Source organism: Natronorubrum halophilum (genome assembly GCF_003670115.1).
GTDB classification, from domain to species: domain Archaea; phylum Halobacteriota; class Halobacteria; order Halobacteriales; family Natrialbaceae; genus Natronorubrum; species Natronorubrum halophilum.
The window spans coordinates 1-448,488 of the sequence record NZ_QQTY01000002.1; the positions used below are offsets into that span (position 1 = coordinate 1).

Here is a 448,488-nt window from a genome sequence, read left to right on the forward strand (position 1 = left end):
GCCACAGCGGCGGGGTTCCTCCCGTACCCATCCCGAACACGGAAGATAAGCCCGCCTGCGTTACGGGGAGTACTGGAGTGCGCGAGCCTCTGGGAAAGCCGTTTCGCCGCCTCCACTCATACCTCGACACCATCGTCGAGAACCGATACTGGTCTGGCGGCGGTTCGATTCCGCCGGTCGGCATTACAGCGGCCACAGCGGCGGGGTTCCTCCCGTACCCATCCCGAACACGGAAGATAAGCCCGCCTGCGTTACGGGGAGTACTGGAGTGCGCGAGCCTCTGGGAAAGCCGTTTCGCCGCTCCTATTCATACTTCACATCGCAGAGCAACTGCTATTTCCAATTCCAGAGGCAATCTCTTATCAGAGAACGGCTCACTACAGTACAAGTCTTTATCGGAGTAAGATCGCAACTGCTCAAGATAGCGGTTATCTCGAGGTCAGAAGACGACGGAAACTGAGTCGGTACACGCGGTCGTCAGATCGGGGTACCTACTGCGCAGTACTTTCGTACCGGCTTCGCTGTGCCGGTCGACCGGTTCCGGACGCTCGATCAGTGACGACGAGGCTTCCGCGAGATCGGAGCGATCGGGGTTACGACTGTTTTACCGGCACTGTTCCGGTCGTTCCGGGATCTGCTGTGCCGTTAGTAACTCCTCATCTTCGATCACGACGATCAGGATGTCGCTTTCTTCAACCTCGTCGAGTTGCGACCGCGGCGTCACATGTTGATCGACGAGCTCGCACTCTTTCTCGAGCAAGAGGACGACGTGTTCGCCGTCGACGATTCGATCGACGACGGCAATGTACCGCGTTGCATCCTCCGGGACGTCTTCGAGCGCCCTCCCGTTCGACCGGCGGTAATTGTCGCCCGCTCGAGTCTCGAGACGTCCGGTGCGGGCACCGGCAACTGCCGACGCGGCTATCGTCGCCGTTCCCAGCGAACCGAGTGTTTGCAGGACTGTTCGTCGCGATGGCCGCTTGCGTTGCGACATGCCCCCCTTGGCCGCGGTATTCCTCATAAAGGTACGGACAAGTGTCGAACGGGTGGTGAATACTTGAAAGTAGACACCTCCACTTAATAATAAGAAATAATTCATACTGGCCCAGATATCCTGTGGGAACTCGAAAACCGGGATAGGGCGTTTCCAAATGGCTTTCAATCAACTGTGACTATACCTGCGGACCTTTTTGGAAAATCAACACATGAGCGAGTAATATACTATTACTGGCGGGAGAGAGGCTTCTGAAACCCTGTTGGATTGGCGGTCCAATATAGGTGGATAACCATTATGTTTGATCTTTATCTATCACAGACATCAGACATATCGTAATATTATCGTCCGTCTGTACGCGTGGTCTCGTACGCTGAGCCACCTCGTCATCGTGACGGTAGTAACGTGGCAGAGTTCACGTGGTCCGTAGTCGCCTCTTCAGTCGATCACGTCTTCCGCTCGAGACGGACCGTCTCGCGTCCCGGGTTCTGATTCCGTAGGCTGAAACCGATCGCCTTCCGGACGGGGCCAGTTGTTTCGGCTACTGAAATCGTTCGGATCGCTGGCGGACGCGGAACTCGTAACCAGCGCTACGAAACCGGATTTTCAGTAACCCATAACAGACGTACTCTTGTTACACATTGTGGCACTGTTCGTGTTCACAGCGGTATCATCCCTCGAGCGTGCCCTCTGTGGTATCACACTCGCAGCCACCCGCTTCGAGCAGTTTAACCACGTCGTACTGGGTTTGACACTCTTCACAGACGACCTGGACGCTCGTGAGCACGTGATGAGAGCCGAGTTCGAGTCGGTCGGTCTCTCGGAGTCGGGCGAGCTTACTCTCGGTTACCGCGACGGTTCGCTGGCGGAGTCCTTCGATGGCTCGGCGTTCCGTCATCCGAACCTCGTCGTCGGTCGTCTCCGGTAACGATGCGTTTCGGTACCCCGTGAGATACGATCGAATTGCACCGTAGGAGACGAACTCGTCGGTCAGCGTCTCGACGTCGACTCCCGCCCGCTCGAGCCGGCGTCTGGCCTGTAGCTGCTCGCCGCGACTACCCGTTTCCGTACGGAGCAGGTCGTACAGGTACCCGACGTCTTCGGTGATCGTATCGACACCTGCGTCCTCGAGTGCGGTCCTGACGAGTCGCTCGTTGAACGACTCGGCGAGCGTTCGGAGGCTCTTTCGGTTCTCGGGATGGGTCCACTGGGCCTCGAGCTCGTCGCCGACGCCATCGAGTTCGTATTTCTCGAGTAGTCGTGCGACTTTCGGTCTCGGTCCCGGACCCGTATTCCGCTCGTCCATTGGTCGTGGATTCTCGAGAGCGGTGGAAAGCCGTTTCGGTGCTCGGACGGGATCGTTTCACCATTCGAACTCGCGTTCTCTCGGTTGGAATCGCTGTGGACGACTGTTGGTCCGAGCTATCGCCGATCGAACCGGGGTACGTCGTACTCACGTGCGGTTTCGCAGATGACGATCTTGCGGCGGCGGTTCCGTTCGCCATCGGAAACTGTTGTTCGGCGTGCTCTCGCAGTTCGGTATTCGAACTGTGGTGTCTCGGACGGGTAGAACACTGTCGATCACTCAGCTGGTCGGAAACTCGGAGAAAACCCGTACCACCCTTCTCCGACTGTATCAGCTGTAGGCGAGCGTGACTCTGATCTCGCCCGCTTTGTCCCAGAGCCGGTCCGGCAGTTCGTCGTGAATGAACTCGCCGTTGAACCGGCTCGCCGGTCCGAACACGCCCAGCGAGCCGAGGAGTTCGTCGTCGGGCGTATAGACGGGGACGGCCACCCCGGAGAGACCGTCCATGTGTTCTTGCTCGTTTAGGGCGTAGCCGCGTTCGCGGATCCGATCCAGGTCCTCGTACAGCGCGTCGGGGTCCGTTATCGTGTTGCTCGTGAACGATTCGAGGCCCTTTTCGTCGATGAAGTCGGCGACCCGCCCTTCGTCCCACTCCGCGAGGATCGCCTTTCCCGAGGCGAGCGAGTGAAGGGGTCGCCGTTTGCCGATCATCGTATCGGAGAGGCTGCCGTAGCGGTGGATGTAGACGCCTTCGTACTCCTCTTCGACGATAAACACCGCTCGCTCGTCGGTCTCCTGGCCGAGTTCGAACACCTTCCGCTTTGCAGCCGTGTACCCTGTCTTCCGATTGCGAGCCCGTTCGCTGATCTCGAGCAGTCGGAACCCGATGTAGTAGTTGTCGTCGCGTTTGATCACGTACCCCATGTCGGTCAGCGTCGTGAGGTGCCGATAAACGGTGCTCTTACTGAGGTCCGTTCGTCGCGTGAGATCCGTGATCGTCACCCCCTCTTCGGCTTTGAGGGCCTCGAGGATCTCGAACGTCTTGCGTGTCGTCGAGACGCCCGCGCCGGTTCCGTCTTCGCGATCGGTGCTCATACGTGATCATGCGGGACCGTCACAATCAATGTTCCGGATAGTAAAACGAAATCGCGGCTATGCGGAACAGGCTCGATATCGACCGTGATCCGTCCGGGAGTGTTTCGGTATACGGGACGACACGAATCGGCTCCGAACCGCTCGAGGCGGTGGCGACTGCCGGCTCCCGTTCGCGTCTCGAACGAGGACCGTCGACACCCCGTGGCGGCGTTACTCGTATGCTGGAATGCCGGTGAACTCCTCGCCGAGGACGAGGGTGTGAATGTCGTGGGTACCCTCGTAGGTGTAGACCGTCTCGAGGTTAGCCATGTGGCGCATCGGCGAGTAGTCGGTGGTGATGCCGTTGCCGCCGAGCATTTCGCGAGCGATCCGCGACTGGTTGCGCGCCATACGAACGTTGTTCCGTTTCGCCATCGAGACGTGCTGCGGGCGCATCTCGCCGCGTTCTTTGAGTTCGGCGAGTCGATAGGCCAGTAGCTGAGCCAGCGTGATCTGGGTCCCCATCTCCGCGAGTTTACGCTGTTGAAGCTGGAATCGACTGATTGGGCCGCCGAACTGGTCCCGATCGTTCGCGTACTGACGGGCCTCCTCGAAGCAGTCTCGAGCGGCACCGACGGCCCCCCAGGCGATTCCGTAGCGAGCCTGGGTGAGACAGGAGAGCGGCCCCTTCATGCTGGAGACGCCCGGAAGCACGTTCTCCTCGGGGACGCGGACGTTATTCAGGCCGATTTCACCCGTGATCGAGGCTCGCAGCGAGAGCTTCTCGGTGATCTTGTTCGTCGAGACGCCGTCGCGGTCGGTTTCGACGAGGAAGCCGCGGACGGGGTCGTCGTCGGCCGAGCGGTCGCGCGCCCAGACGATCGCGACGTCCGCGATCGGCGAGTTCGTGATCCACGTCTTCGAACCGTTCAGGACGTAGCCGTCGTCGTCGCGCTCGGCGTAGGTCTCCATCGCCGTCGGGTTCGAACCGTGTTCGGGTTCGGTCAGTCCGAAACATCCGATCGTCTCGCCCGTTCCCATCTCCGGTAACCACTCGTCTTTCTGTTCCTCGCTCCCGTAGGCGTGGATGGGATACATGACGAGCGCCCCCTGTACCGACGCCATCGAACGCAGCCCCGAGTCGCCGGCCTCGAGTTCCTGCATCAGGAGGCCGTAGGCGGTCTCGGAAACGTTCGGCGACCCGTACCCCTCGAGGTTCGGTGCGTAAAAGCCCATTTCTCCCATCTTCGGGATGAGTTCCTTCGGGAACGTCCCGTTCTCGAAGTGCTCGCCGATGTCAGGTTTGACATGTTCCTCGACGAACTCCCGGGCCGTGTCCCGAATCATGCGCTCTTCCTGATCGAGATCCGCCTCGAGTTGAACGAAATCCAACATAGGTGATAGTCTGCTAACGGCACAATAGGCATTGCGGTACCTGTTGGGGATCGAATACACGACTGACAGCAATCTCGCGAAAAGTAATCGATCGCCGGTCACGACGCGATAGCGACACTACTTCGTCGGTATCCGACTTTCCTTCTCTCCCAAATATTTGCACCGGTGTCGCCGGCCGTCCGTAACGTCCCGTGAGAACACAGTGAACATATAATGAGTGGTACACGGAACAGAAGTATTATACGGGGTACGTATGTATCGTGTTGTCATGGTGAGCGAACCTAGCGCCAGTAGTAGCGGGAAGACTCGTCGATCGTTCCTTGCGGCAACCGGCGTCGGAACCGCTTTGGCACTCGCAGGATGTACCGGTAGCAACGGTGAGACGACCGTTCGAATGCGCACGTCGACGTCGGAGACGACGGCCTACGGCGCCAATCAGGGAATCGCGGACGCGGTCAACGACCAATCTGACGACCTCTTCGTCGAGGCACAGACGAGTCAGGGGACTGAAGCGAACCTCGGCGCGCTCAATAACGAGGAAGCCGAGATGGTGTACATCCAGAACTGGTCGGCACAGGAGGTCCGAGAGGGTGCCGACAGCTTCGCCGAACTCGAGTTCGAAATGACGCAGGTGTTTCACTTCTACGACCTGCCGTGGTTTTTCATCACCGACGAGGACCTCGAGACGCTGTCGGATATCGAATCCGGCATGACGGTCTCGCCGACGCCGGAAGGCTCCGGAACCGCGCCGGCCCTCGAGCGCGCGCTCGAACACGCAGTCGATGACTACGACCGCGGGAGTGCGACCTACGGCGAACAGGGCAACCAGATGAACGAGAACCAACTCGATGTCGGCGTAGGAACGCTGATGAACTTCGGCATCGTGCCCGGGTGGCTCGATGAAATCGCCGGTTCAGTCGACGACCTTCGCGTGCTCGATATCTCGGACGAAACCGCCGAGGCCTGGGCGGGAGACGATCGGATTCTCGATCAGACCGTCGACACCGGGGTGATCGATAACGCGGACACGCCCGGAGAGATTCCCGCGCCCACGTTCGCATACAACTTCATCGCCCGCAACGACCTCGACCGGGATACGGTCTACAACTTCCTCGAGGCGATGTACGCCCAGCGCGAGGAACTCGGGGAGTATCACGCCGTCCTGGGGACCTTCGAAGACGAGGCGTTCTGGGTGGACAACATGTACGACGACGTCCCGTTCCACGAGGGTGCAGCCGACTTCTACGAGGACAACGACATGTGGAGCGACGACTTCGTGCGGGCTGACGAGTAAGCACCGATGTCAGCTATCAGTCGACGTTCCGACCGCGGTCTTCCGTTGCGGGTGCTCGGGTGGGCTGTCTACTGGCTCGGCGTCTCGTTGACGCTGTATACCGTCGGGTACGCCGCGTTGCTCCTCGTCGGGTGGCCGTCGGCGCTCGAGTGGCTCCATCCGACGCCGACGTGGTTGAATCGGGTCGAGGCGTACGTGATCATCTTCTTCGGGATGGGGGTGGCGCTGTACTACCTCGAGTACGCACACGAGCGACTCTCGCAGAGAACGGATGAGTGGACGAGGGATGCCACCGGCGAACGACCGACGGACGAGGTGACACGAGCGTCGGACGCGCCGCGGCAAGCGGCGGCGGAGAACGACTCCTCGAGCGGCCTCGAGTACGTCGAGGACGTCTACGCTCGGATCGATCCGTACGTCGCCGTCGCGTTCGCCGCGGCGGCGCTCGTTGCGACGGGGTACGTCTACACCAACTTCGGCCGACTCGAGAGTGACGCGTTTATCGTCGGCTACGATTCGACGGATCACCTCGTCGGCGTGGTGTTGATCGCGCTCGCGATCGACTCGACCCGACGGGCGTTCGGTGCCGTCATCGCAGCCGTCGCCGTCGGTTCGATCGGCTACGCGCACTCGGCGGTCGGCCAACAGCTGTTCGGCGTCTTCCGCCACTCCGGAATGAACTGGGAACAGATCGCCGAAAACGGCGCGGTGAGTATTAGCGGCGTGTACGACAGTACGCTGATGGGCATCGGCTCGACGTGGGTCGCGATCTTCATCATGTTCGCCGGTATCGCCAAGGCCTACGGCCTCATGGATTTCGTCCGGACGGTCGGAAGCGAACTCGGCTCGAGCCTTCGGACGGGCGTCGTCCAGATCGCCGTGATCTCGAGTATGATCATGGGGTCGATCACCGGCAGCGCTGCCGCCAACACCGCGACGACCGGCAGCTTCACCATCCCGATGATCAAAGATCAGGGCGTTCGCGACGACGTCGCCGCCTCGATCGAGGCGGTCGCCTCCGCGGGCGGCCAGATGCTCCCGCCCGTGATGGGCGTCGCGGCGTTCTTGATGGTCGACATTATCGGGGTTCCCTATCTCGAGATCGTGCGGGCAGGTATTATCCCCGCGGCACTGTTCTACTGTAGCGTCTGCGTCGCCGTTCACTTTACGATCCTCAAGTTCGGCTGGACCTCGAGCGAGCTATCGCCGTTCGACTGGCGGCTCCTCCTCCGCGGGACTCACTTTGCGATCCCGATGGGCGTCCTGCTGTACACGCTCGTCTACCTGCAGTACACCCCGCTCACGGCAGGGATGTACACGATAGTGGCGATCATCGCCGTGATGTACGTCCGGAACGTCTGCGTCGACGTCTTGCACGTCGGAACGGGGAACGACGCGCGAGACACCGGCGGTGAAAGCGTCTCGGTCGGTGCGATCGGTCGGAACGTCCTCGCGACGACCAGACAAACCCTCGACGGCTTCAAGCAGGGCGGCCTCGAGATGGCGCCGCTCGTCGGCGTCCTCGCGGCGATGGGTGTGATCGTCGAACTGCTCGAGGGGACCGGGTTGACCGGGCGGGTTGCGACGACCATTATCGGCGTGAGCGACGTGACCGTCCTCGGCTTCGGGGGCGGCCTCTTGCTCGTGTTGGCCCTCGCGATGATCGCCAGCGTCCTGTTCGGCCTGGGGATGCCGACGCCCGCAGCGTACATCCTCGTCGCCATTCTGATCGCCAAGCCGGTCACCGAGATGGGTGTTCCCACGATCACGACGCACATGTTCGTGTTCTACTTCGCGATGCTGTCGGCGATCACGCCGCCGGTCGCAATCTCGGTCGCGATCGGTTCGCGCATCGCCGGCGCGAGTTTCATGCGCGCCTGCGTTCAGGCGCTCCGTCTCGGCGCTCCGGGATTCGTTATCCCCTACGCCTTCGTCGCGAACAACAGCCTCATCTACTGGTCACGGGAGACGATGATCGCGTTCCCCGTCGTTCTCGCCGGGACGATCGGACTGATCGTTGCGACGATCGGGTTCGACGGGGCGAGGCGACTCTCGTACCCGGTTCGCGGGCTCTACGTCGTCGCCGCGTTCGCGGCGATGTTCGGGGCGTACGTCCACGTCGCCGTCCAGATCGTCGCCGGGGCCGCTATCCTCGGCGTGTTGGGATACGCTCGATTCGTCGTCGGCTACCAGAACGTCGACTCGACGACCGAGACCGATGCGGCGATGGTCGACTGATTCCTCCGTTCTCGTCTTCATCTCGGTGAACGCCGATCCCGTTTCGGTTCGCGCGTTCGGTTCGGAACTGTGAGTAACAACATTTTACTACTGTTCATCCGACTCGTAGATACTGTATGACCAATCTCGTGCGGAACGTTTCCGAGACCGTCGAATCGACGCCCGATTCGGTCGCTATCGCGGACGATGACACCGAACTGAGCTACGAGGCGTTCTGGGAGCGGGCCGGGCGGTTCGCCCGGGCACTTGCGGACCGCGGTATCGGCGCTGACGATCGAGTCGCGATCTATCTGCCGAATCTCCCGCAGTTCGTGACGGCGTTTCATGGCGCGCTTCGGGCGGGTGGAATCGTCGTCCCGATGAATCCGCAGTACAAGGCCCGCGAGATCGCTCACCTGCTTTCCGACAGCGGTGCCAGGGCCGTGGTCACGCTGTCGGAAAACGTCTCGGCGGTTTCCGATGTGCTCGAGGAAACGGCGGTCGAACGGGTCATCAGCGTGGGTCCGGACACGGACGGAGCAACCGATTTCGAGGACTTCCTCGCCGACGACACCCTCGAGATCGTCGACCGCGCTGACGACGATATCGCCGTCCAACCCTACACGAGCGGGACGACGGGCACGCCGAAGGGCGTCCTGCTCACGCACGACAACCTCGCGTGGACGGCCAACGCTAACTCCGATCTCATCGGGGGGATCGAACCCGACGACAAACTCATCGGAACCCTGCCGCTCTTTCACATCTACGGCATGTCCGTCGTGATGAACGGCGCGCTGTTCAACGGCGCAGCGTACTATCCCGTCCCCGAATGGGACGCTACGGCGGTCATGGAAACGATCGAATCTGAACGCATCACTGTCATGTTCGGCGTGCCGGCGATGTTCAACGACATGGTCAACCATCCCGAGGCCGAAACCTACGACCTCTCCTCGCTGCGATTCGTCAATTCAGGGGGCTCGAGTCTCCCGATGGACGTCCTCGAGCGCTTCGAGGAGACCTTCGGGCCGGCCCTCTACGAGGGGTACGGGCTGACGGAGACGAGTCCGACGACGCACGCGAACGCGCCGGGTGCCCGTCGAAAGGGCAGCATCGGGAAGCCCTTCGACGGGATGGACGCGAAGGTCGTCGATGGTGAGTTCGCCGAGATTCCGCGCGTCAAGGAGGGACCGATCGACGAAGGCGAGGTCGACCTCGCCGAGACCACCGGAGAACTCGTCGTCTCCGGCCCGAACGTAATGGCTGGCTACTACGGGCTGCCGGAAGCGGACGAGGAAGCCTTCACCGAGGCCGATGGCAAAACGTGGTTCCACACCGGGGATATCGGCTACTGGGACGAAGATGACTTCTTCTACGTCGTCGACCGCGAGAAGCACATGATCGTCACCGGCGGCTACAACGTCTATCCGCGCGAGGTCGAGGAGTTGCTCTTCGAGCACGAGGATATCGCGGACGCCGCGGTCGTCGGCGTCCCTGACGAGCGTCGGGGCGAGACCGTCAAGGCGCTGGTCGTGCCGACACCGGACGCCGAAATCGCGCCCGAGGATATCAGGGAGTACTGCCTCGACAACGTGGCGGCGTACAAGCACCCCCGCGAGGTTCAGTTCGTCGACGAACTCCCGCGGACGACGACTGGGAAGGTCCAGAAGTTCAAAATTAGTGGCGAGTAGCCGCCGTCGGAACGGCGGAATTTCGTATCGGAACGCGACGAACCCGTGCGTTCGTCGGGAGAAGGCCCTCCACGCCGCCGGAACTAAGATGGCCGTAGCCGAAATGATCGGCCCCGCTTTCCGGAAAACGCTACCGAAGCCCGAAAACGCCGCTCCTCGAAAGTACTGTCTGCAACACTACTTTACAATGGTAGCATAACACTACCGATCCGTTGTAACTGTTGAATATATCGAAGCTGTTTTGGTACCCCCACGTAATCACTATCTATGGCATTCACGCTGTCCGCCGAGCACGACGCAATTCGCGAGGCCGTTCGCGAGTTCGGGGAAAACGAAATGGCCCCGGTCGCGGAGGAACACGACCGCGAGACCAAGTATCCCGAAGACATTCGCCGGAAGGCCGCCGAGTACGACTTCGTCGCGCCGAGCATTCCGCTCGAGTACGGCGGTGCCGGCATGGACAAAATCTCGAGTACGATCGTCACCGAGGAGCTCTGGCGGGCGGATCCCGGTATCGGCTCCGCCGTCGGCAGCGCCGGTTTCGGGACGAACATGATCATCGAGTTCGGCGACGAGTGGATGAAAGAGGAGTGGCTTCCCAAGGTCGCAAACGGAGAGACGGCCTCCTGTTCGATGATCTCGGAGCCCGCCCACGGCTCGAACGTCGCCGGGATCGAGACGGTGGCTTCCGAGGACGGCGACGAGTACGTCTTGAACGGCAACAAGATGTGGATCACCAACGGCACCGTCGCCGACGTCGGCGTCCTGATGGCCAAGACCAGTCCCGACGAGGGCCACCGCGGCATCACCGCCTTCCTCGTCGAGATGGACCGCGACGGTATTTCGACCGAGAAGATCGACAACAAACTCGGCATTCGCGCCTCCGACCTCGCCGAGGTCATCATCGACGACGTTCGCATTCCGGCGGAGAACGTCATCGGTGAGGTCGACGAGGGCTTCTACCAGCTGATGGAGTTCTTCGCCTCCGGGCGAACCAGCGTCGCCGCCCAGGCCGTCGGTGCCGCCCAAGGTGCCCTCGACGCCGCGATCGAGTACGCCAACGAGCGCGAGCAGTTCGACCGGAAGATCAAGGAGTTCCAGGCGATCGAGCACAAACTCGCCGAGATGGCGACCAAGGTCGAGGCCGCCCGATCGCTGACCTACCGAGCCGCGTCGGAGGTCGAGAACAACAACCAGGACGTCGCCGCGCAGTACTCAAGCATGGCGAAGCTGTTCGCGAGCGAAATCTCGGTCGAAGTCGCCGATGAGGGCGTCCAGGTCCACGGCGGCTCGGGCTACGTGACGGACTACCCCGCCGAGCGCTACTACCGCGACGCCCGGATCACGAAGATCTACGAGGGCACCAGCGAGATTCAAAAGAACATCATCGCCGACCAGATCCTCTAGTTCGGATCGTCACGCCGGCGCTCCAGCTTTCCTCGCCGGACGGTACCCGCCCCCCTCGCTCCCGCTCGAGCGGCATCTCTGCCGGCAGCCGATACCGACGGGCTCGAGCCGCGACCGGCCGGCTATCGCTCGGGCACTCGAAGCTCGATCGCTGCGCCCTGGCCGTAGCCGACGCACATCGTCGAGAGGCCGAGCCCGCCGCCCCGGCGCTGTAGTTCGTGGATCAGCGAGACCGGCAGGCGAGCGCCGGAGGCACCCAGCGGGTGACCGATGGCGATCGCGCCGCCGTTGACGTTGAACACGTCGTCGTCGAAGCCGAGTTCGTCCTGACAGTACAGCGTCTGACTGGCGAACGCCTCGTTGAGCTCCACGAGGTCGTAGTCCTCGCTCGAGCGACCGTTGCGTTCCCAGATGCCCCGAACGGCGGGGATTGGTCCGATCCCCATGACCGTGGGATCGACGCCGGCGACGTTGTGATCCTCGAGTTCGGCCATGATCTCGAGGCCTCCCGCTTCCGCGAACGCGCTGCTCGTGATCAGGACGCCGGCAGCGCCGTCGGAGATCTGCGAGGCGTTGGCGGCGGTGACGGTGCCGTCCTCCTCGAAAGCCGGCGGGAGATCGGAAATCTTCTCTTTCGTGGTGCCGGGACGCAGGCCCTCGTCTCGCTCTACGAGTCCGTCATCGTCGACGGCTTCTTCTCGCGGGCCCCGCCCGCCCGAACGGTCCGCAGAGCGTTGCTCCGCGCTATCGCCGTCTGCACGGTGCGTCTCCGACGCACCGCTGGTTTCGATCGGGACGATTTCGTCGTCGAACTTCCCCGCTTCCGTCGCTTCGACCGCGCGTTGCTGGCTGCGCGCACCGTAGGCGTCCTGGCGCTCGCGGGAGATGTCGTGCTCTCGAGCGACCGTTTCGGCGGTCTGACCCATCGCGAGCCCGGCCGCGTCGTACTGTTCTGCGATGCCGCCGTAGGAGTCGATTCCCTTCCGGCGCTCGTTGCGGGACATGTTCTCGACGCCGCCGGCGATAATCACGTCGCGCTGGCCCGCCCGGATGGCGTCGCTGGCGCTCATGATCGCCTCGGCGGAGGAGGCACAGAGCCGGTCGATCGTCGTCCCCGGGACGTTTTCTCCGAGATCGGAGAGCAAGGCGATGACGCGGGCGATGTTGTTGCTCTGCTCGTTGACCTGCTTCGCACAGCCCCACCGAACGTCGTCGACGTCGTCGCCGGTGAGGCCGGTTCGCTCGAGCATCTCGTCGATGAGCGGGACCGAGAGTTCCTCGCTGCCGGTTTCGGCGAAGACGCCGCCGTGTTTGCCCTGTGGAGTTCTGACTGCCTGGACGATGACTGGTTGCTGGTCGCTCATCGGTACCGATTGTCTCTCTACAGGAGGTAAAGAAACTCCGTTCTTCGCGTCTGGTCGCCTCGACGAATAATGCGAATTGTTCACACGGGTGATGCTATTTCTATTAACTCGGCGAAACGCCGTCGAATCGAACGGGTTGCTCGCGCCGGCAACGAAAAACTCCTCGACCTCCCCAACCGATTCGCTCGCTCCACTCGCTCATCCCTCGCGATTCGAGCCGCGACAGCCGCCGTCGCGGCTCAGCGCGCCAGCAGTGCTGCCATCGCGGTTCAGCACGCCAGCAGTGCCGCCATCGTGGCTCAGCGCGGCCAACGATCCCCCATCCACGGCTGCTCCGGCACCCGGTATCTCGTTCGATCGAACGGTGGCACCCGTCTCGAGAGAGGAACGTTTTTGATCGCGACTGGAGTCGACACACACATGCAAATCGCAGTGCTCGGAGCCGGAAGCATGGGACACGGAATCGCACAGGTGTCCGCGATGGCGGGCCACGACGTGGTCCTGCGGGACATCGAGGAAGAGTTCGTCGAGGACGGTCTCGAGGGGATTCGCGCCAATCTCCAGGGTGGCGTCGACCGAGACAAGATTTCCGAAGACGAGATGGCGGCGACCTTAGAGCGCATCGAGGGGACGACGAACCTCGCAGGAGCGGTCGAAGACGCCGACCTGGTCGTCGAGGCGGTGCCCGAGGACATGGACCTGAAGAAAGCGGTCTTCGCGGACGTCGAGGACGCCGCGGACGAGGAGACGGTTATCGCCTCGAACACCTCCTCGCTGTCGGTGACGGAGATGGCCAGCGCGCTCGAGCACCCTGAGCGGGCCGTCGGCCTCCATTTCTTCAACCCGCCGCACATCATGGATCTGGTGGAAATCGTCATCGCCGAGCAGACGGACGAACGGACCGAGACGTTCGCCGTGGACTACGTCCGGGGTATCGAGAAGGAGGACGTCGTCGTCCGCGACACGGCCGGCTTCGCGACCTCGCGACTTGGCCTCGCGCTCGGTCTCGAGGCGATCCGGATGGTCGAGCAGGGCGTCGCCAGCCCGGCCGACATCGACGAGGGAATGTCGATCGGCTACGGGCATCCGATGGGGCCCCTCGAGTTGACCGATCACGTCGGACTCGACGTGCGCCTGCACATCGCAGAACACCTCCGCGAGGAACTCGGCGAGCGATTCAGGCCGCCCCAGTCCCTGCGCCGGAAGGTCCGGGCGGGCAATCTCGGCATAAAAAGCGGTGAAGGCTACTACGTCTGGGAGGACGGCGAACGCGTCGGCATGAGTGGCGACTGGGGCGACGACTGAACTCGCGGCGACGCCGTTATGAGCCTGGCGTCCTCGGGGCGAGCTTTCGCAACCTCTACAAATTTATCTAGAAACGGTCTATTCTACCAAACACTCGAGAATTTGATAACGACTTCGGCCGCTCTACCGTGTGCCGAGCAGCCGTCGAAGCCGTCGCGTACACCTCGCCTTTTCAGTTCGCGCGGACCGACTGCTGGCTGCTCTTTCGGCTATGCCGTGCGGTTTAGTGTTCGAGCCCAGTTTCACGGCGATCCGGCGGGTCTCGAGACCGTTCGTCGCTGCGCGGGACCGAAGAATGACCCTAACTAGTTAGACACGTCGCTTGTTGCGTGAGCGCTGCTACACACTGATACCGTCCGAATCGACGGACGGTGGCCCCGGGGGCGCACGTGGAAAAACCGACGGGGCCGTTTTTCACTCGATCACCACCGGTTTCCCGTCCACGTGCCATTCGGCGCACTCGAGATACGCTCGGGAGCGCCCCAACCCATAATATATAATTCATAGACACTTGTCTGTTATTTTCCCGAATCGGCACGCGTTGCTCGCGGTTCGACCCGTTCGGACGGGAGAACTGTCAGCCGGCCTGATACCGGGCGAGCGGCTGGCCGTCGAAAAACGGGACAGGAAGGTCGACAATGCCGACGCTTTTAGCCACCAGTGCGTAAGGAGGAGGTATGTCTCTGGAGCCGAGCGCCGATCCGGCTGCCGACCGACGCGCGAACTACGACTATCAGAGCGACGACGTCGATCGTCCGGCGCTGGTCGACGACCTCGAGCGCCTCGTCGACTGCGACGTTCGTGCCGACTCCTACTCTCGCGAGCTGTACGCTACGGACGCGAGCCCCTACGAGATGACGCCGATCGCCGTCGTCTTCCCGCGGTCGACGGCCGACGTCGTCGGCGTCGTCGAGTACTGTGCGGAGCGCGAGATTCCGGTCCTCCCGCGCGGCGGCGGAACGAGCCTCGCCGGGCAGTCGGTCAACCGCGCCGTCGTCCTGGACTTTACGCGTCACCTGAACGAGATCCTCGAGATCGATCCCGATGGCCGAACGGCGACGGTCCAGCCCGGAACGATCCTCGGAAGCTTGAACAACGCGCTCGCTTCCCACGAGCTAAAGTTCGCGCCCGACCCCGCGTGGGGTGACAAGAGCGCCATCGGCGGGGCGATCGGGAACAACTCGACGGGTGCACACTCGTTGAAGTACGGGAAAACCGACGCCTACATCGAGGAGTGCGAGGTCGTCCTCGCCGACGGCTCCATCGCCGAGTTCGGCGAGGTTACGCTCGAGGAAATCGTCGAACGCGCCGACCCCGACGGCGACCTCGAGAGGCGGATCTACGCCGAAGTCGAGCGCATCATCGCGGAGGACGCGGACCGGATCGCGGAGACGTATCCGGATCTCAAGCGCAACGTTTCCGGCTACAATCTCGACCGGCTCGTCGCCGAGGTCCGCGGCGAGGAACTGCCCGGCGGTGAGGACACCGGCGAGCCCGGAACCGTTAACCTCGCGCGCCTGCTCGCCGGCAGCGAAGGCACGCTCGCGATCGTCACCGAAGCGACAGTGGCACTCGAACCCGTTCCGAACACGAAAGCGGTCTCGTTGCTGTGCTATGCGGACCTTCACGAGGCGATGCGCGACGTCGCGCCGATCCTCGAACACGAACCCGCCGCGGTCGAGGTGTTAGACGACGTGCTCATCGACCTCGCCCGCGACACCGCGGAGTTCGGTCCCGTTACGGAGATGCTCCCCGACGGGACCAACGCCGTGTTGCTGGTCGAGTTCTACGCCGAGGACGAAGCCCACGGAGCGGAGCAGGTCGCCGGATTGCTCGCCGATCGACTGCCGTCGGCGACGTCCGCCGGCGACGCTCCCGGGGATGCGCCGCGAAGCGACGCGGAGACGCTCGCGCTCGAGGCCCTCGAGGCGTACGAGAAAGAAGAGCGCGCGAAGCTCTGGAAGCTCCGGAAGTCCGGGCTCCCGATCTTGCTCTCGCGAACTACCGACGAGAAGCACATCTCGTTCATCGAGGACACCGCGATCCCGCCGGCGCAGCTACCGACGTTCGTCGAGCGCTTCGAGGAGATCCTCGAGGACCACGGTACGTACGCCAGCTTCTACGCCCACGCGGGCCCCGGCGTGCTCCACATCCGCCCGCTGGTGAACACGAAGACCGACGTCGGACTGGACCAACTCTACGGTATCGCCGACGACGTCACCGACCTCGTCGTCGAGCTGGGGGGCTCCGTCTCGGGCGAACACGGCGACGGCCGCGCTCGCACCCAGTGGAATCGGAAGCTCTACGGCGACGATCTCTGGCAGTCCTTCCAGGACCTGAAGACGGCGTTCGATCCCGACTGGATCCTGAACCCGGGACAGGTCGTCTTCCGCGGGGACGCCTCCGCGAGCGAGGCGAGCGGAGGCTCGTCACGGGTTTCCCGTGACGGTGAGTCGACCGACCTGCGAGAGCACCTGCGATTCGATCCCGACTACGAGTTCGAGGCGGGCTTCGAGCCGAAACTCGAGTGGCAAAACGACAACGGGATGCAGGGAATGGTCGAACTCTGCCACGGCTGTGGCGGCTGTCGCGGCGAGCAGGAGACGACCGGCGGCGTGATGTGTCCGACCTACCGGGCGAGCCGCGAGGAGATCACGGCCACCCGCGGCCGCGCGAACGGGCTTCGGCAGGCGATGAGCGGCGACCTCGAGCCCGGAGAGGCCTTTTCCGACGAGTTCGTCGAGGAGGTGATGGGGCTGTGTATCGGCTGCAAGGGCTGTGCCATCGACTGTCCGAGCGAGGTCGACATGGCAAAGCTCAAAGCCGAGGTGACCCACGAGTACCACCAGCGAAACGGCTCGACGCTTCGCGATCGCCTCTTTGCGAACGTCGCGGAACTCTCAAAATGGGGTTCACGACTCGCACCGTTCTCGAACGCCGCGTCGAAGCTGCCGGGTGCGCGCACGTTCCTCGAGGCCACGATCGGTATCGGCTCGGACCGCCCGTTGCCGACGTTCCACGCGATCACGTTCCGTGACTGGTTCGAGCGGCGAGGCGACACGGCGGCCTCGGAAAACCGGACGGCGGAGCCGCGAACGGGGCGCGGCGGCGCTCGGGTCAGCGAGCGCGAGGCGGACCACAAGGTCGTGCTCTATCCCGACACCTACACCAACCACAACCACCCCGAGGCCGGAAAGGCCGCCGTTCGGGTGCTCGAGGCCGCGAACGTTCACGTTACGATCCCCGACGAACTGGGCGATACGGGACGGCCGGCGTTCTCGAAGGGCTTTCTCGAGCAGGCGAGAGAGACCGCCCGCAAGAACGTCAGGAACCTCGCGCCGCTCGTCGAAGACGGCTGGGACGTGGTCGTCATCGAACCCTCCGATGCGGTCATGTTGCAGTCGGACTACCTCGACCTTCTCTCCGACGAGTCGGCCGAACGCCTCGCCGGTTCGACGTACGGCGTCTGCGAGTACATCGACACGTTCAGACTCGACGAGACGATCGCGTTCGATCCCGAGGCGGCCGACCAGCACCTCACGTACCACGGACACTGCCACCAGAAGGCGACGCGAAAGGACCATCACGCTGTCGGCGTTCTGCGGCGCGCGGGGTACGCCGTCGATCCGCTCGACTCCGGCTGCTGCGGAATGGCCGGCAGCTTCGGATACGAGGCCGAACACGCCTCGATGAGCGACGGGATCGCCTCGATCCTGTACGAACAGGTCGACGACAGCGAGGGCGAGCGCGTCGTCGCTCCCGGTGCCTCCTGTCGGACCCAACTCGAGGGCCGCCCCGGCGCGGACGAGGAGCCGCCGACGCCGATCGAGTTCGTCGACGCGGCGCTCGAGTGAGCGGGACCGCCCATCGGCCGTTTTCCACCGTCGTCACCCGTCGCTCCGGCTGACACGGAGCGGTTGGCGCGTCTCGTACGTGAGCACGCGCCAGAGCCACTCCATCGGACCGAACCGGAAGTACCGCAGCCAGAGTACCGACAGCGGAATCTGCACCGCCCAGATGGCCACGACGACGCCGAGCGCCTCGACTCGAGTCGTCTGCCCGAACAGTCCGAGTCCGTGGCCGTAGAAAATCGACGTGGCGAGTCCCGTCTGCAGGATGTAGTTGCTGAAGGCGGTCCGACCGACGGCGGCCAGCGATCGGGTCAGAACCCCGTCGGGACGCCGCTGACAGTACCACATCACCATTCCGACGTACGCGACGGCGAGGGGAACGCTCCCCCAGTAGTTGAACTGTCGCCAAAACAGCGCCGTCCCGATCCCCCAGTCGCTCGCCTGAACGTACCAGACGCCGGCGAGAATCACGGCGAGCCCGCTGGCGGCCCCGAACCCGATCAGCCGGCGGTAGAACCGCGGGGGACGATCGTTCGTCAGTACGCCCCACTTGAACAGCGCCATCCCGAGGAGCATGGATCCGCCCACGCGCCAGACGGTGTATCCGAGGAACCCCGTGGTCTGTCGCTGGAACGCCGTCGGGATCCGGTGCCCCATCTGGTCTCCCCACCCGCTACGGTACGTCTCGACCTCGGTCCGGAGCGCCGTCTCGGGCGGTTGCCACGTACTCGCAATCGCGGACGGATCCAGCGTGAGTCCCGCCAGAATCTCGACGACGGAGGGGAACGCCAGCAGGCCGACTCCGAAGAGCACCAGCCTCCGCGGCGTATAGTCGCGAAGGAAGACGACGCCGAACGCACATAGGCCGTACGCGACGAGAATGTCGCCGTACCACAGCAGGTAGGCGTGTCCGAGGCCGAAGACGACGAGCCAACCGGACCGCCGACCGTACAATCTGAGCGCGGACCGCCCGCTCTTCTCGGCGCTCCGGATGAACAACAGGACGCTCCCGCCGAACAAAAACGTAAACACCGTGATGAACTTCTGCTCCGCAAAGACGTGGCCGACGAACCAGGCCCAGTAGTTTACACCGGTCAAATCACCGTATATCGTCGGATTGGTGAGGACCGATCCGGGCATCGAAAACACCCGAACGTTGACCACCAGGATTCCGAGGAGTGCGACCCCTCGAAGCGCGTCGAGGGCGACGATACGTTCCGACGGCGGCGTTGGACCGTTCTCAGAACTCATGAACCGTGCTCCAGTTCGAAACCGCGTATCCTCGGCAGTTCATCGCTCAGTTATCCTCCAGCGTGGCCGCCGAAAAGCGGTGTTACCCGCCTTCCGCACTCCGTTTCGATCACCCGATGCGGGCGAGTACGGATCGAGAGTCGCTTTCAGTGTCCAACCAGTTCCTCGTACTGTGCGCCCGTCTGCTTCAGCGTCGCCGTCGAGTAGAGTCGCTCGTGATCGACGGGGAGGTACTCCGAAGCCAGTTCGTCGATCCGTTCGTCGACGGCCGCGGAATCGCGACCGTGAATCATCGTAAACAGGTTGTACGACCAGCCTCGAGCGGGTCGGCGGGGCCGGTGATAACAGAGCGTGACGTACGGTAATCCGCCCGCGCGTTCCCCCCAGTCGTCGAGGTTCTCGTCGGGGACGTCCCAGACGACCATACAGTTCGAGTCGAAGCCGGTGACGACGTGGTTCACGACGCAGCCGATACGCTTGATACAGCCGGCCCTCGCGAGGCGTTCGATTCCCTCGAGAACCCGCTCGACGTCCGCCTCGAGTTGCTCGGCGATATCTCGGTAGGGCGTTTTCGAGAGCGGGAACCCGTTTTGAATCGCGAGCAGGAGGTCGGCCTCGAACGCGGACAGATCGCCGGTCGCTTCCTCGCTGATTCGGGTCGCCGAGGCGTCGGTTCCCCCGCCCCGCGGCTGGCTCACGGGTTTCCCGCCTGCCGGCCCGTTCGAACGGGTCGCGGAACGGAGCTCCGCGTCGTTCGTTGCTGGCGCGAGGCCGGGCGTTGCGCTCTCACGGGCGAATCGATCCGCGTTCACCACGGGGAACTCGAGGTCGATGTAGTAATCCGTCAGCATCGGCAGGTCGAGCACCGCACAGCCGGTTCGGCGTTCGATCTCCGCGAGGATCTTCTCCCGCGTCTCCCGCGAGCCGGCGGTGACGACGAACCACATGTTCCACTCGTGGTCGCGGGCGTAGTTGTGATTGACCTGCCGGTACTCGTTGATGACCGCCGCGACCTCGTCGAAGCGATCCGCCGGAGCCTGTACCGCGGCGAGCGTCGACGAGCCGATCACCGGCGGGTTGAGGACCGCTCCGAACCGGCGGACGATGCCCGCCTCGTGGAGGCGTCGAACGCGCTCGAGCGCGTCGGCCTCGTCGGTGCCGAGCGCAGAGCCGATGCCCCTGAAGGGACGCTCTTCGATTGGCACGCCGCTCTGGTAGCTATCGATAAGGACCGCGTCGACATCGTCGATGTGTTCGCGCCAATCCCCCGAACGGGTGCTCATTGGTTGCCCTAGGTGGAAGGCTACCGTATGGCTTTCGGGTCCGGTCGACCGCACTCGAACGCTCACTTCCGTCGATCGGTCGCCCAGTCGATCGCGATCAGTCCGAGGACGACCGCGAGCATGGCGATCAACGAGCCGAACGAACCGGCCCAGCCGAACGCGTCGGCGAGGAAGCCGACGACGATCGATCCCAGCGAGGCGACGATCATGTAGACGGTGCGGACGAGGCCGAAGCCGACGCTCTGTTCGTCCGCGGAGAGGTGGTCCATAAACCGGGGGAGGACGGCGGCTCCCCAGCCCATACTCGTTCCGAACAGCGCGATTCCCGCGAGGACGAGCGCGAACCGGGAGGCGACGACGAGCAGGCCGAGGCCGAGTATCCCGGTCGCCGCACAGAGTGCGATCGCGAGGTCCCGACCGAACCGATCGGAGAACTTCCCGACGCCGATCTGGAGGACGCCCTGAACGATGAAGTACGCCGCGAACAGGGCGCCGGCCGTCGTCGAAGCGTAGCCGTGATACTCGACGAAGAACGTCGGCAGGAACGACGCGATCCCCTGCCAGGTGAAGTCGAAGATGATCGCGATGACGCCCGTGTAGACGATCTGGGGCCGCGAGAGCAGCTCCACCATCGGCGCGAGCTCCACCCGGTCGCGAATCCGCATCTCGGGCCGGCGCGGCGTCGTCGGTCGGACGCGTCGTGCGAACAGGACGAAAATCGGGACGGAGATCGCGGCCGTGATCGCGACGGCCGGCCGCCAGCCGTACCGGACCGCGATCCAGGAGACGGCGACCGGCGTGAGCAGCCCCGCGGCCGGCGCGCCGGCGTTGTGGATGCCGATCGCCGTCCCGATATCGTCGTAGGTGCGCGTGAGCAGCGCCGTCGCGACGCTGTAGTGGAGACCGGACGCGGCACCGACGAGGATCGCTCCGACGACGAAGACCGCGAAGTGGGGGGCGACGACGATCAGGAGGCTCGTCGCGCCGGTGCCGCCGATAGACGCCAGGATGACGAGGCGTTCGCCGTACCGATCCGCAAGCACCCCGCTCGGATACTGGCCGAGCGCGTAGGCGAGCCACATGCCCGTCATCGCCAGGCCGACGACCGTATTGGTGACGTCGAACTCGGCGGTGATCGCCGGGACGACGGGGCTCACCGCCAGCCGGCCGACCATCGATACGAAGAACGCGAGCGTACAGAGCGCCAACACCGTGTCTCGATATCGCCACGCCATGCTATCCGACTCAGGGGACGTTCGAACGCTCCGTCGCGAGGGCGGTATAGTTGTCGATGCCGGCGATACTGTACGGACGGCTCGCCCGAACCCGGTGTGAACCGTCCGCCTCGCGGTCGATCGTCGCTTTCTCGATCGACAGTTTCAAACCGGGCAACTGCAAGATCGTGGTTCGAATCGATGATCTCCGATTGAATTGTCCGGTTCATCGCCGCCGACACTACCGGAAACGGGAGGCTTTTGGACGCCCCCTCCCAACCGACACGCATGGCGCAGGCATCCCAGGAGTTCGGTGAGTGGCCGCTCAAGCGGCTGATGACGGCAGTTATCGGCTCCGGCCCCAAGTCCGCCGACGACATGTCCCGCGAGCAGGCTCGAGAGGCCTTCCAGCGAATTCTGGCGGGCGAGCCCGACGAAACGACCCTCGGCGCGTTCTGGCTGGCGAACCGCTGGAAGCGCAACAACCCCGAGGAGCTGGCGGCGTACACCGACGTCATGCTCGAGGAATCGGTCGTAACCGCCGAGCCGGACGCCGATCCGGTGGACTGCGGGGCGAACTACGACGGCAAGCACAGCTCGGCCGTCCTCGGCGTCGGTGCCGGTCTCGTGGCTGCCGCCGCGGGAACCCCCGTCGTCGTCCACTCCGGCGACCGCGTTCCCACCCAGAAAGCGACGGCGTACAAACACGTCCTCGACGACCTCGGCGTTCGGACGGACCTCGAGCCGACCGAGAGCGCCGACATGGTCGACGAGACCGGCTTCGGCTTCTACTACCAGCCCGCGTTCAACCCCGGGATTCAGGACCTCTACGAGCGACGCGACCAGATGGGCGTCCGCACGTTCGTCAACACCATCGAGACCGTCGCCAACCCCGCGAACGCCGACGTTCACCTCGGCTCGTTCTACCACCTCGCGTTCGCGAAGAAGATGACCGACCTGCTCAAAGGGAGCGAGCGCCTCGAGTTCTCCCGTGCCATCTTCTTCCAGGGAATGGAGGGCTACGACGACATCCGGCCCGGCTACACGAAGGTGGCCGAGTGGGATGCGGACGACGGAACCGGCGAGGAGTCCTTCGAGGACTACGAGATCGAGACCGCCGAGTACGGCATGGAGATGGAAAGCGAGGACCTCGCGGTCGACGACGTCACCGCCGACTCCGCCTCGATCACGGCGGACGTGCTGTCCGGCGAGCGCGACGACCACTTCGCCGACGCCATCGCGCTCAACGGCGCGTTCCGGATGTACGCCAGACAGGACGTCGACAGTCTCGAGGACGGACTCGAGCAGGCTCGAGCGGTTATCGCGGACGGGAGTGCCGAGGCGGTGCTCGAGGACCTTCGCGCGTTCTGAGACGGCCACCGGTTCACTCGTCGGTTTCGGCTACGGCATCGATCGCACGGTGATATAGCGCCGAATGCCGGATGATTCTCGTCCCGGGTGTCGCTTGCTTTTGCGACCGTATTCGACCCGCTCACAGCACCTGCCGGCAGCTGCGGGTCCGGACAATCCCTTCCAATGTTTGAAAATAGGACCACTTCGCCAAACGGAGTTGTGGTGAGTGTTGAAAATGATGAACGACTTTATGTGGTCCCCGTCCGATACCGCGAGTATGCGACTGGAAGACAAGACCGTCGTTATCACGGGTGCGGCAGCGGGAATCGGCGAGGAGACGGCGAAGCGGTGCGCCGAGGAGGGCGCACGCGTCGTCGTCACGGACGTCGACACGTCGGGTGGCGAGGGGACCGTCGCCGACGTCGAGGACGCCGGCGGTGAGGCCGAATTTCACGAACTCGACGTCACCGACAGCGAGCGATTCGACGCCGTCGTCGAGACAGTCGCCGACGAGTACGGCGTCGACGTGATGATCAACAACGCCGGCACCGGCCATCCCGGGGGCAGCCTCGAGGATCTCGACGACGATATCCGCGACTTCGTGATCGACGTCAACATCAAGGGCGTCTGGAACGGCTGTGCGGCCGCCCTGCCACACATGAAAGAACGGGGCCACGGCTCCATCGTCAACGTCGGTTCGCTGGCGAGCATCCTCGGCCTCCCGAAGCAGGCCGCCTACTCGACGACCAAGGCTGCCGTCCTGAACATGACCCGAACGATCGCCGCGGAGGCGGGTCCCTACGGCGTCCGCGCCAACGCCGTCTGCCCCGGCTTCACCGAGACCCAGATGCTCGACCAGTACCTCGAGAAACGGGACGATCCCGAGAAGGCACGGCAGGCGATGGCCGAGCAGTACCCGCTCGAGCGACTCGGAAAGCCTGAAGAGATCGCGAACGCGATTCTGTTCCTCGCGAGCGAGGACGCCTCCTTCGTCAGCGGCCACGGACTGGTCGTCGACGGCGGGTTTTCGGCCTAGTCGGACCGACTCGTCGACGCTCGGCGTCACTCACCGCGGATCAGTGCGATGCTCGCGAGCTGGTCGCCGCCGACGACGGTCGCTTCCTGCGTGAGTGCGTACAGGATTCCATCACGATCAGCCGCGGCCTCGTGTAGCGGTTCGTAGGTCGTCGGGTCGTACACCGTTCCGACTGCCGTTCCGTCGGTGACGAACTGGCCGACCTCGAGCGACGGCTTCGGGCGGAAGAGTCCGGCCGCAGTGGCGGTCACCTGGCCGAGATGGTTGCGGGCGACCGTCTGGTCTCGCTCGGGGATCTCGCCGGGAAGCATCCCGAGGTACCGACAGACGTCGAGTAAGCCGTCGACGCCCTCGTCGACGACGTCCTCGAGGATCTGCTTGTTGTGTGCGAGTTCGGGGGTGATCGCTGGAATGCCATCGCTTGCGGCGGCGACGCGGAGCTTTCCGTCGAATCCGCGTCGATGCCACTCGTCGGAGGCGTCGTCGTCGGCCTCTTCGGACAAGAGGAGATCGATCCCGAAGGCCTCGGCGAGTCGTCGAGCCCGCGTATCGCCCTCCTGGTAGACGGTGTGAGGGAGCATGTCGGGACTGCCCGTATGGAGGTCGATAACGGCGTCGGCCCGACTGACCTCCTCCCAGAGGCGGGCGGCCATGCGCTGGTGGAGGCTCCCGCTAGCGTCGCCCGGCCAGATCCGGTTCATGTTGGCATTGATGCTGTCGAGTTGCTCCGGCGTGGTGTAGGAGACGCGATCGAACGTGAGCGGGTTCGCGACGGGGACGGCGATGACGGTTCCTGACAGCGACCCCAGCGGCAGGCGCTCGTGAAACCGTCGAAGCGTCTCCGTTCCGTTGATCTCCCGACCGTGTTGGGCCGCCTGCACGTAGAGCGTCGGACCCTCTTCGACGCCGTGATACGTATGGATCGTCGTCGTGAGCGCCACGCCGGAGGGTAGCCGTGCGAGCGTTATGTCGTTCGTCTCGTGGGTTCCGGGGGTCTCGTGAGTCCCATGGTTCATAGCCCATCGTTGGATGTCCCTCGGTATGTAGCTGCGGCCGCCTGTTGCCATCGACCGGCCCGTGCCGGATCGATCTCTCGTCGCGATTCGGGATTCCGTGCGGTCCAACTCGGCACGACGAGCCCGCAATAGTCGGGCATATTCGTGGGAAAAGTTTTCTCGGTCTCGCAGGTCGACGCGACGGTTCCATCATCCAAGGCGGTGAACCTACCATCACCCAGGGAGGCGAACCTAGACGCTCCCGCTATGCTGCTTTTCTACTGAGTCGACAAACCCGTTCATCTGCGAACGCTGGTCGTCGCCAGCCGTGTTCCGTTCGATAAACTGCTCGACGGGCCGTCTCGTCGCGTTGAGCATATCGACATCCGCTTTGAGTAGTCGTGCAAACTCGAGTCGACGGCTCCTGGCCTCGTCGGGCGAGATCACAGCAGCACGCGGGAATCGGTCGACGAGCGGCGAGTACGCGGTCGGATCGATACCGAACGCTTCGAGATACGTCCGGACTCGAGGAGTCAGACCGTCGGCGATCGCCTCGCTGGACAACCGTTGGAGAGACTCGAACGGCGGGATCACGATCGCGCCGGAGTAGAGACCCGGCTCAGTACCGACTACTACGGGCTTTGCCGCCGTCTCCTCGAGAATCCCCGCGATATCGAAAGCGAGCTGGGTGAGTTTGCTCGGGAGGGCGGTATCTGGTGCGCGCCACTCGACGGTTCCGAGGTCATCTCGGATCCGAACGGGGCTGTGACTCACGTTCTCGTGCGAAAACTGTTCGTACACGGCGGCTTCGGAAACCCCGCTGTCGACGGCGAGGGTTAGAAACGAGACGAAGGACTGACGGACCCGTTTCGCGTGCGCGTCCGGTGTTAGCGCGTACGGCTGGAGATCGCGAAAGCGGTGAAATCGTTCGTCCATCCCGCGACGGTATGCAGCGACTCGCGCTGCGGTTGCCGTTCGCCGTCCGTCGTAGTACGGCGACGACGCGACGAGCGCAAGTGCCGGATCGAGCGCCGTGAGGAGGTTCGCCTGGACAACCGGATTCGTCTGGTCGAAGTGAATGTGCGATCCAGCGACGTTCTTTGCGAATCGCAGATCGTCACCGTAGATCTGCTCGAGCGTCGCGCCCCGTTTCGATAGCACGGGGGGAGACTCCTCGAGCAGCGGCGTTCCGAGCGGAACGAGGTGGGTCCCGTGTGCGGCCGCGACGTCGAGAACCGCGCCAAGTACGTCGGCAAACGTGATCTCGAGGGCGACTCGTGACTCCATCGGCGGCAGTACGATTTCGGCGAGCGAGTCGACGAACTCCGGAATGACGTACTCATGTGCCCGTATCACCTCTTCTGCCGACGTGAGATTCCCCTCATCGTCGATAACCCAGTACTCGACTTCGAGTCCTAATTTCATAGTCATCACTCACGCGAACATTCTACACCCCGACAATCAGTGACGGGCGAAATAGCTCGCAGCGTATACTACTACCCCTACCCATATAGGGTCATTCTAGCATTTAGAATACCTACCCGTATATTATAATTTATCGCAGGGGCGGCTAACGACCCGCACGTAACGCTACGGGCAACGGTGATACTACTCACAGAGCGTTTCAACGGTGTCCTCGCCGTCACGACTCGAGACCACTATCGTTTTCTGTCGGCCCGCCGTCGCTGACGCTATGGGAGACGTTACTGCGACCCTTCACACCAACAAGGGAGACATCGATGTCGAACTGTACGACGAACGCGCCCCCCGGACCGTCGATAACTTCGTCGGACTCGCGACCGGCGGCGAGACGTGGACCGACCCCGAATCGGGCGAAGAGGTCGAGGGAGAGCCGCTGTACGACGACGTCGCGTTCCACCGCATCATCGAGGGCTTCATGATCCAGGGCGGCGACCCGACCGAAACCGGTCGCGGCGGACCCGGCTACCAGTTTGACGACGAGTTCCACGACGAACTGCGCCACGACGACGCCGGCGTCCTGAGCATGGCGAACTCCGGTCCCGACACCAACGGCTCGCAGTTTTTCATCACGCTCGACGCCCAGCCACACCTCGACGACCGCCACTCCGTCTTCGGGAAGGTCATCGACGGAATGGACATCGTCGAAGAGATCGGTAGCGTCGACACCGACCGGAACGACCAGCCACAGGAGGATGTCGTCCTCGAATCGGTCTCCGTCGACTACGAATAACCCCCGCGTCGATCGCTTCGAAATCCGTCCTCGTTATTTCGTCGCTATGCCCACGAGTTGTATCCGAGTTTGACGGTCGAGTTCCGGCCTCGAATTACGACGGCTCTCGAAGCGGCGATTAGAGATCGAACTCGAGGATATCCCCTTCCTCGACGCCGCGCTCGTCGGTCCACTCGTAGACGACTTCCAACACGTACTGTCCGCGACCCGGATAGGTCTGTTCGCTTCCGTCCTCGTCCGGTTCGGGCTCCGGCGCGTTGGCAATACCCGTGATGACGCCCTCGTCGTCGGCGAAGATGATGTCGATCCCGAACGACATGTCCGGCATGATGAACTCCCGGTCCTCGACCGTCTCGTAGACGAACAGCATGCCGCGGTCTTCGGGTAACTCCTCCGTGTCGCTCAGTCCGAGCTGTTGTCGTTCCGGCGTATCGGCGATCGCCGCCGTCACTTCGCCCAGTTCGTCGCCGTCCGGATTCGTCACGCGAACGTCGGTCGACTCGTAGTCCGCGTGAATCTCCGTCGACGAGTCATCGTCACTCGAGTTCGAGTCCTCCGTCGACGAGTCGTCGTCGCTCGAGTTCGACTCTTCCGTCTGTTCGTTTCCGTCGGTATCGTCGGTACATCCTGCGAGCCCGAGGGAACTAAGGCTTACAGCGAGGCCTGCGAGAACGGTCCGCCGGTCCACGATCGATGAGCGAAGCGGAGTCATCTGAGATACTATCGACCACAACGGTACTGATAAATGTTTGTCGGGATTTCTGTGATTGAAGTATCCGAGACAGTACATTCTGTATTTCTACATAGTCTTCGAGAGTGAGTGAACGATCTCTTTCAGTTCGTCTCCGGATGACCCTCTCAGCTACTGTTCGTCGGACACGGGACGTGCGACAAGCACGTTAAGAACCACGGAGGCGCTAGACGCGGTATGAGCTGGACAGCTGCCGATATCCCCGACCAGCACGGCCGAACGATCGTCGTCACGGGTGCGAACAGCGGGCTCGGACTCGAGACGACCCGCGAACTCGCTCGGAACGGCGCGGCGGTGATCATGGCGTGTCGGGACATCGAGCGAGGCGAGGACGCAGCACGAGATGTTCGCGAAGACCTTCCCGACGCCGACCTCCGCGTCGAAGCCTGCGATCTGTCGAGCCTCGAGTCGATCCGCGCGTTCGCCGAACGCCTCGAGGGCGAGGACGTCGACGTCCTGATCAACAACGCCGGAGTCATGGCGATTCCTCGCTCGGAAACCGACGACGGGTTCGAGACCCAGTTCGGTGTCAACCATCTCGGCCATTTCGCCCTCACGGGACTGTTACTCGAGAACCTCGGGATCCGCGCGGAACGCGACTCGCGCGTCGTCACCGTCTCGAGCGCGATGCACGAACGCGGCGAGATCGACTTCGACGACCTCCAGGGCGAGGACGCGTACGACCCGTGGGACGCCTACTGCCAGTCGAAACTGGCGAACGTCCTGTTCGCGTACGAACTCGAGCGGCGGCTGCTCACCGCGGGCGCGAACGCAGAGAGCGTCGCGGTCCATCCGGGCTATGCGAACACGCGGTTGCAGCTCCGCGGTCCCGAGCAGAGCGGCAGTCGGCTCTGGATGGCGGCGTCGCGGCTCGCGAACACCGTGGTCGCGCAGTCGGCCGAGATGGGCGCGTTACCGATACTGTACGCCGCGACCGCGCCGGACGCCGAGGGCGGCGCGTACTACGGCCCCGGCGGTTTCGGGAATATGCGGGGTAGCCCCGAACGGCAGGCCTCCTCGGACCGATCGTACGACCGCGAGACGACCCAGCGGCTGTGGGACGTCTCGAGCGAACTGACCGGCGTCGCGTACGACCTGCCCGAGCCGAAGGCCGATCGGCCGGCCTGAGTTTCGCCGGCGAGGTCTCGGCCAGTCGCCTCGAACCGCCGTGATCGGTCGCCGCGGCCGGCAGCCGCCGCGGGCGGATCGAAAGGCCGTAGCCACCCGACCGCCGAGATGGGTACGACGGAACGAATTGGGTGACCAACGGCCGTGCAGCGAACGACGACACTTACGTGTGAGTTCTGAGCAATTCGACCATAACTCAAATCTGTTATATTATGTGGCGGTCTCTCTCTTCGCCAGCCGCGAGGTCTCACCGGCAAGTCTTGAGGACGACGGCACCGCACAAATCGATCCCGATAGTCCGCTGTTGTGCGACCGATCGCCCTTCAAACCTCCATCTCTCGTTCCGTTCGCATCCGGTCTCGCCCGTTCGGCTTTCGAACCCCGAACCGACGACGAATCGTCGTTGACGCCGCGCCAGAGATTGCAACTCGCCCGAAACCGAGCGATCTACGCGTCGACGGGCGGATGAGACTGAATTCGGTCCGACACATCTCGGATGTCCAATCGGTCACCCGGCCGAGGGAGTCTTGTTCGCTAGTGACGCTTTTGACTTATATTATTTAATCAGACATATAACTGGATCGCTGCCGCGAGGACGCGGTTGTCACGGCGGAAACGCCGAGCGCCATTCCAGCGAGCTTCCGGGGCGTCACGTTCTCGTCGAGACGAGACACCCCGACGAATGTGAGAACGGTACTCATGAATCCATCGCTCGCCGTCGTCAAGTCCGCTCCGCGAACTGGGCCCCATCGTCACCGCGACCCAGAGTCCGAGGAACGCGAACCCACACCAGCCGCGGCGAGTAAACGTCCGTTGGAGGTACCGAACGCGGGCCGGAGTCGAAAAACGGCGGCACCGATCGAAACCCGAAGAGACGCCAGCACCACCGGTAGCATCGACTGAAATACCCACTTCTGACGGCGTACATCCGCCCTAAAAGGCCGCTGCGAACAGCGAATCGAGCGCTCGAGCGCGTCAGTCCGCCAGCGGCGTCTCGGTACCGCGGACGCTGTCGACGATGACGTCGCCGTCGGGCCGGGACCCGATCCAGAACAGCTTGTATGCGTCGACCGACCGCTCGAACGCGATGTCGGGCGCGGAGCCGACGGCGACCTTTCGGAGCGTCCACTTGAACACGGCGTCTTCCGCCTTCTCGAGGGCCTGCTCGTCCGAGAGGCCAGCGGGGACGACGAGTACGTCCTCGAGGGTCGTCGCGACGGTCTCGGGGACCACGTCGGCACGGACGGCGAGTCGACGGGAGCGGTCGACGCTGACGACGTATTCAATGTCGCGGTCCGAAAGCAGCGGTCGCTCGATCGTCGCGACCGCGTCCACGACGCGGTAGGGGTAGGCGACGGCACCGACGCGGCCGGTCGACGCGACGTCTTCGCGGGCTACCGTCGGTTCGATGACGGTCAGCGCCGCCCGCTTGCGGTGTCGTCGATCGCGAGTCGCCGGCTCGACGCCCCCTCGGCACGTGTCGCTCATCTATTCCTCACCCGTCTCCCAGTAGTCGCTGGCCGTGACGTGTGCGCGGATGGTGTCGGTTTCGGTGACGGCCTTCGGCGCGACGTCGCGGCCGCCGTCGGTAACGTACTCCGGCGTGCCGGTCGGATCGTCGGCGCTCGAGAGCGCCGGCAGCGGTTTGTCGAAGGTGTCGAAGTGATCGTCGACACCCTCGGGGGGCGTCGTGAGCAGGGAACCGACGATGAGCGTCAGCGTCGAGAGGATAAACGCCGGGAAGAGTCCGTACACGCCGACGAGCCCGGTGAGGAACGCCGATCCTTCGACTGCACCCAGGAGTCCGACGAGTTCGAGGATCGTCGAGAGCTGGGTCCACAGGACCATCGTCACGGTCCCAACGATCATGCTCGCGACGGAGCCGGCGGCGGAGACCCGTTTCCACCACAGCGACGCGATGAGCGTCGGACCGATGGCCGCTCCGAGGCCGCCCCACGCGTAGTCCAGTACGAGCGTGTAGATAGAGGTGTTCTGTGCGAGGTAGGCGAAAGCGATACTGGCCGCACCCAGCCCGAGCGTGACGAACTGCGAGTACCGCACGAGGTCCTCCTGACTGGCCGCCGGATTGACGTAGCCGTGGTAGACGTCCTCGACGATAGCACTCGTCGCGACGAGCAGCTGGGAGTCGGCACTGGACATCATCGCGGCGAGTGCGGCCGCCAGGATGATCCCCGCGATCGCACCGGGGAAGAACTCGAGCGTGAGCATGGGCATGACGTTGTTCGGGTCTTCGATCCCGCCCTGCCCGAAGACGACGAGGGCGTACAGTCCGACGAACCCGGCTCCGATATACGCGACGAACATGAACAGTTGCGCGACGAGCGCGGCGAGACGCACGTTTTTGACCTCGTCGATGCCCATGAACCGGACCATCACGTGCGGGTTCCCAGGGATGCCTAGCCCGATAGCGGCGTAGCTGATAATGCCGAAGACGGCCGCCCAGCCGGTCATGCCCGCCGTGACGCTGGTGTAGGAACTCCCGACGGACGCGAGTTCGCCGAACGGGAGCCCGTAGTTGGTAAACGCGATGACCGGCAGGATGATGAACGCGGCGAGGATGATCGCGCCCTGCAAGTAGTCGGACCACGCGACGGCGAAGTAGCCGCCGAGCATGGTGTAGCCGACGACGATGACGCCGCCGCCGAGGATCCCGACCAGCGACGAGACGCCGGTGAGGACCTCCAAGAGCGTCCCGGCGGCGACGATCTGTGCGCCCACGTACCCGCCCTCGAAGATCATCAGCACGAACGCGGAGACGCCCTTGACCAGTCCGGTGTCGTCCTGTAGGCGCGTCTCGAAGAAGGTCGGTAGCGTGACCGCTTTCACGACTTCCGTGTACTTTCGAAGCCGCTTTGCGAGCCCCGCCCACGCGAACAGGTCGGCGGGGATCATCCCGAGTCCGTTGTAAAACGCCATCACGCCGGTCCCGAACGCGTCGCTCGGGACGCCGAGCGTGAGCCACCCGCTCATTTCGGAGGCGCGCTCGGAGAAGCCGGTTACGACCGGGCCGATGCTTCGGCCGCCGATGACGTAGTCGTCGACGGAGTCCATGAGTCGGGAAGAGTACAGCCCGATCCCGAGCAGAAGGAGGAGGTACACGCCGAACGTCCCCAGCACCCAAGCGCCGGCCGACCCGGCGAGCCCGTCAGTTGCCATTGCGCTTTCCCTCGTAGCGCCGCCGGAGTTGTTTCTCTCGCTTTCCCTCCCAGACGTAGTAGACGGCGAGCAGTACCAGGTACACGGCGAACGGTCCAAATAACCAGATTAGTTCGACTGATCCACTCTCAGGCATATTGGTGTGTGCTTCCTACCCATACATAAGACTACCGAACTTCGACTTTTCGATGTGAAACTATCAGCCAGGAAAGAAACAGTCGCTAACGGTGGATCTCCGGCCCCGTTCGCTCATTGATTCCGGGGCCCCGACGGCATCGATACGTTCCCGCGAGGCGACGAGAACTCGTTATACGCCGACGACCGCCCGGAGCGCGAACAATGCGTTCTCCTTTCGCTCGCGAATCCGGCGGTAGAAGTACTGCATCCATTTGTCGCCGTAAGGAACGTACTGGTTGACCTCGTAGCCCTTTCGAGCGAGTTCGCGCTGGGCGTCCTCCCGAACGCCCATGAGCATCTGAATCTCGAACGGCGTACCGCATTCCTCGTGAAGATCCGTCGCGAGTTCGAGCATCTGCGGGTCGTGGCTGCCGACCGCGACGCCGCGATCGAACTCGCGGAACAGGTACTCGAGGTGTGTCTCGTAGGCTTCGTCGACGGCCGCCTTCGACTCGTAGGCGACCGACGACGGTTCGTCGTAAGCGCCTTTCACCAACCGGACGGCGGCGGGGACATCGGCCAGCCGGCGCAGGTCGTCACGCGTCCGTTTGAGGTTCGCCTGAATAGCGACGCCGACGTCGTGAGGGTGGCTGCGGGCCGTCGCTCCGACGGCGTCTACGGTCGTGTCCGTCGTCGTGTGGTCTTCCATGTCACACCAGACGAATACGTCGTCGTCGGCCGCGGCCTCGACGATCCGTTCGAAGTTCGCCGCGAAGACGTCGGGCCCGACGTCGATCCCGATCTGGGACGGTTTGACCGACAGACAGCCGTCGAGGTCGTGGCGAGTCAGTTCGGACGCGAGCCGACAGTACTTATCGGCGTCCTCGTCCGCGGGGCCGCGCTCGTGGTAGTGTTCGCCGAGGAGGTTGACGATAGCACCCAATCCCTCGTCGTTGCAGTCCGAGACGTAATCTAGCGTCCCCGGAACGGTCGTATCGGCGACGAAACGGCTCGCGATCGGCGGAATCATACCGTATCGCTGGGACCGAGCGATCCTAAATGGATACCCGACCACAAGATTCTGCCGACGCCAGTGTGAATTAATCGGGCGGCGGTCAGGAGTCGTCCGGGTTGAGCAGTTTCGTCTCGGCCTTTCGCAGGTGCTCGAGCAGCGTCGTCTTCGAGACGCCGAGTTCGTCGGCGAGTTCGCGCGTGCTGACCTCGCGGGGCCACGCGTAGTAGTCGCGTTCGCAGGCGAGTTCGAACGCCTCGCGCTGACGAGGTGTCAGGCGGTCGAGCCGATCGGGCGTGCCCGACGGATCGCCCGCTGGCGAGGAAATCTTGCTGATAGAGATGGTGGCGTCGGTCTCGGCTCGGATGGCCTCGATCCGGTCTCGGACTTCCGCCCGATCGTCGGCGATGAAGACGGGCCAGTGTTCGAGGCCACCCTCGACGCGGACCGACGCCTCGTGGATGAACCCGTGCGAGGCGAGCGTGTCGCTGATGCTGTGTTCCGGCTCGTATTCGACGAACAGTTCGCGGGTCACGTTTCCCGGATCCGGTGTCGACCCCGCCGAGGCCTGGCCGAGCTCGACCGTCGAGTGGGTCAGTGGCGACTCGTCGGCGAACGCGACGAACTCGTCGAGCTGACCCGCCGTCTTTGCGTAGGCGGTGAAGTGACCCTTGACCGTTCCCTCGACGGTCCTGTGAGCGGTGTGGATGAGGAGCCCGGCGTCGACCGTCTCGGTCCCCTGTAATCCCCAGCAGTTGGGATGCCAGATCTCCAGCGTGAGCCGCGTCCCGTCGGTCGTCCCGGTCTCCGTCGTGGTCGTGGAACTCGTGCTACTCATTATCTGTCTCGAGCATCGATTCTTGTGTGAGCAGCATAAACATACCGCATATCGAGCCCCAAGCCGACCATGGGAGGCCACTGTTATTCCCCCCAGACACTCGACCGGTAACGTATGCAACGGACGACAGCCCAGCCTAACCGCCATTACATCGACGGCGAGTGGACCGACGGAGAGAGCGACGAGACGTTCGAGAGCGAGAACCCGGCGACCGGCGAGACGCTTCGGACCTTCCATCGAGGAACCGAGTCGGAGGTCGATCGCGCGCTCGAGGCGGCGGACAGCGCCCGGGCCGAGTGGCGGACCCTGTCTCACATCGACCGCGCGGAGTACCTTTGGGAGATCTACCACGAACTGCGCGAGCGGACGGACGAACTCGGCGAGATCGTCACGAAAGAGTGCGGGAAGGAGATTTCGGAGGGAAAAGCCGACGTCGTCGAGGCCGCACACATGGTCGAGTGGGCCGCCGGAAACGCACGCCACCCTCACGGCGACGTCGTGCCCTCGGAGATCGGGAGCAAGGACGCGTACATGCGGCGGAAACCCTGCGGCGTTGTCGGCTGCATCACGCCGTGGAACTTCCCGGTCGCGATTCCCTTCTGGCACATGGCCGTCTCGCTGGTCGAGGGCAACACCGTCGTCTGGAAGCCCGCCGAACAGACGCCGTGGTGCGCCCAGATCGTCGCGGAGATGTTCGAGGAGAGCGGCATCCCCGACGGCGTCTTCAATATGATTCAGGGCTTCGGTGACGTCGGCGCTGCCATCGTCGACGACCCGCGCGTCGACACCGTCCTCTTTACCGGGTCGGCCGAGGTCGGCCAGGAAGTCGCCCGCACCGTCGCCGAACAGCCCGGGAAGCTCGCGGCCTGCGAAATGGGCGGCAAGAACGCGGTCGTCGTCACCGACGAGGCCGACCTCGACACGGCCGTCCACTCGGCCGTGATGAGTTCGTTCAAGACGACCGGTCAGCGCTGCGTCTCGGCCGAACGCCTGATCGTTCACGAGAGCGTCTACGACGAGTTCAAGCAGCGGTTCGTCGAGATCGCCGAAAACGTCGCCGTCGGCGATCCGCTCGCCGAGGATACCTTCATGGGCCCGCTGATCGAAGACGAACACAGGGAGAAGGTCCTCGAGTACAACGAACTCGCGCGAAGCGAAGGCGTCGACGTCCTCGTCGATCGCGACGAGTTGGCCGACGACGAAATCCCGGACGGCCACGCCGAGGGCCACTGGATCGGCCCGTTCGTCTACGAAGCCGATCACGAGGCGGACCTCCGCTGTACGCAGGAAGAGGTCTTCGGCCCCCACGTGGCCCTCGTGGAGTACTCGGGTAGCATCGAGGACGCCGTCGCGGTTCACAACGATACCGAGTACGGACTCGCGGGCGCAATTATTTCCGAGGACTACCGCGAGGTCAACTACTACCGCGACAACGCCGAGGTCGGACTCGCCTACGGAAATCTGCCGTGTATCGGTGCGGAAGTCCACCTGCCGTTCGGCGGCGTCGGCAAGTCCGGAAACGGCTATCCGAGCGGTCGGGAAGTGATCGAGGCCGTCACCGAACGCACCGCGTGGACGCTGAACAACTCGAACGACATCGAAATGGCACAGGGGCTGTCCGCCGACATCACGACCGACGATGACTGAGATGAGCTGTCCGCTCTGCGGGCGACCGACCGACGCATCGGACGACTGGTGTCGACGGTGTGGGTGGATGAGTCACTGCGGTGCCGATTAGCGCCGAGTGCCTCACACACCGTCGCCGCGGGCTGCTTGCACGCTTGCGATAACTGCGTTCCGAAGACGTGAACGGCCCAGCGGCCCGGCCGCTCTCTCGGCAACGGCGCGACTGACGCATCCCGTCGATATGGGTCGGTACCGGGTCGAGCGCTCGGCCGTTCACGCGTTCCGAACGCGCTGTCGCCGGCGAGATCCGGCGGGTGAGCACCGTCTGGGCTCCGGCCGCGGTTGCGATCGATTTCGGAAGCCGGAACGAGAGCCCGGATCTCCTCTCCCTCAAAACCCACCAAAAAATCAAAGAAAAGAATGGAATTATCGACGTATGTCGCAAAACATCGTTCACACATTCCGAACGCTTATGGCTCGAGGGAACCGGTGTTCGAACCATGACGAACGAACGCCCACGACCGGTCAAGACGACGAAAACGTCGCTCGCGCTCGTTCGGGCGGTCCGCAACAGCGATGGGGCCGGGTTGAGCGAGCTGGCTGACCGCCTCGGCCTGGCAAAAAGCACCGTCCACAACCACCTTCATACGCTGGTCGACGAGGGGTTTCTGGTCCGCGACGGAGATACCTACCACGTCGGCCTCGAGTTCCTGCCGTTCGGCGAGCACGCGCGAGACCGGAACCCGCGGTACGCGACGGCGCGCCAGCGGGTCCACTCACTCGCCGAGAAGACCGGACACGAAGCCGACTTCATCGCCGAAGAACACGGCCGCGCGTACTCGCTCGAGTACGCGGTCGGGGAGTCGAACTCTCGAGGGCTATCGGAATCGGGCCCGTTCCGGGCGGGCAACCGCTTTTACATGCACCACTGTGCCTCCGGTAAGGCCATGCTGGCGTCGATGCCCGAACCGCGCGTCCGCGACATCATCGACCAGTGGGGGCTCCCGGCGACGACCGACCGCACCATCACCGACGAGTCGGCGCTGTGCGACGAACTCGAGTCGGTACGACGCCGCGGGTACGCGGTCAACGACGAGGAACTGATCGCCGGCTACCGATCCGTCGGCGCGTCCGTGACGAATCCCGACGGGGAGGTCGTCGGTGCGTTCTCGATCGGAGGACCGACGTATCGAATGGCCGTCGACGAGTCGACGATCGAGGAAATCGGACGGTTGCTACTGGACGAAATCGACTCTCTCGAGTCGAAACTGTTCTAGCGCTTATTACAACCGTATGGTTGTAATTACGTGGCGTTCCGAACACTACCGCGACGATAGCAGCCGACGGCGGACACCTGCGGACGCATCGCTCCGGTACCGCATTCCCCGCGAGCGGTCTCGGACGGACCGAGTCGTGCCGCCGCGGGCGTCGAGCCGTCCGATGCGAGGCGAACTGGCGTGGTCGCTGATCTGGTTTTCAGGCGTCGAACGTTTCGATCGAAGCAACCGGTGGAGCGGGAGGACTGACGTCCGATCGGATTCGAAGCGACTCGAGAGGAGGGTGAACTGAGCGCCATCCGGAAGAGCTAGAGCCGTCCGAAACGGAAAATAGAACTTTTAAAAGTTTATTATCAAAATGGTAAGTGAAGGCACTAGGATTCAAAATACGTTCTTATTCTATATTAAATACGCTCGGTCAGTGATGTCATCGGTCTCGGAACTGAAGCCGTGTCGCTGTCGGAGACTGGTCAGCGATTCGCCCTGGAGCGGAGAACGCGGCATCGGTATCGTCTTCGCGTTCGGGGAACGATCTCACCACGGCGCCACGCATTCCGATTCAAGCATTGCAGTCGTGGACCTCCTAGACTCGGGTTCGATCGTAGCGGACGGCCACATCGGCCGATGTTGCGTCGAACCGCTATTTATTCGACCGGAGTACATATGGGAGATATTCACTACGGTTTCATCCGTCGGTTCGATCTACAGTGTGTCTCCATTCATATGTTATCATATTATTTATCGGATGGTTTGAAATAAAATATATAAACTTTATATGTGTTTCTTCCTGGACCTCGACACTGGAATACGGCGTCGGTTCGCGAGAGCTCGTTCCGAAGGCTGACTGTTATTCGTCCGACTCCGCTCACACTTCAGTTCGCGGCAATCGTAACGCGAAAGACGGCTCGGTCGAACGGGTATACATGAGCGACGACGACGGTATCCAGCGCGCGAGCGACGTCGGTTCGTCGAACGCGCCGTCGATCGAGGAAAAGCCCTACAAGATCATTTTCGAGGCCAACAAGTGCTTCGGCGCGGGCAAGTGCGCCGAGGTCAGCGACAACTGGGTGATGTCCATCGAATCGGGGATCGCCCAGCCGAACACGTACTTCTTCGGCGAGGACGACCTCGAGCACAACGTCCGCGCGGCGGAGATCTGTCCGGCGAAGAAAGACGACGGCTGTATCCACGTTATCGACCGTCGAACCGACGAGGAGATCGCGCCGGATCCACACGGTGACGGGACGCTGAGCGTCGACTGGTAAGCAGCGGGCGACGGCACCCGCTCCGCAAAAATCCACGACGGCGACACCGAAACGCACATCCCGAACCGGGAACAACGCTCGAGTGCGCTTCTGTGCGAGGGTAGCCAAGCAGGCCAACGGCGGTGGGCTTAAGACCCGCTCCCGTAGGGGTCCGAGGGTTCAAATCCCTTCCCTCGCATTGTCGCTGCGAGCAATTCGCGAGCAGCGGCAATCGACCGGAAGGATTCGAATGACGCGAGACGCAGCGCGAACGGAGTGAGCGACCGTCTCGAGGTGGTTCAAATCCCTTCTCGCATCCTGAGGGGTACGCCCTCATGCGATTTTACCGGCTGCACCGTGACAGCCGACACGATCGCACTGGTTCGACAAAAGCGCAAGAGTGCGACGATTTTGAGAAGTGGGTGTAGCACACCCGTACTGGTTTAGATGGGGGTATTCCGCTACGAGTGACTCCCCTGTACGCCCTGTGCCGGAAACGAACGAGCCAGATCTGACACGAGGATTCCGATGAGAAAGTTTGTGATGCTGACCCTACAATGGTACGCCAGAGGCCTCCGATTGTGGATGATTCAAAAGACGAGAATCTCGGGATAATGGAACAGACGCCTACTCGAGATGTTCTCGATTCGTTGATTGAGAACGGGCTTCACGAGATCAACCGTGAATGGTCCGGTCTATTGTTATCCGGCGTCTCAGCGGGTCTCGATATCGGTTTTGGTCCATTGATGATGGCGGTAGTGCTTACGCTCTCTCAGGGCGGCTTTGGCGATCTCACGACGGAGTTACTATTAGCGAGTGTCTATTCTGTCGGTTTCATTTTCGTGATATTAGGTCGTTCGGAACTGTTCACCGAACATACCACGTTGGCAGTGATACCAGTTCTCGATCGGCAGGCATCAGTACGGCAGTTGACCCGCCTCTGGGGACTGGTATACGTCGGGAATATTGTTGGCGGGTTTCTGTTTACGCTTCTTGCCGTGATCCTTATGCCGGGTCTCGGAGTCGTCTCGCCAGAGGCGTTCGAAGAGATCGCGCTTAAACTCGTTTCGCACGAGATTCAATGGCTGTTCGTTGCAGGAATTTTTGCGGGTTGGTTGATGGGACTGTTAGCGTGGTTGATTACGGCAGCACAAGAGACGACAAGCCGAATATTTCTTATTTGGATCGTAACCGCTACGATCGGAATACTTCACCTCCCGCACTCGATCGCAGGCAACGTCGAGGTGCTCTTCGGTCTATTTGTGTCACCTGCGATTTCGCCGCTGGATTATCTCATGTTCCTCCTCTTGGCTACGCTCGGAAACGCGTTCGGCGGGGCAATCTTCGTGGGGGCGTTAAAATACGGACACGTTGTCCGAGGGGCGAATTAAGGGTTCGGATCGCTTCAACTGTCAATCGCTACGCCTCTCTACTAGAACGGATACTCTCGAGACTCGCGTTGTACCGAGATCCACTTCGTCGTCGTCAGTTCGTCGAGAATCGACTCGCCGTTGTACCGCCCCAGTCCGGACTGTTTCATCCCGCCGAAGGGAACGTGGGGCTCGTCGTTGATCGGCTGGTCGTTGATGTGAATCATCCCCGTCTCGATCCCGTCGGCGATCGTTCGGGCCTGCTCGAGGTCCTCGCTGTGGACCGATCCCGATAGCCCGTGGATCGTGTCGTTGGCCAGTTCGATCGCCTCACCGTCGCTCGAGTAGGGGATAACCGGTGCGACGGGGCCGAAGTGTTCGTTGCACGCCGCGGCCATGTCGTTGTCGGCGTCCGAGAGCACGGTCGGTTCGACGACCAGCCCGTCGTGGTCGCCGCCGGTCTCGAGGGTCGCGCCCTCGTCGACGGTTTCGTCGACGTACGCCAGGATCTGATCGCGCTGCGTTTCGTCGATGATCGGCCCGATGATCGTGTCTCCGTCGGTCGGATCGCCGGTCGGTAAGTTCGCCGCGCGATCGGTGAGCATCCCCACGTAATCGTCGTAGACGTCCTCGTGGACCAGGTGCCGGTTGATCGAGATGCAGGCCTGGCCCTGGTGGAGGAACGACCCGAAGACGCCGCCGTCGACGGCGCGACCGACGTCCGCGTTCTCGGTGACGACGTGGACGTTGTTGCCGCCGAGTTCGAGCGCGGGGAGCGCGCAGTTCTCGGCGGCCTGCGTGGCGACGCGCTGGCCGATCTCGGTCGAGCCGGTAAAGGCGAGTACGCGGGGAATCTCGTGGCCGGCGATCGCGTCGCCGATCTCGGAGCCCTGCCCGGGAACGACGCTCAGGACGCCCTCCGGAACGCCGGCCTCCTCGAAGATCCGCGCGAGCAACAGGCCGCCGGTGATCGGCGTGTTCGAGGCGGGTTTGAGCACGACCGCGTTTCCGGCGGCGATCGCCGGCGCGACTGCCCGCATCGAGAGGTGTAACGGGAAGTTCCACGGCGAGATGACGCCGACGACGCCGGCGGGGTTGCGCTCGACGATGTGTTCTTTCCCCGGAATCACCGACTCGGCGTGTTGCCCCTTCATTCGGAACGGGTAGCTCGCCGCCTGTTGCATCATTCCTCGAGCCGTCTGCAGTTCGGCCTCGCCTTTGACCTGCGTGCTGCCGGACTCGAGAGCGAGCAGGTCCGTGATTTCCTCGCGGTGGCTGCGGACGAACTCGAGTGCGGCCGTGACGACGCCGGCCCGTCGTTGCGGCGGCTGGTCGGCCCACGATCGCTGGGCCTCGGCCGCGGCTTCGTACGCCCGATCGACGTCCGCTTCGGTCCCGGCGGGAACGGTCGCGATCTTCTCGCGCGTATAGGGGTTCTCGACCGCGATCGTCCCTCGGTCGCCGGGATCGGTCCATTCGCCGGCGAGATACAGTGAGTTCCAGCCCGAATCGGGCGTCAGCGGAAGGTCCATCATGCGGGCACGCTACCGCTCGGTTGTGTATAAGTGACACACCGGCGAGCGCAACGCGACGCGAGCCGAGTCGGTCACGCTCGAGGACGCTCGCTCGAGCGGAACCGAACGTCGCGCGTTCGTTATTCGCCCGTCCGGAACGACAGATCCAGCGACGGTGCCGAGTGGGTGAGCGATCCCATCGAGATGACGTCGACGCCCGTCGCGGCGTAGTCGGCGACCGTTTCGAGCGTGATCCCGCCGCTGGCTTCCGCGAGCACCCCCCCGTATCGTTCCAGTCGGTCGACGGCTTCCCGCGTCTCTTCGGGGGACACATTGTCGAGCAAAACGATATCCGCGCCGGCCTCGGCGGCTCGCGGCGCGTCCGCGACGGTCTCGACCTCGACGTCGAGTTTCGTCGCGAACGACGTTCGCGCTCGGAAGTGGTCGATCGCTCCCTCGAGACCCATCTCCGCGATGTGGTTGTCCTTCACCATAACCATGTGCGAGAGGTCGAGACGGTGGGTGTCGCCCCCGCCCGCGACGACGGCGCGCTTCTCTACGCCGCGGAGTCCGGGCGTCGTCTTCCGAGTCGCGGCGATTCGGACGTCGTCGGATTCCGCGCGCGCCTCGTCGACGACGTTCCGGGTGCGAGTCGCGATTCCCGACGCGTGGCCCGCGAGGTTCACGGCGACGCGTTCGCCGCGGAGGATCTCGCGTGCGGGGCCCTCGACGCGGAGCGCCTCGTCGCCCGGTCCGACGGGGGTTCCGTCCTCGAGCGTCTCGAGTACCCCGACGCCGAGATAGTCGAAGACGGCGCTCGCGGCCTCGAGGCCCGCGACGACGCCGGATTCCTTCGCGACGAGTCGGCCCGTCGTTTCGCCCGGGACCTGATTCGTCACGTCGTGGTGGCCGATATCCTCGCGGAGCCAGCGTTCGATTTGTGCGTCGGTGATCATGCGGCCTTGGCCGCGGGTGCGGGTCCGGCGAAAATAAAGGGTGCGTTTGTGACGGCGGCCGCTGACCGACGCCGGCCGGTGCGGCTCCGGGTCTCGACGACCATCGGTATCAACCGTCTCGAACGCTGAGGGTCGCGAAAATCTGACTGTCGGCTTGCAGAAATAGTTACTTCGATCGTCCCCCTCTCGCTGTCATGAACGAGTTCTTCGTCGGTCTCCTCGCGCGGCTATTCGAGGATCTTCCCGCCTGGCAAGCGACTGCTCTCCTGATCGGCATTTCGCTGGGGATCGCGGTCGTTCTCGAAGTCGTCGTGCTCCGAACCCTGCTCCGGTACACCAGTCGGACGAAGACGCGCTACGATTTCATCCTCGTCGAGGAGCTTCGGCTGCCGGTCGTCGTCACGGCCGCGCTGGCGGGCGTCTATCTGCTCACGCAGCTCCCATCCGTCACCGAAAACGTCCTGCTCGCGCCCGGTCAACTCGACACGTTCTTCGGCAAGCCCTCGCTGTCGGTCATCGTCGTCGCCTGGGCGTTCGCCGCCAACCGGATCGTCAATCGGTTCGTCGACGAGGTCAAGGACAAGGGGTCGCGATTCGACTTCGCGCCGGTCTTCTCGAACGTCTGGACGCTGATCGTCTCCGCCGGCACGATCGGCGTCTTGCTGTCGCTGTGGGAGTACAGTATCCGCCGCTGCTCGGCGCGGCCGGCGGCGCGGGCATCGCCGTCGGCTTCGCCGCCCGCGACACCGTCGCCAACTTCTTCGGCGGCATCGCGCTCTACTTCGACGACACCTACAAGCTGGGCGACTACATCGAACTCGACTCCGGCGAAGCGGGCACCGTCGTCAAAGTCGGCATTCGATCAACGACGCTCATGATGCGCGACGAAGTGCTCATCACGGTCCCGAACGCGGTGCTGAACGCCGCGAAAGTGATCAATCAGTCGGCTCCACAACGCCGCCGTCGACTCAAGGTCCCGATCGGCGTCGGCTACGGGACGGATATCGACGCCTTCGAGGAACTCGTCCTCGAGATCGCCGACGCGGAATCGCTCGTCCTCGACTCGCCGAAGCCGCGGATGCGGTTTCGGGCCTTCGGCGACTCGGCGCTCGAGTACGAACTCCTCTGCTGGGTGGCCGCGCCGACCCGCGCCAACAAAGCGACGCACGAACTCAACCGGGCGATGTACAAGGCGTTGGCCGCATCGGAGATCGAGATTCCGTTCCCCCAGCGCGAGATCCACGTTTCGAGGCCGGGGCCGACCGACGACGACACGACGGATTCGACGTCACCGGTTCTGGGCGATGCGGACGACGTTACTCCGGGACGACGAGCGTAGCGAGGCGGGACGCCGAACCGACAACCCACGGCGCAGCGAGGCACGACGCTGGGACACCCGAGGAACGAAGCGAGAAACGAAGAGAAATGACGAGGAGCGGTGAGCGGAGCGGCGGCTGCTACGCGAGCGGCGCGTCGTCGTCGACGACGTAGTGACAGCCCGTCGACTCCGCGTTCTCGCTCGCGGCTCGAGCGATCAGCAGGGCCGTCACGCTCGCGTTCCTGAGTTCGTAGAGATCCCGGGCCGTTCGGGTACGGGTGTACGCGTCGACCTCGCCCTTGAGCCGTCGGAGAACGGCGCTCGCACGGGCGACGTCGTCCGGATCGCGCTCGAGGCCGAGGTGCTCGTCCATCGTCCGCTTCAGCCGGATCGACTTCTCGGTGGCGAAGCGCTCGGGCAGGTCCGGGTCGCCGTTACGCAGGTCGGGTACCTCGACGGTCTCGGGTTCTGCCTCGAGATCGACGGCATCCGCACCCGCTCGCAGCCCCCAGACGAGTCCCTCGAGCAGGCTCGTACTCGCCAGTCGATTCGCGCCATGAACGCCGGTTCGGGCACACTCGCCGACGGCGTACAGTCGATCGAGCGAGGTTCGCCCGTTCTCGTCGACGTCGATTCCGCCGCACAGGAAGTGCTCGCAGGGCGCGACGGGGATCTCGTCGCCTTCGATCCCGCGGTCGCGACACGTCTCGGCGATCGCGGGATACTCGGTCTCGAACTCGCGTTCGAGCGTGCTCACGTCCAGGTCGACCTCGCCCGTCTCCTCGCGTTCTGTCTCGACGGCGCGGGCGACGACATCCCGCGGAGCGAGATCACCCTGCGGATGGTAGTCGTTCATGAACCGTTCGCCGTCCCGATTGCGGAGGACGGCTCCCTCGCCGCGCAGGGCCTCCGAGAGCAGGAACGGATCGTCGCCTGCGTACGCCGTCGGATGGAACTGGACGTACTCGAGATCGGCGACTTCGGCCCCGGCGAGCGCGGCCATGGCGATCCCGTCGCCGGTCGCGTCGTCGGGATTGGTCGAACGCGTATAAAGCGCTCCGATGCCGCCCGTCGCGAGGATCGTCGTCCCGGCGAAGATCGCCTTTCCGGTGGATTCCTCGTCGCTCACGACGCCGTGAACGCGCCCCTCGTGCGTGATGAGCTCGAGCGCGGCGGTGTCCTGGCGAACCTCGATGCGGTCGTGCGCATCCAGATAGCGCAGGAACGGGCGCAGAATGTGCGTTCCAGTCGCGGCGTCGACGTGGAGGATCCGGTACGCCGAGTGGGCTGCCTCGCGCGTGTAGTCGAACTCGCCGCCGTCGGTCTCGTCGAACCCGATCTCGAGCGTCTCGAGCAACACGTCCTCGACGGCGTCGTCTGCGTTCTCGACCAGTACGTCGACCGCGTCCGGATCCGCCGTGCCGTCGCTGGCTGTGAGGATGTCCTCCTTGAGGCTCTTCGGGTCCCCGCGCGTCGTCGAGATGCCGCCCTGCGCCCAGTCGGTGCTGGCGTCGTCGGGACGCTCGGCCTTGGTCAGAAGCAACACCTCGGCACCCTCGCGTGCGGCCGACAGGGCGGCTGCACAGCCCGCGATGCCGCTGCCGATCACGAGTACGTCCGCGAGTTCGTGGTCTGTTGTGTCAGTCATGATCGAGGGTTAGATCTCGAGCATCCGTTCGAGAGCGAGGCCCGCGAGTTCCTTCTCCTCGGGGGCGACCTCGATCACGTTGCGTTCGCGGCCGCGGACGAGTTCCTCGAGCACCCAGGTGAGGTAGTTCGGGTCGATCTGGCGCATGGCGTTGCAGTCCATGCAGGCGTCGCCGCACAGCGGCAGGACGTTCACCTCGGGATGCCAGCGCTGGAGGTGCTCGGTAAGGTGGATCTCGGTGCCGATGGCCCACGTGTCGCCGGGATCGGCCGTTTCGATCGTCTCGCAGATCGCCGCTGTCGAACCGGCCTCGTCGGCGGCCTCGACGACCTCGCGTCGGCACTCGGGGTGGACGATCACCTTCGCGTCGTCGTGCTCGGCCCGGATCTGCTCGATGTGCTCTACGCGGAATCGCTCGTGGACCTGGCAGTAGCCGTCCCAGAGGATGATGTCGCTCTCGGCGACCTCGTTGGCATCGCCGGACACAGTCCGGCTGCTCGAGGTGTGTCGCGCCTCGCTGTCTTTCCCATCGGAATCCCACGGGTCCCATTCGGCGATCCGGTCTTCCATGCCCATCCGGTGGGCGGTGTTCTCCCCGAGGTGCTTGTCGGGGAGGAAGAGGACCTTATCGCCCCGCTCGAAGGCGTACTCGAACGCCTTGTGCGCGTTCGAGGAGGTACAGACGAGTCCGCCCTGACTCGCACAGAAGGCCTTCAGATCCGCGTAGGAGTTCATGTACGTGATCGGAACGATGTTCGCGTCCGGCGCGGCGGCGGTGATCTCGGCCCACGCGCTGTCGACCTGGAGCGCCTCGGCCATCCCGGCCATCGGACAGGAGGCCTCCATGCTCGGGAGGATGACGGTCTGGTCGTCGTCGGTGATGATATCCGCGCTCTCGGCCATGAACGTGACGCCGGCGAAGATCACGTACTCGGCGTCCGCGGCGGCGGCTTCCGTCGACAGTTGATAGGAGTCGCCGACGAAATCGGCGTGCTCGACGATCTCGCGTCGCTGGTAGTTGTGGCCGAGGATCACGACGTCGTCGCCGAGTTCCTCGAGTGCCGCTTCGATGCGTTCGGTCCGTTCTCCCTCCTCGAGTTCCCGGTAGCGGGGCGGTAACTGCTCGAGGGTGTCGTATTTGAACAGACTCAGTTCGGTATCCAGCTCCGTCGTTTCCATTGTAACCATTCTCCGTCACCTGTGGTTGACTACACATCACAGGCCGCTATTGAATAACTTTTTCCTTCGATACCCGGAACTGGGGGAATACCATCGATTTATACGACGATAGAAAACGAATTACCGGTTGTTGGACTCTACCGACAGATTCCGGTCGGTGACTGTCGCGTGAGCGTTGACTACATCCTTTCCGCTGGAGCCCGTAGCGTCGATATGGCGCTTCAGGATACATTCGCACACTTCACGCGGCGAGACTGGGAGCGGGACGCGCCCGAGGGAACGGTGCGGCTCGCCCTGGTCGGCGTCGGAGGCTTCGCTCAGAACCGCGCGTTGCCGGCCATTGCTAACGGAACGTACTGCGAGGCGACGACGCTCGTCACCAGTTCGCCCGATCGAACGCGATCCGTCGCCGAATCGTTCGACGTTCCCCACGTCGTCGACTACGACTCGTTCCTGGCCGGTGACCACGCGGAGACGTACGACGCGGTTTACGTCGCGACGCCGAACGCCACCCACGGTACCTACGCTATCGCCGCCGCAGCGCACGGCAAACACGTCATCTGTGAGAAACCCCTCGAGACCGATCTCGAGGGCGCTCGAGGGATCGCCACCGCCTGTGACGACGCCGACGTGACGCTGATGACCGCCTACCGCCTGCAGGTCGAACCGACGGTGCGGCGAACGCGGGAACTCGTTCGCAACGGCGTCATCGGCGACGTCGTCCAGGTCCACGGCGGCTTCTCGCATCCGCTGTTGGAACACGCCGGTCCCGAAACGTGGCGACTCGATCCCGACCTCGCGGGCGGGGGCGTGCTGGTCGACCTCGGCGTCTATCCGCTGAACACGATCCGGTACCTTCTCGACGCCGATCCCTCGGGTATCTACGCCACAACCCACTCGAGCGGTGAGCCGTTCGACGCGGTCGACGAGCACGTCGCGTTCCAACTCGAGTTCGAGAGCTGCGCGACGGCATCCTGTACCGCGAGCTTCGACGCTCACGCAAGCAGCCGCCTCGAACTGGTCGGCACCGAGGGCATGATCTCGATCACCTCGCCGTTCGGCGGCGTCGTCCCCCAGGAGATGGTCGTCGAGAGCGGCGACATGCGCATGGAGTACACGGGTCCGTCGGTCGATGAGGTCCGCGAGGAGTTCGATTACTTCGGCTACTGCGTGCTGACGGGCACCGACCCGGAGCCCGATGGCGAGGACGGGATCGCGGACCTTCGGGCGATCGAGGCGGCCTACGAGTCCGCGGAGACGGGGTGTCGGGTCGACCTCGAGTGAGCAGCGACCCGGTCGTGGATCATAGAGCAACTCGCCGGTCGGCGTCGACCCTCGCTAGATCGCCGACACGAGTCCGATCGCCGTCATCAGCGCTCCGATCGCCATCCAGACGACCGCCGGCTTGGCCAGCCGTCGGGCGGCCACACGCTGTGAGGAATCCGCGACGACGAAGGCCGGGGCGTCCGGCCCGCCCTCGACGACCGAACTGACGTCGCGCATCGTTTCCCGCGCATCCACGTCGTAGCGAGACTGCCCGAACACGTACGCCTCCTCGCCCGGATCGAGCCGCCGTTCGTGGTATCGCCTGTCGTTTCCGGTCGCGATCTCGACGACGCCGATATCGAACGACGTGTTCTCGGACTCGAGATCGGACTCGGTCTCGAGGAACTCCCTGATCGGCTCCGGTTCGGCCTCGCCGCCGTCGACCTCGATTGTCGTTTCCGTCGAAAGCGCGAGGTCGGCTCCGGCCGGCTCGACTCGGACGCTCGCGGTGGCGTCCTCGAGCCTGAAGGGGACCCCGCCGGCTCCCTCGTCGACCGTCGTCCACGAGGAGTGTTTCCCGCTCGAGCGGTACTCCTCGACCTCGTACTCGTAAACCAGACACTCCGTCCCAGTCAGCGGCCCCCTAACCGTTCCGCCGACGGCGCTCGCCGTCCCCTCGAGTTCGACGGGCCCCTCGGCTCGTTCGATCGTGACGATATCGTCGGTCCCGCCGCGGTAGACGTGATAGGCGGGCCGGAGCTTCCAGCACCCGGCTGCGACGAGCGCGACGCCGACTACAGCGAGTATCACACCGAGCATCGATCGAACGTCGCGGCTGGAGCCGATAATATTGTTGGTTTTCGAACACCACTGGCGAAACCGGGTGGGCCGCGCCGTCGACGGAACACCGACCGCTCCCCGCAGCGCACGCTTTTCGGGTCGTTCTCGTTTCGTACGACCGGCGTTGCGCTGCTCACGCGACGCGGCCGTCGAAGACGATCTCGCCGTCGACGAGCGTCATCGCCACGTCGATCTCGTCGATCCGAACGGACTCCGCCCAGGGCGATTCCTCGAGCACTACGAGATCCCCCCGCTTGCCGACCTCGAGCGTGCCGAGTCTGTCCTCGTCGAAGCCGGCGTAGGCCGCGCCGCGGGTGTACGCCCGTAGTGCCTCGGTGACCGACAGCCGCTGTGCCTCGGTCGGTGCGTTGACCGCGTGGTGGATCCCCAGCAGGGGATCGAGCGGCATGCAGTCCGAGCCGAAGGCGAGGGGCACGCCCGCCTCGAGCACCCGCCGGAAGCGGTTCGTTCGGCTCCGTCGCTCCCTGCCCAGCCGCTGGTCGTAGAGCCCACCCTCTCCGGCCCACTGGTGGAAGTTCGGCTGCATCGAGGCGACGATTTCGGCTTCAGCCATGCGCTCTATGTGCTCGTCGGTCGCGAGTTCGACGTGTTCGATCCGGTGGCGCGAGCCCCCGGGATCGCTCGTGGTTTCGAAGGCGGACAGCGCCTCCTCGATCGCCGCGTCCCCGATGGCGTGGGCGGTTAGCTGGAATCCCGCGTCGTCGACTCGGTCGACGATCTCCTCGAGTTCCGCGGGGGTGATGACCCACTCGCCGTCGGCGCGCTGCGCCGACGAGGCTCGCGACCCGCCGGATCGCTCACCGCTGTCCTCCGGGTCGGGGCCGACACCGCCGCTCGTGTCGAGGTCGACGCCGTCGGTAGTCCAGTCGGGATCGCCTCCACCGTCGGGTTCGTACGGCTCGAACAGCTTCGCCGTCCGGGATCCGATACTCCCGTCCGTGTAGGTTTTGATCGCGCCCGTCTGCACGCGGTCGCTGCCGCCGTTCGTTGTCAGCCCCACCTCGAGTACGCTCTCTAGGTGATCGATCCAGTAGTTGATCCGCACGCGCGTTGGCAGGTCGCCCGCCGCCTCGAGGTCGCGGTACACTCGCGGAGAGCGGGAGTTCCGGACCATGTCGTGGACCGCGGTGACGCCCGTCGAGGCGGCGTGCTCGAGACCGGCGGTGACGAGGTCCAGGGTTTCGTCGTAGCCGGGAGAAATGTGCGAACGGACGGTCTCGGCCGCGTCTTCGACGACGACGCCGGTGGGCTCGCCGGTCGCCTCCGAGCGCCGAACGTCGCCCTCGGGGAGATCGTCGGCGAGACGCTCGAGGGCGACCGAGTTCAGCGACGCGGCGTGCATGTCGATCCGCAGGGCGACGACGGGGCGCTCGGTGCTCACCCGATCGAGGTGCTCGCGCGTGAGGTAGGCGCGGTCGTCACCCTCCCACTCGCTTTCGTCGTAGCCAAAGCCCTGAATCCACTCGCCGTCCGTTTCGTCGGCGCGCGCGGAGAGGCGTTCGACGCAGCCCTCGGAACCGGTCGCGTCCGAGAGGTCCGCGTGGACGAGGAACCGGCCCGTGTTTTCGACGTGCGTGTGGGCGTCGATGAAGCCGGGCAGGACGACTCGGCCCTCGCAGTCGATCACGTCGGTTTCGACGCCCTCGAGGAACTCGATCTCGTAGGTGTCGCCGAGGCGAACGATCTCGCCGTCGCGGATCGCGACCGCCTCGTGGACGGTGTCGGGTTCGGTAAGCGTGTGGACCGCCCCGTTGATCAGCAGGCGGTCGGCGGCGTCGGTCATGTCAGAGAGCCCACGAGCGAGCGACAAAACGATTGCGGCGAACCGCGTCGAACGTCGTGGATACGGCCTCTCGGTCGACGACGGTTCACACGAATCGAGGCTAACGTTTAGTATGTTAGATATCGTATCATTCGTATGCTCTCGCACGAAAACCGCGTCATTCTGGGATCAATTATCCTGTCGGTGCTCGCTGTTCTCGGAGCAGTCGTCGTCGACACCTATCTGGTGATTTCCCTCGGTGCGAACCCCGTCCTCTCGTTTCTCGTCTTCGGCGGCATCGTCGTCGTCGTCCCGCAACTGTACCTCGCGGTCACCGACGAGGACGTCTCTCCTCGGAGCAGAGTTCGCTTCGCCGTCATCGCGACGGGCGTGTTCGCAGTCATGTTCGCCAGAGACGCGGCGGCACTCGAGAGCCGGATAATCCTCACGGTCGGCGGCGGCGCGTTCGTCGGCCTCGTCTGCTACGAGTTCCTCGCCGGCTACCGGGCCTCGAGTGACGATCCATCGGCCCGGCCCCAGTGACCGACGTCGGTCCCGTGAGAATCAGCAACCCTTAGGACCGGCCGCTGTCTTGGCCAACGTATGACAGACCCCGAGGACCTCGTCGAGCGGGTGCGCGAGGACGACCTTCGCATTCACGAACTCGAGGACCACGCCGACCACGACACCGCGGTCGAGGCCCGTCGGCTGCTGATCGAACGCGAGACCGGGACCGACCTAGAGACGATCGGCGACTACGGCTTCCCGGCGGAGGCGGCGGATTCCACCATCGAAAACATGATCGGCGCGGCCCAGATCCCGATGGGCGTCGTCGGACCGGTCGCCGTCAACGGTGAGGAAACCTCGCCGAACTCGCAGAACTCGGCGAGCTCTGCGAACGACGGCGGCGCGGCGAGCGGCGACTACTACCTCCCGCTCGCGACGACCGAGGGCGCGCTGCTCGCGTCGGTCAACCGCGGGCTCGGCGTGATCCGAACGGCCGGCGGCGCCGCTGCTCGCGTGACGAAAAACGGGATGACCCGCGCCCCGGTGTTTCGGGTCGAGGGCGTCGTCGAAGCCGCGGAGACGGTCGAGTGGGTTACCGAGAATTTCGAGGCGCTGCGGGAGGCCGCCGAATCGACGACGAGCCACGGCGAACTGCTCGATGTCGAACCCTACGTCGTCGGCGACTCGGTCTACCTGCGATTCGCCTACGACACGAAGGACGCGATGGGGATGAACATGGTCACGATCGCGACCGGCGAGGCCTGCGAGATCGTCGAAGCGGAGACGCCCGCCTCCCTCGTCGCGCTTTCGGGCAACCTCTGTTCGGACAAGAAACCCGCCGCCATCAACGCCGTCGAGGGTCGCGGCCGCTCGGTGACGGCCGACGTTCTGGTCCCCGGCGAACTCGTCGAGGAGCGCCTGCACACCACCGCGGACGCCATCGCCGAGGCGAACACGCGCAAAAACCTCACCGGCAGCGCGAAGGCCGGCAGCCTGGGATTCAACGCCCACGCGGCGAACGTCGTCGCCGCCGCCTTCCTCGCGACCGGACAGGACGAGGCGCAGGTCGTCGAGGCCGCGAACACGATCACGACGATGGACGCTCGCGAACGCGAGGACGGTACCACCGACCTCTACGCCAGCGTTTCGCTGGCATCGCTCGAGGTCGGCACCGTCGGCGGCGGGACGAAGCTCCCGACCCAGAGCGAAGCGCTCGAGGTGCTCGACCTTCGCGGGGGCGGCGACCCGGCGGGGTCGAACGCCGACGCACTGGCCGAGATCATCGCCGTCGGCGCGCTCGCCGGCGAACTCTCCCTGCTCGCGGCGCTCGCCTCGCGGCACCTGGCGAGCGCTCACGAAGACCTCGGACGCTAAGGGAGCGGAGACGATCGCCGCTCGACGCAGTTGGGACGACCGCCCCTCAGCCGACAAGTTCGCGGTTCTCCGCTCGAGCGCGAACCGTCACAAGCGCGATGTAGGACCCGCTCGCGACGAGCAGGGCCAGTCCACCGAGCACCTGCGGCCCGCTTACGGCTACCGTGACGAGAAGCAACCCGATCGCCGCGACGCCGTTTGCGAAGGCAAGGTCCCGTCGTCCGTACGTGCCGTGGAGGACGGCGACGGCGGCGAACGTCGCGGCGAACGCGGCCGTCGCCAGCATCGCCGCGTCGATTCCGAAAATCGTCTCGTTGATGTACCTGTTGTACCCGAAGAAGGCGAGGGCCACGACCGTTCCGACGCCGATCGCCGTCCCCTGTGCGTCTACCGTGTCGTCCATCTGCTCGCCATTGTCCCGCTCGATGCAAAGCCCTGCCGTTCGCCGCCTCCCGGTCGACCTGGCGTTGAATCCCGTTCACGTTCCGTAAGTGGCAGATACGCGTACATGAATAACAGCTCGTTTTTAGGCGATACGAAAAATTGTTCGATAATTGAAAAGATATAAGGGTATTCCGCTCGAAGTGAGACTCGTAATGAGCACACAGAAAACCGTTCGTCAATCCGCAGGCACCGTCGAAGAAAACGCGCTGCGACTCGACGAAGAGAAGGCGGAACAGATTATCGACGCGCTGAACACGGACCTCGCGGACGCGTACGTCCTCTACCACCAGCTCCACAAACACCACTGGAACGTCGAAGGTGCGGAGTTCCTCGACATCCACGTGTTCCTTCAGGAGGTCTACGAGGACGTCGAGGCGGCCGCGGACGACCTCGCCGAGCGGCTGCAGGCCCTCGGCGGCGTTCCGCACGCGAGTATGACGGCACTCGCGGAAGCGGCGACGATCGAACCGGAAGACGAGGACGTCTACGACGTTCGGACCTCGCTGTCGAACGATCTCGACCTGTTCGGCGACGTCATCGAGAGCTACCGCGACCACATCGAACTCGCCGACGGACTCGGCGATTACGCCACGGGTGAGATGCTCCGCGAACAACTCGAGACGATCGAGGAACACGCCCACCACATCGAACACTACCTCGAAGACGACACGCTCGTCCTCGAATCCGCGACGAAATAGCCTGCACTCGCCGTTTTACTCACTCGATATCCGGCGCTTTTTCGTCCGTCCGTCCCGGAAGCTCGAGTTCGATCTCGAGTTCGGGCTCCCCGACCCCGTCGAACTCGAGTTCCAGATCGAGGGGTTCACCGAACGCGAAGGGAAGTTCCCAGTCGTCGGTGACGATGGTGAGGTCGTCGCCGTCGCGGAGCTGTTCGCCTAATTTGATCAGAAACGTTCCGACTTCGGCCGCGTCGAGTCGGTATTCCTGTTCGAACTTCCGGCCCGATCGGATCGTCGTTCGTTCGTCCGCTCGGTCGTCGTCTGTTTCGGGAGTCATTTTCGGTGTGGTGTCTCGATGTGGTCACCGAACGATAGCGATAGTCACGTCGCTCGCGATCCAGCCGTCGGTGTTCCCCGATTCGAGGAAGATCGATCTCTCGGGACGGCTCTCACAGACTGCGATTTCGGGAGCGTGACTCGGTTCTCGTTCGAAGCCAGTCTCGGCGTGTGACCGGGTGCTAACGGTCATCACCGTGGTTTAGGCGGGCCTAAAGAAAAAGCGCTCGGTCTCGGGTGAGGGCTCGCGCCACGACCGAACCGTCGGCAGACGCAGACGGTGACGGCTCGGACACCTACCGGGACGACCCGTCGGCCGTCGGCGGATCGACCGACCGGGTCGGCGACAGGAGAACGGTTTCCAACCGCGCCACGACGGCCGGGCTGATCGTTCCGACGAGAGTCGCGGCTTCCCCACGGTGGTCGTCGATGTCGAGCACCTCGTCGAAAAAGCGACAGATCGTCTCGTACCTGTCGAACAGCTCTTCGGCCTGTTCTCGGCCGTCCGGCGTCAATCGGACGCCCACGTACGGCTCGTAGTCGACGAGCCCGCGCGTCTCGAGGCGCTGGACCATCTCCGTCGTTGCGGCGGGCGACCGACCGGTCGAATCCGCGATCCGTCCGGTCGATATCGGCTCGCTGGCAGCCGCTGTCAGTTCGTAAATCGTGAGCAGATAGTGATTTATCTTCGACATGAGTGGGTGTCGGATGGGCGCGGTCGGTTCGCAGCCTCGCCGCGATAACGGGTAACTCGTCCGTTCGTCCGCAACTCCGGTCCGTCCCCGAATCGCTTCTAAGCGACTCGAGGTGATTGCGGCCGTCACGGATCGTCACCCCGACCATTTTAGGTAACCCTAAAACAACCAGCGTTAAGTATTTTAGGTAACCCTAAACCTTGCGTCGAGACAGGTTCGGACAGTACCGCACAGCACCGGAGTCGATCGACAGCAAATACGGGCCGAGGCGGTTTACAGCAGTCGATACCGGCCTCGGTTCTCACTCGCCACGCCGCGTCTCGTGAGTTTCTCGAGCGCGTCTCGGACGTACTCGGCCGACACACCGCGTTCGCCGGCGTATTCGATGACGTCGTCGTCGGTCGGCCGCTCCAACTCCGCGAGCGCCCGTTTGACGATTTCCTTCTTGCTCCCGCTGCGATTCGGTTGGCGCTGATCGCGGTCGCCGGCCGCCTCGACTTCCTCGACGTCCAGCCCCGATTCCTCGAGGTACTCGTCGTCGTCGACGACGCCGTCGGCCACGTCCGCCTCGAGGGCATCGAACGAGTCCAGTTTGGCGAAGGCTTCGCCCTCACCCTGCCGGTTCGCGAGCATCGAGGCGCGAACGTCGCGGGCGTGGCTCGCGTCGTCGGTCGTGACGAACTTCTTGCGCTTCTCGTAGCCCCGGCGAGAGCCACAGCGGGGACACTGGGTCGTCTCCGAACGACCCTCGATGATCCAGAGGTTCGAGCACTCGCTACAGCCGACGACGGCGTACATGTCTCGGAATGCACGCGGCTGGTAGTTCAACCTTCGGCACGTGGAGCGGAAGTGATCCGGTTCGTCCACTGGGGAGCGACGCGCGGAGTGGGTGTGAACGCATCGCACGAGTTCCGAAAACTATGAGGCGCGCTCTCACATCTCGTCGGTATGGAACGCGTTTCCCTGTCAGACCTCGAGCCGTCCGAAGCCGCCGACGGCGTCCACCTGGCGCTGATGGCCGGCGTCGACTCGATGAACGTCCAGCACTTCGAAATCGCGCCCGACGCGGTAGTCGACGAGCACGAACACCCAAACGAACAGACGGGCTTCATCTACGAGGGCGAACTGGTGTTCCTCGTCGAGGGCGAGGAGATCGTCTGCGGTCCCGGCGATTCCTACGCGATCCCGGGCGATCAGCCCCACGCGGCCGAGAACCGCGGCGAGGAGACCGTTCGCGGCGTCGATATCTTCGCTCCGCCGCGAGCGAACCCGAACTGGCAATCCGAATAGCGCCGTTCAGTACCGCTCCCCGTCCTCGTTCATCGACTATTCACTTACGAATACCACGGAGTTATATTCCCCGGGTAGCAAGGTCAGCCGATGGCTACCGAGTCAGGGGCACCCGAGTCGTGGGGAGTCAGTCGAATAACTGGATACCTCGAGCGATTGGGGCCGACGTGGCTCGCCGGGGCGATCGCGGCGGGGCCGGCGACCATGGCCAGTCTGCTGGTCGCGGGAGCGAGCTTCGGCTACGCACTCCTGTGGGTCGTCGTCCTCTCGGCGATCCTCGGGACCGTCGGCCAGTACCTCGCGATGCGGCTCGGACTGCTCACGGCAGCCGGACTCGTCAGCGTCGTCGAAGATCACCTCGGTTCGTTCTGGGCCTGGGTACTCGTCGTCGACGCCGTGTTGGCCGCGGGGCTCGCCCAGCTCGTGATCATGAAGACGGTGGCGGACGTGAGCGCAACGATCGCCGGCAGCGCGGGCGTCGGAATCGCGGCCCTGAGCGACCCTCGCCTCTGGGGCGTCACCTGGGCGCTCGTTCTCGCTCTGGGGATCGCCGGCGGCGGCTACCGCCTCGCCGAAGTCGGCGCAAAGTTGCTCGTCTCGTTCGTCGTGCTCGCGTTCGTGGCCTCGGTGTTCGTCGTGCCGATCGATCCGGCTGCGGCGGCCTCCGGCCTGGCTCCCGAGATTCCGGCCGGCGTCGGCGGCGCGGTCGTCGCCGCCGGAGTGCTCGGCGGCGCGGTCCACATCACGCTCCTGACGATGCAGAGCTACACGATGCGCGCTCGCGGCTGGACCGAGGACGATGCGGGTCTCGCGACCTTCGACGTCGCGAGTTCGATGCTCGTCGCCTTCGGAATCTTCAGTCTCGCAGTCTTCCTCGTCGCGGCGAGCGTCCTTCCCGAAACCGGCGTCGATCCGGCGACGATCACCGCGATCCAGGCCGCCGAGGCGCTCGGTCCAGTCGCCGGCGAGTACGCTACCTGGCTGTTCCTGTTCGGGCTCCTCGGTGCGGCCGTCTCGACGCTCGGCGGGAACACGATCGTTCCCCCCTATCTGCTCGCGGACAAGTTCGGCTGGGAACAATCCGTCGACGACCCGCGCTACCGGTTCGCCGTCGTTACCGTCGCGCTCGTCTCGGCCGTCGGTGCCTTCCTCGAGGGCGCGTTCTTCGAACTCCTCGTGCTCGTGCTCGCCTTCGGACTCGTCGGTACGCCGTTCGCGCTCGCCGTGATCCTCTACCTGCTGAACGATCCCGACGCCGTTCCCGAAACCAATTCTCGGATCGCGAACCTCGGCGGCATCGTTCTGTTCGCCGTCGCGACCGTCCTCGCGGGCGAGTTCGTCCTCGAGGAGCTCGAGACGGTCGCCGAACCGGCGTCGGCGTTCGTCGTCGCCTTCGCGGTCGCGATGGCGCTGGCAACTGTCGGACTCGCCGGCAGGTACGTTCGGGAGCGTCTCGGTACCGCCTGAGCTTGCGCTCCGTACCAATCTTCAAGCCGCCCGAGATCGAGTTCCCACCCATGCCGACACTCGAAAACGACGCGATACGTCACCGAGGAGGAGTGGGACACCGTCCTCGAGGTCAACCTCAAGGGCGCGTTCCTCTTCACTCGAGCGGCGTTGCCCCACATGTACGAGCAGGGCCAGGGCAACGTCATCAACATCTCCTCGGGGCTCGGTCGGCAGGCGATGGCGGGCGCGGGTAGCTACGTCGCGTCGAAGTGGGGACTCGAGGGGCTCACTCGAACGACCGCCCTCGAGAGCGAGGAGTACGGTGTCAACGCGAACGCGCTCGCTCCGGGCGGCCGGGTCGATACTGACATCTGGGCGCACCTGCCCGCGGAGGAACGCGAGCGAATTCTCGATCCGGACGTGATGGACGACGCGGCCGTCCTCCTGGCCGCACAGGATCCTGGCGGCGTTACCGGCGAATCGAGGACTGCAAACGAATGGGAAACGCGCCTCGAGTGAACGAATCCGAATTAACCGTATGTCTCGAGCGAATCCCACTCGCGTCGCATCAGTTCGCGGACGCCGTGCTCGAGGATGCCCTCGCCGAGCGAGGTCGCCCGGTAGTAGGAGTACAACCCGTCGGTATCGGGGGCTTTGCGCTTTCGATTCTCGACGAGGCCGACGTCGATGAGTTCGTCCAGGTGGTAGTGGAGCACGTTCGACTGCACCTCGAGACGATCGCGCAACTCGCTCGCGCTCCGTGAGCCGTCCTCGACGAGCGCGTTCAGGACGCGAAACCGCGTCTCGTTGCCGATCGAGCGCTGCATCTCGAGGTATTCTTCCAGACTCAGGATGCTGTGTTCGGGCAGCAGTTCGTCCCCGAACCGTCGCGTCGAACGCTCGGACTCTGCCATACGTCCCTTTTGAACCGGCCGTTGCTTAAGCGTTCCTTGAGTCAGTCATCGCTGAAACGGCGTACATTTATATGGTGTGCGCGAGCAGCCGGCGTATGCGCGACCGAATTATCGACGAACTCGGCGATCTCCCTCGCTCACGATTTCTGGTGTACCTGATGGGGCCCTACCAGGCGTTCGACGTCGAGCGGGCGCTCGAGGACGTCGATCCCGAGGCGATCCCCGAATCGGTCGACTTCGGAACGCTCGTGGGCTCGGAGCACGACCTCGAGCGCGACGAGGCGGCGCTGGATCTCCTCCTCGAGGTTCGTGACCGACTCCGAACCGAAGCGGGCGTCAACGCCTTCCTCGCGATCGACGTCGACGTTCCACTCGCGGAAACGGACGCCGCAACGCAGAGCATCGAATTCGCCCGCGCGAGCAACGCCGTGGTGTACGTCGTTCCCGCCGCGGGTGACAACCTCGGCGTCGGGATCGAAGTCGGTGCCGTCCTCGAGGCGTTGTTCGACGACGAGACGCCCGCACACCGTCAGGAACGCGTCCTGTTCGTCCACGAATCGGGCGTTCGAAGCGCGATGATCGCCGCCGTCCGAGACCGCTGGGAGGCGCGGATCTACTCGTACGACGACCGCGAGGAGCTGACGCGCCAGCTTCGGCTGTTCGTCCGCGACCTCGTTCGAAAGGAACGAATCGGCGAGTTGCCGCGACTCGAGTAACCGGTATCGCGGTGGCGTTACGCCAGCGACTTGCGCATCTCGACGTGTGGAATCCCGGCCTCCTCGAACTCCTCGCCGTAGCGTTCGTAGCCGAGCCTGCGATAGAAGCCGGCGGCGCGCGTCTGCGAGTGGAGCGTGAGCGATTCGAGGCCCCGCGCCCGCGCCCGCTCCTCGACGGCGTTCATCACCGCGCGACCGATCCCGTCCTCGCGGCGTGACTCGAGGACGGCGACCCGTTCGACCTTGCCGACGCCGTCTTTCGGCTCGCGAAGTCGGGCGGCACCGATCGGTTCGTCGGCGTCGTACGCGACGAAGTGGGTCGCGGTTTCCTCGTGCTCGTCGTACTCGAGGTCCTCGTCGACGCCTTGCTCCGCGACGAACACGTCCTGTCGAACCTCGAAGACGTCCTCGCGCTCGCGTTCGGTGTCGACGACGCGAATATCGATCTCGTCCATGACGAAGCCGTAGGCGTCCCGGTCGTGAAACCGTTACTCTTCGCCGAACCCGTCCGTTCGCGATCGAATTCCGCTGAGACGGGAAGCTCCGGACCGCCGCGGGGTGGTCGTTTGTCGACCGGGGAACCGTAGCGGCTCTCTCGAGCGAGCAGTCGGCGGGATCTCGACTCAGCCGAAAAACGCACCTCCCATTCTGCCGGGACCGGTGTCGTCGTCCCCGTCGTCCGGTCTCGCCTCGTCGTCCGCCGCTTCGTTCGCCTCGAGGTAGTCCGCGAGTTCGTCCGCGTAGATGGCGACGACCGTCCGGGTTTCGTCGTCCTGGATCGCGAACGCCTGGACGATGTAGTTGGGGACGTCCGACGACGACTCGAGCGTTCCGGCGTAACTGGCGATCGCCCGCAGTTCCGCCGCCGAGTGGTCGTCGAATCGTTCGATGATGAAGTCCGGTACCGTGTCATGTGGTGTCGGTGGTGTTGGCATACACTCCCGATCGAACCCGATATAGATAACGTTCGCTGATTATTTAGATTTCTGACTAATTATCTAAATGTATTATAGCGCGTAATATTTAGAATATCGTCGATTCGCGACTCGGGAGCCGTGCGTTCTTTCGAAAGATCGACGAACCGCGACCAGCGGGGACACCGTTCGTGATCGATACTGTGCCGCGGATTGAGGGAGAACCGGTGGCCGTTGGACCTCCACCGCCGATTCGTCCGCGAACTCGATCAGATCCGCGGGGACGTCCCGCTCCCGCTGAAAATCACAGTCGTAAACCTATTCAGCGAAGTTGCTTTACGTCGCCTTCCGCTTTCAGTAGTACGCAGAGATGGAGCCCGAATCAAAACCCACCTGGTCCACTCGCTCGGATCCAGAGCGAGGAGCCGAATCGGGAACGGTGTCCTGGTTCGACCCGCTCTGGTACCGACGGGCCTGGGTCGCTGCAGCGGTGCTCGTTCTCACGTCGCTCGGCTGGATGCATTTCGAGATCGGTGGTGCTCGGGCCACGCTCGTCTTCTCGAACGTGGTCCTTACCGGTAGTGCAGTGGCGGCAACCGTCTTTCTGGGCGTCTTGACCGCCCGGAGCGAGTCGCTCGATAAACTCGGATGGGGACTCACCACGGCCGGTATGGGATTCTTTGCAACCGGCGAACTCTCGTGGATGCTCTATGAACTCGGGCGGGGCGGGGTTCCGTATCCTGGCGTCCCTGATTTCTTCTATCTCGGCGGCTACCTCTTCGTTGCAGTTGGATTGCTGGCGATCGCCACGACGCAACACCGTGCGAGGTCGGCGCTCCGAATGAGTCTCGACGGGCTGCTCGTCGCGGTTGCACTGCTCACGATCAGCTGGCACTTCGTGCTCGAGCCGATCCTGGCGGTCAGCGACGTCGATTCCTACACGATGTGGGTGTCCGTGGCGTACCCGGTACTCGATATCGTCGTCGGTTCGGTTGCGTTTATCGTCGCGGCGAACGCACGCGGTTCGCGTCGCATCCCGATCACGCTCATCGCGTCGGGAATTTTCGCATGGGCGTTCGCCGACAGCATGTTCGCCTACCTGTCGTTCAACGACGGATACGTCCACAACGAGTTCGATACGATCTGGCTCGTCGGTTATCTGGCGGTCGCGCTGGCCGCAGTTCAACTGGCAGCAACGATGCCGCCGGCTACGATCAATCGCAGCCGATACGAGCTCTGGGAAACGATCGCACCCTATGCACCGTTCCTGATTGCGATGGGCGTGACGGGCTACACTGCATCGGTCGGCACTCTCGACCAGGTCGGTCTCGGTCTCGGCGTAGTGGTGTTACTTAGCCTGGTCGCCCGCCAGTCGTACATCTTTTACGACACGTCGGTCTTGAGCGGCCGACTCGAGCGAAACGAGGCGGCGCTCTCGCGTCGAAACGAAGAGTTGCTGCTTCTGAATCGAATCGTTCGACACGACATCCGGAACGACATGGCGGTCGTCCTCGGCTGGGGCGAGGAACTGAACGCACGTGTCGACGCGGACGAACGCGTGATGCTCGAGCGAATGCTGGATACGACGCGACACACGATCGAACTTACCGAAACGTTGCAGCTATTCACCGAAGCCTGGGACACGGACGGCGAACACGACCTGGAGTCGATCCCGCTCAGAACGACCCTTCTCGAGACGCTCGCCCGTCGGCGCGAGACGTACGCGGACGTCGAATTCGTCGTCATCGGCACCGTTCCCGACGTCGATGTTCGGGCGAGCCCGCTCCTGTCGACGGTATTCAGAAATCTGCTGAACAACGCGGTCCAGCACAACAACGCCGACGAACCGCGCATCGAAATCAGCGCGGATCTAACCGAGGAAACGGTGACCGTCCGAATTTCGGACAACGGACCGGGGATCCCACCCGCCCAGCGTGATGTCGTGTTTGGCCGCGGCGAGAAGGGGCTCGAGAGCGACGGATCCGGGGTCGGCCTGTATCTCGTGGATACGCTCGTCACGCAATCCGGCGGCGACGTGTGGATCGATTCGAACGAGGTGGGTGGTGCCGTCTTCACCGTGGAACTACAGCGCGAGTCTACTGAACCCGACGGCCGCGAGCGCACGTCGTGATTCCGCGCGGAGCTTCGTCAATACTACGCGTTGACACCGATCCGAGATACGCGTTGACAACGGATCGAAACGCGCCCGATAGCACTCGAAGCGTTCACTGATCGAGCGTCAGCGCCGACTCGGTACGAGCGGATCGAGAACGCAAAAACGATCGACCGCGTGAACGACCGTTCGATATTTCGGTGGCGGAGCCCCAAACGAACGAGAAGCGCGCGTACGCTGGCTCCTCGAGAGCGTCAGAGCGCCGTGGTTCCGACTGCCCGAAAAGCTCTCTACGAGAGCTTTTCGATGTTGTTGACGACTTCCTCGGCGTACTCGCTGGTGGCGAGTTTCTCGGCGCCGTCGAGCTGGCGCTCGAGGTCGTAGGTGACCTTGCCGGAGGAGATGGTCTCCTCGACGGCGTCGCGGACGAGGTCGGCGGCGTCGGACCAGCCGATGTACTCGAGCATCATGCGGCCCGAGAGGATCATGGCGGTCGGGTTGACCTTGTCCTGGCCCTCGTACTTCGGTGCGGAGCCGTGGACGGGTTCGGCCAGCAGGAGGCCGTCGCCGAAGTTGGAACCGGGGGCGATGCCGAGACCACCGATCTGCGCGCCGGCGGCGTCGGACATGTAGTCCCCGTTCAGGTTCATCGTGGCGATGACGTCGTACTGGTCGGTCCGGGTCAACAGCTGCTGGAGCATGTTGTCCGCGATGCGGTCGTTGACGACGAGCGTGTCGTCGTCGACTTCGCCGTCCTGTTCCTCCCAGAGGGTGTCCTCGGTGATGACCTCGTCACCGTACTCCTCTTCGGCGACCTCGTAGCCCCAGTCGCGGAACTGGCCCTCGGTGAACTTCATGATGTTGCCCTTGTGCACCAGCGTGACCGAGTCGCGGTCGTGCTCCAGGGCGTAGTCGATGGCGCGGCGGACGAGTCGCTTCGTTCCGAACTCCGTGATCGGTTTGACACCGATACCGACGGGGCCGTCGTGGATGACGTTGTCGGCACCCATCTCGCTTTCGACGAACTCCTTGACCTGCTCGACCTCGTCGGTGCCGGCTTCCCACTCGATGCCGGCGTAGACGTCCTCGGTGTTCTCTCGGAAGGTGACCATGTCCATCTGTCCGGGGTCTTTGACCGGCGACGGGACGCCGTCTAAGTGGTAGGTCGGGCGGACGTTCGCGTAGAGATCGAGTTTCTTTCGCAGCGCGACGTTGAGCGATCGGAATCCGGCACCGACGGGCGTCGTCAGCGGACCCTTGATGGCGACGCGGTGTTCTTTGATCGCCTCGACGGTCTCGACCGGGAGGTTCTCGTCGTACATCTCCCGGGCGGACTCGCCGGCGTAGACGCGCATCCAGTTGATATCGCGACCGGTCGCTTTCGCAGCGGCCTCGAGCACCTTCTGTGCGGCGGGGCCGACGTCGCTTCCGACACCGTCACCGTAGATAATCGGAATGATCGGGTTGTCAGGCACCTCGAGTTCGCCCTCGGTACCTTCTTTCAGCGTAATCTGCTCCCCGTCTTCGGGGACCTCGATCTTGTCGTAGCTCATCTCGTCTGTACGGTTCTCCGACGGGGGTAAAAGGTCTACCATTTCCATCGACGGATGACGAAAGTTGGTCGCTGCTCGGTCGGGAACCGTCCAACGGTCCGCGTGGAAATCGGCTGCCGTTTCGAACCGGGCTCACTCGCTCGAGGCGGTCGATTCGCGGGTTCGATCCCAGTATCTAACGATCACCCCGACACCGACGACGACGACGCACGCTCCGGCGAATCCCAGGAGCGCTCGTCCGGTCGCGATCAGTAGGGACTCCGCAAGCGTAACCCAGAACACGGCCAGGACGGTGATTCCGACGACGACGAGCGTTGAGCCGATATCGACGTAATCCCGGCTCTCGTCGACTGCCAGCCGACCGACCGCGACGGCCGACATTACCGCACAGAAGGCGACGAGCAGGATGACCGGCGTCATTGTCGTCACCGGTACACAGGCCGGTATGGTAAGTGTGAGGATTTGCCGTCGGTGGACGATCCACGTCACGCGACCCCACCGAACCGGGTCGGTGAAGCCGCTCGCTGACGTGTGGCGGTCGGTCACCCCGTTCACCGTCCGGCGCGACGGAAACACATTTTCACGGTCGGCTCGCAGGGGAGCGTATGCACGTGCTCGTCCACGGCGGTGCTGGCAGTATCCCGGACGACCCCGAGGTCAGACAGGCGGTCCTCGAACGGGCCGCTACCGCCGGTGCGGAACGATCAGCGACCGTCGATGCGGTTGTGGAAGCGGTGACCGTCCTCGAGTCCGACCCGCGATTCAATGCCGGAGTCGGCAGTGCCGTCCAGAGCGACGGCGAGATTCGGACCGATGCGGGGCTCATGACCGACGATCGATCGGTCGGGGCCGCCTGCTCGATGCCGGGCGTCGAACACGCGGTCGGCGTCGCCCGACTCGTCATGGAGGAAACCCCGCACGGACTCCTCTCGGGCGACCACGCCGTCGCCCTGGCGGACGCGTTCGGTATCGAGACGGGCGTCGACCTCTGGTCGGATCGCACGCGAAAGAAGTGGGCCGACCTCGAGGCCCCGTCCGGGGGGCCGAACGCGCAACTCGAGTGGATCCGCGAGCGGTACGGACGGTCGGATCCCGGCGGTCGCGGGAGAGACGATGGGGGCGGCGAGACGGGGTCAGAATCCGTCCGCGACCTCGATCACGACACCGTCGGCGCCGTCGCGTTCGACGGCGACGCGCTCGCTGCGGCGACCTCCACGGGCGGTCGATGGCTCGCGCTCGCGGGGCGCGTTGGCGACGTTCCACAGGTCGGTGCCGGCTTCTACTGTTCGCCTGCGGCCGCCGTCAGCGCGACGGGTGCCGGCGAAGATATCGCTCGCGTGACCCTCTCGAGACGTACCGCTCGCCACATCGAACGCGGCTGTACCGCCGACGAAGCGACGGCGCGTGCGCTCGAGGAGTTCGCCGACTGCACCGGTTCGACCGCCGGTATCATCGCGATCGACGCGCGCGGCACGCTCGGGTCGGCCTACAACAGCGCCGAAATGCAGACCGCGCGAGCGGTTCGGCGGCCGTGACTGCTCGGCATCAGCGGTTCTACCCGCCGTTCAGTGGCGTTGTCGATGAACTCGAAGGAACCCGCGGTGGTACGGTGTTTCCCGCCTCACTGCGGCCCACGCGCCCACTGCGTTCCACGAGAACATATCGCACGGCACGAACCTGCGCTCTCAGCCCGTCATAGATTTCGACAATTGTCGTGAGACAGCTTTATTATTGTCGTTACCAATCTCGAAGCCAATGTTCGAATCACCCTATCACGCGGCGCGACACTGCCCTGACTGTTCGACGACGCTGTCGAACGTCCAGGGTGTCGCCGCCTGTCCGGAGTGTAACTGGGTCGACGCTGACCGACGCTCGATTTCGTCGGTGTGATCGGCGGTCCGTCATCGCCTTCGATCGGATTCTCGAGGGCGGTCGATCGCCGCCGGGTCGCAGGCCGGAGGCGGAACCTCTTTTTGCCGACCGATACAACCCCGGTGCATGACCGAATCCGAAGTGGACTTGCAGACGGAGCAGTACGAAAGGCACCGCGAAGCCGGGAAGATTCTCGCGCAGGTGCGCGAAGAGACGGCCGAGCGCGTCGAGGTCGGCGTGAGCCACCTCGAGATCGCCCAGTACGCGGAGGATCGGATCCGCGAACTCGGCGGGAAACCCGCCTTCCCGGTCAACATCTCGATCGACGAGGAAGCCGCCCACGCGACGCCGTCGATCGGCGACGAGACGACGTTCGGCGAGGAGATGATCAACCTCGATATCGGCGTCCACATCGACGGCTGGCTCGCCGACACCGCGATCACCGTCGACCTCTCGGGCAACCCCGAACTCGCAGAGGCCTCCGAGCAGGCGCTCGAGGCCGCGATCGACGTGACCGAGCCGGGTATCGAGACCGGCGAGATCGGGGCCGAGATCGAGGACGTGATCGACGGCTACGGCTACAACCCCGTCGTCAATCTCACCGGGCACGGACTGGGTCACTGGGAACAACACACCAGTCCGAACATTCCGAACCGCGCCGTCTCGCAGGGAACGACGCTCGAGGTTGGCGACGTCGTGGCTATCGAACCCTTCGCGACCGACGGCGGCGGCAAAGTCACCGAGGGTGCCACCGAGGAAATCTTCTCGCTCGAGCGCGAGGGATCCGTTCGAAACCGCCAGGCGCGCGAGGCGCTCGAGCAGATCACCGAGGAGTTTCGGACGCTGCCCTTTGCCACGCGGTGGCTCGAAACCGACCGCGCGGAGATGGCGCTCCGTCGGCTCAAGCGCAACAACATCGTCCACGGCTATCCGGTGCTTCAGGAGGACGACGGCTTCCTCGTCAGTCAGAAAGAGCACACGGTGATCATCACCGAAGACGGCTGTGAAGTGACGACGGCGAGCGCGGGTCGCCAGTAATCAGCGATCGGCCGCGAGAGCGTATTCGTCGATTCGCCCCGGACGGCAAGAGAACGGGAGACCAAACGAGCGGGCAACGGGAAGCGGAGTTACTGTACCGATCGTCGCACCGGTCGGATCGCCGAGCGATCTCAAGCGTTGTTCATCCGCTGGCTCGCGCGTTTGCCACACCGCTGGCACTCGGCCACGCGGTAGGGCTCGCGCGAGAACTGCGCGTTCTCCTTTTTGAGGCTCTCGGTCCGAATCTGGACGGATACCTCGTGAAGCGTTTCGAGGCCGCAGTCATCGCAGTGCTCGGTCATCCCGTTGAAGGAATCGTCAGTCGTTGCCATTATCGAGACCTTTCGGTAGTACAGCCTTATATCTCTGCTTCATTTCGAGCGCTGAGTCGAAAAACTACGAGACTGGGTTATCGACGCCGTACGACGGGACGAAATCGTCCGATCCCGTTTATCGAGGGGTTTCGAACGTTCGTTTTCGAACGGGTATCGTCACTGAACCCAATCACACCGATCACGGGACGGCCGCGTGTTCGCTTTCGGTGGCTACTATAGGCGTTCCTCGAGTGGTATCGGGTATGGAGCAGGTGTTTGCCCCGTGGCGGATCGAGTGGATCAGGCGCGAGGAGAAAACCCCCGACGTCGACGACTGCGTCTTCTGTGAACTCCCCGAGCAGGAATCCGACAGGGAGAACCTACTCGTCGCGCGCAGCGACCACGCGTTCGTTCTCCTGAACAACTATCCCTACAACCCGGGCCATACGATGGTGATTCCCTACGCCCACACCGGCGACTACGGCGACCTCACCGACGAACAGTTGCTCGATCACGCCCGCTTGAAACAGCGCACCTTCGACGCGCTCGAGGTCGCCCTCGAACCGGACGGGTTCAACGCCGGCCTGAACCTCGGTGACGGGGCCGGCGGCTCCATCGACGACCACCTGCACACCCACGTCGTCCCGCGCTGGGAGGGCGACACCAACTTCATGCCCGTCCTGAGCGACACGTCGGTGATCATCGAAGCGCTCGAGGAGACCTACGACCACCTGCACGAGGCGTTCGCCGGGCAAGAGGGTGCCGTCGTGCCGGGCGAAGACAGCGCCGTCGTTTTCGAGTGACCCCACTCGAAGCGACAGCCCGAACGTCCAGCCCTCACGCCGGACCGGCCGTACGTTTTTACTGGGTTGTCTCGTGATCTCGAGTAGCATGGAGTACGAGGTCGTTCACACCGACGACGTCCCGAAGACGGATCTCTCGAAGATCGACGAGGTGCCGCCGGATCTCCAGATCCGGGCGATAGACGAGGTGCTTCCCACCGAGCACGTCCAGCTCAAGCTCTGGTACTTCGATCCCGGCGAGGAGATCCGATATCACGCCCACGCCGAACAGGAGGAGCTCTACTACGTCCTCGAGGGCGAGTTCTCGCTAAAACTCGGTCGATCGGGGGACGAAGCGTACGTCGAGGCCGGTCCGGGCACGTTCTGGATCGCGAAACCAGAAGTCGGACACGGGCATCGAAACGTCGGCGACGAGCGGGGCGTCGTCCTCGCGATCGGCGCACCCGCGGTCGAGGATCCCGGTCTCGACCCGCACGGCCTCGAGGACGAGTAGCGATCCCGGCGACGGGTCAAGCGCGGTTCGCGCCGGGGTCAAGCGTGATTCGTGCGGGGTCAGGCGTAGTTCGCGTCGAGGTAGTCGAGAATGCGTTCGGACTCCGGCATCGTGACCCCGCGCTCGTCGTCGACGATGACCGGAACCTGCCGCTGGCCCGAAATTCGCTTTACCTCGTCGCGTTTCGAGTGGAGTCCTTCGGTCCAGACGCTGTCGTAGTCGACCTCGAGTTCGTCGAGGCGGTCGGCGACGAGTTCGCAGTACGGACAGCCCTCGAGCTGATACAGGGTAACCATACCCGATCCTTCAGTTCGCGTCGACAAAAGCGTAGGTGTCGGCGTGCGGTGAAGCGGCGTTCTGCCGCCGAACGGAGGTTTTTGTCGCTTCGCGGGGGAATCGGGGTATGCCACCGCTCGAGGGAGACACCGTTCCGGCGTTCGAGGCACTGCTGTGCGACGGCGAGACGTTCCGCTCGACGGCGCTCTCAGAGGCGCTCGGGGACCGGGGCGGCGTCGTCGTCTGTACCGGCTTCGCGTTCAGCGCGATCGCCCAGAACTGGTGGAAACGGTTCGTCCGCGCCGGCTGGGGCGAGTTCGAGGACGTCTCGGTGCTGGGCGTGAGCCGCGACGGCCCCTACGCGCAAAACGAGTTCCTGCGCTGGCTGGACGAGCCCGCGTTCCGCTTTTTCGCGGACGTCGACGGCGCGGTGAGCGAGTCGCTCGACCTGCTCGCCGACCGCGATCACATGGCGAACGTCTCGACGCCGTGGCGGTCCGCGTTCGTGGTCGATGCAGACCGGGAGGTCCGGTACGCGTTCGTCGCGGACGACTGGATCTCGCCGCTTCCTCGAGAAGAAATCGAATCGGCCGTCGCGGAGCTGTGAGCGACGGTATCCGAACCAGCTCCGTCCGAATCGGATCAGACCGGTTTCCCGAACGCGTACATCGTCTCGTGGGCGGTTATCTCGAGGTCGATAAAGTCGCCGGGCTCGAGGCCGTACTCGGTGGCGTTCTGGACGATGATCTGGCGGTAAGCTGAATCGCGGCACTTAACGGAGTCGGCGGTCCCCTGCTCGACCACGAGCACGTCTTCGCGCGTCTCGCCGACCATGTCGGCGTAGGCCTCGCTGACGATATCGCGCTTGACCGCGCTCATCTCCTTCGAGCGCACTTTCTTGATCGTCCCGCCGAGGCCCTTCATCTCGGCGGCGTCGGTACCCGGCCGCTTCGAGAACCGCGTGACGTTGAGCTTCTCCGGTCGGGTTTCCCGCAACAGGGCCATCGACTGGGCGTGATCGTGGTCCGTTTCGGTCGGGAAGCCGACGATGAAGTCCGTCGAGAGCGTCCAGTAGTCGAGTGCGGAATCGAAGGTCTCGACGACCTCGAGGTACTCCTCGACCTGGTGTTGGCGGCGCATGTCACCCAGCACGTCGTCGCTCCCGGATTGGACGGGCGCGTGCAGGAAGTCGTAGAGTTCGTCGTACTCGGCGAACACGGCGGCCAACTCCTCGCGGATGCCGTGGACGCCCTTCGGGTTGGCCATCCCCACGCGGACCCGGAACTCGCCGTCGATCTCGCAGATCTCCTCGAGCAGCCGGTGAAGCTTGCGTTCGCCCTCGTCCCAGCCGTAGACGCCGGTGTCTTGGCCGGTAATCCGGATCTCCCTCGCGCCGGCGTGGATCAACGCGCGCGCTTTCTCGACGTTCTCCTCGATGGAGGGCGACTCGATCTTCCCGGTGGCCTGCTTGGTGATGCAGTACGAGCAGTCGGACATACACCCGCGTGCGATGGGGAGGATACCGACGACGCCGTCGAGAATCGGCTCCGCGTCGGGAGTCGTCGTCGGACACTCGCCGTTCGTGACGGCTTCGGGAACCTCGTCCCAGTGGAGCACCTGTCCGTCGACGTCGGCCTTCGCGAACTCTTCGCCCTGCGCGAGGGCCATACAGCCCGTGATGAAGAGGTCGGCCGTCTCGTCGGCGAGCTCTTCGGCCCGGCGGAGCATGTTCCGCTCGGTCTTCTCGACGACCGTACAGGTGTTGAGAATGGCGACGTCGGCCTCGTCCGCGCCGTCGACCTGGTAGTGGCCCGCATCGCGGAGCCGTCGCTCGATCTCGCGGCTCTCCCCGCGATTCGACGTACAGCCGTACGTTTCGATGTGGTACCGGGCCATTCGCTTGGCAAAGTATGGGACCTCGGAGGGCAAAAGCGCGACGAATCCCGTCGGTCCGTGTCGAGCGTGCACCTCCAACGCGGGCCGGCTGGTCCGTGGAATTCCGTGTAACCGGTTACAACCGCCCCGGAACCCCGCGCTCGAGAGAACTACTAGGAGCCTCGTCTTCGTCGGTGTACGCGTAACGATTTCCGGGGAGAACCGACTCGGTCGAACCGTCGCCGACAGCTACTCTTCGCCGTCAGACAGCGCCTCGAGCGCCTCGCGACCGACGTAGAGGTTCCGGCGGCCCGTGGGCTCCTGGGTGATCAGCACGCCGGCCGAAAAGTCGGGGGTCCCGTTATCGTCGTAGATCGCTTCGGGATTCGTTCCGATGCGGACCGACTCGCGAACGGAAAACATCGCCTCCCGGACCGCGTCTGCCCGGTCGTCCGCCGCGGCGATGTTCCGGTACTCGAGGTCCTCGTCGCGGGCCGCCAGGCGCTCGAGGACGGTCTCGACGTGGTCTGGGGCGGTGTCGCCGTTGTATATGTAGCTCCGGACGCGCATGGGTGCGCTTCGGGTCGAACGATCTTGAACGCTGTCGGTTACGGCGCGGCGAACTCGCTTCCGGGTCGCTCCGCTCACGTCTCGGTCGTTCCGGACTCGCCCGCGAGGCGGTCGTAGTTCTCGTCGACGACGCTGATCGTCGTGAGCAGCGCGCCGAGGATCACGGGTCCGAAGAACAGTCCCATCACGCCGAAGGCGTAGACGCCCCCGAGGACGCCGAGGATGATCACGGCGGGGTTGAGTTCGGCGTAGCGATCGACGACGATCGGTCGCAGATAGTCGTCCGAGACGCCGACGATGACGGTGCTGTAGACCGCCAGCGCGACGGCGAGAACCGGTTCGCCGGTCAACAGCAGGTAGCCGACGGCCGGCCCCCAGACCAGGAACGCACCGATCAGCGGGATGAGCGCGAGGATCACCATGACGAACGTCCAGAACGCGGCGTTTGGGACGCCGGTTGCGAACAGCCCCAGGCCGGCGATGACGCCCTGTATGATCGCGATCAGAACGTGACCGGCCAGGACCGCCCACATGACCTCCTCGAGTTCGCCGTAGAGGTCGTGCTGTACGTCGCTGGGAAGCGGCGTCATGTCGTGAATCCAGGCCATCAGGTCGTCGCCGTCTTTGAGCAAGTAGTAGACGAGGAAGAGCGCCAGTCCGAGCCCGATCAGGGCGTGGGTCAGCGCGCCGAACCACTCGGTCGATCGCTCGAGGACGACCGTCCCGATCTGCTGGGCCGACCCCGTCACCGACGACGCGATATCGACGGTCACGCCGGTTTCGGCTTCGATCAGGTCCTCGATCGCGCTCAACTGGAGCGACTCGGCGTCGGCGTTCTGGAGCATCTCCACGGCGTCCCCGGCGAACAGGCCGATGACGAGCACGAACGGCACGATGAACGCGACGATCGCGAGTAAGACCAGCGCAAACGCCGCGACCGTCGGCGACGTCCGCCTCTCGAGTCGCCACTGGAGGGGGTAGAGCACGAACGCGATGAGCACGGCTCCGAGGACGTACTGCAAGAACGGTGTGACGAGTTGCCACGAGAGATACGCCATGGCGACGACGAGGGCCAGAAGATATCCCTTGCTTAAGTTCACACGTTCGGTTCCACGACGTATCAGATAAAGTTGGTCCAGACATATCCAGCGTCGGGACTGTCCCAGTCACTCGTCACACGGCTTCAAGGGTCTGGTTCGCCAACGTCGGAACGAATGTCGACCCAGCTCGATCCCCTCTCCCTCTCGGCCGATTTGCTGTACGCGGTCAAAACCGAGGGCGATACCGACTGGCTACGAGACCACCTCGCGACGCTCGAACGCTCACACCTCCACCGAACGCTCTCCAGTCGCGAGGGGAAACTCGCGTTCTGGCTCAACTGTTACAACGCCTACGCCCAGTTGCTTCTGGAGGCGGAGCCGTCGTCGCTCGAGGGGAGCCGCCGTCAGCGCTGGAAGTTCGTCACCCGCGATCGGATTCCGGTGGGCGGCGTCTGGTTGAGTCTCAACGATATCGAACACGGACTGCTCCGGCGTTCGAAGCACCCGTGGGGCTTCGGCTACCTGCCTCGAGTGCTGCCCTCGGCGTTCGAACGGGAGTTTCGACTGCCCGAGTGCGATCCTCGGATCCACTTTGCGATCAGTCACGGTGCCGAGCACTGTCCGCCGGTGACGGTCTACTCGCCGGCCGACGTCGACGCGGAACTCGACATCGCCGTCGAGTGGTTTCTCGAGGAGAGCGTCAGCTACGATCCGGACGCCGGCGTCGCCACGGTTCCGCGACTGTTCCGTCGCTACCGCGGTGATTTCGGCGGCAAACGCGGCGTCATCGCGTTTCTCCGGGAGTACAACGCCGTTCCAGAGGGAGTGAGGCCGACCCTCGAGTACGAATCCACGATCGGCGATCCGGAGTTCGAGTTCGACTTCGAACTGGACGGCTTCCCGCCGTAATCCGGCCGTCTCTCAGTTCTCGCGTCCCTCGATACTCGCGGCGGGTGCGCTTTGCATCACGCTTCGCACGGCGCGCTCGGCGTTCGACCGCGAGGTGTAGCCCTCGCCGCTGTCGGCGATGATGTTTCCGTTCCAGTGGACGAGTCGCCAGCGCCACTCGTCGGCGCGGTCTTCGTAGACCTCGAACCGACTGGTTCGCTCGTCGGGTTGTGCCCGTTGCCGTTTCCCGTCCGTTTCCGAATCCACGTCCGACGCCGATTCATCGCTCTCGACACCGGATTCCTCGAGTTCGCTGTCCGCGAGCTGGATGCTCGAGCCCTCCGAGTCGTCCCACTCGAGTTCGATTTCCAGTTCGGCGACGGGCGTTTCGTCGTCGTCGCCGTCGCGTTCGACCTCGAATTCCGCGGCCACTCGCGGCGGGACCGTGACCGTCGCGGTCCGCTCCCCGTCGTCTATGCGCAACGGGCGATCCGCCGCCAGCGCGGCCGCGAACTCCCGGAAGACGGCGGCGAGTTCGTCGCGGTCGTACGCGCGCTCGAGTTCGAATTCGATCGATGACTCGGCCATACGCTGGCTACAACGTCCGACAGGTAATACTGTCGGCCGGCGCTCCCGGTCCGTCGGTTCCGAGAGCCGGTGCGCTTTTGTCGTCGCGCTGTCTTCGCTCGCCCGTGACTTCCCGCGATCGGCAGGACGACCGGCGAGCCGTCTTCGAGCGAGACGATCACGCGTGCCGACACTGTGAGGGCGCCGGTGACGCGGCCGATCCGGCGGCGCTCCGAACGGTTCCCGTGGGCGGCGTCCCGCTCGAGGGAACGGTCCACGAGAGCGCGCTCGTGACCGTCTGTGCGGACTGCTTCGCGACGCTCCGAACGCCGTCCGACTCGGCCGAACCGGAAATATCGGCTTCGCGCCGCGACCTGTTCACCCTCGTTCGGGAGACGACCCGCGTTCAGGGCGGCGTCATCTCCGACGTCGCGTCGTTCGCCTCGCTCGCAACGTCGGTGCCGACGACGCTCGCCGACGCTGACGACGAGGCGTCGTTCGACGGCGAAACTACGGCGGACTACCGTCGCGCCCGTCGTGACGTTCTGCTCGCGATCGATCTCGTCGACGCCCGCCTCGAGCGCCTCGCCGCGGTCGACGAGACGGCGTTCGACGCCGACGTTCGCTCGTCGCTCGAGGCGTTCTCGGTGTCGGCGGCCGACCTGCAGTCGACGCTTCGAACCGTCGTCGACCGGGCCGAGACGGTCCCCGCCGGACTCGAGCGCTGTCACGGCTGTTTCGACGCGCTCGAGTCCGGTCGCTGTTCGACCTGCGGACTCGAGGCCCGGTCGACGGCCGACTGGCGGCGCGACGACGGCGGTCTCGCGTTCGAGCGACTCTTCTCGGCGGTCAACGACGAATTGCAACGCGCCTCGGCGACGACGGAGACGCTGACCGATCGGGCGACGGCGCTCGCGACGCAGCTTTCGGAGTCCTGAACCGGCATCTTCGCTCCGTCGAGAGCGTCTCGCTCGATTGGTGTAGGCCCGTTGAACTCCTCGGAGCACGCGGGATCACTGTAGTAGTTCGGCCGGATGAAGGCCTTTCTCGAGCTACAGTTACCGATAAGATGACGCGCGGTGTGTAACCGCTACCGCCAGAGCGGTTCCACAACGGCGGTCGTGACGATGAAGACTCAATACTACACGGCGACGAGCATCGACGGGTATCTCGCCGACGAGGACGGCTCGCTCGACTGGCTCTTCCAGTTCGGCGACATCGATGGCGTGGATGACGACTACCAGCAGTTCGTGGATCAGGTCGGTTCCCTGGCCATGGGCTCGACGACCTACGAGTGGCTCCTCGAGCACGAAAATCTACTGGAGGAGCCGGAAAAATGGCCGTACGAGGTGCCGGCGTGGGTGTTTAGCAGTCGAGAGTTACCGGCGGTCGACGGTGCGAACGTTCGCTTCGTGCAGGGGGACGTCGCACCCGTCCACGCGGATATGGTGGCGGCCGCAGACGGGAAGAACGTCTGGCTCGTCGGCGGCGGTGACCTCGTCGGGCAGTTCCACGATCACGGTCTCCTCGACGAAATCGTTCTCAGCGTCGCTCCCGTCACGCTCGCTTCGGGCGCGCCGCTGTTACCGCGCAGGATCACCACCCCGCCCCTGAAACTGGCTACCGTGCAAAAACACGGCGACGTTTTCGCGGTTCTAACCTACGAGGTGCCACGATCGAGCGAGGACTAATCGGGAGAGTTCTTCTTCCGCCGACTACTGACGAACGGGGAGTGGATACCGCTCGATCCGCGTCGTTTCTTCCGCGGATCGCGACCGCTATCGGTACCGTTACAGGTTCGTGGCGGCCTCGAGCGCGATATCGATCGCGCGGCCGACGTTGTTCTTCGCCTTGTCCGGCAGTTCGTCGTCCTCCGTGTCGGTCCCCTTCTGAGTGCCCTCGACGAGGTTGCCGTCGACGGTACAGATCGCGCCGGCGCGCAGGCCCTTCCGGCGGGCCAGCGAGAAGACCGCGGCGGCTTCCATCTCGACCGAGAGGAGGCCGGCGGCTTCCCAGTCGTCGACGGCGGCGTCGGACTCGGCGTAGTAGGCGTCGTCGGAGGCGATCGGTCCGACGTGGACCCGGTTCGCGGCGTCGCCGCTCTCCCCATCCGCGGCCCGAGCGGCCGCGCGCTCCTCGTTCGCCTCTGCGGAGTCGACGAGCGCCGATAGCACGTCGTAGTCCGGGACGGCGGGGTACTCGACGGCCTCGTACCGTTTCGAGGTCCCCTCGTTTTTCGCTGCCCCGGTCGCGACGATCATGTCGCCGATCTCGATGTCGGACTGGAGCGCACCGGTCGTCCCCACGCGGATGAACGTCTCGACGCCGACGTTCGCCAGTTCCTCGACGGCGATGGCGGCCGACGGGCAGCCGATCCCCGTCGAACAGATCGTCAGCTCCTGGCCCTCGTAGGTGGCGTTTACGACCTTGTACTCTCGGTTTTCGGCGATCGTCTCGGATTCCTCGCAGTGGCTGGCGATGCGGTCGACGCGACCGGGGTCGCCCGGAATGAGTACTCGATCGGTCACGTCACCGTCGTCGACCAGCAGGTGTGGCTGCGTTGCCATACCCGTTGATTCCTGTGTGGCGAGAAAAAAGGTTCGAGGACGAGTCCCGAGCGCCCGCGACTTCGCGACTTACGGTCGTTCCCGTCCTATCCGCTGCCGATAATCGGTCGAGTAGCGACGCCGTTCGATCACCCCGTCGGAGACACCTCTATCCGGTCGGGCCGAACCGAAACCGTCGCCTCTTCGACCGTGAATTCGACGGTCCCCGCTGCCCGGCTTCCCCCGGCGTGGGTGTCCGCGAAGAGGGAATCGAGTGCGTCGGGGTCGATGTAGTCGTACAGCCGCGTACTGCTCTCTACGACGTCTTCCCCGTAATACTGGGCCAGCGCTGTCGCAGTTGCAATACTTGGCGATTCCTCCGTGCCTCGATCGTACTGGATGCGACGTTTAAATTCACATCCATGGGACTCGCTGATCCTTCGTTCCGTCATGTCTCTGTCTCTGTCACGTCTCCGTGACTCTCTATCCGAGTGGCCAACGTCGTCGCCTATATAATTACCGTCAGACGACGTTCGGTGAGAATCGCTTGATGGCGTCGGGTTCGACCGATACGTGACGGGATATATGGGCGTCGGTTACGATCGATCGGTTAGAAACCGTTCGACGACGGCCGCCGTCGGTGCGCTGCGCGCCCCTTCCTGTCCCGCGGTGAGGGCTCCGCACGCGTTCGCGTACTCGAGTGCGTCCTCGATACCGCGGCCCTCGAGTCGGGTCGCGATGAAGCCCGCCGCGAACGCATCGCCGGCCCCGGCGGTGTCGACGGCGTCGATGTCGAATCCCGAGTGGGTGTACGTTCCGTTCGGCGTCCGGACCTCTGCGCCGTCGTCGCCGGACGTGATCACGACGATCCGGTCGTTCGAACCGCCGCTGATTGCGCCGTCGTCGGCCAGCGTTGCGGCCTCGCGAGCGGTGACGAACAGGACGTCGGTCGCGGCGAGCGTCTCGCTGTACTCGCGGTCGCCAAAGCGCCGCCCGGGGTCGAAACTGACGGTGACGTCGGCCTCAGCGGCGACGGACGCGATGGCTGCGGCGGTTTCCGGGCGCTGGCTCGTGAGGTGGACGTGGTCGACGGACCGGATTCGGGAGCGATCGAGATCGGCCGGCCGTACGGCCTCGTTGCTGCCGTCGTTGCCGAGTACCGAGACCTCCCCGCAGTCATCGACGAGCAGGTACTTGACCGACGTTTCGGCGTCCTCGATGACGTGCAGGCCCGCCAGCGAGACGCCCGCGTCCTCGAGTTCGCGTCTGGCGAGCAGGCCGTTGTCGTCGTCGCCGACGCTGCCGATCAGCCCCGTCTCGACCTCGAGGCGGGACAACGCGGCGGCGACGTTTGCGGCGCTCCCGCCGCCGGACTGGCGCTGGGAGTGGATCGTCGCCTCACCGTCGGCTTCGGGGAGCCGATCGACGCGGAGCGTCACGTCCCAGTTGACGTGACCGGCAGTGAGTACGGTGGGAACCATTCGATGGTACGGAAAGACGGCGTCGCCTGAAAAAAGTCTAGGTGACGAAAAAGAGCAAGACGTTGTGAATACCCGGACCGAGGCCGACCGCCGCGACCAGCGCGAGAATCGTTCGCGCTTGCTGTGGTCGGTCGTCGACGTACTCCTTGAACAACCCGAGGATCACCAGCGCGAGGGCGACCTTGACGAGGATGAACAGCCAGCCAGCGCCGATGTACTCCTCGGTCGGCAGCGATTCGCCGGCCTCGAGAAGTATCATCGAGAGCGGGACCTCTTCTCCAGCGCCGAGGACGTCGAAGCCGATGGCCGTCGAAACGCCGTCGAGCGCGTGGCCGAAGACGACGAGCACGCCGGTGAGACTCGTCGTCGCGGCGACGTCGGTGAACCAGAGGCTGAGCGCGATCCAGGCGACTGCGGTGACGATTCCGGCGACGACGACGGCGATGACGGGCCAGAACGGTTCGAACGTCCCCTCCTCCCAGCTATTGTTGAGCGTGATCGCGACGAAAACGGCGAAGAACGCGGTGCCGGAGAGACCGACGGGTCTCGAGATCGTCGACTGCAGGCCGCCGGCGTGGAGGAAGATCGCGATAATCCACGCGAGTCCGGCGACGATCGCCGTCACCAGATAGACGCTCGGCGAGGCGAACAGTATCTCGATGCGGTTCGGAAAGGCCCCCATCCGGTGGAGCACGTGCAGGGTCGACCCGAACATCATCCACGGTGCAAACGCCAGGACCGTCCCGTCGGTTACCGGCGGCTCGAGAACCCACAGCAGGGCGATGATCCCAGCGAGTATCACGAGTATCGGAACGAGGAGGTACCACGGCGGGAGCACGAACCCCTCGGGTAATACCATATACACCTACTGGCACACACCAGCGACTAACACTTTCCGATTGCCAGTGATTCTCTCGGACGAAATTTTCCCGGCCGGGGGGCGCGTACGGCGTCCGATACTGGCCGACGACGCGCCACCACGAACGCGATGAGTCGAACCGCTATCGGTTCCGGTCGAACCGTTATCGCCACCTGAGCGAACTGTTATCACTACCTGAGCGAACCAGTATCACCCCTTGCTCGAATCGCTATCGCTCCCACGGCTCGCCCGTCGTCTCGCCGAACAGTTCCCGCATGAGGGTCACGATGCTCTCCGGCGGGAACTGGCCGCGCTCGGTGACGATGGCGTCGACGTATCGCGGTGGCGTGACGTCGAAGCCGGGATTCTCGACGGTGAGACCGTCATCCAACGCCCCGCCGGTGATGTCGGTTCGTTCCTCGTCTCCGATCACCTCGCTTTCGGCGCGCATCTCGATTTCGACCGTGTGGCCCGTCATCGTGTCCGGATGCAGCTTGATGGTCTGGGCGGCGACCATCACCGGCACGCCGCGCTCGCGGGCGTTGACCGCTAACCCGCTGGTCCCGATCTTGTTGATAACGCTCCCGTCGGCGGCGATGCTGTCCGCTCCGACCAGCACGTGATCCGCTTCGTCCAGATACCGCCGGGCCGCGTTGTCGACGATCAGCGTCACCGGGATCCCCAGCTCGCGCAACCGCCGAGCCGTGATGTGGCCCTGCTTTCTGGGGCGGGTCTCCTTGACGATCGCTTCGATCTCTTTGCCGTCCTCGAGGGCGGCCTCGAGACAGGAGAGGGCGTCAGTCGAGTGGCAGTGAGTCATCACGATGTCGCCGTCGCGCAATCGGTTCGAGCCGACCGCTCCCAGGCTGGCCTGGGCCTGCGCCAGTTCGCGTTGGAACTCCTCGGCGCGGGCGATGGTCGCGTCCCGTAGCTCCGCGACGGTCTCGCCGTCCATTCCGCGGAGGACGTACCGAAGCGCGTTCGGGAGACTCACCGCGGTTGGACGCGTCTCGTAGAGCGTTTTCGCGGCGACTCGCAACTGGCGCTGGAACGCCACCGGTCGCTTCGCCTGTGATCGTTCGGCCTGCGTCGCAAGCGCCTCGGCGGCCGCGTCGGCGATGGTCGCCGCTCCGCGAATCCGCATTGCGGCGATATCCTCGGCGGTCGCCACGACGTCGGGGTCGACGTCAGGCTGACGGTCATCCATGCTAACCGATTGCATTTCGGCGGGCAAAAAGCGATCGGGCGGGTTTTTTAGTCTCGGGTGAGTCCCACCCCGTATGAACCGCAGCGAACTCGCCCCGCTGATCGATCACACTGTTCTCGGTCCCGAAACCTCCCCCGCAGACGTTCGGGAGGTTCTCGACGATGCACAGGAATACGGCATGAACGCCTGTATTCCGCCCTACGCGCTCGAGGAGGCCAGCGACTACGCACCCGACGTCACGCTCGCGACGGTAATCGGCTTTCCGCACGGACAGAACGACCACGACGTGAAACGTCGGGAGGGCGTCCTCGCCTGGAAGGCTGGTGCCGACGAACTCGACGTCGTCATCAACGTCGGTCGGCTGAAAGCGGGCGAGGACGACGCCGTCAGAGCCGAGTTGGCGGAACTCGTCGCCGCAGTCCCGATTCCGGTGAAGGTGATCATCGAGACCGCGCTGTTGACCGACGCGGAGAAACACCGGGCCTGCGAGGCTGCCGTCGCGGCCGACGCGTCGATGGTGAAGACGTCGACGGGGTTCGCAAGCGTCGATCCCGCGGATCGACGTGCGGACGGTGAAACCGTAAGCAGCGGCGCGACGATCCCGGACGTCGAACTCATGAGCGAGTACCGGCCGGTCAAAGCCAGCGGCGGCGTCGGCAGCTACGAGGAGGCGATGGCCATGCTCGAGGCCGGTGCCGAACGGATCGGGGCCTCGAGCGGCGTGGCGATCCTCGAGGGCGCGCCGGAGTAGTCCGCGAAGAACGGAGGACCCACGATCGAACCGCCGTCTCGGTTTGCGTCGTCGCTATCCGTCTCGAACGAGACGGGTTACGGTTCGTCGTTGTCGATAATTCGATCGATCAGCTCGCTGTCGTCGCTCCCGAGCGCCGAGCGCACCAGGAGGTGGCCGCCGAGGAGCGAGGGACTGATCACCACGTTCGCTCCGGCGCGCTCGAGTTTCTCCGTATTCTCCCTGTCGGTTGCGGCGGCAACGATTCGGGTGTTCGGTGCAAGCTGACGCGCGGTAAGTATCGCGAGCGCGTCTTCTGCGTCGTGGTTCGTCGCGACGAGGATGGCGCTCGCCCGCTCGATCTTGGCCCGCTCGAGGGGCTCTTCGTCGCTCGGATTTCCGGTGACCACCGCTATTCCGCGATCGGAGAGCTTCGGTGCGACGTCGCGATTACTCGTCACGACGACGAACTCCCGGTTGTTGGTCGCGAGTTCGTCGACGATCGGTTCCGTCAGTTCGCCGTAGCCGAGGACGAGGATGTGGTCCTCGAGCAACTCGAGTTGTGATTCTGTCATCTTTCCGAGCGTTTTCGTAATTCGCGACTGGATCGCCGGGCCGACCAGCGCCCCGATAGCGATACCGAAACTGGCCACGCCGAGGACGAGTACGGACATCGTAAACAACAGTGCCTCCGTCGAGTCCATATTCGGCGTCACGTCACCGTAGCCGACCGTACTCGAGGTGATCAGCGTAAAGTAGAAGGCGTCGAGAATACCGTCGATATCGTCGAAGTGGTCGCGGAGGGCGTAGCCGCCGATGGTGCCGTACAACTGGACGCCGATCAGCGCCGAACCGGCCGCGATCTGTGTCGCACTCAGCGAGAGCGATTTGGTGAAGCGCTTGCGACTGAGCAACAGAACGGGGATCGTAATCAACGAGAGGATGATCAACGGGAACGAGTACTGACTCAACTGAAGGAGTCCCTGCGCCGCCGTCAGCGGGAGCAACAACAGCGTCGCCCACCAGCCGACACGGAGGCCCCGCCGAAGCGCAAGCGCGCTGCCGACCATCAGAAAGCCCGTGAGTGCGCCGGTGAAACCGGCGGCGTCCCGAACGGCGACGGGGACGTACGGTGCGAGCGGTCCGTAGACGATATCGGTGCCGATGTTGACGATGGCCGTCGCGACCGATAGCAGGGCAACGATCAGCGCGAGCGCGACGGCTGCACGCATCGAGAGGACCCGCCGCCAGTTCTCCGGCAACCGCGCCCGAAACGACCGATCGTCCATACACACCGGTCTGCGTCGGCGTCAGTTAAACACCTTCGTTGTCGGCCGTTCGCCGCAGCGATTTCGGTTCGCCGCTCTCGAGGCCGCTGCTGGGTCCGAACTCCGGAGGCGGACGCCGGTTTCGCGGATCGAACGCGCGTTTTCTCCGCGCCCCCTCGACCGTCGATTCCGCGGTCGGTGCTGATTTAACGGTTCCGTCCCACCCGTCCACAATGACGCTTCCGGTCGAAGTACTGCTCGGGCTCTACCTCGGTCTGTTGACGGGAATCGTACCCGCCTTCGTTTCCGGGTCGCTCGGCTTTCTGGTTCGGTATTTCACCGGTGTGACGCTCCCCGGCTTCGGTGTCGTCGTCCTCGCGCTCTCGATCGCCAGCGTGCAGGGCGGGTTGCTCGGCCTCGTCGAACCCAATATCGCACAGTCGCCGCGGCTGTTGGTCGCCGTCCTCGTCGTGCTCATGCTCGCCCTCTACGCCCACAACCAGGGCGACAAACTCGGTGCCGAACTCCCGCGTCGGCTCTCGTTCACCTCGATTCGCCAGCGGACGCTCTCGACCGACGTCGTCGAACTCGTCGGTAACATGGGTCGCGTCACGGTTCGGCCGACCGGCGAAATCCGAAACATGGAGGGGTATCCGCCGCTCTCTCCCGACCTCCACAGAACGATCAAAACCGGATCGTGGAGCCTCCCCGCCGACATTCCCCTCTCGGAGCTCGAGGTCCGTCTCGAGGAGCGCCTGCGGACGGACCACGACCTCGCCGACGTCGACGTGACGATCGACGAGCAAGCGCGCGCGACGATCATCGCGGCACCGCCGTCGAGCGGCCTCTCGCGACGGGTCCCCGAGGGAAAACGCGCCGTTTCGATCGCGACGCTGGTGCCGACGGGGCTGGCTCGCGGGGACACGGTAGCCATCCGCGCGGGCGATCGGTCGGTCAGCGGCTCGGTACTGAGCGCCAGAACCGAACTCGACGAGGAACGCGGCGAGGCGGCGGTCGGCGACGACGCGGACGAACCCGGTGGAACCCCCGTCCCCGACGGCGGCGAGACGGAACCGGAACCCGAACCGGCTGCCAGAACGAGCGCAGCAGCGAGCGTCGGCGGCGTCGGCCGGGTCACCGTCGCCGTCGCCCGCCGGGACGTCAAGCCGCTGCTCGAGGCCGAGAGCCCGCGGCTGGTCGTCCGGTCGCGAGGGACGAGTCGCGAGTTCGAGGCCTTCGCGCTGGTCAAGCGGGCCGGGTACGTGATCCGTCGCGTCACCATCGGCTCGAGCGGGGCGGTCGACGAGACCGTTTCGTCGTCGGACGTCCTGGTGCTCGCCGTCCGGCGGCAGGGAAGCGAGACGAGCGGCCGTCGCCACGGCTGGGTGTTCGGGACCGGTATCGAGCGTCGTCTCGAGGCCGGCGACGAGGTGTTCGTCGCGGGGCCGGAGGCGGCGACCGAGGCGTTCGTGGAGGGGATCGCTCGATGAGGGCGGTGTTCGCTCCGCGCTCGGCGCGTCCCGCTCGAGGTGAGCGCGCGTGATCGATCCCGTGGTCGCACAGTCGATCGCGTCGGAGACGCTCCTCGATGCGATCCTTCGGCTCCTGGGGTTCAGCCTCCTCGCGGGCGGGACGGCCGCGGGTGCGGCGTTCGTCTTCCACTGGTACAGCGCCGACGAGATTCCCGAGGGGGTCGCGATCTTGCTCGGCGTTTCGATGGTCGCGATCTGGCTGAACACCAAGACGGCGCTTCAGCAGGCGATCATCGGCGATACGGGAATGCTCGAGCCGAGCACCGCCGTCTACACCGTCGCCGCGTTCGTGGTGAGCGCGATCGCCGCAGACGGCGGCCGGCGACTGGGGGAGCACCTCGCCCGGAACGTGTTCTCGATCACGGCGGCCCGGACGATCACCGAAGTCGGCCAGCTCGTTCGCTCGGCCGGCCGCGTCGTCACCGTAGAACTCCCCGACACGATCGAGGATATCGACGGCTACGATCCCGTCGACGCGTCGACGAAAATCGAACTGGCCGGAGAGACGTTTCTCTTCCCGCGGCGACTGCCCCTCGAGCAACTGCGCGAGCGGTTGATCGTTCGCCTCGAGCGCGATCACGGAATCGGCCACGTCGACGTCGAACTCGCGGCCGACGGCACGGTCGACTACCTCGCGGTCGGCAGCCGCCCGGCGGGTATCGGCCCGACGCTCGCGCCGGGGAGCGTCGCCGTTGCGATCCGCGGCGATCCCGCAGCCGACGCCAGTCCGGGCGATGCCGTTCGCATCTGGCGACGCGAGGGGGACTCGCTTCGGCGAGCAACCGGCGGCGAACTCCGCGGGGTCGCCGACGACGTGGTCACCGTTGCTATCGATGCCGACGACGCGCAGACGCTCGCGTCCGACGCTCTCCACCGGCTCGTCACGCTCCCGCGGAATCCCGGCGCGGAACGAGATCTCGTCTCGCTGCTCCGGGCGGCCGACGAAACCGTGACCACGCTGTCCGTCACCGCGGGCGACCCGCTCGAGGGGGTGCCGATCGATTCCTTGCCGGTGCTCGTCGTCGCCGTCGAGCGCGAGGGTCCCGAATCCGGCGACCGGCTGGCGTTTCCGGCGGGCGACACGCGACTCGAGGCCGGCGACGTGGTCTACGTCCTAGGCCGTCCGGAGGCGCTGCGTCGGATCGGCGAACTCGACGGAAACGGCACCGTTCCCGACCCCAGCCCGTAATCCGCTCTCAGCGGCGGTCGAAAACGCACGCGAGAGCGGTAGCTACTTGGCTCCGGCACCGATACCGCCACGTATGACTCTGGAGTGGAAGCTCTTTGCCGACCTCGCCGAACGTGCGGGTGACAAACGCGTTTCCGTCGACGTCACGGCCGGGGACACCGTCGGGGACGCGCTCGAGGCCCTCGTTGCCGGCCGACCGGACCTCGAGGAGCGCGTTCTCGACGGCGACGGCGAGTTACGATCCCAGATCCACGTGCTCCGGAACGGGAACAACGTCCTCGTCGACGAGGAGGGCCTCGAGACGGAACTCGAGGGGGACGACGAACTGGCGCTGTTCCCGCCGGTCAGCGGCGGCTAACGGATCACGGCGCACCGTTCGTTTTCCGAAGCGTCCCGCTCGACTCGATCGGTGCGTTCGTCGACGACTCGATACCGGCGGGAAACGTCCGCGCCCTCGGGGTGGATCAGTACGGTGCCATCCTCGCAGTAGGGCTCCTGAAACCAGTCAGCGGCGACCGGGTAACACTGTAGCAGCGACGTCCCCTCGGTGAATGCGCCTGCGAGCGTGATGTGTTTGCGGATGTCCGGTGCGATGACGACGAGGGTCCCCTCGAAGCCGCGGTGTCGATCGGGTGTCTCGAGTCCGGTGTCGGTGAACGCGAGTTCGCCGCCGTCGACGACTTCGCTGGGTTCGTACGGAGGGTGTTGCATGGGTTCGATACGTTGCTGATTTCGCTGACGGGTCATGAACTCCGAGGAGGATATTCTGAGCTGGAAACAGCTCCGCCTCGAGATCGAGATGACGCGTCACTGACGTGGCTTGTCGTCGCTCGCACCGTCGCGTTGCTCGGCCGTCAGATCGATCCCGAGGACGAAGTCCGGCTCTTCGAAAATTCCGGCACCGGCGTACGGCGCGTCGGTCACGTACCGCGCGGTTTCGGGAATCAAGACGCGCGCGCTGTCGGCACCGCACTCCGCGGCGTCGCGCGCGATCGCCGCGAACAGCGAACGCGCAGCATCGACGTCGTCCCACACGCCGACGCCGTACTCGGCCCACGTCTCGGTCTCGCCGCCGTCGGGTTCGTCGTCGCCGTCGTCGGTCTCGGTTTCGACGGGCCGCTCGTAGGTCCGCGAGCGGTAGGCCGCTCCCGCGAGTCCGTCCTCGCACTCGACGGCGAACACCGCCGTCTCGTCGGCGAGCCGTTCGAAATCCGCTCGAGCGAGCTCTCGAACCGCCCACGATTCCTCCGGTGCCAGTCCGAGCCCGCTCAGCCGTTCGCGCGCGTCGCTGTGGGTCCAGTAGCGCCACGCCGCCGCGGGATCGCTCGAGACCCGACAGGGTCCGTCGGCGGTCGGATCCGGCTCGGGACGGGCGAACCGAAACTCGGTGATCGGGTCGTAGCCGCTGGTCCGTGCGGCACCGAGCGAGGCCGCGTTCCACGAGAAGATCATGACGCGGGCGACCGTCGCGCCCTGCGCTCGAGCCCACTCGAAACAGGCCTCGTTCAGTCGTCGGCTCACGCCCTTCCGCCGGTGGGCCGATGCGACGCGCAGCCCCTGAAACCACGCCTCATCAGGGGTGAGCATGACCGCCTGGATGACGCCCGCGACTTCGCCGTCGATCTCCGCGAGGAACGTCTTCTTTCCCGTTTCGTCGTCGTCCTCAAGCCAGTCGTGGTAGATCTCCGGGATGTAATCACCGCCGCGGTCGGGCCAGATGTCGCTCGTGAAGGCGGCGACGGCGTCGTAATCGTCGTGGGTCGCGCGGCGGATTTCGATCACCGTCTCGGCTCCGATCGCCGTTGTGGAGGGTTCGTCCGTCATTAGTTCTCACATACTCGTCCCGCACATGGTCGTACGGTGCTGGAACGCGGCTCTTTCTCGCGCTCCGTCGCTCGAGCGCTCACTCCCAAGGGACCGACCGCTCCTGAATCTCGCCGGCCAGCGAGGTCTGCATCGCGGCCTCGACGTCCTCGCTGTTCTCGAGCGCCCACATCAGTTTCACCTTCGCGGTGCCCGGCAGGGTGTCTCCCGCCTCGACGACGCCCGCCTCGAGCAGGTCGCGGCCGGTGTCGTAGACGCGGTCGCAGACGCGCCCCTCGAGACATTGACTGGTCATGACGACCGTCGTCCCGTTCTCGATCAGCTCCTCGATCCGGGGGATCAGGTCGGTGTGGACGTGTCCGAGACCGGTCCCCTCGATGACCAGGCCCGCCGCACCCTCGACGACGTCGAGGAAGGCGGGGTCCATTCCCGGCGTGAACTTGAGGAGTTCGACGTCGCGCTCGAGGGACGGGGCGAGTTCGAGGGCGGCCTCGTCGCGTTTCTGGTAGTCCCGCCGGAACTCGATTTCCTCGCGTTCGTAGTCGATTTCCCCGAGCGGCTTCGCACCGACGGTCTCGAACGCGTCGCGCCGGGAGGTGTGATTCTTCCGAACACGCGTGCCGCGGTGGAGCGCACAGACGTCGTCGTTCTCGGAGGCGTGCATGCAGACCAGCACCTCCGCGCAGTCGCTCTTCGCCGCCTCGACGGCCGAAACGGCGTTCATCACGTTGTCGGAGGACGGCCGGTCGGCCGAGCGCTGGGAGCCCGTAAAGACGACCGGGACGGTCGTCTCGAGCATGAACGCGAGGACGGACGCCGAGTACTGCATCGTGTCGGTGCCGTGCATGACGACGACCCCGTCGGCTCCGGTTTCGATCTCTTCGCGCACCGCTCGAGCGAGGTCCTGCCAGATCGGCGGCTCCATGTTCTCCGAGAGGATGTTCGCGACGACGCGCCCGCGGTAGTTCGCGCGGCCCGCGAGGTCGGGAACGGCGCGCAGGACGTCCTCGGCGTCGAACTGCGCCGTCACGGCACCCGTCCGGTAGTCGACCGTCGACGCGATCGTCCCGCCCGTCGAGAGCAGTGAAATCGTCGGCAGGTCGTCGTCGAACTCGATTTCGGAGCCGCTCTCCTCGTCTGCGTCGTCCGCGCCGTCGATCTCGTAGACGTCTTCGGCGAGGAGTTCGATGTCGGCATCGTCTCGGTCGACGCCGACGTTGTAGCCGCCCTCGAGTTTCACAACGAGGTGTTCGTCGGTGCTCGAGGGGAGCAACACGCCTTCGTACGTGCGATCCGCGCGGTCGACGCGAACGCGATCGCCTGGATTCATGGCTCAGCGTTGCGCGGCGTTGGACTTGAAGGCACGCTTTCGTACGTCCCCCGCCGCTAGCCGAACAGCCCGAGCAACACCAGCCCCAGTCCGGTCAACAGGAGCACGCCCGCGATCATCGCGGTCAACATCTGTAGCGACGCCTCGTCGTCGTCGTCCAACTCGAGTCGCGGATAGAGATGTCGGGCACCGACCAAGGCACCGATCCCCAGGGCGAGTGCGCTGACACCGAACGCGAGCAGTTCGGCGTTCATCGTCCGTTAGTATCCGTCCTGTGGTGAAAAAATAGCTCCCTCGAATCGTGTGGCGAAAACCGGCGTCTGAGCCGTCAATCCTCCCGTGACTCACACTTCCACAGGTCATCCGACGTACGCACCCACGGCAGCGGACAGAAACACCGTCCCGATCGCGAGGCCGCAGATCGCGATTCCGGTCCCGAGCAGTCGCATCAGGTCCGTCATCAACTTCGGATACTCCGGCTGGGGCTCGAGGTTCGCGACGAGGACGGAACAGAAGATGCCGACTGCAGCGGCGAACAGCCCGAACGCGGCCGGCGGAACCCACTCCATGACACCGGTGGGGTGGCCGGGGTCCTATACCCTGCGGCCGAGCAAGGAAAAAACCCATGCGGTCTCCCGACCAACGGCTCACTATGAGCGACCGCTCGGACGAGGTGACCGAGAGCCGGGACACCGAGGACCTCCTCGAGGAAACGGAGAACCTGCTGTCCGGGACGGGTGGCGGGACCGAAACGAGCGAGTCACGGACGTCGGCCGACGCCGAGGCTGGTCGGTCCCGGAAGCCGGGTCCGAACTCGCCAACTCCGGATGCTCCCCGCGGCGAGGACCCGACGGACGATGGCTCGTGGTGGTCTTCGTCCGCCGAATCCGCCGAACCCCGATCCGACACGACGGCCGGGTCCTCGCGATTTGACAGGCTGAAGTCGTGGCTCTCGGTCGATAGCTTCTTCTCGCCGAAGGCGTTTCTCGCGCTCGTCCTCCTCATCGGCTCGGGGCTACTCGCGGGCGCGACGGTGTTGCCGTTCGGCGGTCGAATGATCGGCATGTTCGCCGTCGCGTTTATGATCGGGTTAGTCACGTCCAAACGGCGTTACCTCGAGGTGGCGGCCGCCGGCACGTCGGTCGGTGCCGTGTCCGCGGTGGTCGGAAACATGTTTCTCGCCGTCGCCGGCTCTTTCCAGACGGTCGTCGCCGTCGGCGTCGCCGTCGGACTGGTCGCGTGTCTCATCGGGTACTACTTCGGCCGCGACCTGCGCGACGGGCTGTCTCGCGACATCGAGTGACCGATACGCGCCGCTTCGTCTCTTTTCACTGACCGCGAGAAGCGTTCGTCAGCCCGTCGTCAACTCCCAGCCCCGCTCGGTTCGACGGACGACCCCCTTGTCCGCCATCGACTCGAGAATTTCGGCGACGACCTCGCGAGGCGCGTCGATATCCCGGCCGAGTTCGCCGACCGATTTCGGCTCGGTGCGAATACTCGCCAACACGTCGGCGTAGATCCGACTCTCGGGGCCGGTGCCGACGGTCTCTGAGATCCGATCGAGAACGTCACAGAGCTGTCCCTGTACCCACCGCTGGGCCAGCGAGAGTTCGTTCTCGAGTTGCTCTAAGTCCTCGAGGGAGCCCAGTAATTCGTCGATTTCGCCCGTCTCGTCCCAGGCGATGTCCAGCGTGAGGTGCCGACAGGTCGTGATATCGAAGCTGCTGTTCGCCGGATAGGCGCTCTTGCTTGCGAAGCCGTAGGGCGAGACGTTGACCTCGAGACGAACGTTGCGGGCGATGTGAAAGTACTTCCGGCGCTGGTCGTCGACCCGACTCTCGATCAGCCCCGCCTCCTCGAGCTTTCGGAGGTGTTCGATGACCGCTTTGGGACTCACGCCGAGATAATCGGATATTTCGGTGACATAACAGGGTTTGCGGGCGAGCAGTCGGAGAATGCGTCTCCGGTTTTCGTTCCCCAACAAATCCAACAATGCGGCGGAGTCCATCGAGAGGGGGTTGGGGGTCGCCGCTGAAAAGCGTGTCTGCTCGCTCTGGTAGTCAGTTCCGTCTCCGGGACACCGCCACGCGATACCGCGACCCCGTTTATGGCTGTGTACAGGCGTCGAGCGGTTATAACGAGTTTCAGTCGGTGCTATCGTTGTCAGGCGAGCCCGCTCCTGATGCGTCGCTCGAGTCGTTCGTCGGATCGATATCCGAGCCCTGTCCGATGCCGCGGTCGCTCCCCGGTTCGGCGTTCGAATTGTTTTCTGGACCGCCCTCGTTCTCCTGTCCGGAGCTGGAATTGTTCGCCGAACCGGGATCTGGCCCTCGCTCGGAATCCGGGCCGTTCTCCGATGCCTGTCCGGGGCTGGAATCGTTCCCCTGACCGTTATCGGCTCCCCCGACGGAACTCGAGCTGTTTTCCGATGCCTGTTCAGGGATCGAGCCGTTTGCCGACCCGTTTCCCGACGAGGTAGCGTGAGCCGGCGGTCCCGCGTTCTCTTGGCTCTGTGTGGTACTCGAGGACTGGTTTCCCGGTTCGGCCGACGTCCCATCGCCGGGCGTTCCGCTGGAGCCGGCGAGTCCCCGCGCGATCTCGGCTACTTCGGGGCCCTCGAGTTCCGAGGCGTTCGCTCGGAGTTCGGCGAGTCGCTCGGTGTCGACACCGACTTTCTCGGCCCGGTGCTCGGTCCGCTCGGCCGAGCGGTTGAGCGCCTGGATCTTGACGGTGAGTCGGGTCATCCGCGCCTGGTACTCACCGCGGTGGAGTTCGTCCTCCCGCTCGCTGAGTGCCTCGCGTTCGGCCTCGAGTTCTCCGAGTTGCCCTTCGAGGTCGTTCGTACGCTCGAGAACGAGGTCCGCCTGACTGTCGTTGTCCGCCGCGCCGTACTTCGCTTCGAACATTCCGGCCTCGACCGTGCTCTCGGTGTCGGCGGCACTGGATTGCATGAACGTCGAAACGGAGGTCCCCGTCTCCGACTCCGGCGCGTCGTCTCCACCGTCGTCGGCGAGTACGCCCACGACGGCACCGCTCGCCGCGGGGGCGACCGTGAGCCCGATGATGGCGACCAGCACGAAGAGTGCGGTCGACCGAGTGGTAGTCATTACTGACTCCGTCGTATTGAACATACTAAAAAGACGGACCTTCGTTCGAACCGTTCAATTCGTCCAGAAGCGTTGCGAGTTCGTTCGAAACGTTTACGCCAGTTTCAACTACCGTTGCTCTCGTCCAACCGGGGCTTGAAGCTCGAGATTCTGATTCTCTGCCTGCGGTTTACGCCCGGCAACGGTACTCCCGGCCCTGGGCGCTGTCGACTCACCACCTTACCCTGTGATTATTGTTCACACTCGCCGTTTAATCGACCATCCATTCTACGATTGTTGATATCCATCCACACAGTACGACCAATCGTACAATTTAAAACGGGACGACGACCGTTCTTCCCCATTGATTGTCCTTCGACTTAACTCTATCCGAAAATAGTTATCCCTCGCCGCCCCGTGTGTCTAGTTAGCATGTTTGAGGTGTTTTCGCGGAGCTACTACCTCGGACGACTCTACGTGACTCCCTCCGGCGGGGACCACGCCCTGATGCACAGCGAGCAACACGAACGGATCAACGAGGAGGTCTACGCGACCGGCGACGGTATCGAGCGCCTCGACGCGCCGCTGGTGATGAAACTCGAGTCACAGCACTTCCCCGTCCACGGCGACGAGAACGTGCCGACGAACACGCTCGCCCTCCCCGAGTCGGTGCTCGAGGGGAGCGACGTTCGAAACCCGCCCTCGCTTCGAGAGGTGCTGCTCGCCCGTCGCGAGCGCGCACAGCAGTTACTCAAATTCGCCGGCGGGTGGTCGTAACCGTCGAATAAACGGATTACCGGCGCAACCCAGAGGGGTTCGGGGCCGCCCCGGGGACGGCTTTCGACCGACGGCATCCGGCCCCGGAAACGACCGGCGGTCGCCGGAACCTAGAAGTATTTTCGCTTCGCCCCTTCGACCGGATGCTTGATGAGTTGCTCGGCCGCGCCTCGCTCAAAGCGCGCATCGACGAACTCGAGGAGGAAAACGAGCGCTTGCAAAACCGCTACGAGGCCGAGTCCGAACGTCGGGCGGACGCGGCCACGGCCAGACAGGAGGTCGAAGCAGAGGTCAACCGACTCGAGGACCGTATCGCTCAACTCGAGGGCGAACTCGACCGGACGGACGTGGACGAGTCCGCCCTCGAGATCCGCCGTCGCGAACAGCTTCGCGGGAGTCGACTCGCCGAGATATTCGATCGACTGACGTCTGTTCGGACGGCACCCGAAGGTGCCCTGACGGCCGTCGTCGACGAGCACGGTGGCGTCGACCGGCTTTGGAACGACTTCGATATCGACCTCGAGGGCGTCCTGGGCGACCGAACCGCGCTCGTCGACGACGCCGCGCCCTGCGTGTTGTGCGTCGACGATGCCGAGCTGGTCGCCGTCACGCTCGAGCCGCCGGCCGTGCCCGACCGCGACCCGGCCGCCGCCTGGTCAGATCGGTTCCGCCTCGAGCGCGAGTGGTTCCTCCCGACCGGGCGCTACGCGCTCGCGCTCGTCCGCACCGATCTGTTCGCGCTCGGCGTCTACGAGGGCGACGAGCGCGTCGACTACCGCGGCTTCGAGAGCGACGTCAAGGGAAGCCACTCGAAGGGCGGGTTCTCACAGGCGCGCTTCGAACGCATCCGCGACGACCAGATCGACGACCACCTCGAGCGCTGTGCGGACGCCCTCGCCGACGCCGAGGGGATCGATCGCCTCTTCGTGGTCGGCCAGCGCGGCGTCGTCGACACGCTCGTCGAGGAACGAGACCTCGAGCCCGCCGGAACCGCCGCCGTCGACGCGACCGGCGACCCGAAACCGGCGCTCGAGGACGCCCACCACTCGTTCTGGACGACCGATCTGCGGGTGCTGTAGCCCGCTGGTATCGATCTCGGCCGTTCCGATCCGTTCCGATCCGTTCCAACCGGTCGTGAACCCTCTCCACTTCGCTACCGTCGTCAATATCTACCATTAAGTAGGGCGTTACCGATGCTCCGGTATGAACGTCGCAATTCTCGCTCACGAGAAGTTCCCGAACCGGGCCAAGACCGCACTCGGCGTGTTGCGCTACGCCGACTACGACGTCGTCGGCGTCCTCGACCGCGACAACGCGGGACGGCGGGTCAACGACTTCGTCCCGGACGTACAGGACGCACCGATTTACGAGGAACTGGCCGACCTCGAGGCAGACGACGTCGACGCCCTGTTGATCGGGATCGCGCCCATCGGCGGCGGCCTCGACGAAAGCTGGCGTCCGGACGTTCGAACCGCGCTCGAGTACGGCTGCGACGTCATCTCGGGACTGCACTACTTCCTGAACGACGACGAGGAGTTCGCCCAACTTGCGGCCGAGAAGGGCTGTGAACTCCGGGACGTTCGGAAGCCGCCCGAAGACCTCACGGTCAGCCAGGGCATCGCCGGCGAGGTCGACGCGGAGGTCGTTCTCACCGTCGGCACCGACTGCTCGGTCGGCAAGATGACCGTCTCGATGGAACTGGCTCGAGCGGCCCGCGAGGCCGGCCACGACGCCGCCGTCATCCCCACCGGCCAGACGGGGATCATGATCGAAGGCTGGGGGAATCCGATCGATCGCGTCGTCTCCGATTTCACCGCGGGTGCCGTCGAGGAGATGATCCTCGAGAAGGGCGACGAGCACGACTACCTCTTCGTCGAGGGCCAGGGCAGTATCGTCCACCCGGCGTACTCTGCGGTCACCTGCGGGATCCTCCACGGGTCGATGGCCGACAAACTCGTCCTCTGTCACGTCGCCGGCCAGGAGGCGATCCACGGCTACGAGTCGTTCTCGCTTCCCGACCTCGAGACGTACGTCGACCTCTACGAGGGACTCGCCGCACCGGTCGCGGAAAGCGAGGTCGTCGCCGGCGCGATAAACACCGCCCACCTCGAGGACGATGCCGACGCCCGCGAGGCGATCGACGAGTACGCCAGCGACGTCGGCGTTCCCGCATCGGACGTCATCCGCTTTGGAACCGACGAGGTACTCGAGACGTTACTCTGAGATGACCCTCGAAACTTCCTTCCAGCGGCGCTCGCTCCCGCTCGAGTACCCGTTCACGATCGCTCGCGGAACGACGACCGAGACCGAAGTGGTGACGGTTCGCGTCGAGGATGACGACGGGAACGTCGGGATCGGCGGTGCGGGGCCGTCTTCGCACTACGGCGAAACCGCGGCGACCGTCGAGGCCGTCCTGCCCGACCTGCTCGCGGTGGTCGAAGCCGTCGACGATCCGCACAACCTCGCGCGGATCGAACGCCGCATGCGCGAGACGGTCGAGCGCAATCCGGCCGCGCGGACCGCGGTCAGTATCGCCTGCCACGATCTCGCGGCGAAACGGCTCGACGTTCCGCTCTACCGGTACTGGGGGCTCGACCCCGCCGACACGCTCGAGACCTCCTACACCATCGGACTCGACGAGACGGAGACGATGCGCGAGAAGACGGAAACGGCCCTCGAGCGCGGCTACGGGATCTTGAAAGTCAAACTCGGAACGGATCGCGATATCGAAATCGTCCGGACGATTCGGTCCGTCGCGCCCGACGTTCGCCTCTTCGTCGACGCGAACGAGGCCTGGACGCCCCGCGAGGCGGTCGCGAAGATCGACCGCCTCGCCGAGTTCGACCTCGAGTTCATCGAACAGCCCGTTCCCGCCGAGAACCGCGAGGGGCTTCGGTTCGTCTACGAACGCTCGGTGCTGCCGATCGCCGCCGACGAGTCCTGCATCACGCTCGAGGATATTCCGCGGATCGCAGACCGGTGTGACATCGCGAACCTGAAGCTGATGAAGTGTGGCGGCCTGCGGGAAGCGAAGCGAATGATCCACGCCGCTCGCGCCCACGGTCTGGAGGTCATGTGCGGCTGTATGACCGAATCAAACGCCTCGATCGCCGCGGCCTGCCACCTCGCGCCGCTGCTCGACTACGCCGACCTCGACGGCTCGCTGTTGCTCGCCGACGACCCCTACGGCGGCGTCCCGCTGTCGGACGGCCGAATCGAACTCGACGGCCTCGAGCGGCCGGGAACCGGCGCGGTCCTCGAGTAGTCACGCGACGGGACTGTCAGGACAGCCGTCGACAGGGATTTACAACGATCGTCGGTGTGGAATCCCCGATATGGACGACGAGAGCCGAACCGTCTCCCGTCGGACGCTTTTGCGAGCCTCGGCGAGCGGAGCCGCGGTTTCGACGGTCGGGACGGGGCAAGTGAGCGCGAGCGACTCCGATGAGGTCCAACCGCGATTCGACGATCACTGTCCCGACGCGACCCTCGAGCCGACGATGGGACACTGCGTGGAGGGCGGCATGGACGGCTGTGCGGACGAGCACCCGGCGACGGTGGAACTGCGAACAGCGGTACAGCGGTCGCTCGAGGAGCGCTATCCCGACGTCGCCGCGCTGGTCGACGCGGGGTACAAGCCGTACTTCGACACGCTCGATCGGGACGACGACAGTTACGCGCACTGGATCAATCCGGCGTATATCGGCGACGACGCGATTCTCGATCCCGAACGACCGGCGTCGCTGCTCGTCGACGGCGAATCGTGGCGGTCGATCGGCGCGATGTTCGTGGCGACGCGCGACGGCGAGCGGGTCGATCCGCCGCCGGTCTACGCCGAGGACGCCCACTGTTCGCCCTGGCACTACCACGCCGGCCTCCCCGGGCGGTTCGCGTGGTGGTACTATCAACAGGTCTACGAGCAAAACGCCGCCGACGGGGACGTCCGGCTCCCCTGTCGGACGCCCTGTATGCTCCACGTCTGGGCCGTCGACCACCCCGAGAGCGTCTACGCCCACCACGCGCCGCCGGTCGAGAACCGCGATCTGGACCCGGCCGACGATCCGGACCTCGAGACCGACGCCGAACCCGGTTCCGACGCCCTGACCTGGGAGACGTTGCCGGATGACCTCGTACCCGACCGGTTGCCGGACGAGTTCGCGGCGCTGATCCCCGGATTGTAGTCGGTAATCCGATTTCGCGATTCAGAGCGAGGAAAAACGGCCGAATTCTTCGATTCGGCAGCTACGTGTGCATCCTGAGTTCCGTTTGAACGCGTTTCGATCGTCATAGTGTGCGTTACGCGCCACCTTCAGCGGGGAGAATCGGGACCGGCCAGCTTTGGCTCTGAAAGAAAGTATCTTCCGAAGTGAGTCGTTCTCGCGGGCGTCTAAGCAAAGCCTCAGCGTTTCGATAACCGCTATCGGATACTGTTGGTGCACGGCGAGTTACCTATCTAACCAGATTTGATTCCCATGCATTGGCCGGGGATCTGACTATTCGTATCGAGTGTGTAACAAGACAAACGATGCGAGACGCGAACATATCCCGACGGCAGGTGCTCAAGCTAACAGGTGTCGCGACGTCAACAGCGTTCGTCGCCGGCTGCGGTGACGGTGGCAACGGCGGTGACGGTGGTAACGGCGGCAACGGCGGCAACGGCGGCAACGGCGGTGACGGCGTCGAGATCGAACCCGGTACGCAGATCGATTTCGACGGGCAGACGTCCGGCTGGGTCGGCATCGCACCTGACTCGATCGCGGACGAGGAGAACCCGACGCTCATCCTCCAAGAGGGGGAAACCTACGAGATCGGCTGGAGCGAGGGCGACGGCCAGGAGCACAACATCGAGATCCGCGACGACAGCGACGAGATCGTCGACGACCTCGCGACCGAGACGACCACCGAACCCGGCGACGACCAGTGGTTGGAGTTCGAGGCCAGCAGCGAGATGACCTCGTACATCTGCGAGGTCCACCCGGATACGATGATCGGTGAGATTCAGGTCGGCGGTGGCGGCGGTGGCGGCAACGAGACCGACGGCGGCAACGAGACCAATGGTAGCAATGAAACCGACGGCGGCAACGAGACCAATGACAGCAATGAAACCGACGGCGGCAACGAGACCAATGACAGCAATGAAACCGACGGTGGCAACGAGACCGGCTAACGACCGCTACTTCGATGGCTCTTGTAGGAGTTCGACCAGGTGAGTGAGACGAACGAGGGAAAATCCCGACGAAAGAGGTGTACCGAACGCGGTTTCACGGGTCAAACTGCGTACCGGATCTGTGTTACTGCCTACCTGGACCGAGCACCCGCTCCGAACATCTATTATGTTGTCACGTCCCACATACGTCTCGCGTACGGCCTCCAGAACGGAGAACGTGACAGTCCGCGTATCGTCCGCTAACTGGGAGCACTGGAATCATGAATGGCGAACGATACCGGTGTTGCCGGTCTTCTGGATCGCCGGGCACGTAATCGGCTTTCTGGGCGACGTCCATCTGTCTCCCGCAGTGATTCCCGACGAAATCGTAGCGGGACTGTTCGGCGTTCTCGCGTTGCTGCTGGGCGGTATTTTCCTCGCGCTGATCGATTACTCGGCAGGGCTGCTCCACGCCTCGAGCGCGCCTTCGATCCGATCGACCGCGTCTTCGATATCGCACGCATCAGTATCGATCTCGAGTGCGTTTTCGGGCGCGTCGAACTCGCGGTAGACCACGTGGACGCCACGTTCGTCGATCGAATCCGCTCGCGACCGATTGCGCTCGAGGCAGGTCTCGAGGCTCGCGGTGACGCGAACGAACCGAACGTCCGCGCGCGCCTCGAGGGTTCGAAACTGGGCCTGCCACTCCCGCCGGTAGAACGTCCCGTCGACGACGGTGATCGCCTCGTCCGGATCCGCCGTGACTCGCTCGTACAGTTGCTCGTAGGTGCGACTCGAGAAGTCGTCGGAATGGTGGACGACGACGGATTCGCCGCCGGCCTCGAGTCGCTTTCGGAGGGCCGTGGCGATGGTCGTCTTGCCCGCGCCCGGCGGCCCGCAGACGACGAGGATCACAACCGCCAGTAGGGGTTCGGTCCCTAACAGTCGTCGGATTCGGTCTCGAAGACGAGGCTCTCCGACTACGTCTCGTTCACGCCCGAAACGATCACGCTTTCGGACGCTAGCACTCGAGGGTAACACTTCTCGGCCGCCAACAGTGCAGTAAGTTGCTCTTCCTCGAGCCTGTACTCCCGGTGCAGACAGGTGCGTCCGCCTTTCGCTTTGAGTATTCTGTTAGAAGATCGCTTCTCACCCGCAATAACGTGAGTTCTAGTCCACTCCCGATCGGGATCCGGTTCGACGACGACCTCCCGATGGACGAATCCGTCCCCTCCGGAATCGACCGCGAAATCGTGCCACTCGCCGAGCCCGTCGGTCGCTTCCAGCGCGAAGTGGAACGTACGAGTGTCGTCCGTGAAGTTTGCCAGATCCAGATACATCTCCTCCAGTGATTGGTTCCGTCGTGAATCATCACTCCGAAAATCGGCACAACCAGCGGCTCCTGAGAGCAGTCCGGCGCTACAGAGAGCGAATCGGCGCCGCGAGAGAGACATATCGATAACATACCGCAACCGAATAATAATTCTGACCTTTTCAGGGCGAAAGTACTACTCGAACGGCCGTCTCCGAGACGACTCGTCGGAGTCGCGCCTGTTCCCGTTCCGAACGGGCGGGCCGGTCTCGACGCGACGAAGGCGAGCAACGGTTTCCGCTTCCCCCATCGATTTACCGATCACGGACGATCGATCACGTATGGGCTACGACACTGCCAGCAAGACCGATCCGGAGTCAGTCATCGACGAGGAGTGGGGCGGCATGTGGTTCCTCAAGGACGAACTCGACAGCGATCACGTCGGGATCTCCGTCCTCGAACTCGAGCCCGGCGGCAAGGGGATGGAACACGACGAGGCCGACCGCGGTCAGGAGGAGATCTACTACGTCGTCAGCGGCACCGCGGAGGTCGGACTGACCGATCGCGACGAGACGGTCTCCCTCGAGGAGGACGACCTCATCCGACTCGATCCCGAGGAGACCCGCCAGATTCACAACCGAAGCGACGAACGCATAAAACTCGTGCTCGTCGGCGCGCCGCTTTGAGGCCCCGGCTGCGTGACCGAGGGTCGTAGCGATACCGGAGGGGACGGTGAGTATGGAGTACCAGCGCGCCACCGCTCGTGACCCGTCCGGTCGGACCGATCGTCAGATAACGTCGTCGGGGTCGTGAGTGTCGGCCATTCGCCTGGCTTCGGTAGCGTACTGCGATTGCAGATCGGCGTCGTCGACGCTACCGAGATTGTCGGGATCGGCGTCGATGGCGGCGGTCGTGTCTCGAGCGTCCGTAAAGGAGGTGAGCGCGCGCTCCTTGCGGAAGTATCGATCCCCGTCCGGAGTCGCGTAGGTGAGGATGATCAGGTTCTGTTCGTCGTCGGAGTAGGTCCGTTCGACGAGCCAGACGCGAACGGTGTCGCTGGCAGTGCTTGCCATAGGTCGCTGTTCGTCGCCGAGCCCGAAGTATCTCGGGGCGACGCTCACTCCCAGTCGATCTCCTCGCCGCGACTCGAGTCCCGCAGGATGAAGGGGCCGATCGCCAGCGTTCGCTTCGCCATCGTCGCGATTCGCAGGACGAACGCGATCAGTAGCAAGAACGGCGTGACGGCGATTGTCGCCGTCACGGCGACGACCCAGACGATCGTGTCGATCCCGAGTACGCTCCCGGTTACGACATCGACGTCGAAGAACAGCAGCATCGACATCGTGACGACCAGCGCGGGCACGGCGACGTACATCATCGCCCGCGAGAGGTTGATCAGCTCCCACTGGAAGTACAGCGTCTTGAAGTGCTCCCGGGCGAGGCCGAACAGTTTCAGCGACTCGAGCAGTTCGTCGTAGGCCTCCTCCGCCTCCTCGTCGAAGGAGTCGACGTGCGAGTTTTTGATTCGGCGGGCGCGAAAGATCTTCCAGGAGTAGTTGTAGTCCAGCGCGGCTTTCACGACGCTGTACGTCCCGAACTGGGCGTCCTCGAGATCGTCCCGGATCGAGTCGGCGTGGGTCGTCAGGTTGTCGACGAAGTCGTCCACGCGTTCTTTGAGCTCCTCGTCGCGGCTGTCGGAGACGGCCCCGCGGAAGTCGTTCGCTCGCTCCTCGGAGGCGGCGATGATCGCCTGGACGAACGACGCCGGCTCCGGCGGGCTGATCGGCGCGTCGATCGAACTCTCGACGTCCGTGCGGAACTCGAGCGCGCCGTCGAGGCGCTCGCGCTGGTCTTCGACGGCACCCAGTTCCTGGGACAGCACCAGCGAGTTGATGGTCACGACGAGGGTGACGCCGGTGATGAGTGCGGTGACGAGCGCCTGAAAGAGCGTGCCGACGGGATCTTTCTCGCCCATCAGCGCTTGCAGCGAGACGGGACTGAGTTCGCTGACGAGTAACAATCCGACGAAGACGAACAGCATGAACCCGGCGGTGACGAGCCACCGATTCGCGTTCAACAGGATCTCGTGTTTCCAGGTCGGATCTTCGCTCCGCTCGGCCATCGTATCGCTCGGTTGGGAACCATCGCCGCTCATCGCTTGATCGCGAGGATACCACGATGGGGCGGAAATAGCTACGGATATCGCTCGTGGACGCGATTCATCCGAGGTCTTCGTCTCGCTCGGACTCTCGGAGGATGAACGGCCCCATCGCCAGCGTTCGCTTGGCGACGGTGGCGATCCGGAGGATGTACACGATGAAGACGACGAACGGCGAGATGCCGATGACGAAGCCGGCGCTGGTGATCCAGACGAGGTTGTCGATGCCGAGCGTCGTCCCGATGAACGTGCTTCCGTCGACGTACATGATCATGATCGCCATGACCGTCAGCGCAGGCACCGAGATGTACAACAGCGCGCGCGAGAGATTGATCAGCTCCCACTGGAAGTACAGCGTCTTGAAGTGCTCGCGGGTCGGCCCGAACAGCTGTAACGTGTCGATCATGTGGCCGATCTTCTCCGACGCGTCGTCGGAGAGCGAGTCGTCGTGGTCGGCCCGGATCTTGCGCGCGTCGTAGATCTTCCGCGAGTAGTTGAAATTGAGCGCGCTCCAGATCACCTCGAAGGTTCCGAACTGGGAGTTCTCGAGGCCGCTTTTGACGCTCTCGGCATTCCCCGTCGCGTCGTCGACGTAGTCGGCGATCTTCTCCCGGAGCGCTTCGTCGCGTTCGTCTTCCATGGTCTCCTCGAGTTCGTTCGCGCGCTCGTGGACGCCGTCGACGAGTTCCCAGAGAAACGCGGCGGGTTCGGGCGGGCTCGTCTCTTCCTCGATCGTGTCCTCGACGTCCTCTCGGAACTCCATCGAGCCTTGCATCCGATCGCGCTGTTGCCCGACCGCGCCGAGTTCCTGGGAGAGCACCAGCTGGTTGATCGTCACGACGATCGAGGTGCCCGTGATGATCGCGCCGATGAACGACGAGAAGAGCCAGAACGTACCGTTGTGGGTCTCGACGATCGTCCGCAGCGGTGCGAGGCCGAGCAAGCTGGTTGCGACGAGGACCGCGTAGACGACGACCAGGATCGCGCCCGTAAACGCCCACCGATTCAACTTGAGTAATACCCACAGCCGCACACCACCGAGTCTGTCCCCGTCGTTCGACTCGTCACTCGAGTCCACGTCGCTCATCAACTGTCGAAACGGACGACAGCGGCGGACAAAATACCCCTCCCGGAAGTCGACGGCCTCGTGTCAGTTGGGACCGAGTTACGTACCTGACAACGTTCATTCCGTTCCGGGTCGAGCGTCCGTCGGTCTCGAGCCGAACCCGCTCGAGCGGGTCGGTGCGATGTTACGAGCAACGATAACACTTGTACGACCGGCGCTTGTGGGTTCGACCTGTATGAGCGAGTCCGGTAGGAACGATGAAACAGCGAATACGATAGCGGACCGCGTTCGCGGCGGGAAACCGGCGGTGTGGTTTCTGGTAAAGGGAAATCGGCTGGCCATCGCTGGTACGATGCTCGGTACCGCGTACGTCTTGCTCATCGCACTCGGCGAATTCGGGCCGGGATCGATCTCGAAACTGTTCGGACCCGATCCGATATTCGCGCTGTTTACGCCGATCGTCATCGGCATCATCATGGGCGTCAGCCTCGTCTTGACGTTCAACCAGCTGGTCCTCTCGGAGGAACTCGGTCCCGTCGGCGACCAGCGCGAGCGGATGGCCGAGGCGATGGAGTTCCGTCGAGACGTCGAAGCCGCCGTCGGTCGGGAGACCAGTCCGCCGGAACCCTCCTCGTTTCTGCGCGGGCTCGTCGAGACGACCGGGACGCACGCACAGACGATTCTCGACCGACTCGAGGCCGAGTCCGACCTCGACGAGACGGCTCGCGAGGAGGTCTCCGAGTACGCTCACGGGATCGCCGAAGATGCACGACGCGTCACGTCCGATCTCGAGGGTAAGCAGTTCGGAACGTTCGACGTAGTGGCGTCGGTGCTCGAGTACAACTACTCCTGGAAGACCTACACCGGTCGGCGGATTCGGAACCGCCACGCCGAGGCGCTTTCGGACGAGACGCTCGAGGCCTTCGAGAACCTGCTCAGCGACCTCGAGTTCTTCGGGCCGGCCCGCGAGCACTTCAAGACGCTGTACTTCCGGTGGGAGATCATCAACATCTCGCGGGCGCTGGTGTACGTCTCCGTGCCCGCGTTGGCGGTCTCCGCCTACATGATCTTGATCTTCGAGACGGGCGATATCGCCGGCACGACGGCCGGCGTCGATCACGGACTGGCGGTCGTCGGCCTCGCCTTCGCGATCGGCGTGACGCCGTTCTCGATCTTCCTTTCGTACATCCTCCGGATCGTCACCGTCGCCAAGTGGACGCTGGCGATCGGCCCGTTCATCCTCCGGGAAACCGATCGCGGGTCGGATGTCGAATGGGAGTGATCGCGACGCGCGAGTCGTGAAGCCGTCGACTCAGTCGCCGTCGTCGTCGGTGACGTCGAACGGACCGGCGTCGGGATCTTTCTGCGGTAACATCGGCCCGATGGACGACGTTCGACGGGTGACCGTCGCCGTCCGAAGGATGTACGACACCAGCAAGGCGAGCGGCGAGACGACGATCCCGACGAGTGCGCTGACGATATAGGGGAGGTAGACCACGCTGATCGTCGGACCGGTGAAATCCGCGTAGATGAAGCCGACCAGCATGGCCGACAGGATCGCCGGCAGGCCGCAGTAGATCGTCAACTGCGAGAACCTGGTCAGCTCCCGCTGCAGGTACGTCGTCTTGAAGTGCTCGCGAGTCGTGATGAACAGTTCCAGCGTCTCGATCAGCTCGTCTATCGCCGCGGTCGCCTCGTCGGACAGCGAGTCGGCGTACCGTTCCCGGAGCTGTCTGGCGACGTACAGTTGCCAGGCGGCGTCGTAGGCGATCGCCGCCGAAACCGCCTGAAACGTCCCGAACGTCGTATGCTCGAGCGTATCGTCGACCTGTTCGGTACTCTCCTCGATACCGTTCGTGTACTTACCGATCAACGCCCTAATCTCGGAGTCGCCGAGGCTGTCGGTAGCGTCGTCGAGGGCCGTGGCGTGGTCGTTGATCGCTTCGATGAGTACCTCGAGCAATCGCGACGGCGAGGCGGGACTCGCGGGCACGCTCGCCGCCTCCGCGACGTTCGATCGGAACTCCATCACGCCCTCGAGTTGGTCGCGCGCGCCGCCGGCGGATGCGAACTCTTGAGAGAGGATGAGCTGGTTGATCGAGACGACGAGCGTGACCAGCGAAAAGGTTCCCGCGATCATCCCGCTGGCGACTCGGGTGATCGAGGCGTCGTTAGTGAAGGCGATGACCCCGATCTCGTTCAGGCTGAGAAATAGCACAAAGACGGCGGCGGAGATGAGCATCGCGATGAACAGACGGTCCCCCTCGACCAGAACCCACTCTCGGAGTCGGGTTACCGAATCGGTTCGCTTCCCCATCTCCGTACCGTGGGACTCGAGCGTCTCGTCGGTCTCGGACGACCCCATACTGTCACGGTCGCGGGAGGCGACAATAAGGCCCTGCGTTGCACATACTGACTCCCTGTTCGTTCGCGTACCGTGACGGGTTCGGATCGATTCCGACGAACGAACCCGAACACTGACGGTTCAGGGCCTACACTGAAATGCGTCCGGGCTGATGGTTTCACCATGTCCGGTTATGTGAACCGTCCGCGAGTCCGTCCTCCATGCCGAACGAGGGATCGACGCCGATGACCCCCTCGACACTGAGTCGTCGTCGGCTGCTTGCTACGTTCGGGGTCGGATCCGCGGCCGCCCTCGCCGGCTGTAACGACGGGGGTCCCGGCATAGACGGCAACCCGGAGTACCAGGGCGGCAATATCGGCGAAATCGACGGCGAACCGCGCACGGAGGACGAACTGGTCGCCGCGGATTCCCTCGCCCAACAGGAGATCAGCGAGAGCGTCACCCCCCTCGAGGGGCTCTCACTCGTCGATCACGAGTTCGTTTTCGAGGGCGGGTATCTCGGCTCGACCGTTCAGGGAACCGTCGAAAACACCAGTGGCGATCGGATCGAGTTCGCGGAGGTCCGCGTTCGGGTCTACAACGACGCCGGCAATCAAATCGGCCGATACCTCGCTACTACCGGCGATTTCGACCCCGACACGAACTGGGAGTTTCAGGTCGTCATCCTGAAGCCCCCGTCGAATCTCGCCGAGTACGATATTACCGTTCTCGGGACGCCGACTTGAGCCGAGCGTCGACGTGGATCGGTCCCCGTTGCGCACCGCCGAAATCGCTACTCGCTCTCGAGCAGTGAGTCGTCGACGCCCTCGCGGACGGTCTCGGGAGAGATGGCGAGCGTGTACGCGGGACGTCCTTTTCCGGTCGGTGAGGTCCGTTCGGTGTCGATCTCTTCGACGAACCCTTCGTCCTCGAGACGGTACAGCGAGCGCATCACGTCCGCTTCGGTGATCGTGCCGACGACCTCCGTATCGACGTTCTCGAGTTGGGTTCGACAGACCCGCCGAAGGTCGTGCGTCTGGATCGACGTTTCGCTTTCGCGGTGTTGGACGGTGACTCCGAGTAGAACGACCTGTTCGGTCAGTGAGAGGTTCTCGAACCTCGGTTCAGTAGTCATAGTTGGCGTTCCACCTCGTCCGTGGTAGTCGTTGCTTTTCGATACAGTGTGAGCAAACCTGATGAATAGTCGAGCGCGTCACGTTCCCACGCGGCCGGCGGACGGACGGCGTCGCGATCAGGTGTTCTCTTCGTCCTGTAGCTCCGCGAGTTCGGCTTCGACCTCGCTGTCGTCGACGTCCGCTTCCATCTCCTCGAGTTCCTCCTCCGACACCTCGTCTTCGGTATCGCTATCGGGTGTCGGCTCGGCCTCTTCCTCGCCCATGTCGGATTTGAGCGTCTCGAGTTCGGCCTCGACGCCGCTGTCGGTCGAGAGCGCCTCGAGTTCGCGGTCGATGTTGTCCTTGTCCGAGAGCACGTCGTCGAACGCGCCGGTTTCGTGGAGTTCGTCGAGCGCGGCGGCGCGCGCCTCCATGTCCTCGGTCTGTTCCTCGGCGCGTTCGATGGCGCGGCCGACGTCCTCGAACTCCTCACCCGTCGCCGTCATCGCTTCCGAAACCGTCGAACTGGCCTCGGCGGCCTCGTAGCGCGCCTTCATCGTCTCCTTTTTGGTGCGGAACTCCTCGATGCGGTTCTGGAGTTCGTTTTTCTGCTCGATGAGCTGATCTTGCTGTCCCTGCAGATCTGAGACCTGGCGCTCGAGATCCTCGATCTGGTTCATCTTCGTCTTCTTCTTCTCGAGGGCGCGTCGCGCCAGATCCTCGCGGTCCTGTTGGACCGCAGTTCGGGCCTGTTCGTTGTGTTTCTCGACGTTGTCCTCGAGCCGTCGCTTTTGCATCTCGAGGCGCTTTTTCTGCGTGGTGAGATCGGCGATGCCGCGTTTGACGTCCTGGAGTTGGTCGCGCATCTGCTCGTAGGAGTAATCGAGCGTCTGCGTCGGATCCTCGGCTCGGTTGAGCACCGAGTTGATCTTCGACCGGATGACGTAGGAGGTCCGAGAGAGGATGCCCATACTCGTACGTATCGCTCGTCACCCTTAAAAACATCACATCAGCGACAGACAATGAACACAGCACATCCGGCGGTTCTCGCCGATTTGATTAGTCGTCGCGTCGCTAGTCCAGGTATGAACGACATTCTCGTACCCGGCGGTCGCGACGTTCGCGGGACGCTCGAGACGCCCGACGCGGACGATCCGGACGCGATCGTCGTCGCCTGCCCGCCACATCCCCAACGCGGCGGTTCGCGCAGCGATCGGCGTCTCGTCGCGGTCGGCGACGCGATCCGCGAGGCGGGCGTCGCCTGCCTCCGCTTCGACTACGGTACGTGGGACGAGGGTTACGGCGAGCGCGAGGACGTTCGTAACGCCGTCCGGTGGGCCGCCGATCGCTACGACTCCGTCGGGCTGTTCGGCTACAGCTTCGGCGCGACACTCTCCCTGCTCGCCGCGGCGACTGTCGACCGCGAGATCGACGCCGTTTCCGCCCTCGCACCGACGGCTCGACTCGCCGACGACCTCGACGCCCGCGCTGCGCTCGAGGCCCTCGAGTGTCCGGTCCAGATCTGCTACGGCGAGCGCGATTCGACCGTCGACTGGGAACCGGTCGTCGAACGCGCTCGAGCGCGCGGCGACGCGGTCACTGCACTGCCGGCCGATCACTTCTTCGTCGGCCAGAACGGAACGATCGCCGACGCGGTCGGCGACTTCTTCGAACGGACGCTGCTCGAGTCCGCCTAACGGCCGCGGACTCCGCTCAGTCCCGACCGTGTCGAGTCAGACACTTCGAGAGCCCGATCAACTCGACGGGTTCGGAGTTATCCGGCGAGTAGACGACCATCTGGCCCTTCTCCATGTAGGGCACCTTCGACTCGAGGTTGCTCGGGATGTTGACGCTCTTGATCGCGTCCTCGTCGCCGAGGTTGAGCACGATGGTGGTGTTGATCTGTTTGAAGACGGCGTCGTGGATGTCCTGCGGATCCTGGGTGATGAGGAAGAGCCCGAGTCGCTCCTTGCGGCCCTGTTTGGCGGCTTCGGTGAACTTTCGGATGACCTTGCCCGCCTGCACGCTGTCGGCGTCGGTCAGGAAGTTGTGCGCCTCGTCCATGCCGAGGACGAGCGGCGTCTCCTTGATCCGGTCGTAGGCCGGGTCGTTCGAGAGCTTTTCGTCGATCAGCAGCGAGGAGACGGCGAGAACGATCGCTTCCGTCGCTCGCGTGTCGTTGATGTGGTAGGTGGGGACGACGGTGAGTCCGCCCGGACGGACGAACTCGTGGACGAGGTCCGTGATCGGCCGCGCGTCCTGATCGAAGACGTGACCGAATCCGAGCACGCGGCGGCGGACGGCGTCGAAGGTCGCCTCGTGGACGCGCCCGGACTCGTCGAGTTCCTCGCGCAACGCGGGGTCGTCGAGGAAGGTCGTGAACTCCTCGTACGTACCGGCGTCGCCGTACTGCTTCCGGAATCGCGGCAAGAGCACGCTGACCAGCGCGCCGTACTGGTTGTCGTTTAACCCGCTGCCCGCGACCAGCCACGGGTTCTCGTAGACCATCGCGAAGGGAATCGTGAACTCGACCTGTTCCGCGCGGTGGTGTCCCGCCGAGTACGTCGCCGACCCGACTTTCGGAATGAACGCCGTCGTGTCCTCGTGGCCGCCGTAATCGATCCCCTCTCGCTCGAGCCGCCGCGCGAAGTCGTCGTCCAGTTCCGGATTGTCGTCGTGCATCTGGGCGTACTCGTCCTGGGGGTCGAACTGGACGACGGCGGTGCCGACCTCGCGACCGTCGTCCATCGGATAGGTCCGCTCGTCCGCGAGGTACTGCCGGAGGACGTTCTTCGCGCCGTGGGTCTTCCCCGATCCCGTCCCGCCGGCGATCAGGGTGTGCCGGAACACGAGCGGATCGCCGGCCTCGTAGTCGTCTTTGAGCCGATAATCGATCGTCGGCGGCGACGCCGCGGTCCTGACCTTCTCGCCGCCGACCGAGAGGTGGCCCAGAAAGACGCCGTCCTCGGGGATCTTCAGCCCGGTCTTGATCTCCGCGGTGTCGTCCGCCGTCCGGATCACCGTCTGGGGTTTGGGCACGCGATCGGTCATCCGCCGTTTGAGTTCCCCGTCATCGTCGTACAGGACGGCGATCGGTTCGACGGACGCGACGAACTTGTAATCCGCTTCGTCGACCTCGTCCGCCCGCATCGCGCGTCGCGAGTGAATCTCCGTCGCGTCGTCGGCGTGGTACTGCTGGGCGTACTCGAGGCCGGTAATGCGACAGAACAGCGTCTCGTCGTCGGGGTAGGGTGCGAGCAGGTAGCTCCCGATGCGGATCGACGATCGATTGCCCTGAGTCACGTACGCGCGCAACGTCGTCTCGTCCTCGTCTTCGGCGATGCGAAGGCCCTGAGAGACGCAGATCGTCCCGATACCGACGTCCTCGCCGCGCGGTTCGACGGGCGTGGGTTCGAACTCCTCGTTCGTTCCCGCGTTCGTACCTGTCGAGTCGTCTGCACTCGTCTCGGATGACGAAGATACGCCCGTATCGGACGACAGGTCGCCTGTCGCGCCGGAATCAGCGTCTGCGTCGGCGTTGAATTCGCCGAAATCACCCAGATCGGTCATATCAACTTCATCTGGCCCGGTCCTCAAACGCGTTTCCCTCCCGTCGCGACCGTAACGTGTGTGGAAAAATACAATTCCACTGCACCGGTACACACTGCACTGTCGGAGAAGCGGGATCGTTCACCGGTCTCCGACCGCTCCACTCGGTCGTGGCGGCGGGTTTCGGTCGGCGACTCGAGCCGGCGGGACGTAACTCGACAGCGAGGATCAGTTGATGCGTTCGGAAAAACGGTCGTCAGGAACGTCGTTGGCACGGATGGGGGCCGTGTGGACAGCGAGGCGGAGGCTACCCGCGGACGAGGGTCCTAGTCGGAGATCTGGACGGTCGACATCGTCTTCTCGTGTCGTGTGACCAGCCCGGACTCGTGATCGAACTCGAGGACGCCAATGTCCGCCAGCAACGGGAGGTGCGCGTGGTAGAGCGAGAGCTTCGCGCGTTCGGGGTCGGAGAGCGAGTCGACGTCCTGGGAGGCGACGGTCGATGCGAGTTGTTCGACGGACAGCGGTCGGTCGTGCTCCGCCAGACTCGAGAGCACGTGCATCCGAACCGGGTGGACGAGCGCCTCGAGCAGCTGATCGCCGTTTTCGCTCTCGTAGAGGTCGAGCAGCGTCGAGAGGTCGTTCGGATGGACCGGCGGTTCGTCGGCGAGTTCGACACCGGTTTCGGCGTCCCACTCGACGATGTTGTACTCGGCCAGTCGCGGCAGATGATTGTGAACGAGATCGATTCGGACCTCGTGTCGCGCCCGTCCGTTCGAGACGTCGAACTGCCCGTTCTCGATGAGCTCCGTCGTAAGCGACGCCAGTGATAGCCGGGTCTGATGGTCGCCGAGAATATCGAGGAGACGGACTCGCTGTGGATGACAAAGCACATCGTAACACTCCGTCGGGACGTTTTCCAGTGGGCCCCGTCTCCCGTCTCCGCCGAAGTGAACATCCGAACTCATTATTCGCACTAACAACTGCAGCGGGGATAAGCACGGTTCCAAAACGATTTGGGTCGGGAATGAGTTATTACCCTTATAATACGTGGGTAATCCCTGGTGATCGTGAAACAGCTTCGTACTGGCAGTATCACGCGATCGGGAAACGAGGTACTAGCGGGTTCCGTTCCACGCGGCGTCGGAACGAGGTGGCCAGATCGCCGTCGCCTCCCATCTCGAGCGTGCTGGCGAGCGGACACGATCGGCTTCCGGGCACGGTCTTTTTGCAGTCACGTGCCCTACGGACGGGTATGATACTGGTACGCGGTCGTGCCGGCGGAACCGAACTCACCGGCACGCTGTACGAACGGGGCGAACGAGCGCCGTCGTTCCGCGGCGCTCCGGACGAAGACGCCGCGTACGTCTGGGTCTGTGACGAGTTCTACGAGGTCGACAGCGGCGGTTCGACGCAGCTCGTCGACGGCCGCGAAGTAAATCTCGCGTTCGAGTCGCCCATGCCGCGCGGATTCGACACCCGCGAACAGGCCCTCGACGGGGCGAGAGAACACGTCCGGACGCAGTTCGCTCGAATCGGCATCGACCCCACGGCCGTGGCCCTCGAGGTCGAAAAGGACGCGTCCGAGACGGGCGATTAGTCCCGACTTCGAGTTCGACGCGCCCCTCGAGCGACGACGAATGTACCACCGATGGCGAGCAGCGCCGCGAGGCCGCCCGTAAACCCGGGCACCGAGTCGTCGGTGGATTCGCTATCGGTGACGGCTTCGTCGTCCGTTTCCGTCGTCTCGATTTCGTCCGGATCCGGATTGTAGAACGACGAGACGTCCTCGCCGCCGCCGTCGATCTCGACGGTGACGCCCTGCTCGTGGATCGGCAACGGCCATTCGCGGACGAGTTGCACGCTGCTCTCGTCGAAGGAGATAACCGCGTCCGCGGGGTCGGCGTCTTCGGCGACCGCGACGGTCAACGTGGCGAGTTCGCCGGTACCCGTCGCCCCGTTGGCGGCGGGCGCTCGGTACTGGTTGAGGACCGCCGTCCCCTCCTCGTGCGTGAGTCCCGTCTCGACGTGGACGTCGGTCTCTTCCCCCTGCTCGAGCCACGGCCCCGCCTCGATATCCGTGATCTCGAGGTAGTCGGGATGGTACTGGGCGACGAGATCGACGGCTTCGACGCCCTCGCCGCCGTGTCCGCCGTCGCTGACCATCTCCACCTCGATCGTGAACTCCTCGCCGGGGTCGGCCTCGACGGAGTGCGGCGACGGCGTGATGACCGCAACCTGATCGCCGGCGAGGGCCGTCCCGACGGCGATTCCGAGCGCCGAGACGACGAGTAGGGCGACGGCCGTCGCGACGAGCAGTAGCTGGCACCGCTCGCGATCGTCCGTCCGCTGGGTAACTGTCTCATGTGAGTCGGTGAACTGCTGTCCGGCGAACTCGTTTGCGTTCGTTTCAGTACCCGTGAACTTAGGCGGTGTCCTCGGTATCAGTGCGTGCAGCGGTCTCGCCGCTCTCGTCCGCGTCGTCGTGTCGCACTTGCGCGTGTGACGGTCTCGATGGCCACTACTACCGTTCACACGTTTCCGCTCCCCTGATCGCGGTTCTTACGCGAGTAGGACTCCTACTCCACGTTCCATCGGTGATCGTCGTAGGTCCGGTCCTGAGACGTGTCGAACTGCGTCTCGAGCGTTTCGCGGAGCGACGCCTTCTCCGAGCGGCTGATTCGAGCGAGTTCGTCGGCCTTCTCGACGATCGTCGGCGGTCCGTGGGCGATCGCGACGTCCTGTAACAGCTGGATCGTCAGCCGATCGCGCGTCTCCGGATCGCGGGTGAACGCGTAGGGCGCCTCGACCCGATAGACGAGGTCGTCGCGCGGGTCGTAGACGACGAAAAAGGTCACCTCGTAGTCCTCGAGCGGCCGTTCGCGCTCGACGCCGAGCGCGTCGCCGTCGACCGACAGCGGTCGATCGACGCCGCCTCGAGAGCGGAACCAGTTGGTGTAGGTCAGCGCCGACTCGTCCCGTTCCCAGCGCGTGCCGTCGATATCGTCGACGTACTCGCCGCGCTCGAGCAATCGCGTAAACAGGGCCGAGTCGTCGTTCCACGGCGTACTCACGTCGATCTCCCGCTTGTTTTTCAGCGTTCGCGTGATCACGCGCGTCGCCGGATTCTTGACGAATCCCACGAGGGGAACGCCCCGATCGATGAACCGCTCGACCAGTCGGATGTAGTTCTCGAGGACCGTCGTCGGCCGCGGATCCTCGATCAGGAAGTCAGCGAGGTCGGGGTGTTGATCCGCCCAGCGGAGCAGTCCGCGCGGGTAGAGCGGGCCGTCGAGCACCAGGAGGTCTTCGACGTCCGCGGCGTGATCGCGGGCGTGTTTGCTCTCGGCGAGGTAGAGCGCGAGCGCGTGGACGACGCCCTCGGCGAATCGCGGGAGGGGTGGAATCTTCACGGCGCGGCTCTGGCTGTAGCCCGCGTCGAATTTTCCCCACGTCTCGTCGACCGTCATCGTCGTGTCGTTCGAGTGGACCGTCATCACGGTGGTCCGGGAGCGGTGGAGGTCGAGATCGCTCGGCGTCGCGCTCATCGCCGCCTGGGCGATGTCGATGACGAGGCCGTTTTTGAACGTCGTCGGATTGATCGTCCCCGCGTCGAGCCCGTTCTCGGTCGGGAACGGCCGATCGTGGAGGGCGACGTCTTCGCAGTCGACGTGCCGACGAACCCGTTCGTCGACCGGTTCGACGACCGTCCGGCCGTCGTCCGCGAGCGGGTCGAGAAACGATTCCCAGACCGTCTCGGCGAACGCGCGGCGGTCGCGCTCGTCAGCCCCGTGATCGATCCGCCTCGCGAGTCGCGCGATGCCGTCGAAGTGGACCGGATCGAGCGTCATGTGTGGTGGCGCACATCCCACCCGCAAAAAGTCAGCGGTCAGCCGGTCCGTCGCGGGTGTAACTCGAGAGCGGGTAAATTATTATCAGAAAACGTATACGTGATGCTGGTATGAATGGTGATACCCGATGTCCAAGCGACGGATGAAAGCGATCGAAACCGAGGATCACGCGATCAACTGGCGACAGCGCGGCGCGGCCGTCACGCTGTACGACGAAGCCAACTCGGACGCCTGGGTCCGAATGACGTTCGAAGCTGGAACCCCGCCAGAGCATCGCCTCTACATGGTCTGTGACGATTGTGGGGCCGTTTTCGCCCAGCGGACCACACCCGGAACGTGCACCGTCTGTGGCGACTGCGGCGCGACCTACGATCACCGCCGCGACTAGAATCGGACTCCGTTGACGCGACAGCGACGGTCGACCGATTTCCTCGAGTATTGATCGCGCGGAAGTATGACGTATTTCTTATCTGTTCATCAGAAACGCCCTCACTCGAGAAATCGCTCCTGTATGGTTCCGGTCGGCATCATACACTGCTCTTTCTGTCCGAACACCCGGTAGCGGTGGGCGGCGACGAAATCGTACATCCGGTCTCGCAACCGCCGCGGGAGGTATCGGAAGGGGCCGAGCAGTCGGTAGACGCCGCCGAGCAACTGCGCGATCCGGATCACCGCCGCCGACTTGACGTACGTGTCGTCGCCCTCGATCAGGACGACCGACTCGAGGTCGTGATCCTCGAGGCCGTGGTCGGCCAGCAACTGCTGGCCCACCGCGGACTGCAGCGACGCGAAGTAAAACTGCCCCTCGGTGTCTCGGGGAACGATAAACTGTACGAAGCCGTGACAGAGGTTGCAGACGCCGTCGAAGAGGACGATCGGTTCGTCGTCCGGGATGTCCGTTCCCATCGATTGTCGTCCGTTCGGGCGTGAGACAGTTCAGCGTTCCGATCAGCCGCGTTCGAGCGTCGCCCCGTCGCTACGCGGTCCCGTGTTCGAACTCACAGTGAGCTAAGCACCGCCACCGGACAGGTCGCGTTGCGAACCACGTACTCGACGTTGGGGCCGAAGAACGCTCGATGAGTTACCGGTCGCGTGTTCGATCCCATCAGGATCACGTCGGCGTCGTTACGATCAGCGATGTCGACGAGTTCCGAACCGGGGGTATCCGATACCGTGACCGTGGTCACGACCTTTGCGCCGAGTTGTCGACCGAGTTCGGCCTCGCGGTCGACGATCTGATTGCCGATCTCTATCTCTTGAGAGAGGGAGGCTCTTCCGGTGAACTGGTCGCCCGATTGCGGGCCGGCGACGACGTGCGCGATTTCGACCAGGGCGTTTTCCTCGACTGCGATGGTAAACGCGACTTCGGCGGCGTGTCGACTCGCCTGGGTCCCGATCACGGGCAACAGAATCCGTCGGATCGGTTCGTCTACCAGCGCCGGCTCTCGTTTCATGGCTTCCGACGTGCTAACGACCATGGCCGGACACGGCGTCTCCTGGACGACGTGATCGACGGTCGTGCTAAACAGCGGCTTGTTGGGGTTGCTACCGAGGGTTCGTTCGCCGAGAACCACCAGGTCGTATCCGGCGTTCACGTTCTCCAGAATGGTGTCCGCCACGCTCTCGTTGGTTTCCTGTATGAGCCGTCTGATCGTCCCTTCTTGTTCCCCCAGTCTGCTTTCAACCCGCGTGAAAGTCGACTCGGCCTCGTCGGACTCGATTTGCTGTTTCGGTCCCGTCTTCTCCGATCGGTTCCGCTCTCGAGCGAGGAAGGGATGCCTGAGCCAGTTCCGAGACCGACTGCGTGTGCTTCTCAACGCGTCAGAGTTCGTGACACAGAGGAGATCGATATCGGTCTGGAGGTGCCGGAGCAACGGGCTGATCAGCCGGGCGGCGTACCGCGTATCGACGGTTCCCCGCGTCGGCAACAACACTCGAGTGAGATTGTTGACGAAGCTGTCCTGTAAATACTCCTCGCGTTCGATTCGGGTCCGCTCCTCCGCACCCATTTCGATCTTCGGAATCGACCAGCGCATGATCGCGGGGGCCATCAGCGACGTCACGATGGCGACCATGACGATAATGCTGTACATGTTCGTCGTCAGGATTCCGAGCCCGAGCCCGATCGTGGCGACGATAATCTCCATCGCCCCTCGAGCGTTCATGCCGCCGCCGATCGTCACCCCCTCCCACTTCGAGAGTCCGGCCAGTCCCGAGACGCCCATGATACCGCCGAATTTTCCGACGCACGCGACGACGAGGACGACGAGACCGACGGTGAAGACGGTCGGATCGGTCAACGACGAAACGTCCATCCGCAACCCCGCGATCGCGAAGAACAGCGGCGCAAAGACGGAGAGGGTCATCGTCTCGAAGGTGTGTCGAACCTGGTAGTCGAAGCGTTTCACCTGGCCGACCAGTATGCCGACGACGAACGCGCCGAGGATCGCCTCGAGGCCCATGTACTGGGTGATCGCTCCCGCGGCGAGTGTAAAGATCATCAGCGTCGACAGCAACGCGGTATCGCTCCCGATGGCGTTGTCGACCCATCTGATCGTGCTCGCGATCAGGCGTCGGCCGACGGTGAACGCGACGCCGAGAAAGACGAGTACCGAAAGAACGGTCGTTGCGGCCGAACCGAGGTCGACGACGCCCGTTCGAGCGAGTCCGGCGACGGTCGCCAGCAGGATCCATCCGATCGTATCGTCGACCATCCCCGCTGCGAGAATTAGTTGTCCGATATCCCGACGAATAACGTCCAGTTCGATGAGTATTTTCGCGATGACCGGAATCGCGGAGATGCTCATCGCGGTGGCGATAAACAGGCTGAACACGACCCGCTGGTCCGGCGACGCGATGAATTCGGTCGGAAGGTACCACCCCAGCAGGAAGCCGGTCGTAAAGGGCACCACGATACCGCCGAGCGAGAGGAAGATCGCCGTTCGCCCTTTACTGATAATCAGGTCGATGTCCGTCTCGAGGCCGGTAACGACCAGCAACATGATGAGGCCGATCCAGGAGACGATCTCGAGGAGGTGAAACTGGCTCTCCGAAACCACGAACAGCGTCTCGTACACGCCCGGTGCGACGAACCCCAGCAGCGAGGGTCCGAGGACCACGCCCGCGAGGAGTTCGCCGACGACCGCCGGCTGACCGATCGAACTGAACGCTTCGCCCAGTATCCGTGCGACGAAGAGCAACACGGCGAGCTGTACGATAACGAGGTAAAGCTCGTGGTGGCCGAGCGGTTCGATAATTTCCATGGAGTCCACTCGCAGTAGCTGTCGCCCCGCATGCTACACCACCGTCATACTTCAGTCCCCAGTAAGCGGTCTGTGACAGTATCGAGAACGTATAGCTGCGCTCGAGGAAGGTATCGGCCCGACGACAACGACAGCTAATTACCCGCGGCTGCTGACCCGTCGAACATGGATGCAGCGCTGATCATCCTCGACGGGTGGGGACTCGGCGATGGAACGAGCAGAGACGCCGTCGACGCGGCCGAAACGCCGACGTTCGACTCGCTCGCGGAGTCGGGCGCGTACGGCTCGCTCGAGGTCGCGGGTCGACGGGTCGGCCTCCCTGAGGGCCAGATGGGCAACAGCGAGGTCGGCCACCTCAACATCGGGGCTGGGCGCGTGGTCCACCAGGAGTACACCCGCATCTCGGATTCCATTGCGGACGGATCCTTCCGGGAAAACGACGCGATCAATGCGGCATTTGAGCACGCCCGCGAAAACGGGGGTCGCGTCCACTTCCTCGGACTCGTCAGCGACGGCGGGGTTCACTCGGATCACGAGCACCTGCACGCGCTGATCGCGTTGGCCGCGGATCGCGACGTCGAGGCCGTCACGCATGCCTTCACCGACGGACGGGATACGTCGCCGACCGGCGGTCGAGAGTACCTCGCGGACCTCGAGTCGGTCGTCGCCGAACACGGCACGGGCGACGTGGCGACGGTCTCGGGCCGGTACTACGCGATGGATCGCGACCAGAACTGGGAGCGCACGAAGCGAGTCTACGACGCGATCGTCGAGCGCGAGACCGAGTGGACCGCCGAGTCGGCCGTCGACGCCGTCGAGGCGTCGTACGATCGCGGCGAGACGGACGAGTTCGTCGAACCGACCGCCGTCGACGGTCAACCCGCACTCGAGGATGGCGACTCGGTCGTCTGGTTCAACTTCCGCTCGGACCGCGCTCGGCAACTCACGCGGATGCTCGCGGACATTCGTTCGGAGGATTGGGCGGACGAGTTCGAGACCGACCCGCCGAAGACGGAGGTCGTGATGTTGACCCAGTACGACGAGACGTTCGATCTCCCGATCGCCTATCCGCCGAACCAGCCCGAACAGGTGCTCGGCGAGGTGCTCGCCGACGCGGGAAAGACGCAGCTTCGGATCGCCGAGTCGGAGAAGTACGCCCACGTCACCTACTTCCTGAACGGCGGCCGCGAGGTCGAGTTCGACGGCGAAACTCGACGGATCGTCGAGAGTCCCGACGTGCCGACCTACGACCTCCAGCCCGAGATGAGCGCACCCGAGGTGACCGACACGGCGATCGATACCATCGAATCGGACGATCCGGACGTCCTCGTGCTCAACTACGCCAATCCCGACATGGTCGGCCACACGGGCGACTACGAGGCCGCCATCGAGGCCGTCGAAGCCGTCGACGCGGAACTCGGTCGGCTCACGGACGCGCTCCGAGCGGCCGGCGCGCACGTCATCGTCACCGCGGATCACGGCAACGCCGACGATATGGGGACTGAGGAGGACCCGCACACCGCACACACGTACAACCTCGTACCGGTCGTCTACGTGGCTCCCGATGGCACTGCCGGCGGTGAGCGAACCGGCGACGGTTCGCGATCCTCGTCGGAGCAGCGCTCCGACGGCGGTCGAACGATCCACGAGGGCGGCACGCTCGCCGACATCGCGCCGACGATCCTCGAGTTGATCGACCTCGAGCAGCCGCCCGAGATGACCGGCGAATCGCTGCTCGAGTAGTCTCGGTACTGCGGCGCGGTTTCAGACGAGGTTGAGCAGCGGGACGACGCCGAACCAGACCAGAAACCCCAGCGAGGCGACCATCAGCCCGTCGATACGCGCGGGCTCGCTCCGACCGCGCAACCGATTCTGCAGGAGCCAGACGAGTCCGGACGCGTGGGGAACGCTGAGGAGGACGAGCGGCCCGTAGGCGCCGCCGGCCACGCCCGACGCCACCCAGACGATCGCCGTCAGGCTGGCGAGTATCGCGGTCGCCATCGCGACCGTCGCAGCGCCGTCGATGCCGAAGCGGACGGCGATCGTTTCCTTGCCGACGGCGCGGTCCGCGGCGCGATCCGGAACGCCCGCCAGCGTGATCGACGGAAGCACCGACAGCAAGAACGGGATCGAGAGAAGCCACGGCAGCGGATCGGTCGCCGCGCCGCCGAGGAGGACGAAGCCGCAGATCAACACGCCGACGCTGTGGGTGACGGCCACGTCCAGTTCCCCGAGCGTGCGGTACGATAGCTCGAGCGGCGGGATCGTGTATCCCAGCGCCAGCAGCCCGAGAACGGCCATGACGGCCGCTGCAGCGACGGGTGAGCCGGGACCGACCGCGACGGCAACGCCGCCGAACGCAACGGCCAGCAGGAGCGCGACCCCGATTCCGCGCCGGAGGTCGGCGAAGTTCAGTTCGCCGTCCACCAGTACCTGAGAGCCGCCGGTGAACGGTCCGGCGAACCCGTTCTCGCGGTCGGAGGGATAGTCGACGTACTCGTTGCTCAGGACGGTCGCCGCCTCGAGGAAGAACAGAAAGGCGAATCCGAGCCAGTAGACCGGTGACGAGAGCACGGCGCTCGAGCCCGCCGCCGCCAGCGCGCCGATGGTGTACGCCACCCACGACATCGGATAGAACTGCAGTCGCAGGGCTTTCAGCCACGCGGTCGCCGTCTGCCGGACTCGAGTCGACCGAGACTCCGGGCCGGTGGCGAGCCCTCGGCCTAGCCGAGTCGCCTTCTCGAGCCACCCCTCGCGCTCCTCGGGGGTCGACGATTCGACCGGGCCGAGGTTCGTAATCCGCGTGGTTCGAACGCCAGCGTAGCCCAGCGTCGCGCGTTTGACGGCGTTGTTGCCCGGCTGGCGATAGATCCAGCGGTAGACCCACGGCGGCATGTCCATCGTGACGATCAGTTCGGCGGTTCTACCGGAAAGCAGTTCCTCGTGGCCCGCACCCTCTCCCTCGTCGTACTCGAAGAACGCGAAGCCCGGCGTAAAGACCCGGTCGAAGAAACCCTTGAGCCGCGCCGGCATGGTTCCCCACCAGTTCGGATAGACGAAGACGAGGTGGTCCGCCCAGCGAATCCGCTCCTGGGCCTCGCGGAGATCGGGTTCCATTCGCTGGTCGGCGGGCGACTCCGCGCGAACGTCGGGATCGAACTCGCAGTCGGCGACGGCGAGCTCTCGGACCTCGACGCCGGCCTCGAGCGCTCCGTCTCGGTAGGCCTCGGCTAGCGCGCCGCAGAGACTGTCGGTTCGGGGATGACCGAGGATGATCAAGACATTCATTCAGCGTCGTACCCGCCCATAACGACGGCGATGTCCGAAAAGATAGGGCCTGATGGACTTCGTCGCGGAGCGCTGGCGATTCACCTGCGACTCGAACGCGCCCTCGAACCCGTGCGACCCGGTATCGGTACGAACCTCTCGTGAGCGCGCAATAGCCATCATATCAACGTTCAATACCGTTTCGAACTCGAGTGGGTCCACGGAGATGTCCACGTCCGACCCCACCCCCGAAACCACCGACCGAGTCGTCGAGGACTACGTCTTCGGCGTTCGCATCGTCAGCGAGACCGACGGGCGCTATCGATTCGAGGCACCCGAACACACCGATATCGCGTTCGACGGACTCGAGGACGCCCGTCTGTACGCAGACGTCTACTTCGACGTCAACGGTTTCGTCGAGGAGGGCACCGGCGAGCGCGGCGTTCCCCCGGAGGTCGTACAGGCCGGTAAGGACACCCTCGCGGCGTACCTCGTGACGATGCCCTGGGCCGACGTCAACTGGGTCGCCTCCTTTTACGGAACGACGCCGCAGGAAATCGAACGCTACTGCACGTGGGTCTGCGACCGCGCCGCGGAGATCCGAACCGAAGCGACGAACCGGGACCTCGAGTAGTCGCCTGCGCTGCCGCCGCATCGACCCGACCGTCGCCCGCTCTTCTCCCCGACGCGGTATCCAGACCGTGAGCCGCGCCGCTCGCTTTCGGCACGGTGAGCGACGGGACACCGGTGTTCACCGGGTCGACCACCGTCGACTCGAGGGCTGCTTCCCGCACGTCGCCGCCTCCACGCGCCTGTCGTTCGACACGTCTGAAATGGATATATAGCTCTCATTGGATCCAGTCTCATTACCGAGGAATACAAACTCCACTATCGTATGACTTTACGCCCCGTAGTAATATTATAAAATCTGATACCACAACGAAGGAGTTCTCCGCCTGCATGGTCGAATTTACCAGGCGGAAGCTGATGGCGAGCTCGGCGGCGGCCGCCATCGGCATCGGTGCGATCGGTACCGTGACTGGACAGGAAGACGGCGACACGCCCGGAGCACCGCGGATCAACGGCGATATCAAGCGCCTCGCGACCACGGCCCACGGCGCCGAGGTCACCGGTCCGTTCGTGTTCGAGAACGGCGAGGTCCTGTTCAGCCTCCAGCACCCGAGTCGAGACAACCCCGCGCCGTACGACACGGCGGCGGTCGGCGTCCTCGCGGGTCTCCAGTTCACGTTCAACGGGAGAAGCGACGAGTTCGACGAACTCGAGGCCCCGCGATCGAACGCGGCACAAGAGCGCGTCCAGGTCGCCGGCGGCGAGTACGATATCCTCGTCCAGGAGGGCGACGCGATCAACGGCGGCGACGAGCGGTGGGGCCACCCCCAGACGCCCGACGGCACCGATCTCGGCGAGTTCGTCGGCAGCCGGTACGGCGACGTCGGCTACAACCCCGACATGAACTTCTTCGTCTCGACCGACGAGGAGGGACTCGAGGGCTACCTCTTTACGAACAACGAGACGAGTCCGGGCTGTATCAGCCGAACGCCGATCAGCCGCGGCGAGGACGGCTGGGAGGCCGACCACGAGCACGCGATGGAACTCGAGAATCTCGAGCGCTTCCGCGAGATCGGCGGCACCCGAATCAACTGTTACGGGGACCTGAGTCCGTGGGAAACGCCGATGTCCTCGGAAGAGGATTACAGCCATCCGCGCGTGTCGGGGACGGCGACGGTCAACGACATCGTCGAGGCCGGTAGCGGCGTCGGCCTGCGCGGCGCGGCGGCGTTCTGGAACCGGCCGAACCCGACCGAGATCGCGGGTGCGCTCGACGAACTGTTCGACGATAGCTGGAATCCGCAGGGGACGTGGGCGCTGGGCGGCGTCGAGATGCTGGCCTACTACCTCGGCGCCGACCCCGTCGATCAGGACGGCGATACGAATACGACGGACCCGATCGGCGACGTCTACCCCAACCCCTACCGGTACGGTCGCATCGTCGAGGTCACGGATCCGACGGCCGCGGAACCGACCCCCGTCAAGCACCACGTCATGGGTCGGGCCGCCTTCGAGTGTCCCGAGTTCCTGCCCGACGAGCGGACCGTCTATCTCGCCTCCGACGGGGCGAACAAGGGCCTCTACAAATTCGTCGCCGAGGACCCGATCCCGAGTTACGACGACCGGATGAACGTCCGCGGGACGCTGTACGCCGTCCACGTGACCAACGACGAGGCTGCGACAAATCGCCCGCCGGCCGAGGTCGACCTCGAGATCGAGTGGATCGAACTCGGCACCGCGAGCAACGCCGAGGTCGAGTCCTGGATCGCCGACTACGACGACGTCACGCAGGTCGACTACCTCGAGACCCACGCCGAGACCGACTGGGAGGAGGACCTCGAGACTGCGCTCGCCGAGGCCGACGAGACGGTCGCGGTCGAGGGCAATCGGAACTACATCACTGACGAGGACGTTCTCGAATGGGCCCGACAGTACGAGGAACGCGGCCCCGACGGCGTCGACGAGGACCTGCGCCGCGTCCCCTTCCTCGAGACCCGCGCGGCCGCCAAGGAGATCGGCGCCACCATCGAGTTCCGCAAGGCCGAGGGAATCGACTCGCTCGACGACGCCGAGCCCGGCGACTTCCTCTACATAGGGATTTCGGAGCTCAACGACGGTATGAGCGACGACGAGGGCGATATTCGGATGGACCGCGTCGACGGCGGCGTCGTCTACCGGGCCGAACTCGAGGAGGATTACAACGTCTCGACGCTCGAACCCGCGGTCGTCGGCCCCGACGCAACTGACGCCGAGTCGACCCTCGACGTGGCACCCATCAACGTCGACAACGTCATGGTGCTCGATGACGGCCGCGTCCTCCTCTGTGAGGACAAGGGGAGCTTCGGCCGCTCGTATCCAAACGACGCCCTGTGGGTCTACGAGCCGCCAGCGGTCCTCAGCGTCGACTCGGTGGCGATCAGTCACGAGTCGACTGGCGAGGCCGACCTGACGCTCTCGTCGGTACCCGACGGCCTCGCGGGCGGTCGCGTCACCGTCTCGGTCGACCAGACCGACGTCGCCGAGATCGTCGACGCCAGCTATCACGACGCGCTCGAACTCACCGCCGGCCCGTCGATCAGCGCCGACGGATCGTCGGTCGAGTTCCGCTTTGCAGATCTCGAGAACGAAATCGAGTCCGGCGGACGAAACGTCACGGTGGCGACGCTCGAACTCGAGGGCGTCGGCACGGGGACGGCCGATATCACGGTCGACGTGCACGAACTGGACGACGATTCGGGGATGCCCATCGAACCGCAAGCCCGCCCCGGCGTCGTCGTCACCGGTCCGCCGGCGATCGGCGGCGGACCGGGCGGCAGGGCTCCGACCGATCCCGACGGCGACGGTCGGTTCGAGGACGTCAACGGCAACGGCCGACTCGACTACGACGACGTGGTCGTCCTGTTCGAGCACATCGAGGCGGATTCCGTCCAGCTCAACGACAAGGCCTTCGACTTCAACGAGAACGGACGCATCGACTACGACGACGCCGTCGCGCTGTACGACGAACTGTAACCGATGGACTGTCACGACGTCGATCCACCGGCCTCCGCCGTTCGACGAGCGAGTCACTCACTTGGCCGCTGGCGAGCGATTCGAGTGCTCGTCGTCGCCGTCGTACTCGTCGCACTCGGGGCGATAGCGATCGGTTCGGTCGCCGGAAGCGAGGGGAGCAACGCCTCGAGCGCGACCGACGCCGAACTCGTCGTCTCGGACGCGACTGTCGATCCTACCGGCACGGAAACGCACCGTCTCGCGTTGACCGACGCGCCGGAGGGGCTGGCGGGATTCGAGGTCACGCTCGCGCTGGAGTCCGGCGACGTCGCGACGGTGACGAACGCCAGTTACCCGGACCACTTCGGGCTGACGACCGATCCCGCGGTGAGCGCGGACGGTCGGACCGTCACCGTCGAAGCGGCCGACCTCGGCGACGAGATTACGTCCGGAGCGACGGACGTCACGCTGGCGGAGATCGACGTCGCCGGCGTCGAGCCCGGCGAGACGGAACTGCAGGTCACTGATCTACAGATCGACGCCGACGGCGGGAGCGCCATCGAACCGTCGCTCGAGGCGGGGACGGTGACCGTCGGCGACGGGGCGGCCGGATCATCGTCCCAGAACGACGACGGCACGGAAACTGGAACGGAGTCGGAAGCCGACTCGGACTCGGTCCCCGGCTTCGCGGCCGGAGTCACGATCGCAGCGCTCGCGACGGTCGCGACCGTCCTGTTCGTACGGCGCACCTGACGCTCCCAACGCTTTCTTTTGTCACGGCCCGAATCGATTCCGGTATGGCTCTCTGAAAGGCTGGCTCGAGGCTATCGGAACAACTGAAACGATTTACACACCCACCACACTCGTCTGGCAGCTTTACACTCCTCGACGACAACAGGGGGGGTATGGGAGACGATCCGGATACCCAAAAGTTCGCCACGAACAGCATCCACGCCGGCCAGGAACCCGATCCGACGACGGGGGCTCGAGCGCCGCCGATCTATCAGACCACCTCCTACGAGTTCGAGGATACCGACCACGCGGCCGCGCTGTTCGGCCTGGAAGAGTTCGGGAACATCTACTCGCGGATCATGAACCCGACGAACGCGATGTTAGAGGAGCGCATTGCGACCCTCGAGGGCGGCGTCGGCGCGCTCGCCACGGCGTCGGGGATGGCCGCGTTCGACCTCGCGACGTTCATCCTCGCCGACGTGGGTGACAACATCGTGAGCGCGTCGTCGCTCTACGGCGGGACCTACACCTATCTCACGCACACGGTCGCAAAGCGGGGCGTCGAGACGACGTTCGTCGACACGCTGGATTACGAGGCCTACGACGACGCGATCGACGACGACACCGCGTTCGTCCACCTGGAGACGATCGGTAACCCGGCGCTCGTGACGCCGGATATCGAGCGGATCGCGGATATCGCCCACGACCACGACGTGCCGCTGTTCGTCGACAATACCTTCGCGACGCCGTATCTGTGCCGGCCGCTCGAGCACGGCGCCGACCTCGTCTGGAACTCGACGACGAAGTGGCTCCACGGCGCCGGGTCGACGGTCGGCGGCGTGCTCGTCGACGGGGGCTCGTTCCCGTGGGACGAGGGCGACTACCCCGAGATCACCGAGCCGAATCCGGCCTACCACGGAGTCAACTTCCACGAAACCTTCGGCGATCAGGCGTTCTCGATCGTCGCCCGTACCCGCGGGCTTCGTGATCTGGGCAACCAACAGTCGCCGTTCGACGCCTGGACGACCCTGCAGAAACTCGAGTCGCTGCCCCTCCGGATGGACAAACACTGCGAGAACGCGATGGCCGTCGCGGAGTTCCTCGAGGATCACGACGCAGTCGCCTGGGTGAACTACCCCGGCCTCGAGAGCCACGAGACCCACGAGAACGCGAGGGAGTACCTCGAAGGCGGGTACGGCGGCATGATCACGTTCGGCCTCGAAGGCGGTTACGACGCCGCGGAGACGGTCTGCAACGGGGTCGACCTCGCGAGCCTGCTGGCGAACGTCGGCGACGCCAAGACGCTGATCATCCATCCCGCGAGCACGACACACCAGCAACTCTCCGAGGAGGAGAAACTCGCGAGCGGCACCACCGACGACCTCGTCCGTCTCTCGGTCGGGATCGAGGACGTCGACGACGTGATCGCCGATCTCGAGCAGGCGATCGAACTGACGTAACGATCAGCGTCGTTGCTCGGCGTACTGGTCGATACATCCGCCTGCGGTTTTGTTCTCAGCGAGTCGACAACAGCCCCCGTCGTTAAGGTGACTGGGTTCGATCGATGAATTATGCCTACAGGAATACTTACCGACGATACCGCGGAGCAGATCGTGACAACCTGTCGGACTGCGGTCGGCGATAGCCTGCGATCGGTTACGTACTTCACCCGCGACGATTACGAGCAGGTGTATCTCCGCGAGGACTTAGAGCGCGACGCCGACCTCTCGACGTTCATCGGCCACGAGTGGCGCGGCTTCAAGACGGCACAAACCGCCTACGACGGCTCCGAACTGGGCGACTACAACTACACCATTCGGGTCTTCGATAACGGCTTTCTGATCCGCGTGACCACCGACAGCGAGGGCGTCTTCGCGACGACGGACGGGCTCACGGTCAAGGATTTCGAAGAAGTCGCGACGGCGCTCCGTTCGTTCTTGAGCGATCGCAGGGTCAACTAACGGGACGCTGTCGACGTATCGGCTGTCGTTCCCCGCTCGTGGTCGTTCGTGTCGGCTCCGCCCGTCGTACGACTCGAGTGGGAACCGATCGGCAGTCCGCAGCCGTGCTCGCCGTCTATACCGAGAAGACGGGCGAACCGGCGATGTTCGGCGGCGTGTCTATCGAGACTCATACCGTCGAAAAACGATGATATCCGTTGTAGTAATGCAGACCATTTGCCGCGGAAACGCCCGACTATGGTCGTGAAACGATCCCGGTGCCCGCTATCGATTTTCCCGCTGTAACAGTTTCATTCCGCCTCGGTGGAACATCGACCGAGGTCGCTTTCTAGTCGCCCCGTTTCGCCGGGCGAGGCGTCGCGTCTGTTCGTCCCGTAACACCCTTTTCCGTCACGCCCGTCGTTCCGGTAATGACCGAACTCCCAGGGCTCGTCGAGCGCGAACTCGAGACCCACGACGCCTTCGAGTCGACCGACGACGCCAGCTACGACCTCACGACGACAGTCTTCGAGACGGCAGTCACCGCGGTCGAGGCGGAGGGAAAGCGGGACGGGCGGTTTCACGTTACCGTAACCCTCCCGACGCTCGATGCCGCCGTCGCGAACGAGGCCGTCGCCGCAGCCGTCGAAGACGGCTGGTTCGAGACCCTCGAGCGACGACTCGAGGACGTGTTTACCGTCGCCCGCACGGGAACGCACGAGGAACCCGCCATCGACCGGGATACGAACACCGTCACGGTGACCCTCGAGTACGTCGCCTGGGACGCGGCCGAGGGCGTCGAGGACGCGAAGGCGCTCGTCGAGTACGTCGAGGGAACCTTCGCCCAGGGGATCGTCCCCGGCTACGAGTATCGCGGCGAAGCGGCGGCGCTACTCGACAACGCCCAAAACCGCGGCCAACAGGCGGCAGACGGAGACCGTGGCGGGATGCCGATGTAAAACCGGTTGTGCCGCGAGCGAGCCACCGACTGGCCCGCGAGGAAACGAAGCCACGCTGTAAATAGAGCGAATAGGTATCGGTTGTTACGGCCACCGAGGGATCGGACGTCACGGCCAGCGACGATTCCCCGGTCCCTCGAGCAATCAGCGCAAAGCGCCGTCGACCGCGAACGAGAGCGTGCAGGACCGCCCCCAGCGAATTTTAGCTCGCCGGTTCGCTACCCCATCGCGATGTACGTCTTCGTATCGGTTATGCCCTCGAGCGCCTGGATGCCCGAGGAGACGGCCTCGAGCACGTTGTAGACTTCGGGGGCGTCGACTTCGGCGATGACGTCGTAGGTGCCGGCGACGATGTGGGCCTCCGAGACGGACTCGAGGTCCCTGATCGCCGCGAGCAGCCCCTCGGACTCTCCGGCGGCCGTTTTGATCATGATAAACGCGTGAACCATCTGTTTGGGTGTGGTACACTATCACACGACTAAAACCTTTGCCTAGCTGGGCGAACGGTTCGAACAGTTGGCATGGTAACTCGGGGCAAACTTATTGGCGGGCGCGAGCGTACCCCTGTCCATGCGGTTCGTGATCATTGGCGCTGGACGAGTAGGGCTGCGCACAGCGCGCGTCCTGCGCGACGAGGGCCACGAGGTGACGGTGATCGAACGGGACGAGGCGATGATTCGACGCGCTCGAACGCAGGAGTTTACCGTCGTCGAGGGCGACGGCTCTCACGAGACGGTCCTCGAGGAGGCCGGTATCGCCGACGCTGACGCGCTGGGCGCGTTGACGGGTTCCCTGAACGTCAACTTCACCGCCTGTATGATCGCAAAGCACTACGGCTGCCGGACGATCATGCGCATCGACGAAGCCTACCGCGAGGGCATCTATCGTAAGTACGCCGACGAGGTCGACGAGGTGATCTACCCCGAACGGCTCGGTGCCATCGGCGCGAAAAACGCCTTGCTCGGTGGCACGATCCGCGCGATCGCGGATATCGCCCCGCACCTGCAGGTCGTCGAACTCACGATCACCGACGAGGCCCCGGTCAACGGCTACACGATCAGCGAACTGCAACTCCCGGCCGACGCGACCGTCCTCGCATTCGGCAAGCGCGATCAGGACCTCGGCATTCCGGACGAAGATCTCTCGCTCGATACCGACGACCGACTCGTCGTCCTCGCGGATTACGACGTGTTGAGCGAAGTCCGACAGCTACTGGTCGGCGAGTCGGAAGCGCAGGCGACCGCGAACGCGGGCAGGGACGCGACCTCGAGTACTGGAGGTGTCAACTAATGGTAACAGCATTCATCATGATCAAGGCGAACACGGGCGAGGCGGATCGGCTCCGAGACAGCATCGACGGCATCGAGGGCGTTCGCTCCGTGCATATCGTCGCCGGGGATGTCGACCTCATCGCGAAAGCGCAGGTCGAGACCCCCGCCGCAGTCAAGGAGATTTCCGCGACCCGGATCCAGGGTATCGACGGCGTCGAGAGCACGCAGACGTACATCGCGATGGACTAAGAACGAAGTTTTGCGCTGCGGGCGCGAAGCGCCGCGCGTCCGTTCGCTCGCGGTGATTTTCTGGGCAAGAGCCTGCCCTCCCCCCGGGTTGCGTGCCTCTCGCAGTGCTCGAGTCGCGTTCCCGGCCATCGAATCCATTCAGAGATCGAACGACCGTTCACTACTACTGCTTATTGATCACAAACACGGAACCAGTCAAGACTGATTCAACCACCCCGAAAATATAGAATGAAAAATTGAATATGTTAATCAAAGTACTTTTTATTCTATGATAGCAACTATTCACCGGATGGAGTCTGACACTGATCGCACTTACTGTGGCGTCGGTATCCGTGGAGTTGCCATGTTTGTCGATTCGTTTATTTGGATTTTTCTCACGTTCATTGCGATGCCATTCGTCGGGATTCTTACTGGGAACATTGAGACCGGAAATGGAACTTATGCGGACTTAGAAGGCACAGCGGCGGTTTTTGGACTTTCCTTGTGGTTTGTACTCGCAATCAGTTATCACACGGTTTTTGAGTGGAAGTACGGTCAAACACTTGGTAAATATCTTGTTTCAATCAAGGTAGAGCATAAAAATGGGGGGACACTCTCCCTTCGAGAGTCGTTTCTTCGAAATCTTCTCCGACTGGTTGATTGGCTTCCCATATTCTATATTGCCGGGATAGGAGTGTTGTTCGTATCTAACCGGTATCAACGAATTGGAGATCGCGTTGCGGGCACAGTTATTGTTCGAACGTAAAATTAATGTATAATCTATGTATGACAGACTGATGAATTTTTCTGAAATACCATTATTCAGATGTATTTTTAAGTGAAATACACAGTCACTATAACATCTGTACTTATCGGTCGATAGCGAACCCGTTCTCTGTGGGGAACAGTTCCGTTACTCGTCACCAACGACGTCGGCCAGCACGGTCTGCACTTCCTCGAGCACCGCGTCCGCCCCCTGCGTCGCGTCGATACGAACGAACCGCTCCGGATCGCGTTCGATGAGCCGCTCGTAGTTCTCCCGCACCGCCTCGAGGTACTCGGCTCGCTCGAACTTGTTCGTCGCGCCCGCGCGTTTCGCGGCCGTCTCGGGGTCGAGATCGAGGTAGATCGTCAGGTCGGGCGCGACCGAGAACGGCTCGTGAACGTCGACGACGTACTCGAGCGGATCCTCGGTATCGAGTCGGTCCGAGGCCGCGAGCGTCGCCCCCTGGTAGGCAAACCGGGAGTCGGAGTACCGATCCGAGATCACGAGGTCGCCGCGCTCGAGCGCCGGTTCGATCACCCGCGAGAGGTGGTCGGCGTGGTCGGCGGTGTAGAGGAACAGTTCCGCGAGCGAGTCGGCGTCGTCGTCCTCGATCGACCGGTAGACGGCCTCGCCGTACCACGAGTCGTCCGTCGGTTCGCGCGTGAACGTCGCATCGGGATACCGCTCCTGGAGCCCCTCCCGGACCGTCGTCTTGCCGCTGCCGTCCAGTCCCTCGAGCGTGACCAGCATGCTCCCACGTCGTGGCGAGAACTATTTAGTAGCCGCTATCGAGCGTCGGCGACCAAACCTCGGAGGCGGTCAGCTATTTATCGCTGCGTCCGTACATTCGAGGTATGAAGGTCCTCGTCGCCGGCGGTACCGGTTTTATCGGAACGAACCTCTGTGCGAAACTCCACGACCGTGGCCACGAGGTGACGGCATTGTCCCGCGATCCGAGCGGTAGCGACCTTCCCGACGGCGTCGACCGTGCGATGGGCGACGTCAGCGCGTACGACTCCATCGCCGCCATCGTGGCGGGCCACGACGCCGTCGTCAACCTCGTCTCGCTCTCGCCGCTGTACCAGCCCCCGAGCGACACCGATCACGAGACCGTCCACCTCGGCGGTACGGCGAACCTCGTCCAGGCCGCCGAGGACGGCGACGTCGAGCGATTCGTCCAGATGAGCGGACTCGGGGCGGATCCTAACGGACCGACCGACTTCCTCCGAGCCAAGGGCAAGGCCGAGGGCGTCGTTACGGACTCACACCTCGAGTGGACGATCTTCCGTCCCTCCGTGGTCTTCGGCGACGGCGGCGAGTTCGTCGAATTCACCAAACAGCTTACGACCCCGTACGTGACCGGGCTTCCGGGCGGCGGCGAGACCCGGTTCCAGCCGATCTGGGTCGGCGATCTGGTTCCGATGCTCGCGGATGCGCTCGAGGACGGGAGACACGTCGGCGAAATCTACGAGATCGCCGGCCCGCAGATCGTCACCCTCGCGGACGCGACGGAACTCGCCTACGCGGCCGAGGGGCGGTCGGTCTCTATCGTCTCGATTCCAATGTCGCTGGCGAAACTCGGGCTGACGGCGGTCGGTCCCGTCCCGTTCGTCCCCTTCGGGCCGGACCAGGCCCGGTCGCTGGAGCAAAACAACACCGTCGTCACCAATGACGTGACCGCATTCGGCGTCTCGGAGGAGGAGCTAACGACGCTCGGTTCGTATCTCGGACTCGAGGCGCGGAGACGACCCGAGTCGCGACAACAATCGGTCTGAGGCGCGCTCGAGCCATCATCGTCGTCTCCGCCCGCCCCGAAACTCGTTCAAATCCGGGCGAATCGGCTCAAATATTTAATATAAAGTATAGTATCGCCGTCGCTAGCGGACTCCGTCTCGAGCCGATTCGACCTCAAAAACCCGCCGCATGCAGCCGGTTTTCGGGAACACGAAAGCTAACAAGACATTCATCTCAACAAAAGACTTATGTCCTTGATAACACTGTTACCAATTCAACGGAGCCCCCTGATAAATAATGAAGCTGGCGATGATCGGATTTGGACAGGCTGGTGGGAAGATTGTCGATCGATTCCTCGATTACGACGATCGAACGGGCAGTGGGATCGTCCGCGCGGCGATTGCCGTCAACTCCGCGAAAGCGGACCTCATGGGCCTGACGAATATTCCACAGGAGAATCGCGTACTCATCGGTCAGGCCCGCGTGAAGGGCCACGGCGTGGGTGCTGACAACGAACTCGGCGCGGAAATCGCCGAGGAGGACATCGACGAGGTCCAGAACGCTATCGATGCGATTCCGACCCACGAGGTCGACGCGTTCCTCGTCGTCTCCGGGATGGGCGGCGGGACCGGATCGGGTGGTGCACCCGTTCTCGCGAAACATCTCAAACGGATCTATACGATCCCCGTCTACGGACTGGGCGTGCTTCCGGGCACGGACGAGGGCGGCATTTACACCCTCAACGCGGCGCGGTCGTTCCAGACGTTCGTCCGCGAAGTCGACAACCTGCTGGTCTTTGACAACGACTCGTGGCGACAGACCGGCGAGTCCGTCGAAGGCGGCTACGATCAGATCAACGAGGAGATCGTCCGTCGATTCGGGATCCTCTTCGGTGCCGGCGAAGTCGGCGAGGGCCAGGAAGTCGCCGAAAGCGTCGTCGACTCCTCCGAGATCATCAACACCCTCTCGGGTGGCGGCGTCTCGACGGTCGGCTTTGCGAGCGAGGAAGTCGACCTGAATACGAGCGGTGGACTGCTCTCGCGGTTCACCGGAAACGACGGCGGTAACGACGGCCTGGACGCCGCGAACACGACGAATCGTATTACGAGTCTCGTCCGCAAGGCCGCACTCGGTCGGCTGACGCTCCCCTGTGAGATCGAAGGCACCGAACGTGCCCTGCTCGTCCTCTCCGGCCCGCCGGAGTATCTCAACCGGAAAGGCATCGAACGCGGCCGCAAGTGGCTCGAGGAGGAAACCGGCAGTATGGAAGTCCGCGGTGGCGACTTCCCGCGCGGAGAGCCCGAGGTCGCCGCAGCGATCTTGCTTTCGGGCGTGACGAACGTGCCGCGAATCAAGCGACTCCAGCAGGTCGCGATCGAGGCACAGGATAACATGGACGACATCCAGAACGAAAGCGAAGAGAACTTAGAAGAACTCGTCGAAGACGACGAGGACGAACTCGAGCCGCTGTTCTAGGCTCAGACCGTTTCGCGGCTCGAACGCGCCAGCGACTGCACTCGTGTCGGGGGGCACGATGGCGGTCACGCGACTGGCGGTATCGACGCGTTGTTGACGGGTATCGGTGGGGATAGTTCGAGTTCGACGTGTTTTTGGAGCCGTCGGGACTACGCTCGGTAGATGCGCGTCGTCGTCCCGTTCGCCGCGACCGACCCGAAGACGCGGCTCGAGTCCGTCCTCGCCGCTCCAGAGCGATCGACGTTCGCTCGCGCCATGCTGGCGGACGTCCTGCGTTCGGTCGTCGAGGCGGGCCACGAGCCGCGGGTCGTGTCGACGGCCCCCCTCGATCTCGACGACCTCGCGCTTCCGGATCGCGTTCTCGAGTCGGTTTCGGTCACCGTCGACGATCGGTCGTTGACGGAGGCGGTCAACGCGCGGCTTCCGAGCGCCGGCGGTGACGACGCCGTAGCCGTCGTCATGTCCGATCTCGCACTCGCGACGCCCGACGCGCTCGAGGCCCTCGTCTCGCAGGACGCTGGCGTTACCATCGCACCCGGCCGGAGCGGTGGTACCAACGCGCTCGTCGTCCGCCACCCCGCGTTTCGAGTGGACTACCACGGCGCGTCCTATCTGGACCACTGCGAAATCGCCCGGGAGGAAGGGCTGTGCCTCGAGACGGCCGACTCCTTCCGGCTGGCGACCGATATCGACGAGCCGGCGGACCTCGTCGAGGTGCTCGTTCACGGCGACGATACCGCCCGCGCGCCGGCCTGTCTCCGCAGATTCGGGTTCGAACTCGACACGCGGAGCGGGCGCGTCGATGTCGTCCGATCCGAGGAGTCGCCGACGCATCGCTCCGGGTCGAAGTGAAGTCTTATGTGTCGAGCGACGCCACTCTGAGGTAATGTTCCCCGGGGCGAGCGAGTACGGTGTCGACATCTCGATCGACGACGCGGCGGCCGACGACCTCCTGACGGTCTCACCCGACGACGTCGAGGCGCCGCCGGCGTTGACCTTCTCGCGAAACGTCTTCGTCCCGCTGACGACGGCGTGTCGCTACACCTGTACCTACTGTACCTACTTCGACGCGCCGGGAAACGCGTCGCTGCTCTCGCTCGAGGAAGTCCGCGACATCTGTGCGCGCGGGGCCGACGCGGGCTGTACGGAGGCGCTCTTCACGTTCGGCGACGACCCCGACGAGCGCTACACCGAGATCCACGAGCAACTCGAAGCGTGGGGTCACGACTCGATACACACCTACCTGCGCGAGGCCTGCGAGGTCGCCCTCGAGGAAGGACTCCTTCCCCACGCCAATCCCGGCGACCAGACGATCGCGCAGATGGAAACGGTCGCGGACGTCAACGCCAGCATGGGCGTGATGCTCGAGACGACCGCCGAAGTCGGCGCTCACGCCGGCCCGCGGCGGAAAGAGCCGGGCCAGCGCCTGCGCACCCTCGAGAACGCGGGCCGACTCGACGTCGCCTTTACGACCGGTATTCTGGTCGGTATCGGCGAGACGTGGCGCGACCGCGCGGAGAGCCTGCTCGCGATTCGTGAGATGCACGAGCGCTACGATCACATCCAGGAGGTGATCGTCCAGCCCGTGATGAACAACGAGCGCTGGTCGGACGGCTCGCCCGACCTCGAGACGATGCGCCGGGTGACGGCGATGGCTCGGGTCGCCCTGCCGGAGGAAATCTCCGTGCAGGTCCCGCCGAATCTCGCGCCCGCCCGCGACCTGATCGACTGCGGCGTCGACGATCTCGGCGGCGTCTCGCCGATCACGGACGACCACATCAATCCCGACTACACGTGGCCCGCGCTTCGCGAACTCGAGGAGATCGCCGCCTCCGCGGACCTGCCGCTCGGCGAACGGCTGCCGGTCTACGAGCGGTTCCTGCCGGACGACCTGCGAACGGACGGGTTCGACGGCGTGGCGGCCGACGGAACGGCGGGTGCGGACGGTGGGGCGGAAGCAGCGAACGGCGGCCGCGATCCGAACGCGAACCGCGAGTGGATCTCACCGACGATTCGGGCGGCGCTCGAGGACGATGACGAGGCCGGGAAGCGGTATCGGGCGGTGCTTCGAAGTGAGACGACCGCGGTATCGCGTTGATCGCTCTCTCGCGGATCGCGACGACTCGCGCGGCGGGTTCCTCCACGGCCGTCGATCCCCGCGATAACTACTCTCTTCGAGTGCACGTACGGTCCTTCTCGAGACGGACTCTCACTGCTGCGACGTGGATCGGATAGGCCCGGAGCACGAGCAGTCGGGTATCGGGAGTACTCGAGAAGCCGTTCTCGATCAGTCGTCGGCCGTCACCGCTCGCTCCTCGCGCTCGGCAGCGTCGAGCAGCGGCGTGCCGTCGGCCTTCGGGCCGAGTCGCGGACCGAAGGACGGCTCGTCGGGATCGATGACGCGACGAGTCTCGTAGTCGGTCGAGCGCTCGACCGGGACGCGGCCGATCGAGGTGATCATCTCGACGTAGTCCTCGAAGGAGCGGAACTCGCCGTGGGTCCCGCCCGCCCGCGTCGTGATCTCCTCGGAGAGGATCGTTCCCATGTAGTCGTCGGCCCCGCAGTTGAGCATTTTCAGTCCCTGCTCGTCGCCGTACTTGACCCACGAGGACTGCACGTGGTCGATATTGTCGAGAAAGAGTCGGGACACGGCGATCATGAGTTCGTCCTCGTCCGTGCTCGCGCCGCCGGAGACGACGTCGTGTTCGAACAGCGGCGTGTTCTGGTGGACGAAAGAGAGGGGGACGAACTCCGTGATCGCGCCGTCGACGCGCTCCTGGAGGTCGCGAACGCGTTTCAGGTGCATCGCGCGGTGGGCCTCGTTGTCGACGTGGCCGTACATGATCGTCGCCGTCAATCCGAGGCCGGCGCTTGCAGCGCCCTCCATCGCCTCGAGCCAGTCGTCGGTTCGAATCTTGCCGGGGCAGATGACGTCCCGGACCTCGTCGACGAGGATCTCGGCGGCGGTTCCGGGAACCGTATCGAGGCCGGCGTCCTTGAGGCGGCCGTAGACCTCCTCGTAGGACCAGTCGGTGCCGCGACGAGCGTGGTAGCCCTCTTCGGGCGTCATCGAGTGGACGTGAACGCCGTCGACGCTCATCGCGGATATCTGGTCCGTGTAGGTTCCGGGGCTGGTCTCGTAGCGTTCGGGCGGTTTGTAGTTGACCACCTTCGGGTCGGAATGGGCCTCGAGGATCTCGCGGTGTTCCGCGTCGAGCGCGAAGGCCGGGTGCAGTCCGGAGACCGAGGTCACCTCGTAGATGCCTCGATCGACGGCGTCCGCGACGATTTCGCGGGACTCCGCGGGCGTCTTCGTGAAGCCGGCGGTCTCCACCTCGGCGTCGCGTTCGAACGTGTGTGCGGCGTCCTTGAAGTTACAGAAGAGACAGCCCACGTTGCAGGCCGTCGTGACGTTGTTGTTCAGGTTCGCGACGAACGTGATCTCCTCGCCGACGACGTCGGCCCGTCGCCGGTCGGCAGCCTCGAGCACCCGCTCCTTGCGCCGACAGTCGATGCCCTCGGTGGACGTTCCCGTCGTGAGTAACTCGATGGCGTCGTCGACCGTGAGCCGGTCGCCGGCGCGCGCGTTTTCGAGTGCGTTCTCGAACGACTGGTCGGTCTCGGGAACGTGTTCGAACGTCAGGTCTGCCTCGGTCACCGGTCGCTCCATCGGCGTATCAATATCAGTACAGCGAGAAAAGGGTGATGGATCGTTTGTTCGGCTCGTCCGCGCCGTACATCTATCGTCGTCACCGAACGCCACTGCACGCCCGATTCGCGCAGTTGTCGTGCGATGGGTGTAACTAGTTTCAGTTCTCACTGTCTCGTGACCGCTGTGGGGGCCGTTCGGCGCGTCACACCGATCGAAACGGCCGCCTCGACGGATCAATAATTCGTCCCCGACGACCGTTCCGATACTGAAACCTTCTTACGGTCCGACCACGCCAACTGGGGTATGAACTGCGGCAGCGGATCCGTTCCGGGGTGGCTCTGATGACGAGCGTCAAAGGATTCCGAATCGAGGAGGAAGCGACCGACGACAGCCTCGGCCGAGGCTCGTTCGTCTTCACCGACGCCTACTCGGTGTTCGACTGGGGCCAGATGCCCGACCAGATCCCCGAGAAGGGCGCGAGCCTCTGTACGATGGGCGCGTACAACTTCGAACTGCTCGAGTCCGAGGGCGTCCCCACCCACTACCGCGGTGTTGTCGATGACGGCGACGTCGTCCCGCTCGAGGACACCTCGCGTCCGCCGGACGAGATGGCCATCGACCTCACGCAGGTTCCCGACCTGCCGAACGAGGGTCGGGAGTACGACTACGACCACTACCACGACGCGGCCGGCGAGAACTACCTGATCCCGCTCGAGGTCGTCTTCCGCAATCGCGTGCCGGTCGGCTCGAGTCTCCGCCGCCGGACCGAGCCCGCGGACCACGGACTCGAGTTCGAAGAGTGGCCCGAGGAGGCCGTCGACCTCGCGGAGCCAATCGTCGAATTCACGACGAAGTACGAGGAGGGCGACCGACAACTCGACCGCGAGGAGGCCGATTACATCGCGGGCGAGGCGAGCATCGACGACCTCGAGTCGGTCGCGCTCGAGGTCAACCGGATCGTCACCGAACGGGCGGAATCAGCCGGACTCACGCACGAGGACGGCAAAATCGAGTGTCTGTACTTCGGTGCGGCGACCGCCGATGGTGAGCGGGCCGGCGGGTCCGCGAACGGGGAGATCCGCGTGGCCGACGTCGTCGGCACGTTCGACGAGAATCGCTTTAGCTACGAGGGCATCCAGCTTTCGAAGGAGGTGCTGCGCCAGTACCACAAGCGTACCCAGCCGGAGTGGGTTCAGGCAGTCGAAGCCGCCAAAGCCGAGGCGAAACGGGAGGGCGTCGCCGACTGGAAATCGCTCTGCGAGGAAGCGCCCGAACCGCTCGATGACGGCGTCGTCGACACTGCCCGCGATCTGTACTGCGCCGGAACCAACGCCTACATCGGCCGCGAGGTGTTCGACGCGCCGCCGCTCTCGAGCGCGATCGGTGCGGTCCAACGCCTTTAGACCTGTAGCCGCTCGTTGACCGCCGTCCGGGCTTCGCGCTCGCCGCCGCGCGTCGCGACCATCGTCTCTCGTCAGCACCGCGCGTTCTGTCGGTTCCCCCATCGTCCGGGAGCGAGGTCTGCTGTTGGACGTCTCCCGCCCGAACTGTCGGCTGTACTACTGCTTCCGGTAGCTCGTGCCCTTCGGTATCGTTTCACACCCGTTGGCCGACAAAGTAACCCTCATATGGGGGGATGGGAAACACCCGAGTGAGCGAAAATGACTCTCGTTCCCAGTGGAATCGGCGAAAGCATCGTTCTGTTCAGTCCCACCGTCGGTATCACCGCCGTCGCGGGCCTCATGTTGGCGCTGTTCGTCCTCGCGATGGTCTTTCTGGCCGTTGCACCCCTCGTCTCCACCTCGTGGGCCGACGAGCTGAGTGCAACGTCCACGTCGTCCGGCGGTACCGCCGCGCCGAGCGACGACTGATCTCCGGCTATCGTTTCTTCGAGCCGATGGCACGCCCAGAGTAACGATGACGTCCGGAGCGCGATCGAACGAACCGACGATGCGGCCACTTCGACCCCGCGAAGCGAGCGGCTATTTGTCCGTCCGGCCCCACTCTCGAGCAGAGAGATGGACGTGACAGTGTACGGTCCGTTGCGAAGCGCGACCGGCGAGAAGACGGTCTCGATCGAGTTCACGGGAACAACCGTCGCGGACGCCCTCGAGGCGTTCGTCGACGCGTACCCGCGAGCGACTCCGCAGCTCTACGACGGCGACGAGGTGCGCTCGAGCGTCAGGGCGTCGATCGATGGTGAACGTGCGGCGCTCGAGGACCCGATTCCGGACGGCGCGTCGCTGTCGCTGGTTCCGGCCGTTCAGGGCGGTTCTCGGGACTGGCCGCTCGAGCGATCGAAATATACACAACGGATCCATTCGTCAGTAGTCCTATGACACGGACGGTTGACGACCTCCGAAACGAGATCCGAGAGGCCGTGGGGAGGTACGAACGCGTCGAATCGACCGCCTTCACCAAGGAGGCTCTCGCCGCCATCTGTGAGGCCGTCGACTACGATATCGACGCGAACAGCCTTCCCTCCAAACCGCAGATGCGGGCCGGTATCCTCTGGAAGATCGGCGACAGGGACGACGACGATCCGGACGAGACTGGCAGCCCCTTCCGGAAGGCGGAACTCGAGTCTATCGCGGCGGCGCTAACGTCCGAGTAGCGGTCTCTCTATCCTCGGTTCGGCGTTCACAGGCCGTACTGCTCGCGGACTAGGTGGGCGAGGCCGCGCTCCTCGAGGACGTCCATCGGCGCGAGCAGGTCGAGTTGCACGACGCCGGGGAGCCGCCCGATCTGGACGCCGCCGGTGAACGTACACCGCGAGCGGACCTCGCCTTCGCCCATCTCGAGGAGGTCGGTCGCCCGATCGAAGGCGTTCTGCGTGGCGTCGTTGACCGTCGCCCCGGAGCCGACGACCTGAATCGGTCCCATGTCGTCCTCGACGTCGACGCCGTGTCGCGCGCCGAGTTCGCGGCCGGCCTCGCGCTCCTCGTCGCTGTAGGGTTTGCTGATGAACGGCAGGTCCTCCTCGTTGGGCAGGAGAAGCGGCCCGTCGAGTTCGAGGCCCTCGATGACCTCGACGTCCATCGTGACGGTGCCGCTGACGTCGGTCGTGTGCAGGGAGAGTTCGCCGTCGCCCTGATTGGCGTGTAGGTCGCCGACGTAGACACCGGCCCCGTCGACCTTGACGGGACAGATGAGCGTCGCGCCCGCCCGGACCTGCGGGATGTCCATGTGGCCGTCCGTTCGGTCCTCGAGTTCGTCCTCGGACTCGATGCCGTAGTCGTGGTCCGCGCCGATGAGGAACTGGCCGAAGTCGCCGGCGTTGTGCGAGTCGGGCAACGTCACCGGCGGCGTCGTCCCGACGTTTCCGACGAACGGGCGCAGGCGGCCGAGCGTTCCCGGCATCTCGCCGGGTTCGTAGAGCAGGATCGGGTGCTGGCGCGAGTTCTCGGGGATGTCCAGCGCCTCGTCGGCGTCTTCCGCGAGTTCGTGTGCGCCATCCTCGTCTACCGTGATCCCGACGGTGTGATCGTCGTCGAACGCGACGGTGTAACCGTACTCGAAACCGAAGGCGGAGGCGTTCGCGCCGCACTCGGCGCACCTGATCGATTCCTCGCCCGTTCCCTCGACGATCGTCTCGGGCCAGGTAGTGCCGCATTCGGGGCAGCGGTGATCGACGAACGGATCGTCGCCGAAGGCCCCCTCCCGCTCGGCCATCGAGCCCGTACTCGTCGCCATGCTCGTTACCTCGACAGCTCGAATGCGGAGGGCGACGGCGTCGCCGACCGAGGCTCCTTCGACGCGAATCGGCCGGGTGACCTCGTGACCGCCGCGGAACTCCGGCGTGATCATCGGTCCCCAGCAGCCCGGCGGCGTGTACGTCTCGATCGTGCCGCCGTCCGCGACGGTTCCCGCCCACTCCTGATCCGGGCCGACGAGGCCGAGGGTGTACCGGTCGACGTACAACTCCTGTTGCACCTCTTGTTGTGACATGACACACCAAGCTATGGCGTCGGCGTCGATAAGCCTACTGTCCCCGAAATCGAGCACTCCCTCGAGTCTCAACACCGGTCCGCTTTGGGCATTGAATCCGAACGCCCGACCCCAAAGCCGACCTCGAGACGCTCGCCGAGTCGCTGGTTTCGATTCTGCAGGCGCTGACCGTCCCCATTCCCCGACCCGTGGCTGATTCCGCCGCAATAGGTTCGTTCAAGTAAGTCTTGTCCCTTCACTTCGGTAATGGCTGATTCGACGGACGAAGATCCACCCGAGTGCCACCAGTGTGGCGAGCCTGTCGCACCGTCTTCCGAACACCGTGTCGTGACCGCTCTCGAGGACGGACAGGCGTCGTATCTGTACTTTTGTACCGACGAGTGCCTCGAGAACTGGGACTCGGCGAGTCGCAGTTGAGAACTCGAGTCCGGCTACCGATCGTTCGCGACGACGCTTCCGATCCCGTCGACCGGTCGGTCCGGCGTAAACTCGTCGACCTCGTCGGGCAGTCCGAGCTGGTAGTCGGTCCCGTTCTCGCGGACCGACGTTCGACCGCGGTGGACCGAGACGTCGCCGTTGAGGTGTAGTTTGACCCCCTCGAGCAGGGCGTCGGCTTCCAGCGGCTGCCCGCGGTGTTTCATCTCGTCGAGGTCGGCGTCGTCGGGCACGTCGAAGGCTCGCTGGGTGATGATCGGTCCCTGATCGAGATCGGTCGTGACGTAGTGGGCGGTAACGCCGGCGACGCGCACCCCTTCTTCGACGGCCTGTCGGTACGCCTCCGCGCCGGGGAACGCCGGCAGCAGCGAGGGATGGACGTTGATGATCCGATCCTCGTAACGGAAGACGACGTTCGGGCTGAGGATGCGCATGTACCGCGCCAGCACGATCAGGTCGACGTCGTACTCGCCGAGCAACTCGAGCAGTTCGTCTTCGTTTTGCTGCCCGCCGTCGTCGCCGATGTCGTGGAAGGGAACGTCGTAGTGCTCCGCCAGCGGCTGGAGGTCGTCGTGGTTGCCGATGACGACGCCGATGTCCGCGCCGAGTTCGTCGTTGGCCCACGCCTCGAACAGCGCCTCAAGGCAGTGGCTCTCTTTCGTGACCAACACGGCGATGTGCTGGTTCTCGCGGTCGGCGGGAAACCGAACCTGGACGTCGAGTCCGAGGTCGGCCCCGAGTTCGTTGAGGTCCTCCCGGAGCGTGTCCTCGGTACAGACCATCTCCGAGGTGTCGACGGCGAGGTACATCCGGAAGACGCCGTCTCGAACCGCCTGATCGAGATCCTCGATATTGATTCCGCGCTCGAACAGCAGGCTCGTCACCCGGGCGATGAGCCCGGTGTCGTCGTCCCCGATCACGGTAATTTCGGTCACGTCGGTCGTCATCGCAGCCACCTCCGCTCGAGCGAAATGGAATCCATCACTACGGGTTGCAGTCCACGGGCGGTCAAAAGTCCTGCTTTCTGTGGATGTTCTTGAGAATCGCACAATGCTACTATCTCCGACCTTCTTAATAGAAATCAGCAACCTAAAACTAAATTTTATTAAGCCTGCCTCGTCGCCATCACTGTATGACGCTTCCGACAGCGCTCGATGTTGCGATCGTCGGCGCCGGCCCCGCGGGTCTCGGAACCGCGGTGGCCTTCGAGAAACTCGACGTCGAGTACGCCGTCCTCGAGCGCGAGCAGATCGGTGCTTCGTTTCGCCGGTGGCCCGCGGAGATGCGGCTCCTGACGCCGTCGTTTCCGGCGAACGCCTTCGGCGTGCGCGACCTGAACGCGATCACGCTCGACACCTCGCCGGCGCTGGCGCTCGATTGCGAGCATCCGACCGGCGACCAGTACGCCGACTACCTCGAGGCGATCGCGGAGTTTCACGACCTCCCGATCGAAACGGGCGTCGACGTCGAGCGCGTCGTCCCCGAAACCGAGCCAGCGGACGAAACGGATCGGACGGACGAGGCCGACGAACCGACTCCGGGGTTCGCGCTCGAGACGAACGAGGGGACGATCGAGGCCCGGTACGTCGTCTGGGCTGCCGGCCAGTATCAGTACCCCTCGCACGGATCGATTTCCGGCGCATCCCACGCGGTTCACGTGTCGACCGTCGACTCGTGGGCGCGCCACGCCGAGTCGTGTTCGGTCGACGCCAGCGAGACCGTCTCGGCCGCCGATACGGACGTTGAGACGGTGGGTTCGACCGATCCACCGCGATCGAGACCGCCGTCAATCGCGGCCGACGGTGCCGGTGTCGCCGCCCCCGCCACGGACGACGTCGTCGTGATCGGCGGCGCGGAGAGCGGCATCGACGCGGCGCTCGGACTGGCCGAGGCCGGACTCTCGGTGACCGTCCTCGACACCGATGGAACGTGGCAGTACCGCAGCCCCGATCCCAGCGAGGTCCTGTCGCCGCGGACGAACGAACGCCTCGAGGCGGCGCTCGCTGACGGGCAGCCGCTCGACCTCGTCGCCGAGGTGCGCGTCGACCGAATCGAACGCGAGCGACCGGACGCGGACGGGGCCGACGAGGCGGACTACGCCGCGGTTACCGCCGACGGCGACCGGTTTCACGCGCGAACGCCACCGGTGCTCGCGACCGGATTCGAGGGCAGTCTCACGCTCGTCGAGGACCTGTTTGGGGTCGACGAGAGCGGTGGTCCCGACCTGACCGAGCGCGACGAATCGACCGAGACGGCAGGACTGTTCCTCGTCGGCCCGCAGGTCGCTCACAACGGCCAGCAGTTTTGCTTCATTTACAAGTTCCGCCAGCGCTTCGCCGTGGTCGCCGAAACTATCGGTGACGAACTCGGGGTCGATACCGAACCGCTCGAGGCCTACCGCGAGATACGGATGCTTCTCGAGGACCTCGAGTGCTGTGAGCCGGAGTACTGCGACTGCTGAGAAGCGGATAGTGTTTTGGGAGGACGGAAACGGAATCACGGCCGAGCGCGCCCGGCCGAGGTCGGTCGCTCGACGACGCAACGGACGGACCGATCGCCGACCGTGTCTCGGTTATATCGTCGACCGTGACTCGGTTATCGGGCGTCCTCGAGGGAGACGAACGCCGAGCCGGTCGCTTTGATCCACGTCGTTTCGATGGAACCGACGGTCGCGTCCGAGTAGATCGTACAGACGTTCGGACGGTGGTCGTTTCGCACGATGTACGCCCGGAAACACGGCGAGATGTCGCCGTTCGCCGGCTGTGGCCCGGTTGCCGGCGTCGGTTCGGTGTCGGAATCTCCGTCGGTCATCGTGGTGTCTCAGTCCGCAATGCCGAGTTCCGCCGTGCGGTCGTGCTTGCCGTCTATCTCCGTTTTCCCGTCTCCGTCGGAGCCGCCCTCGAGTTCGGGCGGCTCGAACGTCGGGAAGCGGTCGTCGAACGTCGTCCAGTCGCCCTCGAGTTCGGCGTCGACGTTCACCGAACCCATGTCGTTGACGAGAGCGGCCAGGTTGCGCGACGCGCTCTCGCGAAGCAAGTGATCGAGGACGGTTGTCTTGCTGGCACCGAGGATTCCGGACAGCACCGTGACGGGGATCGAGTTGTCGGCCATTCGGTTAACAACTCCACATCTCTCCTGATAGAAGTTATCATTTTAGATAGAAGAATTGTTAACTCGGCGGCGTGAGATGCGGACGAGTATGTACCGATTGTCGCGGAGCGATGGTCCGGTAGCGTCGGCTGATAATCGACCGGCAGCGGGGACTCGTACTGAATGACCGAGGGGGATCGCGAACGCGTCGTCCTGATCGGCAAAGAGAGCGTCGGCAAGTCGGCGATCGCGACCGGGCTTACCGGCGCGGCCCCGACGAGCGAAAACGTCGCCGGCTCGACGATCACCAGCGAGCGCTACCGGACCGACGATCTCGAGGTGGTCGACACGCCCGGCATCACGCTCGAGGCGGACACCAGGACCACTCGCGAGGCCCTCGGTCGTCTCGAGCGCGTGGAGACCGTCGTGCTCGTCGTGCCGGCGACGGACCTCGATCGGGACCTCGCCGACCTCCTGCCCCTCGTTCGGGGTCGAACGGGTGCGGTGATCGTCACGCACTGGGACCGAGTGACCGCCGTCGATGCGTCTCGGGGGGTAATCGCCGATCTCGAGGCCGACCCCGGCGTCCCCGTCGTGCCCGTCGACGCGCGAACCCTCACTCGCGTCGCGGGGGACGGCGGCGTCCAAGGCGGCCGTCAGCGCACCGACCCGGACGGCGCCGTGACGGCTGCCCATCCCGCGCCAGCAGCCGACGGGCGGGGAGTTCTCGCAGCGATTCAGCACGCGGGCGAACTCCCCGGCGAGACCGCGGTGCAGGCCGGCTGGCGGATCGAACCGCCCGAACGGACCTTCGAACGGCCGTACCTCGGCCCCGTTGCGAGCGCGTGTCTCCTCGTGCTCCCTGCGGCCATCGCCGTCTGGTTCGCGAACACCGTCGCGGGTGAACTCGATCCGCTCGTGGGCGGCGCACTCGAGCCCCTGATCGGCCTGGCTGAAACGCTTCCGGGGCCGCTCGCGGCCGTCCTGGCTGGCGACTACGGTCTGCTTTCGATGGGGCCGTTCCTGTTCGTCTGGGCGCTGCCGACGATGCTCATCTTCGCGCTCGTTATGGGGGCCTATTCGGCGAGCGGCCTCACGATGCGGGTCACGACCGCGTTGCATCCGGTCATGCGCCGCGTCGGACTCACCGGTCGGGACCTCGTGCGGGTCGTCATGGGCTTCGGCTGTAACGTCCCCGCGGTGACGAGCACCCGCGGCTGTTCGGACTGTACCCGCTGTACGACGATCTCCGCGATCTCCTTCGGCTCGGCGTGTTCCTACCAGTTCCCCGCTACCCTCGCCGTCTTCGCCGCCGTCGGAATGCCCTGGCTCGTCGGCCCCTATCTCGCGATTCTCGTGGCGACGACGCTGATCTACGTTCGACTGATCGCGCCGGCCGAAGCCAGAGCTGCCGGTCTCGCCGTCGATCGTCGCACGTTCCTCGAGTGGCCGCGGCCCGCTGCGATCTTGCGGGAGGCGCGGCGGTCGCTCGCGAGTTTCGTCGCGACCGCGCTTCCCGTCTTCGCCGGTCTCTGCGTCGCCGCCGCGCTGCTCGACTACGCGGGCGCGCTCGAGCGTTTCGGAACCGTCCTCGGGCCGGCGATGGCCGCCTTCGCCCTTCCGGCGGAGGCGGCGCTCCCGGTCGTTCTCGCGGCGGTCCGCAAGGACGGTATCGCGCTCCTCACCGCGGATTCGACGGGCGTCGCCGCCCTCTCACCGGTCGAGGTACTGGTCGCCGTCTATCTGGCCGGCGTCTTACTGCCTTGTCTCGTCACCGCGATCACGATCGCCCGGGAGGTCTCGACTCGGTTCGTCGCGGCGATGCTCGTCCGTCAGGCCGCCGCGGCGAGTGGGTTCGCGCTCGTGATCGCCTGGGTCGGTCGGCTGCTGTTCTGACGGTCTCCAACGGAGCGCTCGAGTTTCCGATGCGGATCGCCATCGCCCTTTAATTACGAACCAACTCACATACACTAATAGAAGTTAATAATACGAATTCATAAAATAATAATACTGTGTACTCGGCCTCGATGTACGACTGCGTTATCGTCGGCGGTGGTATCCACGGGACGTACCTCTCTCAGCGACTGCTCGAGGATACCGACCTCGAGCGCGAGAACCTCCTGATCGTCGACCCGCACGAGCGGCTGCTGGAGTCGTTCCGCCGGAAGGCTGCTGCCTGCGAGATGGACGAACTACGATCGATGTTCGTCCACCACGTCGGAACCGAGCCGTTCGGACTCGAGAGTTTCGCCGAGGGACGGAACCGAGCGGACGAGCTCCGATCGACGCCGGACTATCCGTCGCGGCCGACGCTGTCGTTGTTCCTCAATTATGCGAACTACGTGATCGATCGCAACGACCTTCCCGGGCTCCATCGACGGGCGGCCGTCGAGTCGATTCGACGGCCGATCACGGAAGATGGGACGCTCGTCCTCGAGTTGGCGGACGGCGGCGACGGATCGAGGGAGCTGCACACGCCGCGGATTCGGACCCGATCCTGCGTGCTGGCGATCGGCCACGGCGGCCGCTATCGGTACCCCGACTGGGCCGAGGGCGTCGATTCGATCACCCACGTCTGGGACGGATTCGACCCCGAGACGCGAGCCGACGACACGCTCGTCGTCGTCGGCGGGATCACGGCCGTCCAGCTCGCAACCTGTCTCGCCGAGCGGGATCGCGAGCCGGTGACGCTCTGTTCGAGACACGCTCTCGAGGAGGCGACCGTCGAGGCTAACCCGCGCTGGATCAACTGGAACCACATCGAACGTCGGTTACACCGCCATCCTCCCGGATCGCGAGCGCGAGTCGAAACCGTTCGCGAGGCGCGCAACGACGCTACGGTTCCGCCGCTGCTCCTCGAGCGCCTCGAGACGGCCGCCGACGAGGGGCGGCTATCGATCCGAAACGGCGACGTTCGCTCCGCCCGCGAGGTCGACGGTCGGGTTCGCCTCCTGCTCGAGGACGGCGGTTGTCTCTCGGCCGAGCGTCCCGTTCTGGCGACGGGCTTCGCACCCGCTTTCGATCATCCGTTCGTCGAGAGCGTCGCCGACGAACTCGACCTCGAGCGCGGCTACCGCGGCATGCCGGTGCTCGACGACGAGACGCTCGCGTGGCGAGAGTCGGGCGGCGGCGATTCGCCGGTGTTCGTCTCGGGTGCGCTCGCAGCCGGTACCGTCGGGCCGTTCGCAGGCAACGTCGTCGGTGCGCGACGAGCGGCCGATCGGATCGCGCGAGCGCTCGAGCGACGCCGAGCCCCCTCGGTCGCTTGCCGACGCCGGTAGTATCCACGAACGTGTATCACGGAGTCAAGGCGAAAGCGTTTTTGAGCACGGTTACGGGGTATCAGGTGATGACCGCCTACACCGCGACGGTGACCGTCCGACTCAAACACGGCGTCCTCGATCCCGAGGCCGAGACCACCCAGCAGGCTCTGGCGCGTCTGGGCTTCGAACTCGAGGATCTTCGCTCGGCCGACCGCTTCGACATCGACCTCGAAGCCGAGTCGACCGACGCCGCGAGCGAGCGCGCGAGCGAGATGGCCGAACGGCTGCTGGCGAACCCGACCATCCACGACTACGACGTGGAGGTCGACGAACGGTAGATGTCCGTCGTCATTACACCGACCGAGACCTCCGGTCGTATCCCGGCGGGGTGGCGTCCGTGACCACGGTCGCTCTCGCTCCCGTTGGTCGCCTCCCGCTCCCTGATCACACGAACCGCACGAGGTGGTCCGCGTGACGGTCTCGATCATCCGATTCGGCGGCTCGAACTGCGATCGGGACGCCGCGCAGGCCCTCGAGCACCTCGAAATCGACGCCGAGATTGTCTGGCACGAGGACGGCCTCCCCGAGGAAACGACGGGGATCGTCCTGCCGGGCGGGTTCTCCTACGGCGACTACCTGCGTGCGGGCGCGATGGCGGCGCGTTCGCCGATCATGCGCGAAGTTCGCGAGGCCGCTGCCGACGGCACGCCCGTCCTCGGCGTCTGCAACGGTGCCCAGGTCGGCTGCGAATCGGGACTCACCGACGGCGCGTTCACGACGAACGAGAGCGCCCGGTTCCAGTGCGAGCACGTGTTCCTCCGCGTCGAACGCGACGATACGCCGTGGACGGCCCGCTACGACGAAGGCGACGTCATCGAGATCCCGATCGCCCACGGAGAGGGCCGCTACGAGATCGACGACGACCGACTGGTCGAACTCGAGGACGAGGATCGAGTGCTCTTTCGCTACTGCGACGAGAACGGCGAGACGAGCCCGGACGCGAACCCGAACGGCTCGAAACACAACATCGCCGGGGTCCTCGGCGAACGCGAGAGCGTCGCGGTGTTGATGCCCCATCCCGAGCGCGCGACGTTGCCCGATGTCGGGGCCACTGACGGACAGGGCGTTCTTCGCGGGTTCGAATCCGCCGACAACCGCGTGTAGGGCCGATCCGGTCGCCGCCATCCACGCCGTATCCGTTCTTGCCGTTCCGCGGGACGACTCAGTTTCTGAGTCGAGTTAAACAGTAATAGTCCGGTAGTTCGTTGATGACGCTGTAAACCACTGGAGGGGATAGGTGTATGGAACCAACAACCCAGATCGTGTACCTCGGCGCTACCGCGCCCGCCGAGGTCGTACAGGGGCTCCGCGCCGTCGGCGGGCGGGTCGCAGTAGTCGAGACCGGAGCCGAATGTCTCGCCCGCCTTTCGAATGCGTCCTGCGTCGTTGCAACGAGACCCACTCCCGAAACCGATCTCGTCGATCTCTGTACGCGGCTCCGGGAGCGTCGTCCCGACGTTCCGATCGTCTTCGTTCCAGCGGACGGCAGCGAGACGCTCGCAGGCGAGCTACTCGCCGCCGGTGCCGACGGCTACGTTCCGCACGCGGCGGGCGTCGATACGCTCACGACTCGAGTGCGCGAACTGCTCGAGGGGACGGCCACGCCGGATGCTGACGGTGCGCTCCGTCCGTCGTGTTCCAGTCGGAACGGCCGCGCCGCCCTCGAGAGCCGTTCCGGATCGGTCTCCGACCCGGATCTCGACACCGGCGAGGCGGCCGTCGGGAGCCCTTTGCCGGGCGCTTCGGCGGCAGATCCCGCCGAGCGCCTCGAGTTACTCGTCAACCGGTCACCGTTTGCGATCATCGAATGGACCCCCGAGTTCGAGGTCGCGAGCTGGAACCCGGCGGCGACGGACCTGTTCGGGTACACCGACGTCGAGGCCCGCGGCGAACACGCCCTCGACCTGCTCGTCCCCGACGCGAACCGGGCGGAGGTACTCGAGCACTGGGAGCAACTGGTCGACGGCGTTCCCGACAGCCCCGCGTGGCGGGCCAATAGGAACGTTCGCAAGGACGGCTCGACGATCACTTGCGAGTGGTTCGACGCGCCGCTTTTCGACGACGGGGAACTCGCCGGCATCCTGTCGTTCGCACAGGACGTCACCGCGGAGCGCAAACGGGCGAACGCGCTCGAGTCGCTACAGGAGACGACCCAGCGGTTGATGCGCGCGGAGTCGGTCGACGAGATCACCTCGATCGTGATCGCCGCGACCGAACACGTTACCGACCGATCGCTGGCCGCGCTCCGACTGTACGACGACGAGACGGGGCTGCTCGAACTGGCCGCAGCCACGCCGAACCTCGACGAGAACACGAGTGATCTCGGAGCGATCGGGCCGACCGATACCGTCCTCTGGAAAGCGTACACGAACGGCGAGCCGCGCACCATCGACGACGTCTCGACGGCGCAGATTCCCTCCGACCTCGAGACGACGGTCGGCACGGCGGTCGTTCATCCGCTCGGCGACCACGGACTGTTGACGGTGGCGTCGTCGGGCGACGACGAACTCGGTACCGCGGAGCAACACCTCGTCCACGTCCTCGCCGCGACGGCTGAGGCCGCACTCGACCGGGCGGAACGCGAACGCGAACTCGAGCGAACGGAAACGATCGTCGAAACCGTCGGCGACAGCGTCTACGCGTTGGACCGGGACGGGACGCTCGTCACGGTAAACGACAGGTTGACGGCGGTGACCGGATACAGCCGGGACGAACTCGTCGGCGAGCACGTTTCGACGGTACTCACCGACGAAAGCCTCGAGCGCGGTCGCAAACGGATTCGGGCGCTCGTCTCGGCCGACGCGGATTTCGTCGCGACGTACGAGATCACGCTCGTGACGCGCGAGGGCGACCACGTTCCGTGTGAGGTCAACACGACGCTGTTACAGACCAACGGTACGCTCGAGGGGACGGTCGGAATCGTCCGCGACATCGGCGATCGCAAGCGCATGGAGCGAGAGCTCGTCGACCGCAAGGCGAAAATCGAGGGGCTCCACGAGGTTGCATCGCAACTCGACGACTGCGAGAGTCGTGAGGATATCTACGAACTCACCGTCGAGGCCGCCGAGGACGTGCTGAACTTCGACGTCTGCGTCGTCGACAGGGTCGAGGACGGGTACCTCGTCGAGGCGGCCCGTTCTTCGACGCTCGATGGGAACGTCACTCGACGGATGCGAATCGAGGAGGGGATCGCCGGGAAGACCTATCGGACGCAGGAGACGTACCGCATCGACGATATCAGAACGGACTCCGCGGCCGCCCCGCAGAACGAGGAGTTCCGTTCCGCCCTTTCCGTGCCGATCGGTGACTGGGGCGTCTTCCAGACCGTCTCGACGGAAATCGCGTCGTTCACGCGCGAGGACGAGGAACTGGCGGAACTGTTGCTTTCACACGTCACCGACGCTCTCGATCGGATCGCGTTCGAGAAACAGCTCCGAACGGAACGCGATCGGTTCGCGGCGCTATTCGAGAACGTTCCCGACGGCGTGGTCAGCGCACGCGAGTCCGACGGTGAGGCGATCATCGAATCGGTCAACCCCGCCTTCGAGCACATCTTCGGCTACGACGAGGCGACGCTCGTCGACGAACCCCTCGACCGATTTATCGTCCCGGCGGACAGGGCGTCCGAGGCCGAAGCGATCACGCGCCGCGGCAGCATGGGCGAGACCATCGAGGCCGAGGTCAAACGCCGAACCAGCGACAGCTTACGCGATTTCATGATGCGGGTCGTGCCGGTCGAACGAAACGAATCCTCGAGCCGCGCCTTCGGTCTCTACACCGATATTACCGACCAGAAGCAGCGCCAGAAACGCGTCGAAATCCTGAACCGCGTGTTGCGCCACGACATGCGAAACAGCATGAACATCATCGACGGCTGCGCCGAGATGCTCGCCGAGGCCGTCGAGGACGACGCGGCCGAGTACGCAGCGGCGATCCAAACGCGAGCCACCGAACTCGTAGAACTCGCCGAGAAGACTCGCGCCGTCGAACGCGTCCTCGAGCGCGAGTCAGCGACGACGGGGCCGATCGATATCGCAACCGTCGTCTCCGGGGCTGCGTCCCGACTCGAGGACGACTATCCCGGCGTCGAGGTCAGCTGTTCGATACCGGAGCGGCTGTTCGTCCGCGCCGACGCGTCGCTCGAGACGGCGATCTATCAGATCCTCGAGAACGCAGTCGAACACAACGACGCGTCGACACCGACCGTCGTGATCACGGCGTGTAGTCGCACCGACGACGGACTGTTGTCCGTGTCGATCGCCGACAACGGGCCCGGCATCCCCGACGAAGAGCGCGAGTTGCTGCAGGGCGATCGAGAGATCACGCAGCTTCGGCACGCGAGCGGACTCGGACTTTGGCTGGTCACCCTCGTGGTCACGCAGTTCGGCGGCCAGTTGGCGTTCGAGACGAACGAACCGCGAGGGACGGTCGTCTCCCTCGAGATGCCACGGGCCGACGCCGAACTCGCCAACGCGACGGGCGACAGTACCGTGGCTGGAGACTGACGGGCCGGCGGAGAAACGCGGTAGCGGTGATCCGTCCGGTCGAGACCGATCATCGATTTCGCCGCAGGTGGCGCTCGAGTCGGTCCGTCACCGGGTCAGCGGCTGATTGAAACTCCGTTCGCGCTCGATGACGGTCTCCCAGGTCAGTTCGCACTCGCAGGACACCTGTTCGAACACCGACGGATCCTGTCGGAGGTCGAAGTCCTTGATCGCCTTCTGGACGAGGTCGTCGCACTCCTTGCAGTTGTGCGGGCCGCGGTCGGAGCCGTGACCGACCGGATCCGAGACGACGATGGCGTCGACGTCCGCCGTTTCGCGAAGGACGTGTGCGACCGACCAGAGCCACGGCGGTCGGTAGCCGTCGTTGAAGTAGAGTTCGTCGACCATGGTGTAGCGCTGGACGTTACAGGGGTTCATCGAGACGGTGTGGCAGCCGGGCACGTCGGCGCAGCGCTCGACCGATGCGATCATATCCGCGACGGCCTCGGACTCGGTGAGGAAGGGCGGTTTCATCAGGAGGTAGGCCTTGATGCCCGCCTCGACGTCGCCGCCCGCGTCCTCGTCTGCTCGGGCGGCTTCCGCGCAGGCGTCCTGGAAGTCCGCGAAGTCGAAGTACTTGTTCACGCAGTCGTGTCGGACGCGGTCGGTCGCCGTCTCGAGGCCGATCGCGATGTCCGTGTCGATGCCGTGGCGGGTGAAGTCGCCGATCTTTTCGCGGTCGACGAAGTCAGGGAGGGACTCGAGGACGATCCGTTCGCGGTCGGCGAAGGTCTCACCGATCGCTCGGCGGCTCTCCGCGCCGACCTCGCGTTCGTCGAGGAAGGATCCGGAGGTGTAGATCTTGATGAGGTCGGCTCGCTCGTCCCCGTTCTCCGCTTCGTGTTCCAGACAGACGTCGATCTGGTTCATCAGGGCTTCGTGAGAGACGGAGCCGCCGTCGACGCTCTCGGCGACGTAGCCACACATCGTACAGCCGCCCGCGCGGGCCCAGCGGCAGCCGCCGGTGTTCAGGATGATCGTCAGGCTCTGCTTGACGCCGTCGGGGGTGTTGTCCTCGTCGAGCCAGACGCGGGTGGGCTCGTGGGGATCGTAGCTCGCTTCCTTGCGAGAGCGGATCTCCCGCATCGCTTGATTGTGGGCGTCCATGCCCTTGCCCTGCTCGTAGACGTCGGGCGTGGGTTTACTCATTGTGGGAGTGAAGCGGTCCAGCGCCTAAAGCGCCTTCGTCTAGGGGTCGGGAACGAACCGCGCGCTGAAAAGATTCGATCGATGGATCTTACGCTCGAGTGCGGGCACGGTCGGGCGCGTCGGCGCTGCTGTTAGCGTAGGCGTTGTAGGCGGCGAGGAGCGCGACGACGACACCGGAGATCGTGGTACCGGTCGCGAGTTCGCTGCTCCCCATGTCGATGACGTACGGCGAGACGACCGCCCACAGACCGAGCAGAATGGCCAGGGACGCGACGCCGACGCTCGCCAACCGATCCCTCGACATGCGGTAGAAATTGTACCCGCCGAGCAGAAAGATTCCCGTCCCGACGAGGGTGTCGTTCCAGGTCGCCGCGTCCGTGGCTTCGAAGATGAACGGCGAAGCGACGAGGTACAGTCCGACGAGCGCGACGAGGGCGCTCACCCACTGCATCGTATCGGTGTTGAGGGTGTCTCGATTCCTCTCGTCATCGCGGTCGGTTTGATTGTCGGTTGGTGTGGTGCTCATGCTATCCTCGGATCACGATAGCTGACAGCAAGCTAAGACGGCAGTGCTTGCACCTGTCGGGAAGAACTGGACGTCCCGCGTCCGTCCGGCTACGGTTCCCTTCCGAGGCGCAGTTCGCGGGTTTCGACCGCGTCACAGGTCGGACAGACGAACTGGTAGGTGACGCGGCTCCCGGTGGTCGCCACGCGCCATCCGCACTCGGTATCGACGTATCCACACGACGGACAGTTCGGGTTCGATTCGTCGAACTTCGCCCGAAGCCGTTCGAACGGCGACTGATAGCTAGACATATGTCATCATATCTCGCGTGGAACTATAACATTCGGGGAACCCGTTCGGCGAGTAACTGGTCTGGGTGCCTACCGGGGTTATTACGAAGCTCGCTTCCGAAGAACCGCTATGGAAAACGCCGATGCGGAGTACGGTGGTGGGGGTCGTGCCGCGCCGGCGGCCGCCGCGCTCGAGGCCGTCGTCGAACCCGTCGTCGCCGTCACCGACGGGACGATTACGTACGCAAACGGTGCCGCGCGGGAGGCGTTCGACCTCTCGGAGGACGAGCGAGCCGACGAGACCGGCGCGGGAAACTGGGACGCAGCGACCGGTTTCGAGTCGTGGTCGCGACTCGAGGCGGCGATCGACGAGACGACGGTCGGAACCGTCCGCCACGTCACCCTCGAGGGCGACGCCGATGGGTACGACGCGCGCGTGCATCGGTCCGCCGACGGCGCGACGGTCACCTTCACGCGGACGACCGCCGAAACCGGAGCGGTCGGCGAAACGGAATCGATCGGCGAGAGCGACCGCGCGATCAAGGATCGCGCGATCAACGAGGCTCCGGTCGGGATCACCATCGCGGACCCGGACCGCGAGGACACCTCGCTCGTGTACGTCAACGACGCGTTTCAGGAAATCACCGGGTACAGTTACGACGAGGTCGTCGGCCAGAACTGCCGATTTCTACAGGGGCCGGACTCGAGCGAGGACGTAATCGCCGAGATGGCAGCGGCGATCGACGCGAAGCGCCCGATTACCGTCGAACTCAAGAATTACCGCAGCGACGGCACCGAGTTCTGGAACGAGGTCACGATCGCCCCCGTCCGCGACGAGGCGGGCGTGGTCACGCACTACGTCGGCTTCCAGAACGACGTCACGACGCGCAAGGAGGCCGAACTCGCACTCGAGCGCCGAACCGCGGAACTCGAGTACATCCTGGAGCGAGTGGAGGGCTTGATTCAGGACGTCACGGACGTGATCGCGGGATCGACCGCTCGCTCCGAACTCGAGGCCGAAGTCTGCGATCGGATCGCCGTAGAGTCGACCTACGAGGGGGCCTGGATCGGTGAACGCAACCCCGCGACGGAAACGGTCGACGTTCGGACGGGTGCTGGACGGTACCCCGAAACGGGGGTTTCGGCGACCGCTGACCATCCGGCCGCCACCGCGCTCGCCGAGAACGCGGCCACGACCGACACGCTCGAGGGGACGACCCACGCGTCGTTCCCGCTGTCGTACAACGGCATCGAATACGGCGTCCTTACCGTCTGCACCGACCGCGACAGGGCGATCGACGAGCGCGAAACGGTGATCCTCTCGGCGCTCGCCCGCGCAGTTGCGAGTGGCGTCAACGCTCGCGAAACCAGCCGCGTGCTCGAGACCGACGCCGTCGTCGCCGTCGAGGTCGCGCTCACCGATTCGAGCGTCGCCCCCGTCGCCCTGTCCGCCGCGGCGGACTGCCGACTCGAGTATCGCCGATCGGTCCACCGGACGGATGACGAGACGGCGTCGCTGTTTACCGTTACCGGCGCGGACGCGACTGCCGACGCGCTCGAGGCCGCCGTCGCCGACGTTCCGGACCTCGAGTGTCGCGTCATCGTCGAACGCGACGGCGAGTGTCTGATCGAACTGTCCGGCGGCGACGACCTCGTCGGCTGGCTCTCCGAGCGCGGCGTCCGCACGCAGGCGATCGAAAGCGACGACGGGCGAGCGCGCCTCACGCTCGAGATCCCTCGCTCGGCGAACGTTCGCTCGGTCGTCGAGGCTATCGAGGACCGCTACAGCGGGACCGACGTCATTTCCTTCGAGCAACGCGACCGCGACAGCGAGACGCGCCAGGAGTTCGCGGCACGACTCGAGAACGACCTCACCGAGCGTCAGTTCGGCGCGTTACAGCGAGCGTACCTGAGCGGCTACTTCGAGTGGCCCCGACCGATGACCGGCGAAGAACTCGCCCAGTCGATGGGAATCTCGCGGCCGACGTTCCACGAACACCTGCGAACGGCCGAGGCGAAACTGTCTCGAGCCTTCTTCGAGGAGGATCAATCCTCGGGCTGATATCGCAGGCGAATGCCGGTCTTAATCGATCGTAGCGCGAACGTATGGAGTAGGACGGTCGCCGATGTTTATCTACACCTTCGTGATAGACTGTAGTATGCTCGAACTCACGACCGCGGTACCACTCCAGATGGGTGGCGGCTTCCTGTACTGGGCGATCATCTTCTTCGTGCTCGCGATCGTCGCCGCGGCCGTCGGCGCTCGAGGCGTCGCCGGCATCTCGATGGAGGTCGCGCGGATCTTCGTGTTGATCTTCATCATCCTCGCGGTTGTCGCCCTCCTGTTGTAGGGCGATTCTCGGCCGTCGATCGGGGGCGTACGGTGACGTTCGCTGGCTCCCGTTGCGACCGGCCCGAGGGGACCGGCGACGTTCGCTCGAGACCACTGATAGTTACGATCTGGCAGTATTTGTTAGTCCGAGACGCGTCGATAACTCGATACGCTCGCTCCGATTCCCGCACCGCCGTCGAAACCGATTGGTTCTGAGCGCGTAACGACATCTGGTTACGATCGGGTGGGAACGACTAACAGGGTAGAGAACGAAATAAAGAGCGAGGAGTTACCATGACCGAACTTGGCGGATTTCAAGATAGGGTTGCCCGCATTGACCTTTCGGACGGGTCGGTCGCATATGAGTCGATCGACGAGGAGGACGCGAAGAAGTATATCGGTGCTCGCGGGCTCGGCGTAAAGTACGTTTTCGAACAGGGACCGGACGTCGATCCGCTCGGGCCGGACAACTTGCTCGCGTTCATGAACGGGCCGTTGTCGGGCACGCAGGTGACGATGAGCGGTCGGATCGCCGTCTGTACGAAGTCGCCGCTGACCGGTACCGTCACCGACAGCCACCACGGCGGCTGGTCCGGCGCACGGCTCAAGTGGTCCGGCTTCGACGGTCTGTTGTTCGAGGGCGAAGCCGACGAACCGGTCTACGCCGTCGTCGAGGACGGCGAGGTCGAACTGCGAGACGCCTCGCATCTCTGGGGAACTGGCTTCCACGAGACGCGCGACGCGATCGAGGAGGAAGTCGACGGCTCGTACGGCAAGAACCTCAGCATCATGGGTATCGGTCCCGGCGGCGAGAACGAGGTCAAGTACGCCAGCATCATGAACGAGGACGACCGGGCCTCGGGACGAGGCGGCACGGGCTGTGTCATGGGGTCGAAGAACCTCAAGGCGGTCGTCGTCAAATCCACGACGAAGATGCCCCAGCCCGCGGATCCGGAGACCTTCAAGGAGGGCCATCAGCAGGCGATGAAGGCCATTACCGAGTCCGAAGTCACCGCACCGAACGAGGGCGGACTCTCGATGTACGGGACCAACGTCCTGATGAACATCGGCGAGGAGATGGACGGCCTCCCGACGAAAAACGGGCAGTACACCTCGACCAAGGCCATGCGCGACGCGGAGGGCGTCGACATCGACGCCGAGCGCGTCTCCGGCGAAAACGTCCGCGAGAACATCCTCGTCGACGAACCGACCTGTCACTCCTGTCCCGTCGCCTGCAAGAAGGAAGTCGAAGTGCAGGCGATGCACAAGGGCGAGGAGATGAACGTCCGGATGGAGTCCTACGAGTACGAGTCGGCCTACGCGCTCGGGCCGAACTCCGGCCACACCGATCGCGACGCCATCGCGCTCATGATCGACCGCTGTAACGACATGGGTCTCGACACCATCGACGCGGGGAACATGATGGCGATGGCCATGGAGATGTCCGAGGAGGGCAAACTCGAGGACATCGGCGAGTTAGAGTGGGGCGACTACGAGACGATGATCGACATGATCGAACAGATCGCCCGCCGCGAGAACGATCTCGCGGACCTCCTCGCGGAGGGACCGCGACGGGTCGCCGACCGGCGGGAGGCCCACGACAACTCCCTCGCCGTGAAAGGCCAGACCATCGCCGCCTACGATCCCCGCTGTCTGAAGGGCATGGGCATCGGCTACGCGACCTCGAACCGCGGGGCCTGCCACCTGCGCGGCTACACCCCCGCCGCCGAAATCCTCGGTATCCCGGAGAAGGTCGATCCCTACGAATACGAGGGTAAAGGTGAACTCACCGCCGCATTCCAGGATCTCCACGCCATCAGCGACTCGTTCGACATCTGCAAGTTCAACGCCTTCGCGGAGGGCATCGAGGAGTACGTCCTCCAGTACAACGGGATGACCGGACTGGATGTCGGCGAGGAGGACCTGCTCGAGGCCGGCGAGCGGATCTACAACTTAGAACGGTACTACAACAACCTCGTCGGCTTCGACGGCGACGACGACTCGCTTCCCGCGCGGTTCCTCGAGGACGGCATCCGCGGTCAGGGTGCGAGCGAGGGCGAGTACTGCGAACTCGAGGAGATGAAAACGGAGTACTACGACCACCGCGGCTGGGTCGACGGCGTCGTCCCCGACGAGAAACTCGAGGACCTCGAGATCGATATCGGACCGGGAACCGGCGTCACCAGCGGGAGCGGAGCGGCCGCCCCGAGCGACGACTGATCGGGCCGAACCGATCGTCCGTTCGGGTTCCGAGTTGCGACCCGTTCAGTTTTGCGACTGCTTCCGTTTCGCGATCCACGATCACCGATGAGCCCGACTCGATACGTCTTCGGCGTGTACCACTGGCGACGGCGGTTCAGATCGATCGGTCTCGCGCTCGCCGCGATCGCTCTCGCCGCCGTCTTCCGGCGGCGGACGGCCGACCCGCTCCGACGGGCCGCCGCGGAGTCGGTCGCGGTCGGGGCGTCCGTCCACGTCGTTCGAGTGCTTCGTCGAATGTTGTCGCCGCCGCCGTGGGCGGTAGAACGGGCCAAGTACGATGCGCTCGCCGAGCGGCTACCGCTCGCCGACGCGGAGCGAATCCTCGACGTCGGCTGCGGGACCGGTCGATCGCTCGTGGGGATGGCACCGCACGTGCCGCCCGGGCGGGACGTGGTCGGCCTCGACGTCTTCGATAGCCGAATCGTTCTCGGAAACGGCCCGGAACTCGCGCGACGCAACGGCGCTCGCGCCGGTCTCGAGGTGACGCCGATCGTCGGCGACGGGGCGGCGCTCCCGCTCGCGGACGGTTCGGTCGCCGTCGTCACCGCCTGCAGGGTCCTGCACGACCTCGAGGCGTCGGCTGTCGATCGGGCGCTCCGCGAAATTCACCGCGTCTGCGAACCGGACGGTGCGTTCGGTCTCCTCGAACTGCCGCTCGTTCCCGCGGGCGTCTCGAGCGATCCCGACCGGTACTGGCCCGACCGCGTCTCCGCGGCGGGATTCCGGATCGACGTCCTCGAGCGACTCGAGCGGGATGGGAACGCCGATCCGTACCTCGTGCTCGTCGCGACCCCGATAGCCGAACCCGATGACGGCTGAGCGACGGGCCGTCGCGTCGGTCGCCCTGAGACACGCCGCTCGATGACGGTCATCCGAGACCGACTACGTAACGGAACGGACAAACCCTTTATCCCGGCATCCGTGGATAGCCTTCCCCGTGAGTGATAATGACAAGCACTTATTGTGCGCGACGTCGCTTCCTCGCCGTCGCGGGGGCCGGAACCCTCGCCGGGTGTTTCGGCGGTCCCGGCGGCGACTCGAGCGAGGAAGCCGCCGACGGCGAACCGGCGATCGATACCGTTACGCTGTTGCTCAACTGGCGGATCGGCGCGCTTCACGCGCCGTACGTCGCGGCCCGCGAGAACGGCTTTTACGCCGACGAGGGGTTCGCGGACGTCGCGCTCGAGGGCGGGGACGGCTCCGACTTCGCGGCGAATCAGGCCGGTCTCGGCAACGTCGAGTTCGCGATCTCGAGTAGCGACCAGCTGCTCAACGTCAACAGCCGCGGGCTGTCGCCCCGCTGCGTCGCCGTCGTCATGCAACGCAATCCGAACGTCGTCTTCGCCACTCGAGACGGGTTCGGCGAGCTAACCGACCCCGAGCAACTCGAGGGAGCGACCGTCGGGAGCGGACCCGGGATGGTTCGCGAGATGACTCGGGCGTACCTCGATCGTCACGGCGTCCTCGAGTCCGTCGAGTACGTCGATGCGGGGTTCGATACCGTCCAGCAGTTGCTCGCCGGCGATCTCGACGCCGCCGGCGGCGTGTTCGGTGACGTCGTCGACGCCGAACACCAGGGCGTCGAGATCGACGCCCTCTCGGTCGACGACACGATCCGGTCGTACGGCCATCTCGTAGCCACCGACGAGGCGTTCGCGGCCGAACACGAGACCACCGTTCGTTCGTTCCTCCGCGCGACCGCCAGAGGTGCCGTCTGGGCGAGCGAAAACCCCGAGGACGCGATCGACGCCCTCGTCGACGTCCAGCCGGAACTCGGGGAGGTCCGGGAGAATCAACTCGACAAGTGGGATCGAATGGCCGCCGAGTACATGCTGTCGGACGCCGTCGCCGAACGCGGCTGGGGCGTCAGCGAACCTGAGCCGTGGGAACAGACGTACGAGACGCTCGATTCGGCCGGCGTCTTCGAGGACGACGTCGATCCGGAGACGGTGTGGACGAACGACTATCTCGACGATGAAGACGAGCATACCGCCGAGTACGCCGAACTGGTCGGGGCATGACCCCCGGCGCGAGCGTCGATCCGCCGACACGCGAGCGGACGGCGTCCGCCGCGTCGGTTACACGCTCGAGAGACGGATCGAATCGGCGAGACTCGGAGTGAGCGGGGTCGGATCGACGAGGCTCGGAGCGAGCGGAATCGAATCGAGAGAAACCGAGACGGAAGCCGTCGGATCCGCGGCGAGGTGGATCGATGGCTGACGGTCAGCGAGACTCACACCGCCGGTGGTATCGGACGCCGTCGATCGTTTCGCCCTCGACCGTTCGCGGCCGACTCGTTGCGGCCGGGCGGCGAGTCGTCCCGCCGGCCATCGTCTTCGCGGCGCTGCTCGTCGCGTGGCACGCGGCCGTCGTCGTCGCCGACGTACCGACGCTGATCCTCCCGTCGCCGGTCGACGTCGCGACGGCGCTGGCCGAGACGTATCCCACGTTGCTCGGCGACGCGACCGTCACCGGACTCACCGCCGCGGCGGGGCTGTTCGGCGGCGGCGCGGTCGGTTTCGTACTCGCGTTCGCGATGACGTACTCGCGGACGGCGACGCGGACTATGCTGCCCTACGTCGTCGCGTTGCGGATCGCCCCGCTGATCGCCGTCGCGCCGCTGTTGTTCCTCTGGTTCGGCCGCGGAATTCCCGCTCGAGCGCTGCTCGTGGCGACCCTGACGGTGTTTCCGCTGACGATCGCCACGCTCGACGGACTTCGGCGGACGCCGACGAGGTACCTCGACCTCGCTGACTCGGTCGGCGCGTCCCGCGCCGAAACGTTCCTCCTTGTGCGCGTGCCGGCGGCGGCACCGAGCGTCGTCGCGGGGGGAAAGATCGCCGCGACGCTGGCCGTCGTCGGGAGCGTCGTCGCCGAGTTCGTCACGTACGACGCCGGCCTCGGCTACCGGGTGTTCGAAACCGCGACGTACCTGCGGACGGCCGAAACGTACGCCGCGCTCGTCGTCCTCTCGGGGCTCGGGATCGGCTTCTATCTCGTCCCGGTGGGCGTAGAGCGCCTGCTCTGGGACGACCCGACTCCGTGACGCCGGAGCCGGTCACTCCGAGCGCTATCGGTCGGCCGACGACTCGAGCCCCAGCCGCCGGTACGCCCCCCGCTGGAGGAGGACGACCGCCCCGTAGAGAATCAGGCCCTCGAGCAACAGGACGGCGAGCGCGGCGAGCATCACGTCCGGGCGGACGTTCTCCGAGCCCATCAACACGAGGTAACCGAGACCCTCGTCGGCGATCACCCACTCCGCGACGACCGCGCCGACAACGGCGAGCGTCACCGACTGCTTGAGCCCCGCGAACACGTCCGGCAGCGCGTACGGCAGGTCGACGAAGACGATTCGCTCGAGGACGCCCGCGTCGACGGATCGCAGCAGTTCGCGGTGGGCCGTCGGCGCGCCGTCGAGCCCCGCGGCCGCGTTCAGGACCAGGGGGAAGAACGCGATGAGCGCGACGAAGACGACCGCCGTCGAGGGTCCCGTCCCGAGGTAGATCAACAGCAAGGGCGCGACGGCGATCTTGGGCAACACCCTGATCGCGACGAGATACGGATACACCGCGGTGCGAACCCGCGGCAGGTACGCGACGAGCACCGCCAGGAGAAAGCCGCCGGCGATGCCGACGCTCCCGCCGTAGACGACCGTCTCGAGCGTGTACCAGGCGTTCCGTGCATACAGCGTCGGGTTCCCCACCAGTCGAGCGGCGACGGCGGTCGGCGCGGGCAACACGAACGAGGGCACGTCGCCGAGGGCCGTCACCGCCCACCAGCACAGCGTCCCGACGGCCAGCGCCAGCAACGGGTAGGTCGCGTCGCCCGCGAGGGTCCGGGCCCGCGTCATCGGTCGTGGGCCTCGTGGAGGGTTCGGCGGACGGCCGCGACCTGCTCCTGAAACCGTCGCGAGCCGAAGACGTCCGTGTCACGCGGGCCGGGTAACTCGACGTCGAAGGTCGCCTCGATCCGGCCCGGTCGACCGCAGACGACGAGACACCGATCGGCGAGAAACACCGCTTCGGGGACGCTGTGGGTGACGAAGACGACCGTTTTCCGCTCGCGACGCCAGAGATTCCGGATCTCGACGCCGAGTTCGTCGCGCGTGATCTCGTCCAGTTCCCCGAACGGTTCGTCCATCAGGAGGACGTCGGCACCGAGGTGGAGCGCCCGGGCGATGGCGACTCGCTGTTTCATCCCGCCGGAGAGCGCCGCCGGTCGCGCGCCCTCGAACCCCTCGAGTCCCATCGAACGCAACAACCCGCGCGCGTCCGCCTCGTTCGGCGCGTCGCCGGCCAACGTCCGGAGGAACGTGACGTTCTCGAGGGCGCTCTTCCACGGAAAGAGCGTGTGTTGCTGGAAGACGACCCCGACGTCGGCGTTCGCCTGCGCGACCGTCGGTGGCTGGCCGTCGATTCGAACGCGCCCGGTCGTCGGCTCCTGCAGGCCGCCGATCGTCCGCAGCAGCGTCGTCTTGCCACAGCCCGACGGGCCGACGACCGTGATGAACTCGCCGTCATCGATCCGGAGGTCGACGTCCGCGATCGCGGTAACGTCGTCGAACGCGACCGCGACGTCCTCGAGTTCGATCACGCCTCACCACGGAGCAACGCTCCCTGCTCGAGCGCCGTTCGGAGGCGCTCCCACATGTCCGGTCGGTGCCACCCCCAGCCGCGTTCGCGGACGGCGTCGCTCTCGCCGAACGTCGAGGCGGCTCGCTCGAAGGTCCGACCGATCCGATCCGGTGGATCGTCGCTCGCCGCCGCGATCCGTTCGGCCGCCGGTCCGGGATCGCGTCGCGCCTCGGCCCAGCCGCCGGTCGTTCCCGCCAGCGCGCCCGCGAGCGCCGTCGGCCGATCCTCGAGCGTCCGCTCGCGGGCGACGATCGTCGGCCCGTAGATCGGGAAGTGATCGGTGAGGGCCAACGCGTCGACGGTCCGCCCTTGCCGTTCCAGTCGCGTCGGATCGGCGAACGAGCCGGTCACGACGTCGGCGTCGCCGTCCAAGAGCGCGTTCCGTTCCTCGCCGTTCGTGTCGACGATACGGCTGTCGTCGTCGAATCCCGTCTGCGAGAGGAAGAGCCGTCCGAGCAGTCGCGTCTCCGAGTCGGGGGGCATGCCGATCCGTTTCCCCTCGAATTGGTCGATGCGTTCCAGCGGCTCGCCGAACGCGTCCCGGACGGTGTAGAGGACGGTCATCGCCCGCTGGTAGCACACCGCAACGGGAACGATCGGTTCGCCCGCGGCCCGCGCCCGAACGACCGTCCCGGCACCGACGACGGCGAGGTCGGCGGGTCCCGAGATCACGCGCTCGAGCGCGCGACGCGACCCCTCGCGGTGATCGATCCGAACGTCGACGTCGAACGCGCCGTACCACCCCGCAGCGATTGCGGCGTATATCGGCACGTGAAGGGCGTTCGGACGCCAGTTCAGAACGAGGCCGACCGAGGACGACGATTCCGCTTCGACGTCGCGGACCCTGCCTCGCGGCCCGCTCGGGTCGGGCTCTCGGCGGGTATCGGCGCGTTCGAGCAGCGCCTCGGCGTGACTCCGGTAGGTGTTCTCGATCGTTTCCTCGACGCCGTCGGTCGGTCGCCAGGCCGTCCGGGGCCGCCCGCCGTCCGAATCCCTCTCTCGGACGGCCGTCCGCTCGACCAGTTCGCGGGACTCGAGTCGGGCCACCGTCTCGCTGATCGTCGTCCGGTTCACTCGCGTCCCGGCCTGGAGGTGGACGGTCGTCGCCGGCTCGGCCTCGCGTTCGGCCCGCAAGAGCAGGTAGGCGAGGAGCCGCGCCGGCGTTCGACCGATGCCGGCCGCGATCCTGTCGACGAGCGGATCGTCCTCGCCGTCGAGCTCCCAGAAGGAACGCGATCGCATTGTGTCATGGTAACGATCAACGCCGTTCGGTATAATGGTATCACTACGGCGGGGATCGCGGATCCGAAACGGACGGCCGATGAACCGCTTCGAGCGTTTCGAACGAACTGACGGTCAGGAGACACGTCCTGTTACGGCGCGACAGATTCCGCTCAAGCACAGGTTCGTTTCTACCTATATTCCGTTTATTTATACTATGCTGCAGGGGTTGGATACCATTGGTAAGTATTATCCAAACTGGCAGTGTCGTTATGTGCGCAGTGGTAACATGAGTCAAACACCAACCCTGTCACACATGACGGTCGCGGACCACCGCGATCTGGCGACGACCCTCGGCGTCGAGACGCCGGGAGACGGAGAGGTAACGTGGGAGTTGCTCGCGGGACGGGTCGAGCCGCACTCCGGGTCGGCGTTCGCCTCGAGAGGGGAGGCGATCCGGGCCGACCTCGAGGGGCGGCTCGATCCCGACGTCCTCGAGCGAGAGCGAACGAACATGGCGGCCGAGATCGGGCGTCTGGCGGCCGTCCGCGACGCGGGCGTTCCGGACGAGCCGGCGGGACCGTATACGGAGGTCGCCACGCCCGGCTGGCGACTCTACGAGCACCTGCTCGAGGTCGGCTTCTTCGAGAGTCTCGACGAGAACCTGCCGCGGTTTACCGCCGAGCACATCGAGACGACGGCGCGCGAACTGGTGCTCGCGGAGCCGCTCTCGTCGGCGCTCGACGACGTCGGGTTCGACGAGGCGGAAAAGACGGCGCTGTTGAGCGCCGTCACGAACAACACGGAGCGACTCGCCCGGTGGGTGCCCTCGAACCAGATTCCGGCGGGCGTCGAGTTCGACACGTCGAACGTGCCGCCGCTGCACCAGCGCGCGATAGGCGGGGCGTTGCTGTGGATTCGCGGCCTCGACAGACACCTCTGGCAGAACGAGGTGCTCGTCACCGACGAGATTCTCGACGACGCCGTCAGACACGTCAAGGGCATGCTGGGCGGGTTGTACGTGTCGGCGACCGCCGCCTGCGATCTCGCCACGGAGGGACAGTTCACGGATCAACAGCTGACCGCCGCGCTCACCGCGGGCGCGGCCGTCCAGATCGTCGAACAGGAGGAGTTGCTGCACGACGTCTTCTACATCAGAGACGAGATGCGCGCTCCGAGCGAGCTGAGGTGATCACGCATGGCACTACGCAACGACAGGGCCGTTCAGGCCGCACGCGACATCGAACTGGTAGAGACCGACGACGGCTATACGCTGGTCGGCGGTCCCGAGCACTCGATCACCCAGGAACACGACGGCGACCGGATTCCGGAGGTCGACGTCGATCAGGAGATGCTGAGCAACGCGGGGGAGGACCCCGAGTCCTGGTTGATGTACGGCGGGAACTACGAACAACAGCGGGTGACGACCGCCGACGTCATCACGCCGGACAACGTCTCCGACCTCGAGCTCGAGTACGAGATGTCCGTCGGGACCGGCTCGAGCATGGAGGGAACGCCCATCGTGGTTCCGGGCGACCCGCCGGTCATGTACCAGACCAACGGGCCGAACCACATGAAGGCGATCGACCCTCGCGAGGGCGAGGTCCTCTGGAGTTACACCTACGCGGTGCCGATCGGCGTCGAGCTGTGTTGTGACGACAACAATCGCGGGGCCGCCGTCCTCGGCGACAAGGTGTACATGACGACGCTCGATTCCGGCGTCGTCGCGCTGGACCGCTACACCGGCGAGGAGGTCTGGCACACCCAGACGGCCGACCACGAGGTCGGCTACTCCGCGACGTGGGCCCCCGTAATCCACGATGGAACGATCTACACGGGCAGCGCCGGCGGCGAGTACGGCGTGCAGGGATTCATCGCCGCTCTCGACGCCGAGAGCGGGGAGATGATGTGGCAGACCCACACGCTTCTCGAGGACGAGTGGATCGGCGCGAGCCGCGAGCACGGCTGCGGGACGAGCTGGATGACGCCGACGATCGACGAGGAGCGCGGCGTGCTCTACTCGCCGGTCGCCAACCCCGGCCCGGACTTCGACGGCACCGTCCGGCCGGGACCGAACTTCCCGACCTGCGGGACGCTCTCGCTCGATCTCGAGGAAGGCGGGTTCAACTGGGGCTTCCAGAGCAGCCCGCACGACGTCTGGGACTACGACGCGGCGGCTCCGCGAGTGCTGGTGCCCGACGTCGAGGTCGACGGCGAGTCGACGGACCTCGTGGTCGGCTCCGACAAGTCCGGGTGGGTCTACATGATGGACCCCGAGTCGGGCCAACTCCACGAGCGAAGCGACGAGATCTGCCAGCACATCAACATGTGGGAGATGATCCCCCACATCAGCGCGGACGAGCGGATTCCGTTCGTCCCCGGCGCGCCGGGCGGCAACGACTGGCAGCCGCCGTCGTACAATCCCGAAACCGGGTACGTGTACGTCATCCACCAGAACTTCCCGCAGGACCTCTACTGGCGGTACGAGGAGTACAGCGAGGGCAACCCCTACTGGGGCGGCAACCTCGACGATCCGGCCTCGGAGATGCCCGACGAGTGGAACGAGAGCATCACCGCCTTCGCCGCGGTTGATCCGGCGACGGGCGAGCGCGTCTGGCGCGAGTGGATCGAGAGCGAGGACGAGTTCTACATGTGGGGCGGCTCCATGTCGACGGCGACGGGGCTCGTCTTCAACGGCACCCAGAACGGCACCTTCGTCGCCTACGACGGCGAGAGCGGCGACCGCCTCTGGGAGTACGAATTCGACGTGCCGATCAGCGCCTCGCCGATGAGCTGGTACGATCCCGGCGAGGAGAAACAGTACGTCGCCGTCCAAGTCGGCGGCAGCGGCTGGCTCCGCCAGGGAACTCGCGGCGACACGCTCGCCGTGTTCTCGATGGAGGACTGAGCCGACGGACGACTGACCCAAGACACACTACACAACCATGACGAACGAACAACGCTCACGCGACGTTTCTCGTCGCGGCATGCTAAAGGGAACGGCGATCGCCGGAACGGCCGCGATGACCGGCACCGCAGGTGCCTATCGCGACGAGATCGACTTTCGGCTGCCGGCCACGCAGAACGACGGCGAGGGGCGAACGCTCTCGCTGCTTGGCATCGTCGGCGGCTGGATCGGCGTCGCCCCAGCCGAGATCGACGGCGTCTCCAACCCGACGCTACGACTGATCGAGGACGAAGAGAACGAAATCGTCTGGACGAACGGCGACGGCATGAACCACAATTTCACCGTCGCGGACGAAGACGGCGAGGTGATCGAGGCCACGGAGTTCGTGGATGAAGCGGGCGAGTCCACCTCGCTCACGATCACTCCAGACGAGGAGATGGCGGAGTACTACTGTCAGCCGCACCCGGTCCAGATGCGCGGTCCGATCGAACTGATCGACCCGGACGAGGTGCACGAACTCCGCGTCCGCGTCGAGGACGAAGACGGCGAACCGCTCGGCGCGGAGGTGTTTGTCGGGGAGCACCACTCGTTCTCCGACGTCGCCGCGCGGCCGAGTCCGCCGGAAGAAGAGGACGAAGCGACGGAGGAGTTAGAGCCGGGAGACGACGAAGGCGGCAACGAAACGGCCGCTAACGAAACCGAGAACGAAACGGCCGGCGACGGCGCTCAGGACGAGGAGACGCCGGCCGAGGAGGACGCGCCGGCGATCGCCCGCTTCGACATGCTCGAGGACGGCGAGTACGACCTCGAGGTCTGGACCTACGGCCACGAGCGGGTCACCGATACGGTCGAGATCGACGGCGACGACGAGGAGGTCACCATCACGCTCTCGGCGGTCGAAGTGGGCGATCCGGTCGAGACCTTCTCGATGCGTCTCGAGGAGGGCCAGTGGGTCGGCCAGGAACCCGACGAGATCGCCGACGAGGCGAACCCGACGCTCGAGGTGGAGTCGGGCGAATCCTACGCGGTCGAGTGGGAGAACGGAATCGGTCGCCACCAGCCCGAAGCGGAGGATCGGGTCTTCGAACCGCTTCCCGGCCACAACTTCGTGATCGCCACCGGCGGCGACACCAACGAGTGGAACACGTACGTTCGCTCGAACTTCCTCGACGAGGAAGGCGACACGCAGACCGTCGAGTTCGTCGCCGAAGAAGAGATGGCCGTCTACCTCGATCAGTGCCAACTCGACGCGATCGGCGAAATCGCCGTCGACGGCGAGACCGGTGAGACGGTCGCCGTCGGCAACGAGACGACGGAGACAGACGGCAACGAGACGGTCACCGCGGACGGCAACGAAACAGCCGACGTAACGGGTAACGAGACGATCGAGACGGCTGATAACGAGACCGTCGGAACCGACGGAAACGAGACGGTCGAGAGCACCGACAACGAGACGGCTGATAACGAGACGATCGAGACGGCCGGTAACGAGACGTCCGACGACTGACGCCGGTTCTCCGTCCGATTCCGTCGTTTTCTTCGGTACCGTTTCGATCCGCGGATGCGTCCGCCGTCGGTCCGACGTCCCTCGAGCGCGTGGCTCCGTCAGCGCCCGCGGGTTCGCGGGCGGACGGCCGCTCCGTCACGCGTAGTTCGCGATCCAATAGCCGACGTACAGCGCGACGAGGACCGCACCGCTCGAGCGCGTCACGCGACCTCGAGCGAGCGTGCCGGCGACGACGAGCAAGCACGCGGCGAGGAACGGCCAGTGGACGGTCATCACCGCGCCGCCGGTATCGACGGGACGCAGTAACGCGACGATGCCGACGTTGGCCGTCACGTAGAACACCGTGCTCCCGACGACGTTCCCGACGGCGAGGTGCGCCCGACCCTGGCGAACCGGTTCGACGGTGAGCGCCAGTTCCTCGATCGAGGCGATGAACGAAAGCACCGTCGCGCCGAACGCGAGCCCCGAGATCCCCAGCGCCACGAAGATCCCTTCGGCGCTCGCCACCGTGAGTCCGGACCCGACCGTCATCCCGACGATCGCGAGGAGCGCGACGACCAGGCTGAACCGGCCGCTTTTCCCCTCGAGGTCGGGGACGAACTCGTCGAGGTCGAGGTCCGGGTCGCGTTTGCGCCCGGCGGATCGTTCGTCGGCGCGCGCTCCCTCGAGCGCGGAAGCGCCGCCGTTCGGCTCGGTTTCGATCGTCGCGTTCGTCTCCGCCGGGTCCTTCGCCTCGAGATCGACGGCGTCTTCGACTTCGTCCGAGAGCAGGTACGTCGTCTCCGAGCGGCGCTCGCGCCAGAAGATGCCGGCGAGCAGCGGGACGAACAGAACGGTGAGGATCGCACCGTCCGCCCAGTCGAGTGTCCCGTCGATAGAGAGCGCGAACGCCGGGAGGGGAACGAGGACGAGCACGAACAGGTAGCTCCGCGGGACGTCGATCCGAAACGGGACCGTGATCCCCGCGACGCCGACGGCGACCGCGAGGACGAACAGCGACTCGCCGAACACCGTCCCGAGCGCGAGGTCCGGGAGGTCGACGAACGCCGCCGTGACGCCGAGGATCGCGTTCTCGAGGTCGATCCCGGCGAGAACGACCGCGAGGAAGAACCCGGAGATACCGAGCGAGACGGCGCTCCGGGCGACGGCTTCGATAAAGACCTCGACGCACCAGATGACGAGGACGACGCCCGCCAGGAATAGGGCGGCGAGGCCGACGAGTTCCGCGGCGCTCATACGCGCAGTGAAACGGTGGCGTCGCACTTATAGTACCGACCGCGACGAGCTACACACCGATCGCCTCGTCCGCGGTTCTCGCTCACTCCGTTCGCTCACGGCTCGCAAGGCTCGCCGTCTGCTCACGGGCGCACAGCGCCCGTTCGCATGGTCCGCGGGATCGAAGATCCCGCGCTATTCGCATTCTCGCGGTTTTCGCTCACTCTGTTCGCTCCGAACCGCGCTCGCTCCGAACCGCGCTCCCCTCGTGCGACCGGGCGTGTACTGGCTCGCAGTGGCTACGATACTCCCGAACGCTCAGTCCGGAACCGGGACGCCGCCGAAGGCGACGAGCGCGACGATCCAGTAGGCGACGTACAGCGCGGCCAGGAGGGAGCCGTGCCTGCGTCCAACGCGTCCGGTTGAGATGGCGTAGGCGGCGACGGCGGTCAGGACGATCACCGCGGGGAGGTGAAAGACGAGCACGGACGACGGGATCGCCACGTCCGCGACGAACGCGATGACGCCGACGTTCGCCGTGACGGAGAAGACCACGCTGCCGACGACGTGGCCGATCCCGATCTCCGGAATCCCCCGACGGACCGGTTCGATCGTCAACAGCAGGTTCTCGAACGTCAGGACCAGCGTGAGGACGGTTGCCCCGAAGACCGTCTCCTCGATCCCCCACGACTCGACGACCGCCTCGGAACCCGCCTCGAGGAGAATCGATCCCGCGACGATGCCGACCAGCGCCAGGACCGACAATCCGAGCCAGAAGAGGCCTTCGTATCGCGACTCAGTGACGAACCGGTCTTCCGGGATCTCCTCGAGAACCGTTCTGCGATCGATCTCCTCGAGGGTGAGTTGATCGATCGGAACGCCGCCGTCGGCCTCGATTCGGTCCGCGATCTCCGAGTCCCTGAACACCGGCAGGTCGCGCTGGTACTCACGGACGACGATGTATCCGAGGAGGACGACGAACGCCGCCACGAGGACGAGTCCGTGGACGACGGAGAGCGTGCCCGCGAGAACGAACGGCACCAGGAGAAACGGCGAGAGGGCGAACAGCAACAGGTAATCTCCGGGCACGTCGACGGGAAACGGTCGAACGATCGCCGCCGCCGCGAGGGTGATCCCGGTGATCGCGAGGGCCGTCCCGAGCGCGGTCCCGAGCGCGACCTGTTCGAGGCCGCCCGCGCTGAACACGAGCGCGACGACGGTGTCGTCGAACTCGAGGCCCGTGAAGACGATCGCGAGCGTGAAGATCGAAACGCCGAGGCCGATCGCGGCCCGAGTGAGGTAGCTGATGAGCTTCTCGACGCTGTAGGTGAGCACGATCGCGCCCGCGACGAGGATGACGTACGCGAGCCACGTCCCCCGGCCCTCGATGGCGCTCTCGAGGAGGTCTTCCACCATAGCCCGTTGCATGCTAGCTGCCAACATATAACCACCAACTCGGGGAGAGAAGTTCATTGGAAAATCGTACACGCGTTGCGGATCGAACGCCGGGACGACCGTCGAACCGGGCGGACCACCGGCCGTGGCGAGGGTCGCCCTCGAATGGACCCGTACAGCGGCGACGACGCCGGTCCCGCCCGTTTTGGAGCGAAAATCCGCCGGCTGGTTGCAAAGCGACGAACGCCGAACGCCGGCGGGTCGTTACGGAGAGCGGTCGTCGAACCTGTCGACCCCCGACTCAGCGACGTCCATGTCCTGTTCGACCGCCCCGCCGCTGACGCCGATCGCCCCGACGACGTCGCCGTCTCGTTCCAGCGGGTATCCGCCGCCGAAGATGACCATCCGTCCCTGGTTGGTGTTTTGCAAGCCGTACAGCGATTCGCCCGGACGGGTCGGATCGGCGAGGTCGTGCGTCGGCATGTCGAGGGCGGCCGCCGTGTAGGCCTTGTTCCGCGAAATATCGATCGACGCGAGCCACGCGCCGTCCATCCGGTGTTGAGCGATGAGGTTCCCCTCGGAATTCGCGACCGTGATCACCATGGGATTGTCGATTTCGTCCGCTCGCTGCTCGGCCGCGTCGATGACTTCCTTCGCCGTGTCGAGACGTACTGTGTCGACCATGCGAGACATCACCACGTCTCGAGGATTCATAAACACTTCCCGTGAAAATCCGACGATACACTGGCGCTGATAGGTGTCCCTCCATCGCCTGGATTATTGGTTCCGCTGGGGGACTTCTGCCGAGCACCGCGAGACGAGGCCTCATCACATGATACCGCTCGAGCGCCCTCGGCGAGCGAGCACGGAGCGGTCGCCCAACGGGTTAGTCGCCACCGAGGTGGGTTAAACTGGTACGTTTTTCTTTCGGAACGAACGCGGTCGAGAGCCGTTCTGCTCGAGTGCAGCAGCCACACGAAGGTTTACAACGAAGCCTGTGGTCCGTTCATCGAGGTTTGATAACTCATGTCAATGAACGCCGTCGTCTACCAGGGACCGAACGATGTCGCCGTCGAAGAGGTCGACGAGCCAGAGATCGAACACGAGAACGACATTATCGTCGATATCACGACGACGTGCATCTGTGGATCGGACCTCCACATGTACGAGGGGCGAACCTCGGCCGATCCGGGGATCGTCTTCGGTCACGAGAACATGGGAACCGTAATCGAGGCCGGCGACGCCGTGACGTCGCTCGAAGAGGGCGACCGCGTCGTGATGCCGTTCAACGTGGCCTGTGGATTCTGCCGGAACTGTGAAAACGGCTATACCGGCTTCTGTACCAACGTCAACCCCGGATTCGCCGGCGGTGCGTACGGATACGTCGCGATGGGGCCGTACAAGGGCGGCCAGGCCGAGAAGCTCCGGGTGCCTTTCGCCGACTTCAACGCGCTCAAACTGCCTGAGGGTGACGAGCACGAGGACGCCTTCGCGCTCCTCGCGGACATCTTCCCGACGGGGTGGCACGGTACCCGACTCGCGAACCTGCAACCCGGCGAGTCGATCGCGATATTCGGGGCCGGCCCCGTCGGCCTGATGGCCGCCTACAGCGCCAAGCTACAGGGCGCGTCGGAGATCTACATCGTCGACCGCGTCGAGAGCCGCCTCGAGATGGCTGAAGACCACTGCGACGCCCGCGCGATCAACTTCGAGGAGAGCGATCCCGTCGAACAGATCAAAGACGCACACGGCGGCGGTGTCGACAACGGCGTCGACGCGGTGGGCTACCAGGCGATCGACCCCGAGACGGACCCGGCCGACGACGCCTACGACCCGGCTCGGGAGAACCCGGCAGTCGTGCTCAACCAGCTCATTCAGACCGTTCGACCGACCGGACAACTCGGAATTCCGGGATTGTACGTTCCGTCTGATCCCGGCGCGCCCGACGAAATGGCGGCGCAGGGCCGACTCGGCATCGACTTCGGAAAACTCTTCGAGAAGGGGCTGAAGCTGGGCACCGGCCAGTGTAACGTCAAGCAGTACAACCGGGAGCTGCGAGACATGATAATCGAGGGACGCGCCGACCCCAGCTGGGTCGTCTCCCAGCGCGTCGACCTCGAGCGCGCGCCGGAGATGTACGAGAAGTTCGACGAGCGCGAGGAGGGCGTCATCAAGGTCTTGCTCGAGCCCTAACCGCCCCGCCGACGGCTCCGATCGACCGCCGTCGTTTCGACCAGGCGATCGTACCGAAATCGCGTCTCGAGCGACGAGCGAGCCCCGGCTTCAGCTTCGCAGCCACGCCGTCGGGTGTTCGTCGCGAAGGTGATCCTGATACCGTTTGACCAATTCCGGATAGGATCCTGCGACCGCGTGCCACCCGCAGCGGTCGCATTCCCGTTCGATCGTGTCGGTCGCACTAGAAACGTATCCGCCTCGTTGATTCATGCTCATCGTCGCTCCCTCGCGACGTCATAGCTCTTCTGGCTTCCGTCGATCGCTCGCGTTCGATGTCGTCGCATTTTCCCTGTCGCTTGCGATCGATTCGGGTGAGTCGTGGTCGCCGTCCGTTCCGCCGGCGTGTACCTCGAGCGGCAAAACGGGTATGTCGTCGACCGACGTAGTCCGACGTATGTGCCAGTACTGCAGCTACTCCTATCACGACGGCTGGACGCGGCTGCTCGAGTACGACGACGTCTATCAGAACGCCCTCCCCGATCGGGTGACGGACCGGTCGACCCACGGCTTTCACGAATCCTGGGAGGAACTCAGCGACGAACTGGAGCTGTAAGAACTCGAGTGTGGGACGATCACAGCGGGAACGGATCAGCCGCTGCTTCCACCTCCGCCGCTTCGTCGCCCGCCGCCAGACACGCCTCGAGTTCCTCGCGGATTCGGTCCTCGTCCATCTTCCGGCCGATGAACACTAACTGCGTGCGACGGTCGTCGCCCGGTCGCCACTCGCCGATCGGACCGGCCCTGACGGACGGGCCGGCCTGACTGAGACCGATCACTTCCTCGCGGTTTGCGACGTAACAGACCCCTTTGGCCCTGATGATCGCCCCGTCCCAGTCCTCGAGCCAGGCCGCGAGTCGCTCCGGGTGGAACGGTCGGTCGGATCGGAAGACGAACGACGAGACGCCGTGACGTTCGGCGGCACCCGGTTCCGCGTCGCGGTCGTGATCGTCTCCACTCCGGGTACGCTCGTCGCGGTCGTGATCGTGACCCTCCCCCCGCAGGTGGCGTTTCCACCCCTGGGAACGCTTCGCCGTCTCGAAGTCGAACCGATCGGTGTCGAGGACGACGTCCGGATCCACCTCGCAGTAGGACGTTCGCAGCCGTTTCGCTCGCGGTTGGAGGGTGTCCACGACCGCTTCGATCTCCTCGAGAACGTCGTCGGGGACCATGTCGGACTTGTTGAGGAGCAAGACGTCACAGAACTCGATCCCTTCGACGAGGACCTCGCTCAGCGGCCGGTCTTCGTCGGGTTGAGCGCCCGCCGGCAACTGCGCTCCGGCGTCGAACTCCTTCCAGAACCCGTACGTGTCGAGGACGGTCACCATCGTATCCAACCGAAACAGCGTCGTCGGGTCCACATCGCTGGTTTCCGTCCCTTCGGTGAACACCTGTGCGACGGGGATCGGTTCGCTGATCCCCGAGGACTCGACCAGCAGGGTGTCGAACACTCGGCTCTCCGCCAGCCGCGACGCCTCCTCGAGGAGGTCTCCCTGCAACCGACAACAGATGCAGCCGTTCGAGAGGTCCACGATCCCCTCGTCCTCGCTGGCTCGCTCGATGAGTTCCGCGTCGATATTCACCTCGCCCATGTCGTTGACGATCACTGCCACCCGCCGTCCTCCCGGATTCGACAGCAGGTGATTGATCAGCGTCGTTTTCCCCGCCCCGAGATAGCCGCTGACGACGGTGACGGGAATCATCTCGGTATCAGTCATGCGATCGTATCGCACGGTACGGGCGGTACTAAGTGACCGGGCGGTTCTCGCTGACAGTACACCGATGAGACGGGTTCCGATCGAAGACGCACGTCGGCCGTCGATCGTCACCCCGAATACGATGGTAGAGCTGTCAGTCCGTCGATTGCGTCGCGTGCGAACGCCGCGGAGCGCCGCGAGTCGATCACCGATCTGCCGTCTCCGACGCGTCGACCTCGTCGGCCTGGAGCACGAACTGCCGCTCCGGCGGCGGTGCGATCCGCAACTCGAGGGATTTGGTCAGCCGGTAGTACTTGCGGTTGCCGCGCATGTACCACTCGACGAGGCCGGCGTCCTCCAGCGTCGACAGGTGGTGGACGGCGCTCTTCCCGTCCATGCCGACCGCCTCGGCGAGTTCCGAGACGTACTTCGGTCTCCGGGAGAGTTCGCGAAGGATCTCGAGTCGCGTCCCGTTCCCCAGCACCTCGATCAGTGACATGGTCGACCAGTCGGCGACCGGAACAAGAAGGATTTCGCAGGTACGGCTCCCTTACATGCAGGATTCGAAGGATGTTGGTCCAGGTTTATGCCCCATACCGTGGGAACTCATATCATGACTGATCGAGTCACGCTTCCGGAGGATCGCGAGCAAGAGCTGCGGACGATCACCGACGGCTTCTTCGAACGGGAGGTGTACCTTTCGCGCCAGGAGACGGCCGACTTCCTCCGGGACCTCGCCGACCAACTCGAGGCCGAGACGACGGTGACGGTCGCGGGAGCGACGTGGGAGATCCCCTTCGAGTACCGCGAACCGGTCGAGGTCGAGGTCGAGTTCACGAGCCGGCGCGAGCGCGAACTCGAGATCGAACTCGAGTTCGCCGACGCCGGTGACGGATCGGATCTCTCCGTTCGGTGACTCGAGTCGCTCGTCGGGATCCGCGTGTACGGCCACGCTCACCGTCGGACTCCGGACGCACGATCGCGACCGCTCCCGGAGTCCGACCGCTCGCACGAGCGTATCACGGCGTGCCCAAACGATTAGTCGCCACCCACGATAGTGACGATATGGATCTCCTCGACGCGCTTCGAGCCAAATCCGGCGTCGTCGCCGTCGTCGGCGCGGGCGGAAAGAAGACGACGCTGTACGCGCTGGCGACCCGCGCCGCGGGCGGTCGCGCATCCCGGGCGGTCGTGACCGCGACGGTTCGGATCCCCATCTTCGATCGGCACGTCGAATCGGTCGCCGTGACCGACGACCCGATCGCGGCCCTCAAGCGGACGACGACGTGGCCGGTCGGCGTCGTCCCCAAGCGCGAGGGTGATCGATACGTGGGGTTCGAGAGCGGAATCGTCGACGATATCGCGGCGGCCGACGTCGCCGACGCCGTCTTCGTCAAGGCCGACGGCGCGCGAACGCGCGAGTTCAAGGCCCCGGACGACCGCGAACCGCAACTCCCCCGACGCGTCGATACCGTGATCCCCATCGCGAGCGTCCGCGTCGTCGGAGCGCCGCTCTCGGAGGAGTCCGTCCACCGTCCGGCGCGAGTGGCGGCGATCACGGGCCGCGGCCGCGGCGATCCGATCCGCCCCGTCGACGTGGCTCGCGTGCTCGCGAGCGATCGCGGCGGCCTGAAGGACGTCCCCGCGGGGGCGACGGTCGTCCCGCTGCTCAACAAAGTCGACGACGCCGATCTGCGGGCGACCGCCGTGGAGATCGCGAGGGAAGTCATCGCGCGCACCCCGGCCGTATCGAGAGTCGTGCTGGCGCGGATGATCGCCGACGATCCGGTGGTCGACGTCGTCGAGGCGTAGCGGTCGTTTCGATCGCCGCGTCGCGTCACGCCACCGGCTACGATTCCTCGAGTCGCTCAAGCACCGCCTCGAACTCCTCGCGCGTGTTGACGTTCTCGAACGTCTCGAGGGCGGCGTACTCGCGAACCTCGTCCTCGTCGACGACGACGTAGTCGAGTTCGAGCAGCGGTTCGACGATCCGCCGTTCGTCCCGTTCCAGGGCGCGCTCGCAGGCCGCGGCCATCGGTCCGGCCCGGTAGACGGCCTGCGTGGTCTGGAACCACTGGTCGTCGAGTCGGGGGACCGCGGCCTCGCAGCCGGTCGCTCGCCCGAAGAGGTGGTCGACGAGCGCGGGATCGACGAACGGCATGTCGCAGGCGACGACGAGGGCGTACTCCGTTGCGGTTTCCCGAAGGCCGGTCATGATGCCGGCCATCGGCCCGCGGTCGGGGATCGGATCGACCGCGAACGACGCGTCCGGCCCGCCCTCGAGCGCGTCCCGGATCGCCGGCACCTGCTCCTCTCGGCAGTTGACGACGAGGTCGTCGACGACCGGACCGATTCGGTCGACGACGCGGCGAACCATCGGGGTGCCGGCGAGTTCGGCGACGGCTTTGTCCTCCTCCCCGAAGCGGGTCGAGTGGCCACCGGCGACCACGAGCCCCGTTCGCTCGCCTCTCCCGGTCTCGGTGGGCATGGTTGACCGTTAGTCGACGGGGGGCAAAAGCCTCCGGTCGCGCCGAGGGGTCGCGTCGTTCGACCGCGGCGCTCGTCCGTTCAGGCAGACAACCGCCAGAGCGCGCGATACAGCGTCCACAGGTCGCAGTCGAAGCGGTCGGCCAGCGACCGACACCGCTCGAGGTAGGTCTCGTACTCCGAGATCGACGGCGGAGCCGGGTACGGCTGCTCGAGTTCGTTCGCCGTCCGGAGCGCCGCCCATTCCCGGGGACCGACGACGAGGGACGCGTCGGGATCGATGAACATACAGAACGCGGAGGCGACGGGCACGTTGACGGCCTCGAGGTCGGTCAATCGATCGATCCCCACGGCGACGTCGCCCGCGTCAACTGCGTCGACGGCATCGCTGATGGCGCTCCGAACGGCCTCGAAGTCGTTGTCCCGGAGCTCCTCCTCCGCTTTCCGTCGCTCGGCGTCGGGATAGTCGCCGAGGAACCGCCGGTAGTACCACCTGACGACCCAGGCCGTGTCCCGGCGGCCGTACTCGCCCGATTCGAACGCCCCCGGGAGCGTCTCGAGGTTCTCCTGCTCGACGGTGTACAGCGCCTCTCGCTCCCGGTACTCGCGCGCCCGCGTCTCGACGAGCGACCGTGTGAGTTCCATCGTGGGACCGTTCGGCACGCTCGTCCGTCAGCGTTACCCTGTCGACGGGGATACCGGAGGATCCGGTCTGCGGAGCGACAACGGCGAGTCCGAACGCCCCGCTCGCGTTCCGGGAGACCATCCCCTCCCAGCCCATTCGCTAGCGCGTGATTGGTGGTTCGCCCCGCCCACGGTTCCCCGGAGGTCACCGTCTGCTTACGGACGCGCTGCGTCTGTTCGAATGGGTCGCGGTGAGGCGCGCGAGGCGCGACCCAGCACGCGCTACCGCGGACGCATCTCGGAGCGGTACGAAGCGGTCGGTCATCCGTCGCTCGCCGCTACATACCACTCGTGTGGTAGAAAACGTCATACACGCTCGGGTAGTTGGTTCTGTCTAACGGGTGAGACGTAACCAATGTCCGGAGAGCAACAAGAACCAGTCAAGACGATCTGTCCGTACTGCGGGGTCGGGTGTGGTATCCAGGTACAACAGGGCGAGGAGCCCGGCGACGTCCGGTTCATGCCCTGGGGCGATGCGCCGGTCAACGAGGGGCGCATCTGCATCAAAGGCGGCGCGGCGACGGAGGTCGTCGACCACGAGGATCGACTCACCGACCCGCTGATCAAGGAGAACGGAGAGTTCCGAGAGGCCACCTGGGAGGAGGCCTACGAGTACGTCGTGAGCGAACTCGAGCGGATTCGCGACGAGTACGGCCCGGACGCGATGGGCTTTTTCGGCTCCTCGAAGGTGATGAACGAGGAGAACTACCTCCTCCAGAAACTCGCGCGCCGCTACGGGACCAACAACGTCGACAACTGCACGCGGATGTGTCACGCCTCGACGGTCTGGGCGCTGCGGACCAGCCTGGGCGCGGGAGCGATGACCAACAGCATGCGCGACCTCCGCGAGGAAGCCGACGTGTTCTGGATTCAGGGGGCGAACCCGGGCGAGCAACACCCCATCGCTAACAGCCAGTACTTCCGGCAGGCCGTCCTCGAGGGCGCGACGGTCATCCAGGTCGACCCGCACGCGAACAAGACGACGCGGTCGTTCCAGATCGACGACACCGACCGTCACCAGCACCTGCAGCTGAATCCCGGAACCGACATTCCCCTGTTGAACATCGTCCTCAAGACGATCCTCGAGCACCACGAGGCCCACCCCGACGAGGGCTGGATCGACGAGGCGTTCATCGAGGAGCGCACCGAGGGATTCGACCACCTCGTCGAGACGCTCGAGGACTTCGATACAGAGGCGGCGGCCGAAGAGTGTGGCGTCCCGCTCGAGGAGATCGAACTGGCCGCAAAGAAGTACGCGACGGCTGACAACGCGGCCATCTTCACCGGCATGGGGATGAGCCAGCACGCCTGCGGCGTCGACAACGTCCAGAACGAGATCAACCTGGCGCTGATCACCGGAAACCTCGGCCGTCCCGGCACGGGCGTCAACCCGCTGCGCGGCCAGAACAACGTCCAGGGAACCTGCGACGTCGGCGCGATGCCGAACGTCCTGCCGGGCTATCAGCTCGTCGACGACGACGAGGCCCGTCAGTCGGTCGAGGAGGTCTGGGGCTTCGAAGTACCCTCGGAGCCGGGCCTGACGAACGTCGAGATCTCCTACGCGGCCGGCGACTCGATCAAGGGGCTGTACGTCATGGGCGAGAACCCCGTGATGAGCGAGCCGGACGCCAACGCCGTCGCCGAGCGACTCGCCGAACTCGAGTTCACCGTCGTGCAGGACATCTTCCCGACGGAGACGGCGGAGTATGCCGACGTGATCCTCCCGGCGACGACCTGGGCCGAACGCGGCGGCACTGTCACCAACACGGACCGGCGCGTCCAGCGCATGCGCGGCGTCGAGAAGGTCCACGAGAACACGAAACACGACCTCGAGATCGTGAGCGAGGTCGGGAGGCGGCTGTTCGACGAGGGGAGCGAGGGACGACGCTCCGCGGAGAGCCGGGATGAGCCCGGCGGAGCGTTCGACTTCGACGATCCCGAGGCGGTCTTCGAGGAACTCCGTCAGGTCTGTCCGAGCTACCACGGGATGACATACGATCTGCTGGGCGAAGACGGGCTCCACTGGCCCTGCTACGAGCCCGGCGACGAGGGCGATCCGTTCCTCTACGAGCACGAGTTCGACACCGAGAGCGGCCTCGGTCACATCGAGGGCGTCGAACACCAGCCGCCGGCGGAGACGCCCGACGACGAGTACCCGCTGATCCTCACGACGGCCCGCCTCGAGGAACACTACAACACCGGGACGATGAGCACGCGCTCGCCGACGCTCAACCGCCAGACGCCGGAGAACTTCGTCGATGTCCACCCCGCCGACGCCGAGCGCTACGGGATCGAGGATGGCGAGTACGTCCGCCTGCGCTCGCGACGCGGCGAGATCACGCTCGAGGCTCAGGTGACCGAGGACACCAAGGAGGGCGTCGTCTGGACGACGCCGCATTTCGCGGCCGCCTCGGCGAACAAACTCACGAACCACGTGCTCGACGAACGGGCGAAGATCCCCGAGTACAAGGCCGCCGCGGCGGAGATCGAGGTCGACGTCGAACCGCTCGGCGAGACAGCTGACGACGACTGACGACGCTCACCCTTCTGCCTCGAGGTGCGTCTCGGGTACTCCGGCCAACTCGAGCCAGGGCTCGGCGTTCGACTCGGAGACGACGAGGTCGACCACCGGCCGATCACACGCTTCGCAGGTCGCGCGAACGGCGACGCGGGGCTGTCGACAGCAGTGCTCGAGGCGCTCGACCGTCGACGATATCGGTCCGCCACAGACCGGACAGTCCGCTCGCAACAGTCGCAGCCCCGTCAGCGCGTCACGTCGCTCGTCCGCGCCGAGGGCGTCCCATCCGTCGAGACGGGATCGGAGTTCGGTCGCCGCGGCGACGTCCGCCGCCAGCGCCGCCGTCGATTCCCACCGGACCTGCCTCCGCCCCTCGAGTTCGAACGACGCGTCGCCGACGCGTTCGATCTCGTCGACGCCGAGCGCCGATCCCACTGCGACCGCGTCCGGATCGTCCGCGCCGTCGCTCGAGAGTCGCTCGTTCCACCGCGTTCGGAAGGCGGAGGTCAGTCGGACCGCGCCCCCGCGATCGCTCGCGACGCCGGCAGCGGTCAACACGCGTGTCAGTTCCACGGGCGTTAGCGTCTCGATAGTCGGTCCGGACGCTGCCGACTTCCCGACGGCCTCGAGGACGCGTTCGGGGAGGTATCGCCGAGTGAGCGCCGGCGTACCGGGGATCAGGTAGCCCCGAAGAGCGATGATCGTCAGGAACGCACCGAGCGCGATCGCGCCGGCGAGCGCGGAGCCCGCGCCGCCGATCACGACCGCGAGGGCGAGGGCGATCGCGACGTTCACCACCGTACACGGCCGACACCGATTCTCACCGGTGTACTCGGGTTGCTCGAGCCGCGAGAGGGCGTCGGGGACGTCGATCACCGGTTCTCACCACCGACAGCTACGCGCCGAACGGCGAAAAAAGGCCACCGCTCGAGCGACGACTCCGCGCCGTGTCACTACCGGATCGACTGCGACCGCCGTGGTGTCCGCTCCGACGCGGCTCGAGCGGGGGCTAGTCGCTCCGCTCGGATTCCCCGTTCGTTCCGATGCAGACCGGTTCCCGGATCTCGAGTGCCGTCCCGAACGTCGCCTCGCGGTCGGTCCGTCTGCCGATCCGTAGCAGTTGTTCTTCGTGTGCGCGGCGGATCGCCGACAGTTCGCGCTCGGTCACCTCGAGTTCGTCGCCCAGTTCTTCCCAGTGGCCCCACTCCACGGCGAACACTTCGAGCCCGTCGTCCGCGTGGAGACGCTCGTACTCGCGGCGGTAGTCCTCGAGCTTCGGGCGGAGGAGCGCCTGTGCGCGGTCGACGAGATCCGGCAGTCGGTTCGGCTGGACGCTCGCCTTCGCGGCCGTGAGCACGAGCACCTGCCCTTCGATCGGCTCGCCGGCCATCTTATCCGCCCGCCCGCATCGCTTTCTGTGCGAACTGCTCGACGAGCGACTCGAGGCTGCCCTCGCCACCCTCTCCCTCGAAGACGACCGTCACCTCGGTGAGCGTCATCGAGGGCCCGATTTCGACCGTCTCCGAGGAGAACGTCGCCGTCCAGTCCGACCCTTCGACGGTGTCCTCGGCGACCTGTTCGCCGCCCAAATTCGTCAGATACCGAACGACGAGTCGCTCGGAAATGCCGCGAAAGGACCGTTCGACGCGCGTTGCCATACTCCGTCGTTCGAGCGCGACGCCGATAAACTCGAGTGTGGCGGAACGACGATCCGAACCGGGGCTTCTCAGACGAGTCCCCTGAACGCGACGACGGCGACGACCCCCGTACACAGCGCCAGCAGGATGCTCTCCGTTCGCCACATCACCACCAACACGAGCCCGGCCGCCCCCCACTCCGCGGGGCCGCCGGCCGCGAGCTCCGGCCCGAGGACGGCGATCACGATCGCGCCCGGCAAGACGTTGAGTCCGGCCTCGAGTCGCTCGCTCAACTCGACGCGGCGGACGAGCCAGATACCGCCGATCTTCGTGAGCACCGTCACCGCGGTCATCGCGAGGATAACGGCGACCACGAGGGGATCGAGCGAGAACGTGGCGAGGAGCGGCTCGGACGGGAGCGTGCCGTCGAGCAGCGACTCGAGTGCGAGTCCCTCACCTGTCATAGCGGATCACCTCGACCGCCGCCGCAGCCAGCCCGCCGAGGAGGATGTACCATCGACCCGGAAGGAGGTCCGCCGCGACGACGCTCGTCCCGAGCGCGACGACCCACGGGACCAGCGACGGGCGTCCCTCCCAGAGTTCGGCCGCGAGCGCGACGAAGACCGCGACGAGGATGAAATCGAAGCCGTACCGGGACGGATCGCCCACCGATTCGCCCGCGAACACGCCGAGAATCGTCGAGACGACCCAGAACAGCCAGAGCGCGATACCGCTCCCGAGCAAGAACGCGCCGCGTCCGCTCCCGGACTTGAGGTCGCGCATTGTCAGCGCCCAGTTCTCGTCGGCCATGAAGAAGAGACTGCCGTAGATCTGCGGCGGCGAGAGGCGACGAAACCACGGTTGCAGCGCCGCCCCCATCAGGGAGTAGCGGAGGTTGACCGCGAACGTCGTGAAGACGATCGCGGCAACCGGAAGCGGATTCGACCAGAGTTCGACGGCGATAATCTGGGACGCGCCGGCGAGGACGGTCGCGCTCATCAGCGCCGCCTCGGCGACGCTCAGCCCGGCCTGATTGGCGACGACGCCGAACGCGATTCCGTAGCCGGCGACGCCGAGTGCGACCGGAATACACGTGAGAAAGCCGACGCGAATCCCCTCCCAGTCGAAGGCCACGGGCTCGCGGTCCGGCGCTCGCGACGAGTCCGGCGGCTCCTCGCCACCGTCCGTCCCACCCGGCTCTCGAGGGGTGCCCTCGTCTGATTCGGGATCCATTCCTATCGCGGAGTGCTATCTCATGCTCGGTGGACCGTCGCGTAAAGCGTCCTCGAAATCGGCGACGGCGGCCGATTCTCGTTCGGGTGTGTTCGATTGCGCGCCGTCGAACTCGAGCGCGCGTCTCGTACGGTCCGTTGTAATTCTTTACTGGCAATCGCTAGCTCGGCCGAGCGATCACCGGTAAAACGGTACACCGATCCGTATCAGCCGCCAGCAACCGGCGGGAACACCGACAGCGTGTCGCCGTCCTCGAGTGCCGTCTCGACGCCCGCCATGTGTGTCACGTCGCGGCCGTTTTTCAGCACGCTCAACTGCGGCCGAATCGCGAGTCCGTCCTCGCCCGACTCGAGCAACTGGCCCTCGAGGTCGTCGTACTCGGCCTCGAGGTCGGCGAGGACGTCGCCCACCGACGCGTCGTCGTCGAACGCGTGCGTTCGTTCCTTCTCGCCGACGGCGTCGCGAAAGGTCGCGAAAAACCGCAATACGAGTTCCATACGCGATGGTCGTGACGGGGCGGCATAAGTCCAAGTGCCGCGGCCGGCCGATCAGGGCGCTACTGTTGCCGGCGACGTGTACGTGACGGAGTCGAGGTCGGCGTCCTCGAGGGCTGCATCGATCGAATCGGCACCAATCGCCGTCGCCGCGTCGGCGTCGGCGGCATCGATGACGACGGTCACCGAAAACGCGACCGTAATCGTGTACGGGTCGAAGGGGCCGGTCGGATGTTCGTACACCTCGCTGTCGTCGATCGCCCAGTCGGCGATCGTCCCCTCGGCCTCGAGCGTCTCGAGGCTCGCGGCGAGCCCCTCGGCCGCTTCGTCGCAGGCCGTCGTATCGCTGCCTCCGTGTAAGGTAACGAGCGTCGTCCCGTCGCGCGAAACTGCAAACTCCATACCGTCCTCTACCAACTGCGAGCGTTTGAACGCTTGGTCTGTTTTCACGCGCATCCGTCGCCCCTTCTCGCTCGAAACGCGGCGCTATCACCCGCGAATGCCGTCGTAAATCCGGGCCAACTGCTCGAGCGAGTGGTCGGCCGAGAGCATCGGCCGTCGCCGCCGACAGAGGTCCGAGAGGCGGTCGCGTTCGGCGAGGGTCCGTCGAATCGCCCACCGGAACCCCTCGAGATCGTCGGGCGCGTACCGGTAGCCGGTCTCCCCTTCGATGACGCTGTCGGTGAGCGCGCCGGCGTCGACGGCGACGACCGGCGTGCCGCAGGCGGTCGCCTCGAGCGCGACCAGTCCCTGGGTTTCGACCCGGCTTGGGAAGACGAAGGCGTCGAGCGCCGAGTAAAACGCCGGCAACTCCTCGCGCTCGAGAAAGCCGAGAAACCGGATCTCGGCGTCCGCCGTCGCGGCGCGGGCCTCGAGGTCCTCCCGGGCCGGACCGTCACCCGCGATGACGAGCGCGTAGTCGGTGCCGTCGACGGCGTCGATCGCCTCCCCGATGCTCTTCTCGGGTCCGTGACGACCGGTGTACCCCAGCAGCGGTCCGTCGGGCAGGTCGTGGCGGTCCCGGAAGGTCTCCGACTCGAGCGGGCGGAAGAACTCGGTGTCGATGCCGTTGGAGACGACGGTCACGTCGACGTCCGCCTCGACGTGCTCGAGGAGGTGTCGCCGGGCGAACGACGTCGGCGCGGTGACGTGATCGACCCGCTCGAAAAACGCTCGCTCGTAGGTCCGGCAGGTCCGTTTGAAGCCGTCGACCAGCGAACCGGGCAGATGCTGGTTGACGCGGTCCTCGAGCAGCGTGTGATAGGAGGCGACGACGGGGACGTCGCGCTTGCGAGCGAAGCGAATCCCCGCGAATCCGACGGTGAAGGGCGTATGAACGTGGACGATATCGGGCGTCTCGAGACCGCGAGGGATCGTCGGCACTCCCAGTCGGTATCGCGGGTACAGCGGCGCGCTAACGCTCGAGAGCGCGTACTCCCCGTCGTCGGGCTCGTAACCGTCCATCTCCGGGTAGACGATATCCATCGTTCCGCGACAGTGGGGCCATCGCTCGCGCCAGAGGGCGACCGTGTACGCGACGCCGTTGACCGTCGGGAAGTAGAGATCGGTAAACGCGGCGACAGACTCCGTGGTGGCCATCGATTGATGGTCCACGTCGCCGCTCAAATCGGTTACGAAACCGATACGTTTCGGTGATCGTCGCGCGTTAGCCGCGTGAGCCGTCGATCCGGAACGCGACGTCGTGATCCGAAAGTAACGATCGCATCCGCTCGACGCCGCTGTTCGTATCCCAGCCGACCCCCCTGTAGTGTCTGTACGGATGCCGGAGCCACGAGTACTCGCGGTGGGCGAACACCTCGACCGTGCCGGGATCGTCCGTGAACAGCGCGACGTGTAGCTGCCAGCTCGCGAGCGGAGACCGCCGACGGACCCAGCTTCCGGCTGAGAGCCGACCGTCGCGGTGCACCTTCAGCGAGGCGATCGGTTCGGGCGCGAACGACATCGTATCGAGGTCCGAGCGAAACTCCTCGAGGCCGTACTGGATAGTGCCGACGTACTCGTCGGGGTGTTGGATACACTGTGCGAAGCCACCGAGCGGTTCCTTGATTCGGTGGAGCGTCGGGAGGACGCGACGGCGCACGCGCGTCGTGAGGTCGATCGTGTCGGCGTCGTCGCGTTCGTCAGTCGGTGCCACGGGTAGTCGATATCGTATACGAGTGCGGAACTATTGTGGTTTCCGGTAGCCCGTCGCCGGCGCGGGCGACGAGGTTCGTCGCTATCACAGGTCCTGCAGTCGAATTCCGTCCTCGACCAGTCGCGCGTTTCGTTCCCGATCCAGGTGCTCGCCGAGTTCGTCGTGAGCGTGCAACTGGGCGATCACGTCGGCGTAAAGCGTCCGCCACGCGATCGCGTAGATCGGCGACTGCCCCCACGCTCGCAGTTCCGGAACGAACTCGTCGTAGGTCTCGTACCGGCGTTCGAACCGGTCGATCGCTTCGAGCACCCGACCGGCCGCCTCGCGGTCGTCGTCGGCGTCCGCGATCACTCGGTTCAGGCGCTGCTCCCAACCGGCGACCGCTTTCTGCATGTCCGCGGCGACGTTCTCGTCGTCGGCCGGTAACCGGTCCAACACTGGCTGTGGTACGCCGAGGGAAATTTCGTCCATACCGGGAGTAAGTCCCGGGCTGGCAAGAAACTACGGCCACGTCGCCAGCAGTACTTCGTCGACGAACTCGTCGTCGATCTGGTACTGCTCTTCGCGTTCGCCCTCGCGTCGCCAGCCGTTCGCTTCGAGAAACTCGATCGCGCCGTCGTTCGTCGCCGGCACGTTCTGGTACACCTTCCGATAGCCCGCGCTTTCGGCCCACTCGAGCCCGTACTCGAGCAGGCTCGAACCGACTCCGTTGCGGCGGCGATCAGGGGTGATGCCGACCGTCAGTTCGGCGGTGTGGCGCAGCGACGGCAGTTCGTTGGCGTCGACCTGAAGCCAGCCCACGACGCGCGATTCGTCGTCGGTCTCGATTCCCGCGTCCCCGACGGCCGCCTCGTCGGAATCCGCGTCAGCGTCGGCGTCGAATTCCGGCTCGAAGGTCGCGACGAAACAGATCCGCGAGCGTTCCTCGTTCAGCCGAACGAGCGCCGAATCGCGCTCGAGTTGCGTCGCGACGTTTTCGGCGACGATGTAGGGTCCCTCGCTCGCGACCTCGCGCATGGTCTCGACGACGCCGTCGCGGTCCTCCTCCCGCGCCGGTCGAATCGTCACGGTGCCGCCCTCGACGTCGAGTTCGGTCGACGTCGCCGACAGGGCGACGCGGAGTTTGCCGTCCGATTCGGTCAGGTACCCCTCGTCTTTCAGCGCCTCGAGACAGGACTCGAGGTCGTCGGCTGACGGGCAGACCAATTCCGTGTACGATCCCGACCGGGCGGGCTTCGAGTGTGACGGACTCGATTCGATTCGGATCGATCGCGCCAGTTCGGCGGGTTCGACGGCACCGTTTCGTTCGACGTACTCGTAGACTCGCCGCTGGATCTCGCCGTCGAACGAAAACATTGGATGAACGCTCATACGCACACTGGCGCCGTCGACCGGCATTACTGTGCACCCTGTATTGCCCGGTAGTCTCCGTTTACAGGTACGGTCGGAGAAGGTCTCCGTCGTGGAGATTCTCCGGAATCGTCTCGAACCACCGCGCCGCCGTGATTTCGTCCTCGGTCGTCCCCAGCCGCGATGGGTCGGGAATGCTCCCCGTTGCCGAGGCCGAATACACCACGTATGCCGCCGAGAACCGCTCGTTTTCGTCGTTTTCGGAGCGATAGGTCTGGTCGAGAACGACGAGCGGAGCGCCGATGGTGGCGTCGAGCCCCGTTTCTCCGCGGACTTCCCGTCGAGCAGCCTCGACCGGCGTCTCGTTCGGTTCGACGCCGCCCCCAGGTAGGAACCAGCCGTCCGTCCACTGATTCTTGACGAGTGCGACACGTCCGGTCGCGTCTCGGACGCGGGCCGCGGCCGTCACTCCGGTCCCGTCGACCGCCCACTCCCGAAGCGACTCGAGTTTCGATACCGGCAGCCGCAGCGTTTGCTGTACGCGTGGGGTTTCCGGGGCGATTTGGTCGGGATAGGACATCGGACTCGTACGGGGGTTCGTAATCCGCTCCCAAATGCGTTCTTCCGTTCGGACTGGGGCGAGCCGTTCGTCCTCCAGAACGGAGTCCCGGTCGACCGACGAAGCGGTCGTGTTTTCGACGCTCACCTTCGATGATACTGGTTTCGTATCGCCACATGACGTTTATCAACTGGCGATGAGCGATCTCGTCGGTTACATCCCGACTCGAGCCGCCGCGAACGTCGTCCGCTGAACTGCTGAAATCCGGATTTCTCGTCAGCGTGCTCGTCGGCTCGATTCCAGCGCCCAGCTTCGCGGATTTCACCCTCCCTCGAGCGAGGAACACGGAGTTCGGCCGAATCGAACTGGGTCGTGCTCGAGGAGTTCCTCGTCGCTATGGAATCGAGCGACCGCGCTCGGCGGGCGATTGTGCAATCGGGTGACTGCGGCGGCCGGTCGAGGAAGACGCGTTCACGAGGTATTCTTGAACGAGTCCGGTATTGTTTGGAAAGCATACCATGTTTAGCGACCGAGTGACTCAGCCGAGCGCATCGAACTATTGTGTCCGGGCGATCGCGTCGCGGTTTGGTCCGCGAACTCCGAACGCGCTCGTCTCGGCGGCTGCCGTGATTTCTTGCCCCAGTGTTACTCCGGGTGACCTCTCACCGGCGCTACGTGCATCGCCGGACCGAGACGGCCCTCTCGAGTGCGTCCATCGGTTCTTCGAGTGATGTTCTCGCTCGCGCGAACGCACGTAGAATTCACATTTCAGACGATAACGTGGATTTCAGCGAGAACCGTTTGGAACCCTCGAGACCCTGGTTTTCGACGGAACTTGCCACTCCGCTCCGCTGCTCGATCCAACCCGATGTCGTTCGATCGTCGCCCTGTTCGTCGAGTGGCCGGTCGCATCGCGATCGGAGTCAGAACCGGATGCGGTACCGCTTGCAAGCACGGCCGGTGGGGCTGTCGAATCGGTTTCGCGGATCGGGCGAGCCATTCGGGAGTTGCCGTTTCCGAACGGGCCGCGGACGATTACCCGTGGATCGTTCCAGCGCGGTGCTCTGTGACCTGTGTGAAGACGATCACGAACGTACTTCGATTCACACTCAACTGCGCCTATTTTCGCGGTCGCGCGGTCAGGCGAAGTTCGATCCGCTCGCCTCTGCTTTCCGATAGTGGGTTTTCCACGAGAGTTCGTCGGTAGCCACGATATCGACGAGAGAGAGTCTGATGCGCCGACTTCGTTAGTGAAGGAACTCCGCTGAGTAACTCGAGATGGACCAACACCTGGCCCATAAATCATATACTGCGATATCGAATCTTTCGGAAGTATCGGAATCGGGACGCCGTCGTTTAAGGGGATCGACGGGGAACTGAAAGGATGTGATCGTGGATGGTCGCGTCCTGCGCGAGGATTTCGTGCCCAGCGAGGCGGTTCACCGCCACGACGAGGTGAACCTCCTTTCGGAAACGCTCGAGCCGCTGCTGTACGATCAGCGGGCGGACCCGTCGTTTCTCTTCGGTCCGACCGGCGTCGGCAAGACCTGTATCGCCCGGTACACGCTCGCCCAGCTGTGCAAACAGGAACCCACGGTGCAGGTTGCCTACGTCAACTGCTGGCAGGAGTACACCCGGTTTCGGGTCCTCTACAGCGTCCTCGAGGACGTCGGTCAAACGGTCGACATCCACCGATCGACGGCGAAGGACGAACTGTTCGACCGACTGGGGCGGACGGACGACCAGCCGGTCGTCGTTATTTTGGACGAGGTCGATCAGTTAGAGGAGACGGCCGCGCTGTACGACCTGCACCGATTGGGGCACGTCTCGCTCGTGTTGATCGCCAACCGCGAGGAGGAACTGTTCGCGAGTTTCGACGATCGAGTGCGTTCGCGGCTTCGGGCGGGGACCCGCGTTCGATTCGATCGGTACGGTACCGACGAACTCGCCGCGATCCTCGCGGAGCGAGCGAACAAGGCCCTCGAGCCGGGCGTGGTGACCGACGACCAGTTGCGAACGATCGCCGACGCCGCGTCGGGCGACGCTCGAGTGGGGATCGGCATCTTGCGGTCGGCCGCCCGGCGAGCAACACAGCAGGGTGACGAGGTGGTGACCGACGCCGGCCTCGAGGCGGCGATTCCGGACGCTCGCACGGCGATTCGCCGGAAGACCGTCGAGGGGCTGATCGAACACCAGCGCATCCTGTACGACATCATCGCGTCAGCGGGCGAGATCGATCCGGGAACCCTCTACGACGCGTACGAACGGCGCGTCGAGAACCCGAAGACCAAGCGCACGCTGCGGAACTATCTGACGAAGATGGTCCACTACGACCTGATCGAAGCCGTCGGGAAGCGTCGCGGGCGGACCTACCGGATCGTCGACGACGAGGCGGTCGACCGCCAGTGACGGACCTCTGCGAAAACGAAAGCGGAGTCCGTTTCGAGCACTACCTTTATACTCGTCAATCGATTTGTGAGTACCACTCGAATATGGCAACCTCCGACCCGCCGATAGGTCAGCTCCGGTCGCGCGTCCGGCAACAGGAGGTCGTCGCCGAACTCGGCCAGCAGGCCCTCGAGTCCCCCGATATCGAGCGTCTACTGGACGACGCTGTCGACGCCGTCCGGGACGCCCTCGAGGTGGACTACTGTGGGATTTTCGAGGTGCTCCCCGACGCCGATACAGTCGTGCTCAGACACGGGGACGGGTGGCAGGATAACCGCGTCGGCTCGGCGACGATCCCGACCGGTTCGGACTCACAGACGGAGTACGCCCTCGCCTCCGAGGGGCCGGTCGTCGTCACCGACTTCGAAACCGAGAACCGTTTTTCGGACTCGGCGCTGCTCGCCGACCACGACGTCACGAGCGGTATCAGCGCCGTCGTCGGATCGCCCAAGGAGCCGTGGGGTGTTCTCAGCGTTCACGCGACGGCGGAACGCGAGTTCACCGAACACGACGCGACGTTCGTCGAGCGCGTCGCGAACGTCGTCGCCTCCGCGATCGATAATCAGCGACCACGCCGAACGCTCGAGGGAGAACTCGAGACGACGTTCGACCGGGTCACGGACGCGTTTTTCGGGCTGAATACGGACTGGGAGGTGACGTTCGTCAACGATCGCGCACAGAAACTGATCGATCCTGACGACGCGGGACCGATCGGAGAGTGTATCTGGGAACTCGTCCCCGATCTCGTCGACTCGACGTTCGAGGCGGAGTGCCGACGGGCGATGTCGACGCAGGAACCGACATCTTTCGAAGAGTACGTCTCGTCACTCGAGACGTGGCTCGAGGTCCGCGCCTATCCCTCTCCGACGGGACTCTCGATCTTCCTTCGGGACGGTAGCGAGCGAACGGAGATCGAGCGGGAACTGCACCAGAACAACCGAACGCTCCAGCGACTCTACGCGATCACTGCGGACCGGGAGCGGAGCTTCGACGAGAAGGTCCAGCAACTGCTCGAGGTCGGCTGCGAGCGCCTCGGGCTCGAAGTCGGATTCGTGGCCGATATCGACGAGCGCAACGACCGGTTCGAGGTGGTCCACGCGAGCGGAAACGACGACCGGCTACAGCCGGGATCGGTGACGAACCTCTCGGATACTTACTGCCGACGAACGATCGAATCCGACGGGTTGCTCGTGCTCACGAACGCGCCCGTGGAAGGGTGGGGGGACGACCACGCCTACGACAGGTGGGACTTCGATAGTTATCTCGGCGGCCGAATTCACGTCGAGGGCGACCTCTACGGTACGCTGTGTTTCGCCGACGACACCGCCCGATCGACGTCGTTTACCCCCGCCGAACGGAGCTTCGTCGAACTCCTCACACAGTGGCTCAGCTACGAACTCGAGCGTCAACGCCATCAGCAAGAGCTCGAGGAGCTGGTGGCGGATCTCGAGGCCTCGAACGAGCGCCTGGAGCAGTTCGCGTACGCGGCCTCACACGACTTACAGGAGCCGCTCCGGATGGTCGCGAGCTACCTCTCTCTCGTCGAGCGCCGCTACGCTGACGAACTCGACGAGGACGGCCAGGAATTCATCGAGTACGCGGTCGACGGGGCGACGCGGATGCAGCGGATGATCGACGGCTTACTGGCGTACTCGCGGGTCGATACGCAGGATAATCCACTCGAAACCGTCGATATCGGTGCCATCATCGAGGACGTCGTCACCGATCTCGAGGTGCGAATCGAGGAGACCGGTGCCGATATCACCGTCGAGCCCCTTCCGACGGTGTACGGCGATCCCGGTCAGCTTCGGCAGGTATTCCAGAACCTGCTGGATAACGCGATCACGTACGCGGGCGAGCAGCCCCCACGTATATCAGTGTTCGCGGCAAAAGATGGACACCAGTGGGAAATCTCAGTTCGGGACTGGGGAATCGGGATCGACCCTGACGACGCGGACCACATCTTCCAGGTGTTCAACCGGCTTCACAGCGCCGACGAGTACGACGGAGCCGGAATCGGGCTCGCGCTCTGTGACCGAATCGTCGAGCGACACGACGGCGATATTCGCGTCGATTCGACACCGGGTGAGGGGGCGACGTTCTCGGTGACACTCCCGGCACCGCCGGACACTGCCGCCACCGGGACCCATGAGTGAACCAGACAGCAATGAGTAATTCGAGACAGTCCAGGTCGGAGCCAGCACAGATCCTCTTAGTCGAAGATAATCCGGGTGACGTTCGACTGACCCAGGAGGCGTTCAAACAGGGCCGCATCGAGAACGAACTGCACGTCGTCTCCGACGGCAACGAGGCTCTCAAGTTCCTCTACCAGCGCGGTGGATACGCCGACGTTCCGCGCCCGGACCTCATCCTGTTGGATCTCAACTTACCGAAAAAGGACGGCGAGGAAGTCCTCGAGGAGCTCAAGGGAGATTCGGACCTGCAAGCGATTCCAGTGATCGTCCTGACAAGCTCTCGGGCCGAGGAGGACGTCGTCAGGTCCTACGAACTGCACGCAAACGCGTATCTCACGAAGCCGGTCGATCCGGACGACTTCATCGAAACCGTTCGCGCGTTCGAGAAGTTCTGGTTCTCGGTGGTTCGACTCCCGCCGGAGGGTGACTAGCAATGAGTGAACCGAACACGAAGACGGAGACGGAGATGGAGACGGGAACTGACACCGATTCGGAGACGCTGGAGATCCTCCTGATCGAGGACAATCCCGGCGACGCACGCTTGATTCAGGAGATGCTTCGGGGGACCGAAGAACTCGCTCAGCGTGTCAGCCCGGACGACGCCGCGGGGCGAACGCCCGAGATCACTAACGAGACGCGGCTTGAGGCGGGTCTCGAGACGATGGAGGAGATGACCGTCGACGTGGTGTTGCTCGACCTGAACCTCCCCGACAGCGAGGGGCTCAAAACGCTCGAGACGGTCCACGCGGAAAGCGAGCAGACGCCGATCGTCGTCTTGACCGGCGTACGCGACCAGCAAGTCGGCGTCCAGGCGATCCAGCGCGGCGCACAGGACTTCCTCGTAAAGGACGAGGTGACGAGCGAGTTGCTCGTTCGAACGATTCACCACGCGATCGAGCGCGCCCGGCAGGAGCGCGAACGTCAGCGCCAGCGCGACCAACTAGAGGCGCTGAACCGGCTCAATCGGATCGGTCACGACATCACCCACGCGGTGATTACGACCGAGACGCGAGCCGATCTCGAGCAGCGGGTCTGTGATCGACTCGCCGAGTCCGACGGCTATCGGTTCGCGTGGATCGGCGGGGTCAACCCGGGAAGCGATCGCGTGGTGCCGAAAGCGGCGGCCGGCGTCGAAGACGGGTACCTCGACAGCGTCGCTATCAGCGTCGACGAAGACGATGCCGCCGGACAGGGGCCGTCCGGAACGGCGGTCCGAACCGGGTCCGTTCAGGTCGCGAACGACATGGCGGACGAACCGACCTTCGAGCCGTGGCGTGACGCAGCGCTCGAGCGCGGCTACCAGTCGTCTGCGGCGATCCCGATCATCCACGAGGACCTCGTTTACGGCGTCCTGAACATTTATTCGTCCTCGCCGCGAGCGTTCGCCGGCCCCGAAACGACGATCCTCGCCCGAATCGGCGACGTCATCGCGCACGCGATCACGGCGATCGAGCGGAAAGACGCCCTCGTGAGCGACGCCGTCATCGAACTCGAGTTCCGCGTCGACGAACTGGCGGAGCCGCTGATCGACCTGTCGGCGGACGAATCGTGTCGGATCGAACTCGAGCAACTGATCCGCGGGGACGAGACGCTACTCGCCTACGGCTCGGCACACGGTATCGATCAGGAGGTGTTTAAGGAGACGATCGCGGACACCGACGGGTTCAGCGAGGTCCGGTTCCTCGCAGCCAGACGCGACGAATTCGAGTTCGAACTCGTCGCGCCGGCGGCCGTCTCGCTGTTCGAGACGATCGCGACCCACGGCGGTCGGGTTCGATCGGCGACGATCGACGACGGCGAGTTCCGCTTCGTCGTCGAACTCTCCCGGGGACGAGACACCCGCCAGATGATCGAACTCATCAAAGAGGAGCGCGACGACGTCACCTACCTCGCCCAGCGGACCAGCGAGCGCAGCGAGCGCAGCGAGTCGGGGTCGTCGTCGGTCCTCTCCGATGAACTCACCGAAAAACAGCGAGCGGCCCTCGAGACGGCGTACTTCGCGGGGTACTTCGATTGGCCCCGCGAGAGCACCGGCGAGGAGATCTCCGAACGACTCGGTATCGCGCCGGCGACGTTCAACCAGCACCTCCGAACGGCCGAACGAAAGTTCTTCGACTCGGTTCTCGGGGAGTAGGGCCGCCGACCACGACCTCGTTTTACGGATCAGTTAGACGACTTCGACGGACGATCGATCTGCTCTTCCGGAGAGCGGTTCCGTTCGAATCGCCGCCGGATTCGTCCGGCGACGTTCTTCGCCAAGACCCGCCCCGAAAACGCGAGCGTACGCCGCCGATCCCGATAGTACATCTCTCCCAGTTGGTCGTCAGGGACGGACTCCGGGTCGACGGTCGGATCGCGCAGATTGGAGATTCCGTCCGCGAGGAGTTCGATCTGTTTCAGCGCGATCCGATCGAAGACGTCCCAGAGCGTGTGGCAGTCCTGGAGACTGACGTCGTCGTACGCCACGATCTCGCCGCCGTCGATCGATTCGTTCACCCGCTGGAGCGTCGATCCCGCCTGCGTCCGTCCGTCGTGGAAGATCGGCGGAGGTCCCATCCCGCGGTAGTTCCGGATATCCGCGGGATGAAAGCTCAAAACGCCGTACTCCGGCGCGGTCAGAACCGCTCCGCGGATGAGTCCGAACCCGAAGCGGACCACGACGTCACACTCCGCCGCCAGCCGATCGACGATTTCGTCGGGGAGTTCGTTCCAGCCGTTCTCGGTCTGTGGCTCACAGCTGACGTGAGCGGCATCAGCCAGACAGTCGATGCGTTCCGCCGTGTGTCGGTGCCAGAGTCGCTGCTCGTCGCCGAGCAGTCGGCCGATACTCCGCTCCGCGAGGATGAACGTCCACGCCCGCTCCTCCCGGAGGAGATCGAAGAACTGTACGATATCGTCGAGCCCGACTCGCTTCTTTTGGTTCCACGACTCGGCTTCGTACTCCGTGGTATCCCCGTTGTGAACAACCAGCGGGATCTCGACGTCGGTTTCCTCCTGGAGCCGTTCTATCGCGTGGACTTGCCACTCGTAGAGATACGGCTCGGTCAGAATACCGACCGTCGCTGGTTTGGTCATGTGGCCGCTCATTCGCAGCTTCGTGCTTAGTTACCGGCACCATGTTGGCCGAATTACCCGCAGAAACCGGGTATTGTCGACCGCAATCCGGCCGATGACGGCTGCGTCACCTGTACGGTCCGCTGACTACCCATTTCAGGTATCGATCGGCGATCCGGTTTCGTTTTCGAAAGAGCAAGGGAACAGTCGAGCGTCTACCCGCGCGTGACCGGCGATACCAACGGCGACTGTGACTGTCTCGAGTGCGAGCTCTGTGGCGAGACCGTTCCCGCAGCGGTCTATCGCGAGCACCTGCTCAAGGCGTGTCCCGGCCGGTGAGCGGAGACGGGGAGCGCCGATCGATCACTTCTCTTCGACGTGGCGGATTTCACACGCGATGCCGCGCGAACTCTCCGCCATCTCGCAACCGAACATCTCCGCGCGACCGACGCCGAAGGCCTTCGGTCCCTCGACAACGACCTCGTCGCCGACGCGAATCGCCTCGTCCGCGTCGACGACACCCGGCGCGAGCACGCTCCCGTGCGGGACGAAGCCGTCGATCTCGACCCGCTTGGTCGGCGCGTCGCTGCCGATCCACCGTCGGGCACCTGCGAGGGTAAACGAGAGCGTACCGTACTGGGGAACCATCGTCGCGAGCTGGGTTTCCTCGGTATCGCGCACCTGAATCTTCGGATACCGACTCGTCGTTTGGACGTCGTCGAAGAGGTCGTCGCCCGCGCCGTCGCCGAGCAGATAGTCGGCGATGGCCCGGACAGTATTGTGCTCGCGTTCGCGTTTGGAGTACTTCAATTCGTCCGACAGCGCGTCGGAAAGGGCCGCGAGCGACTCGTCGTTGGTCGGGTGGTCGTCGACCGTGTAGGTGACGTCGATCTCGAGTCGCTTCTCGACCCGTTCGACGATGTCGCGGTAACCGCCGTCGGGAACGTGAGCGATAATCTTCTGATACTCGTTACGTTCGAGATAGCGCTGAAGGACTTCGCTGACGAACGTTTTTTCGTCCTCGGACCAGCGGCCCGTAACCACGGTGTCGTAGTGTTGGGCCGGGTAGGTCGTCTCGAGTTCCTGCGGGACGACGCCGATCGGACTCGTCATCGAAACCAGGTGGCCGCGCCACTGGACGGCGTCGTGGAACTGCCGGTGGCTCTGGGACTCGCTGTAGGGTTTCGTCGCCGAGCAGGGAACCAGGACGAGCGGGTTCGAAAAGCGGTTCCGGTACCGGGTCGTCACGCGGTCGGCGAAGCGCTGGATCTCGACTCGACGAAGGGTATCCGAACTCGACGCGTTGATCTGTGCATCGCGGAGGATCGGCGTGCGCTCCTCGAGGTAGCCCCACTGGGAGTCCAGTTCGCGCACGGCGGCGGTGAGCCACTGGTCGTGGCGAGCCTGGCCCTCGACGTAGTCCCGGAGGCGGCCGTCGCGGATGCGACGGCGGACGATGCCGAGCTCGGCCCGAAGCGCGTTGGCGTTGTGTTCGGCGCAGTCCTCGCGGGTGAACTCGTCGCGGGGCTGCTGGCAGGCCGGACACGAGCAGGGGAGTTCCTCGAGATCCTCGAGGAAGTAGGCCTCGTCGGTCGTCAGATATCGTCCTTCCGTCCCCTTCACGACGGCTGCGGTCTCGTCGAACAGATCGACGCCGGCGTAGGCGAGCAGGGCGACGTTTCGCGGCGTGGCGACGCCGGAGAACAGGAGCGCGGTGTCGGCGGGAATCGTCTCGCGGACGTTCACGACGGCCTCGACGAGCGCCGCGCCGTGGCCCCTGATCGACTGGACGTCAGAGACGGCGTAGGCGTCAGTACCGTGGTCCGCGGGGCTCTCGCTCGAGACGACCGCGACACTCGGATACTCGACGTCGGGGTAGTCGACGGCGAACGATTCCTGTACTTCTTCGGCGGTGCCGCCGGGGAACGCTCGGTGGGGAAGAACGGTGAGTTTCGACTCGTCGCCCTCGGGGAGGTCTCGATCGTCACTCCAGAGCGACCCCGCATCCTCGAGGACGTCGTCGACGACTGCCGGAGTCGTCACGGGCGACTCGAGATCGAGGCGCAGTTCGCCCACGCGCGCGGCCCCATCGCGCTCGTGGATTTCGAAGTAATCGGTCATACCAGAAACTGGGTGGGGGAGGGCGAAAGAGGCTGTCGGTCGCGGCTCGCGAGTCGCGGTCGCACTCGGCCGAGAGGCAGACGTGACGGATCTCCCCGCCATCGCGGCTCGAGCGCGTCACTCGACGCACCCGGGGTCCACGCTCGCCGTCGATCGGTTCCTCGTCGGAGTGAGACGCCGTCTCCGTGGCGAATAGCGACGTTAGTGGACGGTTTCAGGCGCGACCGAGAAACGTCGCGGTTGCGGAGGTGTGGCCGCGGTTGAACGAGAGGATCTTGGTCTCGATAACGTCGCCCACCTCGAGCCCGTCGGGAACGTCTTCGACGAAGACGACGAACCCTTCGATCTTACAGACCGCCTGTCGCTCGCCGGAGTGGTGTTCCGTAAACTCCTGAACGGCGACCTCCCTGACATCGCCGAGATCGACCGGTGGTTCGCGCTCTTGGGCGTCGTTGTGTCGGTCGTATGATTCCCGTTGGGCTGACGATCGGCTCCCGCCCCGAAACCGCTTGAGCAGCCACGAGCCGAACACGACGATGACGATCAGACCGAGAGCGAGCGACGCTACCCCGAGCATACTCATAGCAGACGACGCCGACACCTTTGCTGTTCTGGTCTCTGTGCGGCCGCGTTTCCGATACTGTCGACAGTGCGTCAGCGCGGTCGATTCGCCGGCCGATCCCGACGAATCTCACGCCCGGGTACGGCGACCGGATCTTCGACAGCAGACATCGAACGCATCGGGGTCCGGATCCGCACACGAAACGGGGAACTTGGTAATCGAAAATCACGAAAGCGGCGTATAAACCGGCTGTACCACGAGATAATCCGCAGTATTAGATTCGAATCTCCGCTACCCTTTTATGTATCCGGGCGTTGCAATACGTCGTGAACGACGCATTCATCGGTTCGGCTGACAGCAGATTCGACGGGTCCGTGAGTATCGCCATCGTTACCGCCGTCGCCTCGAAACGGGACGTTGATCCGACCGAACTACCGCCGCTCTACGAGTGGATCGAACCCGACGCACTGGACGCACTCTTCGAGCCGACGCGACGCGGCGGTCCGCGGCGCGGTCATCTCGAGTTCACCTACGACGGCCACGAGATCGGTGTCGAGTGCGGCGACGGTCTCGAGATTACAGTAGACGGCGTTCCGATGGTCGAACCGGTTTCGACCGCGGACGCCGGCCACTCCAGCGAGTATCGGACTGACGCCTGAGACGGCTGCGTCGCCGCTGTCGGTGTACCGTCGAATCGCGTCAGCCCCGTTCAGTTTCGCGTTTTTCGAGCACACTACGCTACCGATAGTCGCCGCTAAAAATCACTGTACGCCCGATCGCACGAGGGGAGCGCGGTTCGGAGCGAACGGAGTGAGCGAGAACCGCGGGAATGCGATCGGTGTGTGAATCGCGTTCGTTGGTACTATCGCGACGAGACTACTCGTCGCGGGTCAGATCGACCAGTTCGACCGTCTCGGGCACTCGCTCGAGCACTCCCGCCGGCCACCCGCGGTGACCCAGCGTGAGTTCGGCGTTCGGATTGTCGCCCGCGAGCCGTGCGACGCCGTCGGCCGCGGCCTCGAGCGCCGCACGATCCGTCCGGTCCGGCACCTCCGCGGTGAGCGGATAGCTCTTCGAGAGCGCCCGCGGGAAAGGACCGAAGGGCGGTTCGACGCGCCAGGAGTCGTCGAACTCGTCGCCGCGCGGGGGGTTCCCTTCGGTGAGAAAGAGCGAGTCCGGGACGGAAAGCCGCTCGAGGCGCCGGTGGTGGCGAACGACTTCCGGCCGCCGTGCGCTCTCGTGGGAGGTGTAAAAGAACGCGCCCTTCGAGACGGGATCGGTTCGCTCGAGTTGGGCGGCGTGATCGAGCAGCGCGCGGTAGCCGTCGAGCATCGTCGGGTGCGCTCGAGCGCGTTGTTCGACGAGTTCGAGGAGGTTGCCCGCGCGGATGGCCTGTTTGATCCGGCGGATCTCTTCGAAGGTGACGTGGAGGTTGTGGGCGGCGAGTTCCTGCTCGCGAGGTTTCTCGGCGAGCGCGCGAAGTTCGTCCGGCGAGTGTTCGGTACAGACGGGACACGAACACGGTAGATAGTCCAGATCCTCGAGGTGACGGGTCCCGCGGACGGTGAGATACCGGTCGTCGCGGGCGTAGAGCGCGTACGCGGCGGAGTCGAACAGGTCACAGCCCATCGCGACGCTGAGCGCGAACATCATCGGGTGACCGGCGCCGAAGAGGTGGACCGGCGCGTCGGCACCCAGGCCGCGCTTGGCGGCGGCGATGGCGTCGACCATATCGTCGTACCGGTAATCGTTCATCAGCGGCACGACCGCACCGATGGGGAACACGTCGAGGTCGGTCCCGTCGGCGTGACGACCGGCCTCCTCGCGCAGGTCGGGATACGTCGACCCTTGGACGGGCGCGCTCACGAGCATGTCGTCCGTCTCGACGTCCTCGGCGATCTCGAGTCGTTCTTTGGTCGTCTCGAGTTCGGTTTCGGCGCGCTCGCGGTCGACGTCCGGCGGAGTCGGGATGTCGACGGGGGTGGCGATATCGGAGCCGATGGCGCGTTGGAACTCGAGGATCTCCTCGGTCGTCACTTCGATCTCGCCGTACTCGGAGAGCTGAAAGGAGCCGGAGTCGGTCATGATCGCGCCCGGAAAATCGAGCAGATCGTGGAGGCCGTCCTCGAGGGCGCGCTCGCGGACGTCGGCCGTCTCGTGAATAATGTACGAGTTCGTGATGAGGATCTCGGCACCGAACTCCGTCGCGAGTCGACGGGGGGCGATCGTATCCAAATTCGGATTGATCACGGGCAGGAGCGCCGGCGTCTCGACCGAGACGTCGGCACGCGGAACGGTGAGCTCGCCGATTCTCCCGCCGGCGTCGGTATCCCGAACTTCGAAGGACTCGCGCATCTACCGTCTCTTGGCGAGCGTGTCGGTAAACGTTCCGTTCTCCGACGATCACGAGAAGCGGTGGCGAGCGCAGGCACAAGGTCAATTCTGCCGTAACCGGAGGTCAGACGCGGGTCGAATACCGTCAGTTCACTCGATAGGATGAACCTCCTATTAGTAACTGTTGCACGGTTTCAAACTGTGTGTTTCGCCGAGATAATCTTGTAACAGTCGCCTCATTTTAGCCCTGATCCGCCGGTATCTGCGAGCGCATGGTTACACGACCGCAAAAACTCGGAGTCGTCTTTATCGCGCTGATGGTTGCACTGGCGGGGGGTCCTGCCCTCGCAGGCGCAACCGCAGGGGTGAACGACGACGCCGGAGACATGAACGCGACACTCGAAAACGTGCAGGTAGAGACGCTGGAACTCGATAACGCGACCATCGAGAACGCCACTATCGAAGAGCTAAACGTCGAGAACTTCGACGCGGATACCCAGGAACTCGAGGACGAACTCGAGGCAGGGAACGAAACGAGCGATAACGAGACCGACGACAACGAAACGGGCGACAACGAGTCGGTGACGATCTCCGACATCGGACTCGAGGAACTCGAACTTGAGGACGTCTCGATCGAGGACCTCGACCTCCAAGAGGACGCTAACGCGACCGACGACAACGAGACTAACGTCACCGACGACAACGAGACCAACGTCACCGACGACAACGAGACTAACACGACCGACACCGGAGAGGATGTGATCGACGAGGACGCGACTATGCTCACCATTCATGAGCTCACCATCGAAACGATGGACGTCGAGACGCTCTCCATCGGCGAGTTGACCGTCGAGGATGACACGGAGACCGGTCTCGCGGACGATAACGAGACCGACGACAACGAGACCAACGTGATCGCCGACGGCAACGAGACCAACGTGACCGTCGACGACAACGAGACTGACGGCAACGAGACCAACATAACCGTCGACGAGGAGAACGAGACGATAACCGCTGCCTCCATTCAGGAAGACGAAAACGAGACCGACGACAACGAGACTGACGATAACCTAACTGACGACAACGAGACCGACGATAACGTGACCGACGACGCCGAAGAGGAAGAGATCGACTCGCTCACGATCGAGCACTTCGACGTCGACGAAATCACCATCGACTCGATGATGGTCGAGCAAGCCGAGGAGGAAGCGGCTGACGAGGAGAACGGCCTCGCAGACAACGAGTCCGAGATGGACAACGAAACCGACAGCCAGACCGTCTCGGAGGGCTCCGCCTCCACCATCGACATCGGTGACGCAACCGCCGGCATCCTGACCCTCAGTGACGCCGAGGACCTTCAGGGAACCGACGACACGGAGATGAACGGTACGGAGATGAACGACACCGACATGAACGACACGGAGATGAACGATACCAACGATACGAACGTTAGTGATGAAGACGAGAACACCACTGACGATGACGACGGGCTGCTGCCGTCGATCAGCAACCTGCTCTGATCGACGCGACGTAACGGAGCGGTCAGTGCGGCGCTGACCGGTTTCGTCCGTACTTTTTATTCGATCGACCGAGACAGTTCGCCGGATACTCGTCCCGAAGCCGAACGACTCGCGTTCGTTCTGACTCTCACCGCCACCTGTCGCCAACTAACGCGTGCGCCTGGTACCGAACCGACGTAGCAGTACGACGATCCGAACGATGACGAAGAGGGATGGCGTCGGGTCGATGACGAGACGGGTGATACGAAGCCGGAGTGTCGGTTCCGGCGACGAGAACGGTGGTCAGCCGTCGATCACCGCGGGAGAATGACGGATCGAACGCGAACGGCGACCGATCGAGCGTTGGGATCGTGTTTTCACCCGTCGGTTTCGAGCAACTGATAGTACGACATCGCGAGGACCGTCCGTCCGTCGCGGATCTCTCCGGTGCGGACGGCCTCGAGTAGCTCCTCGAAGGGGAGCGGCGTTACGCGGATGCTCTCGTCGTGATCGAGTTGCTGGTCGGCCGTCGGCCGACAGCCGCGGGCGACGAAGAAGTGCAGGACCGAATCGGCGATTCCGTTTGCGGGCTCGACGGTCACCAGCGGCTCGAGACGCTCGGCCTCGTGGCCGGTCTCTTCGGCGAGTTCACGGCGAGCGGCCACCTCGAGGTCGTCGTCGTCGGGTTCGGTGCCGCCGACGGGAAGACCGCGGTTGATTCGGGAGACGGCGTGACGCCACTCCTCGATACAGACGACATCGCCGTCGGGGCGAAACGGGAGCACGCAGACGCTCGCGGGTTCGGAGAGGTAATCGTACTCGGTTTCGGTGTCGTCGGGCAGTTGAACGGCCTCGTTAACGACGTCGAAGCCCGGACAGGTGTAGGCTACCCGGCGATCGGTGGTCTCCCAGGCGAGCGGATCCGTAGGCATACCGGCCCTTACGGCGGTAGCTGTCAAAAGCGCCACGTTACGTCTCCACCGCCGCACGCGAAGTGAGGATCTCGGTTCTCGACCCGTGTTATCCGTCCTATGTGGTGCGTTCCAGATAGCATGACGATCGTATCTGCTCTATAACAAAGCCACAGATCGGTGAACGTCGTTACTCAGAGGGTGATCCATGGATCAGTTAACCGGTTTCCAACGTGACTTGTTGTACGTGATCGCAGGTAAAGACCGTCCGTCAGGACAGGAGATCCTCGACGACATCAATCGATATATCGATCAACCGGTCACCCACGGCCGGCTGTATCCCAATCTCGACACGCTCGTCGAGACGGAACTCGTCGAAAAGGGGCAACTCGACCGACGGACGAACTACTACGCGCTGACCCCGAAAGGACGGCGCGAACTCCAACAGCGCCAGGAGTGGGTTGACCAGTACGTCGACGTCTAATACTCCTGGCCGTTCTCGGAGCACAACTGTTCGACAGTACCAACTGGGGTGATCGACTCGAGGGAAGCGCTGCCAGTACCACTCGGCATCCCTTCGTCACCGCACCGTAACCACCGTCTCATCGCCGCAGCGCTCGTCAGCGATATCCTCGGCAGTTTCATCGCCACTGTCGTCCGTCCGCTCTCGGCGCGTCTCGCGACGGGAGATCGTTGCTCGAGACGAAACGGACGAACTACCGTCTCTCCGTTCGAAATCGTCGTTCGTCGCGTATCCGGCGACGGCTATCGAAAAAATAATCGGTCCGGCTAGCGGCTACCGGAATCGCTTGCGTCTACTCAGTCGTCGGCCGACGCCGACTCCTCGCTGTGGTTTCCGCCGTCCGAGTGGCTGTCGTTAGTGTAATTTTCGCCGTCGGCGTGGTCGTCGGTGTGATTTCCGTCATCGGTGTAGTTCCCGTCGTCGGCGTAAGCGTCGTCCTCGTCGTCTTCTTCCATGCCGTCGACGGCGACGCGAATCTCGAACGGCCGGTCGCCGGCGGTGTCATCGACCTGCTCGAGGTAGCCGATCGCGAACGCCGTGTACGACATGTCTTCCTCGAGGTCGATTTCGGCGGATGCAACCGGGTCGGGCCGGTCGATTACCTGGTCGTCCTGGCCGCCGTCGTCGAGACCAGTATCGGTTTCGTTCTCCGTCTCGTTGAGTCCGGTGTCGTTTTCCTCCTGAACGGATGCGGCGGTTTCCGGTTCTTCAGGCTCCGTATCGGAGACGTTGCCGTTTTGAGTCCCGTTTTCGACGCCCGCTCCGAAGTCGATTTCACCGGCCGGGAAGAGCTCCAGGGTCTGGGCTCCCGGCTCGACCGGGGTGTAGCCCGACGGTTCGCCGAAGGCGACGTCCTCGAAGATCGGCAGTCCCATATCCGAGTCGGTAACATCGACCGGCGGCGCGTCGGGAGACGCGTGAACCAGTCGAAGCTGTGACGTTCCCGGCTCTTCGATGTAGTCCGGTCCTTCGTCGTACAACAGCAAGACCTCGAACGTCCCCATTTCGGGCTGGTCTTCCTCGACGTCGTCGGTCACGGTGGCGTCGTCTTCGTCGCTTACCGTCGCGTTATCCGTATCGTCCACGGTGGCGTTGTCCGTGTCGTCCACGGTAGCGTTGTCCGTGTCGTCCACGGTAGCGTTGTCCGTGTCGTTCACGGTGGCGTTGTCCGTGTCGTTTGCGTCATACTGGATGGACGCGGCAGTTTCCGGCTCCTCCGCTCCCTCGTCGACGGTACCGTCGTCCGCTGTCTCGTCGGTCTCGAGTTCGCCGATCGCGGCGGCCGTGTAGTAGCCCGTGTCGACCGGAAGCGTATCCTCGTAGACGGTTGCTTCGTCGCCGGCAGCCGTGATCCTCAGCGTATACGTACCTGGCGCGATCTCGAGGTACGGCGTGAGTTCGTCGTACGCGAGGTCCGCGAGGACCTGTTGATCGTCGACGTAAACGTCGACGTTCGGGGCGTCCGGTGCGAAGTGACCGACTCGAATCGCGCCCATCTCATCACCCGATGCCTCTTCGGGATCTCGTTCGTCGTCTTCGTGCTCACTGACGGCCAGTGCCGTCCCAGTGAGTGCTGAACCTGTACCAACTACACCGATCGCCTTGATTGTCGAGCGTCGTGATAGCGTCATGCTACGAATAGAACGGTGACCGAACTCGGCAAAAACAGCTCAGTCAGTTACCCTGATTGTCGTCTCGTTTACTCGACCCGTCCCTGTGTAGAACGTCCGTAACGGATCGAAACGCGACCCTACAGTCGAGTATCGGTACCGAACACCGTTGACGTTATATGCTCTCGTCGAAGGAGACCCGTGAGAGATCCGACTCGAGATCGTCGACGTGCTCGTTGAAGGCCTCGACGAAGGAACCGACGTCGTCTGCGAGCCGTCGCACCTCGGGGGCCGACGGGGGGCCGTACTGCGAGAGGAGGTACGTTCCGTCCGAGCCGCCGACTCGCAGGTACGAAACCGCGTCCCCGTCCCACTTGAGTTCCCAACGGGTGCCGGCAACTGTCGTCGCGTAGGTCCCGTACTCGCCCTCGTATCGATAGAGTTCGCTCGCCATCGCGTTCCCGACCTCGCGGATCCGTTCGACGATCCGGTCGCGTTCGGCGACCAGTTCGGCCGTCGATTCGACCTCGGGGAAGTCGTCCGGAACGTCCTCGAGGAGCCCGTCGAAGGACCTGACGTACTCGTTGTAGGCCGCGACGAACGACCCGTAGTCGGCCATCGCCGTTTCGAGCGCTTCGGGCTCGGGCGGCTGCTGGCTCGAGACGACGTACGTCTCCGATCCGGATTTGGGGTCGAATCGAAGGTACTGAACGTCGCCGGCCTCGTACTTGAGCGTCCAGCTGCCTCCGTCGGTCTCGAACTCCTCCTGTCCGTAGTCGCCACCCTGTAACACGGCGAGTTCCCGCGCGATCTCGCCCGCGTGCGTTCGAACGCGCGTCGCCAGTTCGTTCCGCCGTTCGGCGATGTCGTCCGTGCTTTCGACATCCGATTCGAGTCCCTCGGTCATCAGTTCCGAGAGGGGCTGGGGGCCGGTAACGGTTGCGTCTCGAGTCGCGTTCGACCGAACGCTGAGCTCCCGACGGATCCGAGCCGGCCGTCGGTTTCTCTCGTCTCGTACACCGACTCCCTCCCCAGATGCAGATAAGCCACCAGCCGACACTCACGTGATCTCGCGCCACTCGAGTTCCGTCTATTCGCCTCAGTTTCCACCGGTTCTCTCGCGGCTCCGATCGTTCTCCTCGCCGCTGCTGGCGGTCGATAGCTGCGGTGGGGAAACTCGAACACCGGCTACTCTTCGGAGGGCGGATCGTCCCTCATCATCGGTTCGTTATCGTCGGCCTCCGAGTCCGGGTAACAGTGTCGCGTCTGTTGGTTGAGTAACTCTACCTCGTGGGATCGGTCTGCGTGCTCGTTGAAACAGTCCTGTGCGTCCTCGAGTCCCTCGATCAGTCGCTCCAGTTCGCAGGTATGACAGACACACCTGTACAACTCCTCGCTCATCGGTTACTGGATGCTAGACGTCGCCGTCGGCTGTGATCACGGTGTGACGTAGCAACGATTGCGTCGATGGATGTGTTCCAGGTCATGGGTTAGTCGTGTTCGTTCGTGGTGTCGATCGACGGACAGCGTACACTCCGCAACGGTCGGTTCTTCTGCCGAGAGCAGCTCACGGTGCGTATTCGCGGGCTGCGACAGTGATCGGCTTCGGAACGACTGTCGGTATCCATGACTTGTTGCCTAGTATAAAAATGGGCCTCCAAACTTCTTTGGGGCCAAACGGATACTTGTATGAGTTTACTTTCTCGAACTTACTGGCGCAGAGTTCCCATCTCGTGCGCTCACACTCACTCCTCGTGGACGACGCCCTCTCCGAAGCGATTGAACGGTCGAACCCGCTCCGCTCGGAGAAGGCTCTCTCGCTCGATCGTTAGCGGAAGGTCGTCTAATCGGGAAATAACGTCGTCGACCTCCTCGGTCGTGTTGGCGACAGTGAGGACCCGGATATTCTCCCGTGCGCTCGACATCTCGTCGACGCTGACGATGTGTGGTAGTTCGAGTATCTGCTCGGCGATCTCGTCGCGATCGTCCATCGCGACGGTGCAGGAAAGCTGGAGTCGGATCGGAAAGCCGGCCGCTTCGTAGTTGACGATCGGTACGTACCCCTCGATAACCCCCTTGTCCTCGAGTCGTTCGATCCGATTCCGGATCGTCGTGTCGGTCACCGGTAGCTCGTCAGCTATATCGACCGGTGTCATCTCTCGAGCGTTCTGTTGTAAGCAGTGAAGGATTCCGTAATCGATTTCGTCGAGTCCGTCCGCGGCCATACTGGAGGTATCTAAGGAGGTCCTAAAGGCTCTTCGGGTCGAAGCGAGAGCACCCCCGACGGCGACACTGTGGTCGCTGGCTCATCGTCGGCCGCACCGGATTCACGTCCGATCCGGAACGACGGCTCGGCTCAAGGGGAGATGAAGAATGTGACGAAACGGCGGTTTACGCTCGAGCGGACGGGTGATACTGTTTCGTCGCGAAACACGCGCTCATCACGTGCGAACTGGGCGATCGGAGATGCTCATGGGCGTCAGTGATCGTGGTCGTCGCCGTGATCGTCCTCTCCGTGGCTGTGACTCGAGTGGGGTTCTGTCACGTCTGTCGTCATCTCGCCGCCGGTTTCGGAGCGGAGTTCGGCCTCGAACTCCGCGGGCACGTGTTCGGTAACTATCGAGTAGTAGCCGTCGGACTCGACGCGAAGCTCGATCGTCGTTTCGCCGTCGGATTCAAAATCGACGCGGTACAGTCGGTCAGCCGACGGTCGTGTCGTGTCTCCGTCGGTGAGAACGGTGTCTGCCTCCGCCTTCTCGAACAGTTCTGTTGCCGTTTCCCCCGCGTGGAAGAGCCCGTGTTCGCCGCCCTCGTCCGCCGGGACGACCGCGAGTCGCATATCGGGATCGGGTCCCTCATGGTACGCGTAGGTGTACGTCCCCGACTCGAGCTCGTACAATCCACCCCATTCCCAGGGCGGATCCTCGTGTTCGTGCTCGTGACCGCCGTCATCGGTGATGTCACTAAGGCAACCACTGGCGGGCAGTGATGTAAGCCCGGCAGCGCCCAGACCAAACTGCCGTCTCGTGATCGTTGCGGGAGATGACATGCCCCATCTTCCCTCACGCTGGTAATAGGAATTCTGAATTCGTAACCGATCGATACGCCGATTGTCGTTCTCGTCGCGAGAAACGGAATTTTTCTCCAGTGGACCGGCGCAGATGCCGAACAGTTGCGAGACGGTCGCTCTCACTACGCTCGAGCGCTGCGGCTCGCATGTTCGAATCTGCTTGGATCCATTTTTCTGCATCGCGGACCCGTCGCTCCGCTCCTCGAGTTGCGATGCGGGAAAAGTGGGCCGGCGCAGATTCGAACTGCGGTTACGGCCACCCGAAGGCCGAAGGATACCAAGCTACCCCACCGGCCCGCAGTTTCAACTCTGGACGCGTAATCGTTTAACGGTTCCGGACCGCAAATCGGATCACCGGGTTGCGGTTCTCACCTGCGATTACCCCCTCAAAACCGCTCGTAACCGTCCGTATCCAGATAGTGATGCGCGACCGTGATCGCCTGATCGGCGTGCAACAGTTCCGGCCCGAGACGGAGCCGTCGGTCGACGACGTTCTCGAGTACAGCCTCCTCCTCGTCGGTGAAATCTCGGTGGTCGGACAGCACGAATACAGGGTTCTCGAGCCCGCCAGCGTCGGCCGCTGTGTCGCCGTCTTCGTGCAACTGGACGACGGTTCCGTCGTTCGCGAGCGCCTCCAGCGTCGCTTCGAAGCCGCGGCGGTAGAGTTCGACGCCCGGGCTGGGCTCCGCCGGGAGCGCGCCGATAGCCTCGTCGCGGTGCTCGAGGGCGTTGCGAACCAGCGCGGCCGTGCTTCGTTCGTCGGGGTTGAGTCTGCGAAGGTCGCTACCGTCGAACGTGATCGTGAGTTCGTCCTGGACGACGAGATGGGTGCGGACATCCGTACGGATGCCGTGGGAGGTGACGAACGATGCGGTGATCGACCGACACAGTGCGTCGAGGCGGCCGGCACCGCCCGCGAGGTCGTCGAGCGAAAAGTCGGGTTCGGTCGGCACCTCGTGACCGATGAGTACGAACTGGCGCATACCGGAACACGGTCGACCGGCGGGATAGCCTCCACGGTTTCTCGAGCGGTCGGGCCGCTCGTCCTCCCCTGTGTAGTGTCATCATACCACGGCTAGATGAGACGAGACGAAACGCTGGTCTCGCACTCCTCTCCGGGTGACAGAAACCGAAAACCGGCCGCAGGCCATCGGTTCTCGCCGACTGACATTGCATAGGCATGGCCAACCGTTTCCCTTCCTTCCGGTATGAAATAATTACATGGCGAAATCACAGCCGGATAGCAACGACCGCCGGTTACTCACGCTCCTCGAGGGGCAGTCGTGTCCGTACTGCGCCGACGGCGAACTCGAGCGAGGCGTCTACAAGGACAATCGGGCGATGGTCTGTGACAGCTGCGAGACGCCACACGTCCAGCTATGGCAGCCGGCGGAGTACTGAGGACCGGTCTCCGGTGATCGACGGTGACACGCACTGGCGCGCGATACCGCGGCTGCGAACGACGTTCGCGATTTCGTTTTGACTGGCACTCGAGACCACTTACGGACAGCGCGGATCGTACATCCGGTGGGCCGTCTCGATTCGTGACGCGCGAAGGGACGAACTCGCTGGCAACGCCTCACTGCGAGCGCGAGCCGGGGTAATCGTGGCCGACGATGAGGGCGAGCGCGTGGACGACGAGGAGGACGAGGAAAACCGATAGCATGCCGACCGAGTCGATGCCGGCGAAAAAGAGTGGGAAGTAGGCGATCGGCAAAAGCGTGCCGAGCCAGAAGCCGACGGTGGTAACGGCGCTTCCCAGGTGCATGGTCATGGCATTACCGCATCGACGTGAGCGAAACGAACGAGTCGTCGTGAGCGGTAATCCAGTTGGTCATCAGTTCCTCCTCGGTTGCCTCTCGGGGAAAGATCGCACACTCGTCGGGGGCGTCTTCGTTCTCGATAGTCGCGTGATCGAGTTCGATGGGCGGTTCGTCGGCAGGGGGATGGATGTCGGCGTCCGTGTTCATCTGTGACAAGCGATGGGTGATCGCTCCGACCGTCGATATTCGAGAGTATCCTATTGTTATCGAGTTGCTAATCCGCCGGACAGCGACGGTAGCCGTCGATTCCGATCCGTCCCGATCCGGTCGTTCGCACGAGCGAGAACGAAATCGCTGCCGACGTGTACGGGGAGATTACGACCGACGCGCGAGCAATCGTGGGAAACCGATCCGTGTACGTGGTCGTTTCGACCGGCTTCGATACCGTGCCGACTGGTTCGATACTACCGATCGGTGTCCGTCCGTGCAACTGGCGAGCGGACTACTCGATCGGTGGCCGCGAACCGAGCGTCAGCGATACCGTCACCTCGCTGCGGTCGCGCCAGCACTCGATCTCGATTGTATCGCCCGGACTGGTCTCGAGTCCGAGGTACGTCGAGAGGACGTGACGATCTGGGATCGGTTCGCCGTCGATCGCGAATATCACGTCGCCGCCGACGGGAACCCGGTCGTCGGTCGAGGTTCCGGCCGCCTCGAGAACGCCGTCCGCGGCTTCGCCGTCGACAACCGCGGTCACGATTACGCCGGTCATTTCGGGAAGCCCGTTCGCCTCGGCGATGTGTCGGTCGACGGTTTCGAGGCCGATTCCCATGTAGGGATGTTCGTACTCGCCGCGCTCGATGAGCGCCGGAGCGACGCGAGCCGTCATCGCTGCGGAGATCGCAAAGCCGATGTTGTTGGCCCCGCCGGCGTTGATGACGCCGATGACCTCCCCGTCGAGGTTGACGAGCGGCCCGCCGCTGTTTCCGGGGTTGACCGCGGCGTCGGTCTGGACCACGTTCGAGAACGAGAAGCTCCGATCCGGCATATCGAGCGTCCGATTGACGCCGCTGACGATCCCCTGCGTCGCCGTTCCCTCGAGACCGTAGGGATTGCCGATCGCGAGCACCTGTTGTCCGACGACTGGGCGTTCGGTTGACAGCGACAACGGCGTCGTCCCGTCGGGGACGTGATCGGCCTCGAGAACGGCTAGATCGGTGTAGAAATCGGTTCCGACGAGTCGGGTGCTCGTCCAGTCGCCGTTGATATACTGAAGGTCGATGGTCTCGCCGCCGGCGACCACGTGTTCGTTCGTGACGATATGGGTGTCGTCGACGAGAAAGCCGGAGCCCTGTCCGCGACGCTGCTCCCCGGTATCCGGATCGCTGACGCCGGCGACCTGAATCTGCGTGACCGAGTCGATGACCGCCTCGTAGACGTCGGTGAACGTCGATCCGTCGGCGATGTCGTCTCGATCGATCGACCGCGATCGACTCTCCGAAACCGAGTTATCGGTTCTGGGCTCGGCACAGCCGGCGACGGCACCGACAAGCCCGGTTCCGGCGAGCGAGAGAAACCCGCGACGATCCAGTCGGGATTCGTTCATGTGCTGTCGGTAGCACCCGGTCCATTTGAACGTCCGGGATTCGTACATGCTAGCCCCTCGAGTTCCTCTCGAGGACCTGTTTCGGACGGTCGAGGACGGATATCGATGGAGCGGCGACCGATACCGAGAGCGGTGAGAACTGATCGCGGGATCGTTCGAGGGTCCGGTTTCGCGGTAGGCGATCGGACGCACGGCCGCGCGACGCGTCCGCCCGAAGGGAAAACGTGTTACCCGCGGCCGCCCGATGCTCGTGATATGATCACGGAAGACGCCCGCGCGTTACTCGAGACGGGACCCGTCTGTGACTCCTGTCTCGGCCGACCGTTTGCCGAGCGGAGTTTCGGATTGACCAACGCCGAACGCGGTCGGGCGGTACGGACGACGGTCGCGATGGAAGACGACGACGATTTCGCCCCCGTCGATCCCGCGGATTGCTGGGTCTGTGAGGGGTACTGCGGAACCTTCGATGCGATCGCCGAAACGATCGTCGACGCGCTCGCAGACGTCGAGTTCGTCACCTATCAGGTCGGGACCCGCGTCCCGCCGCTGGTCGAGGAAAACGAACGCCTCCTCAGGGAGGACGCCGACCTCGAGACGGAGATCGGCGAGTTTCTCAAACAGGAGAGCAACCGCGAAGTGGGGCGTCGCGTCGGCGCGAGAACGGGTACCGAGGTCGACTTCGACCGTCCGGACGTCCTCGCGATCGTCGACCTCGAGGCGTTCGATCCCCGCGAAGCCCTCGAGTCGGACTCCGTCACGAGCCACGCGGTCGACGTGCAGGTCAACCCCGCCTTCGTCTACGGCCGCTATCGGAAACTCGAGCGGGACATCCCTCAAACGGAGTGGCCCTGCCGGGAGTGTGGCGGCAGCGGCATTCAACTCGGCGACGGGGGCGAGGAGCCCTGTGACTACTGCGGCGGATCGGGCTACATGTACGATACGAGCGTCGAGCAGGTCGTCCGCCCACACGTCGTCGACGCGATGGACGGCGAGGAGGGGACCTTCCACGGCGCGGGCCGCGAAGACGTCGACGCCCGGATGCTCGAGGGCGGTCGGCCGTTCGTCCTCGAAGTGAAGGATCCGAAAACGCGCGATCCGGACCCCGCGGTCGTAGAGCGCGAGATCAACGAGACCGCGGCGGGGGCGATCGAGGTCGAGGGGCTGCGCCTTGCGACTTACGACATGGTCGAACGCGTCAAGGAACACGACGCGAGCAAGCGCTATCGCGCGGACGTCGAGTTCGCTGAACCGGTCGAAAACGGCGACTTCGAGGCCGCGCTCGAGACCCTCACGGGGACGACCGTCGATCAGGATACACCTCAGCGCGTCGATCACCGTCGAGCGGCGCTCACCCGCGAGCGAACGGTCTACGATATCGACGGCGAACTGCTCGAGCCGACGCGGGCCGAGGTCCGGATCCACGGCGAGGGCGGCCTCTACGTCAAGGAACTGATCAGCAGCGACGACGGCCGCACGGTGCCGAGTCTCTCGGGACTGCTCGAGGTCGACGCCGAGGTGACGGCGCTCGACGTCCTCGCCGTCGAAGGCGAGAACGAACCGTTCGAACTCGAGGAGTTCTTCCAGGACGAACCCCGCGGCGAAGGAGCAACCTGAAGCCGCGTATCGCCCGCTTGCAACCGGGTACGGTCCCGAGTCGGAGTCACAACCGTTATTTCGCCGTCCGCCGAGCTATCACCGTATGCCATTCGGCGTCGACGAAGCGGGAAAGGGTCCGGCGCTCGGCTCGATGTTCGCCGCGGCCGTCCACCTCGAGGACCCCGACGTGCTCCCCGACGGAATCGCAGACTCCAAGCGACTCGCGCCCGCTCGACGCGAGGAACTGGCCGCAGCGATCCGCGACGACGGCCGGATCCAGGTCGGCGTCGCCGAGATTTCGACGGCGCGGATCGACGACCCGGAGACGGACATGAACTCGCTGGCCGTCGCCGCCCACGCCGAGGCGATCGAGGGGGCGCTCGACGGCGTCGACGAGGGTGCACTCGAGACCGACTCGATCACCGGCCTCTGTGACGCCTGCGACACCGACGCCGCCCGATTCGCCCGTCGCGTTACGGCGGCCTGCTCGGAGTCGCCCTCGCTCGCGTCCCCCGAACTCGAGATCGACGCCCGCCACGGTGCCGACGACGACTCGAAAATCGTCGGCGCGGCCAGTATCGTCGCCAAAGTCGAGCGCGATGCCCACGTCGCCGCGATCGCGGAGGAGCACGGACCGGTCGGCAGCGGCTATCCCAGCGATCCGACCACCCGCGAGTTTTTGGTGTCCTACGCCGCCGAACACGGCGACCTGCCGCCGTTCGCCCGCGAGTCGTGGTCGACCTGCGAGGACGTCCTCGCCGACGCCCGACAGACTGGCCTCGACCGATTCTGAGCGTCGCGGACGGAGCGCCGATCGAGACGATCGAACGCCCCTGCCGGGACCTGTAGACCGTTTTACACTGGCGCTGGACACGTGAGTGAGACACGTTCGATGTGGTCGGTCTTCTCGCGCTCGCTGCGGTCGTTCAGGGGGCGACCATCGCTGCCGCGGGCTCGAGCATACCCGAACTGGTGAGCGTCCTTGTTTCGACGCTACTCCACGGGAGTTCGAGGTCGGCGTCGGCGTCTCGAACGTCGTCCCGACCTGAGCGCCACGCCGGTTTCCGTCGGCGTTTCGCTCGAGTCGACGTGCCGGGCTGCAGTATCAGGCTGGCTGCTCTTGCCCGTGGCACCCCGTTTTCGGGCTGATCAGTATGCCGACCTGTACGAACTGCCACGATCCCGTCTCGCTCGATTTTGCGCGCGTGTACGGTGACGACGGTACCGTCGACTGGTGCCCGCGCTGTCGAGGGGGGAGCTAGCGCTGAGAACCAGCCGGAACGAAACGACCGGATGGACCGCCTACTTCCTCGTCATCAGTCGCTGGAGGATGTCGCCGTAGGCGGGCCGGGTGATGAGCACCCCGATCAGCACGCCGAGGATGGTGATGATGGCGAATCCGCGCAGATCACCGAGGCTCAAGACGGCCAGCGGCGACATGGCGATGATCGTCGTCGCCGCGGCGGCCCCGATGACCCAGAACGCCTTGCGGAAGCGAGACTCGAACACCCGCTGTGAGTTGACGTCGCCGTCGTCCATCACCTCGTCGGCGATGATGATGAGGTCGTCCACCCCCGTCCCGACGACGGCGATGAAGCCGGCGACGTGAGAGAGGTCCAGGGGCATGCGTATCAGCGCGGCGAAGCCGAGCAGGATGACGACCTCCGCCATCGCGGTGACGACCATCGGTGCGGCGACGCGGACGTCACGGTACCGCAGGAAGACGACGGAACTGACGGTCAGCACCGACAGCGCGCCGATGAGCAGCGAGTAGAGCTTGAACTGATCGGCGAGCGTGGGCGATAGCGAGTAGGTCTGCTCCTGGCTGAAGTCGAGCGGCGCGGGGAGGGGTCCGGCCTGCAGATTCACCGAGAGCGTCTGACCTTGCTGTTGGGTCTGGGCCCCCATCGTAAACGTGGGATCGTTCGCCCACGTTCCGTCGCTCATGCTCTGGGCCAGATCCCCGCCCATGCTGTGGGCGTCGACGACCTCATCGTCGACGACGGTGAGCAGACAGTACTGTGGCTCGTCACCGTGGTCGAAGCTGATCGTCTCGCCGTCACCGCGGAGGGAACACTGCCCGATCCCCTCGTCGCTGGTGAACCCGAGTTCGTTCATTCGCTCCTGATAGGTGGGTGCGGCGTTACTGTCGACCTGGACCGGAACCCTGTAGCCCGTCCCTTGCTCGGCCGGTCTCGGCGGATCGACCGTTTCGATATCCGACCCTTCCAACACCGTCTCGTTCGTCTGGTTCCCGTCCTCGTCCGGATAGTACGCCCGAACTTCGACGATACCCCGATCCGAAAGGATCTCGCGGAGTTCGTCGGGGCTCATGTCCGGCACTTCGGTGACGATGTAGTAGTTGCCGCCGAGCTGTTCGGATTCGTACGCGTTGCCGCCCGAGAGGCCAGCCGCGTTGATCTTCGACTGGATCGTCTCGACCATCTGGCTGCGCGTCTGTGCCGTCACGCCGTCGCGGATATCTTCGTCGGGATCGACCTCGACCCCCGCTTCGCCGAGCGCGTCGGCGAACTCCTGTTTCGTTCTCTGGTTGGTGAACAACTCGGCGTGAACGTTGCCGTCGTCGTCGTGGCTGACGCTCACGTTACCCGTATCGAGATCGAGTTCCTCGTACAGCGTATTCTCGATTTCCGTGAGCCGTTCGCGATCGACGCGGCCCTCTTCGTCTACGGCACCGGCGTCGATATCCTCGGCAGTCATCCCGACGACCGGGGCGCTAATGCGCGTCCCGCCGTCGAGTCCGAGTCCGTACTCGAGGTTCGTCGGGTTGTCGCCGACGCTCTCGTCTCCGGCGAGACTGTCGTCCGCCATGATTCCGCCGGGGATGAAGAGGGCAACGAGCGCGCCGGTGATGAAAACTACCAGGAAGAGGACCCGCCAGTACTCCTTGACGAACGTGATCGGTCCCATTACGATCTCACCCCATGGAACTTGTACCAGCGAAGTAGACTCAGATTCAGCATATACGTGTTCATCAGGTCGGCTGCGAGGCCGACGAAGAGGATGATCCCGATCGATGCCAGCAACTCGACGCCGAACAGCCACGCCGTGACGCCCATGACGAGCATCGCCACCATCGACGTCACCGTCATCGTGACACCGGTCCCCATCGCGCGGTTGGTGCTTTCGTAGAAGTCGCCGCTACGCCGCAGAATGTGGTTGTTCAACAGGATGTCGGAGTCGACCGAATACCCGATCAACATGAGCAACGCGGCGACGGTCCCGAGCGAGAGCGAGATTCCGGCGACTGCCATGAACGCCAGCGGGATCACGATGTCCGAAAGCGCCGAGACCACGATCGCGATCGACGGCACGAACGTTCGAAAGAGCAAGAACGTGATCGCGCTCATCCCGAGGAAGGCCACGGCGATCCCCAACAGGGCGGTCCGCTGGGTTTGATCTCCGAAACTCTCCGATACCGTCGATTCGAGTTGGACGACATCGGCGTCTCCGTCTTGCTCCAGGTTCGCCTCGGCTTGCTCGGTCAACGTCGAGAGATCGGTCGTGGTGAACTGGACGATGTACTGGTTTTCCGTGTCGGGCCCTGAGACCGCCTGGATCGACTCGGGCTCTTCGTCGAAGGCGTTCGCGATCTCCTCCTGCGAGGAGGTCGTCTGGATGGTCAGTTCCGATCCGCCGGCGAAGTCCATCCCCGGCTGAACCGGCGCTCCCGTCGCGAGAAACGAGCCAGTGAGGACGAGCAGTGCCACCGCGAGAACCGCGAGCGGAACCGCCGCGAGTTGGCGGTCGCTGTACCGGGTATAATCGATCTCCGGTACGTCGAAATAACCCATATACGCGACCACTCGAGATCAGCCGAAGTAAGCCTTCTCAATTTCTACAGCATGTTTTTCGAAGAACGTTATCCAGATGGCGTTGAGTTGAACCCGCTCGAGGCGGTCTCACGGATTCTGACGCCCGAATAAGGTCAAAACGCACGACTTACCAATTGGACGACCAGCGTCCCGGACGAGACGGTCGTCGACCGAATCGAGGTCTCGAGCCCCTAATATTCGCGATTTCCACGGTTTCAGGCGGAACAACTGTCGTTCTTTGACGCACGCGTGGACGGTTCGCGACGAGCGCGAGAGCATCAGTCGGGAAGGTACCGAACGCTCAACACGCCGTCGTCGGCGGACCGGCGAACCTCGACGCGGACCGCCTCGAGCCTGGCCGCTCGAGCGATCGTCTCCTCGTCGTCGAGGACGTCCCGTGCTGCGGCCTCGACCTCGTCTTCGGGGACGCGAAAGATGTGTATCTCGCCGGTGCCCGCTCGCTCCTCCTGGACGAGTTCGCCGACCTCGGCGTCGGCCGCCACCGCTTTCGAGTGCTGGGTCGGTTCGAGGTCGGTATCGACCAGTTCGATCGAGCGGCGGTCGTCGACCTCGACGACCTGCCACGTGACCTCGAGCGGCGGGTCGGGTGCGACGGTCGCCTCGAGGACGTCGTGGACCTCGAGGCCGGGGTTCGACGCGAGGGTGTGGACCTGTGCGGTCTCGGCGTCGCGGATGACGGCCGAGTCGTCTTCGGCGTGGGTGACGACGAACGTGCCCGTTTTTTCGGTCATGAGCGGGTGGTACGCGCAGGGACGGTTTCGGGGTTTCGACTTTCGATCACGTCTCGCGAGGAATCGGCGGTCGCGATGTCGACGCGCCGCGAAACGGCGAACGGCCGTCGGCCGCGAGTGCGCGAGCAAGTCTGCCGGGGAGGCGTGGAACTGTCCGGTTCCAGCGCGAACAGCAGTTCACTGCCACCCCCACGACGAATGCAAAAACGAGTTCCCCGAAATCCGTTCGGGCGATCCGCCCCGAGCACCTGCCCTACGACGGGGCGGGCGGATGCTGCGCCGAATCGATCCAGAAGTCCTCGATCGCTTTCGCCAGCGCATCGAACTCGTCGGGGTCGTCCGGTTTCGTGAGGTAGGCGTTCGCCGCACGCTCGTAGCTTTTGACGATATCTTCCTCCGTCTCCGAACTCGAGAGGACGAGGATCGGCGGCGGCGGGTAGTCTAGTTCGTCTCCGAGGATCTCCAGAATCTCGAATCCGTCCACCCGCGGGAGGTTCAGGTCGAGGAGCACGAGATCGGGGTTGATACTCGAGGTGTCAGTCCCGCAGACGTCGAAGTACGTCGTCGCCCCCTCGCCGTCGGTGACCGTGTGGAATCTGATCTCGCTGTCTATCTCTTTAAACGCCTCCTGGGTCAGCCGAACGTCGCCCGGGTTGTCTTCGACGAGCAGGATATCGATCGGTTCGGTTGGGGAATGAGTGGTCATCGTGGTTGAATTCACCTAGTCGCACGGGCCGCGTAAAGCTGGTCCCTACACACGTGGTGCTTTGTTCCCGTCCGGCCCGTTCTTCGGGACCGGTTGCGGTCGCCCCTCCATCACGGAACGCCTTTGGTTCCGGCCCTCGCCTGCTCGCATATGAACGTAGACATCGGCAACGCGCTGGCGTCCGTCGCGTCGCCCGGCGTTTCGCGGGAGTCCCTCGAGCGACTGGACAAGCAGGTGGCGGCCGCACACGAGCGCATCGAGCAGGGGATGGGGAACGGCGAACACGGCTACGAGGCGCTGAACCTCCCCGAACGAACCGATCCGGACGAGATCAGGGCCGCTGTCGAACCGGTCGCCGACGCCGAGGCCCTGATCACGGTCGGTATCGGCGGCAGCGCACTCGGCGCGGCCACGATCACCGACGCGCTCGCCGACGAGAGCGACACCGAAGCCGTCTATCTCGACAACGTCGATCCCGCTTGGGTGTCGAGCGAACTCGATCGGCTTCCGCTCGAGAACGCGGCGATCAACGTCGTCTCGCGGTCGGGAACGACGGCGGAAACGCTGGCGAACTTCCTCGTCGTGAGAGACGCCTTCGAATCCGCAGGCGTCGACTGGACCGAGCGAACGATCGTGACGACCGGCGACTCGGGGCCGCTTCGGGACCTCGCGGAGCGCCACGATCTGCCCTCGCTGAAGGTCCCCGACGGCGTTCCGGGCCGCTTTTCGGCCCTCTCCGCGGTCGGACTGGTCGCCGCGGCGATCTGTGGCCACGACGTCGAAGCCCTACTCGAGGGAGCCGCCGCCGAAGCCGAAACCCTGACCGGATCGCTCTTCGACTGTCCCGCCTACGCCTACGGCGCGACGACATACGCACTGGACCAGCGCGGAGCCGGGATCAACGCCATGATGCCCTACGCGGAGTCCCTCGAGACCGCCGCCGAGTGGTTCGCTCAGCTGTGGGCCGAGAGTCTGGGCAAGGACGACCTCGGACAGACGCCCGTTCGCGCACTCGGCGTCACGGACCAACACTCCCAGCTTCAACTCTACCGCGCGGGTCCGCGGGACAAACTCGTCACGTTCGTCACGGTTCGGGAGACCGCGGATCGTCCGATTCCGGACACCGACGTCGAGGATCTCGCCTATCTCGGCGACACGACACTCGGCGGGTTGCTCGAGGCCGAGTTCGAGGCGACCGAGGCCAGCCTCGCGGCGGCCGGCCGACCGAACGTCCGACTCGAACTCGAGCGCGTCGACGAGTTCGAACTGGGCGGCCTGCTCTACGGCACGGAAGCGGCCTGCGTGCTCGCGGGCGAGCTGTACGGCGTCAACACGTTCGAACAGCCCGCCGTCGAGTGGGCGAAGAAGGCGACTCGAGGGCTGCTCGGGGGCGGCGTCTCGGAATCGGAGTCCGATTCCGAGGCTCGTCGGGACGCGAAGCATTCCGACGGCGAGTTCGAGGAGGCCGACGCCGTCGCCGAGAAGACGGAACTTCGCGTCGAACGGTAGCGGCTCTATTTTTCGTTCGAGAAGACCTCGCGCAGATTCGTCTCGCGGTGAGCGAGCAGCGAACCGCGAGCCGGCGCACGCCACCGCGCGTGGATCGATCGGTTTGCAACGTCGTTCCTCTTCGAGTCGAACGGACTCGGCCGCTCGGTTCCGGTTCGCCTATGAACGCGCACACGAACATCCACGTATACGCATGAGCGACGAACACACCGCACGGGCCGCCGACGGCGACGGCGCTCCGCTCTCGTCCGCCGTCGTCCCCGCCATCGGAACCGTCCTCGCAGCCGTGACGCTCGTCGCGTTCCTGATTCCGCTTCGTCGCGGGGTCGACGAGTTCGCGCTCTGGATCGGGATAACTGGCGCACTCGTCACCACCGGGGCCTTTCTCGCGCGCCGCCACGGCCTCCTCGAGCGAAACATCGCCGGACCGATTGCGGCCGGCTCGAGCCTCCTCGTCGTCGTCGTGTCGGGCTACGCGATCACCCAGGGGATTCTGGGATCGGTCGTCGTTCCGGGACTCGAGTGGTCCGTCTCGCTGCTGTTCGTGGCGTTTTTCGTGGGGGCGGGAACCATCGGAATCGGCGTCGCCGACGCCGCCGGTCTCTCGGGTCGCGGGCTACTGGACCGGCTGACGCTCTCGGTCGAGATGCTCGTGCTCGCGTTCGTCGGGCTGATTGGCATGTCGTTCGCGTACCTCTTTCTCGAGTTGCCGGTCATGCTGATCGCCGGCGAGCCCACGGCGTTTCAGGGGACGGTAATCGAGTACCTCTCCGTCGGCGTCGGCCTCGGCGCAGTCGCGGTCGGCTATCTGGCGTTTCGCGGCCGCGACCTGTCGTTCATCGACCTCGAGCGCCCGACGCTCCGGACGGTCGGGTGGATCGTCGGCGGGATCGTACTGATACTCGCGGCGAACGTGGGGCTCTCGTGGCTCATGTCTCTCGTCGGTATCGACGGCTCGGATCACACCACAACGCAGCAGGTAGCCGACAATCCCGACCTGTTGCTCGTCATCATCCCGGCGATGGTGTTACTGGTCGGCCCGTTCGAAGAACTGCTCTACCGAAACATCATCCAGAAGTCGCTCTACGAGCGGTTCTCGCGCACCGGTGCCGTCGTCGTCGCAAGCGTCGTGTTCACGTGCGTTCACATTTCGGCGTACGCCACCGCCGGATCGGGAGAACTGCTCGCGAGCCTTTCGTTGTTGTTCGTCCTCGCGTTGATACTCGGGACGATCTACGAGCGCACGGACAACCTGCTCGTTCCGGCGCTCGTCCACGGCTGTTACAACGCGGCGATCTTTCTAACGATGCTTTGAGAACTCGAGAAAAACGGGAGCGACGGCTCGCCGGCTACGTGGGGTTCTTACGCGCCAGTTCCGAGCCACAGATCGGACAGCGGTCCTTCTCTTCGTCGAACTCCCGACCGCAGCCCTGACACTGATAGGTCCAGTGGCGCTGTTCGTCGATTCCCTCTCGGGCGATCACTTCGACGGTCACGTTGAGCTTTTCGGCGACGTTTTGCATCGCGTAGTCGTCGGTCACGAGCGTGGCGTCGAGTTCGAAGCTCGCGGCGACGAGTCGGATGTCGGTGTCGGACAGGACCCCGAGGTCGCCGGATTCCTTGGCCGCTCGCTCGACCTTTTCCGTAGTATCCTCGTTCGGAATATGAATGTGCATCCCCGAGCCTTCCATCGCGTCGTAGCGATAGGCGCTTTCGTCCTCGAGTTCGTCGCGGACGAGGGGGATCGTCGCAGTCTGTTCTGTCGTGTGAAAGTCGTGGATAAACGCCGAGGAGTCGAGAACGTACATACCGTTAGCGCTGGACGACGATGTAGTCTTTGACCGCCTGAACGCGGTTGACGGAAACGAGGAATCGGCCGGCATCGTTGACGTCGAAGTCGACCGATCGGGTCGGCAGTGCTTCGTCGGGCTCGATGACGAGGTTGTGTAGCTTGCCGGATTTGAGGTCCATCGTAATATTATACAGCAGTCCTAGCTCGGTTCCATCGGAGCCCATGACGGCCTTCCCCGAGAGGTTTTCAGCGAGTATATCGCTCATGCATACCCGTACTTACTAATCGGTATTAAAAACCACGGGGATGTCAGACGGACGGCGTTCGAATCGAACGCGAACCGTCTCCGAATCGAGCCCTCGCTCGACTGTGACGATGGGTTTAACTACTGGGCAGCGGACGATAGTACTAAGACCTTCTCGGGTGGTTCACCATGTCGAATACGGATACGCACGACCCCACATCTCTCAGAACGCCGATCGTCGCCGTTCTCGGACACGTCGATCACGGCAAGACCAGTCTCCTCGATAAAATTCGCGGCTCCGCGGTTATCGAGGGTGAAGCAGGGGCGATTACCCAGCACATCGGCGCGACAGCCGTTCCGCTGGATATCATCTCCTCGATTGCGGGCGACCTCGTCGACCCGGACGACTTCGATCTGCCCGGCCTCCTCTTTATCGATACCCCGGGTCACCACTCCTTTACGACGCTTCGCTCACGCGGCGGTGCGCTCGCGGACATCGCGATTCTCGTTGTCGACGTCAACGACGGCTTCCAGCCCCAGACCCTCGAGGCCCTGGAGATCCTCAGTCGGTCCCAGACGCCGTTTATCGTCGCGGCGAACAAGATCGACACCGTCCCCGGCTGGAAGGTACACGAGGACATGCCGATCAACGACACCTACGAGGCCCAGTCCGAACGGGTGCGCAAGCGACTCGACGAAAAGCTCTATGAGATCATCGGCAACCTGAGCGACGAGGGATTCTCGGCCGACCTCTACTGGCGCGTCCAGAACTTCCAGCGCAACGTCGGCGTCGTCCCCGTTTCGGCGATGACCGGCGAGGGCGTCCCCGACCTCCTGACGGTCATGATGGGACTCTCCCAGCGCTACATGAAAGAGGAGATGGAGATCGACGTCACCGGCCCCGGCGTCGGCACCGTCCTCGAGGTCAAAGAGGAGAAAGGCTTCGGGACGACGATCGATATGGTCCTCTACGACGGGACGATCAGCGCGGACGACCAGATCGTCATCGGCGGAAAGAACGAACCGATCGTCACCGACGTTCGGGCCTTGCTCCAGCCGCGCCCGCTCGCGGAGATTCGAACCGAGAGCCGATTCGAGAAAGTCGACGAAGTGTCGGCTGCGACCGGGATCAAGGTCGCCGCGCCCGAACTCGAGGACGCGATGGCCGGCGCGCCGGTCCGCGTCGTCCGCGACCGGCCGCTCGAGGACGTCATTCGGGACGTCGAGGCCGAACTCGCCGATATCGCCGTCGATACCGAAGAGCAGGGCGTCGTCGTCAAAGCCGACACGCTGGGCAGCCTCGAGGCGATGGCCGACGCGCTCGACGACGCGGAGGTGCCCATCGTCCGCGCGGAAGTGGGCGACGTCGCACCGCGCGACGTTTCGGTCGCCTCGACGGCCGAGGATCCGAAACAGCAGGCGATCCTCGGGTTCAACGTCGACGTGCTCGGCGACGCCGAACAGCGCGCCAAAACCGACGACGTGACGCTTTTCACCGACGAAGTCATCTATCAGCTCATCGAGGAGTACGAGGAGCACATCGAGGAACTCGAGCGCGCCCAGCAGGACACGATCCTCGATAACATCGTCCGACCGGCCCGATTCCGCATTCTGCCCGACCACACCTTCCGCCAGAACGATCCCGCGGTCGTCGGCGTCGAGGTGAACTCGGGGACGATACAGAACAACGCGAACGTCGTGAAGTTCGAGAATAACGAATCCGACCGCGTCGGCCAGGTCAAGGGGATTCAAGAACAGGGAGAAGACGTCGACGAGGCGCGCGCGGGCAACCGCGTCTCGGTCGCCATCGACGGCCCGACCGTCGGCCGCCAGATCGAAGAGGACGACGAACTCTGGATCGAGATTCCGGAAAAACACGCGAAGATCCTGGAACAGGAACTCGCGAGCGAGATCCCCGGCGACGAACTCGAGGCGCTGAACATGTACCTCGACAAGAAGCGAAGCCGGGATCCCTTCTGGGGCAAGTAGCGGAATCGACTCGACCAGCACCCTTATCGTATCGGATATCGTATCGTTCACATGAAACGGTTCGTCTGGGTCCTTGTCGTATCGTACGTCGTGCTCGGGTCCGGGCTCTTTTATAGTCTGGCGCTCGAGTCGCCGACGCTGTTCGTCGCCACCGGTGGGCTACTCGTTTCGCTCGCCCTGACGCAGTGGTATCTCCTCTCCAGATACAACGGACGGGCGCGCGATCCCGCGGAATCGCTCCAGCGCGACCGTTCCTGAGTGTCGTTCTCGCTTTTTCAGTCCGACGGCTCACTGATGGTGGACCGGTCCGCCGCGGGGGTGAACCGATCGGATCGCCCGCGTGCACGTTCGATTCCATCGCGGACCGCTTCGGGATCGTCGATCATCGATCGATCGCAGCGGATGTCTATCCAGCGGCGCTCGAGGACGAGTTCGTCCGACGTCAGCCGAACGTCGGCGATCGCCTCCCACGGAACGTGCTTTTTCGCGTACCAGCGCTCGAGGACGAGCCCGGACTCGTGGGCGCGGATCGTCGGGAGGTTCCACCCGGTACTCGCGTGGTCGTCCCAGGTACCGGCCCAGTCGAACCAGTAGAAGAGGAGGGGGACGCACCCGTAAAACGCTATCTTCAGGCCGAAGAACCAGTCCCACGCCAATCCACTGAGGAGTCCGACGACCACCCACAGCGCCGTGATCGCCGGAACGATCCGCTCGCCGGAGCCGAAACCGGTCCGGCGCCACGTCCAGGTCGCGCTCGGTTCGTCGGCGGTAATCGCGTCGACGTAACGGTTGCGGGCCATCCGTGCGATGCCGGCGGCGACCGCGGCGGTGAGCAAGGCGAAAGCGCCCGTGACGACGCTCAGTCGGGCGGTGTACTCGAGTTGGGTAACCGGCGGCGAGAGGAGTACCGCGGCAAACGCTACCGCCGGGACGTAGCAGGCGAGCCGTCGGGCTCGGCTTCGACCGATCCGTTCCGGAAGGCCGTGCAGTCGATCCCCGAACACCAGCGCGAGGAGTAGCGTGCCCTTTACCGTACTGGGTGCGGTCACCAGGAGGACCACGGTCGATGAGCCGGCGATGATCCCGGCGATCGTGGTGACCCCGGCCAGGATCAGTCCGAGGTAACACCCGATTCCGGCCTTGAACTCGATATCAAGGTCTTCGGCGGGTGGGTTGGGAAGCGACTGATACTCGTAGGACATCACGATGATGTTGTGGCTGCGACACGAAATAGTTCAGGGATCTGTCCCGAGAGCCGGTCGCTCGAGATCCGGTGGACCGTCGTCGTTCGTGACCACTCGGACAACTACCCCTGTAAGGATTATCACACTGTTCGTGGTGGGGTGTCGTATGCTCGTGCAGCTCGATCAGTACAAACACGAAGAGGTCCAGTTCGACGACAACAGGACGACCGGCGAGTCACAGACGGAAGATTCGGTCAACCCGGACTCGGAGGCGTACTTCGGGAAAGACATGGACGAACTCGACGTCGAAACCTGGGAGACCGTCGAGTACGAGGACGACCCGATCCAGCGTCGGTCCGTCACGGTCAGTGGGATTACCGCCGTATCCGTTCCGCAGGAATCGACGGACGAGGACGATCCGGATCTCCCCGGACGGACGATCCAGCTCCGCACGGGCGGTGACAGCGAGTTCTTTGAGCAGGCCGTCATCGTCGAGGTCCAGGACGAAGACCCATAGGGTCGCTCGAGGAGCGTAGTCGCAGTTCTTCGAAGACGAGGGTCGACTACGTTCCTCGAAAAAGAGCCGTTTGTGAGCGAGACGGCTGCGTACCGTGGTTTTCGTCGTCGAATCTCCTCTCGATATCGCCCGTAGGTGCGTCGGCGAACTTTGCTCGAGTGTGTCAGGACGTCTCGGAGTCCGTCCGGTCCCGAAATCGTTTTCAACCGTTCACTCGGACACTCGGTATGCCGACGGAATCGGACACTCATTATGACCCCTCTCTGGGGAACAAGTTCATCTTCGTCACCGGCGGCGTGATGTCAGGGCTCGGGAAGGGAATCACGGCCGCGAGCACCGGCCGTCTCCTCACGAACGCCGGGTTCGACGTCACCGCCGTCAAGATCGATCCGTATCTCAACGTCGACGCGGGGACGATGAATCCGTACCAGCACGGAGAAGTCTACGTCCTCGAGGACGGCGGCGAGGTCGACCTCGATCTGGGGAACTACGAGCGGTTCCTCGATATCGACATGACCTCGGACCACAACATCACCACCGGGAAAACGTACCAGCACGTCATCGAGAAAGAACGTGCGGGCGACTATCTCGGAAAGACGGTCCAGATCATCCCGCATATCACCGACGACATCAAACGGCGGATCCGGGAGGCCGCCGAAGGTACCGACGTCTGTATCATCGAAGTCGGCGGCACCGTCGGTGACATCGAGGGGATGCCCTACCTCGAGGCGCTGCGCCAGTTCGCCCACGAGGAACCCGAGGAGAACGTTCTCTTCACCCACGTCACGCTCGTTCCGTACTCGAAAAACGGCGAGCAGAAGACGAAGCCGACCCAGCACAGCGTCAAGGAAGTGCGCTCGATCGGCCTCCAGCCCGACGTGATCGTCGGGCGCTGCGAGGATCGACTCGAGCCCGAAACGAAGGAGAAGATCGCGCTGTTCTGTGATATCCCGACCGAGGCGGTGTTCTCGAACCCCGACGTCGAGGACGTCTACCACGTCCCCCTGATGGTCGAGGAGGAGGGACTCGACCAGTACGTCCTCGAGCACTTCGGACTCGACGACGACGCGCTCCCCGCGGGCGAGCGGACGAACGACTGGCGCGATATCGTCACCACCGAAAAGGACGGCGAGGTCGACATCGCGCTGGTCGGCAAGTACGACCTCGAGGACGCGTACATGTCGATCCACGAGTCGCTGAAACACGCGGGCTTCGAGGTCGGCAGCAACGTCACCACCCACTGGGTGCCGGCCGACGAACTGGCCGACGGCCACGACGGCCAACTCGAGGGGGTCGACGGGATCATCGTCCCCGGCGGCTTCGGAATGCGCGGCTCCGAAGGAAAGATCGAAGCCGTGCGCTACGCCCGCGAGAACGACGTGCCCTTCCTCGGGCTCTGTCTCGGCTTCCAGATGGCCGTCGTTGAGTACGCCCGGAACGTACTGGGACTCGAGGACGCCCATTCGGCCGAGATGATCGAGGACACGCCCCATCCAGTCATCGACATCCTGCCCGAGCAGTACGAGGTCGAGGATCTGGGCGGGACGATGCGGTTGGGCGAACACACGACCGTCATCGAACCCGAGACGCTGGCGTACGAACTCTACGGCGACACGTCCTGTACCGAGCGCCACCGCCACCGCTATGAGGTAAACCCCGAGTACTTCGATGATTTCGAGGACGAACCACTCGTCTTCTCCGGTACTGCGGGCAACCGAATGGAGATCCTCGAACTCGAGGGCCACCCCTACTTCCTCGGCACGCAGTTCCACCCCGAGTACACGTCCCGACCCGGTCAGCCGAGCCCGCCGTTTCTGGGGCTCGTCGAGGCGATCATCGATAGGGCGACCGATGCCGACGCGACTGGCGACGAATCCGATGCGGACGCCGAGACGGAGGTAACCCACTGATGGTAGACACTGAGACGTTTGTTCCGGACGCAGTTGCAGAGATCGGCGACGAAATCGGCGACGCGAACGCCGTTATCGCCCTGTCGGGCGGCGTCGACTCTTCGGTCGCCGCCGCACTGGCATACGAGGCCATCGGCGACCGACTCACCCCGGTTTACGTCGACACCGGCCTGATGCGCAAGGGCGAAACCGACCAGATCCGCGAGACGTTCGACTACATGGAGTCGCTGCGGATCGTCGACGCGAAAGATCGGTTCCTCGAGGCCCTGTCGGGCGTTACGGACCCCGAGGAGAAACGCAAGGTTATCGGCGAGCAGTTCATCCGCGAGTTCGAACGCGAGTCGAAAGACACCGACGCCGACTACCTCGTCCAGGGGACGATCTACCCCGACCGCATCGAGAGCGAGGGCGGGATCAAGTCCCACCACAACGTCGGCGGACTTCCCGACGTCGTCGACTTCGACGGCATCGTCGAACCCGTTCGCGATCTCTACAAGGACGAGGTCCGCGAGGTCGCCCACCACCTCGGTCTCGACGAACTCGTCGCCGAACGGATGCCGTTCCCCGGCCCGGGGCTGGCAGTTCGGGTTATTGGGGAAGTCACCGACGAGAAACTCGAGGTCGCTCGCCACGCGTGTCACGTCGTCGAGGAGGAACTCGAGGAGTACGAGCCCTGGCAGGCGCTTGCGGCCGTTATCGGCAAGGCGACGGGTGTGAAAGGCGACAACCGCGTTCACGGCTGGGTCGTCTCCGTCCGCTCCGTCGAATCGCGCGACGGGATGACCGCCCGTGCGCAGGAGATCGATTGGGAGACGCTCCAGCGCATCCAATCGCGCATCACCGGCGGAAACGAGAACGTCGCCCGCGTCGTCTACGACGTGACCCACAAACCACCCGCGACGATCGAGTACGAATGAGCGCACCCATGGACGCGATCGTCGCCGGCCCGGACGAAGACGGAATCGCCGACGCCCTCGAGGCCGAGGGAGCCAACGTCGCCCGTATCACCGGTCTCATTTCGCGACCGACCCTCGAGGAGGCCGGCGTTCTCGAGGCCGACCTGTACGTGCTGACTGATATCGATCAGGCGACGACGATCCCGATCGTCTGTGACCTTACGGACGACGTACGGACCGTCGTCTACGCTCGACGCACGATCCCGGAGTTCATCAAGGGCCAACTCGATCTCGCGGTCGACCCCAAACTGATGGACGCCGCGATCGTCGCCGAAGAACTGACCAGCTGACGGCCGGATCTGGCCGCGCTCGCCGACGGTCCGGACCGACGGCAGTTTTCCCTCCGCAGAAAATCGCTATTGTGCGGAAGACGGCCCGAATAAACGTTCTCGGGTCACCGTTGCGCTGAGTAAAATCGCATTGAATTCGAGAAAATCCGGGATAAGATTCTCACACCGTCTCCCCCGTTCAAGTGGATCCCACCGGTACTAATGGATGGAGGTCGACGGGCAGACCCCACCAAGGCATCCACTGCCTGTACCCGTGACTTCCAGCAACCCCACCACAGCACCCTTCCCCACCATTGCCACACCGTACCGTTTTGCGGTACCAGCACGGGCGCTGCACCCGCCCGTGTCACCCTGCGGTTGGCACTCGAGGCGCGACGGATTCGCGCCTCGGGGATGGATCTTCTCGTTCGTGAGCTATCGTAGCCACTGACAGTCACTGCACACCTGATCGCACGACGGCAGCGCGGTTCTCGCTCACTTCGTTCGCTCCGGTGTAACTCGTTTCAGTTGTTACGATACCACTCTCGAAGCCGTTTCAGGACCGGTATCTCCCCGAGTCGCTCGTCGGGGAGCAGGTCCCAGTCGATCCCGGTCGGTTGATCGCGATTCGCCAGACGGAGCGTTCGCTCGGGCGTGACGACCAGATCCATCGAAACGTCGTGATCGCCGATCGAGACCGGGTCGTCGATCAGTTGGCGCTCGTGGATCGTCGTCGCGACCGTCGTCGTCTCGTCGACGAGGTCCAGATCACGTAAGATCGCGTACTCGAGATCGCTGTAGCCCTCTCCTTTGCCGATACGACCGCCGGACTCGCTCACGGCGACGCTGCCGGAGACGATCAGATCGACGCGGTCGACCGCCTCCGGGCCGACCTGTTCGCCGTGTGTCGACGACCCCGAAACCGTCGTCGCCGCGTCGTAGTCCTCGAGTTCGTCCGGGTCCAGTTTCAGGAAGCACTGCTCGTCCGCGAGGCGCGGCACCGCCATGTAGACCGTCTTCCTCTCCCGGAGCGCTCGGCGACGGACGGGCAGTTGCGGGGCGTCGGGATTGGCCTTGATCGTGGTCGCGGCGCGCCACTCGGGTTGGTCGGCCAGCCGGTCGGCGGCCTCGTCCGCGCCGGCGAAGTTCGGAATTCGGCCGTGGGGCGGAAACGGAAACCGGGCCTGGCCGCTCTCCTCGAGGTCGTCCCAGACGCGCTCGCGGACGGACCGTTTGTCGGTGGCGGCGTCGTCCGTACCGGTAGCGCCGCCAGTGGCGTCGTTCGCACCAGTAGCGCCGTCGGTGTCACTGCGTCGCTCGTTGGAACCTCCCATCTCACTCGCCTCCGTCTCCCTCGTTATCTCCGCCTTCGTCTTCGCTCCCGTTCTCAGTCGGTTCGTCGACGGCGGCGTCGGTCTCCGCCGATTCGCTCTCGGGATCACGTTCTGCTTCCCGAGCGAGGTCGACGAGACGGTGCACTTCGGGCAGGACGATTTCGTCGAGTCCGAGTCGTGCGGCGTCTTCGTCGCCGGGAAGGCAGAACACGGGAATTCCGTCGGCGATGCCGGCGAGCGTTCGCGCCGTGATGGCGCGGGTGCCAACCGCCTCGTAGGCCAGCGCGGTGAACAGGTCGGTGAACGTGGTGAGCTCCTTCTCGAGTAGCGGTTCGAGGGCCTCGATGGTGACGTCGCCGGGTTCGACGCCGGTCGCCCCACCGGTAACGACGATGTCGATGTCCTCGCGGTCGAGCATCCGCGACACGCTCGACTGGACCTGATCGTGGTCCGAATTGATGTGTTCCCGAGTGGCAATCCCGTGACCGCTCTTTTTCAGGGCCGTCACGATGGCATCACCGGTTGGATCGGACTCGAGCGTCCGGTCCGTCGCGATCGTGATCACGCTGGCACCGAGGGCCTCGGTATCGGGCTCGGATGCGCCGTCTTCGTCGACGCGTTCACCCCCTTCGTCCCCGCTCGTATCGGCACCCTGTTCCGTCTTCGCGTCCGCGCCCGCATCTCTCCTCGCGTCCGTCTCGTTCATACCGTTCCCTTCGAGAGCCGACGAGTAAAACGCTGGCTAACGAGCGCCTCGAGGACCCGGAGACGGTTCCCACCGCCGTTGAAGGACGGAATCGACGTGTCCCGTTGCGATCGTCCGTCGACGGTATCAGCCGGGACCGGTCAGTGCTGGTAGCCCAACTGTTATGCAGCGAGTTTCCGTTGAGTCGCGTGTATGCACGCAGTCAAGATCACCGAACACGGCGACCGGGACGTCATCGAGTACGGCAACTACCCCGACCCCGAGGTCGGACGCGAGGACGTGCTGGTCGACGTCAAGGCGGCAGCACTCAACCACCTCGATATCTGGACGCGCCGCGGAATGCCGGGAATCGACCTCGAGATGCCCCACATTCCGGGCAGCGACGGGGCGGGCGTCGTCGAAGCGGTCGGCGAGGACGTCACCCGCTTCGAGGAAGGCGATCACGTCGCGCTCTCGGCCGGCGTCGGCGACCTGCGAATGGACGATCCGACGCTCGATCCGCGCTTCCACATCATCGGCGAGCACGTTCCGGGCATTCACGCCGAGTACGCCGCCATCCCCGAGGATAACCTGATTCCGGTCCCCGACGGCGTCGACTGGTCGGTCGCCGGCTCGAGCTGTCTCGTCTTCCAGACCGCCTGGCGGATGCTGATCGAGCGGGCGGAACTCGAGGCCGGCGAGTCGGTGCTCGTGTTGGGAGCCAGCGGCGGGGTCGGCCACGCCGCGCTCCAGATCGCCGATTACGCGGGCGCGGAGGTGTACGCGACCGGCAGCACGGCGGAAAAACTCGACTACGCCCGCGAGCACGGTGCCGATCACGTCTGTAACTACGAGGAGGAGGAGTTCGCGGATTGGGTCTTGGACGAGACCGACCGTCGCGGCGTCGACGTCGTCGTCGAGCACGTCGGCGCGCCGACGTGGCAGGACTCCCTCAAGAGCCTCACCAAGGGCGGGCGGCTCGTGACCTGTGGCGGCACCGGCGGCGGAAACCCGGAGACGGACATTCCGCGCATCTTCTGGAACCAGCTCCAGATCATCGGCTCGACGATGGCCACGCCCGGCCAGGTCGACGACGTGATGGAACTCGTCTGGGACGGCACGTTCGAGCCCGCGATTCGCGAGGAATTGCCGATGAGCGAGTCCGCACGCGCCCACGAGATCATCGAGAACCGAGAAGGGTTCGGCAAGGTCGTCGTTCGGCCCGACAGCGAACTGTAACCCGAACCGCGATCAGTAAGCCTGAAAATCGGTAGCAACCGCGAGCGAACGAAGTGAGCGAGCGGGCCAGGGAACCCTCGAAGCCGCGCTAACGGCGAGGCTGAGGGGGTGACGCTGTGCTTTTCGTCGAAGCTAAGCGGGAGCGAAGCTCCCGCGAGGTCCGAGAGAGCTTTGCTCTCTCGAAATTTTGTCGACGGCCGGCGACGCCGGCCCGCGGAGCAAACGTTCGTTCTGAAACCGTGAGGGCTTTCACCACGGACCCGAAAGCTTCACCCGTGAGTTCGAGCGACGACGGCGGCTACGTCCACGATCCCTCGGCGTTCGACGCCGACGGAGAGCGAACGGGGTCACCAGACGACGGTTCGGACGGGCCAGCCCATCCGGCGACCGCAGACCGGGAGTTCGACTGGCGAGGCTGGACGGTCGTCGGCATGATCGTCGTCGCGTTCATCATCGCCCCGGGGGCCATCCTCGTGTGGCCGCCGGACGTCGCCTACCGGTTCGCTCTGTTGAGCCTGCCGCTGTTTCCGGCCTTTTTCCTCGCCGTGACGGCCGTCTGGGCGACGACGCGTCCGTAGGCCCCAAAAAAGTCTCAGTCGTCGTCTCTTTCACTCGGTCGGTTGCCTCGACTCGAGGCGCGCCTCGAGTCGGTCGACGACGCTCGATCCGTTGACGATATCCTGTTCGGGAGCGTCCTCACAGGTGACGTACGCGGTCATCGCGTCCGAGAGTTGCTGGGCTTGATAGTCGGTGAATACAGCCGTTTCGTCGGCGGCTTCGATGGTCTCGAACAACTCGAGCGCCCACGCCGGCGCGGCCTCGCCGTTGTCGATAGCCTCGTCGATATCGGTCGCGAGGAGGTGGTGGACGACCCATTGCTCGTCTCTGGAGAGCGTGACTTCGTACGTCTCGGCTTCCGATGGTTTGGAACTCATTTCGTCACACGGACCGATTTCGTTGGTCCTCAAACAACGCTACGAACGGTGGTCTCATAAGCCTTGTTACTTGCTAGCACGATTAATCGGGCGGTCGGTGATTCACCGTTTGCGGCGCGTCGCCTCGCTACTCGCCTCGGACGTCGCGTCGCATCGCGATCTCGAACCACGGACAGAGTCGAAGCTGGCGATACCACTCCGGGTTCGAGTGGAGCCGTTCGTAGGGGACCCACATCAGCCCGGCAACCTCCTCCTCGTTCGGTTCGAGGCGGTGGTCGGACAGCGTCAGCTTCAAGACGGCACAGACCTCGTGTTCGACGCCCGCGTTCTCGAAGTAGCGTTTGTACTCGAAGCGGTCGGTCAGGCGCAGGTCGTCGTACTGGTCGGGCGCGATTCCAAGTTCCTCCTCGAGTCGTTCGCGGGTCGCTTCCTCCTGGCTCTGTCCCTCGACGGGGTGGGAGGCGACGGTGCCGTCCCAGTGGGTCCCCCAGAGGCGCTTGTCGGGTGCCCGCTGGGCGAGCAGGACGTTCCCCTCGCCGTCGAAGACGAGCGAGGTAAATGCTCGATGTCGAATTCCGTCGCCGGTGTGGGCCTCGAGTCGGTTGACCAACTCGAGTTCGGTGTCGTCTGCATCGACCGCGATCACGTCCTGTCCGGCGTTCTCGTGGGGAAGTTCGTCCCGTTCCGTACTCATATCACCACCATCGCAGAGGGTCCTGAAACCAGTATCGTCTTCCAGCGGCGTTACGCGTTGAACGGCCACGTTTCTCCCGCCTCGTCGGGGTTCGATCGGTAGCGCTCGCCGACGGTGACTTCCAGCGCGCTCGCGGTCGTCTCGAGCGAGAGCGACTCGGTCTCGAGCATCTCGCCGTCCAGACTGTACTCGACCGAGCTCCGTCGGCTCTCGATCGCGAGCGACGGGGCTCGCCGGCGGACGATGTGTTCGCTCTCGCGGCCGAACAGTCCTTCGAGCGCCGCGCTGCCGATCAGATCGGTGGTCGCGGCGTCCTCGACGATCGTGACCTCGAGCAGGCCGTCCTCGACGTTGGCCTGTGCCGTTCGCGCACCGGTGAACCGTCGACAGTTACCGATGAGAACGAACAGGGCCTCCCCCTCCCAGTTCCGGGCCGTCTCTCCGTTCGGACCCGCGGCCGTCTCCACCCGCAGCGGGAGCGAATCGAACCCGTCGACGGTATCGAACGTGTTCTTTACGTACGCGAGCACGCCCAACTCCTTCTTGCTCTCGGTGGTCGTCTCGCTACTCGCCTCGGCCGTAATACCGCCGATACAGGAGTTGACGAAAGCCCGGTCGTTCGCCGCCCCGAGATCGATCTGCTGACGACGACCGTGTTCGATCACCTCGAACCCGTGTTCGACGCCTTCGATGCCGATATTCGCCGCGAAGTTGTTGCCCGTTCCCGCAGGGATGACGCCGACGGTCGTCGACTCGAGCGCGTCCGCGGCGACGATGCCGTTGATAACTTCGTTTACCGTACCGTCGCCGCCGACGGCAGCGACGAGGTCGGCGTCGGGTACGGCCTCACGGGCGAACCGTTCTGCGTCGCCGCCCTCCTCGGTCTTTCGAACCGCGAACCCGTGATCTCCCGCCAGTTCGACGACGTCGTCGACGTGATCCTGGCTCCCGCTGACGGGGTTGAGGACGAGGACGCGGTCGTCCGCTCCGTCGGAATGCATACCTCGGAACACGCCGGCCCAGCGCAAAAGGGTCTGGCCGGCGTATGCACTTTCGTGTACGCCGTCGATCTCCACGCTCACACGAGATTCTTTCACGGCCGCCGGAGCCTCGGCGACCGATTCGACCCGCTCGGCGCTCGGCTGCTCATGCGGGCGGCCGACCGCCGCGGCCTCGAGGGTGTCGCGACGACCAATCACGATTACTACACGCCGTTCGATCCGCCGGCGAGCGCCGAAACGCTGCCGGGGATCGAGATCACGACCGACCGCGGCCACGTTCTCGTCGTCGGTCCGGATCCGCCGTCTGAGACCGAACCGGGGGCGCTCTCGCCGGGCGAGGCGGTCGAGTTGGCCCACGAGCGCGACTGCGCCGCGATCGTCGCCCACCCCTTTCGAAACAGTACGGTGCGGGAACTCGAGGACGTCCCCTTCGACGCGATCGAGGTCAACGGCAAACACCCGCGTTCGCGACCGCTCGTCGAAGAGTTGGCGGCCGAGCGGGATCTTCCGCTGGTCGGCGGCAGCGACGCGCACTACCCGTTCGAGGTGGGACGGGCGTACACCGTCGTCGAGGCGGACCGGCTCACGCCCGAATCGGTCGTGGACGCGATCCGCGATGGAAACGTCAGCGCGCGCATCTCTCGATCCGGATTCGACCGCTTGCTGCGTCGGGGCTACCGGGCGATCCACAACCGCAAGCGCGTGATCGACGCGATCGAGCGACCGACGCCCGGCGTCGGGACGCCGCCGGGTGAGGACTGATGCGCGTCGACTGATCGACGTCCGTCTCGTCGGCTCTGTTCGTCGCGGTCCCGATTCTCGGGACGATCCGCGTTCGAGACGACCCCGAAAACGTCCGCGTTCGAGGAGATCCCGAAGAACTCGAGTCGAACGATCGGTATCGCTCCCGAGCGGAACGTCGGTCGGCGGGAAGTTGCGTGGCTCGTCCTAGCCGAGTTCTTCGTCCAGAATCAGCCGCGTCTTCGTGCTCACGACCTCCTCCTGATCGCGCGCCTTCGTGATGAGATCGTTCACCCCGCGCGTGTCCGCGGCGTCGACGACGAGGACGATGTCCTGTTCACCCGAGACCATCCAGACGAGATCGATCTCTTCCCACTCGGCCATCCGCTCCGAAACGACCTTCGTGTCGACGTCGACCGCGACGCTGATCTCGAGCATCGCCTGCACGTTTCCGGTTCGGGTCGAGATCGTAAAGCGTTCGATGATGCCGTCGTCCATCATCCGCTCGACGCGATTGCGGACGGTTCCCTCGCTCGTCTCGACCTCGTTAGCGATCTCTGTGTAGGGTGTCCGGGCGTCTCGCCGGAGAATATCGAGGATCTGTCGGTCAAGGTCGTCCATGGAGATGTGCAACTATGGGGAAGGGGCACTTACCGATTACGAATTTCGTAACTCAGCTTCGAAGACAACACTTATGGCGGTCGATCCAATACGTAGATCGTAATGACAGCAGCCTACGTTGCACTGGAGGGCGGCCACGTGATCGAGGGACGTGGTCGTGCTTCGGGAACGGCTCGTGGCGAACTCGTTTTCACGACGGCGTATTCAGGCTACGAAGAAAGTCTCACCGACCCATCCTACGAGGAGCAGATCCTGACCTTCTCGTATCCGTTGATCGGTAACTACGGCGTCCGAGAGGAACGCTTCGAGTCCGATCGGGTCCACCCGCGCGCCGTGCTCGCGAAGGAACTCACCGACGACGTCGCCGAGTGGCTCTCGAGCGAGGGCGTCCCGGCCGTCGACCACCTCGACACCCGAGAGGTCGTCACCGACATCCGTGATAGCGGAGCGATGAAGTGCGGCATCGCTGTCGGCGAGGACGTCACCGAGGAGGACGCGCTGGCCGAACTCGAGGCCTGCAAGACGATGAGCGAACACACCGAGATCGGCGCGCAGGTCACCGTCGACGAGCCGGCCGTCCACGGCGACGAAAACGACGGCGAAACCGTCGCCCTGATCGACTGTGGTGCGAAGGGATCGATCATCGACTCGCTGGTCGCCCGCAACGCGACGGTTCACGTCCTGCCACACGAAGCGGACGTCGACTCCGTCGAGGCCATCGATCCGGACGTTCTGTTCATCTCGAACGGCCCCGGCGACCCCGCGAACTACGAGGGCGCGATCGACCTCGTCGAGGCGTTCGTCGAGGATACGCCCGTCGCCGGCATCTGTCTCGGCCAACAGATCGTCGCCGAAGCGCTCGGCGGCACCACCGAGAAGATGACCTTCGGTCACCGCGGCGTCAACCAGCCCGTTCTCGACCTCGAGTCGGGCCGGGTCGTTATGACCACCCAGAACCACGGTTACACGGTCGCCGAGCCCGGCGAGCACCTCGAGGTCACCCAGGTCAACGTCAACGACGACACGCCGGAAGGGATCGACGGGATCGAGTACGACGTGCTCACCCGTCAGTACCACCCCGAAGCGAACCCCGGCCCGGAGGACACCCTCGACTTCTTCGACGACGTCCTCGCGATGGCCGACGCGCACGGTCAGCGAGCGGTCCCCGCCGACGACTAACCGGACGGCGACTCGGTATCTGTTCTGTGGATGTTGCCGTGTTGGGTCAGTATGACGCTCGGCCTCGAGCAAACTGTTCGTCGTCGAGAACCGCCGTGAGCCGTCGCTGGTCGCGGTGGCGTCGAATCCGCGATTCACGCGGTCGATTCCCGTTCGCCGACACCGACTGTCGACTACTGTGATCCGGTGACGATTTCGGCGACCGCTTCGCGGTCGAACAGCTGTTCGTCGGCCGGAATCTCCGGGTAGGGCTCCTCGGACACGTGCCCCGGCCACTCCCCGAACTCCTCGGGATAGAGCTGTTTGGCGGTCATCTCGAGCTGGAACAGGTTCATGATCGGTCCCTGATAGCGCATTCCGCTGGCGACGACCCGGTCGTTTTGAACCGCGGCCAGTTCGCTCCCGGCGGGGTCGTCCGCGAGGCGCTCGCGGATCGAGTCGATGGCGTACTGCGGCGTGATTCCCCAGAGGTGGAGAATAACGTCCGGATCCGCCTCGAGCATCGTCTCGTAGTCGATTTCGCCCCAGTCGCCCGGCCACTCCTGGTCGGCGAGGGCGTCGTGGGCACCGAGCGGCCGCGTCTCCGCCTGCCAGAACCCGGGCGTGTTGAGGTGGTAGGCGTAGAACACGCCGTCACCCAGCGTGACCCGCGCGACCGTCGGCCGGTCGTCTTCGGGCGGAAGCCGGGATTCGATGTCGGACCGCATCTCGTCGTACACCGCCTCGAGGGCCTCGTAGCGCTCTCGTTCCTGAAAGATCTCGGCGACCGTCTCGAACATCTCCCAGAGCGTCTCGTACTCGTAGTCGTCGGCGTACGCCTCCGCGGGGTCGCTGTGAACGCCGCTGTGAAAGCTTCCGTACCAGGGACCGAGACGCTCGCTGACCTCGTCGATAGTGGACTCCGTCCAGCCCGACTCGTTGAGCAGGACGTAGGAGGGATCGAGGAAATGAACGTCGCAGTCGTACGCGTAGAGTTCCTCCTCCCCGAGCCCGTCCAGGAGCGGGTTCTCGAGGCCCTCCCATTCGAAGTCGACTCCCTCGAGGCGGTCGTAGAACATGTCCATCGTCGACCCCGCCATGTCGGTCGAGAACAGCGAGTTCACCGCGTCGCCGTGGCCGAGGGCAACCGCCATGTCCGCGTATTGCGGGAACGTGACGAAGGCGTCTTCGGGAACGGCGTCGAACTCGGCCTCCCCCGCGTGGTTCAGCGAGACCGTGTACGCCGCTTCGTTGGACTCGCCGTCGTTCTCGCCGTCCTCGCCGAGACAGCCGGCGAAGGCTGCACCCCCGGCCGCAATCGTCCCCAGAAGTGCTCGGCGGCGTCGGTCGAACTGACGTGATGCGTCCATGCGTTTTAGGCACACCTAAGAACCCAAAAGCCGTTCGGTTTTCGGCCAGATAACCACTCTGCGGGTGATCGTGCTGGTTTTTCCACCAGTTTCCGGTGTTCGTCTCGGTCGGTCGGCGCAGGCTGGATCGTCCGCGCGGACGACCTCGGTAGTGAATTCTAATCGCCCTTCCTCCTCGCACCGTTCGGATTCGACCCGCTGGCTTCTATCCGTCGCCTCACTCCGCGTCCGCGAAGCTGTACGTGACCGTCACGGACGCGGTCACGCGAACGGGGCCGGCGTCGATCTCGGTCGGAGGCGCGCCGCCTCCCTCGGCGGCCGCCGCGTCGTCGGTCGCCGTTTCGTAGACCGGGCGAACGCCCACGTCGCTCGTCGAGACCGATCGCGTCCCCGTAATCTCGACGCCGCGGTTGGACGCGATGTGGGCGGCCTCCTCGTCCGCGTTCGCCAGCGCCCTGTCCAGGGCCTCGTTGCGCCGTTCTTCCCGGGTCGCGTCCTGAAGATCGAACTGGACGCGACCGACGGTGTCCGCGCCGGCCGCGGTCGCTGCGTCGATCACTTCGCCGGCGCGATCGGGATCGTCGAATTCGACCCGGAACGAGTGGTGTCCCTCGTACCCCGTCCCGTTGTGTACCTGTCTGACGTTAAATCGGCCGGATTCGACGTTTTCCTCGGGGAGTCCCAGTTCGTCGAACGCCTCCCGGAGCGTCTCGGCGTCGCCGGCCAGTTCGTCGGTCACCTCGTCGGCGGTCTCGCCGCTCGCCTCGACGCCGATCGTCAGTATCGCCCGATCCGGCTCCACTTCGACTACCCCCTCGCCGCGCACCTCGATCGCGTTCCCGGGATCGTCCTCGGGCGGCGCACCGTGACCGTTCGCATCCGACTCCGAACCGGCGGCCGTCCCGAGAACGCCGTCTACACACCCTGCCGTCGTTATCGCGACGCCGACGCCCGACGCCGCGAGGAACTGTCGTCGATCCATACGGAGGGATCTCCGGCCGTCGAGATAGCACCACCCCTAGCTAAAACGCGGCTTTGAGTTACCGTCCCTCCTCGAGTAGCACGAACTCCCGCGTGCGGCGAGCACGACTGCAACCGAGTGTCTGACACGAACTCGGCGTCGCTCAGTCGCGTCTAAAAGACCGCTGGCCGGTAAACGCCATCGCGGATCCACCTTTTTCCGCTCGGGTTCGCTTCGCTCACCCTCGCGCAAAAATCTGTCCGGCGAGAGCACAGCTCTCGCTGACCTTCGCTCACTCCGTTTGCGAAGAGACCAAAAAGCTGCTCACTCACTTCGTTCGCGAGTATTAATCGTGACGGAAAGACCGCTGACCGGTAAACGCCATCGCGATACCGTGTTCGTCCGCGGCCGCGATCACGTCGTCGTCGTTGACCGAGCCGCCAGGTTGAACGACCGCCTCGATGCCCGCCTTCGCGGCCTCCTCGATACCGTCCGGGAACGGGAAGAACGCGTCCGAGGCCATCACCGCGCCCTCGGCATCCTTGCCCTCCGCGTGTTCGTCGGCTTTCATCGCCGCGAGTCGAACCGCATCGACGCGGGAAACCTGCCCCATCCCGACGCCGACCGTTTCGGTGCCCTTCGTAAAGAGGATCCCGTTCGATTTGACGTGTTTGAGCGTCTGCCAGGCGAACACCATCGACTCGAGTTGTTCCTCGGTCGGCTCGCGTTCGGTGACGACCTCGAGATCCTCGACCGAGACCGACTGGAGGTCGCGCTCCTGCACGAGCCGACCACCCACCAGCGGTTTCTCCGTAAAGCGTTCCGTTCGCTCGCCCAACTCGCCGACGTCGAGCACTCGCAGGTTGCCCTTCTCGAAGAGCACCTCGAGGGCGTCGTCGGCGTAGCCGGGCGCGACGACGACCTCCTTGAACGAGTCGATGATCCGCTCGGCGGTGTCAGCGTCACACTCGCGATTCAGCGCGACGATGCCGCCGAACGCGCTCATCGGATCCGTCGAGAGAGCCTTCTCGTAGGCGTTGGTCAGGTCGTCGGCAGTCGCACAGCCGGCCGGATTCGTGTGCTTGATCACCGCGGCGGCTGGTTCGTCGAACTCCTTGATCAGGTTCAACGCGCCGTCGGCGTCGTTGTAGTTGTTGTACGACAGGGCTTTCGCGCCCTCGTTCAACTGGTCGGCGTGGACGACGCTGGCCTCGTCGCAGGTGTAGTCGGCGTACACCGCGGCGTCCTGATGGGGGTTCTCGCCGTAGCGGAGCGTGTCCGCGCGGTCGTCGGAAACCAGCCGACGCGTCGGGAGACCGTTGTGATCGTCAGAATCGGTACTCGCCACGTCGACGTCGACCGATACCTCGCCGGCGTCCGTATCCACGTCGACACTCCCCTCGGCGAACCACTTCGCCGCACGCGGGTACGCACGGAACTCGCCCTCGTAGAGCACGCGCTCCTTCAGACTCTCCTCATCGTCCCCTTCGTAGACTGGAACCGGCTCCTGCGTGACGATCGGACCGCCGTCGACCTCGCTCTCGACGACCGTGCCGTCCTCGTCGGTCGCGTCCGTCACGACGTGGACCGTACAGCCCGTGACCGACACGTTCGCCTCGAGCGCGTCGCCCCAGGCGTCCATGCCGGGGAAGGCGGGCAGCAGCGAGGGGTGAACGTTCAGCGTCGTCGGGGCCTCGGAGAGGAAGGTATCCGAGAGGATTCGCATGTAGCCGTCCAGACAGACGAGATCGAACTCGTGGGCGGACAGGGCCTCGAGCACGGCTTTTTCGTGCTCGCTGCGGCTCATCCCCTCGGCGAGCGGGACGACCTCGGTCGGAATTCCGCGCTCGGCGGCGGCCTCGAGCACCGGCGCGTCCTCGCTGCTCGTGAGGACGACGGCCAGTTCGGCCCCGCCCGGCTTGCGATCGGCGATGTTCAACAGGTTGCGTCCTCGGTTGCCGGCCATCCCGGCGATTCGCGTCATACTCGGATCCCCGCCCGCGAACGGCAAAGTGGTTGCGGTCTCGATCACCGATTTATCCACGTTGGTGTATTATTCTGGCAGTATTTCCCCCGCGTTTTCTCGAGATGTGCACGCTCGTGGCCTCGGCGGGGTCGCGGTTTCGATACGCTTTTAGAGCGCGTCAGGAAAGGCTCGCACAATGACTGACATCAACGCCCTGTACGCCGTCTCGCCGCTGGACGGCCGCTACGGCAGTCGGACCGCGCCGCTGTCGCCCTACGCCAGCGAAGCCGCACTCATGCGGGCCCGGGTTCGCGTCGAGGTCGAGTACCTGCTCGCGCTCGCCGACCTCGAGGCGACGCCGCTCGAAATCGGCGAAGACGAACGCGAACAGCTTCGCGGCCTGTATGAGCACTTCGCGGAGGAGGACGCGCGACTGATCAAGACGCTCGAGACGGAGGGATACGCCGACTTCGACGCCACCAATCACGACGTCAAAGCGGTCGAGTACTTCGTCCGACACCGCCTGTCGGAAGACAGCAACGCCTCCACGTGGATCCACTTCGGGCTGACCAGCGAGGACGTGAACAACCTCGCCCACCGGCTGCTCGTCCGCGACGCCGTCGACGAGGTTCTTCTACCGGAGCTGTACGACGTCCGCGACGCGCTCGCCGAGATGGCACAGGAACACCGCGACCTCCCGATGCTGGCTCGCACCCACGGCCAGCCCGCGACGCCGACGACGTTCGGCAAGGAGATGGCCGTCTACGCGGCCCGCCTCGGTCGTGCGACGGGCCGCATCCGCCGAGCCACGGACGAACTCAGCGGCAAACTCGGCGGCGCATCCGGCACCTACGCGGCCCACGTCGCCGCCTACCCGGACGTCGACTGGTCGGCGTTCGCCGAGGAATTCGTGACGGAACTGGGCCTCGAGTTCGAGTCGCTCACCACGCAGGTCAACCCCTGTGACGACCTCGCGGCGGTCTTCGACGCCTTCCGCGGCGCGAACGACGTCCTACTCGACCTCGATCTCGACATGTGGCTTTACGTCTCCGATCGCTACCTTGGCCAGGAGGCCGTCGAGGGCGAAACGGGCTCCTCGACGATGCCCCACAAGGTCAACCCGATCGACTTCGAGAATAGCGAGGGCAACCTCTCGAAGGCCAACTCGGATCTGACCTTCCTCGCCGATTACATCACCACGTCGCGACTACAACGCGACCTCTCGGACTCGACGGTCAAGCGCAACATCGGTGCCGCCTTCGCTCACTGTCTGATCGGCTACGGGAAGGCCGCCGCCGGGCTCTCGAAGGTCGTCCCGACCGAGCGGGTCATGCGCGAGGAACTCGAGTCGACGCCCGAAATCATCGGCGAGGCCGTCCAGACCATTCTCCGACGCGAGGGCCAGGAGGACGCCTACGAGCGCGTCAAAGCCGTGACCCGCGGCAAGGACGTCACGATCGAGGACTTCCGCGAGATGTTCGACGAGCTCGAGGTCGACGAGGACGTCCGCGAGGAACTGCGCGCGCTGACGCCGGCGGACTACACCGGCGTCGCGAGCGAACTGGTCGACGAACTGGAGTAGGTGGCGTCAGACCTGGCCGTCGCGCCCCGACGTGTCAGTACCTATTTCTATCGGAGGCAACTACGGATCCGTGTGTCCTCGAGACGACGGCTTTCGGCGGCGGTTCCAGCGAGCGTTCGTGCGGTCGGACTCTGTCTCGTCATCGGGATCGTCGGCTGGTTTACCGGATTTGCCGCGACGCTCGGCGTCGAGATGCAGTTGTTCGCCCTCGGCTACGGGGCCGGAACGGTCACCCAGCTCGGGTCGGCGGTCGCGTTCAACGTCGTCGGCGCTGGCGGGTTCGCGCTGACGTATCTGATCGTTCGTCGCAACGGGTTCGACCGGTCGTTCGTCGTCGGTTTTCTCCGGCTTCGCAAACCCGACCGCTGGGATCTCGTGTGGATCGTCGTCGGACTGTTCGGTGCCTTCGTCGTCGCGTTCGGCTATCAAGCGGCGATCGAACTGTTCGACCCGTTCGGAACGGGCGGCGAGGGAACGACGCACTCGGGAATCGAGCAGGGACGCGAGTATCCGCTCCTGTTGTTGCTCGGCATTCCGATCGCCATCCTGCTCACCGGACCCGGTGAAGAGCTTCTCTACCGCGGCGTCATCCAGTCGCGACTCGGCGAGACGTTCCCGACGCCCCTGGCGGTGCCGCTGGCCGCGCTCGTCTTCGCCGTCGTCCACCTCCCGGTGTACATCGGGGAAGATCCCGGTGCGGTTTTCGTTAGCCTCGGGACGGTCACGGCGCTGGGGCTGTATCTCGGAACTCTCTACGAACTCTCCGACACCCTGCTCGTTCCCGCGCTGGTTCACGGCGCGTTCAACGCCGTCGTCTATCTCTCGAATTTCCTCGCACACGTGTGACCCGCCGGCGTTTGGCGTCTCACAATCGGCGAATCACCGCTCGCCATCGGACTCTCGGGACGTCTCGTCGTCTCGATCGGGATCGAGGGCCCACTCCCACTCGTCGATGGAGCCCTCGTCTTCGTCCGCCGCTCGAGTCGAGTGGCTCCCCGGATCCGCTCGCGTTTCGCCGCTCGAGCCCGCCCCATCGAAATATCCCGCCGTCGCGGGCGCCGACTCCGTCTCCGTTCCGACCTCGCCTGCGGCAGCCGTCTTCGACTTCGTGATCCCGGTTTCGCTCGAGTTGCTACGCCTCCGGTCGGCGGTTGCCAGACCGTCCGGTGCGTCCGTCGGATCGCGCTCTTGTCCGTCGCCGGCGTCGATATCCCGTCCACCGCTTCCGACGTCGGTCCACCGTCTCACGGCGCCGCCGGTCCCGAGGGTCGCGACGCCCATCGCCACGACCGCACCGAGAACCGGAACGAGTTGACTCGCACCGAGGACGACCGTCCCGGTCGCGAGCGCACGCCGGAGCGACGGCGACTCGTCGCCGAGCCGACCGGCGATCCGGTCGCCGACAGCGACGACGCCGAACGAGCCGCCGGCGATCAACAGCACCAGCCAGAGAAGCACCGCGGGGAGGGCGACGAGCGCCCCGAGTGCGAGGACCGCCGGGTTCTCGACGTACGTGGTGACGAATAACGGAATCGCGACGACGACGAGGAGACCGAAGAAGACGACGAAGCCGGTCGCAAACGCGAGATCCGGGCGCTCGAGGGTGTCGTCTCGGATCGAACGCGCGGCCGACGGCGTCCCGGCGATCAGTATTCCGCCGACGACGAGCGTGAGGGCCATCCAGCCGACCGCGAGCGCGAGGGCCCGGACTTCGAGGAGGTCGAGCACCGGCGTGGCGGCGATGCTCGAGACCGCGGCGACGGGACCGATGGGGAGTACCGCGTCGAATCCAGCGAAAACGGGAAACACGTGCTTGTCGTCTACGTTACCCAGCGCCGACTAAAAACGTGCGGTCGTGCCGGCTGGTGATTGCGTACGTGTCGTCCGGTACGTTGCGTTCGAAAATCGATGAGATCAACACCGGTTTGTTCGGGTGCCCCCAACGACCTGTATGGGCGACGAACTACTCGAGTTCCTCTTCCCCGAGATCGCGACGGTCGCGCTGTTCGCCGTGGCGATCCTCGGGATGATCGCACTGCTCTATATTTCGACCCAGTGGTAACGCGGCGACTCACTCGACGATCGACCGAACCGTCTCCTCGAGCGCCGCCGCCGCCTCGCGGACCGCGCTCACCGTAACGTACTCTCGCGGTGCGTGTGCGACCGCACCTTCCGAATCCGCGAGCACGCCGGGACCGAACACGACCGTCGGCGCGTCCGGGGCGAAATAGGAGGCCTCCGTCGCGGCGGCGAAGGAGCGGACGTTGCCGCCGGACGCGCTCGCAAGGACGTCGACGACTTCCGCGTCGGGGTCGGTATCCCAGGCCTCGAGGAACGGCGTTTCCCGGTCGGTAAACCGGAACTCGAGCCCGATACCGTCGGGCACGGCCGCCTGCAGGTGATCCGTCAGCGCGGCGTGGAACCCGTCGGCGGTCTCCGGCGGCACGCTCCGGCGGTCGACCGTCAGCGCGCAGTCGGCCGGCACTTGGTTGGTCGCCTCGCCGCCCGCGACGACGGTCGGCGTGAGAGTCGCCTCGCCCAGTTGCGGGTGGGCCGGCGGCGCGTCCTCGCGCCCGCCGAACGTTCGGATTCCCTCGAGAACGGACTCGAGGGCGGCAATCGCGTTGCGTCCGGTCTCGGGTTCGGCGGCGTGGGCGTTCGCACCCGCGAGGTGGATCGTCCCCTGAAACCGTCCCTTCGCTGCGGTACAGACGTCGAGATTCGTCGGCTCGCCGACGATCACCGCGTCGGCGTCTCGAGTCGGCGAGTCGCCCCTCGAGATCAGTTCGTACGCGCCCGTCGAGAGCACCTCCTCGTCGGGGGTGATCGCGAGCGTGACGCGCCCGGTCGCGTCCGCGGGGTCGACGGCGAAAAACGCGGCCAGTAACGCGGCGAGCGGCCCCTTCGCGTCACAGGAGCCGCGTCCGCAAATCACGTCGCCGCCGCCGGCCTCTGGACCGTTCGCGTCGCGCTCGAACGGTACGTGCGGCGAGACGGTATCGATGTGGGTGTTCAAGACGAGGTGGGTGTCGGCAGCCTTCGGGCCGCGAGTCGCCAGGACGTTCCCGGCGTCGTCGACGCGGGGCGTCACGCCTCTCTCCTCGAGCGTCTCGCACAGAAACTCCCGCATCGGGCCGATATCCTCGTGAGAGGGGAACTGAACGGCCGTCTCGAGGAAGGCGACGGGATCGAATTCGGCGTCGCCGACGCGTTCGTCCCCGGAACTCGTATCAGTCCCGGTCACGGTTCGGCCGTCGGTTTGGCGCTCACTTCGCCGTCGAACTCGTGCTCGACGGGTCCGGTAAGCGTCGCGCGTCCGCGGTCGTTGAAGCTCACCTGCAGTTCGCCACCCGGCGGCCGAACCGTGACCGGGTCGGCGTCCGTGAGCCCGAGACGGCGCGCGATGACGGCGATGGCGACCGCGCCGGTCCCACAGGAGTCGGTTTCCCCTTCGACGCCGCGCTCGTAGGTTCGCTGGTCAAATCCGCCGTCCCCGTCCGGGCTGGCGACGGTGACGTTCGTCCCCCTGGGGAACACGTCGGCGTAGCGGACCGGCGGGGCGACCGCCTCGAGATCGACGTCGTCGACGTCGTCGACGAACGCGACGGCGTGAGGGACGCCGGTGTTTACCAGCGTTACCTCGAGCCCTTCGATCTCCGCCTCGAACAGCGGTTCGGTGGCCGTGACGGGCACTTCGTCGGGGGCGAACGTCGGCGTCCCCATCTCGACGGTGATCTCGCCGTTCGCTCGATTCGCGCGCAGCGTGCCCGATTGCGTGTCGATCATGACGGTGTCGGTGTCCGTCCGCTGCATCGCCCACTCGGCGGCACAGCGCGCGCCGTTGCCACACATCGGTGCCGTCGCGCCGTCGGGCTGGACCAGCGTCATCACGACGCGCGGCGGGCGAAAGCGTTCCTCGAGCGCGAGATAGAGGATGCCGTCGGCACCGACGCCGGTCTCGCGGTCGCACTCGCGTTCGGCCAGTTCGCCCCGATCGGAGACGTATTCGGCCGCATGGATAATCAAAAAGTCGTTGCCGGTGCCGTGGTATTTCTGGAATGGGACGGTCATCGTGCTATCGTGTCTCGTGGTCGTTATCTGCTTCTCGGTCCGCGTTCGTCCTTGGTCTTTCGGTTCGGGGACCGCGCTGTCCCGCGCTCGCGTGGTGAACTTCTACTCCGCGAGGTCACCGCTCGAGTCGTCCGAAGTGCGACGCGCGTCGCGCTCGAGGCGCGTTACGTCGTCGACCGTCTCGCGGCGGCGAGCGAGTCGAACCTCGTCGCCGTCGACGACGACCGACGCGGGCCGGGGCCGGGAGTTGTACTGGTTGGCCATCTCGTAGCCGTACGCGCCGGCGTTCCCGATCGCGAGGACGTCCCCGCGTTCGCTGGCAGGGAGTTTGCGGTCGGTACAGAAAACGTCCCCGCTCTCGCAGATCGGGCCGGTAATCGTCTGTTCGATCGTCTCGCGGCCGCTGTCGGGCGTTTCGCTGCTCGAGGTGGCCGCCGCCGCGTCCGCGTCGGCCGTCAGATTCCGAATCGGATGGGACGCGTCGTACATCGCGGGCCGAAGCAGCGTCGTCATCCCGGCGTCGATCCCGACCGCCGTCGTGTCGCGGGCGTCTTTCACCGTGTTCACCGTCGTCAGGAGCACCCCCGCGTCCGCGACGACGTAGCGCCCGGGTTCGACCGTCAGCGTCGCGTCCACGTCGCCGAGCGCGTCGCGGGTCGCGTCGGCGACGGCCTCGAGATCCAGGGGCTCCTCGTCGTCGCGGTAGGGAACGCCGAAGCCGCCGCCGACGTCGACGAACTCGAGGTCGGTCGGAAGCGCCTCGTTTCCGTCCCGAGCGAGGTCGCCCATCCGCGACACGAACTCCCGGTGGTCGTCGAGCTGGTCGCTCGAGACGCCCGAACCGACGTGGGCGTGGATACCGACCACGTCGAAGCCGCGGTCGGCGGCATCTTCGAGCACCTCGAGCGCGCGCTCGGTCGGAACGCCGAACTTCGCGTTGGCACCGGTCTGGACCTTCTCGTGGTGACCGGCACCGATTCCGGGGTTGACCCGGAGGCAGAGCCGGCCGTCGTAGCCGCGGTCGGCGAGGCGGTCGATCGTATCCTCGGCCCCGACGGTGACCGTCAGGTCGGGGTACTCCTCCCACGCGTCGATACCCCAGTCCAGGTCGCTGGCGGGCGGGTTGACGGCCGTGTAGTGGACGTCGGCCCCCGAGTCGCTGGCCGCGAGCGCCCGCTCGAGTTCGCCGGCGGAGGCACACTCGAGGCCGATGCCCTCCTCGCGAAGCGTCTCGAGGACGTCCCCGAGCGCGTTCGCCTTCACCGCGTAGAGGATCTCGGCGTCCGGAAACGCGGCCCCGAGACGACGTGCGTTCTCCCGAACCCGCTCGAGGTCGAGGACGTACAGCGGCGAGCCGTAGTCGGCGACGAGTGCCGAGAGGTCGTCCTCGTTCCAGTCCTCGAGTCGGCGGACTGCGGGGTTCGCCCGCCCCGAGCGCTCGCGGGCGCCCGTATCACTCACTCCCGCAGCACCTCCTCGCGTTCCGTCGCCTCGAGCGTCTCCGTCTCGAGGTCGGTGGCGACGACGGCGGGCTTGTACGCGCCCCCCTCGAAGAGGTCGTGGTCGCTGATCGAGGACTCGACGAAGCGGGTGAACGCGCGCCGGTCGGCGGGCAGTTCGCCGTAGAGCACCTCCTCCTCGACGAGGTCGTAGACCGGAATTCGCGGCGTCAGCAGCGTGTTCTCGCCCACGACGCTGTTCTCGCCCACGACGAAGCCGCTCGTGACGCGACAGCCGGCACCGAGCGAAACGTCGTCCTCGACGATGACCGGCGCGCCCTCGACCGGTTCGAGGACGCCGCCGATGAGCGTATTCGCGCCGAGTTTGACGTTCGCGCCGATCTGGGCGCAGGAGCCGACGGTGTCACAGGAGTCGACCAGTGTGCCATCGCCGATGCGCGCGCCGATGTTGACGAACGCGGGGCTCATCAAGATGCAGTCCGAGCCGATGTGTGCGCCCTGGCGGACGACGGTGCCGTCCGGCGTGTTTCGGCTGCCGCGGTCACCGTACTCGCTCGAGTCCGCCAGCGGGAGCACGTCGTTGTACGTGACGCCGCCGTGCGTGTACTGGCCGATCGAACGCAGGCCGAAGTTGAGCAGAATGCCCTGCTTGACCCACTCGTTGGCCTCCCACTCGTCGCCGTGCTTTTCGGCGGCGCGGATCTCGCCGTCCTCGAGCGCGTCGAGGAAGGCCTCCAGCGTCGCGTAGGCCCCTTCACCGGCGGTCTCGGCGCTGACGTCGTCGTTCTGGTAACGGCCCCACAGGTCGGAAATCTCGCTCTCGAGTGCGCTCATTCGCTGATCACGTCCGAGAAGTCGTACCAACCCGCCTTCTGTCCAGCGATCCACGTTGCCGCGTCGACCGCGCCCGCGGCGAAGACCCCGCGATCCTCGGCGCGGTGCGTGAGGCGGACCTCCTCGTGGTTGCCCGCGAGGACGACCTCGTGTTCGCCCGTGATAGCGCCCGCGCGAAGCGCGTGGACGCCGATCTCCCCCTCTTCGCGCGGGTCCTCGCCGTCGCGGCCGTGCGTGCGCCCGGCGAACTCGCCGTTGTCCTCGATCTCCTCGAGCAGGCGGTTCGCGGTCCCACTCGGCGCGTCGCGCTTTGCGTTGTGGTGGGTCTCGACGAGTTCGACGTCGTACCCCGGCAGGTTTCGGACGGCCTCGCCGACGACGTTCAGCAGGGCCTGAACCCCGCGAGCGAAGTTCGGCGCGTAGAGGACCGGGATCGTCTCGCTCGCGCCCTCGAGCGCCTCGAGTTGGTCGTCATCGAAGCCCGTCGTTCCCGTAACGAAGGCGACGCCGGCGTCGACGCAGGCGTCGGCGTACTCGAGCGCCGATTCCGGACCGGTAAAGTCGATCACGGCGGTCGGTTCGCGGTCGACGACCAGCGAGTCGAACGCGTCCGCGGGTTCGATCTCGACGGTCTCGACCGTCTCGCCGTCCGGATCGCGGTTGACCGCGAAGACGACTTCGCAGTCGGCGTGGTCGTCCGCGGCGGCGATCACTTCCCGGCCCATTCGGCCCGTCGCGCCGGTGACGCCGATCCGAACCGTCATCGATCGCCCTCTCGGGTGGCTTCCGCGTCGCCGTCGACGACGTCGGCCGTCTCCGACTCGAGGTCGACGAGGACAGCCTCGAGACCGTCGCGATACTCGTCGGCGAGTCGGGTGAGCGGCGTTCGCATGCGTGCCGGGCCGTAGCCCCGGATCTCCATCGCTTCCTTGACCGGGATCGGGTTGGTCTCGACGAAGAGTTCGCGAAAGAGCGGGCCGAGCTCGTGGTGAATCGCCTGTGCGCGCGCGTAGTCGCCGTCGAGCGCGGCACCGACCATCGCGCAGGTGAGCTCCGGTTCGATGTTCGCGGCGACGCTGATCGTTCCCGTTCCGCCGACCGAGATGGTCGGAAGTGTGAGCGCGTCGTCGCCCGAGAGCACTGCAAAGTCCTCGTCGCTCGTTCGTTCGGCGATCTCGCCGATCTGACCGAGGTCGCCGCTCGCGGCCTTGTAGCCCGCGATGTTGTCGTGGCTCGCGAGTTCGACGGCGGTGTCCGGCTCGATGTTCCGGCCCGTCCGCGAGGGCACGTTGTAGACGATCTGTGGCAGGTCGACCGCGTCGGCGATCGTTCGGTAGTGGTCGACGAGCCCGCGCTGTTCGGGCTTGTTGTAGTAGGGCGAGATGAGGAGGAGGCCGTCCGCGTCGGCCGCGGCGGCGCGCTCGGAGAGTTCGAGCGCTTCGCGGGTGTTGTTCGAGCCGGTGCCCGCGATGACGGGCACGTCGTCGACGGCCTCGATGACCGCCTCGACGACGCGAATGTGTTCGTCGTGGGTCAGAGTCGCGGATTCGCCCGTGGAGCCGACGGGAACGATCCCGTCGACGCCCGCGGTCTCGAGTCGCTGTGCGTCGCGCTGTAAGGTTTCGAAGTCGATGCGTTCGTCTTCGTCGAACGGCGTACACATCGCCGGGAAGACGCCGGTGAAGTCGATTTCTGGTGTCATGGGTTTCTATTGCTACGTGGGTCGGTGGTCGGCTACTTGGGTATGATGATTCGTGCGTGATGAACCAGGCGGCGAGTCCGTTATCGAACCTGATTCGCTCCGAGTCGCACCCGAGACGGGACGTCACCCCGCCTCGAGCGCAGTTACACGCGTTTACGTTTCGAAAAACGAGCGACGGCGGCGCTCACGACACGACCGACGCGCTGGTGAGCGACCTGACGCATGTCTCAGACGTCGAACTGAACCACCTTATCCGTTGTGTCTTCGATCAGTCACTGCCACCGCCGTTGTGCCACTAACTGACATGACGTTTCGCGTAATTTATCCCGGAGCAGTACGTACGTCTTCCCATGACAGATTTCGGACTGAAAATACGGATGGTCGTCGTCGGGGCCATCCTGTTTGCCTTCTACGTCGGCGCGGCAACGGTTATCGCGCTGATGTTTGGCGTGAGCCCGCTGGTGATACTGCCCGCCGGTATCATCATCCTGCCCGCGATCCAGTACAAACTCGGGAAGTGGATGGCGACCAGAAAAGCCGAGGAGATGCCCAACGAGGGTCAGTATCGGGACGTCCATCAGATGACCGAGTCCCTCTCCCGCGACATGGGCGTCAAGAAGCCGAAGCTGATGGTGATGAACATGGGCGTTCCCAACGCCTTCGCCGTCGGCCGGAAAGGTGCCGGCGTCGTCTGTGTCTCGACGGAGCTCATGCAGTTGCTCGAGCGCGACGAACTCGAGGGCGTCATCGCCCACGAGATCGCCCACATCAAAAATCGCGACGTCATCACGATGGTCGTCGGCCAATCCATCGGGATGATCGTCGGCTACGTCGCCTACTTCGCGGTCGTGATGGGCGGCGAGCGCAACATCGGCACCTACCTCCTCGGCATGGTCGCCTCCTCGCTGGCGAACATGCTCGTGATGATCTTCGTCCTCGCCATCTCTCGGTACCGCGAGTACGTCGCCGACGAGGACGCCCGCCAGTACATCGGCAGCGGCGACCCGCTGGCGCGCGCCCTCGAGAAGATTTCCAGTGGCTCTCAGGGACGAGAGTCGGCGATGGACGACAGTATGAACGCGCTCTGCATCTTCAACTCGGACAAGAGCCTCATGGCGCGGCTGTTCGCGACCCACCCGCCGACGGAGAAGCGCATCGAGAAACTTCGAAGCTAACGTAGCAACGACGAACAGCCGTTCACAGTTTTTGTTGTTCGCCTTCGTCACCGGACGGAACCAGCGCAGTGCGACGATTACGGTGATCAGTGGCCTGCTCGAGACCCTCGAGACGACCGCCGAGCCACCGAACGACACGCCTTTTTAACGATTGCCGATACAACGTAGTATATGACCGAAATCCACCCCGGGCAGCGCGTCGCCGTCCTCGTCGACGCCCAGAACCTCTACCATACCGCACAGAGTATCCATAGCCGCAACATCGACTACTCCGCGCTCCTCGAGAAGGCCGTCCAGGACCGCGAACTCACTCGGGCGATCGCGTACGTTATCCGCGCGGACTCGCCCGAGGAGGAGAGTTTCTTCGAGGCGCTCGTCGATATCGGCTTCGAGCCCAAGATCAAGGACATCAAGACGTTCTCCGACGGGACCAAGAAGGCGGACTGGGACGTCGGAATGAGTCTCGATGCGGTAACTCTCGCGAACCACATCGACACGCTCGTGCTCTGTACGGGCGACGGGGACTTCTCGAGGCTCTGTTCGCACCTGCGCCACGAAGGCGTCCGCGTCGAAGTGATGGCCTTCGAATCCTCGACGGCCGAGGAACTCATCGAAGCGTCCGACTCGTTCCTCGATCTCGGCGAGCGCCACGAGACGTTCCTGCTATAGTAGCCACTGAAAGTCAATGCACACCTGATCGCACGACTGCTGTGCGATCAGTGTGTAAATAGTTTCAGTTGTTACTATATAGGCTCCGCTCGTGAATCGACGGGCGGAGGAATCCGGACGGCTGTCGTACTCGAGGGAGGCGTCAGGACCGATCCGGATATTGGCTCCGCCAGAGGCCGACCAGCAGTGCGTATCCCGTAACGAGTAGCGTGGCACCCGTCAGGAGATACACCACCGGACCCGAGACGAGTGTGGCCGGACCGGCCAGCGTCAGGGTGCCCAAAACGAGCAGGGCGGCCCCGAGGCCGATTTGTGTGACGTCCATGTGATACCGATACTACTGAATCGACCATTATAACATTCTCTATCTCAGTTTTGTCGTTCGCGACGATAGGTTCACTGAGTAGCGAGCGTGATTCGTCGTCGGTCCCGGTCTCGCTGCAGTCCGCTACGGCTCAAGGTCGAAGGGCTTTCGACCGCCCGCGCGAAACGTCGACCAATGAGTGACGCAGCCGACGGGAACGGACTGGCGGGAGTGGCAAACCTTCGAATCATCGGGGACTACCAGTTCGGTGCCGGCGCGGGCGCGGCGCTGTTCCCGCCCGCCGAATCGGTGACAGTCAAACGGACGACCTCGGGACGTCCCCAGCAGGTCCACGCCGACGCCGGCCGCATCGTTTCCTTCGGCATCGACGGTCGGTTCACGCTCGGTCTCGAGGGCGGTCGACGACTTCACGAGGCGCTCGAGCACCCGGCCTACCGCGTCGTCGTCGACGACGAGAGCGAGCCGTTCGTCCGCGACGAGAAGAACGTCTTCGCGAAGTTCGTCCTCGAGGCGGGTCCCGAGATCCGGCCGGGCGACGAGGTGTTGGTGGTCCACGAGCGCGGCGAGTTGATCGCCGTCGGGACCGCGCGACTCGCGGCCGACGCGATCGAAGATTTCGATACCGGCATGGCGGTGAACGTGCGTGAGGGCGCACCCGCGGAGAACGGGGATAGCTGAACGCGAACGGGTCCTCGGGTCTCGACGGCGTGGGATCCATCGCGCGGTGCACTCGCGCAACCGGGGCCGTCGTGCGGTCGAACGACAAGCTAAAAGGTTGCCCGTGCCGACGTGTCGGGTATGTTTGGAGGAGGCGGCGGACTGAACCCGCGCAAGATGGAACAGATGATGGAACAGATGGGTATCGACGTCGAGGATATCGACGCCGAGGAGGTCATCATCCGTACCGGCGAGTACGACCTCGTGTTCAACGACGCCGAGGTCACGAAGATGGACGCCCGCGGTCAGGAGACCTACCAGGTCATCGGCTCGCCGGAGCAAGTCGAGTCCGGCGCGGCCGGCGGCAGCGCTGGTGCCGGCGGCGACGACGCCGGGAGCGCGATTCCCGACGAGGACGTCGACCTCGTCGCGACCCGCGCCGGCGTCAGCGAGGACGAGGCCCGCCAGGCACTCGAGGACAACGACGGCGACCTCGCCGCAGCAGTCGGATCCCTCGAGTGAGCGAGCGCGATTCCGACGGCGGCGAGCGGACCGACGCTGAACGCGCGGATGACCGCGACCGCGACGATGTCGCGGCGGACGAGGACGACCGTGTTCCCGTCTTGCTCGTTCGCGGCGACCGCACGTACCTCGTCGAACCCGGCGGGGAACAGGGAACCGACCTCGGCGTGCTTGAGGTCCCCGAGGACGTTCAACCGGGCGAGACCATCGAGACCCATCTGGGCGACGAGTTTCAGGTGCGCAGGCTCCGCGGCCCGGACCTGTTCCACCACTTCGAGCGTACGGGGGCACCGATGGTCCCCCGCGATATCGGACTGGTGATCGGCGAGACGGGGATCGCGCGGGGCGACCGCGTGCTCGATACCGGAACCGGGACGGGCGTCCTCGCGGCGTCGATGGCCCGCGCCGGTGCGTCGGTGGTGTCCTACGAGCGCGATCCGGAGTTCGCCGACGTCGCGAGAGAGAACATGAAACTCGGCGGCGTCGCGGACGCCGTCGACGTCCGAACGGGCGACCTGACGGAACACGTCGGGGATCTCGAGGACTCCTCGTTCGACGTGTTGACGCTCGATACGGGCGACGCGCCGTCTCTCGTCGCCCACGCACCCGCGCTGCTGGTCGAGGGCGGCTTCGTCGCGGTCTACAGTCCCTTCGTCGAGTCGACCCGCGAGGTCGTCGAAACGGCTCGAGACGTCGGACTGTCGAACGTTCGGACGCGGGAGACGATCCAGCGGGAGATGCAGTTCGACGACCGCGGCTCGCGGCCGTCGACCGCGCCGGTCGGTCACACGGGCTATCTGACCATCGCTCGGAACGTGTGACCGTGCGATCGGTCGTCGCTACGTTCGTCTCGCGGGCCGCATAGACCGGCCGTAAACAGCTGTTTACTGCCAAAGACAATTCGGTCGCGAGTTGTGAATCAGCGCGCCCGTTCGCAACCTTCTTTATTCGTTCGGGTGTCCACGCAGATAGCAATGGCTGTACTCTGGCTGGACGAGATCAGTGCCGGCGACCTCGAGAAGGTCGGCGGCAAAGGCGCTTCCCTGGGCGAACTTACGGGCGCGGGGTTGCCCGTTCCCCCGGGATTCGTTGTCACCGCCGGGACCTATCGATCGTTCATCGAAGAGGCCGAAATCGATGACGAACTGTTCGAAGCCGTCGACGTCGATGTCGAGGACTCGAGCGCGCTCGCGGCCGCAGCCGATCGCGCACAGGAACTCATCCTCGGGACGCCGTTTCCTGACGACCTGCGCGAGGAGATTCTCGAATCCTACGGCGAGGTCGGCGACGGCGAGGCGTTCGTCGCCGTTCGCTCCTCGGCGACGGCCGAGGATCTGCCCGACGCGTCGTTCGCGGGGCAACAGGACACGTACCTCAACGTCACCGAGGAGGACCTGCTCGATCGCGTGCGCGAGTGCTGGGCCTCGCTGTTCACCCAGCGGGCGATCTACTACCGACAGGAGCAGGGCTTCGACCACTCGGCGGTCAACATCGCGGTCGTCGTCCAGCAGATGGTCGACGCCGCAAAGTCGGGCGTGATGTTCACGAGCCACCCCTCGACGGGCGACCCGACGATGATTATCGAGGCCGCGTGGGGGCTCGGTGAAGCCGTCGTCTCCGGTGCCGTCTCGCCGGACAACTACGTGATCTCCCGCGAGGACGGGGATGTCGACGTGACCGTCGCCGAGAAGAAGGTGATGCACGAAAAGGACGAAGCGTCCGGTAAAACCGTCGAACGCGAGGTGCCCGAGGCGAAACGAAACGCGCGCGTGATCTCCGACGACGAGATCGATCAGCTCGTCGAACTCGGCGAGCGCGTCGAAGACCACTACGACAATCCTCAGGACGTCGAGTGGGCCATCGTTGAGGGAGAGGTCTACATGCTCCAGTCCCGGCCGATTACGACCATCGACGAGGGCGGCGATGAAACGGCGGGATCGACCGGCGGCTCCGTCGACGCTGCGAAGGGGCTCACCGACGGCAGCGGTAGTGTACAGGCCGCTGGCGGCGACGACGGGACTGATTCGGGGCCGGGATCCTCCGGCGAGGTTCTCGTCGACGGGCTGGGCTCGAGCCCGGGGACCGTTAGCGGGGCCGCACAGATCGTCACGAAGCTCGACGACCTCGACAAAGTCAAAGAGGGCGACATCATCGTCACCGAAATGACGATGCCCGATATGGTGCCCGCGATGAAGCGGGCGTCGGGGATCATCACGGACGAAGGGGGCATGACCAGCCACGCCGCGATCGTCTCCCGCGAACTCGGCGTGCCCGCCATCGTCGGCACGACGAACGCGACGACCGTCCTCGAGGACGGCCAGATCGTCACGCTCGACGGCGACAAGGGTGCGGTCCTCGAGGGGAAGGAAGTCGACCCCGAAGAGGAGACCGAACCCGTCGAAGAGGTTCGCCCGCAGTCGCCGGTCAAGCCGATGACCGCGACCGAGGTGAAGGTCAACGTCTCGATTCCGGAAGCCGCGGAGCGCGCGGCCGCGACGGGAGCCGACGGCGTCGGCCTGCTCCGAACGGAGCACATGATCCTCTCGCTGAACCAGACGCCCGCGAAGTTCATCGAGGAAAACGGCGAGGACGCCTACATCACGGAACTCGTCGAAGGCATCCGCAGCGTCGCCGACGAGTTCTACCCGCGACCCGTCCGTGTTCGCACGCTCGACGCGCCGACCGACGAGTTCCGCCAACTCGAGGGCGGCGAGGACGAGCCGAAAGAGCACAATCCGATGCTCGGCTATCGGGGCATCCGGCGCTCGCTCGACCGGCCGGACGTCTTCGCCCACGAACTCGAGGCGTTCCGGCGACTCTACGAACTGGGCTACGACAACGTCGAGATCATGTTCCCGCTGGTCAACGACGCCGAAGACATCTATCGGGCGAAAGCGTGCATGGAGGACGCGGGAATCGATCCCGCAAAACGCAAGTGGGGGGCGATGATCGAGACCCCCGCATCCGCGCTGTCGGTCGAGGGAATGGCCAAGGCGGGCATCGACTTCGCCTCCTTCGGGACCAACGACCTCACCCAGTACACGCTCGCGGTCGACCGGAACAACGAGCACGTCGCCGACCGGTTCGACGAACTCCACCCCGCCATCTTGACACTACTCGGGAACGTCATCGAGACCTGCCGCGAACACGACGTCGACACGAGCATTTGCGGTCAGGCCGGCTCCAAACCGGAGATGGTCCAGTTCCTCGTCGACGCGGGCGTCAGCTCGATTTCGGCGAACATCGACGCCGTTCGCGACGTCCAGCACGAGGTCAAACGGACGGAACAGAAGTTACTGCTCGATTCGGTTCGATAGCGACCCCGGTGCGACGCGTTCCTCGTTAGCACCGTTTTCGCTCGAGGAGCGCTGAAACACCGTTTCAATGCCGCTATTCGTGGGCGATAAGCGCAACTAATAAATCGGTGAGTACTCACAACCGTGATATGCAAATCGAGCCGCAAGCGTTCGGTCGGGTGCTCTCGTCGATGTGTACGGAACCCCACCCGAAGGCGCGCGATGCGGCCGAGCGGTTTCTCGCGACGAATCCCGGCGATCCGGGTACCTATCCGAACGTCGCGGCGCTCGAGGACGACGCGATCGCGATGCTCGGCGAGATCGCCGGACTCGACGAGCCGTCCGGCTACGTCGCCAGCGGCGGTACGGAGGCGAACGTTCAGGCGGTCCGGATCGCTCGCAACCGCGCCGAGACGCGGACGCCGAACGTCGTCGTGTCCGAATCGGCCCACTTCAGTTTTCAGAAGGCCACCGACGTGCTCGGCGTGGAGTTGCGGATCGTCCCCACGGACGACGCTTTCCGTGCCGATCTCGAGGCCGTGAGATCCTGCGTCGATCGGGAGACTGCGCTGGTGGTCGGCATCGCGGGAACGACCGAGTACGGCCGCGTCGATCCGATTCCGGAACTCGGCGAGATCGCGGCGTCGGTCGACGCGCTGTTACACGTCGACGCCGCCTGGGGCGGGTTCGTGTTGCCGTTTACCGACCACGAGTGGAACTTCAGTCACGCGCCGGTCGATACGATGGCGATCGATCCCCACAAGATGGGCCAGGCCGCCGTCCCCGCCGGCGGCCTGCTCGTTCGCTCCGCGGACCTGCTCGACGAACTCGCCGTCGACACGCCCTACCTCGAGTCGACCTCGCAGGCGACGCTGACCGGCACGCGATCGGGTGCGGGCGTCGCCAGCGCCGTGGCGGCGATGGCGGAGCTGTGGCCCGACGGCTACCGGAGCCAGTACGTCCGCTCGCAGCACAACGCCGAGTGGCTGGCCGACGCCCTCGAGAAGCGAGGGTACGAGGTCGTCGATCCCGCGCTGCCCCTCGTCGCCGCCGACGTCCCGCGCTCGACGTTCGACGCGCTTCGGGCCGAAGGCTGGCGGATCTCGAGGACTGGGACGGGTGAGCTACGGGTGGTCTGTATGCCGCACGTGACCCGGAAGATGCTCGCGTCGTTCATCGGGGATCTGGACCGACTCGAGGTGCGCGCGAGCGTCCCGCTCGTGAGCGACGACTGATCGATCGGCGATCCGTGATCGAGCGGCGAAACCGATACGCGTTTTTGACTGAGACGACCAGGTACCGCCATGGCTCTCGACCGTCAGGACGGTGTTGCAGTCGTCGGGTTCGCGGCGATCGTCGGTCTCTCGCTCGTCGCCGAGCCGACGCTGCTTTCGGCCGCACTCGGCGGTTTCCTCCTCTCGATCGCCGTCTGGCGACTCTACGACGGGAAGCCGTGGGAGGCGCTGGCCTGGCTCGCGTGGGTTGGTGCCGCGGTCGCACCGGTCCTCGCGCCCGGGGAAATCGCGTTCGCAGCGCTGTTTTTCGGACCGCTACTGGTCGGCGTGGGACTGCTCTTTGCCAGCCGATTCGAACTGCTGCCGACGATCTGGGACGCCGATCGAGGGACAGTCGACGAACAGTAGGGTGGCGGTTTCGGGGCTCCGACCGCGGCGACGATCGGGTCGGGAGAGCGGTACTCCGGCCGTCGATACAGTTCGACCGTTCCCGTCCGGTCCGTCGAATGGACGAACCCCGTTCAGAGGAACGTTCCCTGGATGAACTCGATGTACTCCATGATCGCGAGATACACCGTGTAGAGGAGGACCACGGGAACGACGATCCGAACGACGTTGATCCAGTACGCGTCGAACCAGTTTCCGTCTCGCCCCTGGTCGAGTTCCTCGAGCGCCTCGGGGGCGTAGACCCAGCCGATGAAGATCGAGAGCACCAGTCCGCCGACGATGAGCAGGATGTTGTTCGCGAACAGGTCGTACGCGTCGAGGTAGTTCAGGTCGAGTCCGGTCGGAATGCCCACGATGAAGATGATGACGGCGAGTCCGATCGTCGCCGGGACGCGACCGATATCGAACGTGTCGATCACGAACGAGACGACGACCTCGAGGATGCTGAACGCGCTAGATAACGCGGCGATCGCCAGCATGATGAAGAAGACGCCGCCGACGAGATGACCCGCCGGCATGGTCTCGAACGCGGCCGCGAGACTGATGAAGACGGCACCGGCGCCGCCGCCGCCGGTCTCGAGATCGATTCCCTGGGAGGCGAGGAACGGGAAGACGACGAGCCCCGCCAGGAGCGCGATGAACGTATCGATCGCGACGATGATGAGCGAATCGTTGAGCAGGTTCCGGTCCTCGCCCAGGTACGAGGAGTAGGTGATCATCACGCCCATCCCGAGCGAGAGCGTGAAAAACGCCTGACCCGCCGCGGCCGGCAGAATCGAAACGGCATCGGACGCGAACGTGTTCACGTCCGGATTGAGATAAAACTCGTATCCCACACCCGCGTTCGGGAGCGTGGCACCGTACCCGGCGAGGATCGCGAGGAGCACGATGACGCTCGGGACCATCACCTTCGCCGCTCTCTCCAGCCCGTTGCGGACGCCGAGGGCGACGATACCGGCCACGAGCGCCATGAAGACGGCGTGGAAGATGACCGCGTTCGTCCCGGACGCGGTCCCGACGAAGAACGTTTCCGGGTCTCCGCCGTAACCGCCGGAAAAGCTAGCGACGATGTACTGGAGCACCCAGCCGCCGACGACGCTGTAGTACGACAGGATGAGAAAGCCCGCGAGCGCGCCGATCACTCCGGCGAACTTCCAGGACGGATGACCGAGTCGTCTGAACGCGCCGATCGGATTTCGCTCCGACCGTCGTCCGATGACGAACTCGACGAGCATCACGGGGAGCCCGATGAGCGCGACGAGCAACAGGTAGACGAGCACGAACACCGCCCCGCCCGATTCCGCCGTCAGGAACGGAAATCGCCAGATGTTCCCGAGTCCGACTGCGCTGCCGACGGCGGCGAGGATGAAACCGGTGCGGGTCGCCCACTTCTCGCGCGGAATATCGAGTGAACTCATAGTCGGGGTCTGGTGTGGGATATGTCAAAACAGTACATGACTGTCGAGATTGGAAATACGGTCTTTGTGGTCCGTATCCGGACAATAACTGCGTATCTCTTGTCGGTATCACACGACCGTCCGAGACGAACGCGAGTCGCGGAGCCGAACAATTATGTACGTGTGTCCACAAGTAGAAATCGATGACGCGTACCGTCCGTAGCGCTCTTTTGATGCGACTGTAGCGACGGTACACGCCGGGTGGAACGCTTCGAATACATCGCTCATACGATGTTCGCGTGGCGTCGAAACTCGGCTCAGTTTCGACCGCTCGCTCGAAAGCGATCGGTCTCGCTCGAGAACCAACTACCGACCGAAAACCGGCGGGTTTTACGCCCGTCACCGACAGCACACAGATATGAGCAACGACGACTTTCCGACGGACCGACCCGCGATCGTGACCTGCGGGTTGCCCTACGCCAACGGCGACCTGCACATCGGTCACCTGCGGGGGTATATCGGCGCAGACGCGTTCAACCGAGCCCTCGAGACGCTGGGCCAGGAAACGGCCTACGTCAGCGGCTCGGACATGCACGGCACGCCGGTAGCCGTCAACGCCGAACGGGAGGGTGTCGACCCCGAAGACTTCGCCGTCGAGTGGCACGAACAGTACGAGGAGACGTTCCCGCAGTTCAACGTCGACTTCGACAACTACGGACACACCCACGACGAGACCAACACCGAACTCACCCAGGAGATCGTCCGTAAACTGGACGACGAGGGCTACATCTACGAGAAAGAGATTCAGGTCGCCTACGACCCCGACGCCGACCAGTACCTCCCCGACCGCTACGTCGTCGGCACCTGCCCCTACTGCGGCGCGAGGGCGCGCGGCGACGAGTGCGACGAGGGCTGCCAGCGCCACCTCGAGCCCGGCGAGGTCGAGGATCCCGAAAGCACGATCACCGGAAATCCGGCCGAGTACCGCGAGCGGACCCACAAGTTCTTCGAGGTCTCCGAGTTCACGGACTACCTCACCGAATTCTTGGACGGTCTCGAGGGAACCTCGAACGCGCGTAACCAGCCGCGCCAGTGGATCGAAGACGGCCTGCAGGACTGGTGTATCACGCGGGATATGGACTGGGGGATCGACTATCCCGGTTCTGATGACGGAGACGGTAACGACCTCGTCCTCTACGTCTGGGTCGACGCGCCTATCGAGTACATCGCGAGTACGAAACAGTACAGCGAACGCGTCGGGACGGACGAGTACGACTGGGAGCGCGTCTGGAAGGAGGACGGTGATATCGTCCACGTCATCGGCCGCGACATCATCCAGCACCACGCCATCTTCTGGCCCGCGATGCTCGAGGGCGCGGGCTACAACGCCCCGCGAGGAATCGCCGCGACCGGCTTCATCACGATCAACGGGAAGGGGCTCTCGACGAGCCGCAACCGCGCGATCTGGGCCAGGGAGTACCTGGACGAGGGATTCCACCCCGACCTCCTGCGGTACTACCTGACGACCACGGGCGGGCTTCAACAGGACGTCGACTTCTCGTGGGACGCCTTCCAGGAGAAGGTCAACGGCGAACTCGTCGGCACCGTCGGTAACTTCTGGTACCGCTCGCTGCTCTTCGCCTACCGAAACTACGAGGGCACCCCGGACGTCTCCGAGTCACACTCGGAGGTCAGCGAGACACCGTCTCGCGCTTCGGACGTCTCCGAGGAGGTCGGAGAACGGATCGAGGGCGCGATCGGCGAGACTCGAGCGGCGGTCAACGACTACGATCTTCGCGGCGTCGGCCAGGCCGCGACGCGACTCGCGCAGTTCGGCAACGAGTACATCCAGCGCAACGAGCCCTGGAAACTCACGGACGACGATCCGGAGCGAGCCGCACAGGTCATCCGCGACTGCGTCCAGATCGCCAAGGCCGTCAGCGTCCTCCTCGAGCCGATCACGCCCGAGAAAGCCCAACTGCTCTGGGAGCAGATCGGTGAGGACGGCGAGATCGGGGACGCCCACCTCGGGGACGCCCTCGAGGCCCCGCCGCGGAGCTTCGACGAACCCGGCGAACTCTTCGAAAAGATCGAGGACGAGCGCGTCGCGGAACTCACCGCAAAGCTCGAGGATCGTGTCGAGGCGGCGTCGGACGAGAGCGCCGGTGGGGACGACGCCGCGGACGAAACCGAAAGCGACGACACCGCCGCGAGCGAAACCGATGGTATGACGGATACTGGCGATCTCGAGCCGCTTCTCGAGGATCGGATCGGCTTCGACGACTTTCAGGACCTCGATATCCGCGTCGGACGGATCGAGGAAGCGGAGGGGATCGAGGGAGCGGACGACCTCGCACGTCTCGAGGTCGATATCGGCTTCGAGACCAGGCAGGTCGTCGCGGGAATCAAGCAACTGCACGATCTCGAGGAGCTTCCCGGGACCAAGTGCGTTCTGCTGGCGAACATGGAGCCCGCGGAGCTGTTCGGCGTCGAGTCCAACGGCATGATCCTCGCGGCCGGCGAGGAAGCGGATCTGTTGACGACTCACGCTGACGCCGAAATCGGCGAGAAGGTGCGGTAAGTCGACGCTCGAGCGGATTCGAATCCGGCTGACGCGTCGGCTGAAGCTGCACCCGCGTTCGACCGGCGCGAGTACGGTGACGCTAGTTTTCTAGGCCATAATTTATAAATATTTACGTGAAACCGGAGAGTCGTGAACGAGCTGATCGGCGACCACCTCGACGAGTGCGCCGAGGGCGGCGTGATTTCCCGGGACGCGATCGAAGCGTGTGGCGAACGGTACAGGGAGCAGGGGTATCTAACGCGTCGACAGTTGTACGCCCTCTCCTACGCCGTCTCGACGCGGAACGCCCACCGCGTCATGCGGAACTCGCGGGAGGAGTGCGAGACGATGACAGCTAACGCCGTCACCGTCACGGACGACATCTCCCGAATCACGCTGCTCACGGGACTGTGTGGGCTCGAGACGCTGACCGCGTCGTGCGTGCTGGCGGGACTCGATCCGCAGCGATACGCGGTCGGTGACGAGACTGTTTGGGCGGCGTTGGCCGATCTCGGGCGCGTTCGCGGATCGAACGGCCGGATCGCCCCTCGCGAGTACTGCGTCTTACTCGAGCAGGTCCGCGCCGTCGCCGCTGAGAGCGACTATTCGCCCGCTACCGTCGGCTACGCGCTCTACGCCTACGGTTCGGAGTAGACGCCGCCACCGGCTCTTACCGGTATTATTGTCGATCCGACGACATCGAATACATATATCTTTTCATGGATTTTCCATCAAATCCCGTATCGTGACGTGTCGCAACGATGCGGTCGCAATGAAGCTATCACGACGAACGCTGATGCGAGTAACGGGCGTGGCGGTCGGCGGCACCGCCATCGGCGCGTCGACCGCGACCGCATCCTTCTCCGACGGCGAGGAGGTTCAGATGACGACCGACCTCAACGGCCGCGAGGGTCCCGGTTTGCACTACGACGTCGTGCGGACGTATCCGGAGGGGACGACGGGCGAAATCATGAACGGTCCCGAGGAGAGCGACGGATACACCTGGTGGGGACTGCACGTTCCGAGTTACGGCGAGTGGGTCTGGTGCGCCGGCACCTACCTGACGAGCGGCGGCGGTTCGCCCGGCGACTGCACCGACCAGTATTACACGTCCCAGAACGTCGACGACCTCGCCCGGGTCATCACCTCGGAGGCCTCGATCAGCGAGACGCCGGCCCGGACGGCCGTCGGATTCACCGTTCTGACGCGGATGGAACAACAGGGCGTCTCCACCGTGCGCGACGTGTGGGGCGCGTACGCGAGGAACCAGTCCCCCACGGCGGAGATCACGGCGCTCGCGGACGACATCCTCCGGTGTGCCGTCTCGGACAACAGCGGCGGCGCGACGCATTTCTACTCGCCGATGAGCATGCCCAAAGAGGGAGAGGACACGAGCGGGTACGACACGAGCGGCGGACTCGAGTGGACCGAGGGGCTGGACCGGCGTAACTACCGACCGGGCTGGGCGCTCGATCTCGAGTACGTTCCCGTCGACGGCGTTCCCGAGCGGGAGTTCAAGTTCTACCGATAGACGTCGTTCGGGGTCGGCCGCGCCCCGGGTTATATCTCGTCGACGAGGTTCGCGAAGTCGTCGGTGTCGACGATCTCCATCGTCTGGCCCTCGAGACCGTGGCGACGGAGCGTCAGCGCGCACTTGAACGCCGCCTCGCGATCGTCGACCTCGAAAGTGATGAGGAAATCGGCGTTGCCGAGGGCGGCGTAGGAGTCGATCAGTTCGGCGTCGTGCTGTTCGAACTCGGTCCGGATCTCGCCCCAGATCGAGGCGAGTTCCTGTGCGTTCTGGACGTCGCGGTCATCGAGTTCGATGAGCGAGGCGTAGGTGGGCATGATCCGATCGTGGGCCGGTCGATGCAAAACGGTTCACGTGGCAAATTACGGCCCGACGAGTAGGAACTCGAGTTCGAGTTAATCACCTACCTTTTTAGCGATACCCGCGTTAGCTCGAGCCATGAGAAACGCCAAAATCGTCTGTACGCTCGGGCCCGCCTCGAGCGATCGGGAGACGATCCGGGAGCTCGCAGCTGCGGGTATGTCGGTCGCTCGGCTGAACGCGAGCCACGGCAGCCGGGAGGACCGAGCCACGCTGATCGATCGCGTTCGCGCCGTCGACGAGGAGCGCGACGAACCCGTCGCGGTGATGCTCGACATGCAGGGGCCCGAAGTTCGGACCGCACCGCTTCCCGACGGTGAGACGGTGACGCTCGAGACCGATTCGGAGATACGATTCGCCGAGGGCGATAGCGTGACGTCCGAAACGGTCGGCCTCTCGTTGCCGATCGATCCCGTCGAAGTAGGCGACCGAATCCTGCTCGACGACGGGTTGATCGAGACGACCGTCATCGCACAGGAAGACGACGCGATCCGCGCTCATGTCGATACCGGCGGCGAGTTGGGCGGACGCAAAGGCGTCAACGTTCCCGGCGTCGACCTGGACCTCGATATCGTCACCGAGGAAGACCGTCTGGACCTCGAACTAGCCGCCAGAAAGGAGGTCGACTTCGTCGCGGCGAGTTTCGTCCGGGACGCCGAGGACGTCTACGAGGTCAGCGAAGTGCTCGAGGAACTCGGCGCCGAGATCCCGATCGTCGCGAAGATCGAACGCGCGGGCGCGGTGGAAAACCTCGACGATATCATCGAGGCGTCCTACGGAGTCATGGTCGCCCGCGGCGATCTGGGCGTGGAGTGTCCGATGGAGGACGTGCCGATGATTCAAAAGCGAATCATCCGTAAGTGTCGGAACGCGGGGTCGCCGGTGATCACGGCGACGGAGATGCTCGATTCGATGGTCCACGCCCGGCGACCGACGCGGGCGGAGGCCTCGGACGTTGCAAACGCCGTCCTCGACGGCACCGACGCGGTGATGCTGTCGGCCGAGACGGCCATCGGCGACCATCCCGTCGACGTGGTCGACGCGATGGGGCGTATCGTCCGCGAAGTCGAAGGCTCCGACGAGTACGCCGAGTTGCTCGAACAGCGCGTCCCCGCCGCAGGCGAGGCGCGAACCGACGCGCTGGCCCGATCAGCGCGATTTCTCGCGCGCGACATCGGTGCGGACGCGGTCGTGGCGGCAACCGAATCCGGCTACACCGCCCTGAAGACGGCGAAGTACAGGCCGGGCGTTCCGGTCGTCGCCTCGACGCCGAGCCACAGCGTTCGCCGACAGCTCGCGCTCTCGTGGGGCGTGACGCCGCTGTACGCTCGCGTTTCGGATCAGGGAGCCGACGCCGTCGTCGAGAAAGCCGTCCAGGCAGCGCTCGATGCGGGCGTCGCCGAGAGCGGCGACACCGTCGTCGTCCTCTGCGGGATGATGACCGAACTCGAGGGAGCGAACACGACGAACATGATGAAAGTTCACGTCGCCGCGGACTCGCTGACGACCGGCCGCGTCGTCGTCGAGGGGCGGGTAACCGGCCCCCTCGTTCGGGTTTCCGACGGCGACCTCTCGGACGTCCCCGACGGAGCGATCCTGTCGCTTCCGGCGGACTTCGACGAGGAGTTCGAGGGCGATCCGACGAGGATCGGCGGGATCGTCGACGCACAGCGGGGACTGACCGGCTATCCGGCACTGGTTGCCAGAGAGATAGACATTCCGATGATCAGCGGGGCCGACCTCTCCGAACCCGCGGACGGAACCGTCGTGACGCTCGACGCCGAACGCGGCGTCGTTTACGGTGGCAACATCGGCGACCGCAGCGAACGAACCTGAGACGGTTCGAACGTCGCCGTGAATCGGTCCGCTCCGATATCCGGCGGCTCGAGTCGACGCGGAGTATCGTCGGGGAAATCGGACGGCGGGTTTTTGACGCCGGAACGATTACGACCGGGTATGGCAGACGACGCGTCCGGGACCGACGGCGACGATGACGGCCACGAGGAGGCGTCACCGACGGAATCGGACGTCCAGAGCGCGGACGACGAGCGGGGACAGCGCGAAGATAGCTGGGGGAGAACGGACCGAGACGGGCAGATGGACCGCGACGACCGGGCGGCTCACGACGACCGGGCGGACCGGGACGGGCGGATCCGCGCTACTGATACCGAGAACGTCGCGCACGACGAAAATCACGACGACGGCTACCGGATCCCGCTGGACCTCTCCGGTGCGGACGACGAGACTGACGACGCCGATACCGATGATTCGTACGCGCCCGAACCCAGTTCGACACCGATCGAGCCCGGCGACCCGGCCCTCGAGAACGTCCTCTTCGTCTTCCTCGGTGCGGTCGTGATGATCCTCGTTATCTTCCGGACCATCTCGATTCCGTTCTGAGCGGGCGCCAGAGCCTGATTTACCGGTCTTGCCTGCTGAAACACGCAACCGAAGGACCTCGATAACCTTTAATTTGGGTGAGAACTTAGCTCAGCACATGCTCGAACCTCTCCTCGGAAACATGCCGCTCGCGCTTCTTGTCGCGGGGCTCGTACTGATGGCGCTCGAAGCCCTGTCGCCCGGCGCACATCTCATCGTGATCGGGGTCGCACTGGTCGGCGCAGGGTTGATCGGCGTCATTTTCCCGTCCCCGCTGAGCCCGTTCATACTGGCGGCGCTCACGCTCGCTATCGGACTCGCCGCGGCGTACGTCTACAACGAGTTCGACTTCTACGGCGGCAAGGGAACGGCCCAGACGACGGACTCGAGTTCCCTCTCCGGCACGACGGGGTACGTCACCGAGACGGTCACGAACCGGGGCGGGGAGGTCAAACTCGACAAAGGTGGGTTCGCACCCTACTACAGCGCCCGCTCGACCAGCGGAACGATCGAAGAGGGCGAGGAGGTCATCGTTCTCGACCCCGGCGGCGGAAACGTGCTCACGGTCGAATCGCTCGGAGCGATCGGCGAAGACGAAATCGACCGCGCGCTCGCTCGGGATGCCACGGCGTCCGATTCGCCGGCAGGAGACGACGAACGCGGCGACGACGAGTCCGAGACCGAGACGGAGAAATAGCGGTGACGCACCCGAAACGAGACATGTCGATGAAATAAGGGAACGTTTTTCCCGTCCCCCCCGTAAGATCGGACTATGGTCGTAGAATTACTGCCACTTCAGGCGGGTGGTGCCCTGCTGGTCGTCGGTGCCCTCGTCCTCCTCGTCGTTATCGCCGCACTACTCAGCGCGATCGAAATCGTCGACGCGTACGAGAAACGCGCCCTGACCGTCTTCGGAGAGTATCGAAAACTCCTCGAGCCCGGTATCAACTTCGTTCCGCCGTTCGTCTCGAACACCTACCGGTTCGACATGCGAACGCAGACGTTAGACGTCCCCCGACAGGAAGCGATCACGCGGGACAACTCGCCGGTGACGGCCGACGCCGTCGTCTACATCAAAGTGATGGACGCCAAGAAGGCGTTCCTCCAGGTCGACGACTACAAGAAGGCCGTCTCCAACCTCGCCCAGACGACGCTGCGCGCCGTCCTGGGCGACATGGAACTGGACGATACGCTCAACAAGCGCCAGGAGATCAACGCCCGCATCCGTCAGGAACTCGACGAACCCACCGACGAGTGGGGGATTCGAGTGGAGTCCGTGGAGGTCCGCGAGGTCAACCCGTCCAAGGACGTCCAGCGCGCGATGGAACAACAGACCTCCGCCGAGCGAAAACGCCGCGCCATGATCCTCGAGGCACAGGGTGAACGCCGCAGTGCCGTCGAGAAAGCGGAGGGTGACAAGCAAAGCGAGATCATCCGCGCACAGGGTGAAAAGCAGAGTCAGATCCTGGAAGCGCAGGGTGACTCGATCTCGACGGTCCTTCGCGCAAAATCCGCCGAATCGATGGGCGAACGGGCCATCATCGACCAGGGAATGGAGACCCTCGCCGAGATCGGCCAGAGCGACTCGACGACGTTCGTCATGCCCCAGGAACTCACCTCCATGGTGGGCCGCTACGGCAAACACCTCTCGGGCAGCGACGTCAAAGAGGACGGCCAGCAACTCGACAGTCTCGAGTTCGACGAGGAGACGCGCGAACTGATCGGCCTCGACGACATCGCCGAGATCATCGGCGAGATCGACGAGGAAGCCGAGATGGACCTCGAGGCGATGGAGCAGGAAGCCCAGGCGATCAAGGAAGGCAAGGACGCCGGAACCATCTCCGATCCGGACGAGGTCATCGAGGAGATGGACCAGGAGTTCGCGGGCGACGCCAGACCCGACAAAACTGATTAACGCTTGACAGTCAGTTTTCGGTGAATAAAGCGGAGCGAAACCGGTTTTACCACTCGTCACATTTCGGATGATACGCACAGCATGACGGGTTCTGATGGGGTCGACGACAACAAACGAGCGACCCTCCGCCGATTTGCGGCACTCGGTGCTGCAACGCCGCTTGCCGGCATTTCCGAGTCGGCAGCGGCTGATACGGGCGAAAGCGACGCTCGCGACGCGATCGCCGGCTATCTCTCGACGACGCCCGGCGCACACTTCTCGAAGATCCGGGACGACCTCCAGCTCGGCACCGGAGAGACCCAACACCACCTGCGCCGTCTCGAGGAACTCGAGGTAATCGAGCGTTTCCGCGACGGGGATTACAAGCGATTCGTCCCGGCGGGGCGCTTCGACGACTTCGAAAAGCAGGCGCTCGGCTACCTTCGACGGGAGACGCCTCGCGGGATGTTGGTCGAACTCCTCCGCAACTCGGACGCGACGGCTGGCGACCTCGCGACGGCGCTCGACGTCTCGCCGCCGACGGTGAGCAAGTACGCGGGCGAACTCGAGGAAGCGGGGCTGCTCTCGCGAGAGGACGGGTACGCCGTCGAACGTCCCGGGACGGTGTTGATCCTGGTCGTCCGCCACGCCGACTCCTTCGGCGAGGGGGCGAGACGCCTCGCGCGCAACGCGGATCAGTTCCTCGAGTACAACGGGTAAGCGGCTGTTACCGACTGTAAGAACGTATTACTGACCGAACGCTTCGACGCTCGCGTTTCAGATCGTTTCGACGACGTCTAACAGATCCGTAAGCGACTCGCATTCGGCGGTCGCCTCCGCAGGGCAGCCGGCGTCGCGATTGTGGGATCGGCGAAGGTACGCGGTCTTGAGTCCGGCCGCGTGCCCGGCCGTGACGTCCGTGGCCGAATCGCCGACGTAGAGGCCGTCGCTGACGCCCAGTTCCGAAAGCGCGTCCTCGATGAAGTGCGGCTCCGGTTTCCGGCGCTCGTAGTCCGCGAACGTCGGACGGCGTCCGCGAACGACGTCGAAATCGAACGCCAGGTGGTCGGCGACGAACTCGGCGGTCGCGTGGCGGTTGTTGGTCACGAGACCGATCGTCGTCCGCTCGGCGAGGTCGCGAATCGCGTCGATATCGTCGTAGGTGCCGCGCTCGCCCGATCGAATCAGGTCGTGACTCGTCGCCGAGGCGTGCTCGTCTTTCAGTTTCCAGAACGTCGCGGCATCGATACCGAGCGTTTCACAGCGATCGCTGACGCGCTCGAGCGTGTGTCGCTGGAGGTCATCTCGTTGTGCCGTCGTCGGCTCTACGCCGAGTTCGGCGAGCGCGGCGTCCGCGGCGTCCGCGTACACCTGCGGGTCGGTTCCCGGTCCCTCGAGGATGACACCGTCCATGTCGAAGAGAACTGGCGCTGACATTCGTCGATCGCACATACGTCACGAACCGTGAAAAAGGTGAACACGAGAGCGATTCCTGCGAGTACGCGTCGGTGAAGCCGTACACCCGGCGGGGAGCGGGTACGCGATCGGCTTCGGTCAGACCGTCCGTTAAACGTTAACTTTCCACGTCGTACTCGAAGAGTAACCCCATTTTTCGATGTCCACGTCGAAGTCGCCGCTCTGGAGCGCCGTGATGTTCGAGCCGACCTCTTTCGCCGTCATTCCGAGTTCTTTCCCGATAAGGCGGGATTTGAAGTAGGTCTTCGTTCCTGCGTTGTCGCGGAGGTACTGGAGGATCTGACGTTGCTTGCCCGTGAGGTCGGCGGCCATTGCAGTGCTCATAATCGGTCCAAAGGCAGGTACACCCTTAGGGGGTTTGGTACGTGTGGTTAACCTACCGCCTTCTTGCGATTTTCTGGTGGGTAATAGGTGAATAATCGAGCAGAAAGCTTTCGTTGGTACGGTCGGTTAATATAGACTCTCTCCGCACTATCGTCAATTCCTGAGTGTACGCTCTCGGTGAACGTACTGTCGACCGTGTGACCCTGAGCGGGCTCGAATTCCCTCACGAACCACACGCTAACACGTCGTCGAATCGCGGTCATCAGCGACGAACGGCCCGAACGCACAGGCGACCGCTTCACCGAGCGCCTTCGTTCGATCCGTGAGACCGGCCGTGAGTACGCCGGCAGCGCCGTCGGCCTCGGCGATCCCGTCCGTTCCGAGCCGGTCGTCCATCACCGGTCCCAGTTCGGCCCCGTTTTCGAGGCGACGTGCGACGTCGTCGGGAAGCCGGAGCGTCGGGCCACCGCCGCGTTCCATCCGATCACCGTCGGTCGCGGCGGCCCACATGATCAGCGACACTCCCGGTACTCCGTCGAGTCGGGCGACGCCACCCTCGAGCCCGACCCCGTACTCGCCGTCGCTCGCGGCGAGCGCTCGTCGGGCGCGGTTTTCCGCCCCCGTTGCCGTCTCTTCGATGGACCACGGCTGCTCGGGGACGCCCGAGTCGACTGCGACCGCGGTTACCGACGGCCGGAATCGCTCGAGCGTCTGTTCGACGGCGTCGACTTTGACCGGGTTCGTGCTCCCGACGGCGACGTTCATAGGGGCGGTTCGAACGGTGTGGATTTGGAAACTCCGATTCGAATCGATTTCTCGGTCGTATTGTTTTGATCGATCATACTAGTCCCCGCGAATTACCCGTTTTCGAGAGGTGTCGGGCTCCGATTCCGAAACCCTTAACCCTCGAGTGTCGGAACGAGGTAGGTAACGAATCCGCCCGGGCTTTTGCAGCCAGTTCGGCCGGTCAGCACTCGCCATCGTATGACCAACACACCATCGAGCACCAGAGTACGGCGTACCGAACACGAAACGAGCGAAGAGACAACCGAGAGCGAGCAAAACGACCTCGCCTGCCCCGAGTGCGCGGGCAATCTCGTCGTCGACGACGAGCACGGCGAAACCGTCTGTGAGGACTGCGGACTGGTCGTCGAGGAGGACTCGGTCGACCGCGGTCCCGAGTGGCGGGCCTTCGACGCCGCCGAGAAAAACGAGAAGTCCCGCGTGGGCGCACCCACGACGAACACGATGCACGACAAGGGGCTGTCGACGAACATCGACTGGCGGAACAAGGACGCCTACGGCAACTCCCTCGGATCGCGCCAGCGCGAGAAGATGCAGCGTCTGCGCAAGTGGAACGAGCGCTTCCGCACCCGCGACTCCAAGGAGCGCAACCTGAAGCAGGCCCTCGGCGAGATCGACCGGATGGCGAGCGCGCTCGGCCTTCCGACGAACGTCCGCGAGACGGCCTCCGTCATCTACCGCCGCGCGCTCGACGAGGACCTCCTGCCCGGCCGCTCCATCGAAGGCGTCTCGACGGCCTGCGTCTACGCCGCCGCTCGCCAGGCCGGCGTCCCCCGGAGCCTCGACGAGATCGCCGACGTCTCCCGCGTCGAGAAAAACGAGATCGCCCGCACCTACCGCTACGTGGTCCGCGAACTCGGCCTCGAGGTCCAGCCGGCCGACCCCGAGAGCTACGTGCCGCGTTTCGCCTCGGGACTCGAGCTTTCCGACGAGGCCGAACACCGCGCCCGCGGGCTCCTCCAGAACGCGAAGGAAAAGGGCGTCCACAGCGGCAAGTCGCCGGTCGGCCTCGCCGCCGCCGCGGTCTACGCCGCGGCCCTGCTGACCAACGAGAAGACGACGCAGGCCGCCGTCAGCGACGTCGCCGACATCTCCGAAGTGACGATCCGGAACCGGTATCACGAACTCTTAGAGGCCGAGGAGACGCTCGGGCTGGCGTAACGTCTCGACGCTCGAAGCCACCGCGATAATCGTCGGATCGACACCGTTTTTCTCGCGCTCGTTCTCACCACCAGTATCGATGGGACTTGACTTCGACTCGTTCGTGCTCGCTGCACCGACGGCCGACCTCTCGGAAGAACCCGCCGCCCGCGAGCACGCGGACGCGATCGAGTTCCGGATGGATCTGGCCGAGGAGCCACTGGAAGCGCTCGAGACCTACGACGATGGCGGGGACGAACTCCCGATTCTCGCAACGAACCGGGCCGAGTGGGAGGGCGGTGAGTGGAGCGGCGACGACGAGCGGCGACTCGAGGTCCTGGCCGAAGCGACCGGGTTCGACGCCGTCGGGGCGATCGATATCGAACTCGAGGCGATTCTCGAGGGCGACGCCGAGGACGTGCTGGAAACGGCTCGCGAGCGCGACGTCGCCGTGGTCTCGTCGACCCACGATTTCGAGGGGACGCCCGCTCGAGGCGAGATGGTGTCGACGCTGACCGAGGCGAGCAAGTACGCCGACGTCGCGAAGATGGCCGTAACCGCGGCGTCGAAGAAGGATACGCTCGCGTTGCTTTCGGCCACGGAGCAGTTGACTGCCCACGGCGACACCGTCGCAACGATGGCGATGGGAGAAGTCGGGAGCCACACGCGTGCAGTCGCACCGGTGTACGGGTCGAAGATCGGCTACGCCCCCGTCGATCCGGCGCAGGCGACCGCACCGGGGCAGTACGATCTCGAGACGCTCTCGAAACTGGTCGCTCGATTACACGAGTGACGATCGACCGCCGTCGCGCCTGCGGGCCCGGATGCGCGCCTCAGTCGGTCGTCGGAGAGAAATCGGAATGTTAAGGGTCGGGGTCTCCTAGTATCACGCACGATGACATGGTTTCGCGCGATCTTCGCCGCTGGTCTTTCGGTACTCTTGCCCGGTGCAGGCCATGCCTTGATTCGGGACTGGCTTCGCGCCCTCGTGTTTGCTGGCCTTTACTTCTTGGCGATCGGGTTCTTTTTCCCCACTGGCCAGATCGCCGCTGCCGGTTCGCCGGCCGAAGTGATGGATATCGTCACCACGGAGACCGATTCGATCTCCCAGTTCGTGCTCTCGTTTCTCGTCCTGTTCGCGACGATCGACGCCACGTTTCGGGCGGTCGGGTTCCCGCCGGGCGGAAACACGTCGAGCGACGGACCGTCCTGTCCCAACTGCGGCAAGGAACTCGATCAGGATCTCACGTTCTGTCACTGGTGTACGACCCGTCTCGAGCCGATCGAATCCGAGATGCCCGAGGAATCCACGGATCCGGAAGCGGCCGAACGCGAGACGGAAGAGACGCCCCGTCCCTGAACTGCTCGGTTTTCCGTCCGTCGGTATCCTCGATCGCCGATCGATGAACGATCGTCCCGAAACGGCCGTCGCTGCGCGCTGTGAAATCGCGGATTCGCAACGTCGAACTCCGAACGGGTTCGTTACTTTTCGATGATACTCTCCTCGACGGCCTCACCGAAGTGTCGCGCCGTATCCTCGTAGTAGAGGAGGAGCTCGTCGCCGGCCTCGAGGTCGGTCACCGCCGTTCGACCCTCGCGCGTGGGGATCTTGATCGTCTCCGCGTTCTGCAACAGGGTCTCGATCCGGTCGCCGTCTTCGGTCTCGAGAGCGATCCGGAACATCGGCCGTTTCTCGATCTTGACGCGGCCGACGATCGCTTCGCGGGTGTTGCCGGCGGTGTCGACGATCTGCACCTCGTCGCCGCTTTGCAGTTCCGAGAGGTACTTCGTGCCGCCGTCGGGCGTGCGGACGTAGGCGTGGACCGCGCCCGCGTTGACCCGGAACGGCCGCGAGGCGACGTACGGCGATTCGGCGGTCTCGGCGTGGACGAACACGAGACCGCGAGCCATCGATCCGACGAGCATCCCCTCGTCGTGTTCAAGCAGGGTGCCGGTATCGACGCAGACCCGGTCGGCGCTGCCGATGCGTTCGACGTCGAGCACTTCGGCGTACTCGAGATCTAACGACTCGCGTTCGGCTTCGTCGCGGACGTCGACGGTTCTTCGAATCACGTCGGGATCGTCCGAATCGAGTAGGACCGAGTCGGAGCCGATCTCGAGGGTTTCGAACGCCGTCTTCGCCTCTTCAGCGGTGGTCACGCCGGCGACGAGGGTGGTGTCGTCGCCGATGCGGGCGATCAGGTTCTCGAGGGGGATGATGGTCCAGTCCTCGCCGATGACGATGGTGTAGTCGGCCTCGTCGGCGGCGGTTTCGGCGAAGTGTTCGTACTCCTTGGCGAGGATGCGGACGTAGGCACCGCGCTCGAGGTCGCCGCCGCGGCGAAGCGTCGAGAGGTCCGCAGAGCCGGAGAGGTCCTCGGGGAGATCGATCGTCGCGTCGCCTTCTCCCTCCTTGCCGACGATGACGGCGTCGGGCCGTGCGGTCGGCTCGGCGTCTTCGCTGTCGGCTTCGGCGTCGTCGATGTCGTCGACCAGCGTCACGTCGCCGTCGGTTCGGAAGGCCGCGACGTTGATGTCGCCGAGTTCGCGCACGCGCCCGACGTCGTCTTCGTCGACCAGTACCCAGTCTGCGCCCGCCTCGAGTGCGGCGGTGATTCTCGCACGGCGGTCGTCCCAGTCGCCGACGGTATCGTCGGCTTTTACCCAGACAGATCGCGTCATAAATCGACCGTCGAAGGGAACCGGCTTGAACGTGGCGAATGCCACAGGGGAGACCGCCGGTTCCGGGCCGGGTATCGAATCGGACGGCACACCGCGGCTCTTTGGTCCGATCCGCTTCGGCGAGAGTCGGTGGTGGATTCGTCGCCGATAGTCACGTTAGTATGGATAATCACGGTAGTACTAATAGTCACATTAGTACAGATACTTTCTCATAAATAGATAATATCGGATAAGTCGTTCGTTCAATCATGGGTCAGTGACACTGCCCGGCGGATGCGGAACTGACGATTGCCGACGCCGCGCGTCGACTCGAGGCGGACGCTGTCGTCGACGTCGCTCGTGCAGCGTTCGACCACGCCGGCGAGTTGGCGACGCTGGAGTACGGCCACGCGGCCGCCGTACTGGGTGCCGTTCGGCTCGCGAGCCGTCGAACCCAGTCGCCAGCGATCGACCGCGACCGTCTCGCGGCGGCGTTCGACGTCGATCCCGACCGCGCGGTCGCGGCCGAGAAGCTACTGGCGAGTCACCTGAGCCCGCCGGCAGCCCCCGAGGAGATTCGGTCGTTGCGACGGAGGCTGATCGTCGCGCACGAACTCCTCGCCGCCGCCGAACGCGGCCGTGTCGTTGGCCCCGAGCTTCCCGGTTCGTCGCTCGCCGACGCCGCTCCCATCCTGCTCGTTCGAGCGACCGACCCTCACGGGTGTCGCGACGACCTCGAGCAACGGGGGCTCGACCAGGCGGGACTTCGGACCCACGTCGAACGTCTCGAGGCCGATCTCGAGTTCGCGCGGCTGGGAACGAAGCTCGATGCGCTGGTCAACGGTGACGAATAAGTCGGCACGCGCGCTGCCAGCCTCTCCGCTGACGGCGGCCCTCCACCCGCTGACGGCGGCCCTCCATTCGCGCCGGTGTGCTGTCGAACGGTTCGGCGACGCGACGACGCTATCGCTCGTCGTCGTCGCGCTCCGCGAGTTTGTGCTTGAACGCGCGGTAGGCGTTCTCCCCTTGTTCGGTGAGTTTGATCACGCGGCGGCGGCCGACCGACTCGATCGTCACGTAGCCGTCCGCCTCGAGCGGCTCGAGGATACGGGTATCGAGGACGCGGAACGCACCCTTGTCCTCGCTGCCGTGTTCCGCCGGCGACTGTCGATCGGCCATGAACGACAGTTCCTTCGCTCGGCCGTACTCGATCAGATCCTTCTTCTTCGGCGGTGCGGTCCGCGCTTCGTGATAGCCCTCCCAGGAGGTTGGATCGGACAGGAACGCCATGATCGCGACCTGATCGGGCGTCGGCGACTCGAGGGGGTACGTCGGGAGCTGTTCGATTTCGGCGACGCCACTCGAGATCGGATCGCGCTCGCCGTCGTGATCGTACGCCGCGGGCTCGACGTAGTAGGCCCGTGCGTCCGTCGAAACGTCCATGCACGCCATCGTCGCTCCGATCGCGGGAATCGTCCCCGAGCCGGAGACGTTGACCGAGACGGTATCTTCGGCGTGGTTCGCGGCGATCGTCGTCACCTCGCCGAGCACGGCGTAGACGTCCGTCAGGTCGCAGGGCCACACTCTGACTTCCGGCACGGTCGACTCGAGTTCGGCCCGGAGTTCGTCGTGGTACTCGGCCTCGCCGGTTCGTGCGTTCTCGCCCGCGCCGTTATCCTCGAGCAGGTAGACCAGGTCGGCCCGCTGGTTCCGGATCGGCTCGAGAATGCGGTCGTACTCGTAGCCGAGCGGCACGATGTGCACTCGTTTGACGACGTCCATACTCCGAGAGGCGTGTCAGGAAAAATAACAGCTGTGGATCGGACGCGCGCAGATCGCGTCGGCATCGTCCTCCTCTCCGTGGTACGCTCTGGCAAACGTTCGCACGCGCCGAAACGTTGAGAACGCACGCCCTCGTACACCGGATAGATGGCAGCGTACGACGCGATCTGTTTCGACCTCGACAGCACCCTCTGCGAACCGACGCAGGACGCGGCGACGCTGCTCGAGTCGACCTTCGAGCGAGCGGGTCTCGAGCCGTTCTGTACGCCGGCGGACCTGCGGGCCGCCGTCCCGTCGCTGCCGACGGCCGAAACGGATCGCGAGTTCTACGAGCACCTGTTCGCCGAAGTGGCCACCCGCGCCGACGTCGATCCCGCCGTCTCGTCAGCGCTCGCGGACCGGTATCTCGAACTGCAGGACCCGACCGCCGTCGCGTTCCGACCCGGAGCGAAAGCCGCCCTCGAGTACGCCCGCGAGCGGGGCCAGGTCGGGCTCATCACGAACGGCGGCCGGCCGACGCAGACCCAAAAACTCGAGGCGCTGGATATCGCGGACGCCTTCGACGTCTGCGTCTTTACCGAACCGAGCGCGGGGATCTATCCGAAACCCAGTGCGGCCCCCTTCGAGTACGCGCTCGGGCAACTCGAGGCGACGCCCGACGCCGCGATCCACGTCGGCGACTCGTTGCACGCCGACGTCGCGGGGGCGAACGCGATGGGGATCGATTCGGCGTGGATCGACCTCGGTCACGACGACCGCGACGGCGTCGAGCACGAGCCGACGTACGAACTCGCGTCGCTCGAGGCGTTCGAAACGATCGTCTGAAAGTCGGTTCTACGGGACGGCTACTCGTCCGGGAGCAGGTCCGTGTGAACGACGGCGCGATACTGATCGTCGGTGGCGGTCTCGAGTCGCTTGAGCAGGGCGGTCCCCTCGCCGAAGCTCTCGGGGAGTTCGAACTCGTCGTCGTCCCGTTCGTCGCGCTGTTTGCAGCGTCTGACGAAGGAGAGGAGCGTCGGATACGTGCCCGGCCGGGCGTAGACGACGCCGATATCGTCGGTTACTTGCTCGATCCAGTGATCGATCACCGCTTCGGTCTCGACTCGCGGCTTGCGCTGTTTCTCGGCCAGTTCCCGGGCATCGATCTCGGTGTCGCCGAGAACCTCGTCGAAGACGTCCTGAAGTTCGTCGGTGTTGTCCTCGAGCGACGGCGCGTCGGCATCGGCCTCGAGCAGGGCGACGAACGCCTCGAGTTCCGCCGGTCGTACCGCGACCGGGTAGACGAAGTCGTGGGTCTCCTTCGGCAACATGTACGACCGACCTTCGACCCCTTGCTCGCCGGGACCGGACTGTCCCAGCATCAAGTCGAGTATTCCCATAGCTGAAACTGGACCACAGAGTCGAATAAGTGTTCCGTGGACGCCTCGTGGTGAATCGACGCGATCGTGGGTCTCCATGAATTCGCAGCCACCGTGACGGCCGCCTTGGCTCCCGTAGTCACCACGTCTCGCCGAGCGCTGCCTTCGCCCCGCCGAACCCGCTCGCGGTCGTCCACGTCCGCCCGCTCTCGGCGTGTTCGACTTCGTAGCTCCCGCCACACGACCCACACCGGTACTGATCGGGCACCTTCACCGGTTTCGAGGCGCGATGTCGCCTCGCTCGCCAGTCACAGTCGCTCGAAAGACAGCGTAGGACGTACCGCGGCTCCGAAAACGTCGGGCAGTGACGCGCGGCCTCGAGTCGCGCCGCTCGCTCGCGAAACCGCGGCCCGTGGCCCGATTCGCCGAAGCGCTGGAACTCCCACGCGTGGACGAGTTCGTGCCTGACGACGCCCGCGAACGCCGACCACTCGTAGCGCTCGTAGGCCTGCCGCGTGAGCACGATCGTCGCCACTTCGCGGTCCGCGTCCCACCGACACGCCCCCACACGTCGGCGAGCGCGCGTCGTGACGCTCCACTCGAGGGAAGCGCGATCGATCTCGAGGTCGTGTTCCCGAAGCACCTCGCGGGCGTGGATCCGGGCTCGAGCGACGATTTCGTCGTCGATCGTGAGCTCCGCGCCGGAATCGTCGTCGCCGTCGGTCACGGACTGGGGAACGAAGCCGTATTTAGAAGGTGTTACGGTTGCTCGTCACGGCGTTCGTTCCCTCGAATCGAACGGTACACGAGACCGCGAGCGATAACGTATTCCTCGAGTTATGTCGCCTGTCCCGCTCGCATCGACGCCAAATCGAGTCGAGATCGTTCACTTGACAAGGACACGCTACGCTTTCTGTGAGAACCAGCCATGACCACGGACGATACTTCGCTTCCGGAACCGCGCGAACCAGATCCGGACGCTCCCGTTCGACCCACCGCACTGGTGCTCACCGCAGCGTTCGAGCCGCCGCTCGACGAACGACAGCCGTGGCTCGAGCGGTACGAACTCGTGGACGCACTCGCGGTTCCCGGCACGGATACGCCTCTCTATCTGACCGACACCGGAATCGCGATCACGACGACCGGGATCGGCAAGAGCGACGCGGCGACGACTGTCACCGCGTTGCTCGCAACCCCTGAGATCGACCTCGAGTCGGCCTACATCGTCTCGAGCGGAATCGCGGGATCGTCGCCCGAAACGACCGCACTCGGCTCCGTCGCGATCGCGGACGCGGTCGTCGACTGGGACCGGAAACATCGATGGGACCACCGCGCAGAGTCGAACGTCGCCGAGACCGCCGAATTCGCCGTTGAACCCGCCGAATCGGCCGCGGAATCCGACGACGAGCGCCCGATCGATCTTCTCGCCTACCGTCCGCGGGACTACGTCCACCGTCTCGAGGACTCGGTCGTCGACGGCGCACTCGCCGCCGCTCGCGGCGTCGACCTGCTCGAGGACGCCGGCGCTCGCGAGTACCAGCGCGAGTATCCGAAGGCACCCGACGCAGAGCCGACGGTCGAACGCGGGACGACCGTCTGCGGCGACGAGTTCTGGCACGGCCTCCGGTACGCGCGGGAGGTCGAGTGGCTCTGCGAGCGCTACGGCGTCGCGCCCTACGTGACGACCCAGATGGAAGACGCCGCGACGGCGACCGCCCTCGAGCGTTTCGGGCTGTGCGAGCGGTATCTGAGCGTGCGCGCCGTCGCCAACTACGACCGGCCGGCACCCGGCCAGTCCGTCGCGGAGAGTTTCGACGGCAACCCGGCCAGCCTCGCGCTGGCGATCGACAACGCCGCTCGCATCGGATCGGCGGTCGTCGAGGCCCTCGTCCGGACGGACCCGCTCGAGATCGGATCGGGCGAACTCGAGTGAGGGCGACCGCTTAGAGGACTCCGTCTTCGAGCAATTCCTCGAGAACGGAGACGACGGCGTCGTATTCGTCTATTCGAACGGTGCGGCTCTGCTCGAGTTGGAGGCCGCCGGAGCCCTCCCGCGAGAGCCAGTTGACGAAGTTGTTCGGGCTGACCCCGGCGTACCGACCCGCGGAAACGGGTTCGACGGACGCCGTCACCGCCGACTCGAGTCGGTCGCCGACGCGGCGTTTCGTGTCGGCGTCGGTCCCGCCGCCGACGAGCACCCGGTCGTCGCCGAGACCGTGGAAGCTGATGACGGTCTCGAAGTCGCGTTCGGCGATCTCGGCGAGCAGCGGGTACGCCTCCGGTCCGAAGGCGCTCGAGGGAGGATGCCACAACTCGAATGGGCTGTGCTGCTCGTCGTAGCCGAGACACGCCCAGCAACTGGCGTTCGGGAGTCGGGCGGCCAGTTCGACCGCCTGCTCCGCAGTGCCGGGTTCGATGTGGCCGCCGTGTGCCGCACAGACCAACACCTCCTCGTTGGCCCCGTCGTCGTACAGCAACTCGGTGTACGCTCCGGTTTCGGTTTCCTCGAGTCGGTGCGTTCGAACCGGCGGACGTGTCACGAGTGCGGATACTCGATCGAGACGGATAGCTGTTGGCCGGCTGTCGTCACGTCGTCTCTCCCAGCGTCTTTCACACAGATCGTCCGCGACCGCTCCTCGGAGCGTCTCCGGGATGGCGGATGAGAGCGATTCAGCCGTGGGAGCGCGAGAAAAAGAGCCGTCCGGTTCAGGCCTCGAGCGTCAGTCCGGCGTTCGTCAGCGCGTCGTCGGTCGAACGGTCGTCGTGAACGACGCCGGCGACCGCGCGGGCGATGGCTTCGGGGTCCTCGTGCTGGAAGATCGATCGCCCCATCGAGACGCCCGCGCCGCCGGCGTCCATCACGCCGCGGACCATCTCGATCGTTTCCCGGTCGGTTCCTCTCGAGCCGCCGGCGATGACGACCGGCAGTCGGGTCGACTCGACGACGTGCTGGAAGCTCTCGGCGTCGCCGCTGTAGCCCGTCTTGACGACGTCTGCGCCGAGTTCCTCCGCGAGACGGACCGCGTGACCAAGCGCCTCGGGGTCCTCGGGATCGACGCCCGGTCCGCGGGCGTACGCCATCGCGAGCACCGGCATGCCAAAGCGCTCGGCCGTTTCCGTTACGCCGGCGAGCTGCGTGATCTGGTCGGGTTCGTGGTCCGAGCCGACGTTGATGTGGAAGGAGACGGCGTCCGCGCCGACCCGAACGGCTTCCTCGACGGTTCCGGTCATCCGTTTCTCGCTCTCGTCGGGACCGATCGTCGTCGAGCCGTTGAGATGAACGATGTACCCCTTGCCGTTTTTATTTTCGTGGACGCGAGGTGCGATCCCCTTCTGTGTGAGGACCGCGTCCGCTCCGCCGCTGGTGATGCCGTCGATCGTCGATTCGATGTCCTTCAATCCCTGAACGGCACCCATCGTGATGCCGTGATCCATCGGGACGATCACGTACGTGCCGTCTGTGCCGATTCTCTCGAGTCGCGCGTCGATACCTGTGGTAGTCATTGCGGGAGTGTAGCAAGCTTGCAGTTATGGCTGTTCTGGTTCCGGTACATCTACCGCGTCCTCGCGGTCGCTTCGTCGTCGCTTTCGTCGGACTCGCCGGCCCCGCGGAGCGCGCCGCGTTTGAGTTCCGCAGCTTTGGCCTCGAGTTCGGCCGCGGGGTCGTCGCTCGAGGCGACGTTCTGGGACGTCCCAGAGCCCGCCGAACCGTGCTCGGCGATGATGTCGACCAGTGCGCTGCCGACGATGACGCCGTCAGCGCCGGCCTCGATGATTTCGGCGGCGTGGTCGCCCTCGCTGACGCCGAACCCGACCGCTTTGGGCACGTCGTAGTCTGATAGTCGCGCGAGGCTCTCGTGGGTCGCGTTCGAGACGTCCGCTCGAGCCCCCGTCGTTCCGAGGCGGGCCTGGACGTAGGCGAACCCGGAGACCTGGGACATGATGGTCTCGAGGCGCTCGCCCTCGGTCGTCGGCGCGATGATGAAGACGAGATCGAGCCCGTAGTCGTCACAGGCTTCGCGAAGCGGGTCGGACTCCTCGGCGGGCAGGTCGGGGACGATGATCCCCGAGAGGCCGGCCTCGGCCGCGCGCTCGACGAACGGGCGCACGTCGGGCTCCGAACCGTACTGCAGGATCATGTTATAGTACGTCATCACCAGCAGCGGTGCCTCGGTTTCTATGTCATCGACCAGCTCGAAGAAGCCCTGCGGGGTCGTCCCGGCCTCGAGCGCGCGGTTGATCGCGGCCTGGATCGTCGGCCCCTCCGCGATCGGCTCCGAGAACGGGAGGCCGAGTTCGATCAGGTCCGAGCCGCCGCGGTCGAGGGCCTCGACGTAGGCTTTCGTGTCCTCGAGCGACGGGTCTCCCGCCGTGATGTAGGTGATCAGCGCGGGGTGGTCCTCGCGGATGGCGGCTTCGACGTCGCTGTCGTACTCGCTCACGAGTCGAACACCACCACTTCGGGTGCAGCCTCGAGGTCGCGCTTCTCGGTCTCCTCGAGCACCGTTTCCAGGTCCTTGTCGCCGCGGCCGGAGACGTTGACAACGATGACGTCGCCGAGGTCTTCGTCCGCGGCGGTTCCCGCCGCGCGCTCCAGATAGCCGAGCGCGTGACTCGACTCGAGTGCGGGAATGATCCCCTCGAGCCGCGAGAGTCGGTGGAAGCCGTTGAGCGCGGCGTCGTCGTCGACGCTAGCTGGCGTCACGCGGCCGATGTCGACGAGGTGGGAGAGCTCCGGTCCGACCCCGGCGTAGTCCAGTCCGGCGCTCACGCTGTGAGACTCCATGATCTGTCCGTCCTCGCTCTGGAGGAGCTTCGTCATCGCGCCGTGGAGCACCCCGTCGGTTCCGGTCGAGAGCGTCGCGGAGTTGGGTGCGAGTCCCGCTTTCTCGTCGATCTCGAGGCTCGAACCGCCGGCCTCGACGGCGTAGAGATCGACGGATTCGTCGGGAACGAACTCGTGAAAGGCACCCATCGTGTTCGAGCCGCCGCCGGCGCAGGCGACGACGCTGTCGGGGAGTCGTCCGGCCTTCTCCTGGATCTGTTTGCGGGCCTCCTGACCGATGACGGCCTGGAAATCCCGGACCAGTTTCGGGAACGGGTGGGGGCCGACGACCGAGCCGATGACGTAGTGAGTTCGCTCGACGGTCGTCGCCCAGTCGCGCATCGTCTCGTTGATCGCTTCTTTCAGCGTGGCGCTGCCGGCCTCGACCGGATTCACCTCGGCTCCGTTCATTCGCATCCGGTAGACGTTCGGCCGCTGCCGGTTGACGTCGGTCCGGCCCATGTAGATCTCGCAGGGCACGTCGAGGTGGGCCGCCGCCATCGCGGTCGCGGTGCCGTGTTGGCCCGCGCCGGTTTCAGCGATGACCCGCTCTTTGCCCATGTACTTGGCCAGCAGGACCTGCCCGAGCGCGTTGTTGAGCTTGTGCGCCCCGCCGTGGACGAGGTCCTCGCGTTTGAGGTAGATCTCGCGGCCGTAGCGCTCGCTGAGTCGATCCGCGCGCTGGAGCGGCGTCGGTCGTCCGCCGAAGTCGCGCATCCGCTCACGGAACTCGTCCATGAAGCCATCCTCGTTGTGCAACACGTAGCGCTCGTAGGCGTCCTCGAGTTCCTGCAGGGCGGGCATCAGGGCCTCGGGAACGTACTGGCCGCCGTACTGGCCGAACGTGCGCTCGCCGTCACGCTCGCGCTCGCGGTCACTCGTGCTCATGCGTCTCCGTAGTCTGGTGTTCGCTCATATCTGGTCTTCCTCTTCGATTCCGTCTCTGTCGGCCGCTCGGACCAATCGCCGGGTGTTCTCGGCCACGTCGCTGTCGCCCGCGCCGTGGTCCATGACGGCGCTGCCGATCAGGAGGGCGTCGGCGCCCGCCTCTCGCATCCGTCGGACGTCGTCGGGCGTCGACACGCCGCTCTCGGCGATCAACGTCACCTCATCAGGCGCGTGGGGCGCGACGGACTCGAAGGTTTCGAGGTCCACCTCGAGACGCGCCAGATCCCGGTTGTTCACGCCGATGAGTTCCGCCCCCGCCTGGAGCGCGGTCTCGAGTTCCGCCCGGTCGTGAACCTCGACCAGCGGCTGGAAGCCTCGGTCGCGGGCCGCCACGATGAGTTCCTCGAGGGCAGCGTCGGAACGCGACGCGCTCTGATCGGCCCGCGAATCGTTCGATTCGCGAACGCCGACGAACCGAGTGATCAACAGGAGGAGGTCGGCCTCGACGGCGTCCATCTGTTCTTCCCGAAGGACGAAGTCCTTGCGGAGGACCGGGACGTCGACGGCCTCTCGGATCCGGGTCAGCGCCTCGGGCGAGCCGCCGAAGTGGCTCGGCTCGGTGAGCACCGAGATCGCCGCCGCACCGCCCTCGACCATCGCCTCGGCCAGTTCGACCGGGTCATCCTCGCGCGTGCCGTCCGCTGTCGGACTCGTCGGCTTTACCTCGGCGATCACCGGGACGCGACCGTCTGCCTCGGCTCGCGCGATGGCGTCGGATAGCGACCGCGCGTCGACGTCTACGGCACCATCGCCGCCACCCGACCGCTCCCGGGCGGCCTCGAGGATCGACGCCACCGCGGGAGCGAGCTCCGTATCGGAGTTCATTGTTGTACATCGACGTACTCATGTGTACAAAAACCTTGCGCCATCGCGACGAGCGATGAGGGATTGGTGGCGAACCGATCCCGCACTGCGCCGATTACTGAACCGCCGCGCGGCGGCGCGCGCCGGGGCGCAGTGGACGAACGCGACGCGCTCGAGTTCCGTCACGTACCGGCCGGAGACGCTACCGAAGTCGTGTCGAAACGCTCGAGACGAAGCGACCGGCGAATATTCATGCCTGTATCACCTACACGAACGTATGGAGGACGTTACGGACGCCGGAATCTACGCGCGGGAATCGTCGTATCTCGATCGATCCGTCCAGATCGGTGCCGCCAGCGGACGTGTTCTGCGTGTTTCGTTTCCGACCATCCCGGAAGACGAGGCCGAAGCCGAACACCCCGTTCTCGAGCACATCTTCGAGTACCTCGATGGACTCGAGGAGATCGACTTCGACGACGTACAGATCGCTCTGACCGTCCCGACCGACCAGCGGGCCGTCTTGGAGCAGGTGCGGGGGATTCCCTACGGCGAGCAGGTCGATGTCGAAGCGCTCGCTCGGATGACGTCCGGTCTCGATCCGGACGACGAGGACGACATCATCCTCGTCCGAACCGCTCTCGAAGAGAATCCAACGCCGATTTTGATCCCCGATCACCGCGTCCGCGACGGGCCGAGCGCTGCGCCGCCGGCCGTCGAACAGAAGTTGCGCTCGCTCGAGGAGTTGTAATCTCGAGTCCGACGCCGTGGCAGTCTCGTGTCGCGGCCGCGTACGCCGGTTGACGACCCCGCCGTCAGTTCGGGCCCTCAATCGGCGTACAATATCGTATAGATATAGAGTCCGATCCCGACGAAGACGACGAGCGAGGACGCCTCGTCGAGTATCGGGATACGGGTAAACAGGTGCGCGAACTGGAGCATTCCACCGATTACGAGACAGACGGCCGCGCCCAGTATCGCCGTCGATCCCCCGTTCGTATCGTACTGAAGATACAAAACGGTCCCCACGCCGACTGCGATGACGCCGAAGACGAACTCCGCCGCGTACATCGCCAGCGGCTCGTTTGCGGTCATCGCGTACACCAACAGCGCAAAATAGAACACGATCCCGAGGGTGATGAGCCGAGAGACGGACTCCGGAACGTCGTCGAGAGCGCTCATACCCCATCAAAGGGGTCCCATCCCTTAGCTTTCGAGGGTCTGAGCCCACTCGAAGCCGACTCCTTCGTGAACTGCGAACTCGAGGGCGTTGATCAGATAGTGGGCGACGACGACCGCGAGAAGGCTTCCGGTGACCACAAAGATCGCCGCGAGAACGAACCCGAGAAGGCCGGTGACGACGACACCGACGGAGCCCTGCATTCCGTGGCCGGCGGCGAAGGCGACCGACGAACCGACGGCAAGTAGCCACGGCGAGATGCCGAAGCCGGCCGAGAGAGCGCCGATCAGCGCCGCCCGAAAGAGCAGCTCCTCGAAAAATGCGATGATGGGGAGGACGATCACCAGGAGGGCGAGCCAGCCCGATAGCGTTTCCGGGGCCAGCAGTTCGCGAAGATCCTCGTCATGATCGAACCCGAACCGGGTCGAGACCGCCGCACCGATCTCGTTCGCGACGTAGAGTGCGAGCCCGGACGCCGTTCCCACCACCAGTCCCCGCTCGAGAAACGACCGCGAGAACTCGATCCCCAGCGCGTCGGCTGGAATCCCCGCGTAGATCACCGCCCCGATCAAAACGATCGCGAACAGCCCCTGCGAGAGCGCGACGTTCGCCAGCAGTTCGGCGGTCGACAACGACTCGGGATCGAACTCCTCCGACTGGCGGGGTCCGCCGCGTTCGCTCCGCGTATCAGGCGACGTGTCCGAAGATACTCGTTTCTCGCCGGTGTCGAGATCGGCCTCGAGATCGGCATCCGTCCCGAGAGAAGCGTCGGTGGCGGACGACTCCGGTCGCTCGAGGCTGTCGTCATCCGAGTCGGAAAACGCGGACTGCGTCTGACGTGAAAGAACGAGTAACAAGACGAGGACGACGCCCGTGATTCCGGCGAACGTCGCCCAGGCGGCCATCTATTGTGGGCTCGGGTTCGAGCCGCTCGCGGAGCCGACGGAGCCCTGGTCGAAGGCGGTGCCGGTGATCGACTTGAGCCGATCGAGCAGCGAGTCCTTCTCGGGTTGGCCGATAAGGGCAACCTCGAGGACCTCGCTGATGTTCGAACAGGGGATGATCTCGATCATCTCCTCGTACTCGTCTTCGATCATGACGTCTTGTTCGTTAGCCTTGGGGATGATGACCGTCTTGCAGCCGGCTTTGGCGGCGGCTTCGATCTTGTGGGTGACCCCGCCGACCGGGAGCACGTCGCCCCGCACCGACAGCGATCCGGTCATCGCGATCGACTGGTCGACCGGAATGTCCTCGAGGGCGCTGATGACGGCGGTCGCCACCGTGATGGAGGCGGAGTCGCCGTCGACGCCGCCCTCGCCGGCCTGGACGAACTGGATGTGGATGTCCTTCTCCGAGAGGTTCACGTCCGAGAACTTCTTGATGATCGCCGAGACGTTCTGGACGGACTCCTCGGCCATCTCCTTGAGTTGGCCCGTCGCGATGACTTGGCCCGGTCCCTGAGCGGGGGCGATTTCGGCCATGACGGGGAGCATGATACCGGAGTCTTCACCCATGACGGCGAGGCCGTTGACGCGACCCTCGACGCCGTCTTTGGTGACCTGCAGTTCGTAGTCCTTGCGCCGTTCGATGTAGTCGTCGGCGAGCTGTTGCTCGATCGACCGGGAGCGGCGTTTGGCCTGCAAGACGTCGTCGCGGGTGGTTCGCTCTCGGTCCTCGGCGCGGGCGATGTCGCCGGCGACGCGGACCAGCCCACCCAGGCTGCGGAAGTGAAGCGTCAGGTGGTTCTTCCGACCCGAGCGACGCTTGGACTCGAGGATGAGCTCCTCGACGGCGTCGGCGGTGAAGTGGGGGAGGCGACCGTCGCGTTCGACCTCCTGGGCGATGAAGCGGGCGTACTTGCGCCGCATCTCGGGGGTGTCCTCGATGGTATCCTCCATGTACACCTCGTAGCCGTATCCTTTGACTCGGTTACGGAGTGCGGGGTGCATGTTCTCCATCGCGTCCAGGTTCCCCGCGGCGATCATGATGAAGTCACAGGGGACGGGTTCGGTCTGGACCATCGCGCCCGAGGAGCGCTCGGACTGGCCCGTAATCGAGAACTCGCCCTCCTGGATCGCCGTCATCAGCTTCTGCTGGGTGCGGACGTCGAGCGTGTTGATCTCGTCGACGAACAACACGCCCTTGTTGGACTTGTGGATCGAGCCCGGTTCGACGCGGTCGTGAGACGGCGTCTCCATCCCGCCGGACTGGAACGGGTCGTGGCGGACGTCGCCCAGCAGTGCGCCGGCGTGGGCACCGGTCGCGTCCTCGAACGGCGCGGTGCGCTTGTCGCCGTTGTTGACGATCATGTTGGGCACCATCGCGTCCGTGCCGCGGGAGGTGTAGCGGAAGATCAGCCAGACGATACCCGCCGCGAGGATGCCGAGCAGGATGCTGGCCGGGCTAAGAATCGCGTAGCCGATGATGATCGCGATGATGACCCACATCAGGATCGAGCGCATCTGGTTGCGCTTGCGGGCTTCTTCCTTGTGGGCGTCGATGATCTGTTCGCCCTTCCCCGCGGGGACAGTTCGGACCTTCGGCGCGTTACCGTCGTCCGGGTTGTGGTAGACCAAGACGTCCTGAAGGTCTTCTTTCGGAAGCAGCTGGCTCATCGCTTTCGCCAGCATCGACTTTCCGGTCCCCGGCGATCCGATCATCATGACGTGGCGGCGCTGTTTCGCCGCTTTGATGATGATGTCCCGTGCCTCGTCCTGCCCGATGACCTGGTCGACGAGTCGATCCGGGACTTCGATATCATCCGTCGAGTCGATCTGAAGACCGCCGAGGAGGTCGTCTTCGGCGATCTCTTCGTCGACTTCGACGCCGGGATCGACTTCGACCGTACTCCCGAGGTCGTTGACGGTTTCGATATCGTCCTCCGCTTCGGATGCGTCAGACTCGAACTCGTCTATCGGATCCTCGAACTCATCACCGTCGACGTCGTCGCGCTGGTCGCCGTCCTCATCGGGCGGCGACCGTTCTCCCTGACGCTCTGGCTCCTGCTGGTGAGGCTGTGCCTGCTCCTCGTCAGGCTCAGACCCGGTGCCAGTAACGTCTTCGGGAGGGTCGTCAACGTTCGTATCGTTACTCATAGAACTCTGTTCAGTACCTGACTCGAAGGGATTGGGACTGATATACTTTCTCCATGCGGAGGATGGTGACAGTGGCTGAAACCGGGACCTACAGCGTCCGACAGCGGTGATCGGGAATCCTGACCGTCGTTTTTATCCGACGGTTTCACAAGTGAAATATGTCCGGAACGATCCGCTCGAACCGGCCACTCGAGACGCGACGGCTGCGAGCGGGCCGATCGGGTCGAAGACTCGCCACGCTTAAGCACGCTGCCCGAACAGGGTTTGGCATGAGCCGGGGGTTCTACATTGGCCGTTTTCAGCCCTTCCACAACGGTCACCTCAGTATGGTCGAGCAGATCGCCGAGGACGTCGACGAACTCGTTCTCGGGATCGGGAGCGCCGACGATTCACACACCGTCCGGAATCCGTTCACGGCCGGCGAACGAATCATGATGATCACGAAGGCTCTCGTCGATCACGACCTCGTGACGTACGCCGTTCCCATCGAGGACTTGGAGCGCAATTCCGTCTGGGTGAGCCACGTCCAGAGCATGAGCCCCGATTTCGACGTCGCCTACTCGAACAACCCGCTCGTGATTCAACTGTTCCGGGAAGCCGATATCGAGATCCGTCAGTCGCCGATGTTCAACCGCGAGGTACTCGAGGGCAGTGAGGTCCGCGAACGGATGATTACCGGCGGCGACTGGGAGACGCTCGTTCCCGAAGCCGTCGTCGGCGTCATCAGGGAAATCGACGGTATCGAGCGCATCCAGATGATCAGCGGCTCGGACTCGAACGGCGCGTAACGCGCTCGAGCGGCGCGATCCCACCGTCTCGTCCCGCCTCGACGGTCTCGGTCCGGGCACGACCGTCTCCTGACCCGACGCCGATCCGAGACGCATCGATTTTTAGCGATCGGGACCTACTCCACGTCGTGATCACGCTCGCGTCCGACTTCGGCACGCCCTACCCCGCGGCGATGAAGGGCGTCCTCCGTCACCGAACCGACGCCGAACTGATCGACGTGGCCCACGACTTCCCCCGGCAGGACGTCCGCGCCGCCGCCTTCTGGCTCCGGGAGGTGTTGCCGTACTTTCCACCGGCGACCCACCTCGTCGTGGTCGACCCCGGCGTCGGGACCGACCGCAACGCGCTCGTCGTCCGCGCTGGCGAGCACGCGCTCGTCGGTCCCGACAACGGCGTCCTGCTCCCCGCCGCGCGACGGCTCGCCGGTGACGCCGACCTCGAGACCTACTTGATCGACGAGCGTCGCCTCGAGCCCGTCGAACCGGCCGGATCGGGGCCGTCCGTCACGGCTACCGCCGAAACGGGCGCTGGACCGGCGAGCAACACGTTCCACGGTCGAGATGTCTTCGCGCCCGCGGCTGCGGGCGTTCACGAGACCGCCATCGAGGACCTCGGCGATCTGGGGTGGCTCTCGCCGCTCGAGGGGTCGGCCGTCGATCTCGAGCTTCCCGATGCAGCACTCGAAGACGAGCGCGCGACGGGCGAGGTGCTGGTCGTCGATGACTTCGGGAACGTCGTTACGAACGTTCCCGGCGACTTCCTCGCGGGACGCGACCGAGTCGTCGCGAACGGCGAGGCCGTTCCGGTGGGCGAGACGTTCGCCGCCGTGCCGATCGGTAATCGAATCGCGACCGTCGGCAGCCACGGCTACGTCGAACTCGACGTCAACCGGGGCCGTGGCGAGGCGGCGTTCGGGCTCGAGACCGGTGATCGGGTCGTCCTCGAGGCAACCAGTCCGGCTGGAAAGTAGGGCCCGGACGATACCGGTGACGACCAACTCGAGTGAGACCGCAAAAAACGGAAACGGCGGTAGACGGCTTTATTCGGCGGCGATGACGTCGTCGATGCGGACAATCATCGTCGCGGCCTCGGTCGCGCTTTCGACGGCCTCGCGCTTGACGTCGGCGGGGTCGACGACGCCGTACTCGAACGGATCGTCGATGGTGACGTCCTCACCGGTCGTGATCAGGCCGGCCCGACCCTCGGACTCGTGGGCGGCACGAAGGTCCACGAGTGCGTCGATGGGATCCTGGCCGGTGTTGGCGGCGAGCGTGCGCGGGATGATATCCAGCGCGTCGGCGAACGCCGTTACGGCGAGCTGTTTGCGGCCCTCGATACCCGCTGCTTCCTGGCGGATCTTGTCCGCGATGGCGATTTCGGTCGCGCCGGCCCCGGGAACGACTTCGCCGGAGGCGAGCGCGGTCGCGACGACGTCGAGTGCGTCATCGATGGCGCGCTCGAGTTCGTCGACGACGTGTTCGGTACCGCCGCGGACGAAGACGGTGACGGTCTCGGCGGCCGCACCGCCCTCGATGAACACGAGGTCGTCGTCGCCGTAGTTCTCCGAGCGGATGCGGTCGGCGTGTCCGAAGTCGGATTCCTCGAGGTCGTCGAGGGCACCGACGCGGCGGGCACCGGTCGCGGAGACGATGTCGCGGGCGTCGCTGTTGCCGATGTTCTCGAAGACGAGAACGCCCTCGCCGGCGAGGAAGGAGGCGACGCGGTCGTCGACGTCGTCGGTCGTAAAGACGACGTCAGCACCGCTTTCGGCGATCGTTTCGGCGTAGCCCCGAACCTCGCTCTCCTCGGCGTCGATCGCGGTGTTGAGCTGATCGATCGAGTCGATTGCGTACTCGGCGTCGATCTCGCCCGTTCGAACGCCGAGTTCGACGTCGAGGACGGCGAGCGAGGCGTCCTCGATCTCTCGAGGCATGCTCTCGTGGGCGGGCTCCTCGTCGAGGACGATACCGGGAACGAGCTCCGTCGCGTTCGAAGAGGCACCGATCTGCGTGTGAACCGCGACGTTGTCGCGCGCGACGCCGGTGTCGGTCTCGACGTGGCGGATGGCTTCGACGACCGTCTCGGCCAGCGACTCGGCCGTGAGGCCGCCGGTCCCTTTGCCGGTCATGCTCGACTCGCCGACCTGTTTCAGGATCTCGTCGTCGACCGTCTCCTCGCTGATCTGCTCTGCGATCGCTTCGAGGGCGATCTCGGACGCCTCGTGATAGCCTTCGACGATCGTCGTCGCGTGGACGTCCTGTTCGATGAGGTCTTCGGCCTCGCCGAGAAGGTTGCCAGCGATCACGGCCGCCGTCGTCGTCCCATCACCGACCTCCTCTTCTTGGGAATCGGCGACTTCGACGATCATCTGGGCTGCGGGATGTTCGATGTCCATCTCGTTCAGGATGGTCGCCCCGTCGTTGGTGATGACGACCTCACCGCCGGAGTCGACGAGCATCTTGTCCATCCCGCGGGGTCCGAGCGTCGTCCGTACCGCTTCGGCGACCGCCTTGCCGGCCATGATGTTGGACGACTGGGCGTCTCGGCCCTGCGTTCGCTGACTGTCCTCGCTCATAATGAACATGGGCTGCCCGCCCATGCGTCGCTGTTGTGCCATAGTTGAATCCTCACTAACTATGTCGTCAGCACTTCTATATAAGAGTTTCGCTAACGACTCCACTCCGTCTGGCGATTGCGCGAATTGAACGGGCTCGCGCGCACACGAACATCGAGCGGCGTCGCACTCCGTTCGGAGCCGGTAGCAAAATATGGTTCCGTTGGAAACACCCTGCAAGGATGCTCGAGTTGGAACACGGGTTTCGCGTCGTCGACGTCCACGTGCGGTTGCCAGCGAGCGATGCATCCGAATTCGTTGGCGGGCGGCCGATCTCTCCGGACCGACTCGAGCGGGAGATGCACCAGGCGGGGATCACCAGATCGGTGGTCTTCCCACCCGCCAGAGCGGCGACGAGTTACGTCGCGCCGAACAACGGCGTCGCCCGGCATAGCGTCGACCGCCCGTTCGTCGCCGTCGCCCGTATCAACGGGACGCAAGGGCCGGAGACCTCCGTGACGGGACGACTTCGAAACGCCGTCAGCAGCCGCGAGGAGTATCACACGACGCCCGAAGACATCGAAAAGTACGCGTACGACGATCGGTTTCACGGCTTCGTTCTCGATCCCGGCGTCGACGATTATCCCGACGAGAACGTTCTCACCGCGCTCGAGGACGGCGACCTCCCCGTACTCGTCCGCGGCGGGGTCGACGCCCCACCAGACCAGCTCGCGACCACCCTGCTCGAGCGCTCGTTTCCCGTCATCGTGGCCCACTTCGGCGGTCATCCCCTCGAACGCTCGCTCATGGCCGACATGATCGACCTCCTCGAGACCTACGACGACTGCTACCTCGAGACGAGTTTCGTCCGCTATCGGGACCTGCTCGAGCGCGCGCTGCTCGAGCACCCGGACCGAGTGCTCTTCGGAAGCGGCGCTCCCGCGTGCCATCCCGACGTCGCCGTCATGGAAATTCTCACGCTCGACGTCCCGGAAGACAAACTCTGGCGAACGTTCTCGAAAAACGCCTGTCGAGTGGTCGACGCGCTCGCCCCGGACGGCAACAGGTGAGCCGGTGCCCACAGGTGGCACAGATCGCCTGTTGCGCTCAGTCGGATTCTAAAAGGGAATGGATCAGCGAGCGTGATAGTCGACCGTTACGCAGATACTATTATACTCTGCCATGATGTATGTTACCATATGGTTGGGAGGCTTATCGGGCTGTTCGCCGTCGTGTTGCTCGCACTCTTTCTGTTGCTCGGTCCAGCGATTGCCGACGCGACGACGGCCGGACTGTGCGGCGTGTTCGAGTCGATACCGTGCTGACGGAGAACCCCGAGTATCGGTTCCTATAGCAGTCGAAACTCCGTGCTACCGCAGGTACAGCCCTGTCGGGAGCCGATCGGGGAGACGTCTCCGTTCGGGGACTGCCACACTGCGAGCGCTTTTCCGCAGTTTCGACACAAGCCGGCGGCTTTCAGCTGCGAGTCAGTTGCCATAGCCGGTGATATCCATGCTGTATATATAAGCAGAATCCGAGTTCTCTCGAAGTACACACCGCCTTTTCACGGCCGTAACAACAGCTCCGAATGCAGAGAACGGATGCGAATCGATATCGACGCCGGTCCAACAGCGGTCGCGTACTGACCGAGACTAGCCGATATACCGGAGATCGTCGTCCGTCGGCACGTCCATCTGCTGTTGTTGTTCCATCTCCTGGATTTTGCCGATAACGTCCTCCATCTCGTCGGCGCGCTCGTCCAACGTCTCGTACTCGAGGTCGAAGTCGAGCACCGTCTCGAGGATCTCGAGGACCGCTCGGGCGCTCTTGGGATCGACCAGATAGCCGCTGGTTTCGCCCATCAGGCAGCCGGCGTCGAACCCGCGGCGCTCGCCCAGTCCGAGCATGAGCCCCGAGACGCCGACGATGCCGCCCGCGGGCTCGTCGTCGCGGAACTCGACCCCGGCCTCCTCGAGTTCTGCGAGCAGCGATTCGTGGCTGACGGCACCGACGACGGCGTACTCGTCGATGAGTTCGCCGGTCGGGACGCCGCCCAGTGCGTACACTTCGTTCGCGCCGAACTCCTCGGCGATGTCGAGGAACGCGTCGGTCAACACGTAGTGGCCCTCGTTCGTCTGGGCCTGATGATCGCCGGTCAAGAGCAGCAGATCGCGGCCGTCGGGAACGGAGACGGCGTACACTTTCGCACACGTCAGTTCCGAGACGCCGTTCTCGACGCTTACCTGCGGCGGGAACTCGCGGGAGTAGACCCGGCGTACGAGCGTACTGTCGCCCTCGAGTTCCTCGAGCAGGTGCTCGACGGCGAGACTTCCGACGTGTCCCACACCCGGCAGCCCCTCGACGAGTACGGGGTCGTCTACGTCGACCTCGGCGACTGCGTCGATCTCGAGTTCGTCCATACTCTATCAGCGATTGCGACGTTTAAGAGCGCGTCGGTACTCGCCGTGTGGATCGTTCGGATCGAACGGTGCCGGGGCGCTGTTCGCCGTGTCGCCACCACAGTCCGGACAGCTATCAGAAAAGGTGTACACCGGACGGTCGTGCGTTTCGCGCCACGCCGAACACACCCGAATGTCGGACTTCATACGTTATTCGTCGTCGGTCCGTCGCTCGCGGTGGTACTCGCCCGTGCCGTCGTGGGATTCGATCGCCGCGACCGCGCGTCGAGCGCTCTCCTCGAGTTGGGATTCGGCGGTCTTGTAGTTGGGCGCTTTCACCTTGATCCGGTACTCGGGTGCACCGACGTAGCTGACCTCGAGGTCGACTTCCTCGGGGACCTCACCGTTGCCTTCGGCAGCCGAAAGCGCCTCGCGGATCCCGTCGACACCGCTTGGCGACGGGTTCTGGAGGTCGACGTAGCCGGTGACGTTGACGTAGGGCACCGAGACGTTCTCGCGAGCGGTTTCGACGATGGCGTCGATCTCATCGTCGTCGAGGTCGGTGTCCTCGAGAGCTTCCTCTCCGTGGATCGCAGCCTGTTTGAAGCCGTCGTAGAGGCTGCCGTGGATGGCGATCAGTTCGTTAGCGATGGCGGTGTAGATCTCGTTGTCCATCTCCTCGCCGAAGGCGAGTTCCATCCAGTTGTCGGCCTTCTGCTCGTTTTTCCACTCCTGAATTTTATCGGAGCGCTGGTGGTCGTTGACGTCTTTCAGCGAGAGGTCGATCTGCTGGGATCCCTCGTCGACGTCGAGGACCTTACAGACGGCGATCTGACCCTCGCGAACGTGATCGCGGACGTTCTTGATCCAGCCGCTTGCGACCTCGGAGATGTGGATCAGGCCGCGTTTGTCCTGATACTCCTCGAGGTCGACGAAGACGCCGAAGTCCTCGATTTCGTCGATCTTGCCGACGACGAGTTCGCCGGAATCGGGCCAGCCGCTGTATTTCATCGTGACTCGACAGTTTCTAGGATCTCGTGGTCGATCTCGGCTTTGCCGCCGGTCGGTCGCGCGAGCGTCGTGCCACAGACGGCACAGGCGACCTCCGAGGACGCTTTGCCGAAGACGGTCTGTTCGTTCTCGCAGTCACTGCATCGAACGCTGTAGAAATTTCCTGCCATTGTAATCACTCCTGGAACTCGAGTCGGCCGGCGCGCCATCCCTCGCGGAGGTGGGCCTTGCCGCAGTCGCTGCAGCGGTACTTGAGGTCGGTTTTCTTGGTCGGCTTTTCGCCGCCGGGAACCTTCGAGAAGCGACCGGAGTTCCCGATGGTTGCGCTGTTACGTCGGGTGCGGCGAGCGTCCCATTTCATCCCGGAGGAACGGCCCGATCGAGCCTTCTCGACTTCGTGTTCGTGGTGTTCGTTACAGTGCGGACAGTACGTATTGAAACGACGTGGCATCTGCATGGTTATCTCACTTGGCGTGGGCTAAGACAGCGCCGTTTAAAACCCGTTTGGTTCGTCGTCGTCCGTCGATCGCCGGCGGATACGCTCGCCCGGAGTTAAGTGGCAGGCCACTGACGCGTGTGCACTTATTCGGGATTGTGCTCACAGTTAGCACGTAGAATGGGGTACAAAACACAACGATGGCTCTCTCGAACATCTTGCCGGGGACCGGCATTCTCGACGATCGTGATCGTCCGTCGACCGACTACGTAGCGACCCGACTCGAGTCGGGCGCGGAAACCGTCAGTGGCCTCTCGATGCGGGTCCGCGACGTCGCTTCGGCTGACGCCCGCGATGCGGCCTCGACTCGCATCCGCGATGCGGCCGGCGATCGGGCGACCGACGCCGTCGAACGGGTCGCCAGTGAACTGCTCGAGCGATCGCTCGATCGGAACCTCGACGAGGTGCTCGAGGACGGTTCGAGCGGTGACGTCGCCGATCCGACCGACCCGTTCGACCGCGCCCTCGAGAACTTCCTGCGCCGATACGATCTCGACGAGGATCGACTGGACGAGCGCACGCTGGAGGGGATCCGAACCCGGCTGGCGACCGCCGGTTTCGACGTCGACGCGGAAGACCTGCTCGAGGAACTCGTGTCCGAAGGCGTGTCGGACTCGGACGCGGACCGTTCGACCGACGGTCCGGGTACCGACGAGTCGCTCGTCGAGGTGTGCTCCCGACTCCGCGCGCAACTGGATGGGACGGCGGACGAGCCGGCCGATAGCGTGCTCGAGGACCTTCTCGAACGCGACGCCGTGGCGGTCGGACACGAACTCGAACGCATCCTCGTCGAGGAACTCCCGTCGCTCGTGGCGGAGGCACGAGCAAGGATGGGGCCGTCCGGCGGAGCGGGATCGAGAGCGCGACCGTCCGATCACCCGCGGCCGGAGCCGGGAACCTCCGAGGTGACGACCTCGAGCGCGGGACCGTCCAACCCGACCGCGAGCGGCGGTCCCGAGGGGAGTCTCCGGTCGGCCGTCGCGGTGGCGGCCGCGGCGACGACGCTGGTTTCTGACGACGGCATCGATCCTGCTGTCGCGAACCTTGCGACGACGTTGCTTCGGGCCGGCGACGGCGGTGGCGGCGTGTCGACGGAGCGCGTCCTCCGCGAACTGGTCCCGATGCTGATCCGGACGGGCGCGGAGCGCGAAATCGGTCTCGAGACGCTGTGCTCGAAGTCGACCGGATCGCTCGCGCTGGTGGGGCTGTTCGTCGCCAACCTCGCCGCGATGAGTCTCGGCGCCTGGGTGTCCCGAACGAAAGCGCCGCCGATACCCGACGAGATCCGGGGTCCGGACGGAGGTATCGTCGTGACGGATGAGCAGGTCCGCGCGGGAAAGAAAGTGTTTCAGGCTAACGGACTCATGGACCACGGCTCGATTCTGGGCAACGGCTCGTACTTCGGGGTCGATCTGACGGCAGACGCCCTCGAGTCGAAAGCGAAGTACATGCGCGAGTACTACGCGCGCCAGCACGGTGTCGACTCGTTCGACTCGCTCGAGGACGCCGACCGGGCGGCCGTCTCCCAACGCGTCGAGGACGAACTTGACGCCGACGCACCCGAGGGCGACGTCGCTCGATACGTGGCAGCGGAAGTGTACGCACACAAGCGGATTCGAGATCGGTACGTCGACCGCTACTACGGAGGCGCTCCCGACCGCGGAATCCCGCAAGGTTACGTCGACTCCCCCGAGCAGGCCGAACGGATCGCCGACTTCGCGTGCTGGACGGCGTGGATGGCCCACACGAACCGCCCGGACTCGGACCACTCCTACACGAACGACTGGCCGTACGTGCCCGCGGCCGACAACCGACCGACCGGACAGGTAGTCGTCTGGAGCACCGTCAGCGTCGTCCTGCTCATCGCCGGCGGCGGAATCGGCGTCTGGGCTTACCACTCCTTCGACGTCGCCGAACCGACGACCGAACTCGTCGACGTGCCGTCGCCCGACTCGGTGTCGGTCACGCCGTCCCAGTACGCCGCGGCCCGGTACGTCCCCGTCGCCGGTGCGCTGTTCGTCGCCCAGGTGCTCGTCGGCGCGTATCTGGCGCACTACTACGTCGAGCGGACCGGCTTCTACGGGATCGGGGATGCGCTGGGGATCGACCTCGTCTCCCTGTTGCCGTTCTCGGTGGGTCGCACCTGGCATCTCAACCTCGGCATTCTCTGGATCACGACGCTGTGGCTCGCGGGCGGGCTCTTCCTGCCCGGACTGTTCAGCGAGCGAGATCCACCCTGGCAGGCCGAAGGCGCGACCGCGCTGCTCGTCGCGCTCGTCGCGATCACGGTCGGGGCGTTCGCCGGCGTCTGGCTCGGGACGCGCGGAACGTTCGGCTCGCCCGGGACCGGAAACGACGACGGCAATCTCTGGTGGTGGCTCGGTAGCGAGGGCCTCGAGTACCTCGAGGTCGGCCGCGTCTGGAAACTGGGACTGCTGGCCGGCTTCGCCGCCTGGACTGGGCTGGTACTGCGCGGCGTCCGTCAACTCGACGAACCGTCGAGCGGGCTGGGTCACTTCATGACCTACGCGGGCGGCTCCATCGCGCTCATGTTCGCCGCGAGCATGCTCTACACGCCGGAGACGAACATGGCGGTGACGGAGTTCTGGCGCTGGTGGGTCGTTCACATGTGGGTCGAGGGCGTCTTCGAGTTCTTCGTCACGGCCGTGATCTCCGCCGCGCTGGTCTCGATGGAACTCATCGACAAAGCTGACGCGGAGAAGGCGATCCTCTTCGAGGTGTTCGCGATTATGGCGGCCGGCATCGTCGGGGTCTCCCACCACTACTGGTGGGTCGGACTGCCCGATATCTGGGTTCCCGTCGGAACGACGTTCTCGACGCTCGAGTTCATCCCCCTGGTGTTCGTCCTCTACCGAAGCTTCGGCGAATACCAGTCGCTGAAAGCCCAGGGCGAGGCGTTCCCCTACACGCTGCCGTTGTTGTTCATCGCCGGCAGCAGTATCTGGAACTTCGTTGGCGGCGGCGTGCTCGGCTTTTTCGTCAACCTGCCGCTGATCAATTACTACGAACACGGAACCTACCTGACCGTTGCCCACGCCCACACGTCGATGTTCGGTGCGTTCGGGCTGCTCGCGCTCGGACTCGGGACGTACATCCTGCGCGTCGTCACGCCAGAATCGGACTGGGATCCGACGTGGTTCCGCGGCGCGTTCTGGCTGACCAACATCGGACTCGTCGTCATGTCCGTCGCCTCGCTGCTCCCGATCGGATTCTTGCAGCTCCAGACGTCCTATCAGGACGGCTACGCCGCCGCACGGAGCCTCGAGTTCTACGAGCAAGACCGCGTCCAGACGCTGCTGTGGGCGCGGACGCTCGGTGATACGCCGATGATCCTCGGGGCGCTCGCGTTCACCGTCGGATCGGTACGCCACCTCTGGGCCGCGCGACGGCACCGACTCGCGAACGGCTAGCTCGTCCGGCGTTCGCCGCCGGCGAGAACTCCGAAGGGCTTAATCCACCGTCACGAGTAGGCCGGAGCATGAAGCAGCTTATCATCCACGGCGATCCCGGAATTCGGAAGGGGGCCATCATCGACTACGACGGTGAGGAACTGGTCTGTTTCGGGATCAACCGAAACGGGGAGTGGCACGGCCCCGAGAAGGTCCAGTTGTGGTGTGTCGTCGGTACGCCGGACGAGTACGAGGATTACGAGAAACGAAACTTCACCCCCCACTTCCTCTCTGTAGACCGTGTCGACGCCGAGGACGTAGACGTGATCCGGCCGAAAGCCGACCTCGCGCTCTGAAACGATGACTCGATCGGGAGCGGGCAGGCCACCTCTCTTCTCACAGCCCCTCGGTGTCTGAGCGCTCCCGTCTGCCCGTATTTTCGGCGACGATTCGAACGAGGATCGCAACACGGATACCGGAGCCGAAGTCATTTGGTCGATACGAACGCATGCGAGACGGACGGCGGCGACGAGTGACCGGACGACGGAGCCCACAACGATGAGCGACTCGCTTTCCGAAGCCGTTCGGACGCGCTTTCGTGCGCTATTGTCGACGACGCGGTTCAGTCAGTTCGCCGGCGTCGGAATCGTCGGCGCGACCGTCGACAACCTCGTTCTCGTCCTGCTAGTCGAGTCGACCGCGCTCGGCCCCGTCGGTGCCAAGGTGATCTCCTGGGAGCTGTCGATCGCGGTTATCTTCGCGGTCAACGAACGGTGGACCTTTTCGGAGTACGGCGCGATGACGCCTCGAGCGCTCGGCAAGCGATTCCTGCGGTCGAACGCGGTTCGGTTCGCCGGGTTTCTGGTAACCCTGTCGGTGCTCGCAACCCTGGTCAACTTGTTCGGCGTCTGGTACCTGGTGGCGAACCTGATCGGTACCGCGATCGGATTTTTCGTCAACTACACCTGTGAGAGCCTTTACACGTGGAAGGTTCATCGGGACTAACGGTAGAAACCCGCATACGGCTCCCGAATCACAACCCTTAACTAGGGTACTCGGTTATGATGTGATAGCGGGATGGGATAGCCAGGAGATTCCGGCGGGCTCATAACCCGCAGACCGGTAGTTCAAATCTACCTCCCGCTATTTTCAGACGAACAATAACTTCGAGCGTAGTCGTTCGACACAGCGAAGCTGTTTTGTGATGACGAAAGACACTGTGCGTCTTTCGACCTACAAGGAGTTTCGTGAGCCTCGAAAATTGTTTAGCGGAATTTGAAGTAGACCGCGAGCGAGCGAAGTGCGGTGTAGTTTAAATGACTCTTTCGACGCGGACAATACTGAGGGGCGAAGTGACGAGCACCTGGCAGTATCTACCGGTACCTATAAATGTTGAAAAACATGAGTGTATTCCATGCCAACGGATCTCACATCGAATACTCGTGCGAAACTCCGAGCGACGAGTTCCCGTCGACGCGTCCTCCAGACGATGGGTGTCGGTGCCGCTGCCGGTCTTGCCGGCTGTTTTGGCGACAGTTCGGACGAGGACATAGACGTACCCGACGTGGAACTGTACGGTCCGGGCGGCGACCGGATCGAACTGACCATATTTTTCGAGCAAGGGAGCGACACTCACCAGGATATCGCGTCCCAGATCAAGAGCGACCTCGAGTACATCGGGGTCGAACTGGACCTCCAAGGCGAGACGCAACTCATCGGTGACCACTTCAGTTCGGAGCCGTTGCCCGACGAGGACCCGGACGACTTCGAGTACTCGCCGGGCCTGTTCAACGCCGGGCCGCCGGACCGAACGCGGACGGTCTCCGACTGGGATCTGCTCTACGGCATCGCCGCGAACTCGTATCCGCGAACCCCGGGGAACACGGACACGTTCTGGCTGAAAAACTCGGGAACGAACGCTTACGGCTACGTTCCGGAGGTGGACATGGCAGGACTGTACGAGGACTTCCGAAACGCGGAGACCCAAGCGGAGAAACAGCAGTTCTTGAATCAGATCATGGGTGCGCTTACGGACGAACTCCCGGCGAATTTCATCTCTCAATCGCTTCGGTTCTGGGGCTTCGACGAGAACATCAACACCGAGGACGAGTTCAACCTGTACGGCTACGTGCCCGATCACATCAACCGGTATCGCGATGAGCAGACCGTCGGCGGCGACTACACCTGGCTCACGGGTAACCAGTTCAACGAGGCTTACCTGCCAGAACAGGAAGACAACAACTCGAGCTACCGGACCGGTCTCATCAGCGACGTTTCGTACACGATCGATACGAACGACGAGGTGTATCCGCTGTTCATGGACATCGAGGATAGCGGTGACGGTGCGGTGTGGGTCTGTACCCTCCGCGATAACCTCGAGTTCGGAACCGATGCCGACGGGAACGGCTACGGACAGATGACCGCGGAGGACTGGGTCTACCAGATCGAGTATATTCACGGCGTCGCCGACGATGCGAGCGACGCGTGGAACGAGGAACTTCCACCCGGACAGCCCGGAGACTGGACGGACGTCGAGAACGTCGAACGGACCGGCCCCCTCGAGTTCCAACTCGAACTCGTCGAACCGGATCCGCTGTTCCCGCTCCGACCGGTCATCTGGGGCGAGTACTGTTATCCGATGGAACTCTACGAACAGTACGCGCCCGACGCGGAGGCGCTCCGCCAGTCGACGGAAGTCCAGGAGTTCACCTGGACCGGGAACCTCGGCGCGTACACGTTCGAGGAGCGGACGGCGGGCCAGAGCGGCTCGTTCACCGCCGTTCGCAACGACGACTACTACCTTCGCGACCACACCGACGACAGCAACGTCCGGGTGATGGACGACGCGTGGGCGGACGCGCCGTACTTCGATCAGTTCCGGTTCGATACCGAGTCCGAGCAGCCGACCCGGGTCGAACGGTTCCGGAACGGGGAAGCGGACCGGATGGAACTCCCGAGCGAGAACATCCAGGAGTTCGAGGAAGCCGTCGACGAGATTCGGGTCGAAGACCAACAGGACCCCTACATTAGCTTCCTCTTTTTCAACCAGCGGGCTAACGGGAGCATCCTCACTCGAGAACGGGACGGTCGGGAGGCCATCGCTCGAGTGGTCGACAAGGAGACGATCACCCAGGAGATCCAGCGCGGCCGGGCGGACCCCGCAGTCACGTTCCAGCCGACGTGGTCCGATTGGTACGACGAGTCCGCGGTCACCGTCTACGGCATCGATATCACCGAAGACGATATCGTTGCGGCTCGTGACGTCCTTCGCGATAACGATAATTTCACGGTCGAAGAAGTCTGATCGGTGACCGGATATCAAAGATATCCACGGACTTACGCACACATATTGTTTCCATGAAATGGTATCTCATTCGACGGACGCTCTGGGCCGGGTTCGCGTCGTTCATCATCCTCACGATAACGTTCGTGTTGATGGATCAGGTTCCGAATCAACAGATAATGCAGGCTGAGTTCCAGGCGGCAGTCGACGGGGTCGACGCTGACACCGCCGTCCAGGCCGCGAAGGAACGCCGGGGGCTGGATCGGCCGTTCCACGAGCGCTACTTCGACTTCCTGACGAACGTCTTTCAGGGTGATTGGGGCTGGTCGTACGAGTACAGCCAGCCCGTTGTCGAGGTCGTCCGCCAGACGGTTCCGTACTCGTTGATGTACGGCGTCCCCGCGATCGTCCTCTCGACGGTCATCGGAACCGCTATCGGCCTCTACTCGGCGGTCAACCAGTACACGAAGAAGGATTACGCGGCGACGTTCGTCGCGTTCTTCGGCATCAGCATTCCGAACTTCTGGTTCGGAATCGTGTTGCTCGTCATTTTCGGCTCGTTCCTCGGTTGGGTCGATATCGGCTGGAACCACGCGCTACCGAAGGCCGCTGACGGAAGCTGGACGCTACTCGAGATGGCCGACGATAGCCATCCGGCGTTCTACCGGCAAGAATTCGAGGGTGAACGATACGTCGGGATACTCAGTCCCGAGAATATCAAACAGCTCATCCTGCCGACCTTCGTGTTGATGACCGGCGCGATCGCTTCGGTCATGCGCTATGCGCGCGCCGAAGCCCTGGAGTACGTCGACGCGGATTTCGTCAAGACCGCGAAATCGAAGGGCGTCAGCGGTCGAACGATCGTCGTCAAACACATTTTCCGACCGGCGTCGATCCCGCTGATGACGATTATGGTCGGGCGAATTCTCGGGCTGGTGTTGTTCGGCTCGTACCTGATAGAGGTGGTATTCGGCATTCCCGGCATCGGACTGGCATCGTACGAGGCCATCATCAGACAGGACACCGATCTGGTCGCGATCACGATCCTCTTGCCGACGTTCCTCGCGATTATCGGTAATCTCGTAGAGGACATCATGTACGCGGTTCTCGATCCACGAATCGAGTACGGTGATCGGTCATGAGCAACGAGACGACGGATACGGACGGTGCAAGCGCGACGTTCGAGCGAGTCGACTGGGAGGAAATAGACCGCGCTGACGCGTCGCGATCGAAAAAGCAGACCGTCTGGTTCGGCGTCGTGAGCGTGTGGACGGTCGGCGTCCTGTACGACCTGTATTCGCGGTTCGTCGCCGAGACAGGACCCGCGGAGTTTCCGGTTCTCGAGACGGTGGCGGCAGTCGACTGGCTGTGGTCGATGACCCTCCTGCTCTTGTTCTACTACGGTGTCGTTCCGCTCTACGAGAACAAGCGGATGACGAAGTACTACTGGAAGGAGTTCAAAAAGAACACGGCAGCGGTTATCAGCGGGCTGTTCCTGATCGTGATATTTCTGGTCGGCGTGATCGGTTCTCGAATCCTTCCGGCTCCGGAACCGAATCCGGGTCTAGAAAACCAGCCACCGGTCTGGGGCTCCATCGAAGCGTACATCACCGGCACCGACTGTCCCGGCGGTACGACCGTGGAGGGCGGTGTGACGATGTGTCAGGGGAGCTGGCAGCACCCGCTCGGAACGACGTCCTCCGGCGAGGACATCCTCCTGGCGAGTATTCATGGCATGGAAGTGAGCATGCAGGTCGGACTCATCGCGACGATGATGAGTATCTCGATCGCGGCAGCGGTCGGCCTGACAGCCGCCTACTACGGCGGAATCGTCGACGAGGTGTTGATGCGCTACGTCGACATTCAGATGACGTTCCCGACGTTCTTCCTGTTCCTGTTGCTCGCGTACACGTTCAGCGGGAGCCTGTTCGTGCTGATTCTCATCTTCGGCCTGTTCGGGTGGGGATCGTCCGCCCGAATCATGCGATCCGAAGCGCTTCAGCGCCGTGAAGAACCCTATATGAAGGCGGCGAAGAACTCCGGTGCCTCGAGCTTCTGGACGATCCGCCGACACCTCCTGCCGAACGTCTCGAACAGTCTCATCACTGCGGCATCGCTTACGATACCGACGATTATCCTCGCCGAAGCGGCGATCGCGTTCCTCGGACTCGGAGATCCGACGGTTCCGTCCTGGGGCCGATTGATCGCCGGCGGTCGCAACCAACTGAAGAACGCGTGGTGGATCTCGACGATCCCGGGCGTCTTCCTGTTTTTCACCATCCTCGCGTTCAATTTCCTCGGTGACGCGCTTCGGGATGCGCTCGACCCGAGACACGGGGGGAGCGGAGAATGAGTATACGAAAAGACAGCACGACCGACGACGAACGCGCATCGGATGGCCGAACCGAGCAACCGCTTCTGGAGGTTTCGAACCTCCACACGTACTTCCACACGGACGACGGGGACGTCAAAGCAGTCGACGGCGTCTCGCTGACAGTCGAACCCGGCGAAACCGTCGCCATCGTCGGCGAGAGCGGTTCGGGGAAGACGGTCACCAGCGAAGCGATCACGCGGCTGTTCAAATCCCCGCCGGGCTATATTCCCGAGGGATCGATCACGATCAACGGCCAGGAGATCACGGAGATGTCCGACGCCGAACTCCGTCGCGTCCGGGGTGGAACGGTGAGTCATATCTTCCAGAACCCGCAGGGAGCGCTTAACCCGGTGTATACGGTCGGTTGGCAGATCCGCGAAGCGATCCAACTCCACGCGGACGTCTCCAAAGACGAGGCCCGAGAGCGCGCCGTCAAGCTACTCACTCGAGTCGGAATTCCCGAAGCCAGTTCCAGACTCGACGACTACCCACACGAGTTCTCCGGGGGGATGAAACAGCGCGTGCTCATCGCCATCGCGCTGGCGTGCGAACCGGAGCTGTTGATCGCCGACGAGCCGACGACGGCCCTCGACGTGACGATACAGGCACAGATCCTGGAACTACTCAAGGAACTACAGGCACAACGGAACATGGGGATGCTGTTCATCACCCACGATCTGGGAGTCGTCGCCGAGATCGCCGATCGGGTGGTGGTGATGTACGCCGGAAAGGTCATGGAGCGGGGACCGGTACTGGAGATCTTCGAGTCTCCTGCGCATCCGTACACCCGGGCGCTTCTCGACTGTCTTCCCGGTCGAGGCGGGATGGGTGGCATCCCCGGTAACCTGCCCGATCCCCGGTCACCGCCATCCGGCTGTCGGTTCGCCGACCGCTGTCCGCACGACGTTGCCGACTGTCGAAACGATGGCCAGCCGCCGATGCATCAGGTCGGGAACGCCGCGGAGCACACGACATCCTGCGTCCATTTCGAACCGGGACGGGATCCGAACACCGTGTTGGGTACCGATCTTGACGCTTCTGAGCGGACAGAACCGTCCGACGGCGTGGACGGAGGTGATCGACGATGAGTCGAACCGACGAACCGCTGTTACGAGTCACCGACCTGAAAAAGCACTACCCCATCACAGAAGGATTACTGAACACCGAAGTCGGGCGCGCCCGCGCAGTCGACGGTATCAGTTTCGAACTCGAGCGCGGCGAGACGTTCGGGATCGTCGGCGAATCCGGCTGCGGGAAGTCCACCGCCGCATCGTCGATGATCCGCCTCGACGAACCGACGGACGGCGAGATCATCTTCGACGGTGAGAACATCCTCGAGTACGACGCGGCGGAGCTCCGGCAGTTCCGCAGGGAAGTGCAGCTGATCTTTCAGGATCCCGACTCGAGCTTCGACCCCCGGATGAGTATCGGCGATTCCGTCGCGGAACCCCTCACGGTTCAGGGGATGACCGACCGCGACCGACGCAGAGCGATCGTCGGCGACCTCCTCGAGCGGGTCGGTCTTTCGGCGGCGGACATGAAACGCTACCCACACGAGTTCTCCGGGGGACAAAAACAACGGATCGGGCTGGCTCGAGCGCTCACGGTAAATCCCGAATTACTCGTTGCCGATGAGCCCGTCTCCGCACTCGACGTCTCCGTCCAGTCGGAAATCCTTCGCCTTATTGACGAGTTTCAGGAGGATCTGGGGCTCTCGGTGATTATTATCAGCCACGATCTCGACGTCGTCCGCGAGGTGTGTGACCGCGTCGCGGTGATGTACCTGGGTGAGTTCGTGGAAGTCGGTCCGACGGAGGAACTGTTCTCGAACCCACAACACCCCTACACACGAGCGCTGCTATCGGCCATTCCGACGCCCGACCCCACCGATCGGGGACTCGGCGTCGAACTCAAAGGCGATGTTCCAGACCCGTCAGCGCCCCCGACTGGCTGCCGATTCCACACGCGCTGTCCGGAGGTCATCCCCCCAGACGGGATCGATCTCCCGCAGGATACGTGGCGACGCCTCCTCCAGTTCCGAAAACAGGTCGAAAGCGAGTCGATCGATCTCGAGAGCATCGTCGAGATCGGCGTCATGGAATCCGACGATCACTACGAGGAACTCGACGAGCCGACCCCCGACGCGGTCGCCGCGGACGACCTCAAACGGTGGATCCGATCCGAGTACGAGATCCCCGCTCCGCTGGGCGATTCACACGCCGAAGCGACGCTCGAGGACGCACTCGATGCGGAGTACGAACGCGCGAAAGAACGACTTGCGGACGAGTTCACAACCGTCTGTGAGATCGAGAACCCGGAACTCGAGGGGTGTGGAACCGGACAGGTGGCTGCGTGCCATCTCAACGGTGATACGCAGGAAAGATACGACGAGATTCGATTGACCGAGTGATGTCGACGTCGTCGGGATCTGGTCTTCCGATCAGCTGCCAACCAGCGATTCACCTCGCGTTCAGTGCCGGAAGGAGGGAAATTTCCGGCCGTCTCACACCGATAACTGTCCGCCAGCGTCTCGGTGGACTGCCGCGGTGGTTTTTTGATCCTGACGAAGTAGATGATCGCATGGGCCAAGGCGCCGACGGGGGGAGTGAGACGGCGAAACGGCCGGCACAGTTCGGACGGGAGCGGCTGTCGTCTGTCGGAGACCGACGGGAAAGACAGGAGTTCGAGCGAGCGTCCGGGCCGTCTCGAAACCGACAGATACCGCTCAAGGCACCTGCGGAACAGTCCGTCGAAACCGGGGATGGGTCCGTCGCCGAGTTTTCGACTGATGACTCCAATCCGCCGTGGCTGATTACGAAAATCGGGCAGTTGGGCGTCTACTTGGCCGTTTCCGCAGTTGTGCTTACCGTCGGTGCCCTCGTGACCGCTTTACTGGGACTGGGTGTGTTCGCGAATATCGTATTGGTACTCTCGCTGTTTCTGGTGACAATTGCGATGGTTCTCGGAACGGTCTACCAAGTGTCGATCGGTGGGCTGCCATCGTGAACAAAAACCGAACTGTTGTTAGACCGTGTGGATCAACAGTTTAGTCGAGAGATACGACGGTCGGTATCGAATTACGGCCGAAAATCAGCGTTCACACGGCTGGATACTCGACGTTGATGGGAAACTCGTAGTTACGATTTCGGTCTGGAAACCAGCGGTGCGTACTCCTCGTGTCTGAACGACCCGAGGATTGTCCCGTCGATCGTTTTGACGTGCGTGTACAGCGCCCCCTCATCCTCTGCAGATTTGATCATTCCGTCCGCGCGCGCCATATCGTACCGACTGGCGATCAGAATCGACCGATCGGTCTCAGCGTCGAGCAACTCAGTCACCACGTACATAAACCCGTCAATCGCGCTGCCGTACGCCAGATACTCGGTGAACTCGTCGCTGTCGAAGACGTTCGTAAATTGGTCGGCGTAATTGTTCGGAACGACGTGGATGAGACCGAACGTATCGTCCTCGCCCATGTCGCGGCTCACGGTGTCGGTGTGTGCAGCCATGATGGTGACGACCTCCCACCCGTCATCACGGCGTTGCTCGGCGATCGCGTCCATATCGTCGAGCGTCTGTTTCCAGGCTGCCGTCTGGGCTCCGCCGGGATCACGCCGTCGCTGGGTTCGTGAATCGTCGGCGTTGATGTTATCGTTCATGGATCAGTGTGTGGTCAGGAGGTGGTTAACTCTTTTCCGAACGCCACGGATTTCCGTCGATCAGGCGATGCCAACGGCCGTCTCCAGCAAAAACGACACCAGCAAGATCAGGAGGCTACCGAGCAGTAGTTTTCCCGGCGCCGTCATCCGGTGTTCGGGTGTCGGTGCCCGAACCCATCGAGCAGGGGGGAGAGCTCGGACGAGTCGCTGAAACCGCGTCGATGGCTCGCGATCGGATATCGAATCGCTGACTCGTCTCCGCGACGTCGGTTCGACATCCTCTGGAGAGGTTGGCCAGAGTCGGACCGTCGTGTAGGCCAGGAGTATCCAACCGACGACGAACAAAAACACGTTTCCGCGGACCGCACCGCCGCCGGTCGCAATTCCGGCGACCATCGCCACGACCGTCACGAGTACCGCGATAGCGAGCGCGTACGTGAGCGCATCCACCCAGATCCGCACAAGTCGCCGCAGTTGATCTTTCGAATCGGACGACGGCATCGTTATCCGTGGCGTCGTTCGAGAACGTTCTCGAGGGACTGGTGCTCCGCAGCGTGACGGTGACAGTAACTCTGGTGCCCGCTGTCCGACGTGGTGTGATACGTCGGCGACTCGCTCTCACAGACGCTACCGAACTCCTCGTGGTATATCGCGAGCGCTTCGCCCTCGTCGTGGTTGCGGACGTGCGTTGCGATTTCGTCCAGTACGGACTGGACCTTCGATGGCACGTCCAGATCGCCGAACAGTTCGTCGTACGTCTCTTCGACCGTCCCGAAGCGGGTATCCTTCCCGACTGCGGCCCGGATACGTTCGCGAACCGACAGCTCCGCGCGCTGGCGTTCGTCTAGCGTATTCTTGAGTGTATTCAGCCTCGACCATAGTTCGTCGTCGAGGTCTCGGTACTCCACCGGTCGAATCCGGGCCGGACAGCGCGTACTGAACGGACAGCCCGAAGGCGGATATCGCGGGTTCGGCGGCGTTCCGTGAAGCGTGATCCGATCTCGCTTACTCGTCGGATCCGGCTCTGGAATCGCCGACAGGAGGGCGTGTGTGTACGGGTTCGCCGGATCGGTGAACAGTTCCTCGGCCGGTCCGATCTCCATGATGTTTCCGAGATACATCACCGCAACCCGGTCGCAAATATGTCGAACCACAGATAGATCGTGGGCGATGAACAGATACGTCAGGCCGAACTCCTCTTGTAAGTCCTCGAGGAGATTGATGATCTCGGCTTGAACGGAGACGTCGAGTGCTGAGACCGGCTCGTCGAGCACGACGAAGTCCGGTTCGAGCGCCAGTGTGCGGGCGATACTGATTCGCTGGCGCTGTCCGCCGGAGAACTGGTGTGGATAGCGATAGTAGTGTTCTCGCTGAAGGCCGACGGTATCGAGCAGTTCCTTTACCCGCTTGCGGCGGGCGCGGTCGCTTTCCCAGTCGTGGACGTCCAGCGGTTCACGGATGATCTCGCCGACAGTCATCCGGTCGTTGAGACTCGAGTCGGGATCCTGGAACACCATCTGCGCGTTTCGACGCCACTCGTGGAGTTCCCCGCCGGCAAGATCAGTAATGTCGACGCCGTCGAACAGGACGCTTCCGGCGGTCGATTCTTCGAGTTGGAGAAGCGTTCGTCCCAGCGTCGTTTTGCCACAGCCGGATTCGCCGACTAGACCGAGCGTCTCACCGCGCCGGATGTCGAAGGAGACGCCGTCGACGGCTTTGACCGGCCTGCCGCCGAACAGCCCGTCGTTACCGTAGTAGGTTTTCAGGTCCTGTACTTCGACCATTACGTCCTCGTCGCCGACAGTCGGTACGTCAGTCTCAGATACGATGGCTTCGTGGCTCATTGAGTATCACCGCCGATTACCCGCTGGTTTCGCCGCCGATGCTGGGCGACCGCTTCGTCGGTCGGGAGCTGTTCGGGACAGAGCAGACAGGCCGCGGTGTGCTCGTCATCGTTCTCGTCGACTGGCACGGAGACGGGGTGAACCGCCTCGCATTCGGCGAACGCCTTCGGACAGCGCGGTGCGAATCGACAGGAGGTCGCCGGTTCGTTCGGCGTCGGGACGTTCCCCTCGATAGTCTGGAGTCGGTCGCCGTCCTGTTTGCCCGGAATTGACTGGAGCAGTCCGCGCGTGTACGGATGCTTCGGATCCGCAAACAGCGCGTTCACGCCGGCCGTCTCGACGACTTCGCCGGCGTACATGACGTTTACTCGGTTACTGATATCCGCGATGACACCCATGTCGTGCGTGATGAACATCATCGAGAGGTCTCGCTTCGCTTGCAGATCCGCGAGCAGGTCGAGAATCTGGGCCTGTATCGTCACGTCGAGGGCCGTCGTCGGCTCGTCACAGATCAACAGCTCCGGATCGCAGGCCAGTGCCATCGCGATCACGGCGCGCTGGCGCATCCCCCCGGAGAACTGGTGGGGGTACTCGGTTACCCGACGGCGCGCGTCCGGAATGCCGACGTCCTCGAGCAGCGTTATCGCCTCCTGTGTCGCTTCGTTGCCTTTCAGTCCCTGGTGTAACCGGAGCGCCTCCTTGATCTGATTACCGACCGTGTAGACCGGGTTGAGGCTCGTCATCGGGTCCTGGAACACCATGGCAATCCGGTTCCCGCGTATGAGCCGCTGTGGCTCCCCACTGAGGCGGGTGATCTCGACGAACCCGCTCGCGATATCGTCCGGCGAGTCGGAGCTGCCCTCGGTGATGAATACGCAGTCGTTCTCGTCAACGATACCGAGTTCCTCGCCGTATCCGGCGGCGACAATGTCTTCGAGCGGCACGTCATCGGCGTCCTCGTATCCGAACGCCGCCGGCCTGACATCGATCGCCGTGCGATCGAACAGTTCGAACGGATCGTACTCGGCCCTGAGCGGCTCGAGGTCGACGGTGCGTCCGGAGAACTTCGCGGCGTATTCGCGGACGGTCTCGAGATGGTTGAACCGGATGCTACTACCGTCGAGAATCCGGCCGGGCGAGTCGATGAGACGCATGATCGATCGGGCGGTAACGCTCTTCCCGGATCCACTCTCGCCGACGATGCCGACGGTCTCTCCGTGGTGGATGTCGAAAGAGATACCGTCGACGGCTCGGATCGTCTCCTTCTCCGTGAAGAAGGCGGTCTGGAGGTTTCGAACGTCGAGGATCGGCTCGGTGGATGGAGCACGCGACATCAGCCACCACCTCCGGATGCCGCAGCACCGGCATCGCCGGTCCCGTTGGTATCGCCGGTCCCGCCGGTATCGGCCTCGGGATCGATCGCATCCCGGATTCCGTCACCCAGTGCGTTGAACGCCGTGACCACGAAGACGATCATCAATCCGGGGATGGTCGCGACGTGCCACGACGACGTGGCGACGAACGATCGGCCGTCGCTGACGAGTCGCCCCCACTCGGGTGTCGGCGGGTCGATACCCAACCCGAGGAACGACAGCGCAGCCGTCGCGATGATTATCCCACCGAGCAGCAGCGAGCCGTAGATCATGATATATCCGGCAAGGTACGGTGCCATGTGTTTTCGCATCGTGTTCATCGGCGTCTGTCCGTAGCTCCTCGCAGCGTCGACCCACTCCTCCTCTGCGACCTGCAACGACGGGCCGCGGATCGTCCGCCACATCCCCGGCCAGTAGACGAACGCGAAGATCAACCCGAGGAGTATCCCGCCGTTGAGTGGCTCTGCGAGCGGGTGATTGCCTTGTTTGAAGATGACCGACAGCATCATCACGAGCAAGAACGCCGGAATCGCGATGATCGTATCGCTCGTTATCACCGTCAGGACGTCGACGAGCCCCTTGTAGTACGCGGTGACCAGCGACATCGTGACCGCGATCAGGCCACCTAGGCCGATGGCGAGCAGCCCGATCACCAGCGACGTCTGTGCGCCGTAAGCGATGTGCGTGAGCAGGTCCTGCCCGCTCGAGGTCGTCCCGAGCGGTGCCCAGCGGTCGTAGTTGTCGTAGCTCATCGGCCCGATGGTGTTCTGTCCGTTGGACTTGCTGTTGAGATTCGCCACCCCCGGCGTGACCGACGCGACCTCGCCGTCGTCGAGGTACTCGACCTCGTACTCGTAGGGCGAGTGGATGTTTTGCTCGGCCGGAACCGGACTGACGGCCGGTGCCCACAGGGCCGTGACGAGGAACATGAGCACGACGATCAGGCCGAACAACCCCCAGTAGTGGCCTCGGAAGCGATTGATGGTGTCGTCACGCGGCGTCCAGTCGGCCTGCCGATAGTGCTCTCGGAAGACGTTGTACCCCTTCCAGGCCCAGACGATCACGGCGAGTGCGTACCCGTAGACGAGCAACACGCGAATCCCCCACGCGACCGCGGGCGAGAGGCCGAGGAACGTTCCCTCCCAGCCGCCGTCGGGCGTCCTGTGACCCTGGTTCTCGATGACCTCGTGACTGGTGAGCGTCGGGATCGACGACAGCGTATTGAACACGCCATCGATCGCGCCGTTGACGATTCCGCCGACCGGCGTGAACGCCAACAGAACCGCGAGACCGGCGAGAACGGCGGTGATGACGACCCGCTCGAGGAAGCGGATGATTCGATCACTCACGCCGACATCGAACCGGTCGGCGGCGGACCAGGAAACGGCTCTGGTGAGGAGAACGGACACCCCGAATAGGATGAGCAGTGAGATCGCGTCACTCACGATGTAGCTGACCAGTGAAACGGTCGCCGCGCCGACCGATCCGCCGATCCAGTTTGGAATCATCCCCACCGTGCTGATCGCGAACTTGATCGCACCCACGAGATTACCAACCCAGCCCGCGTACCGGCCGAACTCGAGGGCGATCAACACGGCCGCACCGATCAGCCAGATCCGTGCCGGATGGGGATTCGCGGCGATGCGTTCGCGGAGTAAGGGCTCTTCGTCTGTCGAATCGGTCGTCTCGAGGGACTCTTTCAAACTCATTGTTCGTACCCCACTCGCGGGTCGATTATCGTGTACAGGAGGTCCTGCAGGATGTTCAGCAAGATGATGATCACCGTGAAGATGAACAGCAACGCTCCCGCGAGCGGCAGGTCTCCCTGTATCGTCGCCAGGAAGAAGATCCGACCGAGACCGTTGATGTTGAAGATCGATTCGACGATGACGGACCCGCCGATCAGCAAGAACGCCTCGTTCGTGATGACGGGGACAAGCGGAATCAGCGCGTTTCTGAAGACGTGTTTCCAGACGATGACGCGGTTCGTCAGCCCCTTCGCTTTGGCCGTCTCGATGTAGTTCGAGTTGATCGTCTCGAGGACGGCCGTCCGTCCGATACGGAGTTCGGCCGCCATCGAGGCCGATCCGAGGACCAGCGCAGGCGGGAGGATGAGTTTGATGTCGCTCGCCAGCATCGACCAGTCGATACCGGCACCCGAGAAGAACGACAGATCGGGCGTTCCCGTGATGCTTCTAATCTCCGGCCCGAACGTGTACCAGTCGAATCCGAGCCAGCCGCCGCCTTTCGTCTGGCGGAGGATGGCGAGGAGGATGATACTCAACCAGAAGTTCGGCATGGCCTGCCAGAGGATTCCGCTCACGGAGGCGACGTAGTCGCCCCCGCTGTTGGGACGCAAGCCGGCGTAGAATCCGAGCGGAATGCCGATAAACAGGGGGAGCAATATCGCCCAGAACCCGAGCCACAGCGTCGGCGGACCCGCAAACGAGAGGATCTCGATTACGTCCATGTCCCCGTAGATGACCCAGGACTGCCCCAGATCGAATGTCAGGAAGTTCGTCACGTAATCGAGATACTGCTCCCAGAGCGGGTCGTTGAGTCCGAGCCGTTCGCGCATTCGCGCTGCATCGGCTCCCGACGCCTCGGGACCGAGCCTCGCGGCGACGGGATCGACCGGACCCATTCGCAACAGGACGAAGATGAACGTCATGACGAAGAAGAGGACCGGTACCGAAAGCAGGAGTCGCTTGAAGAAGTATTTCCAGCGACTCATGGCATATATCTTTCGGTTCGGTAGCTATTTTGCAAACAACGGTTCATACATACACACTCGCCTGACTTTTACACATGTATCTAAATATTTCGATTTTCGCTGTTCCGAGAACGGGGATCGATCATGACGGCTAGAGGGCCGTTAGGACTCGTCCTCCAGGTTCACCTGCCAGTCGAGGTAGTAGCCGTTCGTTTCGCTGGGCATTCGGGAGGTGTCCGTGTTCTTCGGCTCGAAGCCAAAGTGACCGTACGCGACGTCCGGCCAGCTCCAGATCCAGCCCAGCGAGAACATCTCGAGGTCGCCGTCCTCACCGCGGTCCTGAAGCGTCGAGAACTGTATATTTTCAGTGTTTGCGTCCACGCCAAGGCCGGCGAGCTTCTCTCGGAGCAATTCGCCCAGTTCCTGGAACGCCGGGCTGGTCTCGTAGGTGGACACCGTCATCTCGAACGGCTCGTCCTCGGTGAAGCCGGCCTCCTCGAGCACGTCGCCGGCGCTGCCACGGTCGGTCTCGTTGGGACTGTACGGCCACTCGTCGACCCAGTCCTCGTAGCCGTCCTGCCCGGTCGGCCACATCGCCGGCGGCGTGAAGCTGAACGCCTCGGTGCCACGGTTCTGGAGGACGTCGTTGATGAACTCCTCGTGATCCATGACGTACGCGACGGCCTTCCGGACGGGCCGTGGGACGTTGCTTACGTTGAACGCGAAGTAGAACGTTCCGAGTTCGGGAACTGCGAGGTAGCTCGTGGTTTCGCCGTTCTCGAACTCTCCGTAGGTACCGAACTCCCGGCCGCTATCGTCGGTTTCGGCGTCGATGAGAGAGGGGTCGTAGTAGGAGGTCGGAATCTCGAAGAAGTCGGCGTTTTGCTCCATCGCATAGGTGAACTTCGATTCCGGATCCTCGTTGATCTCCCAGTGGACGGATTCGACGCTCGCGACGGTATCGTGGTAGTTGTCGTTGCGGACGATCCGCATCCCCTCGCCGGGGTTCAACTCGTCGTACTCGAAGGGACCGGTCCCGTTGGCCATCTCCGTACGGAACTCGTCGTGGCTGACCTCGCCGTCGTAGCCGTCGATGTCGCCGACGATTCCCTCCGGAACGACGGCGAAGCCGCTGTAGGTGAGGACGTCCAGTACGGCCGGGTTCGGCTCGTTGAGAGTGATCTCGAACGTGAGATCGTCGACGATCTCGATTCCCAGCGAGTCGGGGACGACGCCGCCGTCGCCGTCCGTTTCGTGCTCGATGCCGAGACCGCCCGTCGATGCGGTTATGAAGTTCACTCGTTCGCTGTACTCGGACTCGGCGAGTCGGCGGAACGAGTACTTGACGTCGTCCGCCGTCAGGTCCTGTCCGTCGTGGAACTGGACGCCGTCTTTGAGCGTAAACGTCCACGTCAGACCGTCCTCGGACGTCTCGAAGGACTCGATCAACTGGTTTTCGACCTCCGCGACGCCGGCCGGATAGGTGGTCAGCGTCTCGTAGAGCTGGGCGATGACTTCGCTGGACGCGGTGTCCGTCGACATGATCGGGTCCAGTTCGTCGAACGTAGCGCTGATCAGGTTCAGTTCGGTGTCCCCTTCCACTTCCGTTCGATTGTGCTGTAAGTGGTGACGGCCGAGAGCACCCAGCTTCGGAATATCGACGTAGTCGTACCAGAAGAACTCGCCCTTGCTGTGGTGCGTGGGCATGAGGACCATGTCGTCCCGGACGGCCTCTTCGATCTCGATATACGCTTCGGTACGGGTATCTTCCGCGTCGGGACCCGGGTTGTCGATGATTCGTTCCCAGGCTGCCTGTGCCTTTTCTGCGTGTTCACTCACTTCGAAGTCAGTTTCCTCATCGTCTTCATCGTCGCTGAGGAGGGCTGAACAACCCGCGAGTCCCACCGATGCGCTACCACCGAGAAGAGCAAGCATTCGTCGTCTTGATGGATCTACGTTCTGTCCATTCGGGCTATCGGACATAGCAATGCGTTAATCAGACACATATTATAAACTTATCGGCAACGATCGGGGATTCGCTTAATATATTGTTCCCCACTCTCCGAAAAATTTAGATCCTAAGACAGCCTGGCACATTGATGGACACATAAGCCCCATTATGTGTAATCTCGAACATCAGGGGACGGATTTTTATATAATGGTTAGTAATGTGCATTCTCCGGGGACGAGTATCACATCAATTACCGAGATCGAACGCTCACTACCGTCTCGCGTTGCGAAGGGAAGGAAGTCGAGGAGTAAGGAACGGGACGGATGGTTTCTGTCCCCGCGTCAACGGCTGGACGCCTGTTGCTTTCGACTCCGTGGACTGGAAGCGCAGCCCGTCAGGATCCGGTCAGTCGTCGCCGTTTTCGTCGATAATCACGACCTCGCCGTCGACGACGTCGACGTTGATAAGCGTCTTGACGTCGTAGCCGGCGTCCGCCGCTTTGTTCTCGCCGCCGACTTTCTTGATGACCGCGACCGTGTCGACGACCTCCGCCCCGATTTCGTCGAGCGCCTCGAGGACGGACGCGAGCGTGCCGCCCGTCGAGAGGACGTCGTCGAGCACGAGTACGCGCTCGCCCTCGCGAACGTCGTTGATGTACATCTCGTTCTCCGAGTAGCCGGTTTTCTGGGAGATGGCGACTTCGTCGTCGAGGCCGTACTGGCGCTTTCGGATGACCGTCAGCGGAATGTCGGTCATCAGCGAGACGGCGGTCGAGATGTGAATACCCATCGCCGCGGGAGTCACGATCCGGTCGACTTCCTCGAGCTTTGCCTTTCGAATGATCCGAATGACGATCTCTCGGAGGAGGCCGGGGTCGAGTTTTGGAACTCCGTCGCTGATCGGGTGGACGAAGTAGTGATAGCCGTTTTTCTCGATGATCGGGGCCTCGAGAAGCGACCGCTTCAACTGATCCATGTCGTGGGTCTGGTGGTCTCGGAGTAAAAGTTGACGATCCACTTGCGCGGTGCGTGTCTCGTTGTCACCGTCGACCGTCGCTACCGTAACTGAGTTCGGGCGGCTGACTGCCGTGACCGAGTCGCATGTTCCGCTCGTGGTAGATGTGGACCGCCGCCGTCAGGGTGAACGTGACGGCGATCGCCCCCGCCCAGGTCAGGTTCGACAGTAACGTCAGCGGATAGATATCGAGCCACAGCGCGGCTACCAGGGCCGAACTGATCGCCCCGAGCGAGAGGTACAGTTCCCGCCAGGCGAACTCGTGACCGGGGACGATCTCGAGGTAGATACTGATATCTCGCGCCCGGTTCGTCCCCTCGATGACGCCCTCGTCGGAGTCGAACTCGAGGATCCCGGATTGGTCCATCTTCGGGAGATGAGTCTGCTGGAGCGTCGTATAGACGCGTTTTCGCTGTTCGGGCGTCACCTCCTCGAGGGTCGTATCGTACTCCCAGGCGGCGACCTGCTGGGCGAGGGCACCGAGTTCGACGGGCCGACTGTCCTGTTTGAGATACTGGAGGACGTAGCGCCGTCGCTGGTTACGAAGTACTTCGAAGATTTCGCCTTTCGAGAGGGAACCACTACTGCCGGTCTCGTTGGAGTGTTGTTGGGCCACCACGAATCACCTCGGCGCACCGGTCGAGATCGAATATACTGTCCCACTACCGTCAAGAGCTATCGCAGCGTCCGATGCTGGTCGGATATTCGCCCCCGAAACCGGTCGCATACCTGTTAATTTGTGCGACGAACGCCACCTATATAACTCCCCTGACGATCTCACCGATCGAGTCTAGGGGCCGACTGCGTCACCCAGGATCGCCGCGATCGAATCGGCGATCTCTCTTCCCAACCCCGTTTTCGTTCCTTCGTATCGAGCGGCGTCGTCCCCGTGGACCAGCAGCGCCGTCGTCCGCGCTGTCCCCATCACGCTCGCGTCGTTGGCCACGACGAACGCCAGTCCGGCGCGCTCGAGCGTCTTCCGCGCCCGGTCGATCATCGCCGTCTCGTCGCCCGAGGTTTCGGTCTTGAACCCGACGATCGGCAGGTCCGGGTGCTCGTCGCGGATCTCGTCGATGAGCTTCGGCGTCGGCTCGAGGTCGAGCGTGAGGTCCTGGCCCGAGCGGATCTTCTCGGCGCTCGTCTCGACGGTGTAGTCCCCGATCGCGGCCGCCGAAACCAGTGCGTCCGCGTCCGCACACGCCTCCCGGGTCGCCTCGAGCATCTCGCTCGCGCTCTCGACGCTTCGGACCGCGGCGTACGGTACGTTGCCCTCGTCGTCGCTCTCGGGCAGCGCCGCGTCTCGCGTAACCGACTGTGGGCCGACGAACCCGTGTACGAGCGTCACGTCGGCTCCGCGGACGTAACAGGCGCTCGCGACGGCCCGGCCCATCTTCCCGGACGATCGGTTCGTGAGCACGCGCACGGGATCGATCGACTCCCCCGTGGCTCCGCTGGTGACGACGACGCGTTCGTCCTCGAGCGGCCGCTCGCCCGCTGCGCGGGCCACGTCGCAGACGATGGCCTCCTCGCTGGCGATCTTGGCCTTCCCCTCCTCGATGCGCGGGTCGACGAAGTCGACGCCCCAGTCGGCGACGGTGTCGATGGCCTCGAGGACGCCGGGGTGGTCGTACATCGGTTCGTGCATCGCGGGTGCGACGACGACCGGCGTTCCGGACCCGAGCGCCGTCGTCGCCGTCGTCGTGACCGGCGTGTCGTCGACCGCGCCGGCGATCTTGCCGACGGTGTTGGCCGTCGCGGGGGCGATCAGAAGGACGTCGGCCCAGCCGTCGTACCCGCACAACTCGACGTGTTCGACGCTCCCCGTGATCTCGGTGACGACGTCGTTCTCGGTGGCGAACTCGATGGCCCACGGGTGGATGATCCCTCGTGCGCTGCCGGTCATCACGCCTCTCACCTCGGCGCCCTGGCGTCGCAACTCGTGGGCCAATTCGACCGTCTTGACGGCGGCGATCGATCCCGTCACCCCGAGCGCGACGTTGACTCCCTCGAGCATTCGTCTGCTAGTCTCTCTCGGGGTATGTTAAGCGTAGCGAGGCTCATCGATCGACGACGGGCCGCGACTCCCTCGACTGAGGTTCCCGTCGGTCCCCGTCCGTTCACGGCTCGAAGCGCCGCCCGCACGCGGTTCGAGTGGTCCGAAGTGAGACCGTCGAACGCCGCTGAAGACGGGTGTGGTCTCCTACTCGAGGTCGGAGCGGGTGATCCGTTTCCGTCCGGTCGTAGAGAGCGGATTCGACACCGCGCTCGTCACGTACTCGTGGCGCTTGCCCTGGAGGCGCATCGCGGTCAGCGCCTTGTGAGGCGTGGGATCCTCGAACAGCGCGCGTTCGTCGCGCCGGATCCGATCTTCCGGCACGTCCCCCTCGTCCCGGATCGCCTCGAAGGCGCGCTCACACCGCTCGCGGATCCGTTTCCAGCAGGCTCGCTCGTCGACGCCCGGGTCGTGGCCGATCGTCGCGACGAGTTCCGCGAGGTGGTTCTGGAAGAGCGCGTAGTACAGCTTTCGGTAGAGGTCACCCTCGCCGTCGGCGTCCAGATCCGACTCCGGATACGGCTCGAGGGAGAGCCCGCGCTCCTCGAGCCGTCCGCCGTGAACGCGAATCCCGCCGAGGTCCCGGACCAGCGTCGCCGTCGGGCGCGCGTCGGCGTCGAAGACGAGCAGGCTGTTCTGGAGGTGGCTCTCGAGGGCGACGCCGTACTTGCAAAGCAGCCGGAGTTGGTCCGGGACGACGGCGGCGGCGTACCGGTCGATGAACTCGAGTGCCGCGTCCTCGAGGCTCGCGATCCCCATTGTCGTTGCGTACCGCTCGATCAGTTCGCGGACGAGCGGTCGTCCCGTTGCCGGCGAATCGGCGACGAGGCTCGAGGCGACCACCGGATACACACCGGTCGAATCGCCCGAGACGAGCGGATGTGCGAGCGGATTCGTCCGCAGCAATCCCGAGAGGTGTCGGGCGTCGTCGAACCCCTCGCCGCTCGGGTGGGGACCGCCCGGCGGGTAGTAACACGTCGCCGTCGGTTCGGCCAGCAGGCCCAACGTCTCGAGGGACTCTCGCTTTTCGATCGCGTTCACGACGTCGGTCACCTGCGGCCCGTTCGTTACGGCGTGGGGCGACAGCGTCCGAACGACGTTCGTCGTCTGGACGGGGATCGCGAGTTTGAGGTGGGGGCGCGGCCCATCGGGAGTTCGCTCGGTACCGTGGGGGACCACGGTCCGGAGGTTGAGCTGTGGCGTCGCCGGATGCGCGTAGTCGGGAATCGGCACGACGCGGCCGTCCGCCCGCTGGTCGGCGTAGCGATCCGGAATCGTGCGGTGATACTGCAGCGGGTGAACCGGGATCACGGCGTACTCCTCGGGCTCGCGTCCCGACGGTGTCGCTCGCTCGAGCGCACCCTCGAGCCCGTCGAACGTCGCGCACAACCGATTGGTCAGCTGATCGCCCCCCATCGTCTTCGCCTGCGTCTCGAGGGCGTACCCCCGGTCGACTGCGACGAACCGGAGATCGATCCGGCCGGTGAACTCGGGTGCGTACGCGAGTCCCTCGCCGGGACTCATCCCGCGCCGGATCTTGGCGCTCGGGTGGAAGGGGTGGCCGTCGGTGACGATTCGCTCGAACGCGGCGGCACCGTCGGCGGCCCGGATGCCGGTCGCGACGGCCTCGAGCGGGTCGCCCGTGCTCTCCGCTCCGTCCGCTTCGTCCGCCAGGTCGGTCGAAAAGACTGTCTTGGCGAGTCGCCCCAGCGCGAGATTGGCAACGCTTTCGGCCACCTCCGTCCGGATTCGGTCGGCTTGCTCGGCGTCGTTGAACGCGCCCTCGCGCTCGAGCAGGGGGACGAGATCGACGGGATGGTCGAGCAGCGTCGTCGCACGCTCGGGTGACCAGCGGCGAACCGGGCCGACCAAACGAAACCGGTCGTAGCCGTGTCTCGCCGCGATCGGAACGACGAGCGCGGTTTCGGACGCAGGAAACGGGACGAGCGCGAACCGTCGACACGCCTCGGGAAGCGCCGCGACGACCGACCGGAGCTGCGCTCCATCCAGCGCCGACAGCGGTTCGGGAGCGTTCGGAACGGCTGCCGGTTCGACCGTCGATTCGCGCGCTACGAACTGGCTCTCCGGAAGGCCCTCCGGCTCACCGCGAAGGATACCGCGGACGAAGCGATGACAGATCTCGCGGCGGGCGTCATCGAGCGCCTCGAGATAGGGCGTTTCGGCCGGTACCGCGAGGTCGTGCGCCCGCACGTATCGAGTTCCGACGCCGAAGGCAGCCCGTTCCGCGGCCGTCGTGAGGAACGCTCGGTCGCGCCCCCCTCGGTTCGTCCCGTCCATAAGTGCGAAATCGCCGGTTCGGAGTTCGGCTCGATTCGGGTTAATTCACGGGGGGACAGTACAGCAGGTGTGAATGCGACCGTGGCGCGTTCGGGACTGCTCAGTCCCGGTCGACGCTCGGGTGCATCGTCGGCATCTCGTCGAGTGGTTCGTCGAACGCCTCGAGCATGCGCGTTCTGGCTTGCTCGTCGCGCTCCCGTCGCTCCCCGTCGCTGATCTCCTCACAGCCCGGCGGCACCTCGCGACCCCGGCCGGTGAAGTAGCCCTCGGGGACGACCCAGTCGTGGTAGAAGTTCACGTCCGAGTCGTGAATGACCGCGAGACCGACTTTCGCCCCGTGGCCGGCCGCGACGATGGATTGGTGGGGCTCGTTGGCGATTCGCCCCGCCGCGTAGACGCCCTCGACGGCCGTTCGTCCGGCCTCGTCGACCGCGATGTAGTGTTTGCTGCCGCGCTGTATCCGGCCGACGTCCAGCGGGACGAGATACTCGCTGTCCGACCAGGAGGCCGCGATCACTCGTCGGGCCTCGAGCGGCTCGCCCCCGTCGGTCTCGAGGACGAATCCCTCCTCGAGCTCCGTCTCATCGAGCGGTTCGACGCCGGTCACGTACCCGAGTTCGAACGCGGCACCCGCGTTCCGGGCCTGCTCGCGCGCCAGTTGCAGGTACCGGCGGGCGTCGACCCCGTCGGGAAAGCCGGGGTAGTTCTCGAGGCTGGCGTTACGCGCGAGGATGGACTCCCCGCCGTCGATGACGAGGGTATCCAGTCCGGCGCGTGCGGTGAAAATCGAGGCGGCGAGGCCGGAGACGCCGCCGCCGACGATACAGACATCTCGCATGGCCGGTCGTTGGCCGCCGTGACTATAGAAGATGCCGACTCCGACAACCCACTCGAGAGTCGATCCGTTCGATCGAACGCTCCCAATAGTAATCCTTACTTTCGGAACCGCCGTAGAGTCGCCGTGGACAGAATTCTCCTCAGTACGCTCGCCTATCGCTCGCCCGAGGAGGTCTTTCCGTACGTCCGATCGTTCTCCGACTATCCGCGCTACACCGACCACCTGAAGGAAGTGCGCGTACACGGCGACGGCGGCGTCGGCTCCGTCTACGACCTTCGCCTCGCCTGGTGGAAACTCAGCTACACCGTTCGCTCGAAGGTCACCGCCATTTCGGCACCCGACTCCCTCGAGTGGCAGCTGGTCAACAACCTCGACGCTCGAGGCGAATGGCGCGTCGAACCGGAGCCCGAGTCGGCACCCGACGGCGTGGAGACGGCGAGTCGAATCTACTTCGAGGCCGTCTACGACCCGCACTCGGCCGACGAGAGCGCGCTCTCGTTGCCGCGGTTCGTCTCGCTGGATTGGGTCGTCCGCAAGGTCGAGCCCAAACTTCTGAGCGAGGCCGAGTCCGTCGTCCAACGGCTGGTTGCGGATATCGAGGGACGACGACGGGACGTCGAGTTGACGGTGCACGAGATGCCCTGACGTCGGGAGCCCCCGAGACGCGGACGGTCCCCGTCCCGTTTTAGAGCGTGTATTCGTGCTCGCCGTCTTCGCTCTCGAGGAACGCACAGAGGAGATCGATCGTCGCCGAGATATCGTCGACGTGGGCGGTTTCGGTGGGGGTGTGCAGGTAGCGCGTCGGAATCGAGATCGCGCCGACGGGTTTCGCGCCGGCGGAGAACTGGAACCCGCCCGTGTCCGTCCCACCGGCGGGGAGAATCTCGAGTTGGTGGTTGATCCCCTCGGCTTCGGCGACTCCCTGCAGTCGTTTGTGGACCTTCGGGTTCGTGATGACGCTCGAGTCTTTGAGTTTGATCGCGGCCCCGTCGCCGAGTTCGGTGACGTGTTCGCCGGCGTCGAAGCCGGGGACGTCGTTGGCGACGGTGACGTCGAGCGCGACCGCGAGGTCGGGATCGATGTCGACGCCGAGCGCTCGAGCGCCCCGGAGGCCGACCTCCTCTTGAACCGTCGCACAGAAGTGGATCGTCACGTCGGGGGTTTCGAGACGGCGGGCCGCCTCGAGCATCGCGAACAGACAGACGCGGTCGTCGAGAGCCTTCCCGGTGATCGTCTCGCCGACGCGCTCGGTGGTCTGGTCCATCGTCACGAGGTCGCCGGGCGAAACGCGCTCCTCGAGATCCTCGTAGGGAAGGCCGACGTCGACGACGACGTCCTCGATTCTGGGGCTCTTTTCGCGCTCCTCGTCGCTCAGGGTGTGGGGCGGCGGCGAGCCGATAACGCCCGGTAGGTCGCCGTCGTCCGTGTGGATCGTCACGCGCTGTGCCTTGAGGATGCGAGGATCCCAGCCGCCGAGGGGGTCGAGCTCGACGAAGCCGAAGCCGCCGTCTTCGTCGCCCTCGATGTGGCGGACCATAAAGCCGATCTCGTCCATGTGCGCGGCGACGGCGGTGGCGTACTCCGACTCGCCCTCGAGGGTCCCAACGATGTTCCCCATCGCGTCGGTACGGATGGAGTCGACGCTGTCCTCGAACTCGCGGATCACGAGTTCCCGGATCCGGTCCTCGTAGCCGGGGACGCCACTCGTCTCGGTCAGTTCCGTGAGCAGTTCGGAGTCGAAAGGAAGGGATTCCATACCCCTACCTGCCGTGGAATCCGTGATAAACGTGCGGGCTCGTCGGATCGACGGCCGTTCTCGAGCGATCGATGGTGCTCGAGCGTCCCCACTATCGTCGACTGATGAACGGAATCGGACCACCGCTATCGATTCGTTCACCGGAACGGAACGGAATCGACACTACTGTAGTACCAACTGAACTGCTCACACCCGATCGCACGATAACTGTGCGATCGGGTGTGCACCGGCTTTCAGCGGCTACTATAGTTACTGTGACACCCGACGCGAGAGTAACCGCCGAGTATTAACGGGACGGTCCGCTATATGTGTTCATGAGTGACGTACGTGTCGCAGGCGTCGGTCTGACTCCGTTCGGGAACACGCCCGAACGAACGAGTCGAGATCTCTTCGCGGAAGCGAGTATTACGGCCTTCGAGGACAGCGGCGTCTCTCGGACGGACGTCGATGCCCTCCTGTACGGCAACTTTATGGGCGAACTGGCGGAACACCAGGGCCACCAGGGCCCGCTGATGGCCGAGGCCGCGGGGGTTCAAGCACCCGCGACCCGCTACGAATCGGCCTGTGCCTCGAGCGGGGCGGCCGTCCGGGACGCGGTGATGCGAATCCGCAACGGCGAGGACGACGTGATCCTCGTCGGCGGTGCCGAGCGGATGACCAACCTCGGTACGGCGGGCGCGACGGAAGCGCTCGCGATCGCCGCCGACGACCTCTGGGAGGTCCGCGCCGGCATGACCTTCCCCGGAGCCTACGCGCTGATGGCTCAGGCCTACTTCGCCGAGTACGGCGGCGAACACGAAGATCTGGCCCACATCGCCGTCAAGAACCACGAGAACGCGATGACAAACGACAAGGCCCAGTACCAGAGCGCCATCGAAGTCAGCGACGTCCTCGAGGCCCCGCAGGTCTCGACCCCGCTCGGTCTCTACGACTCCTGTCCGATCTCCGACGGTGCCGCCGCGATCGTCCTCACGAGCGAGGCCTACGCCGACGAACACGATCTCGAGGCTCCCGTCGCCATCACGGGAACCGGGCAGGGCGGCGACCGCATGGCGCTGCACGACCGCGAGTACCTCGCGCGCTCGCCCGCCGCCCGCGAGGCAGGCGCGGAGGCCTACGCCGACGCCGGCATCGACGCCGCCGACGTCGACCTCGCGGAGGTCCACGACTGTTTCACCATCGCGGAAGTGCTCGCGATCGAATCGCTCGATCTCTTTCCGGTCGGAGAGGGCATCTCGGCGGCCCGCGACGGTCGGACGACCGCCGACGGCGAGACGCCGATCAACCTCTCCGGCGGGCTGAAGGCCAAGGGCCACCCGGTCGGCGCGACCGGCGCATCCCAGATCGCCGAGGTCGCCACGCTCCTGGCCGGCGACCATCCGAACAGTTCGTTCGTCGAGGATGCGACGGCTGGCCTCGCTCACAACGCGGGTGGGACGGTCGCCAGCGCAACCGTTCACGTCCTGGAGGTGGTCGACCGATGAGCGACGCCGCCGAGATACAGGACGCCGGGTTCGACGACTGGATCGACGCCGCAACAGCGGGCGAGGCGTACGCCCTCGAGTGCCCCAACGGTCACGGCTCCCTGCCACCGCGCCGAGTCTGTCCAGACTGCGGATCGACCGAACTCGAGGAGGTCCCGCTGCCGGATACGGGCGAAATCGAGACGTTCACCGTCACCCACGTGCCGACGCCGGCGTTCGCGGACGACGCCCCCTACGCGACGGCCATCGCCGACTTCGGTCCCGTCCGGATCACCGGCCAGGTCGTCGGGATCGATCTCGAGCGGGTCGAAACCGGACTCGAGGTCGAACTCGAGATCACGGTCTCGGAGACGACGGGCGATCGCGTGATCGGATTCAGTCCGGTTTGAGGCGCGGATCAGTTTTCCGCGGTGTCGAAGGCGCTCCGTAGCGGACCGTTCGTTCGCTGCGGGCGCGAACTGAGTGGACAGTTCATGTCTGATTTTTCGGGTAAAATCTGATCAATAATTCCCAATGACATTCTCGTGAGACGAAAGAACAATATACGGGAACGGAATGTGCTCGGACAATGGCCAAACGCATCTACAGCATCGATACAGTGCGGATCATCGCGATGGTCTTTATCATCACTATTCATACAGATCTGTTCCAGGGAGTCGGCACGTACGGAAACATATTCAATTTTTTAATCGACTCGACCGCGCGGTTCGCGGTCCCGTTCTTTTTTATGACTTCGGGATACTTTTTTGCGGTCAAAATCGCCCGCCGTGATCCGACCGACTACTTCGTCGAACGGGTACGCTCTATCTCGTCGCTTTACGCAGTCGGCCTCCTGCTCACCGCCCCGGTCTTCCTCGCCAAAACCGTCGTTCAGGGGAGTTCCGGAGATCAAACGATCACGAGTAGCGCCGTACAGGGTGCACTCGAGTTCACGTCTCCGCTCGAGTTGTTCTACTACGGGACGTCGGTCTCCGAGATCCTGTGGTTCCTGCCGGCGCTACTGATCTCGCTCACGTTCGTCTACGGGTTCGCTATCGCGGGAAAATCGGAGTACCTGCTACCGGTCTCGTTCGGCTTTCACGCGGTCGGCCTCCTGGGAGCGAGCTATACGATGTTCGTCGACGTTTCGTTCATGGTTAGAGATCCGCTGTTCTTCGGGTTCTTCTACACGAGCCTCGGGTTTTTCGTCTACTCGTTCGAGTGGCAGCCAACTCCCGAGCGAAGCGCGTACTACCTCGGAGCGACCGTGCTCTTCGGCGTGCTCAACCTCGTAGAACGATACGCGCTCGGATACGTGATCCAGGGTGAGACGTTTGCCCAGGGCGTGTACACGGCGAGTTACACGATCGCGACCGTGCTGGTCGCCGGTTCGTTGTTCGCGTTCCTCCTCTCGCGACCGAATCTCGGCGCGTCGACCTCGTTGCCGTCGTGGGGGACGTACGCCGTCGGCATCTACATCACGCACCCGGCCGTCCTCTTCGTTCTGGAGTGGGCGCACGAGGTGTTGCGTGAGAGCGGATACGCCATCAACACGATCGCGTGGCATCTCACGCTGACGCCGGCCACCTTCTTCGGATCCCTGTTCGTCTATCTCGCGATTCGCAGGCTCCGAACCCTCGAGATCGGGAGGGATACCCTTCCGATCGTCCGTCGGTCCGGGGAATCCGATTCGAAGTAACTGGGACCGCGGTACTCTCGCTTCGAGCGGCGGCCAGCCGGATCTCGACGGCGAGTCGCCAGTCCGATCTCGGCGACCGAAATATCGGGCTACCGTTCCGCGCGCGGCAGCTCCGCACTGAGGTACTCGACGAACTTCTCGGGGTGTTCGGCGTGGGGTAGTTGCGTCGCGTAGTCGATGACCACGAGATCGAGGTCGGCGGCATCGGCGAGGGACCGCCCCTCGCGTAGCGGGACGAGGTCGGCGTCACGGCCCCAGACGAGCGTGGTCGGCGTCTCGAGGGCGGCCAGCTCCGTCTGGAGGTCGAAGTCGGGGTCGAGCGTGCCGGCACTGAACGAGGCGGGCGCGTAGCGAGCGCCGGGCTGGTGAGCGCTCCGCCAGGCGTACTCGACCTCCTCCTCGTCGATTCTGGACGAGTCGTAGTAGCCGTCGCGGTCGTAGAAGTATCGCAGCGATGGCTTGGTCGCGAGCAGGTTGAACAGCGTCGTTCCGACGACGGGCGTCCGAATCAGGGTCCGCACCCAGGGACGTTCGTCCGCGGTTTCGGCCGTCGGACAGATGAGGACGAGTTGTTCGAAATCGGATTCGGCGGCGGCCTCGACGGCGAAGGAGCCGGTCAGCGAGGAGGCGACGACGATCGGTTCGTCGGTGACGTCGGCCGCGAAATCGCGGAGAAATTCGGCGTAGAGCGTTGCGGAGTAGACGAGGGGCGGCCGCTCGGAGCGGCCGAATCCGGGGAGGTCGACCGCGATCACGTGATAGTTCTCGGCCAGCTGCTCGACGAGCGGCTCGAACTCGTAGCTGCTCGCCCCCGCGTGAACGCCGTGGCACAACAGCATGTCCGGATCGTCGGGGTCGCCGGCGACGGTGTAGGTCGTCTCGATCCCGCGCCAGCGATACGTCCGTTCGATCCCTACGAGCAGGTTCTCGAGCCCGTCGGCTCGCTTCGCGAGGAGCCGATTTCCGAGAACGGCTGCACCGACGGTTCCGACCGCTGCACCGAGGACAGTGCGGAGTCTCATGTGCGGCCGTATGCCGTCGATGGCCTTAGGCCTGCGGTTGGGGTTCAAAACCTGTTCTGAAAGGGGCCGTCGACCGCGCCGTTCAGTCGCGAGCGTCGAGTTCGTCGAGACAGTCTTCGACGGGGGCGAGCAGCTCGCCGGCGATCGAGTACGGATCGGTCTCGCCCGCACGAACCGATTCGGCGAGGTCGTCGATGCCGCCGCGGTCGGCGAGTTCGTCCTCGAGCATGGCGTGGACGTCCTCGCGCAGGAGGGTGCGAATCTCCTCGGCGTAACGCTGGCGTACCTGGTCGGCGTGTTCGCCGGAGTCGACGAGGTACGTTCGATGAGCGGCGAACTCGTCGATGAGATCTCCGACGCCGGTGCCCCGTGTCGCGACGGTCTCGACGATTGGTGTCGTCCAGCCCGCCACCTCACCCTCGGCGTCGTCGACCTCGCCGTCCCAGTCGTCGTGGGCGTCGATGACCTCCTGGCTGTGGTGACCGCCGTCGCCGCCACCGATTCCACCGCCGCCGTCGCCAAGTTGGATCATGTCCTGAAGCTCCCGGACGGTCCGGTCGGCTCCGTCGCGGTCGGCCTTGTTGACGACGAAGACATCGGCGATCTCGAGGATGCCGGCTTTCAGGGTCTGAATGTCGTCGCCCGATCCCGGCGGGACGAGGACGGCGACGGTGTCGGCGGTGCGAACGATATCGATCTCGTTCTGGCCGGCACCGACGGTTTCGATGATGATCTTGTCCTTCCCGAAGGCGTCCATCGCCTTGACCGCGTCCGCCGTGGCCGTCGAGAGGCCGCCGAGCGTGCCGCGGGCGCTCATCGAGCGCACGAAGACGTCCATGTCGCCGACCGTCGAGGCCATCCGAATCCGATCCCCGAGGACGGCCCCGCCGGTAAACGGCGAGGAGGGATCGATCGCGATGATACCGACCGTCTCGCCCCGATCGCGGTAGGTTTCGGCGAGTTTGTCGACCAGCGTCGATTTGCCCGCGCCGGGGCTGCCCGTGATCCCGATGACGTCGGCCTCGCCCGTGTGTGCATAGAGCGCCGAGACGAGGTTCCGGTAGCCCGGAGATCGGTTCTCGATTTTCGAGATCACTCGAGCCAGCGCGCGGTGTTCGCCCGCCAGCAGAGCCTCGAGTAACTCCTCGTCGGTTCTCATCGCTGTGGCGCGTTCTCGCGGACGAACTCGATCGTCTCCTCGATCGACGTTCCGGGGCCGAAGACGGCCGAGACGCCCTGCGCTTTGAGTTCGTCGCGGTCCTCGTCGGGAATGACGCCGCCGGCGAGGACGAGCGTGTCCTCTTTTGCCCCGTACTCCTCGAGGCCGTCCATGATCTTCGGGACGAGCGTGTCGTGAGCGCCCGAGAGGATCGAGATGCCGAGGACGTCGACGTCCTCCTGGACGGCCGCCTGAACGATCTCTTCCGGTGCCTTGTGCAGGCCGGAGTAGATAACCTCGAACCCGGCGTCGCGGAACGCCCGTGCGATGACGTGCGCCCCGCGGTCGTGGCCGTCGAGGCCGACTTTGGCGACGAGACACCGGATCGACTCCTGCTCCTGTTCGCTGCTCATACGCTCACTTCCCCCGCCGCCTGTTTGACTTTAACGGAAAATTGTCCGGTTCGACGGGACGCGCGTGTGTGCCGTCTCCGTCGGTCGGGTTCGTGACTGTTTGCTTCTGACACCCATCCGGCGGGCCGGTTTCCAGTTCGAGACGTCGACGACCGGTAGCGTCTGCTCGTCACGGTAAACGGAACCGGTTTGAACCAAAGGCTAAAGAGCGAAACGACCGAACATTCCCCTAATGACTATCGTTCGGATACTGCGGAGGGATCTCTCGTGGGCGTCGAAATAAAAGAAACGAGGGTGACCGACGCCGAGTTCGAGGAGATGAAAGGATTCGTTTTCGAGTACCTGTCGGCGAGCGTCGAAAAGGAGGAGGAGGGTGGTCGCATGCGCTGGTACCCCTGGCACTCCGCCGAGTACCGGCACAACCACATCCTCAACGTCGTCGCCCTCGCCGAAGAGATCGCGCGAGAGGAGGGTGCGGACGTCGACGCCACCCGCGTCGCCGCGCTCTTTCACGACGTGGCCAAACTCGAGACCGATCAGGAACTCCACGCCGAGGCCGGCGCTCGCGTCGCCCGCGAGTATCTGGAGTCTCGCGCGGAGTACCCCGACTCGTTCATCGAGCAGGTGTGTCGCGCGATCGAACACCACTCCTATCAGGGTGAACTGACCGACCTCGGACTCGAGTCCCAGTGTCTCATCGAGGCCGACCTGCTCGATAAGGTGGGCGCGAACGGAACCGCCCTCATGCTGTTACGGATGGGGTACGAAGCCCGGACGCACATGGACTCCGACGAGATGGTCGAGCGCGTCCTCGAGCGCGGCTACGATGCCGCCTCGCGCGTCCGGAGCGACACCGCAGAGAGCATTGCCCACCAGCGGTTGAAACGCGTGCGATGGTTCCGCGAGTGGCTCGAAGACGAGATCGCGGCGATGGGATAACGTTCCGTCGGTATTCGACGAACGTCCGGCACTGACCATCGGGAATACTGTCCGTTGCCATCTCACGCGACTGCCGTCAGCGGTCGCCTCGATGCGTCGGAACCACCCGCGGTCGCCCGTCGCTGTTTTGTCACCACCGGTTCACTCCGTCCGTCGAGCGCGAACTCCCCTCGCTCGAATCGGCGTCTGTCAGCGTGACTCCCACGCGAATAGATGCCTATTTGTCATCAGACAATAGTTGGCAGTAAAATATGTATGCGATCGATAACCTGAGCGACTCCCTCGCGGTGACGAAGCGCTACCTCGACTCGCTCGGCTTCGGTGGCTGGCTGAAAGTTGCGGTCGTCGTCGTCCTCCTCGGCGGCATCGGTCTCACGTCACAACTGTTCAACCTCCCGTTTAGCGCGGTGGCGGATGCGACCGAAGAGTCGGATGCGCTGTGGGTCGTCCTCCTCGTTTCCGGGGTCGGAATCGGTATCTACGCCGCCTTCAGATATCTCGTGGCAATCCTTGAGTTCGTCTTCGTCGAGTCGCTGCGCACCGAAGCGATTCACTTCCGCCGGTACGCCCGCGCGAACCTCAAACGCGGCCTTTGGCTGGTGTTGTTTCGCGCTGCGCTGTGGGCCGGCCTGTTCATCGCGATCGCGATTCCCGTCGTGGCCGTCGTTTTCCTCGGGGATATCAGCGCCGTCGACGAGCTATCGTTGGGCCAGATAGCCGCTATCGGACTCTCCGCCTTCGCCGCCTTTGTCGGTTGGGGTACGATCTACACCCTCACGACGGCGTTCGTCGTTCCGATCATGCTGCAACAAGAGTGCGGCCCGATCGGTGCGTGGCGACGGTTCGCGCCGGTGGTCGCCTCGAACTGGAGCGGAACGCTCGCGTACCTCCTGATCACCTGGCTGATCGGGTTTGCCTTCTGGATGCTGTTCGCGGTGATCGGGTTCGTTGTCAGTATCTTCGGCGCCATCCTGTTCTTCCTCGTGATCCTCCTGTTCACCGCGATCCATCCGAACCTCGCCGCCGTTGCGGTCGGCCTGTTCATCCTCGCGTACCTGGGCTATCGGTACGTCGTCGCCGTGATCGAAACGCCGGTTCGGGGGTACGTTCGCTACTACGCGCTGTTGATCCTCGGGGACACGGACGAAACCCTCGATCTCATCCCGGAGCAGCGTGGGGCCGTTCGATCCGATCCGACGACCTCCACCGAGCCCGCGGGTGTGCACGGCCGACGCGAGACGACCGGCTGGGGCGGCGGTCGAGACGCTCGAGACGATCCCGCTGACGGCCCGTCCTCGAGCGATCCGTTCGAGACGGACGTCGACGACGCGCCGTCCTGGGAGGCACCAACCGTCTGGGGCGACTCGAGCGAGCAGGACGACGGTGACGGCTGGGGCCGCTCGACGGAATCGGCACGCGATCCGAACGCCGACGACTCGAGCGACGACGACCGGAGTCCGTGGATCGATTCCGCCGAGGCGGACGACGGAACGGACGAGGCGAGTGACGAACCTGACGAAACGGAGGTGGCGAACGGGGACCGTGGAGAATCGGGCGATGGTTCAGCGATGGACGACGGTTCGACCGGAACGAACGGTGACTCGGCGGCAGGGAACGAGACGGATGACGCGGACGACGACGGCAAGGACCGGGAGTGACCGTTCCCGGTGTGGCCCGATCCGGAGTCGGCGCGGCACGTGACCGTTCCCCTCAAACGACGCGAAGCGTCCCGATGGCGAGAAAGAGGACGCCGAAGCCGGCGAGCACGGCGGCACTCAGCGCGGCGACGAGGGGTGCGAAGGCGTCGACGCGCCGACCGGCCGCGACCATCGCCGCGGGATAGGCGGCGATCCAGATCGCGATGCCCGCGAAGAAGCCGACGAGCAGCGCCGGCGACCCGGTCTGGACGACGAGCGCCCCCTCGAGCGCCGTGCCGATCCCGGGAACGTGTGCGAGCACGTCGAGGGACCCGGCCTCGAGCAAGCCGACGCCGACGGTGAGCCAGAACCCGATCTGGTAGGGGTTCGTCAGCGAGAGCGCGAAGGTTTTGCGAAAGCCTCTGGAGGCACCCCGGTCGCCGCTGGCGTCGGTGAAGGAGGCGGCGTTTCTGGCCTCGTCGACCGCGCCGATGGCGAAGTACAGCATGAGGAGACCGCCGACGAGATAGAGCGCGGGTCGGACGGTCGGATAGCGATCGATCACGGCGACGACGCCGGCCAGCGCGAGCACGAAAAAGCACACATCGGCGAGCATCGCGCCCAATCCGGCCCGAAAGCCGGCGTTCCAGCCGCGGACAACGCTCTCCTCGGCGATGATGGCGTTCATCGGTCCCGGCGGCGCGGCGAGCGCGAGTCCGAAGACGACGCCCGCGAGTGTAGTTGTGATGACGCTCACAGTTCTCACAGTCGGCGACGTTGCGTGAAAAGCCCGCTGAATTCGCGGTCGTCCGGACGTCGACCGTCTGAAGCGCGCACTCGAGACGACGGCTTTGATACCCCGGCCGACGAAGGGGAGCTATGGTCGACGTGCTTTCGGACGACATCGATCGCTTCGTTCGTGCGGTCTGCCCGGACCCGGACGAGACGCTGCGCGAGATGGACGACTACGCCGAACGGGAGGGGTTTCCCCACGTCGGACCCGAGGTCGGCGCGTTCCTCCGGTTCGTCGCCCGGACGAGCGACGCCGAGCGGATCTTCGAGTTCGGCTCCGGCTACGGCTACTCGGCCTACTGGATGGCCCAGGCGCTGCCCGTAGACGGCGAAATCGTCCTCACGGAGGTCGACGCGGACGAACTCGAGATGGCGCGCGAGTACCTGAGCGAGGGCGGCTACGACGATCTCGCGCGGTACGAAGTGGGCGACGCGATGGAGACGATCGAGGGCGTAGACGGCCCCTTCGACGTCGTCCTGATCGATCACCAGAAACACCGATACGCGGACGCGTTCGACGCCGTCCGCTCGAAGGTGCCGGTCGGTGGCGTGATCGTCGCGGACAACGCGATTACGGCGAGCGTCGTCGAGTTCGAGAAACTGCTCGAGATCGTCGACGGCGGCGCGGTCGCGGAGGTGAACGAGCACACGCAGGGAATCGTCGATTACCTCGAGCGCGTGACGAGCGATCCGGAGTTCGAGACGTTCGTCCTGCCGCTGGGCGAGGGGATCGCCGTCAGTTATCGAATCGGGTAGGGAGGGGATGGGAGCCCCTCGTTGCCAGCGTAGCAGTGCGGTCTATTTTCGCCCGGCTTCGTTCGAGTTCGGGTGCCCGATCCGCGGGCGTCCGTCGCGGCCCTGACGGGGAGTTCTCCCGACCGTTATCGCGTCGAGTACTCGGACGCCTCGCCCTCGAGAACCCCGTCTTCGGGCGTATCGGCGCTGGACGCAGCCCCGTACTCTCGAAAGCCGAGGAACGCCGTCGCCCCGCAGGCGGTCAGCAGCGTCCCCCACGTGATCGCGATCAGCGAGAGCACGTGGATCTCGGCCGTGCCGGGGACGGTGTTGCCGACCGCCTCAAGGCCGATCACGTGGAGTCCCGAAATCACGAGGAAGGCAACCCAGAAGGCGAGCGAGAGGTGTGCGAGCGTTCGTCGGCTGATCCGAGCCGCGTAGTGGGCGAGGCAGAAGACGCCGGTGATGGCGACCGCCGTCGCCACGAGCGTGGGGCCGAGCGCGTCGGCGTTGCCGGCGGCAATGCCGGCAGTAGCGAAGCAGGCGAACGAGACGGCGAGTAGCAACCGGTCCGAACGAAGTGTAGTCGGAATCACGTCGTGCACCGCTTTGCTGGGACGAATGGGCGGTTGAATATATAGCTGTTGGCTCGACACTCGAGGGTGGATAAGAGCGTTATGGGGGCTCGCAAGCGGTGAAACGGTGCGGGTGCGATTCGACGGCGACGTGTCAGTGTCCGTCACCCTCCTCGAGCGTTCCGAATAGTGTCGTCTTCAGGACAATTCAAGGTGGAGCCTCCGGCCTCAAGGAGCGGCCGAAGGGAGCGAGTAGGCCGGAGAGGAAACCGACATGGTGCGACACAACCGGCACACTGCGACCACCCGACTCCTGAATATATAAGTACCGTCGCCCCCTCTCTGAAGTATAGGCGTGCGTCGAACCGCCGTCGTGAAACTCGCCGTTTCCGACGAGCAACGCGACGCACTCCACCGAACCGCCGAGCAATACCTGTACTGTGCGAACCGAACCGCCGACTATTGTTGGTCCGAAGCCTCATACACCGAGTGCAAGACCAACAAACGGCAGGTCCGAGACACTCTCTACTCCGACTTTCGAGAGGAGACAGAGTTACAGGCACAACTCGTCCAAGCCGCGATACGTCGCGCCGTCGAAGCCGTAAAAGGCGTTGTCGAACGCTGGAAGAAGGGACAGCGCGTCTCCTGCCCGACGTTCACCGCTGAGACGATGAACTACGACACGCGGAGTGCGACCTTCTACCGAAACAAGGTGTCTCTGTCAACTGTTGAGGGCCGAGTTGAACCCTCGTTCGTTCTCCCGGTGGACAGTCCGACGCCCTACGAACGATACGTACTCTCCGAGGATTACGAGTTCCGCGAGAGTACACTTCGGTACGATGCGGCGACTGATGAGTTCTACCTCAACATCTCAACTCGGCGGGTGGGCGGCGACGACGCAGAGGTTTCGGCAGATACCGGGCACCCCGACCAAACGGTCCTCGGTATCGACCTCGGCGTCAACAGTCTCGCCGTCTCCTCCACCGGGCGCTTCTGGCAGGGCGACGACTACGACCATTGGTGCCGCGAGTTCGAGAACCGACGCGGACAGATGCAACAACGCGGTACGCAAGCCGCGCACAACGCTCTGCTTCGACTCGGGAAACGAGAAGAAGCATGGCGAAAACAGTACATACATACTGTCGCCAACGAACTCGTCTCGGAAGCCGTCGAACACGACTGCGACGTTATCGTGTTTGAGGACCTGACAGACATTCGAGAGCAGCTTCCGCAGGCGAAGTGGCACCATGTCTGGGCGTTCCGACGCCTCTTCGAGTACGTTGAGTACAAGGCTCCAGAACGCGGCGTCTCCGTGGGACAAGTCGAGCCGAACCACACGTCCCAACGCTGTTCTCGGACAGACTGTGGGTTCACGCACGAAGCGAACCGTGACGGTGAGCATTTCCATTGCCAGAAGTGCGGCTACGAGGTCAACGCGGACTACAATGCGGCGAAGAATATCGGGCTACGGTACGCCCGGAAGCGGAAACACAGACTCCGTTCCTCGCCCAAGTCGGGGAGCGGAGACGCACCAGTAGACGTGCGTGTGAATGGTGGGACATTGAACGGCGAGAGACACCAGTCTATTGCTGGTGACTGATTGGCGGGAGTCCATATCAAAGCCCTACCCTCAAGGACCGAAGCGCGTATGCGCTGAGGGAGTAGGGTAGGGTAGTTTACTCGTCTTTACAGCCCCAACCGAACGCCGTCCAGCCACCGTCGGCGGTCAGCACTTCCCCCGTGACGAAGTTGTCGCCCGAGGCGAGGAACGCGACACAGTTCGCGACTTCCTCCGGCGTCCCGAACCGATCGAGCGGCGTCCTGTCCCTGATATCCTGTTGATCGAATCCGGTATCGTCCTGTGCCTGTTCGACCATCTCAGTCATGATATACCCCGGAGCGAGCGCGTTCACGTGGATGTCGTGCTCCGCCCACTCGACGGCGAGACACCGAGTGAGATTGTTAACTCCTCCCTTTGTCGTATTGTAGGGCGTTCGATCCTGTTGTCCCATGCTCCCCATCATGCTCGAAATGTTGACGATCTCTCCACCGTCTCCCTGTTCGATCATCTGGGTTCCAGCCGCCTGCGCACAGAAGAAGACGCCGGTCAAGTTCACGTCGACGACCTGTTGCCAGTCCTCGGGTGCCATCTCCTCTGCAGGGCCCCGGATGTTAATCCCCGCGTTGTTCACCAGCACGTCGAGACGCCCGAACTGGTCGACGGTTTCATCGATCAACCGCTGGACGGACGATCTGTCGCTCACGTCGACTTCGACCGCGTGCGCTGAGCCACCGTTCTCCTCGAACTCTTCGACGACTTCTTCGCAGTCGTCGAGCGACCGCGAACAAATGACGACGTTGTCGCCGTTTTCCGCGAATCGGTTTGCGATACTCTTTCCCAATCCTCTCGTCGAACCCGTTACGATCACCGTTCGCGTATCCGGTTCAGCAGCCATGATATGATTGATTCCCACCCCAAACACGGTTAATTATTTTGGTTGTGAGACAGCGGTCCTAATCCGATGTTCGCGGCGAGGATCCGAGATCAGACGTACGAATCAGTAACAGCTGAACCGATTACCACACGGATCGAAACGCCGTCGCGCGATGGGGTGTGTAGTGACTGTCGGAGGCTACTATAGCTAACTCCCGATGGCAGCCGCGAGTATCGCTGCAATGCGACTACAACCAGCCGATTCCGACCAGTTGGCCGCGTTACTCGAGTTCGAACCGGTAAAAACTAATATCACCATTTCATATTAGCAATAGATATAAGTAATACTGGTAGCACAATTAGTACAGAAGCTCCGCTCCAAGAACGAAGGTGCGTGTTGACGTGCTCCGGGAGGAATCAGCCGAAACGTGGCTTCAAACCGTGCAGCTCCGAAGTCATGATTGCATGGCTTCTCTCGGGAGATAATCGTCCCGTACGGCCGTCGACACAATCCGTTAGCCCACCGTCGTCAACCAACCCCACTATCTGGTGAACCCAATGAGCGATACCGACGACCCGAACACGGACGAAACGACGACGCGGCCCGCCTGTCCCAACTGTGGACAGCCGGTCGTCGTCACGACGGTCTCCGGACCGTTTGCCGGCTTCGCAACCCCCTGTGGCTGTCGCGTTCCACCCAAGGGACTCACCGACTCGAGACCCGGGCACTGATCCCGTGGACGACGGTACGTACGCAGACTGTGCGAACCGATCAGCGTTCCAGAGCCGTCCGTGAGCGGGGCGCTCTCGGAGCCGTCTCGTTACTCGGCGTCCTCGAGCGCCGGGAGCGTCAGCCGGAAGGTCGAACCGTCGCCGGCTTCGGTGTCGACCCAGATATCGCCGCCGTGGCGTTCGATGATCCGGTGGCAAAGCGCCAGACCGATCCCGGTTCCGGGGTGTTCCTCGTGACTGTGTAACCGCTGGAACACCTCGAACACGTGTTCGGCGTCGTCCGGATCCATTCCGATTCCCTCGTCGCGGACCGAGACGAGCCACTCCGCGCCGTCGCGCTCGGCCGAGATGTGCACCCGCGGCGGCTCGTCGCCGCTGTATTCGATGGCATTGCTCAGCAGGTTCTGGAAGACCTGTCGCAACTGGTCCGGGTCACCGCAAACTCGCGGAAGCGATTCCACCGTGATGTCCGCCTCCTTCTCGGCGATACGCAGCCGCAAGTCCTCGCGAACGTCGTCGCAAACGGTATCGAGGCCGACCGGCTCGAGGTCGCTTCCCTGCGTTTCGACCCGCGAGTAGGCGAGCAATCCCTCGATCATCGCCGACATTCGGTCGGCCCCGTCGACGGCGAACGCGAGGAACTCGAGGCCGTCCTCGTCGAAGGCGTCGCTGTAGCGCCGTTCGATCAGCTGGAGATAGCTCGAGACCATCCGCAGGGGCTCCTGGAGGTCGTGGGAGGCGGCGTAGGCGAACTGCTCTAAGCGTTCGTTGGACTCCTCGAGTTTTCGCTGGTACTCCGCGGCCGCGGTGACGTCCCGGAGGACGACCATCCCGGTGGTTCGTTCCCCGGGGGTTCGGATCGGAAGGGTGTAGACCAGCAGTTCTCGCTCGTGAGTGTTCAGTTCGAAGGTGCGTTCCTCGCCGTCGAGTGCGGCCCGGAAGTGGGGTTCGATCTTCTCGAGTAGTTCGTCCGAATAGCGGTCGTGGATCGTCTCCCCGATCACGTTCTCTCGCTCCATTCCGAGTTCGTCCATGAGTTGGCCGCCCGCGGCCGTGTATCGAAGTTCGTCGTCGAACAGGGCGACGATACCGCCGGGGAAGTTCTCCGCGAGGGTGCGATAGCGCTGTTCGCTCGCCTCGAGGCGTCGCTGGCGTTCCTTGCGGTCGGTAACGTCCCGGACGACGCCAACGCGCGCGTACGACTCGGTATCGCCCCACTCACCGTCGAGAGCGAGGCTTTCGATGCTGGACGTGGCCACGCTCGAGCGCGCGCTGTGGACCGTTGGCAGTTTCGTGACGGTCGCCTCGATCGGAACTCGGGTACCCGCTTTCGTCTCGAGCGTCGCGTCGATCGTCGGGACGTCGCTCTCGTCGGCGGCGACCTTTCGGGCGAGACCCATCACCGCGTCGTCGACGACGAGCGAGGCGTGGGCTCCGAGCAGTTCGTCGCGATCGTAGCCGGTTAGCTCCGCGTACGCCTCGTTGACGGTGGTGAATCGATCGTTCTCGTCGAGCGCGTAGATCCCGTCCTCGACCGTTTCGATGATCCGCTCGTAGCGCTCGAGTTGCTGCTCTCGGCGCTTCCGGTCGGTGATGTCCCGGAAGTAGACGGAGAGTCCGGTCTCGGACGGGTACGCCTGTATCTCCATCCACATCTCGAGTGTTCCCGAATAGCGCTCCCAGGAGAGGGTCTCCTGGGTTCTCATCGCTTTGTGATACTGCGTGATGAGGTCCGATCGCGTTCCACCGGGGAACCGCTCCCAGACGTTCTCGCCGAGGAGTTCCTCGCGGTCGTAGCCCAGGAGGTCTTCGGCGCGCTCGTTGACGTGTGTGAACTGCCACGACTCGTCGAGCGCGTAGAACGCGTCCGAAACGCGCCCGAGAATGTCGCTTAACTCCGTCTCGAGTTCGCTCTTGCGGCGCTCGAGTCCGCGCTCGTGACGAAGCCGGTCGAACGTCACTTCGAGGCTCGAAGCGACTACTTTGGCGAGCGAGAGGTCGCCGTCGTCGAACGTGTTACGCGCCTCCGAGCCGATGAGAACGACGCCGTAGTCGCCGATCGGGAGACAGATCTCGCTTCGGACCGGCGTCTCCGGATTGTACACGTCCGGATCGCCGGTCACGTCGCTGTAGATTTCCGGTTGTCCGGTGTCGAAGACCCGCCAGGCGATCCCCTCGCCTTCTCCGAACGTCGGAAGGTCGTCGAACAGCGCGTCCGCCGGTTCGGACCACGCGATCGGTCGTAGCTCCCGCGACGCCGAGTCGTAGCGGTAGATCCCGTTGATCTCGAGATCGAGGATGTCGAACAGGTGGTGACAGGCCCGTTCGGCCACCTCCCGGTCGCTCGTCCCCTCGAGCCACTCGCGGACGGCCTCGTTCAGCTGTCGTAACTGGTAGGCCCGACGGTGTTGCTCGCTGACGTCGTAGTAGAGCTCGATTCGACCGCCGGCGTACGGGCCGGAGTCGATCGGTTTGCTCCGATACTCGAGCCAGCGTTCGTCGCGGTTCGGTCCCTCCGTCACGTGACACTCGACGCGGTCGACGTAGCTCTCGTCGTCGTAGGTTTCGAGGACGGCCGCCGAAAACGCCGCCGGATCGGCTACTCGATCGCCAATCGTGTCCTCGAGCACCGCTCGTTTGTCCCGGTCAAGGACGGCCGCTGGATCAATGCCGAAGTACTCCTCGGCGGCGCCGTTGACTAACGCGACGTCGAACGACTCGTCGAGGACGAAGACGCCGACATCGGCCGCCTCGAGAACGGTGCGCATCGCGTCGAACGAGTTCGACGAGTACCGTGCTTCGGCCGCTGTTGACGACTGCGACGGGGCCGCTCGAGAATCGTATTCGTCGATCTCGGAGACGACGCCGACGGCACCGTGACACCCGTCGTCCGTTCGGAACGTATCCAACCGGAACTCGCTGGGGACGGTCGTTCCATCGATGGTTCGAAGCCCGACCTCGAGGGCCGTCGCATCGGTCCCCTCTCGGCGGCGCTGGTCGCGGAGTATCGCCTCGATTCGGTCGGCGTCCGTCGCCGACACCAGCCGCGAGACGTGGGTGTCGAGGAGTTCCTCGCGGACGTATCCGGTTCTCTCGAGGAGCGTGTCGTCGACTGCGACGAGTCGCTCGGAGTCGTCGAGTTGAAAGAGACCGCCTTCGACCGCGTCGAGGAGCGTCCGATAACACCGTCGGGCCGTCCGATCAGTACCGGCGGCTTCGAACCCCGTACTCGGCGATTCCGCCCGTTCACTCATGGCGAGAATCAGGCTACTGGGACGGATAAGTCCAGCGCCAGATGACAACTGCGGTACCGATTTTGGCGAGTCCGGCACCGGTCACGTCAGACGAAATGCGCCGAGGACCAATCGCTCGAGGAAGCACTATACGACCGTACACTGGGTCCGAACGCGGGCCGGTGTCCACTCGATCGATGCCGCAGGTGTCACCCCTGTATCAGCGGTCGGGTTCGGAATCGCGACCGCTTCCCGGTTTCGGATCGAGATGCGGCTGCGGCACGAGCGCCTCGATCGGTCGTGCGTCGAGCCACTCGAGGAGCGCCACCAGTTGCTCGGCCGCCGCTTCGAACAGCCGCTCGCCGATCTCGGGCGTCGCGTCGGTCTGGTCACCGAAGACGCCGTTCGAACTGTTCTCGAGGCAGTCGTAGAACGTGGTCGCGCCGTGGACGCGCTCCGCCTCGTAATCGAAGACCGCCCCGCCGTCGCGGGCCGTCTCGAGGTGGTCCCGGCGGACGAGGTTCTCGGCGATGTGCATGATCATGGCGGTCTCTTTCGGGCCGCCGTGGGGGCCGGGCGTTTCGAAGACCTCTTCGATCAGTTCGGGAATCGACTCGTCCCACATCCACTCGATTGCGTAGGCGGTCGCGTCGTCGTGGAGGCGGCGACCGACCTCCCTGAGGTGGGCGACGTTGCCGCCGTGGGCGTTGACGTAGACGATCCGGTCGATGCCGTGGTACGTGAGGTTTCGCGAGAGACTTTCCACGTAGTCCCGAAACACCGGTGGCTCGACCCACATCGTGCCGTGGAACTGGCGGTGGTGGGAGCTGACGCCGATCGGGATCGTCGGTGTACAGAGCGCGTCCGTCCGATCGGTCGCCTCGCGGGCGAGCGCCTCGGCGATCATGTGGTCCGTCCCCTCCGGGAGGTGCGGGCCGTGCTGTTCGGTCGACCCGATCGGAACGACCACGAGCGATTCGTTGGCGACGTAGTCGCCGAGTTCGGGCCACGTTCGGTGAGCGAGGAACATACGCAGTGGTCACCGTCGAACCGGAAAACAGTAGGTACCGACGGAACGCGATGGCGGGCGCTGAAAACGCCATCCTCCCGCGGCTCGAAATCGATGATAAGGTTTAATAGATTATGGGCGGCGAGTTATTATATGGCAGTCGTAAGCGTCTCGATGCCGGACGAACTCCTCGAGCGACTCGACCAGTTCGCGGACGAACACGGCTACACCGGTCGTAGCGAAGTCGTCCGGGAGGCTTCCCGCAACCTCCTCGGCGAGTTTCAGGACACCCGTCTCGAGGACCGGGAACTCATGGGAATCGTCACAGTGTTGTTCGATTATGAAACGACCAGCGTCGAAGAGCGAATGATGCACCTGCGCCACGAACACGAGGACCTCGTAGCCTCGAACTTCCACAGCCACGTCGGCGACCACTATTGTATGGAGCTGTTCGTGTTGGAAGGCGAACTCGAGGACATCTCGACGTTCGTCGGGAAGATCCGGGCGACCAAGGACGCGCTGACGGTCGACTATTCGGTGATTCCGGTCGACGAATTCGATCCGATCGCCCAGGGCAGATAACGCTCGAGCGGACGCCGACACTGGCCGGTAGCACAGCAGTTATGCGATTTCGGTTCCAACCACGTCATCGAGTACCAATGATCGCATGCTGTGAACCCGACTGTACGTGCGAACCTGCCTGTACGTGTGGCGACGACTGCAGTTGCGATGACTGCTGAGCTGTCACCAGAAACGAACATCCCGGCGCGCAGTCGGCTGATTGTGCGCCGTGGAACGCGTAGTTTTACTGTTATCCCGTCGAAAGAGTGCGTATGTCCTATCGGAAAGTAAACTACGAGGAAGTCGAACAGGTCTCGAGCGCGATGCATTTCCTGAGCGATCCACTCGAGACCGAGCGAGTAGGGGTGACGGTCGCTCGCTGTGATCCGGGCTGGAACAGCCAGCCCCACGATCACACGGACAACGGCCACGAGGAGGTCTACGTCCTGATCGAGGGAGAAGCGACGGTAATCGTCGACGACGATCCGGTCGCGATGGAGACCGGGGATGCGCTCTGGATCCCGCCGGAGTCGACGCGTCAGATCCGCAACGGCGACGAAGAGAGCGCGTTCGTCCTCGTCAGCGCACCGAGCATCGACGATGACGAGGACGGCGACGGGGAGTGGCTGCTCTCGGGATTCGCCGGGTGAGCGATGAGCGAACTCGACCGAGGGCCCCAGTCCGCCGAGAACGCGAACCGACGCCCGCCGAGAATCGGCGGGACGATTTAGTGGCCCCCGGTCGTCGGTGCTGGTAGGTGAGTTTCCATCTACTCGAAACACCACGCGGCGCTCTCGTTCGTTATTTCCGCGGTTCTCGTCTCCGTGCTCTCGCCGATCACCGTCTTCGGGTACACCGTTCCACCGCTCGTCGCCGTCGCCTACGGAACCGCCGCCGGCGTACTCATCGACGTCGATCACCTGCTCATCGCGCGCTTCAAAACCGGCAGTTGGGACGCCGTTCGATTCTGCCTCTCCAATCCGGCCGCAGCCGTCGCCGACCAGCGGCGCATCTTCGAGCCGGGCGACGTCGGCGTCCTCTCGAGGCTGTTGAGCCATCTCCTCATTATCGGTGTCGTGGTTCCGGTGCTCGCGCTCTCGAGCGTCCCTCTGGCGATGTTGACCGGAGTCGTGCTCTACGTCCACCTCCTCAGCGACGTCGTCTGGGACATCTGGCAACTGGATCGGGATACGGACCTTTCCACGGACGAACTCGTTCGAGAATTCCGCTAACCGGTCTCCACCAGCGCGACGAACGTTGAGCGGAACGACACGCGCCCGCCCGCTCGATCACCCGACGGCAGCGACGCGACGTTCGCGGCTTGCACAGTTTCCCCGCGGCTATATCCACATCGATGTTGTGTGACAGGATATGGACCTACTCGAGGACAGTATCGTTCCGGAACACGCACACGAGATCAAGGCCGAGGCCCGCGAGTTCGCTCGCGAACACATCGAACCGAACGCCCAGGAGCACTTTCAGGAGGGAACCTACCCGGAGGAGATTCTCGAGGCCGGGCGGGAGGCGAACCTCGTCGCCCAGGACATCCCCGAAGAGTGGGGCGGCCGGGGGCTCGACCTTCCGCAGTTGCTCGCGCTGACGGAGGAGTTCTATCGTGCGGACGCGGGCATCGCGCTGACGCTCCAGTTGGCGAGTTTCGGCTGCGAGATGACCTACGAGTACGGTTCCGACGAGCAGTGCGAGGAGTACGTTCGCCCGGTTGCGGAGGGCGAAATGCGGTCGGGCCTCGCCGTCTCGGAGCCGGAGACGGGCAGCGACCTCGCTGGGATGCAAACGACGGCCGAAACGGACGGCGACGAGTACGTCATCAACGGCGAGAAGTACTGGATCGGTAACGGCGTCGAGGCCGACTGGATCACCCTCTACGCGCGCACGGGCGACGACGAAGACAACCGCTACGGCAACCACTCAATGTTCATCGTTCCGACCGACGCCGACGGCTACGAGGCCGAACACATCCCCGAGAAGATGGCCATGCGCGCCTCGAAGCAGGCTCACATCGAGTTCGACGACTGCCGGATCCCCGAAGAGAACCTGATCGGCCACGAGGGGGCCGGCTTCATGATGCTCGCGGAGTTTTTCAACCACGGTCGTATCGTCGTCTCCGGCCACGGACTCGGCCTCGCGGCGGCCGCCATCGAGGAAAGCTGGGAGTTCACCCACGGCCGCGAGGAGTTCGGCCGAACGATCAACGAGTTCCAGGCGGTTCAACACGGACTCGCGGATATGCTCATCGGGTTCGAGCGCGCTCGAGCACTCACGTGGCGCGCCTGCGAGAAGGTCGAGAACAACGAGAACGCGGGCTACTGGGCGGCGTTGTCGAAGACGAACGCGACGGAGACGGCCGTCGACGTCTCCGAACAGGGAATGCAGTTCCACGGCGGCCGTTCGGTACTGGACGAGCGGCGGATCGCTCGCGTCTTCCGCGACGCCAGGATTCCAGTCATCTACGAGGGAGCGAACGAGATCCAGCGCAATCTGATCTACGGACAGGCCCCGTGAGCGAGAGTAGCGACTGCCCCTAATCACACGTGATCGCACGGCTGCTGTTCGATCAGGTGTGCAGTGACTTGCAGTGGCTACTGTAACCGGCGGCCGAAACTATCAATTCCTCTGCTAATGGAAACAGTACACGTGCTATCCGAGTGATCAGCCAGGTCGGGGTTCATGTCGAAAGAACAATTCGTTTCGATAGCAACTGCCCTAGCAGTACCGACGATTCGCCGTGATAACTCGGGATGCTGTAACGGAGCAACCCTGACATGAGCCGATCACGCGTCCTCTGTGTGAGCAGCGATCGGTCGACGCGAGCGTCCGTAACGCGCTCGCTGGCTGACGCCCGGGTCACCGTCGTCATCGCCCAGTGTTCCGCCGAGGCTGTCGATCGACTCGAGCGGCAGTCGATCGACGCGGTCGTCGTCGACGCACGTACCGTCGCGTCCGTCCCGGAACTCGTCGATACCGTCGAGGCCGAGTCGCCGGGGGCGCCGACGTTCGTTCACTGGGGCGACGAAGCGAGCGACGATTCCGTCGCCGTGCTCAGCGAAGTCGTCGCCCGCACGGACGAGACGAACTCGGCGGATCGGTTGGCGGCGACGATAACGAGACGCATCGAAGCCGACTCGAGCGGTACACGAGACGATGGCGAGGTAACCGACTCTGACGTCCCACCCGCCGAGGTGCACGATGTCGTCGACCTCTCGTCGGGTCCTGGAGCGATCGTCAACGCTGTCAGACGTCGGCTGGTCGATGCGACCTCGCCTATCGTCGTCGAGCGGGTCCTTCGCGAGGAGTTTACGGCGAGTACGCGGTTCGTGTTTGCGTGGGTCGGGGAGTACGACCGGGGCGAACGGGAGATCATCCCGTGGGTGACCGATCCGGAGCGCATGGCGTGGCCGATGCGACGAACCTTTGGGATCGGCACCGGGGAGCACCCCCTGCTCGAGCGCGTGCTGCAGACCCGAGAGCTGCGAACGCACCAGTATGTCATCGACGACCCCGATGCGGTCCCGTTCGGCGATCACGCGTCAGATCGGGGCGTTCGTGCCGTCACCGTCGCCCCGCTCGCATCGAGCGACGATCGCTACGGCGTCTTCGTCGTCTACACGCGCAAACCGGTCTCGGACGCCGAACGAACGGCGATCCGAGCGGTCGCCGAGACGGCCTCGCACGTCCTCGAAACGATCGCCATCCGGGGCACACTCGAGCAACGCGGACGAGCACTCGAGCGCTACGAACGGCTCGTCGAGACGGCGGGCGACGGAATGTACGTCCTCGACGAACAGGGCCACTTCATGACGGTTAACGACGCGCTCACCGAAATGACCGGCTACAGCCGCGAAGGACTACTGGGCGAACACGTTTCCATCGTCATCGGTCAGGACGATATCGAGGCCGGCCGGGAGACGATTCGCTCGCTGTTGCGAAGCGGCGCGAGTACGGACACGCTCGAGTTGTCCCTCGAGACGAAAGCCGGCGATCGAATCCCCTGTGAGGCCCAGATCGCAGCCCTCGTTGACGACGGGTCGTTTCTGGCCTCGGTTGCGGTCGTTCGCGACATCACCGAGCGAAAACGAAGCGAGCGGAAACTCCGCGAACAGAACGAACGGCTGGACGCCTTCGCACAGATCGTCAGCCACGACCTTCGAAACCCGCTGGGTGTCGCGCAGGGCTATCTCGAACTGCTCGAGGAGACCGGGTCGATCGAGTACGCCGACAGCGTCCACGCCGGCCTCGATCGCATGGAGACGATCATCGAGGACGTACTGGCCATCGCCCGAGACGGGGAGTGGGCGGCGGATCCCGAACCCGTGGCCCTCGAGTCGGTCGCCGGCGACGCGTGGGAGCACGTCTCGACGGACGGCGCGACGCTTTCGGTCGCGGAAACGACGACCATCGAAGCCGATCGATCGAGGCTCCTGCGCTTGCTCGAGAACCTCTTCCGGAACGCAGTCGAACACGGTGGTCCGGACGCCACGCTTCGAGTCGGCCTGCTCGAATCGGGCGGGTTTTACGTCGAGGACGACGGAACGGGGCTTCCCGAGGAGATGCGCGATCAGTTGTTCGATCCCTCGGTATCACTCTCCGCGGAGGGGTTCGGAATCGGTCTCTGGGTCGTCAAAGAAGTCGCTACCGGACACGGATGGACAGTTGCTGCGAGCGAGGGTGAGAGAGGGGGTGCCCGATTCGAGTTCGGGTTCGATTCGGACGATCGAGCTTAGTTCTCGGGTTGCAGGTCCTGGAACGCGCCAACGAAGTCGTCGTGAGAACGCATCTCGGAGACCGTCTCGTCGACGCGCTCTTCGAGTTCCACGGCGCGTTCACAGAGGTCCTGATACTCGTCGTTGTCCGCGAGTTCGCGGTCCGCCTTTTCGGATTCGAGCAGTGCTTTCTTCGAGACGAGCGCGTAGTACTCCTGAATATCCGACTCGTAATCGGATCGGCTGGCGACGTTCTCGACGATCTCGACCAGTTCGTCCTTCGAAACCGGCTTGACGAGGTAATCGTCGAAGCCCATCTCGATGATGTCGAAATCGGGATCGACCGCCGTTACCATCACGACTCGCGAGTCGTATCCGGCGTCCCTGATCTTCGCGAGGACCTCGTCACCGGAGAGTCCCGGCATCCGACGATCTAGTAGGACGACTTCGACGGAACTGGCCATTTTTTCGAGGGCCTCTTCGCCGTCGTAGGCCGTCTCCACGGCCCAATCGGTATCGAGCCATGCGGCAAACAGGTCTGCGAGACGAGCCTCGTCATCCACGACGAGAATTTCAGTCTCGTCACTCATTGGTTGCCCCCTCTGTTCTGTTCATCGATTGGAGCCACGGGATACCAATGGTACCTCTGGGTGATAAATCTCGCGACCAGATATCAGTATCCATAACAGTATTCTTCTGAATTTTTCGGAATACGGTAGGATATATATGATACATGACCGCGATACGCGGTTCGAATTGGATATCTGCCATTATTGTCCTCTCATTCGCGGAATAACTAACACTTACGTTTAGTAATTCGTTCTATATATAACGCCCCCTGCGAGCGTGAACGGGGGCGGTGAGCGATCTCCTGCCTTCGAAGCGGGATCTGGTACTCGACAGGCGTCTTCGCGCGGTCCGTTTTCTACGTAGGGCGAGCGCACTGGCGGCGTTCGAAGTACGTTATCTCTTCGAACTTCGCTCCCTTCGGAACGACTCGCGCTGCGGGCCGTTCGACGCTCGCCTTACTCCCCCTGGAAGTTCGGCTCGCCGTCTCCCATGAAGGCCGTTATCCCCTCCATGAGGTCGTCGGTCGCCATCAGGTGACCGAACGCGGAGGCCTCGTACTCGAGGCCGGCCTCGGTATCGTCGCGGCCGGCGAGCATCGCGCGCTTGGTGAACTTCTGGGCGATCGGCGGGCCGCCCGCGAGGTCGGCTGCCAGCTCGAGCGCGCTCGCTTCGAGATCGCTGTTGTCGACGAGTTCGTTGACGAAGCCGTACGATTCCATCACGTCGGCCTCGTAGCGCTCGGCGGTGAAGATGATCTCTTTCGCGCGCCCTTCACCGACGATGTGTTTGAGTCGCTGGGTGCCGCCCCAGCCGGGAAGCAGCCCCAGGTTGAGTTCGGGCTGTCCGAACTCGGAGCGCTCGCTGGCAACTCGCAAGTCGGCACAGGTCGCGAGTTCCATCCCGCCGCCCAGACAGAAGCCGTCGACGCCCGCGACGACGGGCATGTCGCAGGCCTCGAGCTTTCCGAACGTGGACTGGCCCTGCCTCGAGAGCTCCTGCGCCTGAATCGGGTCGGCACCGCCTGCGGCCATGCTCTGGACGTCGGCGCCCGCGGAGAACGCCTTCTCGCCCTCGCCGGTGATGAGGATCGAGCGAACCTCGTCGTCGTCCTCGAGCAGGTCGATCGCCGCCGACAGCTCCTCGAGCAGTTCGCCGCTGATGGTGTTCATTCGGTGGGGTCGGTCGAGGACGATGTGGCCGACCATGTCGCCGGGGTACTCGACGCGGATCGCGTCGAACTCGGCTCCAGCCTCGTCGGCTTCCGTCGCGTCGTAGAATCCGCCCTCCGAAACGCGTTCCTCGAGGTATTCAGCGGGTTCGTAGCGCTCGTGACCCGTCTCTTCGTAGGCCGCCTCGAGCGCCTCGAGTGCGTTTTCGATGCCGAAGTCGTCGACCATCTTGACGGGGCCGTCGGGGAAGCCGGCGCCGAGTTTGGTCGCCTCGTCGATCGATTTCGGCGGTGCGACGTCGTTGCCGATCAGCTTCGCGACTTCGTTGGCCATCGAAGCGGTCAGGCGCGCTTTGACGAGTTCGGACTGCTCGTCGGTCGGGATTTCGGCACCCGGACCGTCCTCGTAGTCGTAGAAGCCCTTCCCGGTCTTTTTCCCGAGTTCCTCGTTTTCGACCTTTCGCTGGAGCAGCGGACACGGCTCGTAGGCCTCGCCCAGCACCTCGTGCATGTACTCGAGGACGTGGTAGCTGATGTCGTTGCCGACCTGGTCGCCGAGTTCGAAACTGCCCATCGGGAGCCCCATGTCGTACTTCGTCGTCGAGTCGACCTCGGCGATGGTCGCCTCGTCGTTCTCGACGAGCCAGCAGGCTTCGTTCATCAGGGGGACGAGCACGCGGTTCACGATGAAGCCGGGCGAGTCCTTGCGGACGCGCACGGGCGACTTGCCGATGTCCTCGGCCAGTTCCTCGATCACGTCGAGCGTCTCCGCGTCGGTCTCGGCGCCCGAGATCACTTCGACGAGTTGCATCCGAACCGGCGGGTTGAAAAAGTGCATTCCGCAGAACTGCCCCGGCCGGTCGGTGAACTCCGCGAGGTCCGTGATCGAGAGACTCGAGGTGTTCGTCGCGAAAATCGCGCGGTCGGGGGCGACCGCCTCGAGTTCGGTGTAGACGTCCTCTTTGATCTCCATCTGCTCCGGGACGGCCTCGATGACGACGTCGGCATCGCCGCAGGCCTCCTCCATGTCGACGAGCGGGGTGATGCGCTCGAGGGCGGCCTCGGCTTCGTCCTCCGTAAGCTGGTCGTTTTCGGCGAGTTTGTCGAGCGACCACTCGATCTGCTCGTAGCCGTTCTGGACGAACTCGTCATTGATGTCGCGCATGTGTACGTCGTAGCCAGCCATCGCGACGACCTCCGCGATGCCGTGACCCATATTCCCTGCGCCGAGAACTGCGACGGTGTTGATATCTTCCAGCTCCATGAATACACTTGCAATCGGCACGTGTTTCAACGTTTCCCTCTTTTCGGAGAAAACTCTATTTCCGTTTACTGTCGGTTACAAAGCTCTTTATCGCTGGGATGGAAACACGTTGTCATGGAATTCGGTCTCTCCGAGGAGCAAGCGCAGATCCGCGAAGAAGTCAAGCGGTTCGCCGAGAACGAAATCGTGCCCGTCGCGGAAGAGTACGATCAGGAAGAGACGTTCCCCCACGAAGTCGTCGACGAGGCCGTCGAGATGGGGCTCGTCGGATCCTCGATTCCGATCGAGTACGGCGGTGCCGGCTACTCGACGCTCGAGACAGTGCTCATCGCCGAGGAACTGTTCTCCTACGATCCGGGTATCGCGCTCTCTATTCTCGCCTGTTCGTTCGGAACCGAGGCCATCATGGAGTTCGGAACCGAAGACCAGAAGGAGCGCTTCTTAGAGCCCGTCGCGATGGGCGAGAAGATTTCGGGTGCCGCCATCTCGGAGCCCGACACCGGTTCCGACGTCTCGTCGGTCTCGACGCGCGCCGAGAAGGACGGCGACGAGTGGGTCGTCAACGGCAACAAGATGTGGATCACCAACGGGACGGTCGGCGACTTCTTCGTCGTCCTCTGTAAGACCAACCCCGACGCCGAGGGCCGCTACAACGGCTTCAGCCAGATCGTCGTCGAGTCCGACCGCGACGGCTTCAGCTCGGACAAGATCACCGGTAAACTCGGCATTCGAGCGTCGGACACCGCCGAACTCGTCTTCGACGACGTTCGCGTCCCCGAGGAGAACCTCATCGGGACCCGCGACGCCGCGTTCATGCAGCAGATGCAGTTCTTCGACGCCACCCGAACCGGCGTCGCCGCACAGGGTGTCGGGATCGCCAAGGGGGCGCTTCGGGCCGCCCTCGAGTACGCTCAGGACCGCGAGCAGTTCGGCAAGCCGATCAGCGAGTTCCAGGCCATCCAGCACAAACTCGCCGACATAGCCACCGAGACCGAGGCCGCCCGCAACCTGACCTACAAGGCCGCCTGGAACGTCGACCAGGGCAACGACATCACGAAACTCGCCTCGATGGCCAAGGAGTACGCCTCCCGGGTCGCCGTCGACGCCGCCAACGAAGCCGTCCAGATCCACGGCGGTGCCGGCTACGTCAACGACTTCCCCGTCGAGCGCTTCTACCGCGACTCGAAGATCACCCAGATCTACGAGGGCACGACGGAGATTCAGAAGAACGTCATCGCTCGAGAGTTGCTGGGCAAAGGATTCTAAGCGCGACCGTCGTCCTGCGGGCCGGCGTAACCGGTCCTCGAGAACGCCCCACAAAACGCTCCTCCATCCGTTCGTCGCTCCGCCAGCTCTTCGCTCGTCCGGTCGGAGTGCGCTCTCGGCCGTTGTTCCCGACCCGTTCGTCCGTTGTCCTCACCCGATCACGATCACCTGCGACAGCGCGACGAGCGTCCTCCTCGACAAAGGCGACTGATCGACGCGAACGAACGATTTCGGTTTCCCCTCACGAGTCGCTGTCGGAGTCGCCATCATCGCTGTCTGAATCGGTGTCCGTGTCCCCGCCATCGCTATCGGAGTCGGTATCACCGTCGTCGCTATCGGAGTCGGAATCCGTGTCCGTGCCATCACTATCGGAGTCCGTGTCGGTATCTCCGTTACTGCCATCACCGACCGTACGCACCCTCGAGCGAGCGCGGGCGCTCGACCGGCCGGTATTCGCCGCCGGCGTCGCGGGCTCGTCGTGATAACTGGGCACCGCGCTCGCGTCGTCCTCGAGTTCGTCGTTCGGTTCCGATTCGTCCGAGAGGACGTACAACACGACGGGCGGGAAGAGATACGACACGATCGCGAGGATGGCAAAGAGCGGGTCGACGAACACGAGAATGCCGAAGATTGTCAGGGCTGCCGCTGCGGCCGTGTGAACCGCGGTGTTCGTGTAGTTCCGGTAAAACGACCACAATCCCCGGAACCACGGCGTCACTGTGTGGTGGACCAGCACCATCACTTGCACGTACGGTCCCCATCGAGAAACCCCTTTGGCGCGTGAGCCCCTCTCTAGGAACAATGAGAGAATTCGTCTTCGCCATGGAGTACGAACCGGGAACCAATCCGGTCGCCGACGTCCTCGCGGAGTACCCCGACGCCTCGATCCGCTCGCTGTCGTGTCACGTCACCGCGGACAGCCTGTGGCGGGTCGACCACGCCGAGGGCTCGTCGGAGGCCCTCGAGGCGCTCGAGGACGCCTACAAGAACGCGGACTTCTTCGCGGACTGTCTCGTGAAAGACGACTGTGGCGCCGATTGCGAGGTCCAGGTTCTCGATCGGTCGAACGACACGCTAGTCGTCTACACCTACTGGGACCGAACGGACGTCTGCACGTCGGTTCCCCACGTCGCGCTCGAGTACCTCGGGGAGGGGCTCCTGTTCGAGACGTACCGCGAGGGCCGGCGCTATCGCTGGCGGATCGTCCTCGGGAGCGACGCGCCGATTCACGATTTCTTCGACGCGCTGGGCGGGGAGGTCGGCGAGTGTACGGGCATGGAGATGCTGCGGCTGACGGAACTTGATCCCGAACGCAATGGTATCGACCCCGGCAGCGATGAGCCCCTTCCGAGCGAACAGCGGGAGGCGCTGCGGGCGGCCGTCGAACACGGCTACTACGAGACGCCGCGCCAGATCGAACTCTCCGAACTCGCCGAGGCGCTGGGCGTCCCGCGGTCGACCCTTTCCTACCGGCTTCGACGCGCCGAGGCGAGCCTCGCGACGGCGTTCGCGGACGAGGAATCCGTCGAGCAGTTGGCAGCCGAGCGCTGATCGACGAGGGTCGAATCGGACCGCGACAGTGAGCGAGTTGGCGCACGCCAAATAACCCGTATAGGATTCCGGCTATTATGTGAGGATAATGAGCGAGTCGTCTCCAACCGAAGCGCCGGACTCGAGTCGAACTCTCGAGTTGCGAGTTCCCGAGATGGACTGCCCGTCCTGTGCCGGGAAGGTCGAGAACAGCGTCGACCGACTCGAGGGCATCGACGGCATCGATCCGCGGGTGACGAGCGGCCGGCTCGTCGTCGAGTACGATCCGGCGCGGACGTCCGAGGCCGAAATCCGTGACCGCGTGCGCGCGGCCGGTTACGCGGTCGAATCCTCGGCGTCCGAACTCACGGTTTCGGTCCCCGAGATGGACTGTGCCTCCTGTGCGTCCAAGGTCGAAAACGCGCTCGAGGGCGTCGAGGGCGTTCGCGAGATCGAGGCCCGACCGACGTCGGGCCGCGTGACCGTCGCAGTAGCCGACGGGACCGATGTCGAGACGATCACCGCCGCGATCGGTGGAGCCGGCTACGACGCAACGCCGATGAGCGACGGGAGCGAACCTCCGGGCGACGAGCAGCCGATCTGGAAGAGCCGCCGCGCCGTCGGAACGGCGATCGGTGCCGCGCTGATGACCGTCGGGATGGCCCTCGAGTTCGTCTTCTCCGCGGCCGACCCGACGCTCGTCACGCTCGCGGGTCGCCCCTACGAGCTTTCCCACCTCCTGTTCATCCTGGCCGCAGCGGTCGCCGGGGCTCCCGTCCTGCGCAACGGCTACTACTCCGTGCGCAATCGGAGTCTCGACATCGACTTCCTGATGAGCGCCGGGATCGTCGCGAGCATCGCCGCCCACCACCCCTTCGAGGGGGCGATGCTCGCCGTTCTGTTCTCGGTCGCCGAATTGCTCGAGCGGTTCTCGATGGACCGCGCTCGGGACTCGCTGCGGGAGCTGATGCAACTGTCGCCCGAAACCGCAACGGTCCGTCGGGAAGACGGCACGGAGGAGACGGTTCCCGCGGACGATCTCGAGGTCGGCGACGTCGTTATCGTCCGTCCGGGTGAGAAGATTCCCGCCGACGGGGTCGTCCTCGAGGGCGAGAGCGCGGTCGACCAGTCGCCGATCACGGGCGAGAGCGTGCCCGCGGACAAGACCGCGGGCGACGAGGTCTACGCGGGGACGATCCCCGAATCGGGCTACCTCGAGATCGACGTCGAGAGCGCGGCCGACGATTCGACCATCGCCCGGATCGTCCGGATGGTCGAGGACGCCGAACGGGAGAAGACCGAGCGCGAGCAGTTCGTCGATCGATTCGCGAGCGTCTACACGCCGATCGTGGTCGCGCTGGCGATCGCCGTCGCCGTGGGGCCGCCGCTGCTGATCGACGCGTCCTGGAACACCTGGTTCCTCCGCGGGCTGACGCTGTTGGTCATCGCCTGTCCCTGCGCGTTCGTCATTTCGACGCCCGTCAGCGTCGTTTCGGGAATCACCAGCGCCGCGCGCAACGGCGTTCTGATCAAGGGCGGCCGTCACCTCGAGGCCATGGGCGAGAGCGACGTTCTCGCCGTCGACAAGACGGGGACGCTGACGGAAGGCGACCTCTCCGTGACGGACGTCATCCCGCTCGAGGGGGCCGACGAGTCGGACGTCCTCCGGCGGGCGAGCGCCGCGGAGCGCCGGAGCGAGCACCCGATCGCGCGGTCGATCGTCGGCTACGCCGAATCGCAGGGGATCGTCGCGGACGACGACGATGAGCCCGCGGTTTCGACGTTCGAAGCCCTGACCGGAAAGGGCGTCCGCGCCGAGGTCGACGGTGACACCCACTACGTCGGAAAGCCGGACCTCTTCGACGGACTCGCGGATCTCGAGCACGTCCATCGAACGACCGACGGGGGAACGACTCTCGAGCGGACGGGGAGCGAAACGACCCGTGAGATGGGATACGACTCCCCCTCGCAGTGCGAGCGGGAGGGGTGTCTTGACGTGCTCGAAGACATCGTCCCCGACCTCGAGGCCGAGGGTAAAACGGTCGTGATCGTCGGGACCGAGGACCGACCGATCGGCGTGATCGCCGTCGCGGACCGGGTCCGTCCGGAAGCGAAGTGGGCCGTCTCACGGCTGCAAGATCAGGGCGTCCGCGTCGTGATGTTGACGGGCGACAACGAGGGTACCGCTCGAGCGATCGCCGAGGCGGTCGGCATCGACGACTACCACGCCGAACTCCTGCCCGACGAGAAACTCGAGTGGATTCGACGGCTCGAACGGGAGGCGGGTGCGGGTGACCGCGACGACGATGACGGCGGCCACGTCGCCATGGTCGGCGACGGCATCAACGACGCGCCCGCGCTCGCGACCGCGAGCGTCGGTATCGCGATGGGCGCGGCGGGGACGGATACGGCCCTCGAGACGGCCGACGTGGCCCTGATGGGCGACGACCTCACCCGCCTGCCCTACCTCTATGAGCTCTCGGGGAAGGCAAACGGCGTGATCCGCCAGAACATCTGGGCGAGCCTGGGGGTCAAGGCCGTCCTCGCGGCCGGCGCACCGTTCGGTATCGTCACGGTGATTCACGCGGTCATCGTCGGCGATATGGGGATGAGTCTCGGCGTGACTGGCAACGCGATGCGGCTGGCGAACGTCGAACCCGAGACGCCCGACGGCCTCGAGGTCGGGGATAACGGTCGGCACTGACCGCTCGAGGTCGAACTGCGGCGATTTTGGATCGGTTCACGGGCTATCGAGGCAGACGGCGGCGGAACGCTCGGACCGGGATGCTATCGAGAAGCGGTCGGCGACCGTTCGACTCCCGCCGAGAGGCGGAATCGCTGCGCGAGCCGAATACGATCACGACGCGGGGGTCGCCTACGAGAGGTGAGCGGTGACATCCGTCGATGAGATCATCCCGACGTAGTCGTCTTCGACGACCGGGAGGTGCTTGATGCCGTACGTCGTCATCATCGCGGCGACCTCCTCCATGTACAGGTCCGGTGCCGCAGTTTCGACGTCGGTCGTCATCACGTCGGAGACCAGCAACTCCGTGACGTCCTTCCCGTCGGCGACGGCGTCGAGAACGTCCGTACTGCTGATGATCGACCGCGATGCGGTCGGAACGACTAACGCGTTGATATCGTGTTTCCGCATCTGCTGTGTGGCTTCCATTACCGTCGCGTCCTTCGAAATCGTTTCCAGCGGCGTTGACATGACGTCTTCGACGGTCTGTCTGTCCTCGGAACTCATACCGGAAAAACGGAGGCGGAGGTTATGGTAGTTTCCCAACTCGCCGCTCGTTCCGGAGCGCGATTACGTTTTGAAAATCCGACGGATCGCGGCGATCCCCGGTCGACCGTCGGTCCACCACAGCGCGAGTCCGGCGGCGAGAACGACCGCCTCGAGCCACAGCGTCGTGATCTCGAGTCCCCCGACGTTACCGAGCGGTTTGACGCCCGTGTACGCGGGCATGTCCGTAATCGGCCAGAGGAGAAATCGGAGTTCGTCGAACTCGCCCGAGAGCACGTGCCACGGGACGTCCGTCGCGATGTGGGAGAGGGAGCCGATGGCGAAGGCGATACCGAGGGAGCGACGGTCGTATCGGGTTGCGACGCACCAGACGAGGAGCACCAGGGGGATGGTAACCAGCAGCGAGTGGGCGATGGTACGACCGACCGACGCGATTCCGGCCGCGTAGAGCGGCTTATCGATGAAATCAGCGAGCCCCGCCGCGAAAACGGCGACGAGCGCGGGACCGTCGGCCGGTCGCCGACCCCGTCGCCACCGCGTGTACCCCGCATAACAGAGGTAGCCGACGGCGAGGTGGACGATCGGTTGCATCCGTGCTGGTGATCGCTGCCGTAGCGTGTTAACTTCCGTGATTATCACGCGCGGTCGGCTCGTGATAGCGAAGCGTACGGTTTGGAGCGAGAGCTATATCCGGTCGGCCCATACATTAAATTGATGACAAAAACACCGCCTATCGACCGCGATGTACCGATGACTGGCGACGCCGGCGTCGACGGGCGAATCCGTATCCAGGGCGAAGACGAGGGAGGCGGCGACTACGAGGTCGAGTACGACACCGTCAGGACGCCGGTCCTCGTCGTCGGTGCGGGTGCCGCCGGGGCGCGCGTCGCCATCGAACTCGCCGAATCGGGCCTCGAGCCGCTCGTCATCGGAAAACGAGATCACGGCGACGCCCACACGACGTGGGCTGCCGGGGGGATCAACGCCGCACTCGGCTCGCTCGACGAGGACGACTGGACGAGACACGCGGCGGACACGCTGGCCGAGGGACACCTCCTGAACGATCCCGAGGCCGTCGAACTGACCGCGAAGCACATGCCCGATCGAATCCGCGAACTCGCCGACTGGGGGACGCCCTTCGATCGAACCGAGGACGGCACGATCAACCAGCGATACTTCGGGGCCCAGTCCTCCCGCCGAACCTGTTTCGTCGGCGATCGAACCGGAGAGGCCATGCTCGAGACGCTGATCGGTCGCGCGCGGGAACTCGATATTCCCTACCGCGACAACGTGATGGTCACCCGGTTGCTCTCGGACGGGGATCGAGTCGACGGCGCTGTCGGCTTCGACATGGAGACCGGCCGCGGACTGCTGTTCCGGACGAACCACGTCGTCCTCGCGGCGGGCGGGTTCTCGGCGCTGTACCACCGCCACTCCTCGCGTGCCGACGAGAACAACGGCGACGGCCAGGCGCTGGCCCTCGAGGCGGGCGCTCGATTGGTCGACCTCGAGTTCGTCCAGTTCCACCCGACGGGAATGGTCGGCGACCGGTACGGCGAAGAGTGGGACGGCCGACTCGTGACCGAGGCGGTTCGCGGCGAGGGTGGCCGGCTGTTCAACGCGGACGTCTCCGCGGGCGAAGGCTCGGAAGAGCGTGGCGTCTCCCTCGGTGATCGGTTCATGGAACGGTACTCGCCCGATCAGATGGAACTCGACGCGAGAGACGTGGTCGCGCGTGCGATCGCTCAGGAGGTTCGCGAGGGTCGCGGGACCGAACGCGGCGGCGTCTACCTCGATATCTCCCATCGCGATCCCGAGTACATCCGCGAACGGTTGCCGACGATGGTCGAGCGCTTCGGCGATCTCGGCGTCGACATCACGGCGGAGCCGATGGAAGTCGCGCCGACCGCACACTACACGATGGGCGGGGTCGATATCGATTTCCGAACCGGTGAGACCGGCGTCGACGGGCTGTACGCCGTCGGCGAAACGGTGGCCGGCGTCCACGGCGCGAACCGTCTCGGCGGGAACTCCTTGGCCGAGACCGTCGCTATCGGGACGCTCGTCGGTGCTCACGTCGCTAACGCGGTTACCAGCCAGGATCGCGTCCCCACCGTCACCGGTACGCAGCAAGCGCTCGCCGAACGGGAACTCCGGGCCCTCGACGATCTCGCCGCGGCGGACGGCACCGTTCGCCCCGCGGAGCTCCTCGCGGAACTCGGCGACCTGCTGTGGACCACCGCCGGCATCCTTCGCGACGAGGAATCGCTCCGCGAGGGACTGGCCGGTGTCGCCGAGATCCGATCGCGAACCGCCGATCTTCGGGTCGACGGGGACCGAACGTCCCGGTCGTTCGAGTACGCCGTCGACCTCTCGTTTAGCCTCACCGTCGCCGAGACGATGCTCCGGACCGCACTCGAGCGGACCGAATCTCGCGGCGCTCACTACCGGAGCGACTACCCGGAAACGGACTCGGACTGGCAGGTCACTCTCGTACTTTCGGCCGACGAACGCGGGGTCACGATCCGACGCCGTGGCATTGCCGACCCGTCGTCAGCAGTTCGAGAGGCCCTCGAGGCGGGTCACGAACTCGACTATCACCACCTCGAGTGATGCGCGCAATCCACCGTTCGGTGTGTGAACGCTGATCACTACCGAGATGCCTTTTACCCCTGCCACCATCGGTTCGTCTCGAGAGGATGCTCGAAGAGGCCGAATCAGTGCTCCGGCAGGACCCCGTGATGGCGGCCCTCGTCGAGAGACACGACCCATACGACGAGCCGAACTGGAACGAGTTCGAACGACTCTGTATCTCCATCATCAACCAGCAGTTGTCGACGGCGAGCGCGGCCGCAGTCCGAGAGCGCGTCTTCGAACTGTTCCGCGGCGAGGTCACCCCGGAAGCCGTCCTCGAGGCCGAAGACGAGGCGCTCCGCTCGGCCGGGCTCTCGCGGAGCAAGGTCGAGTACGTTCGAAACGCGGCGCGTGCGTTTCAAGAACGCGACTATACGAGGGAGGGCCTGGCCGACCACTCCGCCGACGAGGTCATCGATCTGCTCACCGAGATCAAGGGTATCGGGGAGTGGACGGCGCGGATGTACCTCCTGTTCGTCCTCGAGCGACCGGACGTCCTTCCCCTCGGCGACCTCGCCGTTCGCCGCGGCATCGAACAGCTGTACGGGAACGGCAGCGAGGAGCTGACGCGGGCGGAGATGCGCGAGATCGCCGAGGCGTGGCGGCCGTATCGAAGCGTTGCGACGCGGTACATCTGGGCCGAGTACGAATCGGCGTAACGAACGCGGGAAAGACGACTCCTCGTCAGCGAGCGGCCGGACGAACAAACGCGCGTTTCTCGGCGGTGAACGGACTGAAACGGTGGCGATCGAATCGGGGCGCATCGTGGCGACAGTGGTAATCAGTTACTGTCACCGCTTCGAACACTGGGAGCGTGAACGCTCGAGCGATCAAACGGTGATTACGCCCCCGAGTATGCGGGCCGAAAGCGGGCGCTCGAGAAACGAGATACTGACTTGCGAGACGGCCACGCCGACTCAAGTACCGTCCGATCGCTGTCGGAAACGAGATGGCAAACGAGACACCCGACGACGACGGATCCGACCAGCGACGAATGACCTCCGACCCGGAACGGATTCGAGAGTGGGCGGAAGCCCGCGACGCCGTTCCCGTCTCGATTCGCGGCGGCGAAGGGCACGGTCACTCCTTCGCCCGGCAGGACCAACTCGAGTCGGACCACGAGGAGTACACCTGGGACGAGTTCACGGAGACGTTCGAGAACGAGAATCTGGTTTTCATTTACCACGACGAGGAACCCACCGGAGCGGGACTGGGTCACTTCGAGATCGTCGAACGGGAGGCGGCGTTCGATCGCGCGTCGCTCGGCCGCAATGAACTCGAAGACCAGCTCCGAGAGGGCGAGACGGTGACGACCGAGATCGTCGAGACGCAGGTCGTCCAGACCGAAGTCATCGAACGCGATACGATCGAAAGCGAGGTCGTCGACACCGAACTCGTCGAGCGACAGGTCGTCGATTCGGAACTGCTGAACCGGGAACTCATCGACACCGAGTTCGTCAGCGGCAACGTCATCGAAGTGATCACCGACGAAACGCGTCTCGACACGATCGACGAGGTCGAACGCTACACCGTCGAGAGCCGGGTGGTCGACGTCGACGTCGAACAACACGACGAGGTCGAACGCGACGAGGTGCAGACGAACATCGAACTCGAGAGCGTCCAGCGCTCGATCCTCGAGAGCGACGTCGTAACCGCGGACGTCACGCCCGAGGAGGTCGTCGATCGGGAAGTCATTCAGAGCAAGCGCGGCGAGGGCGACACCGTCCGGAGCGAGCTTCTCGAGCGCCGCACCGTCGAGGAACAGATCGACGAACGAGCGCGGATGCGCTTTGCGCTCGAGGACACCGAACTGCTCGAGTCGGACGTCGTCGGGAGCGACGTCATCGAGGGCGAGATTATCGACGTCGAGGAGTACGACGCGATGGACGCGACGGCAGAGACCGGTACTACCGGCGCTGATACCGGTTCGGGTGCCGGAGTCGCGGCGACGGGTGAGGCCGAGACCGGCTCCGGCACCGAGGGCGAAGCCGGAACCGAGACGCCGGCCGTCGACACCGGTCCGGTCGAACTCTCGGACGACGATCAGGGAAAGCCGGTCGTCGACGAGACGGGCGAGCAGATCGGTATCGTCGCGGAAGTCGAGGGGCAGACCGCCTACATCGATCCCGAACCGGGGCTGACGGATCGGCTCAAAGCGCGACTGAACTGGGGCGGCCACGGCGACGACGACTATCCCGTCGAGGCCTCGGAGATCAACGAGATCACCGACGACGAACTGATCATCCAACACGGCGGCGACGAGAATACTCACACCGACGAGTAGTGACGGCTGTTCACGGGACGAGTACGACGTCGGGCGACCGTCCGAAAGCGCAAAACCGGCCGGTGTCGACGGCTCGAGTCGTTACTCGAGGTCGAAGCGATCGAGCGTCATCACTTTGTCCCACGCATCGACGAAGTCGCGCACGAATTTCTCCTCGGCGTCGTCGGACGCGTAAACGTCCGCGATGGCTCGAAGCCGGGAGTTCGAACCGAAGATGAGATCCGCGCGGGTCCCCGTCCACTCGACGCCGCCCGTCTCGCGGTCGCGCAGGTCGAACACCTCGCCGTCTTCGGATTCCGAGGACGCCTCCCACCCCATGATGTCCTGGGAGTCGCCGGACGCTTCCCACTCGTAGTCCATGTCGAGCAGGTTCACGAAGAAGTCGTTCGTCAACGTCTCCGGCCGGTCGGTGAAGACGCCGAGTTCGGAATCCTGGTAGGTCGCGTTCAGCGCGCGCATGCCGCCGACCAGCACCGTCATCTCGGGTGCCGTCAGATCCAGGAGGTCGGCCTTGTCGACCAGCAGCTCCTCCTGCGAACGGTCGGCCTCGTCGGAGAGATAGTTGCGGAATCCGTCGGCTTCGGGTTTGAGCGCCTCGAAGGACTCGACGTCGGTCTGTTCCGGCGAGGCGTCGGTACGGCCCGGCTCGAACGGAACCTCCACGTCGTAGCCCGCGTCCGCCGCGGCCCGCTCGACGGCTGCGTTGCCGCCCAGCACGATCAGGTCGGCCAGCGAGACTCGCACGTCGTCGGATCGCGAGCCGTTGAACTCCTCCTGAATCGCCTCGTAGGTCGAAAGCACCGTCTCGAGCTCCTCGGGCTCGTTGACTTCCCAGCTCTTTTGCGGTTCGAGGCGGATTCGAGCCCCGTTGGCTCCGCCGCGTTTGTCGCTGTCGCGGTACGTCGACGCCGACGCCCAGGCGGTCTTGACGAGCTGGGAGATCGACAGGTCAGACGCGAGTATCTCCGCTTTGAGCTCGTCGATCTCGTCGTCTCCGATCAGGTCGTAGTCGGCGTCGGGGATGGGGTCTTGCCACAGCATCTCCTCGTCCGGAACTTCCGGACCGAGGAACCGCTCCGGCGGGCCCATGTCACGGTGGATCAGCTTGTACCAGGCCTTCGCGAACGCCTCCTGGAACTCCTCGGGATTCTCCTGGAAGCGCTCGATGATCTCCCGGTAGTCGGGATCCCGCTTGAGCGCGACGTCCGTCGTCAACATCATCACGTCTTCTTTCTCTGACGGATCCTCGGCCCCCGGTGCAGTGCCATCGAGCGCGTCGTCCGTCGTGGTCCACTGCCACGCACCGCCGGGACCCTTCTCGGGCTCCCACTCGTAGTCGAGCAGGTTGTCGAGGTAGCCCATGTCCCACTGGGTCGGCGTGGCGTTCCACGGTCCCTCTATCCCGCTGGTGATCGTGTCGGCCCCTTTGCCGGAGCCGTGCTCGCTCTCCCAGCCGAGGCCCTGCTGGTCGATCGGAGCGGCCTCGGGCTCGGGACCGACGTGCTCGTCGGGGTCGTCGGCGCCGTGGACCTTCCCGAACGTGTGTCCGCCGGCGATGAGCGCGGCCGTCTCCTCGTCGTTCATCGCCATCAGGCCGAACGACTCTCGAATCCGTTCCGCCGAGTGCTCCGGATCCGGCTCACTATTGGGTCCCTCCGGATTCACGTAGATGAGGCCCATCACGGTGGCGGCGAGCGTCCCCTCGAGTTCGTCCTCCTCGTTGAAGCGTTCGGACGCTTCCCACTCGTCTTCGGGCCCCCAGTCGACGGCATCGTCGGGCTGGTATTCGTCCTCGCGTCCGCCGGCGAAGCCGTACGTCTCGAATCCCATCGATTCCAGGGCGACGTTTCCGGTTAGAACCAGCAGATCGGCCCACGAGAGTTTGCGGCCGTACTTCTGCTTGACAGGCCAGAGCAGCCGGCGCGCCTTGTCGAGGTTCGCGTTGTCGGGCCAACTGTTGAGCGGCGCAAAGCGCTGTCTACCGCCGGCCGCGCCACCGCGGCCGTCGGTGGTCCGGTACGTGCCGGCGCTGTGCCACGCCATCCGAATGAAAAGCGGCCCGTAGTGGCCGTAGTCGGCCGGCCACCAGTCTTGCGACGTCGTCATGACGTCCTCGATGTCCGCCTTCACCTCGTCGAGGTCGAGTGTTTCGAACGCCTCGGCGTAGTCGAAGTCTTCATCCATCGGATCAGACGTGGGGACGTTCTGATCGAGGATGTCCACGTTCAACTGATTCGGCCACCAGTCTCGGTTTGACTTAGCCATCAATATCCAATTACTACTTTCGCATATTAAGATTTGCTAATCCGATAATGATGTCTTCTCCGCAACCCAAGCAATCTTCTGCACGCCCAAACTTTTTTCAGTGATGGATGCACACTGTGTCTGCAGCACATCCGCTGCGCCCCGTCGCGAGCTACGGGGGTCGATACGGTCGACTGGGTCATCGTCTCGAAGGAATGGCGATCGTCCATCAGCAGCGAACCCTACGGACCGGCGCTTCGGGAGTTCCCCGCCAGCGGATCGCGGTCGTCTTCGACGCTCGCGGTCGATTCCTCGAGGTCGTCACGGTCGTGGTTTGACGTATCGTCGGTCACGGAACGTTGGTACAGTCTGCCAGCGGGAACACGGAACGATCCGTCTCTCGAACGCAACGCTGATTTCCGCTTCCGTTCGATAGGATTTCCGATACCGTAACACAAAATTGCACATCGCGTACGTCGAATATCGTCTCGAGACGGACGCTGTCGGTTGCTCGTATCAACCGACCGGATTCGTCGAGCGGTCTCGGCGAGTTCCACGTCCGGATACAGCCGACGGTCCGTCGTGCCCGACGCTCGAGTCGGACGGGTCGAGCGTCGGCGGTTACTCTTCTTCTTCGGGCGTATCGCGGGCGTCCTGATCGGTTCGTCGACCGACGTCGACGCGGTAGTTCTCGAGGATGTCCCGACCGAGCAAGACGGGGTAATCCATGTGGTTACGATCTTCGACGCTCGCGGTGACGGTGTGTTGATTGCCGCCGACGCCGACGACGACGTCCACCACGGGGCGACTCTTTGCGGTCTTGCTGCTCCCGGACCTGATTCGCGTGATGGATTTGATCGGCCCGGCACCGATGTCGGCTGCGAGTCCGGTATCGATGCTCGTCCGCGTCGCACCGGTGTCGGACTTCGCGAGGACCGATTTCGACCCGCTGGTGCCGGAGAGGACGACCTCCTCGGTGTACCCGATCACGGCCGGTTCCGTCTCCGACTGGCCCGTCTGGACCGGCTGGGCTATCGGCTGTGAGTCGTCGAGTACTTTCGAAAGCTCCCGTACGCGGCCGTCGTCGACCTCGCCGCCGGCGCTCTCGATCGCGAGTTTGGCGATGTAGGGTGCCGGACTGATCTGGGTCGCCTCGTACAGCCCTTTGAAGCCTGCCGTCGGATTGACCTCGAGAACGAACCAGCCCTCGTCTCCCTCGACGAGGTCGACGCCGGCGTAGTCGAGCGTGGTGGCGTCGGCCGCCCGGCGAGCCATATCTCGAGCTTCCTCAGGGAGGTCGTCGGTCGCATCCTCCACGGAGCCGCCGAGGGCGACGTTGGTCCGCCAGTCGTTGTCGGGCGCGTAGCGATACATCGCGCTGATGATCTCGCCGTCGACGACGTAGACGCGGGCGTCGAAGTGACGGTCGTCGTCGCGGTCGATGAGTTCCTGCAGGAAGGCGTACCGGTTGCCGACCTTCGCGTTGATCGGGTCGTCGGCACCGACTTTCCACGTGCCGCCGCCGTGGGTACCGATCGCCGTCTTGTAGACGGCTTCCTCGCCGTACCGACTGCGTGCGGCGTTGAGTTGATCGCTGCTGAGTGCGAGCGTGACGTCGGGGGTCCGAACGTCGTTCGTCGCGAGCGTCGCCGCCGTCGACAGCTTGTGGATCGCCGTCAGCACCGCCGACGGTTCGTTGAGCATCGGCATCAGCTGTGCGAACGTGTTCGCGAGTCCGAGTTCCTCGGCCGGCTGTTCGGTGTTCGACAGCAGCATCCGATTCGCGATGATGTCAACTTCCGGCTCGAGGACGACGCTGCCGTCGGTGACGCTGATCGACGTGTTTTCGGACCGGAGCCACTCGGTGTCGTGACCGAGGGCTTCGACGGCATTTAAGATCGCCTTCGTTTCTTTGCTCGTGTGGAGGCTCAATACCCCGACGGTGACAGGATCGGCAACAGCCATATCCGGATAGATGGCGACATGGGGGAAAAGTATGCTGTCATCGTATTCAATGGATTACTGACAGGATTCGGGATCGATGAGTTACGTGATCGCCGACCGAACCGCTCGCGGATCGACCAGCCCGCTCGCGACGGCGAGGACCGCCCAGGTGAGCGTCCCGAGCGCGATCGCCCCCAGAAGCATCGCCAGACTCGAGACCATCGGCGTCACGAGCAACACGGCGATCGCCATGATCCCGGTGATGCCACAGATCAGGCCGATCGTCCGGGCGAGCCGTCGAAGCCGAAGGGAGAGCTCCAGATGGACGATGTAGAGGTTCACGGCGACGTACACCGAGTGCGTCGCGACCGTCGCGAGCGCCGCGCCGACGACGCCCATCGACGGGATCAGGAGGATGTTCAATCCGAAATTGGCCGCAGCGGTCCCGCCTTTCGCAACCGCGCGGTGGCGGGCGCGGCCGAGGTAGTCCAAACTGTCGCTGGTCAGATTCGTGATCGCCTGGAGGACGATGAAGGCGGCGAGGACCTGAAGAACCGGAATCGCGCCCGCGTAGTCGGCGCCGAACACCATCCTGATAAACGGGTCCGCAACGATCGCGAGACCGACGGCCGCCGGAATGTACAGCAACATCGTGTGCGTCAGCGACGTTTCGTAGATCCGGCGAGCCTGATCGAGCTGTCCCGAGGCCTTCTGTTCGCCGAAGTTCGGCGAGATGGTAAAGCCGAGCGATTCCGCGGGTGCGAGCACGAAGTCCGTGATCTGCTTTCCCAGCGTGTAGAACGCGACCGCGGTCGGGGTCAGGAACACGCCGACGAGAACGGTGTCGATCTGCTTGTCCACGACGTTCGCACTGCGCGTCGCCGTCAGCGGAACGCTGTACTCGAGGAGTCGACGCGAGAGGCCGTCCTCGTAGGTGTCGGCGGGGTCGTATCGTGCGTAGAACTTGTAGTACAGCAGCGTCAACCCGATCGCCGCCGACAGCGCGTAGCCGACGATGTAGCCGAAAAAGGCACCGAGTGCACCCAGCCCCAGAAGGATGAATCCGACGGCGAAGACGAGCCGACTGAATCCGCTTATCGCCTGCACCATCGCGCTGTAGCCCAAGCGATTGAACCCCTGAAACGTGATCTGTGCGAAGCCGCTGAACGAGAAGACGGTGATGTAGATCACGCCCGCCGCGAGAAACGGCGCGGCCGCCGGCTCCCCCAGCGCAACGGCGATCCGTTCGTGAAACAGGAGGAGGAGGTACACGACTAGCGTGATGATCACGATCTTGAACGTGACCGTCGACTTGATCAGGTGGGGGATCTGTCCGGGATCCTTCTCGTTGTACTCCGAAATATATCTGGCCGCGGACTTGCCGATCCCGAGATCGGCGACCAACTGGACCATCGCTAAAATCCCGATCACCCAGTACAGCGTTCCGTAGCCGTCGGGATCGAGGAGATAGCGCGCCAGTAGGAACATTAACAGCGCGCTCGAGAGCATGTAGATTGCTCGAGCGACGAGCGTTACTTTGAGTCCGCTGACGATGTGTTCCTGTCTGTTCATTCGAATGTATCTGACACTACGTGGTGGCTTCGACCGCCCGATCGGAAGTTGAGGGACCGTCGCAGTCGTTCGGTGGAGGGATCTCCCAATTGTAATGCGGAGACAAACGCCGTTCGACTACCGGACCCGGCGTCGATAGTGGGTGACGGCCGACAGGCTGGTCGAGTGGAACACGCCCGTCGCATTCGCGCTTCTGGGAGCGTAATGACCCGTATCCGTGTCGGTAAGGGCTACGTACTTCGGGTATCGTCGCGGGTAGTAGCGCGATCGCTCGCGGATACGGCGTCTCGACCGACGCCGAACTGACCGCTGTCACCGGAATCGTTCTCCGGGAAACGGATACCGAAGCGTCAAACGAACGGTCGGTTCGATCGATACGGTGAACGAAGTGTTAGTTGATGATCCGTGTTACACTATTCGGAACGGGAGCTGAAATTGAACCGCTCGATTTCGGTAAGTGCGGGTACAACGTCTCAAAAGTTCCACACCTGGACGGACTGTTTGTGCAATCTACCGTGGACCGTTCCATTATCGGTTTCAAATTAGTTCAGCGATCTCAGAAGCGACGTCGGTGTCGACGAAGGCGATTACCCGATCGCCGGTTTGAATGATCTTATTTCCGCGTGGGAGTTGCAGTTGGCCGCCACGGATAATAGCGCCGATTACGAAGCCCGCCGGCAACTGGTTGGCGGCATCCCTGAGGGAATTTCCGGTGAGAACGCTCTCTTTATCGACGACCACTTCAAGAACTTCCGCACTATCGTGCTCGAAAACGCTGACGTTCTCAGGGCCCGGCCCGTACACTGCCTGAAGAATTTTGCCGGCGATGATATCCTGCGGGTGAACGACCACGTCAATGCCGGTGCTTTCGAATATTTCGACGATTTCGGGGTCGTCAACGATGGCGGCGGTGCTAGTGACGTCACGTTCACGTGCCAACTGTGCGAGTAGGTAGTTCGTATCGTCGTCAACCGCGCCAACGACTAAATCAGCGTTTGTTAGCAAGTCGGGGTTGAAACCCTCGATATTCGCGATATCCGTTTCAGCGATTGACGCACCTTGAAGTCGGGTTGAGAGGGCGTCCACCTGCTCGGGATCGCGTTCCGCGATTTGCGGTGCCCAGCCCCGGGCTTCAAATTGCTGGGCAATCTGATACCCCAACTCGTCCCCTCCGACGATTACGATGTCGTCGTCGGAATCCAGAGCTGGTTGTGGGGCAACAGCATCCGCGAACCGACTGATGTCAGATAAACCTCCGATAACGACTACACAGTCACCGGATTGAATGACTGTGTCGCCCTGGGGAATGAGTATGTCGTCATCCCGGAGGATGGCTGCGAACGTTGTTGATGCGTAGCGATCCGCCTCCGCGATGGTCTGACCGGCCACTGGTGCATTCTCCCTGATTTCGAACTCGGCGGCTTCCACCTGACCGCCGGCAAAGGTATCGACAGCTCGCGCTCCTGGGAGTACGATGGTCTGGGTGACGGCTTCGGCAGCGAGCACGTCAATGCACAGCATCGTATCGACGCCGAGACCACCATCAAGTGATTGCCAGGTCCGGCACAACCCAATATCCTTCACTCGAGCGATGGTGTGGGGATCACCGGACCGCTTGGCCGCATTGCAGGCCATGATATTGGCCGCGTCGCTATCGGTGCTCGCAACAACGATGTCCGCGCGGTCGATGTCTGCTTCCCGAAGCACGGGTACTGAACGCCCATCACCAACGATCCCTGAGACATCGATCTCCGACGTCAGAGCGTCGATTCGGCCCGAATCACGGTCGACGATAGTAACATCGTGAGTCTCCGTGAGGTCAGAGGCGATATTTGTACCGACGTCCCCGGCTCCGATGATGAGAATCATTTGTTATTCTATAGAGACAGACACCGCGGCAAGTTGTAAATCTTGTACCGTCCTTTCTTCTTTCACTGATCAGACGCGATGATTATTGCTGACGACGGCTGCGTGATGTTCTCCTGTGCATTCTGCGTGATCGCCTCTATACTCTCATTCAGATCGAAAAATTTCGGACGGCATATACGCAACCTGTACGTGCCAACCGCTTTACGAGTACCACTACGTAAGAGAGCCGTACCACTACCTCCTGCTAGAGATACGACGAGTCCCAACGCGTCGCCTTCCGACGATTGCCACAGACGTTGCACTCGATGCGTCCCATGGTGTCCATGGTGTTGTCCAGCGAGTCGCAGTTGCCACAAAACCACGCGTACAGTTCCTCCCGGTCCTCGGTCTCGTAGGCGCCGTAGAACGGTGACTTCGCGCCACGGGCGGCCTCGCCGAAGCTCACGTAGACGGTCTGCCCGTCGACCTCGAGTTCGTCGACGGCTCCCCAGCCTTCGTCGCCGATCTCGCCTTCGACGTAGACGTTCTCCGTGAACGTCTCGTCGCCGATCTCGACCTCGCGCTGGCCGGCCCGTTCGAAGCCGTGGCCCCGATAGAACGCATTGCCGCCTTCGTTGTCCTCGAGGACCAGACACTGGATGTTGTCGGCACCTTCCTCGAGTAGCTTTTCGCGGGTTCGAACGAGCAGCCGGACGCCCGTTCCGCCGCCGCGGTGGTCGGGGTCGATGTGCAGCCACAGGATCCGACCGGTGTCGTACCGCTGGCCGATCAGATCGTTCTGGGAGAAGCCGACGACCTCGCCGTCCCGTTCGATGACGAGGACGAGCGAGTGGTCGGCCGCGAGTTCGTCGGTAAACGAGTCTCCGTACCACTGTTCGATCGCGTCGTCGATAGTTTCCGCCTCGAGAAAGTCCGTATACGTTGAGTTAAGGGACCGCTGGGCGATCGAACGGATCGCGTCGATATCGTCATCAGTCGCTTCACGAATCTCCATGGTTGCTAGTACTATGGCATCCTACAAAACGTATGCCCACGGGGAGAGTTTCTCCCCAACTCGATTCGATGAAACGAGCACTCGTTTCGCAAGATCAACACCCGCGGCCGTCCGTCGGTGACTGATACCGAAAACAGGCCGGCTGCGGTCGGTTCTTGTCATCACCGCGGGAGGGGATCGGCGCGAACGGATCGCCGTCGCGTCGACAAGCGAAGATTCACATTGCTCCCGGCGGAGACACTGCTATGAGCGACGATACGGATGAGCCACCGGACGGCGGTGCGTCCGAGCCTACGGCCGACACGTTCACGTACAACGGCGGCCGGGTTGATCCCGGCGAGTCGGCCAATATTCGGTACGGTATCAGCGAAACGTATCTCGGTGATCCCGTCAGAATCCCCGTTACGGTGATCAACGGCGAACATCCCGGGCCGACCGTCTTCCTCTCGGCTGCGGCTCACGGCGACGAACTCAACGGCATCGAGGTCGTCCGTGAGGTCGCCCACGACTGGGACCACTCGGGGCTCCACGGGACCCTGATCTGTCTCCCCGTGATGAACGTCCCCGGTTTTCTCGCACAGGAGCGGTATCTTCCGATCTACGACCGGGATCTGAACCGCTCGTTTCCCGGCCGCGAGGGCTCGACGAGCGCCCGGCGGATGGCACACCGCATCTTCACGAACTTCATCGAACCCTGCGATCTCGGCGTGGACTTCCACACGTCCACGCGCGGCCGAACGAACATGATCCACGTTCGGGCCAACATGGAACACTCGAAGGTGTCACGGCTCTCGAAAGCGTTCAGCTCGAACGTCATCATCGCCGGTGAGGGCCCGTCGGGAACGCTTCGACGGGAGGCGACACAGGCCGGCGTTCCCACGATTACGGTCGAGATGGGCGAAGCCCACCGGTTCCAGCGTCGGCTGATCGATCGCGCCTTGACCGGCGTTGCGAGCGTGCTCGCCGAATTCGGCCTCCATCCGGAATCCTCCGTCCACTGGCCCGGCTGGCGGACCATTATCGACGACGACAACGAGAAGACGTGGATCCGCGCCGACGCGGGCGGTATCGTCGACATGAAACGCGGCCGAGGCGAACTCGTCAGGGAGGGCGAGGTGATCTGTACGATTACCAACCCGTTCAAGGAGGAAGACGACATCGTCACCGTCGAAGCGCCCTTCACCGGACTCATCGTCGGCGTCCTCGAGAATCCGGTCGTCTACCCGGGGAACCCGCTGTGTCATCTCGTCGGGCTCTCGCCGGATACTCGAACGGCATTAGAGCGTGAACGGACGACCGAGAACTCCCGGTCGGAACTCCGGGCTGCCGGTTCGGAGATGGAATAACGCAACGCGTCGTGCCTGCCCACCGCTGCCGGTCGTGGGGACCGTCGGTCCGGATCGCTCCCCGTCGGTCGGCCGTCTCCCCTCGATCGTCTCGAGCGATAGTCTGACATGTTGGCGCTCGAGTTCGGACCCGTTCGGAGTTTGTCGACGAATCCATTTCGTTTCCGACTGAACGTGATCGGCAGAAACTGCCAGCAGGAGCGATAAAGTAACTTCTATACCCCCACGGTCTAACCGTCCACATGAGCGCATGAGTCAGTCTTACAATCGCGGTCTCATCGAGGACTTCGGTCGCTGGAAGGAGTTCTCGGCCGGCATGTGGGCGTGGATCTTCCACAAGTTCACCGGGTGGATGCTAATCGGCTATCTGTTCACTCACATCGCCGTGCTGAGTACAGCCGTCGGCGCAGCGAGCGGCGACGCAACACTCATCCAGCAGGAAACGGACATCTATACGACGACGATTCAGGGGCTCGAGGGCCTCTTTATTGTACGGATACTCGAGGTCGGACTGCTCGCAGTGGCAGTGTTCCACATCCTGAACGGGCTTCGATTACTGATGGTCGATCTCGGCGTCGGATTGGATGCACAGGACAAGAGTTTCTACGCTTCGCTGGTGTTGACGGCGATCATCACCGTCGCGAGCGTCCCAACCTTCCTCGACGGGGTGACCCTCTGATGGCGGAGCGATACTCCTCGTTCGCGCCCGGCGGGACCGCGTGGTTGCTCCAGCGGATCACGGCGGCGTTTCTGGTCGTCGTTCTGGCCTTTCATTTCTTCCAACTACACTTCGTCAACCACGCCGCGGACGTCACCTTCCTGGGTACGGAGGCTCGGATGGAGAACGTCGGCTACTTCCTGACGATGGTCCTGTTCCTGATCACCGCGGCGTTCCACGGCGTCAACGGCGTCTACAACGCGCTCGTTAACCAGGGGCTGAAAGGAACGCAGAAGAAGGTCGTACTCGCAGTGCTTGTTCTCGCGGGCACGGCACTCATCGTGCAGGGAATCTACGTTGCAATGGCGATGGCCGGGGTGGAGATCGTATGAGCACTCAACAACCCGAACAACCCGAGAGTCAGGAGGCACCGAAAGACCCCGAAATGCGGGGGGCCGAGTCGCCGGTCGACGAGAAAGAGAAAGAAGGCGGCGATATCGATCAGACGACGGCCGACAAGTCCGAACTCGAGGGCGAGTCGGTCCTCATCAAGGTGTTTCGCTACGATCCCGAGGTCGCGGACAAACAGGAGCCGCGCTTCGACGACTTCCACGTGCCCTTCGAGCGGGGGATGACCGTCCTCGATGCGGTCATGTACGCCCGGGATACGTATGACTCCTCGCTGACCTTCCGACACTCCTGTCGGCAGGCCGTCTGTGGCTCCGACGCATTCTTCGTCAACGGCAAACAGCGACTGGGGTGTAAGACCCAGCTCGCGGATTTGGAGCACCCGGTTCGGATCGAACCGCTGCCCCACCAGGAGGTCGTCAAGGACCTGGTCGTCGACATGGACCACTTCTACGACCAGATGCACACCGTCGAACCGTACCTCCAGCAGGACGACCTGCCGGAGGGCGAACTCGAGGAACAGCGCCAGTCCCGGGAGAACCGCGAGAAGGTCAAGATGTCCACGCGCTGTATCTGGTGTGGCGCGTGCATGTCCTCGTGTAACATCGCGGCCGGCGACAACGAGTACCTCGGTCCGGCGGCGATCAACAAGGCCTACCGGTTCGCGATGGACGACCGCGAGGACGAGGACGTCAAAGAGCACCGACTCCGCATTCTCGAGCAGGAACACGGTGTCTGGCGGTGTCAGACCCAGTTCTCCTGTACCGAGGTGTGTCCGAAGGACATTCCGCTCACCGAGCACATTCAGGAGCTCAAGCGGGAAGCGGTGAAGAAAAACCTGAAGTTCTGGTAATATGTACGAACACGACGTTATCGTGGTCGGCGCCGGCGGCGCCGGTCTCCGTGCTGCGGTCGCAGCGGACGAGGCGGGTGCGGACGTCGCACTGGTCTCGAAACTCCACCCGGTTCGCAGCCACACGGGTGCAGCGGAGGGTGGAATCAACGCCGCCCTCCGAGAGGGCGACGACTGGGAGCTTCACGCCTACGACACGATGAAGGGCTCGGACTATCTGGGCGACGCCCCGGCGGTCGAGACCCTCGCACAGGACGCTCCCAAAGACACGATCACCCTCGAGCACTGGGGAATGCCCTTCTCGCGCGAGGAAGACGGCCGCGTCTCCCAGCGACCGTTCGGCGGGCTCTCGTTCCCCCGGACGACCTACGCCGGCGCGGAGACGGGTCACCACCTCCTGCACGTGATGTACGAGCAGGTCGTCAAACGCGGCATTCAGGTGTACGACGAGTGGTACGTCATGGATCTCGCGACGACCGACGAAGACGACCCCAACGACCGCGAGTGTCACGGCGTCGTCGCCTACGACGTTCAGTCGGGCGCTATTGAAGGGTTCAAAGCGAACGACGGCGTCGTCCTCGCGACCGGCGGCCCCGGACAGGCCTTCGACCACACCACCAACGCCGTCTCCTGTACCGGCGACGGCCACGCGATGGCCTATCGGGCGGGCGCGCCGCTCGAGGACATGGAGTTCATCCAGTTCCACCCGACGTCGCTCCCGTCGACGGGAGTCCTCATTTCGGAGGGCGTCCGCGGTGAGGGTGGGATCCTCTACAACAACGACGGCGAGCGGTTCATGTTCGAACACGGGTACGCGAACAACTCCGGCGAACTCGCCTCCCGCGACGTCGTCGCCCGCGCCGAACTCACCGAGGTCAACGAGGGACGCGGCGTCGAGGACGAGTACGTCCACCTCGACATGCGCCACCTCGGCGAAGAGCGCATTCTGGACCGCCTCGAGAACATCCTCCACCTCGCGGAGGACTTCGAGGGCGTCGACGGCCTCGTCGAACCGATGCCGGTCAAACCCGGCCAGCACTACGCGATGGGCGGAATCGAGGTCGACGAGAACGGTCAGACGTGCATCAACGGCCTCTACGCGGCCGGCGAGTGCGCCTGCGTCTCCGTCCACGGCGGGAACCGACTCGGCGGAAACGCCCTGCCGGAACTGATCGTCTTCGGCAAGCGCGCCGGCCGCCACGCCGCCGGCGAGGATCTCGGCGAGCCCCAGATCCGAACCGGCTACGGCGACGACGTCGAGGACGAAACCGAGACCGAACTGCCGGTCCACCCCGGCATGGCCGGGCTCGACACCGCCGACGGCGTCGCCGCAGACGGCGGCGAGCGAACCGACGGCGGCGTCACGACCGACGCTGACGGACTCCTCGAGCAGAAAGTCGAGCGCACGCGCGAGCACGTCGACTATCTGATGGAGAAAGACGACGGCGTCCAGCACGCCGAAATCCGACAGAAGCTCCAGAACGCGATGACGGATTACGTCAACGTCTTCCGCACCGAGGAGGGCGTCAAGAAGGCCCTGAGACTCATCCGCGAGTGCCGCGAGGAGTATCAGGACGTCTACGTCGACGACCCGTCGAAGACGTTCAACACCGACCTCCAACAGACCATCGAGACGCGCAACCTGATCGACGTCGCCGAGACCATCGCGCTCGGCGCACTCGTGCGCAACGAGTTCCGCGGTGCCCACTGGCGACAGGAGAACCAGATCCGCGACGACGAGAACTGGCTCAAACACACGCTCATCTCCTGGAACGACGGCGCACCGTCGATCTTCTACCGACCGGTCATCCTCGAGGGCCAGGACAAGACCTACGAGCCGAAAGTGCGCAGTTACTGACGAGCCACGCTCCGTTTTTTCGATCGGTTCGGTTCAGGATCACCAGAGCTAAGGCGTCTCCACCGCTATCGTGGTCCGGTATGTTATTGTCGGGGACGGTTGTCGCTGACGCCGAGACCGTGATTCAAGATGGTGCCGTCGTCGTCGAAGACGATCTGATCGTCGCCGTGGGGGACCGGCTGGACTGCCTCGAGCGGTACCCGGATCACGAACGCGAGTCGTACGACGTGCTCACGCCGGGTACCGTCGGTGCGCACGTCCACTCCGTCCAGAGCCTCGGCCGCGGCATCGCCGACGACACCGAACTCCTCGACTGGCTGTACGAGTACGTGCTGCCGATGGAAGCGTCCATGTCCCCGGACGCGATGCGGACGGCCGCCGAACTCGGCTACCTCGAGATGATCGAGAGCGGAACGACGACCTGCATCGACCACCTCTCGGTCGCCCACGCCGGGGAGGCCTTCGAGGCGGCCCGGGAACTCGGGATTCGCGGCCGACTCGGAAAGGTAATGATGGACAAGGACGCCCCGCCGGGGCTGCTCGAGGAGACCGACGAAGCCCTCGCCGAGAGCGAACGACTCATTCGCGAGTACCACGGCGTCGACGACGGCCGCATTCGCTACGCCGTGACGCCGCGGTTCGCCGTGAGCTGTACCGAAGCCTGTCTTCGCGGGACGCGGGACCTCGCGGACGCCTACGACGACGTGATGATCCACACGCACGCGAGCGAGAACCGCGGCGAGATCGCGGCCGTCGAGGACGAAACCGGTCGGCGGAACATCCACTGGCTCAACGAGGTCGGGCTGACCGGAGAGGACGTCGTGCTCGCACACTGCGTCTGGACCGACGAGTCCGAGCGCGAACTCCTCGCGGAAACCGGAACGAACGTGACCTACTGCCCGTCCTCGAACATGAAGCTGGCGAGCGGCGTGGCACCGGTGCTCGATTATCTGGACCGGGGCATCAACGTCGCGCTGGGCAACGACGGGCCGCCGTGTAACAACACGCTCGATCCGTTCACGGAGATGCGACAGGCGAGCCTCCTCCAGAAAGTGGACCGACTCGAGCCGCAGGCGCTGCCGGCCCAAACGGTGTTCGAAATGGCGACGATCAACGGGGCGCAGGCCGCGGGATTCGACCGCGTCGGAAAACTTCGCGAGGGCTGGAAAGCCGATATCCTCGGCCTCGAGACGGACGTGACCCGCGGGACGCCGATTCACGACGTGCTCTCGCATCTGACGTTCGTCGCGCACGGCGACGACGTGCAGTTCACGATGGTCGACGGCGACGTGTTGATGCGCGACGGGGAGGTCCTCGTCGCGGACGCCGCAGCGATCAGGTCGAACGCGCGTGCGTTCGCCGCCGAACTGGACGCCGCCACCTGACGACGGGCGATTCGACGACCGACGAAAAGGAGCGAGCGACAGCCGTTTACAATCCGAGCGCGTCGAGCACGCCGATTCCGAGATCGACAGCCTGTACGAGTTTGTATCCCAGATAGATGCCGATGATTCCCATCAGTCCCGGTAGCTCCGGCGGTGCCGGTATAGGGACGTCGAAGAGGCCGAAGAACGCACCGGTGAGCACGCCAGTCAACAACCCGAGTACGACGAGTTCCCAATTCATACCGATGAGCGGGTCGGTGACGACAAAAATACACTGACTCGCGGTCGGCCTACTCCGGGACACGTTCGATCGGGCGTGGGTCGCTCACGATCGAAGAATCGCAAGCAGCCGCCGGACTCGAGCGTCCGTTATCGACGATCGACGACACTCAGTTTTAATATTGTCGAAGGTCGGACTGTGTAGTATGCAACTCGACGGTCACACAGATTTGATGGTATCGATCCCGGACGATATCGAGTCGGCACAGGCGAAGCTCGTCTACCTCTACCTTGCGGTCTGGGAAACTGCGACGGCCGACGACCTCTGTACGACGCTCGAGATCAACAAGGGAACCGCCCTCTCGATCACCGGCACGCTCCGGAAGCGTGGCCACCTCGAGCGGACGGATGGACGGTACGAACTCGCCTGACTGCCGTCTCGAGGTGGGGGGGGGTGGCGGAGTCTACCTGTTCCGAACGCGTTCCGAGCATCGCGGAAGGGCGGGCTGTTACACCACACTGGCCGCGAGAAATAGCGAGTCGAACCGCCTTCCGGCGCGTTTGATCGGCGACTTACAACTCGATTCGCTCGACTAACTGCTCGCGGTTCTCGTTCGTGTTGACCGCGACGATTCGGATCAGATCCTCGAGACCGGAGCCCTTGAGCTTTGCTTTGAGCAGGTTGTCGACCTGGTAGACGCCGGCGGCGTTGGTCATCTCGATTTCGACTAGTACGGGACTGCCGTCGCCCTCCTGAAGCGAAACGCGGCTGATCGCTTGGCTCGAGAGGGTGTTGATGCCGCGGCCGCCGTGTTCGTAGGGGATCCGCGAGCGACCGCGCTCCATATCGAGGGCGTCGGCGACGCGGATGACGCCCGCCTCGGTCGTCAGGGGGGTCTCGGACCGGTGATGGCAGAGGATCGCGTGGAGGACCTCCCCTTTCACTCGGACGGCGTCGGCGACGTCGTAAAACTCGGGCAGCACGCGATCCAGAATATCCGAGGCCAGCGGGATCGAGTAGTAAGCGTGCTCGTCTCGGTGGACGACGTGACCGACGTCGTGGAGCGTCGCCGCGAGCGCGATGATGACCGACTCGTCCGCCTCGGCCAGCCCTTGCTGGCGCGCGCCGTTGAAGTCGACGCTGCCGGCCTTGAGCAGATCGTAGAGACACAGCGCTCGGTTGCGAACGATCTCGATGTGTTTCGCGCCGTGATCGTTGTACTGCATCCGGTCGACCGCGTTGACGTTCTGGGCCTCGAGATAGGTCTGAATCTCCTCGTCCTCGAGCACGAACTCGAGGACGCGGTTCAGTTTCTCGTCGGGGAAGTGGTGGTCGGCGTCAGGACGGTAGACACGGCGTGCAGAATCGTCGCCAACGGAATCGCTCATATGGGTCCATCGATTGCTGACTAAAAAAGCCCTGCGACGGTCGGCGTTCGATCGGATTCTCGCTCGAGGCTGATCGGATCGCGTGTGGTCCGTTCAGGCCGCGTCTTCGACGGCGACTTCGACCTCGTCGTAGTCGGGTTCGACGCCGGGATCGTCGCTGACCCACTTGTAGGTGATCGTGCCGTCGGCGTCGACGACGAACACCGAGCGCTTGGCGACGCCGTAGACGCCCAGATCGGCGAAGTCCATCTCGACGTCGTAGTCGTCGATGATCTCCTTGTTGTAGTCGCTGATGAGTCCGAACTCGAGGTCGTTCTGGGCGCGGAACTCGTTCAGCGCGAACGGGGAGTCGCGGCTGACGCCGTAGACGCTGGCGTCGAGGTCGTTGAACGACGCGAGTCGGTCCTGGAACGCACACATCTCGGTCGTACAGACGCCGGTGAACGCGCCCGGGAAGAAGGCGAGGACGATCGGTGCCTCGTCTGCGAGACGATCCGAGAGGGTGAACGAGTCAACGTCGCCGGTTGCGAGCGGTGCGGTAAAGTCGGGTGCGGAATCTCCGGTTTCAGGCATCGGTGGCTACTTGACGGCAACCGGGAAAGTCAGTTTCGTTCGTGGAATCGAACGCGGGAGCGCGGTGACCGGACCAGTACCAGCGTGTGACGACGCGGTTCGTTCTCGAAAATACCCGCACAATCGCTCCGGTGTGCCGTTTCCGCGATACGCACGGCGGAGCCGGGTCGCTTCGATTCGTTTCGAAAAGAGGATAAGGTACGACAATGTTCCACTTGTAATTAGCTCGATAGTCCGCTTCAAGCGGACTTTCGCCGAAACTTGTTCTACTAAGCGGTCCAAAAAGGTTATAATTGCCAGCGGATAAGCCACGTATAGAGATGGTAGCCGAAATCGCACCGCTGTTCATCCCCGGCGCACCCGGGGGTCCGGAACTACTGATCATCCTTTTCATCGCCATTCTCCTGTTCGGGGCCAACAAGATCCCGAAGCTCGCACGGTCGACCGGCGAGGCCATGGGAGAATTCCAGAAGGGGCGTGAAAAGGTCGAAACGGAACTCGACGAAATGCGCGAATCGGGATTCGAGGAGAACGACGAGTTCGACGAGGACGAAGACGACTTCGTCGACACGGAACCCGTCACCGAAGAGACGGAAACGGACACCGACACCGAGACGGAAACCAACTAACTCGTTTTTTCTCGAGGGGCGTGTGGCCTAGCGGAGAGGGCAGGAGGTTCCTAACCTTCTGATCGCGGGTTCGAATCCCGTCACGCCCGTTATCGTGCTGAGCGGCAGCGAGGCCGATAACGGATTGAGCGGAATTCGAATCAGGGAGGTCGCGCGCAGCGAAGTGAGCACGTCCGACCGTGGTTCGAATCCCGTCACGCCCGTCCGTCGGCGAACGTCAGTGAGCCGTACGGACGGCACTCCGGGAATCGACCGACTTTCTCGAGCCGGAGCCACGCCTCGCTCTCGAGGGGCGGCTGGTAGCGAACGGACGGAAAACGCGAGCGGCGAGTTACCGCGAGGTCCAGCCGCCGTCGACCGCCAGACAGGTCCCGGTCACGTAACTCGCGGCGTCGCTGGCGAGAAAGACGACCGGGCCGGCGATTTCGTCCGGGTCGGCGAACCGATCCAGCGGCGTACGATCGAGGATCGACCGTCGAAGCCGTTCGTTCGCCTCGAGCGATTCGGTGAGCGCCGTCGAGACGTAGCCGGGGGCGACGGCGTTGACTCTGACCTCGGGTGCCCAGTCGAGCGCCATGCTCTTCGTGAGCCCGACGAGCCCGTGTTTCGACGCGACGTAGGGGTGTTGTCGGGGGAGCCCGACGAGGCCACCGACGCTCGCGACGTTGATAACCGACCCCCCGCCGCTCTCGTGAAGGAGGTCCGCCGCTGCTCGCGTCACTTCGTACGCGCCGTTCAGATTGACGTCGAGGACGCGATCGAGGCTCTCGGCCGAGACGTCCTCCGGACGACCGAGCGCGTCATCGGGATTGAATCCGGCGTTGTTGACGACGATATCGACGCCGCCGAACGCGTCGTCGGCCCGGTCGATCGCGTCGGCGACCGCATCGGGATCGGTGACATCGGCGGAGACGGCCAGTGCATCCCCGCCATCTGCCTCGATTTCCTCGGTGACGGCCTCGATCTCGTCCGTCGAGCGCGCGGACGGGACGACCGCGGCACCGGCGTTCGCGAGGCCGACCGCGATCGCACGACCGATACCGCGTCCGCCGCCGGTGACGATCGCGACGTCCCCCTCGAGGCTGAATCCCTTACTCATCGGTTGGATACGTGGATCGCGGTCGATCGGTCGATGAGGGCGTCGTTGTAGTGGTCCTTGCCTCTCTTCTGCTTCCGGTGCGTTCGGATACAGTGCTGGCTCTCATCGATCGGCGATACCGGCGGTGTAAGCATATGTGTTCCTCTCGGCGATCGCCAGCCTCTCGAACGGACGATCGTGTGCCCGGTCGATAATTATTGGAAAACGAACTGTGGGGCGATAGTATAAGTAGTATTATTCTGGAAGTAGCGACTGGGAAGAGGAGTGATGGTAGGGTGAACCAATTTTTGTCACAACAGGAGCACGTATTGACAGCACGGATACGCGGTGATCTGCGTAAGATTATCAGATGTGGTAATGAATGGCTGAATTTTTTGAAGGCTGAGAGTTTGGGTGGTGTCAATGGCTATTGACGAGGGCGACCAGTCGGATGCCGGGGAATTTTCCGAGGGGGAGGCGTCCGACCCGGCGTCGGCGGACAATCGATCTTACGGGTCGGATCCCGACTCGGACGCGCCGGGTCGCGTCGGCGAGTACACGTGGGAGGACTATCTGATGGAGTACGGGTACAGAGACGAGGTTTCGGCGCTGTATCCCGACGATCCAGCGGGCGGCGGGGGCGACCAACTGGGGCTCGACACCGACGAATCGGTCCAGCACACGGTTCCGAGCGGGGACGACTGGAATCGCGTCGAGTTCGATCCCGAATCCGCACTCGGCTATCATCCGGACGATTTACCGTCGACGATTATCCCTCTCGCCGGCGACAACGCCGAAACGCTCCACGAACGCTTCCTCGAGTACGTCGATCCCGAGACGACCCCAGTCACCAAGGGCATCTGGTCCTGGGAACACTACAAGTGGGAGTACTACTACGAGGACGACGGCTCCCGACCGCGTGACAGCAACGGCGAAATCGTTCGCCACGACGAGGAAGAAGCGCTCGGCTTCGATCCTGACACGCTCGAGCAGCGGCTCTTCGCCGGCGACGAGGCCGCGATGAAACTCGACGAACTCGTCGACGAGCGAACCGTCAACGTCGAGGAAGATATCGACGAAGACGAATTCTTCTCGACGGCGGACGGCAACACCACCGTCTCGAACCGTTACGATCTCGAGAAGGCCGTCCCGATGGACAAGAAGACCCACTTTCGGGAGGTCGAACGCTACTGGGTCAACAAGCCCTACGCCTACGTCATCATCTTCCACTCCGAGAAGGAAAACGAAAAGAAGTACTACATGATCGAGCCGTACCTGAACGAGATCGAGATGGAGCTTCAGGAGTTCCTCTCGGGCAAACTCAGGACGGCGATCAAGTACTCCGAGGACGGGATCAAGGAGAAAGAGACAGAGGACGGCCGACGGATCGTCATCGAAGACGAAACGCGACGCCTGCTGAAACGCTACGACCTCTTCGAGAAACGGTCGGGAAGCGCACAGGAGAGCGTTCTCGAGACGCTGAAGGGTCTGCTCGACGATGGGGACGACGAGACGGACGAGGAGTCAGGTCCCGCACCGCTCGAGGGGATCGCGGTTCGACCCGAGCCGGCGATTCTCGCGGACGATCCGGATACGATGAGCGAGTATCAGGTCGAAAAACTGCTCTACCAACTCAAGCGAAACTTCATCGGCTACGAGCGGATCGACGGCATCAAACACGACATCAACGTCGAGGATATCTCCGTCGACGGCTACAACTCGCCGGTCTTCGTCTACCATTCGGAGTACGAACAGATCATCTCGAACATCTATCACGGCGAGGACGAACTCGACGACTTCGTCGTCAAACTCGCCCAGCGCTCGGGGAAGGGGATCAGTAAACGGCTGCCACAGGTCGACGCGACCCTGCCCGACGGCTCGCGCGCCCAGTTGACGCTGGGTCAGGAGGTGTCCGACCACGGGACCAACTACACCATCCGTCAGTTCAAGGACGTTCCGTTTACGCCGATCGACCTGATCAACTGGAACACCTTCTCGCTCGACGAGATGGCGTTTCTCTGGCTCTGTATCGAGAACCACAAGAGCCTGATCTTCGCCGGTGGGACCGCATCCGGGAAGACGACATCGCTGAACGCCGTCTCGCTGTTCATCCCCTCGAGTGCGAAGATCGTCTCCATCGAGGACACGCGCGAGGTCGAACTTCCACAGCGAAACTGGATCGCGAGCGTCACCCGTCCCTCGTTCTCCGACGACGAACAGGGTGACGTCGACGAGTTCGACCTGCTCGAGGCCGCACTGCGTCAGCGACCCGACTACATCGTGATGGGCGAAATCCGCGGTGAGGAGGGGCGAACGCTGTTTCAGGTCATGTCGACCGGGCACACGACCTACACGACGTTCCACGCCGACTCCGTCGATGAGGTCCTAAAGCGGTTCACGACGGACCCGATTAACGTCTCGAAGACGATGTTCACCGCGCTGGATCTGGTCTCGATCCAGACCCAGACTCGAGTGCAGGGACGGAAGGTCCGCCGGAACAAGTCGCTGACCGAGATCAACCACTACGAGGCCGAACACGACGAGATCAACGTTCAGGACGTCTACCAGTGGCAAGCGGAGACCGACGAGTACCTCAAGATGGGGGACTCGAACACCCTCGATGAGATCCAGTTCGATCGCGGTTGGAGCAACGAAAAGCTCGAGGAAGAACTGTTCAAACGCGAGATCATTCTCGCCTACCTCATCAAGAACGGGTTGAACACGTACGCGGAAGTCGCGGCGACCGCACAGGCCTTCATCAACGACCCGGATACGATCCTGACGCTCATCGCGAACGGACAACTCGAGGACAGTCTCGAGGACCTCCGCGAGATGGAAAGCGTCCTGATCGACGTCGATCCCGAAAAGGAGGAACTCGTCCCGCGACCCGACGCGAGCAGCGAGACGTACAACCTCTCGATGGACATCTTAGAACGGGCCGAAGAGTCGCTGTTCGAGGAGTTCCGCGGCAAGGTACCGAGCGGACTCGCGAGCGCGCTCGGGGAGGTCGAGCAAGCGGAGGCGATCGATGTCGACCAGACCGATGCCGACGAGTTCGACTTCGCCGGCGAGGTCGACGAGACGATCGACGAAGGCGAGTGGGAACTCGGCGACGACTCGGACGGGTTCGACGGCGGTTCGGGCGAGGGTTCGAGCGAACCCGCGTGGCTCAGTGACGATACCGGCTTCGATATCGGCTCCACTGATAGGGCCGAAGCCGGTATTAGCGACGCGACGGCTGACGCACCAGCCGACGATACTGCCGCCAGCGTCGATTCCGCTGCTGGAATCGGCGGCGCCACCTCGAGTCCCGGCGAACAGGACAAACCCGCGGAGGAATTCGAGATGGTCGTCAAAGAGACGCCTGGTGAGGAGGCGACACCGCCTGCCACGACGAGTAACGGGGCCGACTCGGCACGACCGACATCCCGGTCGGACGATAAGCGCGACCCCACGGTATCGCCATCGGACGACCCCGAGGGAGGTGGCCTGGGCGGTCTGTTCGACGACATGGGCGATACGATCGATGAACTCGACGCCGATGACGATACGGGCCGCGCAACGACGGACGCCCCGTCAGAAACCGCCGCGGACTCCGCCGGCTTCGAGTCGACGTTTCAGGGGGACGACCTCGCGTCGATCTTCGATCCCGAATCGGCCGACGAAGCGGTGGGTGACTTCAGCGATCAACTCGAATCGAGCGACGAACGCGGTCCGGGAGAGGACTCGAGCAGTATCGACGGGACTGATTCGACGACCGCGGCCGAGTCGCCGCCGGCCGGTGCAGACACGGACGCCGGCTTACAGCCCGGAACGGACGGCGACGTCGACACCGAATCGGAGTCGATCTTCGGCGCCGAGTCCGGTTCGATCTTCTCCGACGACGATGACGACGCGGCGGACGACGGCGGCTCGCTGTTCGGTGACGATCGGGACCGCACCGAGTCCGACGACTCGATTTTCAACGGAACCGACGACGCTGATGACGACGGCGGGACAGGTCCCGGCGAAAGCGACGATGACGGCCGACTGTTCGGCGATAACGAGGACGACGAATGAGCTTACAAACCGACTCCAGCGGGGGCTCCAGCAACCTTTCGGGCGGCTCCGATCTGCTGGGTGAGACGTTCTATCCCCTGTACGAACGGTTGGTTAACGAGGACGGCGAGTTCGTCAGCGACGTCGAAACGAAACTCGCGCAGGCTCGAATGACCGATACGGTCGAACTCTACCTCTCTCGAGCGCTCGGGATCGGGTTTATCAGCGGGCTGGCGCTGTGGCTGATCGGGCTCTTGCTCGGCTACGGCCTGTTCGCGACCGGAGTCATTCAGGTCGAGGAACTGCTCGGGATCCCGATCAGTAGCCAGGCGGTTATCGACTTCCTCGAGGCGGCTCGAGTGCCGGCGCTCGTCTTCTTCACCGGGCTCGTCTTCGGTTCGATCGGCTTCGCACTCGGTTTCGGCTCGCTCGTGGCGATCCCCTATTCGCGTGCGTCCGCCCGTAAACGCGAGATCAACATGTTGTTGACCGACTCCGTCTCCTTCATGTACGCGCTGTCGGTCGGTGGACTGAACCAACTCGAGATCATCGAGGCGATGGCCCAGGCCGACGACACGTACGGCGAGGTCGCTATGGAGTTTCAGAGCATCGTCAAGGAGACCGAGTACTTCGACGTCGACTACCGGACGGCGATCCGCACCCAGGCCCTCGAGACGCCGAGCGACGAACTCTCTCAGTTCCTGACGGATATGCTCTCGATCGTCAACAGCGGCGGTGACATGGAGAGTTTCCTCGAGGACAAAAAGGAAAAGCACATGCGAACGGCCAAACAGGAACAGGAACTCACCCTCGAGACGCTCGAGTTGTTCGGCGAGATGTACATGACGCTGTCGCTGTTCCCGTTGCTCTTGATCATCATTATGGTCGTCATGCAGATGATTCCGCAGGCGGACGTGACGGATAACATGCTGTACATGACCGTCTACGGGCTGATCCCGCTGATCGGGGTCGGCTTCCTGGTGCTGGTCTCGACGGTCAAACACGACGAGCCGGGCGATGGGTACCTCTCGATGGGCGGGGGCCGGCGCATCGAGACGCAACAGGACAGAGGCTTGCTCAACCTCGGTCTCGTCGAGCAGTTCACGGGCGAGCACAGCGTCTTCGACCGCATCAAAAACCGCGAAGGGACGTACGAGACGATGGAGGTGCTCCAGAAGCCACACGTTTTCTTCCGGGACAACCCGCTGTTAACGCTCGCGTTGACCGTTCCGGCGTCGCTCGTCATCATCGCCACGGCGATGGTGAACGGCTCGGCACCGACCTCGTGGGACCAACTCCTCGGCAACGCCGTCTGGGGAACGTTCGTCTACGTCTACGTTCCGCTGTACATCATCGCGATTCCGCTGGCGATCTTCCGGGAGTGGAACGTTCGTCACAGGAACAGCGTCGTCAGCCAACTGTCCGAAGACCTACGCAAACTCTCGAGTTCGAACGACACCGGCCTGACGCTGCTCGAGTCGCTCAAATCCGTCTCGGATACGACCAGCGGAAAACTGGCTCGGGAGTTCGAGATGATGCACACGAAAGTCAACTACGGAACGAGCCTGAAGGAAGCGCTCATCGAGTTCAACAACAAGTATCACATTCCCCGGCTCGCCCGAACGACGCGGCTGATTACGGAAGCCCAGGAGGCGTCGAACCAGATTTCGGACGTGCTTCGGACGGCCGCCCGTACCAGCGAGAATCACGACGATATCGAACGGGAACGGAAGTCCCGGACCCTGATGCAGGTCGTGATCATCATCATGACGTTCATGACGGTGCTCGCGGTGATCGCGATCCTCAAAACGCAGTTCATCGATACGATGGCCGGACTCGGGGCCAGCACCGGCGGCGCTGAAACGGGCGGTGGCGGCGGAGAACTCGCAGAAGCCGATTTGAGCGACAACATCGACGTCGAGATGCTGTCCGTGTTGTTTTTCCACGCGGTGACGATGCAGGCGATCATCTCCGGATTGATCTGTGGATACATCCGGGATGCGGACCTGCTGAGCGGGCTGAAATACGCCGTCGTACTGGCGACGGTTGCACTCGTCGGCTGGACGTTGGTGGCCTAAGATGGCTCGAGAGCAACACCGACACGGTCGTGGCCGACGTCGGCGGACGGTTTCGATCTCGCTGCGTGAGCGCGGCCAGACCACCCACGATTTCGTCGTCGGAATCGGGGTGTTCATCCTGGCCGTCGCCTTCGTCTTCTCGTTCCTGCCGACGATCCTGACGCCGTTCGACTCGTCGGTCAGCGGCGGGCAGACGGCGCAGGCGGATCGGATCGCGGATCGGTTGGTACACAATCTCTCGACCGACCAGGGACCGAACACGTTCAACGAATCCGATTTCGGGTCGGTTGCGGACGATGACCTCGATGACCTCGTCGGACTCCGAACTGTCGGCGACCAGGTGAACGTGAGTATCGAACACCTCAACGAGAGCGGGCCGGTCGACGACGAGTTGACGGTCGGCGTGGAGTACAACAACCAGTCGGCGGCCAGTTCGGCACGAATCGTGACGTTCGAGGGCGACGGTCCTGACGGCGAGGAACGTTCGGCATACAGACTTGTTGTGAGGGTCTGGTGACCATGTCTAGAATCAGCCCTAAATCCAGTACCGACCGCGGACAGGCCTACACGCTCGAGGGGTTCATCAGTGCGATGGTCGTCCTGATGGCGCTCCTGCTCGCGATGCAGTCCGTCGTTATCACGCCGACGACCGGTGGACTCGCGGACCGGACGGTCCAATCGCAGATTCAACAGGAGACGCAGGACGCGCTGGTCGTCGCTGCGACGGCGGACGAGGACGACGGGGACCTTTCGAAGATGGTCCGATACTGGGACGATGAGGAGAACGAGTTCTACAATGCGAGCGAGGACGATTCGGTGCCGGGCTACTACAACGGATCGGCGTACACCGAACTCTACAACGAGTTCGTTCTCGGAGAGATCCTCTCACATCGGCTGACGGACCGCGGACTGAGCTACAATATCGAGCTCGTCTATCAAAACGAGAGCGGTGAGTTCGACACCGAGAACAGTACGTACCTCGTCTATCAAGGCGAGTCGGAGGCGGTGACAGCGAGTTACACGGTTACGCTATTCGAGAACGACACGGTAACGGCTCCGGGAAGTGCTGGCGCGCTTCGGGATGTTCACGATCCAGATGATACTGACAGCTATCCGATCCCCCCAGGAACCAGTGAAGACGATGACTCCGTGGTGTACAATGTCGTGGAGGTGCGCGTCGCAGTATGGTAACTGATAGTATTCGAGATCGGAGGGAGCGCGACCGGTCACCCGAGAGCGATCGACGCGACAGAGGACAGGTTATCCTCGTCGGTGCGATCGCGCTCGCGTTTATCATTCTCGGCGTCGTCGTCGTCTTTAACGGCGTCCTCTACACCGAGACACTGTCGTCCGGGTCGACGAGTCAGAGTGCAAGCGCTGCCGACGCAACTGAACTCGAGATCGAACAGGGCATCGGCTGTTTGCTCGTGCAACTCGAGGGAGGGAATGCAACCGAGGATCAGGTCGAAGAGAACGTTAGTGTGTTTACCGACCGGTATCGGAGGGCGCAAGCACAGTCGTCACCGACAGCCGTCAATATCAGTGACATTGACGTTAACGGTGATTTTGCCACTCCCACCGAAATTCACAACGTAAACATCACGATAACTGTCGATTCCCACGATCTCAGTTACGAACAGGAGCGGACGATCGAAGCTACATGCCCACTATGATCGGAAATCGACACGAAACGGACCGCGGGGTGTCGATCGCACTCACGCACGTCCTGACGATCGGAATCGCCACGATCCTCATCGCGATGTTGTTGATGAGCGGAAGCACGCTGTTGGAGTCGGAAACCGATAGATCGGCCCGGACCGCGCTCGAGACCGTCGGCGAGCGTCTGGCCGGAGAGATCGCGAACGTCGATCAGATCGGGAACGAGAGCGAGGACGCAATGATCAGTGCCGAGCATCCGCGAACGATCGCGAACTCCCAGTACACCGTCGAACTGTTGGACAGGGACGACGACGCCTGCAGCGAAGGCTCGCATCTGCTTGCCGATTCGGAAACCCCCTGTATACGGCTAACGGCACAGGAGATCGACGTGACGGTCTACGTGCCAGTTGCGATCGACGGGGGCGTCTCCGGAAGTGGGAATTCGGTAGCGGGTGGTACGATCGAGATCGCGTACGACAGTGCCGACGATGGAAACGAGATCGAAATTACGGAGGCCGATCGATGATCGACCGACGAACCGGACCCGCGACGGTCTCGTGGGCTGACGACCGCGGGGTCTCCGAAGTGATCGCGTTCATTCTCGTTTTCGCGATGATACTCGGATCGGTTGGACTGCTGTACGTGACCGGATTCCAGGCGATGGGCGACTATCAGGAAACCGAGCAACTCGTCAACGCCGAGCGGGCGATGGACGCGCTCGCGGACAACTTCAACGACGTCCTGGGGCACAACGGCGTCAACCAGCGCTACGGCGAACTCTCGTTGCGAGACGGAACTGTCAGCACCGGGGCCGACGGAACGAAGATTGACATCACTCTCGACGGCGAGGACGATCCGATCGGGACCGATGATGATCGCTTCTCCGGGTACGGTGACGGCGCGACGGTCGACCTAGGCGAGTTCACGTACACGTCGGACGGCGACAAAATCGCGTACGAAGGCGGTGGCCTCGTTCGAGCGGACGACTCCGAAGACTGGAGTCTGGTCCGCAAGCGGCCACGGATAACGTGTGGCGAGAACGCCGCAACGATCTCCCTCGTCGCAATCTCGGCGGACGACCGATCGATACAGAGCAGTAGCGGACTCGGGTTTACGATGTCCGTCGAAAACCGCAGTAGTGCGGTGTACAGTGACAAGGACAACGTTTCCATCGAGATCGAAGACGCGGATACCGCCTACAACGACGCGTGGGAGTCGATACTCGAGACCGAGAGTAGCGATGGTGCGGACTGGGATTGGGACGGTGATGCCGGAACGTGCGACTTCGACGATGACTCCGGGCAGGTCGTCGTCACTATCGTCGAAGTCGACATCGAGTACTGACCGCGACAGCTTATTCCGTCTCCCAGTCGCCGGTTAGCATCGCTCGTAACCCTGCTCGAGCGACCAGCGCTTCGACTCGGGCGGCGCGATCGGTCGTCTCACCGCCGGTCTCGAGATACAGCCCGTTCGAGAGCGGCTGTGGCGCGGTCATCGGCGTTCCGTCGGCGTGTGTCGGCGAGTCGTTCAGCACGGCCCGCGATCCGTCTGCGTCGTTGGGGCTCCACGGAACGGTCACGCCCGAGAGACCCTGACCGAAGAGGTACTCCGCGGTCTGGAAGAGCGCCTGGTCGGCGTTCGAGTGGCCGATCGCACCGATCGAGCCGCGGTCGTTGAAAAAGCGGACGACGTACTCGTCGTCGTCCTCCGACTCGGCGGTCGGGGCGCTTCGCTCGTCTACATCGCCGTCTTCCGGCGTGGGCTCCGGTGCATCGCCACCCCTGTCGGTTTCGGTACGGGACTCGTTTTCGGCGGCGGGGCTCGAGTCCGTCTCGGAGGACCGTGCTGTCGCGGTCGATTCGGAGGCGGCCGACTCGCTCGGCTCGTCGGGGTCCGTGTATCCGACGTCCGGCGATTCCGACCACGGCTCGACGTGGTCTCCCTCCTCGCCCGAAACGTCGGTTTCGGAAAACTGTATCGAGACGTCCGACGCCTCCCCGTCCTCGAGTTCGGCGACCGGTTGGCCGCGCCCATCGTCGGCGAACGACGCGACGAGTTGCTCGAGAAACCGGCTGGCTGCGGCCTCGAACTCCGCCTCGTAGGCCGCTCCCTGTTCGGTCGCGTCCACGAGCGTCGCGACGATCGAATCGAGGAGTGACGCCCGATCGACGGCGAGTTGGCGAGCGACGAACGCACGGGAGTGGCGCTCGAGGTGGCGGGCGACGGCTTCGCGAGAGTAGTGGGCGATGGCCGATTCGTGGTCCGGAAGCGACGGGAGCCGACAGGCGAGGCGCTCGGCGTCGGTGGTGCCGGCGAGCAGGAGGTAGTCTCGACCGTTGGTGTAGATCGCTCGATCGATTCCCGTCCACGCCATCGTCTCGAGCAGCGCTACGGCGCGGGATTTGTCCAGCGACTCGTCGAAGGGATCGACGGCGACGAACAGGGCGGGAATCCCATCGACCGAGCAGACGTACTCGAGTTTCGTTCCGTCGATCGTCGTATCGGACACGCACGAGTCGGCGTGGCGGTCCCAGCCCAGCGTCTCGAGGAAGGGATCGACCAGCCAGGCACGCGTTTCCCGACCCGTCGTGGGCGGTGCGGAGTCGGCGACAACCCGAGACCGGGTCACGAACGCGTCGAGGTCGAGTGCACTCATCTCACGGTGGTGTTCGGTGTACCGGTATGTAAGCGTCCGTGTATCTCTCACTCGGCGGAACGATCTCCGGGTGGCCGTCCTGAAGCGCGACGGTCAGGAGTTCGATCCCGACTGTTCTCGAGTGAGACTGTTCGTTTCCTTCGCTTCTCGGCGGTAGATTCGGAGGTGGGTGTCACGAACGGTAAATGCGGACTTGAGCGCCGGTGGAATCGTCTCGGCCTTGCCGATAACGAGGTAGCCGCGCTGCCGGAGTGAGCGTGCGATCGTGCGTAACATCGGCTGTTTGTACTCGTTGTCGATGTAGATGAACAGGTTCCGACAGATGACCAGATCGAACCCCGTCTTGGGCTCGTCGTTGATGAGGTCGTGGCGTTCGAACGCGACGGATCGCACGATCTGCCGTTTGATCCGGTAGGTCCTGCCGTCTCGCTCGACGTACGCGGTGTAGTCGTCGAGAAACTCGAGTTGGTCGGTCAGATCGACGGTTCGAGGTTCCTCGTAGACGCCCCCTCGAGCCGTCTCGAGCGCCGGTTCGCTGATGTCGGTACCGTGGATCTGGACGGCGGACTCGTCGATATCGGGGTCGTCGTGGGCGAGCATCGCCACCGAGTACGGCTCGCGGCCGTCCGCACACGCGGCGCTCCAGACGCGGACGGTCTCGTTGGTTGCTGTGAGCGATCGGAGGACCTCACGGATTCCCGTCCAGACCTCGGGGTTGCGAAAGAAGCCGGTGACGTTGATGCTCATCGCCTCGAGGAGCGCCGTCTGCTCGTCGGCGTCGGCCCGCAGGTAGTCGAAATACGCCGCGTACGTCTCGTTTTGCGTTCGGCGCATGCGCGAAGAGATGCGCCGGTCGAGATAGCTGTCGTTGTAGTGGCTCGTCGCGAACGCCAGTTCGTCCTCGACGAACGCGAGGAGTTCGTCAAAACTGCCGTCGGTCACAGCTCCGTCACTCCGTTTTCAGCGCTTCTGGCGGCCGTTTTGACCACGAGGGTTCCCGACTCCGGCGTAAACTCGACGGTTCGACCGTACTCACCGCCGACGTCTTCGGCGACGAGCGGTACGCCGAGTTTCTCGAGTTCCGCTTTGGCCGCGGCGATGTTTCGCTGGCCGACCCCCTCGTCGAAGCTTTCGAACTCGAACATGTCGCTGCCGCCGGCGACTTTCGCTTCGACGGTGGTGTAGTTGGCCCCCTGTTCGACCATCCGTCGGAGGAGCGCTCGGATCGCGGTGTCGGCGTACTTTCCGGGTTTGCGGTCGCTGTTTTCGGCCGCGTCCCCGTCCGGGAGCATAATATGCGCGAGTCCTCCGATATCGCTTTTCGGATCGTACAGCGCGATCGCGAGACACGATCCCAGCCCGTAGGATTTGAGCGTGTCGTCGCCCTCGCTGACGACCAGTTCGGAGATGCCGACCTGGACCGGCGTCGGTGCGCCCGGTTCGCTTCCGTACGTCTTCATGTGCTATCGAGTTCCTGAAACTCGGCCGTCGTCGGCGTCTCCTCGATCCGGTCGACGTCGAGGTTGTTCAGCGCACGCTCGAGATCGTCTTCGTCGGGAATCGCGTACACTTCGCAGTCGAACTCCCGACCGTCGGCCACGACGATGGTGTCGAAGACGAACGCGAAGTCCTGATTCTCGCCGAGTTGAATAATGACGGGATCGACGGCTGCGGCACCGATGTCGTGGATGAACTCCGGCGTCGAGTGATCGATCGTCGTGTCGAGTACGTTCGCCCAGCCGTCGAGGAAGCCACTCGCCATGATGTTGCCCAGTTCCGTGATGGCGCTCGTCCCCATCTCGCCGAAGCCGTCTTCGTCGACCTCCATGGGAACCATCGCGTCGACGATTTCGTGGGCCGACTCCTCGTCGAACAGGAAGAGGAGATAGCCGCTTGGCATCCCGTCGAACTCGAAGGCGACGCCGACGAGCGTCTCGTCTGCGACCTGTTCGGGGATCGCCTCGAGCGAGACGAAGTTCAGGCGTCGAATCTCGATGCTGGTGTCGATTCCGGTCAGCGTGGTCGCCGTTTTGGCGACCTCCTCTGCGCCGCGTTCGGCCATCCGGTCGAAGCCGTCGAGTTTGTCGTACTCGATACCGCCGCTGGTTCGGAGCTGGCCGAGCAGCGACGACATCGACTCCCGCTTCGGGAAGAGGTAGTGACTGAACCCAACTTCGGTACCGACGGTTTCGATCTGACTCTGGAAGAGCAGTGCCAGGTCGTCGCCGTCGGGTGCCTCGTCAATGTCGTCGAAAAAGGACTCGGCGGACTCCCCTTCGACGAACTCGGGCGTCGAAACGTCGATCGCGGTCTCGAGGACATCGGCCCAGCCGTCGATGAACCCGCTGTTCATGATGTGACCGACTTCGGTCGCGGCGCTCTGGGTCATTTCGGTGAACTCGCCTCCGGTAACGTCGATGCAGACGTCGTCGGAGTCCGACTCCGCGAGCAGCGTTTCGACGACCCGGAGCGCGTTCTCGCGATCGAAGACGACCATCGAGTAGCCCTCGATAGCACCGGTTAGTTTGACCCTGACGGCGACTTTCTCCGCCGAATCCTCGAAGTCGCGCCGGATTTCGCGGCCCCGCATGAAGTTGAGTTTCGTCACGCCGACCTGGGTCTCGACGCCGGTCATGTGGGTGAGGCGACCGGCAGCCAGCCCCGCTCCTTCCCGGGCCATTCGGTAGAACGTTCCGAGTGCGTTGACGTCGAGTTTCATGCGGTCTGAACTTCGATTCCGTTGACCATCTCGACGAACTCTTCGAGGTCGGGAAACGCGTAAATTTCGGCCTCGATCTGATAGCTCGGAACGGTCAGATCCGAATCGAAGAACAGCGCAAGATCGTCGCCGCCGAGACCGGCCGTTCGAGTGACGACTTCCCCCGTCTGTGCGTAGACGAGCTGTGGGGCCGCGATGTCGATCGCACGCCCGAGCACGTCGGCCCAGCCGTCGATGAAGCCACTCGCCATCATGTTCCCCATCTCTTCGACGGCACTTCTGGCCATCTTGCCCGAGACGTCCGACATGTCGTCGACGACATCGCGAAGCATGATCGCCGTGATCTTCTTCGCGCTCGCCTCGGGAAAGAGGATGAGGATGTGTCCGTGTGGTGGATCGAGTAGCCGGACGCGAACGCCGACGCGTTTGCCGCTGTCGAGCTGTGACTCGATGTCGTCGACGTCGATGAAGTTCGTCTTCGTCACCTCCATCTGTGCGTTTTCGCCCGTCAGTTTACTCATGTTGTCGGCGACGCCGTTCGTTCCGACCTTTGCCATTTCGTTGATGAAACTCAGCTTTCGAATGTCAACCTGTAGCGTCATAGATTTCTCCGTGGGTGTGGGTGTTCGTTCATTATCATAATGTCGTCACGTCAAGGATGTTGACTACTTCCCCCCGTCCCCGTACCGTTGCGCCGCTCAGCCCGGGAATGTCGCTCATGAAGCCTTCGAAGGGCTTGACGACGACCTCCTGTTGGCCGTGAACGTGACCGCAGTGTAACGCGACCGGCCGAACCTCGCCGCGGATTCTGACGACCATCCCGTCGTCGGTAGCGCCCGCTCGAGGCGTCTCGAGGGCGTCGTCGAGTTCGATGACGGGATACTCGTCGTTGGCGTCGGCGAGCACTCGTTCGCCGTCGACCGTCTCCAGCCTGTCGGCCGGTCCGATATCCAGTACGGTCTTGGTTGGAACGCCGAACTCCTCGCCGCCGCTCTCGATGAAGAGAATGTCGTCGATGGCAACCGACACCGGGAGCGTCATCGTGACGGTCGTTCCCTCGCCGGCCTCGCTGTCGATGGAGACCGTCCCCTCGAGGTCCTCGATCGTTCGCTTGACGACGTCCATCCCGACGCCGCGACCGCTGACGTCGGTCACCTCCTCGGTCGTCGAGAGACCGGGGTGGAAGATGAGGTCGTAGGCCTTGTCGTCCGATAAGTCGGCCGCTTCGTCCTCGGTGAGGACGTCGGACTCGAGCGCCTCGGATCGAAGTCGGTCGGGATCGAGTCCGCTACCGTCGTCGGCGACGGTGATCGTCACCCGATCGCGCGATCGATCCGCGTGGACTTCGATGGCTCCGTCGCAGGGCTTTTCAGCAGCCTCGCGCTCTTCGGGCGGCTCGATACCGTGATCGACGGCGTTGCGGACCAGGTGGATCAGCGGGTCGCCGATCCGGTCGAGGATGCTCCGGTCGAGTTCGACGTCCTCGCCGGTCACCTCGAAGGTTACGTCCTTGTCTTGGTCCCGCGAGATGTCGCGGACGACGCGAGGAAGTCGATTCGTCACCGTCCGCAACGGCACGAGCCGAACGTCCATCACCGTCTCCTGGAGGTCCGTCGTCAGCTCGGACAGATCGTCCAGTTCCGCCTCGAGCGCGGAGCGGTCCTCGCCTTCGGTGACCGCGTGACGGAGGCGAACGCGACTCGTGACCAGCCCTTCCATGAGCGTGAGCAGCGAGTCGATCTGGTCGACGTCGACTCTGACCGACTGGATTTCGTCAGTCTGTTCGTCGGCGTCGGGCCGGTCGCTCGGCTCCGGAATCGTGAGTTCCGGAACGTCGAACGTCGGTTCGTCGATTCGGCGAATAACGTCGGCGTCGTCGTCGGTATTCGTCTCGACTGCGTCGTCACCGAACGACTCCGAGGACGCGCTCGTACTCGAGGACGCCGGTGAGTCCGTATCGAAGCCGTCGCCGGTGGCGAAGTCGTCGTCGAATGCGTTGTCGAGGTCTACGTCGTCGAACGCGTCTTCGAAGCCGTCGATCTCGGCCGCGGTGTCGCTAACCCCGTCGTCATCGGGCTCCGTGAACTCGGTGACGTCATCGAACTCGTCGATATCGAACGATTCGTCGGCCGAATCGTCGGTAAACGACGCCTCGATCGAGTCGTCATCGAACGAGGCCGTCGGATCGAACTCCGCTTCGAGTGCCGTTCCGAACTCGTCCTCGGACCCGATCTCGGCGGCTCCGCCGTCCGCGGAATCATCGGTTCCGTCGTCGAATGGGCTCTCGAACGCCCCGTCCTCGGTGCGGTCGTCAGCTTCGTCAGTGCCGGTGTCGATTTCGCTCCCGCCCGCTTCGACGGTTCCAGGTTCGCCACTGGCGTCGTCGGTACCCTCGAGTCCGTCACCACTGTCGTCGACGGCTTCGGATTCGACGTCCCGCGGGGCCGGCATCGAGTCGTCGTTGGTAACCGCCGTGCTCCCGTCCGCTGCATCCGGTTCGAGCGCCCCATCCTCGGTGTCCGCTGACGACTCGAGGGGGTCGTTCTCGGCAGCGTCTGCGGTTTCGGTCGGTGTAGCCGATTCGGCTGCCGTCTCTCCCGACGATTGCTCCGTTTCGGCAGTCGATTCGGCATCGTCCGTCGACTGCTCGTCGATCGCCGCTTCATCCGACTCGAGGCCGGATTCCGCGTCCAACTCGGTGCCGGCTACCGATTCGTCTCCGGGCGGTGTTTCCGACCCCGGCGTCGGCGACTCGTCGACCGGCTCGTCGGAATCGTCCGATCCGGCGTCCGGTTCTCCCCCGAGAGCGTCCGTCTCGGATTCGTCCGTCGGCACTTCCTCGGCCTCGCGGGCCGGTGTCTCCGCCGGCGGCTCCGATTCGGGCTCGCCGTCCGTATCGACGACGGTGTCGTCGACGACTGCCTCGGATGGCTCCCCGTCGTCGAAGAACGAGTCGTCGTGGACATCGATGTCGTCACCGATGAGGTCGTCCATGTCGACTTCGTCGTCGTTATCGAACTCGTCGAACTCGAGTTCGTCGAGTTCGTCCTGGAGTTCGTCGAAACCGACCATCTCGACTTCGTCTTTGAGTTCGTTGAAGACGGCGTTCGCGTCGTCGACGTCGTCCTCGGCGGCTGCCGGTTCCGAGGCCGCATCTGCCGGCTCGGCGTCGGCACCGACGTCGTCGACGGGCGAGTCGGTCGCCGATTCGTCCGCTTCCTCGAGCGCCGCGTCTTCCGCTTCCAGCAGGTCGTCGAACGAGCCGGCATCGCCCATGTTATCGAACATCTCGAGTTCGTCGTCTTCGACGTCCTCGACCATCTCGTCCAGGTTGTCGAACTCCTCGAACTCGTCGAGCAGTTCGTCGACCTCGAGATCCTGAGCCTCGTCCGACGAGATGTTCTCGCCGGGCTCCGCGGTGTCGGACTCAGTGGACGGCTCCACGTCGACTTCGGCCGACGCGTCGACGAGGCTGTCGAATCGATCGGTGACGTTGACGAGTTCGAAGTCGGCCACCTCTTCGACTGGCTCGAGTCCGGCGGAGATGGCGGCTTCACCGACCGCGCTGCCGAAGACGGCGTCGAAGTGACCGTCGTACTCGTCGGCTTCGATATCGGAACGCGGCGGCTCGGTCCCGATCAGATCGAACGCATCGACCAGGGCATCGACGACGAGCGCGCCCTTGCTGTCCCCGCCGTCCTCGCTGGCTGCGATGGATAGCCGGACCAGATAGGCGTCGTGCTCGTCGTCCGCCGGCGGCTCGAATCGCTCGAGAACGGTGTCGATCGCCGCCGCGGTGGGCGGCGTAATCGAATCCGATTCGGTCCGGGTCTCGAGGTGCTCGCGAAGGGCCGTGATCGTCGCCGACGGATCGGTTTCGATCTCGCCTTCGGCGTCGACCTCCTCGATCATCGTCTCGAGTTCGTCGACGCCATCGAAGATCACGTCCATCAGTTCGGGCGTCACCTCGAGGTCATCCGTGCGGACGGCATCGAGGAGGTCCTCGATCGCGTGTGCGAGGTCGCTCGCCGGCTCGAGTCCCATGGCACCACAGTTGCTCTTGAGCGTGTGTGCGACGCGGAAGATACTCTCCATCGCCTCGTCGTTCGTCGGCTCGCGCTCTAAGGTGAGCAACGCGTTGTTCAGCTCCGTAATTCGTTCCTCGCTCTCCTGTACGAAGTCGCTCAAATAATCAGTCATCGGTCTCACCGTCCGTGTCGAACGCATCGACGATCGTCTCGACCAGCTTCGGGGCCGGCGCGATGTCGTCGACACAGCCCGTTTCAATCGCCTGACGGGGGATGCCAAAGACCGGACTCGTCGCTTCGTCCTGTGCGATGGTGTGCCCGCTTGCGGCCTTGATCGCCTCGATTCCGGCCGCGCCGTCGCGTCCCATTCCGGTCAGGACGACGCCACAGAGCGGGTCGCCGACGTGCCGGGCGGCCGTCCGCATCGTGACGTCGATCGCCGGTCGAACGCCGTGAATCCGGTCGCCGTCGTCGAGACGGAGCCGGAGCCGCCCGCCGATGTTGCTTACCACCTCGAGGTGGGAACCACCCGGCGCGACCGCTGCCTCGCCTGGACGGATCGCGTCGCCGTCCGCCGCTTCGCTGACGTCGTACTGGCTGTGTGCATCGAGCCGGTCCGCAAAGCGCTCGGTAAAGCCCGATGGCATGTGCTGGACGACGAGTACCTTGGCATCGAGGTCGGCCGGCAGGTGCTCGAACACCCGCTCGACGATCTTCGGCCCGCCGGTCGAGGCACCGAGGACGACGGTCGGATTATCCGCGTAACCTCCGAGATCGACCGGTTGCTCGTCGCCGACAGTTCCGCTCGGACGTTCACTCTCGACTTCGGTCCGACTCTCGAGCGACGGACCACCCGGCTGCACCGTCGTCGATCCGGCACTCGTCTCAGTGTCACCTCGAGCCCCGCGTCCGGCTCCGACGACGGCTCGGTCGGTCGGTTTTCGCCTGGATTGAGATCTGTCCAACGATCCCGTCCTCGCCGATTCCGATCGCGCCGCGTACGCGGACGCAGTGGCGCGTGCGAGCGCGGCCGACGAAACGTTCGCGTTCGCGAGTTCGGCGACCTTCTCGACGACGTCGTCGATGAGATGGGTGACGGTCCGCGAATCCGAGCCGTCGGGCTTGTGGAGGAAGTCGACGGCCCCACGCTCGAGCGCGTCGAGGGTCGCTTCCGTACCCCGGTCGGTATGAACGCTGAGCATGAGGATTAGCGTCGGATTCCTCGTCATAATGCGCTCGACGGCGTCGATACCCCCCACTTCGGGCATTTCGACGTCCATCGTGATGATGTCGGGGTCGGACGCCACCGCAGTTTCGATGGCGTCCGAGCCGTTCGTTGCCGTCTCGACGTCGTAGCCGGCCTCGGTGAGCGCGTTGCCGATGACTGTCCGCATAAACCTCGAGTCGTCGACAACGAGTACTCTCGTCATGCCGCAACGACGTCTGAGAGGGCCTTTCTGACGCTGGGCTCTTCGAACGGTTTCGTCACGTAGCCGTCAGCGCCAGCTTTCACGGCGAGTTTCATTTTTTCACGTTGCCCGACACTCGTACACATGATGACCCGCGCGTCCGGGTCGATCTTCTTGATCGCCGCGGTCGCCTTGATCCCGTTGCACTTGGGCATCACGATGTCCATCATGACGATATCGGGGTCGTGTTCTTTGTACAGTTTGACTGCTTCGGCGCCGTTGGACGCCTCTCCGAGAATGCGATAATCCTGTTCCAAAATTTGGCCCAGTAAGTTACGCATAAAATGAGAGTCGTCCACGATAAGCACCCCTGTCGACATTCAGTAGTACACCAACCGCTGATAGAAATACAACTACCATAAATGCTGTCTCTCGATTATCATTCGTGATAAACGCTGAATACGGGGGACAGACGCCTCTCAAAGCGGACATTGCGATCGTCCATCTGCGGTGTTCTCGCTATTCTTGCGGTTCTCGCTGTCCAGATGCTAACAAGAACGTCTCGACGTCAACCACTGGAGTCACCTCGACGACGATCTCCCGAGTCGAGTCCGCCTCGTCGTCGTTCGACTCCGCTTCCGTCGCGTCGACTTCGAAGGGAGTCCCGACGGCGTCGCCGGGAGCGCCCCGCTGTGAGGATGCCATCATCGTGGCACCGTCGGCTTCGGTCCCGGCTCCGAAAACGGCAGTTGATCCCGACTGGTTCGTAGCGACGGCCGCACCGGCATCGGTGTCGGACTCACGCTCTCGCTCGATTAGCGCGACGACGAGCGGGTGTTCGAGCGCGTCGCCGGAGAGGTCCCGATCTTCGACGGTCGCTTCGTCGAGAACGTCGCTTTCGGGAACCGTCTTGACACCGATCACGCCGTCGACCCGAATCGCCGCGGACTGCTGGTCGCTCGAGCGATCGAGCACGAGAAGGCGCTCTCGACGGTCCCGATCCACGGGTTCGTTGCTCGGGAAGTGGACGGTGGGATCGATCACTGCAGTGACCTCTCCGCGCAGATCGACCATCCCGTCGATAGCTGCTGGGGTTCGCGGGACCCGCGTTAACTCCTCGGGGACTTCGGCGAGCGTGTCGACAGTCTCGACCGGAACGGCGAGTCGGTGGGTAGCCACCTCGAAGAAGACGAACCGCTTGCGTTCCTCCTCGTTTTCGTTCGTTCCGTCTGCGTCCCGACGTGTCCGGTTGTCAGCACCGCCGATGTCGATTCCGAGAAGTTTTTCGGAAAGATCCGGGCCCATGTTCCTATTCGTGTCTCAAGTTCCACCATTAAAACATTGACTCCCGCGAGCGACCCCGTTCCTCGAGAACTGAGCGCCTTTTTACACGTTCTGGAACCGATCGCCGTCGGATCCCCGCCTCCGAAATCGTTATTCGATCCCAATTGAATTACGCACCAGAATGGCATCGGGCGTAGACCGCGACGACGATGACGCCGCCGACCGTGCGACCGTTCTCACGTTCACACTGGGCGGGAAACGCTACTGTGTCGGCGCAGCGTCCGTTGCATCCGTCGTTGGCGTGACGGCCGATCGATCCGTTGCAACGGCCGACGACCCGTGGAACGCGGGCTCGGTCTCGGTTGCCGGTGAGCGCGTTCGCGTCGTCGACCTCCCGCGGGCATTTACCGCCGCCGCCCGAACGACGACCCGAATCGACGAGCCGAAACTGCTCATATTCACCGCCACTGACGCCGACGGTTCCTACTACGGGTGGCTCGTCGACGACGTCGACGCCGCGCGAACGATCCGTCCGGATCGCCTCGAGCCGACTCGGACGGGGACGCACCTGCCTCACGTCAGGGGTTACCTCGAGATCGGCGACGACGACGTCATCTGGCTGGACGAGCGGGCGATTCACGGCTAAGCCGTCTCCGCAACGGAACGGCGGTCTCGATTCGACCGGGAACGGCCGTCGACTGCAGCCTAAAATTACCCCATACCCGGCGGTCCGTTGTCGGAATCGTCGTCCATCTCGACATCTAATCCCATCTCCTCGCGCCGCTCCCGGAGTTGCTTGATCTGACGGTAGTAGTAGACAGCGCCGGCACCGCCGAGCAGGGCGACGGTTCCGACTAACCCCACGAACAGCGGGATATCGCGAGTGAGATAGTACCGCAGTGAGATGGTGCTGTCTACTTCCTCCCACGTCAGGCGTTCCTGGTTATCGACGATCTCCCGCTCGTAGCCGTTCGGGCTCGCGTCACCGAACAGGAAGTTCGACGTCCGGTGGCCCTCGGGGATCGTCACCTCGTACGAGCCCTCGACGTAGGCCGGCAGGCTAAACGTATTGCGCCCGGCATCGCCCGAAAACGCGATCGTTCCGTTCTCGTTCGGAACGCGGACCTCGGTACTCGTATCGCTCTGATCGATGTTCAGCTCCGAGCCCGTCAGTTCGGTCCCGTTGGGGTACCAGTAGCGGACGCTGTGGATGTCGAGGGCCTCATCACTGTAGAGGTTCGACCGGTACAACGACAGTTCGTCCTGCTCTTCCAGGTTGTAGACCGCACGGAACTCGCCATCGCTGATCAGACTGCCGCTGTCGATATCGATGGCGACGTCGGCGTCGCTGTCCCGCAGATCGCCGTACTCCTGTTCGCGGTCGAGTTCCTCGTCGGAGATGCCGCCGAAGAACGTCGAGCAGCCGGCTACCCCGACGAGCAACCCGACCGCGACCACCGCGAGAACGAGCCGACGATTCATGTTACGGAACAACGCAGCGAAGCTCCGCCGGGAGGTACTCGCCGACGCTCGCGAGCAATCCCGGCGGGTCGGTATCTTCGGTACAGATCACGCTCTGCTCGAGCAGCCCGATTCGCTCGACGGTGACGTAGTCCTGCGCGTGACCGGCACGGTTGAGCGTCGCCCGAACTTCCGCGCGGGTGGCGCTGTTGACGTTGAGTCGGCCGTCGCCGCGGGTCCAGTCGTAGAGTCGGTCCTGTTCTTCCTCGGCGAGGCGCGATGGGTCCCCGTCGCCGCCGTAGACGAACCGCAACGGCATGTGCTGGACCAGCCCGTATCGCTCGCGGATCTGGATCGCCGATCCCTGGCCGAGTCCGAGTTCGTCGGTCGAAATCCGGACGCCCTTGTCCTGTCCCGCGTCGAGGACGATCCCGTCTTCGTCCCAGGACTCGAGCGTGCCGACGTACGTTTCGCCGGACTCGAGGTCGGGGACGATCTCGCCGAACTCCTCGCGGAGGACGTTTCGTGCGACGGTGGCGTCTTCACCCTCGATCGTTACGGACGGAAAGTCGTCGTGGCGGACGCCGAGTTCGAACTCGACGTCGAGTTCGCCGAGTTCGTTATCGATGAGCGATCGGAGCGAATCCAGCGACCGTTCGCGGGCGTCGCCCTCGACGTACAGTTTGGTTGCGAGTACGACCATCAGGCGTCCACGTCGATGTTGAGTTCGTCCTCGAGGGAGTCGAGGCGGTCGTCCATCGCGTTAACGAGTCGGTCGTTGTCCATCGATTCGAGGGGCGAGCCACACTCGGGACACTCGAAGCCGAAGTCCATCGCTTCGCCGAACTCGAAGCGGATGGAACAGATCTCACAGAGGTAGAACTCGTGGTTGCGCTCGTACTCCCGACGATCCGCTAAGGCCTCGTGAAGCCGGTACATCTCCTCCTCTAAGTTCTCGGGGATGTTGTCGTACTCGAAGGTCCAGAGGTAGGTGAGCCACCCCGAGTCCTCGTCGCGCAGCCGCCGATAGGTGGCGAGGTCGTTTTCGTACAGGATAAACAGCGCGCGCCGCACGTCGTTCAACTCGAGGTCCAGTTCCTCCGAGAGCTCCTCGTCGGTCACTTCCCCGTCCGGCGGCGCTGCCGCGACGGGCATCCCCTTGGGACCGACCAGCTCGTGTAAGTACTTCTGGATAACCGGATCCTCGAGCAGGTCCTCAAAAGCCATTACCGTACCGTAACCGCGTGTGTCCATTAAGTCTTGTCAACTTCCGCGCGCGCTGCGGTGGGGATTTCCCGGCGAAAACCCTGCAGAGAGAGTAACATTCACGGTTCTCGACGGTCGTTCTCGGGACGATGAACACCGACACCGGTGGCTGCCGCCGGGGCGACCGCGTCTTTTCGACGGTCCATCGCCTCGAGTTCGACGTGCCGTGGCCTCCGAAACACGTCGCGGCGTACGTGATCGACGGTCCAGAACCGATTCTGGTCGACGCGGGGACGCCGACCGACGCGGGCGAGGAAGCGCTCGAGGACGGCCTCGAACGGGAGGGGTACGCGCTCGCTGACATCGAACACGTGCTGGTAACGCACGCCCACAGCGACCACCTGGGGCAAGTCCCGACGCTTCGTGCGGCCGGTGCGACGGTTCACGCGCCGGCGGCCGCACTCGAGCGACTCGAGCGAGATCCGGACGCGGTCCGCTCGACCGTCCGCGAAACGGCCGTCTCGACGGGCTATTCCGGCGGAGACCTCGAAGAGATCGTCGACGGCGAACTCGAGTCGTTCCGGCGGCATCGAGGATTGCTCGGTACCGAGGCCACCCGACCGATCGCGCCGGAAACCGCGTTTTCGGTCGGCGACCGGGAGTTCACGCCGGTCGAGACGCCGGGCCACGAAATCGACCATCTGAGCTTCGAGACGGAACTCGAGGGGACGACGGTGCTGTTCTCCGGTGACGCGCTCATCGAACCCTTCCGTGCCGGCGCGTTCCACGTCGGGATCGATCGGGGCGCCTACGACGGCGTCGATCGCTACTACGACGCGATGGACCGATTGTTCGAGACGACGGCGACGCACGGCTTCCCCGGCCACGGACCCGCGTTCGAGAACCCCCACCGGGTCGTCGAACTCACCCGCAACCGACTCGATACCCTGCTCGGGGAGACCGAGGCGGCGCTCGCGGCGATCGAACCCGCGACGCCGCTCGCCGTGGCGAAAGAGCGGGCCGGAAGCGTTCGCTACATCGCGCCCGTACTGGACACGCTGGGTGCACTCGGGACGCTCGAAAATCGGGGGTCGGTAGCCCACGATACCGAAGACGGCGCGCGATACTATCGGACGACGTGAACCGATCGCGCACCGGGACCGCCTGGCGGCCCTGTATCCGCCTATTCTGCGGCGTCTTTGCCGCGGAGTGCCTGCCAGCCGACCGTGAGAAGAACGACGACAAGCGCCATCGCGAGGCCGTAGAACAGCCCCATCGCGACCGCAGCCAGGACCTGGTGACCGGTTATGAGCAACACGAACACGTTGGCGACGACGAGCGCGAGGCCGAGCATGTAGTACTCGATCGGCGTCCGGGGCAACGTCAGATCTGAACCCATACGCCAACTGCGTCCGCAACGGCTGAAAAACTAGCCGGTCTCGTCGCCGGCTACGACCCGCCTTCGCCTCGCTCCTCGAGTTTGTACTTCTGGATCTTCCCGCTGGTCGTCCGCGGCAGTTCGTCGATGATCTCGACCTCGCGCGGGTGTTTGTAGCCGGCGACGCGCTCGAGGCAGTACGCTTTGATCCCCTCGCCGGTGATGTCCTCATCGGCCTCGGCTCCGCCCGCGGGGACGACGAACGCTTTGGGAACCTCGTTGCGCCGCTCGTCCGGGATTCCGATCACCGCGGCGTCGGCGACGGCTTCGTGTTCCAGCAGCAGGTTCTCGAGTTCGCTCGGATAGACGTTGTAGCCGGCGGTGTTGATCATGTGCTTTTTCCGGTCGACGATCTCGTAGTAGTTGGTCCCGTCGCGACGGGCGATGTCGCCGGTTCGGAAGTAGCCGAGGTCGGTAAACGCCCGCTCGGTCGCGCCGGGCATCTCGTGGTAGCCCGTCATGACCTGTGGCCCGCGCACGAGGAGTTCCCCCTCCTCGCCCGGCGGCACCTCCTCGCCGCCGTCGTCGACGATCTTGCAGTCGGTCATCCGCAGCGGCTGACCGATCGTCCCGTGTCGCAGGCCGAACGACGATCCGGTCTGCGTGTGGGTCGCGCCGTGCGTTTCCGTGAGTCCGTACCCCTCGGAGATATCGACGCCGGCGGTCTCCTCGAAGCGCTCCTGAACGGCCGCCGAGAGCTTCGCGCCGCCCTCGGAGGTCGACTCGAGGCTCGTCACGTCGTACTCGCCGAACGCGTCGCTGTCGACCATGTCGGCGTACATCGTCGTCACGCCGACGAAGTGGGTGATCTCTTCGTCCTCGATGAGCCGTAGACACTCCCGGGCGTCCCACTCGAGGGCGCTCCGGAAGTAGCAGCTTCCGCCGCCGACGAGGGGCTGCAAGGCGGTGTGGGTGAAGCCGGTGATGTGGTACAGCGGCAGCCAGATGAGGCTCCGAACGTCCTCTGGATCGATGTCGACGTTCGAGGTCGACAGCGTCCAGTTCAGTTGCGCTCGAGTGTTTCGGTGGGTGAGCCGGACGCCCTTCGGATCGCCGGTCGTCCCAGAGGTGTAGGGGAGCAAGGCGACGTCGTCGTCCGCGCGCTCGACTACCGTCTCCGCCCCACGAACGTCCTCGAAGAAGTGATCGTCAGGATCGCGGTCCATGTGCTCGCTCGAGACCGTGATGACCTCGACCGCTCGATCGGCGTCCTCGACGGCCTGATCGACGACCGTCCGGAGCGCCGGATGGGTGACGATCGCCTTCGCCTCCGTGTTCTCGAGTTGATAGGCGACCTCGCGGCGCTTGTACTGGGGGTTGACCGGCGAGATAACGACGCCGGCCCTGAACGCGCCCAGCGAGGCGACGAGAAACTCCGGACAGTTCGGCAAGAAGAGCAGCAGTCGATCGTCCGGCTCGAGTCCGAGATCGTGGAGGCCGCCGGCGAACGACGCCGTCCGCTCCCGGAGTTCGGCGTGAGTCGTGCGCTCGCCGTGGTGTTCCATCGCCTGCTCGTCCCCGTGGAGCGACGCCGTCTCGTCGAATAGCTTTACAACGTTGCCCTTCAGGGCTGATGAGCCAACATCTGTAAGATCCATGGTGAATGATACCGAGACTCACCTATAAAATTTCGCGTTCGCGACGGCTTTCGCTCGGGTAGGAACGTTCGATTACGCCGTAGGGTCGTTCGCTCAAGCGACCGATATTTTTATCGGCGGACGTCTTGAACGGGTGACAAATGGCTCGAGGAATCGCGTCCCTGCTCCGCGACCGGTTCGAGACGAGCGACGTCGTCGGAGCGCTGGCGCTCGTCGCCGTCCTCGGCGTCCTCGGCGTCGGTGCGGACGCGATCGGCGTCTTGCTCGTGGTCGTTCTCGTATCACCGCTCGCGGAACCCGCCCTCGACAGACTCGACATCCATCCCGGTCTCGCCGGGGTCGCGTTCGGCGGGTTCGCCGTCGCCGCGGGCGTCGTGCAGTTACGGGGCGGCAACGGCCCGGTCGGGAGCGGGTTCCTCGCGGTCGGCGCGTGGATCTGCCTCGACGGCGTCGACCGGTGGCGACGCGGAGACGCCGCTTCCGGCAGAACCGACGACGATGACGACGTCTCGAAACGGGAGGTGTTTCTCATCGGCGAGCACAACCGCTGGCTGCTCGAGGAACTCCGTGAGGCCGACCGGCCGCTCACCGCCGAGGAGATCCAGTCGCGAACGGGACTCACCGAGGACGACTTCGAGCGCCTTCTTAAGTACCACGGCGAGCCTGGACCGATCGAGCGAGCCGGAAACGGCTACACCATCAACGAGGACGAGATGGGCGGCGTCGCGTTCGTCCGAAACCTCGTTCGCACGGTCGGCGGTCGGCTACTCCGTCCGTTCCGCCTGTTTCGGCCGTCCGGTTGATTCCGGCTTCACTCCTCGTCCGTCGACTCGACGCGCTTGCCGGTTTCCATCGGGATCACTTCTCGATCGGCGTCCGTCCACTCGGACTCGAGTTCGCGCCCTTCGAACAACCGGTCGAGAAAGACAGCGAGGCCGGCGACTTCCGAGTGGGGCTGGTTGGTAACGCCGACATTCCAGTCGGCCTCCTCGTAGACGTCGAAGGGGACTTTTTCGGCCCCGACGACGATCAGCAGCGACTCGCCGTCGTCTCGGCGGGCCGCTCGAATGTCGCTTTCGACGTCCTGGACGCGCTCGCCGTACATCGTGAGGTGGACGACGCGTCCGCCCCAGTTGCGGATGATTCCCTGCGGCGAGTCCGTGAGTTCGACCGCGAAGGGGCCGCCGAACCGGTCGGTGATGTCCGCGACGGTCTCGAGCGACTGGCCGGCGTTGTCGGGAAAGAGCACGCGGTCTGCGCCCAGCGCCCGCGCGGTCAGACCGACGTGGGTCGTCATCCGCTCGTCCCGGCCGGGGCGGTGGCCGAGCCGAAGGACGGCGACTTCGGGTTCGTCGTGCATGCTCGAGTCCACTCTCGGCCGAGGTTAGGCGGTTTCGTTTTCCGTCCGTCGGTGGCCGACCGCCCGCAGCATCGCTCGTTTCGGATCGGCGCTCACGTGTCGGCCGACGGTGTTTGACCGCCATCAGCGCCCGATAACTGTTATTTAGCGTAATCACGTGCTCTCATCGTATGGAGAAAATCAACGAATCGAGCCTCGAGTGGAACGAATACGACCACGGGGAGACGGCGTTCCGTCGCAAGGAACTCGCGAGCGCCGTCGACGCCGACGACCTCGGCTGTAGCCTCTACGAACTCCCGGCGGGGATGCGGTCGTGGCCCTACCACTATCACACGGCCAACGAGGAGGCGCTGTACGTGCTGTCGGGCGAGGGCCTCCTGCGGGCCGAGAGCGGCGAGGAGCCGCTGACGGCCGGCGACTTCGTGACCCTCCCGGCGAACGAGAACGGCGGTCATCGAATCGTCAACGACGGCGAGGGGGCGCTCCGATACCTGATGATCTCGACGATGAACGAGCCTGATATCACCGTCTACCCCGAGATGGGGAAATTCGGCCTCTTCGTCGGCTCGCCGCCGGGTGGCCGCGACGAACGATCCCTCGAGGGGTACTACCGACTCGACGACGACGTGGACTACTGGGAGTAAATGGAGCGCGGAGGTAACTAGCGAACGGAAACGACGCGCCGGCGTCGATCGACGCGACGAACTTGTTTTGCAGCGCCCGTGATCATCGCGCGCGTCGGTTCGAATCGTCCCGACGCTCGCGTCGGTTCGAGACCCGATGCGTGGCTATTAGTTGGCACGATACCAACGAGCCCGTATGGGAAACGAACCGAGCGAGGAGGGGCAGTCGGTGTTTCCGGAGGGGTTCATTGTTCCGATAACCGGTCTCCTGGCGCTTATATTCGCCGTAATGGCCGGCATGAGCGTTCGATCCGGGCTATCTGGATCGCTGGTAGACCTGACGTTGCCGATCATTTTCGGCGGAGCGAGCCTCCTGTGCTTTCGCCTGAGACAGCGGGCGCTCGCGGCCAGAGAAAACGATTGAAACGCGAAAAAAGCGATCGGCGATCTGCAGTCGGTGTGTCTTCCGGGCGCGGATCCGTCACTCCCCGTGTTCCTGCTTGGCCAACTCGAGCGAGAAGAAAAAGCCGAAGTACGCGGGAATTCCCGCGGCCAGGAACATGTAGAAGACCCACGTGGGCGCGCTCGCGAAGACGAAATCGAAGAGGAAGCTCACGAGCGCGACCCAGACGACAGCGAACAGCAGGTCGTGGAGCATGCCGGTCCCGTTGTCCGTGACGTGTTCGCGCAACCGATCAGTGAAACTCATCGTGTCGATCTCCCCGTAAGCGCGGATGGTGGTCGCATCATGTCGAAAGAATCGGATCGGTGGAACGTTACTCTTGTGCGTCGCCGTCTCAGTCGTCGTCCACGTAGTCGACGACCAGTACGGGAACGTGCGTCGAGCGGAGCAGGCGCTCGGTGACGCTGCCGAGCAGTGCCCGCCGGACGCCCGAGCGACCGTGACTCCCCATGACGATGAGGTCGATGTCGTTGTCCTCGGCGTAGTCGGCGATCATCTTGTGTGGCTGTCCACCGGCGTGGCGCTCGTAGGCGGTCAGGCCGGCAGCCTCGGCCGCCTCGGTGACGTAGCCGGTCGCCTCCTCGGCGTCCTCGCGCAGTTCCGTCATCCCCTGGAACTGGCCCTGTCGGATCCGGTCGACCTGTTCGGTACCCAGCCCGTACGCGATCGCGTCGGTGTCGGCGACGAATATCGCGTGGACCTCGGCGTCGTACTTCTCGGCGAGATCGATCGCCTGTTCGACCGCCACTTTCGCTACGTTACTCCCGTCCGTCGGAACGAGTATGCGCTCGTACATTGTCAGTCGTCCGCAGGTGCGTTTCCGCTTCTGTTCTTTTCGGCGACGATGTCCGCCGCGGTCTTGTCACTCGGCATCGGATCGGGGCTGTGACACTGCCGGACCATCTGTTTGGTCTCGAGCGGCGGATCGTCGGTCACGAGCGAGACGGCGATGGTGACCGCGAACACGATCGGCACGCCGATGAGCGCCGAGCCGATAGCTGGCATCCACGTCGAGATGACCTCGATGCCGAAGCCACCGTCGAGGAGGCCGAAGTTACCCTCGTTGAACATGGGGATGAACCAGACGATGATGCCGGTCGTCATGCCGGCAAGCGCGCCCTGACGGTTCGTCTTCTCCCACCAGAGGCCGAGGAAGAACATCGGGAACAACACGATGGCCGCAAGCGAGAACGCGAACCCGACAAGCGCTGCGATCGGCTGTTGGGGGTTCAGCGCGAAGATGATCGTGAGCACACCGATCAGGATGATGCTCAGGCGACCGACGAGCACCTGCTGGCGCTGGGTCGCGTCTTCGTTGATGATGTTCGCGTAGATGTCGTGCGAGATCGCCGACGAGGCGGCGATGAACAGACCGGCCGTCGTCGCGACCGCTGCGGCGATACCGCCCGCTGCGACGAAGCCGACGAACCATGCCGGTAGTTCCGCGAGCTGTGCGGCCAACACGACGAGGACGTCGCCGGCGGCGCCGGTCATGCCGGGATCGCCGTACACGGCACCGATCTCCTCACCGTACAGCGCGGTTCCGATCGCCGCGAAGGCGGGGGCGCTCAGGTACAGGAGACAGATGAAGAACAGCCCCCAGGTGCACGACCAGCGGGCCACTCGCTCGTTTTGAACCGTGTAGAACCGGACCAGCACGTGGGGCAGTCCACACGTCCCGAAGACGAGGCTGAAACAGGTCGCGATCCACAGGTAGTAGCTCCCGCCCGCGAACGGCTCCGAGAACTCGGACGACAGGCTGTCTATCATCATCCCGTACTCGAGTTGAGGGAGCACCGTCGTGTACCCCGACGCCCAGCCGGTGACGAGCAGTCCGAGCAGGAACGCACTGATGAGGATGACGTACTGCAGGACCATGTTCTTAGTCGCGCCGAGCATCCCCGACAGCGACAGGTACGCGATGGTGATGACCATAAAGATCACCATCATCGTCTGGTACCCGGTTAGCAGGCCGCCGGTGACCGCCGACCAGTCTCCGAGGATGTACATGCCGACGAGACCCATCCCGCGGGCCTGTCCGAGCGCGTAGACGAACCCGATCAGGAACGTGGTAACCGCTGCAAGCGAGCGTGCGGTGTCGGAGTTGAATCGGTCTCCGACGAAGTCCGGCGCGGTGTACTTACCGAACCGCCGCATCTGAGCGGCCATGAAGATCAGGAGGATGAAGTATCCCGTCGTCCAGCCGATGACGTACGCCAGGCCGTAGACCCCCGAAACTGCGACGGTGGCCGCCACCCCGAGGTACGTCGCGGCTGACATCCAGTTGGCCCCGATCGCCATCCCGTTCTCGAGATTACCGATCGAGCGGCCGGCGACCCACATGTCGTCCGTGTCGGCGACCTTGAACATGAAGCCGGCCACGATGAACATCAACATCATTCCGATAACGATGATCGACGGAACGAGCTTGAACGAGATGTCGAGCCCCTCCGGGAGCAACTCCTCGTCCGCCTGCAGCGGGGCCATCTCCAGCGCATCGATCGAGAATTCCGCCAGCATCGGAACGCTGTCGATCATTCGTCGGCACCTCCGTCAGTCGCGGTCGCGTCGTCCGGAACGGTTTCGGTCGTTTCCGTTTCGACGACGCCCTGTTCGATACCGTACTTCTCGTCGATCTGATCGCGCTTGCGCGCGTACCAGACCGAAAGCAGCAACGCCGATCCCGGGCCGACGATTGCGAGTAAGAAGTAGTGCAACGGGAAGCCGATCAGCGGCATCTGGGTTGTCATCACGTCGGGTGCGATACGCGTCGCCGTGATCGGTGCGAACGTCGTGATGGCCCAAATGGCGAAGCCGATCCAGATGATCCGCAAGTGATCCCGCATGAACGGGGTCGCCGGTTTTAACAGGTTGATCTCGACGTCCATATAGTCGATCTGTTGTTCTCGTTCAACGTCACTCATCCCACCGTCGGTCGCTATCTCGTGGTTGTCGTCTCTCATATTGTGGTTGTCTTTCTCTGGCATGGTTTCGTGTGCCGTTTTTCGATCCAGTGTCTGCGTCCCTTTCGAAAAGAACGGACCGTCTCAGTCCGTTTCGACCTGTTCTGCGATTTCGTCAACGACCTCCGGATTCCGCAACGTGGAGGTGTTGCCGAGTTCGTCGCCGCTCGCGATGTTCTCGAGTAAGCGGCGCATGATTTTGCCCGAGCGCGTTTTCGGTAGTTCCGGCGTGAAGATTACCTCTTCCGGCTTCGCGATCGGGCCGATCGAATCGAGGATCCCCTGAACGACGCGCTCCTCGAGGTCGACACCGGTCTCGTAGCCGTCTTCGGGGATGGCGTAGACGTAGACCGCCTCGCCTTTGACCTCGTGGTCGCCGCCGACGACGGCGGCTTCGGCGATCCCTTCGACGCCGACGACGGCCGACTCGATCTCCATCGTCCCGAGTCGGTGACCGGAGACGTTGATGACGTCGTCGACGCGGCCGAGGACGGTGATAAAGCCGTCTTCGTCGATCTTCGCACCGTCTTCGGGGAAGTAGACCCACTCGTCGTTTTCCTCGTCGGAGTACTCCGCCCAGTACTCCCCGATGAATCGCTCGTCGTTGTTGTACAACGTCCGGAGCATCCCGGGCCACGGGTTGTTGATCGTGACGTAACCGGCTTCGCCGGCCGAGATCTCGTTCCCCTCCGCATCGACGATGCGGGCGTCGATTCCCGGCAGCGGCGGTCCTGCGGAGCCTGGTTTCATCTTGCTGATCCCCGGCAGCGTCGTGATCATCATGCCGCCGGTTTCGGTCTGCCACCAGGTGTCGACGATGGGGCAGTTCTCGCCGCCGATGTGCTTGTAGTACCACTTCCACGCGCGCGGGTTGATCGGTTCGCCGACCGTCCCGAGCAATCGCAGCGACGACAGATCGTGCTCGGCGGGGTACTGCTCGCCCCATTTCATGAACGCCCGGATAGCCGTCGGCGCGGTGTAGAAGATGTCGACGTCGTTCTTCTCGACGAGTTCCCACATCCGGTCCTTCTCGGGGTAATCCGGGGTGCCCTCGTACATCATCGTCGTGGTCCCGAGCGCGAGGGGACCGTAGACGATGTATGAGTGGCCCGTGATCCAGCCGATGTCGGCCGCACACCAGTAGTTGTCCTCGGGTTTGACGTCGAGGACGGCGTGGCTCGTCCACGCGCTGTAGGCCAGATAGCCACCCGTCGTGTGTTTGACCCCCTTCGGCTTGCCGGTCGTTCCCGAGGTGTACATCAGGAACAGCATGTCCTCGGCGTCCCTCGAGACCGGCTCCACGCTCGCGCCCTCCTGTTCGGCGACGAGGTCGTCGTAGTCGTGCTGGTTGTCGACGAGGTCGTGTTCCAGGTCGTCGCCAAGACGGTCGACGACCACGACGTCGGAGACCTCGTGCTCGACCGACCCGAGGCCCTCGTTGGCCTTCGAGATGTGGTCGAGGGCGTCACCGCGGCGGTAGTAGCCGTCGCAGGTGACCAGGTACTCGCTCTCGCCGGCGTTCATCCGGGTCGCGAGCGCGTCCGCGGAGAACCCAGCGAAGACGACGGCGTGTGGGGCCCCGATTCGGGCACACGCGAGCATCGCGATCGGGAGCTCCGGGATCATCGGCAGGTAGAGGGTGACGACGTCGTCCTCCTCGACGCCGAGTTCGCGGAGCGTCGCGGCGAACTCCTCGACTTCGCGCTGGAGTTCGGCGTAGGTATAACTGCGCGTTTCACCGAGTTCTCCCTCCCACTCGATCGCCGTTTCGTCGGCGCGGTCGCCCTCGACGTGACGGTCGATGCAGTTGTACGACGCGTTCAGCTTCCCGTTCGTGAACCACTCGTAAAACGGGGCGTTGTCGTCCTCGAGGACGGTATCGTACTCCTCGTCCCACGACAACAGATCGGCGGCCCGCTCCCAGCAGCCCGGCCAGTCTTCCTCGAACTCCTCGTAGATTCCCGGATCCGAGACGTTCGCCTGCTCGACGAACGATTCGGGCGGGTCGAACGTTTCTTGCTCCTCGAGACGGGCCTCGAGGTTGGCATCCTCCTGTGACATGATACACCACCCCAAAATACAACAAGCATAGTAAAGACGCCATCTAGGTGTGCAAAATCGGGCCTCAGGCGGGGGGAATAACTAGGGTATATTGACTGTATTAGGATGAATCATCCGATAATATCGGTGTCAAACGCCCGTTTCACGGTCGCGCGACACGGCGGACCGAAGCGAGCGTCGCCGACTCCGCCCGGACGCATGCACTTGCAAGGGGGATCCTCTAGAGACTTAGTATCGTGTTGCGTGTCAGGAGCGTCACTCGCGATTATCGATAGCGAGTCGTCGGCAGTCGATCGACCGCTGCGGGCGAACCCGCGGTGACCGGTTAGTCGCTCTCGGATGGGCCGGCATCCGCCTCGGCCGGATCGTCGAAGAACGTCTGTAAGAGTTCGTGTTGGCCCTTTCGAAGGTGATTGTGCAGGGTCGGCGAGGAGACGCCCATCGCATCGGCGATCTCCTCGGCCGTACTCTCGCGGGGCCAGTCGTAGTAGCCGCCGAAGTACGCGGCCCGAAGCGATGCTTCCTGGCGGTCGGTGAGCCGATCCTCGAGTCCCTCTCGGAACTCGCGGGACGTCTGGACGGTCCGTTCGACCTCGCGTTTTCCGATCAGTTCGGAAGCGGGGAACGTACTGCGAAGGCCGGCGACGATCGTCCGCAGGTCGGCGTCTGCTGCACACTCCGCGGTGAGGATCGTCTTTCCTCCGTCAGTGACGGCGTCGAGGACGGTGACCCCGTACTCGGTGAGCGTCAACGCCGGAGACGAGCCCTCGATAACGAACTCGACGCGCCAGCCGTCTTCGCGGGTTTCGACCAATCGACAGTCCTCGACGCCGGGGTCGTCCGCGGCGAGATCGAAGACGGCCGCCGGCGAGGCCCCCTCGAGACGAAGGTAGTACAGCTGTGTCGACTCCGAGATCGGGACGAGCGAGTCGAGTTCGAACCGACAGCCGAGTTGCCGGGAAGCGGCGACGAAAAACGAGTCGTCGTCGCGGCAGGCGAGTTCGAGTTCGACGACGCGATCCGAGAGGAGGAGGTTCCGCCGTCGGACCGCGGCGATCGCGTAGCCGACCAGCCGCCCGATCGTCTCGAGCCACCGGCGCTCGTCCGTATCGAACGCCCCCGACCTGTCGGTCGCGACCGAAAGCGTTCCGTAGACCGTATCGCCGTAGGAGAGGGGGACGCGTGCGACGGCTCCGTCGCCGGTCTCTCCGTCGGTGCGCTCGTCCTCGTTTGCGGTTTCGAGTGGAACGTCGGTCGCCACCGAGACCGTCTCGCCGTCGTCGTCGATCGCCGCCGGTTCCTCTTCGCGCCACCGATCTGGAACCAATCGGTCGACGCCGTCGGGTTGGATCCCGCTCGAGGCGCGCCACTCCGTGTGCCGGTCCGAGACGGTCGCTCGGTCGATCCAGGCGCAGTCGTACACCCGGCCGTCCGTCAGCGCGGTACAGGTCGTCGCTTCGATATCCTCGTGACTGGTCGATTCGAACAGCGACTGCGTGACCGCTCGGTGGGCCCGAGCGACCGCGTAGCGCGCCTCGAGTTCCTGACAGCGGGACCGAACCGACTCGAGTTCCTCGTGGGAGGCCGAGACGTCCCGGACGAAGACGGCAAAGCCCCGATGCCGTCCGCGGTCGTCCCGCAGGGGCGAGATGACTTCCGTCGCCCGGAACCGCGAGCCGTCCTTGTGGACGCGCCAGCCGTCGTCCTCGTGTCCGGACTCCTCGAGGGCCGTCGACAGCGCTCGTTCGGGGTCTCCGTCGTCGACCGCCGCGTCTGGATAAAAGGTAGAGACGTGCGTGCCGACGATCTCGCCGGCTCGGTAGCCAAACAGCGACGCGGCGCTTCGGTTCCAGCGCTCGACGTAGCCGTCCGCGTCGAGTCGGAGCAGTGCGTAGCGCTCGCTCGCGGCGAGCAGCAAGCGGATGACGCTGTCGTCGCTCACCACGGCCCCGGATCGGGGCTCCGGTTGGCCGTGATCGACTCCCGACGGCCGTTCGATGGCACCGAAGGCGTCGACGATCTCCGCGTCCGTCGGCTCGGCCAGGTAGGCCTCGAGCGCCTCGAAACTCTGCCAGCCGCCGACGGTCTTGACCACTCGAGGGTTGATCGCGTGATCGACGAGCGCACTCTGGAGAAAGTACTGTCGCAGGTCGCTCGTCGACACGTCGGCGAGTGCCGGCTGGTCGGCCAGTTCGCTGGCGCGGTCGGCGACATCCGAAACCAGCATCTGGAGGCGACGCGCCGTGACGGGAAAGATCCGATCGTCGGGCGACAACCCGTTGCTACGCGCGTACCGCCGTAGCTCCCGTTCGACCCGAGTCGGTAGGTACGCCGTTCGTCCCGATCCGTCGTCGACGGCCGGCACGCGGATCAGGTATCGCGGCGGATCGATCCTGACCTGTTCGACGTGGTCGATCCTGAGTTCGGCGAGTTCCGTCGGTCGGAGGCCGACGTCACCGCAGAGTTGAACGACGAGCGCCTCGCGATACGTTTCGGCGGCGTCGAGGAGCGACTCGTAGTGCTCGCGTGAGCGCACCGTCGAGTCGACCGCCTCGAGACTCATGGTTCGCTCTTTCTAACGACGCGAATATAATTCTATCGACGGCTACGCACGGTAACGCCGGAACGCGGGAGACCGTGGGCACGATCGCTCTCGATTCCGTTTCGCATTTCTTGAAACTCCGAAATCGATGGTACTACTGGCTACCGATCGTGGATCTCCGCCTGGATCTCGCCGATAATCTCCGGGTTCCGAAGCGCGCTCGTGTCTCCCAGTTCCTCGCCGTTCGCGACGTCCTCGAGCAGGCGGCGCATGATCTTGCCCGAGCGCGTCTTGGGCAGTTCGGGGGTAAAGAGCACCGTGGTCGGTCGAGCGATCGCCCCGATCGACGCCTCGATACTGTCGACGATCGCCTCGCGAACCGCGCCGTCGTCGTCGTAGCCGCTCTCGGTGCTGACGTAAACGCAGACGTCCGTTCCGTTGGTCTCGCTCGAGCGGCCGACGACGGCGGCTTCGGCGACGCCTCCGACGTCGGTGACCGCGCTCTCTATCTCCGTGGTACTCAGTCGCCGTCCGGCGACGTTGATGACGTCGTCGACGCGGCCGAGGACGGTGATGTAGCCGTCCTCGTCGACTCGAGCGGCGTCGCCGCTGAAGTAGCGCCACTCGTCATCGTCGGGGTCGGAAAACCGGTCCCAGTACTCCGTCCGGAAGCGCTCGTCACCGTCGTAGAGCGTTCGGGCCATTCCCGGCCACGGTCGGGCGAGGGTGAGGTAGCCGGACTCGCCGGGATCGACCTCGATTCCGTCGTCGTCGACGATGCGGGCGTCGGTTCCGGGGAGTCCTGGGCCGGCAGCGCCGGGCTTCATCTCGTCGATACCCGGCAGCGTCGAGATCGTCACCGCACCCGTCTCGGTCTGCCACCAGGTGTCGACGACGGGGCAGCGCTCGTCGCCGATGTGTTCGTAGTACCACTGCCACGGGCGCGGACTGATCGGTTCGCCGACCGTCCCGAGTAGCCGGAGCGACGAGAGGTCGTGGCGCTCCGGATACTTCGCTCCCCACTTCATGAAGGCTCGGACGGCCGTCGGAGCCGTATAGAAGATATCGACCGCGTTCCGGTCGACGATCTCCCAGAGCCGATCCCGGTCGGGGTAGTCGGGCGTCCCCTCGTACATTACGGTGGTCGTTCCCAGCGCGAGGGGCCCGTAAACGATGTAGGAGTGACCCGTGATCCAGCCGATGTCGGCCGCACACCAGTAGGTGTCCTCGGGTTTGACGTCGAGGACGGCGTGGGTCGTCCAGGCGGCGTGGGCGAGGTAGCCACCGGTCGTGTGAACGACGCCTTTCGGCTCGCCCGTGGTGCCCGAGGTGTACATCAGGAACAACATGTCCTCGGCGTCTCTCGGGACGGGATCGACGGTCTCGCCCCCGAACGTCTCGAGCAGATCGTGGTAGTCGTGCTCGTCGTCCCCGAGAACGTGGGGCAGATCATCGCCCAGTCGGTCGACGACGACGGTTCGAACGTCCTGGTCGAGTTTGAGCTGGGCGTTGTCCGCCTTGCTCTTCTGGTTGAAGGCGTCGCCGCGGCGGTAGTAGCCGTCGCAGGTGAGCAGGAACTCGCTGTCGGCGGCGTCCATCCGCGTCGCCAGCGCGTCGGCGGAGAGCCCCGCGAAAACGACGCTGTGTGGGGCTCCGATCCGGGCACACGCCAGCATCGCGATCGGCAGTTCCGGAATCATCGGGAGGTAGATCGTCACGACGTCGTCCTCCTCGACGCCCAGGTCCCGCAACGCCGCGGCGAACTCGTTGACCGCGACGTAGAGGTCCCGGTAGGTGTAGGTCTCGCGCTCGCCGTGTTTGCCCTCCCAGCGGATCGCCGTGTGGGTCTTGCGCCCCGCCTCGAGGTGGCGATCGAGGCAGTTGGCGGACGCGTTCAGGGACCCGTCGCTAAACCACCGGTAGAAGGGCGCGTCGTCGTCCTCGAGGACGGTCTCGTAGGGCCGATCCCACGAGAGCAAGTCGGCTGCACGCTCCCAGCACTCGGGCCACTGCTCCTCGAACGTCTCGTAGATCCCCGGATCCGTGACGTTTGCCTGCTCGACGAACGACGACGGAGGGCTGTGGGGCGATCCGGTGAGAACGGGACGGTCGCGTCCCCACCCATTCCGATCGACCATATCTCGTTTGAATCGATGGCAGTCAGATGAATAAACGTTCCTCCGTATGATGATTACAAGATGACAAGTAGTGATACAAACTCGCAACGGAACTGAAGGAACTGTCGATGGCGACGCCGCCGATGATTCCCGAAGCCGGTGCCGGTCCAGAACCGGTCGGATGGCTGAACGGACGATCGTCGCCGTCGTCGTCGCTCGAGAATCGGATCGTCGACGGGACCGCGTCATCCGCGGACGTCAGCCGGAAAATCTGTTCGTCGCGTCGGCCTCAACCGGTCGCCGCTGGCGACCCCTCCCCGCTCTCGTCAGTGGGCGGTGAGCGCACCGAGTTCGATCACTCGATCGTCGAGTCGATGTCCGAGATATCCTCGGGGGCCGCCGCTTCTCCGGGCTCGCGAACGACGTACACGTCGTAGCGATGGTCGTTAGCGACCGGACTGCCGACGCTCGACTGCGGTGCGATCACCGAGCCGGCGTTCTCCGAGCCGATGAACACGACCGACGCCTCGAGTTCACCCGCGATGCGTCTGATCTCGCGAACGACGTTCGTCGTCGAGGTCGCGGTCGGTTCGTCGGAGCTGACGCGTCTGGTTCGGAAGGTCGCCTCCGGCGCGACCGTCTCGGCTCGTTGCTGTATTCCCGCTTCGATCGCGTCGGCGTCGAACGGTTCTCCCCGTGTGATCCAGCCCCGATCCCTCGCGTACTCGGCGTCGTCAGGAATCACCGTCAGCACGACGACCTCTTCGTCGAGCAGGTCGCCGAACGTCGAGGCCTTCTCGAGCGCTTTCCGTGCCAACCTCGAGCCGTCGAAGGGGACGAGTAGCGTCATACCAGTATCTCACACGACAGTCGAAGTAAATGTTCGGCCTCCGGCGGCCGATAGCACTGTCGCGTCCAGCCGACGGTATCGCGTCCGATCTCACCGGTCGTTCCCGGCGATCAGAACCGGTCGGGTCGCGGATCTGACGATCCGATCGATCGTGCTCCCGAGGATCGCCCCCTGAAACGACGACCGTCCGCGAGCGCCGATCACGATCGCGTCCACATCAGTCTCGGCCGCGTACGCGAGAATCTCTTCGGCGGGGACGCCCGACCGAACCGCCGTCTCGAACGTCACCCCGGCGTCGTCGGCTGCATCCTCGACCGCTCCGAGCGTCGTCTCCGCTCGCTCTCGTTGCCGTCGTGTTACCTCCTCGGGATCGACGATCGCGTTGTCGTACTCGGTTCGGCTCTCGAGGACGGCGATCCCGTAGAGCGTCGCGTCGAACCGTCGGGCGAGTTCAATCGCGTGGGCGGTGGCCTCAGTCGCCGCCTCGCTCCCGTCCGTCGCGACGAGAATCGACTCGTACATGCGCGTTAGTAGCTGACGACGGCACAAAGTCCTACGCCTCACGAGTCCCGGCGAAAGCCGTGGTGAGAAACCGTTGGGATCGTCGAACAACTCCCCTCCGATACCCGTCCGGTCAGAGCCACCCTTCGCGCCAAAAATAGCCGAGCAAGAGCGCGGCCACGGCGGCCATTCCGAGCATCGTCGCCGGGTATCCGAACGTCCAGCCGAGTTCGGGCATGTTGTACGGGCTTCCATCGAAGTTCATCCCGTAGACGCCCACGACGAACGTCAGCGGGAGGACGATCGTTGCGACCACAGTCAGTTTCTTCATCACCTCGTTCGTCGACATGGCGAGCGTGTTGAGGTAGACGTCCCGCGATCCGGTCGCGAGATCCCGATAGGTCTCCGTGAGTTCGACCAGTTCGACGATTTCTTCGTACGCGTCTCGGTAGTACTTCCGCGTTTTTTCGTGCACGTGACCGACGTCACCGAGCGCCAGTATCGCGATCGCCTCTCGAGTCGGCCAGAGCAACCGTCGAAAGGCGAGCAGATCGTATCGAACGTCGTTGATCTCGTGGAGCGTCGCTTCCGAGGGGTCGTCGATCACCGCCGCTTCGATGCGCTCGAGCCGCCTTTCGATGTCGTCGATGACGTCGAAGTACTCCTCGACGAGTTCCGTGACGATACGGTACGCGAGAAAGTCGACTCCGCGTTCGTGGACGGAAGCGTGACCGTGGTCGCGGGCGACTGACGTGCGGACGGTCTCGACGGCGTCGACGGGGTCGGCCGCGTACGTCACCAGCCAGTTCGAACCGAAAAACAGCCCGAGGGTCGTTCCCCGCAGATCGTCAGTCGGGTCGCTCGTAGCGACCCCGGATTCGATACTGTTCACGCGAACGAGCGTGTAGTCGTCGAACTCCTCGACTTTGGTTCGGCCGCCGACCGCGACGTCGTCGACCGAGAGCGAGTGGATGTCGAAGGCGTCAGCGAGTTGGTGAAGATCGCTCGCGGTGCCATCGGTCGCGTCGATCCACGTGAGATCGCTCGAGTCGCGGAGCGTCGTCAGGTCCGCGCTGCGTTCTACGGTCGTCGTTCGGACCGTCCCGTCTCGCCGTCCGACCACCACGTCCATCATTCGACACGCACCCCGATCGCGAGCAGGGTCACGCCGATCATGAGTACGGTAATCGAGAACGATCGACCCGGATACGCGACTTCGGTTCCGAGACCGTATCCGACCAGCCCGAGACACGTAGCCGCGAGGCCGACCGCGAACCGTCGATTCATACGGATCCCACACCGTTCCGAGAAAAAAGCGTTCAGGGTGGTACGCCGGCGTCGAGGGTCGCTTGAGGTGGACGATCGAAACGTGCTTCGAAGTGATCACGCAGCCGTCGTGCGACCGGGCTGACAACGACCTTCAACGGCTACTATATGCGTCGCGGTCCGTAGGGACGGGTATGACGGAGGACGTTCCGGTAACTCGGCGTGACCTGCTCATCCTCGCGGGTGTCTCGATCGGCGGTGGGACCATCATCGCGTCGTTGCTACTGTCTCCAGCGCTCTCCCCACAGTTTATCAACGCCATTTTCGTCGGGACGATGACGCTGGCGTTCTTCCTGTTTATTCCGGTGATGGGTACGCGACTGTTCATCGACGACTGGAGGGAGGAGTAACGTCGATTTCGCCCTGCTCCGATAGTCGAAACCGATAGCGGACGGCGTTTCTCACGTCACTCATCGGCGGCCGATTCTCGAGCGCCGACGACGGCGACGACGTTCCGAACGTAGCGCATGCTCGTCGCGATCGACATGATGCCGTCCATCAGCGCCTGCTGACTGGCTCCGTCCGGATAGATCCGGTACTCGACTTGCACCGTCTCCGCACGCCGAAGCTGACAGGACTCTCCGTCCGGATCGAGAAACGTGTAGAAACCCGGCGTCGCCGCCAGCATCGGCCCGACGTACTCGAGGAGTTCGCCGCGCCGCTGATCGTCTCGAAGCAAATCCTTCGTCCGCTCGGTATCGAACCCGCTCCGACCGACGATTCGAACGGGGCCGAACTCGTCTTCTTTGATCACGTGGACCGGAAGCTGTGAGAGTTCGACCTGCACGTTGAACTCGGTGTCCTCGTCGGAATGGGTCGTCACGCGACGGATCGCCGTCTCGTCCAGCCAGTGGCGGACCTGCGTCTCGCTAATGTGTCTTGTCATCTGATCAGTGTTTGTCGGGCATCGTCGAATACCGCGCAGTGCCTTTCATATCCGCGCGTTCCGAGGGTGGTGGTGCCATCGTCGAGTAGTGGGTCACGCCGGCAGTTGCGGTGCCGCGGTCCCGATCACCGCCGAGTCCGCCCCCGATCAATCCGTCGTCTTCCTCCTCGTCAGCTTCCGCGTCGGCCGGTTCCACATCGCCGCCCTCGTCGGGTTCATCCGTCGTCCCGTCATCGCTTCCGACGGCACCGGCACTCGCCTCCTCGAGTCGCTGCTGGAGCCCCTCGAGATCGTCACCGACCCCCTCGAACGAGGACTCCGCCGCCGACCGTAGCTTGTCGCCGAGGTCGGCCGTCTCGCCCGCCGTGTCAGCGTCGGAGTCGCCCTCGGCCGTCTCTTCGCCGTCGTCGCTCTCGATGACGTCGCCGAGTCCGGTGGCCTCACTGACTGTTTCGGCGGCCGACGCGACCGCCTCTCGAGCGCCGCCGTCGCCGTCGCTTCCGGACTCGTCCGCCTTAGAACCGTTCGACTCAGCGCCGTCGGCGACCGACTCCCGTAACCGGCCGGTCGCGTCCTCGAGAGCGCGTTCGTCGTCCCGTTCGGCGAGTTTCGAGAGCTTCAACAGTCGCTGGAGGTCCTCGACTTGCTCCGGATCGCCCCGAGAAATCGCCGCCGGAATCGAGTCCGGTTCGGTGCCGTCCGGCAACGTATCTAGGCCGAGCGCCTCGAGCAGTTCGTCCGGCTCCGCGTCCTCGAGCAATTCGCTCGCCCGTCGAGCGGTCTCGATGAGGTCCGTCCGGGCCGACTCGGTGTCTGCGTCGTCCGATTCGGTCGTGGCGGCGAGCGACCTACTGGATGCGTCGGCGTCACCGAGTACCTCGCGTATCTGTTCGTGTAGTTTCTGGCTCATTTGTGATCCCCGTTGTCACCGCGGTAGCGTCCTCGAACCCCGATTCTCGAGTGTTACCCCGGGATGGCGATCCGATTCGGTTACTCCGCTTCCGCTTCCGCCTCCGATTCCTCGTCCGCCACCGTCTCGATGATCTCTTCGGTCATCTCTTCCCGGCTGAGATTCGCCTTCACGCCGACGTCCTTGGCGACCGACTGCAGATCCTGGTAGGACATCACGCCGAGGAAATCCTCGAGGGTATCCGCTCGGAGGTCCTCGATGTCCGCAGCCGACGGCTCGGTCTCCTCGTCCGATTCGTTCTCGTCCGTATCCTCGGCCTCGGACTCCGTCTCGTCGCCGTCGGCGTCATCGGCGTCCTCCTCGTCGCTCGCTTCGTCTTCGGCTTCACGTTCCGCGTCGTCCGAATCTCCCTCGTCTTCGGCATCTGACTCCTCCGCGTCGCCCTCGTCTTCATCGCCCTCGAGAAGCCCCTCGAGGCTGCTTCCTTCGGTAACGTTCTGGGCCAGCGACTGGACTGACTCCTTGGCTTCGTTGTCCTCGACCGTTTGCCTGACGGCGTCGCGGATCGCCGTCGCGAGATCCGACCGTATCTCCGTGCGGTCTTTCCCCGCCTCGATCCCGTCCGAGATCGTCTCGTGGATCGCACGACCGATCGCGGCACCCAGTTCGCGACCGACCTGTTCGCCGAACTCGCGGCCGACCGCGGCACCGACTTCGCCGCCGTCGATGCTGTCCTCGATGCTTCCGTCGCCGAGCATATCGGCCACGTCGATCTGATCGCTCACCTCCTGGGATACCAGCTCTTTCAGCCCGGACTCACTCATCGCGCTCACCTCGAGGCGGAATTGGCGACCCGTCGTCGGAGGTCGGACTTTGCGACATGGTTATTCCTCCGCGTCTTCGTCTTCTCTCTCGTCGTCTCCGTTCTCGGACTCCGCCTCGTCCGATTCCTCCTCCGCGTCGTCGCCTGTCTCGTCTTCGTCCTCGCTCTCGGCTTCGTCGGCGTCTTCTTCGGTTTCCTCGTCGGCATCGGACTCTTCCGACTCCTCGTCCGCCGCTTCATCTGCATCGCCTCCTTCGTCCGCAGAGTCCTCGGCCTTTTCCTCCTCGTCGGTCCCGAACAGTTCGTCGACGACCATATCGCCCACCGTCCGCCCGATGGACTCGCCGACCTTCCGTCCGACGAGCGCGCCGATCTGGCCGCCGAGCACTTCCCCGAGCGGTTGGTCTCCGTCGATCTCGTCTTCCCACTGGGTTCCCTCGATCAGGTCGTCGACGTCGATGTTCTCGGTGATCTTTTCGTAATCGATGCGCTGCGTGACTGATTGGGATTCTTCACTCATGCTTAGGCTGCCTCCTGGGATGTCGCGTCCGACTGCTCGCTCGATCCGTCCTGCTCTCCGTCCGGTTCTAACTGCTCGATCAACTGTTTGATCACCTGACTGACGACCGCCGCTACGAGATCTTCGATCGGGAAGCCCGGAATGAGCCCTAGCAGCTTCTCTTTCAGCCAGCTACCGGCGGCGGAGATCCGGCCGGGGGACTCATCGGCCGCTTCGTCGTCCGCGTCTTCCGTCTCGGACTCGTCGTCCGCCCCCTCCTCGGCCTCCGCTTCGTCACCCTCGTCGGGAGCTTCTTCGCTCTCTCCACCGCCGATACCCAGAAGCTTGCTGAGCAGTTCCTTCGGCTTGCTCACCAGACCGCTGAGGAGTTCTTTCGGTTTCTCGAGCAGTCCGCCGAGCATCTCTTTTGCCTTCCCCGGAAGGCTCTTGAGCACCTCCAGTGGCTTCTTCAGCAGTGACGTTACCTTGTCCAGCACGGCGCTGGGGCCATCCAGCAGCCCCGTCACCGCGGACAACAGGTTCCCGAGCAGGTTGTTTTCGCCCGGACGGGCCGAGACGTCGAGCGTAACCGGGTTCAGGTTCACCTCGAGGCCGAGCACGTCGAGGAACAGCCCGTCGAGATCGAGGTGGAGGACGCCGGACGCGTCGTCGCCCTCGTACACGTCTTCGGCGTCGTCGGCGTGACCCTCTTCGCGGTCGTCTTCGGCGAGATCACCGGTGTCGTCTCGTCCCTCCTCCCCATCCTCAGCGTCGTCCTCGACATCCGCTTCTTCAGCCTCCTCTCCCTCGTTCTCGGATTCTTCCGCGTCGTCTCCGGACGCTTCGTCAGCTTCGGATGCCGATTCCTCGTCCTCGTCGCTTTCCTCGGACAGCTCCGCCTGACCGCCGTCAGTCAGCACCCTGCGGTCCGTTCGATCCGCTTGCTCGCCGTCGTGACGATGGCTCGAGGAGTCTCCGATTGCTACGGAATCAGAACATTCCTCGGAGCCATCATCTCCTAGTCCCGTTGTCATTATACGCGAAAAACGACGAGAGTTAGCGTTGTGGTAATTGCCCTTGCGTGTGCGACTATCGCGGGACCGGACACTCGAGACCGAACGACGCCGCGGACGACGGAGCAGAGAAGCCGCTCGAACCGAGCCGACTGCGGAGTTCGTTACTCGAGCGAGGCGACGTGCAGGGCGTACTCGCCGCGCGTCCGGCCGTCGTCGTGGTACGCTACGGGTTCTTCGATCGCAGCGAGTGAACCACGGTCGACAGCGCCGCCGGTCGCGATTCCCTCGGTGCGTTCGGTTCCGATCGGGCCGGACTCGAGGTCAAACCGCCGAACGGCGTGCGTCTCGGGGTCGCGAACGCGGAAGTTCTGGGCGCAGGGCGTCGCGATCGTATCGCCGGCGGCGGCGAGTCCGTGAACGAAGCCCCGAACCTCGTCATCCCAGAGCAGTTCACCGTCGGCATCGATATCGAAAGCCGCGATCCGATGTTCGTTCGGGTGCCGTCCCTCGGTCTCGCGACCCTCGACGGCGTACGTGTTGCCGGTGACGAACGCGACCCGCCCGTCGTTCGCGTAGGCGTGGTTCGGGTAGGCGTACAGCGTCTCGCCGCCGATATCCGTCTCGACGGCGAGGTCGACGCGCCACCGCTCGGCACCGCCGGGACCGAGCAGGTAGCCGCGTTTGTCGCCGTGACTCGAGACCGCGATCGAGTCGCCGTCGAACGAGACGTCGCCGACGCGTCGGTCGCCTTCGGTACCGGGATCCCAGGTCCACTCGAGGTCGCCGCTCTCGGCCTCGAGAACGACCAGTCCGGTGTCGTGGTCGCCCGTACAGCGGTTGTAACCGACCGCGAGGCGCTCGCCCTCGTCGTCCGACTCGATCGCGATCGGCGACGCGTCGGTCTCGTACGTCCAGCGAAGCGAGCCGTCGGGATCGAAGGCGTAGACGGTGCTGTGCCACCGGCGGATCTCGCCGTCGCGCTCGTACCGTCTCGCTGCGGCGTACAGCGTCTCACCGTCGGTATCGGTCTCGAGTCCGACGACGTACGGACGGTAGAAGATGGTCTCTTTGACCGCCGCGCCGAGATCCGCGACCGTGTCGTAGCGCCAGCGCTGTTCGCCGGTTTCGCCATCGTAGGCCGCGATGGTTCCTGTCTCGCCGCGGCCGGCGACGACGACCGTCGCCGCGACTCCGTCGTTCTCACCGTCGCCATCGCCACTATCGAGCGTCTCGATTCCGACCGCGTGATCCGGATGATCGACCGTCCAGCGGGACTCGAGCGAGTCGATACTGCGAGCGGTCACCGTTCCGTCCCACTCGCCCGTGACGACGAGGTCGTCGGCGACGTGGACCGCAGAGCGGGTCCACATGTGTCGGCTGCGAGCCGCCTCGATATCGCCGAGCGGGGCGGATCGAAACTCGAGTTCGCGCTCGCGGTCGGGTTCAGCAGTTCCAGCCATGCTTACTCTTCAACGGGGAACGTTTCGTGGAGCAGGTCGTGGGACTCGCCCAGTCCGTCGACGATGCTCTCGCCCTGTGCGGTCAGTCGCTGTACCGTCCGCTCGGCGTTGCGAACCTCGAGCAGCCGTCCCTTGGTGTAGTTGTACTCCGGGTCATCGCCGTCCATCGCGGCGACCGTCTCCTCTAAGTCGACCAGCGCAGCGTCGAGGTGGCGTTCGATCGCCGCGAGACTCTCGGCCTCGACGAGGGCTTCGATCGGGCCTTCGAGGTGGCCCTCGAGTTCCTTCTCCGCGTGGTCGCGGGCGTGTTGGTCCCCGACGCCGAGGACGTTCATCAATCCGAGTCGTAGCGCTTCGATTTCGTGGCAGCTCATGTGTGGTTCTGTAATCGCAGTTCGCGTTTCTAGGCTGTTCGTCCCTCAGAGCGTCTGATCGACGAGATCGCTCACGATTCGATTCCGATCTAGGTGATCGGCGACGATCCGCTCTGCGTCTCCGTCCGCGACGCCGCCGTACCAGATCCCGTCGGGGTAGACGGCGACCATCGGGCCGTCGCCGCAGCGGCCGAGGCACGACGACCGCGTGATTCGGGCGTCGCAGTGGTCCGAATCGCGGGCCTCCTGGCGAAGCCGCTCGAGCACCGCGGGCGACCCCATCTCGGCGCAGGTTCGATTCGTACACACCGCGACGTGCTTTGCGGGCGCGTCGTGCGTGTGCGGTTCGTCGTCGACGTCCTCGCGATCAGCGTGGGTCTCCCGATGGGCCAGCGCCCGAAGCATCGCCCGCGCGCCGCCGACGTCCTCCTCGTAGCCTTCGAGGTCGACCTTGTACTTACAGGTGTCACAGGACATCTCCACGCTGTCGGTGCGGGCCTCCTGCCAGCGGTCGGCGAAGACGTCGAGCAGCCGCGAGTCCGTGCCGAGGGGACCGCCCGCCAGCGCGTCGACGTACGGGTACTTGTCGTCGAACTCCGCCGTCCAATCGCGCACGCGCTGGGTGAGCACGCCGTCGCCGAGCATGTACGGGAGGACGATCACGGCGTCGGGGCGGTGCTTCGAGAGCCCGTGGAGGTGCTCCTCGAGCGTCGGCTCCGTCACGCCGATGAACGAGGCTTCTACGCGGTCGAACTCCCGACCCTCGTAGAGCAGTCGGGCCAGTTTGTGCACGTCGCCGTTGGCGTCCGGATCGCTCGAGCCGCGGCCGCAGAGCACGACGGCGACGTCGTCCGCCGTGCGGTCGACACCCAGTTCCTGCTCGACAGCGGCCGCCCGGTCGTCCAGCAGGTCGATGATCGCCGGATGAATTCCCAGGTGCGCACCGTTGTTGATCTCGATATCCTGGGTCGCGCGAGCCTGCTCGAGCGCCAGCGGCACGTCGTTTTTGACGTGACTCGCGGCGAACAGCGAGCAGTGGACGACCGTCACCTGCGACGTCAGGGTCGCGAGTTCTGCGAGGGCCGCATCGATCGACGGCTCCGCGAGTTCGAGAAACGCGGCATCGACCGGAATTCGCAGCCGCGACTCGAGGGTGGCGGCCAGTTCCCGCACCTGTTCGTTCGACTTCTCTCGCCGGGAGCCGTGACCCACCAGCAGGACGGCCTCGTCGTCGAAGGCAGCGTGGGGTGCGGACGCGGGCTCGTCGGTGTTATCGGGTGTGCTCATTGTCGGGTACCGGATCGAACGCTGTTCGGTAGCTGTTCGTCAGGAACGCTCTCGTCTACTCGTCGTACGCCTCGGCCTGCTCGAGACTCTTCTCGAGCTTTCGGCGGCGACTGGGCGCGAAGAGGCCGGTTTCCTCGCAGCTCTCGTAGAGCCACGCTCCGAAGTCGGGTGCAGCGGCATCGTCGACGCCGAACCAGTAGCCCCCGGAGGACGTTTCGCCGAGGTCGCCTGTCGACGCGTCCACCGGACAGTCGGCGATCAGTTCCCGTATCAACTCGAGTAACTCCCGCTCCTCGTGGACGAAGGAGACGCCGACGGTACCGCTCGAGGACTTGAAGCAGATGGTCCCACAGCCCTCGAACAGTCCGCGCAGGAGTTCGCGATCGTCGCGTGCGAAGGCCCCGAACCGGTAGTTACCGCGGCCGTCGACGGGGAGACCGAGCGCGCCGTTGCGGCCGAGCGGACCCGCACCGCCGCTTTCGGCGTCAGCGCCTTCGCTACCGCCGATCGACAGCGTGTACTCGTCTTCCGTTCGCGTGATGATCGACAGCGTGTACTCGTCTTCCGTTCGCGTGATGGTTGTGTCGTGTGCGTAGTCTCGAGTAGTCGTCTCGTGCTCTACGCTGCCGCCCGCGATCGCGGCGAGTACCCGTGCGGATTCCTCGTCGTTGGTGACGACCTCGATCCCGTCGTCAGAAACGTCGCCGCTGCCGGCGACGTGGCCCCAGAGGTACGCCGTCGCGGGGTGACCGGCGAGCGGATCAGCGGGAACCGCGATCTCGGCGGCGTTCCGGGTCTCGCTCATTTGCCCACCTCCTCGACGACGATCGCGTCCGTCGGACAGGCCGCCGCGGCCTGTTTCGCTTCGTCGATGCGGTCGTCGTCGAACGTCGCGACGACCCGCTCGTCGGTGTCGGTGACCTCGCCCTCGCAGTCGTAGACGGGATCCGCACCCGGATCGATCGTCGCGAGGGCGTCCTCGCCCTCGACGAACCGCGGGTCGCGGGTCAGACAGGCGAAGATGCCGTCGCAGGCGTCCTTTTCGATCGTGACTTCGTATCGTGACATTGGTGTGTTTCAGCCTCGTCGCTCAGTAATCGTACTTCGTCTCGTAGCCGCGGGGCGTGACCATCCGGTCGTCCCAGACGTACGTCTCCTCGTTGCCGACGACGATCGTCGTCGTCATGTCGATGATCTCGCTTTCGCCGAGGTCCTCGAGTTCGCCGAGTTCGGTGATCATCACTCGCTCGTCCTCCCGACCCGCGCCGTGGACGATACCGACGGGCGTCCCCTCGTCGCGGTGGGTCAGGAGGATCTCACAGCACTTCTGGAAGTTCTCCCGCCGTTTGCGGCTCCAGGGGTTGTAGATCGTGATCGTGAAGGACTCCTTGGCGACGGCGTGGAGCCGCGACTCGATCTCGGGCATCGGGACCAGGTGGTCCGACAGCGACACCGAGACGGTGTCGTTTACGAGCGGAGCACCGAGGCGGGCACCGCAGGACTGTGCGGCGGGCACCCCCGGCACCACGTCGAAGTCGACCATCGTCGCCGTCGCGCCCTTGGATTCGAGGATCTCGAGCGCCAGTCCGGCGAGCGCGTAGACGTTGGGGTCGCCGCTGCCGACGATCGCCACGTCGTTGCCCGCGAGCGTGCGGTCGATGGCCTCCTCCGTCCGGGAGACTTCGCCACACATCGGCGTGTCGTAGAGTTCGTCGGCCTGCTCGGTGATCTCGTCCGGAATGAGGTCGATGTACGTCGTGTAGCCGACGATGTGTTCGGCCTCGAGCAGCGCCGTCTTCGCTCGCTCGGTCATCCCCTCGGCGTGGCCGGGACCGAGACCGACGGCGGTTAGCTGGCCGGGGTCGGCGTCGAAGTCGTCGATCGTCGCGCCGACTTCCTGCTCGTTGCTCGAGTCGTCGTCCGAACTCGAGGCCCCGCACTTCGATCCGGAGGACGAGGAACTGGAGTCGGAACTCGAGGCGCCGCATTTCGAGGCGCTCGAGTCGTCGCCCGCCTCGCTCGAGGAGGCCCCGCATTTCGAGCCCGAACTCGAGGATTCGGTTTCGGCCTCGCTCACACTCGAGGCGCCGCATTTGGAAGTCGATTCGTCGTCAGCGTCTGCGTCAGTGTCCGTACTCATTGGTGTATAGCGTCTGGTATCTCAGAAGTCGTCGACGTCACGCCCGCCCCGCGGGGTGACGAGGTACGTTCGGTCGTCGTTGCTCCAGGTCTCCGTCTCGTGGTTGCCGATGATCAGCGAGGTCCCCATCCCGGAGACCTTGTCGTCGTGGTCGGCGGCCTCCCCCAGGCTGGTGACGAACTGGCTCTCGCCGTTTCGGCCGGCGTCCTGACGACCGGCATCGTTGACGATAGCCACGAGGGCGTCGTCGGTTCGCTCCTCGCGAACGATTTCGACGGCCCGCTCGTAGTTGCGCCAGCAGTTGTAGAGGACGATCACGAAGCCCGAGATGGCGGCGGCGCGCAGTTTCTCCTCGATCTCGTCCCAGCCGCGCCACTTGTCCGACAGCGAGATCGTACAGAAATCGTTGCACAGCGGTGCGCCGACGTTGGCGGATCCGCCCAGCGCCGCTGTCAGACCGGGAACGATCTCGATAGGGACGTCCGTCGCGTCGTCCGCTTTCGCCATCGTGAAGACGAGGTCGGACTTGCCGTACACGGAGGGGTCGCCGCCGGAGACGTGCGCGACGTCCTTCCCCTCCCGAACGTGGTCGAACGCCGCGCGGGCGAGTTCGATCTGGCGGCCCATCGTCGAGCGGATGATCTCCTGTTCGAAACCGTCGTCTCGGACCGCGATACCGTCCTCGGCCGTCTCCTCCTTGGGCGGCAGGGTGCCGTCGTCGCGCAGGAACTCCTGGTAGAGACTCGAGGCGATGACGACTTCGGAGGACTCGACGACCTCCTTGGCCCGCTTGGTCATGTGATCCGGCAGGCCGGGGCCGATGCCGACGACGTAGAGCGTGCCGTGGTCGTCGGGGGTGCCGCCGGTATGGGCGACCGAATCGTCGGCGCTCATCTGCCGATCGCCACCGTAACCTCGTTTTCGTAGCCGATCTTCTCGAGGACGAGTTCCTGCTCGGCACCGCCTGCAATCGCACTCGCCTCCGACACACCGGGCCAGCCGATCAGCTCCTTCGATTTCGAGGGCGTCGGCCCCTCGTGTTCGAGCAGCGTCTCCTTGTCGAAGGCGACCAGCCCGAGGTCGAGTTCGGTGACGGCCTCGAGCAGCCCTTCCTCGTCCTCTTTCCGGGTCGCGGTGCCGACGAACTCGATGTCCGAGAAGTCGTAGTCGGTCTCTTCGAGGGCTTGCTCCCACGCGGCGACGAACGATTCCTTGCTCGCGCCGGAGACGCTGCCGGTGCCGATGACGATCCCGTTATTTTTGTTCCGCTTCAGGACCGTCACGTCGTCGCCGACGAGCACCGCACGCGGGCCGTCCAGACGGGCGACGGGTCCCAAATTGTCGTCGAGGACGGCGAGGTTCGTCTTCACCGTCGAATCGCCGTTGACGACGTGGGTGTCCATCGCCTTCGCGCGGGACTCGACGCCCTGCTTGCCGGCGGCCTCGCTCGCGGTCGTCATGGCTGGAACGGCACCCATCGTCGCCAGGTCCTGTGCGACCTGGTTCGCGCCGTGGTGGCCGCCCGTGATCGGGATGGCCCACGTGAGTTCCTCGTCGACCACGCAGATCGCGGGATCGTCCCACTTGTCGTCGAGCAGGTGGGCCGTCTTGCGCATCGCGATCCCGCTCGCCATCAGCCCGATAAAGCAGTCGTACTCGCCCCAGTGCTCGTCGAAGACCGTGCCGTGGTACTCGATGATGTCGATCAGTTCGTAGCGGTCCTCGAGTTCGTCCTCGATCTCCTCAGCGGTCTCCATCTTCCGCCCGAAGGAGATGATCGCGATCTCCTCGGCGACTTCGCCGTCCGAATCCGCCGTCGAACAGTGGCTGCCGCCGGAGTCCGTGCTCGAGTCGTCTGTGTCGTCCGTGTTTTCCGTTCCTGAACTCATTGTGAAACCTCCATCGTAGCAAAACCGTCCGTTCCACGCGCTACAGACCCGTCCGGACCACCGCGCGGGTGGGACTGAAAGGGGCTGGCTCGCTCGGCGAGCGAGGCGGTGTAAGCACTGGAGCGACCAACGGGAGCGAAGCGCACAGCGAGCCGCAGCCGTCGAGCGAGCCAGGGGCTTTCGGCGTGTTCGCGGTAGTGAACCCGACTTGTTTCAGTCATCGCTCGCCTCCGTCTCTGCCGAACTCCCCGAAGAGCCCCGATTCGCCCAGTCGCCGTAGAGGAACGAGCGCTCGTAGCCGGCACCCGTGACCGCATCACCGATAACGACCATCGCTGATGCCCGGTAGCCGGCCTCCTCGACCTTCTCTGCAATATCGCCGACCGTGCCAACGATCACGTCCTCGTCCGGCCAGGAGGCGTGGTAGATCACGCCGACCGGGGTCTCGGGTTCGTGGCCGTCCTCGAGCAACCGATCCATCGTCTCCCGAACCGCGTGGGTCCCGAGGTAGATACAGCTCGTCACGTCGCCCATCCCCACGAACTCGGAGATGTGGTCTTCATCCTCGGTCAGGGTCTTGCCCTGGGGCCGAGTGAAGGCGACGTGATTCGAGACCTCGTTGAGCGTCAGTTGGGTCCGCAGCGTCGCGCTGGCCGCAAACGCCGAGGTGACGCCCGGGACGAAGTGGGTCGGGACGCCCTCGTGTTCGAGGGCGTCCATCTGCTCGAGCGCGGCCCCGTAGATGGCGGGGTCGCCGCTGTGGAGTCGAACGACGTTCTCGCCGTCCTCGTAGGCATCGCGCATCAGCGGAATCAGTTCCTCGAGATCCTTCCCGACGGAGTTTACGAGCGTCGCGTGATCGCAATACTCCTCGAGCAGTTCGCTGTTAACCAGCGAGCCCGCGTGGACCACCAGGTCCGATTCCTCGAGCAGTTCCTTGCCCGCGACGGTCAGCAGCCGCGGGTTGCCGGGACCAGCGCCGACGAAGGGAATTCCCTCCTGTTCGTCGCCGGCGTTGTGCTCGAAGATTCGGTCGTCCAGTTCCTCGCGGCGGCGCTCGCCCTGGGCGTCGATCGCCTCCTGGGGGTCGCCTCCGTCAGGTACAACAGTCGTCTCCGTCTCGTCTGTCTCCGTCATGATCAGTGGCCTCCGCAGTCGCCGTGGGCACAGCCCTCGGCGATCTCTTCGATACCGAACTCCCCGCCGTCCGCAACCGGTTCGCCGCCCGTCGACGATCCGTCCTCGCTCGCATCATCGTCGCTCGAGGCGTCGGCGTCGGCTTCTCGCTCGAACGCCGCCGTCGCCTGCTCGACCTCGAGGTCCGCCTTCTCGGCGTACGCCAGCGTGTAGTAGTCGCGCTCCTCGATCTCTTCGGGGTCGTCGGTGACGAGGGTCTCGCCCTGTTCCATGAACAGCCGGCGACCGTAGGTCACGTCGTAGCCCGCCTCGACGAGCCCTTCGTGGGTTGCGGGCGCGTCGGTGACCTTGAACAGAATCATCCGATCCGGGGCGGTCGGGCTGTGGCCGTTCGCGGCTTCGCGAAGCGAGAGACCCGCGCCGGCTTCGATCTCGACGCCCATCGCGGTCGCGAAGGCCGTGACGGCGCTGACGCCGGGAACGATCTCGAGTTCGACGTCCGAGTGAAAGGCGTCGATCGTCCGACGCAGGTGCCCGAACGTCGAGTAGACGTTCGGATCGCCCAGCGTGACGAAGGCGACGTCGCCCTCGAGTGCATTCGGCGCGATCTCCGCCGCGGCGTCCTTCCACGCCGCTCGCAGCTTCTCCTCGTCTTTCGTCATCGGGAAATCCAGATCCCCGATCTTCGACTCGTCGACGTGCTCTAGGGCGACCGATCGCGAGAGTCGGCCCGGCGAGTAGACGACGTCGCAGTCCTCGAGCACTTCCTTCCCGCGAACGGTCACGAGGTCGGCCTCGCCGGGACCGAGTCCGACGCCGTAGAGCGTCATCGTGACCCTCTCGTTTTCGAATCGTCCGCGGCCGCAGCCTCGTCGGGCGTCGCGCTTCCGACCAGCATGTAGACCGGGTTATCCGAGTGAAAGCTCGTCGCGCCGGCGAGTTCGTAGCCGTGGCTCACCTGGAACTGGACGACCTCCTCCAAGATATCGCGCTCGCGGAAGGCCTCCGTCGCTTTCCCCGCGACCTCGAGTCGCGAGACGTTCATGATCACGCGGTCGATTTCGGTTGCGACGGCGTGATCGAGGACGGCCTCGAAGTTCCGACTTCCGCCCAGGAAGAGCGCGTCGGCGTCGTCGGGCAGCCCGTCCGGCGCTTCCGCGTTTCGAAGCTCGATATCGGCCGTTATCGATCCCTCGTTCGCGGCGAGGTTCTTCTCTGTCGTCTCGAGCCGTTCCGGTTTCCGCTCGAGTGCGGTCACCCGTCCGGCCCGCTGTGCGGCTTCGATCGTGATCGCTCCCGTGCAGGAACCGACCTCCGCGAAGTGGTCGTCCGCCTCGAGTGCGAGCTTCGAATGGACGACGGCGCGGACCTCCGATTTGGTCGGCCCGGCTTTCGCATCGTGTGGAAGCGCGATGGGTGGCATCACCCTGTGGAACAGGGGCCGTCCCTAAAACAATTATGATTGTGATAGACCAAATACGATTGCCCAAATGCGTTTGTGGTAACGAAATTGAATTTGTTAATCGACCGGTGACTGTCGGCCCGATAGAAACGTGACACGCGAACCATCCCGACAACGCGCGCGCCGGTCGATCGCTCGAGCCGCCGCGATCGCGCCGTCGCTACCACTCCATGCCGCCGTTGATCCCGATGACCTGCCCGGTCATGTACTCCGCGTAGTCGCTCGTGAGAAATCGGATCATGCCGACGATGTCTTCGGTCCGGGCGAAGCGATTCAGCGGGATATCATCGCGGATCTTCTCTTGCACACGGTCCGGAACCTTCTCGAGCATATCCGTTTGCGTAAAGCCGGGGGCGACGCAGTTGGCCGTCGAGCCGTGACTGGCCAGTTCCAGCGCCAGCGTTCGGGTGAACGCGAACAGCCCGCCTTTCGACGTCGCGTAGTTCGCCTGTCCGTAGTTCCCCTGCTGGCCAACGACGCTCGAGATGTTGATCAGCCGGCCGTTGTCGGACCGCTTGATGTCCTCGTAAAACGCCTTCGTGCAGTTGAACGTCCCGTTCAGGTTTACGTCGATCACCGTTCGCCAGTCCTCGTAGGTCATGTTCTCGAACGTTCGATCGATGGTGATTCCGGCGTTATTGACGAGGACGTCGATCTCGCCGAGTTCGTCGCGGATTTCCTCGGCCATCGCCTCGATCTGTGCCGGCTCGGAGATATCCGCCTGCACCGGAACGGCTGTCTCGCCGTTCGCTTCGATCGTTTCGGCGACCTCGAGCGCTCGTTCTTCGGCCGAGCGGTAGTTCACCGCCACGTCGGCCCCGCAGCGGGCGAGTTCGAACGCGATGTCGCGACCGATACCGCGCGAAGAGCCCGTGACGAGGCAGGTTCGATCGGCCAGTGGTCGTTGCTCCAGTGGGTCGAGCCGCTGGACTGATTCGGACATACGATCGGGAGTACACCGGCACAGGTGTTAACTATTTGACTTCATATCAACGTCGGAGAAGGGCTTCGAAAGCGGCGCGTCGAACTCACTCGAGACGCTCGAGGAACCGATCGAACGCCCCGCTTTCGGCGTGAACGTGGACGTACGTGCCCAGCGACTCGTACTCCGTCAGGCCGTCGTGGTCGCCGTCGATGCCGTCGCCGCGGACCGTCTCGAACGCGAACCGAGCGTCGCCGTCGACCTCGGCGCTCGAGTAGTGGAACTCGTGTCCGCGAACCGTCTCGCCGGCGTTCGCGGTGAGGGTCCCGTCGAGGGCCTCGAGTTCGACGTGATCCAGCGCCTGATAGCGGTCGTGCATGGTCACGTCCGCTGGCAGAATCCCGGCCATCTCGTGACGGTCGCCCTCCGCTGTCGTCAGCGACCGGCTCATCGCCATCAGGCCGCCGCACTCCCCGAGAACGGGCAGCCCATCGCTCGCCCGCCGACCGAGTTCCGCGAGCGTTCCAGCCGACTCGAGTTCCGCGGCGTGAAGTTCGGGGTAGCCACCGGGGAGGTAGACGCCGTCGCAGTCGGGGATCGGATCACCCGCGACCGGCGAGAACGTGACCAGTTCGGCGCGCTCGCGGAACCGCTCGAGCGTCGCCGGATACCGGAAGCAGAAGGCCGCGTCGTCGGCCACGGCGATCGTCGAAGCGACCGGCTCGGCGGGCTGGACGGGGTCGTCGGGAGCCGGTGGCTCGCTCGCCACGTCGGCCAGACGCTCGGCCTCGAGTGACTCTGTAGCCTTCCGGAGCGCTTCCGTCGGCAGCGCAGCCTCCTCGCCCATCTCGAGACCGAGGTGCCGATCGGGAATCTCGAGGGCCGAATTCGGCGGGATTCGGCCGAAGAACTCGAGGTCGTCCGGCAGGGCGTCGCGGATTCCCTGCTCGTGGCGGCCGCCGTGGGCGCGCTGGGCGACGATGCCGGCGACCTCGATGTCGCGACCGATGGTTTCGGCGTATCGCTGGAATCCCAGCGCGGTCGCCGCGACGCTCTCCATCCCCGCCTTCGCGTCGACCACGAGGACGACGGGAATATCGAGCGCTTCGGCGACCATCGCGGTGCTCGAGCCGTCGCCGTCGTACAGTCCCATCACGCCCTCGACGACGCAGATATCTCCCTCGCCGCGCCGGTAGTTCCGGCGAAGACCGTCTCGGCCGCAGAGCCACAGATCGAGGGTACGGGAGGGGCGACCCGCGACGGCCTCGTGGTGGCTCGGATCGATGAAATCCGGCCCCGCCTTGGCCGGTTGGACCGAATAACCCGCGTCCTCGAGCGCCCGAATTATCGACAGCGTCGCGACCGTCTTCCCGACGCCGGAACTGACGCCGCCGAGGACGAATCCGTTCATCATTGTGGTTGCGTTCGCACAACCCAACTTGAATGCGTCGGTGCTACCGGCGGTCTCTCCCTCGAGAATCGCTCGAGTGACGGAATCGGCCCGCCGACGAATTTAACAGACCCGATCGGTTATAGTCGTCCCGATCGCAATGACCGACGAAACCGACCCCGAACGCGAAATGGAGATGCACCTCCGAGAAGCGCTGCGACACCTCGGCGAAGCGCAGCAGGGCGATCTCAGAAAGACGAACGCCGTCGCGCTCGAGGAGGTCTCGAACACCGTCTCGTCGGTGCTGCGCGAGCACGAGCAGGACGGGTGAGGTGCCGCCGGCCGGGACGCGGGTCGACGGTTCCGATCGAGTACCGATTCCGATCAGCGAGCCGACGACGGCGACGTGTTATTTGTAACAACTCAGGGAGTGCACATATTACCGCTTCGCGAAACTGCTTATCGCCCTCGTGAGAAGACGGCGGTCATGACGCAACACGAACAGACGGGCGAAGACGTCAAGCAGGTCGTCCAGCGGTACTGGGACGACCGCGCTGACTCGTTCGACGACGACAGCCAGCACGGCATTCACAGCGACGAGCAACGAGAGGCGTGGCTGTCGGTGCTGCGTCCGTGGACGGGCGAGCCACCGAAGCAGGTCCTCGACATCGGCTGTGGCACCGGCGTGATCTCGCTGCTGCTGGCGGAACTCGGTCACGACGTCACGGGCGTCGACTTCGCGCCGGAAATGCTCGAGCGGGCGCGAACGAAGGTCGAGCAGTCGGAACTGTCCGTCGAGTTCCAGCGCGGCGACGCGGAGAACCTGGCTCAGCGCGACGACGCCTACGACCTGGTGACGGCGCGCCACCTCATCTGGACGCTGCCGACCCCGGAGCACGCGATCGACGAGTGGCGGCGCGTCGTCAAGCCCGGCGGTCGTCTCGTCCTGATCGAGGGCCACTGGGACTTTTCGGAGGTGTTCGAGGGGTACGAAGAGATCCACGACGACCTGCCGCTGTATGACGGACGGCCGCCCGAAGAGCTGGCGGCGTTCCTCGGAGAGCAAGGCCTCGAGAACGTCGAGTACGAACCTCTGGCGAAATCTGCGCTCTGGGGACAGGAGCCGAACTACGAGAAGTACATCATGGCCGGCGACGTGCCCGAATAGGTCGTTCTGTCCCGCGTCGTCGCGATTTCCTCGAGCGGCCGCGGTTCGAACCGCTCGCTGTCGGTCGCTGTACTCGAGAGGGTGCGACTCGGTCGGGGACGGGCCGGCGAGGCGGCCGTCCGAACGTGACGCGAGTCGGGCTACGACACGGGCTGTCTGACCGCAAGTACGACCAGATCCGAAAACGGCGTGTCTGCCTCGCCGCTGTCGCCGGCGTGCTCGGACAACTCGGCCAGCGTGAACCGGTGAATCCGCTCGTCATCGTGCGTTAGTTTTTCGAGCACCAGCGCCTCGAGAGTCGGCTCAGCGCCCGCCTCGAGCAGGAACTCGGCGAGGTCACCGGGCATCCGGTCGTAGGGTCGCGGGAGCACGAGCAGGTGACGTTCATCTACCGTCGCCGCGGCGGCGAGACGGTCCATGTCTGCCTCGAGGTCGCCGCTCTTGTGCAGCGTGACGAACTCGGTATCCTCCATCGGCGTCCGGGCGCGACTCGCGGCCATCTGGAGCGAGGAGATGCCGGGAACGACGCGAACGGGAATCTCGGCATCCCGACGCTGAACCGCGTCCTGACGAGCCTGCGAGTCAGAGCTCGTGGAAGTTCGTTCCACGGCGTCCTGCTGAGTTTGCGAAGCAGGGCTCGTCGAGCTCTGCTCGACCGCATCCTGTACCTTCCCGACGAACTGGTAGCCCGAGTGGTTCGGGTCGCCCATCGCGACCGCAGTACCCGACTCGCCGGCAGCGACGCGCTCGCCGAACTCCTCGAGCGCCTCGGCCTCGTCCTTGTAGCCGCAGGTCAGCAGGTCGGCGTCGGTCAGATCCTTGACGAACTCCACGACGGTCGTAAAGCCGACGACGACGTCCGCTTCCTTAATCGCCCGCCGGCCACGCGGCGTGAGATACTCCTGATTCCCCGGACCGACGCCGACGGCGTAAACCGGATCGTCGACGTCCTCGTCGATATCCGGCTCCGCCGCTCCCGCGGCGAAGGTCGCCGGATCCGGCCCCGAATCGAGGTCGTACTCCCCACTCATCGGTCCTCGCCGTCTTCGGTCGTGTCGGTGCCCTTCTGGGCTGCCCGAGCCGCAGCCGTGAGCGCCAACTCGAGGTCGTCGGTCCGAACGTCCGTTGCGACGTGGATCAGTTCGTTCGTCAGCGCGGCGGCGAGTCCGCTACCGCCGCGGCGGCCGACGTTGGTAATCGCCGGAACGTCGTACTCCTCGCTCACCTCGCGGATGCGCTGGCGGCTCTCTTCGGCCTTGACGAAGCCGACTGGCGTCGCGACGATGACGGTTGGTCGGGTGCCGTTCTCGATGCAGTCTGCGAGCGCGAACGCGGCCGTCGGAGCGTTTCCGATCGTTGCGATCGCGCCGTCGTAGACGCCCTGCTTGTCGAGTTCGAGCACCGAGGCGGCGGTCCGGGTCATCCCGGTTTCCTTCGCCAGTTCGGCCCCGTTCCCGATCGCCTTGCGCTTCTCGCAGTTGTGACCGCGGCCGGTGATTCCGGCCTTTGACATCGTGATGTCGGTGACGATCGTCGCCTCCTCGAGCACCGCCGTCGCGCCGGCGCGGACCGGCGCGTCCTCGTCGTCACCGACCCCGTCGCGTCCGGTGAACTCGATCAGGTGCTGGAACTCGATGTCGCCCATCGAGTGAACGGACTTCTGCCGGATCCGGTCCGCCAGCGTTTCGTCCGGGACGAACTGCCGAACGATGTCCATGCTCGTCTCCGCGATGTCCATCGCGTCCTGCGTCGTTGCACCCAGATCCGCGTACTCCCGTTCGAACTGCTGCTCGCCCTCAGTCATCGTTCGTCACCTCCATCGCGGGGTTCGTCGTCCGCGCCTCGAGGTCGCCCTCGACCTCGAGATTCAGGTCGCGTAGCCGGTCGACCGTCTCGTCGCCGGCGTCCCAGAGGTCGCGCTCGACGGCCTCGAGGAGCGTATCGGTGATGGACTCGAGCGCCCAGGGGTTCACGTCGCGCATCCACCCCTGGCGGTCCTCGTCGAAGGCGAACTTCTCGGCGACGTCTTCCCAAAGGGTGTCCGAGATGACGCCGGTCGTCGCGTCCCAGCCGAGCGTCACGTCGACGGTCGTCGAGAGGTCGCCCGCGCCCTTGTAGCCGTGCTCTTCCATCGACTCGAGCCAGTCGGGGTTCAGGACGCGAGCGCGCATCGCCTTGCGGACCTTCTCCTCGTTCGTGTAGACGTCAACGTTGTCGGCGTCGGAGGAGTCACCGACGTAGGAGGCGGGTTCCTCGCCCGAGATCTCCGAGACGGCGGAGATGAAGCCGCCGTGAAACGCGTACCAGTCCGAGGAGTCGAACTCGTCTTGCTCCATCGTGTCCTCGATCTTGACCGTCGCGTCGACGCTCGAGAGCCGGCGTTCGAAGGCGTCGTGGGCGTCGGAGACGCGGCCGCGCGACCCCATGGCGTACCCGCCCCACTGGACGTAGACGCTCGCGAGGTCGGCGCGCTCGTCCCAGTTCCCCTCGTCGACGGCCTTGTTCGTCCCGGCACCGTAGCCGCCGGGTCTGGTGGTGAAGACGCGGTGTAAGGCTGCCTTTCTGGCGTCCGATTCGTCGAGTCCCGCTTCCGCCTGCAACTCTTCGGCCTCCTCCTCGACGTGTTTTTTCACGTAGTTCATCTCGAGGGGTTCCTCGAGGTCGACGACAGTGTCGACGGCGTCGTGGATGACGCCCGCCGCCGCCGGGAACGCGTCCCGGAACAGCCCGGAGACGCGGGTCGTCACGTCGACGCGTGGACGACCGAGTTCCTCGAGCGGAATCGGCTCGACGTCGTCGATCCTGCCCGCGTCGGTCCACTGCGGTTCGACGCCCATCATCGCGAGCACCTGAGCGATCGTCTCGCCGCGGGTGCGGACGGTCGGAGTCCCCCACGCCACGACGCCGATCTCCTCGGGATACTCGTCGTGTTCGTCGTGGTGGCGCTCGAGAACGCCCTCCGCGACCTCACTTCCGACCTGCCAGGCAGCCTTCGCGGGCACCTTGCGCGGGTCGAGCGTGTAGAAGTTCCGCGCGGTCGGCAGCAGGTCGACGCCGCCGCGGGTCGGCGCGCCCGATCCTCCGGGCGGCACGTACTCGCCCGAGAGCGCGTCCACCGTCCGCGGAATCTCGTCCTCGGCTCCCTGCACGCGGGGCTGGGCCTCCTCGCAGATGTACGCCAGCGCCTTCCGGAGGTCGTCGTGAGCGCCCGATCTGGCGCGGCCGTCCCCGATCGTCTCGAGGTCGACCACGAGCAGGTTCATGTTCACCTCGTCCTCGGGGCCGCCCTCGAGTTCCGACGCTGGTACGTCGAACTCGTGTTCGGCGAGCGTCTCGATCAGGTCGACGCTGGTCTCGTAGACCACGTCCGCGGCCTCGGCGTAGGTCATCCCGAGGGCCTCGTCGTAGGTTCCCGGGGAGTCGAGCATCGTCTCGTAGTCGACGCCCAGCGCGCCGGCCACGCTCTCGCGCAGGCTCGGCCCGCCGGGGTTCTCGAGCCGCGTCAGCGCGACGAGGTACTCCACGAGGCGTTCGTCGGCTGGCGGCTCGGACATCGTGTGCAGTCCGAGGCGAATCTGGGTGGTCTTGACGTCCGTGAGGTACTCGTGAATGCGCTCGACGAGGTCGTCGATCGCGAGATTCTCGCCCTCGACGTCGCCCTCAGCCAGGGTCGAACCTGCTTCGTCCGGACCGCGGACGTCGGCCTTCTCGTCTATGGTACCTTTGATACCCAATTCTACTGCGAGATCCAGTTCATCAACTTTCTCGCGCATGAGGTCCTCGAGGTGTTGCCCGTCGTCGGCGCGGGCGTCCTCCATGCCGGCTTCCCGGTACTGGTTAGCCAACTCCTCGAGTTCCGACAACTCGTCGTAGGTGCCCGCGTTTCGCATGACGGGGGTGAGATAGTCGACGATGGCGGCGTACGAGCGACGTTTGGCCTGCGTTCCTTCACCCGGATTATTCACGATGTATGGGTAGACGTTCGGGACGTCGTCGATCAGTTGGTCCGGCGCGCTCTCGCCGTTCAGTCCGACGGTCTTGCCGGGGAGCCACTCGAGGCTGCCGTGGGTACCGAGGTGGACGACCCCGTCGGCCTCGAACGTGTTCCGGAGCCAACCGTAGAACGCGTAGTAGTCGTGTGGCGGTTGCAGATCGGAATCGTGGTAGACCTTCGAGGGGTCCATCCCGAATCCGCGGGGCGGTTGTACGGTGACGAGCACGTTGCCGAACTCGACGCCGGGGATCGCGAACGGACGGTCGGGGACCTCGCCCCATTCCTCGACGATGTTCTCCCGAAATCGCTCGTCAGCGTCGGCGAACCAGTCGGCGTAGGTGTCGGCGGAGACGACGTCGACAGAGAGGTCGCAAACGTCTTCGGGGGCGACCCAGCGATCCTCGAGCGTCAGCTGTGCGGTCAGCTTCTCGACGAGTGTCTGCCCGTCTTCGGGCATTTCGTCGCCAAGGTTGTAACCGCGTTCATCGAGTTCCTCGAGCAGATTGACGGTCGACTTCGGACTATCGAGCCCGAACGCGGTCCCGATCCCGTCGTCGCTCGGCGGGTAGTTGTGCAGGACGACGGCAACTTGCTTGTCCTCGTTCGGGGTGTGTCGAAGCTCGGCCCAGTTAACCGCCAGCCGGGTCGCGTGATCGATCCGCTCCTCGATCGGATAGTGGTGTTTCGGCGCGGAGCCGATGCCGGCCTCGTCGTCGGTTCGTTCCTTGCCCGAAATCGGGTGCGTGATGACGTTGCCGTCGAACTCCGGGAGGGCGACGGAAAGCGCGAGTTCGAAGCCCATCACGCCCGTGTCGCTGGATTCGTAGCGCGATCGCGATCGCATCGTCGTGATCGTCTGCAGGACGGGAACGCCGAGGCGATCGAGGAAGACGTCCTCGGCGCTCGAGCCCTCGTCATCGGCGCTGCGGCCGCGTTCGTCCATGGAGAGCGAGAACATGAACGAGGAGAGGACGGCGTCGACGATCGGTTGTCCGTCGGCATCGGCGGTTTCACCGCCTTCTCGAGGCGTCAAAGACGCCTCGCTATCGATGAGCCAGTTATCGGTCACCCACTCCGCATCCTCTTGCTCGTCGGTATCCGTCGCCGGGTTACAGAAGATCGGCAGCGCGTTCGCGCCCTGCTCCTCGAGCGCCCGCACCTGTGCGTCGACGTACCGGGTGTTCTCGTGGGTCCAGTGCGATTCGTAGAACCAGACGGCGACCGTCGGTCTGTCGGGGTCGTGGGTCTCGAGCAGTTCCTCGTATCCGATCCCGGGATAGTCGGGGTGATAGACGCCCTCAGTCGGCAGTTCGGTGGGATCGTCGTACTCCGTGTCCTGACCTTCGTACTCCGCGACGAGGAAGCGACACAGGTTCGCGACGTTGATCGTCCCGCCCTTCTCCAGATAGTCGTAGACGAGATCGCGATATCCCTCCGAGACCGTCGTATCCTCGAACGCGAAGGCGTCACCGGTCGCCTTGACGATCAGTGGGACGCCCGCCTCGGAGAGCGCTCCCGTCGCGTAGTCGTAGCCCGGCATGCTGTCTTCGGCACCGTGCAGCCAGAATATCGCTGCCGCGGCGTCGGTCAATTCCTCGACGAACTCCTCGATATCGGCCTCGTCGTCGAGATCGCTCTCCGATCGAACGACCAGTTCGACGTCCGCGAGGCGCTCGGCAGCCCGTCCGATCGAGCCGAGTTCGTTCTCCGTCGCGGTGTAAATCCCGATCCGTGTCATCGTGTTTTTAAACCTCTATTGTATTAGCTCAAGTATGGTTGCAGAGTCTGGGGGCAAAAAGCTGTCGTCACTCCCCTTTCCGGCGATCGTCGGACAGGACGATCTGAAGCGCGTTCTCCTGACCGTCGCGGCAAACGACGGCCTCGACGGAGCCCTGATCGTCGGCGAAAAGGGGACCGCGAAGTCGACCGCCGTTCGGGGCCTCGTGGATCTCCTCCCCGATCAACGAGCCGTTTCGGACTGTCCGTACGGCTGTGCGCCGAGCGATCCGGCCCTGCAGTGTACGGACTGCCGAATCCGCGTTCGCGAGGGCGAGGATTTGCCCGTCGAAACCCGCCCCGTTCCCCTCGTGACGCTCCCTCTCGGGGCGACTCGAGACCGCGTCGTCGGCACGCTCTCCGTCGAGGACGCTCTCGCGGGCGCGGCCGACTTCGATCCCGGCCTACTGGCGCGGGCGAACCGCGGAATCCTGTACGTCGACGAGGTCAACTTGCTCGACGACCACCTGGTGGACGTCGTTCTCGACGCGGCCGCCAGCGGCACCAACACCGTCGAACGCGACGGCATCAGCGTCTCTCACCCGGCAAACTTCACCCTCGTCGGAACGATGAATCCGGAGGAGGGCGACCTCCGGCCCCAGTTGCGGGATCGATTCTCCCTGCAGGCGACCGTCGAGGGCTGTCGGGAGATCGACGAGCGCGTCGAGATCATCGACCGAGCGCTCGAGACCACCGCCGATGACGAGCCCGGTCCGGGAACGGAGTACGCAAGCGAGGTCGCGGCGCTTCGAACGGAGTTAGCTGCGGCTCGAGACCGCCTCTCGAGCGTCTCCCTGCCGGCCGATTTCAAAGCGGAGATCGCCGAACTGTGCATCGCGGCCGGCGTCGACGGCCACCGCGGTGACGTGGCGACGGCCCGGACCGCGATGACGATCGCCGCGCTGGAGGGCCGGACCGCCGTTATCGAGTCCGACGTTCACGAGGCCGCCATCTACGCGCTGCCCCACCGGCTCCGAAGCACCCCGTTCGAGGACGAACCGGATCTCGAGGACCTGCTCGAGGACCGATTCGACGAAGGGGAGTCGGCGGAAGCGGGAGACGAGACCGACGGGGCGGATGATGAGGCGGACGGTGACGAACGCGAGAAGACCGGCGAGTGCGACGGGGGCAGTGAGACGGGAACCGAATCCGGCGGCGAGGGCGGTGATACCGACCGAAACGGCGGCTCCGACGGCGGTTCCGAGAACGGCAGCGACGGGACCGACGGGGAGTCCGACGCCGAACGCGGACCGGACGGCGGCGACCGACCGGCCGGTGGCGAGCGCGCTCCCGACGAAACCGGCGACGGAGGGGGGAGCGATCCCGCCGACGGCGACTCGAGCGAACGCGGTTCCGACGAGTCGGATGACGGGACTGACGAGGCCCAGCCGCTCGCTCCCGGCCGGCAGCGCGCCGATATCGCAGGCGTCGGTGCGGCCGAGGCACCCGATCTCGAGACGCCGTCGGTCGAGAGCCGAGACGCGACGGCTGCGGGCGGGTCGCGAGCGAGTACGGCCCCGAGCGCGGACAATCGAGGCGCCCGAGTCCGAACGGAACCCGCCTCGAGCGACGGCCCCATCGACGCGGCGGCGTCGGTTCGCTCGGCCGCAGCCCGCGGCGAGTCCCGGGTCGAGAGCCGTGATCTCCGGCGGTCGGTTCGCGCCGGCGAGACGTCGGTAACGATCGTCTTCGCCGTCGACGCCAGCGCCTCGATGCGTCCCGCCATGCGAACCGCCAAGGGCGTCGTCCTCGACCTTCTGCGGGACAGCTACCAGCAGCGAGACCGGGTTTCGTTCGTCGCTTTCGCGGGCGACGACGCCGAGGTGCTGTTGCCCCCGACCGACAGCGTCTCGCTGGCCGCGCGTCACCTGAAAGAGTTGCCGTCGGGCGATCGAACGCCGCTGCCGGCGGGCCTCGAGACCTCGAGACGGGTCCTCGAGCGTGCGGAGACGGACGCGGCGGTCGTCGTCCTCGTGACGGACGGGCGGGCGAACGTCGCCGACGGCAGTCCGACGGACGCGACGCGCCGTGCGGCTCGCGGGCTCGCGGCCACCGACGCGACGGTGGTCGTCGTCGACGCCGGCGACGACTCCCGCGCCGGCCTCTCGGAACTGATCGCCAGCGAGACCGCGGGTGAACTGGTCGCGCTCTCGTCGCTCTCGGCCGAGACGGTCCGCGCCGCGGCGGATCGCGCCGCGTCGGACGAGTCGCCCCGATCGTCCTGAGAACCGACGGGGTGATCCGCACTCTCGATGTCGGCGAACGTGACCGACGAGGGACAGCCGTCGGTCGGCGACGGGTGTCGTCCGCTCCGCGACTCGAGTCCGACCGATTCGACTCCCGTTACACACTGCACGCAGTGCGTGCCACCCGCCGACCTATATGCACAGAGACGCATACGGAGTACGATGGCAGAACTCTCCCTCGACGACGGCACGCTCTGGTACGAGACGCGAGGCGACGGCCAGCCGCTGGTCTGTATTCACGGCGGCTGGATGAACGGGCAGGCCTGGACCCCGCAGGTCGAACGCTTCGCCGACGAGTACCAGGTGATCACCCTCGACGTCCGCGGGCACGGACGGACCGGCGCAACCGAGCCGAACCGGTACTCGATCGAGCTCTTTACCGACGACCTCGAGGCGTTGTTCTCGGAGCTCGACCTCGAGGAACCGATTCTCTGTGGGCTCTCGCTGGGTTCGATGGTCGTCCAGGAGTTCCTCGATCGACACCCGGATCGCGCGGCGGGCGCGATTCTCGGCGGCGCAGTCCGGTCGATGCCGCCGGTGGACCTCCCATCTGGGATGAAACCGTTCCTCTCACCGCTGCCGGCGCTGACGACGTCGCTGTCGATGACGGGGACGAAGGCGACGTTTCGATCGATGCTGTCGTCGATTCGGGCGACGACCGGCGAGCAGTGGCTGTCGGTGAACCCGGGCGTGCGAACGACGGCGATGGAGGCCGTCGGCGACATCTCTCGAGACGAGTTCCGCAAGGTGTTCGGCGCGCTCTACCGCTACGAACCGTCTTCGCTCTCACACGTCGAGACGCCGACGCTCGTCATCCACGGCGAGCAAGAGGCACCGCTGGTCAAACGGCAGGGTCGGGACCTCGTCTCGGAAGTCACCGCCGGTGAACACGTAGAGCTTGCCGACTCGGGTCATCTCGTCAATCAGGACCGTCCGAACGCGTTCAACAGCGCGACTGCAGCGTTTCTCGGCACCGACAGCGCGGCGTGACGACCACACAAAGCAGAGTGTCATGTCGCGGCGTCCAACATGATTTGGCGGTGATAGAAAGTGGGTGGCGCGCGAATTGCCCCCGTGGATCGTCTCGACAGCGCGGTCGATTCGCCACCCGACTCACCCAGTTATGAGTAGTAACCGTCCCGAACCCGACGCCGCCGATACCCCGGTACCGCCGAGCGAGCACTGGTCGAGCGTTTCGAAACACGTCGTCAACAGCTACGTCGAAGCTAACAACGCAGTCCTCGCGGCGATGGGGCTGTCCTCGTCGGCTGCGGCCGACGCTGGATCGGACACGGCACGACGCGGGCCGGAAGCGACTGACGCACCGATCACCGAACTCGCCTTCGGCGACGATACCTGGCTGATGGAGCGGTCGATCGACAGCTATGACGACCTCGGCGTCGGGGAGTACGTTCGATTCACCAAGCCGATCGAGGAAGCCGACGTCTCCGCGTTCGCCCGCATCTCCGGCGATACCAACCGTCTCCACCTCGAGACGGCGTTCGCCGAGAAGACCCGATTCGGCGGCCGAATCGTCCACGGCACGCTCGTCGCCGGAACGATCAGCGCCGCGCTGGCCCGGTTTCCCGGACTGACGATCTACCTCTCACAGGATCTCGAGTTCCGCGAACCGGTCGAGATCGGCGAGACCGTCACCGCCACCTGCGAGATCATCGAGGTGCTTGGCAACACCCGATACCGGCTCCACACGATGGTCGAGAACGCGGCCGAGGAGACGGTGATCGACGGGGAGGCGGTCGTCGTTATTCAAGAGCAACCCGAGACCTGATCGGTTGTGGGCGCTCGCGGTCGAAACGGTTCTCGGTGATCGGGTCCCTCTCGAGCCCGCCGTCAGCCGATCGATCCCGCCTTCGTGAACGTCGCAATACCGCTCTCGCCCATTCGTTCGCATTCGCGGTTGAACGGACCCAGATCCGGCGTATACGACTGCCTGTTCATCGCGATCGGGATGCAACAGCCTACACATCTTGGAGCAATGGTGATACCCGAGCGTACCGTTTTCCCGCGTGATGAGTAGGTCAGAATCGCGCTCGAGAATCGTTGCGGTGTGTCGGTCCTGTGAATCGGTGTACGTCTCCGAGCAGAAGGCGGACGGCACGATCAGGCCGATCGGCGTCTCGGAGGAGTGTACCTGCGGTGACGGCGACTTCCGACGGATCACGTCCACGGGAGATAGCGGCCCATCGGCGGCGCGATCGTCGGACTGACGTTCCGCTGGACCGGTTGTACGCTTTCGTTTTCGGGAGATGATGACGAAGTCACCGAGCATCACCTGCGCTCGAGAGCCTCGAGACTGTCGTTTCGGAATGTCTCGGTCGTCGCCGGCGGTTTTAGTGATCACTCCCTCCTCGAGCGTGCGATCTGTACGGCGTGAGACGACGTTCGAGGGGGTGCCAGGAGAACTCGAGCCGCGATTCCGGGTCGGGCTCCGACGGCGGTCGTTGGGGTGCATTCGCACTGGTGGTGTGTCGTGACCGGCGTCGGTGACCCGACTGTCCGCCGCGACTCGAGACGGTGGCGTTACTCGAGTCTCGAGTCGGCGAGTCCGCCGGGTGGGAGGCGACAGCCGCAGGGAGCCGCGAAGCCGTCGGTCGGTCCGGAGA

At 64.3% G+C, this 448,488-nt stretch carries 437 protein-coding genes, 4 tRNA genes, 2 rRNA genes and 4 pseudogenes (1 of these 447 only partly in view); 202 read left to right on the forward strand and 245 right to left on the reverse strand.

Translation table 11 applies throughout. The annotated features are described in order from the left end of the window. Both rrf (DWB23_RS06070) and rrf (DWB23_RS06075) read left to right on the forward strand, forming a co-directional pair. A 5S ribosomal RNA gene (gene rrf, locus DWB23_RS06070) occupies positions 1-115 on the forward strand; the annotation flags it as partial. Between the two features lie 69 nt (positions 116-184). After that, positions 185-306, forward strand: a 5S ribosomal RNA gene (gene rrf / locus DWB23_RS06075). A gap of 298 nt (positions 307-604) precedes the next feature. Here the strand turns inward: rrf (DWB23_RS06075) and DWB23_RS06080 are convergent. The 4 genes from DWB23_RS06080 to DWB23_RS06095 form a co-directional block, all read right to left on the reverse strand. Further along, a complete protein-coding gene (locus DWB23_RS06080) occupies positions 605-994 on the reverse strand; it encodes a hypothetical protein (RefSeq protein WP_121741951.1) in 390 nt (129 codons plus the stop codon). A 670-nt stretch (positions 995-1,664) separates the two neighbouring features. Next, positions 1,665-2,300, reverse strand: a complete 636-nt coding sequence (rdfA, locus tag DWB23_RS06085; RefSeq protein WP_121741952.1) for a rod-determining factor RdfA — start codon at positions 2,298-2,300, stop codon at positions 1,665-1,667. 330 nt (positions 2,301-2,630) lie between these two features. Then, entirely contained in the window at positions 2,631-3,395 is a 765-nt protein-coding gene (locus DWB23_RS06090; protein ID WP_121741953.1) for an IclR family transcriptional regulator, read from the reverse strand. 210 nt (positions 3,396-3,605) lie between these two features. After that, positions 3,606-4,769 (reverse strand): acyl-CoA dehydrogenase family protein, encoded by a 1,164-nt coding sequence (locus DWB23_RS06095; protein WP_121741954.1) that lies wholly within the window; start codon positions 4,767-4,769, stop codon positions 3,606-3,608. Positions 4,770-5,037: 268 nt separating this feature from the next. Here DWB23_RS06095 and DWB23_RS06100 point away from each other — a divergent pair, with 268 nt between their 5' ends. The 4 genes from DWB23_RS06100 (at position 5,038) to DWB23_RS06115 (ending at position 11,375) form a co-directional block, all read left to right on the forward strand. Then, a complete protein-coding gene (locus DWB23_RS06100) occupies positions 5,038-6,063 on the forward strand; it encodes a TAXI family TRAP transporter solute-binding subunit (RefSeq protein WP_121741955.1) in 1,026 nt (341 codons plus the stop codon). Between the two features lie 6 nt (positions 6,064-6,069). Continuing rightward, positions 6,070-8,301 (forward strand): TRAP transporter permease, encoded by a 2,232-nt coding sequence (locus tag DWB23_RS06105; protein WP_121741956.1) that lies wholly within the window; start codon positions 6,070-6,072, stop codon positions 8,299-8,301. Between the two features lie 116 nt (positions 8,302-8,417). Further along, complete coding sequence (locus DWB23_RS06110; RefSeq protein ID WP_121741957.1) at positions 8,418-9,968, forward strand: long-chain-fatty-acid--CoA ligase; 1,551 nt, start codon at positions 8,418-8,420, stop codon at positions 9,966-9,968. 267 nt (positions 9,969-10,235) lie between these two features. Continuing rightward, positions 10,236-11,375 carry an acyl-CoA dehydrogenase family protein gene (locus tag DWB23_RS06115; RefSeq protein WP_121741958.1) on the forward strand — a complete coding sequence of 380 codons (1,140 nt, stop codon included), beginning with the start codon at positions 10,236-10,238 and terminating at the stop codon, positions 11,373-11,375. A gap of 122 nt (positions 11,376-11,497) precedes the next feature. Here the strand turns inward: DWB23_RS06115 and DWB23_RS06120 are convergent, their stop codons facing one another. Then, positions 11,498-12,739, reverse strand: a complete 1,242-nt coding sequence (locus DWB23_RS06120; RefSeq protein WP_121741959.1) for a thiolase family protein — start codon at positions 12,737-12,739, stop codon at positions 11,498-11,500. Between the two features lie 420 nt (positions 12,740-13,159). Here DWB23_RS06120 and DWB23_RS06125 point away from each other — a divergent pair, with 420 nt between their 5' ends. Next, on the forward strand, positions 13,160-14,044 hold the full coding sequence (locus tag DWB23_RS06125; protein WP_121743022.1) for a 3-hydroxyacyl-CoA dehydrogenase family protein: 885 nt from the start codon (positions 13,160-13,162) through the stop codon (positions 14,042-14,044). 677 nt (positions 14,045-14,721) lie between these two features. Further along, entirely contained in the window at positions 14,722-17,898 is a 3,177-nt protein-coding gene (locus tag DWB23_RS06130; protein WP_121741960.1) for an FAD-binding and (Fe-S)-binding domain-containing protein, read from the forward strand. Between the two features lie 33 nt (positions 17,899-17,931). Here the strand turns inward: DWB23_RS06130 and DWB23_RS06135 are convergent, their stop codons facing one another. From DWB23_RS06135 to DWB23_RS22910, 4 genes are all read right to left on the reverse strand, one after another. Further along, a complete protein-coding gene (locus DWB23_RS06135; RefSeq protein ID WP_121741961.1) occupies positions 17,932-19,146 on the reverse strand; it encodes a DUF418 domain-containing protein in 1,215 nt (404 codons plus the stop codon). A 146-nt stretch (positions 19,147-19,292) separates the two neighbouring features. Beyond that, positions 19,293-20,429: a siroheme decarboxylase subunit beta gene (ahbB, locus tag DWB23_RS06140; protein WP_121741962.1), complete on the reverse strand. Its 1,137-nt coding sequence runs from the start codon at positions 20,427-20,429 to the stop codon at positions 19,293-19,295. A 62-nt stretch (positions 20,430-20,491) separates the two neighbouring features. Then, positions 20,492-21,664 (reverse strand): MFS transporter, encoded by a 1,173-nt coding sequence (locus tag DWB23_RS06145; RefSeq protein ID WP_121741963.1) that lies wholly within the window; start codon positions 21,662-21,664, stop codon positions 20,492-20,494. 10 nt (positions 21,665-21,674) lie between these two features. Further along, positions 21,675-21,812 (reverse strand): hypothetical protein, encoded by a 138-nt coding sequence (locus DWB23_RS22910; protein WP_162989762.1) that lies wholly within the window; start codon positions 21,810-21,812, stop codon positions 21,675-21,677. A gap of 119 nt (positions 21,813-21,931) precedes the next feature. Between DWB23_RS22910 and DWB23_RS06150 the strand changes: the two genes are divergently transcribed. Beyond that, complete coding sequence (locus DWB23_RS06150) at positions 21,932-23,014, forward strand: anthranilate phosphoribosyltransferase (protein ID WP_121741964.1); 1,083 nt, start codon at positions 21,932-21,934, stop codon at positions 23,012-23,014. Positions 23,015-23,273: 259 nt separating this feature from the next. After that, complete coding sequence (locus tag DWB23_RS06155) at positions 23,274-24,032, forward strand: SDR family NAD(P)-dependent oxidoreductase (protein ID WP_121743023.1); 759 nt, start codon at positions 23,274-23,276, stop codon at positions 24,030-24,032. 26 nt (positions 24,033-24,058) lie between these two features. Here the strand turns inward: DWB23_RS06155 and DWB23_RS06160 are convergent, their stop codons facing one another. Both DWB23_RS06160 and DWB23_RS06165 read right to left on the reverse strand, forming a co-directional pair. Further along, positions 24,059-25,048, reverse strand: coding sequence for a succinylglutamate desuccinylase/aspartoacylase family protein (locus DWB23_RS06160; RefSeq protein WP_121741965.1), 990 nt, complete (start codon positions 25,046-25,048; stop codon positions 24,059-24,061). 231 nt (positions 25,049-25,279) lie between these two features. Next, positions 25,280-26,452, reverse strand: coding sequence for a glutamate-cysteine ligase family protein (locus DWB23_RS06165; RefSeq protein ID WP_162989763.1), 1,173 nt, complete (start codon positions 26,450-26,452; stop codon positions 25,280-25,282). 268 nt (positions 26,453-26,720) lie between these two features. Between DWB23_RS06165 and DWB23_RS06170 the strand changes: the two genes are divergently transcribed. Next, a complete protein-coding gene (locus DWB23_RS06170; RefSeq protein ID WP_121741967.1) occupies positions 26,721-27,239 on the forward strand; it encodes a peptidylprolyl isomerase in 519 nt (172 codons plus the stop codon). A gap of 118 nt (positions 27,240-27,357) precedes the next feature. Here the strand turns inward: DWB23_RS06170 and DWB23_RS06175 are convergent, their stop codons facing one another. After that, entirely contained in the window at positions 27,358-27,951 is a 594-nt protein-coding gene (locus tag DWB23_RS06175) for a DUF192 domain-containing protein (RefSeq protein ID WP_121741968.1), read from the reverse strand. Positions 27,952-28,167: 216 nt separating this feature from the next. Between DWB23_RS06175 and DWB23_RS06180 the strand changes: the two genes are divergently transcribed. Next, complete coding sequence (locus tag DWB23_RS06180) at positions 28,168-29,118, forward strand: oxidoreductase (protein ID WP_121741969.1); 951 nt, start codon at positions 28,168-28,170, stop codon at positions 29,116-29,118. A gap of 975 nt (positions 29,119-30,093) precedes the next feature. On the opposite strand, the gene DWB23_RS06190 is transcribed toward DWB23_RS06180, so the two are convergent. The 5 genes from DWB23_RS06190 to DWB23_RS06205 form a co-directional block, all read right to left on the reverse strand. Next, positions 30,094-30,606, reverse strand: coding sequence for a hypothetical protein (locus DWB23_RS06190; RefSeq protein ID WP_121741971.1), 513 nt, complete (start codon positions 30,604-30,606; stop codon positions 30,094-30,096). After that, a complete protein-coding gene (locus DWB23_RS06195; protein ID WP_121741972.1) occupies positions 30,607-32,295 on the reverse strand; it encodes a sodium/proline symporter in 1,689 nt (562 codons plus the stop codon). Further along, positions 32,285-32,431 carry a hypothetical protein gene (locus DWB23_RS22915; protein ID WP_162989764.1) on the reverse strand — a complete coding sequence of 49 codons (147 nt, stop codon included), beginning with the start codon at positions 32,429-32,431 and terminating at the stop codon, positions 32,285-32,287. The genes DWB23_RS06195 and DWB23_RS22915 overlap by 11 nt, the downstream gene beginning before the upstream one ends. 171 nt (positions 32,432-32,602) lie before the next feature. Then, positions 32,603-33,442 (reverse strand): proline dehydrogenase family protein, encoded by an 840-nt coding sequence (locus DWB23_RS06200; protein ID WP_121741973.1) that lies wholly within the window; start codon positions 33,440-33,442, stop codon positions 32,603-32,605. A gap of 85 nt (positions 33,443-33,527) precedes the next feature. Continuing rightward, positions 33,528-34,262, reverse strand: a complete 735-nt coding sequence (locus DWB23_RS06205; protein WP_121741974.1) for a helix-turn-helix domain-containing protein — start codon at positions 34,260-34,262, stop codon at positions 33,528-33,530. 114 nt (positions 34,263-34,376) lie between these two features. Between DWB23_RS06205 and DWB23_RS06210 the strand changes: the two genes are divergently transcribed. The 5 genes from DWB23_RS06210 to DWB23_RS06230 all read left to right on the forward strand — a co-directional run bounded on the left by DWB23_RS06210 (position 34,377) and on the right by DWB23_RS06230 (position 39,800). Beyond that, a complete protein-coding gene (locus DWB23_RS06210) occupies positions 34,377-35,909 on the forward strand; it encodes an aldehyde dehydrogenase family protein (RefSeq protein ID WP_121741975.1) in 1,533 nt (510 codons plus the stop codon). A gap of 479 nt (positions 35,910-36,388) precedes the next feature. Next, positions 36,389-37,165, forward strand: a complete 777-nt coding sequence (locus tag DWB23_RS06215; RefSeq protein ID WP_121743024.1) for an IclR family transcriptional regulator — start codon at positions 36,389-36,391, stop codon at positions 37,163-37,165. 923 nt (positions 37,166-38,088) lie between these two features. Next, on the forward strand, positions 38,089-38,430 hold the full coding sequence (locus DWB23_RS06220) for a ferredoxin (protein WP_121741976.1): 342 nt from the start codon (positions 38,089-38,091) through the stop codon (positions 38,428-38,430). 94 nt (positions 38,431-38,524) lie between these two features. Next, positions 38,525-38,608: transfer RNA gene (locus tag DWB23_RS06225), tRNA-Leu, on the forward strand. A 415-nt stretch (positions 38,609-39,023) separates the two neighbouring features. Beyond that, complete coding sequence (locus DWB23_RS06230) at positions 39,024-39,800, forward strand: formate/nitrite transporter family protein (RefSeq protein ID WP_121743025.1); 777 nt, start codon at positions 39,024-39,026, stop codon at positions 39,798-39,800. A gap of 41 nt (positions 39,801-39,841) precedes the next feature. On the opposite strand, the gene DWB23_RS06235 is transcribed toward DWB23_RS06230, so the two are convergent. Further along, complete coding sequence (locus DWB23_RS06235; RefSeq protein WP_121741977.1) at positions 39,842-41,314, reverse strand: aldehyde dehydrogenase family protein; 1,473 nt, start codon at positions 41,312-41,314, stop codon at positions 39,842-39,844. A 119-nt stretch (positions 41,315-41,433) separates the two neighbouring features. Then, the gene (gene nadC, locus DWB23_RS06240; RefSeq protein ID WP_121741978.1) at positions 41,434-42,249 is read right to left on the reverse strand and encodes a carboxylating nicotinate-nucleotide diphosphorylase; all 816 of its coding nucleotides are present in this window, start codon (positions 42,247-42,249) and stop codon (positions 41,434-41,436) included. Positions 42,250-42,443: 194 nt separating this feature from the next. On the opposite strand from nadC, the pseudogene DWB23_RS23950 reads away from it, so the two are divergent. Next, a pseudogene (locus DWB23_RS23950) lies at positions 42,444-43,588 on the forward strand (mechanosensitive ion channel family protein). A gap of 118 nt (positions 43,589-43,706) precedes the next feature. Here the strand turns inward: DWB23_RS23950 and DWB23_RS06250 are convergent. Further along, complete coding sequence (locus tag DWB23_RS06250) at positions 43,707-45,215, reverse strand: L-aspartate oxidase (protein WP_121741979.1); 1,509 nt, start codon at positions 45,213-45,215, stop codon at positions 43,707-43,709. Positions 45,216-45,224: 9 nt separating this feature from the next. Continuing rightward, positions 45,225-46,403, reverse strand: coding sequence for a quinolinate synthase NadA (gene nadA / locus DWB23_RS06255; RefSeq protein ID WP_121741980.1), 1,179 nt, complete (start codon positions 46,401-46,403; stop codon positions 45,225-45,227). Positions 46,404-46,607: 204 nt separating this feature from the next. On the opposite strand from nadA, the gene gfo6 reads away from it, so the two are divergent. Next, the gene (gene gfo6, locus DWB23_RS06260) at positions 46,608-47,678 is read left to right on the forward strand and encodes a D-xylose 1-dehydrogenase Gfo6 (RefSeq protein WP_121741981.1); all 1,071 of its coding nucleotides are present in this window, start codon (positions 46,608-46,610) and stop codon (positions 47,676-47,678) included. Between the two features lie 54 nt (positions 47,679-47,732). Here gfo6 and DWB23_RS06265 read toward each other — a convergent pair whose 3' ends face one another. Beyond that, on the reverse strand, positions 47,733-48,479 hold the full coding sequence (locus tag DWB23_RS06265) for a GIDE domain-containing protein (RefSeq protein ID WP_121741982.1): 747 nt from the start codon (positions 48,477-48,479) through the stop codon (positions 47,733-47,735). Between the two features lie 154 nt (positions 48,480-48,633). Continuing rightward, the gene (locus DWB23_RS06270) at positions 48,634-50,304 is read right to left on the reverse strand and encodes an amidohydrolase (protein WP_121741983.1); all 1,671 of its coding nucleotides are present in this window, start codon (positions 50,302-50,304) and stop codon (positions 48,634-48,636) included. 135 nt (positions 50,305-50,439) lie between these two features. On the opposite strand from DWB23_RS06270, the gene DWB23_RS06275 reads away from it, so the two are divergent. Further along, positions 50,440-50,826 (forward strand): hypothetical protein, encoded by a 387-nt coding sequence (locus tag DWB23_RS06275; RefSeq protein ID WP_121741984.1) that lies wholly within the window; start codon positions 50,440-50,442, stop codon positions 50,824-50,826. Positions 50,827-50,886: 60 nt separating this feature from the next. Beyond that, positions 50,887-52,164: a hydroxymethylglutaryl-CoA reductase (NADPH) gene (gene hmgA, locus DWB23_RS06280; protein ID WP_121741985.1), complete on the forward strand. Its 1,278-nt coding sequence runs from the start codon at positions 50,887-50,889 to the stop codon at positions 52,162-52,164. A 46-nt stretch (positions 52,165-52,210) separates the two neighbouring features. On the opposite strand, the gene DWB23_RS06285 is transcribed toward hmgA, so the two are convergent. Then, positions 52,211-52,567, reverse strand: coding sequence for a hypothetical protein (locus DWB23_RS06285; protein ID WP_121741986.1), 357 nt, complete (start codon positions 52,565-52,567; stop codon positions 52,211-52,213). A 193-nt stretch (positions 52,568-52,760) separates the two neighbouring features. Here DWB23_RS06285 and dpsA point away from each other — a divergent pair, with 193 nt between their 5' ends. Next, the gene (gene dpsA / locus DWB23_RS06290) at positions 52,761-53,306 is read left to right on the forward strand and encodes a DNA starvation/stationary phase protection protein DpsA (protein WP_121741987.1); all 546 of its coding nucleotides are present in this window, start codon (positions 52,761-52,763) and stop codon (positions 53,304-53,306) included. Between the two features lie 19 nt (positions 53,307-53,325). On the opposite strand, the gene DWB23_RS06295 is transcribed toward dpsA, so the two are convergent. The 4 genes from DWB23_RS06295 to DWB23_RS06305 all read right to left on the reverse strand — a co-directional run bounded on the left by DWB23_RS06295 (position 53,326) and on the right by DWB23_RS06305 (position 55,117). Then, complete coding sequence (locus tag DWB23_RS06295; RefSeq protein ID WP_121741988.1) at positions 53,326-53,625, reverse strand: amphi-Trp domain-containing protein; 300 nt, start codon at positions 53,623-53,625, stop codon at positions 53,326-53,328. A gap of 24 nt (positions 53,626-53,649) precedes the next feature. Then, positions 53,650-53,817 (reverse strand): hypothetical protein, encoded by a 168-nt coding sequence (locus DWB23_RS22920; RefSeq protein ID WP_162989765.1) that lies wholly within the window; start codon positions 53,815-53,817, stop codon positions 53,650-53,652. Between the two features lie 103 nt (positions 53,818-53,920). Next, entirely contained in the window at positions 53,921-54,319 is a 399-nt protein-coding gene (locus tag DWB23_RS06300; protein ID WP_121741989.1) for a metal-dependent transcriptional regulator, read from the reverse strand. 273 nt (positions 54,320-54,592) lie between these two features. Continuing rightward, on the reverse strand, positions 54,593-55,117 hold the full coding sequence (locus DWB23_RS06305; RefSeq protein ID WP_121741990.1) for a DUF5817 domain-containing protein: 525 nt from the start codon (positions 55,115-55,117) through the stop codon (positions 54,593-54,595). Positions 55,118-55,267: 150 nt separating this feature from the next. Between DWB23_RS06305 and DWB23_RS06310 the strand changes: the two genes are divergently transcribed. The 3 genes and pseudogenes from DWB23_RS06310 to DWB23_RS06320 all read left to right on the forward strand — a co-directional run. After that, positions 55,268-55,609 carry a cupin domain-containing protein gene (locus tag DWB23_RS06310; protein ID WP_121741991.1) on the forward strand — a complete coding sequence of 114 codons (342 nt, stop codon included), beginning with the start codon at positions 55,268-55,270 and terminating at the stop codon, positions 55,607-55,609. A gap of 90 nt (positions 55,610-55,699) precedes the next feature. Next, positions 55,700-57,076, forward strand: coding sequence for an NRAMP family divalent metal transporter (locus tag DWB23_RS06315; protein ID WP_121741992.1), 1,377 nt, complete (start codon positions 55,700-55,702; stop codon positions 57,074-57,076). A 75-nt stretch (positions 57,077-57,151) separates the two neighbouring features. Then, positions 57,152-57,577: pseudogene (locus tag DWB23_RS06320) on the forward strand (SDR family NAD(P)-dependent oxidoreductase); the annotation flags it as partial. 11 nt (positions 57,578-57,588) lie between these two features. On the opposite strand, the gene DWB23_RS06325 reads toward DWB23_RS06320, so the two are convergent. After that, a complete protein-coding gene (locus DWB23_RS06325; RefSeq protein ID WP_121741993.1) occupies positions 57,589-57,972 on the reverse strand; it encodes a winged helix-turn-helix domain-containing protein in 384 nt (127 codons plus the stop codon). 95 nt (positions 57,973-58,067) lie between these two features. Here DWB23_RS06325 and DWB23_RS06330 point away from each other — a divergent pair, with 95 nt between their 5' ends. Then, the gene (locus DWB23_RS06330) at positions 58,068-58,688 is read left to right on the forward strand and encodes a DUF7509 family protein (protein WP_121741994.1); all 621 of its coding nucleotides are present in this window, start codon (positions 58,068-58,070) and stop codon (positions 58,686-58,688) included. A gap of 17 nt (positions 58,689-58,705) precedes the next feature. Here DWB23_RS06330 and DWB23_RS06335 read toward each other — a convergent pair whose 3' ends face one another. Then, on the reverse strand, positions 58,706-59,143 hold the full coding sequence (locus tag DWB23_RS06335) for a GNAT family N-acetyltransferase (RefSeq protein ID WP_121741995.1): 438 nt from the start codon (positions 59,141-59,143) through the stop codon (positions 58,706-58,708). A gap of 168 nt (positions 59,144-59,311) precedes the next feature. Further along, positions 59,312-59,623 (reverse strand): hypothetical protein, encoded by a 312-nt coding sequence (locus DWB23_RS06340; protein ID WP_121741996.1) that lies wholly within the window; start codon positions 59,621-59,623, stop codon positions 59,312-59,314. A 349-nt stretch (positions 59,624-59,972) separates the two neighbouring features. On the opposite strand from DWB23_RS06340, the gene DWB23_RS06345 reads away from it, so the two are divergent. Continuing rightward, positions 59,973-61,733: a sensor histidine kinase gene (locus tag DWB23_RS06345; protein ID WP_121741997.1), complete on the forward strand. Its 1,761-nt coding sequence runs from the start codon at positions 59,973-59,975 to the stop codon at positions 61,731-61,733. Positions 61,734-62,005: 272 nt separating this feature from the next. On the opposite strand, the gene icd is transcribed toward DWB23_RS06345, so the two are convergent. Both icd and DWB23_RS06355 read right to left on the reverse strand, forming a co-directional pair. Continuing rightward, positions 62,006-63,268: an isocitrate dehydrogenase (NADP(+)) gene (icd, locus tag DWB23_RS06350; protein WP_121741998.1), complete on the reverse strand. Its 1,263-nt coding sequence runs from the start codon at positions 63,266-63,268 to the stop codon at positions 62,006-62,008. Positions 63,269-63,400: 132 nt separating this feature from the next. Further along, positions 63,401-63,688, reverse strand: a complete 288-nt coding sequence (locus DWB23_RS06355) for a hypothetical protein (RefSeq protein WP_121741999.1) — start codon at positions 63,686-63,688, stop codon at positions 63,401-63,403. Positions 63,689-63,873: 185 nt separating this feature from the next. Here DWB23_RS06355 and DWB23_RS06360 point away from each other — a divergent pair, with 185 nt between their 5' ends. From DWB23_RS06360 to map, 3 genes are all read left to right on the forward strand, one after another. After that, a complete protein-coding gene (locus tag DWB23_RS06360; RefSeq protein ID WP_121742000.1) occupies positions 63,874-64,803 on the forward strand; it encodes an isoaspartyl peptidase/L-asparaginase in 930 nt (309 codons plus the stop codon). A 220-nt stretch (positions 64,804-65,023) separates the two neighbouring features. Then, complete coding sequence (locus DWB23_RS23705; protein ID WP_275086291.1) at positions 65,024-65,158, forward strand: hypothetical protein; 135 nt, start codon at positions 65,024-65,026, stop codon at positions 65,156-65,158. Positions 65,159-65,266: 108 nt separating this feature from the next. Beyond that, entirely contained in the window at positions 65,267-66,178 is a 912-nt protein-coding gene (gene map / locus DWB23_RS06365) for a type II methionyl aminopeptidase (protein ID WP_121742001.1), read from the forward strand. 131 nt (positions 66,179-66,309) lie between these two features. On the opposite strand, the gene DWB23_RS06370 is transcribed toward map, so the two are convergent. Then, positions 66,310-66,510, reverse strand: a complete 201-nt coding sequence (locus tag DWB23_RS06370; protein WP_121742002.1) for a DUF7835 family putative zinc beta-ribbon protein — start codon at positions 66,508-66,510, stop codon at positions 66,310-66,312. Positions 66,511-66,755: 245 nt separating this feature from the next. Between DWB23_RS06370 and DWB23_RS06375 the strand changes: the two genes are divergently transcribed. Beyond that, positions 66,756-67,295, forward strand: coding sequence for an HIT family protein (locus DWB23_RS06375; protein WP_121742003.1), 540 nt, complete (start codon positions 66,756-66,758; stop codon positions 67,293-67,295). Between the two features lie 88 nt (positions 67,296-67,383). Then, on the forward strand, positions 67,384-67,788 hold the full coding sequence (locus tag DWB23_RS06380; RefSeq protein ID WP_121742004.1) for a cupin domain-containing protein: 405 nt from the start codon (positions 67,384-67,386) through the stop codon (positions 67,786-67,788). 59 nt (positions 67,789-67,847) lie between these two features. Here DWB23_RS06380 and DWB23_RS06385 read toward each other — a convergent pair whose 3' ends face one another. Further along, the gene (locus DWB23_RS06385) at positions 67,848-68,084 is read right to left on the reverse strand and encodes a glutaredoxin family protein (RefSeq protein ID WP_121742005.1); all 237 of its coding nucleotides are present in this window, start codon (positions 68,082-68,084) and stop codon (positions 67,848-67,850) included. Between the two features lie 107 nt (positions 68,085-68,191). On the opposite strand from DWB23_RS06385, the gene DWB23_RS06390 reads away from it, so the two are divergent. After that, positions 68,192-68,671: a redoxin domain-containing protein gene (locus DWB23_RS06390; protein ID WP_121742006.1), complete on the forward strand. Its 480-nt coding sequence runs from the start codon at positions 68,192-68,194 to the stop codon at positions 68,669-68,671. A 35-nt stretch (positions 68,672-68,706) separates the two neighbouring features. Here DWB23_RS06390 and DWB23_RS06395 read toward each other — a convergent pair whose 3' ends face one another. The 3 genes from DWB23_RS06395 to DWB23_RS06405 all read right to left on the reverse strand — a co-directional run bounded on the left by DWB23_RS06395 (position 68,707) and on the right by DWB23_RS06405 (position 71,609). After that, positions 68,707-69,960, reverse strand: coding sequence for a tRNA (N(6)-L-threonylcarbamoyladenosine(37)-C(2))-methylthiotransferase (locus DWB23_RS06395; protein ID WP_121742007.1), 1,254 nt, complete (start codon positions 69,958-69,960; stop codon positions 68,707-68,709). A 228-nt stretch (positions 69,961-70,188) separates the two neighbouring features. Continuing rightward, complete coding sequence (locus tag DWB23_RS06400; RefSeq protein ID WP_121742008.1) at positions 70,189-70,509, reverse strand: hypothetical protein; 321 nt, start codon at positions 70,507-70,509, stop codon at positions 70,189-70,191. Positions 70,510-70,583: 74 nt separating this feature from the next. Beyond that, positions 70,584-71,609, reverse strand: a complete 1,026-nt coding sequence (locus DWB23_RS06405) for an AI-2E family transporter (protein ID WP_121742009.1) — start codon at positions 71,607-71,609, stop codon at positions 70,584-70,586. 114 nt (positions 71,610-71,723) lie between these two features. Here DWB23_RS06405 and DWB23_RS06410 point away from each other — a divergent pair, with 114 nt between their 5' ends. Continuing rightward, positions 71,724-72,458: a DUF547 domain-containing protein gene (locus DWB23_RS06410; protein ID WP_121742010.1), complete on the forward strand. Its 735-nt coding sequence runs from the start codon at positions 71,724-71,726 to the stop codon at positions 72,456-72,458. A 12-nt stretch (positions 72,459-72,470) separates the two neighbouring features. Here DWB23_RS06410 and DWB23_RS06415 read toward each other — a convergent pair whose 3' ends face one another. Beyond that, positions 72,471-73,025 (reverse strand): HVO_2922 family protein, encoded by a 555-nt coding sequence (locus DWB23_RS06415; protein WP_121742011.1) that lies wholly within the window; start codon positions 73,023-73,025, stop codon positions 72,471-72,473. Positions 73,026-73,129: 104 nt separating this feature from the next. On the opposite strand from DWB23_RS06415, the gene DWB23_RS06420 reads away from it, so the two are divergent. Continuing rightward, positions 73,130-73,942 (forward strand): HNH endonuclease, encoded by an 813-nt coding sequence (locus tag DWB23_RS06420; RefSeq protein WP_121742012.1) that lies wholly within the window; start codon positions 73,130-73,132, stop codon positions 73,940-73,942. Positions 73,943-74,131: 189 nt separating this feature from the next. Continuing rightward, complete coding sequence (locus tag DWB23_RS06425; RefSeq protein ID WP_121743026.1) at positions 74,132-74,695, forward strand: dihydrofolate reductase family protein; 564 nt, start codon at positions 74,132-74,134, stop codon at positions 74,693-74,695. A gap of 99 nt (positions 74,696-74,794) precedes the next feature. Here the strand turns inward: DWB23_RS06425 and DWB23_RS06430 are convergent, their stop codons facing one another. From DWB23_RS06430 to DWB23_RS06450, 5 genes are all read right to left on the reverse strand, one after another. Continuing rightward, positions 74,795-75,571, reverse strand: a complete 777-nt coding sequence (locus DWB23_RS06430) for a nucleoside phosphorylase (protein ID WP_121742013.1) — start codon at positions 75,569-75,571, stop codon at positions 74,795-74,797. A 128-nt stretch (positions 75,572-75,699) separates the two neighbouring features. Continuing rightward, on the reverse strand, positions 75,700-76,002 hold the full coding sequence (locus DWB23_RS06435) for a HalOD1 output domain-containing protein (protein ID WP_121742014.1): 303 nt from the start codon (positions 76,000-76,002) through the stop codon (positions 75,700-75,702). Positions 76,003-76,146: 144 nt separating this feature from the next. After that, a complete protein-coding gene (locus DWB23_RS06440; RefSeq protein ID WP_121742015.1) occupies positions 76,147-77,031 on the reverse strand; it encodes a carbohydrate kinase family protein in 885 nt (294 codons plus the stop codon). A gap of 37 nt (positions 77,032-77,068) precedes the next feature. Next, positions 77,069-77,890 carry a DUF63 family protein gene (locus tag DWB23_RS06445; RefSeq protein ID WP_121742016.1) on the reverse strand — a complete coding sequence of 274 codons (822 nt, stop codon included), beginning with the start codon at positions 77,888-77,890 and terminating at the stop codon, positions 77,069-77,071. Between the two features lie 229 nt (positions 77,891-78,119). Further along, positions 78,120-79,097 (reverse strand): ribose 1,5-bisphosphate isomerase, encoded by a 978-nt coding sequence (locus DWB23_RS06450; protein ID WP_121742017.1) that lies wholly within the window; start codon positions 79,095-79,097, stop codon positions 78,120-78,122. A gap of 73 nt (positions 79,098-79,170) precedes the next feature. On the opposite strand from DWB23_RS06450, the gene deoC reads away from it, so the two are divergent. Beyond that, positions 79,171-79,848 carry a deoxyribose-phosphate aldolase gene (gene deoC, locus DWB23_RS06455; protein ID WP_121742018.1) on the forward strand — a complete coding sequence of 226 codons (678 nt, stop codon included), beginning with the start codon at positions 79,171-79,173 and terminating at the stop codon, positions 79,846-79,848. A 77-nt stretch (positions 79,849-79,925) separates the two neighbouring features. Here deoC and DWB23_RS06460 read toward each other — a convergent pair whose 3' ends face one another. Beyond that, on the reverse strand, positions 79,926-81,116 hold the full coding sequence (locus DWB23_RS06460) for an NAD-binding protein (protein WP_121742019.1): 1,191 nt from the start codon (positions 81,114-81,116) through the stop codon (positions 79,926-79,928). 212 nt (positions 81,117-81,328) lie between these two features. On the opposite strand from DWB23_RS06460, the gene DWB23_RS06470 reads away from it, so the two are divergent. From DWB23_RS06470 to DWB23_RS06480, 3 genes are all read left to right on the forward strand, one after another. After that, positions 81,329-82,585 (forward strand): potassium transporter TrkA, encoded by a 1,257-nt coding sequence (locus tag DWB23_RS06470; protein ID WP_121742021.1) that lies wholly within the window; start codon positions 81,329-81,331, stop codon positions 82,583-82,585. Positions 82,586-82,634: 49 nt separating this feature from the next. Beyond that, positions 82,635-83,816, forward strand: coding sequence for a TrkA C-terminal domain-containing protein (locus DWB23_RS06475; protein WP_238717365.1), 1,182 nt, complete (start codon positions 82,635-82,637; stop codon positions 83,814-83,816). A gap of 73 nt (positions 83,817-83,889) precedes the next feature. Then, positions 83,890-84,174, forward strand: coding sequence for a ubiquitin-like small modifier protein 1 (locus DWB23_RS06480; protein ID WP_121742022.1), 285 nt, complete (start codon positions 83,890-83,892; stop codon positions 84,172-84,174). Here the strand turns inward: DWB23_RS06480 and DWB23_RS06485 are convergent. The 5 genes from DWB23_RS06485 to DWB23_RS06505 form a co-directional block, all read right to left on the reverse strand. Then, complete coding sequence (locus DWB23_RS06485; RefSeq protein ID WP_121742023.1) at positions 84,171-84,527, reverse strand: hypothetical protein; 357 nt, start codon at positions 84,525-84,527, stop codon at positions 84,171-84,173. The two genes, DWB23_RS06480 and DWB23_RS06485, sit on opposite strands and share 4 nt — an antisense overlap. A gap of 96 nt (positions 84,528-84,623) precedes the next feature. Then, the gene (locus DWB23_RS06490) at positions 84,624-85,640 is read right to left on the reverse strand and encodes a GNAT family N-acetyltransferase (protein WP_121742024.1); all 1,017 of its coding nucleotides are present in this window, start codon (positions 85,638-85,640) and stop codon (positions 84,624-84,626) included. A 79-nt stretch (positions 85,641-85,719) separates the two neighbouring features. Next, the gene (gene gatD / locus DWB23_RS06495; protein WP_121742025.1) at positions 85,720-86,970 is read right to left on the reverse strand and encodes a Glu-tRNA(Gln) amidotransferase subunit GatD; all 1,251 of its coding nucleotides are present in this window, start codon (positions 86,968-86,970) and stop codon (positions 85,720-85,722) included. 56 nt (positions 86,971-87,026) lie between these two features. Continuing rightward, entirely contained in the window at positions 87,027-87,224 is a 198-nt protein-coding gene (locus tag DWB23_RS06500) for a hypothetical protein (RefSeq protein WP_121742026.1), read from the reverse strand. Between the two features lie 105 nt (positions 87,225-87,329). After that, entirely contained in the window at positions 87,330-87,539 is a 210-nt protein-coding gene (locus DWB23_RS06505; protein ID WP_121742027.1) for a hypothetical protein, read from the reverse strand. A gap of 83 nt (positions 87,540-87,622) precedes the next feature. Here DWB23_RS06505 and DWB23_RS06510 point away from each other — a divergent pair, with 83 nt between their 5' ends. Continuing rightward, on the forward strand, positions 87,623-88,273 hold the full coding sequence (locus tag DWB23_RS06510) for a DUF456 domain-containing protein (RefSeq protein WP_121742028.1): 651 nt from the start codon (positions 87,623-87,625) through the stop codon (positions 88,271-88,273). A gap of 48 nt (positions 88,274-88,321) precedes the next feature. Here the strand turns inward: DWB23_RS06510 and DWB23_RS06515 are convergent, their stop codons facing one another. Both DWB23_RS06515 and DWB23_RS06520 read right to left on the reverse strand, forming a co-directional pair. Continuing rightward, a complete protein-coding gene (locus tag DWB23_RS06515) occupies positions 88,322-88,978 on the reverse strand; it encodes a metalloregulator ArsR/SmtB family transcription factor (RefSeq protein ID WP_121742029.1) in 657 nt (218 codons plus the stop codon). A 136-nt stretch (positions 88,979-89,114) separates the two neighbouring features. Beyond that, positions 89,115-90,077 (reverse strand): hypothetical protein, encoded by a 963-nt coding sequence (locus DWB23_RS06520; protein WP_162989766.1) that lies wholly within the window; start codon positions 90,075-90,077, stop codon positions 89,115-89,117. A gap of 411 nt (positions 90,078-90,488) precedes the next feature. Between DWB23_RS06520 and DWB23_RS06525 the strand changes: the two genes are divergently transcribed. The 6 genes from DWB23_RS06525 (at position 90,489) to DWB23_RS06550 (ending at position 96,000) form a co-directional block, all read left to right on the forward strand. After that, complete coding sequence (locus tag DWB23_RS06525) at positions 90,489-90,833, forward strand: DUF5802 family protein (protein WP_121742031.1); 345 nt, start codon at positions 90,489-90,491, stop codon at positions 90,831-90,833. Between the two features lie 143 nt (positions 90,834-90,976). Then, positions 90,977-91,912, forward strand: a complete 936-nt coding sequence (locus DWB23_RS06530; protein ID WP_121742032.1) for a Vms1/Ankzf1 family peptidyl-tRNA hydrolase — start codon at positions 90,977-90,979, stop codon at positions 91,910-91,912. 124 nt (positions 91,913-92,036) lie between these two features. After that, positions 92,037-93,056 (forward strand): DUF1611 domain-containing protein, encoded by a 1,020-nt coding sequence (locus DWB23_RS06535; protein ID WP_121742033.1) that lies wholly within the window; start codon positions 92,037-92,039, stop codon positions 93,054-93,056. Between the two features lies 1 nt (position 93,057). After that, positions 93,058-94,098, forward strand: coding sequence for a dipeptide epimerase (locus DWB23_RS06540; protein WP_121742034.1), 1,041 nt, complete (start codon positions 93,058-93,060; stop codon positions 94,096-94,098). Between the two features lie 70 nt (positions 94,099-94,168). Continuing rightward, positions 94,169-95,014, forward strand: coding sequence for a hypothetical protein (locus DWB23_RS06545; RefSeq protein WP_121742035.1), 846 nt, complete (start codon positions 94,169-94,171; stop codon positions 95,012-95,014). A 374-nt stretch (positions 95,015-95,388) separates the two neighbouring features. Beyond that, a complete protein-coding gene (locus DWB23_RS06550; protein ID WP_238717397.1) occupies positions 95,389-96,000 on the forward strand; it encodes a hypothetical protein in 612 nt (203 codons plus the stop codon). Between the two features lie 429 nt (positions 96,001-96,429). Here the strand turns inward: DWB23_RS06550 and DWB23_RS06555 are convergent, their stop codons facing one another. Beyond that, entirely contained in the window at positions 96,430-96,894 is a 465-nt protein-coding gene (locus DWB23_RS06555; protein WP_121742037.1) for an ATP-binding protein, read from the reverse strand. A 65-nt stretch (positions 96,895-96,959) separates the two neighbouring features. Beyond that, positions 96,960-97,319 carry a hypothetical protein gene (locus tag DWB23_RS06560; protein ID WP_121742038.1) on the reverse strand — a complete coding sequence of 120 codons (360 nt, stop codon included), beginning with the start codon at positions 97,317-97,319 and terminating at the stop codon, positions 96,960-96,962. A 313-nt stretch (positions 97,320-97,632) separates the two neighbouring features. Here DWB23_RS06560 and DWB23_RS06565 point away from each other — a divergent pair, with 313 nt between their 5' ends. Continuing rightward, positions 97,633-97,977: a cupin domain-containing protein gene (locus tag DWB23_RS06565; protein ID WP_121742039.1), complete on the forward strand. Its 345-nt coding sequence runs from the start codon at positions 97,633-97,635 to the stop codon at positions 97,975-97,977. A gap of 102 nt (positions 97,978-98,079) precedes the next feature. Here DWB23_RS06565 and DWB23_RS06570 read toward each other — a convergent pair whose 3' ends face one another. The 3 genes from DWB23_RS06570 to DWB23_RS06580 all read right to left on the reverse strand — a co-directional run bounded on the left by DWB23_RS06570 (position 98,080) and on the right by DWB23_RS06580 (position 100,536). Next, positions 98,080-98,364, reverse strand: a complete 285-nt coding sequence (locus DWB23_RS06570; protein WP_121743028.1) for a hypothetical protein — start codon at positions 98,362-98,364, stop codon at positions 98,080-98,082. A 44-nt stretch (positions 98,365-98,408) separates the two neighbouring features. Continuing rightward, positions 98,409-99,446: a hypothetical protein gene (locus DWB23_RS06575; RefSeq protein ID WP_121742040.1), complete on the reverse strand. Its 1,038-nt coding sequence runs from the start codon at positions 99,444-99,446 to the stop codon at positions 98,409-98,411. A 64-nt stretch (positions 99,447-99,510) separates the two neighbouring features. Then, positions 99,511-100,536: a hypothetical protein gene (locus DWB23_RS06580; RefSeq protein ID WP_121742041.1), complete on the reverse strand. Its 1,026-nt coding sequence runs from the start codon at positions 100,534-100,536 to the stop codon at positions 99,511-99,513. A 214-nt stretch (positions 100,537-100,750) separates the two neighbouring features. On the opposite strand from DWB23_RS06580, the gene DWB23_RS06585 reads away from it, so the two are divergent. After that, a complete protein-coding gene (locus DWB23_RS06585) occupies positions 100,751-101,797 on the forward strand; it encodes a hypothetical protein (RefSeq protein WP_121742042.1) in 1,047 nt (348 codons plus the stop codon). 30 nt (positions 101,798-101,827) lie between these two features. On the opposite strand, the gene DWB23_RS06590 is transcribed toward DWB23_RS06585, so the two are convergent. Further along, positions 101,828-102,880, reverse strand: a complete 1,053-nt coding sequence (locus DWB23_RS06590; RefSeq protein ID WP_121742043.1) for a hypothetical protein — start codon at positions 102,878-102,880, stop codon at positions 101,828-101,830. Positions 102,881-103,104: 224 nt separating this feature from the next. On the opposite strand from DWB23_RS06590, the gene DWB23_RS06595 reads away from it, so the two are divergent. Continuing rightward, positions 103,105-103,605 (forward strand): FxLYD domain-containing protein, encoded by a 501-nt coding sequence (locus tag DWB23_RS06595; RefSeq protein WP_121743029.1) that lies wholly within the window; start codon positions 103,105-103,107, stop codon positions 103,603-103,605. A gap of 47 nt (positions 103,606-103,652) precedes the next feature. On the opposite strand, the gene DWB23_RS06600 is transcribed toward DWB23_RS06595, so the two are convergent. Together DWB23_RS06600 and DWB23_RS06605 are read right to left on the reverse strand one after the other, a co-directional pair. Next, the gene (locus DWB23_RS06600; protein ID WP_121742044.1) at positions 103,653-103,994 is read right to left on the reverse strand and encodes a hypothetical protein; all 342 of its coding nucleotides are present in this window, start codon (positions 103,992-103,994) and stop codon (positions 103,653-103,655) included. Positions 103,995-104,111: 117 nt separating this feature from the next. Continuing rightward, a complete protein-coding gene (locus tag DWB23_RS06605; protein ID WP_121742045.1) occupies positions 104,112-104,945 on the reverse strand; it encodes a PspA/IM30 family protein in 834 nt (277 codons plus the stop codon). A gap of 114 nt (positions 104,946-105,059) precedes the next feature. On the opposite strand from DWB23_RS06605, the gene DWB23_RS06610 reads away from it, so the two are divergent. Then, positions 105,060-105,671, forward strand: a complete 612-nt coding sequence (locus DWB23_RS06610) for an alpha/beta hydrolase (RefSeq protein WP_121742046.1) — start codon at positions 105,060-105,062, stop codon at positions 105,669-105,671. A 16-nt stretch (positions 105,672-105,687) separates the two neighbouring features. Here the strand turns inward: DWB23_RS06610 and DWB23_RS06615 are convergent, their stop codons facing one another. Continuing rightward, a complete protein-coding gene (locus DWB23_RS06615) occupies positions 105,688-107,544 on the reverse strand; it encodes an ATP-binding protein (RefSeq protein ID WP_121742047.1) in 1,857 nt (618 codons plus the stop codon). A 305-nt stretch (positions 107,545-107,849) separates the two neighbouring features. Further along, positions 107,850-108,491 (reverse strand): DUF7344 domain-containing protein, encoded by a 642-nt coding sequence (locus tag DWB23_RS06620; RefSeq protein WP_121742048.1) that lies wholly within the window; start codon positions 108,489-108,491, stop codon positions 107,850-107,852. A gap of 287 nt (positions 108,492-108,778) precedes the next feature. Between DWB23_RS06620 and DWB23_RS06625 the strand changes: the two genes are divergently transcribed. Next, complete coding sequence (locus DWB23_RS06625; protein WP_121742049.1) at positions 108,779-109,123, forward strand: DUF7113 family protein; 345 nt, start codon at positions 108,779-108,781, stop codon at positions 109,121-109,123. Here DWB23_RS06625 and DWB23_RS06630 read toward each other — a convergent pair. Next, entirely contained in the window at positions 109,120-110,058 is a 939-nt protein-coding gene (locus DWB23_RS06630) for a cohesin domain-containing protein (protein WP_238717366.1), read from the reverse strand. The two genes, DWB23_RS06625 and DWB23_RS06630, sit on opposite strands and share 4 nt — an antisense overlap. 44 nt (positions 110,059-110,102) lie before the next feature. After that, positions 110,103-111,374, reverse strand: coding sequence for a DNA double-strand break repair nuclease NurA (locus DWB23_RS06635; RefSeq protein ID WP_121742050.1), 1,272 nt, complete (start codon positions 111,372-111,374; stop codon positions 110,103-110,105). 127 nt (positions 111,375-111,501) lie between these two features. Here DWB23_RS06635 and DWB23_RS06640 point away from each other — a divergent pair, with 127 nt between their 5' ends. Then, positions 111,502-111,762 (forward strand): hypothetical protein, encoded by a 261-nt coding sequence (locus DWB23_RS06640; RefSeq protein WP_121742051.1) that lies wholly within the window; start codon positions 111,502-111,504, stop codon positions 111,760-111,762. Between the two features lie 101 nt (positions 111,763-111,863). On the opposite strand, the gene DWB23_RS06645 is transcribed toward DWB23_RS06640, so the two are convergent. Together DWB23_RS06645 and DWB23_RS06650 are read right to left on the reverse strand one after the other, a co-directional pair. Next, on the reverse strand, positions 111,864-112,280 hold the full coding sequence (locus DWB23_RS06645; RefSeq protein WP_121742052.1) for a thiol-disulfide oxidoreductase DCC family protein: 417 nt from the start codon (positions 112,278-112,280) through the stop codon (positions 111,864-111,866). A gap of 92 nt (positions 112,281-112,372) precedes the next feature. Next, complete coding sequence (locus tag DWB23_RS06650) at positions 112,373-114,637, reverse strand: cation:proton antiporter domain-containing protein (RefSeq protein WP_121742053.1); 2,265 nt, start codon at positions 114,635-114,637, stop codon at positions 112,373-112,375. Positions 114,638-114,802: 165 nt separating this feature from the next. On the opposite strand from DWB23_RS06650, the gene gpmI reads away from it, so the two are divergent. Further along, on the forward strand, positions 114,803-116,380 hold the full coding sequence (gpmI, locus tag DWB23_RS06655) for a 2,3-bisphosphoglycerate-independent phosphoglycerate mutase (RefSeq protein WP_121742054.1): 1,578 nt from the start codon (positions 114,803-114,805) through the stop codon (positions 116,378-116,380). Between the two features lie 21 nt (positions 116,381-116,401). On the opposite strand, the gene DWB23_RS06660 is transcribed toward gpmI, so the two are convergent. After that, positions 116,402-117,925 (reverse strand): NAD(P)H-dependent oxidoreductase, encoded by a 1,524-nt coding sequence (locus tag DWB23_RS06660; RefSeq protein WP_121742055.1) that lies wholly within the window; start codon positions 117,923-117,925, stop codon positions 116,402-116,404. A gap of 205 nt (positions 117,926-118,130) precedes the next feature. Here DWB23_RS06660 and DWB23_RS06665 point away from each other — a divergent pair, with 205 nt between their 5' ends. The 6 genes from DWB23_RS06665 (at position 118,131) to DWB23_RS06690 (ending at position 125,096) form a co-directional block, all read left to right on the forward strand. Further along, on the forward strand, positions 118,131-118,538 hold the full coding sequence (locus DWB23_RS06665) for a hypothetical protein (RefSeq protein WP_121742056.1): 408 nt from the start codon (positions 118,131-118,133) through the stop codon (positions 118,536-118,538). Positions 118,539-118,864: 326 nt separating this feature from the next. Continuing rightward, a complete protein-coding gene (locus DWB23_RS06670; protein WP_121742057.1) occupies positions 118,865-121,486 on the forward strand; it encodes an alkaline phosphatase PhoX in 2,622 nt (873 codons plus the stop codon). A gap of 3 nt (positions 121,487-121,489) precedes the next feature. Beyond that, entirely contained in the window at positions 121,490-122,218 is a 729-nt protein-coding gene (locus DWB23_RS06675) for a hypothetical protein (protein WP_121742058.1), read from the forward strand. A gap of 152 nt (positions 122,219-122,370) precedes the next feature. Further along, positions 122,371-123,657: an O-acetylhomoserine aminocarboxypropyltransferase/cysteine synthase family protein gene (locus tag DWB23_RS06680; RefSeq protein WP_121742059.1), complete on the forward strand. Its 1,287-nt coding sequence runs from the start codon at positions 122,371-122,373 to the stop codon at positions 123,655-123,657. A gap of 111 nt (positions 123,658-123,768) precedes the next feature. Continuing rightward, positions 123,769-124,158: a DUF7522 family protein gene (locus DWB23_RS06685; RefSeq protein WP_121742060.1), complete on the forward strand. Its 390-nt coding sequence runs from the start codon at positions 123,769-123,771 to the stop codon at positions 124,156-124,158. 410 nt (positions 124,159-124,568) lie between these two features. After that, positions 124,569-125,096 carry a DUF5813 family protein gene (locus tag DWB23_RS06690; protein WP_121742061.1) on the forward strand — a complete coding sequence of 176 codons (528 nt, stop codon included), beginning with the start codon at positions 124,569-124,571 and terminating at the stop codon, positions 125,094-125,096. Positions 125,097-125,314: 218 nt separating this feature from the next. Here the strand turns inward: DWB23_RS06690 and DWB23_RS06695 are convergent, their stop codons facing one another. Then, positions 125,315-125,545: an Lrp/AsnC ligand binding domain-containing protein gene (locus tag DWB23_RS06695; protein WP_121742062.1), complete on the reverse strand. Its 231-nt coding sequence runs from the start codon at positions 125,543-125,545 to the stop codon at positions 125,315-125,317. Positions 125,546-125,666: 121 nt separating this feature from the next. On the opposite strand from DWB23_RS06695, the gene DWB23_RS06700 reads away from it, so the two are divergent. From DWB23_RS06700 to DWB23_RS06710, 3 genes are all read left to right on the forward strand, one after another. Then, positions 125,667-126,386 carry a potassium channel family protein gene (locus DWB23_RS06700; RefSeq protein ID WP_121742063.1) on the forward strand — a complete coding sequence of 240 codons (720 nt, stop codon included), beginning with the start codon at positions 125,667-125,669 and terminating at the stop codon, positions 126,384-126,386. Further along, positions 126,386-126,616, forward strand: coding sequence for an Lrp/AsnC family transcriptional regulator (locus tag DWB23_RS06705; RefSeq protein ID WP_121742064.1), 231 nt, complete (start codon positions 126,386-126,388; stop codon positions 126,614-126,616). Before DWB23_RS06700 ends, DWB23_RS06705 begins: the two co-directional genes overlap by 1 nt. 289 nt (positions 126,617-126,905) lie before the next feature. Then, entirely contained in the window at positions 126,906-127,361 is a 456-nt protein-coding gene (locus DWB23_RS06710; protein WP_121743030.1) for an RDD family protein, read from the forward strand. Between the two features lie 147 nt (positions 127,362-127,508). Here DWB23_RS06710 and tmk read toward each other — a convergent pair whose 3' ends face one another. Then, positions 127,509-128,111: a dTMP kinase gene (tmk, locus tag DWB23_RS06715; RefSeq protein WP_121742065.1), complete on the reverse strand. Its 603-nt coding sequence runs from the start codon at positions 128,109-128,111 to the stop codon at positions 127,509-127,511. Between the two features lie 104 nt (positions 128,112-128,215). On the opposite strand from tmk, the gene DWB23_RS06720 reads away from it, so the two are divergent. From DWB23_RS06720 to cofG, 4 genes are all read left to right on the forward strand, one after another. Further along, positions 128,216-129,136 (forward strand): complex I NDUFA9 subunit family protein, encoded by a 921-nt coding sequence (locus DWB23_RS06720; protein WP_121742066.1) that lies wholly within the window; start codon positions 128,216-128,218, stop codon positions 129,134-129,136. A 256-nt stretch (positions 129,137-129,392) separates the two neighbouring features. Then, complete coding sequence (locus tag DWB23_RS06725; protein ID WP_121742067.1) at positions 129,393-130,571, forward strand: tubulin/FtsZ family protein; 1,179 nt, start codon at positions 129,393-129,395, stop codon at positions 130,569-130,571. A 162-nt stretch (positions 130,572-130,733) separates the two neighbouring features. Further along, positions 130,734-131,423 carry a 2-phospho-L-lactate guanylyltransferase gene (cofC, locus tag DWB23_RS06730; protein ID WP_121742068.1) on the forward strand — a complete coding sequence of 230 codons (690 nt, stop codon included), beginning with the start codon at positions 130,734-130,736 and terminating at the stop codon, positions 131,421-131,423. A 34-nt stretch (positions 131,424-131,457) separates the two neighbouring features. Then, the gene (gene cofG / locus DWB23_RS06735) at positions 131,458-132,669 is read left to right on the forward strand and encodes a 7,8-didemethyl-8-hydroxy-5-deazariboflavin synthase subunit CofG (RefSeq protein WP_121742069.1); all 1,212 of its coding nucleotides are present in this window, start codon (positions 131,458-131,460) and stop codon (positions 132,667-132,669) included. A 189-nt stretch (positions 132,670-132,858) separates the two neighbouring features. On the opposite strand, the gene cofH is transcribed toward cofG, so the two are convergent. Beyond that, positions 132,859-134,241 carry a 7,8-didemethyl-8-hydroxy-5-deazariboflavin synthase subunit CofH gene (gene cofH / locus DWB23_RS06740; RefSeq protein ID WP_121742070.1) on the reverse strand — a complete coding sequence of 461 codons (1,383 nt, stop codon included), beginning with the start codon at positions 134,239-134,241 and terminating at the stop codon, positions 132,859-132,861. Positions 134,242-134,564: 323 nt separating this feature from the next. Between cofH and DWB23_RS06745 the strand changes: the two genes are divergently transcribed. The 4 genes from DWB23_RS06745 (at position 134,565) to DWB23_RS06760 (ending at position 136,837) form a co-directional block, all read left to right on the forward strand. After that, the gene (locus DWB23_RS06745; RefSeq protein WP_121742071.1) at positions 134,565-135,626 is read left to right on the forward strand and encodes a phosphoribosylaminoimidazolesuccinocarboxamide synthase; all 1,062 of its coding nucleotides are present in this window, start codon (positions 134,565-134,567) and stop codon (positions 135,624-135,626) included. 258 nt (positions 135,627-135,884) lie between these two features. Next, a complete protein-coding gene (locus tag DWB23_RS06750) occupies positions 135,885-136,094 on the forward strand; it encodes a hypothetical protein (RefSeq protein ID WP_121742072.1) in 210 nt (69 codons plus the stop codon). Positions 136,095-136,241: 147 nt separating this feature from the next. Further along, positions 136,242-136,562: a MoaD/ThiS family protein gene (locus tag DWB23_RS06755; RefSeq protein ID WP_121742073.1), complete on the forward strand. Its 321-nt coding sequence runs from the start codon at positions 136,242-136,244 to the stop codon at positions 136,560-136,562. After that, complete coding sequence (locus DWB23_RS06760; RefSeq protein WP_121742074.1) at positions 136,559-136,837, forward strand: hypothetical protein; 279 nt, start codon at positions 136,559-136,561, stop codon at positions 136,835-136,837. The genes DWB23_RS06755 and DWB23_RS06760 overlap by 4 nt, the downstream gene beginning before the upstream one ends. 26 nt (positions 136,838-136,863) lie before the next feature. Here DWB23_RS06760 and DWB23_RS06765 read toward each other — a convergent pair whose 3' ends face one another. Beyond that, positions 136,864-138,171 carry an acetamidase/formamidase family protein gene (locus tag DWB23_RS06765; protein ID WP_121742075.1) on the reverse strand — a complete coding sequence of 436 codons (1,308 nt, stop codon included), beginning with the start codon at positions 138,169-138,171 and terminating at the stop codon, positions 136,864-136,866. A 246-nt stretch (positions 138,172-138,417) separates the two neighbouring features. On the opposite strand from DWB23_RS06765, the gene DWB23_RS22925 reads away from it, so the two are divergent. Continuing rightward, complete coding sequence (locus DWB23_RS22925; RefSeq protein ID WP_162989767.1) at positions 138,418-138,588, forward strand: DUF7576 family protein; 171 nt, start codon at positions 138,418-138,420, stop codon at positions 138,586-138,588. A 14-nt stretch (positions 138,589-138,602) separates the two neighbouring features. On the opposite strand, the gene DWB23_RS06770 is transcribed toward DWB23_RS22925, so the two are convergent. Continuing rightward, a complete protein-coding gene (locus DWB23_RS06770; RefSeq protein ID WP_121742076.1) occupies positions 138,603-139,553 on the reverse strand; it encodes a formyltetrahydrofolate deformylase in 951 nt (316 codons plus the stop codon). Between the two features lie 185 nt (positions 139,554-139,738). On the opposite strand from DWB23_RS06770, the gene DWB23_RS06775 reads away from it, so the two are divergent. Continuing rightward, on the forward strand, positions 139,739-141,067 hold the full coding sequence (locus tag DWB23_RS06775) for an NAD(P)/FAD-dependent oxidoreductase (RefSeq protein ID WP_121742077.1): 1,329 nt from the start codon (positions 139,739-139,741) through the stop codon (positions 141,065-141,067). A gap of 134 nt (positions 141,068-141,201) precedes the next feature. Here the strand turns inward: DWB23_RS06775 and DWB23_RS06780 are convergent, their stop codons facing one another. Further along, positions 141,202-141,417 carry a DUF7511 domain-containing protein gene (locus tag DWB23_RS06780; protein WP_121742078.1) on the reverse strand — a complete coding sequence of 72 codons (216 nt, stop codon included), beginning with the start codon at positions 141,415-141,417 and terminating at the stop codon, positions 141,202-141,204. A 147-nt stretch (positions 141,418-141,564) separates the two neighbouring features. After that, positions 141,565-141,717: pseudogene (locus DWB23_RS23425) on the reverse strand (GTP-binding protein); the annotation flags it as partial. Between the two features lie 162 nt (positions 141,718-141,879). Here DWB23_RS23425 and DWB23_RS06790 point away from each other — a divergent pair. The 5 genes from DWB23_RS06790 to DWB23_RS06810 all read left to right on the forward strand — a co-directional run bounded on the left by DWB23_RS06790 (position 141,880) and on the right by DWB23_RS06810 (position 149,524). Then, positions 141,880-143,592 (forward strand): nucleoside recognition domain-containing protein, encoded by a 1,713-nt coding sequence (locus tag DWB23_RS06790; protein ID WP_121742080.1) that lies wholly within the window; start codon positions 141,880-141,882, stop codon positions 143,590-143,592. 131 nt (positions 143,593-143,723) lie between these two features. Further along, positions 143,724-144,977 carry an FAD/NAD(P)-binding protein gene (locus DWB23_RS06795; protein WP_121742081.1) on the forward strand — a complete coding sequence of 418 codons (1,254 nt, stop codon included), beginning with the start codon at positions 143,724-143,726 and terminating at the stop codon, positions 144,975-144,977. A gap of 68 nt (positions 144,978-145,045) precedes the next feature. Then, positions 145,046-145,297, forward strand: a complete 252-nt coding sequence (purS, locus tag DWB23_RS06800) for a phosphoribosylformylglycinamidine synthase subunit PurS (RefSeq protein ID WP_121743031.1) — start codon at positions 145,046-145,048, stop codon at positions 145,295-145,297. Positions 145,298-145,430: 133 nt separating this feature from the next. Beyond that, on the forward strand, positions 145,431-146,123 hold the full coding sequence (gene purQ, locus DWB23_RS06805) for a phosphoribosylformylglycinamidine synthase I (RefSeq protein ID WP_121743032.1): 693 nt from the start codon (positions 145,431-145,433) through the stop codon (positions 146,121-146,123). 137 nt (positions 146,124-146,260) lie between these two features. Further along, positions 146,261-149,524: a PAS domain S-box protein gene (locus tag DWB23_RS06810; protein ID WP_121742082.1), complete on the forward strand. Its 3,264-nt coding sequence runs from the start codon at positions 146,261-146,263 to the stop codon at positions 149,522-149,524. An 87-nt stretch (positions 149,525-149,611) separates the two neighbouring features. Here the strand turns inward: DWB23_RS06810 and DWB23_RS06815 are convergent, their stop codons facing one another. The 3 genes from DWB23_RS06815 to DWB23_RS06825 all read right to left on the reverse strand — a co-directional run bounded on the left by DWB23_RS06815 (position 149,612) and on the right by DWB23_RS06825 (position 151,528). Then, a complete protein-coding gene (locus DWB23_RS06815) occupies positions 149,612-150,712 on the reverse strand; it encodes an archaeosine biosynthesis radical SAM protein RaSEA (protein WP_121742083.1) in 1,101 nt (366 codons plus the stop codon). Positions 150,713-150,800: 88 nt separating this feature from the next. Continuing rightward, complete coding sequence (locus tag DWB23_RS06820; protein WP_121742084.1) at positions 150,801-151,238, reverse strand: SPW repeat protein; 438 nt, start codon at positions 151,236-151,238, stop codon at positions 150,801-150,803. An 89-nt stretch (positions 151,239-151,327) separates the two neighbouring features. Further along, positions 151,328-151,528 carry an HVO_0649 family zinc finger protein gene (locus DWB23_RS06825; protein ID WP_121742085.1) on the reverse strand — a complete coding sequence of 67 codons (201 nt, stop codon included), beginning with the start codon at positions 151,526-151,528 and terminating at the stop codon, positions 151,328-151,330. 109 nt (positions 151,529-151,637) lie between these two features. Between DWB23_RS06825 and DWB23_RS06830 the strand changes: the two genes are divergently transcribed. The 6 genes from DWB23_RS06830 (at position 151,638) to DWB23_RS06860 (ending at position 159,147) form a co-directional block, all read left to right on the forward strand. Further along, positions 151,638-153,569, forward strand: a complete 1,932-nt coding sequence (locus DWB23_RS06830; RefSeq protein ID WP_121742086.1) for a bacterio-opsin activator domain-containing protein — start codon at positions 151,638-151,640, stop codon at positions 153,567-153,569. Between the two features lie 97 nt (positions 153,570-153,666). After that, the gene (locus tag DWB23_RS06835; RefSeq protein ID WP_121743033.1) at positions 153,667-153,858 is read left to right on the forward strand and encodes a DUF1328 family protein; all 192 of its coding nucleotides are present in this window, start codon (positions 153,667-153,669) and stop codon (positions 153,856-153,858) included. 275 nt (positions 153,859-154,133) lie between these two features. Further along, entirely contained in the window at positions 154,134-156,059 is a 1,926-nt protein-coding gene (locus DWB23_RS06840; RefSeq protein WP_121742087.1) for an aldehyde ferredoxin oxidoreductase family protein, read from the forward strand. A gap of 87 nt (positions 156,060-156,146) precedes the next feature. Then, positions 156,147-156,920 (forward strand): class I SAM-dependent methyltransferase, encoded by a 774-nt coding sequence (locus DWB23_RS06845; protein ID WP_121742088.1) that lies wholly within the window; start codon positions 156,147-156,149, stop codon positions 156,918-156,920. A 128-nt stretch (positions 156,921-157,048) separates the two neighbouring features. Further along, entirely contained in the window at positions 157,049-158,122 is a 1,074-nt protein-coding gene (locus tag DWB23_RS06850) for an ABC transporter substrate-binding protein (protein ID WP_121742089.1), read from the forward strand. A gap of 191 nt (positions 158,123-158,313) precedes the next feature. Then, positions 158,314-159,147, forward strand: coding sequence for an ABC transporter permease (locus DWB23_RS06860; protein ID WP_121742091.1), 834 nt, complete (start codon positions 158,314-158,316; stop codon positions 159,145-159,147). Positions 159,148-159,171: 24 nt separating this feature from the next. On the opposite strand, the gene DWB23_RS06865 is transcribed toward DWB23_RS06860, so the two are convergent. The 3 genes from DWB23_RS06865 to DWB23_RS06875 are packed head-to-tail and all read right to left on the reverse strand — an operon-like array spanning position 159,172 to position 161,977. Further along, the gene (locus DWB23_RS06865) at positions 159,172-159,951 is read right to left on the reverse strand and encodes an ABC transporter permease (protein WP_121742092.1); all 780 of its coding nucleotides are present in this window, start codon (positions 159,949-159,951) and stop codon (positions 159,172-159,174) included. Further along, positions 159,948-160,694: an ABC transporter ATP-binding protein gene (locus DWB23_RS06870; protein ID WP_121742093.1), complete on the reverse strand. Its 747-nt coding sequence runs from the start codon at positions 160,692-160,694 to the stop codon at positions 159,948-159,950. Before DWB23_RS06870 ends, DWB23_RS06865 begins: the two co-directional genes overlap by 4 nt. Next, positions 160,691-161,977 carry an ABC transporter substrate-binding protein gene (locus DWB23_RS06875; RefSeq protein WP_121742094.1) on the reverse strand — a complete coding sequence of 429 codons (1,287 nt, stop codon included), beginning with the start codon at positions 161,975-161,977 and terminating at the stop codon, positions 160,691-160,693. Before DWB23_RS06875 ends, DWB23_RS06870 begins: the two co-directional genes overlap by 4 nt. A 268-nt stretch (positions 161,978-162,245) precedes the next feature. On the opposite strand from DWB23_RS06875, the gene DWB23_RS06880 reads away from it, so the two are divergent. From DWB23_RS06880 to DWB23_RS06890, 3 genes are read left to right on the forward strand one after another with little or no spacing between them, the layout of a single operon-like run. Continuing rightward, a complete protein-coding gene (locus DWB23_RS06880; RefSeq protein ID WP_238717367.1) occupies positions 162,246-163,148 on the forward strand; it encodes a hypothetical protein in 903 nt (300 codons plus the stop codon). Positions 163,149-163,154: 6 nt separating this feature from the next. Beyond that, positions 163,155-164,864 (forward strand): pyrroloquinoline quinone-dependent dehydrogenase, encoded by a 1,710-nt coding sequence (locus tag DWB23_RS06885; protein ID WP_121742096.1) that lies wholly within the window; start codon positions 163,155-163,157, stop codon positions 164,862-164,864. A 37-nt stretch (positions 164,865-164,901) separates the two neighbouring features. Next, positions 164,902-166,371 (forward strand): plastocyanin/azurin family copper-binding protein, encoded by a 1,470-nt coding sequence (locus DWB23_RS06890; protein WP_121742097.1) that lies wholly within the window; start codon positions 164,902-164,904, stop codon positions 166,369-166,371. A 135-nt stretch (positions 166,372-166,506) separates the two neighbouring features. Here DWB23_RS06890 and DWB23_RS06895 read toward each other — a convergent pair whose 3' ends face one another. The 3 genes from DWB23_RS06895 to DWB23_RS06905 form a co-directional block, all read right to left on the reverse strand. Next, complete coding sequence (locus DWB23_RS06895; RefSeq protein ID WP_121742098.1) at positions 166,507-167,607, reverse strand: sodium:calcium antiporter; 1,101 nt, start codon at positions 167,605-167,607, stop codon at positions 166,507-166,509. 297 nt (positions 167,608-167,904) lie between these two features. Next, complete coding sequence (locus DWB23_RS06900; protein WP_121742099.1) at positions 167,905-169,002, reverse strand: sodium:calcium antiporter; 1,098 nt, start codon at positions 169,000-169,002, stop codon at positions 167,905-167,907. Positions 169,003-169,245: 243 nt separating this feature from the next. Continuing rightward, complete coding sequence (locus tag DWB23_RS06905) at positions 169,246-169,665, reverse strand: GlcG/HbpS family heme-binding protein (protein WP_121742100.1); 420 nt, start codon at positions 169,663-169,665, stop codon at positions 169,246-169,248. Positions 169,666-170,013: 348 nt separating this feature from the next. On the opposite strand from DWB23_RS06905, the gene DWB23_RS06910 reads away from it, so the two are divergent. Beyond that, the gene (locus DWB23_RS06910) at positions 170,014-171,174 is read left to right on the forward strand and encodes a glutathione-independent formaldehyde dehydrogenase (protein ID WP_121743034.1); all 1,161 of its coding nucleotides are present in this window, start codon (positions 170,014-170,016) and stop codon (positions 171,172-171,174) included. A gap of 90 nt (positions 171,175-171,264) precedes the next feature. On the opposite strand, the gene DWB23_RS22930 is transcribed toward DWB23_RS06910, so the two are convergent. Further along, positions 171,265-171,426 carry a hypothetical protein gene (locus tag DWB23_RS22930; RefSeq protein WP_162989760.1) on the reverse strand — a complete coding sequence of 54 codons (162 nt, stop codon included), beginning with the start codon at positions 171,424-171,426 and terminating at the stop codon, positions 171,265-171,267. Positions 171,427-171,610: 184 nt separating this feature from the next. On the opposite strand from DWB23_RS22930, the gene DWB23_RS06915 reads away from it, so the two are divergent. Beyond that, positions 171,611-171,769 carry a hypothetical protein gene (locus DWB23_RS06915; RefSeq protein ID WP_162989768.1) on the forward strand — a complete coding sequence of 53 codons (159 nt, stop codon included), beginning with the start codon at positions 171,611-171,613 and terminating at the stop codon, positions 171,767-171,769. 19 nt (positions 171,770-171,788) lie between these two features. Here the strand turns inward: DWB23_RS06915 and DWB23_RS06920 are convergent, their stop codons facing one another. Both DWB23_RS06920 and DWB23_RS06925 read right to left on the reverse strand, forming a co-directional pair. Next, positions 171,789-172,931, reverse strand: a complete 1,143-nt coding sequence (locus DWB23_RS06920) for a CobW family GTP-binding protein (protein ID WP_121742102.1) — start codon at positions 172,929-172,931, stop codon at positions 171,789-171,791. A gap of 184 nt (positions 172,932-173,115) precedes the next feature. Beyond that, a complete protein-coding gene (locus tag DWB23_RS06925) occupies positions 173,116-173,409 on the reverse strand; it encodes an ArsR/SmtB family transcription factor (protein ID WP_121742103.1) in 294 nt (97 codons plus the stop codon). Between the two features lie 114 nt (positions 173,410-173,523). Between DWB23_RS06925 and DWB23_RS06930 the strand changes: the two genes are divergently transcribed. Further along, the gene (locus DWB23_RS06930) at positions 173,524-173,826 is read left to right on the forward strand and encodes an amphi-Trp domain-containing protein (RefSeq protein WP_121742104.1); all 303 of its coding nucleotides are present in this window, start codon (positions 173,524-173,526) and stop codon (positions 173,824-173,826) included. Positions 173,827-173,975: 149 nt separating this feature from the next. Next, complete coding sequence (yqeC, locus tag DWB23_RS06935) at positions 173,976-174,722, forward strand: selenium cofactor biosynthesis protein YqeC (protein ID WP_121742105.1); 747 nt, start codon at positions 173,976-173,978, stop codon at positions 174,720-174,722. Between the two features lie 37 nt (positions 174,723-174,759). On the opposite strand, the gene DWB23_RS06940 is transcribed toward yqeC, so the two are convergent. Then, the gene (locus DWB23_RS06940) at positions 174,760-175,398 is read right to left on the reverse strand and encodes a molybdenum cofactor guanylyltransferase (RefSeq protein WP_121742106.1); all 639 of its coding nucleotides are present in this window, start codon (positions 175,396-175,398) and stop codon (positions 174,760-174,762) included. Between the two features lie 80 nt (positions 175,399-175,478). Then, positions 175,479-176,042 carry a hypothetical protein gene (locus DWB23_RS06945; protein WP_121742107.1) on the reverse strand — a complete coding sequence of 188 codons (564 nt, stop codon included), beginning with the start codon at positions 176,040-176,042 and terminating at the stop codon, positions 175,479-175,481. Between the two features lie 394 nt (positions 176,043-176,436). Between DWB23_RS06945 and fdhF the strand changes: the two genes are divergently transcribed. Continuing rightward, a complete protein-coding gene (gene fdhF, locus DWB23_RS06950) occupies positions 176,437-178,614 on the forward strand; it encodes a formate dehydrogenase subunit alpha (RefSeq protein ID WP_121742108.1) in 2,178 nt (725 codons plus the stop codon). A gap of 6 nt (positions 178,615-178,620) precedes the next feature. Here fdhF and DWB23_RS06955 read toward each other — a convergent pair whose 3' ends face one another. The 12 genes from DWB23_RS06955 to DWB23_RS07010 all read right to left on the reverse strand — a co-directional run bounded on the left by DWB23_RS06955 (position 178,621) and on the right by DWB23_RS07010 (position 186,048). After that, on the reverse strand, positions 178,621-179,475 hold the full coding sequence (locus DWB23_RS06955; protein ID WP_121742109.1) for a hypothetical protein: 855 nt from the start codon (positions 179,473-179,475) through the stop codon (positions 178,621-178,623). 133 nt (positions 179,476-179,608) lie between these two features. Then, positions 179,609-179,989, reverse strand: coding sequence for a hypothetical protein (locus tag DWB23_RS06960; protein ID WP_121742110.1), 381 nt, complete (start codon positions 179,987-179,989; stop codon positions 179,609-179,611). A gap of 1 nt (position 179,990) precedes the next feature. Next, positions 179,991-180,257 carry a hypothetical protein gene (locus DWB23_RS06965; RefSeq protein ID WP_121742111.1) on the reverse strand — a complete coding sequence of 89 codons (267 nt, stop codon included), beginning with the start codon at positions 180,255-180,257 and terminating at the stop codon, positions 179,991-179,993. A 68-nt stretch (positions 180,258-180,325) separates the two neighbouring features. Further along, positions 180,326-180,700, reverse strand: coding sequence for an AzlD family protein (locus tag DWB23_RS06970; protein ID WP_121742112.1), 375 nt, complete (start codon positions 180,698-180,700; stop codon positions 180,326-180,328). Then, on the reverse strand, positions 180,690-181,469 hold the full coding sequence (locus tag DWB23_RS06975) for an AzlC family ABC transporter permease (RefSeq protein ID WP_121742113.1): 780 nt from the start codon (positions 181,467-181,469) through the stop codon (positions 180,690-180,692). Before DWB23_RS06975 ends, DWB23_RS06970 begins: the two co-directional genes overlap by 11 nt. Positions 181,470-181,675: 206 nt before the next feature. Further along, a complete protein-coding gene (locus DWB23_RS06980; protein ID WP_121742114.1) occupies positions 181,676-181,966 on the reverse strand; it encodes a ubiquitin-like small modifier protein 1 in 291 nt (96 codons plus the stop codon). A 51-nt stretch (positions 181,967-182,017) separates the two neighbouring features. Further along, positions 182,018-182,365, reverse strand: coding sequence for a hypothetical protein (locus tag DWB23_RS06985; RefSeq protein ID WP_121743035.1), 348 nt, complete (start codon positions 182,363-182,365; stop codon positions 182,018-182,020). 87 nt (positions 182,366-182,452) lie between these two features. Beyond that, the gene (locus DWB23_RS06990; protein ID WP_121742115.1) at positions 182,453-183,562 is read right to left on the reverse strand and encodes a glycosyltransferase; all 1,110 of its coding nucleotides are present in this window, start codon (positions 183,560-183,562) and stop codon (positions 182,453-182,455) included. 67 nt (positions 183,563-183,629) lie between these two features. Then, a complete protein-coding gene (locus DWB23_RS06995; protein ID WP_121742116.1) occupies positions 183,630-184,118 on the reverse strand; it encodes a hypothetical protein in 489 nt (162 codons plus the stop codon). Positions 184,119-184,202: 84 nt separating this feature from the next. Beyond that, positions 184,203-184,589 carry a hypothetical protein gene (locus DWB23_RS07000; RefSeq protein ID WP_121742117.1) on the reverse strand — a complete coding sequence of 129 codons (387 nt, stop codon included), beginning with the start codon at positions 184,587-184,589 and terminating at the stop codon, positions 184,203-184,205. Positions 184,590-184,619: 30 nt separating this feature from the next. Then, entirely contained in the window at positions 184,620-185,489 is an 870-nt protein-coding gene (locus DWB23_RS07005; protein ID WP_121743036.1) for a GNAT family N-acetyltransferase, read from the reverse strand. 61 nt (positions 185,490-185,550) lie between these two features. Further along, a complete protein-coding gene (locus DWB23_RS07010; RefSeq protein WP_121743037.1) occupies positions 185,551-186,048 on the reverse strand; it encodes an NUDIX hydrolase in 498 nt (165 codons plus the stop codon). A gap of 1,365 nt (positions 186,049-187,413) precedes the next feature. On the opposite strand from DWB23_RS07010, the gene DWB23_RS07015 reads away from it, so the two are divergent. The 4 genes from DWB23_RS07015 to DWB23_RS07030 all read left to right on the forward strand — a co-directional run bounded on the left by DWB23_RS07015 (position 187,414) and on the right by DWB23_RS07030 (position 192,804). Next, the gene (locus tag DWB23_RS07015; protein ID WP_121742118.1) at positions 187,414-188,436 is read left to right on the forward strand and encodes a Cdc6/Cdc18 family protein; all 1,023 of its coding nucleotides are present in this window, start codon (positions 187,414-187,416) and stop codon (positions 188,434-188,436) included. Between the two features lie 83 nt (positions 188,437-188,519). Further along, positions 188,520-190,631, forward strand: a complete 2,112-nt coding sequence (locus DWB23_RS07020) for an ATP-binding protein (protein ID WP_121742119.1) — start codon at positions 188,520-188,522, stop codon at positions 190,629-190,631. Positions 190,632-190,642: 11 nt separating this feature from the next. Then, a complete protein-coding gene (locus DWB23_RS07025; RefSeq protein WP_121742120.1) occupies positions 190,643-191,101 on the forward strand; it encodes a response regulator in 459 nt (152 codons plus the stop codon). Between the two features lie 2 nt (positions 191,102-191,103). Next, positions 191,104-192,804 (forward strand): bacterio-opsin activator domain-containing protein, encoded by a 1,701-nt coding sequence (locus tag DWB23_RS07030; protein WP_121742121.1) that lies wholly within the window; start codon positions 191,104-191,106, stop codon positions 192,802-192,804. 29 nt (positions 192,805-192,833) lie between these two features. Here DWB23_RS07030 and DWB23_RS07035 read toward each other — a convergent pair whose 3' ends face one another. The 3 genes from DWB23_RS07035 to DWB23_RS07045 all read right to left on the reverse strand — a co-directional run bounded on the left by DWB23_RS07035 (position 192,834) and on the right by DWB23_RS07045 (position 196,422). Then, positions 192,834-193,745 (reverse strand): formyltransferase family protein, encoded by a 912-nt coding sequence (locus DWB23_RS07035; RefSeq protein WP_121742122.1) that lies wholly within the window; start codon positions 193,743-193,745, stop codon positions 192,834-192,836. Between the two features lie 342 nt (positions 193,746-194,087). Continuing rightward, on the reverse strand, positions 194,088-195,845 hold the full coding sequence (gene arcS / locus DWB23_RS07040; protein ID WP_121742123.1) for an archaeosine synthase subunit alpha: 1,758 nt from the start codon (positions 195,843-195,845) through the stop codon (positions 194,088-194,090). 214 nt (positions 195,846-196,059) lie between these two features. Further along, complete coding sequence (locus tag DWB23_RS07045; protein WP_121742124.1) at positions 196,060-196,422, reverse strand: TRAM domain-containing protein; 363 nt, start codon at positions 196,420-196,422, stop codon at positions 196,060-196,062. Positions 196,423-196,733: 311 nt separating this feature from the next. Here DWB23_RS07045 and DWB23_RS07050 point away from each other — a divergent pair, with 311 nt between their 5' ends. Continuing rightward, positions 196,734-197,066, forward strand: coding sequence for a HalOD1 output domain-containing protein (locus DWB23_RS07050; RefSeq protein WP_121743038.1), 333 nt, complete (start codon positions 196,734-196,736; stop codon positions 197,064-197,066). 217 nt (positions 197,067-197,283) lie between these two features. Here the strand turns inward: DWB23_RS07050 and tgtA are convergent, their stop codons facing one another. Beyond that, positions 197,284-198,762, reverse strand: coding sequence for a tRNA guanosine(15) transglycosylase TgtA (tgtA, locus tag DWB23_RS07055; protein WP_121742125.1), 1,479 nt, complete (start codon positions 198,760-198,762; stop codon positions 197,284-197,286). Positions 198,763-199,013: 251 nt separating this feature from the next. Between tgtA and DWB23_RS07060 the strand changes: the two genes are divergently transcribed. After that, positions 199,014-200,261: a midas domain-containing protein gene (locus DWB23_RS07060; protein WP_121742126.1), complete on the forward strand. Its 1,248-nt coding sequence runs from the start codon at positions 199,014-199,016 to the stop codon at positions 200,259-200,261. Between the two features lie 356 nt (positions 200,262-200,617). On the opposite strand, the gene DWB23_RS07065 is transcribed toward DWB23_RS07060, so the two are convergent. After that, positions 200,618-201,172: an NUDIX hydrolase gene (locus tag DWB23_RS07065; RefSeq protein WP_121742127.1), complete on the reverse strand. Its 555-nt coding sequence runs from the start codon at positions 201,170-201,172 to the stop codon at positions 200,618-200,620. Between the two features lie 187 nt (positions 201,173-201,359). On the opposite strand from DWB23_RS07065, the gene DWB23_RS07070 reads away from it, so the two are divergent. After that, on the forward strand, positions 201,360-201,635 hold the full coding sequence (locus tag DWB23_RS07070; RefSeq protein ID WP_121742128.1) for a PadR family transcriptional regulator: 276 nt from the start codon (positions 201,360-201,362) through the stop codon (positions 201,633-201,635). Positions 201,636-201,970: 335 nt separating this feature from the next. On the opposite strand, the gene DWB23_RS07075 is transcribed toward DWB23_RS07070, so the two are convergent. From DWB23_RS07075 to trmY, 7 genes are all read right to left on the reverse strand, one after another. Further along, the gene (locus tag DWB23_RS07075) at positions 201,971-203,305 is read right to left on the reverse strand and encodes a DUF4397 domain-containing protein (protein ID WP_121742129.1); all 1,335 of its coding nucleotides are present in this window, start codon (positions 203,303-203,305) and stop codon (positions 201,971-201,973) included. A gap of 154 nt (positions 203,306-203,459) precedes the next feature. Continuing rightward, on the reverse strand, positions 203,460-204,191 hold the full coding sequence (locus DWB23_RS07080) for a hypothetical protein (protein WP_121742130.1): 732 nt from the start codon (positions 204,189-204,191) through the stop codon (positions 203,460-203,462). Between the two features lie 281 nt (positions 204,192-204,472). Next, entirely contained in the window at positions 204,473-204,685 is a 213-nt protein-coding gene (locus tag DWB23_RS07085) for a hypothetical protein (protein ID WP_121742131.1), read from the reverse strand. 344 nt (positions 204,686-205,029) lie between these two features. Further along, on the reverse strand, positions 205,030-205,509 hold the full coding sequence (locus DWB23_RS07090; RefSeq protein WP_121742132.1) for an Lrp/AsnC family transcriptional regulator: 480 nt from the start codon (positions 205,507-205,509) through the stop codon (positions 205,030-205,032). Between the two features lie 254 nt (positions 205,510-205,763). Continuing rightward, complete coding sequence (locus DWB23_RS07095; RefSeq protein ID WP_121743039.1) at positions 205,764-206,333, reverse strand: hypothetical protein; 570 nt, start codon at positions 206,331-206,333, stop codon at positions 205,764-205,766. A gap of 245 nt (positions 206,334-206,578) precedes the next feature. Beyond that, a tRNA-Pro gene (locus DWB23_RS07100) sits at positions 206,579-206,651 on the reverse strand. Positions 206,652-206,740: 89 nt separating this feature from the next. Continuing rightward, on the reverse strand, positions 206,741-207,337 hold the full coding sequence (gene trmY, locus DWB23_RS07105) for a tRNA (pseudouridine(54)-N(1))-methyltransferase TrmY (RefSeq protein ID WP_121742133.1): 597 nt from the start codon (positions 207,335-207,337) through the stop codon (positions 206,741-206,743). A 238-nt stretch (positions 207,338-207,575) separates the two neighbouring features. On the opposite strand from trmY, the gene DWB23_RS07110 reads away from it, so the two are divergent. Further along, positions 207,576-207,755, forward strand: coding sequence for an HVO_A0556 family zinc finger protein (locus DWB23_RS07110; RefSeq protein ID WP_121742134.1), 180 nt, complete (start codon positions 207,576-207,578; stop codon positions 207,753-207,755). 178 nt (positions 207,756-207,933) lie between these two features. Here DWB23_RS07110 and DWB23_RS07115 read toward each other — a convergent pair whose 3' ends face one another. The 3 genes from DWB23_RS07115 to DWB23_RS07130 all read right to left on the reverse strand — a co-directional run bounded on the left by DWB23_RS07115 (position 207,934) and on the right by DWB23_RS07130 (position 209,723). Next, the gene (locus DWB23_RS07115) at positions 207,934-208,122 is read right to left on the reverse strand and encodes a hypothetical protein (protein ID WP_121742135.1); all 189 of its coding nucleotides are present in this window, start codon (positions 208,120-208,122) and stop codon (positions 207,934-207,936) included. A gap of 10 nt (positions 208,123-208,132) precedes the next feature. Then, a complete protein-coding gene (locus DWB23_RS07120; RefSeq protein WP_121742136.1) occupies positions 208,133-208,324 on the reverse strand; it encodes a DUF7511 domain-containing protein in 192 nt (63 codons plus the stop codon). Positions 208,325-208,619: 295 nt separating this feature from the next. Next, on the reverse strand, positions 208,620-209,723 hold the full coding sequence (locus DWB23_RS07130; protein WP_121743040.1) for a S1C family serine protease: 1,104 nt from the start codon (positions 209,721-209,723) through the stop codon (positions 208,620-208,622). Between the two features lie 255 nt (positions 209,724-209,978). Here DWB23_RS07130 and DWB23_RS07135 point away from each other — a divergent pair, with 255 nt between their 5' ends. The 3 genes from DWB23_RS07135 to DWB23_RS24095 all read left to right on the forward strand — a co-directional run bounded on the left by DWB23_RS07135 (position 209,979) and on the right by DWB23_RS24095 (position 212,581). Then, on the forward strand, positions 209,979-211,337 hold the full coding sequence (locus tag DWB23_RS07135; RefSeq protein WP_121742138.1) for a tRNA pseudouridine(54/55) synthase Pus10: 1,359 nt from the start codon (positions 209,979-209,981) through the stop codon (positions 211,335-211,337). An 85-nt stretch (positions 211,338-211,422) separates the two neighbouring features. After that, positions 211,423-212,112, forward strand: coding sequence for a ribonuclease HII (gene rnhB / locus DWB23_RS07140; RefSeq protein ID WP_121742139.1), 690 nt, complete (start codon positions 211,423-211,425; stop codon positions 212,110-212,112). A 361-nt stretch (positions 212,113-212,473) separates the two neighbouring features. Next, entirely contained in the window at positions 212,474-212,581 is a 108-nt protein-coding gene (locus DWB23_RS24095) for a DUF7563 family protein (protein WP_449289618.1), read from the forward strand. A gap of 40 nt (positions 212,582-212,621) precedes the next feature. Here DWB23_RS24095 and DWB23_RS07150 read toward each other — a convergent pair whose 3' ends face one another. The 4 genes from DWB23_RS07150 to DWB23_RS07165 all read right to left on the reverse strand — a co-directional run bounded on the left by DWB23_RS07150 (position 212,622) and on the right by DWB23_RS07165 (position 216,613). After that, complete coding sequence (locus DWB23_RS07150) at positions 212,622-214,250, reverse strand: preprotein translocase subunit SecD (RefSeq protein ID WP_121742141.1); 1,629 nt, start codon at positions 214,248-214,250, stop codon at positions 212,622-212,624. Next, positions 214,250-215,134: a protein translocase subunit SecF gene (gene secF / locus DWB23_RS07155; RefSeq protein ID WP_121742142.1), complete on the reverse strand. Its 885-nt coding sequence runs from the start codon at positions 215,132-215,134 to the stop codon at positions 214,250-214,252. Before secF ends, DWB23_RS07150 begins: the two co-directional genes overlap by 1 nt. 299 nt (positions 215,135-215,433) lie before the next feature. Continuing rightward, complete coding sequence (locus DWB23_RS07160; RefSeq protein WP_121742143.1) at positions 215,434-215,907, reverse strand: DUF5812 family protein; 474 nt, start codon at positions 215,905-215,907, stop codon at positions 215,434-215,436. A gap of 253 nt (positions 215,908-216,160) precedes the next feature. Beyond that, complete coding sequence (locus DWB23_RS07165; RefSeq protein WP_238717368.1) at positions 216,161-216,613, reverse strand: response regulator; 453 nt, start codon at positions 216,611-216,613, stop codon at positions 216,161-216,163. Between the two features lie 150 nt (positions 216,614-216,763). On the opposite strand from DWB23_RS07165, the gene DWB23_RS07170 reads away from it, so the two are divergent. Both DWB23_RS07170 and DWB23_RS07175 read left to right on the forward strand, forming a co-directional pair. Continuing rightward, complete coding sequence (locus DWB23_RS07170) at positions 216,764-218,122, forward strand: glucose-6-phosphate isomerase (protein ID WP_121742144.1); 1,359 nt, start codon at positions 216,764-216,766, stop codon at positions 218,120-218,122. 193 nt (positions 218,123-218,315) lie between these two features. Next, complete coding sequence (locus DWB23_RS07175) at positions 218,316-219,437, forward strand: CPBP family intramembrane glutamic endopeptidase (protein WP_121742145.1); 1,122 nt, start codon at positions 218,316-218,318, stop codon at positions 219,435-219,437. 34 nt (positions 219,438-219,471) lie between these two features. Here the strand turns inward: DWB23_RS07175 and DWB23_RS07180 are convergent, their stop codons facing one another. Together DWB23_RS07180 and DWB23_RS07185 are read right to left on the reverse strand one after the other, a co-directional pair. Continuing rightward, positions 219,472-219,930, reverse strand: coding sequence for an NOB1 family endonuclease (locus DWB23_RS07180; RefSeq protein ID WP_121742146.1), 459 nt, complete (start codon positions 219,928-219,930; stop codon positions 219,472-219,474). Positions 219,931-219,934: 4 nt separating this feature from the next. Further along, entirely contained in the window at positions 219,935-220,180 is a 246-nt protein-coding gene (locus DWB23_RS07185) for a PRC-barrel domain-containing protein (protein ID WP_121742147.1), read from the reverse strand. A gap of 167 nt (positions 220,181-220,347) precedes the next feature. On the opposite strand from DWB23_RS07185, the gene infB reads away from it, so the two are divergent. Further along, a complete protein-coding gene (gene infB / locus DWB23_RS07190) occupies positions 220,348-222,147 on the forward strand; it encodes a translation initiation factor IF-2 (RefSeq protein ID WP_121742148.1) in 1,800 nt (599 codons plus the stop codon). Between the two features lie 51 nt (positions 222,148-222,198). Then, entirely contained in the window at positions 222,199-222,405 is a 207-nt protein-coding gene (locus tag DWB23_RS07195) for a hypothetical protein (protein ID WP_121742149.1), read from the forward strand. A 17-nt stretch (positions 222,406-222,422) separates the two neighbouring features. On the opposite strand, the gene DWB23_RS07200 is transcribed toward DWB23_RS07195, so the two are convergent. After that, the gene (locus DWB23_RS07200; protein ID WP_121742150.1) at positions 222,423-223,349 is read right to left on the reverse strand and encodes a PH domain-containing protein; all 927 of its coding nucleotides are present in this window, start codon (positions 223,347-223,349) and stop codon (positions 222,423-222,425) included. Positions 223,350-223,497: 148 nt separating this feature from the next. Here DWB23_RS07200 and DWB23_RS07205 point away from each other — a divergent pair, with 148 nt between their 5' ends. The 4 genes from DWB23_RS07205 to DWB23_RS07220 all read left to right on the forward strand — a co-directional run bounded on the left by DWB23_RS07205 (position 223,498) and on the right by DWB23_RS07220 (position 227,004). Next, positions 223,498-223,848 carry a hypothetical protein gene (locus DWB23_RS07205; RefSeq protein WP_121742151.1) on the forward strand — a complete coding sequence of 117 codons (351 nt, stop codon included), beginning with the start codon at positions 223,498-223,500 and terminating at the stop codon, positions 223,846-223,848. 227 nt (positions 223,849-224,075) lie between these two features. Then, a complete protein-coding gene (gene pyrG, locus DWB23_RS07210) occupies positions 224,076-225,758 on the forward strand; it encodes a glutamine hydrolyzing CTP synthase (RefSeq protein WP_121742152.1) in 1,683 nt (560 codons plus the stop codon). Beyond that, positions 225,758-226,675, forward strand: coding sequence for a glutamine-hydrolyzing GMP synthase (gene guaA, locus DWB23_RS07215; protein ID WP_121742153.1), 918 nt, complete (start codon positions 225,758-225,760; stop codon positions 226,673-226,675). Before pyrG ends, guaA begins: the two co-directional genes overlap by 1 nt. Next, complete coding sequence (locus tag DWB23_RS07220; RefSeq protein WP_238709372.1) at positions 226,672-227,004, forward strand: DUF7126 family protein; 333 nt, start codon at positions 226,672-226,674, stop codon at positions 227,002-227,004. Before guaA ends, DWB23_RS07220 begins: the two co-directional genes overlap by 4 nt. Positions 227,005-227,507: 503 nt before the next feature. Here DWB23_RS07220 and DWB23_RS07225 read toward each other — a convergent pair. Both DWB23_RS07225 and DWB23_RS07230 read right to left on the reverse strand, forming a co-directional pair. Then, positions 227,508-228,317: a 5-formyltetrahydrofolate cyclo-ligase gene (locus DWB23_RS07225; protein WP_121742155.1), complete on the reverse strand. Its 810-nt coding sequence runs from the start codon at positions 228,315-228,317 to the stop codon at positions 227,508-227,510. Position 228,318: 1 nt separating this feature from the next. Beyond that, positions 228,319-229,023: a MogA/MoaB family molybdenum cofactor biosynthesis protein gene (locus tag DWB23_RS07230; protein ID WP_121742156.1), complete on the reverse strand. Its 705-nt coding sequence runs from the start codon at positions 229,021-229,023 to the stop codon at positions 228,319-228,321. Between the two features lie 192 nt (positions 229,024-229,215). Between DWB23_RS07230 and DWB23_RS07235 the strand changes: the two genes are divergently transcribed. Then, the gene (locus DWB23_RS07235; protein ID WP_121742157.1) at positions 229,216-230,241 is read left to right on the forward strand and encodes a zinc-binding dehydrogenase; all 1,026 of its coding nucleotides are present in this window, start codon (positions 229,216-229,218) and stop codon (positions 230,239-230,241) included. 275 nt (positions 230,242-230,516) lie between these two features. Continuing rightward, a complete protein-coding gene (locus DWB23_RS07240) occupies positions 230,517-230,819 on the forward strand; it encodes a hypothetical protein (protein ID WP_121742158.1) in 303 nt (100 codons plus the stop codon). 30 nt (positions 230,820-230,849) lie between these two features. On the opposite strand, the gene DWB23_RS07245 is transcribed toward DWB23_RS07240, so the two are convergent. The 3 genes from DWB23_RS07245 to DWB23_RS07255 all read right to left on the reverse strand — a co-directional run bounded on the left by DWB23_RS07245 (position 230,850) and on the right by DWB23_RS07255 (position 232,871). Continuing rightward, the gene (locus DWB23_RS07245; protein WP_121742159.1) at positions 230,850-231,176 is read right to left on the reverse strand and encodes a DUF7853 family protein; all 327 of its coding nucleotides are present in this window, start codon (positions 231,174-231,176) and stop codon (positions 230,850-230,852) included. Positions 231,177-231,303: 127 nt separating this feature from the next. After that, on the reverse strand, positions 231,304-231,870 hold the full coding sequence (locus DWB23_RS07250) for an NUDIX hydrolase (protein ID WP_121742160.1): 567 nt from the start codon (positions 231,868-231,870) through the stop codon (positions 231,304-231,306). Between the two features lie 50 nt (positions 231,871-231,920). Then, positions 231,921-232,871, reverse strand: coding sequence for a diacylglycerol/lipid kinase family protein (locus tag DWB23_RS07255; RefSeq protein ID WP_121742161.1), 951 nt, complete (start codon positions 232,869-232,871; stop codon positions 231,921-231,923). 54 nt (positions 232,872-232,925) lie between these two features. Between DWB23_RS07255 and DWB23_RS07260 the strand changes: the two genes are divergently transcribed. Then, positions 232,926-233,633 carry a PHP domain-containing protein gene (locus DWB23_RS07260; protein ID WP_121743042.1) on the forward strand — a complete coding sequence of 236 codons (708 nt, stop codon included), beginning with the start codon at positions 232,926-232,928 and terminating at the stop codon, positions 233,631-233,633. A 186-nt stretch (positions 233,634-233,819) separates the two neighbouring features. On the opposite strand, the gene DWB23_RS07265 is transcribed toward DWB23_RS07260, so the two are convergent. Continuing rightward, positions 233,820-234,233 carry an Lrp/AsnC family transcriptional regulator gene (locus DWB23_RS07265; protein ID WP_121742162.1) on the reverse strand — a complete coding sequence of 138 codons (414 nt, stop codon included), beginning with the start codon at positions 234,231-234,233 and terminating at the stop codon, positions 233,820-233,822. Positions 234,234-234,335: 102 nt separating this feature from the next. Here DWB23_RS07265 and carA point away from each other — a divergent pair, with 102 nt between their 5' ends. Then, a complete protein-coding gene (gene carA, locus DWB23_RS07270; RefSeq protein ID WP_121742163.1) occupies positions 234,336-235,412 on the forward strand; it encodes a glutamine-hydrolyzing carbamoyl-phosphate synthase small subunit in 1,077 nt (358 codons plus the stop codon). Between the two features lie 173 nt (positions 235,413-235,585). Here carA and DWB23_RS07275 read toward each other — a convergent pair whose 3' ends face one another. The 3 genes from DWB23_RS07275 to purH form a co-directional block, all read right to left on the reverse strand. Further along, positions 235,586-236,761 (reverse strand): ABC transporter substrate-binding protein, encoded by a 1,176-nt coding sequence (locus tag DWB23_RS07275; protein WP_121742164.1) that lies wholly within the window; start codon positions 236,759-236,761, stop codon positions 235,586-235,588. Positions 236,762-236,978: 217 nt separating this feature from the next. Next, positions 236,979-237,743, reverse strand: coding sequence for an SIMPL domain-containing protein (locus DWB23_RS07280; protein ID WP_121742165.1), 765 nt, complete (start codon positions 237,741-237,743; stop codon positions 236,979-236,981). Between the two features lie 325 nt (positions 237,744-238,068). Beyond that, positions 238,069-239,706 carry a bifunctional phosphoribosylaminoimidazolecarboxamide formyltransferase/IMP cyclohydrolase gene (gene purH / locus DWB23_RS07285; RefSeq protein ID WP_121743043.1) on the reverse strand — a complete coding sequence of 546 codons (1,638 nt, stop codon included), beginning with the start codon at positions 239,704-239,706 and terminating at the stop codon, positions 238,069-238,071. A gap of 178 nt (positions 239,707-239,884) precedes the next feature. On the opposite strand from purH, the gene purB reads away from it, so the two are divergent. Beyond that, entirely contained in the window at positions 239,885-241,270 is a 1,386-nt protein-coding gene (gene purB / locus DWB23_RS07290) for an adenylosuccinate lyase (RefSeq protein ID WP_121742166.1), read from the forward strand. A 72-nt stretch (positions 241,271-241,342) separates the two neighbouring features. After that, a complete protein-coding gene (locus tag DWB23_RS07295; RefSeq protein ID WP_121742167.1) occupies positions 241,343-242,116 on the forward strand; it encodes a CPBP family intramembrane glutamic endopeptidase in 774 nt (257 codons plus the stop codon). 33 nt (positions 242,117-242,149) lie between these two features. Here the strand turns inward: DWB23_RS07295 and DWB23_RS07300 are convergent, their stop codons facing one another. The 7 genes from DWB23_RS07300 to dapA all read right to left on the reverse strand — a co-directional run bounded on the left by DWB23_RS07300 (position 242,150) and on the right by dapA (position 249,337). Then, positions 242,150-243,079, reverse strand: a complete 930-nt coding sequence (locus DWB23_RS07300; RefSeq protein WP_121742168.1) for an ABC transporter permease — start codon at positions 243,077-243,079, stop codon at positions 242,150-242,152. 262 nt (positions 243,080-243,341) lie between these two features. Continuing rightward, a complete protein-coding gene (locus DWB23_RS07305; RefSeq protein WP_121742169.1) occupies positions 243,342-244,514 on the reverse strand; it encodes a M20 family metallopeptidase in 1,173 nt (390 codons plus the stop codon). Then, on the reverse strand, positions 244,511-245,341 hold the full coding sequence (gene dapF / locus DWB23_RS07310; protein ID WP_121742170.1) for a diaminopimelate epimerase: 831 nt from the start codon (positions 245,339-245,341) through the stop codon (positions 244,511-244,513). The genes DWB23_RS07305 and dapF overlap by 4 nt, the downstream gene beginning before the upstream one ends. 102 nt (positions 245,342-245,443) lie before the next feature. Beyond that, positions 245,444-246,802 (reverse strand): diaminopimelate decarboxylase, encoded by a 1,359-nt coding sequence (lysA, locus tag DWB23_RS07315; RefSeq protein ID WP_121742171.1) that lies wholly within the window; start codon positions 246,800-246,802, stop codon positions 245,444-245,446. After that, positions 246,799-247,635 carry a 2,3,4,5-tetrahydropyridine-2,6-dicarboxylate N-succinyltransferase gene (locus DWB23_RS07320; RefSeq protein WP_121742172.1) on the reverse strand — a complete coding sequence of 279 codons (837 nt, stop codon included), beginning with the start codon at positions 247,633-247,635 and terminating at the stop codon, positions 246,799-246,801. The genes lysA and DWB23_RS07320 overlap by 4 nt, the downstream gene beginning before the upstream one ends. After that, positions 247,632-248,399, reverse strand: coding sequence for a 4-hydroxy-tetrahydrodipicolinate reductase (dapB, locus tag DWB23_RS07325; protein WP_121742173.1), 768 nt, complete (start codon positions 248,397-248,399; stop codon positions 247,632-247,634). The genes DWB23_RS07320 and dapB overlap by 4 nt, the downstream gene beginning before the upstream one ends. Beyond that, positions 248,396-249,337, reverse strand: coding sequence for a 4-hydroxy-tetrahydrodipicolinate synthase (dapA, locus tag DWB23_RS07330; RefSeq protein WP_121742174.1), 942 nt, complete (start codon positions 249,335-249,337; stop codon positions 248,396-248,398). Before dapA ends, dapB begins: the two co-directional genes overlap by 4 nt. 350 nt (positions 249,338-249,687) lie before the next feature. On the opposite strand from dapA, the gene DWB23_RS07340 reads away from it, so the two are divergent. Both DWB23_RS07340 and DWB23_RS07345 read left to right on the forward strand, forming a co-directional pair. Next, positions 249,688-250,512: a M48 family metallopeptidase gene (locus DWB23_RS07340; protein WP_121742176.1), complete on the forward strand. Its 825-nt coding sequence runs from the start codon at positions 249,688-249,690 to the stop codon at positions 250,510-250,512. A gap of 171 nt (positions 250,513-250,683) precedes the next feature. Further along, positions 250,684-251,181: a LabA-like NYN domain-containing protein gene (locus tag DWB23_RS07345; RefSeq protein ID WP_121742177.1), complete on the forward strand. Its 498-nt coding sequence runs from the start codon at positions 250,684-250,686 to the stop codon at positions 251,179-251,181. A gap of 142 nt (positions 251,182-251,323) precedes the next feature. Here DWB23_RS07345 and DWB23_RS07350 read toward each other — a convergent pair whose 3' ends face one another. Beyond that, positions 251,324-251,506 (reverse strand): hypothetical protein, encoded by a 183-nt coding sequence (locus DWB23_RS07350; protein ID WP_121742178.1) that lies wholly within the window; start codon positions 251,504-251,506, stop codon positions 251,324-251,326. 174 nt (positions 251,507-251,680) lie between these two features. Here DWB23_RS07350 and DWB23_RS07355 point away from each other — a divergent pair, with 174 nt between their 5' ends. From DWB23_RS07355 to DWB23_RS07380, 6 genes are all read left to right on the forward strand, one after another. Then, complete coding sequence (locus DWB23_RS07355; RefSeq protein ID WP_121742179.1) at positions 251,681-252,184, forward strand: PUA domain-containing protein; 504 nt, start codon at positions 251,681-251,683, stop codon at positions 252,182-252,184. A 120-nt stretch (positions 252,185-252,304) separates the two neighbouring features. Then, positions 252,305-252,685: a nascent polypeptide-associated complex protein gene (locus tag DWB23_RS07360; protein ID WP_121742180.1), complete on the forward strand. Its 381-nt coding sequence runs from the start codon at positions 252,305-252,307 to the stop codon at positions 252,683-252,685. Between the two features lie 101 nt (positions 252,686-252,786). Continuing rightward, positions 252,787-253,506 carry a methyltransferase domain-containing protein gene (locus tag DWB23_RS07365; RefSeq protein ID WP_121743044.1) on the forward strand — a complete coding sequence of 240 codons (720 nt, stop codon included), beginning with the start codon at positions 252,787-252,789 and terminating at the stop codon, positions 253,504-253,506. A gap of 153 nt (positions 253,507-253,659) precedes the next feature. Then, on the forward strand, positions 253,660-256,002 hold the full coding sequence (gene ppsA, locus DWB23_RS07370) for a phosphoenolpyruvate synthase (RefSeq protein ID WP_121742181.1): 2,343 nt from the start codon (positions 253,660-253,662) through the stop codon (positions 256,000-256,002). 128 nt (positions 256,003-256,130) lie between these two features. Then, complete coding sequence (gene mfnA, locus DWB23_RS07375) at positions 256,131-257,216, forward strand: tyrosine decarboxylase MfnA (protein ID WP_121742182.1); 1,086 nt, start codon at positions 256,131-256,133, stop codon at positions 257,214-257,216. Positions 257,217-257,285: 69 nt separating this feature from the next. After that, positions 257,286-257,624, forward strand: a complete 339-nt coding sequence (locus tag DWB23_RS07380) for a hypothetical protein (RefSeq protein ID WP_121742183.1) — start codon at positions 257,286-257,288, stop codon at positions 257,622-257,624. A 113-nt stretch (positions 257,625-257,737) separates the two neighbouring features. Here the strand turns inward: DWB23_RS07380 and DWB23_RS07385 are convergent, their stop codons facing one another. Continuing rightward, entirely contained in the window at positions 257,738-259,081 is a 1,344-nt protein-coding gene (locus DWB23_RS07385) for a sodium-dependent transporter (RefSeq protein ID WP_238717369.1), read from the reverse strand. 397 nt (positions 259,082-259,478) lie between these two features. On the opposite strand from DWB23_RS07385, the gene metG reads away from it, so the two are divergent. The 3 genes from metG to DWB23_RS23955 all read left to right on the forward strand — a co-directional run bounded on the left by metG (position 259,479) and on the right by DWB23_RS23955 (position 263,154). Continuing rightward, positions 259,479-261,641, forward strand: coding sequence for a methionine--tRNA ligase (gene metG, locus DWB23_RS07390; RefSeq protein WP_121742184.1), 2,163 nt, complete (start codon positions 259,479-259,481; stop codon positions 261,639-261,641). A 132-nt stretch (positions 261,642-261,773) separates the two neighbouring features. Then, on the forward strand, positions 261,774-262,277 hold the full coding sequence (locus DWB23_RS07395) for a hypothetical protein (protein WP_121742185.1): 504 nt from the start codon (positions 261,774-261,776) through the stop codon (positions 262,275-262,277). A gap of 118 nt (positions 262,278-262,395) precedes the next feature. Continuing rightward, positions 262,396-263,154, forward strand: a complete 759-nt coding sequence (locus DWB23_RS23955; RefSeq protein ID WP_394341743.1) for an SH3 domain-containing protein — start codon at positions 262,396-262,398, stop codon at positions 263,152-263,154. Positions 263,155-263,183: 29 nt separating this feature from the next. On the opposite strand, the gene DWB23_RS07405 is transcribed toward DWB23_RS23955, so the two are convergent. After that, positions 263,184-263,471 carry a GYD domain-containing protein gene (locus DWB23_RS07405; RefSeq protein WP_121742186.1) on the reverse strand — a complete coding sequence of 96 codons (288 nt, stop codon included), beginning with the start codon at positions 263,469-263,471 and terminating at the stop codon, positions 263,184-263,186. A 121-nt stretch (positions 263,472-263,592) separates the two neighbouring features. On the opposite strand from DWB23_RS07405, the gene pyk reads away from it, so the two are divergent. The 5 genes from pyk to DWB23_RS07430 all read left to right on the forward strand — a co-directional run bounded on the left by pyk (position 263,593) and on the right by DWB23_RS07430 (position 268,507). Continuing rightward, positions 263,593-265,350, forward strand: a complete 1,758-nt coding sequence (gene pyk / locus DWB23_RS07410) for a pyruvate kinase (RefSeq protein ID WP_121742187.1) — start codon at positions 263,593-263,595, stop codon at positions 265,348-265,350. A gap of 120 nt (positions 265,351-265,470) precedes the next feature. Continuing rightward, complete coding sequence (locus DWB23_RS07415; protein ID WP_121742188.1) at positions 265,471-265,914, forward strand: DUF7312 domain-containing protein; 444 nt, start codon at positions 265,471-265,473, stop codon at positions 265,912-265,914. A gap of 97 nt (positions 265,915-266,011) precedes the next feature. After that, positions 266,012-266,590, forward strand: a complete 579-nt coding sequence (locus tag DWB23_RS07420; RefSeq protein ID WP_121742189.1) for an NfeD family protein — start codon at positions 266,012-266,014, stop codon at positions 266,588-266,590. A gap of 75 nt (positions 266,591-266,665) precedes the next feature. Continuing rightward, entirely contained in the window at positions 266,666-267,808 is a 1,143-nt protein-coding gene (locus DWB23_RS07425; protein WP_121742190.1) for an SPFH domain-containing protein, read from the forward strand. Between the two features lie 81 nt (positions 267,809-267,889). Continuing rightward, a complete protein-coding gene (locus DWB23_RS07430; protein ID WP_121742191.1) occupies positions 267,890-268,507 on the forward strand; it encodes a winged helix-turn-helix transcriptional regulator in 618 nt (205 codons plus the stop codon). Positions 268,508-268,564: 57 nt separating this feature from the next. Here the strand turns inward: DWB23_RS07430 and DWB23_RS07435 are convergent, their stop codons facing one another. The 3 genes from DWB23_RS07435 to DWB23_RS07445 form a co-directional block, all read right to left on the reverse strand. Then, a complete protein-coding gene (locus DWB23_RS07435) occupies positions 268,565-269,224 on the reverse strand; it encodes an HAD family hydrolase (protein ID WP_121742192.1) in 660 nt (219 codons plus the stop codon). A gap of 129 nt (positions 269,225-269,353) precedes the next feature. After that, on the reverse strand, positions 269,354-269,587 hold the full coding sequence (locus tag DWB23_RS07440; RefSeq protein WP_121742193.1) for a DUF7123 family protein: 234 nt from the start codon (positions 269,585-269,587) through the stop codon (positions 269,354-269,356). Between the two features lie 237 nt (positions 269,588-269,824). After that, on the reverse strand, positions 269,825-270,352 hold the full coding sequence (locus DWB23_RS07445; protein WP_121742194.1) for a DUF84 family protein: 528 nt from the start codon (positions 270,350-270,352) through the stop codon (positions 269,825-269,827). A gap of 219 nt (positions 270,353-270,571) precedes the next feature. On the opposite strand from DWB23_RS07445, the gene DWB23_RS07450 reads away from it, so the two are divergent. The 3 genes from DWB23_RS07450 (at position 270,572) to DWB23_RS07460 (ending at position 272,891) form a co-directional block, all read left to right on the forward strand. Then, positions 270,572-271,552 carry a transcription initiation factor IIB gene (locus DWB23_RS07450; protein WP_121742195.1) on the forward strand — a complete coding sequence of 327 codons (981 nt, stop codon included), beginning with the start codon at positions 270,572-270,574 and terminating at the stop codon, positions 271,550-271,552. 79 nt (positions 271,553-271,631) lie between these two features. Beyond that, positions 271,632-272,324: a type I 3-dehydroquinate dehydratase gene (locus DWB23_RS07455; protein ID WP_121742196.1), complete on the forward strand. Its 693-nt coding sequence runs from the start codon at positions 271,632-271,634 to the stop codon at positions 272,322-272,324. Between the two features lie 102 nt (positions 272,325-272,426). Further along, positions 272,427-272,891 (forward strand): zinc ribbon domain-containing protein, encoded by a 465-nt coding sequence (locus DWB23_RS07460; protein ID WP_121742197.1) that lies wholly within the window; start codon positions 272,427-272,429, stop codon positions 272,889-272,891. 122 nt (positions 272,892-273,013) lie between these two features. Here the strand turns inward: DWB23_RS07460 and DWB23_RS07465 are convergent, their stop codons facing one another. Continuing rightward, a complete protein-coding gene (locus tag DWB23_RS07465) occupies positions 273,014-274,213 on the reverse strand; it encodes a 3-dehydroquinate synthase II (RefSeq protein WP_121743046.1) in 1,200 nt (399 codons plus the stop codon). 281 nt (positions 274,214-274,494) lie between these two features. On the opposite strand from DWB23_RS07465, the gene DWB23_RS07470 reads away from it, so the two are divergent. Beyond that, entirely contained in the window at positions 274,495-275,046 is a 552-nt protein-coding gene (locus DWB23_RS07470; protein WP_121742198.1) for a hypothetical protein, read from the forward strand. 109 nt (positions 275,047-275,155) lie between these two features. Here the strand turns inward: DWB23_RS07470 and DWB23_RS07475 are convergent, their stop codons facing one another. Next, positions 275,156-275,974, reverse strand: coding sequence for an HFX_2341 family transcriptional regulator domain-containing protein (locus tag DWB23_RS07475; RefSeq protein ID WP_121742199.1), 819 nt, complete (start codon positions 275,972-275,974; stop codon positions 275,156-275,158). A gap of 147 nt (positions 275,975-276,121) precedes the next feature. Between DWB23_RS07475 and DWB23_RS07480 the strand changes: the two genes are divergently transcribed. Next, a complete protein-coding gene (locus tag DWB23_RS07480; RefSeq protein ID WP_121742200.1) occupies positions 276,122-276,799 on the forward strand; it encodes an HAD family hydrolase in 678 nt (225 codons plus the stop codon). A 20-nt stretch (positions 276,800-276,819) separates the two neighbouring features. Here DWB23_RS07480 and DWB23_RS07485 read toward each other — a convergent pair whose 3' ends face one another. Together DWB23_RS07485 and DWB23_RS07490 are read right to left on the reverse strand one after the other, a co-directional pair. Further along, the gene (locus DWB23_RS07485; protein ID WP_121742201.1) at positions 276,820-277,353 is read right to left on the reverse strand and encodes a hypothetical protein; all 534 of its coding nucleotides are present in this window, start codon (positions 277,351-277,353) and stop codon (positions 276,820-276,822) included. A gap of 118 nt (positions 277,354-277,471) precedes the next feature. Further along, positions 277,472-278,059, reverse strand: coding sequence for a SprT family zinc-dependent metalloprotease (locus tag DWB23_RS07490; RefSeq protein WP_121742202.1), 588 nt, complete (start codon positions 278,057-278,059; stop codon positions 277,472-277,474). Between the two features lie 201 nt (positions 278,060-278,260). Here DWB23_RS07490 and DWB23_RS07495 point away from each other — a divergent pair, with 201 nt between their 5' ends. Further along, on the forward strand, positions 278,261-279,265 hold the full coding sequence (locus tag DWB23_RS07495) for a phosphorylase family protein (RefSeq protein ID WP_121742203.1): 1,005 nt from the start codon (positions 278,261-278,263) through the stop codon (positions 279,263-279,265). Between the two features lie 10 nt (positions 279,266-279,275). Here the strand turns inward: DWB23_RS07495 and DWB23_RS07500 are convergent, their stop codons facing one another. The 5 genes and pseudogenes from DWB23_RS07500 to trpC form a co-directional block, all read right to left on the reverse strand. After that, the gene (locus tag DWB23_RS07500) at positions 279,276-279,872 is read right to left on the reverse strand and encodes a poly-gamma-glutamate hydrolase family protein (RefSeq protein WP_121742204.1); all 597 of its coding nucleotides are present in this window, start codon (positions 279,870-279,872) and stop codon (positions 279,276-279,278) included. 166 nt (positions 279,873-280,038) lie between these two features. Next, positions 280,039-280,836 (reverse strand): 2-amino-3,7-dideoxy-D-threo-hept-6-ulosonate synthase, encoded by a 798-nt coding sequence (locus tag DWB23_RS07505; protein WP_121742205.1) that lies wholly within the window; start codon positions 280,834-280,836, stop codon positions 280,039-280,041. A gap of 24 nt (positions 280,837-280,860) precedes the next feature. Then, positions 280,861-281,774 (reverse strand): annotated as a pseudogene (trpA, locus tag DWB23_RS07510) (tryptophan synthase subunit alpha). Continuing rightward, entirely contained in the window at positions 281,771-283,045 is a 1,275-nt protein-coding gene (gene trpB, locus DWB23_RS07515) for a tryptophan synthase subunit beta (RefSeq protein WP_121742207.1), read from the reverse strand. Before trpB ends, trpA begins: the two are co-directional and overlap by 4 nt. A gap of 24 nt (positions 283,046-283,069) precedes the next feature. After that, complete coding sequence (gene trpC / locus DWB23_RS07520; protein WP_121742208.1) at positions 283,070-283,930, reverse strand: indole-3-glycerol phosphate synthase; 861 nt, start codon at positions 283,928-283,930, stop codon at positions 283,070-283,072. Positions 283,931-284,186: 256 nt separating this feature from the next. Here trpC and DWB23_RS07525 point away from each other — a divergent pair, with 256 nt between their 5' ends. After that, the gene (locus tag DWB23_RS07525; RefSeq protein WP_121743047.1) at positions 284,187-284,657 is read left to right on the forward strand and encodes an MGMT family protein; all 471 of its coding nucleotides are present in this window, start codon (positions 284,187-284,189) and stop codon (positions 284,655-284,657) included. A 77-nt stretch (positions 284,658-284,734) separates the two neighbouring features. Here DWB23_RS07525 and DWB23_RS07530 read toward each other — a convergent pair whose 3' ends face one another. From DWB23_RS07530 to lonB, 3 genes are read right to left on the reverse strand one after another with little or no spacing between them, the layout of a single operon-like run. Continuing rightward, positions 284,735-285,088, reverse strand: coding sequence for a hypothetical protein (locus DWB23_RS07530; RefSeq protein ID WP_121742209.1), 354 nt, complete (start codon positions 285,086-285,088; stop codon positions 284,735-284,737). A gap of 24 nt (positions 285,089-285,112) precedes the next feature. Beyond that, complete coding sequence (locus tag DWB23_RS07535; protein WP_121742210.1) at positions 285,113-285,991, reverse strand: CPBP family intramembrane glutamic endopeptidase; 879 nt, start codon at positions 285,989-285,991, stop codon at positions 285,113-285,115. After that, positions 285,992-288,181 (reverse strand): ATP-dependent protease LonB, encoded by a 2,190-nt coding sequence (gene lonB, locus DWB23_RS07540; protein WP_121742211.1) that lies wholly within the window; start codon positions 288,179-288,181, stop codon positions 285,992-285,994. Between the two features lie 269 nt (positions 288,182-288,450). Between lonB and DWB23_RS07545 the strand changes: the two genes are divergently transcribed. Then, positions 288,451-288,969 (forward strand): nicotinamide-nucleotide adenylyltransferase, encoded by a 519-nt coding sequence (locus DWB23_RS07545; RefSeq protein ID WP_121742212.1) that lies wholly within the window; start codon positions 288,451-288,453, stop codon positions 288,967-288,969. Positions 288,970-289,097: 128 nt separating this feature from the next. Continuing rightward, on the forward strand, positions 289,098-289,940 hold the full coding sequence (locus DWB23_RS07550) for an SAM hydrolase/SAM-dependent halogenase family protein (RefSeq protein WP_121742213.1): 843 nt from the start codon (positions 289,098-289,100) through the stop codon (positions 289,938-289,940). Positions 289,941-290,009: 69 nt separating this feature from the next. Here the strand turns inward: DWB23_RS07550 and thsA are convergent, their stop codons facing one another. Further along, a complete protein-coding gene (thsA, locus tag DWB23_RS07555) occupies positions 290,010-291,554 on the reverse strand; it encodes a thermosome subunit alpha (protein WP_121742214.1) in 1,545 nt (514 codons plus the stop codon). A 212-nt stretch (positions 291,555-291,766) separates the two neighbouring features. On the opposite strand from thsA, the gene DWB23_RS07560 reads away from it, so the two are divergent. Then, positions 291,767-292,594: an amidohydrolase family protein gene (locus tag DWB23_RS07560; protein ID WP_121742215.1), complete on the forward strand. Its 828-nt coding sequence runs from the start codon at positions 291,767-291,769 to the stop codon at positions 292,592-292,594. A gap of 129 nt (positions 292,595-292,723) precedes the next feature. After that, a complete protein-coding gene (locus DWB23_RS23710; protein ID WP_275086293.1) occupies positions 292,724-292,849 on the forward strand; it encodes a hypothetical protein in 126 nt (41 codons plus the stop codon). 327 nt (positions 292,850-293,176) lie between these two features. Here DWB23_RS23710 and DWB23_RS07565 read toward each other — a convergent pair whose 3' ends face one another. The 5 genes from DWB23_RS07565 to DWB23_RS07585 are packed head-to-tail and all read right to left on the reverse strand — an operon-like array spanning position 293,177 to position 295,391. Beyond that, positions 293,177-293,944 carry a proteasome assembly chaperone family protein gene (locus DWB23_RS07565; RefSeq protein ID WP_121742216.1) on the reverse strand — a complete coding sequence of 256 codons (768 nt, stop codon included), beginning with the start codon at positions 293,942-293,944 and terminating at the stop codon, positions 293,177-293,179. A 6-nt stretch (positions 293,945-293,950) separates the two neighbouring features. Continuing rightward, the gene (locus DWB23_RS07570; protein WP_121742217.1) at positions 293,951-294,130 is read right to left on the reverse strand and encodes an RNA-protein complex protein Nop10; all 180 of its coding nucleotides are present in this window, start codon (positions 294,128-294,130) and stop codon (positions 293,951-293,953) included. 3 nt (positions 294,131-294,133) lie between these two features. Further along, complete coding sequence (locus DWB23_RS07575; RefSeq protein ID WP_121742218.1) at positions 294,134-294,934, reverse strand: translation initiation factor IF-2 subunit alpha; 801 nt, start codon at positions 294,932-294,934, stop codon at positions 294,134-294,136. Beyond that, the gene (locus DWB23_RS07580; RefSeq protein ID WP_006089161.1) at positions 294,931-295,104 is read right to left on the reverse strand and encodes a 30S ribosomal protein S27e; all 174 of its coding nucleotides are present in this window, start codon (positions 295,102-295,104) and stop codon (positions 294,931-294,933) included. The genes DWB23_RS07575 and DWB23_RS07580 overlap by 4 nt, the downstream gene beginning before the upstream one ends. Positions 295,105-295,109: 5 nt before the next feature. Next, positions 295,110-295,391, reverse strand: a complete 282-nt coding sequence (locus DWB23_RS07585; protein ID WP_121742219.1) for a 50S ribosomal protein L44e — start codon at positions 295,389-295,391, stop codon at positions 295,110-295,112. A gap of 179 nt (positions 295,392-295,570) precedes the next feature. Between DWB23_RS07585 and DWB23_RS07590 the strand changes: the two genes are divergently transcribed. The 10 genes from DWB23_RS07590 (at position 295,571) to DWB23_RS07635 (ending at position 307,503) form a co-directional block, all read left to right on the forward strand. Further along, positions 295,571-298,861: a nitric-oxide reductase large subunit gene (locus tag DWB23_RS07590; RefSeq protein WP_121742220.1), complete on the forward strand. Its 3,291-nt coding sequence runs from the start codon at positions 295,571-295,573 to the stop codon at positions 298,859-298,861. A 68-nt stretch (positions 298,862-298,929) separates the two neighbouring features. Further along, positions 298,930-299,196, forward strand: coding sequence for an HAH_0734 family protein (locus DWB23_RS07595; protein WP_121742221.1), 267 nt, complete (start codon positions 298,930-298,932; stop codon positions 299,194-299,196). Between the two features lie 202 nt (positions 299,197-299,398). Next, entirely contained in the window at positions 299,399-299,845 is a 447-nt protein-coding gene (locus tag DWB23_RS07600) for a GtrA family protein (protein WP_121742222.1), read from the forward strand. 66 nt (positions 299,846-299,911) lie between these two features. Then, positions 299,912-299,986, forward strand: a tRNA-Met gene (locus tag DWB23_RS07605). Between the two features lie 268 nt (positions 299,987-300,254). Further along, positions 300,255-302,144: an ABC transporter substrate-binding protein gene (locus DWB23_RS07610; RefSeq protein WP_121742223.1), complete on the forward strand. Its 1,890-nt coding sequence runs from the start codon at positions 300,255-300,257 to the stop codon at positions 302,142-302,144. A 53-nt stretch (positions 302,145-302,197) separates the two neighbouring features. Next, a complete protein-coding gene (locus DWB23_RS07615) occupies positions 302,198-303,265 on the forward strand; it encodes an ABC transporter permease (protein WP_121742224.1) in 1,068 nt (355 codons plus the stop codon). Further along, positions 303,262-304,476 carry an ABC transporter permease gene (locus DWB23_RS07620; protein ID WP_121742225.1) on the forward strand — a complete coding sequence of 405 codons (1,215 nt, stop codon included), beginning with the start codon at positions 303,262-303,264 and terminating at the stop codon, positions 304,474-304,476. Before DWB23_RS07615 ends, DWB23_RS07620 begins: the two co-directional genes overlap by 4 nt. Beyond that, positions 304,473-305,585 carry an ABC transporter ATP-binding protein gene (locus DWB23_RS07625; protein ID WP_121742226.1) on the forward strand — a complete coding sequence of 371 codons (1,113 nt, stop codon included), beginning with the start codon at positions 304,473-304,475 and terminating at the stop codon, positions 305,583-305,585. Before DWB23_RS07620 ends, DWB23_RS07625 begins: the two co-directional genes overlap by 4 nt. After that, positions 305,582-306,907, forward strand: coding sequence for an ABC transporter ATP-binding protein (locus DWB23_RS07630; RefSeq protein ID WP_121742227.1), 1,326 nt, complete (start codon positions 305,582-305,584; stop codon positions 306,905-306,907). The genes DWB23_RS07625 and DWB23_RS07630 overlap by 4 nt, the downstream gene beginning before the upstream one ends. Beyond that, positions 306,907-307,503: a hypothetical protein gene (locus DWB23_RS07635; protein WP_162989769.1), complete on the forward strand. Its 597-nt coding sequence runs from the start codon at positions 306,907-306,909 to the stop codon at positions 307,501-307,503. The genes DWB23_RS07630 and DWB23_RS07635 overlap by 1 nt, the downstream gene beginning before the upstream one ends. 131 nt (positions 307,504-307,634) lie before the next feature. Here DWB23_RS07635 and DWB23_RS07640 read toward each other — a convergent pair whose 3' ends face one another. The 12 genes from DWB23_RS07640 to DWB23_RS07695 form a co-directional block, all read right to left on the reverse strand. Beyond that, on the reverse strand, positions 307,635-308,156 hold the full coding sequence (locus DWB23_RS07640) for a DUF7529 family protein (RefSeq protein WP_121742229.1): 522 nt from the start codon (positions 308,154-308,156) through the stop codon (positions 307,635-307,637). A gap of 60 nt (positions 308,157-308,216) precedes the next feature. Then, on the reverse strand, positions 308,217-308,657 hold the full coding sequence (locus DWB23_RS07645; RefSeq protein WP_162989770.1) for a DUF7555 family protein: 441 nt from the start codon (positions 308,655-308,657) through the stop codon (positions 308,217-308,219). Positions 308,658-308,659: 2 nt separating this feature from the next. Then, positions 308,660-310,000: an ABC transporter ATP-binding protein gene (locus DWB23_RS07650; protein WP_121742231.1), complete on the reverse strand. Its 1,341-nt coding sequence runs from the start codon at positions 309,998-310,000 to the stop codon at positions 308,660-308,662. Next, the gene (locus tag DWB23_RS07655) at positions 309,997-311,334 is read right to left on the reverse strand and encodes an ABC transporter ATP-binding protein (RefSeq protein WP_121742232.1); all 1,338 of its coding nucleotides are present in this window, start codon (positions 311,332-311,334) and stop codon (positions 309,997-309,999) included. The genes DWB23_RS07650 and DWB23_RS07655 overlap by 4 nt, the downstream gene beginning before the upstream one ends. Then, complete coding sequence (locus DWB23_RS07660; protein WP_121742233.1) at positions 311,334-313,082, reverse strand: ABC transporter permease; 1,749 nt, start codon at positions 313,080-313,082, stop codon at positions 311,334-311,336. Before DWB23_RS07660 ends, DWB23_RS07655 begins: the two co-directional genes overlap by 1 nt. Continuing rightward, positions 313,079-314,107 carry an ABC transporter permease gene (locus DWB23_RS07665; protein WP_121742234.1) on the reverse strand — a complete coding sequence of 343 codons (1,029 nt, stop codon included), beginning with the start codon at positions 314,105-314,107 and terminating at the stop codon, positions 313,079-313,081. The genes DWB23_RS07660 and DWB23_RS07665 overlap by 4 nt, the downstream gene beginning before the upstream one ends. Before the next feature lie 141 nt (positions 314,108-314,248). After that, on the reverse strand, positions 314,249-316,021 hold the full coding sequence (locus tag DWB23_RS07670; RefSeq protein WP_121742235.1) for an ABC transporter substrate-binding protein: 1,773 nt from the start codon (positions 316,019-316,021) through the stop codon (positions 314,249-314,251). A gap of 421 nt (positions 316,022-316,442) precedes the next feature. Further along, on the reverse strand, positions 316,443-317,012 hold the full coding sequence (hpt, locus tag DWB23_RS07675) for a hypoxanthine/guanine phosphoribosyltransferase (protein WP_121742236.1): 570 nt from the start codon (positions 317,010-317,012) through the stop codon (positions 316,443-316,445). Between the two features lie 64 nt (positions 317,013-317,076). Then, complete coding sequence (locus DWB23_RS07680) at positions 317,077-317,667, reverse strand: DUF7344 domain-containing protein (RefSeq protein WP_238709375.1); 591 nt, start codon at positions 317,665-317,667, stop codon at positions 317,077-317,079. Between the two features lie 174 nt (positions 317,668-317,841). Continuing rightward, entirely contained in the window at positions 317,842-319,065 is a 1,224-nt protein-coding gene (gene coaBC / locus DWB23_RS07685) for a bifunctional phosphopantothenoylcysteine decarboxylase/phosphopantothenate--cysteine ligase CoaBC (protein ID WP_121742238.1), read from the reverse strand. Between the two features lie 186 nt (positions 319,066-319,251). Next, on the reverse strand, positions 319,252-321,402 hold the full coding sequence (locus DWB23_RS07690) for an IucA/IucC family protein (protein ID WP_121742239.1): 2,151 nt from the start codon (positions 321,400-321,402) through the stop codon (positions 319,252-319,254). A gap of 100 nt (positions 321,403-321,502) precedes the next feature. Beyond that, entirely contained in the window at positions 321,503-322,240 is a 738-nt protein-coding gene (locus DWB23_RS07695) for an NAD(P)/FAD-dependent oxidoreductase (protein WP_121742240.1), read from the reverse strand. A gap of 123 nt (positions 322,241-322,363) precedes the next feature. Between DWB23_RS07695 and DWB23_RS07700 the strand changes: the two genes are divergently transcribed. Continuing rightward, positions 322,364-322,885 (forward strand): SRPBCC family protein, encoded by a 522-nt coding sequence (locus DWB23_RS07700; RefSeq protein WP_121742241.1) that lies wholly within the window; start codon positions 322,364-322,366, stop codon positions 322,883-322,885. A gap of 40 nt (positions 322,886-322,925) precedes the next feature. Here the strand turns inward: DWB23_RS07700 and DWB23_RS07705 are convergent, their stop codons facing one another. Next, complete coding sequence (locus DWB23_RS07705) at positions 322,926-323,996, reverse strand: M42 family metallopeptidase (protein ID WP_121742242.1); 1,071 nt, start codon at positions 323,994-323,996, stop codon at positions 322,926-322,928. A 314-nt stretch (positions 323,997-324,310) separates the two neighbouring features. Here DWB23_RS07705 and DWB23_RS07710 point away from each other — a divergent pair, with 314 nt between their 5' ends. The 3 genes from DWB23_RS07710 to DWB23_RS07720 all read left to right on the forward strand — a co-directional run bounded on the left by DWB23_RS07710 (position 324,311) and on the right by DWB23_RS07720 (position 327,158). Next, positions 324,311-325,480, forward strand: coding sequence for a thiolase C-terminal domain-containing protein (locus DWB23_RS07710; protein ID WP_121742243.1), 1,170 nt, complete (start codon positions 324,311-324,313; stop codon positions 325,478-325,480). Continuing rightward, complete coding sequence (locus DWB23_RS07715) at positions 325,477-325,869, forward strand: Zn-ribbon domain-containing OB-fold protein (RefSeq protein ID WP_121742244.1); 393 nt, start codon at positions 325,477-325,479, stop codon at positions 325,867-325,869. Before DWB23_RS07710 ends, DWB23_RS07715 begins: the two co-directional genes overlap by 4 nt. 179 nt (positions 325,870-326,048) lie before the next feature. Next, positions 326,049-327,158: an acyltransferase gene (locus tag DWB23_RS07720; protein WP_121742245.1), complete on the forward strand. Its 1,110-nt coding sequence runs from the start codon at positions 326,049-326,051 to the stop codon at positions 327,156-327,158. A gap of 89 nt (positions 327,159-327,247) precedes the next feature. Here the strand turns inward: DWB23_RS07720 and DWB23_RS07725 are convergent, their stop codons facing one another. From DWB23_RS07725 to DWB23_RS07735, 3 genes are all read right to left on the reverse strand, one after another. Continuing rightward, positions 327,248-328,180: an alpha/beta fold hydrolase gene (locus DWB23_RS07725; RefSeq protein WP_121742246.1), complete on the reverse strand. Its 933-nt coding sequence runs from the start codon at positions 328,178-328,180 to the stop codon at positions 327,248-327,250. Between the two features lie 82 nt (positions 328,181-328,262). Further along, complete coding sequence (gene meaB, locus DWB23_RS07730) at positions 328,263-329,339, reverse strand: methylmalonyl Co-A mutase-associated GTPase MeaB (RefSeq protein WP_121742247.1); 1,077 nt, start codon at positions 329,337-329,339, stop codon at positions 328,263-328,265. Next, the gene (locus DWB23_RS07735; protein ID WP_121742248.1) at positions 329,336-329,752 is read right to left on the reverse strand and encodes a cobalamin B12-binding domain-containing protein; all 417 of its coding nucleotides are present in this window, start codon (positions 329,750-329,752) and stop codon (positions 329,336-329,338) included. Before DWB23_RS07735 ends, meaB begins: the two co-directional genes overlap by 4 nt. Before the next feature lie 267 nt (positions 329,753-330,019). Between DWB23_RS07735 and DWB23_RS07740 the strand changes: the two genes are divergently transcribed. Both DWB23_RS07740 and DWB23_RS07745 read left to right on the forward strand, forming a co-directional pair. Then, positions 330,020-330,691 carry an HD domain-containing protein gene (locus DWB23_RS07740; protein ID WP_121742249.1) on the forward strand — a complete coding sequence of 224 codons (672 nt, stop codon included), beginning with the start codon at positions 330,020-330,022 and terminating at the stop codon, positions 330,689-330,691. 251 nt (positions 330,692-330,942) lie between these two features. Beyond that, positions 330,943-332,349: a DUF7544 domain-containing protein gene (locus DWB23_RS07745; protein WP_121742250.1), complete on the forward strand. Its 1,407-nt coding sequence runs from the start codon at positions 330,943-330,945 to the stop codon at positions 332,347-332,349. A gap of 52 nt (positions 332,350-332,401) precedes the next feature. On the opposite strand, the gene DWB23_RS07750 is transcribed toward DWB23_RS07745, so the two are convergent. Continuing rightward, positions 332,402-333,085, reverse strand: coding sequence for a LysE family translocator (locus DWB23_RS07750; protein WP_275086294.1), 684 nt, complete (start codon positions 333,083-333,085; stop codon positions 332,402-332,404). A 122-nt stretch (positions 333,086-333,207) separates the two neighbouring features. Between DWB23_RS07750 and DWB23_RS07755 the strand changes: the two genes are divergently transcribed. After that, complete coding sequence (locus DWB23_RS07755) at positions 333,208-333,876, forward strand: O-methyltransferase (protein WP_121742252.1); 669 nt, start codon at positions 333,208-333,210, stop codon at positions 333,874-333,876. Between the two features lie 125 nt (positions 333,877-334,001). On the opposite strand, the gene DWB23_RS07760 is transcribed toward DWB23_RS07755, so the two are convergent. Continuing rightward, positions 334,002-334,460, reverse strand: coding sequence for a hypothetical protein (locus DWB23_RS07760; protein WP_121742253.1), 459 nt, complete (start codon positions 334,458-334,460; stop codon positions 334,002-334,004). Positions 334,461-334,779: 319 nt separating this feature from the next. On the opposite strand from DWB23_RS07760, the gene DWB23_RS07765 reads away from it, so the two are divergent. Beyond that, on the forward strand, positions 334,780-336,030 hold the full coding sequence (locus DWB23_RS07765) for an RNA-guided endonuclease InsQ/TnpB family protein (RefSeq protein WP_121742254.1): 1,251 nt from the start codon (positions 334,780-334,782) through the stop codon (positions 336,028-336,030). A gap of 76 nt (positions 336,031-336,106) precedes the next feature. Here DWB23_RS07765 and DWB23_RS07770 read toward each other — a convergent pair whose 3' ends face one another. Then, complete coding sequence (locus DWB23_RS07770) at positions 336,107-336,886, reverse strand: SDR family NAD(P)-dependent oxidoreductase (RefSeq protein ID WP_121742255.1); 780 nt, start codon at positions 336,884-336,886, stop codon at positions 336,107-336,109. 536 nt (positions 336,887-337,422) lie between these two features. On the opposite strand from DWB23_RS07770, the gene DWB23_RS22935 reads away from it, so the two are divergent. Then, positions 337,423-337,596 carry a hypothetical protein gene (locus DWB23_RS22935; RefSeq protein ID WP_162989771.1) on the forward strand — a complete coding sequence of 58 codons (174 nt, stop codon included), beginning with the start codon at positions 337,423-337,425 and terminating at the stop codon, positions 337,594-337,596. Between the two features lie 89 nt (positions 337,597-337,685). Here DWB23_RS22935 and DWB23_RS07775 read toward each other — a convergent pair whose 3' ends face one another. Together DWB23_RS07775 and DWB23_RS07780 are read right to left on the reverse strand one after the other, a co-directional pair. Next, positions 337,686-340,850 (reverse strand): PAS domain S-box protein, encoded by a 3,165-nt coding sequence (locus DWB23_RS07775; RefSeq protein WP_121742256.1) that lies wholly within the window; start codon positions 340,848-340,850, stop codon positions 337,686-337,688. A 199-nt stretch (positions 340,851-341,049) separates the two neighbouring features. After that, positions 341,050-341,859, reverse strand: coding sequence for a creatininase family protein (locus DWB23_RS07780; protein ID WP_121742257.1), 810 nt, complete (start codon positions 341,857-341,859; stop codon positions 341,050-341,052). Between the two features lie 132 nt (positions 341,860-341,991). Between DWB23_RS07780 and nikR the strand changes: the two genes are divergently transcribed. The 5 genes from nikR to DWB23_RS07805 all read left to right on the forward strand — a co-directional run bounded on the left by nikR (position 341,992) and on the right by DWB23_RS07805 (position 347,141). After that, a complete protein-coding gene (gene nikR / locus DWB23_RS07785) occupies positions 341,992-342,420 on the forward strand; it encodes a nickel-responsive transcriptional regulator NikR (RefSeq protein ID WP_121742258.1) in 429 nt (142 codons plus the stop codon). A 251-nt stretch (positions 342,421-342,671) separates the two neighbouring features. Further along, entirely contained in the window at positions 342,672-343,049 is a 378-nt protein-coding gene (locus DWB23_RS07790; protein WP_121742259.1) for a cupin domain-containing protein, read from the forward strand. 174 nt (positions 343,050-343,223) lie between these two features. Continuing rightward, complete coding sequence (locus DWB23_RS07795; RefSeq protein WP_238717370.1) at positions 343,224-343,631, forward strand: hypothetical protein; 408 nt, start codon at positions 343,224-343,226, stop codon at positions 343,629-343,631. A 139-nt stretch (positions 343,632-343,770) separates the two neighbouring features. Further along, positions 343,771-344,922, forward strand: coding sequence for an acyl-CoA dehydrogenase family protein (locus DWB23_RS07800; RefSeq protein ID WP_121742261.1), 1,152 nt, complete (start codon positions 343,771-343,773; stop codon positions 344,920-344,922). Between the two features lie 260 nt (positions 344,923-345,182). After that, positions 345,183-347,141, forward strand: coding sequence for a PAS domain S-box protein (locus DWB23_RS07805; RefSeq protein ID WP_121742262.1), 1,959 nt, complete (start codon positions 345,183-345,185; stop codon positions 347,139-347,141). On the opposite strand, the gene DWB23_RS07810 is transcribed toward DWB23_RS07805, so the two are convergent. After that, positions 347,138-347,710: a HalX domain-containing protein gene (locus tag DWB23_RS07810; RefSeq protein WP_121742263.1), complete on the reverse strand. Its 573-nt coding sequence runs from the start codon at positions 347,708-347,710 to the stop codon at positions 347,138-347,140. The two genes, DWB23_RS07805 and DWB23_RS07810, sit on opposite strands and share 4 nt — an antisense overlap. A gap of 435 nt (positions 347,711-348,145) precedes the next feature. Continuing rightward, entirely contained in the window at positions 348,146-350,122 is a 1,977-nt protein-coding gene (locus DWB23_RS07815) for a 3-hydroxyacyl-CoA dehydrogenase/enoyl-CoA hydratase family protein (RefSeq protein WP_121742264.1), read from the reverse strand. Between the two features lie 114 nt (positions 350,123-350,236). On the opposite strand from DWB23_RS07815, the gene DWB23_RS07820 reads away from it, so the two are divergent. After that, the gene (locus DWB23_RS07820; RefSeq protein ID WP_121742265.1) at positions 350,237-351,388 is read left to right on the forward strand and encodes an acyl-CoA dehydrogenase family protein; all 1,152 of its coding nucleotides are present in this window, start codon (positions 350,237-350,239) and stop codon (positions 351,386-351,388) included. A 241-nt stretch (positions 351,389-351,629) separates the two neighbouring features. On the opposite strand, the gene DWB23_RS07825 is transcribed toward DWB23_RS07820, so the two are convergent. After that, complete coding sequence (locus DWB23_RS07825; RefSeq protein WP_121742266.1) at positions 351,630-352,127, reverse strand: hypothetical protein; 498 nt, start codon at positions 352,125-352,127, stop codon at positions 351,630-351,632. A gap of 62 nt (positions 352,128-352,189) precedes the next feature. Between DWB23_RS07825 and DWB23_RS07830 the strand changes: the two genes are divergently transcribed. Next, complete coding sequence (locus DWB23_RS07830) at positions 352,190-352,939, forward strand: helix-turn-helix domain-containing protein (RefSeq protein WP_121742267.1); 750 nt, start codon at positions 352,190-352,192, stop codon at positions 352,937-352,939. An 88-nt stretch (positions 352,940-353,027) separates the two neighbouring features. After that, positions 353,028-355,622: a heavy metal translocating P-type ATPase gene (locus DWB23_RS07835; RefSeq protein ID WP_121742268.1), complete on the forward strand. Its 2,595-nt coding sequence runs from the start codon at positions 353,028-353,030 to the stop codon at positions 355,620-355,622. Positions 355,623-355,793: 171 nt separating this feature from the next. On the opposite strand, the gene DWB23_RS07840 is transcribed toward DWB23_RS07835, so the two are convergent. Continuing rightward, positions 355,794-356,168: a CBS domain-containing protein gene (locus DWB23_RS07840; protein WP_238709378.1), complete on the reverse strand. Its 375-nt coding sequence runs from the start codon at positions 356,166-356,168 to the stop codon at positions 355,794-355,796. 63 nt (positions 356,169-356,231) lie between these two features. Beyond that, the gene (locus DWB23_RS07845) at positions 356,232-356,759 is read right to left on the reverse strand and encodes a metal-dependent hydrolase (protein WP_121742269.1); all 528 of its coding nucleotides are present in this window, start codon (positions 356,757-356,759) and stop codon (positions 356,232-356,234) included. 123 nt (positions 356,760-356,882) lie between these two features. Between DWB23_RS07845 and DWB23_RS07850 the strand changes: the two genes are divergently transcribed. The 3 genes from DWB23_RS07850 to DWB23_RS07860 all read left to right on the forward strand — a co-directional run bounded on the left by DWB23_RS07850 (position 356,883) and on the right by DWB23_RS07860 (position 361,086). Continuing rightward, positions 356,883-358,781, forward strand: a complete 1,899-nt coding sequence (locus DWB23_RS07850; RefSeq protein WP_121742270.1) for an L-aspartate oxidase — start codon at positions 356,883-356,885, stop codon at positions 358,779-358,781. An 86-nt stretch (positions 358,782-358,867) separates the two neighbouring features. Further along, positions 358,868-359,461, forward strand: coding sequence for a DNA-3-methyladenine glycosylase family protein (locus tag DWB23_RS07855; protein WP_121742271.1), 594 nt, complete (start codon positions 358,868-358,870; stop codon positions 359,459-359,461). Between the two features lie 290 nt (positions 359,462-359,751). Beyond that, a complete protein-coding gene (locus DWB23_RS07860; RefSeq protein WP_121742272.1) occupies positions 359,752-361,086 on the forward strand; it encodes a hypothetical protein in 1,335 nt (444 codons plus the stop codon). 81 nt (positions 361,087-361,167) lie between these two features. Here DWB23_RS07860 and katG read toward each other — a convergent pair whose 3' ends face one another. The 5 genes from katG to DWB23_RS07885 all read right to left on the reverse strand — a co-directional run bounded on the left by katG (position 361,168) and on the right by DWB23_RS07885 (position 369,709). Further along, positions 361,168-363,351, reverse strand: a complete 2,184-nt coding sequence (gene katG / locus DWB23_RS07865) for a catalase/peroxidase HPI (RefSeq protein WP_121742273.1) — start codon at positions 363,349-363,351, stop codon at positions 361,168-361,170. A gap of 600 nt (positions 363,352-363,951) precedes the next feature. Then, a complete protein-coding gene (locus DWB23_RS07870; RefSeq protein ID WP_121742274.1) occupies positions 363,952-365,295 on the reverse strand; it encodes a putative ATP-dependent zinc protease in 1,344 nt (447 codons plus the stop codon). An 81-nt stretch (positions 365,296-365,376) separates the two neighbouring features. Beyond that, complete coding sequence (locus DWB23_RS07875) at positions 365,377-366,846, reverse strand: flippase (RefSeq protein ID WP_121742275.1); 1,470 nt, start codon at positions 366,844-366,846, stop codon at positions 365,377-365,379. 537 nt (positions 366,847-367,383) lie between these two features. Continuing rightward, on the reverse strand, positions 367,384-368,715 hold the full coding sequence (gene trkA, locus DWB23_RS07880; RefSeq protein WP_121742276.1) for a Trk system potassium transporter TrkA: 1,332 nt from the start codon (positions 368,713-368,715) through the stop codon (positions 367,384-367,386). Positions 368,716-368,959: 244 nt separating this feature from the next. Further along, positions 368,960-369,709 (reverse strand): GNAT family N-acetyltransferase, encoded by a 750-nt coding sequence (locus tag DWB23_RS07885; RefSeq protein ID WP_121742277.1) that lies wholly within the window; start codon positions 369,707-369,709, stop codon positions 368,960-368,962. A gap of 245 nt (positions 369,710-369,954) precedes the next feature. Here DWB23_RS07885 and DWB23_RS07890 point away from each other — a divergent pair, with 245 nt between their 5' ends. The 6 genes from DWB23_RS07890 (at position 369,955) to DWB23_RS07915 (ending at position 376,217) form a co-directional block, all read left to right on the forward strand. Beyond that, positions 369,955-371,055: a succinylglutamate desuccinylase/aspartoacylase family protein gene (locus tag DWB23_RS07890; protein WP_121742278.1), complete on the forward strand. Its 1,101-nt coding sequence runs from the start codon at positions 369,955-369,957 to the stop codon at positions 371,053-371,055. Between the two features lie 250 nt (positions 371,056-371,305). Beyond that, on the forward strand, positions 371,306-371,734 hold the full coding sequence (sdhC, locus tag DWB23_RS07895) for a succinate dehydrogenase, cytochrome b556 subunit (RefSeq protein ID WP_121742279.1): 429 nt from the start codon (positions 371,306-371,308) through the stop codon (positions 371,732-371,734). Further along, a complete protein-coding gene (locus DWB23_RS07900; protein ID WP_121742280.1) occupies positions 371,734-372,105 on the forward strand; it encodes a succinate dehydrogenase in 372 nt (123 codons plus the stop codon). Before sdhC ends, DWB23_RS07900 begins: the two co-directional genes overlap by 1 nt. Further along, positions 372,102-372,974, forward strand: a complete 873-nt coding sequence (locus DWB23_RS07905) for a succinate dehydrogenase/fumarate reductase iron-sulfur subunit (protein ID WP_121742281.1) — start codon at positions 372,102-372,104, stop codon at positions 372,972-372,974. The genes DWB23_RS07900 and DWB23_RS07905 overlap by 4 nt, the downstream gene beginning before the upstream one ends. Position 372,975: 1 nt before the next feature. After that, positions 372,976-374,832: an FAD-binding protein gene (locus DWB23_RS07910; RefSeq protein ID WP_121742282.1), complete on the forward strand. Its 1,857-nt coding sequence runs from the start codon at positions 372,976-372,978 to the stop codon at positions 374,830-374,832. Between the two features lie 80 nt (positions 374,833-374,912). Continuing rightward, entirely contained in the window at positions 374,913-376,217 is a 1,305-nt protein-coding gene (locus DWB23_RS07915) for a 5'-deoxyadenosine deaminase (RefSeq protein WP_121742283.1), read from the forward strand. A 46-nt stretch (positions 376,218-376,263) separates the two neighbouring features. Here DWB23_RS07915 and DWB23_RS07920 read toward each other — a convergent pair whose 3' ends face one another. Further along, entirely contained in the window at positions 376,264-376,458 is a 195-nt protein-coding gene (locus DWB23_RS07920) for a XapX domain-containing protein (protein WP_121742284.1), read from the reverse strand. A 184-nt stretch (positions 376,459-376,642) separates the two neighbouring features. Between DWB23_RS07920 and DWB23_RS07925 the strand changes: the two genes are divergently transcribed. Continuing rightward, positions 376,643-376,867: a helix-turn-helix domain-containing protein gene (locus DWB23_RS07925; protein ID WP_121742285.1), complete on the forward strand. Its 225-nt coding sequence runs from the start codon at positions 376,643-376,645 to the stop codon at positions 376,865-376,867. A gap of 142 nt (positions 376,868-377,009) precedes the next feature. Here DWB23_RS07925 and DWB23_RS07930 read toward each other — a convergent pair whose 3' ends face one another. Next, complete coding sequence (locus tag DWB23_RS07930) at positions 377,010-377,825, reverse strand: HD domain-containing protein (RefSeq protein ID WP_121742286.1); 816 nt, start codon at positions 377,823-377,825, stop codon at positions 377,010-377,012. Positions 377,826-377,918: 93 nt separating this feature from the next. Next, entirely contained in the window at positions 377,919-378,398 is a 480-nt protein-coding gene (locus DWB23_RS07935; protein WP_121742287.1) for a redoxin domain-containing protein, read from the reverse strand. Between the two features lie 320 nt (positions 378,399-378,718). Here DWB23_RS07935 and tatA point away from each other — a divergent pair, with 320 nt between their 5' ends. Beyond that, complete coding sequence (tatA, locus tag DWB23_RS07940) at positions 378,719-379,027, forward strand: twin-arginine translocase TatA/TatE family subunit (RefSeq protein WP_121742288.1); 309 nt, start codon at positions 378,719-378,721, stop codon at positions 379,025-379,027. A gap of 16 nt (positions 379,028-379,043) precedes the next feature. Continuing rightward, positions 379,044-379,116, forward strand: a tRNA-Arg gene (locus tag DWB23_RS07945). Between the two features lie 242 nt (positions 379,117-379,358). Here DWB23_RS07945 and DWB23_RS07950 read toward each other — a convergent pair. Beyond that, on the reverse strand, positions 379,359-380,126 hold the full coding sequence (locus DWB23_RS07950) for an SDR family NAD(P)-dependent oxidoreductase (RefSeq protein WP_121742289.1): 768 nt from the start codon (positions 380,124-380,126) through the stop codon (positions 379,359-379,361). Positions 380,127-380,528: 402 nt separating this feature from the next. Between DWB23_RS07950 and DWB23_RS07955 the strand changes: the two genes are divergently transcribed. The 7 genes from DWB23_RS07955 to DWB23_RS07985 are packed head-to-tail and all read left to right on the forward strand — an operon-like array spanning position 380,529 to position 389,224. After that, positions 380,529-384,164 carry an ATPase, T2SS/T4P/T4SS family gene (locus DWB23_RS07955; RefSeq protein ID WP_121742290.1) on the forward strand — a complete coding sequence of 1,212 codons (3,636 nt, stop codon included), beginning with the start codon at positions 380,529-380,531 and terminating at the stop codon, positions 384,162-384,164. Continuing rightward, positions 384,161-386,221: a type II secretion system F family protein gene (locus DWB23_RS07960; RefSeq protein WP_121742291.1), complete on the forward strand. Its 2,061-nt coding sequence runs from the start codon at positions 384,161-384,163 to the stop codon at positions 386,219-386,221. Before DWB23_RS07955 ends, DWB23_RS07960 begins: the two co-directional genes overlap by 4 nt. Position 386,222: 1 nt before the next feature. Beyond that, on the forward strand, positions 386,223-386,738 hold the full coding sequence (locus DWB23_RS07965; protein WP_121742292.1) for a DUF7287 family protein: 516 nt from the start codon (positions 386,223-386,225) through the stop codon (positions 386,736-386,738). A gap of 2 nt (positions 386,739-386,740) precedes the next feature. Next, a complete protein-coding gene (locus DWB23_RS07970) occupies positions 386,741-387,412 on the forward strand; it encodes a DUF7288 family protein (RefSeq protein WP_121742293.1) in 672 nt (223 codons plus the stop codon). Then, positions 387,406-387,894: a hypothetical protein gene (locus DWB23_RS07975; RefSeq protein WP_121742294.1), complete on the forward strand. Its 489-nt coding sequence runs from the start codon at positions 387,406-387,408 to the stop codon at positions 387,892-387,894. The genes DWB23_RS07970 and DWB23_RS07975 overlap by 7 nt, the downstream gene beginning before the upstream one ends. After that, the gene (locus DWB23_RS07980; protein WP_121742295.1) at positions 387,891-388,406 is read left to right on the forward strand and encodes a DUF7266 family protein; all 516 of its coding nucleotides are present in this window, start codon (positions 387,891-387,893) and stop codon (positions 388,404-388,406) included. The genes DWB23_RS07975 and DWB23_RS07980 overlap by 4 nt, the downstream gene beginning before the upstream one ends. Beyond that, positions 388,403-389,224: a DUF7289 family protein gene (locus DWB23_RS07985; protein WP_121742296.1), complete on the forward strand. Its 822-nt coding sequence runs from the start codon at positions 388,403-388,405 to the stop codon at positions 389,222-389,224. Before DWB23_RS07980 ends, DWB23_RS07985 begins: the two co-directional genes overlap by 4 nt. Before the next feature lie 10 nt (positions 389,225-389,234). On the opposite strand, the gene DWB23_RS07990 is transcribed toward DWB23_RS07985, so the two are convergent. The 9 genes from DWB23_RS07990 to DWB23_RS08030 form a co-directional block, all read right to left on the reverse strand. After that, positions 389,235-390,536, reverse strand: coding sequence for a hypothetical protein (locus DWB23_RS07990; RefSeq protein ID WP_121742297.1), 1,302 nt, complete (start codon positions 390,534-390,536; stop codon positions 389,235-389,237). A gap of 93 nt (positions 390,537-390,629) precedes the next feature. Continuing rightward, complete coding sequence (locus DWB23_RS07995; RefSeq protein WP_121742298.1) at positions 390,630-391,478, reverse strand: CheR family methyltransferase; 849 nt, start codon at positions 391,476-391,478, stop codon at positions 390,630-390,632. Next, positions 391,475-391,996, reverse strand: coding sequence for a chemotaxis protein CheD (locus DWB23_RS08000; RefSeq protein WP_121742299.1), 522 nt, complete (start codon positions 391,994-391,996; stop codon positions 391,475-391,477). Before DWB23_RS08000 ends, DWB23_RS07995 begins: the two co-directional genes overlap by 4 nt. After that, positions 391,993-393,255 (reverse strand): chemotaxis protein CheC, encoded by a 1,263-nt coding sequence (locus tag DWB23_RS08005; protein ID WP_121742300.1) that lies wholly within the window; start codon positions 393,253-393,255, stop codon positions 391,993-391,995. The genes DWB23_RS08000 and DWB23_RS08005 overlap by 4 nt, the downstream gene beginning before the upstream one ends. Continuing rightward, positions 393,252-393,857: a chemotaxis protein CheC gene (locus DWB23_RS08010; RefSeq protein ID WP_121742301.1), complete on the reverse strand. Its 606-nt coding sequence runs from the start codon at positions 393,855-393,857 to the stop codon at positions 393,252-393,254. The genes DWB23_RS08005 and DWB23_RS08010 overlap by 4 nt, the downstream gene beginning before the upstream one ends. A 34-nt stretch (positions 393,858-393,891) precedes the next feature. Beyond that, the gene (locus DWB23_RS08015) at positions 393,892-397,455 is read right to left on the reverse strand and encodes an Hpt domain-containing protein (protein ID WP_121742302.1); all 3,564 of its coding nucleotides are present in this window, start codon (positions 397,453-397,455) and stop codon (positions 393,892-393,894) included. Continuing rightward, on the reverse strand, positions 397,448-398,713 hold the full coding sequence (cheB, locus tag DWB23_RS08020; protein ID WP_121742303.1) for a chemotaxis-specific protein-glutamate methyltransferase CheB: 1,266 nt from the start codon (positions 398,711-398,713) through the stop codon (positions 397,448-397,450). Before cheB ends, DWB23_RS08015 begins: the two co-directional genes overlap by 8 nt. Beyond that, entirely contained in the window at positions 398,710-399,072 is a 363-nt protein-coding gene (gene cheY / locus DWB23_RS08025) for a chemotaxis protein CheY (protein ID WP_121742304.1), read from the reverse strand. The genes cheB and cheY overlap by 4 nt, the downstream gene beginning before the upstream one ends. Before the next feature lie 139 nt (positions 399,073-399,211). Further along, positions 399,212-399,997: a chemotaxis protein CheW gene (locus DWB23_RS08030; RefSeq protein ID WP_121742305.1), complete on the reverse strand. Its 786-nt coding sequence runs from the start codon at positions 399,995-399,997 to the stop codon at positions 399,212-399,214. A 160-nt stretch (positions 399,998-400,157) separates the two neighbouring features. Between DWB23_RS08030 and DWB23_RS08035 the strand changes: the two genes are divergently transcribed. Next, positions 400,158-400,622: a chemotaxis protein CheW gene (locus tag DWB23_RS08035; RefSeq protein WP_121742306.1), complete on the forward strand. Its 465-nt coding sequence runs from the start codon at positions 400,158-400,160 to the stop codon at positions 400,620-400,622. Positions 400,623-400,687: 65 nt separating this feature from the next. Here DWB23_RS08035 and DWB23_RS08040 read toward each other — a convergent pair whose 3' ends face one another. Genes DWB23_RS08040 through DWB23_RS08050 form a run of 3 tightly spaced genes read right to left on the reverse strand, consistent with a single transcriptional unit; the run spans position 400,688 to position 402,664 of the window. Further along, the gene (locus DWB23_RS08040) at positions 400,688-401,458 is read right to left on the reverse strand and encodes a DUF5803 family protein (RefSeq protein WP_121742307.1); all 771 of its coding nucleotides are present in this window, start codon (positions 401,456-401,458) and stop codon (positions 400,688-400,690) included. 1 nt (position 401,459) lies between these two features. Further along, a complete protein-coding gene (locus DWB23_RS08045; RefSeq protein WP_121742308.1) occupies positions 401,460-402,140 on the reverse strand; it encodes a DUF2110 family protein in 681 nt (226 codons plus the stop codon). Continuing rightward, a complete protein-coding gene (locus DWB23_RS08050) occupies positions 402,140-402,664 on the reverse strand; it encodes a transcription factor (RefSeq protein WP_121742309.1) in 525 nt (174 codons plus the stop codon). The genes DWB23_RS08045 and DWB23_RS08050 overlap by 1 nt, the downstream gene beginning before the upstream one ends. A 128-nt stretch (positions 402,665-402,792) precedes the next feature. Between DWB23_RS08050 and DWB23_RS08055 the strand changes: the two genes are divergently transcribed. Next, positions 402,793-403,785, forward strand: a complete 993-nt coding sequence (locus tag DWB23_RS08055; protein ID WP_121742310.1) for an MBL fold metallo-hydrolase — start codon at positions 402,793-402,795, stop codon at positions 403,783-403,785. Positions 403,786-403,826: 41 nt separating this feature from the next. Here the strand turns inward: DWB23_RS08055 and DWB23_RS08060 are convergent, their stop codons facing one another. Then, positions 403,827-404,042: a hypothetical protein gene (locus DWB23_RS08060; RefSeq protein ID WP_121742311.1), complete on the reverse strand. Its 216-nt coding sequence runs from the start codon at positions 404,040-404,042 to the stop codon at positions 403,827-403,829. A 50-nt stretch (positions 404,043-404,092) separates the two neighbouring features. Continuing rightward, positions 404,093-405,679, reverse strand: a complete 1,587-nt coding sequence (locus tag DWB23_RS08065) for a class I adenylate-forming enzyme family protein (protein ID WP_121742312.1) — start codon at positions 405,677-405,679, stop codon at positions 404,093-404,095. 140 nt (positions 405,680-405,819) lie between these two features. On the opposite strand from DWB23_RS08065, the gene DWB23_RS08070 reads away from it, so the two are divergent. Further along, on the forward strand, positions 405,820-406,482 hold the full coding sequence (locus DWB23_RS08070) for a hypothetical protein (RefSeq protein WP_121742313.1): 663 nt from the start codon (positions 405,820-405,822) through the stop codon (positions 406,480-406,482). 8 nt (positions 406,483-406,490) lie between these two features. Here the strand turns inward: DWB23_RS08070 and DWB23_RS08075 are convergent, their stop codons facing one another. After that, on the reverse strand, positions 406,491-407,039 hold the full coding sequence (locus DWB23_RS08075) for a tRNA (cytidine(56)-2'-O)-methyltransferase (RefSeq protein WP_121742314.1): 549 nt from the start codon (positions 407,037-407,039) through the stop codon (positions 406,491-406,493). A gap of 170 nt (positions 407,040-407,209) precedes the next feature. Between DWB23_RS08075 and DWB23_RS08080 the strand changes: the two genes are divergently transcribed. Continuing rightward, positions 407,210-407,683, forward strand: a complete 474-nt coding sequence (locus tag DWB23_RS08080) for a cupin domain-containing protein (protein ID WP_121742315.1) — start codon at positions 407,210-407,212, stop codon at positions 407,681-407,683. A gap of 175 nt (positions 407,684-407,858) precedes the next feature. Further along, complete coding sequence (locus DWB23_RS08085) at positions 407,859-408,086, forward strand: hypothetical protein (RefSeq protein ID WP_121742316.1); 228 nt, start codon at positions 407,859-407,861, stop codon at positions 408,084-408,086. A 57-nt stretch (positions 408,087-408,143) separates the two neighbouring features. On the opposite strand, the gene DWB23_RS08090 is transcribed toward DWB23_RS08085, so the two are convergent. From DWB23_RS08090 to DWB23_RS22940, 11 genes are all read right to left on the reverse strand, one after another. After that, positions 408,144-408,371 (reverse strand): hypothetical protein, encoded by a 228-nt coding sequence (locus DWB23_RS08090; RefSeq protein ID WP_121742317.1) that lies wholly within the window; start codon positions 408,369-408,371, stop codon positions 408,144-408,146. A gap of 88 nt (positions 408,372-408,459) precedes the next feature. After that, complete coding sequence (locus tag DWB23_RS08095) at positions 408,460-408,921, reverse strand: universal stress protein (RefSeq protein WP_121742318.1); 462 nt, start codon at positions 408,919-408,921, stop codon at positions 408,460-408,462. A gap of 2 nt (positions 408,922-408,923) precedes the next feature. Beyond that, positions 408,924-410,663 (reverse strand): sodium:solute symporter family transporter, encoded by a 1,740-nt coding sequence (locus DWB23_RS08100; RefSeq protein ID WP_121742319.1) that lies wholly within the window; start codon positions 410,661-410,663, stop codon positions 408,924-408,926. Continuing rightward, positions 410,660-411,112, reverse strand: a complete 453-nt coding sequence (locus DWB23_RS08105; protein ID WP_121742320.1) for a DUF4212 domain-containing protein — start codon at positions 411,110-411,112, stop codon at positions 410,660-410,662. Before DWB23_RS08105 ends, DWB23_RS08100 begins: the two co-directional genes overlap by 4 nt. Positions 411,113-411,172: 60 nt before the next feature. Next, positions 411,173-413,149, reverse strand: a complete 1,977-nt coding sequence (acs, locus tag DWB23_RS08110) for an acetate--CoA ligase (RefSeq protein WP_121742321.1) — start codon at positions 413,147-413,149, stop codon at positions 411,173-411,175. Positions 413,150-413,474: 325 nt separating this feature from the next. Continuing rightward, on the reverse strand, positions 413,475-415,712 hold the full coding sequence (locus DWB23_RS08115) for a bacterio-opsin activator domain-containing protein (protein ID WP_121742322.1): 2,238 nt from the start codon (positions 415,710-415,712) through the stop codon (positions 413,475-413,477). A 140-nt stretch (positions 415,713-415,852) separates the two neighbouring features. After that, complete coding sequence (gene acs / locus DWB23_RS08120) at positions 415,853-417,829, reverse strand: acetate--CoA ligase (RefSeq protein WP_121742323.1); 1,977 nt, start codon at positions 417,827-417,829, stop codon at positions 415,853-415,855. Between the two features lie 334 nt (positions 417,830-418,163). Next, positions 418,164-418,658, reverse strand: a complete 495-nt coding sequence (locus DWB23_RS08125; protein ID WP_121742324.1) for a universal stress protein — start codon at positions 418,656-418,658, stop codon at positions 418,164-418,166. Between the two features lie 90 nt (positions 418,659-418,748). After that, a complete protein-coding gene (locus DWB23_RS08130) occupies positions 418,749-419,180 on the reverse strand; it encodes a universal stress protein (RefSeq protein ID WP_121742325.1) in 432 nt (143 codons plus the stop codon). Positions 419,181-419,292: 112 nt separating this feature from the next. Next, on the reverse strand, positions 419,293-420,294 hold the full coding sequence (corA, locus tag DWB23_RS08135; protein ID WP_121742326.1) for a magnesium/cobalt transporter CorA: 1,002 nt from the start codon (positions 420,292-420,294) through the stop codon (positions 419,293-419,295). After that, positions 420,291-420,446, reverse strand: coding sequence for a hypothetical protein (locus tag DWB23_RS22940; protein ID WP_162989772.1), 156 nt, complete (start codon positions 420,444-420,446; stop codon positions 420,291-420,293). Before DWB23_RS22940 ends, corA begins: the two co-directional genes overlap by 4 nt. 173 nt (positions 420,447-420,619) lie before the next feature. Between DWB23_RS22940 and DWB23_RS08140 the strand changes: the two genes are divergently transcribed. After that, positions 420,620-420,835 (forward strand): hypothetical protein, encoded by a 216-nt coding sequence (locus DWB23_RS08140; RefSeq protein ID WP_121742327.1) that lies wholly within the window; start codon positions 420,620-420,622, stop codon positions 420,833-420,835. A gap of 56 nt (positions 420,836-420,891) precedes the next feature. On the opposite strand, the gene DWB23_RS08145 is transcribed toward DWB23_RS08140, so the two are convergent. The 18 genes from DWB23_RS08145 to DWB23_RS08230 form a co-directional block, all read right to left on the reverse strand. Next, the gene (locus DWB23_RS08145; RefSeq protein ID WP_121742328.1) at positions 420,892-421,371 is read right to left on the reverse strand and encodes a hypothetical protein; all 480 of its coding nucleotides are present in this window, start codon (positions 421,369-421,371) and stop codon (positions 420,892-420,894) included. A 4-nt stretch (positions 421,372-421,375) separates the two neighbouring features. After that, positions 421,376-422,281 carry a hypothetical protein gene (locus DWB23_RS08150; protein WP_121742329.1) on the reverse strand — a complete coding sequence of 302 codons (906 nt, stop codon included), beginning with the start codon at positions 422,279-422,281 and terminating at the stop codon, positions 421,376-421,378. An 80-nt stretch (positions 422,282-422,361) separates the two neighbouring features. Then, positions 422,362-423,105 carry a hypothetical protein gene (locus tag DWB23_RS08155; RefSeq protein ID WP_121742330.1) on the reverse strand — a complete coding sequence of 248 codons (744 nt, stop codon included), beginning with the start codon at positions 423,103-423,105 and terminating at the stop codon, positions 422,362-422,364. 60 nt (positions 423,106-423,165) lie between these two features. Then, a complete protein-coding gene (locus DWB23_RS08160; protein ID WP_121742331.1) occupies positions 423,166-423,624 on the reverse strand; it encodes a hypothetical protein in 459 nt (152 codons plus the stop codon). A 2-nt stretch (positions 423,625-423,626) separates the two neighbouring features. Continuing rightward, complete coding sequence (locus DWB23_RS08165) at positions 423,627-424,637, reverse strand: DNA primase (protein WP_121742332.1); 1,011 nt, start codon at positions 424,635-424,637, stop codon at positions 423,627-423,629. 143 nt (positions 424,638-424,780) lie between these two features. Beyond that, positions 424,781-426,079 carry an outer membrane protein assembly factor BamB family protein gene (locus DWB23_RS08170; RefSeq protein WP_121742333.1) on the reverse strand — a complete coding sequence of 433 codons (1,299 nt, stop codon included), beginning with the start codon at positions 426,077-426,079 and terminating at the stop codon, positions 424,781-424,783. Between the two features lie 2 nt (positions 426,080-426,081). Further along, positions 426,082-426,453, reverse strand: a complete 372-nt coding sequence (locus DWB23_RS08175) for a DUF3209 family protein (RefSeq protein WP_121742334.1) — start codon at positions 426,451-426,453, stop codon at positions 426,082-426,084. Between the two features lie 45 nt (positions 426,454-426,498). Further along, positions 426,499-427,740 (reverse strand): CbiX/SirB N-terminal domain-containing protein, encoded by a 1,242-nt coding sequence (locus tag DWB23_RS08180; RefSeq protein ID WP_121742335.1) that lies wholly within the window; start codon positions 427,738-427,740, stop codon positions 426,499-426,501. Positions 427,741-427,795: 55 nt separating this feature from the next. After that, the gene (locus DWB23_RS08185; protein WP_121742336.1) at positions 427,796-428,545 is read right to left on the reverse strand and encodes a cobalamin biosynthesis protein; all 750 of its coding nucleotides are present in this window, start codon (positions 428,543-428,545) and stop codon (positions 427,796-427,798) included. Then, the gene (locus tag DWB23_RS08190) at positions 428,542-428,808 is read right to left on the reverse strand and encodes a ferredoxin (protein WP_121742337.1); all 267 of its coding nucleotides are present in this window, start codon (positions 428,806-428,808) and stop codon (positions 428,542-428,544) included. Before DWB23_RS08190 ends, DWB23_RS08185 begins: the two co-directional genes overlap by 4 nt. Positions 428,809-428,830: 22 nt before the next feature. After that, positions 428,831-429,880 carry a precorrin-3B C(17)-methyltransferase gene (cobJ, locus tag DWB23_RS08195; RefSeq protein ID WP_121742338.1) on the reverse strand — a complete coding sequence of 350 codons (1,050 nt, stop codon included), beginning with the start codon at positions 429,878-429,880 and terminating at the stop codon, positions 428,831-428,833. Positions 429,881-429,901: 21 nt separating this feature from the next. Beyond that, complete coding sequence (locus DWB23_RS08200; RefSeq protein WP_121742339.1) at positions 429,902-430,774, reverse strand: precorrin-3B C(17)-methyltransferase; 873 nt, start codon at positions 430,772-430,774, stop codon at positions 429,902-429,904. Beyond that, positions 430,771-431,769, reverse strand: coding sequence for a cobalt-precorrin 5A hydrolase (cbiG, locus tag DWB23_RS08205; RefSeq protein ID WP_121742340.1), 999 nt, complete (start codon positions 431,767-431,769; stop codon positions 430,771-430,773). Before cbiG ends, DWB23_RS08200 begins: the two co-directional genes overlap by 4 nt. 213 nt (positions 431,770-431,982) lie before the next feature. After that, a complete protein-coding gene (locus DWB23_RS08210; protein WP_121742341.1) occupies positions 431,983-432,906 on the reverse strand; it encodes a cobalt-precorrin-4/precorrin-4 C(11)-methyltransferase in 924 nt (307 codons plus the stop codon). A gap of 2 nt (positions 432,907-432,908) precedes the next feature. Continuing rightward, positions 432,909-433,736, reverse strand: coding sequence for a cobalt-factor II C(20)-methyltransferase (locus tag DWB23_RS08215; protein WP_121742342.1), 828 nt, complete (start codon positions 433,734-433,736; stop codon positions 432,909-432,911). After that, complete coding sequence (cbiT, locus tag DWB23_RS08220; protein ID WP_121742343.1) at positions 433,733-434,329, reverse strand: precorrin-6Y C5,15-methyltransferase (decarboxylating) subunit CbiT; 597 nt, start codon at positions 434,327-434,329, stop codon at positions 433,733-433,735. The genes DWB23_RS08215 and cbiT overlap by 4 nt, the downstream gene beginning before the upstream one ends. Positions 434,330-434,528: 199 nt before the next feature. Further along, complete coding sequence (locus DWB23_RS08225) at positions 434,529-435,311, reverse strand: beta-ketoacyl-ACP reductase (protein ID WP_121742344.1); 783 nt, start codon at positions 435,309-435,311, stop codon at positions 434,529-434,531. A gap of 85 nt (positions 435,312-435,396) precedes the next feature. Further along, the gene (locus tag DWB23_RS08230) at positions 435,397-436,701 is read right to left on the reverse strand and encodes a cobyrinic acid a,c-diamide synthase (protein WP_121743049.1); all 1,305 of its coding nucleotides are present in this window, start codon (positions 436,699-436,701) and stop codon (positions 435,397-435,399) included. 139 nt (positions 436,702-436,840) lie between these two features. On the opposite strand from DWB23_RS08230, the gene DWB23_RS22945 reads away from it, so the two are divergent. Together DWB23_RS22945 and DWB23_RS08235 are read left to right on the forward strand one after the other, a co-directional pair. Further along, complete coding sequence (locus DWB23_RS22945) at positions 436,841-437,011, forward strand: hypothetical protein (RefSeq protein WP_162989773.1); 171 nt, start codon at positions 436,841-436,843, stop codon at positions 437,009-437,011. A 156-nt stretch (positions 437,012-437,167) separates the two neighbouring features. Further along, entirely contained in the window at positions 437,168-437,848 is a 681-nt protein-coding gene (locus DWB23_RS08235) for a class I SAM-dependent methyltransferase (protein WP_121742345.1), read from the forward strand. Positions 437,849-437,988: 140 nt separating this feature from the next. Here the strand turns inward: DWB23_RS08235 and DWB23_RS08240 are convergent, their stop codons facing one another. Genes DWB23_RS08240 through cobN form a run of 3 tightly spaced genes read right to left on the reverse strand, consistent with a single transcriptional unit; the run spans position 437,989 to position 443,580 of the window. After that, positions 437,989-438,879, reverse strand: a complete 891-nt coding sequence (locus DWB23_RS08240; RefSeq protein ID WP_121742346.1) for a cobalt-precorrin-7 (C(5))-methyltransferase — start codon at positions 438,877-438,879, stop codon at positions 437,989-437,991. Continuing rightward, on the reverse strand, positions 438,876-439,652 hold the full coding sequence (locus DWB23_RS08245) for a precorrin-8X methylmutase (protein ID WP_121742347.1): 777 nt from the start codon (positions 439,650-439,652) through the stop codon (positions 438,876-438,878). The genes DWB23_RS08240 and DWB23_RS08245 overlap by 4 nt, the downstream gene beginning before the upstream one ends. Then, positions 439,645-443,580 carry a cobaltochelatase subunit CobN gene (gene cobN, locus DWB23_RS08250; protein ID WP_121742348.1) on the reverse strand — a complete coding sequence of 1,312 codons (3,936 nt, stop codon included), beginning with the start codon at positions 443,578-443,580 and terminating at the stop codon, positions 439,645-439,647. Before cobN ends, DWB23_RS08245 begins: the two co-directional genes overlap by 8 nt. 34 nt (positions 443,581-443,614) lie before the next feature. On the opposite strand from cobN, the gene DWB23_RS08255 reads away from it, so the two are divergent. From DWB23_RS08255 to DWB23_RS08270, 4 genes are all read left to right on the forward strand, one after another. Then, positions 443,615-445,843, forward strand: a complete 2,229-nt coding sequence (locus DWB23_RS08255) for a VWA domain-containing protein (protein ID WP_121742349.1) — start codon at positions 443,615-443,617, stop codon at positions 445,841-445,843. Between the two features lie 183 nt (positions 445,844-446,026). Continuing rightward, a complete protein-coding gene (locus tag DWB23_RS08260; protein ID WP_121743050.1) occupies positions 446,027-446,854 on the forward strand; it encodes an alpha/beta fold hydrolase in 828 nt (275 codons plus the stop codon). A gap of 133 nt (positions 446,855-446,987) precedes the next feature. Then, positions 446,988-447,653: a MaoC family dehydratase gene (locus DWB23_RS08265; protein WP_121742350.1), complete on the forward strand. Its 666-nt coding sequence runs from the start codon at positions 446,988-446,990 to the stop codon at positions 447,651-447,653. A 241-nt stretch (positions 447,654-447,894) separates the two neighbouring features. Beyond that, the gene (locus DWB23_RS08270) at positions 447,895-448,092 is read left to right on the forward strand and encodes a hypothetical protein (protein WP_121742351.1); all 198 of its coding nucleotides are present in this window, start codon (positions 447,895-447,897) and stop codon (positions 448,090-448,092) included. A 313-nt stretch (positions 448,093-448,405) separates the two neighbouring features. Here the strand turns inward: DWB23_RS08270 and DWB23_RS22950 are convergent, their stop codons facing one another. Next, positions 448,406-448,488, reverse strand: the final stretch of a protein-coding gene (locus DWB23_RS22950; RefSeq protein WP_162989774.1) for a hypothetical protein. The gene runs 88 nt beyond the window's last position; only the last 83 of its 171 coding nucleotides appear in the window; its start codon lies off the right edge, out of view — the gene reads right to left on this strand; its stop codon occupies positions 448,406-448,408.

What these genes read in the sequence shown, in the direction of transcription:
- DWB23_RS06915 (WP_162989768.1), top strand. Translation starts at nt 171,611, where the DNA reads ATGTGCCAGTACTGCAGCTACTCCTATCACGACGGCTGGACGCGGCTG.
- acs (WP_121742323.1), bottom strand. Translation starts at nt 417,829, where the DNA reads ATGGTCGATCGGAATGGGTGGGGACGCGACCGTCCCGTTCTCACCGGA.
- DWB23_RS07380 (WP_121742183.1), top strand. Translation starts at nt 257,286, where the DNA reads ATGGCTCTCGACCGTCAGGACGGTGTTGCAGTCGTCGGGTTCGCGGCG.
- pyk (WP_121742187.1), top strand. Translation starts at nt 263,593, where the DNA reads ATGAGAAACGCCAAAATCGTCTGTACGCTCGGGCCCGCCTCGAGCGAT.
- DWB23_RS07910 (WP_121742282.1), top strand. Translation starts at nt 372,976, where the DNA reads ATGTACGAACACGACGTTATCGTGGTCGGCGCCGGCGGCGCCGGTCTC.
- dapA (WP_121742174.1), bottom strand. Translation starts at nt 249,337, where the DNA reads ATGACACCAGAAATCGACTTCACCGGCGTCTTCCCGGCGATGTGTACG.
- DWB23_RS07935 (WP_121742287.1), bottom strand. Translation starts at nt 378,398, where the DNA reads ATGCCTGAAACCGGAGATTCCGCACCCGACTTTACCGCACCGCTCGCA.
- DWB23_RS08235 (WP_121742345.1), top strand. Translation starts at nt 437,168, where the DNA reads ATGACGCAACACGAACAGACGGGCGAAGACGTCAAGCAGGTCGTCCAG.
- dapB (WP_121742173.1), bottom strand. Translation starts at nt 248,399, where the DNA reads ATGACGGTTCGGATCGGCGTCACCGGCGCGACGGGCCGAATGGGCCGG.
- DWB23_RS06160 (WP_121741965.1), bottom strand. Translation starts at nt 25,048, where the DNA reads ATGAACCATGGGACTCACGAGACCCCCGGAACCCACGAGACGAACGAC.
- DWB23_RS06165 (WP_162989763.1), bottom strand. Translation starts at nt 26,452, where the DNA reads ATGAAATTAGGACTCGAAGTCGAGTACTGGGTTATCGACGATGAGGGG.
- tatA (WP_121742288.1), top strand. Translation starts at nt 378,719, where the DNA reads ATGGTAGCCGAAATCGCACCGCTGTTCATCCCCGGCGCACCCGGGGGT.
- DWB23_RS07460 (WP_121742197.1), top strand. Translation starts at nt 272,427, where the DNA reads ATGACATGGTTTCGCGCGATCTTCGCCGCTGGTCTTTCGGTACTCTTG.
- DWB23_RS07340 (WP_121742176.1), top strand. Translation starts at nt 249,688, where the DNA reads ATGACAGATTTCGGACTGAAAATACGGATGGTCGTCGTCGGGGCCATC.
- DWB23_RS07830 (WP_121742267.1), top strand. Translation starts at nt 352,190, where the DNA reads ATGAGAGAATTCGTCTTCGCCATGGAGTACGAACCGGGAACCAATCCG.
- DWB23_RS08225 (WP_121742344.1), bottom strand. Translation starts at nt 435,311, where the DNA reads ATGTCCGAATCAGTCCAGCGGCTCGACCCACTGGAGCAACGACCACTG.
- DWB23_RS06285 (WP_121741986.1), bottom strand. Translation starts at nt 52,567, where the DNA reads ATGGACGACACGGTAGACGCACAGGGGACGGCGATCGGCGTCGGAACG.
- DWB23_RS06205 (WP_121741974.1), bottom strand. Translation starts at nt 34,262, where the DNA reads ATGAGTAGCACGAGTTCCACGACCACGACGGAGACCGGGACGACCGAC.
- DWB23_RS07135 (WP_121742138.1), top strand. Translation starts at nt 209,979, where the DNA reads ATGATCACGGAAGACGCCCGCGCGTTACTCGAGACGGGACCCGTCTGT.
- metG (WP_121742184.1), top strand. Translation starts at nt 259,479, where the DNA reads ATGAGCAACGACGACTTTCCGACGGACCGACCCGCGATCGTGACCTGC.
- DWB23_RS07485 (WP_121742201.1), bottom strand. Translation starts at nt 277,353, where the DNA reads ATGGGAATACTCGACTTGATGCTGGGACAGTCCGGTCCCGGCGAGCAA.
- DWB23_RS07670 (WP_121742235.1), bottom strand. Translation starts at nt 316,021, where the DNA reads ATGCTTGCTCTTCTCGGTGGTAGCGCATCGGTGGGACTCGCGGGTTGT.
- DWB23_RS22945 (WP_162989773.1), top strand. Translation starts at nt 436,841, where the DNA reads ATGACCGACGAAACCGACCCCGAACGCGAAATGGAGATGCACCTCCGA.
- DWB23_RS08015 (WP_121742302.1), bottom strand. Translation starts at nt 397,455, where the DNA reads ATGACTGATTATTTGAGCGACTTCGTACAGGAGAGCGAGGAACGAATT.
- DWB23_RS08090 (WP_121742317.1), bottom strand. Translation starts at nt 408,371, where the DNA reads ATGAGTTTCACTGATCGGTTGCGCGAACACGTCACGGACAACGGGACC.
- DWB23_RS07130 (WP_121743040.1), bottom strand. Translation starts at nt 209,723, where the DNA reads ATGAACGAATCCCGACTGGATCGTCGCGGGTTTCTCTCGCTCGCCGGA.
- DWB23_RS06130 (WP_121741960.1), top strand. Translation starts at nt 14,722, where the DNA reads ATGTCTCTGGAGCCGAGCGCCGATCCGGCTGCCGACCGACGCGCGAAC.
- cbiG (WP_121742340.1), bottom strand. Translation starts at nt 431,769, where the DNA reads ATGAGTTCAGGAACGGAAAACACGGACGACACAGACGACTCGAGCACG.
- DWB23_RS06135 (WP_121741961.1), bottom strand. Translation starts at nt 19,146, where the DNA reads ATGAGTTCTGAGAACGGTCCAACGCCGCCGTCGGAACGTATCGTCGCC.
- DWB23_RS08040 (WP_121742307.1), bottom strand. Translation starts at nt 401,458, where the DNA reads ATGAATCGTCGGCTCGTTCTCGCGGTGGTCGCGGTCGGGTTGCTCGTC.
- DWB23_RS07900 (WP_121742280.1), top strand. Translation starts at nt 371,734, where the DNA reads ATGGCGGAGCGATACTCCTCGTTCGCGCCCGGCGGGACCGCGTGGTTG.
- DWB23_RS08100 (WP_121742319.1), bottom strand. Translation starts at nt 410,663, where the DNA reads ATGATCGACAGCGTTCCGATGCTGGCGGAATTCTCGATCGATGCGCTG.
- DWB23_RS06710 (WP_121743030.1), top strand. Translation starts at nt 126,906, where the DNA reads ATGGAGTCTGACACTGATCGCACTTACTGTGGCGTCGGTATCCGTGGA.
- DWB23_RS06815 (WP_121742083.1), bottom strand. Translation starts at nt 150,712, where the DNA reads ATGAGTAAACCCACGCCCGACGTCTACGAGCAGGGCAAGGGCATGGAC.
- yqeC (WP_121742105.1), top strand. Translation starts at nt 173,976, where the DNA reads ATGGATCTCCTCGACGCGCTTCGAGCCAAATCCGGCGTCGTCGCCGTC.
- DWB23_RS07665 (WP_121742234.1), bottom strand. Translation starts at nt 314,107, where the DNA reads ATGAGTCGCTGGAAATACTTCTTCAAGCGACTCCTGCTTTCGGTACCG.
- DWB23_RS07480 (WP_121742200.1), top strand. Translation starts at nt 276,122, where the DNA reads ATGGCAGCGTACGACGCGATCTGTTTCGACCTCGACAGCACCCTCTGC.
- coaBC (WP_121742238.1), bottom strand. Translation starts at nt 319,065, where the DNA reads ATGCTCGAGGGAGTCAACGTCGCGCTCGGGGTGACGGGATCGATCGCC.
- DWB23_RS07725 (WP_121742246.1), bottom strand. Translation starts at nt 328,180, where the DNA reads ATGAGACTCCGCACTGTCCTCGGTGCAGCGGTCGGAACCGTCGGTGCA.
- DWB23_RS06930 (WP_121742104.1), top strand. Translation starts at nt 173,524, where the DNA reads ATGACTGATCGAGTCACGCTTCCGGAGGATCGCGAGCAAGAGCTGCGG.
- DWB23_RS07110 (WP_121742134.1), top strand. Translation starts at nt 207,576, where the DNA reads ATGGCGAAATCACAGCCGGATAGCAACGACCGCCGGTTACTCACGCTC.
- DWB23_RS23705 (WP_275086291.1), top strand. Translation starts at nt 65,024, where the DNA reads ATGTTCGAATCACCCTATCACGCGGCGCGACACTGCCCTGACTGTTCG.
- DWB23_RS07535 (WP_121742210.1), bottom strand. Translation starts at nt 285,991, where the DNA reads ATGGCCGCCTGGGCGACGTTCGCCGGAATCACGGGCGTCGTCCTCGTC.
- DWB23_RS06605 (WP_121742045.1), bottom strand. Translation starts at nt 104,945, where the DNA reads ATGGGCATCCTCTCTCGGACCTCCTACGTCATCCGGTCGAAGATCAAC.
- gatD (WP_121742025.1), bottom strand. Translation starts at nt 86,970, where the DNA reads ATGAATCCAGGCGATCGCGTTCGCGTCGACCGCGCGGATCGCACGTAC.
- DWB23_RS06770 (WP_121742076.1), bottom strand. Translation starts at nt 139,553, where the DNA reads ATGACGACCGACGTGACCGAAATTACCGTGATCGGGGACGACGACACC.
- DWB23_RS07965 (WP_121742292.1), top strand. Translation starts at nt 386,223, where the DNA reads ATGGCTCGAGAGCAACACCGACACGGTCGTGGCCGACGTCGGCGGACG.
- DWB23_RS06215 (WP_121743024.1), top strand. Translation starts at nt 36,389, where the DNA reads ATGACGAACGAACGCCCACGACCGGTCAAGACGACGAAAACGTCGCTC.
- DWB23_RS06905 (WP_121742100.1), bottom strand. Translation starts at nt 169,665, where the DNA reads ATGGTCGACACAGTACGTCTCGACACGGCGAAGGAAGTCATCGACGCG.
- DWB23_RS07575 (WP_121742218.1), bottom strand. Translation starts at nt 294,934, where the DNA reads ATGAAATACAGCGGCTGGCCCGATTCCGGCGAACTCGTCGTCGGCAAG.
- DWB23_RS07450 (WP_121742195.1), top strand. Translation starts at nt 270,572, where the DNA reads ATGACCAACACACCATCGAGCACCAGAGTACGGCGTACCGAACACGAA.
- DWB23_RS06265 (WP_121741982.1), bottom strand. Translation starts at nt 48,479, where the DNA reads ATGCTCGGTGTGATACTCGCTGTAGTCGGCGTCGCGCTCGTCGCAGCC.
- ppsA (WP_121742181.1), top strand. Translation starts at nt 253,660, where the DNA reads ATGGCTGTACTCTGGCTGGACGAGATCAGTGCCGGCGACCTCGAGAAG.
- infB (WP_121742148.1), top strand. Translation starts at nt 220,348, where the DNA reads ATGTCGAATACGGATACGCACGACCCCACATCTCTCAGAACGCCGATC.
- DWB23_RS06300 (WP_121741989.1), bottom strand. Translation starts at nt 54,319, where the DNA reads ATGTCGAAGATAAATCACTATCTGCTCACGATTTACGAACTGACAGCG.
- DWB23_RS07420 (WP_121742189.1), top strand. Translation starts at nt 266,012, where the DNA reads ATGCTCGAACCTCTCCTCGGAAACATGCCGCTCGCGCTTCTTGTCGCG.
- DWB23_RS07800 (WP_121742261.1), top strand. Translation starts at nt 343,771, where the DNA reads ATGGACCTACTCGAGGACAGTATCGTTCCGGAACACGCACACGAGATC.
- DWB23_RS06970 (WP_121742112.1), bottom strand. Translation starts at nt 180,700, where the DNA reads ATGACAGGTGAGGGACTCGCACTCGAGTCGCTGCTCGACGGCACGCTC.
- DWB23_RS08165 (WP_121742332.1), bottom strand. Translation starts at nt 424,637, where the DNA reads ATGACAACGGGACTAGGAGATGATGGCTCCGAGGAATGTTCTGATTCC.
- trpC (WP_121742208.1), bottom strand. Translation starts at nt 283,930, where the DNA reads ATGAACTCCGATACGGAGCTCGCTCCCGCGGTGGCGTCGATCCTCGAG.
- DWB23_RS08140 (WP_121742327.1), top strand. Translation starts at nt 420,620, where the DNA reads ATGACGGAGGACGTTCCGGTAACTCGGCGTGACCTGCTCATCCTCGCG.
- DWB23_RS07580 (WP_006089161.1), bottom strand. Translation starts at nt 295,104, where the DNA reads ATGGCAGGAAATTTCTACAGCGTTCGATGCAGTGACTGCGAGAACGAA.
- DWB23_RS07000 (WP_121742117.1), bottom strand. Translation starts at nt 184,589, where the DNA reads ATGGACGAAATTTCCCTCGGCGTACCACAGCCAGTGTTGGACCGGTTA.
- DWB23_RS06190 (WP_121741971.1), bottom strand. Translation starts at nt 30,606, where the DNA reads ATGAGCGACACGTGCCGAGGGGGCGTCGAGCCGGCGACTCGCGATCGA.
- purB (WP_121742166.1), top strand. Translation starts at nt 239,885, where the DNA reads ATGACTGACATCAACGCCCTGTACGCCGTCTCGCCGCTGGACGGCCGC.
- DWB23_RS07990 (WP_121742297.1), bottom strand. Translation starts at nt 390,536, where the DNA reads ATGAGTGCACTCGACCTCGACGCGTTCGTGACCCGGTCTCGGGTTGTC.
- DWB23_RS06670 (WP_121742057.1), top strand. Translation starts at nt 118,865, where the DNA reads ATGGTCGAATTTACCAGGCGGAAGCTGATGGCGAGCTCGGCGGCGGCC.
- DWB23_RS06615 (WP_121742047.1), bottom strand. Translation starts at nt 107,544, where the DNA reads ATGACCGATCTGGGTGATTTCGGCGAATTCAACGCCGACGCAGACGCT.
- DWB23_RS08170 (WP_121742333.1), bottom strand. Translation starts at nt 426,079, where the DNA reads ATGGCTGGAACTGCTGAACCCGACCGCGAGCGCGAACTCGAGTTTCGA.
- acs (WP_121742321.1), bottom strand. Translation starts at nt 413,149, where the DNA reads ATGTCACAGGAGGATGCCAACCTCGAGGCCCGTCTCGAGGAGCAAGAA.
- DWB23_RS06415 (WP_121742011.1), bottom strand. Translation starts at nt 73,025, where the DNA reads ATGGCCGAGTCATCGATCGAATTCGAACTCGAGCGCGCGTACGACCGC.
- DWB23_RS06540 (WP_121742034.1), top strand. Translation starts at nt 93,058, where the DNA reads ATGACCCTCGAAACTTCCTTCCAGCGGCGCTCGCTCCCGCTCGAGTAC.
- fdhF (WP_121742108.1), top strand. Translation starts at nt 176,437, where the DNA reads ATGTCCGGAGAGCAACAAGAACCAGTCAAGACGATCTGTCCGTACTGC.
- DWB23_RS07265 (WP_121742162.1), bottom strand. Translation starts at nt 234,233, where the DNA reads ATGGACGACCTTGACCGACAGATCCTCGATATTCTCCGGCGAGACGCC.
- DWB23_RS06980 (WP_121742114.1), bottom strand. Translation starts at nt 181,966, where the DNA reads ATGGAACTCGTATTGCGGTTTTTCGCGACCTTTCGCGACGCCGTCGGC.
- trmY (WP_121742133.1), bottom strand. Translation starts at nt 207,337, where the DNA reads ATGCGCCAGTTCGTACTCATCGGTCACGAGGTGCCGACCGAACCCGAC.
- DWB23_RS07080 (WP_121742130.1), bottom strand. Translation starts at nt 204,191, where the DNA reads ATGACCGAGGGACTCGAATCGGATGTCGAAAGCACGGACGACATCGCC.
- DWB23_RS06080 (WP_121741951.1), bottom strand. Translation starts at nt 994, where the DNA reads ATGTCGCAACGCAAGCGGCCATCGCGACGAACAGTCCTGCAAACACTC.
- DWB23_RS06305 (WP_121741990.1), bottom strand. Translation starts at nt 55,117, where the DNA reads ATGTACGCCGTCGTCGGCTGTAGCGAGTGCTCGAACCTCTGGATCATC.
- guaA (WP_121742153.1), top strand. Translation starts at nt 225,758, where the DNA reads ATGGTAGACACTGAGACGTTTGTTCCGGACGCAGTTGCAGAGATCGGC.
- DWB23_RS06885 (WP_121742096.1), top strand. Translation starts at nt 163,155, where the DNA reads ATGGCACTACGCAACGACAGGGCCGTTCAGGCCGCACGCGACATCGAA.
- DWB23_RS06390 (WP_121742006.1), top strand. Translation starts at nt 68,192, where the DNA reads ATGCCACCGCTCGAGGGAGACACCGTTCCGGCGTTCGAGGCACTGCTG.
- ahbB (WP_121741962.1), bottom strand. Translation starts at nt 20,429, where the DNA reads ATGAGCACCCGTTCGGGGGATTGGCGCGAACACATCGACGATGTCGAC.
- sdhC (WP_121742279.1), top strand. Translation starts at nt 371,306, where the DNA reads ATGAGTCAGTCTTACAATCGCGGTCTCATCGAGGACTTCGGTCGCTGG.
- DWB23_RS07845 (WP_121742269.1), bottom strand. Translation starts at nt 356,759, where the DNA reads ATGCAACCGATCGTCCACCTCGCCGTCGGCTACCTCTGTTATGCGGGG.
- DWB23_RS22940 (WP_162989772.1), bottom strand. Translation starts at nt 420,446, where the DNA reads ATGAATCGACGGTTCGCGGTCGGCCTCGCGGCTACGTGTCTCGGGCTG.
- DWB23_RS06395 (WP_121742007.1), bottom strand. Translation starts at nt 69,960, where the DNA reads ATGGCCCGGTACCACATCGAAACGTACGGCTGTACGTCGAATCGCGGG.
- DWB23_RS06865 (WP_121742092.1), bottom strand. Translation starts at nt 159,951, where the DNA reads ATGACGCGGGCCCGGACCCTCGCGGGCGACGCGACCTACCCGTTGCTG.
- DWB23_RS06755 (WP_121742073.1), top strand. Translation starts at nt 136,242, where the DNA reads ATGGACGTGACAGTGTACGGTCCGTTGCGAAGCGCGACCGGCGAGAAG.
- DWB23_RS07235 (WP_121742157.1), top strand. Translation starts at nt 229,216, where the DNA reads ATGCACGCAGTCAAGATCACCGAACACGGCGACCGGGACGTCATCGAG.
- DWB23_RS06585 (WP_121742042.1), top strand. Translation starts at nt 100,751, where the DNA reads ATGAGCGAGTCCGGTAGGAACGATGAAACAGCGAATACGATAGCGGAC.
- DWB23_RS07840 (WP_238709378.1), bottom strand. Translation starts at nt 356,168, where the DNA reads ATGAGTTCCGAGGACAGACAGACCGTCGAAGACGTCATGTCAACGCCG.
- DWB23_RS06330 (WP_121741994.1), top strand. Translation starts at nt 58,068, where the DNA reads ATGCGCGACCGAATTATCGACGAACTCGGCGATCTCCCTCGCTCACGA.
- hpt (WP_121742236.1), bottom strand. Translation starts at nt 317,012, where the DNA reads ATGGATCAGTTGAAGCGGTCGCTTCTCGAGGCCCCGATCATCGAGAAA.
- DWB23_RS06505 (WP_121742027.1), bottom strand. Translation starts at nt 87,539, where the DNA reads ATGGAGTGGGTTCCGCCGGCCGCGTTCGGGCTGTTCGCCGCTGCAGTC.
- DWB23_RS07920 (WP_121742284.1), bottom strand. Translation starts at nt 376,458, where the DNA reads ATGAATTGGGAACTCGTCGTACTCGGGTTGTTGACTGGCGTGCTCACC.
- DWB23_RS06990 (WP_121742115.1), bottom strand. Translation starts at nt 183,562, where the DNA reads ATGGCCACCACGGAGTCTGTCGCCGCGTTTACCGATCTCTACTTCCCG.
- nadA (WP_121741980.1), bottom strand. Translation starts at nt 46,403, where the DNA reads ATGGTTACAATGGAAACGACGGAGCTGGATACCGAACTGAGTCTGTTC.
- DWB23_RS07320 (WP_121742172.1), bottom strand. Translation starts at nt 247,635, where the DNA reads ATGAGCGCACTCGAGAGCGAGATTTCCGACCTGTGGGGCCGTTACCAG.
- DWB23_RS07835 (WP_121742268.1), top strand. Translation starts at nt 353,028, where the DNA reads ATGAGCGAGTCGTCTCCAACCGAAGCGCCGGACTCGAGTCGAACTCTC.
- carA (WP_121742163.1), top strand. Translation starts at nt 234,336, where the DNA reads ATGACAGCAGCCTACGTTGCACTGGAGGGCGGCCACGTGATCGAGGGA.
- DWB23_RS06560 (WP_121742038.1), bottom strand. Translation starts at nt 97,319, where the DNA reads ATGTATCTGGATCTGGCAAACTTCACGGACGACACTCGTACGTTCCAC.
- DWB23_RS07415 (WP_121742188.1), top strand. Translation starts at nt 265,471, where the DNA reads ATGGCAGACGACGCGTCCGGGACCGACGGCGACGATGACGGCCACGAG.
- DWB23_RS06565 (WP_121742039.1), top strand. Translation starts at nt 97,633, where the DNA reads ATGGGCTACGACACTGCCAGCAAGACCGATCCGGAGTCAGTCATCGAC.
- DWB23_RS08145 (WP_121742328.1), bottom strand. Translation starts at nt 421,371, where the DNA reads ATGACAAGACACATTAGCGAGACGCAGGTCCGCCACTGGCTGGACGAG.
- DWB23_RS08130 (WP_121742325.1), bottom strand. Translation starts at nt 419,180, where the DNA reads ATGTACGAGTCGATTCTCGTCGCGACGGACGGGAGCGAGGCGGCGACT.
- DWB23_RS06490 (WP_121742024.1), bottom strand. Translation starts at nt 85,640, where the DNA reads ATGACGGACGAACCCTCCACAACGGCGATCGGAGCCGAGACGGTGATC.
- DWB23_RS08085 (WP_121742316.1), top strand. Translation starts at nt 407,859, where the DNA reads ATGGGAAACGAACCGAGCGAGGAGGGGCAGTCGGTGTTTCCGGAGGGG.
- DWB23_RS07925 (WP_121742285.1), top strand. Translation starts at nt 376,643, where the DNA reads ATGCAACTCGACGGTCACACAGATTTGATGGTATCGATCCCGGACGAT.
- DWB23_RS06780 (WP_121742078.1), bottom strand. Translation starts at nt 141,417, where the DNA reads ATGACCGACGGAGATTCCGACACCGAACCGACGCCGGCAACCGGGCCA.
- DWB23_RS07405 (WP_121742186.1), bottom strand. Translation starts at nt 263,471, where the DNA reads ATGCCCACCTACGCCTCGCTCATCGAACTCGATGACCGCGACGTCCAG.
- DWB23_RS07465 (WP_121743046.1), bottom strand. Translation starts at nt 274,213, where the DNA reads ATGACGCGATCTGTCTGGGTAAAAGCCGACGATACCGTCGGCGACTGG.
- DWB23_RS08030 (WP_121742305.1), bottom strand. Translation starts at nt 399,997, where the DNA reads ATGGGCCCGGATCTTTCCGAAAAACTTCTCGGAATCGACATCGGCGGT.
- DWB23_RS06750 (WP_121742072.1), top strand. Translation starts at nt 135,885, where the DNA reads ATGACTCTCGTTCCCAGTGGAATCGGCGAAAGCATCGTTCTGTTCAGT.
- DWB23_RS07505 (WP_121742205.1), bottom strand. Translation starts at nt 280,836, where the DNA reads ATGACTACCACAGGTATCGACGCGCGACTCGAGAGAATCGGCACAGAC.
- DWB23_RS06345 (WP_121741997.1), top strand. Translation starts at nt 59,973, where the DNA reads ATGGAGCCCGAATCAAAACCCACCTGGTCCACTCGCTCGGATCCAGAG.
- DWB23_RS07230 (WP_121742156.1), bottom strand. Translation starts at nt 229,023, where the DNA reads ATGAACGAGACGGACGCGAGGAGAGATGCGGGCGCGGACGCGAAGACG.
- DWB23_RS08155 (WP_121742330.1), bottom strand. Translation starts at nt 423,105, where the DNA reads ATGAGTGAGTCCGGGCTGAAAGAGCTGGTATCCCAGGAGGTGAGCGAT.
- DWB23_RS06825 (WP_121742085.1), bottom strand. Translation starts at nt 151,528, where the DNA reads ATGTCTAGCTATCAGTCGCCGTTCGAACGGCTTCGGGCGAAGTTCGAC.
- DWB23_RS07175 (WP_121742145.1), top strand. Translation starts at nt 218,316, where the DNA reads ATGAGCGACGAACACACCGCACGGGCCGCCGACGGCGACGGCGCTCCG.
- DWB23_RS06830 (WP_121742086.1), top strand. Translation starts at nt 151,638, where the DNA reads ATGGAAAACGCCGATGCGGAGTACGGTGGTGGGGGTCGTGCCGCGCCG.
- DWB23_RS08175 (WP_121742334.1), bottom strand. Translation starts at nt 426,453, where the DNA reads ATGAGCTGCCACGAAATCGAAGCGCTACGACTCGGATTGATGAACGTC.
- DWB23_RS07625 (WP_121742226.1), top strand. Translation starts at nt 304,473, where the DNA reads ATGAGTATACGAAAAGACAGCACGACCGACGACGAACGCGCATCGGAT.
- DWB23_RS07705 (WP_121742242.1), bottom strand. Translation starts at nt 323,996, where the DNA reads ATGGAATCCCTTCCTTTCGACTCCGAACTGCTCACGGAACTGACCGAG.
- DWB23_RS07805 (WP_121742262.1), top strand. Translation starts at nt 345,183, where the DNA reads ATGAGCCGATCACGCGTCCTCTGTGTGAGCAGCGATCGGTCGACGCGA.
- DWB23_RS07075 (WP_121742129.1), bottom strand. Translation starts at nt 203,305, where the DNA reads ATGACGCTATCACGACGCTCGACAATCAAGGCGATCGGTGTAGTTGGT.
- DWB23_RS07360 (WP_121742180.1), top strand. Translation starts at nt 252,305, where the DNA reads ATGTTTGGAGGAGGCGGCGGACTGAACCCGCGCAAGATGGAACAGATG.
- DWB23_RS07645 (WP_162989770.1), bottom strand. Translation starts at nt 308,657, where the DNA reads ATGCCGTCGTCCGATTCGAAAGATCAACTGCGGCGACTTGTGCGGATC.
- DWB23_RS07030 (WP_121742121.1), top strand. Translation starts at nt 191,104, where the DNA reads ATGAGTGAACCGAACACGAAGACGGAGACGGAGATGGAGACGGGAACT.
- DWB23_RS07165 (WP_238717368.1), bottom strand. Translation starts at nt 216,613, where the DNA reads ATGACCACTCATTCCCCAACCGAACCGATCGATATCCTGCTCGTCGAA.
- DWB23_RS08185 (WP_121742336.1), bottom strand. Translation starts at nt 428,545, where the DNA reads ATGAGCGAGACCCGGAACGCCGCCGAGATCGCGGTTCCCGCTGATCCG.
- gpmI (WP_121742054.1), top strand. Translation starts at nt 114,803, where the DNA reads ATGGATGCAGCGCTGATCATCCTCGACGGGTGGGGACTCGGCGATGGA.
- gfo6 (WP_121741981.1), top strand. Translation starts at nt 46,608, where the DNA reads ATGGCGCTTCAGGATACATTCGCACACTTCACGCGGCGAGACTGGGAG.
- DWB23_RS08035 (WP_121742306.1), top strand. Translation starts at nt 400,158, where the DNA reads ATGGCATCGGGCGTAGACCGCGACGACGATGACGCCGCCGACCGTGCG.
- DWB23_RS08010 (WP_121742301.1), bottom strand. Translation starts at nt 393,857, where the DNA reads ATGACGCTACAGGTTGACATTCGAAAGCTGAGTTTCATCAACGAAATG.
- DWB23_RS06385 (WP_121742005.1), bottom strand. Translation starts at nt 68,084, where the DNA reads ATGGTTACCCTGTATCAGCTCGAGGGCTGTCCGTACTGCGAACTCGTC.
- DWB23_RS07185 (WP_121742147.1), bottom strand. Translation starts at nt 220,180, where the DNA reads ATGAGCGATATACTCGCTGAAAACCTCTCGGGGAAGGCCGTCATGGGC.
- DWB23_RS07475 (WP_121742199.1), bottom strand. Translation starts at nt 275,974, where the DNA reads ATGGACGTCGTCAAACGAGTGCACATCGTGCCGCTCGGCTACGAGTAC.
- DWB23_RS06470 (WP_121742021.1), top strand. Translation starts at nt 81,329, where the DNA reads ATGACGCTTCCGGTCGAAGTACTGCTCGGGCTCTACCTCGGTCTGTTG.
- tmk (WP_121742065.1), bottom strand. Translation starts at nt 128,111, where the DNA reads ATGCTGGTCACGCTCGAGGGACTGGACGGCAGCGGCAAGACGACGGTC.
- DWB23_RS06410 (WP_121742010.1), top strand. Translation starts at nt 71,724, where the DNA reads ATGTCGACCCAGCTCGATCCCCTCTCCCTCTCGGCCGATTTGCTGTAC.
- cofH (WP_121742070.1), bottom strand. Translation starts at nt 134,241, where the DNA reads ATGGAGCGACCGGTGACCGAGGCAGACCTGACGTTCGAACACGTTCCC.
- DWB23_RS06650 (WP_121742053.1), bottom strand. Translation starts at nt 114,637, where the DNA reads ATGGAAATTATCGAACCGCTCGGCCACCACGAGCTTTACCTCGTTATC.
- DWB23_RS06945 (WP_121742107.1), bottom strand. Translation starts at nt 176,042, where the DNA reads ATGGAACTCACACGGTCGCTCGTCGAGACGCGGGCGCGCGAGTACCGG.
- DWB23_RS08005 (WP_121742300.1), bottom strand. Translation starts at nt 393,255, where the DNA reads ATGAAACTCGACGTCAACGCACTCGGAACGTTCTACCGAATGGCCCGG.
- DWB23_RS07090 (WP_121742132.1), bottom strand. Translation starts at nt 205,509, where the DNA reads ATGGCCGCGGACGGACTCGACGAAATCGATTACGGAATCCTTCACTGC.
- DWB23_RS06720 (WP_121742066.1), top strand. Translation starts at nt 128,216, where the DNA reads ATGAAGGTCCTCGTCGCCGGCGGTACCGGTTTTATCGGAACGAACCTC.
- corA (WP_121742326.1), bottom strand. Translation starts at nt 420,294, where the DNA reads ATGATGGACGTGGTGGTCGGACGGCGAGACGGGACGGTCCGAACGACG.
- DWB23_RS06125 (WP_121743022.1), top strand. Translation starts at nt 13,160, where the DNA reads ATGCAAATCGCAGTGCTCGGAGCCGGAAGCATGGGACACGGAATCGCA.
- DWB23_RS22915 (WP_162989764.1), bottom strand. Translation starts at nt 32,431, where the DNA reads ATGCCTGAGAGTGGATCAGTCGAACTAATCTGGTTATTTGGACCGTTC.
- DWB23_RS07445 (WP_121742194.1), bottom strand. Translation starts at nt 270,352, where the DNA reads ATGAACGTCGCCGTCGGGAGCACGAACCCGGTCAAAGTCGACGCCGTC.
- DWB23_RS07095 (WP_121743039.1), bottom strand. Translation starts at nt 206,333, where the DNA reads ATGTCATCTCCCGCAACGATCACGAGACGGCAGTTTGGTCTGGGCGCT.
- DWB23_RS07810 (WP_121742263.1), bottom strand. Translation starts at nt 347,710, where the DNA reads ATGAGTGACGAGACTGAAATTCTCGTCGTGGATGACGAGGCTCGTCTC.
- DWB23_RS07755 (WP_121742252.1), top strand. Translation starts at nt 333,208, where the DNA reads ATGGTCGACGTGCTTTCGGACGACATCGATCGCTTCGTTCGTGCGGTC.
- DWB23_RS06425 (WP_121743026.1), top strand. Translation starts at nt 74,132, where the DNA reads ATGAAGACTCAATACTACACGGCGACGAGCATCGACGGGTATCTCGCC.
- DWB23_RS06105 (WP_121741956.1), top strand. Translation starts at nt 6,070, where the DNA reads ATGTCAGCTATCAGTCGACGTTCCGACCGCGGTCTTCCGTTGCGGGTG.
- DWB23_RS07280 (WP_121742165.1), bottom strand. Translation starts at nt 237,743, where the DNA reads ATGGATCGACGACAGTTCCTCGCGGCGTCGGGCGTCGGCGTCGCGATA.
- DWB23_RS07170 (WP_121742144.1), top strand. Translation starts at nt 216,764, where the DNA reads ATGAACGTAGACATCGGCAACGCGCTGGCGTCCGTCGCGTCGCCCGGC.
- DWB23_RS07590 (WP_121742220.1), top strand. Translation starts at nt 295,571, where the DNA reads ATGGCTCTCTCGAACATCTTGCCGGGGACCGGCATTCTCGACGATCGT.
- DWB23_RS06705 (WP_121742064.1), top strand. Translation starts at nt 126,386, where the DNA reads ATGGTAACAGCATTCATCATGATCAAGGCGAACACGGGCGAGGCGGAT.
- DWB23_RS06520 (WP_162989766.1), bottom strand. Translation starts at nt 90,077, where the DNA reads ATGACTACCACTCGGTCGACCGCACTCTTCGTGCTGGTCGCCATCATC.
- DWB23_RS07975 (WP_121742294.1), top strand. Translation starts at nt 387,406, where the DNA reads ATGGTAACTGATAGTATTCGAGATCGGAGGGAGCGCGACCGGTCACCC.
- DWB23_RS06680 (WP_121742059.1), top strand. Translation starts at nt 122,371, where the DNA reads ATGGGAGACGATCCGGATACCCAAAAGTTCGCCACGAACAGCATCCAC.
- DWB23_RS06445 (WP_121742016.1), bottom strand. Translation starts at nt 77,890, where the DNA reads ATGGTATTACCCGAGGGGTTCGTGCTCCCGCCGTGGTACCTCCTCGTT.
- DWB23_RS06570 (WP_121743028.1), bottom strand. Translation starts at nt 98,364, where the DNA reads ATGGCAAGCACTGCCAGCGACACCGTTCGCGTCTGGCTCGTCGAACGG.
- DWB23_RS06340 (WP_121741996.1), bottom strand. Translation starts at nt 59,623, where the DNA reads ATGCCAACACCACCGACACCACATGACACGGTACCGGACTTCATCATC.
- DWB23_RS07570 (WP_121742217.1), bottom strand. Translation starts at nt 294,130, where the DNA reads ATGAAGTCCGACATTCGGGTGTGTTCGGCGTGGCGCGAAACGCACGAC.
- DWB23_RS07610 (WP_121742223.1), top strand. Translation starts at nt 300,255, where the DNA reads ATGCCAACGGATCTCACATCGAATACTCGTGCGAAACTCCGAGCGACG.
- DWB23_RS08260 (WP_121743050.1), top strand. Translation starts at nt 446,027, where the DNA reads ATGGCAGAACTCTCCCTCGACGACGGCACGCTCTGGTACGAGACGCGA.
- DWB23_RS08045 (WP_121742308.1), bottom strand. Translation starts at nt 402,140, where the DNA reads ATGGTCGTACTCGCAACCAAACTGTACGTCGAGGGCGACGCCCGCGAA.
- DWB23_RS06590 (WP_121742043.1), bottom strand. Translation starts at nt 102,880, where the DNA reads ATGGGGTCGTCCGAGACCGACGAGACGCTCGAGTCCCACGGTACGGAG.
- katG (WP_121742273.1), bottom strand. Translation starts at nt 363,351, where the DNA reads ATGGCTAAGTCAAACCGAGACTGGTGGCCGAATCAGTTGAACGTGGAC.
- DWB23_RS07160 (WP_121742143.1), bottom strand. Translation starts at nt 215,907, where the DNA reads ATGACCGAAAAAACGGGCACGTTCGTCGTCACCCACGCCGAAGACGAC.
- DWB23_RS06400 (WP_121742008.1), bottom strand. Translation starts at nt 70,509, where the DNA reads ATGCGCGTCCGGAGCTACATATACAACGGCGACACCGCCCCAGACCAC.
- DWB23_RS07150 (WP_121742141.1), bottom strand. Translation starts at nt 214,250, where the DNA reads ATGGGACCGATCACGTTCGTCAAGGAGTACTGGCGGGTCCTCTTCCTG.
- DWB23_RS06820 (WP_121742084.1), bottom strand. Translation starts at nt 151,238, where the DNA reads ATGAGCACCACACCAACCGACAATCAAACCGACCGCGATGACGAGAGG.
- cobN (WP_121742348.1), bottom strand. Translation starts at nt 443,580, where the DNA reads ATGACACGGATCGGGATTTACACCGCGACGGAGAACGAACTCGGCTCG.
- DWB23_RS07850 (WP_121742270.1), top strand. Translation starts at nt 356,883, where the DNA reads ATGACAAAAACACCGCCTATCGACCGCGATGTACCGATGACTGGCGAC.
- DWB23_RS07495 (WP_121742203.1), top strand. Translation starts at nt 278,261, where the DNA reads ATGACCACGGACGATACTTCGCTTCCGGAACCGCGCGAACCAGATCCG.
- DWB23_RS06235 (WP_121741977.1), bottom strand. Translation starts at nt 41,314, where the DNA reads ATGATGGACCTTCCGCTGACGCCCGATTCGGGCTGGAACTCACTGTAT.
- cheY (WP_121742304.1), bottom strand. Translation starts at nt 399,072, where the DNA reads ATGTCGACAGGGGTGCTTATCGTGGACGACTCTCATTTTATGCGTAAC.
- DWB23_RS08265 (WP_121742350.1), top strand. Translation starts at nt 446,988, where the DNA reads ATGAGTAGTAACCGTCCCGAACCCGACGCCGCCGATACCCCGGTACCG.
- DWB23_RS07350 (WP_121742178.1), bottom strand. Translation starts at nt 251,506, where the DNA reads ATGGACGTCACACAAATCGGCCTCGGGGCCGCCCTGCTCGTTTTGGGC.
- DWB23_RS07890 (WP_121742278.1), top strand. Translation starts at nt 369,955, where the DNA reads ATGAGCGACGATACGGATGAGCCACCGGACGGCGGTGCGTCCGAGCCT.
- DWB23_RS07045 (WP_121742124.1), bottom strand. Translation starts at nt 196,422, where the DNA reads ATGCTCGGGGTAGCGTCGCTCGCTCTCGGTCTGATCGTCATCGTCGTG.
- cofC (WP_121742068.1), top strand. Translation starts at nt 130,734, where the DNA reads ATGCGCGTCGTCGTCCCGTTCGCCGCGACCGACCCGAAGACGCGGCTC.
- DWB23_RS06150 (WP_121741964.1), top strand. Translation starts at nt 21,932, where the DNA reads ATGGCGCAGGCATCCCAGGAGTTCGGTGAGTGGCCGCTCAAGCGGCTG.
- DWB23_RS07980 (WP_121742295.1), top strand. Translation starts at nt 387,891, where the DNA reads ATGATCGGAAATCGACACGAAACGGACCGCGGGGTGTCGATCGCACTC.
- DWB23_RS06155 (WP_121743023.1), top strand. Translation starts at nt 23,274, where the DNA reads ATGCGACTGGAAGACAAGACCGTCGTTATCACGGGTGCGGCAGCGGGA.
- DWB23_RS07885 (WP_121742277.1), bottom strand. Translation starts at nt 369,709, where the DNA reads ATGGAGATTCGTGAAGCGACTGATGACGATATCGACGCGATCCGTTCG.
- DWB23_RS07905 (WP_121742281.1), top strand. Translation starts at nt 372,102, where the DNA reads ATGAGCACTCAACAACCCGAACAACCCGAGAGTCAGGAGGCACCGAAA.
- DWB23_RS06895 (WP_121742098.1), bottom strand. Translation starts at nt 167,607, where the DNA reads ATGAGCGCCGCGGAACTCGTCGGCCTCGCCGCCCTATTCCTGGCGGGC.
- DWB23_RS06200 (WP_121741973.1), bottom strand. Translation starts at nt 33,442, where the DNA reads ATGATTCCGCCGATCGCGAGCCGTTTCGTCGCCGATACGACCGTTCCG.
- DWB23_RS07205 (WP_121742151.1), top strand. Translation starts at nt 223,498, where the DNA reads ATGCTCGTGCAGCTCGATCAGTACAAACACGAAGAGGTCCAGTTCGAC.
- DWB23_RS22920 (WP_162989765.1), bottom strand. Translation starts at nt 53,817, where the DNA reads ATGACCGTTAGCACCCGGTCACACGCCGAGACTGGCTTCGAACGAGAA.
- DWB23_RS08240 (WP_121742346.1), bottom strand. Translation starts at nt 438,879, where the DNA reads ATGAGTGGGGAGTACGACCTCGATTCGGGGCCGGATCCGGCGACCTTC.
- DWB23_RS06880 (WP_238717367.1), top strand. Translation starts at nt 162,246, where the DNA reads ATGAGTCAAACACCAACCCTGTCACACATGACGGTCGCGGACCACCGC.
- DWB23_RS07065 (WP_121742127.1), bottom strand. Translation starts at nt 201,172, where the DNA reads ATGCCTACGGATCCGCTCGCCTGGGAGACCACCGATCGCCGGGTAGCC.
- DWB23_RS06545 (WP_121742035.1), top strand. Translation starts at nt 94,169, where the DNA reads ATGGACGACGAGAGCCGAACCGTCTCCCGTCGGACGCTTTTGCGAGCC.
- DWB23_RS07560 (WP_121742215.1), top strand. Translation starts at nt 291,767, where the DNA reads ATGCTCGAGTTGGAACACGGGTTTCGCGTCGTCGACGTCCACGTGCGG.
- DWB23_RS06500 (WP_121742026.1), bottom strand. Translation starts at nt 87,224, where the DNA reads ATGAACGCCGAACTGCTCGCGTTCGGTGTCAGCGCACTCGCCCTGGGG.
- DWB23_RS06575 (WP_121742040.1), bottom strand. Translation starts at nt 99,446, where the DNA reads ATGAGCGGCGATGGTTCCCAACCGAGCGATACGATGGCCGAGCGGAGC.
- pyrG (WP_121742152.1), top strand. Translation starts at nt 224,076, where the DNA reads ATGCCGACGGAATCGGACACTCATTATGACCCCTCTCTGGGGAACAAG.
- DWB23_RS06450 (WP_121742017.1), bottom strand. Translation starts at nt 79,097, where the DNA reads ATGGATGACCGTCAGCCTGACGTCGACCCCGACGTCGTGGCGACCGCC.
- hmgA (WP_121741985.1), top strand. Translation starts at nt 50,887, where the DNA reads ATGACAGACCCCGAGGACCTCGTCGAGCGGGTGCGCGAGGACGACCTT.
- DWB23_RS08060 (WP_121742311.1), bottom strand. Translation starts at nt 404,042, where the DNA reads ATGGGTTCAGATCTGACGTTGCCCCGGACGCCGATCGAGTACTACATG.
- purS (WP_121743031.1), top strand. Translation starts at nt 145,046, where the DNA reads ATGACCGCCTACACCGCGACGGTGACCGTCCGACTCAAACACGGCGTC.
- DWB23_RS06380 (WP_121742004.1), top strand. Translation starts at nt 67,384, where the DNA reads ATGGAGTACGAGGTCGTTCACACCGACGACGTCCCGAAGACGGATCTC.
- thsA (WP_121742214.1), bottom strand. Translation starts at nt 291,554, where the DNA reads ATGTTCATTATGAGCGAGGACAGTCAGCGAACGCAGGGCCGAGACGCC.
- DWB23_RS08230 (WP_121743049.1), bottom strand. Translation starts at nt 436,701, where the DNA reads ATGAACGGATTCGTCCTCGGCGGCGTCAGTTCCGGCGTCGGGAAGACG.
- DWB23_RS07005 (WP_121743036.1), bottom strand. Translation starts at nt 185,489, where the DNA reads ATGAGCGTTCATCCAATGTTTTCGTTCGACGGCGAGATCCAGCGGCGA.
- DWB23_RS07640 (WP_121742229.1), bottom strand. Translation starts at nt 308,156, where the DNA reads ATGAACGATAACATCAACGCCGACGATTCACGAACCCAGCGACGGCGT.
- DWB23_RS08105 (WP_121742320.1), bottom strand. Translation starts at nt 411,112, where the DNA reads ATGCCAGAGAAAGACAACCACAATATGAGAGACGACAACCACGAGATA.
- DWB23_RS07435 (WP_121742192.1), bottom strand. Translation starts at nt 269,224, where the DNA reads ATGTCAGCGCCAGTTCTCTTCGACATGGACGGTGTCATCCTCGAGGGA.
- DWB23_RS06875 (WP_121742094.1), bottom strand. Translation starts at nt 161,977, where the DNA reads ATGCGATCGCGTTCCTTCTGGGAGCTCGACGGCGAGGACGATCCGCTC.
- DWB23_RS06620 (WP_121742048.1), bottom strand. Translation starts at nt 108,491, where the DNA reads ATGAGTTCGGATGTTCACTTCGGCGGAGACGGGAGACGGGGCCCACTG.
- DWB23_RS07720 (WP_121742245.1), top strand. Translation starts at nt 326,049, where the DNA reads ATGGCCAAACGCATCTACAGCATCGATACAGTGCGGATCATCGCGATG.
- DWB23_RS06485 (WP_121742023.1), bottom strand. Translation starts at nt 84,527, where the DNA reads ATGCAACACCCTCCGTACGAACCCAGCGAAGTCGTCGACGGCGGCGAA.
- DWB23_RS06275 (WP_121741984.1), top strand. Translation starts at nt 50,440, where the DNA reads ATGCTCTCGCACGAAAACCGCGTCATTCTGGGATCAATTATCCTGTCG.
- DWB23_RS07615 (WP_121742224.1), top strand. Translation starts at nt 302,198, where the DNA reads ATGAAATGGTATCTCATTCGACGGACGCTCTGGGCCGGGTTCGCGTCG.
- dapF (WP_121742170.1), bottom strand. Translation starts at nt 245,341, where the DNA reads ATGACCGTCCCATTCCAGAAATACCACGGCACCGGCAACGACTTTTTG.
- DWB23_RS07790 (WP_121742259.1), top strand. Translation starts at nt 342,672, where the DNA reads ATGTCCTATCGGAAAGTAAACTACGAGGAAGTCGAACAGGTCTCGAGC.
- DWB23_RS06170 (WP_121741967.1), top strand. Translation starts at nt 26,721, where the DNA reads ATGGGAGACGTTACTGCGACCCTTCACACCAACAAGGGAGACATCGAT.
- DWB23_RS07780 (WP_121742257.1), bottom strand. Translation starts at nt 341,859, where the DNA reads ATGTTCCTCGCTCACCGAACGTGGCCCGAACTCGGCGACTACGTCGCC.
- DWB23_RS07250 (WP_121742160.1), bottom strand. Translation starts at nt 231,870, where the DNA reads ATGAGTACGGAACGGGACGAACTTCCCCACGAGAACGCCGGACAGGAC.
- cobJ (WP_121742338.1), bottom strand. Translation starts at nt 429,880, where the DNA reads ATGAGTACGGACACTGACGCAGACGCTGACGACGAATCGACTTCCAAA.
- DWB23_RS06920 (WP_121742102.1), bottom strand. Translation starts at nt 172,931, where the DNA reads ATGACTGATACCGAGATGATTCCCGTCACCGTCGTCAGCGGCTATCTC.
- DWB23_RS06510 (WP_121742028.1), top strand. Translation starts at nt 87,623, where the DNA reads ATGAGCGACCGCTCGGACGAGGTGACCGAGAGCCGGGACACCGAGGAC.
- DWB23_RS07960 (WP_121742291.1), top strand. Translation starts at nt 384,161, where the DNA reads ATGAGCTTACAAACCGACTCCAGCGGGGGCTCCAGCAACCTTTCGGGC.
- DWB23_RS07955 (WP_121742290.1), top strand. Translation starts at nt 380,529, where the DNA reads ATGGCTATTGACGAGGGCGACCAGTCGGATGCCGGGGAATTTTCCGAG.
- DWB23_RS07115 (WP_121742135.1), bottom strand. Translation starts at nt 208,122, where the DNA reads ATGCACCTGGGAAGCGCCGTTACCACCGTCGGCTTCTGGCTCGGCACG.
- deoC (WP_121742018.1), top strand. Translation starts at nt 79,171, where the DNA reads ATGAACCGCAGCGAACTCGCCCCGCTGATCGATCACACTGTTCTCGGT.
- DWB23_RS07275 (WP_121742164.1), bottom strand. Translation starts at nt 236,761, where the DNA reads ATGGACGCATCACGTCAGTTCGACCGACGCCGCCGAGCACTTCTGGGG.
- DWB23_RS07855 (WP_121742271.1), top strand. Translation starts at nt 358,868, where the DNA reads ATGCTCGAAGAGGCCGAATCAGTGCTCCGGCAGGACCCCGTGATGGCG.
- DWB23_RS06145 (WP_121741963.1), bottom strand. Translation starts at nt 21,664, where the DNA reads ATGGCGTGGCGATATCGAGACACGGTGTTGGCGCTCTGTACGCTCGCG.
- DWB23_RS07870 (WP_121742274.1), bottom strand. Translation starts at nt 365,295, where the DNA reads ATGGCTGTTGCCGATCCTGTCACCGTCGGGGTATTGAGCCTCCACACG.
- DWB23_RS07180 (WP_121742146.1), bottom strand. Translation starts at nt 219,930, where the DNA reads ATGTACGTTCTCGACTCCTCGGCGTTTATCCACGACTTTCACACGACA.
- nadC (WP_121741978.1), bottom strand. Translation starts at nt 42,249, where the DNA reads ATGATCACCGACGCACAAATCGAACGCTGGCTCCGCGAGGATATCGGC.
- DWB23_RS22930 (WP_162989760.1), bottom strand. Translation starts at nt 171,426, where the DNA reads ATGAATCAACGAGGCGGATACGTTTCTAGTGCGACCGACACGATCGAA.
- DWB23_RS07825 (WP_121742266.1), bottom strand. Translation starts at nt 352,127, where the DNA reads ATGGTGCTGGTCCACCACACAGTGACGCCGTGGTTCCGGGGATTGTGG.
- DWB23_RS06220 (WP_121741976.1), top strand. Translation starts at nt 38,089, where the DNA reads ATGAGCGACGACGACGGTATCCAGCGCGCGAGCGACGTCGGTTCGTCG.
- DWB23_RS07775 (WP_121742256.1), bottom strand. Translation starts at nt 340,850, where the DNA reads ATGAGTGAACGGGCGGAATCGCCGAGTACGGGGTTCGAAGCCGCCGGT.
- DWB23_RS08080 (WP_121742315.1), top strand. Translation starts at nt 407,210, where the DNA reads ATGGAGAAAATCAACGAATCGAGCCTCGAGTGGAACGAATACGACCAC.
- DWB23_RS06230 (WP_121743025.1), top strand. Translation starts at nt 39,024, where the DNA reads ATGGAACAGACGCCTACTCGAGATGTTCTCGATTCGTTGATTGAGAAC.
- DWB23_RS07635 (WP_162989769.1), top strand. Translation starts at nt 306,907, where the DNA reads ATGTCGACGTCGTCGGGATCTGGTCTTCCGATCAGCTGCCAACCAGCG.
- DWB23_RS06965 (WP_121742111.1), bottom strand. Translation starts at nt 180,257, where the DNA reads ATGGCAACGCGCGTCGAACGGTCCTTTCGCGGCATTTCCGAGCGACTC.
- DWB23_RS08000 (WP_121742299.1), bottom strand. Translation starts at nt 391,996, where the DNA reads ATGAAGACGTACGGAAGCGAACCGGGCGCACCGACGCCGGTCCAGGTC.
- DWB23_RS06355 (WP_121741999.1), bottom strand. Translation starts at nt 63,688, where the DNA reads ATGACGCCGGTCATCCTGCTCGTCGCCTTCTGTGCGGTAATGTCGGCC.
- DWB23_RS06315 (WP_121741992.1), top strand. Translation starts at nt 55,700, where the DNA reads ATGGCTACCGAGTCAGGGGCACCCGAGTCGTGGGGAGTCAGTCGAATA.
- arcS (WP_121742123.1), bottom strand. Translation starts at nt 195,845, where the DNA reads ATGACCGATTACTTCGAAATCCACGAGCGCGATGGGGCCGCGCGCGTG.
- DWB23_RS08150 (WP_121742329.1), bottom strand. Translation starts at nt 422,281, where the DNA reads ATGAGCCAGAAACTACACGAACAGATACGCGAGGTACTCGGTGACGCC.
- DWB23_RS06940 (WP_121742106.1), bottom strand. Translation starts at nt 175,398, where the DNA reads ATGCCCACCGAGACCGGGAGAGGCGAGCGAACGGGGCTCGTGGTCGCC.
- DWB23_RS06360 (WP_121742000.1), top strand. Translation starts at nt 63,874, where the DNA reads ATGCACGTGCTCGTCCACGGCGGTGCTGGCAGTATCCCGGACGACCCC.
- DWB23_RS06370 (WP_121742002.1), bottom strand. Translation starts at nt 66,510, where the DNA reads ATGGCAACGACTGACGATTCCTTCAACGGGATGACCGAGCACTGCGAT.
- DWB23_RS07690 (WP_121742239.1), bottom strand. Translation starts at nt 321,402, where the DNA reads ATGGACGGGACGAACCGAGGGGGGCGCGACCGAGCGTTCCTCACGACG.
- DWB23_RS06910 (WP_121743034.1), top strand. Translation starts at nt 170,014, where the DNA reads ATGAACGCCGTCGTCTACCAGGGACCGAACGATGTCGCCGTCGAAGAG.
- DWB23_RS08270 (WP_121742351.1), top strand. Translation starts at nt 447,895, where the DNA reads ATGAGTAGGTCAGAATCGCGCTCGAGAATCGTTGCGGTGTGTCGGTCC.
- DWB23_RS07745 (WP_121742250.1), top strand. Translation starts at nt 330,943, where the DNA reads ATGTATGCGATCGATAACCTGAGCGACTCCCTCGCGGTGACGAAGCGC.
- DWB23_RS07195 (WP_121742149.1), top strand. Translation starts at nt 222,199, where the DNA reads ATGAAACGGTTCGTCTGGGTCCTTGTCGTATCGTACGTCGTGCTCGGG.
- DWB23_RS06960 (WP_121742110.1), bottom strand. Translation starts at nt 179,989, where the DNA reads ATGGCCGGCGAGCCGATCGAAGGGCAGGTGCTCGTGCTCACGGCCGCG.
- DWB23_RS08095 (WP_121742318.1), bottom strand. Translation starts at nt 408,921, where the DNA reads ATGTACGAGCGCATACTCGTTCCGACGGACGGGAGTAACGTAGCGAAA.
- DWB23_RS08190 (WP_121742337.1), bottom strand. Translation starts at nt 428,808, where the DNA reads ATGTCACGATACGAAGTCACGATCGAAAAGGACGCCTGCGACGGCATC.
- DWB23_RS07085 (WP_121742131.1), bottom strand. Translation starts at nt 204,685, where the DNA reads ATGAGCGAGGAGTTGTACAGGTGTGTCTGTCATACCTGCGAACTGGAG.
- DWB23_RS08215 (WP_121742342.1), bottom strand. Translation starts at nt 433,736, where the DNA reads ATGACGCTCTACGGCGTCGGACTCGGTCCCGGCGAGGCCGACCTCGTG.
- DWB23_RS07630 (WP_121742227.1), top strand. Translation starts at nt 305,582, where the DNA reads ATGAGTCGAACCGACGAACCGCTGTTACGAGTCACCGACCTGAAAAAG.
- DWB23_RS07070 (WP_121742128.1), top strand. Translation starts at nt 201,360, where the DNA reads ATGGATCAGTTAACCGGTTTCCAACGTGACTTGTTGTACGTGATCGCA.
- DWB23_RS07220 (WP_238709372.1), top strand. Translation starts at nt 226,672, where the DNA reads ATGAGCGCACCCATGGACGCGATCGTCGCCGGCCCGGACGAAGACGGA.
- DWB23_RS07455 (WP_121742196.1), top strand. Translation starts at nt 271,632, where the DNA reads ATGGGACTTGACTTCGACTCGTTCGTGCTCGCTGCACCGACGGCCGAC.
- DWB23_RS07660 (WP_121742233.1), bottom strand. Translation starts at nt 313,082, where the DNA reads ATGAGTTTGAAAGAGTCCCTCGAGACGACCGATTCGACAGACGAAGAG.
- tgtA (WP_121742125.1), bottom strand. Translation starts at nt 198,762, where the DNA reads ATGCGCGAGTCCTTCGAAGTTCGGGATACCGACGCCGGCGGGAGAATC.
- meaB (WP_121742247.1), bottom strand. Translation starts at nt 329,339, where the DNA reads ATGAGAACCGACGAGGAGTTACTCGAGGCTCTGCTGGCGGGCGAACAC.
- DWB23_RS06430 (WP_121742013.1), bottom strand. Translation starts at nt 75,571, where the DNA reads ATGGCAACGCAGCCACACCTGCTGGTCGACGACGGTGACGTGACCGAT.
- DWB23_RS07985 (WP_121742296.1), top strand. Translation starts at nt 388,403, where the DNA reads ATGATCGACCGACGAACCGGACCCGCGACGGTCTCGTGGGCTGACGAC.
- DWB23_RS07120 (WP_121742136.1), bottom strand. Translation starts at nt 208,324, where the DNA reads ATGAACACGGACGCCGACATCCATCCCCCTGCCGACGAACCGCCCATC.
- DWB23_RS07815 (WP_121742264.1), bottom strand. Translation starts at nt 350,122, where the DNA reads ATGGAGCTGGAAGATATCAACACCGTCGCAGTTCTCGGCGCAGGGAAT.
- DWB23_RS07060 (WP_121742126.1), top strand. Translation starts at nt 199,014, where the DNA reads ATGGTTACACGACCGCAAAAACTCGGAGTCGTCTTTATCGCGCTGATG.
- DWB23_RS06645 (WP_121742052.1), bottom strand. Translation starts at nt 112,280, where the DNA reads ATGGGAACGGACATCCCGGACGACGAACCGATCGTCCTCTTCGACGGC.
- DWB23_RS06120 (WP_121741959.1), bottom strand. Translation starts at nt 12,739, where the DNA reads ATGAGCGACCAGCAACCAGTCATCGTCCAGGCAGTCAGAACTCCACAG.
- DWB23_RS06175 (WP_121741968.1), bottom strand. Translation starts at nt 27,951, where the DNA reads ATGACTCCGCTTCGCTCATCGATCGTGGACCGGCGGACCGTTCTCGCA.
- DWB23_RS06665 (WP_121742056.1), top strand. Translation starts at nt 118,131, where the DNA reads ATGTCCACGTCCGACCCCACCCCCGAAACCACCGACCGAGTCGTCGAG.
- DWB23_RS06760 (WP_121742074.1), top strand. Translation starts at nt 136,559, where the DNA reads ATGACACGGACGGTTGACGACCTCCGAAACGAGATCCGAGAGGCCGTG.
- DWB23_RS06095 (WP_121741954.1), bottom strand. Translation starts at nt 4,769, where the DNA reads ATGTTGGATTTCGTTCAACTCGAGGCGGATCTCGATCAGGAAGAGCGC.
- DWB23_RS08050 (WP_121742309.1), bottom strand. Translation starts at nt 402,664, where the DNA reads ATGGCTTTTGAGGACCTGCTCGAGGATCCGGTTATCCAGAAGTACTTA.
- DWB23_RS07385 (WP_238717369.1), bottom strand. Translation starts at nt 259,081, where the DNA reads ATGAGTTCACTCGATATTCCGCGCGAGAAGTGGGCGACCCGCACCGGT.
- DWB23_RS07035 (WP_121742122.1), bottom strand. Translation starts at nt 193,745, where the DNA reads ATGACCAAACCAGCGACGGTCGGTATTCTGACCGAGCCGTATCTCTAC.
- DWB23_RS07025 (WP_121742120.1), top strand. Translation starts at nt 190,643, where the DNA reads ATGAGTAATTCGAGACAGTCCAGGTCGGAGCCAGCACAGATCCTCTTA.
- DWB23_RS06435 (WP_121742014.1), bottom strand. Translation starts at nt 76,002, where the DNA reads ATGACGGAACGAAGGATCAGCGAGTCCCATGGATGTGAATTTAAACGT.
- DWB23_RS06535 (WP_121742033.1), top strand. Translation starts at nt 92,037, where the DNA reads ATGAACGTCGCAATTCTCGCTCACGAGAAGTTCCCGAACCGGGCCAAG.
- DWB23_RS06250 (WP_121741979.1), bottom strand. Translation starts at nt 45,215, where the DNA reads ATGACTGACACAACAGACCACGAACTCGCGGACGTACTCGTGATCGGC.
- DWB23_RS06635 (WP_121742050.1), bottom strand. Translation starts at nt 111,374, where the DNA reads ATGACGCTCGATCCGGTCCACTTCGACGGCATCGCGCGACTCGCGAGG.
- DWB23_RS08125 (WP_121742324.1), bottom strand. Translation starts at nt 418,658, where the DNA reads ATGACGCTACTCGTCCCCTTCGACGGCTCGAGGTTGGCACGGAAAGCG.
- DWB23_RS07650 (WP_121742231.1), bottom strand. Translation starts at nt 310,000, where the DNA reads ATGAGCCACGAAGCCATCGTATCTGAGACTGACGTACCGACTGTCGGC.
- DWB23_RS07010 (WP_121743037.1), bottom strand. Translation starts at nt 186,048, where the DNA reads ATGTCCTATCCCGACCAAATCGCCCCGGAAACCCCACGCGTACAGCAA.
- DWB23_RS06110 (WP_121741957.1), top strand. Translation starts at nt 8,418, where the DNA reads ATGACCAATCTCGTGCGGAACGTTTCCGAGACCGTCGAATCGACGCCC.
- DWB23_RS06610 (WP_121742046.1), top strand. Translation starts at nt 105,060, where the DNA reads ATGAACGACATTCTCGTACCCGGCGGTCGCGACGTTCGCGGGACGCTC.
- DWB23_RS06625 (WP_121742049.1), top strand. Translation starts at nt 108,779, where the DNA reads ATGATACTGGTACGCGGTCGTGCCGGCGGAACCGAACTCACCGGCACG.
- rnhB (WP_121742139.1), top strand. Translation starts at nt 211,423, where the DNA reads ATGCCATTCGGCGTCGACGAAGCGGGAAAGGGTCCGGCGCTCGGCTCG.
- trpB (WP_121742207.1), bottom strand. Translation starts at nt 283,045, where the DNA reads ATGAGCACGAGTGACCGCGAGCGCGAGCGTGACGGCGAGCGCACGTTC.
- dpsA (WP_121741987.1), top strand. Translation starts at nt 52,761, where the DNA reads ATGAGCACACAGAAAACCGTTCGTCAATCCGCAGGCACCGTCGAAGAA.
- DWB23_RS07020 (WP_121742119.1), top strand. Translation starts at nt 188,520, where the DNA reads ATGGCAACCTCCGACCCGCCGATAGGTCAGCTCCGGTCGCGCGTCCGG.
- DWB23_RS06890 (WP_121742097.1), top strand. Translation starts at nt 164,902, where the DNA reads ATGACGAACGAACAACGCTCACGCGACGTTTCTCGTCGCGGCATGCTA.
- DWB23_RS08055 (WP_121742310.1), top strand. Translation starts at nt 402,793, where the DNA reads ATGAACACCGACACCGGTGGCTGCCGCCGGGGCGACCGCGTCTTTTCG.
- DWB23_RS07600 (WP_121742222.1), top strand. Translation starts at nt 299,399, where the DNA reads ATGAGCGACTCGCTTTCCGAAGCCGTTCGGACGCGCTTTCGTGCGCTA.
- DWB23_RS07530 (WP_121742209.1), bottom strand. Translation starts at nt 285,088, where the DNA reads ATGAGCGCTCTCGACGACGTTCCGGAGTCCGTCTCTCGGCTCATCACC.
- DWB23_RS22925 (WP_162989767.1), top strand. Translation starts at nt 138,418, where the DNA reads ATGGCTGATTCGACGGACGAAGATCCACCCGAGTGCCACCAGTGTGGC.
- DWB23_RS06195 (WP_121741972.1), bottom strand. Translation starts at nt 32,295, where the DNA reads ATGGCAACTGACGGGCTCGCCGGGTCGGCCGGCGCTTGGGTGCTGGGG.
- DWB23_RS06440 (WP_121742015.1), bottom strand. Translation starts at nt 77,031, where the DNA reads ATGGTTCCCACCGTACTCACTGCCGGTCACGTCAACTGGGACGTGACG.
- DWB23_RS06790 (WP_121742080.1), top strand. Translation starts at nt 141,880, where the DNA reads ATGACCGAGGGGGATCGCGAACGCGTCGTCCTGATCGGCAAAGAGAGC.
- DWB23_RS06700 (WP_121742063.1), top strand. Translation starts at nt 125,667, where the DNA reads ATGCGGTTCGTGATCATTGGCGCTGGACGAGTAGGGCTGCGCACAGCG.
- DWB23_RS06695 (WP_121742062.1), bottom strand. Translation starts at nt 125,545, where the DNA reads ATGGTTCACGCGTTTATCATGATCAAAACGGCCGCCGGAGAGTCCGAG.
- DWB23_RS06600 (WP_121742044.1), bottom strand. Translation starts at nt 103,994, where the DNA reads ATGACTACTGAACCGAGGTTCGAGAACCTCTCACTGACCGAACAGGTC.
- mfnA (WP_121742182.1), top strand. Translation starts at nt 256,131, where the DNA reads ATGCAAATCGAGCCGCAAGCGTTCGGTCGGGTGCTCTCGTCGATGTGT.
- DWB23_RS06325 (WP_121741993.1), bottom strand. Translation starts at nt 57,972, where the DNA reads ATGGCAGAGTCCGAGCGTTCGACGCGACGGTTCGGGGACGAACTGCTG.
- DWB23_RS07915 (WP_121742283.1), top strand. Translation starts at nt 374,913, where the DNA reads ATGTTATTGTCGGGGACGGTTGTCGCTGACGCCGAGACCGTGATTCAA.
- DWB23_RS06480 (WP_121742022.1), top strand. Translation starts at nt 83,890, where the DNA reads ATGACTCTGGAGTGGAAGCTCTTTGCCGACCTCGCCGAACGTGCGGGT.
- DWB23_RS07710 (WP_121742243.1), top strand. Translation starts at nt 324,311, where the DNA reads ATGAGTGACGTACGTGTCGCAGGCGTCGGTCTGACTCCGTTCGGGAAC.
- DWB23_RS06985 (WP_121743035.1), bottom strand. Translation starts at nt 182,365, where the DNA reads ATGGAGTTTGCAGTTTCGCGCGACGGGACGACGCTCGTTACCTTACAC.
- DWB23_RS07930 (WP_121742286.1), bottom strand. Translation starts at nt 377,825, where the DNA reads ATGAGCGATTCCGTTGGCGACGATTCTGCACGCCGTGTCTACCGTCCT.
- DWB23_RS06835 (WP_121743033.1), top strand. Translation starts at nt 153,667, where the DNA reads ATGCTCGAACTCACGACCGCGGTACCACTCCAGATGGGTGGCGGCTTC.
- DWB23_RS06530 (WP_121742032.1), top strand. Translation starts at nt 90,977, where the DNA reads ATGCTTGATGAGTTGCTCGGCCGCGCCTCGCTCAAAGCGCGCATCGAC.
- DWB23_RS06725 (WP_121742067.1), top strand. Translation starts at nt 129,393, where the DNA reads ATGAAGCTGGCGATGATCGGATTTGGACAGGCTGGTGGGAAGATTGTC.
- DWB23_RS08200 (WP_121742339.1), bottom strand. Translation starts at nt 430,774, where the DNA reads ATGAGCGCCGACGATTCGGTCGCCCATACCGGCGGCACCCCCGACGAC.
- DWB23_RS06090 (WP_121741953.1), bottom strand. Translation starts at nt 3,395, where the DNA reads ATGAGCACCGATCGCGAAGACGGAACCGGCGCGGGCGTCTCGACGACA.
- DWB23_RS07970 (WP_121742293.1), top strand. Translation starts at nt 386,741, where the DNA reads ATGTCTAGAATCAGCCCTAAATCCAGTACCGACCGCGGACAGGCCTAC.
- DWB23_RS08070 (WP_121742313.1), top strand. Translation starts at nt 405,820, where the DNA reads ATGGCTCGAGGAATCGCGTCCCTGCTCCGCGACCGGTTCGAGACGAGC.
- DWB23_RS06580 (WP_121742041.1), bottom strand. Translation starts at nt 100,536, where the DNA reads ATGAGCGACGTGGACTCGAGTGACGAGTCGAACGACGGGGACAGACTC.
- DWB23_RS06295 (WP_121741988.1), bottom strand. Translation starts at nt 53,625, where the DNA reads ATGACTCCCGAAACAGACGACGACCGAGCGGACGAACGAACGACGATC.
- DWB23_RS06115 (WP_121741958.1), top strand. Translation starts at nt 10,236, where the DNA reads ATGGCATTCACGCTGTCCGCCGAGCACGACGCAATTCGCGAGGCCGTT.
- DWB23_RS23710 (WP_275086293.1), top strand. Translation starts at nt 292,724, where the DNA reads ATGGTTGGGAGGCTTATCGGGCTGTTCGCCGTCGTGTTGCTCGCACTC.
- DWB23_RS07820 (WP_121742265.1), top strand. Translation starts at nt 350,237, where the DNA reads ATGGAATTCGGTCTCTCCGAGGAGCAAGCGCAGATCCGCGAAGAAGTC.
- DWB23_RS06675 (WP_121742058.1), top strand. Translation starts at nt 121,490, where the DNA reads ATGGACTGTCACGACGTCGATCCACCGGCCTCCGCCGTTCGACGAGCG.
- DWB23_RS07770 (WP_121742255.1), bottom strand. Translation starts at nt 336,886, where the DNA reads ATGGCTGCTGAACCGGATACGCGAACGGTGATCGTAACGGGTTCGACG.
- trkA (WP_121742276.1), bottom strand. Translation starts at nt 368,715, where the DNA reads ATGATTCTCATCATCGGAGCCGGGGACGTCGGTACAAATATCGCCTCT.
- DWB23_RS06660 (WP_121742055.1), bottom strand. Translation starts at nt 117,925, where the DNA reads ATGAATGTCTTGATCATCCTCGGTCATCCCCGAACCGACAGTCTCTGC.
- DWB23_RS07225 (WP_121742155.1), bottom strand. Translation starts at nt 228,317, where the DNA reads ATGGGAGGTTCCAACGAGCGACGCAGTGACACCGACGGCGCTACTGGT.
- DWB23_RS06975 (WP_121742113.1), bottom strand. Translation starts at nt 181,469, where the DNA reads ATGGATCCCGAATCAGACGAGGGCACCCCTCGAGAGCCGGGTGGGACG.
- DWB23_RS06515 (WP_121742029.1), bottom strand. Translation starts at nt 88,978, where the DNA reads ATGGACTCCGCCGCATTGTTGGATTTGTTGGGGAACGAAAACCGGAGA.
- DWB23_RS07875 (WP_121742275.1), bottom strand. Translation starts at nt 366,846, where the DNA reads ATGAACAGACAGGAACACATCGTCAGCGGACTCAAAGTAACGCTCGTC.
- DWB23_RS08255 (WP_121742349.1), top strand. Translation starts at nt 443,615, where the DNA reads ATGGTTGCAGAGTCTGGGGGCAAAAAGCTGTCGTCACTCCCCTTTCCG.
- purH (WP_121743043.1), bottom strand. Translation starts at nt 239,706, where the DNA reads ATGACGCGAATCGCCGGGATGGCCGGCAACCGAGGACGCAACCTGTTG.
- map (WP_121742001.1), top strand. Translation starts at nt 65,267, where the DNA reads ATGACCGAATCCGAAGTGGACTTGCAGACGGAGCAGTACGAAAGGCAC.
- DWB23_RS06595 (WP_121743029.1), top strand. Translation starts at nt 103,105, where the DNA reads ATGACCCCCTCGACACTGAGTCGTCGTCGGCTGCTTGCTACGTTCGGG.
- DWB23_RS23955 (WP_394341743.1), top strand. Translation starts at nt 262,396, where the DNA reads ATGAAGCTATCACGACGAACGCTGATGCGAGTAACGGGCGTGGCGGTC.
- DWB23_RS07860 (WP_121742272.1), top strand. Translation starts at nt 359,752, where the DNA reads ATGGCAAACGAGACACCCGACGACGACGGATCCGACCAGCGACGAATG.
- DWB23_RS06375 (WP_121742003.1), top strand. Translation starts at nt 66,756, where the DNA reads ATGGAGCAGGTGTTTGCCCCGTGGCGGATCGAGTGGATCAGGCGCGAG.
- DWB23_RS06460 (WP_121742019.1), bottom strand. Translation starts at nt 81,116, where the DNA reads ATGGACGATCGGTCGTTTCGGGCGCGGTTGCCGGAGAACTGGCGGCGG.
- secF (WP_121742142.1), bottom strand. Translation starts at nt 215,134, where the DNA reads ATGGGTTATTTCGACGTACCGGAGATCGATTATACCCGGTACAGCGAC.
- DWB23_RS06795 (WP_121742081.1), top strand. Translation starts at nt 143,724, where the DNA reads ATGTACGACTGCGTTATCGTCGGCGGTGGTATCCACGGGACGTACCTC.
- DWB23_RS06765 (WP_121742075.1), bottom strand. Translation starts at nt 138,171, where the DNA reads ATGTCACAACAAGAGGTGCAACAGGAGTTGTACGTCGACCGGTACACC.
- DWB23_RS07525 (WP_121743047.1), top strand. Translation starts at nt 284,187, where the DNA reads ATGGAGGACGTTACGGACGCCGGAATCTACGCGCGGGAATCGTCGTAT.
- DWB23_RS06845 (WP_121742088.1), top strand. Translation starts at nt 156,147, where the DNA reads ATGAGCCCGACTCGATACGTCTTCGGCGTGTACCACTGGCGACGGCGG.
- DWB23_RS08075 (WP_121742314.1), bottom strand. Translation starts at nt 407,039, where the DNA reads ATGCACGACGAACCCGAAGTCGCCGTCCTTCGGCTCGGCCACCGCCCC.
- DWB23_RS08210 (WP_121742341.1), bottom strand. Translation starts at nt 432,906, where the DNA reads ATGACGGAGACAGACGAGACGGAGACGACTGTTGTACCTGACGGAGGC.
- DWB23_RS07545 (WP_121742212.1), top strand. Translation starts at nt 288,451, where the DNA reads ATGAGCCGGGGGTTCTACATTGGCCGTTTTCAGCCCTTCCACAACGGT.
- nikR (WP_121742258.1), top strand. Translation starts at nt 341,992, where the DNA reads ATGGCAGTCGTAAGCGTCTCGATGCCGGACGAACTCCTCGAGCGACTC.
- DWB23_RS08160 (WP_121742331.1), bottom strand. Translation starts at nt 423,624, where the DNA reads ATGAGTGAAGAATCCCAATCAGTCACGCAGCGCATCGATTACGAAAAG.
- DWB23_RS07695 (WP_121742240.1), bottom strand. Translation starts at nt 322,240, where the DNA reads ATGCGAGATGTCTGTATCGTCGGCGGCGGCGTCTCCGGCCTCGCCGCC.
- DWB23_RS08180 (WP_121742335.1), bottom strand. Translation starts at nt 427,740, where the DNA reads ATGAGCACACCCGATAACACCGACGAGCCCGCGTCCGCACCCCACGCT.
- DWB23_RS06745 (WP_121742071.1), top strand. Translation starts at nt 134,565, where the DNA reads ATGACGAGCGTCAAAGGATTCCGAATCGAGGAGGAAGCGACCGACGAC.
- DWB23_RS07735 (WP_121742248.1), bottom strand. Translation starts at nt 329,752, where the DNA reads ATGAGCAGCGAACAGGAGCAGGAGTCGATCCGGTGTCTCGTCGCCAAA.
- lonB (WP_121742211.1), bottom strand. Translation starts at nt 288,181, where the DNA reads ATGAGTAACGATACGAACGTTGACGACCCTCCCGAAGACGTTACTGGC.
- DWB23_RS06860 (WP_121742091.1), top strand. Translation starts at nt 158,314, where the DNA reads ATGGCTGACGGTCAGCGAGACTCACACCGCCGGTGGTATCGGACGCCG.
- DWB23_RS06840 (WP_121742087.1), top strand. Translation starts at nt 154,134, where the DNA reads ATGACCGAACTTGGCGGATTTCAAGATAGGGTTGCCCGCATTGACCTT.
- cheB (WP_121742303.1), bottom strand. Translation starts at nt 398,713, where the DNA reads ATGACGAGAGTACTCGTTGTCGACGACTCGAGGTTTATGCGGACAGTC.
- DWB23_RS06690 (WP_121742061.1), top strand. Translation starts at nt 124,569, where the DNA reads ATGACCGAACTCCCAGGGCTCGTCGAGCGCGAACTCGAGACCCACGAC.
- DWB23_RS07430 (WP_121742191.1), top strand. Translation starts at nt 267,890, where the DNA reads ATGACGGGTTCTGATGGGGTCGACGACAACAAACGAGCGACCCTCCGC.
- DWB23_RS06210 (WP_121741975.1), top strand. Translation starts at nt 34,377, where the DNA reads ATGCAACGGACGACAGCCCAGCCTAACCGCCATTACATCGACGGCGAG.
- DWB23_RS06900 (WP_121742099.1), bottom strand. Translation starts at nt 169,002, where the DNA reads ATGGTGGAAGACCTCCTCGAGAGCGCCATCGAGGGCCGGGGGACGTGG.
- DWB23_RS24095 (WP_449289618.1), top strand. Translation starts at nt 212,474, where the DNA reads ATGCCGACCTGTACGAACTGCCACGATCCCGTCTCGCTCGATTTTGCG.
- DWB23_RS07245 (WP_121742159.1), bottom strand. Translation starts at nt 231,176, where the DNA reads ATGAGTTCCAAACCATCGGAAGCCGAGACGTACGAAGTCACGCTCTCC.
- cofG (WP_121742069.1), top strand. Translation starts at nt 131,458, where the DNA reads ATGTTCCCCGGGGCGAGCGAGTACGGTGTCGACATCTCGATCGACGAC.
- DWB23_RS07425 (WP_121742190.1), top strand. Translation starts at nt 266,666, where the DNA reads ATGGTCGTAGAATTACTGCCACTTCAGGCGGGTGGTGCCCTGCTGGTC.
- DWB23_RS06100 (WP_121741955.1), top strand. Translation starts at nt 5,038, where the DNA reads ATGGTGAGCGAACCTAGCGCCAGTAGTAGCGGGAAGACTCGTCGATCG.
- DWB23_RS06180 (WP_121741969.1), top strand. Translation starts at nt 28,168, where the DNA reads ATGAGCTGGACAGCTGCCGATATCCCCGACCAGCACGGCCGAACGATC.
- DWB23_RS06925 (WP_121742103.1), bottom strand. Translation starts at nt 173,409, where the DNA reads ATGTCACTGATCGAGGTGCTGGGGAACGGGACGCGACTCGAGATCCTT.
- DWB23_RS06640 (WP_121742051.1), top strand. Translation starts at nt 111,502, where the DNA reads ATGTCCAAGCGACGGATGAAAGCGATCGAAACCGAGGATCACGCGATC.
- DWB23_RS07655 (WP_121742232.1), bottom strand. Translation starts at nt 311,334, where the DNA reads ATGTCGCGTGCTCCATCCACCGAGCCGATCCTCGACGTTCGAAACCTC.
- DWB23_RS07255 (WP_121742161.1), bottom strand. Translation starts at nt 232,871, where the DNA reads ATGCATTCCGACGGAGCGGACGACCGCGTCCTCGTCCTCAACCCCGTC.
- DWB23_RS07200 (WP_121742150.1), bottom strand. Translation starts at nt 223,349, where the DNA reads ATGTCCTACGAGTATCAGTCGCTTCCCAACCCACCCGCCGAAGACCTT.
- DWB23_RS06850 (WP_121742089.1), top strand. Translation starts at nt 157,049, where the DNA reads ATGACAAGCACTTATTGTGCGCGACGTCGCTTCCTCGCCGTCGCGGGG.
- DWB23_RS07950 (WP_121742289.1), bottom strand. Translation starts at nt 380,126, where the DNA reads ATGAGTAAGGGATTCAGCCTCGAGGGGGACGTCGCGATCGTCACCGGC.
- DWB23_RS06525 (WP_121742031.1), top strand. Translation starts at nt 90,489, where the DNA reads ATGTTTGAGGTGTTTTCGCGGAGCTACTACCTCGGACGACTCTACGTG.
- DWB23_RS06310 (WP_121741991.1), top strand. Translation starts at nt 55,268, where the DNA reads ATGGAACGCGTTTCCCTGTCAGACCTCGAGCCGTCCGAAGCCGCCGAC.
- DWB23_RS07715 (WP_121742244.1), top strand. Translation starts at nt 325,477, where the DNA reads ATGAGCGACGCCGCCGAGATACAGGACGCCGGGTTCGACGACTGGATC.
- DWB23_RS07440 (WP_121742193.1), bottom strand. Translation starts at nt 269,587, where the DNA reads ATGAGCACTGCAATGGCCGCCGACCTCACGGGCAAGCAACGTCAGATC.
- DWB23_RS06335 (WP_121741995.1), bottom strand. Translation starts at nt 59,143, where the DNA reads ATGGACGAGATCGATATTCGCGTCGTCGACACCGAACGCGAGCGCGAG.
- icd (WP_121741998.1), bottom strand. Translation starts at nt 63,268, where the DNA reads ATGAGCTACGACAAGATCGAGGTCCCCGAAGACGGGGAGCAGATTACG.
- DWB23_RS06775 (WP_121742077.1), top strand. Translation starts at nt 139,739, where the DNA reads ATGACGCTTCCGACAGCGCTCGATGTTGCGATCGTCGGCGCCGGCCCC.
- DWB23_RS06270 (WP_121741983.1), bottom strand. Translation starts at nt 50,304, where the DNA reads ATGACCGACGCCGCCGACCGCCTGCTGATCAACGGGGCGGTCCACACG.
- DWB23_RS06685 (WP_121742060.1), top strand. Translation starts at nt 123,769, where the DNA reads ATGCCTACAGGAATACTTACCGACGATACCGCGGAGCAGATCGTGACA.
- DWB23_RS06810 (WP_121742082.1), top strand. Translation starts at nt 146,261, where the DNA reads ATGGAACCAACAACCCAGATCGTGTACCTCGGCGCTACCGCGCCCGCC.
- DWB23_RS07565 (WP_121742216.1), bottom strand. Translation starts at nt 293,944, where the DNA reads ATGGACGAACTCGAGATCGACGCAGTCGCCGAGGTCGACGTAGACGAC.
- DWB23_RS22935 (WP_162989771.1), top strand. Translation starts at nt 337,423, where the DNA reads ATGAGCGATACCGACGACCCGAACACGGACGAAACGACGACGCGGCCC.
- rdfA (WP_121741952.1), bottom strand. Translation starts at nt 2,300, where the DNA reads ATGGACGAGCGGAATACGGGTCCGGGACCGAGACCGAAAGTCGCACGA.
- DWB23_RS08065 (WP_121742312.1), bottom strand. Translation starts at nt 405,679, where the DNA reads ATGGATCTTACAGATGTTGGCTCATCAGCCCTGAAGGGCAACGTTGTA.
- DWB23_RS07345 (WP_121742177.1), top strand. Translation starts at nt 250,684, where the DNA reads ATGACCGAAATCCACCCCGGGCAGCGCGTCGCCGTCCTCGTCGACGCC.
- DWB23_RS07620 (WP_121742225.1), top strand. Translation starts at nt 303,262, where the DNA reads ATGAGCAACGAGACGACGGATACGGACGGTGCAAGCGCGACGTTCGAG.
- DWB23_RS07585 (WP_121742219.1), bottom strand. Translation starts at nt 295,391, where the DNA reads ATGCAGATGCCACGTCGTTTCAATACGTACTGTCCGCACTGTAACGAA.
- DWB23_RS07595 (WP_121742221.1), top strand. Translation starts at nt 298,930, where the DNA reads ATGAAGCAGCTTATCATCCACGGCGATCCCGGAATTCGGAAGGGGGCC.
- cbiT (WP_121742343.1), bottom strand. Translation starts at nt 434,329, where the DNA reads ATGCCACCCATCGCGCTTCCACACGATGCGAAAGCCGGGCCGACCAAA.
- DWB23_RS08245 (WP_121742347.1), bottom strand. Translation starts at nt 439,652, where the DNA reads ATGACTGAGGGCGAGCAGCAGTTCGAACGGGAGTACGCGGATCTGGGT.
- DWB23_RS08115 (WP_121742322.1), bottom strand. Translation starts at nt 415,712, where the DNA reads ATGAGTCTCGAGGCGGTCGACTCGACGGTGCGCTCACGCGAGCACTAC.
- DWB23_RS07355 (WP_121742179.1), top strand. Translation starts at nt 251,681, where the DNA reads ATGAGTGACGCAGCCGACGGGAACGGACTGGCGGGAGTGGCAAACCTT.